The organism is Dactylosporangium sp. CA-152071, assembly GCF_050936335.1.
GTDB lineage: Bacteria > Actinomycetota > Actinomycetes > Mycobacteriales > Micromonosporaceae > Dactylosporangium > Dactylosporangium maewongense.
Genome location: NZ_JBNJMZ010000001.1, coordinates 3,183,646 through 3,632,004, shown reverse-complemented (window position 1 = coordinate 3,632,004; position 448,359 = coordinate 3,183,646). Strand labels below are relative to the sequence as shown.

The following is a 448,359-nucleotide window of genomic DNA, read 5'->3' as shown; positions in this document are numbered from 1 at the left end:
CAGCTCGGCCTGCTCAACACGTACACCGGCCTGATCATCGTGTACATCGCGTACTCGCTGCCGTTCACGATCTTCTTCCTGACCTCGTTCTTCCGGTCGCTGCCGAACTCGGTGGCCGAGGCGGCGACGATCGACGGCGCCTCGCACACCAGGCTGTTCTTCTCGGTCATGCTGCCCATGGCCAAGCCGGGCCTGATCAGCCTCACGATCTTCAACCTCATCGGTCAGTGGGGCCAGTTCCTGCTGCCCCTGGTGCTGATGGCCGGCGCGGAGGACAAGTGGGTGCTCACCCAGGGCATCCAGGACATCTCCACCGCCGCGGGCTATGAGGCCGACTGGTCGGGTCTGTTCGCCGCCCTGACGATCTCGATCCTTCCGATGATCGCGATGTACATGGTCTTCCAGCGGCAGATCCAGGCCGGCCTCACCGCCGGCGCAGTGAAGTAACCCACCAAGGCACGCGCACCCCCGGCGGTTTCTCGAAAACTGTCGGGGGTGTGCGATGTAATGCGGTCGTGCTCGTCGCGGTGATGCCCTCAGGTGCCGGTGGTCTGATCAGACCGCTGGCCGACGACGGCACCCCGAGCGGCTCCGAGCGCCGCGTCGACGACCTCGCCACCGCGGTCGCCGCGATCGAGGCCCGCGACCGGCCCCGCTGGCTGTGGCCGTCGACCGCCGAGCTCTATCCGCGCCTCCTCGCCGCCGGCGTCCGCGTCGAGCGCTGCCACGACCTGGAGCTCGCCGAGGCGCTCCTGCTCGGCGCCGAGGGCCACTGGGGCCAGCCCCGCTCCCTCGCCGCCGCCCACGCCCGGCTCACCGGCGCCCCCGTGCCGCCCGACCCACCCTCCCGCGCCGCCCTGCCACCGGGCGAGGCGCAGGACTCGCTCTTCGACATCGCGGCGGACTCCGAGCTGCCGCTCGATGCGGTGCTCGGTGTCTTCTCCGCTCAGCGCATCCGCGCGGCGGCGGCGCCGTCCATGGCCCCCGGCGGCGGCGCCATGCGCACCCTCGTCGCCGCCGAGTCCGCCGCCGCCCTCGTCGCCGCCGAGATGGGCGCCGCCGGCCTGCCGTGGCGCGCCGACGTGCACGACGCCCTGCTCCGCGAGCTGCTCGGCCCGCCCTCACCGATCGAGGGGGCGCCACCGGCCCGCCTCGTCGAGCTCAACGCCCGGCTCAACGAGGCCTTCGGCGCCCGGGTCCACCCCGACTCGCCCGCCGAGGTCCTGCGCGCCTTCGCCCGCCAGGGCATCACGCTGCGCAACACGCGCCGCTGGGAGCTCCAGCACGTCGACCACCCCGCCGTGCCGATCCTGCTGGAATACAAGGAGCTGTATCGGCTCTGGGTCGCGCACGGCTGGTCCTGGCTCGACCAGTGGGTCAGCGGCGGCCGGTTCCGCGCCGAGTACATCCCCGGCGGCGTCGTCTCGGGCCGCTGGGCCACCCGCGGCGGCGGCGCCCTGCAGATCCCCAAGGTCGTGCGTAAGGCCGTCATCGCCGACCCGGGCTGGACCTTCGTCGTCGCCGACGCCGGCCAGCTCGAGCCGCGCATCCTCGCCGCCGTCTCCGCCGACCACCGGCTCGCCCGGGCCGGCGCGGCCGGCGACCTCTACGCCGCGCTCGCCGCCGAGGCCTTCGACGGCGACCGCCCGAAGGCGAAGGTCGCGCTCCTCGGCGCCATGTACGGGCAGACCGGCGGCATGGCCGCACCCGCCCTCGCCGCCCTGCGCCGCTTCTACCCGACCGCCTGGGACCTCGTGGAGGAGGCCGCCCGCACCGGCGAGGCCGGCGGGCTGGTCCGCACCTGGCTCGGCCGCACCTGCCCGCCGTCGTCGGTCAGCTGGCGGGAGGGCTTCGACGAGCCCGGCCTGGAGGTCGACGCCCGGGGCGGGGCGAGGGGCCGGGCGCGCGGCAGGTTCACGCGCAACTTCGTCATCCAGGGCACCGCCGCGGAGTGGGCCCTGGTCGTGCTCGCCAGGCTCCGCACGCACCTCGCCGGCCTGGCCGCCGAGCTGGTCTTCTTCCAGCACGACGAGTTCATCGTGCACTGCCCCGCCGAGGAGGCACCGGCGGTGGTGACGGCCGTCCACACCGCCGGCGACGAGGCCCGCCGCCTGCTCTTCGGCGACACCCAGGTCCGCTTCCCACTCGACGTCGCCGTCGTCGACCGTTATTCCGACGCCAAGTAGCCACGACAGCGCCCGGCGCTGGGGTTACCAGTCGGCGGAGGCGAGGTAGCGGGCCATGGCGTCGGTGTGCGTGGGGAAGCACAGCTGCTGGGGGCCGACGCCGATCTCGAAGCCGAGGGACTCCTCGGTCGCCACGGAGGCGGGGATCGCGGACAGGGGGCGCGGGGGGAGCACGCCGAAGACGATGAGGTTGCTGCCGGGGGTGCTCTGGACGTCGAAGAGGCGGACGTCGGCGGGGTCGGCCAGCAGCGTGGTCTCCTCGCGCAGCTCGCGGACCATGCCCTCCTGCCAGGTCTCGCCGAACTCGATGAAGCCGCCCGGCAGGGCCAGCTCGCCGCGCTTCGGCTCGATGTCGCGGCGGACGAGGACCAGGCCGCGACCCTCGTCGGTCTCGACGGGCAGGAGCGTGACCGCCACGGGCAGCGGGTTTCGCCAGGTCGTCTCGCCGCAGGAGGCGCAGACGCGGGGCCACGGCGCGTTCGACGCATAGGCGACGCCGCAATACGAGCAGTGATCGTGCAGGGCCATGAGCAAGGAGCGTACCGGCGGTATTAGGCTGCACCGAGGAGCACCCAGGAGCACTGAGGAGTCCCCGCTGAGCGCGATCGTCGGACTGGTTCTCGCCGCAGGTGGCGGCCGCCGGTATGGCGGGCCCAAGGCTCTCGTGCGCCACGACGACGGCCGTTTGCTGGTCGAGCGCGCCGTGGCGACCCTCCGTGAGGGCGGCTGCACGCGGATCGTGGTGGTCCTGGGCGCCGAGTCGGCGCGGGTCCGCGACGAGGCGCAGCTCGGTGACGCGCGGCTGGTGGACAACCCGGCCTGGAAGAGCGGCATGGGCTCGTCGCTGCGGGTGGGGCTGGCGGCGGTCGCCGAGGCCGAGACGGAGGCCGACGCGGTCGCGGTCGCGGTGCTGCTGGTCGACACGCCCGGCATCGGGCCCGACGCGGTGGCCAGGCTGCTCGCCGCGGCCAGCAGCGGGTCGAAGGCGCTGGTGACCGCGTCGTACCAGGGGAAACGCGGCCATCCGGTGATCCTCGGCCGCGACCACTGGGCCGGTGTGAGCACCCTCGCGACCGCTGACGTCGGCGCGCGCGCCTACCTGATCGCCCACGCCGACCAGGTCCAGGCCGTGCCGTGCGAGGACATCGCCGACGACACCGACCTCGACGTCCCGCCCGAGCAGTAGCCGCCGGACGAGCCGGACAGCCGGAGCCAGCAGCCGCCGACCGGAGCGGCAGGCAATGCCCGTACACCTGCCGCAACCGGAACCGGAGCGGCGGGCGCTGCCCGTACATCCGCCGCAACCGGAACCGGAGCGACCTGGTGCGGCAGTAGCCGCCGGGAGAATCCACGCGCATAGTGGAGCGGTGCCGGACTTCGAGTCTCCGGCCGCGCTGGCGGCCGGCCTGGCCGACGCGGGCTACCTCGCCGACGAGGGCCTCGCGATGGCGGGCTTCCTCGCGCTGCGCCTGCACCGGCCGATCTTCCTGGAGGGCGACGCCGGCGTCGGCAAGACCGCGTTCGCGGCGGCGCTCGCCGAGACCGCGGGCGTCGAGCTGATCCGCCTGCAGTGCTACGAGGGCCTGGACGCCTCGCACGCGCTGTACGACTGGGACTTCGCCCGCCAGGTCCTGCACCTGCGGGCGGTGGAGACGGCGGCGCACGGCGCACTGTCGGCGGAGGAGCTCGAGGCGGACCTGTACCACCGCCGGTTCCTGCTCGCCCGGCCGCTGCTGCGGGCGATCGAGCGGGCACCGTGCGTGCTGCTCGTCGACGAGGTCGACCGGGCCGACGACGAGTTCGAGGCGTACCTGCTCGAGGTGCTCGCCGACGCCGCCGTGACCGTGCCGGAGCTCGGCACGATCACCGCCGAGGTGCCGCCGGTCGTGGTCGTCACCAGCAACAGGACCCGCGAGGTGCACGACGCGTTGAAGCGCCGCTGCCTGTACCACTGGGTCGGCCACCCCACGCCGGAGCGGGAGACCGCGATCCTGCGGCGGCGCCTGCCGGGCCTCGACGAGCGGCTCGCCGCGCAGGTCGCCGCGGCCACCGCCCACCTGCGGACCCTCGACCTGGTCAAGCCGCCGGGCGTCGCCGAGGCGATCGACTGGGCCGCGGCGCTGCGCGCGCTGGCCGCGGACACGCTGACCGCCGGGCTCGCCGACGCCACCCTCGGCGTGGTGCTCAAGGTCCGCGAGGACATCGAGCTGGCAACGGGGACCGTCGGTGCTCGTTGAGGTGGCGGCGAAGCTGCGGGCGGCGGGGCTGCCGGTGACGCCCGACCGGCTCGCCGCCTTCGGCGAGGCCCTCGACGCAGCCGGGGTCGCCCACGCGTACTGGGCCGGCCGGCTCACCCTGTGCGGGTCGCCCGACGACATCGCCCGCTACGACGCGGCGTTGCTGACCGGGGCGTCGTCGGCGCGTGGCCCGTCGTGGCAGGTCCGGCGGCTGCCGGAGCGGTCCCTGTTCCGGGCCACGATGCCGCCGTCGGCGGAGGCCGGCGGGCAGGACCCGGCGCTGTCCGTGCGGGCCGCCGACACCGAGGTGCTGCGCCACCGCGACCTCGCCACCCTGTCGCCCGCCGAACGCGCCGAGGCCCTCGCGCTGCTGGCCCAGGTGGCGCTCGCCGACATCACCCGCGCCGGGCGGCGGCACCGGCCGGCGGGCCACGGGCGCGTCGACCGCCGTCGCAGCGTCCGGGCGATGCTGCGGGCCGGCGGCGAGCCGAGGCCGCTGCTGCACCAGCGGCGGGCGCCGCGACCCCGCCGGCTCGTGCTGCTGATCGACGTGTCGGGGTCGATGTCGCCGTACGCGGACGCCCTCCTGCGCCTCGCGCACGCCCTCACCCGGCACCGTCCACGGTGGACGGAGACGTACACGCTCGGCACCCGGCTCACCCGCCTCAGCCCGGCGCTGCGGACCCGGGACCCGGAGGTGGCACTGCGGGAGGCCGGGCGGCTCATCCCCGACTGGCGCGGCGGGACCCGGCTCGCCGACGGGGTCGCCGCGTTCGTCCGGGGCGACGGCCACCGGGGTGCCGCCCGCCGCGCCGCGGTCGTCGTCTTCAGCGACGGGTGGGAGTCCGCGGAGCCGGCCCGGCTCGGCGCCGCCGTCGCCCACCTGCGCCGTCTCGCCGCCCGGACCGTCTGGGTGAGCCCGCACGCGGGGCGTCCGGGCTTCGCCCCGACCGCCGGCGGCCTCGCCGCGGTGCTCCCGCATGTCGACGCGCTCGTGGCGGGGCATACGGTGGCGGCGCTACACGCCGTCCTTGAGGAGGTCCGCCGTGCGTGAGGTTCTCAGCGAGCTGCTCGGCTGGTGGGAGTCCGGCCGTACCGTCGGCATGGCCACCGTCGTGCGCACCTGGCGCAGCTCACCGCGCCCCGCCGGCGCCACGATGCTCGTCGGCCCTGAGGGCGACGCGGTCGGCAGCGTCTCCGGCGGCTGCGTGGAGGGTGCCGTCTACGAGCTGTCCCGCGAGGTCGTCGACTCCGGTTCGCCGGTCGTCCAGCGGTACGGTGTGAGCGACGACGACGCGTTCGCCGTGGGCCTGACCTGCGGCGGGATCATCGAGCTGCTGGTCGAGCCGGTGTCGCGGGACACGTTCCCCGAGCTGGACCGGGTCGCCGCGGCGATCACCGCCCGCGAGCCGGTCGCCGTCGTGTCGGTGGTGGAGGGCCCCGACGACCGCATCGGACGGCGGCTCGTGGTCTGGCCCGCGTCCACATCGGGGTCGTTGGGGTCCGAACGGCTCGACGCGGCCGCCGCCGACGACGCCAGGGGGCTGCTGGCCGCCGGGCGGACCGACACGCTGCACTACGGCCTGGACGGCGAGCGGCGCGGCGAGGGGCTCACGCTGTTCGTCGCCTCCTACGCGCCGCCCGCCCGGATGGTCGTCTTCGGCGCGATCGACTTCGCCGCGTCGGTGGCCCGCATCGGGGACTTCCTCGGCTACCACGTCACGGTCTGCGACGCGCGGCCCGTGTTCGCCACGTCGAAGCGGTTCCCCGGCGCCGACGAGGTCGTCGTCGACTGGCCGCACCGGTACCTGCGGGCGGAGCTGGACGCCGGCCGCGTCGACCCGCGCACCGTGGTGTGCGTGCTGACCCACGACCCGAAGTTCGACGTGCCCGTGCTGCAGGTGGCGCTGCGTGAGGACCTCGCCTACGTGGGTGCGATGGGATCCCGCCGTACGCACGACGACCGCCTCGCCCGGCTCAGGGAGGCGGGGATGACGGAGGAGGAGCTGGGCCGGCTGTCCTCGCCGATCGGCCTCGACCTCGGCGCCCGCACCCCGGAGGAGACCGCCGTCAGCATCGCCGCGGAGATCATCGCGGGACGCTGGGGCGGCGGCGGCGCGCGGCTGACGACGACCGCCGGCCGCATCCACCACGAGGTGTCGTAGGCGCTAGCCGTCCGGTGGCTGGCAGCCGGGCTGGTCGCGGCCGCGGCGCAGGTTGTTGAGCAGCTGCTGCCCGTCCGGTGACAGCGCCACCCGGCGGCTCGTCCGCGCGAACAGCCGCGCACCGACCCGCAGCTCGAGCGACCTGATCGCCTGGCTGATCCGCGCCGTCGACACGTGCAGGCGCATGCCGGCGCGGCCGAAGTGCAGCTCCTCCGCAAGGGTGAGGAACGCCTCCAGCTCGTGCCGCGCTGCACCGTGGTGGTCGATCCGTCGATCCTCACCCATATCGCCGTCGATCGACACTCGGGCGGGAGTCAGGAAGCCGACACTTCGCCGCCGCCGTCCGCGGCGGTCTTGTCGCTGGTCTGGCGGAGCTGATCGAAGTCAAGACCCGCGGAGGGTTGCGTTGATCACTGCTTGTGCGATCTGCTGATCAGGCAGTGGCCCGGGTGCGTCCGCCGCGCGACGGGCCGTTTCGGCACGTCCCCGCGGGAGGTCAAGCGTGTCCTCTTCCCATCGCGTCCGGGTGAGCGTCGACGTCGACGGCAGTCGCTACGTCGACGATGTCGAGCCCCGGACCCTCCTGGTTCATCACCTGCGAGAACGTCTCGGCAAAATCGGCACGGTCGTCGGCTGCGACACCAGCAACTGCGGTTCGTGCACGGTCCTGATGGGCGACCCCGACGGCGTCCAGCACTCCGTCAAGAGCTGCTCCGTGCTCGCCGTCCAGGCCGACGGCGCCGCCGTCACCACGATCGAAGGCCTCGCCGGTCCGGGCGGGGCGCTGCACGCCGTGCAGCAGGCGTTTCACGAGCTGCACGCCCTGCAGTGCGGCTTCTGCACCCCCGGCATGATCCTGTCCGCCGTCGACCTGCTCCGCGACAACCCGGCGCCGAGCGAGGAGCAGATCCGCGAGGGCCTGTCCGGCAACCTGTGCCGCTGCACCGGATACCAGAACATCGTCCGTGCCGTGCAGTCCGCCGCAACGGCCTTGCAGGCAGCCGGCGAGGACGTCCCACTCAAGGATGAGGTGACGGCATGACCGGCCCGGAGCGTAGCGGAGGGCTGGTCATCATGGGCGCAGGCTTCGGGTCAGGCCGGCGCCGGAGCGCAGCGGAGGTGACGGCATGACCGCCGTGGCCGAGCCGTCGGCGAGCGTGGGGGAGGTCGGCGCGGCGCGCCGGCGCAAGGAGGACGCGCGGCTCATCACCGGGCGGACCCGCTGGACGGACAACATCGCGCTGCCCGGGATGCTGCACCTGGCGATCCTGCGCAGCCCGCACGCCAGCGCCCGCATCACCGCCGTCGACGTCGGCCCCGCCCTGCGGATCCCGGGCGTCGTCGACGCGTTCAGCGGGGCCGACGTCGCCGAGATCCAGGGCAGCCTGCCGTGCGCCTGGCCGGTCACGGAGGACATCGTGCACCCGGTCCGGCCGCCGCTCGCCGACGGCTTCGTGCGCCACCACGGCGAGGCGGTCGCCGTCGTCGTCGCCCGTGACCGCGACACCGCCGCCGACGCGCTCGACGCGATCGAGGTCGAGTACGAGCCGCTGCCGCCGGTCCTGGACCTGGAGGCCGCGTCGCGCGACGAGGGGTTCGTCCACCCCGACAAGGGCACCAACCGCTCGTACACCTGGATCTTCGACTCCGCGCAGGCCGGCACCGGCACCGACGTCGCCGCCGAGGCCGCCACCGCCGAGGTGACGCTGCGCCGCCGGTACGTCCAGCAGCGGCTCATCCCCGCGTTCATGGAGCCCCGCAGCGTCGTCGTCGACCCCGGGATGGGGGAGTACACCATCTGGTCGGCCACCCAGATCCCGCACATCCTGCGGGTGTTCTACGCGCTGCTCACCGGCGTGCCCGAGCACAAGATCCGGGTCATCGCCCCCGACGTCGGCGGCGGCTTCGGCGGCAAGCTGCAGGTCACCCCGGAGGAGATGATCGCGTTCTTCGCCGCACAGCGCGTGCAGAAGCCGGTCAAGTACACCGAGACCCGCGGCGAGTCGATGCTGTCGGCGCACCACGGGCGCGACCAGATCCAGGACATCACGCTCACCGCCCGCCGCGACGGCACCCTGACCGGCATCGACGTGAAGCTCATCGCCAACATGGGCGCCTACCTGGGGCTGGTCGGGCCGGGCGTGCCGATCCTCGGCGCGTTCATGTTCAACTCGATCTACAAGGTGCCCGCGTACCGCTTCGAGTGCGTCGGCGTCTTCACCAACACGACCATCACCGACGCCTACCGCGGCGCGGGCCGGCCCGAGGCGACGTACGCCATCGAACGGGCCATGGACGACCTCGCCGACGAGCTCGGCATGGACCCCGTCGAGCTGCGCCGCCGCAACTGGATCAAGGCGGACGAGTTCCCGTTCACCACGGTCGCCGGCCTCGTGTACGACTCCGGCGACTACGACGCCGCGACGGACAAGGCCCTCGACCTGTTCGACTACGCCGGCCTGCGCGCGGAGCAGCGGCGCCGCCGGGACAGCGGCGACCCCGTGCAGCTCGGGATCGGCGTGTCCACCTACACGGAGATGTGCGGCCTCGCGCCCTCCCGCATCCTGGGCGCGCTGCGGTACGCCGCCGGCGGCTGGGAGACGGCGTCGGTGCGGGTCCTGCCGACGGGCAAGGTCGAGGTGGTCACCGGCACCAGCCCGCACGGGCAGGGGCACGTGACCGCGTGGAGCCAGATCGTCGCCGACGAGCTCGGGGTCGCGTTCGAGGACGTCGAGGTCCTGCACGGCGACACCCGCACGTCGCACAAGGGTCTGGACACGTACGGGTCCCGCTCCCTCGCCGTCGGCGGGGTCGCGCTGGTCGAGGCGTGCCGGAAGGTGCGCGACAAGGCCCGCGTCGTCGCCGCGCACATGCTGGAGTGCAGCCCCGACGACATCGAGTTCACCGGCGGCGCCTTCCGTGTCCGCGGTACACCCGACGCCGCCAAGACGATCGCGGACACGGCGTTCGCGGTGTTCGCGGCGCACGACCTGCCCGACGGGGTCGAGGCGACCCTCGACGCGGACGCGACCTTCGACCCGCAGACGTTCTCGTTCCCGCACGGCACCCACCTGTGCGCGACGCTCGTCGACACCCAGACCGGGCGGGTCAGCATCCACCGGTACGTGGCGGTCGACGACGTGGGCAAGGTCGTCAACCCGCTCATCGTCGAGGGGCAGGTGCACGGCGGTGTCGCGCAGGGCATCGCACAGGCGTTGCACGAGCAGGCGGTGTACGACGAGTCCGGCACCCTGCTGACCGGGTCGTTCGTCGAGTACACGATCCCCAGCGCGGCCGACCTGCCGCACCTCGTCACCGACCGCACGGAGACGCCGGCGACCTCCAACCCGCTCGGCGTCAAGGGTGTCGGCGAGGCCGGCGCCATCGCGTCCACCCCGGCCGTCGTCAACGCGATCGTCGACGCGTTGCGCCCGTACGGCGTGGACGACATCGCCATGCCCTGCACGCCCGAACGGGTGTGGCGGGCGATCAAGCGCGGAGGTGCGGCATGATCCCCGTCGCGTTCGACTACCTGAGACCGTCCACAGTGGAAGAGGCGGTGGCGGCGCTCGGTGCCGCGGCCTCGTCCTCCGACGAGGCGAAGGTGCTCGCCGGCGGGCAGTCGCTGCTGCCGGTGCTGCGGCTGCGCCTCGCCGCGCCCGCGCTGCTGGTCGACCTGGCCGGCGTGCCCGGGCTCAGCGGGGTCCGGCTCGACGGCGACACGCTCGTCGTCGGCGCCATGACCACGCACGCCGAGGTGGCGTCGTCGCCGCTGGTCCAGCGGCACGCGCCGCTGCTCGCGGCGGCGGCGGCGACCGTCGGCGACCGGCAGGTGCGGCACCGCGGCACGATCGGCGGGTCCCTCGCGCACGCCGACCCCGCCGCCGACCTGCCCGCCGTCGCGGCCGCCCTCGACGCCACGTACGTCGTCCAGGGCCCCGCCGGGCGGCGGTCCGTCAGTGCCGCCGACTTCGCGGTGGACCTGTTCACCACGGCGCTCGCCCCCGACGAGGTCCTCGTCGAGGTGCGGCTGGCGGGCGCGGACGGCTGGTCGGCGCACTACGAGAAGTTCCACCGCACGGCGCAGGCGTGGGCGATCGTCGGCGTGGCGGTCGCGGTGTCCCGCTCCGACGGCGCCATCGCCGGGGCGCGGGTCGCGCTGACCAACATGGGGCCGGTGCCGCACCGCGCCGTCGAGGTCGAGGCGGCGCTGACCGGCGCGCCGGCGACGGCCGAGGCGGTGGCGGCGGCCTGCGTCTCCGCCTCCTCCGGCACGTCACCGGTGGACGACCTCACCGCCTCCGCGGACTACCGGCGCGACCTGGCGCGGGTGCTGACCACGCGGGCGGTGTGCCGGGCGCTGGGCGTCTGAGAAGCCCGTCAGGGGGCCGCCCGGTTCCGGGCGGCCCTCGTCCCCGCGGCGCGCCGGACCCGGTCGGGGAACCGATCGCGTGGCCGTGCTGCGCGGCGCGCGCCGACGGGACTATGGTCGGAAGCGCGGTCCGGATCACCGGGCGGGCCGTTGCCGCCGAGCGCTGGGGGTCTGACGACCGTGCTGCTGGAACACAGTTTCACCGTGCCCGTCCCGGCGTCGCAGGCGTGGGACGTGCTGCTGGACATCGAGCGGATCGCGCCCTGCATGCCGGGCGCCGCGCTGACCTCCTTCGAGGGCGACGACTTCACCGGGACCGTCAAGGTCAAGCTGGGTCCGGTGAGCCTCACGTTCAAGGGCAAGGGCCGGTTCGTCGAGCGGGACGAGGCCGCGCACCGCGTGGTGCTCACCGCGTCCGGCGCCGACAGCCGGGGCGGCGGCACCGCATCGGCGAGGGTGACGGCGCAGCTGCGCGAGGCCGGCGACGGCGGCACGAGGGTCGAGGTCGCCACGGACCTCGACATCACCGGCAAGGCCGCCCAGTTCGGCCGCGGTCTCATCGGCGACGTGAGCGCGAAGCTGATCGGCCAGTTCGCCGACTGCCTGGCCGGCAAGCTCGCCGCGGGCGGGCCCGCCGCGCCGGCGGCGGCGCCGGCTTCAGCGGCCGACTCGGACCTGGCCGTTGCGTCGGATTCGGCTTCAGGTCCGGTGCCGGTGCCGGAGCCGGTCCCGGGCGAGGGGGTGCGGTCCGCGCCCACGGCGTTGTCGGAGGCCTCCGTGTCGGTGCAGCCCGACGACGAGGTGGAGCCGATCGACCTGCTCGTCGTCAGCGGAGTCGGCGCGGTCGTGCGCCGTGCCGTCCCGTACGTCGTGACCGCCGCCGCCAGCTTCGCCGTCGTGTTCGGCATCATCTGGTGGATCAAACGCCGCTGACCGCCTGCCGCGGCGTCACTGCCCACTTCAGGGCCGCCGCCCGCCGCCGCCCGCCCGCCGCCGCGCCGCTCCACCCGCGGTGCTCCGGCGACGGCAGGGCGGGCGTCCGGGCTCGTCTCAGCCGGCAGCGGCGGCGCGGCCCTCCGCGAAGAACCCGGCCACCGCGGTCGCGTCGCCGAGGGCGCTCAAGGGTCGTGCGGCACCGAACGACACGTTCCAGAAGGCGCCCTCGCGCGGCGTCCACGGGCCGACGTACGCGTACGGCTCGGGGATCGCCGAGTCGCCCGTGGACACCCCGTAGTTCACCTCGTCGAGCGAGATGCCGACGTCGAAGTGCTCCGGCCACAGCACCGGCGTGAGGTCCGGTGCGAACAGGCGCAGCGCCGCGTCGCCGACCGCCAGAGCGCCCAGGGTGGTGCTCGCGCCGGTGGTCACGACCGGGTCGCCGGGCCGGGCGCCGGAGCCGTCCTTGTAGACGCCCTCGGCGGCGCCGACGTCCAGCCCCGCGGCCGCCGCCAGCTGGGCGAACGTCTGCCCCTCGTACGGGATGCGGCGCCCGTCGACGACGAGCGCGTCGGCCTCGGCCTGCACGTCGGGTGCGGCGACGGTGGCGAAACCGGCCGGCGTGACCCTGAGCCGGATGGTGCCGCTGCGCCGGTACTGCGGGCCGGCGAGCACCAGCTCAGCCAGGCCGTGGAAGGAGTTCGTCACCGTTCCATCATGCCCGCCGCGTTGCCCCAGCAGACCGCCCGCAGCCAGTCGTCGCAGAACCCCAGGCGCCGCAACGAGTCCAGCTGGTGCGCATAAGGGTGCGGGATGTTGGGGTAGTCGCTGCCGAGCAGCACGCGACCCGCGAGACCGAGCTCCTCCACCCTGGGGAGGAGCTCCGGCGGGAAACCCGGGAAGAACGTTGTGAAGACCATCGTCGTGTCGAGCATGACGTTGGCGTACCGGTCGGCGAGGTCGAGGAAGCCCTCGTACTCGGGCGCGCCGAAGTGGGCGATGACGGCGACGAGCGACGGGTGGCGGCGCAGCACCTCGCCGAACGGGCCCGGTCCGGTGTACCCGTTGGCGACGGGACCGGAACCGGCGTGCACGACCACCGGCGTGCCGGTCTCGGCGAGCCGCCCCCAGACCGGCTCCAGCAGCGGATCGTTCGGGTCGTAACCACCGACCTGCAGGTGCACCTTGAAGATCCTGGCGCCGCCGTCGAGCGCCGTGTCGACGATCCCGGGCACGCCGGGCTCCGGGTAGAACGTCGCGCTCGGCACGCACCCCGGCGTCCGAGCGGCGAAGCCGAGCGTCCACGCGTTGAGGTCGGCGGCCATGTCGGGACGGTGCGCGTACGCCAGGGCCGTGAAGTGCCGCACCCCCATCTCGCGGAGGTGGTCCGCCCGTTCGGCGTCGCTTCCGCGGTACCGGATGGGCCATGGCCGCCCGACGAGCGGACCCCCGGCGTCGAAGTGGGCCCAGACCTTGCGCATCATGCGCTCAGGCAGGAAGTGCGTGTGCACGTCGAACAGGCCGGGCAGGCCCAGCGCCTGCCAGAACGCGGGGACCTCGTCGTCATCGTTCACACGGATATGTTGAACCGTTCGAGCAGGATCGGCGCGACCAGCAGGGAACCGGCGAAGATCGCGACCGTGGTGAAGACGATGCGCAGCACGACCGTCTCGGTCTTGTCACCCGCGGTCAGCGCCACCGAGTGCGGCAGGCCGATGTTGCGCCACAGCCGCCGGCCGGTCGGGATCGGCCAGAAGATGGGGGAGCCGTGCCGGGTGATCATGTCGCCGGCCAGATGGATGAGCCCGCCGACGCCGACCGCCATACCGAGCAGCGGGTAGCCGCGGTCGCCGGGGAGCCGCTCGTAGACGAGGTACGCGGCCCCCGCGGCGGCGAGGGTCACGATGAGCCAGCCGGCGCGCTCCGCCCACCGCTCGAACAGCCCGCGCAGCGCCATGGCGAACGCGAAGAACAGCACGCCCATGACGGCCCACTTGCCGAACGCGTTGCACAGCGCCAGGGTGCCGTACCCGACACCGACGTTGAACACGATGGTGTGCGTCAGGGTCCGGTGCCCGTTGCGGCGGCGCGGGTCGTGCTTGAGGCGGGTCAGCATGTAGACGCCCAGTGAGAACTTCTCGACCACCTCGGCCAGGAACAGCGTCAGCACCCCGAACGTGTGCGCCACCGTCGCACCGCCCTGCCGGGTGGTGACCCGCCCCGACAGGTCGAGGTCAGGCAGCAGCGCGCCACCGGCGCAGATCGCCGTGCCGACGGCCAGCTGGAGCGGCGTCTGGTGGAAGTCGGCGAGCTGGTCCAGCGCTAAGGAGCCGGCCAGCCACACGGCCGCCCCGGACAGCGCATGCGAAGAGCCCATCATGATCCGGACTATCCCATGTGGACCCGCGTTCGTACATAGGAGCTACAGCCGCGTTCACCTGCCGGCCACGTCGAAGGTGGTCGCCGTCAGCGTCGGCGGCGCGTCCGAGGCCAGGTAGACCGCGGCGAAGGCCACATCCTCCACCCGCTCTGCCTGTGGTGTCCAAGACACGACATTCGCCCGCACCCCCGACGCCGCGACCTCCCGCGCCACGTGCTGCGTGAGCGCCGTCACCCCACCGCCGACCGCGCTCGTCGCCGCATCCGTGCCGAACGGCGCGACCGTCACCACCGTCCCCGTCCGCGCCTCCGCCATCCGCGGCACGAACGCCTGCAACGCCTCGAACGTCGCCGTCAGTCCACTGTCGACACTCGCGCGGAAGCCGCCGCCACCCGTACACGGGACGACGAACAGCAGGTCGGGAACCCCGACCTCGGTGAGCACCCCCGCGTGCACCGACGCCGTGTCCACTCCGGTCGACACGATCCCGACGGCGTCCGCACCCACCCACCGCAGCTCGTCGACCAGGTCCTGCAGCTCGGCCTCGTCGTCGCCGATGACGGCGATGCGGGCCCCACGGGCGGCGAGCAGCCGGCACACCGCGGCCCCGACCCCGTCAGCACCGCCGAGCACCACCGCGACCCTGCCCTTGAGCTCGGTTCGGTACATGCCACATCCAGCCTCTCGTCGTCTCGTCGTGCCGTTCCCGCAGGGCGCCTCGCCGGTTGCCCCAGCTTCTCTGCCGTCGTGCCGCGGCCGGCGAGGCCGTCGCGCGCCCCCGTGCCGACCGCTGCTGTTGTCTCCGCTCCTGTACTGCCGGTGCCGGCCGTCGCGGTTTGCCTCAGCGCTTGTACTGCCGGCCCCGCGCACCGCCGCTCGCTGCTTCCGCTTCGCTGCTCCCCGCTCGCTGCTTCCTGCGTTGCTGCTTCCTGCGTTGCTGCTTCCTGCGTTGCTGCTTCCTGCGTTGCTGCTTCCTGCGTTGCTGCTCCCCGCTTGGCTGCTCCCCGCTTGGCTGCTCCCCGGCCGGCCGCCGCAGCGGTCGCGGCTCCCCGGCTTGACGGCGCCGTTTCGCTGCTCCCCCGCTTCGTGGCTCCCCGGCCGGACGCCGCGTCGGTCGCGGCTTCACGGCGCCGGTCGCTGCCGGCGGGGCGCCGCGCTGGTGGCGACGCCCCGCCGGGACGGCTGGCTCAGCTCCAGCCGTGCCGGTCCGAGGCGGCCGCCCACGGTCCATGACCGTGGCCGTGCCCCCAGTGCCGCCGCCCCCACGGCGGACCCCCCGACCACGGCGCGCCTCCCGACGCCGCCCACCGCCGCCAGCGGGCGTGCCTGAAGACGCTGAGCACCAGGAAGAACAGCGGGATCGCGGGCCAGAAGAAGTGCGCGCCCGACAGCGCCCACAGCCCGGTCAGCGCGACCGCCAACACGGCCACGAACGCGCCGTGCCGTGCGAGGTGCCGCCGGCCCTGCCGCAGGAACTCCGCCTGCGTCTCCGGCAGCTCGAACAGCCCGCGCCGCCCCCCGTCAGGCAGGTCGGCGGTCACCGGCGGCAGCTCGTCGCGGAACTTCGCCGCATATACCTGCGTGAGCCGCTCCTCGCCCTCCTCCAGCGTGAGCCGCCCCTCCGTCATCCCGGCCCGCACCATGTCCGCGTACTGCTCGCGCTCCTTGTCGGAGGCTCGCACCCGTTCGCCGGCCATCTCGGCCCCCCCTTCCTTGTTGCTTTCAGCCTGCCGCTGACCGCCGCCACGCGCGTCGCACCTGTGTCGTGTCGTCCTGTACTTCCCAGGTCGCACACCAGCCCCCCGACGTACGACCCAGGGAGTACGCGACCGCGCGACCTGAGTGCGACGCCGCTGGTCCCGGCCCTGGACTACCTTGGGCGATGTGAGACGACGACCGCCCTGGACCCGGGAGCTGCGCGAGGCGCGCGACGCCCGGCACGCCGCGCGGCTCGCGCACCGCATGGAGTCCATGGAGCGCCACGGCCGCAGGCGATGGGGCGGCGGCCCGCACCCGGCGGCGATCGTCATCGCCATGGCCCTCGTGCAGGTCCTCGGCACCCGCGCCGCGGCCTATGGCTCTACCGGCCCGCACGTCCTGGACGGCACCGCCTATCTGCTGCTGCTCGCCGGCCCCATCGCCCTCGCGGTCCGCGAGCGCTGGCCGCTGGTCTCCCTCGTCGGCGCGCTGGTGCCGACCGCCGCCTACTTCAGCATGGGCTATCCCGACGGCCCCGGGTTCGTCGCCGCGATCGTCGCGATGTTCACCGCCCTCGCCTCGGGCTATCGCTGGCTGACCTGGGCGGCCGTCGCCGCCGCGTTCAGTGTGTTCGCCGTGCTGGTCCGCGGCGACGAGTCGCTGCCCCGCGTCATCCTCATCGGCGTCTGGTGCCTCGTCATCGCGGGCTTCGGCGAGGCCGCCCGGGTGCGTGGCATGCGCTACTCCCAGATGGCCCGCGACTGGTCCGCGCAGCAGCAGGTCGCCCGCGCCGAGGAGGAGAAGGCGCGGGCCGAGCAGGCTCGTCGCCAGGCCAGCGACGAGCGGCTCCTCATCGCCCGCGAGCTGCACGACGTCATCGGCCACCACCTGTCCCTCATCAACGTCCAGGCGGGCGTCGGCCTGCACCTGATGGACGAGCAGCCCGAGCAGGCCAGGGTCGCCCTCGCCGCGATCAAGCACGCCAGCGCCGAGGCGCTGCGCGAGACCCGCTCCGTCCTCGCCGGCCTCAACCCCGCCGGCGCCGCCCCCCGCACGCCCGCCCCGGGCCTGCGCGACCTCGACCGCCTCGCCGAGGAGGCCCGCGCCGTCGGCCTGCCCGTCACCGTCGACACGACCGGCGTGCCGCGCCCCTTGCCACCCCAGGTCGACCGCGCCGCGTTCCGGATCGTGCAGGAGGCCTTGACCAACGTCCGCCGCCACGCGGGCCCCGGCGCCTCCGCCACCATCGCCATCGGCTACACCCCGACCGAGCTCACGCTCCACATCACCGACGACGGCCACGCCCAGGCGAACTCCACGCCCGCCCAGCCGCCCACGCCCGCCCAGCCGTCCGCGCCCGCCCAGCCGTCCGCGCCTGTGACCGACTCGCCGCCCGTGACCCGCTCACCGAGCGCAACCGGTCCATTGAACGCCGCCAGCTCGCCGAGCGCCGGTCTCGATGGGCGCAGGTCCCCTTCGAAGGCGGCGGGGAATGGTTCGATGGCTTCCGTTTCCTGGTCGGCCGGCACCGCGGATGCCGCATCCACGGGCGGGGAAGCGAGTGCGGTGTCCCTGGCCGGAGTAGGCCCCGACCAGACCACCGGCACGACACACGGCGACCCGGCCAGTGACCAGCTCGGCGACGGCGGCGACGGGGGATCCGTCCAGGTCGGCGCGGGTGCAGGTCCTGCCCAAGTTGGTGCAGGCGTGGGTTCCGTCCAGGCTGGCGCGGGCGCAGGGTCTGTTCAGGCTGGTCCGGGTGCGGGCTCCGCCCAGGCGGGTGCGGGTGCCAACGCGGGCGCGGGTGCCAACGCGGGTGCCGGCGGTGGTTCGTCGGTGCGTAGTGAAGGCAATGGCATCGCGGGGATGCGGCATCGGGCGGCGGCGTTCGGGGGGTCGCTGGAGGCCGGGCCCCGGGCGGGTGGTGGGTTCGCGGTGGTCGCCAGGATTCCCGTTCGGGAGCAGTCATGATCCGGAATGGTTGTTGCGGTCAGGGCGACGAGAAGTCTTCCGGATCATCGGTGGTGGGGGAGGGGGACGGGTGATCAAGGTTCTGCTGGCGGATGACCAGGCGTTGGTGCGGGCCGGGTTTCGGGCGTTGCTCGATGCGCAGGCCGACATCGAGGTGGTCGGGGAGGCGGCGGACGGGGCCGAGGCGGTGCGGCTCGCGGTGCAGACGCGGCCTGACGTGGTGTTGATGGACATCCGGATGCCGGTGCTCGACGGGCTTGAGGCGACGCGGCAGATCGTGGCCGATGCGCGGCTGGCGCAGGTGCGGATCGTGATTCTGACGACGTTCGACCTGGATGAGTACGTGTTCGAGTCGCTGCGGGTCGGGGCGAGTGGCTTTCTCGTCAAGGACACCGAGCCGGTCGACCTGCTGCGGGGGGTGCGGGCGGTCGCGGGCGGGGACGCGTTGCTGTCGCCGGGGGTGACGCGGCGGTTGATCGAGGAGTTCGCGAGCAGGTCGCGGGCGCCGCTGGCGCCGATGTCGCTGGCGGTGCTGACGGATCGGGAGCGGGAGGTGATGGCGCTCGTCGGGGCGGGACTGTCCAATGAGGACATCGCGACGAGGTTGTTCGTCAGTCCGGCCACGGCGAAGACCCATGTCAGCCGGGCGATGATCAAGCTGGGGGCGCGGGACAGGGCACAGCTCGTGGTGTTCGCGTACGAGGCGGGTCTCGTCAAACCGGGCTGGCTCGGCTGACGCGAACCAGAGGTCAGCGCCCGAACCGGCGCAGAACCCGAACCGCGTCACGCCCGAGCTGCGTCACGCCCGAACGGGCGCAGCGCCCGGGCCGCGTCATGCCCGGGCCGCGTCATGCCCGGGCCGCGTCATGCCCGGGCCGCGTCATGCCCGAACCGGAGGTCGAGCCCGAACCGCGTCGCGCCGAGCCGGAGGTCGAGCCCAAACTGGAGGTCGAGCCCCGAGCCGGAGGCAGAGCCCGAGCCGGAGGCAGAGCCTGAACCGGCGGCCAGGTCCGAACCCGGTGCAGACCGGGCCGGGGTCAGATGCCGTTGCGGGCGATGACCTGCTGGTACCAGTCGGCGCTGGCCTTGCGGTGGCGTTGCTGGGTGGAGTAGTCGACGTGGACGATGCCCCAGCGTTGGGTGTAGCCCTCGGCCCACTCGAAGTTGTCCAGCAGGGACCAGACGTGATAGCCCTCGAGCCGCACGCCCTCGCGGATGGCCCGGTGGGCGGCGGTCAGGTGGTCGCGCAGGAACGTGATGCGGTCCTCGTCGTCGGTGGGGTGGACCGAGGGGATGCCGTTCTCGGTGATGGTGAGCGGGATGTCGCCGTAGTCGCGCCGGATGCGGGTGAGCAGGTCGTAGAGGCCCTGCGGGTACACCTGCTGCCAGCTCGCCTGGGACGTGGGGTGCTTCTGGACGCGGGCGCCCGTCGCCGTGACGTAGGCGGGGTTGTAGTACTGGACGCCGAGGATGTCGCTCTTGGTGCCGATGACGGCCAGGTCGCCGGCGTGGATGGCGGCGCGGACGGGGGCGTCGGCGGGCTGGGTGGCCAGCCAGTCGTCGGGGTAGCGGCCGAGCAGGACAGGGTCGAGCCAGCGCCGGTTCTCCTCCGCGTCGCCGATGACCGCCTGCTTGCGGGCGGCGTCGGAGTCGTCGGCCGGGTACACGGGGGAGAGGTTGAGCGCGGCGCCGATGCGGCCCTTGCGGCCGGTGGCGCGGAACGCCTGCACCGCCAGGCCGTGGCCGAGCAGGAGGTGGTGGGCGGCGACGTTGGCGACGCGGCGGTCGCGGACGCCGGGGGCGTGGACGCCGGCCGTGTACCCGACCTCGGTGACGGTCTTCGGCTCGTTGAGGGTCAGCCAGGTCTGCACCTTGTCGCCGAGGGAGTAGCAGACCATGGAGGCGTAGTCGGCGAACCACGACGCGCAGTCACGGTTGGTCCAGCCGCCCGCTTCCTGCAGCGTCTGCGGGGTGTCCCAGTGGAAGAGGGTGACGACCGGAGTGATCCCGCGCGCGAGGAGGCCGTCGACGAGCCGGTGGTAGAAGTCGAGGCCCTTGGCGTTGACGGTGCCGCGGCCGGTGGGCAGGACCCGTGGCCACGAGATCGAGAAGCGGTAGCTCTTCAGGCCCAGGTCGCGCATGAGGTCGAGGTCCTCGTAGCTGCGGTGGTAGTGGTCGGCGGCGACGTCGCCGGTGCCGCCGTCCCTGGTCCGGCCGGCCTCGTGGCTGAACACGTCCCACACCGACGGGCCGCGGCCGTCCGCCGTCGCGCCGCCTTCCACCTGGTACGCGGACGTCGACGCACCCCAGGCGAACCCCTTCGGGAAGGCCAGGCCGACCGGGGCGACGGACGCCGACGGAGCGGAGGCGGCGGCGGACGGCGTGCGCCGGCGGGTCGAGCAGCCGGCGGTCACGGCACCGGCGGTGGCCAGGGTGAGCACGTGACGCCGTCGCATGCCGCAAACGTATCTCGCCCATGCACGCCGAAGGCCGCCCCAGCGAACAGACGGGAGCGGCCCCAGGCAAAGCCAGAGCAAACCGAAGCAAAGCCGAAGTGCAGGCCGAGGTACAGGCCGAAGCGGAAAGAACGATCAGTCGGCGAGTGCGACGAGGCCCTGCGCCCAGCGGAAGTACTTGTTGGTGCCCAGGTCACGGACGGTCTTGATGCCGAACGCGGCCAGGAGCTTCTCGGCGTCGGCCTCGGTGACGCCGGCGATCGCGGTGACGGGGGCGTCCGCGATCTCCTGGGCGCTCTTGCCTTCCCATTCCTTCATGAGCTTCTTTTCCAGACCCAGCATGGGGTTGCTCCTTCTCGATCGAGTCAACGCGCATCAGTGTGGGAAATCCAGCGGAAGGCTACCCATCCCTCTCGCTTGCCACACTAGCGGTGTCACGGAGATGATCGGTTGATGACCAGCCAATGGGGGCTGACGGTGCCGCTGACCGGTGTGCCGTTGCCCGAGCACGCAGGGTTGCTGCAGGCGTTGCCGGATCTGGGGTTCACCGACGTCTGGACGAGCGAGGTCTCCGGCACGGACGCGTTCACACCCCTGGCGCTGGCGTCGGTGTGGTCGCCGCGGCTGCGGCTGGGCACCGCGATCGTCCCGGTCTTCACTCGCGGGCCCGCGCTGATCGCCATGCAGGCCGCGGCCCTGGCCGAGGCGGCGCCGGGGCGGGTCGCGCTCGGCATCGGCGCGTCGTCGCCGGTCGTGGTCGGCGACTGGAACGCGGTGCCGTTCGAGCGGCCGTACGAGCGCAGCCGGGACGTGCTTCGGTTCCTGCGCACGGCGCTCGCCGGCGAGATGGTCGACGGGGCGTTCGACACGTTCCAGGTCAGGCGCTTCCGCCTCGAACGGCCGCCGGTCACGCCGCCGAAGCTGCTGCTCGCCGCCCTGCGGCCGAAGATGCTGCGCCTGGCGGCGGCCGAGGCCGACGGTGTGGTGCTCAACTGGCTGTCGGTGGAGGACGTCGCGACGGCGCGCGCCGAGATGGACGGTGCGCACGGCGAGAAGGAGGTCGCGGCCCGCATCTTCGTCTGCCCCACGGAGGACGAGCAGGTGGCGCGGGAGACAGCCCGCAGGCTGATCGCCGCGTACCTGACCGTGCCCGCGTACGCCGCGTTCCACCGCTGGCTCGGCCGCGGCGAGGCGCTCAAGGCGATGTGGGACGCGTGGGCCGCCAAGGACCGCAAGGCGGCCCTGCGGGCGATCCCCGACGAGGTCGTCGACGCGCTGATCGTGCACGGCAGCCCGCGGCGGTGCCGGGAGCACGTCCAGCGGTACGCCGACGCCGGCGTCACCACCCCGGTCATGGCGCTGCTGCCGACGCCGGAGCTGGCGGCCGGCGGCCCGGAGGTCCTGCTGGACACGCTGCGCGAGCTGGGGGCCCGGTAGTGGAGCTCAAGGACAAGGTCGTCGTCATCACCGGCGCGGCCGGCGGCATCGGCGCCGCCCTGGCCCGCCGGTTCGCCGCGGAGGGCGCCGCCGCCCTGATCCTCGCCGACCTGGACGGCGACGCCGCCGAGGCGCTGGCCGGCGAGGTCGGCACGGAGATCGGCACGGAGACAAGGGCGGTCGCCGTCGACGTCACCGACGAGAACCAGGTCGCCGAGCTGGTCGCCGAGACCGAGGAGCGCTTAGGCCGGGTCGACCTGTTCTGCGCCAACGCCGGCATCCTCACCGGCCAGGGCCTGGAGGCGTCCGCGGAGACGTGGGCGCGGACCTGGGCGGTCAACGTCCAGTCGCACATCTACTCCGCGCGCGCCGTGCTGCCGGGCATGCTGGAGCGCGGCGAGGGGTACCTGCTGCACACCTGCTCGGCGGCGGGGCTGCTGACCGCGGTCGGCGACGCGCCCTACGCGGTCACCAAGCACGCGGCCGTGTCGTTCGCGGAGTGGCTGTCCATCACGTACGGCGCGCAGGGGATCAAGGTCAGCGCACTGTGCCCGCAGGGCGTCGACACGCCGATGATGCAGGACGGGCTCGCCGCCGGTCACATCGGTGCGAAGGTCACCGCCGCCGGAGGGGCGGTCCTGCCGCCGGAGGAGGTCGCCGCGTCCGTCGTGGAGGGGCTCGCCGCGGAGCGGTTCCTGATCCTGCCGCACCCCGAGGTCCAGAAGTACTACCTGCACCGGGCGAGCGACACCGACCGCTGGCTGGCCGGCATGCGGGGGCTCGCCGCGAGCCTGCAGGCAAACGCGGAAGCATGAGAAGACCCGACGTCCTCAGCGAGGCGCTCGAGGTCATCAAGCCGTTCGTCCGCCAGCAGGAGGGGCGCACGATCATCGGCATCTGCGGGCCGCCGGCCGCCGGCAAGTCGACGCTGTCCACGGCCCTCGCCGCGGCGCTGGACGGCAGCGTGGCCGTGCCGATGGACGGGTTCCACCTGTCCAACGCGGAGCTGGACCGGCTCGGCCTCGCCGACCGCAAGGGCGCCCCGGAGACGTTCGACGCGGCCGGGTTCGTCCACCTGCTGCGGCGCCTGCGGGCCGGCGAGGAGCTCGTGTACGCCCCGAGCTACAGCCGCACCCTGCACGAGTCGATCGGCGGCGTGATCCCGGTGCCCGCCACCACCCGGGTCATCGTCGTGGAGGGCAACTACCTGCTGCTCGACGAGGGCCCCTGGGCGGCCGTGCGGGACCTGCTGGACCTGGCGCTGTACCTGGACGCGCCCGACGACCTGCGGCAGGACTCGCTGGTGCGGCGGCAGCTGGCGAAGGGCCTCGACCTGCACGACGCCCACGACTGGGTGGAGCGCAGCGACGAGCGCAACGCGGCCGTCATCGCCGGCACCCGCAACCGCGCGGACCTCATCCTGACTCGAAGCGCGTCTTAAGTCTTCCTGTGCCCGATTGACCCGCGCCGATCGAGCAGCGACGGTTAGGCAACCTGACTTACAGTTGTCCAACCGAAAGAGGAGCGCCATGCGCAGACTCGTCCTCGGCGCCGCCGGGCTCGCGGTCGCGATCGCGGTGGCCGGCACCACCTACGCCGTCGCCGCCGTGACCAAGCAGCAGGCGGCGACCGGCCCCGGAGCCGCGAACGTGGCCGCCGCCCCGGCCACGTTCGCCCACCCGGGCGTCTTCGTCAGCCGCGCCCAGCTCGACTTCGTCCGCGGCAAGGTGCAGGCCGGCGCGCAGCCGTGGAAGGCCGCCTACGACCAGATGATGGGCAGCCGCTACGCGTCGCTGTCGCGGACCCCGAAGCCGCGGGCCGTCGTCGAGTGCGGCTCCTACTCCAACCCCAACAACGGCTGCACCGACGAGCGCGAGGACGCCCTCGCCGCCTACACGCTGTCCCTGGCCTGGTACGTCACGCGGGACAGCCGGTACGCCACGAAGGCCATCGCGATCATGGATGCCTGGTCCGCCACGATCAGGGACCACACCAACAGCAACGCGCCGCTGCAGACCGGCTGGGCCGGGTCGAGCTGGCCGCGCGCCGCCGAGATCATCCGCTACACCTACCCGTCGTGGCCCGACCAGGCCCGGTTCGGCACGATGCTGCGCACCGTGTACCTGCCGAAGCTCATCAACGGCTCCAGCAGCAACGGCAACTGGGAACTGTCCATGATGGAGGCCGCGATCGGCATCTCCGTCTTCCTGGAGGACCGCACCAGCTGGGACAAGGCCATGGCGAAGTTCCGCGCCCGGGTGCCCGCCTACCTGTACGTCACCGCCGACGGCGCCCTGCCCAAGGGCATCGGCAGCATCGACACCCGCGCCGAGATCGTCAACTACTGGCAGGGGCAGAGCACGTTCGTCGACGGGCTCTCCCAGGAGACCTGCCGCGACTTCACCCACACCGGCTACGGCATCTCGGCGATCTCGCACATCGCGGAGACCACCCGCATCCAGGGCCAGGACGTGTACCCGGAGATCGCCGACCGGCTGCGGCACGCGCTCGGCTTCCACAGCAGGTACCAGCTGGGCGAGGGCGTCCCGTCATGGCTGTGCGGCGGCAAGCTGACGCTCGGCCTCGGCCCGGTCACCGAGGTCGGCTACAACGCCCTGCACAACCGGATGGGCATCGCGATGTCCAACACGCAGCGGCTGACGGAGCAGTCCCGCCCGGCCGGCAGCAACAACCTGTTCGTCGCGTGGGAGACCCTGACCCACGCGGACAACCCCGCCTGACGCTACTTCCAGAACAACGGGCGGGGGTCGAGGCTCCACCGCAGCCGGCGCCAGAACCCCCGCCTGGCCCGCAGCTCGTCGACGTAGGCGACGGCCTGCACGGCGGCCCGGGCGGCCTGCTCCTCCGAGACGCTGCCCGCGAAGGCGAACGCCACGGTGTTGACCAGCGCCGCGAGGTCGTCGACGGGCGGCGTGGCGGAGCGGATCGTGGCCACCCCGCCGGGTTTGGAGTGCGCGCGGCCGGTGGCGGCGGTCGCCGCGTATCCGGCCACCTCCGACGCGGACAGGTGCGGCGGCGCGGGCCGGCCCGCGAGGCGCAGGCCCGTCAGCACCTCCGCCCAGGCCGCCTCGACGCGCTGCTCCGGCGTCCCCCTGCCGAGTCGGCGACGGCGGCTGGTCCGGCGGGCCAGCGGTACCGACGCCGCCAACGCCAACAGGGCCAGCAGCAGCGACCCGGCGGTGACGGTGACGGCCACCCCCGACGAGCGCCGGGGCCCGGCCTCCGTGGAGGGCGTGACGCTGGGCTTCGGGGACTGCGGGGCGGGCGAGTCCGACGGCGCCGGCACCGTCTCCGGCGGCGGCTGCGACGCGGGCGGCTTCGGCCGGAAGTCGTCCTCGGTCGGGCGCTGGACCGTGTCGGCCTTCGGCATCGGGTCGAACGGCTCCCACACGCCGTTGAACAGCACCTCCGGCCACGCGACCGCGTCGCCGCCGCGGACCTCGTTGCGGCCCGGCTCGACGCGGAACCCCACGGCGAGCCGGGTCGGCAGGCCCATCAGCCGGGCGAGGACCGCGAACGCGGCCGCGAACTGCTCCGACGTGCCCTTCTGCCCGCCGGCCTGTTTGGGGCCGAACAGGAAGTACTCGACGTTGGGGTAGGCGTGGCCGCTGGGCGCGTCGCCGACGACCTTGTAATGCTCCGACAGCCAGCCGACGATCGCGAACGCCTTCTGGTACGGCGACGACACGCCCTCCCCGAGGTGCCGGGCGAGCTGCGCGATCGAGTCGGGGACCTTGCCGGGCAGTGCCAGGTGGCGGGCGACGGCGTCGGTGTTGGGCACGTCGGCGACCTGCATCGCGTTCTCGTCGGGGCGGTGCACGCGGGACACGACGCTGTACTCGAGGCCGGGACGCAGCCCGTCGGACAGGATCATCGTGCCGTCGCTGGTGTCGACGGCGACCCGGACCCCGTTGACCTCCTCCGGGGTGGCGATCCCGGGCAGCAGCCGCCCGTCGAGGTCGGCGATGCGGAACGCCTGCCGGACCTGCGGGTCGGTGAGGACGGGCTTCGCCGCGACGACTCGGCCGGCGTTGCGGTAGGTGGCGCCGACCCGCCAGGTGACGCCGTCGTAGTCGTTGAGGACGGCGAGGCGGATCGGCGGCGGCGCGTCGGTGCCGGTGACCTCCACGTCGAACAGGTGCTGGTCGTGGTTGAGCGCCCAGCCCGACAGCCGGACCAGCGGGCTCTCGTCGAGCGAGTCGAGCTGCGGCGGGGTCACCATGTTGCGCGGCTCGACGGGGCTGGTGCCGACCTTCGCCGCGACGCTCGGCCCGAGCAGCTGCGACAGCGCGACGATGGCGGCCAGGCCCGCGACGGCCCCGGCGCCCACCCGGAGCCTCAGCGTGCGCAGCTGATCCGCGCCGACCCGCTGGTCCTCCGTCGGCGGCCGGTTCGACGCGATCAGGCCCAGCACGGCGAACCCGGAGTAGGCGAGGGGCACCCAGCCGGCGGCGGAGCCGTTCGGGCCGACGAGGTACAGCGCGCCGCCGAACAGCACCGTCGGCGGCGCGTAGGACAGCAGGACCCGGTGGTAGCGGATCCCGAGCTCACCGGCGGCCAGCCCGGCGAGCCAGGTCAGGATCACCGGCAGCAGCACCGTGTCGGGCTGCGGCTCGATCGGGATCAGGGCGAGCAGCAGCCGGGGGATGCTGTTGCGCAGCGCCTCGCGCAGGGCGGGGACGCTGCCGTCGACGCCGGCCGCCGCGGCGGAGACCCGCATGGCGAGCAGGACGGCGCCGGTCAGGCCGAGGACGCTCAGCGGCGCAGCGCTCCAGGCCGGCAGGCGCCGGGCGGCGAAGCTGATGCCGACGGAGCCCGCGGCGGCGCCCGTCATCAGCTGCAGCAGCAGCGGCCCGTGGTAGATCGGTGCCAGAGCGAACGCGGCCATGACCAGCATGCCGAGCAGCGCCACGGCGATGAGGAGGCGCCTCACCATGCGCCGACCCCGTCCCACGCGGCGGCGAAGTCGGCGCCGTCGGCCGGCGACAGCACCCGCAGGCCTTCCAGCGCCGTCGGGACCTCGCCGTCCTCGGTGCCGAACGCGCCGGCGACCAGCGACGGGTACGCGGCGCGCAACGTCCCCACCCGGCCGAGGTCGGCGACGCCGCCCGGCCCGGTCAGGTAGACGAGCGTGTCGCCGGCGCGGCGGGTCCGCAGCTGCGCGACCGTCGCCGGCAGCTCGTCGGTCTTCTGCAGGGTCGCCTCGGCGAGCAGGTCCAGGTAGGCGCGGGTGTCCTTGCCCGCCGCGAACCCGCCGCCGGCCAGCCGCAGCGCCACCGGCAGCTCCTCCCGGAACGCGGCCATCACGATCGACGCCGCCGCCTCGCACGCGGACTCGAAGAGCGCGCTCAGGTGAGCGCGGTCGGCGTCCGGGTAGGCGGACAGCCGGTCGTCGAGCAGCACGACCAGGCGCGGCAGGCTGGTGTCCAGGTGCTCGCGGACCATCAGCTCGCCGACCCGCGCGGTCGTGCGCCAGTGCACGTGCCGCAGCTCGTCGCCGACCACGTACTCGCGCAGGGTGTCGAACGTGATGCTGCCGTGCGGCACCTTGTCGACCCGCCCGTCCAGGGACCGCATGATCCCGGTCGGCACCGCGGTCAGGTGGTGCACGGTCGGGTACACCCACACCTTGCTGACCCCGCCGTAGCCGCGGGCCAGGGTGAGCAGCCCGAGCGGGTCGCGCCGCACCACCCGCAGCGGCCCGACCTCGACGACGCCGCGCCGGTCCGTCGGCACCGGGTAGGTTGCGGTGGTCGTGCCGCCCGCCTTGAGGCGCAGCAGCGGCACCGGCACGGTCGCCGGGCCGCACCGGTCGTGGGCGATCAGGGTCGCGCCGCGCAGGCGGCTGCTGTTGCCGACGGTGAGCGTCACCGTGCTCGACTCGCCGCGCATGACCCGGTCCGGGTCGACGGCGCGGGTCACGGTCAGCCGCGGCCGCCACCACACGTACGCGAAGCCGAACAGCACGGCCGCGACGGCGGCGGTGCCGACGACGGTGAGCTGCGCGTACTGGAACACGAACCCCACGGCGAGCAGCACCGGCGCGGCCACGGACAGACCGGCCCCGCGGGAGGTGAGCCGCATCGTCAGACCGTGGCGGGCGTGGCGGGCCCGGCGGCCGGCACGGGCACCGGCACCGCGTCGAGCACCTCACGGACGACGTCGCCGGGCGCGACGCCGCGGACCTGCGCGTCGGGCGACAGCAGCAGCCGGTGCGCGAACACCGCCTCCGCCAGGGCCTTGAGGTCCTCCGGTACGACGTACCCGCGGCCGTCGATGAGCGCGTACGCCGACGCGGCGCGGGTCAGCGCGATGACGCCACGCGGGCTGACGCCGACCCGCACCCGCGGGTGGCCGCGGGTCGCGTTGCCCAGGCGGACGGCGTAGCCCAGCAGCGGCTCCGCGATGTGGACCCGCCGGGCCAGCCGGACCAGCTGCGCCACCACCTGCGTGTCGGTGATGGCGTCCAGGGCCTCGGGTGAGCGGGTCACGGCGCCGCGCAGCACCTCGATCTCGACCGCCTCGCTCGGGTAGCCGACGGCGAGCTTCATGAGGAACCGGTCGAGCTGCGCCTCGGGCAGCCGGTAGGTGCCGTCCATCTCGATCGGGTTCTGCGTGGCGACGACGAGGAACGGCCTCGGCACCGCGTGCCGGACGCCGTCGACGGTGACGTACCGCTCCTCCATGACCTCCAGGAGCGCCGACTGCGTCTTCGGCGAGGCCCGGTTGATCTCGTCGGCGATGACGATGTTGGCGAACACCGGGCCGGGGTGGAACTCGAAGCCGCGGGTCGCCTGGTTGAAGATCGTGACGCCGGTGACGTCGGACGGCAGCAGGTCGGGCGTGAACTGGATGCGCCGCCACTGCCCCTGCACGCTCGCCGCGACCGCCCGGGCGAGGGTGGTCTTGCCGACGCCGGGCACGTCCTCGAGCAGGACGTGCCCCTCGGCGAGCAGCGCGGTCATCGTCAGCCGGATCACCTGCTGCTTGCCGAGCACGATCGACTCGACGTTGCGGGCGAGCCGGCCGACGAGGTCGGCCGCCGCCGCGACCTCCTCGGGGCTCGGTGGGCCTGCCTCAGGGGACGGTGCTTCGGGTGTGCTCACTGTGCTCCTGCGCTCAACACGGCTTCAGCGGTCCGGTGCCGTTCGGCAGGTCGAACCACGCGTACGGGATGTAGTTCTCGCCCTTGAAGTTGATTTTGATCCAGACGGCGGTCTGCTTGCCGCCCCACGGCTTCGCGTTGACGCTCGCCCCGTTGGTCTGACAGATCGCGGTGTAGCTGTCGGGAGCGTAGACGTCGCCGACGGACGAGCCGTTCTGGGTCGGGGTCCTGTACACCCAGATGCCGCCGTTGGGCGCGCCGTGGCCGCAGTAGCTGGTGTCGCCGCAGACCACGGTGCCGCGGTAGACGGGCGTGGAGAGCGAGCCGGTCGCGTTGGCCGTCATGTTCGCCGCGTTGGTGACCGTGACCGTGTAGTTGTAGGCCGTGTTGGGCCACAGGCCGCCCATGGTCAGCGAGCCGGCGCACGCGTTCTCCACCGCGCCGACGCCCGCGACGTCGAGCCGGCACTTCGCGGGCGCGCCGCCGCCGTCGGTCGCGGTGAACGCCACCGTGATCGACTGCAGCGCGGCCCGGCTGTTGGCGGTGTCGACCCGCATGGTCGGCGCGGCGAGGGTGCTGGCCGCGCCGTTCGCGGCGGCGCTCTCGCCGGCCTTGTTGACCGCCTTGATCTGCAGCGTGACCCGCTCGTTGTCGCCGAACCCGCCGAACTCCTTCGACAGGGCGGTGCCCAGGTCCTGCTTCAAGCCGTTGACGGTGGCCTGGTAGCCGGTGATCGGTGCGCCGTTGTCCTCCGCGGCGCGCCACGCGGCGACGATCGTGCCCCGCTTCGTGGTCACGGCGCGGACCGTCAGCCCGCCCGGCGCGCCGGGCTTGGCGAACGGCACCACCGACGGGCTCAGCGGCGACTGGCCGGAGCTCGCGCCGATGTCGTTGATGGAGGCGACGCGGAACGCGACCTGCGTGCCGTAGGGCAGCTCGCCGGCCGGCACCTTGAACGTCGGCTGCGCCGACTCGAACGTCTTGGACTCGTCGCCGGACACGGTCGTGATCGTGTACTTGACGATCTTGTGCCCCTGCCCGTTGGCGGCCGGCCACGTGACGGTGACGGTGCCGTCGGGGTTGGCGGTCGCGGCGACGCTCACCGGCGCGTCGGGCACCTGCGACGTCGGCGTGACCGGGTTGGCGGCCTTCTTCGGCCCGTTGCCCTTCGCGTTGACCGCGTAGACGGTGAACTTGTAGGACTGCCCGTTGGTCAGGCCGGTCAGGTCGAGCGCCCGCTGGCTGGCGCCGACCTCGTGCTGCTTGCCGTCGCCCTCGACCACGTACTTCGTGACCGCGCTGCCGTTGGCGGGCGCGGCGGTCCACGTGACCCGCGCCGAGGCGTTGCCGGGCGTCGCCGTGACCCGCGCCGGGGCGCCGGGCGGGCCGACCGGCGGCTTCGCGGGCGGCGGCGGGGGCGGCACCGGCGGGGCGTCGCCGCCGACCACGTCGTTGTTGTACTTGTCGACGACCTGCACGTGGTGCTTGGCGTCCACGACCCGCGCGGTCGACCCGCCGGGCGCGTTGATGAACATGCGGTCCTCACGGACCTCGATCTCCAGCGGCCTGCCGCCGGCCTTGATCTGGATCGCGTCGAGCGGCTTGCCGGTCGCGTCCAGCACGTACACGGTGCCGGTCGAGTCGTCGGCGCAGTAGAAGCGCCCCGACCAGGCCACGCACGGCTGCAGCTTCGGGCTCTCGCCGGGCACGGTGAAGTCGCTGACCGCGTCGCCGTTGACGACATAGACGTGCCGGTCGTCCACGACGGTCACGGGCACGTCGCCGCCGACGGTGCGCTGCGGCATCGCGCCGTTGCCGGTGAGGCGCAGCGGCACCTTCTTCAGGGCCTCGCCGCGCAGCGTCGTCAGCGTCGTGGCGGTCTTGTCGAGCACGGCGACGCCGGTGTCCAGGATCGACAGCGCCAGGTCGTGGTTGGGCTCGGCGACGCTGACCGTCTTGACCTTCGTGGGGTCGGCGGGGAGCCCGCCGCCTTGACCGCCGCTGCCGCCGCTCGGCTTCTTCGCCGGGGCGGGCTTGACCGCCACGACGGTGCCCTCGGACGGCACCAGCAGCCACAGCCGCCCGGTGTCGTCGAACGTGCCGCCGGAGATCCCGGGCGGGAACGTCACCGTCTCGCCGACCGGCAGCAGCGTCGCCGGGTCGAGCTGGCGCACCTGCCCCTGCACGGTGTCGACGATGAACGCGACGTCGTCGTGCACGGCGACCATGACGCCGAGGCCCGGGGTGGACTGGGTCGTCGCGCCGAGCGTCAGGCTGGTCAGGTCCAGCACGCTGATCTTGCCGGTGTTGAGGTCCCGCAGGATCACGAAGCGGTCGCTCTGGGTCACCTGCATCGTGTGGCCCTGCGCATCGGTGATCTTCGTGCGGGTGTCGACCTTGCCGGTGACGCCGTTGACCCGGGCTACCTCGCCCTTGTCGTTGCTCCACAGCCACGAGCTGACGTCATAGCTGGCCACCGCGTTGTTGGCGGCGCCGGTGCCGAAGAGCGTCAGCCCGAGGACGGCGACCAGGCCCACGACGGTGCCGAGCGTGACCAGTCCGCCGCCCTTGCGCGAACGAATGCTCACCATGCGGCCCCCTCCCCGAAACCGGCGCCCATCATATTCCTGTCGATGTGCGATGCACACCCGGCGTGTCTAGATCGGTTCGCTTCGTTATTTCCGCTGCGTGCAGGCCAGATCCGACAGTGCGACGCTGTCCGTCCCATAGACGGCGGCGACCGTGAAGCAGTAGTTGAGCTTCGGGTTGAGGCCGTTGAGCGTGTACGTGGTGGCGCCCGCGGCGAGCACCTGCAGCTGTCGCAGCGCGCCCTGCTGGCCGCCGGCGACGATGAACGGCACCGATCCCTGCGACGGATCGGTCCAGGTCAGTGTGATGGACGTCTTGTCGTCCCGCAGCTTCAGTGCGCCCGGCGCTTTGGCGCCATCTGTAGTGGCCTCGCCGGTGGCGCTGGGGGGTGCGCTCGTCGGGGCGGCCGCGCCGGTCTGCTGGTCGGGGCGGGCGGCGACGAACGAGACGACCGCCGCGGCGACCCCGCCGAGCACCGCCACGACCAGGATCACCAGCAGCGCGATCAGCGGCGAGCGGCGGCGGGGCGGCGCGGTCTCCGGCACCCACGGGTCGCGGTGCCGTTCCTCCGCCGGGGCGGGCGCCGGCCACGGCTGCGCGGCCGGGCGCTGCAGGACACCCTGGTGCACCTCCTGCCAGCCCTGCTCAGCCGGTGCCTCCCGCGGCACCGGCTCGTCCCAGTCGTCCTGCTCGTCCGGTCGCCACAGCGGCGCGTGTACGGGCTCCGGCGGCCACACGTCACCCGGTCGTGGCTCCGGCTGGAAGATCGGCCGGTCGTCGGCGTCCGGGCCGCCACCGGGGGCGGGCGTCACCGGAGCGGCCGGAACGGTCGGCGTGGCCGGGCCGGGGTGCTGGTCGACGGGCCAGGCCGGCGGGGCGGGGCTCGGCGACGTGGTCCCGGTCGGCGCGGACAGCGGCTCGAACGGCGCGGGCGCCGACGGGTGCGGGGCGTGGAAGGCCGTCGCCGGCACCGCGGGCTCCGGCAGTCCCAGGTATCGCCGCGCCGCCCGGACGCTCGGGTGGTCCTCGCCGAGCGCCGCCGGTCCCAGCCTCGCCAGCTGGCCGTAGCGCCGCTTCGCCTCGTAGACGTTGCCGAGCTCGTCGGCGATGCGGGCCAGCTCGTAGGACAGGGCGAGCATCACCGCGTGCCCGTCGCCGAGCCGGTGGTAGCCGGCCGCGAGCCCCTCCTCCAGGACCCGCCTGGCGTCGCTGAGCTCGCCCAGGTCGGTGTGGAACTTCGCGAGCACGCAGGTCGCGGCGAGCACGTCAGGGTCGTCGCCGCCGAGGCTGCCCGTGGCGGCGTCGAGCGCCTGGTCGAGCAGGGAGAACGCGCCCCGCACGTCGCCCTGCGCCGCGACCGCGCGGGCGCCCTGCATGGCGTTGGCAAGCTGGGCGGACGAGGACACGCCGATACTCTGCCCTGTTCCGTGCCCGTCCCGCCACCCCCTGCGCCGCCCCCGTGCGAGCGTGCCTGATCGATACTTGAGGTATGGCAGATCACCCGCTGAGCCCGCTGCCCGGGGCCCGTGAGGCGCGCGACCCGTCCCGCGCCATCAAACGCGGCCCGAGCAGGGTCCCGCCGGAGGTCGTCGCCGCCAACCAGCGGGAGCGCCTCTACGACGCCGTCGTGCACACCGTCGCGGAGAAGGGCTACGCCAACGCGACGGTCAGCGACATCTGCCGCGCCGCGGGCGTGACCCGGCCCGCCTTCTACGCGCTGTTCGCCGGCAAGGACGACGCGCTCATCGCCACCTACCGGCACGGCACCGACCTCCTGCTGCACCTGATGGAGTCCGCGTTCCGCGCCGAACCCGTCTGGCGCGACGGCGCCCGTGCCGCCCTGCGGGTGCTGCTGCAGGTCCTCGCCGAGCTGCCGGCCTTCGCCACCACGGCGGTGGTCGAGATCGACGCCGCCGGCCCCCTGGCCAGGGCCGAGCGCGCCCAGCTGCTGCGCCGCTTCGACCGCTTCTTCAGCGAGGCGCCGAGCGCCGGCGACCTGCCGATGCCGGAGGAGCTGGTCGAGACGGTCGTCGGCGGCATCTACGCGACGATCTACCGCCACGTCGCCGCGGGCCGCGTCGAGCAGCTGCCCGCGCTGCTGCCGATGCTCGCGTACTTCACGCTGGTGCCGTTCGTGGGCCGCGAGGAGGCGGCGAGCGAGCTGTCGATCCCCGTGCCGGAGGGCCCGTCCGGCTGCCGCCTGACCCCGGAGGTCTAGGCCGTGCGGGGCGCCAGCGGGGTGAGGCGGCCCGGCAGGGACGAGCGCTGGTGCGGCACGCGCGGTGGGGCGGGGGAGCGCAGCAGCGTCGCGCGGAAGGCCCCCGGGGTGAGGCCGGTCTCGCGGGCGAAGAACCGGCCGAAGTTGGTCGGCTCGTCGAAGCCGAGCCGCCGGCCGACCTCGGCGACCGGCAGCGTGCTCGTGGCGAGCAGGCGCTTCGCCTCCAGGGCGATCCGCTCGTCGACGATCTGCTTCGCGCTGTGGCCGGTCATCACGAGGCCGGCGCGGGTCAGCGTGCGCACGGAGCAGCCCAGCCGCTCGGCGTAGTCCTCGACCCGGCGGTGGGTGACGTCGCGCTCGATCTCGGCGCGGAGCTGGTCGATCAGGTCGGCGGCGGGGCCGGAGCGGACCGGTGGCGCCAGCGCGACGATCCGCATCAGCAGGACCGCGACCTGGTGCGCGAGGAGGGCGCGGCTCAGCTCGCTGCCGTCGCTGCGGGCCCGGTCGACGGCGATCTGCGCGATCTCCGCGACGATCGCCTCCTCGTCCTCGCCGGCCGGCTGCCAGCAGGTGGGGGCGGTCGGGTCGGTGACGAGCCGCACGGGCAGCGGCGGCAGGGCCTGCAGTGTGGCGGGCGGGAAGGCGAGGACGGTCGCGTCGAAGCCGGCCTGCCCGCCGAACTGGTGCACCTGGCCGGGACGCCCCCACAGCAGCGTGCCGGGGCGGCAGGCGTGGGTCACGAAGTCGATCGTGTGGGTGCCCTGGCCGGTGCTGGCGAGGATGACGACATGGTCGCGGACCCGCTGCGGCGCGGGGTGTGCGGGCAGGTCGCTGAGCCGCGCCGCATCGACGGCCGCGGTCGGCGAAGCCCGCAGAAGCACCATGACCTGCCCGACTGTACCCAAGCAGGGCCGAGCCGTCATCTCCACCGGGTTCCGGTGCCGGCCCGGCCCGGAATCGCGCTCATCACGGCTGTCCGGGCGTGCGGGCCGGGCTCAGCCGACGCTGATGCCGGCGACCGCCAGCTCCTCCAGGCGGACCTGCTCGAAGGCGGCGCCGATCTCGATGAGGCGGGCCTCGTCGACGGACTCGCGCAGCGCGGGCAGCGTCGACGTCTCCTCCTCCTCGACGTGGTGGCCGACGGTGGCGATGAAGTCCTCCAGGCGGTCGTTGAACGACTCGTCCTCCGGGCCCATCCGCTGCAGGTCGTGGAGCATCCGCTCCGCCTCGTGGTGCTCGTCGGCGCCGCGGTGCGCGACCTCGTCGGGCAGCGACGGGTACACCTGCTGCTCCTCGGCGTGGCTGTGCGCGGTGAGCCGCGCGGCGATCTCGTCGAGCAGCAGCTGCCGGTCGCCCGAGCCGGCTCGGAGCCGGTCGAAGAGCTGCTCCATGAGCCGGTGGTCATTCATGATCAGCGTGACGGCGTCGGATGCCATGACTCCCCCTGTCGTCGCGGTCACCATTCAGCGTGCATGCATACCCGGTCGCAAGAAGGGCTAAACGGTCAAAACGCACCGCACGACGTGCGCCGCGCGCACTTCCGACCGATGATCGAACCATGCGGTCGTGGCTGTATATCCCCGATATCCGAAATGTCGGAAACATCGGTACCAGTGAGGCTGACGCCCTGGTGGTCGACCTCGGTGGCACCGCCGACCCCGCCGCCGTCGGCGGCTGGATCGTGGACGCGGCCCGGGAGGCGGTCTGGGTCCGGCTGGACCCGACGGAGCGGGGCCGGCAGGCCCTGCGGGCCGTCGTCTCGCCCGCGCTGACCGGCGTCTGTGTCGCCGCCGAGTCGGCCAGCGAGATCGCCGCCCTCGGTGCCGTCATCGCCGAGGCCGAGGAGGCGGCACGGCTGCCGGTCGGCCGGATCGCCGTCGTTCCCCGCCTGGCGACCGCCGCCGCCGTCCTGCAGGCCGCCGAGATCGCCCGCGCCCCGCGGGTCGCCCGGCTCCACCTCGCCGAGGGCCCCCTGGCCCGGCAGCTGCTGGTCGAGCCGGGCGACGACGAGCGCGAGCTGCTGTGGGCCCGGTCGATGGTCGTGATGGCCGGCGCGGCGGCCCGGCTGGCGCCGCCGATCGCCGCGGCGTGCCCGCCCGGCACCGATTGCGAACCGTCCGGCGTGGTCCTGCGCCGGCTCGGCTTCCGCGGCCGGACCTGCCTTGACGAGAACCAGGTCAGGATCGCGAACAACGTATTCGCGACCCCATAGGACATTGGCACGAAATTATGTTACCCATGACAAACACTTACCCTTTGTGCTGTCGGCGATGCGTTCGGTGAGTATTTCCGTCCCGTAAAAACCTGGAAACGTCGCCGTTGCGCCCGGCGTCCCATGGCCAGCGGAAGTTGGCCCCGTGGCAGCCGTTAGGGTCCGTATGGGTTCGTGTACACCAGCCCAACGGATGAGGAAAAACAAGGCGATCGGCGGCGCGCGTGCGACATCGGTATTGACACGGATCGGCCGACCTGTGATTGTGCTCAACGTCATGCGCCTGCTTGTCAGGACTGACCCATATTGTCAATCTCGGATGCCTGCGGGGACTCTTCGTGACCCAAAGCCAGAGCACGTCGTCGCTGCCCGTCCCAAGACAGGAGCGCGACCCTCGGCTGAGTCCCGATCGTCGGCCGACCCGTCACGCCGCCGCCCCGGCCGCGCCTGAGCGCGACCAGCGGGCAGGGCGGCGCGAACGGCCCGGCCGGCGCATCATCGACCAGCTCCGCCTCATCGTGGGCGTGCCGCTCGTCGCCGTCGTCGTGTTCGCCGGCATCGCCCTGGTGACCACCGTCCAACAGGTGAACCGCAGCCGGCAGCTGCAGGACCTCTCGGCGCTCGCCTCCGACGCCGGCGGCCTCGCCCACGCGCTGCAGCGCGAGCGGGCCGCGGCCGTCAACGTGCTGCTCAACCCGAACCCGGCGCAGCTGGAGGCGTACTCGTCGCAGGTGATGATCACCGACGACAACGTCACGGCATACCGCAGGAGCCGCGCCGGCATCAGCGACGTGCCGGACGTGGTCCGCCGCGTCGACTCGAACCTCGACGGCCTGGCGCAGCTGCGCGAGCAGGTCCGCAAGGACGCCCGCGCGTCGGTGTCCGGTATCGCGTTCAGCTACCGGATCCTCATCGCCGACCTGCTGTCCTACCGGGAGTCGGTGGCCCGCTCCGGCGCCCCGACCGAGCTCGCCGACCAGATCCGCGCCGCCGCCGCCCTGTCGCGCGCCGCGGAGGCCCTCGGCCAGCAGCAGGCGGCCGTGCTGCGCGCCGTCGCGGCGACCGAGCTGACCCCCGCGCTCCAGCAGGAGATCACCGCCACCCGGACGAGCTTCATCGAGGCGACGGTCCAGTTCAACGACCTCGCCCCGGCCGAGTGGCGCAGGTGGTACGAGCAGGCCAGCATCGGCGAGCAGGTCATCGCCGCGCAGCGGCTGCAGGACCAGGTCAACCGCACCCGGCCCGGTGAGCGGTTCAGCCTGGACACGGGCGGCTGGATCAACGCGATGTCCGGCTGGTCGGGCCTGCTGTTCGGGGTCCAGCAGAAGGTCGACGACGCGATCCAGAAGAAGGTCAGCGACCTGCGCGACGAGCAGATGACCCAGGCCGGCGTCCAGATCGCCGGCGTCGCCCTGGTGCTGCTCATCGCGATCGTCCTGACCGGTGTCGTGGCCCGGCGGATCACCCGCCGCCTGCGCGCCCTGCACGACTCGGCCCGCGACGTCGCCTACGACCAGCTGCCCGCGGTCGTCGCGGAGCTGCGTGCCGCCGCGCCCGGCACGGTCGACCCGGACGAGGTCGCGGACCGCGCCTCGGCGAAGCTCGTCGTCGGCGGCGCGGACGAGGTCGCCGACGTGGCGCAGGCCTTCCGCGCGGTCCACCGCGAGGCGGTCCGCATCGCCGGTGAGCAGGCCGTCATGCGGTCCAACGTCGCCGAGATCTTCGTCCACCTGTCCCGCCGCGAGCAGCGACTGGTCGACGCGGTCCTCGCCCAGGTCGACCGGGTCGAGCGCGACGAGACCGACCCCGACCGGCTGCAGCAGCTGTACCAGCTGGACCACCTCGCCACCCGGATGGCCCGGATCAACCTGAGCCTGCTCGTCCTGGGCGGCTCCGGCGCCGCCCGCGTCCGCCGCGAGGACGCCCCGATGGGCAAGGTCCTGCAGGCCGCGATCTCGCAGATCGAGCACTACACCCGGGTCCGGTTCGGCAGCGTCGACGACGACGTCGCGGTCGTCGCCGAGGCGGTCGACGAGATCGTGCACCTGCTCGCGGAGCTGCTCGACAACGCCACCGGCTACTCGCCGCCGGAGTCCGAGGTGTGGGTCACCGGCCGGGCCCTCGGCGACCGGGTCATCCTGCAGATCGTCGACGAGGGCGTGGGCCTGCCGCCGTCGCGCCGCGAGCAGCTCAACCAGCTGCTCGCCCAGCCGCCCGCGATCGACATCGCCGCGGTCCGCGCCATGGGTCTCACCGTGGTCGGGCACATCGCCGCGCGGTACCAGATCCAGGTGCAGCTGCGGCCGGGCCAGCACACCGGCACGCTCGCCGAGGTGGTCATCCCCAAGGACGTGTTCCGCCCGATCATGGCCTCGGAGCGGCAGCCGCAGCTCGCGCCGGCGGTCACCGCGAGCCTGCCCGCCGGGTACGCCCAGAGCGGCGGCGGCAACGGCAACGGCAGCGGTGGCAACGGGGGCGGTCCCGCCGCCCGCCCGGTCGCCGCGGAGCTGTTCACGCCCGCGCCGCGGACCGCGCCGCCGAGCCTGTTCGACGTGCCCACCCAGGAATACCGGGTCGCGACGCCCACGCAGGAGTTCGCGCCGGTGCAGGACTACGCACCCGTCCAGGACTACACACCTGTCCAGGACTACGCACCGGTCCAGGCACCGGTCCCGGCGTCGGTCCAGGAGTACGCGCCGGTGCAGGAGTACCGCGCGCCGCAGCCGATGCCGCCCGGCCCGGGTTCGTGGCCGCCGCTGCCGGAGCCCGAGATGCCCTCGATCCTCGCCGACGCCGACGACTCGATCGAGCTGCCGATCTTCCAGTCGGTCAACGGCTGGTTCCGCACCGAGACACCCGTCGAGCTCGCCGACACGGGCGTGTACGCCGCGCCCGAGGAGCCGTCGAACTGGGAGTCCAGCGCCGACGTCGGCTGGCGTGCCGCCCAGCAGGCGGCCACGCCCGAGGTCAGCAGCGTCACCGCGTCCGGCCTGCCGGTCCGTGCGCCGCAGCGACATCTGGTGCCCGGCGCGGCCGCGCCGGCACAGGGGGAACGCTCCACCGCACCGCGCCGGGACCCCAGCAAGGTCGCCGCCGCGATGTCCGCCTACGCCCGCGGTGTGGCCGGCCGCCGGCCGGGCGGCGGCTCCTGATCCACATGGGCTCCCTGACGCACCAAGAACAGCAAGAGAGGACCATTTCTGTGACCGACCCGAGTAATCTCGGTTGGCTGCTGGACAACTTTGCGACCCGCACCCCCGATGTCAGCCACGCGCTGGCGATCTCCACCGACGGGCTGGTCCTGGCCCACACCCGCGCGCTGCCGCGCGACCGGGCCGACCAGCTGGCGGCCACCGGCAGTGGTCTCGTCGCGCTGCTCGCCGGCGCGGCCCGGTTCTTCGAGGCGGGCAGCGTCATCTCCAACGTGACCCAGCTCGACGGCGGCTTCATGTTCACCATGGCGTTCACCGACGGCGCGTCGCTGCTGGTGCTCGCCTCGCCGAACGCCGACGTCGGCAAGGTGTCCTACGAGATGACCGAGCTGGCCAACCGGATCGGTGACGCGCTGGCCCCGACGGTCCGCGGGGCGCCGGCATGACCGGGCCGGAGCGCAGCGGAGTGGCCGGGCATCGGGATCGCAGTCTTCGGTCAGGCCGGCGCCGGAGCGCAGCGGAGGTGACGGCATGACCGCTCCGGGACGCGGCCGGCCGACCGCAGTCAAGATCATCATTGCGGGCGGGTTCGGCGCCGGCAAGACGACCCTCGTCGGGGCCATCTCGGAGATCCCGCCGGTGACGACCGAGGCGGTGATGACCGCGGCCAGCCTCGGTCACGACGACTCGACGCTCGTGCCGGACAAGGGCAGCACCACCGTCGCCATGGACTTCGGCCGGATCACGCTGTACCAGGACCTCGTGCTCTACCTGTTCGGCACGCCCGGGCAGAAGCGGTTCTGGTTCATGTGGGACGAGCTGTGCCGCGGCGCGATCGGGGCCGTGGTCATCGCCGACACGCGGCGCCTCGCCGACTGCTTCGGCGCCATCGACTTCTTCGACAACCGGCGGCTGCCGTACGTCATCGCGGTGAACCACTTCGAGGGCGCCGCCCGCTACCACCTCGAGGACGTCCGCGACGCCCTCGCGGTCAGCCCGGGCGTGCCCATGATCAACGCCGATGTCCGCTCCCGCGCGTCGGCCAAGGAGATCCTGGTCGCCGTCACCGAGCACGCCCTGGCGCAGCGCACCGCCGCCCGCCGCTGACCCGACCGCGTCGACGCCGACGACCGCGCCGACGCCAAGAACCGTGCCACCGACCAGAACCGCGTCCCAGAACGTGACGTCCGCGACCCCACCGCGAACCCCTCCGCGAACCAACCGCGAACGCAGAACACATAGGAGAACCATGCAACGACGATCGCTGGTCAGTGCGGTGCTCGCCGCCGGTCTGCTGGTCGCAGCCACCGGCTGCGCCGACGGCGACGCAGACACCAAGTCCGGCAGCGGCGCCGCCGCCTCCACCCTGAAGATCGGCTTCCTCGGTTCCCTCACGGGCACCTACCAGGCGGTCGGCACCGACCTGAAGAGCGGGTTCGAGCTGTACCTGTCGATGCACGACAACAAGCTCGGCGGCCACCCGATCGACCTGAAGATCGCCGACGAGGGCGACGGCGCCCCGACCGCGCTGCCCGCCGCGACGAAGCTCATCAAGGACGAGAAGGTCGTCGCGCTGACCGGCATCGTCGGCGGTGGCTCGGTCGCGGCCGTCGCGCCGCTGCTCGCCGAGGCGAAGATCCCGCTGATCGGCTCCAACGGCCGGCCGGAGCTCAAGGACCTCAGCGGCGTGTGGACGACCAGCTTCATGTCCACCGACGCGGGCCAGGCCATCGCGCAGCACATCAAGGACAAGGTCAACGGGCCGGTCTTCGCGATCGGGCCGGAGTACCAGGGCGGTTTCGACCAGGTCGGCGGCTTCACCACCGAGTTCACGAAGATCGGCGGCCAGCTGGTCAACGGCAAGGCGACGTGGACGCCGTTCCCGGCGACCACGAACTTCCTGCCGTACCTGTCGCAGATCAAGCAGAGCGGCGCCAAGGCCGTCTACACGTTCTACGCCGGCAAGGCCGCGATCGACTTCGTGAAGCAGTACGCGCAGTCCGACGCGAAGGACATCCCGCTGTACGCCGCGGGCTTCCTCACCGAGGGCTCGGTGCTGCAGGCGCAGGGCGACGCGGCGCGGAACATCCTCAACGTCTGCAACTACTCGCCGGACCTCGACAACGAGGAGAACCGCAAGTTCGTCGCCGCCTGGAAGCAGAAGCACCCGGACGCGACCCCGACCGAGTACGCGATGGCGTCCTACGACGCGGCCGCCGTCCTGGACCGCGCGATCGCCGCGGCCGGCGACAACCCGACCCCCGAGTCGATCAACGCCGCCGTGGCCAAGCTCGGCCAGATCGCGTCGCCGCGCGGCAACTGGCAGTTCGGCCCGAAGAACCACTCGCCGATCCAGAAGTGGTACCTGCGGCAGGTCCGCAACGACGGCCGGGCCCTCGCCAACGTCATGGTGCAGGACCTCGCGACGGTCGGTGCCTGACCGAGTTGGACGCGTACCTGATCCCGGCGGTCGACGGCGTGGCCTACGGCCTGCTGCTCTTCGTCGTCGCCGCCGGGCTCACCCTCGCCTTCGGCGTCGGTGACGTGCTCAACCTGGCGCACGGCACGCTGTTCGCCTTCGGCGCCTACGCGGCGGCGAAGGTCAGCGACGGGTCGTGGGCCTCGCTCGCGGCCGCGGTGCTCATCGGCGCCGTGGCCGCGGCGGCCGGCGGCGCCGTCCTGTCGGCGCTGCTGGTGCCGCTCGCCGGGCGGGGCCACCTGGCGCAGGCACTGCTCACCTTCGGCGTCGCGCTCGTCGCCGGCGACCTGCTCGTCGGGGTGTTCGGCCCCGACGAGCTGCCGGTGCGGATCCCCGCGAGCCTCGACCGGGCGGTGACCATCGCCGGGCACTCGTACCCCGGCTACCGGCTCGCCTTCATCGGCGTCGCCGCGCTCATCGCGGTGGCGCTCTACGTCGTCGTCGCCCGCACCCGCCTCGGCAGCCTGGTCCGCGCCACCGTGGACGACCGCGACATGGTCGCCACGCTCGGCGTCAACCCGTTCATGGTGCGCACCGGCATCCTCGCCGCGGGCGGTGCCCTCGCCGGGCTCGCCGGCGCGCTCGGCGCCCCGATCATCGGCCCCGGGCCGCGCACCGCGGACCTGGTCCTCATGCTGTCCCTGGTCGTGGTGGTGCTCGGCGGCATGGGCTCGATCGGCGGCGCGTTCGTCGCCGCGATCGCGGTCGGCGAGATCCAGACCATCGGGGTGACCTCGGAGACGACCCGGGACTACGCCCCGTTCCTGCTCTTCGGCGCGATGGCCGTCGTGCTGTCCGCGCGGGCCCGTGGCCTGCTGTCGGCCGGGAGGAGCGCCGCATGACCGCGCTCAAGCGCCCCGCGCTGCCGGCCCCGCTGCGGCGCCTCGCGCCGCTGGGGTTCCCGGCGCTGATCGCCGTGCTGCTGCCCCTCGCGTGGGTCCTCGACGACTACGCCACCAAGACCCTCACCCGGATCCTCGTCATCGGGCTGCTCGCCGTCAGCGTCGCGCTGCTCACCGGCGTCGCGGGCCTGCCGACGCTCGGACAGACCGCGCCGTACCTCGTCGGGGCCTACACCGCCGCGACCCTGGTCCGGCACGACGTGGCGATCGGCGTCGTGCAGCTGCTCGCCGCGGCCGCGGCCGGGGCGCTGTTCGCGCTGGTCACCGCGCCGCTGGTGGTCTACGCGCGGGGCGTCGTCGTGCTCATGATCACCCTGGCGCTCGGCGAGCTCACCTCGACCATCGCCGGACGGTGGAAGTCGGTCACGAACGGCACCGACGGCATGCTCGCGTTCGCTTCCCCGGCCCCGCTGCCGGGGCTGGTCACGCTCACCACCGACCGGGCCACGTACCTCTACGTCCTCACCGTCGTGGCGGTGCTGGTCGGCGCGGTGCTGCTGGTGCTGCGCTCGCCGGCCGGCGCGATGCTGCGGGCCGCCCGCGACGGCGAGCAGCGGATGCGGGCCAGCGGGCACCCCGTCGCCGGATACCTCACCGTCGCCTACGTGGTCGCCGGTGCCCTCGCCGGCTCGGCGGGCGCGCTGCTGGTCACCGTCGAGCGCTACGTCTCGCCCGGCGACGGCGGCTTCGACGTCTCCGCGCTCGTCCTGCTCGCGGTCGTCATCGGCGGCGCCACCTCGCTCGTCGGCGCGCTGCTCGGCGCGGGCCTGGTGGTCGCCGCCCGCGACTGGGTCTCCGGGCCGCTGCCCGGCCACGCGCCGCTGGTGCTGGGCGGGCTGTTCATCATCTGCGTGTACCTCCTGCCACGGGGGTTGCTGGGGAAGCGGTCGGCGCATGACTGACGTGCTCGAGGTGGAGGGGCTCGGTCGCCGGTACGGTGACCTCGCCGCCCTGGACGGTGTCGACCTGCGGATGGCGCCCGGCGACCGGGTCGGGCTGATCGGCCCGAACGGCGCCGGCAAGTCCACGCTGCTCAACCTGGTCGCCGGGTCGCTGCGGCCGACGGCGGGCCGCATCCGCCTCGACGGCCACGACGTCACCCGCCTCGGCCCGGCCCGCCGGGCCCGGCTCGGCGTCGGCCGGACCCACCAGCACCCGGCCGTCTGGTCGAGCCTGCCGGTGCTGGACAACGTGCTCGTCGCCGCCCGCCGGCCGTGGGGACGGCTGCGCGCCGGCCGCCGCGCCAGGGCCCACGAGCACGCCCGGGACCTGCTCGCCGGCGTCGGGCTGACCGGCGTGGACCAGACCCTCGCGGGCGCGTTGTCGCACGGGCAGCGCCGGCAGCTGGAGCTGGCGATGGCCCTGGCGGGGGAGCCGCGCCTGCTGCTGCTCGACGAGCCCGCCGCGGGTCTCGCCCCGCCGGAGGTCGAGGTCCTCGCGTCGCTGCTGGCGTCGCTGCCGCTCACCGTCGCGATCCTGCTGGTCGAGCACCACCTCGACCTGGTCTACGGCTTCGCCGACCGGATCACGGTGCTGCACTCCGGCCGTCACGTGCACACCGGCACCGTCCCGGAGACCCGCTCCTCACCCGAGGTGGCGGCCGCCTACGCCGGAGTGGCCCCATGACGCTGACCATCGAGGGGCTGCACGCCGGGTACGGCGGCGGCACCGTCCTGCACGGCGTCGACCTGACCGTGCCGGAGGGCACGGCCCTGGCGGTGCTCGGGATGAACGGCGCCGGCAAGACCACGCTCGTGCACACCATCGCCGGCCTGGTCAAAGCCCGCTCCGGCAGCGTCCGGCTGGGCGGCACCGAGCTGGCCCGGCGACCGGCGCACGCGATCGCCAGGGCGGGTGTCGCGCTGGTGCCACAGGGGCGCCGGGTCTTCGCCAGCCTCACCGTCGCCGAGCACCTGACGCTGTCGCGCCGCAAGGGGGAGTGGACCCGGCAGCGCGTCCTGGACCTGCTGCCGCGGCTCGGTGAGCGCCTCACCCACAAGGGCAACCAGCTCTCCGGCGGCGAGGCGCAGATGCTCGCGATCGCCCGGGCGGTGCTGACCCAGCCGCGGCTGCTGCTGCTCGACGAGCCGTGCGAGGGGCTCGCCGTCGACCTCGCGGCGCGGGTCCGGTCCGTCGTCGCCGAGCTGACCCGCACCGGGCTCACCGTCCTGCTGGTCGAGCAGCAGCCCGAGCACGCCCGGGCGGTCACCGGGCACCTCGTGCACCTGGAGAACGGCACGCTGGGCGCCGTCACGGAAGGCGGCGAGGGGGACACCCAAGGGGCGGCAGGAATTTCCATACTTCGATAGGTTGTCGGGCAGTCACCCTCCGGAGCAGGGAGCTGCCATGACGACACTGCCCTTCCCGCTGCCCGACGCGCCCACGCTGTACGCGCCGCTGCCGGCCCTGTCCGAGGTCCAGCGCGACGAGGACCTCGGCGGCGTGGCGCGGATCGACACCCCCGACGGCGGGGTCGCCTACGTGGTGACCCGCTACGCCGACGTGCGCACCGTCCTCGTCGACCCGCGGTTCAGCCGCGCCCAGGCGGCGGCCTCCACCACCGCCGCCGCCGACTTCGGGCTCGGCGCGCTCGCCACCGGCTCGATCGCCGGCATGGACCCGCCGGAGCACACCCGGCTGCGCAAGCTCGTCGCCCGCGCGTTCACCGCCCGCCGGGTCGAGCAGCTGCGGCCTGGCGCCGCCGGGATCGTCGACGAGCTCATCGACGCCATGCTGGAGCTGCCGCAGCCCGCCGACCTGGTCGAGCACTTCTCCCTCGCGCTGCCGGTCCGGGTGATCTGCGAGATGCTCGGCGTGCCCGCCGGCGACCGGGCGAAGTTCCACGGCTGGTCCGACACGCTGCTCGGCGGGCCCGGCTCCGACCCGCGGGTCATGGGCGCCGCGCTGCGGGCGATGGGGGAGTACTTCGCCGGCCTGATCGCGCTCAAGCGGGCCAGCCCGCAGGACGACCTGATGACGGCGCTGATCGCGGCCCGCGACGAGCAGGACAAGCTCTCCGAGGAGGAGCTGGTCCGGCTCAGCCTCGGCATCCTCATCGGCGGGCACGAGACGACCGCCAACCAGATCACGATGATCCTGCTGACCCTGCGGCACCACCCCGAGCAGGACGCCCGGCTGCGCGCCGACCCGTCGCTGATCCCGGGCGCGGTGGAGGAGCTGATGCGCTTCGTCCAGCTCGGCGACGCCGCCACCTCGCTGCCCCGCGTCGCCACCGAGGACGTCGAGCTCGGCGGCGTGACGATCCCGAAGGGGGCGGTCGTGCTGCCCGCGCTCGCCGTCGCGAACCGGGATCCCGAGGTGTACGACGAGCCCGACGGCCTCGACGTGACCCGCGCGGAGCTGTCGCACCTGTCGTTCGGCGCGGGCGTGCACCACTGCCTTGGCGCGCAGCTGGCCCGCATGGAGCTGCAGGAGGCGCTGCGCGGACTGTTCACACGGATGCCCGCGGTCCGGGTGGCCGTGCCCGACGAGGAGCTGCGCTTCAAGCAGGGCATGATCGTGCGCAGCGTCGAGACGCTACCGGTGACCTGGTAACACCTGTCGGCGCCGCACCTGCACCCGCCGGCGCTTCACGTACACCCGCCGCCTGACGAACCAGGTGGGCATGGCAACGATCGGACGCCCCGCACCCTGGCAGCTCTGGACCGTGTGCGGGGCGCTCGTCATCGTCGCGTACTACCTGCTGCCGGCCGGTGGCATCGAGCGCGGCCTGCTCTACCCGGCCCTGTCCGCGTCCTGCACGCTGGCGATCCTGGCCGGCATCCGGCGCAACCGCCCGGTCCGGCCGTCGGTCTGGTACTGCGTCGCCGCCGGGATCGGGATGTGGTCCGCCGGCGACTTCGTGTTCACCTACCGGTACTACGCGCTCGACGACCCGTCGTTCCCGTCCTACGCCGACGCGATCTACCTCGCCGCCACCCCCGTCCTCGCGACCGGCGTCTACATCCTCATCAAGGGCCGGGTCTCCCGCCGGGACCGGGCCGGGCTGCAGGACGCGCTCATCATCTCCACCGGCCTGGCGCTGCTGACCTGGACGTTCCTGATGCGCGAGGAGTTCGGCGTGCTCCTCGTCGGCGCCGCCCCGCCGGAGGCGGCACGGATCCTGGACCGGCTGCGCGAGGTCACCCCGCACGGCCAGTCGTTCTCCGCCGGGCTGGTCCGGTGGGACGGCGTGGAGGCCGCGGACGAGGTCGTCGGGCGCGCCGACGAGGCCCTCTACCACGCGAAACACAACGGCCGGAACCGCGTTCACCTGGTGGACGCCACCCCGACGACCAGGAACACCAGGATCCTCGCCTGAGGTTCGCGCGTGCCTTGTTGCAAACTCTTGGCAACAACGTGGCGTCGGCAATAGGCTGCATGGCATGCCTGCGGTAGCCATGCACATCTCCAACGGGATCATCGACAACCACATCGCGGTGCTGTTCGCCGGAGTCGCCCTCGCCGGGCTCGCCCTGTGCTTCATCCAGGGCCGGCGCGAGCTCGACGACCGGCTCGTGCCCATGGCGGGCCTGGTCGCGGCGTTCATCTTCGCCGTGCAGATGCTCAACTTCCAGGTGCTGCCCGGGGTCAGCGGCCACCTGCTCGGCGGCACCCTCGCCGCGATCCTCGTCGGGCCCTACCTCGGCGCGATCTGCGTCACGATCGTCCTCGTCGTGCAGGCACTGATCTTCAGCGACGGCGGCGTCACCGCCCTCGGACTCAACATCACCAACATGGCGCTGCTCGGCACCGCCGCCGGCTACCTGGTCGTCGCCACCCTGCTGCGGGTGCTGCCCCGGCGCACCTGGACGCTGACCGCGACCGCCGTGATCGCCTGCGTCGTGTCGGTGACGGTCGCCGCGCAGGGCTTCGTCCTGCAGTACGCCCTCGGCGGCGCCACCGACATCGGGAAGTCCCTCGGCGCGATCGCCGCCGCCATGGCCGGCACGCACCTGCTGATCGGGCTCGGCGAGGGCGTCATCACCGCGCTCACCGTCACCTACGTGGCGAAGGTCCGCCCCGACCTCGTCTACGCGGTCCGCAACCGCCGGCGCCCCGTCGTCAGCGAGGCGGTGACGGTATGAGGAAGTCGACCTGGTTCATCCTCAGCGGCCTGATCGCCGCGCTGCTGCTCGCCGGCGTGGTCAGCAACTACGCCTCCGGCCACCCCGACGGCCTCGACTCCGTCGCCCGGGAGGGCTGCACCTTCGACGCCGACGACCACATCACCGGCGGCACCTGCATGGCGCAGTCGGAGACGGACAACGCCACCAAGGACAGCCCCCTCGCCGGGTACGGACTGCGCGGCATCGGCAACGACTTCCTCTCCACCGGCCTGTCCGGGGTGATCGGGGTCGTCGCCACGTTCGCGATCGGCGGCGGCGTCTTCTGGCTGCTGCGCGCCGGTCGTTCCTCGCGCTCCTCGCATCAGGCGGGCTGACATGGGGGCCGGGCACAGCCACGCGCTGTTCGTGGACCGGCGCTCGCCGGTACACGACCTGGCGCCCGAGGTGAAGATCGCCGCCAGCGTCCTGTTCACCGTCGCCGTCGTCGCCACGCCGCGCGAGGCGCTGTGGGCGTTCGGCGGCTACCTCGCCGTCATCGTGGCCGTCGCGCTCACCGCCCGGATCGGCCTGCGCTGGCTCGCCCTGCGCTCCCTCATCGAGCTGCCGTTCATCCTGTTCGCGTTCGCACTGCCGTTCCTCGGCCACGGCGAGCGGGTGCACTGGCTCGGCATGAGCCTGTCCGTCGACGGGATCTACGGCATGTGGAACATCATCGCCAAGGGCACCCTCGGCGTGCTCTCGTCGCTGCTGCTCGCCGGCACCACCACCCCACGCGACCTGCTGCTCGGCCTCGACCGGCTGCGCTGCCCGGCGATGATCACCGTCATCGCCACGTTCATGCTGCGCTACCTCGACGTCCTGGCCGGCGAGGGCCGCCGGATGCGGGTCGCGCAGCGCTCCCGCGGCTACGACCCGCGCTTCCTGTGGCAGATCAAGGGCTTCGCCACCGGCATCGGCGCGCTGTTCCTGCGCGCCTTCGAGCGCGGCGAACGCGTCTACCTGGCGATGATCTCCCGTGGCTACGAGGGGCGCATCCCACTGGCGCTCGCCGGCGGCGGCGCGACCGCCCGGCAGTGGGCGGCGGCCGCCACGGTGCCCGTCGTCGCCGGCGCGATCGCGACGGTAGCGTTGCTCGGGTGACGCCATCCCTGCGGGTGACCGGCCTGCACTTCGCATACCCCGACGGGCACGTGGCGCTGCGCGGCGTCGACCTCACCGTCCCGCAGGGGGAGCGGGTCGCCCTGCTGGGCCCCAACGGCGCCGGCAAGACCACGTTCGTGCTGCACCTCAACGGCATCCACACGGCGACCGCCGGCGGCGTCGAGGTCGGCGGCCTGGCCGTCGAGCCGCGCGACCGGGCCGGGCTGAAGGAGGTCCGCCGCCGCGTCGGGATCGTCTTCCAGGACCCCGACGACCAGCTCTTCATGCCGACCGTCGCCGAGGACGTCGCCTTCGGCCCGGCCAACCTCGGCCTGCGCGGCGCCGAGCTGGCCGCGCGCGTCGACGAGGCCCTCGACGCGGTCGGGATGGCCTTCGCCCGCGACCGCGCCCCGCACCACCTGTCCTTCGGGCAGCGCCGCCGGGTCGCCGTCGCCACCGTCCTCGCGATGCGGCCGGAGATCCTCGTGCTCGACGAGCCGTCGTCCAACCTCGACCCCGCGTCGCGCCGGGAGCTCGCCGCCATCCTCCGGTCGCTGCCGGTCACGCTGCTGATGGTGACCCACGACCTGCCGTACGCCCTGGAGCTCTGCCCACGCTCCGTCATCCTCGACGACGGCCGGATCGCCGCCGACGGCCCGACCCGGGAGCTGCTCGCCGACGCCGACCTGCTCGAACGGCACCGGTTGGAGCTGCCGTTCGGCTACACGGTGACCGCATGACCTCCCCGCCTTTCTCGGCTTTCTGGGCTTTCGCGGCTTTTTCGGCTTTCGCATGACCGACTCGGCTCGCTGGACCCGGGTGGACGACGGCCGGTTCCAGGTGGACCTGCTCACCGCCGACTACCGGCGGCACGCGTTCACCAGGCACAGCCACTCGACCTTCGCCATCGGCGTCGTGGTCTGCGGCGCCGAACAGTTCCACTACCGGGGCGCGTTGCACCGGGCGGGCGTCGGCAGCCTGGCGATCCTGGAGCCCGGCGAGCCGCACGACGGCCAGGCCGCCGACCCTTCCGGCTGGGCCTACCGCGTCTTCTACCCGCCCGCCGACCTGCTCTTCGAGGGCTTCGCGGCGCCGGCACACTTCGCCGACGCGGTGGTCCACGACCCGCGCACCGTGCACCTGATCCGCTCGGCCCACGAGGCGCTGACCTCCGGTACCGACACCTTCGCCGCCCACTCGAAGCTCACCTGGGCCCTCGCCTCGGTGGTCCGCCGGCACGGCTCGCACGCCCCCTCCGGCATGCCGGCCCTGCCCGCCCAGGACGCCGCGGCGGGACGGAAGGTCACCGAGATCCGCGACCGGCTCATGGCGGACCTCCGCAGCGCCCCCAACCTCCGCGAGCTCGCCGACGGCGTCGAACTGTCCCCGTTCCACATGCTGCGCGTCTTCCGCGCCGCGACCGGCTTCCCGCCGCACGCCTGGCTCGTCCTCGAACGCGTCTGCCGCGCCCGCCACCTCCTCGCCGCCGGCCACACCCCCGCCGAGGTCGCCGGCGCCGTCGGCTTCGCCGACCAGGCCCACCTCACCCGGTGGTTCAAGCGCGTGACGGGCGTCACCCCGGCCGCGTTCCGCAACTCCGTTCAAGACCCCGTGCGCACCGTCGCGTGATGCTGTCGGCATGAGTCGTCGTGGCTGGTTGCTCTTCATCGCCATGTCCGTCGTGTGGGGCGTCCCGTACCTGCTGATCAAGGTCGCGGTCCGCGACATCGGCCCCGCCGAGCTGGTCTTCGTCCGCACCGCCCTCGGCGCGCTCCTGCTGCTGCCGATCGCCCTGTACCGCAAGGAGGTCCGGGCCTCGCTGCGCCCGTGGCTGCCGCTGCTCGCCTACACGGTCGTCGAGGTCGGCATCCCCTGGCTGCTGCTGTCCCACGCCGAACAGGAGGTCGACAGCGCCTTCACCGGTCTGGTCATCGCCGGTGTACCCCTGGCCGCCGCCCTCATCGCCCGCGAACGCCTCTCCGGCACCCGCATCGCGGGCCTGGTCACCGGCCTCGCCGGCGTCGGCCTGCTGGTCGGCTTCCACGGCACCACCGGCGGCCCCGTCCCGCTCCTGGAGCTCCTCGGCGTCGTGATCTGCTACGCGTCCGGCCCCCTGATCATCGAACGCTGGCTCTCCGACGTGCCCCGCTACGGCGTGTCCGCCGTGTCCCTGGCCGCCGGCGCGCTGCTCTTCGCCCCGTTCGTCGCCCCCGGCCTGCCGTCCCTGGCCCGCACGGTGACCCTCCGCCCCGCCCTCGCCGCCGTCACCCTGGCCGTCGTGTGCACCGCGCTCGCGTTCGTGCTGTTCTTCGCCCTCGTCGCCGAGGTCGGCGGCGTCCGCGCCACGGTCATCACCTTCGTCAACCCGGCCGTCGCCGTCATCCTCGGCGCCGCCGTCCTGCACGAGAAGATCACCCCACTGACCGTCGGCGCCTTCGTGCTGATTCTCGCCGGCTCGTTTCTCGCCACCCGCAAAAAGATCTCCGAGGAACCTGCCGAGAAGCGCGAACCGGCCGCCGTCTGACCCCGCCCGGCCACCGTGCCGGGCGCGCGGGGCAGCGTAGACTACGGAGGGTCACGCCGCCGTGGGTCGACTGTTCCGGCGGAAGATCGATTTCTCCGGCGGGGGTATCGTGCTTGTGAACGGCCCGGCAGCACCCGAGCTGCTCACCTGATCCACCGCAAGAGATGCCGCGCCCACCGCCGACTCCCGCAGGCTTCAGGGATGACGTGCGGCCCCGCGAGCCCAGGGGATGGATGACGCACGGCCCTCGCGAGTCCAGGGGATGACCTGGTCGCCGTCAGCTCCCGCGGGCTCGATGCGGCCCCGTGTCACCTGCCCGCCGCGCAGCCGCCTCGTGTCGCCTGCCGCGCAGACCCAGGAGGCTTCCGCTGCCGCCCGGGCCGAGACATGGCCATCCCGGGCGAAGACGTGGCGGTCCCGCCGCCCGGGCAGAGGCGTGGCGACCCCCGGCCGGGTCCCGGCGAACCCGGGCTGAGACGGGACGTGGCGATCCTCGGCTCAGAGATGGCGATCCCGTGCCGAGGCGTGGCGGTTCCGGGCCGAGATGCGGCGGCCCCGGGCGAAGATGTGGCGGTCCTGCCGCCCGGGCAGAGGCGTGGCGACCCCCGGCCGGGTCCCGGCGAACCCGCGCTGAGACGAGACGTGGCGATCCCCGGCTCAGAGATGGCGGTCCCGGGCCGAGATGCGGCGGCCCCGGGCGAAGATGTGGCGGTCTTGCCGCCCGGGCAGAGGCGTGGCGACCCCCGGCCGGGTCCCGGCGAACCCGCGCTGAGACGAGACGTGGCGATCCCCGGGCTCAGAGATGGCGGTCCCGGGCCGAGATGCGGCGCCCCGGGCGGAGACGGCGCGGCGGTCCCGGGTGGAGATGCGGCGATCCACCCGCCTGGTCGGGCGGGTGGATCGCTGGTGGGTCGTCCGGCGCGCCGGCATCAGTCGGCGAGGATGGCGTACAGCTTGCGGCGCGTCTCGGTCAGGACCTCGAGGGCCTGGGTGCGCTGCTCGGCGGTGCCGTTGAAGCCGACCTGCCGCAGGGCGTCCATGATGCCGATCGCGGCGTCGCGGAACTCCTGTGCCTGGGAGACGTTCTCGTCGCCGTACTCCTGCCACGGCGCGTTCTGTGCGGCGGCCTCGGCCTCGGGGCGGCCGGTGTCGGTCAGGACGAAGCGCTTGCGGCCGCCCTGCTCCTCGGCCGTGATGAGGCCCTCGTCCTCGAGCAGCTGGAGCGTCGGGTAGATCGAGCCGGGGCTCGGCCGCCAGATGCCGCCGGTGCGGCTCTCCAGCTCCTGGATCATCTCGTAGCCGTGCATGGGGCGCTCGTGCAGCAGCGCCAGGACGGCGAGGCGCACGTTGGGGCGGCCGCCCCGGCCCGTGCCCTTGCCGCCCCAGCCGCCGCGTCCAGCGCCCCGGCCGTGCCCGTGGCCCCAGCCGCGCCCGCCCGGACCGCCCGGGCCACCGGGAGGGAAGGACGGGATGAAGCCGCCGAAGCCACGGTGCCAGGCACCCGCGTCGAAGAGCATTGCTCCGTGTCGTGATCGCATGATCGTTTCCAATCGTCGAACGGTCGCCGACCTGTTGTCGACTGTCGTTGATAGTTCGACGATATATCGGGAACCTATCGGCAACAAGGACGCGACCGATACATCCCGAAAAGAGCGTTACAGCACGATCACCGTCCGCAGGACCGTGCCCGCCTCCATCTCGTGGAACGCCGCCTCCACGTCCGACAGGCCGCCGGTGGCGCTGACGAACTTGTCGAGGGGGAGCCGTCCCTGCAGGTACAGGTCGACGAGCATCGGGAAGTCCCGCGACGGCAGGCAGTCGCCGTACCAGCTGGACTTCAGCGCGCCGCCCCGCCCGAAGACCTCCAGGAACGGCAGGGTCAGCTGCATGTCGGGCCGCGGCACGCCGACGAGCACCACCGTGCCGGCCAGGTCGCGGGCGTTGAAGGCCTGCTCGTACACCTGCGGCGACCCCACCGCCTCGATGACGACGTCCGCGCCGAACCCGCCGGTCAGCGCCCGCACCGCCTCGACCGGGTCGGTCTCGCGCGAGTTGATGACGTGCGTCGCCCCGAACTCCTGCGCCCACGCGAGCTTGCGCACGTCCACGTCGATGCCGATGATCGTGCGCGCGCCGGCGAGGACCGCGCCGGCGATCGCCGCGTCGCCGACGCCGCCGCAGCCGAACACCGCGACCGAGTCGCCGCGACCCACGTTGCCGGTGTTGATCGCGGCGCCGATGCCGGCCATCACGCCGCAGCCGAGCAGCCCGGCGACGCTCGCCGACGCGCGGGGGTCGACCTTCGTGCACTGACCGGCGGCGACCAGGGTGTACTTGAGGAACGCGCCGATCCCGAGGGCCGGCGACAGCGGGGTGCCGTCGGCGAGGGTCATCTTCTGCTTCGCGTTGTGGGTGTTGAAGCAGTACCAGGGACGCCCGCGCAGGCACGCCCGGCACTGCCCGCAGACGGCCCGCCAGTTGAGCACGACGAAGTCGCCGGGCGCGACATCGGTGACGTCCGGGCCGACGGCGGAGACGATCCCGGCGGCCTCATGGCCGAGCAGGTACGGGAAGTCGTCGCCGATGCCGCCCTCGCGGTAGTGCAGGTCGGTGTGGCAGACCCCGCACGCCTGCACCTCCACCACCGCCTCGCCGGGGCCTGGGTCGGGGACGATGACGGTCTCGAGGCTGACGGGCCGTCCCTTGCCGAGGGCGACGACGCCCTGTGTTTCGATAGGCATACCTCCCGTCCTACCAGAGGAATCCAGAGATGACGGACGACCTGCGGCGCATCGCGAAGGAACACTTCGGCTGGGACCGGCTGCGAGACGAGCAGGTGCAGGCCATGCAGGCCCTGATGGAGGGGCGCGACGCCCTGGCGGTGCTGCCGACCGGCGCCGGGAAGTCCGCCATCTACCAGGTGCCGGCGCCGCTGCTGCCCGGCCCGACGATCGTCATCTCGCCGCTGCTGGCGCTGCAGCAGGACCAGATCGCGTCGCTGACCGCCCGCAACCAGGCGTCGCTGCAGGCCGTGCGGCTGTCCTCGGCCGAGGGCAAGGCCGAGCGCGAGGAGGCCCTGGAGGCGCTGCGCGCCGGCGACGCCGAGTTCGTGTTCCTGACCCCGGAGCAGTTCGCCGACCCGGCCCGCGTCGCCCAGATCAAGGCGCTGAAGCCGAGCCTCGTCGCCGTCGACGAGGCGCATTGCGTCTCCGCGTGGGGCCACGACTTCCGCCCCGACTACCTGCAGCTCGGGCAGTTCATCCGCGAGCTGGGCCGCCCGCCGATCGTCGCGCTCACCGCGACCGCCTCGCCGCCGGTCCGCGAGGACATCGTCGAGCGGCTCGGGATGCGCGACCCGGAGATCGTCGTGACCGGCCTCGACCGGCCCAACCTGTTCCTGGAGTCGGTGCACTGCCCCGACGAGCAGACCCGCTACCGGCGGCTGCTCACCCGGCTGAAGGAGTCCACGCCGCCCGGGATCATCTACGCGCCGACCCGCCGCGCCACCGAGGAGCTCGCCGAGCGGCTCGTCGAGGAGGGCATGCCGGCCGTCGCGTACCACGGCGGCATGAGCGCCGGCGACCGCGAGCGCGCGCACGAGGCGTTCCTCGCCGACGAGGTCGAGATCATGGTCGCGACGACCGCGTTCGGTATGGGCATCGACAAGCCCAACATCCGCTGGGTCAACCACATCGCGCTGCCGGACTCACCCGACTCCTACCTGCAGGAGATCGGCCGGGCCGGGCGCGACGGGAAGCCGGCGCAGGTGCTGCTGCTGCACCGCACCGAGGACACCGGGCTGCGGAAGTTCTTCACGAACGTCTCCGTCGACCGCGAGGAGGTCAGCTCCCTCGCGGCCCTGCTGCGCTCCGTCGCGCCCGAGGCGATCACCCGCGACGAGCTGGAGGAGCGCACGGGCCTCGGCGCGCGCAAGCTCGGGCAGCTGCTGAGCCTCCTGGAGGAGGTCGGCGGCGCGCAGCTCCTGCACGGCAGCAAGGTCAAGGCACCCCGCTGGGCGCCGACCCCCGCGAAGGCGGCGGAGCTCGCGGAGGAGCAGGCCGAGCGGCAGCAGACGCTGTCGCGGTCGCGCCTGGACATGATGCGCACCTTCGCCGAGACGGAGCTGTGCCGCGGCCGGACGCTGCTGGCGTACTTCGGTGAGCACCTCGAGGGCACCTGCGGCCACTGCGACAACTGCCACGACGGCAGCGCGCAGGCCGGGCTCGCCGCCACGGCCGACGTGCCGTTCCCGGTCCACAGCGAGGTCCGCCACGGCGAGTGGGGCAAGGGCGTCGTCATGTCGTACGCCGGTGAGCACATGACGGTCCTGTTCGACGAGGTCGGCTACAAGACGCTGTCAGTGCCGGTCGTTGAGGAGCACAAGCTGCTGCGCCGGCTCTGAGGCCCGCGCCACCGCCGCGGCGTCCAGGCCGCACGCCTCGAACAACGCCCGCGCCGCGGCCCGCTCGGCCGTGTCGTCCCGCTCCTCGCGCCGCAGCGCGTCGGCGATCCCGGCGTGCGCGCGGGCCCGCTCGTAGCGTCGTTCGGTCAGCTCGGCGAGGCGCAGCGCCAGCTCGTGCGCGGCGATCGCGTCGCCGGTCCGCCCGAGCAGGGTCAGCGTGGTGCCGAGGTCGTTGCGGGCGCTGGCCTCGAAGAACGGCGCCAGGTCGCGGACCTGCTCGGATGCCTCGTGATGGCAGCGCAGTGCCGCGCCGGGGTCGCCGAGCACCGCGTGCGTGCGGCCCATCCCGCACAGCGCCTCGACGACGCCGGCCCTGCTGCCGGCCTCCCTGTTCATCCGATGGCCGCGGGTGAACAGCAGCAGCGCCAGCCGTGGGTGGCCGAGCGCGAGGTGCGCCCCGGCGAACTCGTTGCACAGGTTGGCGAGCTGCATGGTCGCGCCGATGCGGTGCATGTGCAGCGCCGCGTCGCGCAACGTCACGCGGGCCTGGGCGGGCCGTCCCAGCAGGAGCTCGGTCGCGCCGGTCTCGAAGAGGGCCAACGGCGTGCTGGCGTGCTCCTTGTTCAGCTCGCGGAACGTGCGCAGGTGCTCCATGCCTTCGGCGAGCCATCCGGCGGCGCGGCACACGATGCCGAGGTTGACCTGGACCCGGCTGACCTCCTGCGGCATGCCGGCCGTGGCGTAGTGCGCCGCGGCTCGCTCCAGGTGCCTGATGCTCTCCGTGCTGCGCCCCAGCCGCATCGTCGTGCCGGCATGCCAGTTGCTGGCGAGCGCGATCAGCCCGTCGTCGCCGAGCGCGGACGCGGACGCGATGGCCTGCAGGCCGAGCCGTTCGGCGATCTCGGCCCGCCCCTCGTTGTTGGCGAACCGCCACAGCACCCGGTGCAGCATGACCGCGTGCCGGTGCGCGCCGGTGCGGTGCGCCTCATCGGCGAGGGCGACGACGGCGGGCCACGTCGCCCGCAACCAGAGCAGGCGCTCGTGCTCGTCGGAGAAGGACCGCTGGAACGCGTCCGGCCGCACGTCCGGTGCGATCGCCTGGATCAGCTCCAGGGGACGGTTCACGGCGGCGACCGTGTGCAGGTAGTAGTCGAGCAGCCGGGTGGTCGCGGCCGCCCGTTCCTCCTCGATCACCAGGGTGGCGGCGAACTCGCGCAGCAGGTCGTGCAGCCGGTACCGGCCGGGCTGGTCCTCCTCCAGCAGGTGCACCTCCACCAGCCGGTCCAGCAGCTCCCGGGCCTGCCCGACCGGCACGTCGGCCAGCGCGGCCGCCGGCCACGCCTCGAACTCACCCGCCGGATGCAGTCCGAGCAGCCGGAAGCACCGCTGCTCGCCCCCGCTCAACTGCCGATACGACACGTCGAACGCCGCCGCCACGCTGTGGCCCTCCGCCGACACCGCGATCGGTGGCGGATCCGCGGCCCGTAACCGCTCCACCATCGCCGCCAGACTCCACCGCGGCCGGTGCTGCAACCGGTGCGCGATCAGCCGCACCGCCAACGGCAGCCGCCCGCACAGTTCGACCACCATGACCGCCGCTTCCGGCTCGGCGTCCACCCGCTCACCCACCGCGTCCCGCAGCACCGCCACCGCGGCACCGACGGGAAGGGGCTCCAGCTGCAGCAGGAACGCGTCGTCGACCGGCCCGATCCTGGTCCGGCTGGTCACGAGCACCACGCACGGCGCGTCGGCCTGGGGTAGCAGCGGCCGCACCTGCTCGGCGCCGGCGGCGTTGTCCAGCACCACGACGGACCCGCGGCCGGCGAGGGCCCGCCGCCACAGGCCCTGCCGGCCCGGCAGGTCGCCGGGGATGCGCTGCGGTGCCTCGCCGAGCTGGGCGAGGAGCAGGCCGAGGGCGTCGACCGGCGACACCGGGTCGCCCTCGCTGTGCCCCTGAAGGTCGACGAAGAGCTGAGCGGCCGGATACTCGGGCCGCAGTGCCTCGGCGGCGGCCACCGCGAACGCGGACTTCCCGACGCCGGCCATCCCGTCGACGACGATCAGGCGGTGCGGGCCGTGGGCCGCCCTCAGCAGCCGCGCGGTCTCCTCCTCCCGCCCCCGCAGCCGGGCGACCGTCCGGGGCAGGGCGCTGGGCCCCGATCCCTGCGGCGACGTCTCCGCGGTGCCGCGGAGCACCTCCATGTGCAGGTCGCGCAGCCGCGGGCCGGGGTCGACGCCGAGCTCGTCGCGCAGGGCCTCGACGGTGCGCCGGTAGAGGTGCAGCGCCTCGGCCTGGCGGCCGTCGCGGTGCAGGGCGGCCATGACGGCACCGGCGAGGCGCTCGCGCAGCGGGTTGCCGGCGACGAGCGGCGCCGCGTGCTCGACCACCTCGCGGGGCCGGCGCAGGACCAGCAGGGTCTCCGCCCACTCCTCGGTCGCGGCCCAGCGCAGCTCGATGAGCGAGTTGCGCCACCGGGCGATCACCGAGCCGGGCAGCCCGGCGAACGGGGTGCCGCGCCACTCGTCGAGGGCGGTGCGGTACAGCCGCGCGGCGGCCTCCGGGTCCGGTTCGGTGCGGGCCCGGCGCAGTGCCGCGCGGAAGCGGGACAGGTCGAGCCGGTCCTCCGGCAGCGTGATCCGGTAGCCGGCCGGGTCGGTCCGCAGGGCCTCGCCGTCGGCGCCGAGGAGGCGGCGGATGCGGTACACCACGGTCTGCAGCTGGTTGCGGGCGGTCACCGGCGGGTCGTCGTCCCACACCAGCTCCACCAGGTCCGGCACGGCGACCACCCGGCCGGAGTGGAACAGCAGCCCAGCCACGATCAGTTGCTGGCGGGAGCCGCCCAGGTCGACGGGCCTTCCGCCGGCCACCACCTCGACCGGTCCCAGCACGGAACACTCCACGCAGCGTGACGGTAGTGCGTCGCGGCAAGGTCGTACACCGGTATCCCGGCCCGCTGGATCTCCGTCAGTGGTGGGCGTCCTCGTTGCGGTGGCCGAGCGCGGCCCAGATCTCGCTCACCGTCTCGAACATCTCGTCCTCCGGCAGCCGCTCCAGCGCGCTGAGGACGTCGTCGGGCGCGTTGAGGTCCGTGGCGCCAGCGAGGAGGTCGTCGCGGTCGCCGGGCAGGCTCGCCATCGGGATGAAACGGCCGAGCCGGCTGCGGGCTTCGATCTCGTCATGGGTGAGTTCAGGCTTCATGTCTCCGGCGATACCCGGGCATACCCCCACCAAACGAACGACACCCGATTGAGGTGAGACGCCGCTGGGTACCGCATCGACATCCGCCCGATCCGCCGCACTCCCACCCCCCGGGCCTGCGGCCGGGCGCTCCACAGGAGGTGAACACGCGTGGCACGCATCGGGCAGCTGTTCGGCGGGCGCAACGCCCAGGTCGACCGGGACCACGACGGGGTCGACGACCGCACCCTCGACCAGAAGGCCGGCGACACCGCCGACCGCAAGGTCGACCCTAAGGTCGACCGCGACCATGACGGGGTGGACGACCGTGTCGAGGGCGGCACCCTGTACGGCAAGGCCGACCGCGACCACGACGGGGTCGCGGACCGCACGCTCGACCCGAAGGCCGGCCCCACCGTCGACCTGGACCATGACGGCATCGACGACCGCGTCGAGTCGAAGCGGCTGCGGACCTCGGACCGCACCCACCGCATCCCGGCCGTCGGCCCGCTCCCCGGTGACACCGACACCGACCGGGACGGCATCGCCGACCGCCGCGAGTCGCACACGACGACCATGAAGCCGGTCATCGACCGCGAGCCCGTCACGGACCGCGAGATCGTCACCGACCCGGAGGTCGTCGCCGAGCCGGCCCGCCCGGCCCGCGCGAGCATGCTGTCGACGCTCGGCCTCATCGCCGGCGTCGTCGCGGTCGCGGCCGCCCTCACCGGCCTGCTCGCCGTGTGGGCGCTGCCGCTCGGCGCCCTCGGCCTGCTGCTGTCCTTCGGCGGCATCCTCGCCGGCGCCCGCCGCCACGTCGCCGGCCGCGGCCTCGGCACCCTCGGCGTGCTGTTCAGCGGCACCGCCGTCGTCTTCGCGATCCTCGCCATCACCGGGCAGGTCAGCTGGCTCGACACCGACGTCGACCAGGTCGCCCGCCTCAACGAGTGGCTCGACACCAAGGTCACCTGGATCAAGGACTGGTGAACCGGCGGACCGCCAGTCACACCTGAGGAGGACCCGGGCCCACCCCGGGTCCTCCTTCCGTCCCGGCGGCCCGCAAGCCCCGTGCGGACGGCGTGGTCAGGTCGTGGCGGGGGCGGAGGCGCCGTGCAGGACGCCGTCGCCCGCGGTGAGGACCTCGTCGAGGGCGTCGGCCGGCAGCGGTCTGGAGAAGTGGTAACCCTGGGCCTGCGGGCAGTCCAGCTCGCGCAGCCGGTCCGCCTGCTCCGGCGTCTCGACCGCCTCGGCGATCGCCGACAGGCGCAGGCTGTTGCCCAGCTCGACGATCGCCCGCGTGAACGCCATCTCCTCCGCCATCCCACCCTCCGGCGTGAACGCGCGGTCGATCTTCAGGATGTCGACCGGCAGGTGGCGCAGGTAGGCCAGCGACGAGTACCCGGTGCCGAAGTCGTCGACGGCGACCCGCACGCCCTCCTCGCGCAGCGCCGACAGCAGCGCCGTCACGTCGTCGCTCTCCGTCGACGACGCGACCAGCACCGTCTCGGTGATCTCCAGGATCAGCGCGCCGCCGGGCAGGTCCGCCTCCCGCAGCGCCGAGAGGACCGTCCGCGCGAAGTCCGGCTCGCGCAGCTGGCGGCCGGACACGTTGACGGTGACGGAGATGCCGAACCTGTCGTGCCAGGAGCGGACGTCGTGGCACGCCTGCCGCAACACCCATGCCCCGATCGGGACGATCAGGCCGTACTGCTCGGCGATGGGGATGAACTCCATCGGCGGCACCGGCCGCCCGTCGGGGCTCCAGCGCAGCAGCGCCTCGACCGCGGTGACCCGGCCGGTCGACAGGTCCACCACCGGCTGGTAGTTGACCGTGAACTCGTCGTTCGCCACGGCCCGCCGCAGCTCCGCCGACAGGCGCATGTGCTCGTGCCGTTCGCTGGCCAGCCGCGGCTCGTAGGCGGCGAGCCGGTTCTTGCCCGCCGCCTTCGCCGCGTACAGGGCGAGGTCCGCGAGCTGCAGCGCCTCCGCGGGTGTCGTCGGGGCGCGCACCAGCAGGGTCCCCACGCTGGTGGTGACGTTCAGCTCCCGGCCGCCGATGCCGTACGGCTGGGCGAGGGCGTCGACGATCGCCTGACCGACCGCGTTCACCCGCAGCACCGGCACGTCCTCCAGGAGGATGGCGAACTCGTCGCCGCCGAGCCGGACCAGGGTGTCGGCGGTGTCGACCTCGCCGAGCAGCCGCGCCGCGACCTCCATCAGCAGCGCGTCGCCGACCGGGTGGCCGAACGAGTCGTTGACGTCCTTGAAGCCGTCCAGGTCCAGCAGCAGCAGGCCGTGGGCCGCGTTCGTGCGGGTCAGGGCGTGCTCGAGGCGCTCCTGCAGCAGCGCGCGGTTGCCGAGGCCGGTGAGCGCGTCGTGCAGCGCCCGGTGCGTCAGCTGCTGCCGCAGCGCCTCCTGCTCGCGCAGCGCCGCGCCGAGGGCGAGCGCGTGCGCGTCGAGCTCCTCCACCCGCCGGTGCGCGAACTGGACGAGCTGGCTCAACCGGGCGATGAGCAGCACCGACGTGACGATCGACGTGGCGAGGGGCACGACCGCCCACGACCGCGACGGCAGCGGCGACGCGACCAGCAGCATCGTGATCGCGGTGACCGGACCGATCAGCGACAGCACGGAGTACAGGTAGATCCGCCGCCGCGGGATCACCTGCTGCGGGCGCTCCGGGCGGCCCGCGGCCTGCGCCATCGACGGGTGCAGCGCGCCGGTGCCCATCAGCGCGTACGCGCACAGGTACAGCGCCGCGGAGATACGGTCGCCCTTCGGGTCGCCGGTCCAGGCGATCGCGACGTAGTACACGATGTCGCCGGTGATGAGCGTCGCCGCCGCCACGCACACGAGCCGATGGGCGGCGTTGCGCACGCTGCTGGTGAAGGCCATCCGGGTCGTCGCCACGACCAGCAGGAGGTCGATCCCCGCGTACATCACATGACTGATCCGGTGCGGGACGTCGAAGTGCGCGCCGGCCAGCACCGGATGCGCGATGAACGTCCAGCTCAGCGCCGCCACCCCGGACGCGACGATGCCGGAGTCGATGAGCCGCTCCCAGCGCGGCCGGCGCGGGTCGCGGCGCACCCAGCTGACCAGGCCGCCGCCGAGGAACGGGTACGCGGCGAGGAACAGCGCGTCCTTCGCCGACGGGAAGCCGACCTCACCGGTCAGCGTGTAGTCGACCGCCCACGCCACCGCGCCCAGCACCGAGCAGGCCAGGCCGGCGGTGAACAGCCACCACGCGCGCGGGTGCGCCGGACGGTGGCGCCGCACCCCGACGACCACCGCGACCACCGTCGAGGCGCCGACCAGCGAGTACAGCGCCTGGCGCGGGATGACCGGCAGGAACGCGCCGACGACCACCGCGCCGAGCCCCAGCCCCGCATACCAGCGCCATGCGGTCATCGGTCTCCTTGTCGCTGATTCGGCTGACCTGCCTATCGGCAGCCGGGTGGCGTAACTGAGCAGGGCGAAGATGGACGGGTTCGAGTGCCACATGACGGGTAGGGAGCGCGGATGAAGGTCGCACTGCTGGGACCGATCGCCTGGCGGACCCCGCCCCGCGCGTACGGGCCGTGGGAACAGGTCGTCTCCCTGCTCGCCGAGGGGCTCGTCGCGCGCGGCGTCGACGTCACCCTCTTCGCCAGCCTCGACTCGGTCACCGCCGCCCGACTCGACGGGGTCGTCGAGCGCCCGTACAACGAGGACACCTCCTACGACGGGAGGATCTGGGAGGCGCTGCACGTGGCGCACTGTTTCGAACGCAGCGCCGGGTTCGACCTCGTGCACAACAACCTGGACTGGCTGCCCCTCGCGATGAGCGGGTTCTGCCGGGCGCCGCTCGTCACGACCGTGCACGGCTTCTGCTCGCCGTCGATCCTCCCCGCGTACCAGCGGGCCCGTTCGGCGTTTGTGTCCATCTCCGACGCCGACCGCGGCCCCGGCCTCGACTACGCCGCCACGATCTACCACGGCATCGACGTCGCACAGTTCCCGTTCCGGGCCGCGCCGGGCGACTCGCTCGTCGCGTTCGGCCGCATCCACCCCGACAAGGGCACCGCCGAGGCGATCCGGATCGCCCGCGCCGCCGGCCGGCGGCTGCTCATCGCCGGCCCCGTCCACGACGAGCGGTACCACGCCGAGGAGGTCCTGCCCCAGATCGACGGCGAGCAGATCGTGTACCTCGGCAACATCGGCCCCACCGACCGCGCCGACGTCCTCGGCGCCGCCGCCGCGCTGCTGCACCCGATCGGCTTCGCGGAGCCGTTCGGCCTGTCGGTCGTCGAGGCGATGATGTGTGGCACGCCCGTCGTGGCGTATCCGCTCGGTTCGATGCCGGAGGTGGTGGACCAGGGGGTCACCGGATACCTCGCGGGGTCCGCCGCCGAGGCGGTGGAGGTGCTCGACGACGCGCTCAAGCTCGACCGCCACCAGGTCCGCGGGCACGCGGTGAGCCGTTTCTCCGCCGACAGGATGGTCGAGGACTATCTGCGCCTGTACCGCCGGCTGCTCGGCTGAATTCTCAGGGCCTGCACCCTGTTTCTTCTTAAGGCTCCGGCCGCGCGGCCGAACGTTCACAGTGTGCGGCGCCCGCGGGCTTACGACGCGGTAACGCGGGACGGCTCGGCTCCGGCAGCGACGTGGCAGGCTGCCGGAGCCGACGCCATCTACGCGCATCGTGATCGAAGGCTGGCATTGCGTCACCGTTCCCTCTAGGCTCTCGGGCGGAGGGAAGGCTGTGAGTAGCGTCGATACCACCGCGGGTCCCGTCCCGCTGCCGAAGCGGGGCTTCGGCGCCCGTCTCGCCGCCGTCGAGGAGCTCGTCGCCACCTGGGACCTGCACGGCGCCCAGGAGGCCGCGCGGGCCCTGCTGGACGAGCCCGGGCTGCCGGACGGCGACCGGCTCACCGCCCGCCGGCTGCTCGCCGAGGCGCTGCGCGAGCTCGGTGACCTCGCCGCCGCCTACGACCTCGCGGACGCCGTCGCCACGCAGGCCGAGCAGGCGTACGGGCCGTCGGACGTGTCCACGGTGCACGCCTGGGCGGTGCTCGCCGCCGTCCGGCACGACTACGACGAGTGGGACGCCGCCGAGGCGCTCTACCACCGCGTCCTGGACAGCGGCGTCGACGAGACCGACCCCGTCACCGGCGCGGAGGCGGCCCGGGTCATCCGTCTCGCCCGCGTCAACCTCGCGCTCCTGCAGCGCGACCGCGGCCAGCGCCCGCTCGCCCTCGCCATGCTCAACGCCGCCTACGCCGTGCACCGCCGGGAGTACGGCGCCGACGACCTGGACACCATCCGGATCGCCGCCGAGCTCGCCGCCCTGCACCGCGACGACGGCAACGTCCCCGCGTCGCGCCGCCTGTTCACCGTCGCGCACGCGGCGGCGCGGTCCCGGCTCGGCAGCCGCCATCCGTTCACGAAGGCGATGGAGTGGGAGCTCGCCGCCGTCGAGCCCCCGATGCCCGCCGCCCTGCTGCACCCCACGCCCGTGCTCCGGGAGGCGGCGGTGGCCGGCGATGCCCCGGAGGCCGCTGATGCGCGAGCCTTCGCCGTGGACGTCGCGGCGGAGGACGTCGATGATCCGGAGCCACTGCCGGAGCCACTGCCGGAGCCACTGCCGGACCCGGCGGAGCAGCGCGTCCAGGAGCCGGCCGTGGTGCCCGAGGTCGTGGCGCCGGAGCGCGTCGTGCGTCCTCCCGCGGTCGTGGACGCACCCGCCGTGACGCACGAGGCTTCCGGTCCCGGCGACAGGGGTCGTGCCGCGGGGGAGCGGCGGGTCGTGGTGCCGTTGAAGGCGGTGGTCGCGGTCGCGGCCGGCGCGCTGGTCATCGCCGCGGTCTCGATCCCGTGGGACCAGGGCGGCGCCCCGGACCGGACCACCGCGAAGCCACCGGCCGGACCGACCGGCACGGCCGCTCCCCGGGCCGGGGAGGAGGCGGCGGCCGGGCAGGGAGAGGGCGGGCCGGCGAGGGTGCGGGACCTCCGGCTGCGGGACGACGGGACGGCCCTCGCGGTCACCTGGACGGGGTTGGAGGGCACGGCGGTCGTGGCGCTTTCACGCGACGGCGGGCCCGCGGTGGTGCTGGCGCAGGTGCCGCCGGGCACGACGTCGTACGTGGTGAAGGGCGTCGATCCGATGGTCGCGTATTGCGTGGTCGTGGGGCCGGTGGACGCTGCCGCCGCGGTCACGCCGGGGGCGTCGGTGTGCACGGGTGAGCGGTGACGGACGGGGGTGGGAACCGGAGCCAGACAACGGGCGTGTCGCAAGGTTCGCCGGGTATAGTCCGGCCGATGCGGCTCACTGACCGGACCCTCAACTGGCTCCCCGGCCCCGTGGCGCAGCGGATGCGGCGGCACCGTGAGACGGTCAAGTTCGTGATCGTCGGCGGGTTCTGCTACGTGGTCACGCTGCTGGTCAACTACGGGCTCCGGTTGACCGTGCTGGAGCACAAGCCGGTCACCGCGCTCACGATCGCGAACGTGGTCGCGTCGGTGGTGTCGTACTTCCTGAACCGCGAATGGTCCTTCCGGACCCGGGGCGGCCGGCGCCGCCATCATGAGATGGCGCTCTACCTGGTCATCAACGGCATCGGCGTCGCGGTCAACGCGGCGCCGTTGTTCGTTGCGCGGTACATCTTCGGGCTGCAGGAGCCGGCGGTCAGCGCCCTCGTCGAGGAGATCTCCGACTTCGGCTTCGGCATGGTGCTCGGCACGGCCCTCGCGATGCTGTTCCGGCTGTGGGCATACCGGGCCTGGGTCTTCCCGCACGACGACGTGCGCCCCGCCCCCGACCGCTGGGACCACACCGTGCCGGCCCAGGTCGCCCCCGCCCCGGTCCAGGCGGACAGCGCGGGCTCGTAGCGCCCCGGCGGCCTCGGGCGGGGCCCGTCCCGCGGCGCGCCGGCCCTTCGCCCGGCTCAGAAGGTGATCTGGTCCGGGTCGGCTTCGGGCGGCGCGCCGAGGAGCTCGTGGACGCCGGCCACCTTCAACTGGCGGATCACGAACGGGCTGGCGCGGTGGATGACCAGGCGGACGCCCTCGACGCCCGCCTCGCGCTGCGCGCCCACGAGCGCGCCGACCGCGGCCGAGTCGAGGAACGTGACGAGCCCCAGGTCGACCCGCAGCACGCTCGGCCGGCGCTGGGTCGCGGCGGCCACCAGGTCCTGACGGAGTGTCGTCGCGGTCCCGTGGTCGATCTCGCCCCGGACGGAGACCACCGTGGACCCGTCCATCAACACATTGACGGTCACCGACATTGACATGACTCACCCCGCGCGTTCATCAGGCACAGCATATGAGCACCCGGGGGAGAGTGCAGCGCGTGAGGGGGGTCGTTCACCCGGACCGTGGTGAGCTTCCGCCCGGAATGTGGTCAGGGCAGTGCAGTCGTAGCTCTCGGTAACCGAACGGGGCGTCGACGAACCAGCAGTGGTGCGGCGCCTCGGTGCCGGGGTGGCGGTAGCCGTCGAAGAACCGGCACGACAGGCACATCCGGCTCACCGGGATGCGGCCCTCCCGCTGCAGCTCGGTGATCCTGGTCGTGACGATCCGCAGCAGCCGCGCCTGGGCGTGCTCGTCGAGGTCCTCGACGCTGCCGAGGGCGTGCTCCGCCCAGTTGGACGGCGCGGGGGTCAGCGCCAGGCCGCGGTCGGTCGCCGCGATCCGCATGTCGTGCGCGGCGTAGGACGGCGCCGGCCGCATCTCGACCAGGCCCTCGGCGATGAGCGGCGACACGATCGCCATCGTCGCCGCGACCGACGAGCCGAGCTCCGCGGCCAGGTCGGACAGGCGGAACTCGCGGTCCCGCCGGCCGAGCAGCAGCAGGACCTGCCGGTGCGGCGGGGGGAGCTGGGACTGCTCGGGCGGGGGCGTGTCGGTGGGCGCCATGACGGCGACCCGCACCAGGCCGGCGACGAGCTTCTGTGCCTGTGCCTCCAGGGTCACGGCAGTCTCCTCCCGAGCGTCGGTGGTAGCACACCCTAGTCCGGGACGTCGATCAACAGGGGGCATCGCGCGCCGCAATTTGTCAGATCGCCAGGAAGCCGCCCCGGTGCCCGGGGCGGTGCCGGTGGCCTCGGGCGTCCGGGCCCTCATGATCCCCGGACGGTGCGGCCCCCGGGGCTACCGGCACCGCCCGGGATCGTGCGGCGCGGCCCGGGCGCCTTCGACTGGGTGACTGGTCCCGCCGGCGGCCAGGTGGGGACGGAGGCGGGAGGGGAGCCGAGCCTGCGAGGCCAGATGGCCGTGCGCCAGTCGTACATTAGCCAAAATGCGAAATGTCCGGAAAAAGGTGTGTAAGCTCGCCCCACCAAGGTGCGACGGGGGTTGGAATGGGTGCAGGACGGTTGGTCGCGACGGCCACGATGCTGGTGGCGGCGATCGCGACCGTGGAGACGATGACGGCCGCGGCGGCGACGGCAGCGCCCGCCAGGCCGACGAAGCTGGTGCTGACGGTCGCCAAGGGCGAGAGCTCGAAGCCGGTGCAGCGCCGCGCGTCGCTGACGTGCCGGCCCGCCGGCGGGTCGCACAAGCAGGCCAAGGACGCGTGCTCCGCGCTGGCCAAGGTCGGCGGCGACTTCGCCCGGCTGCAGGCCACGACCGGCATGGCGTGCACGATGCAGTACGACCCGGTGACGGTCACGGCCGTCGGCCGGTGGAAGGGCAAGCGGGTCGACTACAAGAAGACGTACGGCAACGCCTGCTCGCTGTCGACCACCACGGGGCCGGTGTTCAGCCTCTAGGGTTCAGCCTTTGAAGACGCCCAGCGTCTTGAACTGGTGGTTGGGGAAGATGGCCGCTGAGTCCTGGACGTTGAAGCGCTTCTTGAGCATCTCGGCGAGGATGTCGCGGTAGTCGTTGGCTCCCGCGACATCGCCCTGGTCGAGGGCGCCGGGGGCGAGGCCGGGCCAGTTGCCGTGCACCTTGCCGCCGTTGAGGCCGCCGCCGAGCAGCAGCATCGCGTTGCCGTGGCCGTGGTCGACGCCGACGTTGCCGTTCTCCTGGACTCGCCGGCCGAACTCGCTCATCGTGATGATGGTCGTGTTGTCCAGCAGCGGGCCGAGGTCGGTGGCGAAGGCGCCGATCGCCTCGGACAGGTTGGTCAGCGAGTTGCGCATGTCGCCGCCGTCGACCCGGCCGAGGTTGGTGTGCATGTCCCAGCCGCCGACGTCGAGGGCCGCGACGCGCAGGCCGACGCCGCCCTTCATGAGCTGGGCGATGTCCTTCAGCCGGTCCGCCAGGCCGCCGCCGGGGTACTGGACGCCTTCCAGCGGCCGGTACTGCGAGTTCGCGATCTTCTGCGCGGTGTTGATCGCCTGGATGGTGCCGGCGGCGGTGCTGGCCAGGGAGTGGTCGAGGCCCGTGTAGAGGGTCTTCAGCGCCTCCATCGTCTGGCTGCGCATGGCGTCGTTGTCGATGCGGAAGTCGCGGATGCCGTTGAGGACGATCGCCTGCTCGCCGCCGACGAGGGAGCGCGGCAACGCGTTGCCCTGCGCGACGGCGCGGAACGTGGTGCCCGGGCCCATCTGGGCGAGGACCCGGTCGAGCCAGCCGGTGCGCACCGCGACCGACGCCGCGCCGCGCTCCAGGGCGTCCTGCGCCTGGAAGTGGCTGCGGCTGGCGTCGGGGGAGGCGACCGCGTGCACCGCGGCCATCTTGCCGGCCTGCCAGAAGGGGTACAGCGCGGTCATCGCCGGGTTGAGCCCGAAGCCGCGCCCGGCGGGCAGCAGCGCCGCCATGGGGATCGCGATGTTGGGCCGCATCGAGCGGTAGTTGGGGTCGTCGCCGGGCGCGACCACGGACAGCCCGTCCATGCCGCCGCGCAGGAAGATGACGACGAGCGTGCCCTTGGCGTCCTCGGGCGCGGCGAACGCGACCCGGCTCGTCACCAGCTGCGCGCCGAGCGCGGCCACGCCGACGAACCCGGCGCCCTGCACGAGGCGGCGGCGGGTGAAGCCCTTGCTCCACCGCTCGCGCTCGGCGGCCAGCTCGTCCTGGACCTGGTCGGCCTGCACCCGGATCGCGGCCTCGCACAGGTTCGGGCCGTGCCGGCGCAGCTCCTCCAGTGAGGTGGGGCGGCGCTCGCCTTCTGGAAGGTCAGTCACGGAAACCTCACCGCAGCGCGTGGTAGACGGAGTCGAGGACGAGCGGCGCCAGGTTGGGCAGCTTGCCGCCGAGGTTGGCGTCGGTGACCCGGGTGTCGGGCTTCGCGCCGAGGAACTTGATCAGCGCGTCCCGCTCGGCGGGCTTCATCGGCTGGAAGATGAGCCGGTTGCACAGCACGTCCAGGTAGGTGGCCAGGGTCGCGGCCGGCTGGGTGACGAGCGAGTCGGCGCGCGGGTTGTTGAGGCCCTTGAACGACTGCTGCAGGAACGCGCGGTGCGAGTTCCACGTCTCCAGCATGCCGGCGGCGGAGCTCCACGCGTTCGCGACGTCGGGGTAGCCGTCCGGCGGCTCCCAGCCCAGCGGCGCCTGGCCGAGCTTGCGGGTGAAGTTGTACAGGTCTTCGAGGGCCTTGCCGGTGTCCGCGCCGGGCTTGGTGCCGACGACGCGGGCGGTCGCGACGAAGTTCTCCAGGGGGCGGCGGGTCTTCAGCCCGGCCGCGATCCAGAACTCCAGGGACCGGAACAGCACCTTGAGCACCGGCGCGATCGCCGAGCCGCTCTGCTGGTACGCGGTGGCGAGCCGGTCGACGAGGGACTGCGGTGGTGTGTCGCACACGAACCGGACCGCGAGCTTGCGGGCGATGTACTTCGCCGTCGACGGGTGCGTGGCCAGGTACAGCAGGTAGGCGTCGCCGACGGCCAGGCCGTCCTTCGCCGACTTGTTCGCGTGCTGGAAGCCCAGCACCTTGACCGCGCCGGTCCAGTGCCGGTTCTGCTCATACCTGAAGGTGCCCTCGCGGGTCGCCGTGCGGCCCGTCATCAGGTACGCGGAGTTGCGGACGTCCTTCTCGTTGTAGCCGCCGTCGATCCCGACGGTGTGCAGCTCGAGCAGCTCACGGCCGTAGTTCTCGTTGACGTTGCGCTTGTCGGAGGACGTGTTGTCCAGGTAGCGCATCATCGCCGGGTCCCGCGCCGAGGCGATGAGCATGTCGGAGAACTTGCCCAGCGCGTGCTTGCGGATGACGTTCACGTCGTAGGGGACCCGGGTGTCCCAGCCGCCGTCGAACGGGCTGGTGATGTTGAGGTGGTTGTTCCAGAAGTCGACCATCACCTCGAACAGCTGCCGGGTGCTCCACACCTGCCGGGCGATGACGGCGCGGGTCAGCTCGTACATCGCCTTGTTGTCGCCGTCCTTGACCGCCGCGCGGATCTCCGCGGTGGTCATCGTGACGGTCGGCGTGGTCTTCAGCGCCGCGTCGGCGACCGGGTCGGGGATCTTCTCGGGGTCGAGCTGCTGGTCGAGCCAGCCGTCGATGCCGAGCTCCTTGACCGCGGCGACGTCCGCCTGCGTGGGCCCGAACGTGCAGCGCCGCAGCAGGTGCAGCACCGGGTCGCGGTTCAGCGGCGTCGGGAAGCGGGGCGTGGCGCGCATCGCGGCGACCGCGGCCGCGGAGGCCGAGTCGGCGGTGCCGGCGGCGCCGAGGTCGTTGAGGTCGCCGAGGCCGCTGGTGTAGCTGGAGTCGCGGTTGGAGAACGAGCCGGCGTCGCGCGGGGAGACGTTGCCGCCGCCCTGGCCGGTCCTGACCATCTCGTCGGCGTCCTCGGGGCGGCCGAGCATCGCGGCGGCGCCGGATCCGAGCCCGCCGATCGCGACGGCGCCGCCGCCGAGGGCCATGAGGGCCTGCCGGCGGTTGCGCATCAGCTCGTGCAGGGCGGGCCGTCCCGTCCTGAGCCATGCCGGCGCGGGTCCCTTTGAGGTCTTCGCGGCAGGTGTACGGGGCTGCTCCTGCTCGTCGTCGGCCGGCGACGGCTCGTTGAGGACGCGCGGCATCGGGAACTCGCCCGTGTAGTCGGCGAAGAAGGCGCCCTTGACGCGTCTGTGCGAGTCGGATGAGGGGTCGTCATCCGCGAAGAGCCGCTCAGGCATCCCTGAACCCTAATGAGCGCGCGTTCGGGCGTTCAAGCGGACGGGTGCGGCTCCGGTTCAACTTTGTCTTTGTTCTTGCTTAAGCGAGGTGCATTCCGCGTCAATGCGTGAAATTCGGGCGGCTACTCAAAGTTATCTCTTCCGCACGTACCGCAAAAGCGGTACGCATAAAGGGCCGACAAGGGGAGGCGGTGGGGGTCTTGCGTGACGCTGCGCCGGTTCGACGGCGGCACCGCTTCTTCGTCCGTGGGGTGGCGTTCGCCGACATCCCCGTCGCCGCGAAGCTCGTCCTTGTCCTGCTCCTGCCCCTGCTGGCCCTGATCGGCCTCGCCGGGGTCACCGTCGCCGTCTACGCGGACCGCTCCGGCGACGTGAAGGGCGCCGTCGCCTCGGCCGTCTCGGCGTCGGCGGAGGCCGGCCGCGTCGCCGACGGCCTGCAGCGCGAGCGGCTCGCCCTCGCCGGCACCGCCCGGCCCACGCCGGCCGGCGACCCCGCCCGCACGGACGCCGCCGCCGCCCGCTTCCGTGCCGTCTCGGCCGGTGTGCCCGGCGCCGCCGGTGCGCTGGACGGTCTCGACGCGCTGCGGGCCCGCGCGCCGGAGCCGTCCGGTCCGGTGCCGCTGCTCGGGTACCGGCAGCTGATCGCCGGCCTGATCGCCTTCCAGCAGGGCGTCGCCGACCGGCCCGCGCCGCCGGCGGTCCTCGCCGGGAGCCGGGCCGCGGGGTGGCTCGCCGTGGGCAAGGAGGAGCTCGCCCTCGTGCAGGTGACGGCGGTGCGCGCGCTCGCCGCGGGGGAGCTGACCGCCGCCGACCGCGACGCGATCGCCGCCCACCGCGCCGCCGCGGCGAGCGCGTTCGACCGGTTCACCGCCGCGGCGCCCCCCGCCTGGCGGGCCGTGTTCGAGGGCCTGGACGTCACCGCCGACGTGGACCCGCTGCTGCTGGCCCCGCCGTCCGCCCCCGCCGACACCGCCGCCCTGGTGCTGGCGTCGGTCGCCCAGCTCGACGGCCTCCAGGGCCTCGCCGACCGCGTTGCCGCCGACACCGCCGCCGCCGTCGGCGACGCCCGCGACCGGCAGAACCGCACGGTCGTCCTCGGCCTCGCCGCCGTCCTCGCCGTCGTGGTCGCCGCGATCGCCCTGGCCGTCGCCGCCGCCCGCGCGCTGCGCCGCCGCCTCCGCGCCCTGCTGACCCTGGCTCTGCGCCTCGCCAACACCGCAGCCAACACCGCAGCCAACACCGCGGCCAACACGGCCGCAGGCGCCCTTCCGGTCACCGGTCCGCGCGCCGCCGGTCCGCCCGGCGACGATCCGCGGGCCGCGGGGCTGTCCGGGGTCGAGCCGCACGCGGCGGGGGTGGCCGCCGGGGAGGTGGCGGCGGGGCGGGACGAGATCGGGCGGGTCGCCGAGGCGCTGGACGCCGTGCAGCGGGCCGTGGCCCGGGCCGCCGCCGACGCCGCCGAGGCGGCCGCCGGGCAGGCCGCGCTCAGGGCCGGTGAGGCCGGCATGTACGGCGACCTAGGGCGCCGCGCGGCCCGGCTCGCCGACGGGCTCCTCGAACGACTCGACGAGGCCGAACGCGACGAGGCGGACCCGGACCGGCTGGCGCTGCTGTTCGCGCTCGACCACCTCGCGACCCGCATCCGGCACGACACCCACAGCCTGCTCGTCCTCGCCGGGGCCGACGCCGCCAGGGTGCACCCCGCGCCGGTGCCGCTGCTCGACGTGCTCCGTGCCGCGCAGTCGCAGATCCACGCCTACGAGCGCGTCGAGTACGGCCGCGTCGACGACGACACGGCGGTGGAGCCCGCCGCGGTCGACGGCGTCGTGCACCTGCTGGCCGAGCTGCTCGACAACGCCGCCCGGCACGCCGGCGGCGAGCACCCCGTCGTCGTCGACGCCCGGCGGGCGGGCGACGGCGCCGTCGTCCACGTCACCGACCACGGCGCCGCCGTGGACCCGGACCTGCTCGCCGAGCTCAACGAGCGGCTCGCGGACCCGGCGGCCGGCCCGCGGCTCGGGCTGACCGTCGTCGCCCGGCTCGCCGCCCGTCACGGGATCGGTGTCGCCCTGCACCCGGCGCAGTCCGGCGGGCTGGTCGCGACCGTGCGGTTGCCGCAGGGCATGGTCGTACACCGGCCGCGGACGCCACTGGTCCTGCCGGAGCCCGCCGAGCACCGGCTGCCGCCGCGCCCCCTGGAGCGCAGCCCGGCGCTGCCCGGCGCGGAGCCGATGGACATCCCCGTGCCGCGCAAGGGCGGCCTGCTCGTCCCGGTGGTGCCCAGCGGCGTCGTCGCGGAGGGGCCCACGGTCGAGGCCCGGGCGTTCGACGACGGGCTGCCACGGCGTACTGTCAATGCGTCACCGCAGAGCGGAACCACGGGCACATCCCAATCCGCGGACCCCGGCGACGCCGGCGAGACGCTGCCGGCACACGGGCATCCGATCGGCCGTTTCGGCACCGTCACCACGGTGCGTCAGGAAGGACATGCCACGTCATGACAGCCATCACGGGGCTCGACTGGGTGCTCAGCGGCTTCACCGATCGGGTGGCCGGCGTCCGGCACGCCGTCGCGGTCTCCGGGGACGGCCTGCTGGTCGCGGCCTCCAACGAGCTGCCGCCGGAGCGCGCCGACCAGCTCGCCGCGATGGTCGCCGGCGTGGTCTCCCTCGCGCAGGGCGTGTCCGCGGCCACCGACGCCGGCCCGGTCCTGCGCACGATCGTGCAGATGGGTCGCAGCCTGCTGTTCGTCATGGCCCTCGGCGACGGCCACACCCTCGCCAGCATCGCCGCCATGGTGCAGCCGGGCTGCGACGTCGGCGAGGTCGCGTTCGAGATGTCGGGCCTCGTCGACCAGGTCGGCGCCGCCCTGACCCCGTCGTCCCGCTAGAGATCGGGGTCGTCGCTCTCCTTCACCTTGCTCGCGTCGCGCAGCGGCATGAACGGCTCCTGGTCAGCGGGCAGCCCGCCCTGGATGGCGCGGCCGCGCTCGAGCTCGGCGTCGAACTCCGCGCCCAGCAGGATCGCGATGTTGGAGATCCACAGCCACACCAGGAACGCGATGATGCCGCCGAGGGTGCCGTACGTCTTGTTGTACGAGCTGAAGTTGCCCACGTAGATCGCGAAGCCGGCGGAGGCGATCAGCCAGATCAGCACCGCGAGCCCGCCGCCGGGCGTGACCCAGCGGAAGCCGGTCTGCCGGGCGTTCGGGGACGCGTAGTACAGCACGGCGAGGATCACCATGACGATGAGCAGCAGCACCGGCCACTTGGCGATGTCCCAGATCTGCACGGCCTGTTTCGACAGGCCGATCCAGCTGCCGGCCTGCTCGGCGAACCGGCCGGTGAAGACGATGCTCAGCGCGGCGAGGGAGATGAGGACGCCGACGACGACGGTGACGCCGAGGCGGATCGGCAGCACCTTCCAGATCGGCCGGCCCTCGGGCACGTCGTAGATCGAGTTGGCGGCCCGGATGAACGCGCCGACGTAGCCGGAGGCGGTCCAGACGGCGCCGAGCAGACCGATGATCGCGAGCACGCCGGCGGAGCCGGAACCCTGCTTGAGCTCGTCGACGGCGCTGTTGACCGGCCCCGCGATCGACGCGGGGAACAGCTCCTGGGTGTTCTTCAGCACCGCGTTCTGGGTCGTGTCGGTGAGCAGCATGCCGGACACCGCGAGGAGCACCAGGATGCCGGGGAAGATCGACAGCACGCCGTAGTAGGTCAGGGCGGCGGCCCAGTCGGTCAGGTTGTCCTCGTTGAACTCTTTGACCGTCCGCTTCAGGACGTCGATCCATGACCCCTTGGTCAGCTGCGTGGGCCGGCTCGGCGGGTTCTCGAGCCGCGGTCCGGTGGGTTCGTCCTGCGCCATGCCGTTCATATGCCCTACCGGCGCATGGTGATAACGCTGGTGATAACGCTTGGGGGATGTCGCTACGGAGCGACCCGTCCCGCCCGGATCAGGGCGACCTGCACCATGTCGACCAGTTCGGTGGCGCGGAAGGGCTTGGCGATCACCGAGGCGTCGGGCCCGAGCTCCACGACGGAGGCGTCGAAGTAGGGCAGGCCGGACATGTACATGATCAACGCGTCGGGGCAGTGCTCCCGTACCACCTCCGCCACCTGCACACCGGAGCCGTCGTTGAGCTTCAGGTCGGTGATCGCCAGGTCGATCGCGGCCGGGTGCTCGACGCAGACCCGCTCCGCCCCGGCGAGCCCCGACGCCGTGAGGACCTCGGCGCCGGCGCGGCTGAGCACCCGTTTGACGATCTCGCACAGGTCCGGCTCGTCGTCGACGACGAGGACGCGAAGGTGCTCCAGCATGCCTTCACGATAAGGCGTGGTTGTGCCTGATCTGCCTTACTTCGCCGGGATGCCGGGCCGGATCCGGCGGCGGCTGAACCCGAGGAACACCACCAGCACACATGCCACCACCAGCAGCACCGCCGCGTAGGTCCACCACGCGGGACGTCCGGCGGCCGGCGGCGCCGCGGCGGCCGGCGGCTGCGCCTTGGACGTCAGGAAGTCGGCGGGCGCGGCCGCGGCGCTGGTCGCGACCGGCAGGACGGTCGGCGCCGCCGTCGGCGACGGCGTGCGGGTCGGCTTCGCGGAGGTGCCGGTCTTCGCGCCGGTGGTCACGGTGAACGAGAAGCTGCCGTTGCCGGCCGCGCCGTTGCTCCCGGTGGCCGTGTAGGACACGGTGTAGCTGCCGGGCGCGCCGTCCGGGACGCCGAGCGCGATGCGGGCCGTCTCGTTGCGCACGGTGACGGCGCCGAGGCTGACGGCCGCGCTGTCCGGGCCGGTCAGGATCACCTGGGCGTCCACGATCTTGTCGTTGAACACGAGCTGCAGCACCTGCGGCAGGTGGCCCACTCGGGTCTCCGCGCCCGGCGTGCTGCTCGCGAGCGTGAGACGGGGTGCATATGCGGTGGCAATTGACGGAAACGGCAGGATGCCAAGAATTCCGACAATCATCGCGACGAACACTGTACTGCGCCTGACCACACCAAGGAATCGCCCGGTCATGGGCGGAAACATTAGTGCATTGGCGTCAGCAATGTGCGGGCGACGGTGTTAGCGTGCCGTTTCATGCAGGGCAGTTGGCGTGAACTGGTGCAAATCAAACGACCTCCGGCGCCGACTCCGGCGAGCCGGCGGCTGCGCCGGATCGTGCTGCTCACCGCGGTGGTGACGCTCGCCGCGGACCTCGTCAACCTCAAATACTCCAGCGAGGGCGGATTCGGGCTCGGGGTGCGGACGTTCTGGGCGATGCTGCGCGCGCTCGGATTCCTGTTCCTGATGCGGGAGATCCGCTGGGGCCGGCTCACCGCCCGGCCGTTCGGGCTGATCCTCGCGGTCACCACCGTGTTCGCCTCGGCCCGGCTCGCCCAGCCCCGCGAGGGCGGCTACCTGCCGCCGTGGCAGGTGCTCGCCGCGCTCGCCGTCATCCTGACGCTGTGCACGACCGTGGTCTGGCAGCTGTTCCGCTCGCCGGCGATCGCCGCGCACCTCACCCGCAGGCCGTCGAAGCGGCCGATCCCGGCGTGGGCGCTGACCGCCCGGGTCGCCGCGCTGTCCTACTCGGCGCTGCTGAGCGTGCCGTGCCTGGTCGCCGCCGGGACGCTGTGGGGCGAGCCGCGGCTGCCGCGCTCGACGGCCGTGCCGCTGGTCATCTCGTGGTTCGTGCTCGGCATCGTCGTCGCGTTCGTGGCGTCGCTGATCAGCTTCGCGATGATGTTCGGGCACGCCTGGGCGCGGGTGCTGCTCGCCATGATCAGCGTCTTCGTGCTGCTCGTCCAGCCGGCGCTGTGCTGGCTGCTGCTCGGCGTCGACGGCGTCATCCGCGACGGCGTCCCGCTCGTGCTGGCCGCGCTGGTGTGCCTCTACGGGCTGGCGAGATCGGGCACGGGGGCCGCCACGCCGCCGTAGACGCTGATCTTGTGTTCGATGAGGGTCAGGTCGCTCTGCAGGTCGGCGATCCGCTGCAGCACCTCCCGGCGGTGCTGCTCCAGCAGCTCGCGGCGCTCGTCGAACGTCTCCGGGCCGACCCGGCACAGCTCCGCGTACCGGCGCATCCCGGCGATCGGCATGCCGGTGGCCCGCAGGCGGGTCAGGATCCCCAGCATCCCGACGTCGCGCTCGGAGTAGCGGCGGTGGCCGTTCCAGTCCCGCTCCGGCGGGTCGAGGAGGCCGGCCCGCTCGTAATACCGCAGCGTGTGCGCGGTCAGGCCGGTCTGCTGCGCCACTTCCGCGATGGTGAGATCCATCGTTTCAGCCTATTTGACTTCGAGCGCGCTCGAAGGGGGAGTGTTGGGGCATGCGACAGCGAACCCTTGGCACTCTGACCACGTCGGCGCTCGGCCTCGGCTGCATGGGGATGAGCGAGTTCTACGGCCCGGGTGACGACGCCGAGTCCATCGCCACCATCCACCGCGCCCTCGACCTCGGCGTGACGTTCCTGGACACCGCCGACATGTACGGCCCGTTCACCAACGAGCAGCTGGTCGGCCGCGCCATCGCCGGTCGCCGCGACGAGGTGACCCTCGCGACCAAGTTCGGCATCCAGCGCGACGGCGACGGCCGCAGCATCAACGGCCACCCCGACTACGTGCGGGCCGCCCTCGACGCGTCGCTCACCCGCCTCGGCGTCGACCACATCGACCTGTACTACCAGCATCGCGTCGACGACCGGGTGCCGATCGAGGACACCTGGGGCGCGCTCAGCGAGGCCGTCGCCGCCGGCAAGGTCCGCCACCTCGGCATCTCCGAGGCGTCGGTCGCCACCGTACGGCGGGCGCACGCCGTGCACCCCGTGACCGCCGGGCAGTACGAGTACTCCCTGTGGAGCCGCGAGCCGGAGGACGGCATCCTTGGCGCGTTCCGCGAGCTGGGCATCGGGCTGGTCGCCTACAGCCCGCTCGGCCGCGGCTTCCTGACCGGCGAGATCACCGACCCGTCGCAGTTCGACCCGTCGGACTTCCGCCGGGTCAACCCCCGCTTCCAGGGTGAGAACTTCCAGCGCAACCTCGACCTGGTCGCCGAGGTCCGCGCCCTGGCCGCCGCGAAGGGCGTCACCCCCGCGCAGCTCGCGCTCGCCTGGGTCCTCGCGCAGGGCGACGACGTCGTGCCGATCCCCGGCACCAAGCGGCGCCCGTACCTCGAACAGAACGTGGCCGCGCCCGACGTCCCGCTGACCGCGGACGATCTCACCGCGATCGAGAAGCTCTCCATCGCGCAGGACGTGGCCGGCACGAGGTATCCAGCGGCGACGATGGGGTCGCTGAACCGCTGACGATTTCTTCCTGGGTGGCGTTTTGCGGGGAGGTGCTGGCGCCGCCCGGGAGTTCGTCGTATGGTCTTCTGCGTGTCCGCGAACCTGAACCGATGCTGGTGGCCCGCCTGACGAGGCGGCCCACTCCCGCGTGACACCCACATCCGCGGCCGCCGATCCGGCGGTCGCTTTTTCGTTCCCTTCTCGAAGGGGCCGGCCGCCCGGACCGCCGGCCAGACCTGAGAGGGACGACCCGCATGCTGCCCGACCTGAACCGCCCGTTCGCCCTGCTGCGCCGCGAAGGCCGCGACGTCGTCGAGGTGCTCGCCGGCACCGTCGAGACCGTCGAGTCGCTCGCCGACATCCCGTCCGAGTCCCTCTCGCTCGTGCCCTTCCGGCAGGTCCGTGAGCGGGGCTTCGAGTGCGTCGACGACGGCACGCCCCTGTCCGTGCTGCGCATCTCCGCCCGCTCGTCGTGCCCGGTGTCCGACTTCCTCGCTGTTCTGCCGGCCGGGCCGGTGTCGCTGCGCGACGGCGCGTTCGACGTGTCCGACGACGAGTACGCCTCCATCGTCTCCGAGGTGCTCCGCGACGAGATCGGCCGCGGCGAGGGCTCCAACTTCGTCATCCACCGCGTCTTCACCGCCGACGTCGACGGTGACCCGGTCGCCGCCGCCCTCGCCGTGTACCGGCGGCTGCTGGAACGCGAGCGCGGCGCGTACTGGACGTTCCTCGTGCACACCGGCGAGCGCACGCTCGTCGGCGCCACCCCGGAGCGGCACGTCAGCGTCGAGGACGGCCTGGTCATGATGAACCCGATCAGCGGCACGTTCCGGCACCCGGGCGGCGTGCCCGACAAGGAGGCGGTGCTGCGGTTCCTCGCCGACCGCAAGGAGATCGACGAGCTGTCCATGGTCCTGGACGAGGAGCTCAAGATGATGGCGACCGTCGCGACCGAGGGCGGGCAGGTCATCGGCCCGTACCTGAAGGAGATGGCGCACCTCGTCCACACGGAGTACCTCCTCGCCGGCCGCAGCGCCCTGGACGTGCGGGACGTGCTGCGGGAGACGATGTTCGCGCCGACCGTCGTCGGCAGCCCGATCGAGAACGCGTGCCGGGTCGTCGCCCGCCACGAGCGCCGCGGCCGCGGCTACTACGGCGCCGTGCTCGCCCTCATCGGCACCGACGAGGCCGGCCGGCAGACCCTGGACGCGCCGATCCTCATCCGCACCGCCGAGATCTCCTCGGCCGGGCGCCTGCGGGTGCCGGTCGGCGCCACCCTCGTGCGGCACTCGACCCCCGAAGGGGAGGTGCGCGAGACCCACACGAAGGCCGCCGGCGTGCTGACGGCGCTCGGCCTGGGCGCCGCCGCGGCCTCCGGTCCCGTCCCGGCCGCGCCGCTGCTCGCCGCGGACCCCGCCGTGCAGGGCGCCCTCGTCGCCCGCAACGCCACCCTCGCGCCGTTCTGGCTGCAGGACCACCACACGCGGTCGCTCGCGACGCCCGCGCTCGCCGGCCGGCGGGTCCTCATCGTCGACGCGGAGGACACCTTCACCGGCATGCTGCACCACCAGTTGCGGATCCTCGGCCTGGACGTCGTCCTGCAGAAGTACACGGCGGTCACCACGCTGGACGGCTTCGACCTCGTCGTGCTCGGCCCCGGCCCGGGCGACCCGCGGCGCGTCGAGGAGCCGAAGATGGCCGCGATGCGGGCCGTCGCCGAGCAGCTGCTCGACTCCGGCACGCCGACGCTGGCCGTGTGCCTCGGCCACCAGCTGCTGTCGGGGCTGCTGGGCCTGCCCCTGCGCCGCAAGGCCAACCCGTACCAGGGCATGCAGCGCGACATCGTGTTCTTCGGCCGCCCCACGACCGTCGGCTTCTACTCCACCTTCACCGCCACGCACCCGGACGACCGTTTCAGCAGTGCCTACGGTGAGGTGGAGCTGTCCCGCGACCCGGCCAACGGCGACGTCCACGCGCTGCGCGGCCCCACCTTCGCCGGCGTCCAGTTCCACCCCGAGTCGGTCCTGAGCTACGACGGCATCGACCTGCTGCGCGGCCTGCTCACCACCCTCCTGCCGGCCCCCGCCGTGTCGTAGCCGCGCCATGTCCCGTGCCGGCGGCCCCGGGCTTGCTCCCGGACGCCGCCGGCACGCGGCCCGCCGTCCTTCTTCCGGCGCTGTCCCGGTGCGTCGCGCCGGGGTGTGTCGCGGGTGGCCGCGGTGGGTACCGGGCGGTCGTGATGCGTGCGGTGCGGGTGGTCCTGCGGTTCTTCCGCGGCCGGGACCTCAACCTGCACGCGGGCGCCGTCACGTTCTACGGCGCCGTCGCCGTCGTGCCCGTCGCGCTGCTCACCATCAAGCTCGCCGGGCTCATCGCCGGCACCGGCCGGGTCCGCGAGCTGGCCGGGCCGGTCATCGCCGCCATGCCCGACCGTCTCGGCGCCGGCCGCGCCACCGCCGTGCTCGTCGACGCCGGGCTCGGCATGTCGTGGCCGCTGACCCTGATCGCGCTCGTCCCCGCCACCTGGTACGGCGAAGGCCTCCGCCGCGCGTTCGTCTCGCTCACCGAGTCCGGCTCGCCCGCGGGCTGGCGCGGGCGGCTGCTCATCCTGCCCGTCCTCGCCGCCGCGCCGGCGCTGCTGCTCGGCCTCCTCCTCGTGCTGCCCGGCGCCGCACGTCGCTTGCAGGAAGGCGGGTGGTCGAGTGTGACGGCGGTCGTCGTGTCGTTCCTCGCCACCTGGCTCGCGCTCAGCCCGGCGTTCGTCATGGTGTACCGCTGGTGCGCCCCACCGAGCCCCGCCTGGGTGCCGACGGTCGTGGTCGGCTCGTTCACCGCGGCGAACGTCTCGGGCTTCGCGCACGGGTTCGTGCTGTTCTGGTCGCTGCCCCTCGACCTCGGCGCACCCTTCGGCGGCCTGGACGCGGTCGGCGCGACCGTCGCCGTGCTGCTGTGGCTGTACCTGTTCCACCTGCTGACACTCATCGGATACGGCGCGACCCTCCAGGCCGCCCGCTGGTGGGCCTTGCGCTCCGCCGCCCCGTGAACGATGCTTCCGAGGAATTCTCACCATTGGGGGCCGGAATGCGGGACCGCCGGGCAAGACTCAGCGTCGCGGTGGCGTACCTGGTCCAGGGCTTCTGCTTCGCCGCCCTGCTGACCCAGGTCGGCGTGCTGCAGGAGAAGTTCGGCTTCTCCGACGGCGAGCTCTCCCTGGTCCTGCTCGCCGTCCCGGTCGTCGCCGGCGTCGGCAGCGTCCTCGCCGGCCTGCTGTCCGCCCGCTTCGGCAGCTCGCCCGTGCTGCGCGCCGGCGGCCCCGGCGTCGCCCTCGCCATCACCGCCGTCGGCCTCGCCGGCCAGGCCTGGCAGCTGTACGTCGCGCTCGCCTTCGTCGGCCTCATGCTCGGGTTCGTCGACGCCACGATGAACATGCAGGGCGTCAGCGTCGAGCGCCGCTACGGCCGCCCCGTCCTCAACTCGTTCCACGCCGTCTGGAGCGTCGGCGCCATCCTCGGCGCGCTCGCCACCGCCGGCACGTCCCGCCTCGGCTGGTCGATCGGCGCGTCCCTCGCCGCCGTCGCGGCCGTCGGCGCGCTGCTGGCCCTCGCCGCGGGCCCCTGGCAGCTGCGCCGCGCGGAGGAGGTCGCGGACGTGCCACCGGGTGCCGACACCGCCGTCCCGTGGCGCCCCGTCATCCTCGTCGGCATCGCGATGATGCTCATGTTCATCGCCGACTCCGCCGTCTCCAACTGGAGCACGGTCTTCCTCGACCACGCGTTCTCGGCCAGCACCAGCGTCGCCGCCCTCGGCCTCGCCGCCTACCAGGCCACCATGCTCGTCGGCCGCACCGCCGGCGACCTGATCGTGCGCCGCTTCGGCCCAGTCGGCGTCGTCGCCGTCGGGGGCGTGGTCGGCGGCCTGGGCCTGGGCCTCGTCGCCGCCTCCCAGTCGGCGGCGATGGGCATCGCCGGCTTCGCCGTCGTCGGCATCGGCCTGTCGCTCGTCGTCCCGCAGTCCTTCTCCGCCGCCGGCCGCCTCGACCCGGCCGGGACCGGCGTCGCCATCGCCCGCGTCAACCTCTTCAACTACGTCGGCTTCGTCGTCGGCGCCGGCCTGATCGGCGCGGTCGCGGAGAGCGCGTCCCTGCGCCTGGCCTTCGTCGTGCCGGCGGTCCTCGCCGCGGGCATCGTCGCCCTGGCCCCGGCCTTCCGCACGAAGGCATCTGTCTCCGCCGCCGAGGTCCCGGCGCCCGTCGCCAACTGACCGGCCTCCTGCTTCCGGGCACCCGCTTCCGGGCACCCGCTTCCGGGCTCCTGCTTCCGGGCTCCTGCTTCCGGGCACCCGCTTCCGGGCTCCTGCTTCCGCGCCCGCTCGGCGTCGTGGTGTTGCATCGGCGCTGCGCTCCTCGCGTGTGCCGTGATCCGGTAAAGGTTGTGCGGTCGTGGGGTGCACACCGCCAGGTCTTGTGGACCCGCGGCGTCAGGGCTGGTGGGCGGTGGCGCTGACCTTCTCCGCGGCGGCCGCGACCGAGCTGCGGGTGGTGGCCGCGAGGCTCGTCTGCTCGTGCAGCGACGCCTCGACCTCGCGCTGGGCGGCGGCGACAGAGCCGAGCCGGTCCGCGACCCCACCGACCGCGTTCGCCGCCGCGAGCGCCCCGGCCGTGACCTGGCCGACGGTCGTCTCGATCCGGCCGGTCGCGGCGGCGGTCTGCGCGGCGAGGTCCTTGACCTCGTTGGCGACCACGCCGAAGCCCTTCCCGGCCTCACCGGCGCGGGCGGCCTCGATCGTCGCGTTCAGGGCGAGCAGCTTCGTCTGGTCCGCGACCGCCTGGATGAGGCCGGCGACGGTGGCGATGTCGGCGATCGCGGTCTCCAGCTCGCCGATGACGGTGCGCGCGTGGTTGGAGTCGTTGAGCGCCGCCTCGACGTCGGTGACGGCGTCCCGCACGGCGCCGGTCATCCCCGCCAGCTTCTGCTCGAACGACTCCATCGCCGCGCCGGCCTCGGCGCCGAGCCGCACACCGGCGTCGGCGACGTCGGCGAGGACGGTCTCGAGGCGCCGGCCGAGGCGTTCGCTGTGCTCGACCTGCTCCGCGGCGTTGCTCGCGGCCGCCTCCTCGCGCCGGGTGGCGTCGTCGGCGGCGGCCCGCAGCGCCGTCTGGTTCTCCGCGGCGACGCGCGCCCGCTCGGCGTCGACCTCGGCCTCCGCGTTGGCGGCGAACCTCCAGTACACCAGCTGCGTCAGGCACATCGCGAGGACGAACCCGGCGTGCAGCAGCACGAACAGGATCGGATGGTCGCGCGCCTGCGGGCTGCTGAACAACATGTCCGGCATGGTCGCGGCGACGAGGAGGTGGTGCGCCGCGACCAGCAGGACGGCGACCAGCAGCGTGACCCAGTCCTGATACAGGCTGACCAGCCCGACCACGACGAAGAAGTGGAAGTGCAGGTCGGTGAGGCCGTTGCCGGCGTGCACGAGCGCCGCGGCGGCGAGCACGAGACCCGTCGACACGGCGACCGCCGAGCCGCGCCTGCTGCGGGCGACGCCGCCGGCGATCGCGCAGATCAGCACGCCCGCGTTCGCCGACCAGACGAGCCACCCGCCGTCGTGCGCGTGCGCGCCGACGACGGTGTGCCCGTTGACGAGGCTGAGGACGACGAGCACCGGCAGGTGCAGCGCCAGCACCAGCCGCAGCGCCCGGTGCCGCGACTGGAAGGCCGCGTCGCTGAGGCGGACCTTCGGCATGAGCCATGCGAGCACTCCGGGCATGACCTGTGACGCTCCCTCTGGACGGCGGACCCCTGTGGTCCTCGTGGAGGACCCAACCATCCCATCGGCCTCCCGACGCGGATCTGAAGGTCGTTCGCCAGGAGGATGATCCCCGCCGCCGCGGGCAAGGGTCATCCGGCCTCGGCGAGCATCGCTGCGACCTCGGCGGGAGCCGGCAGCCCCTCGGTGTCGCCGGCCGACGCGACCACCCTGGCCGCGAACCGGGTGCCCAGCAGCGCCGCGCCGCGCGGCCCGGTCCCGGCGAGGCGGGCGGCGAGGTAGGCGCCCGCGAACGCGTCCCCCGCGCCGACGGGGTCGACCACCCGGACCGCCGCGGACGGCAGGTGCGCCGGCGTGTCGCCGCCGTCGTGCCAGCAGCCGTCGGCGCCGGCCTTCAGCACCACCTCCCGCACGCCGGCGGCCTTGGCCCGGGCGAAGACCTCCCCGGGGTCGTCCGTGCCGAAGAGGGGCACCGCCTCGTCCATCCCGAGGAGGAGGTACGCCGTCAGCGGCAGCAACGCGGTCACGACACCGGCCGCGTCCAGCCCGGGCCGCAGGTTCGGGTCGACGGCGACGGGTATGCCCCGCGCGTGCGCCTCGCGGGCCAGCCGCAGCACCGCCCGGCGCGGCCCGTCGCCGAGCGCGGCGGTCAGCCCGGACACCGCGACCAGGTCGGGCCCGGCGGCCAGGGCCCGGTCGGCGTCGGCCTCGTCGAGGGCGGACGCCGCCGAACCGGCCCGGTAGTAGTGGACCCGCCGCGCACCGTCGGGCCGGACGTCCTTCACGAACACGCCCGTCGGCCGGGTGCCGTCGACGGCGACGAGTCCGGCGGCGACGCCGAGCCCTTCCGCGGCCGCCACGACCCGCCGCCCGAACGGGTCGTCGCCGACCCGGCTGCAGAACGCCGCCCGCGCCCCGGCCCTGGCCGCCGCGGCGAGCAGGTTCAGCTCGGCGCCGGCCACGTGCACCGACGCCGTCGCGCACTCCTCCAGGGGAAGGAGGTCGGCGGGCTGGAAGAGCACCATCGCCTCGCCGAGCCCCACGATCAGCCCGCTCACCCGATCCACCTCCCGCGATCGCCCGCACCCCGGACACCGGCGGTCACGGGAGCCACCTCGCGCGGAGGTCGGGGCGCAGGAACGCGGCCGGGGAGGCGATCGACAGGCCGCCGTCGACGGGAAGGCAGGCGCCCGTGACGAACCCGGCGGCCGGTGACGCCAGGAACGCCACCGCGGACGCCACCTCCTCGGGGCGGCCGACGCGGCGCAGCGGGTAGCCCTCGGCGGCGGCGGGGAGGTCGTCGCCGCCGATGAGACCCGGTGCGACCGCGTTGACGCGGATGCCGCGCGGGCCGTACTCGAGGGCGAGCTGGCGCACCAGGCCGTCCAGTCCCGCCTTCGCCGCCGCGTACGAGGGCAGGCCGGGGGCGGCGAGGAAGCTGTTCACGGAGGTGACCGCGACGATGCTGCCGCCGGAAGGCAGGTGCGGCAGCGCCGCCCGGCAGGCGTAGAAGGCGCCCGAGAGCGTCACGTCGATCGCGGCGCGCCACTGGTCGTCGGTCTGGGTCTCGGCGGGGGCGACCGGCATGACCGCGGCGGCGAGGACGAGCACGTCGAGCCGGCCGAACAGGTCCACGGCCCGGCCGACCACCTCCGCCGCGCCGCCGGGGGTGGAGCAGTCGGCCGCCCAGCTCGCCTCGAACGCCGGATCCCCGGTGGTGTCCAGGGCGGCGCCCGCGACCCGGTCGCCGGCGAAGGCGCGCCCGATCGCGAGCCCGATCGGCGACGTCGCCCCGATGACCAGCACGCCCCTCATCGGGCGCTCCCTGAACGGTGGCGGCCGTCCGGGACGACGCTCACCGGGCCGGTCCTGACAGGCCGAGGTCGTCCAGGATCACGTCCAGCGCGGCCAGGGTCGCCGGGTCGGCGTCCACGGCGGGCGCGCGGACCGTCGTGGAGTCGATGACGCCCCGCCGGTGCAGCACGTGCTTGTGGATCGACCACGCGATCCCCGGCTGCAGCCCGAAGCGGATCAGCGGCAGCAGCCGGTTGAACCCTTCCCGCGCCTCCCGGAGCGACCCCGCCTGGTACGCGCGGAGGACCGGGACGAGCAGGTCCGGGAACTCGCTCGCGGGCATGGTGCCGACGGCGCCGCGGGCGTACTCCTCCAGGACGAACAGCGCGTTCTGGCCGCCGAGGACGAGGAAGTCGGCGGCGGTCGCGTCGATGACGGCGCCGACCTTCGGGGCGGTCGGCTGGGTCTCGACCTTCACCGAGTCGACGCCGTCGAGCTTCGACAGCTCGACGATGAGCGGCACGGGCAGGTTGACGCCGGTGGAGGCGGGCGCGTCCTGCACCATCACCGAGAGCCCTCCTGCCCCGGCCACCGCACCGTAGAAGTCGACGATCTGGGCCGGGGACGGCTTCACCATGAACGGCGGGATCAGCATCGCCACGCTGGCACCGGCGTCCGCCGCGGCCCGGCACTGGTCGATCGCGTCGCCGGTGCCGGTCGCCGACACGCCGGCGACGATCGGCAGGGTCGGGCCCAGCGCGTCCCGTACGACGGCGAGAACGGCGGCCCGCTCGGCCGTGGTCAGCGTGAAGCCCTCGCTGGCGAAGCCGAACACGGCCACGCCGTCCACACCCGCGGCGGCGGAGAACTCGACGAGCCGGCGCAGGCTGGACGTGTCCAGGGAGCCGTCGGGGTGGAACGGGGTGGCGAGCACGGGAATCAGCCCGCGCACGTCGGTGGAGCGAGCTGAATCTGTGCTTGCTGATGAGCGGCCCGAGCCGCTCCGCTGGCCACTCACGGCGCCGCCTGCGGCGTCGTCGCGAGCTGAATCTGTGCTTGCTGGCCACTCATTGGTCCTCCAGAAGGGCGGTGATGTCGACGTCGACGCCGAGGCCCGGCGCGGTCGGCAGGTGGAACGATCCGGGTCCGCCGGTCAGCGGCCGGGTGAGGATGCGGTTGGCGACGGGGAACGGGCCGGGCTGGAACTCGAAGACCGGCATCGCCTCGATCGCGGCGGCGACGTGGATGCCGGCGGCGAGGACGACGCCGAGCCCGACGGAGTGGTGCGGCGCCACCGGCACGTGGTGCACGGACGCGATCTCCGCGATGGCCATGGCCTCGGTGATGCCGGTGCGGCCGACGTCGGGCTGCGCGAGGTCCAGGGCCCGCTCCTGCAGCCACAGCTTGAACTCGAACCGGTTGCGCAGCGTCTCGCCGACGGCGACGGGGGTGACGAGCGCGGCGGCGAGCTCCTGGTGGCCGTCGACGTCCTCGGGTGCGAGGGGCGCCTCCAGGAACCAGGCGCCGCGGGCGTCGAGGGCCTTGCCGAGGCGCAGCGCGTCGGCAAGGTCGTAGGCCCAGTGCGCGTCGACGGCGACCCGCATCCCGGTCGCGGCGACCGCGTCGAAGGTGACCAGGTCCTCCTCCACCCCACGGCCGAGGTGGAGCTTCACCGAGCTTGCGCCCTGTGCAAGCCAGTTGCGGGCGAGCTCGGCGCGCTCGGCGTCGGTCGCGACGGGGAGACCTGAGACGTAGGTCGGCACGGTGTCGCGGTACGCCCCGCCGAGCAGCGCGTGCACGGGCAGCCCCGCCGCCTTGCCGGCCAGGTCCCACAGGGCGATGTCCACCGCCGCCAGGGCGTCCGCCTGGTGGCCGACGAGGTGGCCGCGCTCCCGCATGAGGCCGGTGAGCCTGGTCCACATCGGCCGGACCCGCCGCGGGTCCTGCTTCAGCAGCGCGGGCGCCAGCAGCCGGTCGACGATGGCCTGCACGATCTCGGGCCCGACGGGTGCGAGCGCCTCGCCCCAGCCCACCGTGCCGTCGTCGCAGGTGATCCTGACGAGGAGCGTCTCGTAACGATCCGAGTACAGGCTGCGCCAGGGCGGCCGGAGGTAATAGGCGGATTCTTCGGGATTCGAGCGCGTGGCGGCGCCCAGGTAGACGTCCTCCCCGCGCAGCTTGAGCGGGAAGGTCGTCACGTCAACGATCCTCACGGGGCACCCCCGCTGTGCGGTTGACCACTTGCAGCATGCGGGATATCTTGCCGTATCACGCAAGCAACTTCCAGAGAGGGTCCTGATGGCTTCGGATGTCGGAAGCAACCAGAGCGTCGAGCGGGCGCTGACGGTGCTGCGGGTCTTCACGGCCGGCCGCTCCGAGCTGCGCGTCTCCGACGTCGCCAAACTCGCAGACCTTGGACTCTCCACCGCGTCCCGCCTGCTCGCAACCCTGGAGGCGGCCGGCTTCGTCGACCGCGACCCGGTCAGCGGGCTCTACCGGCTCGGACTGGACACGGTCAGCCTCGGTGGCGCCGTGCTCAACAGCCACCCCGTGCACCGCGAGGCGCGGCAGATCGCCCAGAACCTGGCGGCCGACCTGGGCCTCGGCGTCAACGTCGCGGTCCGCCGCGACGCCAGCCTCTTCTACCTGCTCAACTTCGAGGGCCGGCAGGCGCCGCGGTCCTTCGTGCTCGCCGGCCAGCGCAACCCGCTGCACGCCACCGGCCTGGGCAAGTCGCTGCTGACCGGCCTCACGCCGGTCGAGCGGCGCGGGCTGCTGCCGCCGAGCGCCCTGGTCGGCTACACGCCCCGCACGATCACCACCCACGAGAAGCTCGACGCCGAGCTCGAGCTGACCGCCGCCCGCGGCTACGGCTCCGAGCTGGAGGAGCTGGCGCTCGGCCGCGCCTGCGTCGCCGCCCCGATCCGCGACGGCGCCGGCACCGTCGTCGCCGCGCTGTCGGTGTCGGGTCCGCTCTCCGCAATCGACTTGCAGAGCCGCGAGGTCGCGCTGTCCCGGATGGTCATCGAGGCGGCCGACTCGATCAGCATCGGCCTCGGCTACGTCGGGCCGGCGCACCACCCGAGCGCGGTGTCGCTGTGAAGGACCGGACGTTCGGGTTCCTGCTGACCCTGCCGGCGCTGGCGCTGCTCGGCGCGGTCGTGCTGTATCCGCTGATCGGGTCCCTGTCCACCAGCCTGTTCAACCAGAGCCTGGTGCTGCCGGGCCGCTCCTTCGCCGGCTTCGACAACTTCGCCGAGGTGCTGGAGCGCAACTTCTGGCCGGTCCTGGAGCACACGGTCGTCTTCACCGTCGGCTCGACCGTCGTGCCCGTCGTCATCGGCTTCGCCCTCGCCCTGGCGCTCAACACGAGACTGCGCGGCCGGGCGGTGCTGCGCGGCCTGTTCCTGATGCCCTGGGTGATCCCCGGCGTCGTCGTGTCGTTCGTCTGGATGTGGATCTTCAACGCCAACTACGGCCTGCTCAACGGGCTCCTCACGAGCATGCACCTGATCGACGAGCCGATCGTCTGGCTCGGTAGCCCCGGCACCGCGATGGCCGCCGTCATCGTGGCCAAGAGCTGGGCGAGCTTCCCGTGGATCATGGTGATGCTGCTCGCCGGGCTGCAGACCGTCCCGGCGGCGCTGCACGAGGCCGCGGCACTCGACGGCGCCGGGGCGGTCAACCGGTTCTGGCACGTGACGCTGCCGCACCTGCGCGGGATCCTCGGCATCGTCGTGCTGCTCGAGGTGATCTGGAACGTGCAGCACTTCGACATGATCTATGTGCTCACCAACGGCGGGCCGGCCGGCTCCACCACCACGTTCGCCGTCGCCGTGTACGACACCGCGTTCAAGGCCTTCGACCTCGGCAAGGCCAGCGCCCTCGGCGCGCTGTGGCTGGTGCTGATCCTGGCCCTCGTCGTGGTCTACGTGCGGGTCTCCGAGCGGGGTGAGCCGGCATGAGCGGGCCGGAGCGTAGCGGAGGGCTGCGAATCAGGATTGCAGGTTGGAGCTCAGGGTGGCGCCGGAGCGTAGCGGAGGTGACGGCATGAGCGCGCCGACGTTGGTCAAGGAGTCGCCGGTGGTCGTCCCGCCGAAGGACGTGGTCCGCAAGCGCCGTGCGGGCCGCCTGTTCGGCCCTGCCACCACGGTCGCACTGATCGGCATCTTCGCCTTCGGGCCGGTCTACTGGGTGCTCGTCACGGCGCTGACCCCGACGCACGACGTGTTCCGGTTCCCGCCGCGGCTCTTCCCGGAGCACCTCACGTTCGAGCACTTCACCGCGATCCTCGACAACGCGAAGCTGCTGCGGTACCTCACCAACAGCCTCATCGTGTCCACCGTGACCGCCGTGCTCACGGTCATCGTCGCGGCCTACACCGGCTACTCCTTCGCCAAGTTCCGCTACCGCGGCCGCCGCTCCCTCATGTACCTCGTCCTGGCCTCGCAGATGTTCCCCCAGGCGCTGCTGCTCATCACCCTGTACCTCGTGTTCAGCCAGGTCGGACTGATCAACTCCTACCTCGCGCTCATCCTGTCCTTCACCACCTTCACCCTCCCGCTGTGCGTGTGGATGCTCAAAGGGTTCTTCGACACCATCCCCGACGAGCTCATCGAGGCCGCCAAGATGGACGGCGCCGGACAGGGCGCCATCATCCACCGCATCCTGCTGCCCGTCTCCCTGCCCGGACTCGTCGCCACCGGCCTGTTCGCGTTCATCCGCGGCTGGAACGACTTCATCTTCGCCCTCACCCTCGCCGGACCCGACAAACAGACCCTCCCACCCGGCCTGGTCAACACCTACCTCGGCGAGTTCGAGACCGCCTGGCCCGACCTCATGGCCGCGTCCCTGGTCGTGTCCCTCCCCGTCGTCATCGGCTTCACCATCCTCCAGCGCTATCTGGTCGCCGGCCTCACCGCCGGCGCCGTGAAGGGCTGAACACCCCGCCCAGTCCAGGAGATCCACATGTCTCTGTCCCGCCGCACCATGCTCAAGATCGGCGGTCTCGGCGCCCTCGGGACGACCCTCGCCGCCTGCGCCCCAGCCACCAACACCCCCGCACCCGCCGGCACCGAAGGCCTCAAGGACGACGGCGTCAAAGAGTTCCCCCTGACCAGCTGGTCGTTCAACGAGGCGGTCACCAAGGAACCGATCCAGGCCCAGATCGACAAGTACACGGCCGCCAACGCCGGGACGAAGATCAGCACGCCGTCGTACCCGTACAACGACTACCTCAACCAGCTGCTGCTGCAGGTGCAGGGCGGGCAGCTGACCGGCGCCGTCCAGCTCGACGTCGCCTGGCTCGCCACCCTCGCCGCCACCGGCAAGCTCCTGGACCTCAAGAGCGTCGCCGGCGGCCTCGACTACTCCCCGGCGGCCCTGGCGCTCGGGCAGTCCGGCGGGGTGCAGTACGGCCTGCCGTGGACCTTCGCCGGCATCGGCCTCATCAGCAACACCGAGCTGCTGACGAAGGCCGGGGTGACCAGCCCGCCGAAGACGGTCGCCGAGTTCGAGGCGGCGCTCACCGCCGTCAAGGGCCTCGGCGGCGGGGTCGTGCCGTGGGCGGGCATGACGAAGGTCGACCAGTTGAAGGACATCATCCCGTGGATGTGGGAGTTCGGCTCCCCGATCGTGGAGAACAACAAGGTCGTCATCGGCGACGACGGCAGCGTCGAGGCGCTCACCTGGTACAAGAAGCTCTACGACCAGAAGCTCATCGCCCCCGACGTCAACCGCGTCGACGCCCGCGCGCTGATGTCCCAGGGCAAGACCGCCTTCTACGAGGACGCCATCGGCGGCCGCGCCGCCGTCACGAAATCCTCGCCCGACAAGGACCTCGGCACGAAGATGGTCCCCGTCGCCCGCCCGGTGAAGAACGCCGGCGACAAGCCCCGCCACCTCGCCTGGGGGCAGGTGATCGCCGTGATGAACGGTGCCGGCGCCGCCGCCGCCGCGAACTACGCCAAGACCGTCACCACCGACCCCGGGTACAGCGTCGACTGGTTCAAGAAGACGGGCCTGCCGCCGACCACCAACGCCGGACTCGCCGACTCCTCCGTCAAGAACGACAAGTTCGCCACCGACTTCACCAGCCAGATCGGCGCCAACTCCAGCGCCAGCCCGTTCTGGATCTACCCGCAGTTCTCCCAGATGGAGAAGGTCCTGGCCGAAGAGGTCCAGTCGATCCTCATCGGCAAGAAGTCGCCGAAGGACGCGCTCATGTCCGCCCGCGACCGGATGAACGCCCTCATCAAATGAGCTTCGACGACCTGCTCCGCGGCCGCCCACTGGTGGCGATCCTGCGTGGTGTACCGGTTGCGCGGGCCCTCGAGATCGCCCGCGCCGTGTGGGACAGCGGCCTCGGCGTGGTCGAGGTCCCGATCCAGACCCCCGAGGCGGTCGAGTGCCTGCGCGCGCTCGCCGCCGAGGGGCACCCCGTCGGCGCAGGCACCGTCCGCACCGCGGCGCAGGTCGAGGCCGCCGCCGAGGCGGGCGCGGTGTTCACCGTCGCGCCCGGCCTGGACCTCGACGTGGTGCGGGCCAGCCAGGCGGCCGGCCTGCCGCACCTGCCGGGCGTCGCCACTCCGTCCGAGGTACACCACGCGCTGCAAGCGGGTTGCGAGTGGCTCAAGGCGTTCCCGGCCGGGGCGCTCGGCCCCGCCTGGCTGCGCGAGCTGCGCGGCCCGTTCCCCGAGGCGAAGTTCGTCGCCACCGGCGGCATCGGCGCCCACAACGCACCCGAATACCTGGCCGCCGGCGCCCGCGCGCTGGGGGTCGGCGGCGCCGTCACCACCGACGGCGGCCTGCCACCGCTCCTGGAGGTCCTCCGCCGAACCTGACCGACCCACGCTCCGAGGCGCCGCCGCGGACCAGCCACACCTCCGAGGCGCGGCCGCACCGCACCCGGTGCTCTGCGCCGCAAGCGGTGCGCCGCGTCGCACGCAGCGATGCGTTGCGCCACAGACGGTGCGCCACGCCGCACACGGCGGTGCGTTACGCCGCAAGCGGTGTGCCGTGCCGCACGCGGTGTGCTGCGCCGCCGATGGTGCGCCGTGCCGCACGCGGTGGTGTGCCTGGCCGCGCCGGCGCCACGTGAGCAAGCCCCGAGGAAGAGGCCCATGCACAGAGCCGCCCTGGTCGCCGCCACCGCCATGGCGACGGCCCTCGTCACCGTGCCCGCAACCGCCGTGCACGCCGCCCCCGCCACCGTCACCCTGGTGCCGTACGGCATCGACAGCTCCAACCAGGCCGCCTGGTGGTCGCCGCTGGACACGTACACCCCCGGCAACGACTACGCGTATCTGGCGTTCAACGAGCCCGGCTCCACCGCCGGCACGCACCGCGTCGCCATCGCCCGCCGCGACACCGCCGGCGGCTGGACGAGGCTGCCCGTCATGAACGGCGCCGCCCAGGCCGAGTACGCCGACGACATCGGGCACAACCAGCCGTCGGTCGCGCGGGACGGCAGCGGCCGGCTGCATGTGTTCGCCAGCATGCACAACAACGCCTGGCGCTACTTCCGCTCCGACACCGTCGGCGGCGCGCCCACCAACCACGCCGCGGACCTGCCGGACCAGGGGATCGGCGTCACGTACCCGGTGCTGACCACCGCGCCGAACGGCGACCTGTACCTCATCGCGCGGCTCGACGGGAGCACCGCCCGCTCCGGCCGGCTGTACCGGTGGAACAACGCCGCCGCGACGTGGACCCGGGTGGCCGTCTTCGCCGAGTCCGCCAACCGCGCCGTCTACCCCGACGACCTGCAGTTCGACACAGCCGGCAACCTCCACGTCCTGTGGGAGTGGGGGCTGTACCCGGCGACCGCGTTCCGCCACCAGCTCAGCTACCTGCTGTACAGGCCCGCGACCGGCACGTTCGCCGACCACACCGGCGCCGCGGTCGCCGTGCCCGTCAGCACCGCCACCGCCGACGTCATCCAGCCGATCGAGGCCGGCGAGGTGTACCAGGGCAACGACGGCACCGGACCGGCCGTGCAGAGCGCGAAGCTCACGGTCGACGGCACCAGCCCGAAGGTCGCGTACCGCTACCGGAGCGCGACGAACTTCATGGTCCGCTACGCGTACGTCTCAGGCACCACCTGGGTCCGGGACACGGTGTACTCCGCCGCGCAGACCAGCGCCGCCATCGACATCACCTGGCACCCGACGGAGCAGAAGCGCGTCTACTACACCACCGCGGCCGGCGTGATGTACGTGGCGACCAAGCCCGGCACCGCGTGGACCGCCGCCGCCGTCGCGCCCGGGATCCCCGTGCAGCGCTTCGCGGTCGAACGCACCACCGCCGGCGTCGACGTGCTCTACCTCGTCGACCTCACCAACCTTCGCCTGTACTACGGGAGGAACTGATGCGCCGCCTGCTCGCAATCGTGTTGCTGGTGCCTGTCGCCGTCGGCCTGGGAACCGCCACGGCCGCCCACGCCGACCCCGCCGGCACCGGCTACACCCTCGTCTTCGAGGACCAGTTCAACGGCACCGCGGTCGACACCGCGAAGTGGAACTACCGCACCGACTCCAAGGCGTACAGCACCCAGCGCCCGCAGAACGTGTCCGTCAGCGGGGGAGCGCTGAACATCGCCCTGAAGAAGGAGACGTACGGCGGCAAGGACTACACCGGCGGCGGCGTGGTCAGCAAGCAGACGCTGCGCTACGGCTACTACGAGACCCGGGCGAAGCTCAACGACGGCGCCGGCTGGCACAGCTCGTTCTGGCTCATGGCCGGCGACGGCTCGACGACCTTCCCGGCGTCGCAGCGCACCGAGATCGACGGCTTCGAGATCGACTCGATCAGCCCGACCCGGATCCACCACGGCGTGCTGACCTGGAAGGGCAACGGCGTGTCCGCCGGGAAGTCGTACGGCACCACGTACACCAGCGACACGATCGACTCGAGGGACTGGCACGTCTACGGCATCGACTGGTCCGAGACCAGCACGAAGTTCTACGTCGACGGCGTGCTCAAGTACACCGCGCCCTACCTGCCGACGGACTGGACGCACGACTACACGAGCATCTGGCTCACCAGCATCGCCTACGGCAGCGTCCCCGACGCGAGCAAACTGCCGTCGGCCGTGCAGTTCGACTACGTGCGCTACTGGCAGAAGGACTACTACGTCGACGACGACGGCCCGGCCGCGTACGGCTACAGCGAGACCGGCACCTGGTCGCCCTCGACGCTGACCGGCTGGACGACCGGCTCGCCGACCCGCTACGCGGCCTGCAACTCGGGCGGGAACACCGCGACCTGGCGCCCCAACCTCCGTGCGGCGGGCACCTACAAGGTCTCCTACTACAAGGTGACGGCCGCCAACAGCGACCCTGCCGCGAAGCTCGCCGTCGCGAGTACCCAGACGACGGTCAACGGCACCTCGGGCCCGTCCGGCTGGGTCGACCTGGGCACCTTCGCCCTGCCCGCCGGCACCGGCACCGCGGTCACCCTGACCAGCTCGGGCACCGGCTGCGCCCGCGCCGACGCGGTCAGGTTCGTCCGGGTGTGAGCCGCCGCGCCGGTCGCCCCGCGGGCCACGCCGCAGGCCCGCGAGCGACCGGCGCGGCCATGTCGCGGACCCCGGAGCAGAGATTGTTGACTTGCGGAATACTTGCGTGGCAAGTACCGTTGCAGCAGGCGACAAACCCGCTCAGCCCTGGAGGCACAAGATGCCCGCGATCACCGTCGAAAACGTCCTTGCGCTGCCGCGCGTGTCCACCCCGGACCCTGTGTCGGCGCGCCCCCGCCCGGTGGTGTCGGTGACGACGGCGCCGAAGGGATTCGAGGGCGAGGGCTTCCCCGTCCGGCGCGCGTTCGCCGGCGTCGACCTGCGCACCCTCGACCCGTTCATCCACATGGACCAGATGGGTGAGGTCGAATACGCCCCGGGCGAGCCGAAGGGCACCCCGTGGCACCCGCACCGGGGGTTCGAGACCGTCACGTACATCATCGACGGCGAGTTCGTGCACAACGACTCGCACGGCGGTGGCGGCGTCATCCGTGACGGCGACACGCAGTGGATGACGGCCGGAAGCGGCTTGCTGCACATCGAGACCCCGCCCGAGCACCTCGTCGTCAGCGGCGGTCTCTTCCACGGCTTCCAGCTGTGGGTCAACCTGCCGCGCGCCGACAAGTTCGCCGCCCCGCGCTACCAGGACATCCGTGGTGGCCAGGTGGCGCTGCTCAGCTCGCCCGACGGCGGCTCGCTGCTGCGGGTCATCGCCGGTGAGCTCGACGGCCACGCCGGCCCCGGCAACACCTACACGCCGATCACGATGATCCACGCGACGATCTCGCCCGGGGCGTCGCTGACGCTGCCGTGGCGCAAGGACTTCAACGCGCTCGCCTACACCCTCGCGGGCAAGGGCAGCGTGGGCACGAAGGGCCGGCCGGTGGAGCTGGGCCAGCTCGCGGTCTTCGGCGAAGGTGACAGCATCACCGTCACCGCCGACGCGAAGCAGGACCCGCGCCACCCCACGATGGACGTGCTGTTCCTCGGTGGAAAGCCGATCCGCGAGCCCGTCGTGGCGTATGGTCCGTTCGTCATGAACACCAAGGCCGAGGTGGTCCAGGCGTTCGAGGACTACCAGGCCGGCCGGCTCGGCACGATCCCGGCCGCGCACGCCGCAGTGCAAGGAGAGGCGTCCTAAGTGGACATCCAGGTCGTCGACGACCCGCAGCAGCACCGCTTCGAGCTGCGGGTCGACGGAGCGCACGCGGGTGCGGCCTACTACCGGCTGCACCCGGGTGAGATCGTCTTCACCCACACCGAGGTCGACAAGGAGTACGAGGGCAAGGGCCTGGGCAGCAAGCTCGCCGCCGGCGCCCTGAACGCGGCGAAGGAGCGGGCACTGCGTGTCGTCCCGCAGTGCCCCTTCATCGCCGCCTACCTCAAGCGGCACCCAGAGCTCAGCTGAGCGGCTGCAGCCCGATCGGGTTCGGGTGCCGCAGCAGCGCCGACGCCTGCACGGCGATCGGGCTCAGCAGTTCGGCACAGCGCGCCGTGGCGGTCTCCCCGAGGGCCCGCCACGGCGCCGCGGCCAGGGCATCCGTCGTGCGTTCGACGGAGGTGTACGCCTCCCGCGCCCGGCCGGTCGCCTTCCCCTCCGCGTCCAGCCACCCACGGCCGCGCAGCCGGTCGATCGCCGCGGCCCACTCCTCGTCGGTCCAGCCGCGGGCGGGCTGGTAGAACTCCCGGCCGGCGCCGTCGAGCAGCGCGACCCGCCACACGTTGCACTCGGCCCCGTCCAGGCCCTCGACGAGCAGCGCCGCGAGGTGCCCGTCGCCGCGGTGCTCCCGCAGCACCGTCGCCGCCTGCCACAGCACGCCGGCCGGGTCCTCCGGCCACGGCAGCATCGCGTTGGCCGCGCCCAGCACCCGGCCGTGCAGGTCGGCCGCCTCCGCCGCCGCCCGCAACAGGCTTGCGACCTCCGTCAGGTCCCCGTCCACCGTGAGCAGGACCCGCCGCGACCCTTCCAGCCGCGCGGCGAGGGCCGCCTCCGGCGTGATCCGCGTCCACACGTCCGGCAGCGCCCGGGTCACCATCCGGGGCGCGAACCCGTAGAACGCCGCGATCACCGGCCCGGCCGGCACCGCGCCGAGCGGGGCGCTGCGGCCGGCGAAGTACCCCCGCCAGAACCCGCGCAGGCCCGCCTCCTCGAACGCCGCCAGGGCGTCCGGGGCGAAGTAGGTGACCGCGTGGACCGGCTCGAACAGGCTCCACATGCGACGTTCGGTCGACAACTCTGTCATGGACCTGACGGTATACGCGAACACGCCCGGCGGAGCCGGGGACTTTTTCACAGCAGGCATTCCCGGGAACGGCTGTGACGTCGTTCACGGGGGTGAGGTGTACGGAACCGTTTCGTACTCTCCCGGGGCGGGAGTAGGGTTCGTGTACGAAACGGTTCCGTACACCTGCGATCCAGGACTTGCGGAACCCGGCCCTCGCACCTTAGGAAGTGGTCATGTCTCCCGCGCCGAAGCCCGAACGCCGTGAAGCGATCTGCGAAGCGGTCTTCGAGCTGCTCGGCGAGGTCGGATACGACCGCATGTCGATGGATGCCGTGGCGGCGCGGGCCCGCGCCAGCAAGGCGACCATCTACCGGGGCTGGCCCAACAAGCCCGACCTGGTGATGGACGCCTTCGAGCACCGGTTCGGCGGCTCGTACGAGCCGCAGGACACCGGGACGCTGCGCGGCGACCTGATGGCGCTGCTCACCGCGGCGTGCGAGGTGGCGAACAGTCCCGACGGCGACGTCATGACCGGTCTGCTGACCGCGGCCACCCGGAACCCGGAGCTGGCCGAGACGTTCCGCCGCTGCGTCTACGAGGCGAAGCGCTCCGCGTACGACACCATCGTGCGACGCGCGGTGGACCGTGGCGAGCTGCCCGCCGGAGCCACCTCCGACCTGCTGCAAGAAGTCCTGCACGCGCTGGTGCTCAACCGGACCATGTGGCACGAGGGGCCGCTCGACGAGGCGTTCGCCACGCGGGTCGTCGACCGGGTGCTGCTGCCCGTCCTGCGCCAGCCTGCCTGACCCGTATTCCTGCCTGTTGAAGGCCCGCCCGCCGACCGGGTGCGGTCGCGATCAACCATGCCTTGGGAGGCACAAGCTCATGTCGAACCAATCGGGGGACTCGGCCGTCGCGGTCAACCCCAAACGCGCGACCGGTGAGGCCACGGCCGACCCCAAACGCTGGCTCGCCCTGTCGGTCATCGCCGTCGCGCAGCTCATGGTGGTCCTCGACGCCACCGTCGTGAACATCGCCCTGCCGTCGGCGCAGGAGGCCCTGCACATCTCCACCGCCGACCGCCAGTGGATCGTCACCGCGTACACCCTGGCCTTCGGCGGCCTGCTCCTCCTCGGCGGCAGGATCGCCGACTTCTTCGGCCGCCGCCGGACCTTCCTCATCGGCCTCCTCGGCTTCGCCGGCGCCTCCGCGCTCGGTGGCGCCGCGGTCAACGCCGAGACCCTCTACGCCGCCCGCGGCCTGCAGGGTGCCTTCGGCGCGCTCCTCGCGCCCGCCGCCCTGTCGCTGATCACGGTCACCTTCACCGAGGCGAAGGAGCGGGCCAAGGCGTTCGGCGTCTTCGGCGCGATCTCCGGCGGCGGCGCCGCCATCGGCCTCATCTCCGGCGGCCTGCTCACCCAGTACGCGAACTGGCGCTGGACCCTGCTGGTGAACATCCCGATCGCGATCATCGCCTTCGTGGCGGCGCTGCCGGTCGTGCGGGAGAGCAAGGCCACCGGCGACACGAAGTACGACATCCCAGGAGCGGTCCTCGCCACCCTCGGCCAGGTCGCGCTCGTGTACGGCTTCACGAAGGCCGCGACCGACGGCTGGAGCTCCGGCGTGACCATCGGCTGGCTCGTCGCCGCCGGCGTCCTGCTCGCCGCGTTCGTCGTGTGGGAGTCGCGGGCGAAGCACCCGCTGCTGCCGCTGCGCGTCCTGTGGGACCGCAACCGCGGCACCTCGTTCGTCGTGTCGGTTCTCGTCGGCGCGGGCATGCTCGGCATGTTCCTGTTCATGACGTTCTACCTGCAGCAGACGATGGGCTACTCGGCCCTCAAGAGCGGCGTCGCCTACCTGCCGTTCTCCGCCGGCATCATCGTCGCCGCCACCCTTGCGGCGCGCTTCCTGCCCCGCGTCGGCCCGCGCGTGATCATGTCGATCGGCGGGGTCATGGGCACCGCCGCGATGATCTGGCTGACCCGTCTCGACCTGCACTCCGACTACGTGGTGGACATCCTGCCCGCGTTCATCGCGATGAGCGTCGGCATGGGCCTCGTCTTCGTCCCGCTGAGCAGCGTCGCCCTCACCGGCGTCGCCAACCACGACGCCGGCGTGGCGAGCGCCCTGGTCAACACCACCCAGCAGGTCGGCGGCTCCCTCGGGACCGCGCTGCTCAACACCATCTTCACCACGGCCGTCACCGGCTACCTCACCACCCACGGCGCGGAGCCGCTCCAGCAGGCCGAGGCGGCGATCCACGGGTACAACGTGGCCTTCACCGCCAGCGCGGTCCTTCTCGGCGTCGCCGCCGTGCTGGTGATCCTGTTCATCCGGCGCACCCCTGCCGACGCCAGCACCGCCACCGACCAGGAGCAGGTGCCGGTCCTGGTGCATTGACGTCGCCTGTACGACAAGCCATAACCCATTCGGGCACAACGCCCGGGCCCTGGCATCACCTCAGGTCGCCAGGTCCCGGGCGGGTCGTGCGCCGTCCGGTCAGCCGGACGGCGCTCGCGCGTGTCCCGGCGCCGGTCGCTTCAGTCGGGCGGGCGGCGCTCGGGCGTCTGCGGCGCCGGTCGATTCATCCGGGCGGACGGCGCTCGGGGCGGGTGCTACGCGGGCGGGGCCGGCGCTCTCGCGTGTCCCGGCGCCGGTCGCTTCAGCTGGGTGGGGCGGTGCTCTCGCGGACGATGAGGTCGGCCGGGACGAGGATCTGCTCGGCGGTCGGTTCGGTGCCGGCGCGGGTCTCCGCGATCGCCCGGGTGAGCGCGGCCGCGGCCGCCCGGCCCTTCGCGAGGACGTCCTGGCGCACGGTGGTCAGCCCCGGCCGCATCCGGGCGGCGAGCGGGCTGTCGTCGAACCCGACCACCGACAGGTCCTCGGGCACCCGCAGGCCCAGGTCGTGCGCGGCCTGGACGACGCCCTGGGCGATCGCGTCGGAGAAGCAGAGGATCGCGGTGGGGCGCGGGTCCTGCGTGAGGAGGACCTTGGCGCCGTCGTAGCCGTCCTCGGGCTGGCCGTGCGTGAGCCGCACGACCGGCGGGGTGATGCCGGCCGGGGTCAGCGCGTCGAGCCAGCCGAGGATGCGCTGCTGGGCGACGTACCCGTCGATGACCGCCGCGTCCTCGTCGACCGCGGCGCCCGGGATGACGGAGCCGGCCGGCAGCAGGCCGTGGGCGCCGCGCACGCCGCTGGTGACGAAGGCGACGCGGCGGTGACCGAGGTCGACGAGGTGCTGGGCGGCGGCGCGGGCGCCGGGGCGGTCGGCGACGTTGACGCAGGGGATGCCGTCGGCGGGCACCTGGTCGATGAAGACGAGCGGGATCCTGCGCCGGATGAGCCAGTCCACGGCCGTGGACGCCGGGTCGCACGAGTAGACCATCGCGCCGTCCATGGCGACGTCCCTGGCGGGCACCACGTCGTCGCGGGCGGCGGCGGTCAGCAGCGTCAGGGCCAGGCCCGTCGGGGCCAGCTCCTCCGCGATCGCGCCGAGGAACGTGGTGGCCACCTCGTCGTTGAACGCATACCGCAGCGACTCGGTCAGCAGGACGCCGACGGCGCCGGTCGTGCCGCGGGCCAGGGCGCGGGCCGCGGGGTCGGGCCCCACGTAGCCGAGCTCCGAGGCGACCGCCAGGATCTTGTCGCGCAGGGTGGGGGAGAGCTGGTCAGGCCGGGAGAAGGCATTGGAGACGGTCATCCGGCTCACACCGACCTGGTCGGCGATCGTCTGCAAGGTGACCCTCGCCATGCGCACCTCCCGGCTGTCGTCGCGGGGCCCCGTCAGGGGGACCCGCCGACGATATCCTGCCTCAGTTCGCGGGGCTGCACACGGCGGCCGGGGCGACCGCGTCGGCGGCCCGGTGCAGGGTCGCCGCGAGCGCCGCGCGGACCCGGCGCGACCTGTCCGCCCGGCCGCCGATGAGCGGGGCGGCGGGCGCGACCACGGGCGCCTGGGGCAGCGCGCTGCGGACCTCGTGGGCCATCGCGTTCTGAGACTCGATCATCGCGAACGGGAACACGGCCGACCTCCTCGGACCAGGCCTGCCCGGTACGGTACCGGTCCAGTGCCTATACCGGTACAGTACCGAGTGGAACTGTACCGGTCAAGCGAATTCGGGTCGTCGGAGGCAGCGACGCACGTCACTTGCGGCGCGGGGTCGTCCTCCGGGAGGAGGGCCTGCGCTTCGCGGTCGCCGCCGACCGCCGGTGGAACAGCCACGCGGCGACGCCGGCGAGCGCCGCGACGCCCAGCACGTACCAGACCCAGGTGTACGACGTCCGTGGTGCCGGCGCCGGAGGTGGTGCCGCCGCGGCCGGGGGCGGCGCGCAGACGATGTCCTGCGGCGCGCCGTCGGGAGCCACGTGCAGCACGCCCTGGCAGCGGCCGATCGCCGGCGTGCCCATCTCGGCCACGACCGTCCAGTCGCCGGTGGCGAGCGTGCCGGCGAACGTGAGCGCGTCACCGTTGCGACGCAGGCCGGCGGGGCCCTCACGGCGCCCGTCGGCGGTCGTGGCCAGCAGCGTGATGCCGACGGCCTCGGTGACCGGGTGGCCGTCCTGCCAGGTCGCCGTCACCCACACCGAGCCGCGGCCGTCGCCGTGCAGGGTGAGGATGACGCCGTCATGGGCGGCGGCCGGCTTCGCGGTGCCGAGCACCGTGCCGGAGGCGAGGGCCAGGGCCGCCGCCACGCAGGCCGCGGCCCGGCGCCACAAGGGCGCCGGGCCGCGATCGGTTGAGGACCGGTTCACGCGCGCTGCGGGATCCAGCTCTGGTACTTGGCGCCGCTCGGCTTCTGCAGGACGAGCAGCCGGCTGCCGAAGTACTGGTTGTTGCCGACGCCGACGACCAGGCCGCTCGCGGACTGCACCGAGACACCGAACTCCGTCTTGGTGATCGTCCACTGCAAGGCCTTCGCGCAGTCGCCCTGGACCAGGGTCGCACCGGCGACGTCCTTGTCACCCGTGGTGGTGATGCAGGCGTTCGTCGCCTTCGAGCGGACCACGTACTTGCCGCCGGCCACCTGCTCCAGCTTCCACTGCTGGTTCGCCCCGCCGTGCTGGCGGTAGATGATGATCGGCGTGCCGGCCGCGCTGCGGGCGCCGAACACGTCGGCCACCCCGCCGGTCAGGCTGTTGCCGAACACCATCCACGCGCCGGCCGTCGGCGCCGGGGCCGCCGCGGTGTGGACCTTCACGGTCGTCGTCCACGGGGTCAGGGCGCCGTTCTGCGCGAGCGAAATCCCGATCTGGTAGTCGGTGTCGGGGCGCATGCCGACGATCCGGACGTTGGTCGAGCCGACCTGGCCGATGGAGCGTCCATTGAGGACGACCGCGTAGCGGCTGCCGGCCGCGGCCGCGTCCCAGGACAGGCGCACCGAGTTGGCGGTGGTGTCACTGACCCGCAGCTCCTTGAGTCCCGTCGGCGGCTTCGTCGGAGTCGGAGTCGGCGACGCGGTCTTCGTGGGTGTCGGCGAGACCGACTTCGACGGCGAGGGCGACGCGGTCTTCGTGGGCGTCGGCGAGGCGGTCTTCGTCGGGGTGGGGGACGCCGTCGGCGACGGCGGGGGCGGCGTGGTGCCGCCGGGGCCCGCGATCAGGAACTGGTTGTTGGCCACGTTCCAGTTGTTCGCGAGGTAGCTGCCCGGGCTCGGGTTGGTGTTGTAGTAGTCGTCGTGGTTGCAGTCCATCCGGTTCTCACCGGCCTTGTCGGTGCAACCGGCCCGGACGGACGTCTTCAGGCCACCCGAGTCGTTGTAGCACATGATGTCGTACTCATCGAGGCAGTGCCCGGCCTTGCTGGAGTTCGGCGCGTTGTTGTTCACGGCGCCGAGGTTGTGCCCCAGCTCGTGCGCGGCGACGCTCGCCGTCCAGCAGCCGGAGTCGCTGCGGCCGTAGCCGGGGCCGCCGTTGCTGCGGTTGTTCACGCCCGGCTGGGTGTCGCCGTTGAAGGTGCCGATGCCGCAGTAGACCTTCGACTCGCCGAAGATCATGTACTTGCGGTCGGTCCGGTTGTACCCGAGGGCCTTGAGCCCCTGGATCGTCGCGTCGAAGGTGGCGAGGCCACCCGCGGGCAGCTCGACCTCGCGGACGTCGACCTTGCAGTCGGCGGTCGTCACGAAGCGGACGTGCCGCTCGCCGCCGGTCTCCTTGGCGCTGGTGTTGTAGATCGCGTCGACGCCGGCGCTCCAGGTGCGGAAGCTCTCCAGGTACTGGTTGAACCGGCTCGCCGTGCTGGCGTCGCGCACGTACAGCACCTGCACGCGCTTGCCGGCCACGCCGTCGCCGTCGCACGCCACGCCGGAGGCGCCGATCGTGTATCCCAGCGCGGTGTCGGCGCCGGCCTCCGGGACCAGAGCGAAACCGCCCTCGGAGGCGACTGAGCCGTCCTCGGCGGTGACCGTCTGCTCCAGCGGGGCGGCCGCCGTGTCCGTCTCGGGGACGACCTGCGTGGGGCCGGCCGCGGTGATCGGGGCGATCGTGCCCCGCACGGTCAGGCCGGACGGCGGGACGTCAGGGCCGTGGCTGCACTGGCCGCGCTCGGTGAGCTGGTACCCGCCGACGCACGGCTGGCCCTTCTTCGCCGGCGTCAGACCCGCGTACACCAGGCCGAGCTCAGGGTTGTCGGCCGGCACGCGACTGATCGCGGCCGGACCCTTCTCGTTGAACAGGTCGTCGATCGCACCTGGTCCGGCGATCGCCGCACCCGTGCCGACCACCGCGACCGCCACGGTCACAGCCACGCGGCGCAAGACTCGAGACACGCTCGGTTCCTCCGGAGGGGAAAAAGGGGGCGCGGCGGGGACGGGCACAGGGCAGAGGTACCCGTCCCCGCCGCGCGCGGGACGGCCGGCCTTCGAGGGTGGCAAGGCGGGTGAGTGCCGGTCCGTCCACGTGGGAACGGGCTGACCATAGCGATCCGTCAACGTGCCGTTCCAGCCCGAACGACCCAATTAAGGGACTCATAACCGAGACTTGTGGCAGTCCTACGTTGCCGCTTTGCCAGATGGCGTTTCACGTCCCACGGTCCCGACCGGCGGCGAACAGGCAGGCGTCCTACCTGTTCACGGCGGGTGTGCGCCCGCTCCCTTTGTGTCGTCGGAGCAGCACGGAGTCTTCCGGATCAGCTCGATCGGAGGTCCGGAGGTGGGAGGCGGGCTCAGGCGGACTTGCCGCGGCGGCGGCGTTCGTTCGGCTCCCTGGAGAGGCGGCCGACGAGGCCGAACCGGCTCTGCGGCGGCTGCTCCTTCGGGGCCGGGTCGGCGTCGGCCATGACGATGACCACGCTGGCGCCGCCGAGCGTGGCGGACGTGCCGATGTTGACGGTGCCGTTGCCCTCGATCGCGACCCGCCGCACGATGTCCAGGCCCAGCCCGGTCGAGCCCTGGCCGCTCTCGCCACGCTGCAGCGCCAGCTCCGGGTCCGGGATGCCGGGGCCGCCGTCCTCCACCCGCAGCACGACGTAGCCGTCGTCGCGCCGGGTGACCGCGACCTCGAAGGGCACGCCCTGCGGTGTGTACCGGATGACGTTGCCGATCAGCGCGTCCAGCGCGGCGGCGAGCTCGCTCTTCGCGACGTGGACCGGCGCCGGCCCCTCGGTGCCGATCGCCTTGCAGTCGCGCTCCTGGTCACCGGCGACCGCCGACCAGAACATCATCCGGTCCCGGACGACCTCGGCGACGTCGCAGCCCTGCTCGCCGGTCGACGCGGCGGCGCCGTCGCTGCGCTCGCCGCGGTCGGGGGTAGGGGAGTGCGCGTCGATCGGCTCCCGCATCGCGCGGATGAGCTTGTCGATCTCGACCTCGAGCGCGGCGATCGCGTCGCGGATCCGCTCGGCGTCCTGGCTGTCGTCGAGCGTCTCGGCGTCCAGCCGCAGCGCGGTCAGCGGCGTGCGCAGCCGGTGCGACAGGTCCGCGACCAGCTCGCGTTCGTTGGTCAGCAGCGCCATGATGCGGTCGGCCATCACGTTGAGCGCGAAGCTCGCCTCGGCCAGCTCCCGCGGCCCCGACGGGTCGAGGCGCACGTCGAGGTACCCCTCGCTCAGCGCCCCCGCGGCGCCCGCGAGCTGGCGGGCCGACGCGGTGACCTTCGCGGCGAGGCGGTCGCCGACCCAGACGGAGGCGATGACGAGTCCCAGCGCGACGGCGGTCAGCGCCCACCAGGCGCCGCTCACCCCGTCGGACAGCTCGTCGGAAGGGATGAAGACCTCGACAACCGCCGTGCGGCCCGACCCGACGTCCACCGGCTCCAGGTAGGACACCCCGCCGGTGACGGTCGCCGTGACGGGGGCCGCCTGGTCGGCGGCGCGCGCGAGGTCCTTCGGGGCGGCGTGCCCAGTGCCGATCTCGAGGCCTTCCTCGCCCAGGTTGTGCACCGAGACGCGGCTGACCGCCGGGCCGCCGGTGCTGGCGATGGCCCGTTCGATCGCCAGGGGGTCGGTGGTCACGGTGAGGACCGCCACGACCACGGCGGTCTGGCGTTCGGCGTCGGCGAAGGCACGCTCGCGGGCGAGCTGCTGCACGACCAGCCCGAGGGGGATCAGGAACGCCAGGGCCACCATCGTGGTGACCGCGGCGCAGACGTAGGCGAGGGTCCGCCTCAGTCCGGCGCCGCGAACCTGAAGCCCACGCCCCGCACGGTGTGCAGGTATCTGGGCGCCGAGGCGCTCTCGCCAAGTTTCCGGCGTAGCCAGTACAGATGCACGTCGATCGTCTGGTCCTCGCCCACTGAGGGTTGCCGCCATACCTCCTCCAACAGCTCACGGCGTGAGACCACCCGTCCGGGACGGGCGGCGAGGTACGCCAGCAGGTCGAACTCTTTGCGGGTCAGCGTCAGCGGCTCACCGTGCAAGTGTGCCTGCCGTTGTCCGATGTCGACACGCAAGCCTCCCACCTCGATGGCGGTGGGTTCCTCGCGGCTCGCCCGTCCGGTGCGGCGCAGCACGGAGGTCATCCGGGCGTCGAGGTGGGCGGAGGTGAACGGTTTGATCATGTAGTCGTCGGCGCCGGCCTTGAGCAGCCGCACGATCTCCGCCTCGTCGTCGCGCGCGGTGGCGATGATGATCGGCGTGTCGGCGATGCCGCGCAGCATCCGCAGCGCGTCGGCGCCGTCGAGGTCGGGCAGCCCGAGGTCGAGCACCACCAGGTCCGGCGTCTCGGCGGCGAACCGCCGCAGCGCCTCCAGCGCGGTGCCGACCGCGTGCACCGTGTGACCCCGGTCGGTCAACGAGCGCAGCAGGGCGCCCCGCACGACATGGTCGTCCTCAACCAGCAGCACCGTGGCCATGCGAAGAACATACGTCCTGGCGCAAGTGCCAGCTCTCGCGGTCGATGGACGAATCCGACATGTCCGGGTTTTTCGGAGGCGGTCATCCTCCGTTCGCCGGGACTTCCGTTCGTACGGGTACCTGTGGGTAACCGGGTGCCGTACAACTGCCGAGCATGACTGTCGATGCATTGACGCGCCGCGCCCTGCTGGTGACCGGCGGCGCGACCGCGGTCGCCGTGGTCACGGCCGCCGGCGCGCACGCCGCGACCCCGGTCTTCCTGCACGGCGTGGCCTCCGGCGACCCGCTGCCTGACGGCGTCCTGCTCTGGACCCGGGTGACCCCGACGCCGTCGGCCACCCCCGGCTCGGGTGCCGGGCCGTCGGTCGCGGTGACCTGGCAGATCGCCACCGACCCCGGGTTCGCCGACGTGGTCTCCGGCGGCACCGTCACCACCGGGCCCGAGCGCGACCACACCGTCAAGGTCGACGCCCGCGGCCTGGCCCCCGCGACGACCTACCACTACCGCTTCGGCGTCGCCGGGGTCTGGTCGCCGGCCGGCCGCACCCGGACCGCGCCCGCCGCCGACGCCGACCTGGCCCTGCTGCGCTTCGGCGTCGTCTCCTGCTCCAACTGGGAGGCCGGCTACTTCGCGGCGTACCGGCACCTGGCCGCCCGCGGCGACCTCGACGCGGTCGTCCACCTCGGGGACTACATCTACGAGTACGCGACGGGAGGCTTCACCGCCGGCGGCACCACGGTGCGCCGCACCGAACCGGCCCACGAGATCGTCAGCCTCGCCGACTACCGCATCCGGCACGCGCAGTACAAGACCGATCCCGACGCACAGGCGTTGCACGCCGCCGTCCCGTGGGTCATCACCTGGGACGACCACGAGGTCGCCAACGACATGTGGGCCGGCGGCGCGGAGAACCACGACCCCGCGACCGAGGGCTCCTTCGCGGCGCGGGTGGCGGCGGCCCGGCAGGCGTACGCGGAGTGGATGCCGGTCCGGCTCGGCGCGGACGGCGCCATCCACCGCCGGCTCCGCTTCGGCCGGCTCGCCGAGCTGTCGATGCTGGACCTGCGCTCATACCGGTCGCAGCAGGCTTCCGGGACGGCCGTGGACGACCCGTCGCGCACCATCACCGGCGACGGGCAGATGGCCTGGCTGAAGCAGGGCCTGGCGTCCTCGACCGCCCGGTGGAAGATCGTCGGGAACCCGGACATGATCGCCCGGGTCGACGTCGGCACCCTCCCCGCGTGGCTGCTCGGCCCGCTCGGCAAGCTGCTCGGCATTCCCTCGAACGGCTACGCGATCAACACGGACCAGTGGGACGGGTACAACGCCGACCGCGACGAGCTCGTGAACCACCTGCGAGCCAACAACGTCCGCGACACCGTCTTCATCACCGGCGACATCCACACGTCGTGGGCCAACGAGCTGGTCACGAGGTCCACGGTCGGCTCGCCGACCGCCGTCGAGTTCGTCGTGCCGTCCGTGACGAGCGACAACGTCAACGACTTCCTCGGGGTCCCGCCCGGCTTCGTCGGCCCGGTCGCCGCGTCGCTGGTGCAGGCGGCCAACGGACACGTGAAGTGGGCAGAGCTGGAAGGGCACGGCTACGGCGTGCTGGAGGTCCGCCCCGACGCGTGCCGGATGGAGTGGTTCCACGTCCGGGAGCGCACCGACCGCGACACCACCGCCCGCCGGGTCAAGACCTACGCGGTGCGCAGCGGCGTGTCACGGCTGGTCGTCCAGTAGCCGCCCGATCACCTGCAACGCCTGCTCGACGTCCGGTTCGCCGTCGGCGATCGCGTCCGCGTAGAGGAAGCTCTCGCCGATGCGGACCAGGACGAAGGCCAGGGTCCGCGCGTCCATCCTCGGGGTGAACGCGCCGGCCGCGATCTCCTCCTGCAGGAGGCCCTCCAGGTGCGCGCGGACCCCCGGCTGGACGACACCGTGCTTCGACGTGAGGATGCGCAGCGCCGCCTCGGGCTCGGCGGCGAGGAAGTGCCGCAGGCTCGGCTGCTCGATGACGCCGGCAAGGAAGTTGCCGATCACCGCGACGATCCGGTCGGCGCCGCGGCGGCCCTCGGCGTGCTTCACGGCCCGCTGGAGGCTGCGCTGGGTGAGCTGCCACAGCACCGCGCCGAGCAGCTGGTCGCGGCCGCCGGCGCGCCGGTACAGCGTGGCGCGGCCCATGCCCAGCTCGGCCGCGAGCGAGCGCATGTCGACCCGGCGCTGCTCCAGGAACCGCCGCATGGCCGCATCGAAGATCTCGTCGGGCGGCATGCCAGGCAGGTTACACGCCTTGAGACAGATCCTGAACTGTCTCAGCGGGCGCCTCGTCGGCGATGTCGGACGGGTCGGTGTTCGCCCCGCAGAGCACCACCGCCACCCGACCCGCGTCGTCGAGCCGCCCGAGCCCCGCGTAGGCGGCGGCCGCGCCGAGCTCGACCACGATCCGGTGCTCCGCCCACAGGCGTTTGCGGGCCTGGACGATCGCCTCGTCGTCCACGAGCACGCTCCGCACCCCGTGCCGGACGGCCGACTCGAGCGCGATCGTCCCCACGCGCCGCGCACCGAGTGAGTCCGCGGCGACGCTGTCCACGACCACGTCCACGGGACGACCCGCGGCGAGGGCCGCGTGCAAGGTCGGTGCACCCGCCGGCTCGACGGCGACGACCCGCGCCCGGTCACCGACCGCCGCCGCGACGCCACCGACGAGCCCCCCGCCGCCGGTGGCGACCAGGACGGTGTCGACCTCGGGCAGCTCGAGCGCGAGCGTGCCCTGCCCGGCGACGATCTCCGGCTGGTCGTACGCGTGCACGAACAGCGCCCCGGTCTCCGCCACCCGGATCGTCGAGGCCGCGTAGGCCTCCGCGTACTCCCGCCCGTGCTGGTGCACGACGGCGCCGAGCTGCCGCAGCTTGCGGACCTTCACCGCCGGCGCGACCTCTGGCACGAACACCTCCGCCGGGATGCCGAGCCGTGCCGCCGCGAACGCCACCGCCAGCCCCGCGTTGCCACCCGACGCCGCGACGACCCCCGCGGCCGGCAGCTCACCGTCCTCCCGCGCGGCGAGGATCCGGTTGAACGCACCGCGCGCCTTGAACGAGCCGCTGTGCTGCAGGAGCTCCAGCTTGAACCACAGCCCGGGCGCCACCTCGACCGATGGGGTGCGCCGCACATGCCCTTCGATCCGCCGCGCCGCCGCCTCCACCGCGTCCCTGTCGACCATGCGCCCACCCTACGTCCACGCCCCCCGCACCCACCGTCGATCCGCCGCCCACCACCACCCCCGCAGAGGCTGGCCAATACCCGAATTTGTGGCTTTGTTCGGTAAGTGTCGGTGCGGGTCAGAGGCCGGCTGGGCGGCCGCCGCGGCCCTCGCCGGAAGCGAACCTGGCGGCGCCGCCCGTGGCACCCGCGTGGAGCGAGGCGACGCCGAGGCGGTGCTCGATCGCGAGGGCGTCTTCGAGGGGGCGGCCCAGCGAGTCGTACACCGAACGGCGGTCGTTGCGCAGGCACTCCTGCGGCAGGTCGGCGAGCGTCGCGGCCAGGGCCTCCGCCGCGCGCCTGGCCTCGCCGGGCGGCACGACGCGGTCCGCGAGGCCGATGCGGTGCGCTTCCGCCGCGTCGACGGGCCGGCCGGTCAGGATCAGGTCGAGGGCGCGGCCGACCCCGATCAGCTGCGGCAGCCGGACCGTTCCGCCGTCGATCAGCGGCACGCCCCAGCGCCTGCAGTACACGCCGAACGTCGCCGTCTCCTCGACGACCCGCAGGTCGCACCAGATCGCCAGCTCCAGTCCGCCCGCGACAGCATGCCCGGCGACCGCCGCGATCACGGGCTTGGTGAGCCGCATCCGGGTCGGGCCGAGCGGGCCGTCGCCGTCGGGCTCGACGCGGTTGCCGGTGCCCGCCGCGACGGCCTTCAGGTCGGCACCGGAGCAGAACGTGCCGCCGGCGCCCCACAGTACTGCGACCGCGGCGGTGTCGTCGGCGTCGAACTCGCGGAACGCCGCCGCGAGCCGCTCCGCCGCGTCCCGGTCGACGGCGTTGCGGGTCTCCGGCCGGTCCAGCACGACCGTCCACACAGGTCCCGACCGTTCGATGCGCACACTCATACCGGCCAGTGTCGCCGGAAAGGACGACGGCCGCGCCCGGACCTCGTTCCCGGGTCGGACGCGGCCGTGCAAGGCCCGTGCGGCGAGCACGCTCAGCGGCGCCGCCGGCGGTAGCTTCCGTAGCGGGTGTGCCAGGTGCCCGCGCCGGCGAGGTGCAGGGCGACGCACAGGAACCCGGCCAGGCTCAGGGTCCCCACGTCGAGCACCGGCCCGGCGTCGGCCCCGAACAGGTCCATCAGCAGCGCGACAGCGAACAGGATCGCGGCGATCACAGCGAACACAACGGCCTCCTTCGTAGTGATCGCTGAGTACCCAACGCCCGCGAAACCTAATCGACGCCGTCGATGCCGAGCAGGTCGGCGAGGGCGACCCGGCCGTCCGGGGTGACCCGCACGGCCCGTCCCGACCCGATCCGCGCGACCCAGCCGCGGGCCAGGAAGCGTTCGCACAGCCGTGCCCCGGCGACCCCGGCGAGGTGCGGGCGCCGCTCCGTCCAGTCGAGGCAGGCGCGGGCCACCGGCCGCTTGCCGCCGTCGAGCCGCAGGCCCTGGCCGGCCATCCAGCGCAGGCCCGCCTCCGTCAGCGCGAAACCTCCCGACTGGTCCAGCAGCCCCCGCGCCGTCAGCGCGTCCGTGACCGCGACGCCGAGCCGCCCGGCGAGGTGGTCGTAGCAGGTCCGCCCGCGTGCGAGCGCCGCCGAGGCCGTCGCCGCGCGCAGCCCGGTGGGCCGCGTCGCGTCCGGCGCCAGCCGCGCCGACATGTCCTCCAGCAGCGTGGCGACGGAGGCGTCGGCGAGCCGGACGTACCGGTGCCGCCCCTGCCGCTCCTCGGCCAGCAGCCCGCCGGCCGTCAGCCGGTGCAGGTGCTCGGTCGCGGTGGACCGCGCGACCCCGGCGTGCCGGGCCAGCTCGCCGGCGGTCCACGCCCGGCCGTCGAGCAGCGCCAGGCACATCGCGGCGCGGGTCTCGTCGGCGAGGAGCGCGGCGAGCTGCGCGAGCGAGGACGGTGCGGTCATACCCCCGATTGTCCGCGCCGGTCAGTTCGTCCCGGGCCGAACGGTCGCGGTCCTACCGTCGGACCATGCAGACGATCGACGACCCGGGCGCCGCCCTCGCCGTGCTCCACGACCCGGCGTTCGTGGTCCCGCCGGTGCCCGCCGCCACCCACGGCATCGCCTGGCTGCGATCCGCCGTCGGCCGGTTCAGCGACGGCGACGCGTACACCCGCCGCCGTGCCCTCAGCGAGTCCCTGCTGTCCACAGTGGACCCCGCAGCGCTCCGGGACGCCGCCGCGTCATCCCCGCACCTTCACCCCGTGCAACTCCTGTGCACCGCCCTCGGCCTGCCCTCCTCCTCACGGACGACCCTCGCCACGGTCCGCGTCGTCGCTGCCGCGTACCACCCGGACACCGGCGACGAGCCCGCCGCCGACGAGGCGGTGCGCGCGCTGGTGGACCTGTGCGGCGGGGTACCGGACGAGACCACCGCCGCGCGGATCGGCCTGCTGGTCCAGGCCTGCGACGCGACGGCCGCCCTGATCGCCCGGGCCCGCGCCAAGGGCCTGGAAGCGGCGCTCCGCGACACCCCACCGGTCCCGGCCACCAAGCGCATGGCCACCCGGCCGGTCACCCTCACAGCCGGCCACCCCGACTTGGTCGACCCCTCCGGCACCCTCGCCGAACCAGGCAACCGAACGGCCGCCGCCGACCCGGCCGACCGTGACCGCCCCGAGGTCCGCGTCGAGCCGGGTGGCCGCCCTGGAGTCCGCGTCGGTCCGGACGGGCGTCCCGGAGTCCACGTTGAGCCGGGCGAGCGTTCCGGGACCCGGGACGAGGCGGGCCACATCCGGGTCGAGGCGGGCGAGGTGGTGCGCGTCAGTCTTCAGGGCATCCCGTTCGGTGCGGGTCCGCGGCGTTGTCCGGGCCGTGCCCACGCGATCGCGATCGCCGAGGGAGCCCTCAGCGCGTCGGCGTCGGAGAATCCAGGAGGTGGGCGGTGAGCGATTTCCGGTCCCTGCATCGCTCGGGTGCGCCGCTCGTCCTGCCGAACGCCTGGGACGTCGCGTCGGCCAGGATGCTGGTGCGGGCGGGGTTCGTGGCGGTCGGGACGACGAGCCTCGGGGTCGCCGCGGCGAACGGCGTGCCCGACGGGGAAGGTGCCACCGACGCGGACGCGCTGCGGCTCGTCCGGAGGATCACCGGGCTGCCCTGCCACGTGACGGTCGACATCGAACGTGGCTCGGTGGGCCTGGCGGTCGCGGTCGCCGCCGCGGGGGCCGCCGGGGTCAACGTCGAGGACGCGATGGGGCCGGTCGAGACGCAGGTGCGCCTCATCAGGGCGGTGAAGCGGGAGGTGCCCGAGCTGTTCGTCAACGCACGCACCGACACGCACTGGCAGCGGGCCGGTGACCTGGGCGAGGCGGTGCGGCGGGTGCGGGCGTACGCGGACGCCGGAGCCGACGGGGTGTTCGTCCCGGGGCTGCGGGAACCGGGCGACATCGATGCCGTCGTCCGTGCGGTGGACGTGCCGGTCAACGTCCTGCACGACCCTTGCGGGCCCACCCTCGCGGAGCTGACGGCGCTGGGCGTGCGGCGGGTGAGCACCGGGTCGCTGCTGTTCCGGGCGGCGCTCGCCGCGACCGTGGAGGCCGCCCGCGCGGTCCGCGACGGCACCCCGGTGCGCACCGCAGGCCTGCCGACGTACGCGGACATCGCCGCCACGGGCTGACAAAGCCAACACAACAGGGCCAGGCCGCCGTCAAGAAGCGACACGAGCCAGGCCGCCCCCAAGGGGCGGCAAGGACCAGAACAGCGTCAGGTGGCCAGCGGCGCCGAGGACTCGCGGTGCACCAGGGTGGCGGCGGCCGGCTCCACGCGGGGCGTCCGCGCCCGGTCCTCCAGCGCCAGGGTCATCGCCCGCGCCCCCATCTCCGTCAGCGGCAGCCGGACCGTGGTCAGCGCCGGCGTCACGTCCCGGGCGATCGGCATGTCGTCGAACCCGACCACGCTCATCTGCGACGGCACCGCGATCCCCCGCTCGCGCAGCACGCTGAGCGTGCCGACGGCCATGGAGTCGTTCAGGGCGACGATCGCCGTCAGGTCGGGGGAGTCGTCCAGCAGCCGGCGGGTGGCGTCGGCGCCGCTGTCGCGGTCGAAGTCGGCGAAGACGATCCGGCGCGGCGGCAGCGTCCGCCCGTACTGCTTGGCCGCCCGGCGCAGCCCCGCGAGCCGGTCGGTGGTCGTGGTCAGCACCTTCGGGCCGGCGATGACCCCGACCTTGCGGTGCCCGCCGCCGAACACCTCCACCCCGGCGAGGTGCCCGCCGTCGGCGTTGGCGGGCATGACGGCGTCGCCGGGCAGCTCGTGCCGGCCGATGACGCTGACCCTGCCGCCGGTGCGGGTGTAGGCGGCGAGCTTGCCGGTCAGCGCCTTCGTGAACGCCGGGTCGTGGTAGCCGGAGCCGGCCAGGATGATCGCGGCGACCTGCTGGGCCCGCAGCAGCTCCACGTACTCCAGCTCGCGCGACGGGTCGCGGTAGCTGTTGCAGATGATGACGAGCCGCCCGTTCGCCGTGGCGACCTGTTGCAGCCCCCGGGTGATCTCGGCGAAGTACGGGTCGGAGACGTCGTGCACGATCACGCCGACCGCGGTCCGCTGCGCGCGGGCGAGGAACTGCGCGTGCGCGTTCGGCACGTACTGCAGCTCGTCCACGGCGCGCAGCACCCGCTCGCGCAGCTCGTCGGTGACGAGCTTCGTGCTGCCGCTGATGATCCGCGAGGCGGTCGCGGGAGACACCCCGGCACGGCGGGCCACGTCGGCGAGCGTCGCCATCATCCGCCCCCTTCCATTGACTCGTTCGCAGCATACGGGTTAGCGTCGACATCACCAGAGGAAAGCGTTTTCCTGGAGGATCGAAGATGGACCAGCTGCCCGGTGCGGTCGGAATCTCCCGGCTGTCCGTCTACGACTCGCTCGCCCCCGACGGGCTGCTCGGCGGGACCCCGCACATGCACCTCACCTGCTCGGAGGGGTACGTGGTGACCGCCGGCGAAGGGCTCGTGCAGACGCTGTCCAGCGGCGGCTACCGCGAGACGCGACTCGAGCCCGGCACCGTCGCCTGGTTCCCGCCCGGTACGATCCACCGCCTCGTCAACCAGGGCGGCCTGCAGATCGTCGTGGTGATGCAGAACAGCGGCCTGCCCGAGGCCGGCGACGCGGTCCTGACGTTCCCACCGGACGTCCTCGCCGACCCTGACGCCTACGCGGAGGCCGCGCGGCTGCCCGAGGGCGGCGTGCCGGGCACCGACCTGAGCGCCGCCTTCCGCCGCCGCGACCTGGCCGTCACCGGCTTCCTCATCCTGCGCGACAAGGGCCCCGACGCGCTCGGCGAGTTCCACGCGGCCGCCGCCCGGCTGATCGCCCCGAAGCTGCCCGCCTGGCGCGAGAAGTGGGAGCGCGGCGCGCTCCAGGCCGCGCTGGAGACGGGGAAGCAGATCGACGCGCTCGCCGCCGGCGACGCGAGTCACCTCGGCCACGGCGGCATCAGCGTGCTGCCGCAGCCGAGCGAACACGGCCGGCACGGCATGTGCGGCCTGCTCGACACCTACCACGCCACCGCCGCCTGAGGAGTCCTGTGTCCCGCATCCCGATCGGTATCGTGCTCAACGGCGTCACCGGCCGCATGGGGTACCGCCAGCATCTGGTCCGCTCGCTGCTCGCGATCCGCGAAGAGGGTGGCCTGCCGTCCCGCGACGGCTCGCTGATCTGGCCGGAGCTCGTCCTGGTCGGGCGCAACGCCGACAAGCTGGAGCAGCTGGCCCAGCGGCACGGCCTGACCGAGTGGACGACCGACCTCGACGCCGCGTTGGCCCGCCCCGACGTGCAGATCTACTTCGACGCGCAGGTGACCCAGCAGCGGGAGAAGGCGATCCGCGCCGCCATCGACGCCGGCAAGCACGTCTACACCGAGAAGCCCCTGGCGGAGGACACCGACGCCGCCGTCGCGCTGTGCCGCGCCGCGCGGGCCGCCGGCATCAAGCACGGCGTCGTGCAGGACAAGCTGTTCCTGCCGGGCCTGCGCAAGCTGAAGCGCCTCATCGACGGCGGCTTCTTCGGCCGGATCCTGTCGGTGCGCGGCGAGTTCGGCTACTGGGTCTTCGAGGGCGACTGGCAGGCCGCGCAGCGCCCGTCGTGGAACTACCGCGCCGCCGACGGCGGGGGCATCGTGGTGGACATGTTCCCGCACTGGCAGTACGTGCTGGAGCAGCTCTTCGCCCCGATCCGCTCCGTGCAGGCGACCATCGCGACCCACATCCCGACCCGGGTGGACGAGGTCGGCCAGGAGTATGAGGCGACCGCCGACGACGCGGCCTACGGCACGTTCGAGCTGGAGGGCGGCATCGTCGCGCAGATCAACTCCTCGTGGGCGGTCCGCGTCCGCCGCGACGAGCTGGTCGAGTTCCAGGTCGACGGCACGCACGGCAGTGCCGCCGCGGGGCTGCGCGAGTGCCACGTCCAGCACCGCGGCACCACCCCGAAGCCGGTGTGGAACCCGGACCTGCCGGTCACCGAGCCGTTCCGCGCGCAGTGGCAGTCCGTGCCGGACAACGAGCCGTTCGACAACGGCTTCAAGGCGCAGTGGGAGCTGTTCCTGCGGCACGTCGTCGACGGCCCGGAGAACGGCGCGGCGTTCCCGTGGGACTTCGCCGCCGGCGCCCGCGGCGTCCAGCTCGCCGAGCTCGGCCTCCAGTCCGCCCGCGAGGGCCGCCGCCTCGACATCCCGGCCCTCGACCTGTGAACACCCGGCAGCTCGAACGGTTCTCGCTGAACCAGGCCACCACCAAGCGCTGGCCCGTCGACGAGACGATCGCCGGCTGCGTCAAGCAGGGAGTGACGCAGATCGGGCTGTGGCGCGACCAGGTGGACACGTTCGGCCTCGAACGGACCGCCGCCCTGGTCCGCGCCGCCGGCATGCGCGTCACGACCCTGTGCCGCGGCGGCTTCTTCACCGCGCCGGGCTGGTTCGACGACAACCGCCGCGCGATCGACGAGGCCGCGGCCCTCGGCGCGCCGGTGCTGGTCCTGGTCAGCGGCGGTCTCCCCGACGGCAGCCGCGATCTGGACGCGGCCCGCCGGAGCGTCGGCGACGCGATCGGTGAGCTGGTCCCGCATGCGGTCGCGGCAGGCGTACGACTGGCGATCGAGCCTCTGCACCCGATGTTCGCCTCGGACCGCTGCGTCGTGTCCACCCTGTCGAACGCCCTGGACCTCGCGTCGCCGTTCCCCGCCGCGGCGGTGGGGGTGGCCGTCGACACCTACCACCTGTGGTGGGACGACCAGGTCTGGACCCAGTTGGCCAGGGCGGGTGCCGAGTCGCGCATCGCGTGTTTCCAGGTCGCCGACTGGATCACGCCGCTGCCGGAGGGCGTGCTGCTCGGCCGCGGCCTGCCGGGCACCGGCTGCGTCGAGCTGCGCCGGTTCCGCGAGGCGGTGGACGCCACCGGGTACACCGGCCCGATCGAGGTCGAGGTCTTCCACGACACCGTGTGGTCGCGCCCCGGCGCCGACGTGCTGGCCGAGTCGATCGAGGGTTACATCACGCACGTGCTGTGACCACCCGCGCGGGGCGGCGTCCGGGTTCTCCCGGCGTCGCCCCGGCCGTGTGTCGCCCCCGGGCTGTGCGCTGTCCGGGCCGGGTCAGCCGCGGTTGCCCTCGGCGGCCGGCGGGTCCGAGACCGGGTCGGAGGTCGGCGGCGTGGTGGTGGGCGGCGTCGTCGGCGGCGTGGTGGTCGGGTCGGTCGTCGGGTCCGGCGTCGGCGTCGTCACCGTCGTCGTGGGCACGGCGGTCGATGTGGCCGACACGACCCCGGACGCGGTCGGGGGCACCAGCGGGCCGTTGGTCGGGTTGCCCCCGCCGGCCGTGGCGCCCGGGTTGGGCCGCTGCACGGCGGTCACCTGCGGGTTCGGCGCCGGCGACAGGTTGGTGCCGACCTGGTCGCCGGTGGTGCTGCCGCGGTGCGTGCCGGAGTCGGACTTGCCGCCCATCATGTCGGTCGTGGTCTCCGCGGCGGCGAAGACGAGCGCCAGCGCCATCGGCACCGCGATCGCCATCGACGTCACCCGGCGGCGCGACATCTGGGTCGTGCCCCGCAGCCAGCGCTTCTGCGTCGGCAGCGGCGCGACGTCGAGGTCGTCCACGGCGAGGCCGAGCAGCAGCTGCCGTGCGTCGGGCCGGTCCAGCGGGTCGCGGCTGAGCGCGGCCGCGACGAGGTCCCGCACCGGGTCGGGGATGCCGTTGAGGTCGGGCTCGCCCTCGAGGATCTTCCAGGCGCGGGCCGCGGCCTCTTCGCCACCGTACGGGTGGCGGCCCGTCGCCGCGAACGCGACCAGGCAGCCCCAGCCGAAGATGTCCATGGCGGCCGACGGCTCCTCGGCGCGCAGCTGCTCGGGGGAGGCCCAGCCGAGGCTGCCGACGATGTTGCCGGTGCCGGTGATGTCGCTCGCGGCGTCCATCGCGCGGGCGATGCCGAAGTCGATGATCCGGACACCACCGAGCGTCACCATGAGGTTGCTCGGCTTCAGGTCGCGGTGGACCAGGCCGACGTTGTGGATCGCGGCGAGCGCGGCCGCGACGCCGAGCGCCACGCTGTGCAGCATCGCCGGGTCGAGCGGGCCGTCGTCGGCGACGAGCCGCGACAGCGGGATGCCCTCGAGGTACTCGGTGACCAGGTACGGCCGGTCCTCGTGCATGCCGGAGTCGAGCACGCGGGCGGTGCAGAAGCCGGGGACCCGCTGGGCGGCCCGGACCTCGCCGGCGAACCGCACCCGGAACCTCGGGTCGCGCGCGAGGTGCGCGTGCACCAGCTTCACCGCGACGCGGGAGCCGTCGGAGGACTGCGCCAGGTAGACGGTGCCCATGCCACCGATGCCCAGCTGACCGATCAGCCGGTAGTCGTCGATGCGGATCGGGTCGTTGGCCGTGAGGTCGCCGATGGTGGCACGGCGTGCCGGGGCGGCCGAGCGCAGCGGCAGGTCCGGCGTGCCGGACTCACCGGCGCCGTCGTGCGTGCCAGCCTCGGTCATCGGGGTCCTTCCAGCCACTCGGCACAGGTTCCATGCAGTCTGGTCCGTCCACCGCGAGATGAAAAGACCACCCTGGATGCAACCCTCGTGCCCGTTCGGGCAGATTTCGCCCATGCGGCATCCGCGCATGGTGCCTCGACATTAGTCGAGATCCGCGCGGACGTCCGCGCCGGAGGTCACACCTTCGACCCCCAGCGTTCAACGAATGACGCCCGATGAGATGACGCGGCCCGCGCTGAGATCAGCGTGGTCGCTCCAGGTGAGCGATCATTCCACGCAGCGCAGTCGTGACGACCGCGAGCTGGGCCGGCTCCAGGTACGACAGAGCGAACACCTCCGCGCTCTGCGACTCCGGCAGCAGCTCGCGGATGAGGCGCTGGCCCTTGCGGGTCAGCTGCAGCACCACGAGCCTGCCGTCGTCGGGATGCGGGCTGCGGCGCACCAACCCACGGCCGGACAGCGTGTCGACGACGCCGGTCAGCGTCGCCTTGGAGATGCCCGCCTGCTCCGCGACGTGCCTGGTCTCCATCCTGCGCGCGGCCCACACGGTGCGCAGGACCACGAACCCCGTCCACGTCAGCTGCCGCGGACGCAGCACCACCTGCTCGACGTGCTGCCTGACGGCGTTGGCCGCCCGGTGCAGGTGCAGCACGGTCTCCGTCGCCGTCGAGTCAGCGGCGACGTCCTGCGTAGCGGTCACCTGTCGTCACGCAACCGCTCATGTCTCGACACGACACCTCGCATGCCCATGTGGGCGGCCCCCCTCCGGTCCCCATAGAACACACAGAATATCGAAAACATAGCGGTTCCGTTGCCCCGTCATCACCCACAGCAATTCCATGAACGCGAAACGTAGACCGTCTTCGTGCTGTTTGCCCGCTTTGTCGTCACAATTTATCGGCTATCAGATGAATTGAAACTTCTGAAGTGCCCGACTGTACCGATCCAGGCGTCCATCGACGACACTGGAACCATGCGGGTCGCACTGGTGGCCATCACGACGCTGCTCGGCCTGACCGCGGGCGGTGGGGCGGCCGCGTGCGGCGGCCCCGCCGAGCCTGCGCAGCACCAGACGGCCTCGCCGTGGCGGCGCCTGCCGGACGCGCCGTCGGAGCGCACCGAGGTCGCCGCCGCCGTCACCGGCGCGAGGATCGTGGTCGCCGGCGGGTACCAGCGCGACGGCGGCAGCGTCAGCACCGTCGAGATCTACGACACCGCCGCCGGCGCCTGGACTGCCGGCCCGCCGCTGCCGCTCGCCGTCAACCACGCGATGGCCGCCGAGGCCGGAGGGGCCGTCTACGTGTTCGGCGGGTTCCTCGCCGACGGCGCCCCGAGCGCCGCGGCGTTCCGCCTGCCCGCCGGCGCGCAGCGCTGGGAGTCGGTCGCGGACCTGCCCGAGGCGCGCGGCGCCGGCGCCGGCGCCGTTCTGGGCACGTCGATCTTCGTGGCCGGCGGGATCGGCCCCGGCAAGGACCTCCTGGCCGCGTCGATGCTCGTGTACGACACCGTGGCCGACCGGTGGCGCTCCGCACCCGGACCGCCCACACCGCGCGAGCACCTCGGCGGCGCGGCCGCGGGCGGCCGGTTCTACACCGTCGGCGGCCGCGTCGGCGGGCAGCTCCTGGCGGCCGTCGAGTCGTTCGACCCGGCCACCGGCGCGTGGACGAAGCGCCCCGACCTGCCGACCGCGCGCGGCGGCCTGGCCGCGACCGGCACCTGCCACGGCTGGGTCATCGCCGCCGGCGGCGAGGGCAAGGCGACGTTTCCGCAGGTTGAGCTCTACGACCCGGCCGCCGACCGGTGGCGCGCCCTGCCGCCGATGCCCAACCCGCGGCACGGCCTGGCGGTGGTGACCGTCGGCAGCACGCTGTTCACGCTGCCGGGCGGCCCGAAGCCGGGCCTGTTCGTCGCCGCCACCACCGAGTCCCTCGACCTGGACCCCTGCTGACCGCGCTCCCTCGGCCGGCGCCGACGGGCCTCGCCGCGGTCGGAGGCTGTTCGGTCCCGGTCACGGGTGTCGCTGATCAGTCCTGGTCGCGGTGGCCGCGCCGCAGCAGCCGGTTGCGCTGCCAGATCAGGAACGCGAACAACGCGATCAACAGCATGATCACGCACAGGAACTTGGCCATCGCGACAGCGTACGGCGGCCCCCGCCCTCACCCTGCCTCCGGCTCCCTGCTTCCGGCCTGCGTCCTTCGGCCTGCGTCCTCGGCGCCGGTGTGCGTCCCTGCTCGGGCAGGGGCGATTCAGCGTCCGTGGCCGGCCAGATCTCCGGCCCGGGTGGTGTCCTGACCCCTGCGCCTGGCCAGGTGGGCGAACGTGACCGCGTCCTCGACGGCGGCGCCGCCCGGGTCGTTGTTGAAGTAGACGTACGACTCCGCGCAGGAGTCCGCCAGGCGGCCGGCCCAGGTGTCGAGGGCGGACCGGCCGTACCGTGGCCACGGCGCCGCGCGGCCCTCGTGCAGCCGCAGGTAGCACCAGCCGCCGGTCGTCCACAGCGGGGTCACCGGCCGGCTGTGGCGGTCCGCCCAGCACAGCGCCGCCCCGCGGGCGTCGAGGACCTGCCGAACCTCGTCCACCCACCAGGTCTCGTGCCGCGGCTCGACCGCCACCCGTACGCCGGCCGGAAACGCGGCCAGCGTCGCGTCCAGCGCCGCCACGTCGAGCTTCATCGTCGGCGGCAACTGCAGGAGCACCGGGCCGAGCTTGCCACCGAGCCCGCCGGCCCGGTCCATGAGCCGCCGCACCGGCTCCTCCGGGTCGCGCAGCCGGCGTACGTGCGTCAGGTACCGGCTGGCCTTCACCGCGACCACGAAGTCGTCCGGTGTCCGCTCCCGCCACGCCTCGAACGTCGACCGCTCGGGCAGCCGGTAGAACGCGTTGTTGACCTCCACCGTGCCGAACGTGGTCGCGTAGTGCTCCAGCCAGCACCGTTGCGGCAGGTCGGCCGGGTACAGGCGGCCCTTCCAGTCGCGGTACTGCCAGCCCGACGTGCCGATGAGCATCATGCCGACCGGTTACCCAGAAACCCGGGGCGCTGTCGCCTACGTGTACGTACGTCGGTCGCCCGGCCGACTACGTATGTCGCCCGGAGGCGTTTAGGTAAGTGTTACCGATGTCGCGCGGACCTTACCGCGCGAGGATGGTGTCACAACGATCCAGAGGAGCCCGCAGTGAACGTCCACCCGATCCTTCTGACCGAGCTCGTCCGCCAGCGCCAGCTGCACATGCTCGACGAGGCCAAACACTGGTCAAGCCGAGTGAAGCTCCGCCGCAGAGCGGACCGCTCCGGCACCGCGGCCTGACCGGCCCGCACCGCCGTAACCCAGCAGCCCCGGACCTCGGCGTCCCGGCCACCCAATCCCTCCGGGTGGCGCGGACGTCGACCGGTCCGGGGCTGCCGTGCGTCCACCACCCCCCGGCGGCGGACCTGAGCCATGAACTTCTTCCTCAGGCGTAGCAGGTGACTACGTGCGGCCGGCCCGGCTAGGTATCGCCGCGGCGCTCAAGATACGTAACAGGTACAGATGGAAACGGCTCCTTACACGACCAGGATGGAGACATCACCGAGCCAAGGAGTCGGCCATGATGCACCCAGTGTTCCTCTTCGTCCAGGTCCAGCACCGTCAGGAGAGCCTGCTCGGCCTGGGCCGGCGCCGGCGGCGGGCCGGTGAGGACGACCGGCCGTGGTGGCGCAGGTCGCGTGCGTCACAGCCGACGCACAGGCTGCCCGCCGGTAGGCTGGTTGCGTGCGGGCCAGCCGTAGCGGAGTGAGTCAGGTGATGGTCGGCCGCGACGACGAGCTGCGCAGGTTGCGCCGGCTTCTCGACGGGTCCGAGCCTTCCATCGCCATGCTCGGCGGCGAGCCGGGCATCGGCAAGAGCCGTCTGGTGCAGGAGCTGATCACGGGGTTGCCCGAGACGGTGCCGGTGCTCGACGGGCAGGCCGATCCCGGCACGCTCAGCCGGCCGTTCGAGGTGCTGCTCGACGCGATCGACAGCGGCCACCGCTCGGCCGGGCTCGACCCGGAGCTGCTCGTGACGGTCACCGACGCGTCGCGGTCCATGATCGACCGGATTCAGGCCGGGCTGGAGATCGTGCGGCAGCTGACGACGCCGGGACCGTCGGTGGTGGTGTTCGAGGACCTGCACTGGGCCGACTCGGAGAGCGTGGCGCTGTTCGAGCGGATCGCGGACCTGCCCGGCACCAGGCTGCTCGTCGGCACGTACCGGCCCGACGAGGTCACCCGCCGGCACCCGCTCGCCGACCTGCTGACCCGCCTCGAACGGCGGTACATGGTGACCAACGTGCGGCTGGAGCGGCTCAACCTCGCCGAGACGTCGCAGTTCCTCAAGTCCGTCACCGGGCGGCCTCCGGCGTACAGGACCGCGCTGTCGCTGCACAACCGCACCGGCGGCAACCCGTTCTTCCTCGAAGAGCTGATCAAGGCCAACGGCGACGAGGACCTCGACACGCTGTGTGACCGGCCGCTGCCGTGGAACGTCGCGGAGGCCCTGCGCAGGCAGCTCGACGACCTCGACCCGACCGAGAAGCGGATCGTCGAGGCTGCCGCCGTGCTCGGCCGCAAGGTGCCGTTCGACCTACTCGCGGCCGTGACGAGCCACAGCGAGCCGGAGCTCATCGACGCCCTGCGCGACCTGGTGCGGCGCGGGCTGATGGTGGAGACCGGCGACGACGAGTTCAGCTTCCGGCACGCGCTGACCCGGGAGGCGCTCGCCGACGAGCTGCTCGCCCGGCAGCGCCGCCGCCTGCACGAGCTGGCCCTGGAGACGCTGCTGTCGACCGGCAGCAAGGACTACGCCCTGGTGGCGCACCACGCCCGGGGCGCCGGCCGCTATCTCGACATGGTCGAGGCCGCCCGGCGCGGGCTCTCCAAGTACCTGGCGATGGGCTCGCCCTACCAGGCGCTGCAGCTGGCCGAGATGGGCCTCGACGAGCTGCCCGACGACGTGGAGCTGCTGTCGTGCGGCGCCCGCGCCGCCTGGCTCGCCGGGCTCCTCGACGACGCGCAGCAGCTCGGCCGGCGCTGGCTCGCCGCGGCCGGCACCGGCGACGAGCGCGCCGACGCGCTGCGCCTGCTCGTGCGGCTCAGCTGGGAGGTCGGCAGCAGCGGCAGCATGCAGGAGCGCGCCGAGGAGCTGCGGGCCGAGATCGAGCACCTCGGCGACGGGCCGTCGAAGGCGTACGCATACGCGGCGATCGCGCAGGCGTACATGCTGATGGACAACACCGAGTGCGCCATCGAATGGGCCGACAAGGCGATCGGCCTCGGCGAGCGGCTCGGGCTGCCCGGCGTCTGGCTCGCCGGCAAGGTCGAGAAGGGCTCCGCGCTGGTCAACTTCGCCGCCGGCGTCGACGACGGCATCAAGCTGCTCAACGAGGCGGCCCAGGAAGCGGAGCAGGCGGGGGAGTGGCTGCTCGCCGCGCGGTCGCTCAACAACCTGTACAACCTCCTGCCCGGCGGCCCCGCCGACTGGGCCGCGGCGCTGGAGCGCATGCGCACCTTCGCGGAGCGGGCCGGCTTCGACTCCCTCGCCGTCGCCGCGTACTTCCAGGGCCGCGCCCGGCTCGCCGTGCAGGAGGGCAACCTCGGCGGCGCCCTCGCCGAGCTGGAGTCCGCCCGCCGCCGCGACCGCGGCCTGCTGCGCACCCGCAACGGCATCGACTACCACGGCGTCTTCTTCGCCGGCCTGCTCCTGGAGGCCGGCGAGCTCGACCGCGCCGACGCCGTCATCCGCGGCATGGTCGAGGCCACCGACACGTACACGATGCTGACCCAGACGTCGGTGCCCGGCCTGCAGTTCCACCTGACGGCCCGCCGCGGCCAGACCGAACAGGCCCGCGAGCTGCTCCGCGCGGTCCTCGACGCCGTCCGCGCCACCGGCGTCACCGGCCGCGACTTCGCCCACGACCTCATCTCCGCCGGCCTCGTCGGTGGCCTCGCCGTCGACGAGCTGCGCCCGGTCGCCGCCACCATCGACGACCCGTTCTTCGACGACGCGTGGCGCTGGCTCGCCGACGCCCAGATCGCCGAGGCCGCGGGCGACCACAAGGCCGCGCTCGCCGGGTACCGCCGCGCCGTCGCCGAGCCGTCCATGCTCCTGCCCGCCACCAAAGGCTCCGGGCACGTCGGCGCCGCCCGCTGCCTGCTCGCCCTCGGCGACCTCGAAGCCGCCCGCCAGCACGTCCGCGTCGCCGAGCCCCTCCTGGCCCGCTGGTCCGGCTGGCGCGTCGCGGAGCTCTCCGCCCTCCGCGGCCGGCTGGGCCTCGCCGCCCCCGTCGCCGGCGACCAGGCGCTGACACCCCGCGAGCGCGAGGTCGCGGTGCTGCTCGCGGAAGGCCTGACCAACGCCGAGCTCGCCCGCCGCCTCTACATCTCCCCCCGCACCGCCGCCGTGCACGTCTCCAACATCTTGAGCAAGCTCAACCTGGAGTCCCGCACGCAGATCGCCGCCTGGGTCCGCGCCGGCAGCTGACTCCTGCCTCGTCCTGCCGCCGGTGTACGCCGCCCGTCTCCGCTCTTCGCGCCGCAGCTGTTCTACGCGGCGTACTTGTCTTCGCGTTGCCGTTGCTCCTCGCGTACCCACTCGCACAGACGTTGATCAATGCCACGGTTTGCGGCTTTTGCGACATCGAGGTTGCGCGATCCACCCCCAAATGATCTCTGATTTGTGGGTGGATCGCGCGGCGTCTATCCGTGCTGCTGAAGCTGGCGAGTGATGGGCGTCTTGGGCGGCTGGGCGCCGTATGGTGGGCGGGTGCTGGTCGTCACGAACGAGCTCGCCGGCCGGACCGAGGCCGAGGCGGTCGAATCCGTCCTCGGCGTCCTGCGCGAAACCGGCGACGTCGAGACCATGACCTGCGGCCATGCGGGCGACGTCGACAGAATCCTCGACGCCCGGCGCGGCCGGCGGCTGGTGGTCGTCGGAGGCGACGGTTCGCTGCACACGATGGTCGGCGCCCTGCTGCGCCGCGGCGAGGCCGCCACCTGCGAGGTCGCCCTCATCCCCCTCGGCACCGGCAACGACTTCGCCCGCGGCGCCGGCATCCCCGTCGACGACCTGCACGCCGCCGCCCGGATCGCCGCCGCCGGCATCGCCGGCCCGATCGACCTGATCGTCGCCGACGGCGACGGCGTCGTCATCAACGCGGTCCACACCGGCGCCGGCGCCGAGGCGGCCCTGAAGGCCCGCCCCCTCAAGAAGCACCTGAAGATCGCCGCGTTCCCGATCGGCGCGGTCCTCGCCGGGTTCACCGCCAGGGGCTGGCGCCTTCGCGTCACCGTCGACGGCACGATGGTGTCCCGCGGCCGCCGCCGCGTCCTGATGGCAGGCCTGTCCAACGCGCCGACCATCGCCGGCGGCACCGGCGAGCTGGCCCCCGACGCGGACCCGACGGACGGCCTGGCCGACATCACGGTGTCGTTCGCCGTCGGCCCGCTCGCCCGGGTCGGCTACGCCCTCGCCCTGCGCAAGGGCCGCCACCCGGGCCGCGACGACGTCATCCACCTCCGCGGCCGCGACATCCACATCGAAGGCGACCCGTTCCACGTCAACGCCGACGGCGAGCTCACCGGCCCCTTCCGAAGCCGCCGCTGGACGGTCGCCCAGAGCGCCTGGCTCCTCGTCCGCTGACCGCGGCTCTTCGAGAGGTGGACGACCGAGTCGTGGGTACCGCTCGACGCGGTCGTCCACCAAGCCGCCGGAGCGGTCAGGCCAGGCCGGCCAGGCGCAGCAGCAGGCCCTTCACCTCCGTCGCGTCGACCGAGTCCAGGGACAGCGACGGGTCGCCGCACATCCAGACCGGGCCGTCTTCGACGGTTGAGGGGAGGAGGCCGTGGGAGCCCTTGACCGCCTTGGCGCCGGCGTCGAGGCCGACCACGTTCATCATGTACCGCAGCCCCAGCTTCTTGCGGGCCAGTGCGACCCCCGCACGGGCCTTCGCCGCGCCGGGGGCGGCGGGGTCGAAGAGGAGCTCGGCCGGGTCGTACCCGGGCTTGCGGTGGATCTCGACGAGCTGGGCGAAATCGGGGCGGCGGGCGTCGTCGAGCCAGTAGTAGTACGTGAACCAAGCGTCGGGCTCGGCGAGCAGGACCAGCTCGCCGGCGCGCTCGTGGTCGAGCCCGGTCCGTGCCTTGCCGGCGGCGTCGAGGACCTCACCGACGCCGGGCAGGGCCGCGCACAACTTCTGCACCGCCGGCAGGTCCGCCTCGTCGCGCACGTAGACGTGGGCGATCTGGTGGTCGGCGACGGCGAACGCCCGTGAGGTCCACGGGTCCAGGTACTCCATGCCGTCCTGGGTGTAGACGTTGAGCAGGCCCTCGGCGCGCAGGAGGCGGTTGACGTCGACGGGCCGGCTGGCCTCGGTGATGCCGTACTCGGACAGGACGACGACGGTCACGTCCCGGGCGGCCGCGGCGGCCAGCAGGGGAGCGACGACGTTGTCCAGCGCCGTGGCGGCCGCGGCGGCCTCCGGCGAGGACGGGCCGAAGCGCTGCAGGTCGTAGTCGAGGTGCGGCAGGTACACCAGGGTCAGGTCCGGCGACTTCTCGACCATGATCTGCTCGGCCGCCCTGGCGATCCACTCCGAGGACGGGATGCCGGCGCCGGGACCCCAGTAGGTGAAGAGCGGGAACTCACCCAGCCGGGTGGTGAGCTCGTCGTGCAGCGCCGGCGGGTACGTGTAGCAGTCCGGCTCCTTGCGACCGTCGGAGTAGTAGATGGGGCGTGGGGTGACGGTCCAGTCGACGTCGGCGCCCATCGCGTACCACCAGCAGACGTTCGCGACCGTGTAGCCGGGTTCGGCCCGGCGGGCCGCGTGCCACAGCTTGTCGCCGCCGACGAGCGCGTTGTGCTGCCGCCACAGGAAGATCTCGCCGAGGTCGCGGAAGTACCAGCCGTTGCCGACGACACCGTGGTCGGAGGGCATCGCCCCGGTGAGGAACGTCGATTGCACCGAGCAGGTGACCGCGGGCAGGACCGGGCGCAGCGGCACGGCGGCGCCGACGGCGGACAGGTGCGGCATGTGCGGCAGCAGCCTGGGCGTCAGCCCGACCACGTCGAGGACCAGCAGGGGCTTGCTCATCGAGGCTCCAACGTTTTGAGACCGAGGTCGTGCAGGATGTCGCGGGCGTAGGCGAGCTCGGCGGCCATCCCCGCGGCGAGCTGCTCGGGGCCGGTGGGCCGCTGGGACTCCGGCAGCACGCCCCACGTGTAGGTCTCGACCTCGAGGTGGTCGCAGCCGGCGACCGGCCCGCCGAGCAGCGCTGCGAGGCCGGCCCGCAGCACATCGGTGGTCGCCTGCAGCGGCGGCTCCGGCGAGGCGTGCAGCGGCACATGGTAGTGCACCCGCCACGGGCCGCCGTCGCCGCTGGCGAGGGCCTCGTCGAGGTCGTCGAAGGACGCCGCGCAGCCACGGGAGCGGGTCTGGTGCATGAAGCGTGGCTCGACGTAGTCGGCGAGCGCGGGCACGGACGGGTCGTCGACCGCGAGCGCCGCCGACACCTGCACCTTCACGACCGGCAGGCCGGTCCGGGCGAGCCGCTGTACCGCGGTGACCGGGTCCTCCCATGCGCAGGCCAGGTGCGCGAGGTCCAGGCAGACCCCGAGGTACCTGGGGTCGATCCGGGCCAGGTGCACCGTCGCCTGGAGGGTGTTCTCGATGACGCACCCCGGCTCCGGCTCGAACGCGACCCGGATCGGCCGGTCCAGGAACGACAGCCCGTACGCGAGCTGGTCCAGGGCCTGCTGGACGGCGGCGACCTGCGGGCCGTCCCACGGGTCGCGCCAGCCGAGCGGCAGCGTCGAGATCGAGCCGCGCTCCGCGTCGTCGGGCAGCAGGTCGACGAGGACCCGGGCGAGGTCCATCGTGTACCGCAGCCGCCGCGGGTCGGCCCAGTCCGGCAGGTACACCGCCTTCTTCACCACCGGCGCCTGGAACGCCTCGTACGGGAACCCGTTCAGGGTCACCACTTCGAGCCCGCGGACGTCCAGCTCGTGGCGCAGCTGCCGGCGCAGCGAGGCGTCACCGGCGAGGGCGGCGGCCACCGGAGCGGCGAGCCACAGGCCGAGGCCGAGCACCGGCGTGTCGAGGCACGACCTGACCCGCGCCGCGTAGACATCGAGTTGCGTCAGGATCCCGGGCAGGTCCTCCGCGGGGTGGACGTTGGTCCCGTAGGCCAGGTGGACCACCTGGCCGTCGGGGTGCCGCAGCCGCATCACGACCCGCCGCGGAGGATCGAGTTCCCCTCGAAGGTGGCGTCGGCGGAAGCGAGGTCCGAGACGTCGAGGCGTTTGGACTGCCCGTAGAACTCGACCGGGTTGCGCCACAGCACCCGGTCGACGTCGTCGTCGCTGAACCCGGCGGCCAGCATCGCCTCGCCGGTCCGCAGCGTCAGCAGCGGGTCGGAGCGGCCCCAGTCGGCCGCCGAGTTGACCAGGACCCGGTCCATGCCGTGCTCCTGCAGGATCGACACCATCCGCGACGGCGTCATCTTCGTGTCCGGGTAGATGGAGAACCCCATCCAGCAGCCGCTCTCGGCGACCCGCGCGACGGTGACCTCGTTGAGGTGGTCGACGACGACCCGGCCCGGGTCGATCCCCGACTCACGGACCACGGCGATGGTCCGGTCGGTGCCGCGGGCCTTGTCGCGGTGCGGGGTGTGCACCATCGCCGGCAGGTCGTGCTCGACGGCGAGGGCGAGCTGCGCGGCGAACACCTCGTCCTCCTCCGGCGTCATCGAGTCGTAGCCGATCTCGCCGACCGCGACGACGCCGTCCTTCTCCAGGTACCGCGGCAGCACCGACAGCACGTCCCGGCAGCGCGGGTCGTTGGCCTCCTTCGGGTTGAGCGCGATCGTGCAGTGGTGCCGGATGCCGAACTGCGAGGCCCGGAAGGGCTCCCACCCGACGAGGGAGTCGAAGTAGTCGGTGAACGAGCCGACGTTGGTGCGCGGCTGCCCGAGCCAGAACGCCGGCTCCACCAGCGCCCGGACGCCGGCGGCGGCCATCCGCTCGTAGTCGTCGGTGGTGCGGGACGTCATGTGGATGTGCGGGTCGAAGATGCGCATCACGAGACCTTTTCCTGGAGGCGGTGCAGCAGCGCGGTGGCGTCGTCGGCGACGGCGCGGCCGGCGGCGTGCCGCTCCTCGACGAGCCCCGCGAGCATGGTGGCGAGCTCCGCGTCGGCGCGGGTGTCGAGGTCGGCGACGTCGGCGAGGGGCAGGCCCATGAAGACGGCCTTCAGCACACCCTGCCGCCACGCGGCGGCGGGCAGGCACGCGGCGGCCGGCCCGAGCGCGGCGGAGACGAGCCTGGTGTCGTTGGTGCGCAACGCGTCGAGCAGGAGCCCCGGGAACGAGTCCTGCACCGGCAGCAGCGGCAGCGCCCGCAGCACCGCGCGCTTCTCGGCGGCGTCACCGTACCGGTAGAGCGGCTCCAGCTCGGTCTGCAAGGCGCTTTCGGGCAGCCGGGTCAGCAGGAGGACCCGGGCGGCGTCGTCGACCGTCCACCCGGGCAGCCCGCCTGCGCCGTTCAGGGCCCACCGGCCGCAGCGGCGGCCCGCGGCGGGGAACAGCCGGCCGATCGCCGACGGCTGGCGGGCCACGGTCTCCAGGGCCGTGTCGAGCCACACCGTGTCCGTCAGCTCGGCGGTGAGGGAGTCGTACAGGTTCATGGCACCTCCTGGAATCGGTCCAGTGACTGCGCTTCGGCGGCGCGCAGGAAGGCGAGGGAGTCACGGGCCACCGCGGGCGCGGCGTGGCTGTGGCGGGGGAGCTCGACGGCGACGAGGCCGCCGTAGTCGGTGTCGTTGAGGGCGCGCAGCACCGCCGGGAAGTCGACCTCGCCGGTGCCGAACTCGAGATGCTCGTGCACGCCGCGGCGCATGTCGTCGATCTGCACGTTGACGAGCGACCCGGCGACCCGGCGCACGCAGTCCTCGGCGGAGATCGGCTCCAGGCAGCGGCAGTGGCCGATGTCGAGGGTCAGTCCGAAGTGGACGGGCGCGCCGAGGTCGGCCCGCAGCCGCTCCCAGTCGTCGATCGACTCGACCAGCATGCCCGGCTCGGGCTCGAAGCCGAGCATCATCTCCACGCCCTCGGCGGCGGCGAGGACCTCGGCGCTGCCGGTGACGAGCCGCCGCCACGCGAGGTCCGGCGCCACCCCGGGCGGGCGGACGCCGGCCCAGAAGCTGACCGCCTCCGCGCCGAGGTCCGAGCCGATCCGCACGGCCCGGCTCAGGAAGTCGATCCGCGCCTCAGGCTCGTCGTCCAGCAGCGTCGGCGCGTGCTTGTGCCACGGGTCGAGCAGGAACCGGGCGCCGGTCTCGATGACGACACCGAGGCCGAGCTCGGCGAGGCGGTGGCCGAGCGCGCGGACGTGCCGCCAGAGGTTGGCGTCGTACGGGTCCAGATGATGGTGGTCGAGGGTCAGCGCCACGCCCGTGTAGCCGAGCCCGGCGATGACGGTCAACGCGTCGTCGAGCCGGTGGTTGCTGAAACCGTTGGTGCCGTACCCGAATCGGAGACTCATGTCGGCGACAGCCGCTTCGCGAGGTGCCGGCCGAGCGGCGCGGCGGCCGCGACGGCGATCCCGGCGAGGGGCGCGCCGGCCCGGGCGGTGAGCGCGCCCTGCAGCGTCGGCAGGTTCACGATGCCGGCGCCGACGGACGCGCGGATGTTGCCCGCCGTCGGCTTCTCCAGCGCCTTCAGCTGCGCCTCGCCGTAGCGTTTCGCGTACCAGCCCGACAGCGCGGCGGGAATCCAGGACCACCGGCCGACGGGTCGCGCCGGCAGCGCCGCCGCGGCGGCGACCGCGGCGGATCCGGCGAGCGTGGCCGCGGGCAACGCCGGCGTGGAGCCGTGGACCTCCGCTGTGGACAGTGCGGTCACGGTGTACGTGTGGGCGAAGACCGTCGCCGCGGGGTACACGGCGGAGCGCAGCCGCCCACCGCTCGCACCGAGCAGCACGTCGAGGGCGCGGCAGGCGGCCATCGCGGCGGGGCCGGCCGGGGTGTTCTTCAGCTTCAGGTCGTAGGCCCAGACCGCGCCGGCGAGCGGCACGGCCACGGCGAGGGCGCGGCGGCCGCCGGCGAGCCCGGCGAGGGCCACCCCGGCGGCGGTCAGTCCGGCGGCGACGCCGAACGCGGTCCCGGGGGTGATGCGCCCCGAGGGGATCGGCCGCTCGGGGCGTTCGGTGGCGTCCAGGTCCCGGTCGGCCCAGTCGTTGGCCGCCATGCCCGCCCAGTACAGCAGGACCGACGATCCGGCGAGGACCGGCGTGCGTGGCCCGAGCGTGCCCGCGGCGGCCGCGCCGGCGACGACGTCACCGGGCACGCTCAGCGCCGCGGGGGCACGGACCAGCTCGGCCAGGGTCCGCCAGTCGGGTCGGGCGGGGTTCACAGCGACCGCACGAACGCGGCGAGGGCCTCGAACTGGGCGCCGAGGGCGTGGTCGACCTCGCCGAGCGGGTCCTTGAAGAAGAACGCCAGCTCGGTCAGCGGCCCGGCCCGGCCGGCGGCGTGGGCGGCCGCGGCGAGCCGGGCGAGGTCCAGGACGAGGGGCGCGGCGAGCGCGGAGTCGCAGCCGTGCCAGGTGAACTCCATCCGCATCGGCGTGCCGAGGAAGCCGGCGAACGTGATGAGGTCCCAGGCGGTCTTGAAGTCGCCGATGTCCGGCACGTACTCGATGCGGGTGTGGCCGTCGGGCTGGTACCCGAGGGTCTCGCTGAGCACGCGCTGCTTGCTGGCGGACTTGGCCGCGTTGGCGGCCGGCTCGGCGAGGGTCGCGCCGTCGCCGCCGCCCAGCAGGTTGGTGCCGGACCAGGACTTCACCCGCAGGTTGCGCATCGCGAACATCGGCGCCAGCACCGACTTGATCAGCGTCTCGCCGGTCTTGCCGTCGTGGCCCGCGTACACGACGTTGCGGGCCTGCGCCAGCTCGTGCAGCGCGGGCAGGCGGGCGCCCGTCGACGGGGTGAAGTCGACGAACGAGCAGCCGGCCTCGAACGCGGCGTACGCCATCAGCGAGCTCGGTGGCAGCGTGTCCAGCGCGTCGCGCAGCGAGTCCAGCGAGGCGTGCGCGGGGTGCGGCGTGACGGCGGCCTCGGTCGAGGCGACGTTGACGACCACCACGCGGGCCAGGTTGTGCCGCCGCTGGAAGTCCAGCAGGTCGGCGGTGACGGCGGCGGCGACCTCGGCCGCGGTGCCGTGCGGCAGCGGACGGATCTCCTCGTCCACCGCCGACAGCTCCGAGTGCAGCGTCGCGACCAGCCTGGCGGGCACGACCCCGGCCTCGGCCAGGGCCTCCGCCTTCTTCACCACGCAGATGGTGGCGATGTCGTGCCCGCCGAAGACGATTTCGCCGAACCCCGGCAGCGCGTCGCTGCGCAGCACGGGATGCTCGGTGACACAACCGATCGGCTCGGTGAGCCCGGCGCGCACTGCTGCGGCACCGACGATGCTGGTGACGGCGACAGAGCCGCGCGCGCCTACCAGCCACACACCCGTTTGCACCGGGCCCTCCAAAGGCGGTTGGAATTGTGTGACGATCTTGGGGGCGACATCGCCGATTGTCGCTGATTTGGCAGCGTAGAACGCGTGTCCGCCTTCCGCTAGTGGCAACCGAACTTTTATACAAACGAAAAAAACTTCGCACGTGTACGTGCAAAAGGCCGCCGGTCTCAACGCCGGGCGACGGCCCGTTCGACGGCCGTCCAGACCCCCGACGTGACCAGGTAGATCCCGGCCGCGACGGGTGTGATCACGGAAAACGCCACAGTCCCGAACGACAGCAGGCGGACCAGTACGGGCGAGCCTTCAGGCAGCTGGCGCACGTTCCAGATGGCGATGGCGGTGAGCGCGGCGGCGATCAGCCACCCGGCGGCGATCGCCGGATGGTCGAGCAGCCGGGCGGTCAGGTCGGCACCGAGCAGGGTGTGCCCGCGGACAGCGTCGCCGGTGAACTCGCGGTACAGCAGCCAGATGAACGGCGCCTGAGCCAGCATCGGCAGCAGGCCGGCGAGCGGCCCGGACCCCTCCGCCCGCATGAGCTCGGTGGTCTTCTCGGCGAGGACGACAGGATCCTTGCCGTGCCGCTCCCGCAGCTTCGCCAGCTGCGGCGCGAGCTTGGCCCGGACCTTCTCGGCGCGGTACGCGCGGAGACTCAGCGGCAGGAGCGCGGCCCGGACGGCGAGGGTGGCGATGACGATGGCGGCGGCGACCGACCCGGTGGAGGTGGCGAGCAGGGTGAGGACATGGTGCAGCACGGTGGGAGCCCTTCGGCTTGGACGCGCGCGCACGCGCCGGCCGCCGCACGGGTCGTCGGCAGGGCAGGAGGGCGCGCGGGAAGTGGACGAACGGAGTCGGACTCGGACTACCGCTGTCCGGGCGCGCGTGGCCGGGGCCGGCCGGCCGCGTCGGGGTCCATGGCCCGGGTGGGCTGCGCCCGCCGGGACCGGGCCCGGGCGGGGACGGGCATCACCCGCCGCGCCGCCATGGGCGCGCCGGTGAGCAGTCGTGCCGCGAGGACGATCGCGAGCGCCGTGAGCACCGCCGTCGCCACGGCGACAGCGTCGGCCGGCGAGGTCACCGAGGACCACGCGGCGAGCAGAGTGGTCAGCGACCACGACATGCCCCGAGAATACGACACGGCACCACCCCCGCGCCGCCCTCGACGGTGCTGTCACACCCCCCGGTCGCGCCGGCCGGGACCGCTCCGTCACGCCCGCCGGGACGGACACGTCACGATCGGTGCGGGGTGGACTGCGGAGCGCGAGATGTCGGAGATCGATTTTTCCGGCGTGTGTAGAGTGCCAGTAGAACTGCCGGGCACGCACCTCGCAGTGGCCTGATGCGTCCGACGTCGTCAGGCGGCGTGCATGGCGGGGACGGGGTGGAGGCGGCGGGTCGCCTTCTCGCGGTACATGCCGGCGTCGGCCGCGCGCAGCAGGGCGTCGAGGGTGGTGTCGGTGTCGGTCGCGGCGCCGATGCTTGCGGCGATGTGGACCGGCCGGCCGTCGATGGTGATCGGGTCGAGCAGCGCGGCGCGCAGCCTGGCCGCGACCTCGTCCGCCGCCGCGGCCGGTGTGTCCGGCAGCAGCACCACGAACTCGTCGCCGCCGAGGCGGGTGACCAGGTCGCCCTCGCGGGCGTGGGTGCGCAGGCGGGCGGCCACGATCCGCAGCAGCTCGTCGCCGGCCGCGTGGCCGAGGGTGTCGTTGACGGCCTTGAAGCCGTCGAGGTCCAGGACCAGCACCGACGCGGGGGTGCCGGGGGTGAGCGCGGTGCGGGTGTGCTCGTCGAGCAGGTTGCGGTTGCCCAGGCCGGTCAGCGGGTCGTGCAGTGCCAGGTGGCGCAGCTTCGCGCGGGCCTCGCCGAGCTGCCGGAGCTGGTTGCGGTGTCCCCGGGCCAGCAGGCCGGCGAGGACGGCGACGACCAGGTGCAGCGCGGGCGCCATCGTGACGAGGTCGGCGGGCATGGGCCGGCCGGCGATCTGGTCGGCCCAGACGTAGAGGGCGACCCCACCGGCGGCGGTCGCGAGCCAGGTCAGCAGGGCGCCGGCGAGCTGGCAGCGGAAGGCGCCGATGACGATGGAGATGACGAAGATCGGCCAGAGGCCGACGTCGGAGGCCCAGCGGCTGGTCGCCAGGACCGCGCCGACGCACGTGGCCGTGTCCAGCGCGACCAGCAGCGGGTTGAGCGTGCGGTACCGGGGGTGAGCGACGCTGCGCAGCGCGTACACGGCGACGAGGTTGGTGAGGATCAGCGGGAGCACCCAGATGGTCGTCAGGGGCGGCAGCGACATCACCGCGATGGACACGACGATCCACAGCACCGAGACCGACCGGCTGATCAGGCCGGCCCACTCGATGCTGCGCCGGACGCGGTACAGGGGCAGATCCACGTTCTGACGTCGACCGCCAGTAACCGGATCTGAGGAGGACCGGGGACCGAAACCTGAGAAGGATCTGAGCGAAGCTGAGGAGAATCTCAGGTTGAACCCCTAGGTGGCGGCTTTCAGGTGCGTTCCGGATAGTCCTCAGGGTTCACGGTCCGTAAGGTCGGCGTCGTGGCACTCATCGAGACGCGTGCGCTGACGAAGCGCTACGGGGGTGGCGTCACCGCCCTTTCGGAACTTTCCCTGGCGGTGGAGCCCGGGATCATCGGTCTGGTCGGCGCGAACGGCGCCGGCAAGTCGACCTTCATCAAGATCATGCTCGGCCTGCTCCAGCCGTCCGGGGGTGAGCTGCGGGTGCTCGGGCTCGACCCGGCGACGCAGTCGGTGGAGGTGCGGCAGCGCGTCGGGTACATGCCCGAGCACGACTGCCTGCCGAGCGAGACCTCGGCCGCCGAGTACGTGACCCACCTGGCGCGGATGAGCGGCCTGCCCGCCAACGCGGCCCGGGAGCGGGCCTCCGAGGCGCTGCGGCACGTCGGGCTCTACGAGGAGCGGTACCGCCAGATCGGCGGCTACTCCACCGGCATGAAGCAGCGGGTCAAGCTGGCGCAGGCGCTCGCGCACGACCCGGACCTGCTGCTGCTGGACGAGCCGACCAACGGCCTCGACCCGGCCGGCCGCGACGCGATGCTGGAGCTGGTGCACCGCATCGGCACCGAGTTCGGCATCTCGATCGTCGTGTGCTCGCACCTGCTCGGCGAGGTCGAGCGGATCTGCACGTCGCTGATCGCGATCGACGGTGGCAAGCTGCTGCGTTCCGCGACGGTGTCGGACATGACGACCAGCCGCGACGTGCTCACCGTCGAGGTGAGCGAGGGCGTCGAGCAGCTCGTCGCCCGGCTCAGCGAGCAGGGCCTGCCGGTGTCCCGGGACGGCGCTTCGCTCATGGTGCCGATGGACAGCGACGACGTGTACGACCGCATCCTCGTCGCGGTCGCCGAGCTGGACCTGCCGCTGCACCGTCTCGACCAGCGCCGCCACCGCGTCGCTGAGCTCTTCCAAACCCCGTCCGTGACCGGGCCGACCGGACCGGCAGCACAGGAGGTCGGCCATGGCGCAGCCAACTAGCGTCATCCACGACATCGGCTACCAGCGTTACACGGGCCCGAGGCTCGGTCGCTGGTACGCCAACCGTTCCCTCTACGAGCAGAGCCTGCGCACCGCGTTCGGCATCGGCCGGGGCGCCAAGGCGAAGATCTTCCCGTGGCTGGTGATCGGCATCGCGCTCAGCGTCGCCGTCATCGCGATCGCGGTCCGGTCGCTGACCGGCGAGCCGCTCATGAGCTACCGGTCGTACGCCGCCAACATCACGTTCCCGGTGATGCTGTTCCTGGCGATCGTCGCGCCGGAGCTGGTCTCCCGTGACCTGCGGGACCGGACGCTGCCGCTGTACTTCAGCCGGCCGCTCAGCCGCTCCGACTACGCGCTGACGAAGTACGCGGCCCTGGCGACGGTCGTGCTGGTGCTGCTCGCCGTGCCGCAGCTGCTCATCTACATCGGGGCGGTGTTCACCCGCACCGACGGGTTCTCCGGCGCCATGAAGGAGCTCGGCGACATGGGCCCGGGCCTCGCCGGCGCGGTCATCCGGGCGCTGGTCCTCGCGTCGATCGCGCTGCTGGTCGCGTCGCTCACCGGCCGGCGGGCGTTCGCGGCGGCGTTCATCGTGGGCGTGTTCATCATCACCGCGCCGATGGTCGGCATCCTCAACGTCATCGGCGGCCAGGGCAGCGCGCTGAGCTACCTCGCGTTCCTGGTCAACCCGATGACCCTGCTGCTCGGCCTCGAGCAGTGGATCTTCGGCAAGGTGCCCGACGGCGTCCCGATCGGCGACTACGGTCCCGCGTACGGCGTCGGCACCGCCGTCGTGCTCGCTGGCTGTGTCAGCCTGCTGCTGCTTCGTTACCGGAAGGTGGCCGCCTGATGGGCACCGTCGATCTTCAGCACGTTTCCCGCTGGTACGGCAACGTCGTCGCCGTCAACGACGTGACGATGACCCTCGGGGCGGGCGTCACGGGCCTGCTGGGCCCGAACGGCGCCGGCAAGACCACGCTGCTGCACATGATGTCGGGCTTCCTGGCCCCGTCGAAGGGCACGCTGACCGTCGACGGCGCGCCGTCGTGGCGCAACCCCGACGTGTACCGCACGCTCGGCCTCGTCAGCGAGCGGGAGGCGGTGCACGGCTTCCTCACCGGCAAGGAGTTCGTCGTCGCCAGCGCGAGGCTGTTCCGCCTGGCGAACCCGGAGGAGGCGGCCCGCCGCGCCCTGGCGATGGTGGAGATGGAGCCGGCCCAGGACCGGCGGATCGACACGTACAGCAAGGGCATGCGCCAGCGGATCCGGGTCGCGGCCGCGCTCGTGCACGACCCGGGCGTGCTGCTGCTGGACGAGCCGTTCAACGGCATGGACCCGCGCCAGCGCTTCCACATGATGGACCTGCTGCACAAGATGGGCGACGACGGCCGCACCGTGCTGTTCTCCTCGCACATCCTGGAGGAGGTCGAGCAGGTGTCCGGCACCGTGCAGGTCATGGTCGCCGGCCGGCTCGCCGCCTCCGGCGACTTCCGCACCATCCGCCGGCTGATGACCAACCGGCCGCACGTGTTCTCCATCCGCTCCAGCGACGACCGCCGCCTCGCGGTGGCGCTCATCGGCGAGGCGTCCGTCGCGGGTGTCGACATCGACGCAACGGGCCTGCAGGTCCGCGCGTCCGACTACGGCACCTTCACCCGGGCGCTGCCCCGCATCGCGCTCAAGGAGGGCGTGCGGGTGCGGCAGCTGCTGCCCGCCGACGAGTCCCTGGAAAGCGTCTTCTCCTACCTGGTGGGTGCCTGATGAATCCGACCATCGCCCGCATCACGCTGCGCGGCCTGCTCGGCCGCCGCCGGATCTGGCTGCTGGTGCCGCTGCCGGTCATCCTCGCCGGCTTCGCCGCGGCGGCCCGGGCCTTCGGGGAGCCGCCGGCCGAATGGGGTGAGCCGGTCATCGTCGGCCTCGGCTTCGCCGCCGTGCTGCCGGTGATCGCGCTCATCGTCGGTACCGGCGTGCTCGGCTCCGAGATCGACGACGGCACGATCACCCACATCCTGTCCAAGCCGATCCCGCGCTCGGAGATCGTGTTCACCAAGCTGGCCGTGGCGGTCGGGGTGACCGGCGGGTTCGCCGCCGTGCCGCTGTTCATCGTCGGGCTGCTCGCCGAGTCCACGCCGCTCGCGTTCGCCCTCGTCGTCGGCGCGTTCGTCGGGGCCCTCGCCTATTGCGCGCTGTTCCTGGCGATCAGCGTGATCACCCGCCGGCCGGTGCTGCTCGGCCTGGTCTACGTGGTGCTGTGGGAGGGCCTGCTGGGCAACCTGCTGTCCGGCACGGCGAAGCTGAGCATCCAGCAGTACGTGAAGACGATCGTCGACTGGCTCGCCCCGACCGACGTGCTCGCGGGGTCCGTGTCGGTGCCGGTGAGCTTCGTCATGGCGGGCGTGTTCACCGTCGGGATGACGGCGCTCGCGGTGCAGAAGCTGCGCACGTTCGCGGTCGCCGGCGAGACGGGCTGACGTCGCCCTGACGTCGCCGCAGCCGGCGCGACGGGTTACCGTCCGCGGGTGAGTTTCCACCGCGTCTACAGCGTCGCCGTCTTCATCGTGCTGGCGTCGCTGGACAACGTGGCGATCAGCCTGGTGCCGCCGCTCTACTCGCCGATCAGCCGCTCCCTCGGCGTCGGCGAGGGAGCGCTCGGCGTGGTGACCGCGGTCGGGTACCTCGTGACCGCGGTCGCCGCCGTCGGCTGGGCGTACACCGGCGACCGGACCGACCGGAAGCCGGTGCTCATGGCGGGCACCCTGATCTGGGCCGGCGGCACGGTCGCCACGGTCCTCGCCGGCGGCTACTGGACGTTCTTCGCCGCGCAGATGGTCGCGGCGGTCGGCCTCGGCGCGGTCGGCTCCGTCGGGTTCTCCGTCGTCAGCGACCTGATCTCGCCCCGCCGCCGCGGCCTCGTGATGAGCCTGTGGGGGCTGTCGCAGGGCGTCGGCACCCTCGCCGGCGTCCTCGTCGCGAGCCAGCTCGGCGGCGCGGACTGGCGGCGGCCGTTCTACGTCCTCGCGGTGCTCGGGGTGCTCGCGTCCGCCGCGTACTTCACGACCGCCGACATCCGGCGCGGGCAGAGCGAACCGGACCTCGCCGCGGTGTTCGCCGCCGGTGAGGAGTACGAGCACCGGATCTCCCGCGCCGACCTGCCCGGCATCGTCGCCCGCCGCACCAACGTGTGGCTGATCCTGCAGGGGCTGACCGCGCAGGCCGCGTTCGGGTCCCTCGTCTGGCTGCCGCGGCTGTTCCAGGCGAAGGCGGAGGCGCAGGGCTACGACGAGCAGCAGGCCATCGCGATCGGTGGCGTCCTGGCGATCCTCTTCCAGCTCGGCGGCGTGCTGTCCGTCGTGGGTGGGATGATCGGCGACCGCTGGCAGCGGCGCGACCGGGGCGGCCGGGCGAAGGTCGCCGCGATCGGGATCCTCGCCGGGGTGCCGCTGTACGTGCTGCTGTTCTTCGCCCCGCTGACGCTGCCCGCGCCGGACGGGCGGCCGGCGACGACGCTGGTGCTCGAGGCGCTGTTCACGACGCCGAGCCTGCTGGCGGCGTTCCTGTGCGCGCTGCTGGCGCTCGCGCTGACGTCGGCGAACTCGCCGAACTGGTTCGCGCTGATCGCCGACGTGAACCCGCCGGAGCACCGCGGCACCGTGTACTCGCTGGGCAACCTCGTCAACGGGGTCGGGCGGGCCGCCGGGAACGGGCTCGTCGGGGCGGTGTTCGCCGCGCTCGCGCGCAGCTTCCCGCCGCCGACGAACCTCGCCGTCGGGCTCGCCGCGTTCCAGGTCTTCTTCGTGCCCACCGGCGTCATGTACTGGCTGGCGTCGCGCACCGCCCCGGCGGACATCGAGGCGGTGCACGAGCTGCTGCGGGCGCGCGCTACAGCGTCCGCAGATGAAAGCCCCCGTCCACGTCGATGACCTGGCCGGTGGAGAACGGCAGCAGGTCCGTGGCGACGGCGACGACGGCGCGGCCGACGTCCTCGGGGGTGCCCCAGCGCCGGATCGGCGTGATGCCGTCGGCGAGGATGAGCTTGTCGTACTTCTCCTTCACCGCGCCGGTCATGTCGGTGGCGATGATGCCGGGCCGCACCTCGAACACGGTGATGCCGTGCTCGGCGAGCCGGGCCGCGAACAGCTTCGTCATCATGCCCAGCCCGGCCTTCGTCACGCAGTAGTCGCCGCGGTTGACGCTCGCGGTGTAGGCGCTCATCGACGAGATCGTGACGATCTTGCCGCGGACGCCGGCGTCGATCATCCGGCGGGCGACCTGCTGGGTGAGGAAGTAGGGGCCCTTGAGGTTGATGCCGACGAGCCGGTCGAACGACTCCTCGGTCGCCTCCAGCAGGTCGGCGCGGACGTTCGGGGCCACGCCCGCGTTGTTCACCAGGAGGTCGAGGCCGCCGAAAGCGTCGTGCGCCTCCTGTACGAGCCTTGCACGGTCCTCGGCGTCGCCGACGTCCGCACGGACGAGGGCGGCCCGGGCGCCGAGCCTCTCGATGTCGGCGGCGGTGTCCTCGGCGGCGGCGAGGTTGGACGCGTAGTTCACCACCACGTCGAAGCCGGCGCCGGCGAGGGCGAGGGCGATGCCCCGGCCGATCCCGCGGGACGCCCCGGTGACGAGCGCCGCGCTCACCGCCGCACCCCGTCGCCGAAGAACGTGTAGTACGGCCCGTCGACCAGCCGGCCGATGTACAGCGCCAGCTCCCGCAGGTGGTAGTCGCCCCACATGCTCGACTCGCCGTTGGGCACCGACTGGCCCGGCGCGACGTGGTCCCAGCCGTTCGGGCGGTGGTACACCGAGTGCAGCAGCAGCCCCTCGTGCCGCGGGTCCGTCGACAGGTAGGGCTCCTGCAGCAACGTCCTCGCGACCGTGAGCCCCGCCTGGGTGTACCTGTCGTCGCCGATCGCGCGACCGAGGCGGAGCAGGCCCTGCGCGGCGATCGCGGCGGCGCTGGAGTCGACCGGCTCGTGCGCGTTGTACGGGTCGGCGGGTGCGTCGACGTCGAGGTGCACGAGGCCCGGCGCGCCCGTGTCCCAGTACGGGATCCCGTCGGCGGGGGAGTGCTCGATGTAGAAGTCGCACGTGGCTTGCGCCGCCGCGCGGAACAGGTCGGACGGGTGGAACTCCAGCAGTTCGGCGAAGCCGAGCATCGCCCAGGCCAGGCCGCGGGTCCACGTGGAGAACGGCGAGTAGCCCTGCTGGGTGCTCGGCGCCCGGAACCGGCCGTCGTTCACGTTGAACAGGGCCTCGTGCGCCGTCCGGCCCCGGACGTCGTACACGTCGCGGCCCTTGCCGAAGTACACGTTGTAGCGGGCGGTGCTCTCCGCGTGCTGCGTCAGCCGCTCGAGCAGGTCGATCCGCTGGTCGTGCTCGCCCATCAGCACGTGCCCGAGGGAGTGGGCGACGGCGAGGGACCGGCACGAGCGGATCGTGTCGACGAACAGCGACTGCGGCCCGTTGAACGAGTAGATGTAGCCGCCGCCGTCCGCGGTCCTGCTCCAGCGGGACGCCTGCACGGCGCCGCTGACCTTCAGCGCCAGCTCGGCGAGGCCGAGGTCGGCGGAGGAGGCGCGGCCCTCCAGGATGAGGCGGCGCAGCGTCCCGTACGTGCTGACGTTGTTGAACCCGTGGTCGTGCACGCCGATGTGGCTGACGTGCGCCGCCATCACGCCGAACGTGTGCCGGCGGCCCTGCTCCAGGAAGTGCGGGTCGCCGGTCGCGTCGAACTGCAGCAGCGCCGAGCCCACCTGGAACCCCTGCGTCCACTCGGTCCAGCCGCGCGCCGTGTACCGCCCCTCGACGGTGAACACGGGCGCTCCCTGGCTGCCGCCCGGGGGGCAGGACGCGTCGATCGCGTCGATCTTCCCGGCGGACAGCTCCCACATCCGCCCGGTCGCGGCCAGCAGATCCTTGGGCGCGAGCCCGTCATCGATGCGCAACATGCCCCCGAGGATAAGGGGAAAGCGCTTTCCTGAGAACCCCGGGGTGCCGGGGGTTTGCCGCATGGCAGGATGGCGCGTGATGGACGCGACGGCTGTTGAGGAAGTCACCGATCGCTGGGTCGCCGCCTGGACCACCGGCCGCACCAGCACCCTGTTCACGCTGCTCGCCGCCGGCGCCCGGGTCGAGTCCAACCTGGACCCCGACGGCGACTTCATCGAGAAGCTCACCGGCTTCGCCGCCGCGCTGACCTCGGTGTCGGTCTTCACCCGCACCGTCATCGACCAGCGCGTCGCGCTCGTGTACGACTGCGCGGTCGACGCCGAGCAGTTCCGCCTCGCCGAGTTCCTGGTCGTGACCCCGACCGGCCTGGTCGCCGAGGTCCGCCGGGTCTACGACCTCCACGCCGTCGAACGCCTGATGCCCGAGCTCCTCCTGGAGACGTAGGGCGGCCGCACCGCGCCTGCAACGCGGTTGCTCCGGGCCGCCACCCCCACCCGGGGCGCCTGCGCCGTACCGTTGTGCAGGCGAGGGGAGAAGCCAGAAGCCGGGCCCCCGAAGGGACCCGGCCGTTGACAACTCAATACTTCAGGACATCGCGGCGGCGGAGACGAACGTGTAGCCGAGGCCCTGGATGCCCTCCACGGTCTGCTTCAGGTAGGCCGTGCCGAGGTACGGGTGGTAGAAGAAGCTCGCCACGCCGTCGCGGACCGCCAGGTTGGTCTTCGCGTTCGCGATCAGGTCGGCGGGCAGGACCGCCGGGTGCTGGTTGAACGGCTCGGGCTCGATGTTGCCGATGTTCTCGGGGATGACGGTCGAGCCGTAGACGTCGCGGACGGTGTAGGGGAAGAACTGCCCGACCATGCGCGCCGTGCTGTTGTCGACGGTGCCGCCGGACAGGACGCCGGGGAAGTACAGGCCGCGCTCGTAGCGGACGCCGACCAGGGTGTTGATCGTCTTGTAGTCCAGCGCGCTCGCCGCGTAGTGCGGGAACTCGAAGATGGTCGGCTGCTTCAGGCCGGCGAGGGCCCAGTCGGCGCGGGAGGCCAGGACCCGGGCGGTGACGTTGAGCGCCGAGTCGTTCTTCACCGGGCCGTCGTAGATGACGGCGTCGTTGGCGTCGACGTGCGCCCTGAAGAACTCGAAGTCGTTGGCGCTGACGCCGTCGTACGGGTTGTTGAGCGCGTCGAGCTGGTGCGTGTAGCCGTGCTGGAGCAGGGTGCCGCCCTTGCTCTGCATGTACTTCAGGGCGCTGACCACCAGTGGCCGCTGGCGCAGCGTGTAGTCCTCGGCCTTGCCATTGTTGTTCACACCTTTCGGGTCGCGGTACCGGCTGTAGACGGCGACGGTGAAGGGGACGTTCTTCGAGGACAGGTAGTCGGCGATGGCGCGCAGCTCCGCCGGGTCGGCGTCGGGGCCGACGTCCTCGATGCGGACCAGGGCGCGGTGCCGGGCGGCGGTCTGCGGCGCGAGCACCGAGTAGAGCAGGTCCGAGAACGCCAGGTAGCGGTCGTTTGAGGTGATGTACGACAGCGGGATCTCACCCAGGTAGGTGAGGTTGCCGGACCTGATGCCCCACGGGAACGTGGTGCCGTCGGCGCGCACCGCGGTGCCGACGGAGACGGCCTTCGCGGGGTCGGAGACGACGTAGTCCATGATGCCGCCGGCGTTGCGCACGTCCCGGGTCATCGTGGTGCCGTTGTAGACGACCTGCGACACGGGTGAGGTGTCGTAGCCCTTCCAGGTGTACCCGAACTTGGCGACGAAGTCCGCGGAGCGGGCGGTCAGCTGCCAGATGTTGTTGTACATCCAGACGACCGGCTTCGTGCCCGCGAGGGTGTCGTCGAGGAACGCGGTGGGCAGCGGCTCGTCGTAGGTGGAGCCGACGTAGACGACCGCGGAGTACGCCGCCATCTCACCGGCCGTGTAGCTGCCGACCGGGTGCGCGGTCCAGGACCCGAAGTGCGAGACGAGGTTCGTCGCCATCATCCCGTAGTCCTCGCCGAGCCACGAGTACGGGCCGGTGTTGTCGTAGAGGACGAGCGTCTTCGTCGCGGCGTTGGAGCCGGGGGCGCCGGCGCCGGAGCGGGTCGCGGTGGGGGCGGCGGCGAACGCCGGGGTCAAGGGCACGGCCAGGGCGAGCGACGCGGCGACGGCGACCGCCGCGACAGAGCTGAGCAGCTTACGCATGTCGGACAAGTTCCTTCGAATTCAGGCGGCGACGGTGGACGGCATGGGAGCGGGGTGCGCGGCGAGACCCAGGAGCGCGGCGACGGCCTGCTCGGTGCGGTGCGAGGCGAGCCCGTCACCGTAGGGGTTGCCGTTGGCGGTCATGGAGTCACGCAGGGCCGGGTCGTCGAGCAGCCGGGCCGCCTCGGCGACGATCAGGTCCTCGTCCGTGCCGACGAGCTTGGCGCAACCGGCGTGCAGCGACTCGACGCGCTCGGTGACCTCACGCAGGACCAGCGCCGGCACCTTGAACGACGGCGCCTCCTCCTGGATGCCGCCCGAGTCGGTGAGCGTCAGGTAGGCGTTGGACAGCAGCCGGGCGAGCGCCGGGTAGGGCAGCGGGTCGGTGATGGTGACCCGCGGCACCCCGGCGAGGCCGGCCTCGACCTGGGCGCGCACGGCGGGGTTGGCGTGCGCCGGCAGGACGACCCGGATGTCGGGGTAGGCCTCGACCAGGCGCCGCACCGCCGAGAGGATCCGGTCCAGCGGCTCGCCCCACGACTCGCGGCGGTGCGCGGTGACGAGGACCAGCCGGGCCTCGCCGTGCGCGGCGGCGTCGACCGCCGCGGCGATCCGGGAGTCCTCGAACGGCATCTCACGAGCGGCGATCTCCAGGGCCGCGTCCACGACCGTGTTGCCGGTGATGAGGACGCTGGCCGGGGCGACGCTCTCGTCGAGCAGGTTCGTCGCGGCGAGGGCCGTCGGCGCCAGGTGCAGCGCGGCGAGCTGGCCGACGAGCTTGCGGTTGGCCTCCTCCGGGAACGGCGAGTCCAGGTCGCCGGAGCGCAGCCCCGCCTCCAGGTGCACGACCGGGATGCGCCGCCAGAACGCGGCCATGGCGCCGGCGAGCGTCGTGGTGGTGTCGCCCTGCACGATGACCGCGGCCGGCTTGCGCTCCTCCAGGAGCGCGTCGAGCGAGGAGATCATCGCGGTGAGGAGCTCGGGCTGGCTGCCGGTGACCCGCTGCAGCGGCAGCGTCACGTCGGCCTGGACGTCGAACGCGTCGAACGCCTGGGTCACCATCGTCGGGTGCTGGCCGCTGGCGACCAGCACCGGGGTGACGCGGCCGGCGGCGCGCATCGCGGCGGCGACGGGCGCCAGCTTGATGGCCTCGGGACGGGTACCGGCGATGAGGAAGACTTCGGGAGACATGTGCGTGACGTCCTTTACGAGAGAACCGGCTCTTCGACCAGGCGTTCGGTCTTCGCCCAGGCCTGTCGCCGGCTGATCTGCCGGCCGATCGCCCGCCAGGTCGAGACCAGGCCGAGCAGGAGGAAGAAGGGGTAGGCGACGGCGGCGACCAGCAGCCGCCAGAGCTTCTCGTCGCCGAGCTGGAGGCGGTGGACCGTGGCCCAGACGAGGCCCGGGACGGTCATGCCGAGCGCCCAGAACAGTGCGACCTGCCCCATCTGCGCCCACGAGTGGATCACGACGGTGTCGCCGTGGCCGGGGATGAGCCGCCACATCGAGAAGCCCCAGAGGCCGAACACGCCGGCCGTGCCGAAGGCGTTCATCCACGGTGCGAGCAGGTAGTAGAGCATCTCCAGCAGGGCGTGGTTGCGGATCTGCCGGGAGGCGACCAGCTTCGGCACGTAGCCGACGCACTGCAGGTTGCCCTGCGCCCACCTGGTGCGTTGCCGCAGCAGCCGCTTCACGTCGACGAGGCCCTGCTGGTTGACGTTGGCCATGGAGGTGTACCGGATGCGCTCGCCGTTGAGGTGCATGCGCAGCCCGAGCTCCAGGTCCTCGACGAGGCAGTGCGACCAGGGCGCGTCGCCGAGCCGCATCAGCGACGACAGCCGGGCGAACTGCCCGTTGCCGCCCAGCCCGACCGTCCCCGCGGCGTTGCGGAGCAGCTGGCTGGCGTTGGCGATGGCGGCGAACTCGAGGTCCTGCACGGCGCCGAGGACGCGGTTGCGGTTGTGGATGCGCACCCGGGTCTGCACCGCGCCGACCCGCGGGTCGCGCATCTGGCGGGACACCTCGGTCAGGATGTTGGCGCTGCCCCGGCCGTCACCGTCGATGACGCCGACCGCGACCAGCGCCGGGTCCTCGCCGTGCAGCAGGGACAGGTCCCGGATCGCCCGGAACGCGGCGTTGAGCGCCTCGCCCTTGCCCTTGCGGGCGTTGGGGAAGTCCCGGCGCAGCACCGTCAGATCCGGGTGGTCGATGGCGGCGAGGACGTCGGGGGTGCCGTCGTCCGAACCGTCATCGACCACCATCACCCTGGTGCGCGTGCCTGCCGGGCCCTGCAGCGCCAGCGCGGCGCCGACGGTCCGGCCGACAACCCGTTCCTCGTTGAGGGCGGGCACGACGATCCAGAAGGTCAGCGGCTCGTGCTCGTTCGGCGCGATGGCATCGCGCCGGCGACGACGACCGGCGGTGGCCGAGTCGCGGGTGGTGAAGGCCACCAGCGCCAGGTTGTACGCCGGCCAGAGCGTCAGGAGCGCGAAGCCGACCAGAAGGATCGCCGTCATGCGTCAGGCTGCGCTGCGGTTGAAGCGGGACGCCCGCACCATCAGGGCGCCGGTGACGACGAGCGCGACACCTGCGGCGACGATGGCGAAGACGGGGCTTCCGGTGACGGGCAGCGAAGCGGCGGTGGATCCGCCGGCCCCGATGACGCCGATGACCTTCGTACCTGACATGACAGCTTCCCCTCGGCTATCTCTCCGGCAGTGCCCGGCGGCTCCTTGCTGGCAACCGTCGTGCACCTTGTCCTCCAGAAGCTTGGAGGCGCCGAGGGGCAATCACAATGGGTGAGCATGGTCGGATACGCTCGCGCGGACCAAGTCCGCCCAACGACCTGACAGAGCGTTTACGCAGGAAAAACTCGACCGCTACGCAGAGTGGTCGGACCGTGTGCGGTAGCTCTCAGTGAAGGAGGCGGGGTGTTGCCAGTCGGTTGCGAACTCCGCCCAGAGGGACAGGGCGACGCTGGCGCTCTCGGGCCGGTCGGCCGGCCGCTTGGCCATGCACTGGCGGCACAGCTCCGCTACGGAGCGTGGCAGGCCGGGTGCGAGCAGGACCGGGGTGGCGACCGGCTGCAGCAACCTGGCGCCCGGTGCGTGCGGCGAGCGGCCGGTCAGCATCTGGTACAGCAGGACGCCCAGCGCGTAGACGTCCCAGGCCGGCGCGTGCTCGACGCGTGAGGCCGCGGGGTGCGCGAACGGCACCGCCAGCCCGAAGTCGATGATCTTGACTCCGGCGGTGGTCAGCATGACGTTGTCGGCGGTCAGGTCGCGGTGCGCGATGCCACGGCGGTGCGCGACGGCGAGGAGCTCGGCGACCGACGCGGCGATCTCGACCGCGTGCTGCCACGGCAGTGGCCCCTCGGCGAGGCGTTTCGTCAGCGGGACGCCGTTGAGCAGCTCCATCGCGACACAGGGCACCGTCGCCCGGCCGGTGTCGAGCTCGCCGTACCCGAAGATCTTCGGCACCGTGGGGTGCCGCATCCGCTGCATGAGCAGCGGCTCCCGGCGGGCCGAGTGCACGGCCCGGCCGTTGTTGGCGAACGCCGGCGCGAGGACCTTCACGGCGGCGGGGCGCAGCTGCTCCAGGTCGACGGCCTCGTAGACGAGCGACATGCCGCCGCGGGCGATCGGGCGGACCAGCAGGAAGCGCTCCAGCACCCTGCGGCCAAGCTCGATCTCCGACACAATCGCCGACTATTCCCTAAAAGCTGCCGATCACGGAAGTCCCAGCGATGATTACCACAGCCCGTGTCGATGTGATAAGTCCGGATATGTCGGGCGTACCAAAGGAACCGCACAGCCGATCGAAACCCATAGTTGACATCCGGGTAACCGTGGCTGACGCTGGCCGCAGGAATCGCTCCCACAGGAGACGGGATGACTGACGAGCCATCGCCACCAACCGTCACCGAGGTCGCCGCCGCCGCGGGGGTCTCCGCGGCAACCGTGTCCCGAGTCCTCACCGGCCGGGTCAGGGTCAGCACCTCGGCCCGGGTGTCGGTGCACGACGCCATCGCCCAGCTCGGCTACGTCCGCCACCGCGGGCCGCGCCGGCCCGACCGGCTGCCGCAGCGGCTCCCCGTCGCCGCGCTCTTCTTCGAGCCCACGGCCCGGCTGTTCCACGACACCTTCTCCGCCAAGCTGCTCGCCGGCGCCGAGGAGGAGCTGACCCGCCACGGCATCCCGCTGCTGACGATGTCCGCGACCCGGGGCACGATCGCGTCGGCGACCCAGTTCCTGACGACCGGCGGCGTCGGCGGCGTCCTGCTGCTCGGCGGGCACAGCAGCCACCCCCTCGCGGTCTCCCTCGCCGCGTCCCGGGTGCCGCTGCGGGCCACCGGCCGCCCCGCCGACGGCCTCGACATCCCGTTCGTCGACGTCGACAACCGCGACGGCGCCCGGCAGGCCGTCGAGCACCTCATCCTGCGCCACCGCCGGGCCATCGCCGCGATCGCCGGGCCGCCCGACTCGCCCGCCGCCGTGGACCGCCTCGACGGCTATCGCCGCGCGATGGAGGCGGCCGGTAGGGTGCCCCACGTGGCGTACGGCGACTTCACCACCGCATCCGGCGGCCACGCCGCCGCCTGGCTGCTGGACCGCATGCCGCGCCTCGACGCGCTCTTCGTCGCCTCCGACGCGATGGCCGCCGGCGCGCTGCAGGCCCTGCGCAAGGCCGGCCGCCGGGTCCCCGAGGACGTCGCCGTCGTCGGCTTCGACGACGCGCCCCTCGCCTCCTACACCACGCCGCCGCTCACGACCGTGCGCCAGCCGGTCTCCGAGCTCGGCGCGGTCGCCGTCGCGCTGCTCCTGAGCGGTTCCGAGGGCGAGCAGGACTGCCCGGTGCTGCCGACCGAGCTCGTCGTCCGGGCATCAAGCTAGGGACGTGATGCACGACGGTCAGCTCCGGGAGGGCGATGTCCTGGCCCGCCGGTACATCCTGAAACAACCGGTCGGCGCAGGCGGCATGTCCGTCGTCTGGCGCGCGTGGGACAGCACCCTGGAGCGCACCGTCGCGGTCAAGGTCCTCGACGGTCCCATCGGCACCGACGTCGGCCAGCGCGACCGGATCCGACGCGAGGCCCGCGCCGCCGCGCGGATCGAGCACCCCAACGCGATCGGCGTCTACGACTACGGCGAGACCGTCACCACGCACGGCCGGATCGCCGCGTACGTCGTCATGCAGCTCCTCGACGGCACCTCCCTCGCCGGCCGGCTCGCCGAGGGCCCGCTGCCGTGGACGGACGCGATCGCGGTCGCCGCCACCGTCGCCGACGTGCTGCACGCCGCCCACCGCCGCGGCGTCGTGCACCGCGACGTCACCCCCGAGAACGTCATGCTCACCACCGACGGCGTCAAGCTGCTCGACTTCGGCATCGCCGCCGACGTCGGCCAGCGCGACACGCTGACCTTCGGCACCCCGCCCTACGTCGCGCCGGAGCGGCTGGTCGGCGCGCCCGCCAGCGGCTCCACCGACGTCTACGCCCTCGGCGTCCTGCTGTTCGAGATGCTCACCGGGCACCCGCCCCTGCGGGCCGCCACGTGGGAGGAGCTCGAGCGCGCCGTCGCCGCCGACCACCGCCCCGCCCTCAACGTGCACGGGCTGCCACCCGCGGTCGCCGCCGTCTGCCTGCGCTGCCTCAACACCGACCCCACCGAGCGCCCCACCGCCGCCGAGGTCGCCGCGACCCTGGAGTCGTCGGCGCAGCGGCACGGACGCCGCTGGGTGCCGGTCCTCGCCGTGTCGTTGGCGGCGTTGGTACTGGTGGGCCTCACCTATGTGTGGCGCAACCGCGACGACGGGCAGACCGCGTCGCCGACCCCGACGGTCAGCATCTTCGTCTCCATCCTCCCGCCCGTCACGGTCCAGCCCCCACCGGCGGCGACCCGCACCGCCACGCAGGCGGCCCCGCAAGGCCGCCCGTCGTCCGGGGCGCCAGCGGCGTCGCCGTCGCCGAACCCGACCCCGGCGCCGTCCCGGCTCACCCCGCAGCAGGCCGGGCAGGCGGTCCTCGACGTCGTCGACCGCCGTTCCGCCGCCGGGGAGCTCCGCTCCGACGTGGTGGACGACATCCGGAATCAGGTCAACAACATCATGATCAACCCGGTCGGCGCCGCGCCCCGCATCGACCGGCTGCGCAACCAGCTGGTGGACCGCCGGCGCGAGGGCTCCATCACCACCGCCGCCGCATACCAGGAGCTCGACGCCGCCGTGGGCGTGCTCGCCGCGTCGCTCACCTGACCGGCCAGGTGGCGTGTCACCCGGCCCCGCCGGGCGGGGCGGCGCGCCGGGTCGGCGGCCTGACCGCACCGGGCGGCCGTGCCCGCCGCGGCGCCGAGCCGGTCCTCAGCTGGGTGTGACGACGCGGTGGCGGACCGCCCACATCGCGGCCTCGGTGCGGGACGCGGCACCGGTCTTGCGCAGCAGGTTGGACACGTGCACCGTGACGGTCCGGACCGAGATGCCCAGGGAGCTGGCCACCTGCTGGTTGGACATGCCGGCGGCGAGACAACCGAGCACCTCGATCTCCCGCGCGGTCAGGTCGCCGCCGGCCCGCAGGCTGTGCAGCAGCGTCTCCGCCTCGGTGAGCCGCCAGCCGGGCCAGTGCACGAGCAGCGCCACCGCCCGCTCCGCGTGCTGCCGCGCGTCGCCGGCCCGGCCGAGCCGCAGCAGCGCGTGCGCGACGGCCGTGTGGACCGCGGCGTCGTACGGCGCCGCCTCCACCACCTCGACATCCGCGCCACCTCGTCGAGCGTCGCCGCGGTCCGCGACCGTCGCACCGCTGCCGTGGTGCGGCGCGCCCGGATCGCCGTGCTGCGTGGTGGTCCGGGTGTTCCGGGTGGCCGCGCCGCCGGCCTGCGGAGCGGTCACGGTGCCGGGCTGCTGGGTGGTCATGGTGCCGGGGCGCGCAGCGGCCGGGTCGCCGTGCCGCGCGGCGGTCCGGGGCTGCAGGGCGGTCGCGCCGCTGTGGTGGGGTGCGGCCGGGTCGCCGTGGCTCATGGCGGTGCCGGGCCGTGGGGTGGCCGCGGTGCCGGGGTGTGGGGTGGGTGGGCCGCCGTGGTGGAGGGCGGCCGGCAGGAGGTCGACCGCGGCGGCGTCCCGGCCCGCCGCGACGGCCAGGAGCAGCCGGAGCTGCGGCGCCGCGCCGACCGCGTCGCCGACGAGGTCCTCGACCGTCGCCGCCGGCACGCCGCCGTGCAGGGCCCACCGGGCCGCCTCGACCAGCCGCGCGGGCCGGCAGTGGCCGACGCAGTCGGCGAGCGCCAGAGCCGGGTCGGCCGGATGCGCCCCGCGGGCCGCGACGGCCACCCGCAGCACCCTGACGAGGCCCACGTCGCGCCCCTCCCCGTCGGCGCGGGCCAGGAGGCGCACCGCGAGCGGGTCGTCGCCGCGCTCGACCGCGAGGAGACCCGCCGTCGCCACGAACCTGACCCGCTCCAGCGGATCCGTCTCGATCGGCAGCCGCGACCAGGTGAGCGCCTCGGCGCGGGCGAGGTCCCCGGTCCGCAGCGCGTGCGCGATGCCGAGCGCGGTCGTGCGCCCCGCGCAGAACTCCAGCCCGGCCCGGCCGATCGCGGCCATCGCCTCGTCGAACAACCGCCGCCCCGTCACGTCGCCGAGCCCCGGCAGCCCGACCGCCACGAGGTTGTTGATGGCCCGGCCGACGGTCACCGGGTCCCGGTCGTGCTCGGCGATCTGCCGGCACGCGTGCAGCAGCGCCACCCCCCGGTCCCGCCACCCCCCGAACGACAGCGCCGTCCCCAGCGTCACCCCGGCCGAGGCGATGCTCTCCCCGCTGCGCTCCGCGGCCACCATCGCCGCCTCGGCGAGGGGCACGACCACGCCCGGCGCAGTGGTCCGCAGCGCGCTCGCCGCCTCCGCCGCCAGCTGCCGCGCCCACGCCTGCCCGATCCAGCCCGCGCCAGCCGCTCCTGCCGCGCCAGCCGCTCCTGTACCTTCAGCCGCCCCCAGGCCGTCGCCGCCTCTACCGCCCCCGGCCCGTTCGTCGGCCCGGCCCGGAGCGGCGGCGGCCAGGCCCGATGTGGTGGCGGCGCGGCCAGTTGTGGCGGTGGTGCGGCCGGTGACGGCGGTGGCGCGGTCCGATGTGGCGGCGGGGCGGTCGGTCACGGCGGCGGTGAGGGCGGCGGTGAGGGCGGCGCGGGCGTCGGCGAGCGAGGCGATGTGGCCGGCCCGGTCGGCCAGGCACCAGCGGACCTCCGCGAGGAGCCGGTGCGCGTCGGAGATCTCAGCGGGGTCCGACGCGCGGCGCAGCCAGTCCGCGGCGTGCCGCTCCGCGACCGTGAACCGGCCCGCCACGAACGCGGCGAGCGCGCCCGCCCGGAGCAGCTCCCGGCGGTCGGCCGCCGGCGGGGTGCCCGCGTCGGGAGCGCGCAGGCCGAGGTGGACCAGGTCCAGGGCGGCGTCCGGCAGGCCGGCGGCCAGGTTGGCGTGCGCCCCTCGTACAGCAGCGGCAGACGCCTCATCGAGACGGCCAAGCGCCGCGGCGTGCCTGGCCAGGGCGGCGTCGTCGCCCAGCTCGACGGCGAGGGTCCGGGCCAGGCCGTGCACCCGCGCCCGCTCGCTCGGCAACGCGCTGCCGGCCAGGGCGTCCCGCAGCAGCGGGTGCCGGAAGCGCAGCGGGCCCGCGGGGGCCAGGTCAGGGGCGATGACCAGCATCCCGAGGTCCAGCAGGCGGCGCAGGGCCGGCTCGATCTCGCCCTCGCAGACGTGCACGAGGACGTCGGTCTCGACCGGGTCGCCGAGCAGCGCCGCGGCGCGGGCCACCCGCCCGACCAGCGCCGGCTCGCCCGCCAGGGGCTCGACCAGCAGGCCGGCGACGTGCGCGGGCAGCGTCGCCCCGGCCTGGTCGCCGCGGGTGGTGACGGCGCCGGCCAGGTCGCCGCGGGCGGTGAGGAGCTCGGTCAGCCAGAAGGGGTTGCCGCCGGTGCGGGTCAGCATCGCCCGGACGGTCTCCGGCGGCGGCGCGGCACCGCGGTGCGCCTCGATCAGCTCGGCGGTCTCGCGCGCGTCGAACGGCGCCAGGTGCACCCTGACCACCGACGGCGCGCCGCCGAGCCGGCGCAGCGTGCGGGCGGCGGCCGGCGCGAACGCGGCCTCCTGCGGCGGCCGGCTCGTCACCAGCAGCAGCGCGGGCAGCGCGGCGGCCGCGGCGAGCTCGCCGATGAGCGTGAGGCTGGCCGGGTCGAGGTCGTGCAGGTCCTCGACGACGAGGACGCCGCAGCGCCCGTCGAGCAGCCGGCGGACCACGTCGACGGCGGCGCGCAGCATCGCGGCGGGCGCCAGCCGGGTGCCGCCGCCCGGGGCGGGGGAGCGCTGCGCGAGCTCGGCCGGCACGCCGCCGTCGAGGGGGTGACCACTGAGGACGGACGCCAGCCAGTCGTGCGGTGCCGCGCCGAGGGTACGGGCGGCGCCGGCCAGCACGACCGGTGGCGGCGGGTCGAGGCGGTCGAGCGACTCGGCGACGAGCCTGCTCTTGCCGCTGCCGGCCTCGCCGGTGACCAGCACGACCCGGGGCGCGGACGGTGCTGGGGACGCCGGCCGTCCCGTGGCGGGCAGGCCGGTCAGGGTCTTCAGGGCCTTCAGCGCCTTCCAGGCACCCGTGATCTCGGCGAGCTCCTCGGCTCGTCCGATGAACGGGGTGACGGGCATGCGGCCACGATACGCACAAGTGCGTACAGACGCTGTGTGTGTCGATCGGGGACGCTGGCGGGCATGGAAGAGTCGCAGCCGCGCCCCCTGACGCTGGAATGGGCCGCCCGGACCGAGGTCGGGATGGTCCGCAGCACCAACCAGGACTCGATGTTCGCCGGTGGCAGGCTCCTCGCCGTCGCCGACGGCATGGGCGGGATGGCCGCCGGCGACGTCGCCAGCCGGCTGGCGATCGAGGCGATGACCCCGCTCGACGAGGAGTTCGCCGGCAGCGACCTGCTGACCGCCCTGCGCACCGCCGTCTCCGACGCCAACCGGCGCATCCGCGACGAGGTCGAGGCGGACCCGGAGAAGCAGGGGATGGGCACGACCCTGACCGCGATCCTGTTCTCCGGCGACCGGGTCGGGCTCGTCCACATCGGCGACTCCCGCGCCTACCTGCTGCGCGGCGAGGAGTTCTCGCAGGTGACCCGCGACGACACCTACGTGCAGATGCTCGTCGACGAGGGCCGCATCACGCTCGACGAGGCCGCGACCCACCCGCAGCGGTCCCTGGTCAGCCGGGTCCTGCAGGGGCAGCCGACCGACCCGGTCTACTCGGTGGTCCCGGCGCGGGCCGGCGACCGGTACCTGCTGTGCAGCGACGGCCTGTCGGGCGTGCTGCGGGCGGAGACGATCGAGGAGGTCCTGCGCGAGTACGACGACGTCGGCGAGTGCGCCGACCGGCTCGTCGACCTCGCGATGCGCGGCGGCGGACCCGACAACATCACCGCGGTCGTCGGCGACATCGTGGGCGACGACGTGCCCGAGCGGAGGGGCCTGCGGCACCGGCTGCGGACGTGGCTCGGCCGCGACGAGGTCAACGGCGCGCGGCTGCCGGCCTGACCGCCGCCGGGATCCGGACGTCGTCCGGGGTCCACGCGGCGACCCGCTCGGCGGCGGCCACGGTCACGCGGTCCGGGGTCAGCCGGAACAGGGTCCGCACCATCGCGCCGGTGAGCCTGCCACGCGCCCCGGCGAGCCGGCCGACCTGCCACGACCGCCGTGCGACGGCGGCCACCCGGGGGCGGCGCTGCTGGTCGTACACCTCGAGCGCGACGGAGACGGGAGCACCCTTCGGCAGCAGGAGCGCCAGGGTCACGGCATCCTCCAGGGCCTGGCAGGCGCCCTGACCGAGGTTGGGCGTCATGGCGTGCGCCGCGTCGCCGACCAGCGCCACCCGCGTGCCGAAGCGCATCGGGGCGACCGGGTGCAGGTCGAGCAGCGGATGGTGGGACAGCTGGCCGGGGGCGGTCGCGGCGAGCAGGCGGGGGATCGGGTCGTGCCAGCCGGCCAGGGCGCCGGTGAGCTCGGCGAGCTGCTCGGCCGGTGCGCCGGTGCGCGGCGGGCCGGGCGCGGCGGCGTACCAGTAGACGGTGCCCGGACCGGTCGGCGCGTACCCGAAGCGCCAGCCCTTCGGCCCGGTGGTCTCGCCGCCGCCGTCGACGTCGCCCCGGACGACGGCCCGCCACGAGACCTGGCCGCTGTCGCGGATGCGGACCTGCGGGGCGTACGCGGCGCGGACCGCGCTGCCGATGCCGTCGGCGCAGACGATCAGGTCGGCGTCCAGGGCCTCGACCCCGGCGACCCCGGTGACGTGATGTCCCGTGTGGACGGTCGCCGGCAGGCCGTCGAGGAGGATCTCGTGCAGGTCGGCGCGGTGCAGCACGACCGGCGGCTCGGGCAGGCGGACCCGGCTGAGCGGGCGGCCGTCCCAGGCGCGCAGCCCGCCGCCGTGGATCCGCCCACCGGCCCGCTCGACGGCGTCGCCGACGCCCAGGTGGTGCAGCGCCCGCATCGCGTTGGGCCACAGGGAGATGCCGGCACCGACCTGGGACAGGTCCGGCCGCCGCTCGAGCACCGTGACGTCCCAGCCCTGCCGTCCGAGCCCGCGGGCGGTCGCCAGCCCGCCGATACCGCCGCCCACCACGAGCGCGCGCATGGCCGTCTCCTTCCGACTTCCGTCGTTCCATCGGGGTTGCTACAGGTGTAGTAACTCGACGCTACACCTGTAGCATCGCCGTGTGAACGTTCGTGACGCGGATCGCAAGACGCTCCTGGCCGACGCCGCGATCGAGGTGCTCGGCACCGGCGGGGTCCGGGCGCTGACCCACCGGGCCGTCGACACCGCCGCCGGCCTGCCCCAGGGCACCTGCGGCTACCACTTCCCGAGCCGCGCCGCCCTGCTGACCGCCGCCCTGACCCGCATCGCGGCCCTGGACCTCGCCGACGCGTCCGGCGCGGATCTTCCGGCGGTGCTGCGCGGCTGGGTGCTCGGCGACGCGGCCCGCACCCGGGCCCGCTTCATGCTCATGCTCGACCCGCAGGCCCGGGCCGAGCTGGGCCCCTCCGCGGCCGACCTGGCCGGCGGGTTCGTGCAGCGGGCGGTGGAGCTCTTCGGCTCGCAGGACCGCGCCCGGCTCGCGATCGCCCTCATCGACGGGCTGCTGCTCGACGAGCTGACCCGCGGCACGGTCACCGACGAGCAGCGCCGGGCCCGGCTCGCCGCCGTCCAGGAAATAGTCACAATCCACCGATAACCTCGGGCGGCCCGGATCGTTGACCGGTTTGAGCACGAATCCCCCAGTGCTCGCCCTCTCGCGAAAGCGACACGACCGTGGTCAGCAATCCGCGCATGTTCTGGCTCGTCCTGGTCACCGCGGTCGCCGCGTTCAGTGCCGCGGCCTCCGCCGGTCCGGTGCTGTCCTTCGGCGCCGTCGCCGCCGGTGTCATCGTGGGCTCGCTCGTCCACGCCGTGTCGCTGATCCGCCTCGCGCTGCGCATCCACCACGGCCGCAGCGACTTCGGCCCGTGCCGCGGCGCCGGGTTCCTCGGCATGGGCGCCCTGTTCACCGGCGCCGGCGTGGCCGTCACCGGGTTCGTCGCGCTGACCACGTCCACCGCCGCGCCCGGCGTCGCCGCCGCCGTCACCACGCTCGTCGCCGCGCCCACGTTCCTGCTCGGCCTGCTCCTGCTGCCCGGCACGGCCCCCACCGTCCGCGCCCGGCTGCGCCGCCTCCTCGACGGCGCCGGCATCGGCGTCACCCTGTGCTACAGCGTCTGGGTCCTCGCCGCCGCCACCTCCGTCCTCACCGGGCCGCTGCCCCTCGCCGTCGCGGTCACCTGCTGCGTCTCGGTCTCCGTCGCCGTCGTCGCCGGGCTGCGCGCCGTCCGGCACCGCCCCGCCGCGCTCGCCTGCGCCGGCGGGTCCGCGCTGTCGATCGTCGGGCTCGGCCTCTTCACCGTCCTGCTCGCCGAGCTGCGCCGCCCCGGCGAGCCGTTCGGCCCCGGCGCCGGCTGGGTCTCCGCGGGCCTCGCCGTCGCCGGGCTCGCGCTCGTCGCCGGCCCGTTCCTGATCCTCGCCGGCGCCCGCCGCGCCGACGACGCGCCGACCCGCCCGCACGCCGCCGACGCCGGCGGCACCCTCGCCGGCTATCCGCTGCTCATCGGGCCGGCCCTGCTCGCCGTCGCGGTGTCGGTGACGCACCTGCTCACCGGCGGCCGGTTCGACCCCGTGGCCGTCGGTCTCGGCGTCGCCGCGGCGGTCGCCGTCGCGTGCCGGGAGGGCCTCGCGGCCCGCGACATCCGGCGGTACGCGCGGACCCTCGCCACCCGGGAGGCGCACTTCCGGGCGCTCGTCGCCGGCTCCACCGACGTCGCCATCGTCCTGGACGCCGAGCTCGTCGTGCGGTGGCAGTCACCGGCCGCGGCCCGCCAGTTCGGCCTCTCCGACCAGGACGTCCTCGGCCGCCCGCTCACCGACCTGCTGCACCCCGCCGACGCGGGCCCGGCCGGGGACGTGCTGCGGGCCGTCCTCGCCGGCCGCCAGCACGTGCTGCTGCAGGCCCGGCTGCGCGACGGGTTCGGCCACTGGCGCGACACCGAGTCGACCATCAGCGACCAGCGCGCCGCACCCGAGGTCGCCGGCGTCGTCGTCCACGTCCGCGACGTCGGCGACCGGGCCCAGCTGCAGCGCAGCCTCGACGAGGCCACCTGGACCGACGACCAGACCAGGCTCGCCAACCGGCGCCGGTTCCTCGCCGCCGTCGCCGAGGCCCACCGCGCCCCGGCGGCCGAGGCGGGCTGCGTGCTCGTCGCCGAGCTCGACCGCTTCGAGAGCGTCGCCGACCTGCACGGCCCGACCGTCGCCGACGCGGTGCTCATCGAGGCCGCCCGCCGGCTGCGCGCCGCCGTCGGCCCGGAGGACCTGCCCGCCCGCCTCGCCGGCGCCGGCTTCGCCGTGCTCACCGGCGCGCCGCTCGTGCACGCGTTCGCGCTCGCCACGCGCGTCGCCACCGCCTTCGCCGAGCCGTTCCACCTGCCCGGCCACACCGTCCACCTCACCGCCGACGTCGGCGTCACCGACCTGCACGGCGCGGGCCACCTGCACGGCGCGGGCCACCCGCACGGCGCGGCCGGTGCCGAGGACGTCCTGCGCCGCGCCGACATCGCCCGCCGCCGCGCCCGGCAGCTGTCCCGCGGCCGCGACGGCGGCCGGGTCGAGTGCTACGACGAGTCCTTCGAGGCCGCCCTCGTCCGCCGCACCGACCTGGAGCAGCAGCTGCCCGGCGTTGTCGGCCGCGGCGAGCTCGACCTCGTCTTCCAGCCCGTCGTCGACCTCGGCTCCCGCCTCCCCGCCGGCGTCGAGGCGCTGCTGCGCTGGCGGCACCCCCGGCTCGGCGTCGTCCCGCCGCACGAGTTCCTGCCCGTCGCGGAGGAGCTCGGCCTCGCCGACGAGCTGGGCGAGTGGGCCCTGCACCAGGCGTGCCGGCAGCTGTCCCGCTGGCGCGCCGACGGCCGCGACCTGTGGATGTCCGTCAACGCCTCGGCCCGCCAGCTCGCCGCCCCCGGCTGGCTGGCCACCGTCGCCACCGCCGTCGACACCCACTGCGTCCCCGCCGAGTCCCTGATCATCGAGGTCGCCGAGGCCGCCCTGCCCGACGACGCCGGCGCCGTCGAGCAGCTCGCCGGCCTGCGCGCCCTCGGCGTCCGCACCGCGATCGACCACTTCGGCACCGGCCCGACCGCCCTCGCCCACCTGCGCCGCCTCCCCGTCGACGTCCTGAAGATCGACCAGGTGCTGTTCAGCGAGCCCGCCGGCCAGCGCGCCCCGGCCACCCCGATCGTCGACGTCGTCGTCGGCCTCGCCCGCCGCCTGGGGATCGACGTCGTCGCGTGCGGCCTGGAGACCGAGTCCCACGTGGACGTCGTCCGGGCCGCGGGCTGCCGCCTGGGCCAGGGTTACCTGCTCAGCCGGCCCGACCACGCCGAGCATGTCGAGGCCTACCTGGAGCGCCACCGAGCCAGGCTCTTCTGACCGCGGCGGGGATACACGGCGGGGCGCCGCTGCTCTACCGTGATCATCCATGGCCATGCAGTTCGAGTACACGGTGCCCCAGCCGCCGCGCAGGAACACCACCCTGCGGACCGTGCTGATCGTCGTCGGCGTGCTCGCCGTGCTGTGCTGCGGTGGTGGCGGCGTCGGTGCCTACTTCCTCTTCAACAAGGTGGCCGACTCGACGTCGGCGGCGCAGGCGGCCGCCGAGGCCTACGTCGGCGCCCTCGAGTCCGGGGACTTCGCCGCCGCGTACGGGCTGGCGTGCGCCGCGACGCGCGGCGAGCACACGCAGGACGACTACGTCGCGGCCCTGGGCCGGCAGCCGAAGATCCAGAGCCACAAGGTCGTGGGCACGTTCATCCGGAACGTCAACGGCAAGACCTCGGCGGACATCACGATGGACGTGGTGTACGCCGAGGGCTCCCCGAAGCGTTACGTCTTCACCCTCGTCGAGGAGGGCGACGCCTGGAAGGTCTGCGGCGTGCCCTCCTGAGCGCCGCTCAGTAGTCGGTGGCGCGGGGGCGCGGCGGGGCGTGCAGGGTCAGGATCAGGTCGAGGACCAGCGCGGTCCACCCCGTCTGGTGCGCCGCCCCGAGCCCCGCCCCCGTGTCGCCGTGGAAGTACTCGTAGTACAGCAGCAGGTCGTGCCAGGCGGGGTCGTTCTGGAACAGCGGGACGTCGCCGAAGACGGGCCGGCGGCCGGTGTCGTCGTCGCGGAAGAGGTTGACCAGGCGCCGCGACAGGTCGTCGGCGACCGCGGCGAGGGTGGCCATCTTGCCGCTGCCCGCCGGGTACTCCACCTGCAGGTCGTCGCCGAAGAACTCGGAGAAACGGCGGACCGCCTCGATCAGGATGTAGTTGACCGGGAACCAGATCGGCCCGCGCCAGTTGGAGTTGCCGCCGAAGAGGCCGCTGGTCGACTCGGCGGGCTCGTAGCCGACGGTGTAGTCCGCCTCGCCGATGTGCACGGTGAACGGCTCGTCCTTGTGGGCGCGGGACAGCGTCCGCAGCCCGTACGGGGAGAGGAACTCCTCCTCGTCGAGCATCCGCTGCAGGATGCGGATCAGCTGGTCGGGCCCGACCATCGACAGCAGGCGCAGCTGCTGCCCGCCGCGGCTCTTCTTCGCGCCGACGACGTCGCCGTACTCGGGCTTGTTGGTGAGGAACCAGCGCAGGCGGGCCGCGACGTCGGGCAGGCGGCGCAGCGTGGAGGAGCCGATGATGGTGGTCGCCGTGAGCGGGAGCAGGCCGACGACGGAGCGGACCTTCAGCGGGATGCGCTGCCCGTCGGCGGTGCGCAGCACGTCGTAGAAGAAGGCCTCCTCCTCGTCCCAGAGGCCGAACTCGTAGGCGGCGTCGGCGATGTACGCGAAGTGCTCGAGGAACTTGGCGGCGATGTCCTCGTAGACCCGGTCGTGCACCGCGAGCGCCAGCGACATGTCGAGCATGTTCAGCGCGTACATCGCCATCCACGCCGTGCCGTCGGACTGCTCCAGGCGGCCGCCGACGGGCAGCGCCGCGGACCGGTCGAACGGGCCGACGTTGTCCAGGCCGAGGAAGCCGCCCTCGAAGACGTTGTTGCCCTCGGCGTCCTTGCGGTTGACCCACCAGGTGAAGTTGAGCAGCAGCTTGTGCAGGACGCGGGCGAGGAAGTCGAAGTCCTTGGAGCCGTCGATCGCGAAGACGCGCAGCGCCGCCCACGCGTGCACGGGCGGGTTCACGTCGCCGAACGCCCACTCGTACGCCGGGATCTGTCCGTTGGGATGCATGTACCACTCCCGCAGGAGCAGCAGCAGCTGGTCCTTGGCGAAGCCGGGATCGACGCGGGCGATCGCCACGCAGTGGAACGCCAGGTCCCACGCGGCGTACCACGGGTACTCCCACGGGTCCGGCATCGACAGCACGTCGCAGCTGTTCATGTGCCACCAGTGGCTGTTGCGGCCGTGGCGGCGGCTGTCCGGCGGTGGCTCGGAGACGGGGTCGCCCTCCAGCCAGCGCGCGACGTCGAAGTGGAAGAACTGCTTGCCCCACATGAGGCCGGCGACGCCCTGCCGGACGATCATCGCCTCCTCCGGGGTGGCGGTCGGCGGGACGAGGTCGGCGAAGTAGGCGTCGGCCTCGGCCAGCCGCCGGGACATGGTCATGTCGAAGTCGGCGCGCAGGTCGGCGGGGGCGAGGTCCTTCGCGCCGGGCGCGTTGAGGTTGAGCCGCAGCCGGATCTCGTGCGTGCCGCCCGCGGGCACGGAGATCAGGTAGTGCAGCGCCGCCTTGGTGCCGACGAGGTCGGGGTTGACCGTGTCCTTGCCGTGCAGGATGTGGTCGTTGATGCCGTCCTTCGGGTACTCGCGGCCCGGTTTGCCCCAGATGCGGTCGCCGTTGGTCTCGTTGTTGCAGAACAGCGGCTGGGGCGCGCCGTCGCCGGTGAGCGCGAGGCGGCCCAGCAGCCGGTGCTCGGCCAGCAGGCCGTTGTCCTTGACGCGGATCTCCGGCTCGTAGTCGCGGCCGGGCAGCCCCCACGCCCACGTGTTGCGGAACCACAGGGTCGGCAGCAGGTGCAGGGTCGCCGGCTCGGGTCCCATGTTCTTGACCGTGATCCGGACGCACATGTCGGTCGGGCCGGCCTTGGCGTAGTCGACCTCGACGGCCCAGTAGCGGTCGTCGTCGAAGATGCCGGTGTCGACCAGCTCGTACTCGGGCTCGTCACGCCCGCGGCGGCAGTTCTCGGCGACCAGGTCGTCGTAGGGGAACGTGCGCTGCGGGTAGTGGTAGCGCCACTTCATCCACGAGTGGGTGGGCGTGGAGTCCAGATACCACCAGTAGTCCTTGACGTCCTCGCCGTGGTTGCCGAGGTCACCGCCGAGACCGAACATCCGCTCCTTGAGGATCGGGTCCTTGCCGTTCCACAGGCCGAGGGCGAAGCAGAACGTCTGGCGGTCGTCGCAGATGCCCGCCATCCCGTCCTCGTTCCACCGGTACGCGCGGGAGCGGGCCTGGTCGTGCGGGAAGTAGTCCCAGGCCGTGCCGTGCGGGCTGTAGTCCTCCCGGACCGTGCCCCAGGCGCGCTCGGAGAGGTAGGGCCCCCAGCCCCGCCATGGGCGCTCCCCGCTGTCGGCCTCGGCGAGGCGTCGGCGCTCGGCGTTCCCATCGTCCTCGATCACGAAGTCATTCTCCGTCGCAGATGTTTCGCTCAAGTTGAGCGCGGTCCCGGTGTTGCGTTTGTGGCTTTTGTCAGTCCACCAATCTTGCCTTGATCAATAATCCTGTCGCGAGTCACTCGCGTCCTGCCACTCCTTGCCACCAAGATTGTGCCCATGGTGGTGTTCGGTGCGCAGGTATGCGGTGATTTGTCGGTAGGAGCGGAGCGTGAGTGGCTGATTCCTGACGGTACCGGCGGCTACGCGATGGGCACCGTCTCCGGGTTACGAACCCGCAGGTACCACGGCCTTCTGGTGGTCGCCGAGCCCGGGCAGCCGGCCCGGCGGCACCTCGGCCTCGCCGCGCTCGACCCCGTCCTGACGCTGCCGTCCGGCGCCACTGTGTCGCTCGCCACGCATGAGTGGGACGGCGGTGTCGTCAGCCCCGAGGGCCACACCCTCCTGGAGCGTTTCGAGCTCGTCGACGGCCTGCCGCGGTGGCGCTGGCGGATCGGGCCGGTCGTCCTGGAGCGCGGTCTCGCCATGGTCCACGGCAGTCCGCACGTCGGCGTCGTGCACCGGCTGCTGAGCGCGCCCGGCCCGGTCACACTGACGCTCAAGGCGCTCGTCACGTGGCGCGACGCCCACGGCGAGCGGGGTGCTTCCGGTCCGCCGCCGGTCGTCGCGTCATCCGGCGACGGTGCCGTCGTCGAGCGCGCGTTCCGGCTGCACGGCCCTTCCTGGGAGCCGGGCGGTCAGTGGTACCGGGGTGCCTATGCCCGCGAGGAGGCCGCCCGCGGGCTCAACGCGGCCGAGGACCTCTGGTTCGCCGGCCAGTTCCGCGCCGAGCTGCGCCCCGGCGAGGCCCTCGAGGTCGAGGCGTGGGCCGGCGACGGCCAGCCCCGCGGCGCACAGCGGATCATCGACCGTGCGGAGGAGCGCGGCCGTGCCCTGGTGCACGACGCTTCCGACGCGGTGGATGCCGCTCTGGTACTGGCGGCCGACGCGTTCGTCGTCGCCGGTGCGCAGGGCGCGCCGGACGTCGTCGCCGGGTACCCGTGGTTCGGCACCTGGGGCCGCGACACGATGACCAGCTACGAGGGGCTGTTCCTGGCGACCGGCTGGTGCGACGAGGGCCGCGAGCTGCTGCGCGCCTACGCCGCCACCCTGTCCGAGGGCATGCTCGCCAACACCGCCGACACCGGGCAGACGGAGTACAACACCGTCGACGGCACCCTGTGGTTCCTGCACGCCGTCGAGCGGCACGTCACCGCCACCGGCGACGAGGACCTGGCCCGGGAGATCCTGCCGGGCCTGGAGCAGGTGGTCGCCGCGCACGTCGCGGGCACCCGCTACGGCATCCGGGTCGACCCCGCCGACGGCCTCGTCACGCAGGGCGCCCCCGGCGTCGCGCTCACCTGGATGGACGCCCGCGTCGACGGCGTCCCCGTCACGCCGCGGGCCGGCAAGCCCGTCGAGGTGAACGCGCTGTGGATCAACGGGCTCGCCGCCGTCGCCGGGCTCAAGGAGCGGCTCGGCGGCGACGCCACCGGGCTGCGCCGCCTCCGCGAACAGGCCACGGTCAGCTTCGGGGCACGCTTCCGGATCCCGCACCCCGCCGGCGGGCAGGACGCGGCGCCGCTGTTCGACGTGGTCGACGGCCCCGGCGGCGACGACCCGTCGACCCGGCCCAACCAGCTCCTCGCCTGGAGCCTGCCGCACGCCCCGCTGCGCGGCACGCCCGTGCCGGCGCGGCTGTCCGACCTGTTCACGCCGCTCGGGCCGCGCTCCCTGGCGGCGGACGACCCGGCCTTCACCGGCGCGCACCGTGGGTCGCCCGGCGACCGGGACCGCGCCTACCACCAGGGGACCGTGTGGCCCTGGCTGATCGGCCCGTACGTCGACGCGGTCCGGCACGCTCCGGGGGGCGACGACCGGGAGCTGCTGGCCGGTATCGAGGCACACCTGGACGAATGGGGCGTCGGCTCGGTCAGCGAGACCGCGGACGGACAGGCGCCGCACCGGGCGACAGGATGCCCGTTCCAGGCCTGGTCGGTCGCGGAGAGCCTGCGCGTCCGACGGAATGTCGGTTGACCGTTACACCCTAGAAATGAGATTTGCCTCCCTGGTAACCCTCGCCCGGCAGGATGAGTCTCAAGCCCACCCACCGCGTCACACGCGAGACCGATTTGCGTGTGTCAGCGTTGGCGCGCGTGGGTAACAGGGCGGGCGTTTTTGATCGACAACTCAACTGTGGGGGCGGCCACGTGGACCAGACCATCGGCAAAGCGGCGACACCGATGAGAATTCTGATGCTCTCGTGGGAGTATCCACCCGTCGTCGTCGGCGGGCTGGGAAGGCACGTGCACGCCCTCGCCACCTCGCTGGTGACGGCGGGCCACGAGGTCACCGTCGTGACCCGGCACGCGCCCGGCGCTCCCCTGGAGGAGTACGCCGAGGGCGTCCGGGTCGTCCGCGCGGCGGAGGACCCGCCGCTGTTCCCTCTGGCGACCTCCACGCTGCTGGCGTGGACGATGGCCTTCAACCACACCCTGACCCGGGCCGCCCTGCGCGCCGCGGCCACCGGGGAGTACGACCTGATCCACGCCCACGACTGGCTGGTCACGCACACCGCCGTGACCCTCAAGGAGTGCCTCGACCTGCCGCTGGTCGCGACCATCCACGCCACCGAGGCCGGCCGGCACCAGGGCTGGCTGCCCGACGAGATGAACAAGTGCATCCACTCCGTCGAGTGGTGGCTCGGCCACGAGGCCTGCCGGGTGGTGGTCTGCTCCGAGTACATGCGCTGGGAGGTGACCCGGCTGCTGGACCTGGCGCCCGCCCGAGTCTCGGTCGTCGCCAACGGGGTCGACTCCAGCGTCTGGAAGGCGCCGTCCCGCGCCGTCAACGCCGCCCGCGCCCGCTTCGCCGGCGAGGGTCCACTCCTCGGTTACGCCGGCCGCCTGGTGTACGAGAAGGGCGTGCAGGACCTCATCGCCGCCCTGCCCGAGCTGCGCGCCCGGCACAACGGCCTGCGGGTCGTCATCGCCGGTGACGGTCCCCACCGGGCGGAGCTCCAGGAGGACGTGCGGCGGCTGCGGCTGCAACGCGCTGTCAGCTTCGCCGGCTTCATGGGGGAGGGCGAGCTGCCCGCGCTCATGGCCGCCACCGACGCGCTCGTCGTGCCGAGCATCTACGAGCCGTTCGGCATGGTGGCGCTCGAGGGTGCCTCCGCCGGCGCGCCCCTCGCCGTCGCGGCGACCGGCGGCCTCGCCGAGATCGTCCAGCCCGGCGAGACCGGCGTGACCTTCCCGGCGAAGACCCCGGACGCGCTCGCCGCGTCCGTCGGCACCCTGCTGGACGACGAGCCCTTCGCCCGCCGGGTCGCCCAGAAGGCCCGCACGATGGTCGGCCAGAAGTACGGCTGGTCCACGATCGCGGCCAAAACCGCCGACGTGTACCGCACCGCCATCACCGAGGCGCCCGGCTTCGCCGCGAGGCAGGCCGCCGCGGTGCTCGAACACGGACGGCCGCAGATCGTCGTGCCGGACGGCAACCTTCTGACGATCTGAGTCGCATCTTGAACGGCCCCGGCGAGAAGTTTGCCGGGGCTGTTCGCATATGGGGTCTCGCGCCGCAGCCGGATGGCGATTAGGGTTCCTGGGGTACAGCGACCGGAATCGATCGGGACGGCGGTTGGGTGAGCGGGACGGCTGACGAGGTCCTCGGTAACAGGTACCGGCTGATCGCGCCGGTCGGGACCGGGGGCATGGCGGTCGTCTGGCGGGCCCAGGACCTCGTGCTCGACCGCGACGTGGCGATCAAGCTGCTCGCCGAGGAGCTCGCCAACAAACCCGGCAACCGGGAGCGCATCCGGGCCGAGGCGCAGGTCGTCGCCCGCCTCCAGCACCCCAACATCACCGCCGTGCACGACTACGGCGAGGCCGGTGACCTCGCCGCGGGCCGGCACGGCCGCCGCCCGTACGTCGTCATGGAGCTCCTCGAGGGCGAGCTGCTGTCCAACCGGCTGCGTAGCGGGCCGATGTCGTGGCGCCGCGCCACCCAGATCTGCGCCCAGGTCGCCGCCGGGCTCGCCGCCGCGCACGAGCGCCACGTCGTGCACCGCGACATCAAACCCAGCAACATCATGCTCACCGCCGCCGGCGCGAAGATCCTCGACTTCGGCGTCGCCGGGCTCACCGGCTCGTTCGACCCCGACGACGAGGACGGCACCGTCTTCGGTACACCCGCCTATCTCGCGCCGGAGCGGCTCCTCGGCGGCGGCGTCATCCCCGCGACCGACATCTACACCGTCGGCCTGCTCGTCTACCGGTGCCTCACCGACCGGCTGCCGTGGCACGCGGACACGCCGACGCAGATGATCGCCAACCACGTGTACGAGCCGCCGCACCCGCTGCCGGACATCCCCGGCCTGCCGGCGGGCATCGCCCAGCTCGTCGGGCAGTGCCTCGCCAAGGACCCCGACACGCGGCCACCCGCGGCGTACGTCGCCCGCACCCTCGCCGCCGCCACCGGCATCCACGTCGTCCTACCCGGGGAGGACGGCTCCTCCACGCAGGAGGTCCACGCGCCCGCGGTCCCGGTGCCACGGCACCGGGAGGCGCCCGAGCCGACCTTCGGCCGGGAGGTGACGGTCCCGCGCAGCCGGCGGGCGGCCCGGCGCCGCAGCCGCCGCGCCCTCGCCGGCTCGGTCGCCGCCGTGGTCCTCGCCGTCGGCGCCGGCGCGCTCGCCGTCTGGAAGCCGTGGGCGCCCCGGCCCGCGTGCAGCATCGACTACTACAGCCGGCCCGAGCCGGTCGAGAACGTCGACAAGGCCTTCGCCTCCCGGATCGTCATCGCCAACTCCGGCAACCGGCCCGTCAAACCGTGGCAGCTGCACTTCCTGCTCCCCGGCGGGCAGGAGGTCACGCACGTCAACGGCGGCGTCGCCAGCTGGCAGCGGGTCGGCGGCGGCGTGCGCGTCACCGGCGAGATCGGCATCCCGCCCGGCAAGGCCGTCACCATCGGCATGAACGGCGCCAACGGCGTGATGCCGATGCCGACGAGCTTCTCCGTCAACGACGTCGCCTGCGACACCCGCTACGCCGAGGGCCGGCGCGGCACCGTCCTCCCGCCGATCACGGACCTCGTCCCGGCACCGGAGAACGGCAGCCGCCCCACCGCCAGCGTCCCGCCGGAGGGACCGCCGGACGGCGGACCGCCCGGCGGGTTCGACGGCAACCGGCCACCGCCCCCGCCGCCGGGCGAGGACGACTTCGGTGGCGGCGGCGGTCCGCGCCCGTCCGGGCAGCCGACCGGCAGCCGCCCCGCGAGCTCCGCGACGTCGGCGCCACCCCGGTACGTGCCCGGCCGCGCCTGACCTCTGCGGCCACGGCGCCTTCGCGTTACGTTCGGAGGCGTGCGGTTCCCTGGTCCTGTCGGGTTCGTCTTCGGCGGCGGCGGCGTGCTCGGCGCGGTCGAGGTCGGCATGGCCCGGGCGCTGCTGCACGCCGGGATCCGCCCCGACCTCGTCGTCGGCACCTCCATCGGCGCGTTCAACGGCGCCGCCGTCGCCGCCGCCCCGGACGAGCGCGTCGCCGACCGCCTCACCGAGCTGTGGGTGTCGCCGGAGGCCCGCACCGTCTACGGCGACTCGCTGCCCCGCCAGCTGGGCCGCTTCGCCCGCCGGACCCACCTGCACTCGCCGGCGCCGCTGCGCCGGCTGCTGACCCGCGAGCTCGGCGCCGACACCACCTTCGACGACCTGCCGGTGCCCTTCCAATGCTGCGCCGCCAGCATCGAACGCGCCGCCGAGCACTGGTTCGACAAGGGACCCCTCGTCGAGGCGGTCCTGGCGAGCTCCGCCGTGCCCGGGCTGCTGCCGCCCGTCCACCTCGGGGATGAGCACTTCATCGACGGCGGGATCGTCAACTCCGTGCCGGTCGGCCGCGCCGTCACCCTGGGGGCCCGCACCGTGTTCGTCATGCAGGTCGGCCGGATCGAACGGCCGCTGCGCCCGCCGCGCCGGCCGTGGGAGGTCGCGCAGGTCGCGTTCGAGGTCGCCCGCCGGCACCGCTTCGCCCGCGAGGTGGCCGAGGCGCCGCCCGGCGTCACCGTCCACGTCCTCCCCACCGGCGGCGGCTCCGCACGCGACGACTCACCGCTGTCCTACCGCAACATGACCCTGGCCCGGGCCCGCATCGACCGCGCGTATGAGGCGACGCGCGCGTACCTGTCGTCATGATGCCGCCCCGCTGGCTGCGCCGCGTCGTCATGGCCCCGGTGTTCCTCGCGGTCATCATCGCGGTCCTGGCCACGATGCCGGTGTGGCTGCTGGTCGCGGCGCTGGCCGCACCGTTCGGGTCCGGACGGCTGCGCGCGCTGCGGGTCACCTGGATGCTCGCCGTCTACCTGCTGCTGGAGGCCGTCGCGCTGGTCGTCCTGTTCGGGCTCTGGGTCGGCAGCGGGTTCGGCTGGAAGCTGCGCGGCCCGCGGTTCCAACGGATGCACTACGTCCTCACCGGGCGGTTCCTGCACGTGTTGTACGACCAGGCGCGCTGGGCGCTCGGCGTCAAGGTCGCGGTGGTGGGCACCGACCCGGACGTGGCGGCACCGGGCCGGCCAGAGCTCGTCTTCTGCCGGCACGCCGGCCCGGGCGACTCGTTCCTGCTCATCCACGCGCTGGTGAACTGGTTCGACCGGGAGCCGCGCATCGTCCTCAAGCACACCCTGCAGTGGGACCCCGTCATCGACGTCATGCTCAACCGGCTGCCCAACCTGTTCCTCACCGACGGCGGCGGCGACCCGTCGCACGTCGCCCGGCTCGCCACCGGCCTCGACGACAACGACGCCCTCGTCCTCTTCCCCGAGGGCGGCAACTTCACCCCGACCCGCCGCGAACGCGCCATCCAGCGCCTGCGCGACCTCGGCCTGCACGCGATGGCCGAGCGCGCCGCCCGCCTCCGGCACGTCCTCGCACCCCGGCCCGGCGGGACCCTCGCCGCCCTCGACGCCGCCCCCGAGGCGGGGGTCATCTGGGTCGCGCACACCGGCCTCGACAGGCTGCTCACCGCCGGCGACGTGTGGCGGCACCTGCCCCTGGACCTGACCATCACCATGCGCTGGTGGTCCGTCGACGCCGCCGAGGTGCCGGCCGGTGACGAGCAGCGGGTCGACTGGCTGTACGAGTGGTGGGCCCGCATCGACACCTGGATCGACCGGCACAACTGACAAGGCCTTCCCGGGGGCTCGTGCGGTCGCGGGGCGGCGTTCGTGGAGAATGGCCCGATGCGATTCGGCTTGCTGGGCACGGGACACTGGGCTGCGAAGACACAGGCGGTGGCCCTGGCGGCGCATCCTGACGCCACGCTCGCCGGCGTCTGGGGCCGCTCCCCGTCGAAGGCCGCCGCGCTCGCCGAGCCGTTCGGGGCCAAGGCGTATGACGACGTCGACGCCCTCCTGGACGACGTCGACGCGGTCGCGGTCGCGCTCCCGCCCGAGATCCAGGCGAGCCTCGCCGCCCGGGCCGCCCGCGCCGGCAAGCACCTCCTGCTCGACAAGCCGCTCGCGCTGACCGTCGAGTCCGCCGCCGCCGTCGTCGAGGCCGCCGACGCGACCGGGGTCGCGTCCGTCGTGTTCTTCACCAACCGCTTCATCCCCGCGGTCGACGCGTTCCTGCGCGACAACGCCGCGCTCGGCGGCTGGTACGCCGCGCACGCCACCATGTACGCCTCGATCTTCCAGCCCGGCAACCCCTATGCGGGCTCGACCTGGCGCAAGGAGCACGGCGGGCTCTGGGACCTCGGCCCGCACGCCCTCTCGGTGATCCTGCCGCTGCTCGGCCCCGTCGTCGACCTCAGCGCCGCCGACGGGCCCCACGACACCGTCCACCTCCTGCTCCGGCACGACAGCGGCGCCGCGAGCACCCTGTCGCTGACCCTGGACGCCGCTCCCGACGCCACGTCGTTCGGGTTCTCGTACTTCGGCGAGCACGGCGCCCTGACGCTGCCCGCGTGGGGCACCGACACCCCCGTCGACGCCTTCGGCCACGCGGTCACGGCCCTGATCGCCGCGGCCGCCGGCACCCCGCACCCGTGCGACGTCCGCTACGCGGCGCTCATCACCGGGATTCTGAGCGCGGCGGACCAGGCCCGCCGCACCCAGACGATCGTCACCGTCTGACGTTCCACCGGGTTTCAGCCGCTTCTGCGCCGGTTTCAGCGCATCCGGGCGGGTTTCAGGGGATCCGGGCGGGTTCAGCGCATCCGGGTCACCGCGTCGCGGATGCGTCGCACGTCGCGGATGCGTCGCTCGTACGTCGTCGCGAGGGCCACCAGGACCAGCCCGGCCACGGCGAGCGGGGCCCACCGGGGGAGCAGGTCCCAGTACACGGCGACCTCGTGCAACGCGACGACCGTCAGCACCAGTCCGCCGGTGACGGCCGGCGCCTGGAGCCGCCGCACCGCCCCCACGACGACCACGACCAGCGCCCCGGTCCCGAGCAGCAGTCGCCGCACGGGTTCGCCCTCGACCACCAGCACCGATGCGAGGCTCGGCCCGAACGCCGCGAGCAACGCCGGCCCGAACGCCACCCAACTCCCGAGCGGCCGCTGTCCCACCACCGCCCGCTTCCGCGTCGCGTACCAGCCGACGCCCGCCGCGACCGCGCCCGCCGGCAGCGTGTACGCCTCCAGCAGCGCCACCTCGTTCGAGGCCAGCACCAACCAGTACGCGACCAGCTGCGCCGCCCCGGCCACCCCCGCGAACGCGACCCTGGGGCCGCCGGCGAGCGCCCGCAGCCCGAGCGCGAGCCCCCAGAGGCTGCTGATCCCGGCCATCGCGGCGAGGTCCCCGCTGGTGAGCAGGAACGCCACCACCGCCGTGGCGTGCGCGACCACCTCCAGCACGAGCCCCTCCCAGGCCCGCCCGTTCCGCCCCTGACCGTCCCGGACCTGCCCGACGCCGCCCTGGGTCCAGCCGCCCTGCGCCGCTCCTGCTCCTGCGCCTGCCGGTGCCGCTTGCACGGCTTCCGTCTGTGCGGCCCCTGCGTGGATGGCGGCTGCGGCTGCTCCTGCCGCCGCTGCTTCCGTCTGCGCGATCCGTGCCTGCGTGGCCCCTTCGTGCATGGGCCCCGCCTGCGTGGCTCCTGCCTGCGTGGGCCCTGAGGGCGGGGCCCATGCGTGTGTGGCCTCGGCCTGCGCGGCTCCCGTTTGCGAGGCGGCCGCCGGTGAGGCGCCGTAGTGCCCAGGGACGACCTGTGCGCCGCCGCCCTGCACGCCGGTTGCGGCCGGGCGCAGCCGGCGGACGACCACCGACGCCGCGAGGACGGCGGCGGCCGCGAGCAGGACCCAGTAGCCGGCCCATCGCAACGGCAGCTCCGCCGCGCGCGCCGAGGCGAACGCCAGCCAGCCGGCGCTGACCGCACCGACCAGCCAGCCGACCGTCCTGGCCGCCGCGGTCCGCCCCGCCACGCCGACGACCGCGCCCGTCACCAGGACGGCCGCCAGAGCGGCAAGGGTGGCCGGTCTCGTCGCGAGACACCCGGCGAACCCGGCCCCGGCCGTGAACCAGCACGTGAACGCCCCCACGTTCACCCGCATCACCCGCGCACCGGGCCTGACCAGCGCCGCGGCAAGCGCCGTGCCGAGCCCGCCCGCGAGCGTCACCGCGGGCACCACCGGCCATGGCGCCTCGGCAGCCAGGCACCCCAGGACAACGGCCATGGTGAGCGGTGCCCCCGCGAGCGTCCACACGGCCGTCCGGGTCCGCCGGGCGACGAGGACCGCCAGCACCGCCACCAGCCCGAGCGCCGCCGCGGCAGGCCCCGGCCCGAACGCCTGCGCCTCCCCGGCCCACCAACGCCCGCCCGGATCAAGCCCCACGCCGCCGGGCGCCCCCTGCCAGACGGCCCCGAGCCACCGGTACGGCCGCACCAACGTCTCGAACACCGCAGGCACCACCGCGATCAGCACGACCGCCGCAGGGACGACCCCGGGCAGCACCGCCGTCACCAGCCATGCGCCCGCCGTTCCTCCCGCGGCAGGACCCCCGTCGCGGGCCCGCCCCCACCCGGCCGCGCCGGTCGCCGCGAACCACACCGCGAGGATCACCCCGGCCGCGAACACCCCGAACGGCAACCGCCCCCCATCGGCCACCGACAACCCGACCGCGGCCAGCGTCACCCCCAGCCCCCCGAGCGCGACCCCGAGCACCCCCGCCCAGCCGACCCCACCCGACCCGTCCGGTCCCACCCCGGTCGTCCCCTGCCCCGCGCCGATCCCGCCGTACGCCGGACCGACCCCGCCGTGCTGCGCCTCGGACGTGCCCTGCGCTGCGCCGATCCCGCCGAACGGGGCCTCGGGCGCGCCCTGAACTGCGCCGATCCCGCTCTGCGCTGCCCCGACCTCGCCCTGCGCCGCGCTGATCCCGCCCTGCGCCGCGCTGATCCCGCCCTGCGCCGGGCCGGTCGCGCCGTGCGGCGCTGGGGACGTGCTCTGCGGTGTGCCCATTCCGTTCCGGGTCCGGGCGAACCTGCCCAGGGCCACGGTGGCCAGGACCGTCGCCAGCGCCAGGCCGCCCGCCGCGCCGAACATCGGCGCCGGCACCGACCACGCCTCACCGTTGGTGGCGAGCCGGACCGCGGCGGCCGCGAGCAGCGGCAATCCCGCCAGCCCGATGGTGATCCCCGGCGCCGCGAACCTGGCCGACCCGCTCCGCGCTGCGAAGACCGCACAGATCACGGTCAACCCGGCCATGGTGAGCAGCGTCGCCAGGGGCGTGTCCAGCCCGACGAGGACCGCGTGCGCCGCCACGACCGGTAGCGCCGTCGCCGCCCACCACCCGGCCGGGATTGCCGTCCGCGCCCGGTCGGCGACGGGCGACGGCTCCTGCAAGGGTGTTGCGGGCGACGGGGCGGCGAGTCCGACCACAGGCGTAGGCGCGGGCCGGGTGGACCAGCGCAGCGCGGTGACCGTGAGGGCCGCCAGGACCGCGAAGTCGAGCACGGACACCACCGGCAGCGGGGCGTCGAACGTGCCCGGGACGGCCAACGCGAGCAGCACCAGCGTCGGCCAGACCACCAGGCGGGACCGGGTGAGGACGAAGACGGCCGCGGCGACGGGCAGCAGAGCGGCCGCCACCTGCCAGGAGAAGATCCGTGCCAGGGTGGACGCCGGGCCGTGCCAGGCGGGCAGGGCCGCGTCGACGGCCGACCCGGCGGCGAACAGGGCGGCGTAGGCGTAGGGGACCGCGGTCGTGCCGGCGACGACGTACGCGCCGACCCGGGCGCCCGCACGGACCCGGGCGGGCAGCACGGTCGCGGCGAGCGCGAGCAGCACCGGCACGCACGCGAACGCGATGGCCCGGTGGTCCGGGAGCACCTCCGCGAGGATCCGCACCGCGACGAGCGCGACGATGCCGACCGCCACCGCGGTGCCGACGTGCGCGGTGGTCCGGTGGGCGAGGCCGGCGGCGACGATGACCGCGGCCAGGGCCAGCATCGCCCCGCCGGCGCCGAGCGCGCCGGTCACGCCGTCCACGGTGGACAGTGCGAGCAGTCCCAGCGGCGCGGCGGTCGCGACCGCGATCCCGGCGCCGACCCAGGCGGCCTTCTCCACCGTCCGGGCGAGCAGCACGTCGAGCGCCGCCACCGCGACGAACGTGAGCGTCCAGCCCGTCGCCTCGAAGGACCTGCCGGCCGCCAGCAACGGCAGCACCGGCTGCACCGCGAGGAGGGCCGCGAAGCGGGGACCCCGCAAGCCGGTTGCGAGCGCATACCCGCCGGCGACGACGGCGGTCACCCCGAAGACCAGTCCCGCGTACGTGCTCGGCCGGGTCGTGTCGGCGAGCCCGGCGAGGTTGACGTACCAGGCGGCGTAGCCGTCCAGCAGCACGAGCAGCAGCCCCAGCGCGGCGAACGTCTCGGCCGTGGACCGCAGCCCCCGCGCCAGCGCGAGCGGCGGCACCGCGAGGGTGACGACCGTGACCGTCGCCAGGATCGCGGCCCGGCCCAGCACCCCGAAGCTCGCCCAGGCGACGGCCGCGAACACGATCGCCGCGCTGCCGAGCAGCAGGCCACCGAGGATGAACAGCAGGTTTTGCACCGTGCGGGGGCTGGCCTCCGCCGCCGGCGCCGCGGCCGGGGGCACCGCGGCCGGCCCGTGGACCGCCGGACCGCCCGGGCCCGGCACGAGCACGGGGCGGATCGGCGGCTGCGGGGGTGCGGGCGCCGGCCGTACCGACGCCGCTGCCGCCTCGGAGAGTGCCCGGCGCGCCATCTCCACCGCCTGGCTGACCCGTGCCGCAAGCATGTTGCGCTGTGCGCGCACCGCGTTCAGCCGCTGGACCGCCGCCTGGTACTTGGAGCGTGCCTCGTCGAGCTCCGCGCGGGCCGCCTCGACCTCGACGAGCAGCTCGCCGGCCCGGGCGCCCAGCCGCACCACCTCCGCGGCGTCGGGGAACGGCGGGCGACCGCAGCCGGAGCAGCCGGCGTCAAGGTCGGCCTGGCCGCCGCAGAACGGGCACGGGTACGTCGTCATGGTGATCAGGATGACGCCGCAAGGTGGTTGCGGGTATCCGGTGCCCTACTCATCCCCGTCTGAGTAACAGGATCTTCCTGTCCGGTGTGTGACGGGGCATGCTGGCTGGATGCGGTTGCTCACCGAGGCTGAGTACAAGGCGACGATGGAGCCCGAGCCGAAGCAGATCGGCCCGGACGACGAGCCGCCCTTCGACTTCTGGCCCTACTTCGACGCGATCCCCGAGGAGGACCTTGGCGGGCACGACTTCAGCGAAGGAAGCGTCAACTACGCGTGGCAGATGCCCAACGGCGGTCTGCAGCACGTCCTGGTGAACTGTGAGACCCCGAACGTCTTTCTGGTCCTGGTCCTCGACCTGCACACGCAGACCGTCCTCGGCCACTACCTGCTGGACATCTACGGCGTGTGACGCTACTCGTCCAGCCCTCGCTCGATCGCGTACCGCACGAGGTCGACGCGACTGTGCAACTGCAACTTGCCGAGGGTGTTCTGCACGTGGTTCTGCACCGTGCGGTGCGAGAGCACGAGTCGTTCGGCGATCTCCTTGTACGTGACGCCCTTGGCCACGAGCCGCAGCACCTCGGTCTCACGCTCGGTCAGCCGCGGCGTGTCCGGGTCCTCGGCCCGCGTCACGCTGGCCAGCCGCCGGAACTCGCCGAGCACCAGCCCCGCCAGCCCGGGCGTGAACACGGCGTCACCCTCAGCGGTCCGGCGCACCGCCGCGAGGAACTCCTCCCGTGCCGCGGACTTCACCAGGTACCCGGTGGCGCCGGCCTTGACGGCGTCGAGCACGTCCTGCTGCTCGCCGCTCGCCGACAGCATCAGGATCCGCACCTCGGGACACGAGGCGAGCAGCCCCTGGATGACCTCCACCCCGGACAGGTCGGGCAGCTGCAGGTCGAGCACCACGACGTCGGGCCGCACCGACCCCGCGATCCGGATCGCCTGCGCCCCTTCCCCGACCGCGGCGACGACCTCGTACCCCGCCTCGGCCAGATCCCGGGCGACACCCTCGCGCCACATCGGATGGTCATCCACCACCATGACCCGAAGCCGTCCCGCAGCGTCCACACGAGCACCCTATCGGCCCGCCACCGAACCAACCGCCCGCTCCCTGCCACCCAGGACCGCCACAACCATTCGGGTTCATGGAGACCCCGGCAACCGTGCGAACACCACCGAGGTTGATGGATGCTGCCCGGCGCCGCCGTGAGGTAAGAGGCGGCACCCAGCGAGGCGGCGATGGACGAGATGGCATTCAGCGTGACGGCGGAGCAAGAGGCGGCGTCGGTACGGCGCAGAGCCGGCGGAGCACTGCAGCGTCGGCTTGTCGTGACTACAGCTGGCACAGCATCAGGTCTTGCGTTACCGGGTCGCCTTCGGAGCGTCCTATGGGGCAGACGCTGACAATGCTCCGCGGAGGGTCGCGTACGGCCGCGGATGGACTGGACGGCGCCCAGACGGCCGGCCTGCTCGGCGGTGTGAGTTCGGCGCTGCATCTGTTGTTGCGGTGCGGACGCTGGACTGGCTGTGGGCTTGGGAGTCGCCAGGGAAACCGCACACCAGCGTGCGGCTCAGAGGCGGGAGCGTCCTGGCAGGCGCGGGGTTGGCGTCAGCGGGGGACTTGGAGCTCGATCTCGGTGCCGGTGGTGGGGCTGCTGGTGACGATGGTGGTGCCGCCCAGGTCGCGGATGCGGCCGCGGATGGACTGGGCGACGCCCAGGCGGCCGGCCTGCTCGGCCTCGGCGAGGCGGCCGTCGGGGATGCCTGGGCCGTTGTCGCGGATGGTGATGGTCACGGTGTCGTCGAGCTCCTCGACCAGCAGCCAGGCCTTGGCGGCCGGGCCGGCGTGGAGGTGGACGTTGTCGACGGCCGCCGCGACGGCCGCGGCCACCTCGGCGGCGACCGGGGCTGGGAGGAGGACCTCGGTGGCGGGGGTGGCGACGCTGACCCCCGTCGCGTTGTGACGGTCGAGAAGGGTGCGCAGGTCGACCAGGTCGTGCCCGGTGTCGTCCCAGCCGGGCAGGCCCCGGGAGCCGGCGGCGCGGGACGCGGCGGTCCGTGACGCCCGCCAGCGCCAGGTCAGGAACCCAGCGGCGCCGCGGGTGGCGCTCGCCCCCGACCTGCCGGAACCGCCGGCTGCCCGCGCACCGCCCGAAGCGGCGGGAACCGCGGTGGCGCCGGAGCTTGCGGCGGCCGCAGAGGGCGGCTGGGCGTCGGTGCCATGGGGGGCCTGGAGGGCCGGGGCACCAGCGCCGCGGGTGCCGCTCGCCCCTGACCTGCCGGAACCGTCGGCCGCCTGCGCGCCGCCCGAAGCGCTGGCGTCGGAACCAGCGGCCGCAGAAGGCGGGTCGGTGTCGGCGCGGGGCGCGGCGGGCTGTGACGTCCGCCGGCGCCAGGTCAGGAAGCCCGGAGCGCCGCGGGTGGCGCTCGCCCCCGACCTGCCGGACCCGTCGGATGCCCGCGCGCCGCCCGAAGCCGTGGACACCGCGGTGGTCGCAGGGGGAGGGGTGGCCCGGAGAGGTGGAGGGCCTGCGGCGGAGACCGAGGCGGCGCGCGACAGGCGGAACGGGCGGCGGCCGGAGGCCGGTGTGGAGCGGCCGGTGGAGTGCTGGAGGGGGCCGCTGGACGTGACCAGGGCGCGGAGCGTGGCCTCCTGCTCGCCGGCGAGGCGGCCCAGCTCGGCGGCCTCGCCGCCCAGCTCGGCGCCGCGGCGCTGGAGGAGGGCCAGGACCTGCAGGACGGAGTCGTGGATGCCGCGGGCGAGGCGCTCACGCTCGCGGGTCGCGGCCTCGAGCTCGGTCGCGCGCTGCAGGCGGGCCTCGGCGTCGATCGCGAGGCGCGCGATGTGGCCGATGCCGACGCCGGCCAGCAGCATGAGGACGGGGCCGTTGACGGTGGCCTGGGAGAAGCCGTCGCGGACGACGACGTCGGCGACGCTCATCAGCAGGGCGGCGATCGCGCCGCGGCGTCGGCCGCCGGAGATGGCCCAGGCGACGACCGGGCTCGCCACCCACGCCATCGGCAGGGTGGGGGCGCCGACGCCGAGGCCGTCGGGCTGGACGATCCAGCGGGTGGAGAGCAGGCAGCAGGCGGTGACGGCCAGGTCGGCGGTGAGCAGCGGCCAGCCGCGGCGCTCGGGGCGCGCATAGGCGAGGCTGCTCACCACCGTCCAGGCGGCCATGACGGACAGGACCAGCCAGCCGCCGAGGGGCCAGTAGTAGTGCCGGAAGTTGCCGATCATCAGCACGGCCGCATAACCGAGCGCGGCGATGCGGAAGACCAGCAGCGCCCGCCACAACGGTCCCTCGAGGGCCTTCACGGCGGGGTCAGACCCAGCGGACCGGCGGCAGGCCGGCCTCGACGAGCGCGGCGTCGGTCTGGCTGAAGGGCTTCGAGCCCAGGAAACCGGCGGGGTTCATCGGGCTGGGGTGGCCGGCCTCGATGACCTTGTGCTGGGGGTTGGTGACCAGGACGGCCTTCTTGCGGGCATAGCCGCCCCAGAGGACGAACACGACCCGGCGGGGCATCGAGTTGAGCGCGGCGATCGCGGCGTCGGTGAAGTGCTCCCAGCCCTTGTTGGCGTGGGAGGCGGCCTTGCCGGCGCGGACGGTGAGCACCGCGTTGAGCAGCAGGACGCCGTCGCTCGCCCAGCCGGTGAGGTCACCGTTGGTGGGCGGGGTGACGCCGAGGTCGTCGCGGAGCTCCTTGTAGACGTTGCGCAGCGACGGGGGGATCGACACGCCGGGGCGCACCGAGAAGCTGAGCCCGTGAGCCTGGCCCTCCTTGAAGTAGGGGTCCTGGCCGAGGATCAGCACCCGCGCGGCCTCCGGGGAGCAGAGCCGGAAGGCGGTGAAGAGGTCGGGCAGCGGGGGATAGACGGCGCCGGCCGCATACTCCGCCTCCACGAACGCTTCGAGCTTGTGCACGATCTCGAGATCCAGGTGCGGCTTCATCAGGTCCCGCCAGCCGGCGGGGAGCAGCTCGAGCAAATCCAACGACATGCACCGCACTCTACGAAAGAGGTACGACATTTTGGAGCTGGGCAAAGTGTTGCCAATTCCGACATATCCCCGCGTTCCCGTGCGGAACCCGGGAGACTGGAAGCGTGGCGCACGTAGGACCGGTCGGACATGGCGGCGAACCGTTGACAGTGCTCTGGGCATGGCGACAGGCCCAGCTGGAGCAGGCCGCCCAGGATCGGGCGGCGTCACCGCGGCCCAGGCGTCACCAAGATCAGCCAAAGGACAGTCTTGCACAGGACGCGCCGGTGGAAGGGCCGAAACCCGGCGATCTGGGCCATCTCGCGCAGCTCCAGCAGCGGCTGCGTGAGAGCGTGCGCGACGTGCGGTCGGTCGTCGCGCGGCTCGCCGAGGTGCCCCAGGAGCAGCGCACGGTCCTGCACAGCGCGATCGCGGCGGACCAGGCCGCGGCCGGGCGCGGCTTCGTGTGGCTGCTGGACCACTTCGACCAGCCCAGCGCCGTGGTGCCGCAGCTCGCGCAGCTGGCCCCGGCGCTCGACGCGCTGATGGGGCCGCACAGCCGCCAGCTGGACCTGTTCGAGGCGGCGCTGGTCGAGGCGGTGCAGACCGACGACCCGGACACGCTGCGGGAGGCCTGGCGGTTCGTCGTCGGCTGGTTGCGCCAGGCAAAGGCGATGCAGCAGGAGGACACCCCGTTCTGGACGGCCACCGTCGTCGCCCACGACCAGCGCCGCGACGACGTGGCGGTGCTGCGCCTGGCGATCGACCTGCCGTACCCGGCCCGGGCGGGGCAGCGCGCCGTCATCGAGCACCCGATGGTGCCGGGCGCGTGGCGGCCCTGCTGGATCTCCGCCCCGCCGGCCGACGGCAACCGATTGGAGCTGCACGTGCAGGCGACTCCCGGCGACGACGCCACCGGCGCGCTCGTGCACGGCACGCGGGTCGGCGACGCGGTCCGTCTGCACCGGGCCGAGGGGGAGTTCGTCATCGAGCAGCACGGCCGGGCGATCCTGATCGTCGCCGAGGACGTGCACGTCGCCCCGGTGAAGGGGCTGCTGGACGAGCTGGCGGCCCGCCAGGACGACCGGGTCATCCACCTGTTCTGGGGGGTTTCGACCCGCGACGACCTGTACGACCTGGAGTCGCTGCGCGAGCACGCCGCGGCCTGCGCCCACGCCACCGTGCACCCGGTGGTGGCGAGGGGGCCGGCGCACCCGTACCTCAGCGGATCCCTGCCGCAGGTGGTGGTGGACTTCGCCGAGTGGACGTCGCACGACGTCTACCTGTGCGGCTCGCCGCTCGCGGTCGGGGTCATGCGCAACATGCTGCTGGAGCGGTCGGTGCCGGCCGGCCGGATCCACGCCGTCACCCTGGACCAGCTCGCCACGACACCATCGTCGCGGTGATCACGGTGTTGCCGGAGTAGGTGCTCGTCGCCCGGTCGAACGTGCCCCCGCAGGTGATCAGCCGCAGCTGGGGGCGGGTGGCCGGGCCGTAGACCAGGCCGGCGGGGAACTCGTGCTTGGAGTACAGCCGCACGCCGTCGACGGCGAACGTGACCGACGAGCCGTCGCGCCGCGCCACGACGATCGCGTCGCCGGGTTTGAGCAGGCCGAGCCGGAAGAACACCGCGGGCCCGCTGCCGGCGGTGTCGACGTGCCCGACGATGACGGAGTTGCCGTTCTCGCCGGGCGTCGGTCCCCGCTCGTACCAGCCGACCTTCGTCGCCTCGCGCAGGGAGGGCGGGATGAGCGTGCCGTCGCGGTCGACGTCGACCCGCTCGACCGGGGCCTCGACGGAGATCGCCCCGATGCGCAGCCTGACCGGGGTGGACGCGGCCACGGCGGCGCCCGCGATCCCGGCCGAGCCCGCACCGGAGGAGGCCGCCACGACGGGTGGTGGCGGGCCCGCGCCGTAGCCGGCGCCGACGAGCGAGACACCCGCGACGGCCAGGGTGATGACGCCCACGGCGGTGCCGCCGCGCCAGGTGCCGTTGGACCTGACGAGCAGGTGCCGGGGCCGGTGCCGGTGCCTCACACCGTGCGGCGTCGCAGGAACAGCGCCCCGGCGGCACCGGCCAGCAGCAGTCCGCCGCCGACCGCCATCAGCGAGCGGTTGGGGCCCCGCGCGGTCGACCCGCCGCCGGTCGGCACCCCGCCGGTGGGCGTCACGATCAGCTTGACCACCGAAGAGCTGCCGTCCCCGCAGTCGATGCTGACGTTGAACGTGCCGGCGGAGATCGACGCGGGGATGTCGACGGAGACGGAGAACGAACCGGGCGTCTTGCTCGCCTCCATCGGGATGCGGGCCGCCAGGCCGAGCACGGTGCCGGAGACGTCGGCGGACTTCACGCCGTCTGGGCAGACCGTGCTGAAGGTGACGCTCCCGCCCGGCTTCACCGTGTCCGGGGTGACCGAGCCGGCGCCTTCGGCCGACGCGACGCCGGGAAGGGCGAGCGCGGCCGTCGTGCCGGCGATCACGCCGCCGGACAGCAGGATTCTTCGCATGCTCCCATTGGCCACCAAGGCGGGGTGACCGCCGAACACCCGTGCCGGAGGAACTCGCCGAGAAGTGCGTCCGCGACGGCTGTGGGAAGATTGGTCAAGAGGTTGACGAGTAGGAAATGTCGCACGTGAGCGACCCGCCTCACCGTGGGGCGGGTGCATCTGGAATCCTGCGCGTCGGCGCCATAAGCGCCGGTCGCGGGCAATGGCGGCCGCGGCCAGGAGCCGGACTGCGGGACGAGACGGGAACGACGCGCATGAGTGAGTACAAGATCACATACCCGGACGGCGAGCTCGGCCTGCCGGCACGCAAGGCGACGGAAGGGCCCGAGGGTCTCGAGATCTCCAAACTACTCAAGGACACGGGTCAGGTCACGCTCGACACCGGGTTCGTCAACACAGCCTCGTGCGTATCGTCGATCACCTACATCGACGGCGACGAGGGCATCCTGCGCTACCGGGGTTATCCGATCGAGCAGCTCGCCGAGCGCTCGACGTTCCTGGAGAGCTCCTACCTGCTCATTCACGGCGAGCTGCCGACGCCGGCCGAGCTGGAGGAGTTCACCGGCCGCATCCAGCACCACACGCTGCTGCACGAGGAGATGCGCCGCTTCTTCGACGGGTTCCCGCGCGACGCGCACCCGATGGCGGTGCTGTCCTCCGCGGTGAGCGCGCTGTCGACGTTCTACCAGGACAGCCTCAACCCGTTCGACCCGGAGCAGGTCGAGATCTCCACGATCCGCCTGATGGCGAAGGTCCCGACCATCGCGTCGTACGCCTACAAGAAGGCGATCGGCCAGCCGATGCTGTACCCGGACAACTCCCTGGGTTATGTCGAGAACTTCCTGCGGATGACGTTCGGCGTCCCCGCGACGCCGTACGAGATCGACCCGGTCGCGGTCAAGGTCCTCGACATGCTCCTGCTGCTGCACGCCGACCACGAGCAGAACTGCTCGACGTCCACGGTCCGGCTCGTCGGCTCCAGCCAGGCCAACCTCTTCGCCTCCGTCTCCGCCGGCGTCAACGCGCTCTTCGGCCCGCTGCACGGCGGCGCCAACCAGGCCGTCCTGGAGATGCTCCAGCAGATCCACAACGACGGCGGCGACATCGCGAGCTTCGTCAGCCGGGTCAAGGACAAGAAGGACTCCAGCACCCGCCTGATGGGGTTCGGCCACCGTGTGTACAAGAACTACGACCCGCGGGCCGCGCTGGTGAAGAAGGCCGCGCAGGAGATCCTCGGCCGGATGGCGAAGCCCGACCCGCTGCTGGACCTGGCGATGCAGCTCGAGGAGATCGCGCTCTCCGACGAGTACTTCGTCTCCCGCAAGCTGTACCCGAACGTCGACTTCTACACGGGTCTCATCTACAAGGCGATGGGCTTCCCGACCACGATGTTCACCGTCCTCTTCGCGCTCGGCCGGCTCCCCGGCTGGATCGCCCAGTGGCGCGAGATGATCAACGACCCGGAGACCAAGATCGGCCGCCCGCGCCAGGTCTACATCGGTTACGGCGCCCGGGATTACACGCCGATTGCTGGTCGGTAAAGACCCGCAGCGCCGACCGGTTCTTGCTCGTTTGTACCTTGACGGAGATCGACCCCGGCTGTCTCATACATGAGGTCCATCTGGGGTCGTTGTCCGTTTTCGACAGGGGAGACCGGTTTCATGAGCGCGCCAACGTTGTCGCCGCTACTCACCGCGGCAGTGCAGGACCGTACGTCCGGAGCGACCGGCGTGGCCCGGCAGGTCCTCGACGGCCTCGCCGAGTTCGTCCACGACCCGGTCACGCTGCGTGCGGTCGTGGCGCCCCTGCCGGGCCTGCTGCCCGGGTACGCGTCGATGTGGCACATCGCCCGCGCCGCGAACGCTGAGGACCCCGGACCGGCGCTGCGGGCGATCCGCGAGCAGCTCGACCGCGACGTCGAGGCGAGCGTCGCCACCGCGACGCGCCTGCTGCACCAGCGCGGCGGCTGGGCCCGCACCGCCCCCAGCAGCGCCCTCGTGAAGGCCGTCGCGGCGCAGCTGCCCGCCGGCACCGTCGACGCGCCCGGCACCGAAGGACTGCTGCCGGTGACCGGCATCGCCGGTGCCGACGCGATCAGCCCCACCAGGGTGCTCAACATCAAGGGCACCCTGGCGCTCGCGCAGAGCATCCCCACGATCGTGGTGACCACGTCGCTGAAGCTGGCGCCGGAGCGGGTCTTCGACGGGCTCGGCTCGCCGCTGTTCGAGCGGATCCCGCTGTCCGCCTTCTGGGCCGTCGTGCTGGACGGCGAACTGCTCACGCCGGCCGAGGCCGGCCGCCGCGCCGCGGCACTCCGCTGAGGAATCGGCTGATGCTGTGGGATTGTGTGCGGTTGCGTGCGGCCGGACGCTCTACATAGGACAGTTCCGCGGAAGGCGGGAAGACGGCACGGTTTGGGGGCTGTGCAGTGGCTCACCTTGGGAGTACATTGCGTTGCATCCCAAGGACGCCGGGGCCGCCGCTTCCCCCGTGGCGGCGGCCCCGGTCTTGAAGTAGGACGCTGACGCGTTTCGATGCGCACCGACGCGGAGACCACATCGGCATGGTGACCGTCTCCCGCCCCCGCGCCACGGCCCCCGCGCACGCCGCCGGGCCGTCCCCACGCACCGTCTGGCTCATCGGCGGGATGATCCTGCTCGCGATCCTGGTGCTGGCCGCGGTCACGGTCTTCATCTGGCGGATCCAGCATCCCCGGGGCGGCGGCGCGCAGCACACCGTCACCGCGCCCGTCGCCGGCCGTGACCCGGCGACCCTGGACCTGCTCAGCGGGGCCACCGCGGTCACGGTCACCGCCGCGGACCTCGGCGACACGCTGTTCCGGGTGAGCACGCCCGGCGACGGCCGGACGGTCCCGAGCGTCACCAGCGTCGACGGCCGCGTCGGCGTGCAACTGCGGGACTCGGGAAACGGCAAGGCCGACCGGGGCGTCGTCAGCGTCGAGCTCAACCGTGCCGTCCGCTGGACGGTCCGGTTCACGGCCGGTGCCACGAGCAACACCGCGGACCTGCGCGGGCTGCGTGAGATCGGCGGCGTCGAATACGTGGGGGGCGTGTCGAGCATCGAGCTGACCCTGCCCGCCGCGAAGGGCGTCGTGCCCGTGCGGATGAACGGCGGCGCCTCCACGTTCCGCGTGCACCTGCCGCAGGGCGGGCCCGTGAAGGTCGTCGCCGGCGGCGGCGCCGGCAGCGTCACGCTCGACGGCACCCGGCACGACGGCGTGGCCGGCGGCGCCGCGTTCTCCAGCGGTGACCCGGCCGCCGCCGACAGGTACGAGATCGACAACACCGCCGGCGTCTCCAGCGTCATCGTCGACCGGTACTGACGCCGACGCCGATCAAAGACGGCGATCGAAGTGGGCGGCGCCGCCGGTACCGACGCCGGAAAACGGAACCGGAAAGACCTAGGACGATGGAAGGATCAGGCCGGCGCCCGAGACCGGGGCGTCGACGGGAAGGTCGGGCAGCCCGAACAGCTCCGTCAGCCCGGTGACCTGAAGGAGCCGGTGCACGAACGGTGACGGGCTGCGCACCTCCATCCGGCCGCCGACGTCACGGGCCTTGTTGTTGATCGCGACCAGGGTGCCGATGCCGATCGAGTCCATGAACGGGACGCGCCGCAGGTCGACGGTGAGCACCGCCGGCCGGTGGGCGTCGATCGTGTCGAGGACCACGGACCGCAGCGCGCCTACCGTCGCGGCTTCCAGAGGACCCAACACTTCCACCACAAGTACGTCTCCGGAGCGGTGTGTCCGGACCATCGCGTCGCCCATTCGAGTCGCGTACCCAGTCCCGCCAAACGGAAACTCACGGGTTGGCGGAGATCAGCAGTGGCAGGACACACACGTACGCCGCCAGCAGGACGCAAGCCTCCGGGCGGGTGATCCTGCTGCCCCGCCACAGCAGCAGCCACGCGAGGACCGCGGCGAACACCATCGCGGTGACCGCGGCGAACCCGAACGGCGCGATCGTCGAGCTGCCCGCGGCGAGACCGACGACCGCGCCGCCGATCAGGCTGTTGAAGATGTTGCTGCCCAGCAGGTTGCCGACGAGGAGGTCGCCCTCGCCGCGCCGCTGCGCCTGCACCGACGTCATCAGCTCCGGCAGCGACGTGCCGAACGCGACCAGCGTGAAGCCGATGACCTGGTCGCTGACGCCCCACCGGTGCGCGAGCGTGACCGCGTTGTCGACCAGCAGCTGCGCCCCGCCGAGTGTCGCGGCGAGCCCGGCGACGGTCCGCAGCGCCTCGACCCACCAGCGGCGGGGCCCCGGCGACCAGAAGACCCACCAGCGGCGCGCCCGGACCGGCGACACGAACGCGGCCACGTCCTCGGGCAGCGGATCCCCGTCCTGTACCCGGGACAGCCGCACCAGCAGGGCGAGCGCGCCGACGCTGAGGACGGCGAGCAGCAGCCCGGCGACGAACTTCAGCCCGACCAGCGCGAACGCGCCGAACACCGCGACCGCGGCCGCCATCAGCGGCGCCTCCCGCACCGGCACCGACGAGCGCACCATCACCGGTGACACGACCGCGACGACACCCAGGACCAGGGTCACGTTGAGGATGTTGGAGCCGACGAGGTTGCCCAGCGCCAGGCCCGCGTTGTCGCGGACCGCGGCGGTGCCGGACACCACGAACTCGGGGGCGCTGGTGCCCAGCCCGATCACGACGACACCGACGATGACCGGCGCGACCCGCAGCAGCGTCGCGAGCCGGCTCGCGCCCACCACCGCCTGGTCGGCGCCCACGGTCAGCAGCGCCAGCCCGAGCAGGCCGAGCCCGACGACGAGCAGCGTCGACATCAGTCTCCTAGGTCCGGGTCAACGGACCGACACAGTACCTCCCCCTGTCGATCCCGCGATCCGTAACCGGTTCCGGGGGAATCAGTCCCCGCACGGCTGGCGGAATGCGCTCGTGAGCCTTATCGTTTTTATCGAGACCGGCGTCTTCCCCCGTGGATGCCGGTCTCACCATTTCTCCGGCCGGTCACGACCGGGCGTTGCCGCGCCACCGGACCAGGACCGTGGCCAGGACCGCCGCGACGATCGAAGCCCCGAGCACCGCCGCCGCGGCCGTGTCGGCGCCGCCGCCGGGCACCGACAGGCGGGCGATCAGCAGGCTCACCGTGTAGCCGACCCCGCCGAGCATCGCGACCGGCAGCACGTCACCCCAGCGGACCGACGGCGGCAGCGCGCCGAGCCCGACCCGCACCGCCAGCCACGCGCCGAGCATGATCCCGATCGGTTTGCCGATGAGCAGCCCGGCCGCGGCCCCCCGCGCGAGCGGGTCACCGATGACGTCACCGGCCGCGGCGAGGGGGATGCCCGCGGCGGCGAGCGCGAAGACCGGGACGATCACGCCGGCCGAGACGGGGTGCAGCCGGTGCAGGAGCCGGTCACAGGGCGACTCGGCGTCCGCGGCGGCCGCCCGGACCGGCGTCAGCAACCCGAGCAGGATGCCCGTCACGGTGGCGTGGACGCCGCCGCCCTGGACGCACACCCACGCGCCGGCCGCGACCGGCACGACGAGCCAGGCGGGGGCGTACCGGAGGCGGTGCAGCAGCCCGTACAGCAGACACAACGCCAAACCGGCGGCCAGCCACCACACCCGGACGTCGTGCGCGAACAACACCCCGACGAGCGTGATGGCGCCCAGGTCGTCGATGACGGCGAGCGACAGCAGCAGCACGCGCACCCCGGACGGAAGGGCCGAGCCCGCGAGCGCCAGGACCCCGAGCGCGAACGCGATGTCCGTCGCGACCGGGATCGCCCACGCCCCGCCGTGCGAGGCGGCGCCGCCGGACACGACGATCGCGACGACCGCCGGCACGAACATCCCGCCGAGCGCCGCCACGACCGGCAGCGCCGCGGCCCGCCAGCCGGCGAGCTCCCCGACGGTCAGCTCGCGCTTGACCTCCAGCCCGGCGACGAAGAAGAAGACGGTCAGCAGCCCGTCGGTGACCCAGCCCGCCAGCGGCAGGTCCAGGTGCAGCGCGTCGAGCAGCGCCGAGGACGGCGGGCGCAGCGACCAGAACCACTCATACGTGCCGCCGGGCAGGTTTGCCCACAGCAGAGCGAGCCCGGTCGCCACGAGCAGCAGCCTGCCGCCGGTCGTCTCCAGGCGCAGGAACTCCAGCAGCATGTCCAGCCGCGGTGCGGTGCGACGTGCCATCGGGGGCCTCCTCCAGCGGGCAGACTCATCCTGTCCGCCGACCAGACTTCCCGGCACACCTGCGGCGAATGGTACCCCCATCGGGCCGACGATCCACTGTGGACCGCAACGCGCCGCCCGGTCGCCTCCGCCGCCGGGGTCCTCATGTCCGTGTCCCGGCCCGCCACGTGCCCGCGGCGTTCGGGCCGTGTTTGCTCTCAGGTTCCCGTTCCGGCGGTCGATTGGGCCGTCGGAGAAGGGGAGCGTGGCAGTGAGCGACGAGTTGGGTGACATCGTCCAGGAGTTCCTCGTGGAGTCGCACGAGAACCTGGACCAGCTCGACCGGGACCTGGTGGCACTGGAGGCGGCGCCGGGGTCGCGCGAACTCCTGTCGTCCATCTTCCGGACGATCCACACGATCAAGGGCACCTCGGGTTTCCTGGCGTTCAACCGCCTGGAGAAGGTGACGCACGTCGGCGAGTCGCTGCTGTCCCGGCTGCGCGACGGCGCGCAGGGCATGACGCCTTCGACGACCGACGCGCTGCTGCGGATGGTCGACACGGTCCGCGGGCTGCTGTCGGAGATCGAGGAGCACGGGCAGGAGCTCGAGGGCGACGACTCGGGCGTGATCGCCGCGGTGAACGCCTGCATCACCGACGGCTCCGCGCCCTCGACGCCCGCGCCGGCTCCTCAGGCGGCCGCTGCTGCCGATGTACCCGGGAGCGCTCCAGCGACCGCGGTGAGCGGAGACGTCGTCGAACCCGTGACGGCCGCCCCGGCCGCCGAGGTGCTCGTGGTGCAGCCGGTCACCGTGGTGTCCATTCCACCGACGCCGCAAGCCTCACAAGCCCCACAGGCCCCAGCCGCCCCTCCCGCCGCCGAGCCGCCCGCTGCCGTCCCGGCCGCCGCGCCGCCGCCTCCGCCGGCCGCCCCTGCCGCCGCTGCCCCTGCCGCCGCTGCCCCTGCGGCCGCTTCCCCCGCGGCCCCCACGCCTTCCGCCGCCGCGACGGCGTCCGTCGCGAAGCCGGCAGCCCCCGGTGGACCGGGCGGTGGGGAAGTCGCGGCCGAGGAAGGGGTGTCGAAGCGGAGTGTTGCGGATCAGTCGATCCGGGTGGATGTGGATCTGCTGGACAAGTTGATGAATCTGGTGGGGGAGTTGGTGTTGACCCGGAATCAGTTGATCCGGGCGATCGGTTCGGTGGCGGATCCGGCGATGACGCGGACGGGTCAGCGGTTGAATCTCATCACTTCTGAGTTGCAGGAGTCGGTGATGAAGACCCGGATGCAGGCGATTGATCATTTGTGGTCGAAGTTGCCGCGGGTGGTGCGGGATCTGTCTTCGACGTTCGGGAAGCAGATCCGTCTGGCGCAGGAGGGTAAGGAGACCGAGCTGGACCGGTCCCTGCTTGAGGCGGTGAAGGATCCGTTGACGCACCTGGTGCGTAACGCTGTGGATCACGGTATCGAGACGCCTGAGGAGCGGGTCGCGGCTGGGAAGAATCCTGAGGGGACGCTGACGTTGCGGGCGTATCACGAGGGTGGGCATGTGATCGTCGAGGTGCGTGATGACGGGTCGGGGATCGATCCGGACAAGATCGCGCGGATCGCGGTGGAGAAGGGTCTGGTGTCGCGGGATCAGTTGGCGGCGATGGATCGTCGGGAGATTCTGGCGTTGGTGTTCCGGCCGGGGTTCTCCACGGCGAAGGCGGTCACGAATGTGTCCGGTCGTGGTGTGGGTATGGATGTGGTGAAGACCAACATCGAGCGTATCGGTGGTGCGGTCGATGTGGATTCCGTGGTGGGTAAGGGCACGACCTGGCGTCTGACGATTCCGCTGACCCTCGCCATCATTCAGGCGCTCACGATCGAGTGCGGCGAGGAACGGTACGTCATCCCGCAGGTCGCGGTGCACGAGCTGGTGTATCTCGACGGGCAGTCCGGCCGGGTCGTCGAGCACGCCATGGGGGCGCAGGTGTACCGCCTCAGGGGCAAGCTCCTGCCCCTGGTGTACCTGGACGACACCCTCGGGCTGCCCCGCGAGGGCGAGCACGACAAGGACGTCTACGTGGCGGTGCTGCAGGCGGAGGGCAAGCGGTTCGGGCTGGTGGTGGACCGGGTGCTCAACACCGAGGAGGTCGTGGTCAAGCCGCTCACGTCCCGGTTCAAGGACATCGGCACGTACGCCGGCGCCACCCTGCTCGGCGACGGCCGCGTCGCATTGATCCTCGATGTGGCCTCCCTGGCCAGGCGCGCCCAGCTGGCCGCCGGCGTCGAGTCCGGCGACGCCGACACGTCGGTCCGGCGCGGCGGTGCCGACGGTGGCGGCCGCCTGCTCATCGCGGGTGTGGGTGACCGGCGGGTCGCGATCCCCCTCGACATGGTCACGCGCCTGGAGGAGTTCCCGGTCGAGCGGATCGAGCGGACCGGGAGCCGGGAGGTCGTGCAGTACCGCGACCAGATCCTGCCGGTGCTGCGGCTGTCGCACATGCTCGGCGCGTACGAGACGGAGTCCGGGCCGACCGTGCCGGTCGTCGTCTACACCGAGAACGGCCGGTCCGTCGCCCTCGCGGTGGAGAAGATCCTCGACATCGTCGAGGAAGGCCTCGACGACTCCCGCCGCGACTTCGGCGACGACGGCCTGCTCGGCTCCGCCGTCATCCAGCAACGCGTCACCGAGCTCCTCGACGTCCGCCGCGCCATCCTCGCCGCCGACCCGCTCTTCCACACGAAGATCGACACGACCACGGACCCGTACGAAACCACCACCTACCAACCTGTCGGAGTCTGAATGGACACGAAGCTCGCCATGGTCATCGACGACTCGCGTGCCATGCGGGGCATCCTCAAACGGATCCTGCTGCCGCTCGGCTTCGAGGTCCGCGAGGCCACCAACGGCAAGGACGCCCTCGACCAGATCTGGGACCACGACCTGCAACCCGGGCTCGCCCTGATCGACTGGAACATGCCGGAGATGAACGGCCTCGAGTTCGTGATGGCGGTCCGCAAGCAGAAACACCTGCGCCAGATGACCCTGATGATGGTGACGACCGAGAGCGAGCACGGGCAGATCGTGCGCGCCCTCGCCGCCGGCGCCCACGAGTACGTCATCAAACCCTTCACGGCAGAGGCGATCGTCGAAAAGCTGAGCTACCTCGGCGTGCTGCCGCAGATCCCGACGCTGGAGGCGGCCAGCAACGGGTGACACGAGTTGACCTGAAACGCGCTCGTCTTGGTCCGATAGGCGACGGAAGAACACCACATGGCGTCGTACCGTGCGACACATGACGATCGACTTTCCGCGCGGCTGGTGGGGCACGGACCTGGGCAGCGCCCGGGCAAGCATGGGTACCTACGAGCTGTACCCCACCGAGAGCCTGCCGGTAGTGGACCAGTCACGCTTCGACGGCACGTTCGGCTGGCTGGTCCCGGACGCGCCGCACGACCCGCTGCGGGCCATGGACGTCGGCGCCCTCGCCACGCACGTCGAGCTGCCGGCCGCGTTCAAGCGCTTCATGAGCAGCCAGGTCCTCATGGACGCCATCCCGTCCTGCACCGGCTGCGACTTCGACCTGGCGCCCCGCCCCGTCCCGAGCCCGGTCGAGCCCTCGGCGCAACTCGTGCGGTTCCTGCGCGACCAGCAGGACGCGGTCATCTGGTACCTGTACCTGCGACCCGGCACCGAACCGTTCGTGATCGCCTCGCCGTGGCTGCTGGAGATCGTCGGCCTGGAAGAGGTGGACCCCGACGCCCTCGTCGCCAACATGGTCCACGCCGCCGACAGCTTCGAGCAGTTCATCCACCGGTTCTGGCTGGAGAACTCGCTGTGGTTCAGCGTCAACGAGGGCGACGAGTCCACCGACGAGATGGACCTGTACCTCGCGCACTACACGGCCGCCGCCTGAGCCGACCTCCGGCGCCGTCGATTAAATGGTTGCCGCGGCGGCGCCGGGGTCGTATCTTTGAATACATCAACGAGCCACACATCAAGATCAACAGGGATTGAGAAGGGAGACCGCAAATGGCAGAGCGCATCGAGTTGTCGGCGTCACGCGGTCGATCCCGCGCGGCCCGAGCCCGGCGTGACCTGCTGCTCAGCGGCCTGTCGGCCAGTCTACTCCTGCCCGGACGGTGGCGAGGATAGGGTTTCCCCCTCCTCTTCCGCCGCCCGCGACAATGGGCGGCTTTTTTGTGCCCGAATACAATTCGCCGGGGTAGCCCAATCGGTAGAGGCGTCCCGCTCAAAATGGGATCGGTGCGGGTTCGAATCCCGCTCACGGCACGCAAGATCGTTTGGTATCAGTTGGGAAGAAACAAACGAAGGGAGGCCCGGTGACCGCGGTTCTCGTTCTCAACGCCGACCTCGGACCCCTGCACCGGGTCACCCTCCGTCATGCGGTGCGCATGCTGCTGCGTGAGGTTGCCGTGGTGCACGAGTCCGAGCCCGACCGGCTCATCGGGGTCTACCCGATGCCGAAGGTCGTCCGGCTCGTGTCCTACGTCGTCACGCGCTGGCGCTTCGGCAGCGGGCCCGCGTGGTCCCGCGCCGGTGTCCACGCCCGTGACGGCCGTCGCTGCGGCTACTGCGGCAAGGACGCCACCACCATCGACCACATCCTGCCCCGGTCCCGGGGCGGGCGGAACACCTGGAAGAACACCGTTGCGGCCTGCATGGTCTGCAACCAGCGCAAGGGCGACCGCACCCCCGCCGAAGCGGGCATGGTGCTGCGACACCAGCCGTCGATTCCGACCTGGCACGCACTCGCCCAGCGCTGACCCATGGGCCCGGCGGGGCCCTGCTACCTCCCCGCCGGGCCACACGGGCCTGTAGCTCATCAGGAAGAGCGCCGCTCTTGCACAGCGGAGGCGACCGGTTCGAGTCCGGTCGGGTCCACGCACGACCGCACCACACCCGTGCCCGGGTGGCCCAACGGTAGAGGCGCCTGATTCAGGGTCAGGAGGTTGGAGGTTCGAATCCTCTTCCGGGTACTGAGGAAAGTTGGCCGAGAGGTAAGGCTGCGGCTTGCTAAGCCGTCGACGGGGGACGACCCCGCGGGGGTTCGATCCCCTCACTTTCCGCGCACCACCATGCCCTTGTAGCTCAGCGGAACGAGAGCACTTCGCTACGAACGAAGAGGCCGGGGGTTCGAATCCCTCCGAGGGCACGTCACAGCACTGGAGAGGCCAGCCGATTGGTGCCGGCACCCGTCTCGAAAACGGCGTTGGGTTCACGCCCGTGTGGGTTCGACTCCCACCCTCTCCGCCTTCGCCCCCCACAGGCGGCGGTGCCACCGCGCCGCGGCGCGGGCCAGTTGCCGCTCCGCCTCGCGCTGCCGGTCCTCGGTCATGGTGCTCGCCTGCCAGAGCAGGTGGCTGGAGTGGATCATCGCGGTCTCCTTCGTCGTGTCCGGCCTTGCACTGGATACGACGAAGCCGCCCCCGCGATGTCTACATGGTCAGCGACCGAGCGCGTACTTTGTGAGCACGCCCACACTGCTGCCGCTGCGCTGCTTCGCGGCCGCCGGCACCATCGTCAGTGCGTGGATGCGCGACGACAGGCGCCAGCGGGCCGCTTTGGCCGCCCGGTGCCACCCGTGCGCGTCCATCCGGGCCGCAGCGGCAAGGAAGAAGTCCCGGGCCTCGCTGAACCGCCCGCCCGTCACCGCGGACGACGACGACAGGCTGGAGCCGTGCCGCCGGTACCGGAACGACACCACGTCCGTCGCGACGAGCGTGCCGCCCCGGGTCACCAGCTCGAGGATGAGCGCGAGGTCCTGGATCACCTTCAGTGACTGGTCGAAGCCGACCGCCTGCACCTGCGACGTGCGCCAGCACAGCGACGGGAAGTACAGCCAGTTGCCGCGCAGCAGGCTCACCGCGAGCTCCTCGCCCGACATGACCACGGTGCCGTCGATCTTCGGCGCGTACACCCGGCGCTTCGTCGAGTCGGCGAGCGTCCGCACCACCTCGCCGCGCGCGTCGATCACCTCGACGCCGGGCTGGATCAGCACCGCGTCCGGATGCGCGTCGACGAGCGCGTGCACCGACGCGACGTAGTTGGGCAGCATCACGTCGTCACAGCCCATGATGACCATGAACGGCTCGGTGGCGAGGTCGACGCACTGCTGGAAGTTGCCGGTGACGCCCAGGTTTGTGGGGTTTCGCCGGTACGTGACGCGCTCGTGCCCCAATGCGGCGAACCACTCGGGGATGCCTTCGGTGGTGCTGTCGTCCAGGACGGTCAGCTGCCACCGGTCGTCGGTCTGCGCGATGACACTGTTGACGGCGAGCTTCAGCAGCTCCACGTCGCCGTAGTGCGGCAGCATGATGTCGAGCACCCGGCCGATCCTAGTCGGCCCCGGCCCGGCGGCGAAAACGCGGCGGCCCGGCCTCTTTCCGAGACCGGGCCGCTGTCGCGTCGTTTGCCTGGCTTCGCCCAGTGGGCCTTGCCTGGCTTTTGCCGGGTTTTGCCTAGCGGGCGCGCCGGGGGCCGGCGGGTGGCTGGCCGGCGGCCGCGCGGCGTGCCGTGGCCTCGTCCGTCTCCGAGCCCGGCGAGTCCTCGTCCCACGCCTTCGCGCGGCGGATCTCGTCGAAGAACCCGAGCAGGCGGTCGAGCTCCTGCGTGCTGGTCTTGTCGTCCGCGCGGGTGGCCTTCGCCTTCTTGCCGTGCGAGCGGATCTCCCGGCCCGAGCGGATCGACGACGTGTCCTCGGCGCCGGCCGCGTCCTCGGCCTCGTCGTGCGCGGGCATCCGCTGGACCGGTGCGCGCTGCCCGGGCGGCGTCGGCAGGTCGAAGTGGTGCTCGTCGTAGTTCGGGGCGTCGAAGCGGTACCCGTCGTTGGCCGGCCGTCCCGCGTCGTGGGCCTGGGTGTCGTACGACTGCTGCTCGCGGTGGTACGTCCGCGGCGGCGCCACGTTCAGCTCCGGGTGGGTGCCGTTGGGCATGCCGCGGTAGGCCTCGGGCGCGACCGGGGGGAACGCCGTGGTGCTGTCGCCCCGCCCGTTGCCGAACCCGGGACCGCGTCCCTGCTGGCCCGGGTACTGCTGACCGGGGTGCGTCTGACCGGGGTGCTGCGAGCCCGGGTGCTGCGGCTGGCCCATGTGGCCCTGGCCCATGTGCTGCGGCTGGCCGGGCTGCGGCCCGAAACCGCCGGGGGCGTGCTGGCCGTTGGTCCCGTTCGGGCTCAGCGGCGCGAACGACCCCGTCGGCGGCTCGACCGGCGCGAACGCCCCGGTCCGCGGGTCGTGCCCGTTGCGCGGGTCGGCGCCGTTGCGGTGGTCCATCCCGTTGCGAAGGTCGCTGCCGTTGCGCAGTTCCGCTCCGGTACGAGGGTCGCCGCCGTTGCGCAGGTCGGCCCCGTTGCGCAGGTCAGCCCCGCTCCGGTGGTCCGCCCCGTTGCGGGGATCGGCGCCGTTGCGAAGGTCGCTGCCGTTGCGCGGGTCCGCTCCGGTACGAGGGTCGCCGCCGTTGCGCAGGTCAGCCCCGTTCCGGTGGTCCGCCCCGTTGCGGGGATCGGCGCCGTTGCGAAGGTCGCTGCCGTTGCGCGGGTCCGCTCCGGTACGAGGGTCGGCGCCGTTGCGCAGGTCGGCCCCGTTGCGGTGGTCCGCTCCGTTGTGGGGGGCCGGGAACGCCGCGGTCCGCGGCTCCACCGGCGGGAAGCCCCCCGACCGCGGCTCGACCGGGGCGAACGACCCGCTGGTCGGCTCGGCCGGCGCGAAGCCACCCGTGCGCGGCTCGCGGCGGTCGGTGCTGGTGAGCGGCTCGAAGGAGCCGGTGCGCTGGGGGTCGTAGACGGTGCGCCACGGGTCCTGCGGCTCGTCGCCGTCGAAAGAGGCGTGCGCCGGGCGCGACACCGTCGGGTGTGCGCCGGACGGGTGCCCGTTGGCGGGCCGGCCGTTGACCAGGAACGGTCCGTCGGGCCGGTGCCCGTTGGGCGCCGCCGCGGGGAACGAACCCGTCGTCGACCCGACCGCCGGGAACGAGCCGCTCGTCGTCGGCGGGGCGACGAGCTCGACCTCACCGGGCTCCGGCAGCGAGTCCCGCAGCGCGGTCGCGAGGATGAACACGTTCGGCGCGGCCCCGCGCGGCACGGCCAGATAGGCCCGCTTGCGCGCGTCGACCGGGAGCTTCTCCAGTACGTCGGCCATCGTGTGACCAGGGGGCGGCAGCTCCGCGGCGTGCGGGGCGCCCACAATGATCGCGCAGCGGTTGACGTCGACCGGCAGGCCGCGGATCCAGTCCGCGGGGTCGGTCAGGTGCTCGGGACGGATCCACAGGCCGGCCTGGACGACCTCCAGGACCCAGCCGCCGCCGAGCGTGAACGTGGCCGCACCCGCCGGCGTGTCGAGCACGTCGGGGCACGGGTTGACCCAGTCGACCGGCCGCGGCGCGCCGGTGCGCGGCGCGTGCCACAGCTCCCGGGCGAACGTCCGCCAGCGGGGGAGGCCCTTCTGGTCGATCGTGACGACCGCGCGCTGCCCGGCGGGCGCGCACAGCGGCAGACCGGTGCGCACGTGCACGGCGCGGCCCAGCACGTCGGCGACGACCGGCCCGACGGGGCCGTCGAGGAGGGGGCGCTGCCCGTACGGCGTGAAGACACACCGATCGGCGGCGAGCGCTGGAATGACGGAGACGGCCTGCATGAGCTCGTCGCGGTGCAGCGGTTCCTCGTTCGGGTGCGACAGGATCATCGCCGGGTGCGAGTGATCCGTCGGCACCGAGTACGCGAGGTCCGTGACGCTGCCGACCCGGCGGCGGTGCAGCCACAGGCCCGCGGGGATCTGGTCGAGCACCAGGTCGCCGGGCAGCTCGGGCACCTCGCCGAGGTCCTGTTCCCAGTGCGGCGCGGGGAACCGCCAGCCGACCCGCTGCGGCTGCGCACCCGTCCGGAACCGCCAGAACCCGCCCGGCCGGTGCTCCCCACGCCCGATCGGCGCGAACAGCGACCCACCCGGCACGCCCAGCAGCGGCCCTGCCGCCGCGATGACGTCGATCCCGAGCCGCATGGCGATCATGTGCGCCGCGGCCGGCCGCTCGTTGGTGGCGCACGCGCCGTCCCACGCGACGAACCGCATCGCCGTGAACCCGCGGGGAAGCCCGTTGGCCAGGACCTCGGCCAGCTCCTCGACCATCGCGGGCTGCAGCTTGACGGTGTGCGAGCTGATGACCACCGCACACTCGGTGGAGCCGTGCGGCGACACGACCAGCGCCGCCGCGCCCGGGCTGGGCTCGTCGCCGGAATGGACGACAGCACCCGCGCCGAGCCAGGAAACCTTCATGCCGGGCCAGTGCCGCAGCCGAACCTGCATCGCCGTACTCATGCGAACCTCACACGATCTGCTGACCCGGCGGATGGCGATGCCACAGAGCGCATCGCAGCCTGATCGTCCGGCGCGCTTGCTGCAAGCGGGCAGCAGATAGTCAAGATCGCCCTCCGTCGGGTGTGCCACGAGCGGTGCGATGTGGAGGGGGTTCCACACCGATGACCGCATGGCGGCTCTGGCGGATCGTACCGCGCTGAGTGACGGACGCAACCATCCTGTTTGTCGCCGGACCCGTTGGATATGCCTGACAGGCGGGTAGATCTGGGCGGATTCACCCCGATTGATGACGAGTTTTCCGGAGAGTTGCCCATGCCGGCGGTCCCACCGCGACGAATACGTTCTGTGACTGCCGCAGTCCTTGCGGTGATCGCCCCCGTCGCTGTTATCACTGCCAGCAAAACCTCTCCTATCGGTCGATCCGGACAGGACCCATCGATCGGCCCCACTCCTGGATACCCGTAGATCGGGCTTCCGTCCTGTGTGTCACAGCCGGTCAACCCGCCCGACTTGACGCCCCACACCCACTCTGAACAGCCATTACTCCTCCCGTCCAGCCCCGCGACCCCATCTCGCCGGGTGACGAAGTACACGTCGTCCTCCTCTGTCGATCTAGAAGCCACCCCGAATGGCATTCACGCAGCGACGCCCACCGATACCTAGGTCCCTTCCCGGCCCCACCTTTCTCCGTGCTGTATTCCCCTCGCGGACCGCACCTTGCAACCTGCACGCCCCCGCCCGGCCCACCCGCCTGACCGGCCGCAACCCACCGTTCGCCCACCCGTCGCCAGCCGTTTGGTCAGCGCCCACCCCACCCATTTCCCGCCCTCGCCGAATAGGAAGCCCAACGCGCTTCGGACGCCACCCACCCCAGTTCCACACCGCTTGATTCCCGCCACCCTTCGCCCCCGAAACGGTCCCCTTCCGGACAATCCCGCACCCTCTCCGCCCATCACGCCCCCGTGGTCCAGCCCTCGCCTACACCCGCCCCCGTCCGGTCGCGCCGTCCTCCCGCCGGAGGCACGCTCGGTGATCCACCCCGCGAACCACGCCCGAAACGTGCCAACACAAAGATTTAACGGACCCCCCTCCCACCCGATAAACCCCAAACCGGCATGATCCACACCTTCCCCCCATCCTCCCGACCCACCACAACTCTCAACGCCCCAACCCCGAATCAGACGCCCCACACCCCGCGCCAACCTCCGCCCCACTCTTGATCGAGTAGCAGATCCGGCTGCCATGGCGACCGGATCCGCTACCTGATCAACGCGGCACGGGGCACCCGGGCCGGGCGGAAGAACCCGCAAGCGGACACCACCACCGCTACACCGACCGGCGGACCTCTCAGTCGAAGGACCACATGATCGAAGGACGCCCCTGGCCGCCCAGACGACCACCGGACGACTTCGATCAACACCCAACCCGCGAACAGCACCAGCGGTCCCAGCGACAGCAACGGCGCCCAGAGCAGCACCGACAGCACCGCCCAGCCGCCGGACCAGCGGTGCTCACTGGAACTGCGGGCTGTTCAGATCAGCGGAGGTGACCTCGGCGGCCGCAGTCGTCGCGCTACTGGACCGCCGCGGTGCTGGCCGCAGAAGCGGCTGTCGCGGCCGCAACGGCGGCGGTTGCAGCGGCGGCGGTTGCAGCGGCGGCCGCCGGAGTGATGGCGGCAGCGGTGGACCTGTTCGGGTCGGTGGCGGTGGCGGCGTTGCTGGCGGGAAGTAGCGGTGCTGGCTGGAGCTGGAGCGGGGGCGGCGAGGCTGCCCGGAGGGCGGAGGCGTCGTGTTAGTGGGATGCCGCGGTGCTGGCTGCCGAGGTGGCCGTCGTGGGAGCAACTGTGGCGGTTGGAGCAGCGGCGGGGGTGGTCGTGGGGGCGGTGGTGGTCAGAGGAGAAGGCGTTGGGGTGGAGGTGGAGGGCTTCGCGGCGGCGGTTGCGGTCGTGGGTTCGGTCCCGGCGGCGGTCGCGGTTCCAGGTTCGATCGCGGTTGCGAGTTCGGTCCCCGGTTCGGTTGTGGCTGCGGGTGAGGGCTTGGTTGCGGGTGTGGGGGAGGGCGCCGGGGTGTGGGTGTGGCGCAGGGTTAGCAGGACGGCGGTGATGAGGAGGCCGACGGTGCCGACCGCGGCGAAGCCCCAGCCCGGGGAGCCGCGATCGATGGCCCAGCCGGCGAGCGGGGAGCCGACGGCCAGGCCGACCGTCAGGGAGGAGCCGTGCCAGCCCATGGCCTCGCCGCGGGCGGATGAGGGGACGAGGCGGCTCACGAGGTCGGTGCTGGCGCTGAGGGTGGGGGCGCAGAGGGCGCCGGCCGGCAGGAGGGCGACGGTGAGCAGCCACCAGCGGTCGCCGACCAGGCCGAGGGGGATCGTGAAGAGGCTGAGGCCGCCGATGAGGGCGACCAGCGGCACCGCGCGCGTCAGAGCGCCATACACGAAGCCGCCGATCAGCGAATAGATGCCCCACGCGGCGAGGAGGCCGCCGATGAGCTGGACCTTGCCCGCCTCGCGGAGCATGGCGACGATGCCGAGGTCGGTGCCGGCCAGGACCATCGTCGTGGCGGCCGCGGCGGCGCAGACCGCGAGGAAGCGGGGCGTGAGCCAGTCGCGGCGGCGCAGCGGCGCGGTGGTGGCGCCCGCGGGGGAGTCCTCGTCGGCGGGGGCGTGGACCGGCGGGTCGGTCAGGAAGAGGGCCAGGCCGGCGAGGACGAGGCAGCCGCCGATCGACCACATGGTGACGCGGCCGGAGAGGCTGCTCATGAGCAGCACGGCGAGCGGCGGGCCGGCCATGAACGACAGCTCGACCGACATCGAGTCCAGCGCGTAGGCCTGGCGGCGCTGGTCGGCGGGGACGAGCGCGGCCAGTGACTGGCGGACCACGGAGAACACCGGCAGGGAGAACACGCCGGCGACGAAGGCGCCGACCAGCAACGCGGGATAGGACAGTGACGGCGCCACCACCCAGAAGACGGCCTCGCACACGGTGGTGACGACGAGCATCGGGCGCAGGCCCTTACGATCGACGAAGCGGCCGTTGAGCGGGCCGCCGATCGCGGTGCCGACGGTGAGGGCGGCACCGACCAGACCGGCGGCGCCCCAGCCGCGGTGGAGGTCCTGAGCCACGTGCAGCGTCATCGTGACCCCGATGGCGGTGATCGGGATCCGGGCGAGCAGCGCCAGCACCATGAGCGGCCGCACCCCAGGAAGAGCGAGGACGTGACGGTACGGGTCGAGGCGCATGGGGCAATCATGTCGTGGGGGTATGACAAGAAACGAGCGAGTTACCGCCACGAGCGCACAGAAGGTAACGAAGAACACGTCACGGGGAACCCGAGCTGCGAACCCGCAGTCCAAGAGAGATGGAGACACCTTCGATGAGGTCGAGGACCCCGATCGCCGTCACCGCCCTGCTCGCGCTGGCCCTGACGGGCTGCGCCGACGACGCCAACCAGGCCGGCACGGCGCCGTCCACCAGTGCGGCGGCGCCGGCGAGCACCAGCGTGAGCCCGAGCGCCGACCCCAGCACCGGCAGCAGCCAGAACACCACGGACGCGCTGCTGATCTTCACCCGCCAGGGAGGCCTCGCCGGCACCAACGACCGTCTGGTGGTACGCCCGGACGGCGGCTGGACGCTGACCGCCAAGGCCGGCACCAAGGAAGGCAAGCTCACTCCGGCCCAGCTGACCACGCTCAAGGGCACTTTGGAGCAGGTCGGCTTCGCCAAGCTGCCCACCGCCGCTGGCAGCACCAACGTCGCCGACGGCTACACGTACACCATCACCTATGGCGGCAAGGAGGTCCAGGTGAAGGACGGCGCCGTGCCCACCGCCCTCCAGCCGGTGATCACGACGCTAAACGGTCTGCTGAGCTAGCACGTCGTCGATGCGGGTGAGCTCTTCGGAGGTCAGCGCGGGAGCCGACAAAGCCCCCAGGTTCTGCTCCAGCTGCGCCACCGAGCTCGCTCCGATGATCAGCGAGGTGACCCGCGGGTCGCGCAGCGCCCACGCCAGGGCCAGCTGCGCGAGGCTCTGGCCGCGCCCGCGGGCCACCTCGTCCAGCGCCCGGATCACCGAGAGCCGGTCGTCGCTGAGGTCGCTCTCGTTGAGGAAGCGGCTGGTCCGCACCCGCGAGTCGGACGGAATACCGGAAAGGTAGCGGTCCGTCAGCAGCCCCTGCGCGAGCGGCGAGAACGGGATGCACCCGGCGCCCGCCGACTCGAGCACGTCGAGCAGCGAGTCCTCGATCCAGCGGTCGAACATCGAGTACCGCGGCTGGTGGATCAGCAGCGGCGTGCCGAGCGAGCGCAGAATGGAAGCCGCCTCAGCGGTCTGCTCCGGCGTGTAGTTGGAGATGCCCACGTAGAGCGCCTTGCCGGCCCGCACGGCCCGGTCCAGCGCCCCCATGGTCTCCTCGAGGGGCGTGTCGGGGTCCGGCCGGTGGGAGTAGAAGATGTCGACGTACTCCAGGCCCATCCGCCGCAGCGACTGGTCCAGCGACGCCGTCAGGTACTTGCGCGACCCCCACTCGCCGTAGGGGCCGTCCCACATGTCGTAGCCGGCCTTGGTCGAGATGATCAGCTCGTCCCGGTAGGGCCGGAGGTCCTCGGCGAGGATCCGCCCGAAGTTCGTCTCCGCGGAGCCGGGCGGCGGCCCGTAGTTGTTGGCCAGGTCGAAGTGGGTGACCCCGAGATCGAAGGCGCGACGCACGATCGCCTGCTGGGTCTCGTACGGACGCGCGTGCCCGAAGTTGTGCCACAGCCCGAGCGAGATCGCCGGCAGCTGCAGCCCGCTGCGGCCGCTGCGGCGGTATTGCATGTCCTGGTATCGGCTCGAAGCCGCCTCATACGCCACGCTGAGGATCTTAAGCTGGGGTAATGGGGGCTGCGACGGTACTGGTGGCAGAGGACGATCCGGATATCCGTGAGCTCTTCACCATGGCGCTGGAGTCTGCGGGCGCGTCGGTCGTCGCCGTCACCAGCGGCGGCGAGGCGCTGGAGGCCCTCCGGAAGGACCGGTTCGACCTGCTGGTCACCGACATGTGGATGCCGAACATCTCGGGCCTGGACCTGTGCAAGGCGCTGCGGGCCGACCCGGCGACGGCGAAGCTGCCGATCCTCATGCTCAGCGCGTACGGGCGGATGCGGGGCCGCGAGGAGGCGATGATGGTCGGCGCCACCGAGTACATGACGAAACCGATCCGCCCGAGCGTCCTGGTCGGCAAGGCCGACGCGCTGCTCGGCGGACGCCTGGTGGCACGCGACGCATAGACGCGTGCCACCAGGACGGTCACAAACTGCTAGCGGTGCTCCCACCAGGCCTTGGCGGTCACGGCCTTGTAGGCGTCGACGATGCCGAAGCCGTAGAAGCCGTTGAACTCCGTGCCACCCTCGCAGAGCGCGTTGAACTCCTCGGAGCGGCCTTCGTTCGTGTACGTCTGCAGGCGCGGCTCCGGGCAGGCGTGCTCGGCGGCCGTGCTGTACAGGATGTACTCGACCTTCCACGGCTCGAGACCGAAGTCCTTGCCGTGCTTGGCGCCGTGCGCGCTCACGATGAGCGCCGCGACGCCGGCCGCGTGCGGGGAGGCCATCGAGGTGCCCTGCAGCCAGGTGTAGTAACCACACTTCCCGGCTGCGGTGCACTCCTTGTAGACCAGGCCCTCGGCCTCCGGCACGACGTTGCCGTCGGCGTCGACCGTGCCCTCCTCCTGCAGCACCTTCTTCGGGTACGTGGAGAGGATCATGTTCTCGTTGGTGCGGTAGCTGTCCGTGCCGAAGCCGTCACGGAACCAGCCGCCGGGCGCGGAGACGCCGATGCGCTCCAGGCCGTAGTCGGAGAAGTCCGACTTCTTCAGCGACGGGCCGAGGGAGGAGACGCCGATGACGAACGGTCCCTCGACGGGCAGGTCCCAGCAGGAGCTGTTGTCGATGGGCCGGTCGTACGCGGTGTCCGCCGGGTAGTCCGGGCTGGAGATGTCGGTGCGCGGCTTGCCCTTGTCCTCGTGGTTGTTGCCGAGCGCGCCGACGAGCGTGACGCCCTTGAAGTGGGCGTACGTCAGGGCGCGGAACATGCCGCGGATGATGGTGCGCTGCTCGGCCTGCGCGGCGGGGGAGTCCGCCGGGTTGGCCGTGCAGTTGAACAGCCACGGGTCGACGTAGAACGACATGTTGACCACGTCGATGCCCGACTGGCCGGCGTGCACGAGCGCGTTGACGACGGGCTCGAGGAAGAAGTACCCCGAGTCCTGGCCGCCCTTGAGCTCGACCAGCGACACGTTCGGCGCGACACCGGAGATGCCGAAGCCGTTGGCCGCCGCGCCGATCGTGCCGGCGACGTGCGTGCCGTGGCCGCCGTCGTCGGTGCCGACCGGGTCGAGGCAGCTCGCGACCTCACATGGACCGTCGATGTCGACCTTGTCCGGCGCGAAGTTCTTCGACAGCGCCCAGTTGAAGTTCGGGGCGATGTCGGGCTGCGACGCGTCGACGCCGGTGTCCAGGACGCCGACGGTGACGCGCTTGTCGCCGGCGTTGACCTTGCGGGCGAGGTCCGACCTGACCGTCTTGAGGCCCCACAGCTTGTCGTCCATGGGGTCCAGTCCGGCGGTGGCGGGCTTCTTGCCACCGGGCTTCTTCGCCGCTGCCGCTGCCGCGGCCAGTGCTTCCTTCTCCACGCCGGACGGCTGCTCCTTCTTGGGAGCCTTGCCGATGGCGGTGCGGTGTGCGGCGCCGACGAGCTTCGAGGAGGCTGCCGCCTTCTCGACGAAACCGCTCTGCGGTGCCAGGACCGTGAACATCCCCACCGTGTCGTTGGTGGCGATGACCTTGCCGCCGGCCTTGGTGATGGCGGCGGTCGCGTCACCGGTGGAGACGTTGTCCGCGGCCACCACGGTGTACTCCGTGTTGGCGACGGCCTCGGCGCTGGCCGGTGCAGACAAGCCTGCCGTGCTCACGGTCAACGCCGCGGTGATCACCGCGGCGCCCGTGAACCTCATCTTGAATCCCACATGTCCTCCCGGTTCGAGGGGATGGGGATATGAGATCGAAAAACATTGGTCTGCGGAAGGCGTTCGCCTCAAGATTTTCAAATGTTTCGGGCGATTCGCTCCACGGTTTCCTTTGCGTCCGCACCACATAGGGGCAGGTCGCGGGTAGGGGCGAATTGGCAGAACAAAGCCGGGGAGCCGACCATGTCGACTCCCCGGCGCACATTCCGTGGTGTTATGCGATCGGCTCCGCAAAGGGGTCCGTCGAGGCGGCCACCGGGATCTCCGCGGCGGCGGCCCGGGCCGCCTGCGCGCCCTTGGCGGAGCGCTCCTCGTCGGTGATCGGGAAGTGGCAGGCGACCGTCTGGCCCGGCAGCAGCTCGCGCAGCGGCGGCTCCTCCTGGGCGCACACGTCCTGCGCCTTCCAGCACCGGGTCCGGAAGCGGCAGCCGGACGGCGGGTCGATCGGGCTGGGCACGTCACCGGTGAGCAGGACCCGCTCCCGCTGCGCCTTGTCGCGGCGGTCGGGGTCGGGCACCGGCACCGCCGACAGCAGCGCGAAGGTGTACGGGTGCAGCGGCGTGCCGTACAGGCCGTCCCGCGGGCCGACCTCGACGACCTTCCCCAGGTACATGACGGCGACCCGGTCCGAGATGTGCTTGACCACGGACAGGTCGTGCGCGATGAACACGTAGGTCAGGTTGAACTCGCGCTGCAGGTCGTCGAGCAGGTTGACGACCTGCGCCTGGATCGACACGTCCAGCGCCGAGACCGGCTCGTCGGCGATGATGAGCTTCGGCTGCAGGGCGAGCGCCCGGGCGATGCCGATGCGCTGCCGCTGGCCGCCGGAGAACTCGTGCGGGTAGCGGTTGTAGTGCTCGGGGTTGAGCCCGACCAGCTCCAGCAGGCGCTGGACCTCACGCTTCTGCCCGTGCGGCGTCTTGATGTTCTGCACCTGCAGCGGGGCGCCGACGATCGAGCCGACGGTGTGCCGCGGGTTCAGCGACGAGTACGGGTCCTGGAAGATCATCTGGATCTCCCGGCGCAGGGGGCGCATCTGGGAGACGCCGAGGTGCGAGATGTCGCGCCCCTCCAGGATGACCTTGCCGCCCGTCGGCTCCAGCAGGCGGGTCATGAGCCGGCCGGTGGTGGACTTGCCGCAGCCGGACTCGCCGACCAGGCCGAGCGTCTCACCGCTCTTGACGGCGAGGTCGATGCCGTCCACGGCGCGCACGGCGCCGACCTTGCGCTTGAAGAAGGCACCCCGAAGGATCGGGAAGTGCTTCTCCACGCCTCGGACCTCGAGGAGGTTCTCGCCGTCCCGCTGCGGAGCCGCGGACGGCTGGGGTTGGGTGCTCGTCGACACTGTCGTGCTCCTCAGAGGGATGGGGCGATGTCCGACTTGAAGATGGCCAGCCGTTCCGCGGGCGGGATGTGGCACGAGACCCCGTGGTCGATCGTGCCTTCCGCCAGCGTCGGTTCGACCGTCTTGCAAGGGATGCCGTTGCGCTCGACGTAGGGGCAGCGCGGGTGGAACGAGCAGCCGCTCGGCAGGTTGATCAGCGACGGCGGGTTGCCCTTGATCGGGACCAGCCGGTCGCGCACCTCCCGGTCGACGCGCGGCATGGAGGACAGCAGACCCCAGGCGTACGGGTGCTCCGGCCGCCGGAAGATGGTCTGTGCGGAGGCGTGCTCGACGCACTTGCCGCCGTACATGACCAGGATGTCGTCGGCGACCTCCGCGACCACACCGAGGTCGTGGGTGATGATGATGACCGCGGAGTTGAACTCGGCCTGCAGGTCGCGGATCAGGTCCAGGATCTGCGCCTGCACCGTCACGTCCAGGGCGGTGGTCGGCTCGTCGGCGATGAGCAGCTGCGGGTTGTTGACCAGCGACATCGCGATCATCGCGCGCTGCCGCATGCCGCCGGAGAACTGGTGCGGGTAGTCGTCGACGCGCTTCTGCGGCTGGGGGATGCCGACCCGGTCGAGCATCTCCACGGCCCGGCGCCGCGCCTCGGCCTTGCTGACCTTGTGGTGCACCCGGTAGGCCTCGATGATCTGCTTGCCCACCGTGTAGTACGGGTGCATCGCCGTCAGCGGGTCCTGGAAGATCATCGACATCTTGGCGCCGCGCAGCGCGCGGACCCGCTCGGGCGAGGCGCCGATGAGCTCCTCGCCGTCGAGCCAGACCTCGCCGGAGATCTTCGCCGATCCTCGCCGGTGCAGGCCGAGGATGCCGAGGCTGGTGACGCTCTTGCCGGAGCCGGACTCGCCCACGATGCCGAGGGTCTCGCCGCGCTCCAGCTGGAACGTGAGGCCGTCGACGGCCCTCACGATGCCGTCGTCGGTCTTGAAGTGGATCCGCAGGTCACGCACGTCGAGGAAGGACTGTGCCGACGAGCCGGCGCCGACGGGGGTCGGGTCGCCGTCCTTGAGCAGACTGGTGGACATGCTCACTCCTTTCCAGGGGTGCCGGGTCGAGCGGATCGGGGCTGCGGCAGCGTCACGAGAGCCGCACCCGCGGGTCGATCACGGCGTAGAGCAGGTCCACGAGCAGGTTGGCCATGACGATGAAGAACGCGCCGAAGAGGGTCACGCCGAGGATGATCGGCAGGTCCTTGACGTTGACGGCGTCGATGCTGAGCCGGCCGATGCCCGGGAGGCTGAAGACGCTCTCGGTGAGGATCGCGCCGCCCAGGAGGCCACCGAGGTCCAGGCCGAAGATCGTGACGATCGGGGTGAGCACGGAGCGCATCGCGTGCTTGCCGACCACGACCCGCTCCTTGAGGCCCTTGGCCCGGGCGGTGCGGACGTAGTCCTCGCTCATGGTCTCGAGCATCTGGGCGCGGGTGAGGCGGGTGTACTGCGCGGCGAAGAGCAGCGCGAGGGTGACCCAGGCCAGGAAGAGCTTGTTGGCCCAGCCGACCGGGTCGTCCTTGAAGTTGATGTACTCGCCGCCCTGGAAGATCGGCCAGGTATGGACGAAGAGCTGCTGGGCGACCAGTCCGGTGAAGTAGATGGGCAGTGAGACGCCGGCGAGCGCGATGATCATCGCTGTGCGGTCCGCGATCGAGCCGCGTCTCAGTGCGGATATGACGCCACCGGCGACGCCGAAGAGCAGCCAGATGACGGCGGCCCCGATGGCGAGGGAGATGGTGACGGGGAGCCGGTCGATCAGCAGCGGCCACACCTCGCGGTCGGTGCGGAAGGAGTAGCCGAAGCACGGGGCGGAGCAGTGGGTGACGGTCGGGCCGTTGTTGTAGTCGCGACCGGCGACGATGCCCTTCAGGAAGCGGCCGTACTGGATGTAGATCGGCTTGTCCAGGCCGAGCTTGACCCGGGTCGCCTCGACGTCGCGCGGGGTCGCCGACTTACCGACGTACATCTCGGCGGGATCAGCTCCGGCGGCCTTCGGGATCGCGAAGAAGATCAGGAAGGTGACGGCCGAGACGGCCACGAGCAGCACGACGGCTGTGACCAGGCGGCGCAGGATGTAGTTGATCACGTGTGCGGCCTGACGCCGGCCGGCTCGACGGGGTTCCCGTCTCACCGGCCGGCGCCGTGGCCTTCACCTGCCTTCTTTTCCTCGGAAGGGCGGGTTACCGGCTTACTGGCATTGCTCGGTCAGGACGACCTCGTCAGCTGGAGACGCCCAGGCTGCTGAAGTCGTACATGCCGTAGTACTCCGTGACGAAGACGTTCGTCAGGCGGGGGTTGCGGTAGTTCAGGGCCTTGTCGTACACGAAGGGAACCATGACGGCCTCCTCCATGACGATCTTGTTGATCTTCGACCAGATGTCCGCGGCGGCCTTCGGGTCGGTCGCGGCCTTGGCGTCGTCGATCAGCTTGTTGACCTCGGGGTTGTTGAGCTCGGCGTAGTTGTTGTTACCCGACGCGGAGATCGAGCGGCCGTCGACCAGGATCGACAGGAAGCCGTAGGCGGTCGGGAAGTCCGCGCCCCAGCCGGCCATCATCAGGCCGTAGCCCTTGGCGTGCACGTTGGACGGCGCGCCGATGGTCGAGCGGAAGTACAGCGAGGCGTCGGTCGGGTCGAGACGGGCGTTGATGCCGACGTTCTTCAGCGCGGCCTGCAGCGCCTCGGCCGTCTTCGGCTCCTTGCCGGCGTTACGGGTGGCGATGACCGTGTCGAAGCCGGTCGGCTTGCCACACGCGGCCAGCTCTTCCTTGGCCTTGTCGATCTGCGGCTTGCCCGACTTGGTGTTGTACAGGTCCATGGCCGGGTCGTGACCCGCGATGTTCGGCGGGAGCATGTTGATGGCGACGTCGCCACCGGCCTCGGCACCACCACGCGCGGTCTGCATCGTGACCTTGTCGGTCGCGTACTGCACGGCCTTGCGGCAGTGGATGTTGTCGAACGGCGGGACCTTGGTGCTGATCGAGAAGTAGCGGATGAAGCCGGTGGTCGGCGTGTCCGCGTTGGCCTTCTTGGTCGGGTCGAGCAGGATCTTCGGCTGCGCACCCTGCTGGACACCGGTCTGCGCGGTGTCGATGTCGACGTCGCCGCTCAGCAGCTGGTTGTCGATCTCCTCGACGGCCGTGCCGATGGTCAGGTCGATCTGGTCCGGCAGCGCCTTGCGGATCGGGTCCGTCTTGGCGTCCCAGTTCTCGTTGCGGACCAGGACGGCCTTCTTGCCGGGCTCGTACGACTGGAACTTGTACGGGCCGGTCGAGCCGGGCTTGTCACCGTACTTGTCGCCGGTGTCCTTGGCCTTCTGGACCGGGCCGGCGCCGGGCATGGCGAGCAGGTAGCTGAAGTCCGAGAGCGGCTCCTTCAGCTTGAAGACGATCGTCTTGTCGTCCGGGGTCTCGACGGACTTCAGACCCAGCTTGTCGGCGTCGGTGTCCTTGTACGGGCCGGGGTACTTCTGGCCCTGGTCGAGCACGTCGATGAGGTAGGTCGGGCCGCCGGACAGCACGTCCTGCGCGAAGACGCGCTCGATGCCGTACTTGATGTCCTTCGAGGTGATCGGCGCGCCGTCCTCGAACTTGACGCCGTCCTTCAGCTTGAAGGTGTACGTCTTGCCGCCGTCGGTGATCTCCGGCAGCTTCTCGGCCAGGTCGGCCTCGAGCTTCAGGCCGTCCTCGCCCGGCTTCGACGCGTTGGTGAGGAGGGTCCGGACGTAGTAACCCTTCTGGAAGTTCCAGACCCAGGCGTAGTACGCGCGGACCGGGTCGAACGAGTCCGGGTCGGAGTGGTTGACGAGCTTGAGCGTGCCGCCCTTCTTGTCCGAAGGGTTGATGACGCCCTTGGTAGCGGCGTTGAAGCCGGACACACCCGCGGTGCTGGAGCCCGTGCTGGGCGTCTTGTCGTCGCCGCCCGACCCACAGGCGGACAACACCAGGGCGACAGCAGCCGAACCGGCCACCAATGCCCCTGTCCTCATTCTCACTAGGTTTCCCTCCTTGTTTGGCACGACCCGCCGAGGGACGGGCCGTCCGAGCTGTGCTGCTGTGCGAGCGGAGATCGGGGCGGCACGGACGGATCCCAGGTGCGGAATTCGGTCCGGGCGCGGGGTGGCGGGGTCGGTACGCAGGTGGCAGCGCTGGTACGGGTTACCGGTTGGCCTTGGGGTCGAGCGCGTCGCGCAGGCCGTCGCCGAACAGGTTGAAGGCGAGGACCATGATGAAGATCGCGAGGCCCGGCACGAACATGTACACCGGGTCGTAGGTGTAGTAGTTCACCGCATCGGAGAGCAGGCGGCCCCACGAGGGAGTGGGGGGCAGCACGCCGACGCCGAGGAAGGACAGCGACGCCTCGAAGACGATGTTCGTCGGGATGACGAGCGTCGAGTAGACGAGGATCGGCGCGACCAGGTTGGGCAGCAGCTCGCGGAAGAGGATCCGGGTCGGCCCGGCGCCCACGCTGCGGGCGGCCTCGACGAACTCCCGTTCGCGCAGGGAGAGGGTCTGCCCGCGGACGATGCGGCCGATGTATGGCCAGCTGAAGAATGAGATGACGCCGACGACCACCGCGATGCGCCAGGCGGTCGTGACCGGCACGACGGAGATCAGCGCGATCGAGAACAGCAGGTAGGGGAACGCCAGGATCAGGTCCATCAGGCGGCTGACCATGCTGTCGATGAACCCGCCGAAGTAGCCGGCGCAGATGCCGAGCACGACGCCGAGGATCACCGCGACGACCGTGGCGGACAGCGCGACCAGCAGCGAGACCCGGGCACCATAGATGATCTGCGAGAACATGTCCCGGCCGGTGACCGGCTGGACGCCCAGCAGGAACTCCTTGCTGATGCCGCCCCACGTGCCGGGCTCGGGGATACCGCCGAGGTTGGGGTTGATCTTGTCCTGGTGGAACTCGTTGATCGGGTGTCCCCACACCTTGTTGATCAGCGGCGCGAAGATCGCGACGAGCACGAGGAACACGATGACGCCCGCACCGGTCAGCGCGAGCTTGTCACGCTTCAGACGGGTCCAGGCGATCTGACCGAGCGACCGACCCTCGATGGCCTTGGCGGGGACACCGGACGGCGTACTGGTCGCCTCTTCGACACTCGGCACCTGCTCGTCGCTCTTGGACGTGACGGGTCCCATAGTCATGGGCGTGGCGCCCCTCTCCCCGGCCGCTTGCCCCGCCTTGCGCAACCGCCAGCAATGACCGTCGCATGGAACCGCGCGTCGGCCAGACCGGGGCCCGTGGCAGTCAGCAGCCGATCGGCTGTGTCTTCGTGGACTCCTGGTGCCCTATCCGCAGGTTCGGTCCACGGGCAGAGCGTGCACGAAGCCGACTTGGTGTGTCGCCTCCGTTGGGAGGAACCCTGTCTCCCGTTCGGCCGATCGTCAAGGGTCACCCCCCGTCCTGTAACCAAGTCCACGCCGGGCCGTGATGAGGGCGTGATCCAAGCACAAAGACTTTTGGATCATACACCCCCGAATCGGGCGAATTACCAGCTCATCGTAACGGTGTGATCACGCTCCGCTTTGGCTGAAGCACGCACAAGAGGAGGCCGTGGGCCAGCCACCACTTTACTTGATCGTTTCACTTTTAACAGTACCGTCCGGCCAGGTGTCACTGGTCACGGAGCGTGTTCAAACGTCGATGTCCACCACGATCGGCGCGTGGTCCGACGGACCCTTGCCCTTGCGTGCCTCGCGGTCGATGGTGGCGGTCTTGACGGCCGCCGCGATCGCCGGACTCGCGTAGAAGAGATCGATCCGCATGCCTTTGTCCTGATGGAACATGCCGGCGCGGTAGTCCCAGTATGTGAACGGGTTCGGGCCCTTCATCGGCGTGGGCACCACGTCGCGCAGCCCGGCGGCGAGCAGCGCGGCCAGGGCCTCCCGCTCGGGCGCCGTCACGTGCGTGGCGCCGGCGAACGCCGCCGGGTCGAACACGTCGGCGTCGGTCGGCGCGACGTTGAAGTCCCCGCACACCACGAGCCGGTCCGTCCGGGTCAGCTCGTCCACCATGTGGGAGCGCAGGACGTCGAGCCAGCGCAACTTGTACGTGTAGTGCGCCGACTCGGGGGTGCGGCCGTTCGGCACGTACACCGACCAGACCCGCACGCCGCCGCAGGTCGCGGAGACGGCCCGGGCCTCGATGCGGGGCGACTCGAACAGCCCTTCCTCGCCGGTCGGCTCGCCGCCCCAGCCGGGGTCGCCCTCGAAGCCCCGCACCACGTCGTCGAGGCCGACCCGCGACAGCAGGGCCACCCCGTTCCACCGGCCCTCACCGTGCGCGGCGACGGCGTAGCCGAGCGCGGCGACCTCCTCGGTGGGGAAGCCGTCCGCGCCGACCTTCGTCTCCTGCAGGCAGAGCACGTCAGGCCCGGTGGTCTCGAGCCAGTCGAGCAGCCGGGGGAGCCGGGCCTTGACCGAGTTGACGTTCCAGGTCGCGAGTCTCACCCGTCCCACAATGCCCTATCTCGATGAACTCGTCAGGCTCTTACTGGCTGCCCACCGCAAGCGGCGGGTCCCGCCGAGGGATTCTCATCCCCCCGGAGCCCCCGGTGCGCCGCAAGCGGCACACTCAAGCTCTTACTGGCCGCCCCACCGCAAGCGGCGCACTCAAGCCGACTCGCGCTTGATGAGCTCCGTCGGCAGCAACAGCACCGGCTCGATCTGCTCGCCGGCCGCCATCCGCAGCACCTGCCGGGCGACCGTGCGCCCGATGTCGGTGATCGGCTGCCGGACGGTGGTCAGCGGCGGCTCGGTGTCGCGGGCGAACTCCATGTCGTCGAACCCGACGACCGCCACGTCGTCGGGCACCCGGCGGCCGTTCTGCCGCAGGGCCCGCAGGGCGCCGTCCGCCATCGCGTCGGACGCGGCGAAGACGGCGTCGAGCTGCGGGTCGTCGGCGAGGAGCTGGCTCATGGCGAGCGCGCCCGACTGCCGGGTGAAGTCGCCGACCGCGACGATCGAGCGTCGGCTGGCGTCCTGCATCGCGGACCGGTACCCCTTGAGCCGGTCGATGCCGGCGCTCATGTCCTGCGGCCCGGCGATCGTCGCGACCCGGCGGCGGCCGGTGTCGAGCAGGTGGTGCACCGCGGCGCGGGCCGCGTCCTCGTTGTCGACGTCGACGTAGGGCACCTGCGACTGGGTGAGCAGCCGGCCGTTGCAGACCACCGGCACGCCCGCGCGGCTGAGCCGCTCCGGCAGCGGGTCCGCGCCGTGCATGGAGAAGATGATCGCGCCGTCGACGTGGCCACCGGTCGCGTAGCGCTCGACCCGGTCGTGGCTGGGGCCGGACGGCCCGACCATCATCAGCACGAGCTGCTTGTCGGCGGCCTCCAGCTCCAGGCTGACGCCACGGATGACGGCGGCGAAGAAGGGGTCGTCGGAGAACACCCGGCTGGTCGTCTCCGAGGCGACGAGGGCGATCGAGTCGGTCCGCTGGGTCACCAGGCTGCGGGCCGCCTGGTTGGGCACGTACCCGAGGGCGTCGACGGCGTTGAGCACCTTGTCGCGGATGTGCGGCGCGACGGAGGTCGAGCCGTTGACCACGCGGGAGGCGGTGGCCCGCGAGACTCCGGCACGTTGCGCGACGTTCTCCAGCGTGGGCCGATCCCGCCCCGACATCACCATCTGCGCTTTCCCCCATATCTGTCTGCCGGACCCATCATGACTGAAGTCGCCCGATGGTATGGCGCAGAAAAAGGACGGGCGACGAAGCATGCCGCTCCGCCGCCCGTCGCACCCTCACACCGGTTACACCCTGATCACGTTTCGCCTGGACGATCGGCTGGTCACCCTGGCCGCCAATCGGCCTGAGAGCGCTCTCAAGACACGATTCAGAGTGGCTCATGACTAGCGCATTGTCAATCGTAAAACCCCATGAAAGCGCTCTCTGGAATATGTTGTCGGAAACGCCAAATACCCCTATGCCGCCTGGCGTCGCCGGCAGGCTTCGACATGTGCCGCGACGACGGCGGTGGTGTTGGAACGCACACACGCGTCCGCACCCGCCTCGAGCACGTCGACGACCTCCTGGTGGTCGCTGTAAGGGCTCAGCACCACCACGATCGCCGACGACGGGTGCCGCAGGCACGCGGCGGTCACCGCCTTCGGGCCGGGGTCGTCGAGCACCACGATGTCCGGGTCCCGGCCGACCGGCTCGTCCGTCGTGCGGCGCAGCACCGTCCAGTCGTGGGGGAGGTGCCGGGTCAGGTCCGTGAACCTCGCCCCGCCCGCGACGATCAGCACGGTGACGTGGTCGAGGCCGGAAGCGGAGCGCTGGGGGAGGGTCAAGATGTTCATGCCTCATTTATCGCCCGCGCGCCTGCCATTGGGCTCGACGCCCGCTGCGAAGAACCTGGCAGCCCGGCGCGGCGTAACCGGTCCACGGGCGCCGGCTCGTGAAAGGCTGGACAGGTGATCGTCTGGATCAATGGACCCTTCGGCGTCGGCAAGACGACCCTCACGAAGGAGCTGTGCCGCCGCGACCCGAAGGCACGCGCGTTCGATCCGGAGCGCATCGGCTGGGTCCTCAAGCGCACCGTCGGGCGGCTCAAGTCCGGCGACTACCAGGACCTCCCGGTCTGGCGTTCGGCCACGGTCACCGCCGCCGCGTGGCAGACCCGCGGCGCCGACCCGCTCATCGTGCCCATGACCGTGGTCCGCGCCCCGGTGCTCGCCGAGGTCTTCGACGGGCTGCGGTCCCGCGGTCACGAGGTGCGCCACCTGCTGCTCGACGTGTCCGCGCCGGTGCTCATCGACCGCGTCGAGCACGATGACGACGACGACCCGCAGGCGTGGCGCCTGGACCAGCTCGGCGCCTACCTCACCGCCCGGCGCGACCTGCGCGCCCACGCCGACGCCGTCCTGGACACCGACGACCTGGAGGCCGACGAGGTGGCCGACGACGCGGAGGCGATCATCGCCGCCTGGCGGTCCTGACCGGCCCCTCCTCGAAAGGGCCGGTCAGGATCGGTCAGGATCGGTCAGGATCGGTCAGTTCTTCTTGCTGGCGCTCGGGCTGGCGCTCGGCTTCGGGCTCTTGCTCGGCCCGGTCCCGCTGGGGCTCGGGTTCGGGTTGGGGTCCGGCGTCGGGTTGGCCGGGTCGACCGGGGTGCTCGGGGTCGGCGAGATGCCGGTGCCGACGTCCTTGTCGCCGACGCCCTTCGACGGCAGGAACGACACCTTCGGCATCTTCACCGCGGTCAGCGCCCCGTCGAGGAAGTCCCGCCAGACGGGTCCCGGCAGCTTGCCGCCGATGATGTTCTCGCCGTTCTTGAACTTGATGGGCATCTCCTTGTCCTTGTTGCCCACCCAGACGGCGGCGGCAAGGCCGGGGGAGTTCTTCGCCTTGTCGTACGGGACATAACCGGCCATCCACGCGTGCGCGTTGTCCGTTTTGTCGCCCAGCTGCCAGGTGCCGGTCTTGCCGGCGAGCTGGTAGCCGTGGGCGGCCTTCAGCCCGTAGTGCTCCGGCACGCCCCGCAGGACGGTGGTCAGGTCATCGGCCATCTGCTCGGTGAACCCCGCGATCCGCTGCGGCTTGAGCACCTCGGCGAACACGCGGTTGTCGCCCTGCCACACCTCCTTCAGGAAGTGGGTCTTCGCGGCCATGCCCCGGGCGGCGAAGGTGGCCATGCCCCCTGCGTGGTCCAGGACGGTGATCGGGTACTGGCCGAAGCCGACCTCGTTGTCGAACAGCTTCCCGCCGACGTCCGCGCCCTTGAGCTTGAGCAGGTCCTGGCGCTGCGCCTCCAACTTGCCGTCGACCTTGACGGTGGCCCACATCCCGGTGAGGCCGGCGGCCCGCGCGGTGTCGATGACCTTGTCGGGGCCGAGCATCATCGCGATCTCGAAGAACGGGACGTTGAGCGAGTCGACCGTGATCTCCTCGAGGGTGCACCACGTGCCGGAGCCCGACTTGCAGTGCGGGATGGTGCCCTCGGTCGCGTTCTTGACCTGGTTCTTGTTCGCCGCGGTGCGGCTGCCCATGTCGTGCGGCACGCCGTTCCAGTGGGAGCCGATGGTGTAGCCGGCCATCAGCGCCGTCGCGAGGGTGTAGACCTTGAAGGTCGAGCCCGGCGGGTGGCCGCCGCAGCAGCTCGGCTTGCCGTCGCCGAGCACCGGATCCATGTAGTAGCCGGCGTAGTCGTTGCCGGAGCCCTTGTCGCCGCCGTAGTAGGCCTTGACCGCGCCGGTCCCGGGCTCGACCGAGACCAGGGCGGCCTGCAGGTTGTCCCGCTGGTTGAACATGTTGGAGTCTTTGCTCTGCGTGCTCGCCTCCTGCACCGCGACCTTCTGGATGCGTGAGTCGAGCGTGCTGACGATCTTCAGGCCGCCGTTGCGGATCCGGTCGAAGTTCTTCGCGCCCTGCGGGTCGACGTCCTCGTACAGCAGCGCCCCGGTCGCCGGGTCGGTCAGCGCCGCGACCTCCTGCAGCACGTGGTGCACCGCGAGGCCCTCGGGGTTGTTCAGGCCGGTGTTGGCGGTGGCGTTGTTGGCCCGGTTCTGCGCCTGCGTGATGGGCGTCGGCAGCTTCAGCTGCTGCGCCTCGGCCTCGGGGATGAACTTCAGGGCCACCATCTGCTTGCGGATGTAGTCGAAGCGGCCCTGCGCCTCGGCCTGGTTGACCGTCGGGTCGAACGGGCTGCCCTTCTCCTTCTCACCGTTCGGGTTCTTGATGATCCCGGCGATCACCATGCCCTCGGCGACGGTCAGTTCCTTGACGGGCTTGTTGAAGTAGGCGTACGCCGCCGCCTGGATGCCGTCCGCGCCGCGGCCGAAGTAGATGATGTTGAGGTACATCGTCATGATCTGGTCTTTGGTGTACTGCTGGTTGAGCTTCGTCGCGATGATCGCCTCGCGGACCTTCCGGCCGTACGTGACGCCCTCGAGGGTCGCCCACTTACGGGCGTACTGCTGGCTGATCGTCGAGGCGCCCTGCAGCTCGCCGCCCGTGACGTTGTTCCACGCGGCGCGGGCGACGCCCCAGTAGTCGACGCCGTCGTTGGTGTAGAAGGTGTTGTCCTCCGCCGCGACGACGGCCTGCTGCACGTGCTTCGGGATGTCCTCGAACTTGACGAGGGTGCGGTTGCGCCCGATGCGGGCCATCAGCGGCCCGTCGGCGTAGTAGATCGACGTCGACTGCTCCAGGGCGAGGTTCTCCGGCAGCTCCACCTGGTCGAAGTAGTAGGTGCCGGCCACCATGCCGATACCGGTGATCATGATGAACGCGGCGAGCGCGGCGATGAGGATGTTGCGCCGGCGCCGCTTCTTCGCGCGGGCACCGGGGGCGGGCCGCCCTTCGGGGGCGTCGGGGACGGCGGCGGACGGCGGCGCCATCCGCGCCGACGACGGCACCGAGGCCCGCGCGGACGCCGAGCCGAACGCCGCCCCGGAAGTCGGCACCGACGCCGATCCGGTGACCGGCCCGTTCACCGGCACGGCGGCCCGGACCGGCCCCCCGACGGGGCCGCCGACAGGCCCACCCACGGAGGCGCGCCCGGTCGGCGGCTCCGCGGGCGGCGGCGGGACGCTCGCGCGCCCGGCCTGCGGCGGCGGACCCGGGACGCTCGCGCGCCCGGCCTGCGGCGGCGGGCCCGGAACGCTCGCCCTGCCCGCCGGCGGGTTGCCCGGCTCACCGCCGTAGTGCATCTGTCCCACGCTGTGTTGCCCCCAAGTCTGTGCGTCCGGCGGCGGCGCGGCGGGGTTGCCGCGACTCGCCCGGCCATCGGGCAGGTCTCGGGACGGGGTCACCCCGTCGCCGCTGCCTGGAGCCTGCCCTGTAGCTGCACCGCAGCGCGTCCCGGCGGGTGGTGCCACCCACGGAACTCACACTGCGTCATCGGCGACGCCGGCAAGTCCACAACCCGTCCCTGGGTACGCATGGCCAGAGCGTACGTCCTTCCGCCATCGAGGGCGATCCCGCTCACCTTCCGTGACGGCCAGAGTGACGCTGTGGAGGCGGGTTCCCGACGCACCGGACCGGCCGGCGGGCGGTGCGCGGCAGATACCATTGCCCGGTCCGTGGATGGCGCGGGCGCGAAAGCTAGGAGACCCCGCGTGAACGTCGAAGCGCTGCGCTTCCCCGGCCGGGAGTTCGACCCGTCGACCGGTGTCGCCCGCTTCCACTATGCGCTCGGTGACCTCGTGCTCACCGAGACCGTCGACTTCGGGCCGCCGTCGGTGCTCCACCCGGCCCTCGACCGGGTCCTGGACCTCCTCTACGTCGCGGCGTCCACGTCGTACTACAAGATCGCCGCGCCGCGGAAGGTGGAGCTCGGGTTCCCGGTCGCCGAGAAGGCCTGGGCGTGGGTGACGGCGCTGTTCCGCGAGGGTCTCGGCGAGTTCGCGTACCAGAACAAGCTCGACTACGTGCTGGACCTGGAGATCGTCCCCGGCCCGTGGGCCGAGCCGCCGGCGGAGACCCACGAGCCGTCCGGCCCGCCCCTGGCTGCGGTCGGCGGCGGCAAGGACTCGATCGTCACGATGGAGGCGCTGCAGCGGGCGGGGCTCGACCCGGTGCTGTTCGCGGTCAACCCCAACCCGATCATCCGCAGCGTCATGGCCGTGTCACCGCAGCCCGTCCGCACCGTCCGCCGCACCCTCGACCCGAGGATGCGGGAGCTGAACGCCGCCGGCGCGTACAACGGCCACATCCCGGTCACGGCCATCAACTCGCTGATCGCCGTCGCCGCCTCACTCATGCACGGGCTCGGCCCGGTCGTCATGTCCAACGAGTCCTCGGCCTCGGTGCCCAACCTCAGCTGGCTCGGCCGCGACATCAACCACCAGTGGTCCAAGGGCCTGCCGGCCGAGGCGCACCTGCGCGACGCCCTGCTCGCGCACGCCGGCCTGCAGGAGGCGTACTTCTCGCTGCTGCGCGGGCTGTCGGAGCTGCACATCGCGGCGCTCTTCGCGAAGTTCACCGCCTACGACGCGGTCGTGACCAGCTGCAACGCGGCGTTCAAGCAGCGCGACGCGACCGACCGGTGGTGCGGGCACTGCCCCAAGTGCCGGTTCGTCTTCCTCGCCATGGCCCCGTTCACCGGCCGCGAGCGCCTGCTCGGCATCTTCGGCACCGACATCTTCGCCGATCCGACGCAGCTGCCGGGGTACCGGGAGCTGATGGGCCTCACCGCGCACAAGCCGTTCGAGTGCGTGGGCGAGATCGAGGAGTCCCTCGTGGCGCTGCGCCTCCTCGCGGAGCAGGACGAGTGGAAGGACACCCTGATCGTGTCCGCGCTGACCACCGAGGTGCGGGCGGGAGCGGGGCTGCCGTCCGACGCCGAGGTCGAGGCCACGTTCCGCGGCGACGGACCCAACCTGGTCCCGCCGGTCTACCTCGCCGCCCTGGAGGGTCTCGGTGCAGCTCGCTGACCTGCGCGACCGGCGCGTCGCCGTCTGGGGCACCGGCCGCGAGGGCGTCGCCGCCGTCCGCGCCATCGCCGCCGCCGGCCCCGCGTCGCTGGTCGCCGTCGACGACCGGCAGAACTTCCTCACCAAGGACTGGTCGCCGGAGCTCGCCGCGCTCGCGCCGCTGCACGCCGGGCCCTCCGGGTTCGACGCGCTGCGCGCCGCCGACGTCGTCGTCCGCTCGCCCGGCGTCGCGCAGACCCACCCGTGGATGGTCCAGCTGCGCGCCGCCGGCACCCGGGTCACCGGCGGCACCGCCCTGTGGATGGCCGCCCACCGCGACGTGACCATCGGCGTCACCGGCAGCAAGGGCAAGAGCACCACGAGCAGTCTCGTCAGCCATCTGCTGGCCGCCGCCGGCGCGCCCAACGAGCTCGGCGGCAACATCGGCATCCCCGTGCTGGACCTGCCGCCCGCGCCCGCCTACGTGCTGGAGCTCTCGGCGTACCAGTGCGCCGACCTCGACGACTCGCCCCGCGTCGCGGCCGTCACGTCACTGTTCCCGGAGCACCTCGACTGGACCGGCGGCGAGGACGAGTACTACCGGGTCAAGCTCAACCTCGTCGCCAACGGCCCGTCCGCGGTCGTGGTGCACGCCGGCTCCACGTCCGTCCTGTCGGAGCTGGCCCGCCGCTTCACGGACCTGCCGCTGCACGTCGTCGGCGGCCCCGACTCGTTCCACCTGGCCGGTGGCGTGTTCAGGCTCGGCGGCACCCCGCTCTTCCCCCGCACCGCCCTGCGCCTGCTCGGCTCCCACAACGAGGCCAACCTGTGTGTCGCCCTCGGCGTCCTGCAGGCCTACGGCGTCGACGTGGCCGCCACGGCGCCGCTGCTGGAGGCGGCCCTCGCCGGTTTCGCCGGCCTGCCGCACCGCCTGGAGCGCATCGAGGACCCGTCGGGCCTCACGTTCGTCGACGACTCGCTGTCCACGATCCCGCAGGCCGCGATCCACGCGATCGAGGCCTTCCGCGACCGCCCGCTCACGGTCCTGCTGGGCGGCGAGGACCGCGGCGTGGACTACTCGCCGCTGCGCGAGTACTTCGCCGCGGCGACGACCCCGACCACGGTGATCGGCATGCCCGACAGCGGCGCCCGCCTCGTCGGCCTCCTCGCGGACCTGCCCCTCGTCACGACCCACGTCGCCGACAGCCTCGAGGAGGCGGTCACCCTGTCCCGCAAGGTGACCCCGGCCGGCGGGGTCGTGCTGATGTCGCCGGCGGCCCCCAGCTACGGCCGCTTCGACAACTACGCCCACCGCTCCAAGGTCTTCCGCCAGGCGATCACCGACTCCGCCCCGTAGCGCTCAGCGGAATGCGGCCATGACCTCGGCCATCGGGGCCAGGCACTCGGGGTCGGGGAGGCGGACCATCGCCTCGCGGACACCCGCGTCCGCCAGCTGACGGAAGCGGCCGACGTGGTCGGCGACGGTGCCGGCGTTGACCTCCCGGGCGTAGGCCTCTCGTGACCTGCGGCCGCGGCGGCGCTCGACGAGGTCGGCGAGGTGGCGGTCGTCGGCGGCCGCGACGAACGCCTCGGGCACCGTGCGCGCCGGCGTCTCCGATGTCGGTCGCTCCAGGTGTACGGCGTCGAACCCCTCCGACGCGAGCGCGTCCCTCGTCGAGGCCCAGGTGCGGAGCTGGGCGGTGAGGACGCCGGCCGGGATCCGTTTCGTGGCCCGGTCCCGGTTCCTGGCGCGGCACTGCGCGGCGGGCGTGTCGAACGCGACCGCCACCACCGGCAGCCCGTGCTCCCGCGCCGCGGCGATCCAGCCCGCCCGCCGCTGGGCGTCCAGGCCGAGCGTGTCGATGACGGTGGTCAGCCGTCGCCGCATCCGCTGCGCCACGACCGTGTCGAGCAGCGCGAACGCGTCGGCGCTGGCGGTGATGTCGTCCTCGCCGGCGCCGACGAGCGCGCGGAGCCGGTCGCTGCTGACGATCCGGTCGGCGGCGAAGCGCGCCTCGGCCCACGTCGACTTCCCGGCCCCGCCCGGCCCGACGAGCACGACCACGCAGGGCTCGGGCAGCGTCAGCGTCACGGCAGCCGCTTCGTGCCGAGGTTGCGGACCGAGACGCGCAGCGGGGTCTTGCTCGACACGTTGAGGAAGCAGTGGGCGGTGCGGTCGCCGAGGGCCCACTGGTTGGCGGTCAGGCCGGTCCAGAACGTGTAGATGTCGGCCCGCTGGAACAGCTGCGTCTGCGAGAGCCCGAGGAACTGGGCGATCTTCAGGTAGCAGGCGTCGCCGGCGAGTTCCTTGAGCTTCTGCTGCGACGGGTACCCGCCGGCGGGGGCCGTCCAGGCGCCGACGAACTCGGTGTCGTGCGGGGCGTCGCAGGCCACCGGCTTGACCGCGTCGACGGTGCCGTAGAAGCCCTTGGCGTCGAGGTCGCCGCCGGAGAGCTGGACGCAGGCCAGCGCGAGCGGGCCCGTGCCGCCGCTCAGGCCGCCCTTGACGCTGCCGGTCCGCTCCCGCGGCGCGAAGAGGTCGTCGGACGCCTCGGCGATCCCGCACAGGTACCGGCGGCCGCCCGCCTGCCACGTCGCCGCCGCGGGCATGCGGAAGACGGGGAACAGCCGCCCGGTGCGCCAGTCGCCGCCGAGGTAGGCGGTGGCGGCCTTGTTGCACTCGGCGTACGCGGCGCGGCTCGGGTCGCTGTCCCAGGCGGGCGGCGCGGGCGCGTCGGGGACGGTGCCGCCGCCGACGACCTCGACGGCGTGCGGCTCGGCGCAGTCGACGGCCCGCAGCGGCGACGCCGACGGCTCGAACGCGGCCACGGCCCCCTGCAGGCACGACCCCTGGGCCGGCGGGGAGTAGGAGGCGGCGGGCAGGGCCGGCCAGCCGTTGGTGAGGTCGCCGTCGGTGCCGGCGGGGGTGCCGCAGCCGGCGAGCGCGCCGGCCACGCACAGGATCGCGACCGTGACCCGCCGACCGCGCCGCACGGTCAGCCGCCGACGATCTCGGAGGTCTTGTCGCCGCCGGGCTCCTCCCGCAGGAAGAAGACGGCGCCGGCGGCGCCCGCCAGGCACAGCACCAGCAGCGTCGCGACGATGATGATCAGTGGGACGACCAGCTTGTCCCGCGCCGGCTGCGGTGGCGCCGCCCCGAACGACTGGGGTGCCCCGTACGGTTGCGGAGCGCCGAACGGTTGCGGGGCCCTGGGCGGTTGCGCCCCGAACGACTGCGGCGGCCCGAACGGCTGCGGCGCGCTCGACGGCTGTGGCGGCCCGAACGACTGCGGCGCGCTCGACGGCGGCGGGGTGCCGAACGGTGGCGGCGTGCCCGGCGGCTGGGCGGCGCCGAATGGTTGGGGTGCCCCGGACGGTGGTGCCCCGGACGGTGGTGGCGTGGACGGTGGTGGCGTGGACGGTGGTGGCGTGGACGGTGGTTGAGCGGCACCGGGCGGTGTCCCGAACGGCTGCGGCGCCCCGAATGGTTGCGGCGCCCCGAACGGCTGCGGTGCACCGAACGGCTGCGGCGTGCCGAACGCGTGGACCGCGGCCGGCAGCTGCGGCCCACCGGGCTGGGGCGCCCCGGACGGGGGAGTCGGTGGGGCGCTCGTCGGCTGGGCGTCGTGCGGTCCGGCCGGGCCGGGCGGCGACGGCTCCGGCTGGTGCGGCGGTTGCGGACCGGTCATGCCCGCGACCCTACCCGAACGTGAACGGCGCTACCGGTACCAGCTGCGCAATGCGGACAGCAGATCGCGGCCGCCCAGTGCCGGTGGCGGCGTCGGCAGCTGGCGCAGCAGCAGGTCCCGGCCCGTGACGGCGCCGGGCTCGGGCTCCGCGAGCGGCACCGGTGGATACCAGAAGCGCTCCGGCTCCACCTCCGGCTCGGCCATGTCGGCGAGGACCCTGGCCGCCCCCGTCAGCACCGGCTCCGCCGGCCCGGTGGCCGTGGCCGTCGCCGCGACCGCGGCGGTGCCCGTGCGCAGGGCGCGCAGGTTGGCCAGCAGCGTCTCCCGGCCGCGGCCGCGCCACAGCAGGATCTGGAACGGGTCGGCGTCGAAGCGCTCCGCGAGGAGGTAGAACGCGGCCGCGAGGTGCTTGCACGGCACGGCGGCGTCGGGGCAGGAGCAGCGCATCGCCAGGTCGTACACGCGGCTGGGGAAGAGCGGCGCGTCGGCATCGGCGAACACGTCCTCGACGTGCGGCGGCAGCTCGCCGGCGAGGAGCTTCGCGGCGCCGAGGGCCTCCGCGGCCAGCGCGGCCTCGACCCGGCCCCACACGTCGTCGCCGAAGACCTGCAGCGCGATGCTCACCTGGTACGGCGTGGGCCGCGACCCCTGCACGACCGCCGCGACCTCGCCGGGCTCGACGGTCAGCGACAGGACCTGCCCGGCGCGGGCGTAGTTGCGGCCGCGGGTGAGGCGGGTGCCGAGCGCGAACGACTCGAGGACGGCGAGGAAGCGCTTGCTCCACCAGCTCTCGCCGATGTCGCCGCGCGTGCTGCGGGCCCGGAGCCCGCCCTCGACCTTGACGGTCCGTGATCCCCAGTACTCCGGGGTCGTCATGCGCGCAGCGCCTCCAGGCCGGGCTTGACGGCGCGGGCGACGAACTCGACGACGTCGTAGGCGACGAGGTTCTTCTGCATGAACGGGTCGAGCGACAGCCGCGCCTCCAGCTCCGGGCGGGGGACGCCGGCGGCGAGGATGACGCCGCCCTCACGGGGGACCCGCGGCCCGGAGGCGAGGAAGATGCCGTCGTCGTACTGGGCGTCGACCCACTCGCGGTGCGCGGGCATCGCCTCGTCGATCTGCTCGACGTCGACCAGGTAGCTGAGCGTGATCACGAACACCGGTGCAGTCTACGGGCTACTCGACGACCGCCCCGGCCTCCAGGGCCAGCAGCGAGCGCAGCTCGGCGGTGGACAGCTCGGTCAGCCACTGCTCGCCGGTGCCGACGATCTTCGCGGCGAGGCCGCGCTTCTCGGTGATCATCGCGGCGATCTTCTCCTCGACGGTGCCGGCGGTGACGAACTTGCGGACCTGCACGGCGCGGCGCTGCCCGATGCGGAACGCGCGGTCGGTCGCCTGGTCCTCGACGGCGGGGTTCCACCAGCGGTCGACGTGCACGACGTGGTTGGCGGCGGTGAGGGTCAGGCCCGTCCCGCCGGCCTTCAGCGACAGCACGAAGACCGGCGGCGACGACGGCGTCGCGGCCTGGAAGCGGGCGACGAGCGCGTCCCGGGCCGGCTTGTCGAGGCCGCCGTGCAGGTACGCGACCTCGCGGCCGAGCCGGGCGGACAGGTGCGCCCGGAGCATGCCGCCGAACTCCGCGTACTGGGTGAAGACGAGGGCGCGCTCGCCGGCGGCGAGGACCTCGTCGAGGATCTCCTCCAGGCGCTGCAGCTTGCCGCTGCGCCCGGCGAGGCGGCTGCCGTCGCGCATCGCGTGCGCCGGGTGGTTGCAGATCTGCTTGAGGCGGGTCATGGTCGCCAGGACCAGGCCGCGCCGGGCGACGCCCTCACTGCGCTCGATCTTGCCGAGCATCTCGTCGACGACGGCCTGGTAGAGCGACGCCTGCTCGCGGGTGAGGTTGCACAGCACCTCCATCTCCAGCTTCTCCGGCAGGTCGGAGATGATGCTGCGGTCGGTCTTGAGCCGGCGCAGCACGAAGGGCTGGGTGATGCGGCGCAGCCGGGCGGCGGCGTCGGCGTCCCCGCGGCGCTCGACGGGCTCGGCGAAGCGTTCGCGGAACTTCGTGGCGCTGCCGAGCAGCCCCGGGTTGGCGAAGTCCATGATCGACCACAGGTCGGCGAGCCGGTTCTCCACCGGGGTGCCGGTGACCGCGATGCGGTGCCGCGCCGGCAGCCCGCGGACCGCGACGGCCTGCTTGGTGGCGGCGTTCTTCACCGCCTGCGCCTCGTCGAGCACGAGCCGGTGCCACGACAGCGACTTCAGTGCGGCCGCGTCGCGGGCGGCGATCGAGTAGGTGGTGATGACGAGGTCCGACGCGGCGACGGCGGCGCGGAAGTCGGCACCGCGGGCGCGCTCGGCGCCGTGGTGGACGTGCACCCGCAGGGCCGGCGCGAACTTCGCCGCCTCCCGCTGCCAGTTGCCGACCAGCGACATCGGGCAGATCAGCAGCGTCGGGCCGGGCGCGTCGCCGGCGAGCAGGGCGAGGAGCTGGACGGTCTTGCCCAGGCCCATGTCGTCGGCGAGGATGCCGCCGAGCCCGGCCGATTCGAGGAAGCTGAGCCAGCTGAGGCCGCGCAGCTGGTACGGGCGGAGGCTGCCCTCGAACCGTGCGGGCGGCGACGCGGCCGGGACCCGCACCTCGGTGTCGCCGGACAGCAGGTCGCCGAGCCATCCGTCGGCGGTCACCTCGACCGGCAGGCCGCCGGGGCCTTCGGCGTCGCCGCCGGCGAGGTGCAGCAGGTCCGCGACGGTCATCTCGGCGTCTTCAGCCTGCCGCCGCATGATCTCGAGGCCGGCGGCGAGGCGGCGCTGGTCGAGCTCGACCCATTCGCCGCGCAGCCGCACGAGGGGCGCCTTCGAGTCGGCGAGCCGGCGCATCTCCTCGCCGGTGAGCGGGTCGCCGCCGATGGCGAGCTCCCACCGGTAGTCGACGACGGAGCCGAGCCCGACGGCGCTCTTCGTCGCGACGGTGCCGGGCTGGGTCGTGGACGGGCTGCTGGCGGTGAGCCGGGCGCCGAGCCTGGCCTGGGGCTTGCGCCACCAGCCGGGCAGCAGCACCCCGAACCCGGCGGCCGACAGCAGCGGCGCGTGCTCGCTGAGCAGCTGATGCGCGCCGGCGGTGTCGAGGGTGAGCGCGGCTGGCCGGGCCGCGCGCAGCGAGTCCTCCAGCGCCGGGTACAGGCGGCTGGCCCGGCCGAGCTCGGTGAGCAGCGTCTCCTGCGGGGCGGGGACCTGCCACTGGGACAGCTCGATCGGGCCGGGCGACTGCCAGACGGTGGCGGCGTCGACGACGAGACTGGGCTCGTCGGCGGCCTGCAGCGCGAACTCGAGGCGCCACCGCGGCTCCTCGTCGTCGTCCAGGTCGAGGCGGGCGTACTCGATGGTGCCGGGGTCGGGGGGTGCGGCGAGCCGGAAGCAGGCCCGGACCGCGCCGCCGACCGCGTCGGCCTGCCATGCCCGCAGGTCGTCGCCCAGGGCGTCGAGCTCGGCCGGGGACCCTTCGACGGCACGGTCCGTGCCGGTGAGCGCGGTGAGCCAGGCGCCGGCGACGCCGGTGAGCCGGTGGGTGGCGGGCGGGAGCACGGCGCGGGCGGCGGCGTCGACGAGTGTGTCGAGCACCTCGGTGAGCAGCGCCGCCCGGGAGGGCGCGCCGCCGAGCACGGCCTGCGGCAGCGACAGCGCCAGGGAGCGCGTGTATGCGGCGTCCCGGCCGGTCAGCACCGGGACCCACCGGGCCTCGGCGTCGGTCAGCCCCGGCAGCATGCGGCCGCGGCGGACCAGGGAGCCGGCGAAGGTGGCCACCGTGGCCAGGGCGCGGATGGTCTCGCCGAAGACGAAGTCGTCGTCGCCGTCGTCGCCGGTGATCGCCACGAGGCTGGAGCGCAGGAGGGCGTAGGCGTCGTCCGCGTCGTACTCGATCGTGTCGACGGTCCACTCGCTGAGCCGGAGCGGGGCGTCGGCGGGCGGGAGCCGCACCGACGCGGCGGGCGACGGCTCGGGCAGGTCGCCGCGGGTGGGGAGGGCGAGCGTGCGGGTCGCCTGGAGGCCGGTGTCCTCGTCGAGGCGGAGGCCGCGGACGGCGAACGGGTGTGCGGGGATCCTCGGCCGGCGCCCCCGCCGCGGTGCGGGCGGCGTGTCGGTGTCCTCGGCCCAGAGGCAGAGGCGGCCGTCGAGCCAGGCTGCGTGCACGACGATCACCCTGCGATCACCTCAGGGAGCCTAGCCCAGCCCGGTCGACACGGACGGCTGAACCTCTGTTCAGTGATGGATGTCGTTGTTACCATCCGGTAACCCGAGTCATATTCACATTGGCTCGCGACCCCCGGAAGGGATCCGCCATGTCCCTGCCCCTGCTGAAACGCGCCGCCGCGGCACTCCTCATCACGGCCGGCGTGCTCGTCGCAACCCCCGTGCAGGCTCCCGCCGCCGTCCTCGTCCCCACGGACTACTGCCTCGACGAGTGCGACGACATCGTCCCGCCCGGCCAGAACGGCAACGCCACCCTCGCCGACATCCTGGCGCACCAGGCGCTCGGCTACCGGCCACCGCACTCCGCCGACCAGCTCGGCAGGTACGCGGACCTGGTCTCCGCGTACACCGGCCTCACGGGCGAGCAGATCGACCGCTTCTACAACAGCGCCTCCTTCGGCGTCCCCGCCGGCCAGGCCGAGCGCACCTACAGCCCGCGCGCCGACGTCACGATCGTGCGGGACAAGAGCGCCGGCGTGCCGCACGTGACCGGCACGACCCGCGCCGGCACCATGTTCGGCGCCGGTTACGCGGGCGCGGAGGACCGGCTGTTCGTCATGGACCTGCTGCGCCGGGTCGGCCGCGGGCAGCTGACCCCGTTCGCGGGCGGCTCCCCCGGCAACCGCGAGCTGGAGCAGAGCATCTGGCGCAACGCCCCCTACACCGAGGCCGACCTGCAGGCCCAGGTCGAGCAGCTGCGGACCAAGGGCCCGCGCGGCGCGCAGCTCTACACCGACGTGCAGGACTACGTCGCCGGCGTCAACGCCTACATCGCCGCCTGCATGTCCGGCCGCAACTGCCCCGGCGAGTACGTGCTGACCGGGCACCTCGACGCGGTCACCAACGCGGGCGGGCCGGAGCAGTTCAAGATGACCGACCTGATCGCGATCGCCGGCGTCGTCGGCGGCCTCTTCGGCGGCGGTGGCGGCGGCGAGGTGGAGTCGGCCCTGGTACGGGTGACCGCCCGCGCCCGCTACGGACCCGTCGAGGGCGACCGTCTCTGGGCGGCGTTCCGCGGCCAGAACGACCCCGAGGCGGTCCTCACCCTCCACAACGGACAGTCGTTCCCCTACGGCGCCGCCGACCCGGACGCGCCCGGCGTCGCGCTGCCGGACGCGGGCACCGTCACCGCGCAGCCGGTCGTCTTCGACCCCACCGGCTCCGGGACCGCGGCCGCCACCGGCTCGTTCTCGGCCCAGCACAAGGGCATGTCCAACGCGGTCGTCGTCGACGCCGCACACTCCGCGACCGGCCATCCGATCGCGGTGTTCGGCCCGCAGACCGGCTACTTCTCGCCGCAGCTGCTGATGCTGCAGGAGCTGCAGGGCCCCGGGATCAGCGCGCACGGCGTCGCGTTCGCCGGCCTCAACCTGTACGTGCTGCTCGGCCGCGGCCAGGACTACGCCTGGAGCGCCACCTCCGCCGAGCAGGACATCACCGACACCTACTCGGTGCCGCTGTGCAGCACCGACGGCTCCGCGCCGACCGTCCAGTCCTCCGGCTACCTGTTCCACGGCACGTGCACGCCGATGGAGGCGCTGACCCGCACCAACGCGTGGACGCCGACGCTCGCCGACCCGACGCCGGCGGGCTCCTACCGGCTGACCACGTTCCGCACGAAGTACGGGCTCGTCGCCTGGCGCGGCAAGGTCGGCGGCGTGCCGGTCGCCTTCACCCGGCTGCGCTCCACCTACCGGCACGAGGCGGACTCCGCGATCGGGTTCCAGGCGTTCAACGACCCGGCCGCGATGGGCTCGCCGGCGGCGTTCATCGCCTCCGCCGCGGACGTCGGCTACGCGTTCAACTGGTTCTACATCAACGCGACCGACACCGCGTACTTCAACTCCGGCGTCAACCCGGTCCGAAAGGCGGGCGCGAACCCGAACCTGCCGACCCGCGCCGAGGCCGCCTACGAGTGGCAGAACTGGAACCCCGACACCAACACCGCCGACTACGCGACCGTCGCGCAGCACCCCCAGTCGGCGGGCCAGGACTACTTCGTCAGCTGGAACAACAAGCAGGCGGCCGGCTACAGCGCCGCTGACGGCAACTTCAGCTTCGGCGCCGTGCACCGCGCCGACCTGCTCGACCGCCGGGTCAAGGCCGCCCTCGCCGGCGGCGGCAAGGTCGACCGGGCGGCGGTGGTGCGCCTCGTCGAGGACGCCGCCGTCACCGACCTGCGGGCCGAGGCGCTGCTGCCGGAGCTGCTGCGCATCCTCGGCCCCGGAGCGCCGTCCTACGCCGCGCTGGCCGCGTGGCAGGCGGCCGGCGCGAAGCGGCTCGAGACGGCGCCGGGGTCCCACGTGTACCAGCACGCCGACGCCATCCGCCTCTTCGACGCCTGGTGGCCGAAGCTGATCGCCGGCGTCTTCAAGCCCGGCCTGGGCGACGACGTGTACACGGCCCTCACCGGCACCCTGCAGATCGACGAGTCGCCGTCCGGCTTCACCGGATCGACCGGCGCCACGTCGCTGAACCAGTCGCAGAGCCACAAGGGCTCGTCGTTCCAGAACGGCTGGTGGGGGTACCTCGACAAGGACCTCCGCACGGTCCTCGGCGACCCTGTCCGGGGCGGTCTCGGCCGCACCTACTGCGGCACGCCGGCCGCCTGCCGCGCCACGCTGTCCTCGACCCTCGCGGCCGCGGCGGCCGAGCCGGCCACCACCACCTACCCCGGCGACGCCTCCTGCGGCGCCGGCGACCAGTGGTGCGCCGACAGCATCGTCCAGTCCCCGCTCGGCGGCATCACCCACGACAAGATCTCCTGGCAGAACCGCCCCACCTACCAGCAGGTCGTGTCGTTCCCGGCGAAACGCGGCGACGACATCACCAACCTCGCCCTCGGCCGCAAGGCGACCGGCAACGGCACGTTCATCGGCTACAGCGCCGGCGCCGCCGTCGACGGCGACCCGACCACCCGCTGGGCGAGCTGGTGGAGCGACGACCAGTCCCTGACCGTCGACCTCGGCTCGGCCCGCACCCTGCGGCGGGTGATCCTGCGGTGGGAGGCCGCGTACGGCACCCGCTACCGCATCGAGGTGTCCGCCAACGGCACCGCGTGGACCACCGCGGCCACGATCGACGCGGGCAACGGCGGCACCGACAGCGTGACCTTCGCCCCGGTCAGCGCCCGCTACGTCCGCATGGCCGGCGTCGCCCGCGCCACCGGCTACGGCTACTCGCTGTGGGAGCTGGAGGCGTACTCGCGGTAGCGCCGTTGGTCTCAGCGCGGTGCGCGGTGGCCTCCGGGCTCAGCGCATCGCGCGGTGGCGGCCGACCTCGTGCCGGTAGGGGCCGGCCGCCGCCCAGGTGATCTGTTCGCCCGCCCGGCTCAGCACGCATGTCTCCACGACCAGCTCGACCAGCACGTTCTGCCCGAAGCCGGGCGGCGGCCCCGACATGGCCCGCTCGGCGAGGAACGCCGCCGCGACGCTGCGCCGCAGCGCCTCCTCGCGCGGGAACCGGGCCCGCCCGGTCAGGTAGAACGCGTCCTCGGTGTCCCCGAGCGGAAACGTGTGCAGCGCGAACCGGTCGTCCCGGAGCAGGTCCTCCAGCTTCGGCGAGACCATGAGCAGCGCGTAGAGCCCGTCCTCGACCAGCAGCGGGCTGACCGGGTGCACCCGCGGCCCGCCGTCGATCCGCACCGTCCCGAGGTAGGCCAGCCCGACCCCGCTGCGGTACAGCAGCGCCCGCCCTGCCGCGGCAAGGTCGGGCGCGGACCGCCGGAAGCGCCCCCACGACAGCATGGCAGCCAGATTGGCGTACCGCCGCCGCCAGGGTCAACTACCGAACGTGTCATTCGGGGTCGCACGATCAGCGCGGCGGGCCTTGTCCGGCGCGGTTCAGCGCAGGAGGCGGCGGGCGGCCTGGGCGATCAGGGGGACGGCGCGGGCCTCCAGCTCGGCGCCGCCGTCGCGGACCAGGGTGGCGCCGAGCTCGGTGACGCGGCAGCGGGCGACCGCCTGGCGGAACGCGGCGACCGGGTAGCCGCCGCGGGGCTCGGCGAGCAGGCCGGTGGTGCGCTCCCGGGTCTCGGCGACGCCGTCGACCGGCTGCGTCCACTCGAACCTGCCGAGGACCCACAGCGTGCCGACCTCGATCTCGTCGATCTCGACGCGCCCGCCGCCGAAGCGGAGCTTCACGGCGCGGCGGCGCTGCTCGATCACCGGCAGCGCCGGCACACCCTTCGCGGCCAGGTCGCGGACGGCCTGCCCCGACATGACCCAGCGCTGCTCGTCGCCGAGGCGCTGCACGGGGGCGACGTCACGGTTCGAGGCGGTGGCGGCGTGGCGGCGGGCGGCGCACGGCTCGCACAGCGCGGCGTAGCCGTCGCCGGAGGCCGGGTTGCGCCCCTGGTGCGACATGCAGAACGCGTTGCCGCAGTCCCGGCACCTCCCGATCGCCAGCACGCCACAGTCGTCGATCCCGCACACGGCAGCCATCCGAGCGACGATACCCGCAGCCGTCGATGCGTGCCGGCGTCAGCCGTGAGGGGGCGCTGCGGCAGCGCGGTCGCGTCCCACCCCGTCCCGGCGGCGCCGGCCGGGTTGCGGGGACCCCGCCCGGGCTCGGACGGGGTCCTTGTGGGTGCCGTCTCCGGGCCCGGATCAGACGGGCAGGAGGGAGCGGTCGGACTCGGTGAGCGCGAGGATGTCGCTGGTCAGCGGGGAGTACACGCGGCGCAGCAGGGCCGGGTCGCCGGCGCTTGCGATGACGGCGAAGACCGCGCGGGCCAGGGGCTCGGCGAGGGCCGGTGGCACGGCCGCACGGGCGGCGACGTCAGCGAGGAAGTCCACGTGGACCTCCTGGTCGTACAGGTGCTGATAGGACCACAGGGGTTCCGCGAGCGTCGGTGGCAGCTCCGCCGCGAGGTGGTGCACCCAGCCGTCGGGCAGGCGCGTGGCGAGGGCGTGCAGTACACCCCGGACCGCGCGCCGGGTCTCCTCGGCGGTGGCAAGGCCGGTCTTCTCGCGGACCTCCGTGATGAACACGTCTTCATACATGCGAGGAACGCTCCCCAGCCCGCAGGTGAAGCACCATCACCAGCAGGGAGCGAACGGGCCTAACACGTCCGCTCATCCGCCGGAGGTGGGACGGGGTCACCCGGCGCGCGCCCAGCATGGCCGCGTACATCCCCTCACCGTTGGGAGACCTACTGATGGCATTCCTGGTGACCCGACCCGGCCGGGCGTTCCCCTTCCCGGCGGCGGCGATGCCGCGCATCGGTGGCGTGCCGGTCGACATCGAGGAGACCACCGACACCTACCGGGTCGACCTGGACCTGCCCGACGTCGACGCCGCCGACGTGCGGATCGACCTGCGGGACAACGAGATCCGGGTGGCCGGCAGCTACCGTGCCCGGACCCGCACCGGCACGATGCACCATCACGCGCGGCAGGAGGGCGAGTTCGAGTTCCTCGTCGCGCTGCCGGGCGACATCGACGGCGACCGGGTCGAGGCGAACCTCGACAGCGGCGTGCTCACGATCGTGGCGCCCAAGGCGCGCGGCGAGCAGCCCCGCCGCATCACCGTCCAGTCGTCGGCGGCCCGGCCCGGCCTGGAGCAGCGGGCCACCGGCACCGGCCCGCAGGACACGGGCGCCGGGCAGCAGCAGGCGCGGGCCGGGCGGCCGCCGCAGACCGACCCCGCCGACACGCCCGCGGCGCAGGCGAAGCAGATGCGTGAGGGCCAGTCCCGTCCACGGCCGGCGAGCCAGCAGGCCGGAAGCACCGGCACCGGCAGCACGGGCCAGGTCGGTCGCAGCGGCATGACCTGAGCGGCCGGGTCCAGGCGCGCGACACGGCGATGCCGCCCCTCGCGGGGCCGCTCGCCGGTCGACGCGGTCGGCGCACGAGTTGGGGGTACCGATGACGACGGTTGACACCCGCGACTACTACGCAGACCTCGGCGTGCCGAGGAACGCCCGCCGGGAGGAGGTCCGGCGCGCGTACCGGACCCTCGCCCGCCTGCACCACCCTGACGTGAGCCGCGAACCCGGCGCGGAGGAGCGCTTCAAGAGGATCGCCGAGGCGTACCGGGTGCTGTCCGACCCGCGCCGCCGCCGCGACTACGACGCGACCCAGGCGGCCGCCGACGACTGGCTCGGCAGCCTGTTCCAGCGGGGCGGTCCCGGCCCGGCGGCCGCCCCCGGACGGCAGGCCCCCGGGCCGCAGCGCCGTCAGCCCCCGTACAACCAGCCGGGCCCCCGGGACCAGGCGGCTCCCGGCGACCCCACCGGCCCCGCGAACCAGGCCGGCGCACGGGACCGGTCCGGCTCCCAGGACGGGAACGGTTCCCGGGACGGGAAGGGTTCCCAGGGGCGGGCCGGCGCGGACAACCAGGCCGAGCTCGCCGTCTCCGTCGAGGACGCGTACCACGGCGGCCGGCGCACGATCACGCTGCCCGGACCGACGGGCCGGCCCCGGCAGTACACAGTGGACATCCCGGCGGGCGTCGCCGACCGGCAGCGCGTCCGGCTCGCCGGTCAGGGCTGGCCGGGCACCGGCGGCGCGCCGGACGGGGACCTCTACCTCGTCGTCCGTCTGTCGCCGCATCCCCGGTACCGGGTCCGTGGCCGCGACATCCTGGTCGAGCTGCCGGTGGCGCCGTGGGAGGCGGCGCTCGGCGCACCCGTGCGGGTGCAGACCCCGGCCGGTCCGGTGCGCCTGGACGTGCCGCCCGGCTCGTCGTCGGGCCGGCGGCTGCGCCTGCCCGAGCTCGGCCTGCCCAACCCGCGCGGCGCCGCCGGCGACCTGTACGCCAAGGTCCGCATCGTCGTCCCGCCGGACCTGTCCGAGCGCGAGCGGCGCCTGTACGCGGAGCTCGCCGCGGCGTCCACGACCGACCCCCGGAGCCCGGCATGACGTTTCCACTGGTGCGGGCGGCGCGGCTTCCCGACGAACTGACCCTGCCCGACTTCGCCGCGGCGGCCGGGCTGCACCCCGAGCTCGTGGCGCGGCTGGTCACGCTCGGGCTGGTGGAGGTCACCACGTTCCCGGACGGCGCACCCGGCTTCGCCGTCCGGGAGCTGGCCACCGTCGCCCGCATCCGCCGGCTGCACGACGACCTGACGCTCAACTACGCCGCCGTCGGCGTGGTGCTGGACCTGCTCGACCGGATCGACGAACTCGAAGACCGACTCGCAAGGAGGGCATGATGCTCAGAAGAGAAGCGTGGCTGCTCGGTGTGCGAGGCGTCCTCGCCGTCGTGTTCGGCATCGTCGCGATCATCTGGCCCGGGGTGACGGTGATCGCGCTCGCGGTGCTGTTCGGCATCTTCACGATCGCGACCGGCATCGAGCAGCTCGTCCACGCCATGCGCCCCTCCGCGGGCGCGACGAACCCGGTCACCGGCTTCGCCGACGGCAACGGGCCGCGGCTGGCGCGGGCGGTCGCCGGGCTGTTCGGGCTCGTCGTCGGGGTCCTCGCCATCGTGTGGCCGGGCATCACCGGGGTGGTGCTGGCCGTCATCGTCGGCGCCTGGGCGATCGTGACCGGCGTCGCCGACCTGTGGCTCGCCGCCCGCCAGCACGGCGGCTGGACCCTGGCGCTGGTGGGCGCGATCTCGGTGGTGGCCGGGCTGTTCGTGGTGGTGCGGCCCGAGGCGGGCGCAGTCGCGATCGCGTGGGCGATCGGGGTGTACGCGATCGCCAGCGGCGTGCTGCTCCTCGTCGCCGCGTACCAGCTGACGCATCAGGGGCGGGGACGGCTGTCGGCTGCCTGAGAAAAGCCGTCCAGTCGCCGCTCAGTCGCCGCGGGGATGCGAGACGTGGGCGTGGACGATGCGCCAGCCCTCCGGGAGGCGGACCCAGGTCTGGGACTGCCGTCCGGGACGGTCGTCGGTGCCGGGGTAGTCGAACATCGTGGTGACGGTGGCCAGGTCGGCGCCGAACGTGGTGATCCTGGTGCCGAACAGCCGGCGGCCCGGCGGGAGCGGCCGCTGCGCGGACCGCCAGTCGCGGAGCTCGCGGGCGCCGGTCTGGTGGTCCGCGACGCCGAAGCGGACCACGGCCGGGGAGTCCCAGAACGCCTCGGCGAGGGCGGTGGCGTCGTTGGCGACGAGCGCCTTCTCGTACGCCACGAACGCCGCCTCCACCTCGGCGACGATGTCGTCCCTGTTGATCCGCACGGGTGTCCCTTCTGACGCGACTGGCTTGCACGGTGCTGGTCGCGCGGTGGTCCCCAGGGAGGACGGGGGACCACCGCGCAGTCGGGGAGGGCTACGCCGCCGGAGCGGCGGCGGGGGCGGAGGCCGGTGGTGCGGCGGCGGGGGCAGAGGCCGCCGGAGCGGGAGCCGGTGGGGCTTCGCCGTGCAGGCGGTCCAGCTCGAGCTCGTCGGCGTCCTTCGGCCGGGGTTCGGGGCGGCTCAGGGCGAACAGGCCGCACACCACCGCGATGAAGAGGTAGCCGAGCGCGACCTGCCCGTTGGCGTTCCAGGCGACCTTCTCGCCGTGGATCAGGCCGACGAAGGCCAGCGCCGCGCCCGAGAGGGCGAAGATTCCCGCGTGGATGAAGCGTTTGTCGATGATGAACGCGACGATCGAGCCGAACACGAGGCCGGCGAGGATCGCGCCCTGGCCGAGGGTGAGCAGGCCGCTGTAGACGACGCCGTTGCCGGCGAGCGCGGCGTCGCCGACCTTGGCGGCGGTGGTGCCCGCGGCCGCCAGGGAGTTGTCGATCTGGCTGGTGGCCCACTGGGCGATGTTGGGGATCAGCGCCGCGATGACCGCCGCGGCGTGCGCCTTGGGGGAGAACTGGAAGGCCTGCGCGCCGATCAGCAGTCCGATGTAGAGCAGGATCGGCACGATCGCCGGCAGCGGGAAGATGGCGCCGAGGAAGCCGAACAGGCCCAGGAAGCACAGGATCGCGATGACGACGCCGGTCGCCATCGAGTAGCCGCTGCCGCCGCCGGCCTTCTTCCAGCCGGGGTGCCCGACGTACACGGCCGGGGGGAACGGTGAGCCGAGCGCCGCGCCGATCAGCGCCCCGGCACCGTCGGCGAGCAGGACGCTGCGCAGGTTGTAGTTGTCGCCGGCGGCCGCGGCGCTCTCCACGTTGGACATTCCCTCGGTGAAGTTGTAGACGCCGAGGGGGATCGCGGTCGCGAGCAGCGGCGCCACGTCGGACAGGCCGGAGGTGAGCAGGTCCAGGTGCAGGCCGGGCAGGGCGAAGCCGATGTCGTCGACGGCGGCGCTGACCGCGTTGCCGTCCATCGCGCCGCCGGCCCAGCCGATCGCGGTGCCCACAAGCAGCGCGGCGAGCCCGATCGGGAAGTTGCCCGGCAGCCTCGTGTCGGTGAGCAGGCCGATGAGCAGCAGCGCGAACACCGGCAGCGCCACCCACGCGAGGTCCCACATCCGGGCGGCGGGCAGCATCGAGATGAACGTGATGGAGATGCCGGCGAGGGTGCCCAGCAGCGCCGCCCGCGGCGCGTACCTGCGGATGTACGGCCCGACGAACGCGCCGATGATGACGATGACCCCGATGATGAAGGCCCAGGCCAGACCGGCCTTCCAGGCCAGCGTCGGGTTGTCGGTCTTCAGGTAGACCGGCAGCATGATGACGAAGATGACGATGAACATGTGCGGCACGCTCGGCCCGTAGGGCAGGGCGGTGACGTCGGTGCGGTTCTCCTTGCGGGCCAGGCGCCGCGCCAGGAACGTGTAGTAGACGTTGCCGGCGACGAGCGCGATGCCGAGCGCCGGCAGGATCGCGTGGAAGACGTCGCGCTCGCTGAGCTTCACCACGAACAGGCACAGTGATGTCAGGGTCAGCACGTTCACGAGCACGTTGACGCCGAAGCCGAAGAACGCGTTGGTGTCACCGCGGACCCACCACGGGACCTTGAGCGAAGCGGGAGTGGTCATGTCTCACGTCCTCTGCGGAGAGGGTTGCAGTGCGGCGATGAACGAGGATGAGGGCGCGACCCAGCCGAAGATGCCGCCCTGCGCGGCGATCATCCGCAGGCCCGCCTCCTGGAACTCCGGGAAGTAGGAGCCGACGCAGTCCGACAGCACGAGGCACTCGTAGCCGCGGTCGTTGGCCTCCCGGACGGTGGTGTGCACGCAGACCTCGGTGGTCACGCCGGTGACGACCAGGCTGCGGATCCCGCGCGCGGCGAGGACGTCGCCGAGGGACGTGTTGTAGAAGGCGCCCTTGCCGGGCTTGTCGATGACCAGCTCGTCGGCGGCCGGGGCCAGCTCGTCGATGATGTCGTGGCCGTGCTCGCCGCGGATCAGGATGCGGCCCATCGGCCCGGGCGCGCCGATGCGCATGCTGGGCTCGCCCCGGTTGAGCTTCGCCGGCGGGCAGTCCGACAGGTCCGGCAGGTGCCCCTCGCGGGTGTGGATGACCGTGAGGCCCAGCGCCCGGCAGGCCGCGAGCAGCGCCGCCGTCGGCTCGATGACGCGGCGCAGCTGGGCGACGTCGTTGCCGAGGGTCTCGCCGAAGCCGCCGGGCTCCATGAAGTCGCGCTGCATGTCGATGACGAGGAGCGCGGTGCTCGCCGGGTCGAAGGTGAAGGGCCCGGGCGAGGCGTCCACCGTGGCCATTCAGACCACCGTGCCGGACACGGTCGCCGCGATGACGTCGGTGGAGGTGGCGACGCAGCCGAAGACGCCGCCCTGCATGGTGACCATGTGCAGCGCCGCGGCGTGGTTGGCCGGGTCGGTCGCGCCGGTGCAGTCCGACAGGATGAGGCACTCGTAGCCGCGGTCGTTCGCCTCGCGCATCGTGGTGTGCACGCACACGTCGGTCGTGATGCCCGTGAGGATGAGGTGGGTGATGCCGTGCGTGCGCAGCACCAGGTCCAGGTTGGTGGCGTAGAACGCGCCCTTGCCGGGCTTGTCGACGACGACCTCGCCGGGCGCCGGCGCCACCTCCGGCACGATCTGCCAGCCCGGCTCGCCCTTGACGAGGATCCGCCCGCACGGGCCGGCGGCGCCGATCTCCGCGCCGATCCGCGCGGACCGCCAGCGCTTGTTGGGCGGCAGGTCCGACAGGTCCGGGTCGTGGCCCTCCCGGGTGTGCACGACCAGCATGCCGAGCCCGCGCACGTGGTCGAGCAGCTTCGCGGTCGCCGGCAGGCCCGCCCGGGTCAGGCCGATGTCGTAGCCCATGCTGTCGACGTAGCCGCCCGGTCCGCAGAAGTCCGTCTGCCAGTCGATGCACAGCAGCGCCGTGCGTTCGACCGGGACCGAGCCGTCGTACGGCCAGGCGTAGGGCCGGGCCTCGACGACCGGGCCGATGCTTGCAGTCATTGCCCCTCCAAGTGACGGTGTGCCCGAAAGGCCCCCGCTGGCGGTGATGTCCCGCGCGGTGCCGGCCGCGGAGGCCTCGCACAGGAACCCGTGCGCCGCGGTCGGCTCCTCGGCGGTCCCGTCGAGTGCGGGCATGCTGTCGATTGTCGACAGTTCTGTTACGCCGAACCGCGGCCCGTGTAACGCGTCGATGTCCGGAGGCCGGTACCCGACAGTTGGTCGTATGTGATCGCCGTCACTGCGACCCTGCCGCGATGAGACGACTGTCCCGGCTCGGACTCGCGGTCATCCTCGGTGTCGGCTTCACCGTCGCCGCCGTGGGTCCCGCCCACGCGGAACCACTGGTCGCCACCCTCACCATGAGCGGTGAGATGCACTACGAGGCGGCGCTCAACCAGGCCAACCGGCTCACCGTCAGCAACCCGTCGCCCGGTGTCGTCGCCTTCACCGACGTCTACCCGATCACGTTCAGCACGCCTGACGGCAGCACCTGCAGCTACCCGTACGCCACCCAGACCACCGTCCACTGTGTGCATGCGGCGACCTTCCTGGACATCAAGACCTCCGACCTCGACGACGTCATCGACAACCGCACCACGTCCAACGTGCACGCCTCCGGCGGCGACGGGAACGACGTCATCAAGATGGGCGGCCACGCCACGCCCGCCGCGGCCGGCGACGCGTCCGGCGGCCCGGGCGACGACGTCATCCACTCCGGCCCCGGCGACGACTGGATCAACGGCGGCACCGGCTCGGACACCGTCACGTTCCAGGGCCGGACCGCGAAGATCACCGCGACCCTGGTGAGCCCGGCGCACGGCGGCGACCCGCTGACCGGCGAGTCCGACGTGTACCAGGAGATCGAGAACCTCACCGGCGGTGGCGCCGCGGACACCCTCACGGGCGACGGCAACGCCAACGTCATCGACGGCGGCTGGTACACCACGCCGTGCCAGCCCTTCCCGTCCGGCGGCGGGCTGCTCGTGCCCACCGCGATCCAGGCGCCGCCGCCGTGCACCACCTACTCCGGCGACGACGTCATCAACGGCGGCGGCGGCCCCGACATCCTCCGCGGCCGGCAGGGCGCCGACACCATCAACGGCGGCACCGGCAACGACACCCTGTACGGCGACGCCGGCCTCGACAGCCTCAACGGCGGCGCCGACTCCGACATCTGCTACCCGGGCGCCGACGGCGCCACCACCAGCAGCTGTTCCATCCTCGCCCCGCTGCCCTGACGGGTTCCCGGACGGCGCGCGGCGTGGCAGAATCCCGCCGACCCCTCGGCCCCCGGAGCCTGCCATGCCGCCCGTCCGCATCCCCGCCGGCGCGTTCGTGCCGCCGATCTGCCCGCGCCACGGGCGGCCCGCCACCAGCATGCGGCCGATGGTGTTCCTGTCGCCGTTGCCCCTGTGGGCGTGGCCCCTGGCGGTGCTCGCCGGCCGCCTGCTCTACCGGAGCCTGCTCAGGCCGCTGCGCAAGGAGGCGCTCGCGCCGGCCTGGCCGTCGTGCCACCGCTGCGGCCTGCGCCGCGCCGCCCGGATCGCCGCCGGCGCCGCCACGATCGTCGCCGGCCTCGTCGCCGCCCTGTACCTGAGCGAGCGGGTCCACGGCACGGCCGCGCTCGCCGCCATCGCCGGCACGGTGGCCTGCATGGGTGCCGGGCTCATCGTCGTCGCCCGCGGCACCCGCGTAGCCGTGGCCGGCGTCCGGGTCAGCCGCGACGGCCTGTGGCTGGAGCCGCGGCGCCCGCACCCCGCGTTCGTCGCGGCCCTCGCGGCGCAGCCGCTGCCGGAGTACCCGATGCCCGCGGGCTGGACCGTCCCCGCCACCGCCGCGCCGTCGGCGGCCTGGGCCACCGTCCAGCCCGCCGCGGAGCCCGTGCCCTTGCCGTCCGCCGCGGCGCCACCGGTGCCTTCGCACTCCGGCTGGACCTCGCCGAGCGCCTGACCGCCACCCGCGGCACAGCGGGCGCCTCGGCGGGCGTGCGGGTCAGCATGGACGGCGGCTGGCTGCTCCCGCACCACGCCCACGAGGCGTTCGCCGCGACGCTGCCCGAGGTGCCGCCCAACCGGCCGCCGGCGCCTGCGGGGCCGCCCGCCTCGCGTCCAGCGTCGTCAGTCGATGTACGAGCGGGCGCCGTGCTCGTCCAGCGCCGCGAGCACGGCGGCCGTGTCGCGGGCCGACACGGCCTCGAACAGCCGCTCGTGGCGGTGGACGCCGTCGTGCGGGCGGGCGACCTCGGCCTCGCGGCGTAGGTTCAGCGCCATGTACAGCTGGATCTTCACCAGGATCGACTCGTAGACCTGGGTCAGCTGGCGGTTGCCGGCGAGGGCGACGACCGCGACGTGGAACTCCCGGTGGGCGGTCGCCACGTCGAACTGGTCGCCGCGGGCGTCGGCCTCCTGCAGCGCCTTCACCGCGGCGGCGACACCGGCGAGGTCCGCGTCGGGTGCGGTGGCGGAGACGGCGTGCCGCTCGAGGACGTCGCGGACCGCGTACAACTCCTGGATGTCGTCGGCGGAGAGGGTGGCGACCCGAACCCCGCGCCGCGGCACGTGCTCCACGAGGCCCTGCTGCGCGAGCAGGCGCAGCGCCTCCCGCAGCGGGGCGCGGCTGATGCCGAACCTGCGGGTCAGCTGCTCCTCCACGAGCCGCTCGCCGGGGTCGGTGGCGCCGCTGAGGATCTCCCGGCGCAGCCGTGACATGGCGAGCTCGACCAGGCTCGCGCTGGCCAGCTCGTCAGACGCACCGGGTTTCACCTGCCCAGTGTCGCAGACCCCGGGAGGGACGCTCACACGCGCCGCTCGCGGGCGGCTGTCCACGCGCCCGTCCACGATGCTCGCGCGTGGCTACACATGCTGGAGGCGGTGCAGCCTCGCGTACGTGCCGCCGGCCGCGAGGAGCTCGTCGTGGGTGCCGAGCTCGGCGAGCCGGCCGCCGGACAGGACCGCGACCCGGTCGGCGTTGCGGACCGTGGCGAGCCGGTGCGCGACGACGAACGTCGTCCGCCCCCGCATGAGCCGGGTCAGCGCCTCCTGCACGAGCGCCTCGGACTCGCTGTCCAGCGCCGAGGTCGCCTCGTCCAGCAGGAGCACCCGCGGGTCCCGGACCAGCGCCCGGGCGATCGCGAGCCGCTGCCGCTGCCCGCCGGACAGCAGCGCGAGCGGCCGGTGCTCCACGACCACGTCGATGATGTTCGCCGTGAGCAGCGGCAGCAACCAGATCGGGCTGTCCTTCACCGCGAACGCGACGGTGGCCAGCGCGATGCGCCACTTCCGGTGGGCCAGCAGGCGGACGGTGGTGCGCAGCGGCCTGCGGCCGTCGAAGTCCATGCGTCAATCCGATCGCATGACACGGGGCGGCTCAACGTCACCATGCTCACAGGGTCATGTCCCTTCGGCCGGTGGCGGTAACCTGCTCCCATGACGCAGCCACCTTACGGGCAGCAGGACCCATATCAGCCCAACCCGTATGGCCAGCAGCCCCAGTACGGGCAGCAGCCCTCCGACCCGTACGCGCTGCCGGCCGGACAGCAGCCGATGTCGGGCCCGCCGTCCTCGTCGCCGCCGGGCTCCAGCCCGCCGTACTCGCCGACCTACCAGCTGCCGGTCTCCGGCGCCCCCACGTCCGGCGGCTACGACCCGTACGGCCAGCAGCAGGCGGCGTACGGTCAGCAGGCGGCCTACGGCCAGCCCGGCTACGGCGTCCCCGGCGCGGCCAACGCGGGCTACGACCCGGCGACCGGCCAGCCGTACTCCGACAAGTCGAAGCTCGCCGCCGGCCTGCTCCAGCTCCTGCCGGGCCTGTTCCTCATCCTCGGCGGCATCGGCCGGCTGTACGCGGGCAACACCGCCCTCGGCGTGACCCAGCTGGTGCTGAGCGTCGTCGTCGGCTGGACGTCGTTCTGGTGCGGCTTCCTCTTCTGGCTGCCGTTCCTGATCGTCTTCGGCCTGTGGGTCTGGTTCGTGGTCGACGGCATCATCCTGCTGACCGGCCGCCCGGTCGACGGCCAGGGCCGCCCCCTGCGCCCGAACTGACCGGCCCCGCTACGCGCCCCCGGGCGGGCGCCGCAGGGTGGTGACCGGCCCGAAGAAGCGGTGACCGAGCACGCAGTGCAGCCGGATGTGCTCGACCGGCCCGCCGGTGCTCCGCGCCGGCCCGTCGCCGCGCACGGTGGCCGGGAGCCCGCACTCGGGACAGTCCACGAGGTTCGTCGTCATACCGGCATCCACGCGGGGCCGAGCCACCAGGCTCGGCCCCGTCGCCTACCCGACGCCGGGCGGGTCCATGGTCCGGGGCCGACCGGCATGAACGAGCGCAGCGGCCGCGATCGCCGCCGTGCCGCGCTGCCCGTCCCGTTACGCGGGGTCGGGGTTGAGGCGGACGCCGCGGATGGAGGCGTCGAGGACCTGGGCGGTGTGGGCGGTGCGGATGGTGGCGCCGGTGGTGCGGAGGCCGGCGGTGATCTGCATGAGGCAGCCGGGGTTGGCGGTGACGAGCCAGTCGGCGCCGGTGGACAGGACGTTGTGGGCCTTCAGCGCGGCCAGGTCGGCCGCCGGGGCGGGATTCAGGATGTTGTAGACGCCGGCGGAGCCGCAGCAGATCTCGGCGTCGGGGATCTCGCGCAGGTCGAGGCCCGGGATGCCGCGCAGGAGGGTCCGCGGCTGGGAGCGGACGCCCTGGGCGTGGGCGAGGTGGCAGGCGTCGTGGTAGGCGACGGTCAGCGGGAGCGGGTGGCGCGGGGCGGCCGGGCCGAGGTCGGCGAGCAGCTCGGAGAAGTCGGTGACGCGGGCGGCGAGCGCGGCCGCGCGGGGAGCGTACGCGGGGTCGTCGGCGAGCAGCTCGCCGAGGGACTTCAGCGACGAGCCGCAGCCGGCGGCGTTCACGACCAGGGCGTCGATGCCCGCGGAGGCGAACGTGTCCACGATGCCCCGGGCGAAGTCCGCGGCCTCGGCGTGGCGGCCGCTGTGGACGCTGAGGGCGCCGCAGCAGCCCTGCGACGGCGGGATGACCACGTCGCAGCCCTCGGCGGCCAGGACGCGGGCGGTCGCGGCGTTCACGGACGGGAAGAACTCGCGCTGCACGCAGCCGGTGAGCATCCCGACCACGGCGCGGCGCGGGCCCAGGGCCGGCACCAGCGCGGGCAGGGGCACGGATCGGCGGACCGGCGGGGCGAGCGCGGCCAGGGCCGCCAGCCGGCCCGGCAGCCGGGACAGCAGCGGGGAGCCGAGCCGCTGGTACAGCCCGAGCGGCCGCTTCACGAGCGCCAGCCGCCGCGGGTGGGGGAACAGGCCGAACACCAGGCCCCGCAGCGCCCGTTCCGGCAACGGCCGGGGATGCTCCCGCTCCACCGCGACTCGGGTCTGCTCGATCAGGGTGTCGTACCGGACGCCGGACGGGCACGCGGTCACGCACGCCATGCAGCCGAGGCACGCGTCGAAGTGGCCGGCGGCGGACGGGGTCAGCGGCTCGCCCTCGAGGCGCTGGCGCATCAGCTGGATGCGGCCGCGCGGGGAGTCCATCTCCTCGCCCCACAGCACGTACGTCGGGCACGTCGGCAGGCAGAAACCGCAGTGCACGCAGTCCGAGACGAGCCCGGGGTCGACGAAGGGGCCTTCGAGCACCATCAGATGCCCCCCACGAACCGGCCGGGAGCGAGGATGCCGAGCGGGTCGAACTGCTCCTTCACCCGGCGCATCAGGTCGAGGCCGTCGACGTGCCCCCACACGTCGACGCGGGACCGGACCGCCGGCGGGGAGGTGAGCACCACGCAGTGGCCTGCGCCGGCGCGGGTGGCGGCGCGCAGGTCGCTGACGACGCCGACGACGGAGCCCGGGTCGGTGTCGCCGGGCAGGCCCGCGTAGAGGACGCCGGTGCCGGCCGAGCCGCGCACGTGCAGCCTGACGTCGTGCAGCTGCGCGGTGACGCCGACGGCGGTCAGCAGGTACGGCACCCGCGACAGCGCCGACGTGAGCTTGATGCCGATGTCCCCCGGCCGCCACGGGTAGGTGCCCCAGCCGGGCGGCGGGGTCTCGGCCGTGCCGGCGCCGTCGCCGAGCAGCTTCTCCAGGTCGGCCGCGCGCTGGGCGACCCCCTCGGGCACGCCTTCCACGAGCGCCGTCACCGTCAGCGGGTCGGTGTCGACCTCCAGCGCGCTCGGCACGACCTGGGCGCCGAGGACCGCCGCCAGGACCCGCGCGGCGTCGTCCGGGCCGTCCACGCGGACCGACACGAACCGGCGGGCGGCGGGCAGCGGGTGCAGCCGGAAGGCGCACTCGGTGATGACGCCGAGGGTGCCGTACGACCCCGCGACCAACTTGCCGAGGTCGTATCCGGCGACGTTCTTGACGACCTTGCCACCGGCCTTCGCCACGACCCCGTCGGCGCGGACGACGGTGACGCCGATGAGCAGGTCCCGGACGGTGCCGTACAGCATGCGCCGCGGGCCGGACGCGTTGACCGCGACGGTGCCGCCGACGGTGGCGCCCGGCAGCGGCTCGTCCAGCGCGAGCTGCTGCCCGGCGGGGCGCAGTGCCTCCTGGACCTGCCGCAGGGGCGTGCCGGCGCGGACGACGGCGACGAGATCGCCGGCGGCGTGCTCGACGAGCCCGCACAGGTTGGACGTCTCCAGGATCAGGTCGAGCCGCTGCGGCGGCAGCGCCCAGTCCTGCCTGGTGCCGCCGCCGCGCACGACGAGCGCGAGGTCGTCGCCGGCGGCGCCGCGGACCACGTCGGCGACCTCAGCGGTCGACGCGGGCGAGGCGACGGCGGCGGCCGGCACGCCCGCGATCCGCGCCGCCGGGACGGGTGAAGCTCCAGCGATCATGACCTAGAAGACCTCCGCGATGCCTGGCTGATGCTGCGGATGGGTGCCCTTGCGCCGTCCCGGTACCTCGCCGCACAGGCGGGGCGTCGGGAAGATCTTGCCCGGGTTCGACAGCCCGTGCGGGTCGAACGCGCACCGCACCAGCTGCATCGTGTCGAGGTCGTCGGCGCTGTACATGCTGGGCAGGTGCTTGGCCTTGTCGACGCCGACACCGTGCTCGCCGGTGATCGACCCGCCGTGCTCGACGCAGATGTCGAGGATGGCGCCCGACACCGCCTCGGCCCGCTCCGCCTGCCCCGGGACGGTCTCGTCGAAGAGGACGAGCGGGTGCAGGTTGCCGTCGCCGGCGTGGAAGACGTTGGCGACCCGGACGCCGTGGTCGCGGGCCAGCTCGCCGATGCGGGTCAGCACCTGCGGCAGCGCGGTGCGGGGGATGACGCCGTCCTGGACGATGTAGTCGGGGCTGATCCGGCCGACGGCGGCGAACGCCGACTTGCGGCCCTTCCAGAACAGGGCCCGCTCGGCGTCGTCGGCGGCGATGCGGATCTCGAACGCGCCGTGCTTCCGGCAGAACGCCTCGACCGCGGCGAACTGGGCGTCGACCTCGGCCCGCGGCCCGTCCAGCTCGACGATGAGCACCGCGCCGGCGCCGCCCGGGTAGCCGCAGTGCACGGCCGCCTCCGCGGCCTCGATCGCCAGGGCGTCCATCATCTCGATCGCCGCCGGCACGACCCCGGCCGCGATGATCGCCGACGTGGCGGCGCCGGCCTGGTCGGTGCCGGGGAAGGCGGCGAGGAGGGTCCGGACCGTCTCCGGGAGCCGGACGAGGCGCACGGTGACCTCGGTGGCGATGCCGAGAGTGCCTTCGGAGCCGACGAACGCGCCGAGCAGGTCGTAGCCGGGCGCGTCGGGTGCCCGCCCGCCGAGCCGGACCAGGTCCCCGTCGGGGGTGACGATCTCGACGCCGGTGACGTGGTTGGTGGTGAAGCCGTACTTGAGGCAGTGCGCGCCGCCGGAGTTCTCCGCGACGTTGCCGCCGATCGAGCAGATCTGCTGGCTGGACGGGTCGGGCGCGTAGTAGTAGCCGTGCGGGGACGCGGCGCGGCTGACCTGCAGGTTGATCACGCCGGGCTCGACCACCGCCCGCTCGTCCTGCGGGGCGATCTCGCGGATCGCGCGAAGCTGCGAGGTGACGATGAGCGCGCCGTCGGCGTGCGGCAGCGCCCCGCCGGACAGGCCGGTCCCGGAGCCGCGGGCGACGAACGGCACCCCGGCGGCCACGCACGCCCGGACCGTGTCGGCGCACTCCTGAGCCGTCCGCGGCAGCACGACGACCGCGGGCACCACCCGGTAGTGGGTCAGCCCGTCGCACTCGTACGTGCGCAGCTGCTGGCGGTCGGTGAGCACCTGCTCCGGCAGCAGGAACTCCCGCAACCGCGCCACCAGCCCTTCAATGGTCATGGCATGCGGTCGTACGCCGGCAAGGTCAGGAAGTCGATGAACTCGTCCGCCACAGCCACCTCCATGAACAACGCCCGCGCCTCGCCGAGGTCCCGGCCGAGTGCCGCCAGCTCCTCGTCGGCGATCCGCTCGACCAGCTCCCGCGTCACGGGCGCACCCGTATCGGCCAGGGTGACACCGTTGTGCAGCCACTGCCAGACCTGCGACCGGGAGATCTCCGCGGTCGCCGCGTCCTCCATCATGTTGTTGATCGCGACGGCGCCGCTGCCCTTGAGCCATGCGTCGAGGTACTGCACGCCGACGCTCACCGCGTTGCGCAGCCCCGCCTCGGTCTGCTGCCCGGGCGTGTCACCGACGGCGAGAAGGTCCTCCGCGGTCACGGTCACGTCCTCGCGGAGCCGGTCGAGCTGGTTGGGCCGGTCGCCGAGCACGCCGTCGAACACGGTCCGGCACGTCTCGACGAGGTCGGGGTGCGCGACCCAGGATCCGTCGAACCCGTCGCCGGCCTCGCGGGTCTTGTCGGCGGTAACTTTCTCGAACGCCACCTTGTTGATCTCGGGGTCGCGCCGGCTCGGGATGAACGCCGCCATGCCGCCGATCGCGTGCGCGCCCCGCCGGTGGCACGTCCGCACGAGCAGCTCCGTGTAGGCCCGCATGAACGGCACGGTCATCGTCACCGTGTTGCGGTCCGGCAGCAGGAAGTCCTTGCCGCGCGTCCGGAACTTCTTGATGACGCTGAACATGAAGTCCCACCGGCCGGCGTTGAGGCCCGCCGAGTGCTCGCGCAGCTCGTACAGGATCTCGTCCATCTCGAACGCTGCGGGGAACGTCTCGATCAGCACGGTGGCCCGGATCGTGCCGGTGGGGCGGCCGAACCGCTCCTCCGCGAACGCGAACACCTCGTTCCACAACCTGGCCTCCAGATGCGACTCCATCTTCGGCAGGTAGAAGTACGGCCGGGTGACGAGGTGGTTGTGGAAGAAGTAGAGCCCGAAGTCGGTCAGCGAACCGGACGTCGGCGCGCCGTCGACCAGGATGTGCTTCTCCGGCAGGTGCCACCCGCGCGGGCGGACCACGACGGTGGGGCGCGGTCCGCCGGTGAGCTCGTAGTGTTTTTCGCCGGAGGTGTACGAGAGGGTGCCGGCATTCGCGTCGCGCAGGTTCAGCTGGCCGCCGATGACGTTGGCCCACAGCGGCGTGTTGGCGTCCTCGTGGTCGGCGAGCCACACCTTCGCGCCCGAGTTGAGCGCGTTGATGGTCATCTTCGCGTCCGTCGGCCCGGTGATCTCGACCCGCCGGTCGACCAGGCCCGGCGCCGGCTCGGCCACCTGCCAGTCGCCCTCCCGGATCTCGCGCGTCTCGGGCAGGAAGCCGAGCGTCCCGCCGGCGGCGAGCTCCGCCTCGCGCTCCTTGCGGGCCTGGAGCAGCTCCAGCCGCCGGGCGTCGAACGTCCTGTGCAGATCTGCCAGGAAACTCTGAGCTTCCTCGGTCAGGATCTCGGCGAATCGGTCGTCGAGCGGTCCGGTAATCTCGACGCCCTGAACAGTGCCCATGACATGACCCTATCGGCTGCGCTGCCACCCGGGGCGTGTCGCGGCGCGTGTGATATGGGAAGCTCTGGCGAACAAAACTCAGGTCCGCCGGATTATCGGGTCCGTCCAGCAGGGGAGTCTTCCAACTGTGAGCGATCGGGGCAGAAGCCGCCGCACTGCGAGGTCGACCAAGGCCACTCCGCCACAGGCGGCACCGGACACCGAGGTCGAGCCCACCGCGGACGCGGAAAGCGACACGACGAACACTGAGCCGACCGAGGCCGAGGGCGTGGCCGAGGAGACCGTGTCGTTGGGCAAGAAGGACGACCCGGACGCGGACGCCGAGGCGGCCGACGGTGCCGGCGACGACACCGCCGACGAGGACGGTGACCCGGCCGACGCCTCGGACGCCGCAGCCGGCGACCCGGACGCCGCCGCGGACGGCGACGACCCGGACGCGACCGCAGACGACGACGAGTCCGACAAATCGGATAAGTCCGACAAGTCGGCTAAGGCGAAGAACGCGAAGACCGTCGCGCCGGCGACGAAGGCGGAGAAGCGCGCCGCCGCGCGCATCGCCGCCGCGAAGGCCGCCCGCCGCCGTCGTGCCGGGCAGGCGATCGCCGGCACAATCATCGTCCTGCTGGTCGTCGGCGGCGCGTTCGCCGGCGTCTGGTACTTCGGCGACCGGGCCGAGAAGAACCGGATCAAGTGCAAGCCGGTCGGCGACGCCAACGCGTTCCCGCCGCTGCTCGGCGGCATGGACAAGGGCCTGGCGACCGAGCCGAAGATCACCGCCAGCACCGAAGAGATCACGTCCCTCAAGACCAAGGTCCTCATCAAGGGCGACTGCAAGGCGGTCAAGGCCGGCCAGACCGTCACGGTCAACTACGTCGGCGCGACCATGAAGGACGGCAAGGTCTTCGACGCGTCCTGGCCGCGGAAGAAGACGATCGAGATCCCGGTCGGGCAGAAGCAGCTCCGCAAGCAGCCCCAGGTCATCGAGGGCTGGGACGAGGGCCTCGTCGGCCTGAAGGTCGGCAGCCGCGTCCAGCTCGACATCCCCGGCAGCAAGGCCTACGGCGACGACGCCCCCGAGGGCTACCCCAAGGGCACGCTCCGCTTCATCGTCGACATCCTCGACGCGAAGGACGCGGACGACAGCGGCGGCCTGCCCGCGGGCTTCGGCGGCTGAGCACCGGCCCCGCACGACGCAAGCGAGGCCCCACCGGCAGCAGGCCGGTGGGGCCTCGCCGTGTATACGGTCGGAAGATGACAGCCGTCCTGCTCACCGGCGCCACCTCGGGCCTCGGGCGGTGGCTGGCGCCGCGGCTCGGTGCGGCCGGCCTGACCGTCCTGCTGCACGGCCGCGACCCGGACAAGGTCGCGCGCGGTGTGGCGGAGGTCCGCGCGGCCGGCGGCACCGCCGAAGGCCTCGTCGCCGACCTCGCGAGCCTGGCCGAGGTGGACCGGCTCGCCGCGGCGGTCGCCGGCCGCGACGACCTGACGATCCTGGTCAACAACGCCGGCGTCGGGTTCGGCCCGCCCGGCGGCGCCCGCGAGGAGAGCGCCGACGGGCACGAGCTGCGCTGGGCCGTCAACTTCCTCGCCCCCGTCCGCCTCACCACGGCGCTGCTGCCCACGCTCACCGCCAACGCGCCCGCCAAGGTCGTCAACGTCGGATCCATCGGCCAGGCGCCGATCGACTTCGACGACGTGGAGCTGCGCCGCTCGTACGACGGCGTCACCGCCTACCGGAGGTCGAAACTCGCCCTGGCGGCGTGGAGCCTGGACCTTACCGACGACCTTGCCGGCGAACTGGAGGGACGCCTGGCCGGCGGCGAGGTGTCCGTCAACTGCCTGCACCCGGCGACGTTCATGGACACCCAGATGGTCCGCGATTACGGTGCCGCGCCCAGGTCGACGGTCCAGGAGGGCGGCGAGGCGACCCTGCGGCTGATCCTGCACGAGCGGGGCACCGGCGGGTTCTTCGACGGCGACCGGCCCGCCCGCGCGCACCCCGACGCCTACGACCCCGAGGTGCGCCGCCGGCTCAGGGCGATGTTTGGTTCCGCCGCCACCGGCAAAGCACAAACGCATGAGCAGAGCGACTGTCGGTGAGGCACTGATCGCCAGGCTGGCCGACTGGGGGGTCGACACGGTGTTCGGCCTGCCCGGCGACGGCGTCAACGGGATCATGGAGGGCCTGCGGCGCAACGCCGACCGGGTCAGGTTCGTGCTCGTGCACCACGAGGAGGCCGCCGCGTTCATGGCGGTCGCGCACGCCAAGGCCACCGGCCGGCTCGGCGTCTGCCTCGCCACCTCCGGGCCCGGCGGCATCCACCTCGCCAACGGCCTCTACGACGCGAAGCTCGACCACGCCCCCGTCCTGGCGATCACCGGGATGCAGGAGTCCAGCGTGATCGGCACCGCGTACCAGCAGGAGGTCCACCTCGACCGGCTCTTCGAGGACGTGGCGGAGTACAACGAGACGATCGGCAACCCGGCGCAGGTGCCGTCGCTGGTCGACATCGCCGTCCGGACCGCCCTCGCCCGGCGCGGCGTCGCGCATCTCACGGTCCCGAACGACGTGCAGGTCGCGACCGCCGGCGACAACCCGTTCGAGACCGTCGGGCCGACCCGCGCGCCGGCGACCGCGCCCGTGCTGGTCGCGCCGCCGGTGCGCCCCGCCGACGACGACCTCCAGGCCGCCGCGGACCTGCTCAACAACGCCTCGAAGCCGGCGATCCTGGCCGGCATCGGCGCCCGCGGCGCCGGACCCCTCGTCGAGCTGGTCGCCGACGTGCTCGGCGCGCCGATCGTGAAGTCGCTGCTGGGCAAGATGGTCGTGCCCGACGACTCGCCCTTCGCGCTCGGCGGGCTCGGCCTGCTCGGCACCGCGCCCAGCGAGGACCTGATGCAGGAGTGCGACGCGCTGCTGATGGTGGGCACGAACTTCCCGTACACGAAGTTCCTCCCGGCGCCCGGCCAGGCGCACGTCGTGCAGATCGACGTCGAGCCCGCGCGGGTCGGCACCCGCATCCCCACCGACGTGCCGCTCGTCGGCGACGCCGCGGCCACCTGCGAGGCCCTGCTGCCCCGGCTGCGGCGGCGCACCGACAGGCGTTGGCTGCTGCGGTACCAGGAGAAGATGCGCGACTGGCGGGAGCGCATGGCCGCCACCGAGCGGGCGGACCGGGACCCCATCGCGCCGCAGTTCCTGGCCAGCACGCTCGACCGGGTCGCCGCGCCCGACGCGATCCTCGCCTGCGACTCCGGCACCGTCACCACGTGGGCGGCCCGGCACTGGCAGGCCACCGGCGGCCGCGAGTTCTACCTCTCCGGCACCCTCGCGTCGATGGCGCCGGGCCTGCCGTACGCGATCGCGTTGCAGCACGAGTACCCGAACCGGCAGGTCATCGCGTTCGTCGGCGACGGCGGCTTCGCGATGCTCATGGCCGAGTTCCACACCGCGGCCCGCTACAAGCTGCCGATCAAGGTCGTCATCAACGACAACAGCGCCCTCGGCATGATCGTCTGGGAGCAGATGGTCAACGGCTTCCCCGAGTTCGGCGTCCGGTACGGCGACGACCCGCTGGCCGACTACGTCGGTTGGGCACGCGGCTGCGGCGCGTACGCGGCCCGGGTCACGGACCCGATCGCCCTGGAGAACGTCCTCGGCGAGGCGTTCGCCTTCGACGGGCCGGCGCTCGTCGACGTCGCGGTCGACGCCGACGAGCCCCCGATGCCGGCCAGCGTCACCTACCAGCAGGCGGCGAAGTTCGCGGAGGCGTTCGTCCGCGGCCAGCCGCGCAAGGCCGCGATCGCCACCACGCTGCTGAAGGACCGGATCACCCGCCTGTGATCCTCCGGCGGATCCGGTGCCTTCCGCGGACCCGCACCGACCTCGCCCACAGCCTGGTCCGGCCGACGGTCATCGTGATGCCGCCCGGGATGTCGAGGCCGCCGAGCCCGGAGACACCGCCGACGAGCACCACGCCGCCGATTGCGACCAGGCCGGTGCCGGTCAGCAGGTACACCATGGAATCCGGCTGCTCGGCGGTCTGCTGCCCGGTCATCTGCGCCGTGTGAACCATCGGCGGGTCAGGTCTTCGAGCCTGCGCGGCGCTCAACGAGCCCACCGCGATGGCGGCGCCGGCGACGCACACCCATGTCCGAGTTCTCATAATCGCGGACGCTAGGTCGCAAACGGGTGACTCGTCGCTCACACGCGTTCACCTGGGACAGGTGAAGGAACCTCTCACCCGTGGCATTGTGTGCCCGTGCTGATCTATAAGATCCTGCTGCCCGCCGAGTGGGCGGCGTTCGAGGCGAACGGCCGTTTCGACGGCTCGCCCCTGGACCTGCGCGACGGCTACATCCACTGCTCGTCCCGCGACCAGGTGGCCGGCACGGCCCAGCGCTACTTCGCCGACGTGCCCGACCTCGTCGTCGTCGCCATCGACGCGCAGACCATGGGCATGTGGCTGCGCTGGGAGACCTCCGCCAACGGCGGCCTGTTCCCGCACGTCTACGCCCCCCTTCCCCGCGCCGCCGTCGCCGCCGTCCACCGCATCGCCGGCGCCGCCTCCGTCGACGACGTCATCCCCGCCTGACCGCCGCCCGCCGCAAACCGCGACCCCGCGTAGCTCAGCTGTGCGACGTGGGGAGCGGCGGAAGCGCCCCGAACGTCTCGGCCGGCAGCCCGTCGGGCCCCCAGAAGATCCACCGCCACGCCCCGGAGCTCGCGCCGACGAGATCCCCGGACACAGCGTCGAAGACCGCCATCTCGCTGCCGTCGAATCCGTGGACGACGAACCGGTCGGCCTGACCGGTCGTCGCATCCCAGATTCGAACGGTGGTGTCATCGCCGCCGCTGGCCAGGTGAGCACCGTCCGGTGACCAGGCCACCGACCGGACCCAGTCGGTGTGCCCGGAGATGTGCAGCTGCGCTTCGCCGGTCACCGCGTTCCAGACCCGCACGCCGTCGTTGCCACCGGTGGCCAGGCGGGTGCCGTCCGGCGACCACGCCACCGCGTTCACTGAGCTGGTGTGACCGGCGAGGCGGAGGTGTTCGGCACCGGTCACCGCGTCAAGGATCAGCACGTTGCGGCCGCTGCCGGTGATGAGGTGGGTGCCGTCCGGCGACCACGCCACCGCGTTCACTGAGCTGGTGTGTCCGGCGAGCTGGAGGTGTTCGGCGCCGGTCATGGTGTTCCAGACCCGCACACCGTTGTCGCCGCCGGTGGCCAGGAGGGTGCCGTCCGGTGACCAGGCCACCGACCGGATCCAGCCGGTGTGTCCGGCGAGCTGGAGGTGTTCGGCGCCGGTCACTGTGTTCCAGACCTGCATTCCGTTGTCGTTGCCGGTGGCCAGGAGGGTGCCGTCCGGTGACCAGGCCACCGACCGGATCCAGCCGGTGTGTCCGGCGAGTTGGAGGTGTTCGGCGCCGGTCATGGTGTTCCAGACCTGCACACCGTTGGTGCCGCCGCCGATGGCCAGGAGGGTGCCGTCCGGTGACCAGGCCACCGACCGGATCCAGCCGGTGTGTCCGGCGAGCTGGAGGTGTTCGGCGCCGGTCATGGTGTTCCAGACCTGCACACCGCTGCCGCCGCCGGTGGCCAGGCGGGTGCCGTCCGCAGACCACGCCACGACGTCCACCGAGTCGGTGTGTTCGGCGAGCTGGAGGTGTTCGGCGCCGGTTACCGCGTCGCAGATCAGCACGTCACTGCCGCTGCCGGTGGCCAGGCGGGTGCCATCTGGAGACCATGCCACCGCGTTCACCGAGTCGGTGTGTCTGGCGAGTTGGAGATGTTCGCCGGTCACGGTGTTCCAGACCCGCGCGCTGTACTTCCTCGCGATGGCCAGGCGGGTGCCGTCTGAAGACCACGCCACGACGTCCACCGAGTCGGTGTGTCTGGCGAGTTGGAGGTGTTCGGCGCCGGTCACTGTGTCCCAGAACCGGACACCGTCGGTGCCGCCGGTGGTCAGGCGGGTGCCGTCCGGTGACCAGGCCACCGACCGGATCCAGCCGGTGTGTCCGGCGAGTTGGAGGTGTTCGGCGCCGGTCATGGTGTTCCAGACCCGCACACCGTTGGTGCCGCCGCCGGTGGCGAGGAGGGTGCTGTCTGGTGACCATGCCACTGTGTTCACCGGGCCGGTGTGCTCGGCGAGCTGGAGGTGTTCCTGGCCGGTCGTCGCGTTCCAGACTCGGACACCGTTGTCGCCGCCGGTGGCGAGGAGGGTGCTGTCTGGTGACCATGCCACTGCGTTCACCGGGCCGGTGTGCTCGGCGAGCTGGAGGTGTTCCTGGCCGGTCGTCGCGTTCCAGACTCGGACACCGTTGTCGCCGCCGGTGGCCAGCCGGGTGCCGTCCGCAGTCCACGCCACCGACCGGACCCAATCGGTGTGCCCGGTGAGCTGGAGGTGTTCCTCGCCGGTCGTCGCGTTCCAGACCCGCACACCGTCGTTGCCGCCGGTGGCCAGCCGGGTGCCGTCCGGCGACCACGCCACCGCGTTCACCGTGCCGGTGTGCATGCTCGTGACCCAGGGCGTGATTCGAGCGTGTTCCTCGCCCGGCAGGGGAGCGACGAGCAGGCCTTCGGCCGGCTGGGGGGAGGGGGTGCACCACAGGAGTTGCGTGCGGTGGCGGATGGTTCGCGTGAAGTCGACGTCGCCGATGTCGCAGTGGCGCAGGAGTGCGGAGGCGATCAGTACGCCGTCGAGATCGGCCTGACTCAAGCTGCTGTCGTGCAGCTCGGCCGAGTCGAGACGGGCGTCGGTGAGGTCCGCGCCGGTGAGGTCGGTGTGGTGGATGCGGGCGCGGCGGAGGTCGGCGCCGCGGAGGTCGGCGCCGGCCAGGCTCAGCGCGTGTCCGCTCATGCCGGGGTTGCCGATGGTCCACTCGGCGAGGTTCGCGCCTGGGAGCTGGACCCGCGTGAGGGGTTGGTGCGGGTGTCCGTGCTCGGCGGCGCGCAGTGCGTACGCGAAGGCGAGCTCCGACGCCTCCGGCGTGTACTGGTCCCGGATCGCCGCGAGGCCGGTGAGGGCCGCCGCCCGGGCGGGCGGGGTGGCGGCCGCCAGGCACTGGCCGAGGAAGTCGAGGGTTTCCGGGCCGGGCACCGGCATGGCCACCGGGTCGGGGCCGGTGGCGGGGACTTCGCGCAGCGCCCGGAAGAGGTGGCGGGCGAGGAAGTACTCGAACAGCGAGCGGTGGCCGAAGGTGAACTCGTCGCCGTCGCGGCTGAGGAACGTGGCGGTGCGGAAGTCGGTCTTCCACAGGTCGGGGACGTTGTCGCGGTAGTGGCGGCGGAGGTCCGGGCGCTGGTCGAGGAGGTCCAGCAGCCAGTCGTCCACGTCGCCGGCGGTCCAGGAGTTGCGGCCCGAGCGCCAGATCTCCGCGGCGATCGCCTCCATGAGCAGGTGCTTGTGGTCGGGCAGCAGGGTGTGCTTGCCGCTGTCGCGGGCCAGCCACCGCTCGACCACCTCGCCGTAGAGGTCGACGGCGCGCACCGCCCGGCCCTTGAGCTTCGCGGTCTCGATGAACTCGACCTGGTCGGAGATGAGCTTCAGCGTCATCGGGCGGCGGGCCAGGTCGGTGAGGTCGTGGACGCTGCCGATGAGGGTCAGGAACGCCTCGACCTTGTCGGGCTCGGCGTCGAGGTTGCCCGCGAGGTAGTCGCGGATCTGCCGCTCGCCGAAGGGGAGCATCAGCAGCGCCAGGTAGTCCTTGCCCTGCGGGCCCTGCCGGTCGTCGCCGGTGAAGAAGTTGACCTCGTCGCGGATCGTGCGGAAGTACTGCGTCCGGCAGGTCACCAGCATGCGGGTGCTGGTCGTGCCCTCGACGGCGCGCCACAGCTGGCGGATGAAGAGCCGCTGGTCGTGCGGCTCGAGGTGGACCAGCGCCTCGTCGAGACCGTCGAAGATCACGACGGCGTCGCCCTGCGTGAGCCGGCGGCGCACGGTGTCGGCGGAGAGTCGCTCCCGTGGCACCGCCGCGGGCCGGCTGGCCTCCAGCATGCTGTCGAGGATCGTGTCGAGCGTGATCGCCCGGCTCAGGTCGCCGGCGCGGACGTCGCGGAGGTCGAACAGCAGCGGCAGCGGCGCCCCTTTCGAGCGCTGGTCGAGCAGCGCCCGCGCGAAGAGCTTCGCCGTCGTGGTCTTGCCCAGGCCGACGTCGCCCAGCAGCGCGCACAGCCGCGGGCCGTCCTGCGCCATGGCCCACTCCAGCAGCCGGTTGACCGCCGCCAGCGCCGGGCCCCTGTCCGGCGCCTCGAGGTGGGACTCCCGGAACGTGGTCTCGCTGACCTCGGCGTCCACCAGCACGGTGCTGTCGTTGCCGCCGCGGCGGTCCGTGAGCCGCTTGGTGTGCTCCGCGAGCTCCGCCGTGGCGTCGAGCGCCGGCGCCGGCTGCGCCCGGACCTCGGCGTGCAGCGCGTCGACGAGCGCGTCGATGTACTGCTTGCGCTGCTGCTCCCCGCGCAGCACGGCCCACGGCTGCTCGCGGCGGCGCACCCCGCGTCGCGGCAACGGCCCGAGCGTGGGCGTCGCGTCGGGCAGGGCGGTCAGCGCGAAGACGACCCGGCGGCCGGGCCGGTCCAGGACGCGGTGCCGCTCGGCCGAGTTCGCCTCGTCGGTCAGGTACGACGGGCTGAGCAGCACCACGCGGACGTCCGCCTGCGCGCAGAGCCGGTCGCGGCTGTCCTGCAGGTTCTCGCCGAGGCCGATCGAGTCGGGGTCGGCGACCTCCCACTGCCGTTCGCCGTCGAGCTGGAGGTGCTGGCGGAGCAGCCCGACCAGCTGGCGCGTCGGCCGGGAGCCGGCGTCGGCGGCGGCCACGCTGACATACACCCTGGTGCGTCGCGAGTCGCCCAGCTCGGTGACCTCGGGCGCGATCGGGTGCGCGATGCCGGTGTCGTCGGCCGCCCTGCCCGTGAACGCGACGATGCCCGCGTCCGTCAGGTCACCACCGGCGAACCAGCCGTGGCGGCGCTCCGGCGGACTCTTGCGGGGCTCCAGCTCCAGCTGCAGGTCGACGCCGGCCGTCTCGGCCGCGCGGTTGACCCGTCCCCGGAAGTCCTGGAAGGCGTCCTGGCCCCGCGCCTGGTCGGCGGGGAACTCCGCCTCGTCCAGCGCGGAGCGCAGCAGGAACCGTCCGCCCGCGTCGAGGAGCCGCACGATCACGTTCAGCCGGGCCGCCTGCAGCTCGGTCACCGCACCGGCGGCGCGCAGCGCCTCCACGCGGGCGACGGCCTCCGCCGGAGGGAGCGGGGTCACAGCGTCACGAACCCGTTCAGGTCGAGGACCCGGGCGCGGATCGAGTCGGCCAGCCTGTTGGCGAAGATCGTCCGCTTGACGCCGGACAGCTCGGCATAGCTGCCCTGCTCCTGCCCGAAGATCAGCTGCTGCTCGATCCCGCCGAGGTCACGGTGCGGGCCGAACGACGGCAGCGGGCCCAGCGCCACCGGCAGCGAGCCCTTGTCGGCGGTGGGCCCGGCGAACCGGGGGAGCTCGTGCTGCCGGATGAACGGCCGGGTGAAGTAGGCGCTGGTCAGCAGCAGCAGACCGAAGTCGGCCTCACCGAACCGGCCGACGATGGCCGGGCCGAACTCCTCGCCGCAGGTCAGGTGGCTGTCCTGCCACCACTGGACCTCCAGGTCCCGGAAGAGCCCGAGCGCCGGCAGCAGGTCACGCAGCAGCGCTTCCTTGAGTCGCTGGTCCCGATGGCACCAGCTCAAGACGATCCGCACCGACCGCATCAGGACCACCCCGGATAGCCCGGATCGACCCGGGATGGCGACGACGCTAACACAGCGGAGCGTGACCGGTCGCTCGCTGCGGCGTCGGGTAGGCGACTGCCGGAGTCACCCGCGTACGGGTCGCCGATGCGGCGGCAGCTAGGGTCTCGGCATGGACGAGGGGCAATCCCGGAGCCGGTGGGCGGGCGACGCGGTGGCGGTGGCCGGGTATCTCGCCGGTGCGATCGTGCTCTGCGGGCGGCTGCTCGCGCATCCCGGGCAGCGGCTGCCGTACACGCCGGGGGACCGGATCCTTGCCGAGTACTACCTGGCGTGGGCGGCACGGTGCGTGCGGCACCTGGAGAACCCGTTCCTCCTCGACCGGCTGAACGCGCCGGTGGGCGTCAACGGCATGGCGAACACGACGATGTTCGGGCTGGGGCTGCCGCTGGCGCCGGTGACGATGCTGGTCGGGCCGGGGATCACGTTCGACCTGCTGGTGGTGCTGACGCTCACCGCGACCGCGGCCGCCTGGTTCTGGCTGCTGTCCCGGCACGTCGTGGACAACAGGGTCGCCGCCTGGGTGGGCGGGCTCGTGGCCGCGTTCGCGCCGAGCGTCGCCAACCACGCCACGTTCCACCCGAACCTCACGGCGCAGTTCCTGGTGCCGGTCATCGTGTGGCGGGTCGTGAAGCTGCGCGACGCGCCGGTGCGGGGCGGGCTGATCCTGGCCGCGCTGGTGGTGTGGCAGGTCTTCATCAACGAGGAGACGCTGTTCATCACGGCGCTCGCCATCGGGGTGTTCGGGCTGCTGTGGCTGGTCCAGCGGCCCCGCGAGGTGCGGGCGCTGAGCGTCCTCGCCGGGCTCGGGGTCACGCTCCTCGCGACGGCGGTCGTGCTCGCGTTCCCGCTGTGGTGGCAGTTCTCGGGCACGGGCGCCTACCGCGGCGGCGAGAAGCAGATGACGGCGTTCCACACGGACCTGCTGGGGTTCACGTCGTTCTCGCGCAACTCGGTCGCCGTGCGGTTCAGCGAGTTCCAGCCGGAGCCCGGGTTCTCCGCCGAGCAGCACGGCTACTTCGGCTGGCCGCTCGTCATCGCGGTCGCCGCCGGCGTGGCGTGGCGGTGGCGGGAGCCGCTCGTGCGGTCGCTCGCCGGCACCGGCGTCCTGTTCGCGGTGCTGTCGCTGGGCAACGAGCTCACGCTGTACCAGCGCGAGATCGGCGTCCCGGGCCCCTATGCCCTGCTGCGGCACCTGCCGCTCTTCGACACCCTGCTCCCGACGCGGCTCGGCGAGGCGGCCACCTGGGCGGTCGCGCCGCTGGTGGCGATCGGCCTCGACCGGCTGCCCGCGCCGGCGGGAATGCGGCTGCTCAAGGCGGGTCTGGTCGTGGCGGTGCTGGTGCCGGCGGCGCCGGTGCCGATCAAGGTGTTCGACCGGCCGCCGGTCCCGGCGTTCATCGCGTCGGGGGAGTGGCGCTCCTTCGTCGGGCCGCAGGAGTCGGTACTGATCGTGCCGCTCGCCACGTTCGAGCACTGGACGGCGATGAGCTGGACGACCGCGACCGGCACCGAGCTGCGGATGTCGCACGGTTACTTCCTCGGCCCGGCCGGCGGCGTGCAGGGCCGGCACGCGACCGTCGGCGCGCCGGCCCGGCCGACCGACCGGCTGATCAACGCCGCCACCGGCACCCACCAGGTCACCGCCGTCACCGACCTCGACCGGGAGCAGGCCAGGCTCGACCTCGCCTACTGGCGCACGTCGATCGTCCTGGCCCCCGACGGTCCCGCCGCGGCGGCGGAGCGCGGCACCCTCGACGCGCTGCTCGGGCCGGGGCGGCTGACCGGTGGGCTGTGGCTGTGGGACGTCAGGAACCCCTGACCCGGCAGCGTGCGCGGGAAGGGCCGGCCCAGCGGATGGCGTACGTCATGGTGGTGTCCCCTCGAAAGTCGTCCGACTGAAGGGAATCCTCGCGCCCGCCGGGGCGGGGCAGCAGTGCGCCGGCACCAGTGCCGGATGGATGCTGGCACCACATCACAGGGGGATGCTCGCCCGCACCGTCGTCCCCGCGCCCGCCGGGCTGTCGACGGTCAGGGTGCCGTCCAGCAGCGCGATCCGGTCCGCGAGCCCGCGCAGCCCCGAGCCGAGCCCGGCGTCGGCGCCGCCGCGCCCGCCGTCGGTGACGGTCACGACCAGCTCCGCGCCGGACACGGCGACGTCGACCTGGGCGGTGCCGGTCCCCGCGTACCGGGCGACGTTCGTGACCGCCTCGCTCACCACGAAGTACGCGGTCGCCTCGACCGCCGGCGGGAACCGGCCGGCCGGCAGCTCGCCGAGGCGCAGCTCGACCGGGCTGCGCCGGGCCATGTCGGCGAGGGCGGCACCCAGCCCGTACCGGGTGAGGCTCGCCGGATGGATGCCCCTGGCGAGGTCGCGCAGCTCGATCGCGGACTCCTCCAGGGCGGCGATGGCGTCGTCGAGGATCGCCGCGGCGCGCGCCGGCTGGTCGGGCAGGGCGGTGCGGGCCCTGGCGAGGGTCATGCCGAGACCGACGAGGCGCTGCTGCGCACCGTCGTGCAGGTCCCGTTCGAGGCGCTGCCGCTCGCCGACCGCCGCCTCGAGCACCCGGCGGCGGGACGCCTTGAGCTCCTCGGCCACCCTGTGCCTGTCGCTGAGGTCGCGGAGGTACCCGCTGAAGACGGCCGGACCGGCGACCGCGACCCGCGTGATGGTCAGCTCGACCGGGAACTCGGTGCCGTCGGCGCGCCGGCCGGTCGTCTCGACGCGCTGGTCGAGCAGGCGCGGCTCGCCCGAGGCGAGGAGCCGGCGCAGCCCCTGCCGGTGCGCCTCGCGCAGCGCGGGCGGCACGATCAGCTCGGCCAGCTCGCGCCCGACGGCCTCGTCGCGGCGGTAGCCGAAGGTCCGGCACGCGGCGGGGTTGAACTCGAGGACCATCCCGTCGGCGTCGGCGATGACGACGCAGTCCAGCGCGGAGTCGAGCACCGCGCGGAGACGGGCCTCGCTGCGGCGTACCGCGTCCGCCGCCCGCGCCCGGTGCAGCGCGTCGCCGATGCGGCGGCCCAGGCTCTTCGCCGTCGACACCAGGTCCGGCGGCGGCTCGGCGAGCGTGCTGGTGAAGAACTCGACGATCCCCTCGACGCCTTCCGCGCTCCGCAACGGGAAGCAGAACGCGGCCGACAGGCCGGCCTCACCGGCGGCGGCCGCCCGAGGGAACGCCGCCTGCCGCCCGAACTCGCGCACCCACGCCGGCTCGCCGCGCTGCCACACCGCGCCCGGGAGCCCTTCGCCGCGGGCGAGCACGAGATCGCGGGTCGCGGTCTCGAACGCCGCGAACCGGTCCGACGTCGACCACGTCGCCACGCACCGCAGCCCGCCGGGGGTCACCTGCCACATCGCGCCCGCCGACCAGCCGAGGGCCCGGCCGATCGCGTCGAGGACGGGCCGCCCGGCCGGCTCCGGGGTGGCGAGGATGTCGGCGACGGCGTGCTCCAGGCGGAGCAGGAGGGCGAAGTCGACGCTCACGGGTCCTCCGGGGCAGGCGGTAGGTTACGGACCCATGAGTATCCGGGTCGTGGTGGCGGATGACAGTCTCCTGGTCAGGGAGGGTGTCAAGGCACTGCTCAGTGACCAGGCCGACCTGTCGGTGATCGGACTCGCCGCCGACCACGGGGAGCTTTTGTCCACTGTGGAGCGGTTGGCGCCCGATGTCGTGGTCACCGACATCTGCATGCCGCCGACCAACACCGACGAGGGCGTCCGGGCCGCGATCGCGCTGCGGGGCAGCCACCCGGCGATCGGCGTGGTGGTGCTCAGTCAGTACGACGACCCCGCGCACTCGACCGCGCTGCTGCAGGACGGGGTGGCCGGCCGGGCGTACCTGCTGAAGGAGCGCCTGGCGCAGCCCGGCCAGCTCGCCGACGCGGTCCGGGCGGTCGCCGGCGGCGGCTCCGTCATCGACCCGCGGATCGTGGAGACGATGGTCACCGCCCGCGCCCGCCCGGCCGGCAGCGCGCTGCGCCACCTGACCGCCCGGGAGCGGCAGGTGCTGGCGGAGATGGCCACCGGCGCCAACAACTCCACGATCGCGGAGCGCCTGTTCGTCACGGTCCGCGCCGTCGAGCGCCACATCAACTCGATCTTCGCCAAGCTCGGCCTCGTCGAGGAGGGCGAGACCCACCGCCGGGTCGGCGCCGTGCTGCTCTACCTGGCCGATCGCGACTGAGACGTGCCTTGTGGTGCGTGCACCACAGGCGTTCGTGGTGCGGCCGTCGTCGCCCGCCGGTGGGGGAGCGGGCAGGCTGGGCGGGTGGACGAGGACCTGAGCGAGCTCCTGCCGCGCGGGTTGCACCGCGTGGAGGACGCGGCCGGCGTGCACCTGACCGGCGTGCGGGACGGGTTCCGGGTCGACATCCGCCACACCGGCGGCGCCATGGTCACCCGGGTCGCGGCGGCCGTGCCGGAGCTGCAGGCCCTCGGCAACGCGGCCGGCACGCTCGTCCCCGACGCGGGCGCGCCGCCGGCGGCCGTCGCCGCGCTGTGCCGGGCCGGGTCGTCGTGGCGCGACGTGCGCGTCAGCGGCGGCCCCGGCGGGCTCGTCGCGGTCCGCCGGTCCGAACTGTCCGGGTACGCGCACGACCTGCGCCTGCTGGAGACCCTCGCCACCGCGCTCGGCGGCACGCCGGCCTAGAGCCGCCGTTCGGAGCGGCTGTTCAAAGGCGCCGCTCAGAGCCGCTGCTCAGGGCCGCTGCTCAGGGCCGCTGCTCAGGGCCGCTGCTCAGGGCCGCTGCTCAGGGCCGCTGCTCAGCGGCGCTGTTCAGAGGCGCTGTTCAAGGACCTGGCCGGGCCAGTCGACGCCGGTGGCGAGGCGGACCGTGAAGGTCTCGGTCGGGGTGAAGCCCTGCCGGCGGTACCAGCCGACCAGCGCCTGGTCGTCGCCCGCGTAGCAGTCGACCCGCAGCAGCCCGATCCCGCGCCGCACGGCGAGCACCCGGGCGTGGTCCAGCAGCGTCCCGCCCAGCCCGCGGCCCTGCCGCGCGCGGTCGGTGACGAGGAGGTTCACGTACAGCTCGGGCTCGTAGACGACCGGGATGTGCTCCGGCGCCTCGCCGACCACGATCGCGCCCACCGCGGTGCCGTCGATCTCGGCGACGTGCAGGTGCCCCTGCGGGACCCACCGCATCATCGCGGTCAGCCGGCGCGGGTTGGTCGAGTGCGGCTCGGTGCCCCACTGCCCGGTCCGGCCCAGCCCGACGAGCCAGCGGGTCGCGCCGTCCATCAGCCCCAGGACGGGCTTGACGTCGGCGAGGGTGCCCGGCCGGACGTACGCCTCCTCGTCCCGCAGCGAAAGCTCCAGCTCCACCTCGTCGCGCAGCGGGATGCCGAAGTCGCCGGCCTCGGCGATCTGCGGCTTGCGGCGGCGGGCGCGCTGCACGGCGCCGGGGTGCACGGCCCGGACCCGCAGTCCCCGCCGCTGGTAGAACCGCAGCGCGTCCAGGTTGTCGCTGGTGGTGATGAGCCACAGCCGGCTGCATCCGGCGTCGGCCGCGACCGCCCGCGCGGCGTCCAGCAACGCGGTCCCGATCCCGGCATGTGGACGGACGGCGTTGAGCGTGACGATTTCGAGGCCCGTCGCCGCGACCTCATAGGTGAGAAGGCCCACCCGTTCGCCCGTTGCGCTTTCGGCAACGAGTCCTGGCAGCCGGTCGGCGTCGCGACCGTTTTCTCCCGTGATGACGTGGACCGCACCGTATGCATTGGTGAGCAATTCTTGCAACCAGGACAGGTCGCCCTCGGCGACCGCTCGGACCAGCACCTGCGTACCCTATCCGGGAAATTGAATTTCGCGGATGCTGGCAAATTCGCGACACTCCGAGAAGTACTCCGTTGGGCCATGATGACGTTGGGCATCACCGGGGAGGGGGCGGACCTTGGACGGACTCACGCGGGCACGCACGCCCGGCTGGGTCGTCGGCGTCCTCGCCCTGGTCCTCGCGATGCTGTTCGGGGCCACCGTCGGCTCGCCGGCGTCCCATGCCGGGATCGTCCACCAGCTCCTCACGTCCAGCCCCGTCCCGTTCGCCGTCGGTCACCATCACCACGAGCCGTCGTCGGACGGCGATGACGACGACGAGCGGCAGCCCCTCATGCTGCACGCCGAAGGCGAGCAGGTGGACACCCCCGAGGTCGCGGCCCACCACGCCGCGCAGCTCACCACGGGCGTCATCGCGCAGCTCATGCCGGCTTCCGGTGTCGAGCCGTCCGCGGGCGCCCGCACGGGCCACGCGCCCGCCCGCGCCGCACTGCAGGTCTGGCGCACGTAAGCCGAACTCCCACCCTCGTCGTTGTTGTCACCTCGACACGGTTGGAGTGATGTCATGTCCGCACCCGCGGACGCTATTCGCAAGCGTTCGGTCATCGTGACCGGCGCCTCGAGAGGGCTCGGCGCGGCCCTGTTCCACGCGCTGCAAGCCGACGGTGCCAGGGTCTTCGGCCTGGCCCGTGCCTTCCCCTCGGAGCAGCAGGTGCTCGCCGCTCGGCATCCGGCGTCGGTACGGCTGCGCGCCACCGACCTCGCCGAGGCCGTCAGCCTCCCGACGGAGGCGGAGCTGGCCGCGTTCGTCGGCGGGACCGCACCCGAGGACGAGGTCGTCCTGCTGCACAACGCCGCGACGGTCGAGCCCATCGGCCTGGTGGGCGAGCTGGCCCCCGAGGACGTGTTCGCCGCGGTCCAGGTCAACCTGGTCGCGCCGATCCTGCTCACGAACACCTTCCTGTCCACCTTCGCCCGCGACCCGGGTCCCCGCCTGCGGATCGTCTACGTCGCCTCCTCCGCGGCGCACCGCAGCTACCCGGGCTGGGCGACGTACTGCGCCACCAAGGCGGGCGCGGAGGCGTTCATGCGCTGCGTCAGCGAGGCGGCGAGCCGCTCCTGCACGGTGGAGATCGTCGACCCCGGGGCCATCGAGACGCAGATGCAGCGGACCCTCCGCGAGCGCGGCACGGGCCTGCCCGGCCACGCCCGCCTCGTCGAGCGCCACCGCGTCGGCGACATCGCCGACCCGGCGACCGTCGCCAAGCAGCTCGTCGCCCGCCACTTCCCCCCGTTGGTGGCGATGGCGGCGTCCTGACCGCAGGCCGTCGAGGGCCGGTCGGCGACGACCACCGACCGGCCCACCTCGAATCCCGTCGGGCGACCCGACGGCGGCGACCGCCGTGTGTGGCGGACCGGTCGCTTGGGTACCGTGTCGCCATGCCGGACAGCCCACCTCCAGTGATCGTCGTGATGGGTGTCGCCGGGACCGGCAAGACCACCGTCGGGGCGCTGCTCGCCGGGAGGCTCGGCTGGCGGTATGCGGAGGCCGACGACTTCCACCCGCCGGCCAACGTCGCCAAGATGGCGGCTGGGCAGCCGCTCACCGACGAGGACCGCGCGCCGTGGCTCGCGGCGATCGGCCGCTGGATCGACGAGCACGCGGCCGCGGGCACCCCCGGGGTCGTGTCGTGCTCGGGGCTGCGCCGGGCGTACCGCGACCAGCTGCGCGACGGCCGCCCGCAGGTGCGGCTGGTGTTGCTCGAAGGCTCCCGCGAGCTGATCACGCGCCGGCTCGCGGCCCGTCACGGTCACTTCATGCGTGTGGAGATGCTCGACAGCCAGTTCGCCGCCCTGGAGCCGCCGCAGCCCGGCGAGGACATCCTGGCGGTGTCGATCGACGCCACCCCCGAGCAGATCGTCGACGAGATCGTGCGGGGGACCCGCCCGCGGTGAGGCCGGCGCCCCGGTCGTGCGATCAGGGGGTGAGGATGCCGGCGGCCGTGGCCGCGGCGACCCAGGTGTCCCACTCGTCGGCCATCGCCTCGGCGAACTGCAGGTCGCTGCACGTCAGCAGGTCGAGCGCCTCGGTCGAGTACTTCGTGTCCACGTTGTCCAGCAGGCGCTTGGAGTCGTCGAGGTCGTCGAGGGTCTGGAAGTACTCGACGGGCTTGACGGCGAGCAGCTTCAGGAAGACCGGGTAGCGCGCCAGCTCGCACACCACCTTGGTCGTCGCGCGCTTGCTGTCCGGGCTGCCGTCGGCGACGACGACGCAGAAGATCGGAGCCGTCGTCCGCTCCGCCTCGGCGAGGACCACGGCGAGCGCGTCGGCGAGGTTGGTCGTGCCCATCCAGCCCTGGTTGATCTCGCGGTCGACGACGCCGCTGTAGTTGTCGACGGTCACCGCGACCGTCGGCAGGACCTTCGTGTCGAACGGGACGACCGGCACGGTGCCGTCGATGTCGATCTGCAGTGCGAAGCCGAGGGCCCGCTCGACCAGGGTCTGCACCGCGCCGGACTTGTAGTCGGGGCGCATCGAGCCGGAGTGGTCGAGCACGAGCATCGCCTGGGCGCGGATGCCGCCGAGCCCGCGCCTGCTGAGCGCCAGGCCGGCCTTGTCGGCGCGTTTGGCGAGGTCGACGTGGCCCGACTCGCGGACCTTGGCGAGGTTGACCGCGGGCGCCCCCGACGGCTCCTTGACGAGCTGCACGGCCCGCGCCGCGGTCAGCTGCGTTCTCCCGGCCATGCCGCCACCCCCTGTACGTCAGTAAAGGACAACGGTAACTCCTGCGGGTGTGTCGACATTCGTACACCCGGGCGAAGGACTGAATTGAATGTGGAACGGCATTCACAGACACTCACAGGAGTGAATTCGTAAGGGCGGCTGAGCGCTTCTTATCCGACGCCGGCCCGGTCGGCAAGTCCTGTTTCACGCGGACGGCGCCATTGTTTGCTTCTCCTCGGCAACCGCCGACCGTCGCAGGAGGAGCACGTGAGACTCGCGTCATTACTCAGCCTGGTGCTGACCGCAGGGGCGGTGACCGTCCTCGCGACGGCAACCGCCGCGCAGGCCACTCCAGGTGTCACCCCGACCGGTGTCAGCCTGACACTGGGACCCGGCCAGTCGGCCGACATCGCCAAGCACGTCGAGACCGCGCCGGTCCCGCCGAAGCCCGACATCGTCTTCCTGGCCGACACCACCGGCAGCATGACCGGGCCGATCGCCGACGTGCGCGCCAACGCCGCGTCGGTCATGGGGCAGATCGCGGCCGCGCAGCCGCAGGCGCGGTTCGGGGTCGCGGAGTACAAGGACTTCGAGGACTCCGCGCCGTTCACGGTCCGCCAGGACATCACCGCCGACCAGGCGGCGGTCCAGGCCGGCATCGACCAATGGGTCGCCGGCGGCGGGGGTGACCTGCCGGAGGACAACCTCAACGCACTGTTCCAGCTCGCGAACGGCGCCGTGCACTTCCGCGACGGCGGCACCCGCATCGTCGTGGTCTTCGGCGACGCCCCGTCGCACGACCCGAGCCTCGGCCACGGCCTGGCCGACACCGTCGCGGCGCTGAACGCCGCGCACATCCGCGTCGTCGCCGTCGACGTCGGCGGCATGAACGCCGGCGGCCAGGCCGAGGCGATCACGTCCGGCACCGGCGGCGTGTACCTGCCGGACGTGCCCGCCGACCAGGTCAGCGCCGCGATCCTCGCCGGCGTCCAGGCGATCCAGGTCAAGGTCGCCCCGGTGGTGTTCGACTGCGACGGCAACCTGTCGCTGACATTCGACCCGGCCTCGAAGACCGTCGACAGCGGCGCGACCGCCGACTTCACCGAGCACGTCACGGTCGCCGGAGGTGCCGCGCCCGGCACGTACACCTGCAAGGTCGACTTCCAGGTCGACGGGGTCAGCCAGGGGGCGGCCTTCATCCAGACCCTGTCGGTGACCGTCCTGACCATCGCGATCAACGACGTCGTCGTCGACGAGAACGCGGGCAACGCCACGTTCACCGTCTCGCTCTCCGGCCCGGCGACGTCGCCGGTCAGCGTGCACTACGCCACGGCCGACGGCACCGCCACCGCCGGCGCCGACTACACCGCGGGCAGCGGCACGGTCACGTTCACGCCGGGGCAGACCAGCCGGCCGGTCACCGTGCCGGTCGTCAACGACGCGGTCGACGAGCTCGACGAGAGCTTCACCGTCAACCTGTCCGCGCCCGTCGGCGCCGCGATCGCCGACGGCACCGGCCTCGGCACGATCGTCGACGCCGACCGCAACGGCACGTTCTCCTGCACGGCGCAGGTCCTGCGGGTCGGCCCGCTGTCCTCGCCGGCGGCGAACCCGGCCAACGTGCCGTGCGCGGACGACAGCAAGGTCCTCGCCCAGCTGACCCTCGACGCCGGCCTGATCAAGGTGGAGTCGAAGACCCTGGACGCGAACGCGGCGCTCACCCCCGACAACCTCGACGCCGCACCCGCGGCGGGCGACAACGGCACGGCGAAGGCCACCGTCGAGTCGGTGAAGATCACCGTCGGCGGCGTCGCGCCGGTCACGATCGAGCTCGGGCTCATCCAGGCCACCGCGAAGGCGACCTGCGCGTCCGGCCCGGGCGGGCTCGCGCCGGTCCTCAGCGGGTCGTCGAGCATCGCGTACCTGAAGATCAACGGCATCGCGGTCACGGTCGGCAGCGCACCGCTCACCGTGCCGCTGGTGGTCGGCTCGCTCAAGCTCAACGCGACCACGACCACCCCGAACAGCGTCACCCAGCAGGCCGTCGTCCTCGACACGCTGCTGACGGACGTGGTCATCAGTGAGGCACGCGCCGACATCCACGGCAGCGCCGCCAACCCGACCGGCAACCCCTGCCGCGTCTGACCGTCACCGCGGCGCGGCCCGCCCCTTCTCCTGGGGGCGGGCCGCGCCTGTTCGCGTCTGCGGCAGGTGTGCGACCAGCGCCACGTCACACCGCCCCGCCTTCGGGAACATTCCCGGGGACGGCGTTGTTGACCATGACTTGTGACCGAGATTCCGCTTTCCGTCCTTGACGTCGCGCCCCGCGCCGCGAACGCGTCCGCCGGCGATGCCCTGCGCAACACGACGGAGCTGGCCAGACGCGTCGAGGCGCTCGGATACCGCAGGTTCTGGGTCGCGGAGCACCACAACATGCCCGCGATCGCGAGCTCCACGCCCGCGGTGCTGCTGGCGCACCTGGCCGCCGCGACGTCCACGATCCGCGTCGGCTCCGGCGGCGTGATGCTGCCCAACCACGCGCCGCTCGTCGTCGCGGAGCAGTTCGGCACCCTCGAGGCGCTGCACCCGGGCCGCATCGACCTCGGCATCGGCCGGGCGCCCGGCACCGACCAGCACACGGCGCTCGCGCTGCGCCGCACCATGGAAGGCCTGTCCGCGGAGCACTTCCCGGAGGAGCTGCAGGACCTCATCGCCTACTTCACCGGCGACGACACCGGGCAGCGCATCCTCGCCTCACCCGGGCGCGGCGACAAGCCCGACGTGTGGCTGCTCGGCTCCAGCGGCTTCAGCGCCCAGCTCGCCGGCCTGCTCGGCCTGCCGTTCTCGTTCGCGCACCACTTCTCCAGCGCCAACACGCTGCCCGCGCTGAGGCTCTACCGCGACAGCTTCCGGCCGTCGCAGTGGCTCGACGCCCCCTACGCGATGGTCGCCGTCAGCGCCGTCTGCGCCCCGACCGACGAGGAGGCCGAGTTCCTCGCCGGGCCGAGCCAGCTGTCGTTCCTGCGGCTGCGCTCCGGCCGGCCCGAGGCCCTCACCACGCCGGAGGAGGCGGCGGCCTACCCGTACAGCGACCGCGAACGCGAATTCGTGCTGGAACGGCGCGAGGGTCAGGCCCTCGGCTCGCCGGACACCGTCCGCGCGCAGCTGACCGGGCTGCTGGACCGCACCCAGGCCGACGAGCTGATGCTGACCTGCATGGTGTACGACATCGAGGCCCGCGCCCGCTCGTTCGCGCTGATCCGGGAGCACGTCGCGGCGCACCTGACCCGCTAGGCCGGCCGGTCCGACATGCGGCGGGTCAGTTCGGCGGCCCGTCGCAGCTGCACGGACCTCGCCGTGCGCACCACGTACCGGCGCAGCAACGACGGCGAGTCGACCGTGATCGTCTCCGTGACCTCGGTCCCGGCCCCGGACGGCGCCAGCGTGACCGCCGCCCGCAGCCGGACCCGGCCGGGCGAGACGACGTCGCTGACCACCGCCGGTGCCGCCGGGTCGAGGGTCATCGTCACGCGGATCCGGTTCGTCCAGAAGCGGAACCGTTCGAGGGCCACGTAGCCGACCTGGTCGCCGTCGGTGCGCACGTCGCGGACGGCCACGACGAGCGGCGACAGGCCCACGTACGAGTGCGGGTCCGCCAGGTGCTCGAAGACCCGGGCGGGCGGGGCGGCCACGAGGAACGTGTGAGCGAAGGCATCGACGGACATGGGCTCAGACGGTAGCGTGGCCGATCTACCGTCGGTTGGCCTTTCCCGGCGGTTGGTCGGATGGCGGTCGCCCCGATCATCGGCGAGGATGGCGGACGATCTTGCGCGTCGTGCGCAGGCGGCCGGCTGACATCGGCGGCCCGTTCGGCGGTTCTCCGAGGCGAGGTGAGGCAACGTTGAATAAGACCTGGGTTCGGCTGCGACCGGTGGTCGAGAGCGATCTGGGGATGTTCCGGCGGTTCGTGACGGAGCCGGGGCTGGCCGGCCCGGCCTGGTCCGGCTACCGCGAGCCGACCGGCCCGGCCAGGCGCTTCGCCGAGGACGGCTTCCTCGGCGAGCACGACGGCCGGCTGATGGTCGAGGCCGACGAGACCGCCGCCGGCTACGTCAGCTGGGAGGCGACCGGCACCGGCTGGTCGCGGTACTGGAGCATCGGCATCATCCTGCTGCCGGAGTGGCGCGGCCGCGGCGTCGGCTGGCGCGCGCAGACGCTGCTGTGCGACTACCTGTTCGCCAACAGCGCGGCGCCGCGGATCGAGGCCCGCACGCAGCCGGAGAACATCCCGGAGCAGAAGGCGCTGGAGAAGGTCGGGTTCCTCAGCGAGGGCATCCTGCGCTCCGCGGAGTTCCGCGACGGCGCCTGGCGCGACGTCCTCGTCTACGGGAAGCTCCGTGGAGACCGATAAGCGTTCGCTGTTCGTGTACGAGGTGTACGTCGGCGAGCGGCTGCGCCATCTGGTGTCACCGGTCGAGCCCGACGATGCCGCGGAGTACGGGCTGTCGCCGGAGGCGGTCGTCGGGCTCCTCGCCGTCGGCGTCGACGGGCCCGCCGCGATGCAGCCCGACCACTTCGAGGAGAACCCGGCGTTCGTGCGCTTCCTGCACGAGATGATCGCCGACGACGTCTTCGTGGTGCCCGGCATCCGCGAGCAGGCCGCCGCGGTCGGCGGGCACGGCTGGGTGGACCTGCTGGACGCCCGTACCCCCGACCCCTCGGGCGACGTCCCTTCGTGCGACGTCATCGGGAGCGTGGAGGTGCGCGACGGCGCGCTGGTGCCGATGTCCTACCGGCCGAACGACCACCACCGGCTGCTCACCGAGGACGGCTTCTTCCAGCTGCCGGAGGAGCTGGAGATGTCGCTGCTGAAGCGCCTGCACGCTACTATGTGCTGATCGTCGTCAATTGGGCACGCAACGTGCTCTTCGCCGCGCTCGTCGTCCTCGCGCTCGCCTGTGAGGGTGGCGGGGGTCCTGCCGGCCCGGCCCCGTCGTCCGGCTCCATGGCCATGGCCGCCCTCGGTGACTCGCTCACCACCGCGTTCGCGTCGTGCCTCGCGCCCTCGCCGTGCCCGCGCAACTCGTGGTCGACCGGCGACGGCACCCGCGTCGACAGCCACTACCGGCGGCTCCGGCCGTCGTATCCGGGCCTGCGCGGCGTCAACTCGGCCCAGGGCAGCGCCCGCGCCGACGCGCTCGCCGCGCAGGCCCGCACCGCGGTCACCGCGAAGGCCATCTACGTCACGATCCTCATCGGCGCCAACGACGCCTGCCGGCCCACCCTCGACGCGATGACCCCCGTCGACACGTTCCGCCGCCAGGTCGACGACGCCCTCGCCGTGCTGAAGGAAGGCATGCCGCAGGCCCGCGTCCTGGTCGTCAGCATCCCCGACATCAACCGGCTCTGGGAGGTCGGGCACACCAGCCAGGTCGCGGTGAAGGCGTGGTCGCTCGGGATCTGCCAGGCGCTGCTCGCCGCGCCCACCTCCACCGCACCCGCGGACGTGGCGCGGCGCAAGGCGTTCGGGGCGCGGGTCGACGCCTACAACACGCAGCTCGCCGCCGCCTGCAAGGCCTACGGCCCCCGGTGCCGGGACGACGGCGGGGCGGCGCACCGGGTCGCGTTCACCCTCGACATGGTGGTCGCGCAGGACTTCTTCCACCCCAACTCCGCGGGGCAGAACGCGCTGGCGAAGGCGACCTGGCTCGGCCCGCCGGACTGGTGAGGTCCGACCCCCTGTGCGTTCGTCGCGCGGGCGCTACGCTCACTCAACGGCCCGCCGCGACGTTGCGGCGGCAGGTGGGAGGCGACGGTATGTCCGCGGACCCTACGGTGTGGCGGGTGAAAGGCATGCCGCTGGCCCACGCCACCGGGCACGGCCCGCTCGACGGCCTGCGGGTCGCGGTCAAGGACCTCTTCGAGGTCACCGGCTTCGCCGTCGGCGGCGGCAACCCCACGTGGCTCGCGTCCGCCCTGCCCGCCGCCGAGGACGCCCCCGCCGTCGCCCGGCTGCGCACCGCGGGCGCCACCATCCAGGGCATCGCGCACACCGACGAGCTCGCCTACTCCCTGTCCGGCACGAACGTCCACTATGGTGCCCCGCCCAACCCTTCGGCACCCGGCCTCGTCACGGGCGGCTCCTCCAGCGGCCCCGCGTCGGCGGTCGCGACTGGGCACGCCGACATCGGCCTCGGCACCGACACGGGCGGCTCCATCCGTGTCCCCGCGTCCTGCTGCGGCCTCTTCGGCCTGCGCCCCACCCACGGCGTCGTGCCCACCGGCGGGGTGCTGCCGCTTGCGCCGTCGTTCGACACCGTCGGCTGGATCACCGCCACCGCCTCGCACCTGGCCCTCGTCGGCTCCGTCCTGCTGCCGTCCGGGCCGTCGGCGCCGCCGTCGCGGCTGCTCGCCGTCGGCGAGGTCCCCGGCCTGACGGGGGACTCCCTCTTCGGCCTGCCGGTCTCGCCCGTCACACTGTCCACCTGGGACGATCCCGACCCGCTGCTGCTGGCCTTCCGCCGCGTGCAGGCCGCCGAGGCGTGGCGGGCGCACGGCGAGTGGATCACCGCGCACCCGCGGGCGCTCGCGGTCGACGTCGAGGACCGGTTCCGCTTCGGCGCGTCCGTCACCGCCGCCGAGGAGGCCGAGGCCCGGTCGTTCCTCGCCGGGCTGCGGGCCGAGCTGCTCGACCTGCTGGCCGACCGCGACGCCTGGCTCGTCCTGCCGGCCGGCGGCCCCGGCCACCCCCGCGACCTGAGCCCCTCCGCCCGCGACGCGTGGCGCCGCGACACGCTGCGGTGCGCGGTCCCCGCCAGCGCGTATGGCCTGCCCAGCGTCTCCGTGCCGACCTCCTCGACGCCGCCGGCCGGGGTCGCCGTCATCGCGCCGCCCGGGCACGACCTGGGCCTGCTCGCCCTGGCGGCACGCCCCCTGGCCTGAGCTCCGCGCGGTGCGTCCCGTGCAACCTCGGCACCCCCTCCCGACGTCTGTGTCGTGACACCGGCGCCCTGCCGGGATGGATGAAGACCGATCTCGCCGTCGGCTTCGTGGTTGCCGACGGGGGGCACGATGGCTGAGTCACCCCTCACCGCCCCCGGAGCCGCGATGACCGACGACCCGGCCGTCGACACCGACGCCCACAGTGGACATGCCACCACCGCCGGTCCTGCCCGCGGAGTGCTGCCTGCCGCTCCGGCCTCGACGCTGTCGCTGTCGTCCAGTGTGGCCGCTGCCGTCCCGGGGCGACGCCGGTGGCCGCTCCTTGGCGACGGCGCGGGCGCTGTGTCCCGCGAGGGCACCGCCTCCTGGCCGCGGCGGTGGCTGCTGCTCGGCGGCGCGGGTGCTGTCGTCGCCGCCGTCGCGGCGGCGTTGGCGCTGCTCCCGGGCGGCGACCCGGCGCCGACATCACCCTCGGACGTCTTCACCGGCCTGCCGGCCCACCAGAACCCGTCGGGCGGCGCGTCGCCGTCGCCCGGCGCGGCCGGCGCGGCCGGCGAGGTTCAGGGCGAGCTGATGGTCGACGTGCCGCGCCCACCGGCCGCGACCGGCGAGGCCGCCGCGGAGGCCGGCCCCGGCAGGATCGGCCGCCCCCTGGTGCTGCACCTCAGCGTGGACCGGCTGCCGTCGCCGTCCTTCGGCGTCACCTACCAGCAACTCGTCCGCGAACGCCAGGAATCCCTCACCTTCCACGGCTCCACCGGCGCCGGCGACGGGCTCGCCGGCACCACCGACCGGCTCGCCGGCACCACCGTCCGGGTCGGCGTCACCACCGACGGCTGGGAGCCGCAGATCGGCGCACCCACCCCGGTCACCGTCGCCGGCCGGCCCGCCGTGCTGACCTCCTCCGACGGCACCACCGTCATCCGCTGGCAGGACGCCGACGGGCTGTGGCTGCAAGTCGTCACCACGCTCGACGAGCCGCGCGCCCTGGTGTTCGCCACCGGGGTGCGCCTCGACCGCGCGTACCGCTGCGTCGTGCCCTACCGGCTCACCAACCTCCCCGACGGCATGCATGCGGACCGCTGCACGATGACGTTCCTCGCCGGCGAGACGCACACCATCCTCGACCTCACCGACGGCACGTCCGACCTCAGGCTGACCAGCGTCCCGCAGCAGGCGCCGGCCCGGCTGCCCGCCATGGACACCACGATCGGTGGCCACCCGGCCCGCCTCTCCGAGCGCACCGCCGACGGCCGGCGGATCCTCGAGGTAATCGTCGACGAGGGCGTGGGGGTGCTGCGGGCGACCGCGTCCGGCGCCTACGACGCCGGCGTGGTGCGCTGGATCCTGGACGACTGCGTCTGGACCGGCGGCAACACCGTCGCGGCGTGGCCCGCCAGCCCGCTGCCCTGAGCGGGACGACCGCCGCCGCCACTACGATGCGATCATGGCGCTCCTGCACCGGGCGGACCTGACGCCCACCAAACTCGAACTGCTCAACGCGTGGCTGCCCACCCGCTCCTGGTACGCCGGCCCCGCCGACCCCGACGTCGCGAAGGTCGGCGCGTTCCGCTTCGACGACCCCGCCGGCGAGGTCGGCATCGAGACGATCCTCGTCCGCGCCGGCGACGGACCGGTCCTGCAGGTCCCGCTCACCTACCGCGGCGCACCGCTCGCCGGCGCCGACCGCTGGCTGGTCGGCACCACCGAGCACTCGGTCCTCGGCGCCAGGTGGGTGTACGACGCGGCCGGCGACCCCGTCTACGCCGCCGCCCTCGCCCGCATCATCCTGACCGCCGAACCCCAGGCCGCCGAGGAGTTCGAGGTCGACGGCGTCCGCCAGGCCCGCCCGAGCGACGTCCAGGCCAACGGCAGCGGCCACGCCGGCGCCGCAGCCCCCGACACCACCGACATCCTCCACGTGGAGGACGCCGACCCGACCCGCATCGCAACAAGCTCCCACGAACTCACCGTGCTCAGGGTCCTCAAGGACGACGCCCCACCCCCTCCCGGCGCCCCGACCCTCACCGCCGCCTGGGGCGACGTCACGACCCCACGCCTCCTCGCGTACGCCACCGCCAGATAACCCCTCACCGCCGCCCGTCTCGACACGGGGTGCGCTGACCGGCTCACCCGGTCGTGGGAGTGCGGGTGACGACCGGCCTGCGTGGATGCGAGGCACGCGAGGCGTCACCCGTTCGTCCCGGCGCGGGGCGGGCCACCCGTTCATTCTGGGCGCGGGTGGTTGCCGGCCCGTGGCGGCGCCGTTGTGGGGGATGCTGTCGGGGTGACCGACCTTCGAGTGCTCCGCGGTGGCTCCGGCACCCCGGCGATCCTGCTCCTGCACGGCCTCGGCGCCACCGCCGACGTGTGGGACGACCTGACCGCCCTCCTCGACACGGCGTGGGTGGCGCCCGACCTGCCGGGCCACGGCGGCTCGGGGTGGCTGGAGGACTACTCGTTCGCCGGGGTCGCGGACGCCGTCGCCGGGCTGGTCGACCCGGACGGGACCGTCGTCGTCGGGCACTCGTTCGGCGGGGTGATCGGCCTGCACCTCGCCGACCTGCCCGGGGTGCGGGCGGTCGTCGGTCTCGGCATCAAGGTCGCCTGGACCGCCGAGGAGCTCGACCGCGCCGCGGCGCTCGCCAGGAAGGCGCCGATCATCCACCCGACCCGCGAGGAGGCCGCAACTCGCTTCCAGCGCGTTGCGGGGCTCGTCGGACTCAAGGACGACGCGCCGGACGCCGCCGTGACCCGCGACGGCGAGGGCTGGCGGAGCACGCACGACCCGCGGACGTTCGCGGTCGGCGAGCCCGGGGTCGCCGCCCTCCTCGCCGCCGCACGCGTCCCGGTCGTCCTCGCCCGGGGTGAGCACGACCAGATGGTGAGCCACGAGCAGCTCGCGGCGCTCGTCCCGGAGCCGGTCGACCTTCCCGGCCTCGGTCACAACGCCCACGTCGAGGACCCCGCCGCGCTCCTGCCCGTCCTCGCCGCCCCGCGCTGACGTGGACCACCCGCCGGATCGGTGATCTACGATCGGCCCGGTGCGGATCATGACGTGGAACGTGTGGTGGCGGTTCGGCGACTGGCGGGCCCGGCACGAGGCGATCCTCGCCACCCTCCGGTCCGAGCAGCCCGACGTGTGTTGCCTGCAGGAGGCCTGGGCGGTCCGCGGCGGTGAGCACCAGGTCGAGCTGCTGGCGCGGGAGCTCGGCATGCACTGGGCGTTCAGCAGCTCGCCGATGCCGGGGCGCTGGCACGACCGGATCGGCGACACCACCGTCGATGTCGGCAACGCGGTGCTGAGCCGGTGGCCGATCGGTGCGACCGCGATCGGGGACCTCGGCGGCGAGGGCCGGACGGTGCTGCACGCCCGCATCGACGCTCCCGACGGTCCGGTGCCGGTGTTCACCACCCACCTGGACTCGCCGCCCGACGGCTCCGCGGCCCGGTGCGCGCAGGTCGAGCGGCTGGTGCCGTTCGTGGCCGGGCACCGAATCCCGGAGCACCCGCCGGTGCTCACCGGGGACTTCAACGCCGAGCCCGAGTCCGACGAGATGCGGCGCCTGGGCGGACACCTCACCGCGCCGGTCGTGCCGGGCCTGGTGCTGGTCGACGCGTGGCGGTACCACGGCCGCAACGACCCAGGGTGGACCTGGGACCGCCGCAACCCGCACGTCACCTGCCACGCGACGCCGAACGCCCGGATCGACTACGTCCTGGTGGGCCTGCAGGGCCCGGGCCGCGGGTCCGTCGAGGGCGTCCACCTGGCGGGCACCGTCCCCCACGACGGCGTCTGGCCGTCGGACCACTTCGCCGTCGTCGCCGACCTGCGCTGAGCCGGCGACGCCAGGATCAGCGTCGCCCGCATCGTCGGCGTCGACCCGGAACGCGGCCGGCTGGGCGCACCGGCCTGCGCGCCGCCGCTGCCGACCGGGCGGCTACGAGACCACCGACCGCGCGGCGACGGAGACGGCGGCCTCGGCGAACGCGCGGATGACCGGGTGGCAGCGCGAGCCGTCGCCGGCCAGTTCGGGCTGGAACAGGGTGCCCATCAGGAACGGGTGGCCCGCCAGCTCCGCGACCCGCACCTGACCCTCGTCGTCGAAGCCGGTGAAGCGCAGCCCGTGCCTGGTCAGCTCCGGCAGGAAGGCGTGGTCCAGCCCGTACCCGCAGTGGTACCGCTCGATCGAACGCTCGACCCCGAAGACGCGCTCGGCGAGCGAGCCGGGGGTCAGGTTGACCGCGCCCTCGTGGCCGACGAGCGAGCAGGCGAGGGGGACGATCAGCTGCTGGCCGGCGTCGGGTTCGGATTCGCCGTGCCGGGCGTCGGCGATGCCGCAGACCGTGCGGGCGAACTCCAGCAGCAGGTGCTGAAACCCGCCACACGTGCCGAGGAACGCGATGCCGTGCTCCCGGGCGACCCGCACGGCGTGCAGGGCGCCCTCCTCGCTGAGATACGGGCTGCCCGGTAGCAGCCAGACGCCGTCGAACCCGGCGAGGTCGGTCGCCGACGCGTCGGGTGTCGGGATCCAGTACGCGTCGACGCCGATGCCGTGCTGCGCGCGGAGGACGTCGAGCAGCCCCGGAATCCGGGCGTGGGAACGGACGTGCAGGGAACGGTCGCCCACCAGGGCGATGCGGGCGGTGCGGGTCTCTGTCATGCGTCCACTGTCCCGTGACCGGCGTACATCAGTCCAACAACTGATTCGCGTAGCAGGATAAGCAATACTGATGGTGTGGATCCGCACCTGCTGCGCACGTTCGTCGCGGTCGCGAGCGCCGGGTCGTTCTCCGCCGCGGCGCAGGAGCTGGGCTACACGCAGTCCGCCGTGTCGCAACAGATCGCCGCGCTCGAGTCCGACCTGGGTACCACCCTGCTGCACCGCCGGCCGGTCGCGCCGACCGACGCGGGCGCCCGGCTGCTCGAGCACGCCGGCCCGATCCTGCTGCGGTTGAGCGCCGCCCGCGCCGACGTGATCCGCCTGTCGGGCCAGCCCGCCGCGACGGTCGTGCTCGGCGCCACGCCGTTCGCCGGCAGCGCGCGGGCCGCCGCGGTCCTCGCCGAGGTGCAGCGGGCCATGCCCCGCGTGCGGTTCACGCTGCTGCTGGCCGGCCGCGACGCGGTGGCCACCGGCGTCGCCACCGGGACGCTCGACGTCGGACTCGTCGACGGCGTGACGGCGCCCAGCGACCCGTTGCCGCTGCCCGACGCAGGGCAGTTGGCGGCGTCGGTACTGGCGGAGTCCGCCGCCCTGGTCGCCTTCCCCACCGGCCACCCGCTCGCCGGCCGCGCATCCGTCGGCCTCGCCGACCTGTCCGACGCGACGTGGATCGACGCGCCCGACGTCGCCACGCCACTGCCGCAGCTGCGGGCGCTGGCGCACAGCGGCGGGTTCCGTGAACGGTTCACCTACCAGGGCACCGACACCGGCGGGCTGCTCGCGCTCGTGGCCGCGGGTGCGGGCCTGGCCCTGCTGCCCGGCCCGCTGACCCACCCGGGCGTCGCCGGCGTCCCGGTGACAAGGCCGCGACTCGTGCACCGCACGGAGCTCGTCCACGGCTCGCTCACCCCACCGGCCCGCACCCTCGCCGAAGCGCTGCGACCCTGACCTGTCCCGCCGCGCGGACCCCGGCCCTCGTCGCGCCAGCCGCTTGTTCGCCGCATGGCCATCGGGCCGTCAACGGCTCACTCCGCCGGCCCGCGTCCTCGCTGAGGCGCTGCGATCCCTGACTCGTTTCGCCGCGTGGACGCCGGTCCTCATCGTGCCGGCCGCTCATCCGCCGCATGGCCGTCGTTGCACCGGGCGTGCGGTCGCCGCGCCGGTTGGTCGAGATGATCGTCGTGTCGGGTCTGCCGCCGTCGCACGGGCGTCGGTCGTCGTTGCACCGGGATTGCAGCCGCCGCGGCGGTTGGTCCAGGCCGTCGGTGCCGCGGGGGCCGTTCAGTGCCGCACGGGGCACCGACAAACCGCAAGGTCAGGCCGTCGTTGCGTGGTACACGCGCCGATGCCGCGAAGGGGTCAGTCGTCGCCGGCGACGGTGAGGTGGGGTTCGGTGCCGACGCAGGTCACCTCGGCGCGCACGTCGCCGCCGCCGCTGCGCGCCTTGAACCGCAGCGCCGCGACCGCCGCCGGTCCCCGCTGCACGTGGTCGGTCTCGAAGCCCGAGTTGGGTGTCCACGACCGCAGTGTGACCAGACCCACGTCGCACACCGCGACGATCGTCCCGGCCGAGGTCGTCAGGGCCCGAACGACCCCGCCCCCGGCCGTCGTCGGGCCCGCCGACTGACCCGGCGTCCCGTCCGGCGTGACCGGTGGTGTGGCCGGTGACGCGGCCGGGCCCGTCGTGGCGCCGGCCAGCAGCGCGTCGACCTTGGCCTCGCTGTACGGGGTGTCCGACGTGCCGAAGATGCCCTGCCGCATCGACCCGACGGCGCCGGTCGCCACGGCGGTCGCAACGGCCACGGTCGCCAGCCACGCGCCGCCCGCGAGGGCCCACCGGCGGTGCAACGTCGTCCACATGCACACCACTATCCACCGCCGATGGCTAAGGCATGGTTAACCTCTGGCTATGGCGAAGGTGCTGCTCGTGGAGGACGACGGGACCATCCGCAGTGGCGTCGTGCGCGCGCTGACCGAGCGGGGGCACGTCGTCGTGCCCGCCGCGACCGCGATGGACGGGCTCAAGCTCGCCGTCGCGGAGGCGCCGGACGTCGTCCTGCTGGACCTCGGCCTGCCCGACCTCGACGGCCGGGAGGTGCTGCGGATGCTGCGGGCGGTGAGCCGCGTGCCGATCATCGTGGTCACCGCCAGGCGCACCGAGGGCGAGATGGTCCGCGCCCTGGACGCCGGCGCCGACGACTACGTCGTGAAGCCGTACGGTGCCGAACAGATCGACGCCCGGATCCGCGCCGTGCTGCGCCGCGCCGACGGCGGACCGTCCGCACCCGAACGGGATCCCGCGCTCGACGTCGACGGGGTGCGCATCGACCCGCGGGCCAGGACCGCGACGCTCGACGGCGCGCCGCTGGACCTCACCCCGCGCGAGTTCGACCTGCTGTACCACCTGATGACCCGCGCCGGCGAGGTCGTCGGCAAGCGCGAGCTGCTCACCGAGGTGTGGCAGGTGCCGTACACGACGGCCGACAAGACCGTCGACGTCCACCTGTCGTGGCTGCGCCGCAAGCTGGGGGAGACCGCCCAGGAGCCGCGCCGCCTGCACACCGTCCGCCGCGTCGGCGTCAAGTTCGGGCTGCCGCGGTGAGGTGGCGCCTGGCGCTGCTCGTCGCGGCCGCGATGACGCTGGTGCTGCTCGCGTTCCTGGTCCCGCTCGCGCTGCTGTTGCGCGGCGTCGCCGCGGACCGGGCCGTCTCGGTCGCCATGACGCAGGCGCAGTCCCTGGGCATTCTCGTGGCCACCGCCGACCCGCAGTCGCTGCGCCTCGCCGTAGAGCAGCTCAACGTCGACCCTTCGCGGCCGGTCAGCGTGTACCAGCCGGACGGCGCCGTCGTGGGTCCGTTCACCGACCAGACCCCGGCGGTGCGGCTCGCCGCCCGGACCGGCAGCTTCTCCGTCGAGCACGCCGCCGGTCGCGAGGTCCTCGTCGCCGTCCAGGGCCTCCCGCAGGGCACCGCGGTCATCCGGGTGTTCGTCCCGCTGGCCGAGCTGCGCCAGGGCGTGACCCGCGCGTGGCTGGTCCTCGCGCTGCTCGGCGCCGGCCTGCTCGCCGTCGGCGTCGCCGTCGCGGACCGCCTCGCCGTCATGGTCGTGCGCCCGATCCGTTCCCTGGCCGCGGTGTCCGACGCGCTCGCCGGCGGCGACCTCGACCGCCGGGCGCCGACGTCGTCGGGGCCGCCGGAGGTCCGCGCGGTCGCCACCGCCCTCAAGCACCTCGCCGCCCGCATCCGCCACCTCCTGCAGTCCGAACGCGAGCGCGTCGCGGACCTCTCGCACCGCATGCGGACCCCGATGACCGCCCTGCGCCTGGACGCCGAAGGCCTGCGCGACCCCGCCGACGCCGACCGCATCCTCGCCCACGTGGCCGCCCTGGACCGCGCCGTCACCACCGTCATCGAGGACGCCCGCCGCGAGCGTGACGTGCCGTCCTGCGACGCGACCGCGGTCGTCGCCGAACGGGTCCGCTTCTGGACCGTGCTCGCCGAGGACCAGGGCCGCCCGGTCGAGACGGACCTGCCGGCCGGCCCGCTGCCCGTCGCGGTCTCCGCCACGGAGCTGGCGGCGTGCGTCGACGCCTTGCTGGGCAACGTCTTCGCCCACACGGAGGAGGGGGTGGCCCTGGCGGTCACGCTGGACTCCCGCCGCGTCCTCACCGTCCAGGACGCCGGCGCCGGCTTCGACCCGTCCGCGGGCGCCCGTGGCGTCAGCAACGCGGGGTCCACCGGTCTCGGTCTCGACATCGCCCGCCGTACCGCGGAAACCGCCGGCGGAACCCTCACCGTCGACCGCTCACCCCTCGGCGGCGCACGGGTCACGGTGACGCTGGGCGCGTTAACCGAACCTTAGGGTTGCCACAGGCCTCCGCTATCGCCGCGCCCGGCACCGTGGTCAGTGCAAGCACAGCACAACCACGGAGGTGTGTACGACATGCGCAAGCTCATCATCATCACCGCGACCGTCACGACGGCCCTCGCCATCGGCGGCACGGCCCTGGCCGCGTCAGGCCCGTCGAACGACGGCCGTCCCGCCCGGGTTTCGGCGTCGCCGTCGACCGACGACAGCGCCTGGCCGTCCCCGTCGATGTCCAGCGACGACCCGACCGCGTCCCCGTCGGCATCGATGGACGACCACGGCCACCACCCGTCCGCCTCGGCCTCCCCGTCCGCCGACGACCACGGCGGCAACCGCACCAGCGGCTCCGGCAACTCGGGCAGCGGCTCCGGGAACAGCGGCAGCGGCTCCGGGAACAGCGGCAGCGGCGGCTCGGGCAGCGGCCACCGCGGTGGGGGCTCGGACGACGGCCCGGGCCACGACGTCGGCGACGACCACGGCAGCGGCGGCCACGGCTCGGACGACGGTACGGGCCACGACGTCGGCGACGACCACGGCGGCGGCCACGGCTCGGACGACGGCGCGGGCCACGACGCCGGCGACGACCACGGCGGCCGCCGCTGACCCACCCGGCCACACCCCCGTCGGCGCCGCTCACAGCCAGCGGCGCCGACGGCCGCGGTGCGGGCGTGCCGCACCGGCCGGGGTCGGTCGGCGGGCTCGCCCATGAGAGACGGCTTGCCGCCATGTCCCACATCGCAGGACGGCGTCGCTCGTGTGTACGCCGCGAATGGCGATCTCCGCACGCGGGTTGCGGCGGTGCGGCGGGGGAGTCATCCCAGAGAACGGGACGGAACGGCGGACGAGGGTGGGGGAAGGGCGGCGCGGTGTTGGCTTCGTGGGGGATGGTTGCGATCATGGTCCGGTGACCCTGCTCGATGACGACACGCTCGCCGGCTCGTCAGTGGTGGCCAACTCCGCGATGAACCGCGGGCGCGGGCTCGCCGGGGTCGACAGCTATGACCGCGAGCTGGGGTTCAACCCGGTCGACGCGCTCCTGCCCCTGGTGTCGGTCACCGGGACCGCGGACACCGTCGCGTGGCTCGATCTGTGCTGCGGCACGGGGCGGGCGCTGGTCGAGGCGGCCGCCAGGCTGGACGCCGCCGGTGTCGGGGAGCGGGTCCTCGTCCACGGGGTGGACCTGGTGGACATGTTCGACCCGGCGCCGGACGTGCCGTGGCTGCGGCTGACCACCGCGTCGGTGGCCGACTGGAAGCCGGACCGGCGGTACGACCTCATCACCAGCGTGCACGGCCTGCACTACGTGGGCGACAAGCTCGGCCTCCTGGCGAAGGCGGCGGGCTGGCTGACCGGCGGTGGCCGGCTCGTCGCGGACATCGACCTGGACAGCGTGCGGCTCGAGGACGGCCGGCCCGCCGGGCGGCGGCTCGCCACGCACCTGCGGGACGCGGGGTTCAACTACGACGGCCGCCGCCGCAGGATCGGCCGGGACGACCGTGGTGACGTCGCGCTGCCGTACGAGTACCTCGGGGCCGACGACACGGCGGGCGCCAACTACACCGGCCAGCCGGCGGTCGACTCCTACTACCGTCGGGTGTCCTGACCGCCGACCTGCAAGTGGCTTGCGAGCACGGCCAGGTGGGTCTCCCGGGCGGCGGTGTGCCGCTGCAGGCCCTCGCTGGTGAGCGTCACGAAGACGCCCCGCCGGTCGGCCTCGCACAGCGCGCGCGACACCAGGCCGCTCTTCTCCAGCCGCGCGACCGCCCGTGACAGGGCGCTCTGGCTGAGGTACATGTCGGCGGCGAGGTCCTGCATGCGGCGCTTCTCACACTGCTGCGCGACGAGCCGGTCGAGGATCTCGAACTCGCTCATGCTCAGCCCGTGCGTCTCCGACAGGGCGCGCTCCAGATGGCTCGCGACCTCGTTGTAGCTGGTCAGCAGCGAGCGCCAGTGCTCGATCAGCGCAGCCTGCGACGTCATGCCGCGCATCCTACTCCGGTACCACATCCCGATGCACCCACATTAAATGCAGCAGCAATTAGTGCGTGGACATTGAATGCGCATGCATCTAGTGTCCGTGCCGTGACTACGACACTCCCGGCCCCAGGCACGACCATCGCGCCGGAGCCCCACGCGACGATGACCCCGCGGCTCTGGGGGATCCTCGCGGTGCTCTGCGCCGTGCTGTTCCTCGACGCCCTCGACGTGTCGATGGTGGGCGTCGCGCTGCCGTCCATCGGCGCCGAGCTCGGCCTGTCGACCACCTCGCTGCAATGGATCGTCAACGGGTACGTCCTCGGCTACGGCGGCCTGCTCCTGCTCGGCGGGCGGACCGCCGACCTGCTCGGCCGGCGTCGCGTGTTCCTCGTCGCGCTCGGCGTCTTCGCGGTCGCGTCCCTCATCGGCGGCCTCGTCGACGACGGCACGCTGCTCATCGCCACCCGCTTCGTGAAGGGCCTGGCCGCCGCGTTCACCGCGCCGACCGCCCTGTCGATCCTCACCACCACGTTCCACGAGGGGCCGGCCCGCAACCGCGCGCTGTCGGTCTTCTCGGTCTTCGGCGCCAGCGGGTACAGCTCCGGGCTGATCCTCGGCGGGCTGCTGACCAGCGTCGGCTGGCGGTGGACGTTCCTCATCCCGGTGCCGCTCGCCATCGCCGCGCTGGTCGCGGGCCGCGTCCTCATCCCCAGGGATGAGCCGGCCCACGGTGGCGGGCACGACCTTGCGGGCGCGGCCACCCTCGTCGGCGGCATGCTCCTGGCGGTCTACACCGTCGTGTCCGCGCCCGACCGCGGCTGGCTCGACCCGGTGACGCTCGCCTCCGCCGTCGTCGCCGTCGCGCTGCTGGCCGGGTTCGTGCTCATCGAGCGGCGCGTCGCGCACCCGCTCATCCGCCTCGGCATCCTGCGGGTCGGCTCGATCGTGCGCGCCAACGTGAGCATGGTGGCGCTCTTCGGGTCCTACCTGAGCTTCCAGTTCATGATGACGCTGTACCTGCAGAGCGTCCTGCACTGGTCGCCGCTGCGGATGGCGCTCGCACTGCTGCCGGCGGGCCTGCTGGTCGCGTTCGGCTCGCCCTTCGTCGGCCGGCTCATCGACCGCTACGGCACCCCGCGCCTCATCGTCGCCTCGATGCTGTCGATGAGCCTGGGCTACGGCTGGTTCCTGCTCACCGCCGGCAGCGCGCCGCACTACCTGCTCGCGATCCTGCCGGCGATGCTGCTGCTGGGCGGCGGTTTCGCGTTCGGGTTCAGCTCGATCATGGCCCAGGCGACCGACGGCATCGCCGACGAGGAGCAGGGGCTCGCCTCCGGACTGGTGCAGAGTTCCGGCCAGGTCGGCGCGGCCCTCATCCTTGCGGCGGTCACCGCCCTCGTCGCGACCGGCGGCGACGCGGGGACGGGCACCGGCGACTTCACCCAGTTCCACCCCGGCGTCAACCTCGTCACCGGCGTCGCGCTCGCCGGGCTCGCCCTGAGCCTGGTGCCGGTGCTCTCCGGGCGGCGCGGCCGGCACGCGTGATGCGACACTTGCCGCTGTGACGAAGGCATACGGCATCGGCCCGGTCGGCGGCGAGTTCGTCCGGGCCGATGCCGGCTGGCCACCGCCGCTCGTGGCGGCGTGCGGTCACGTGGCCGGATCGGCGGCGTACGAGCTCGACGCCGCGGCGCTCGCCGCGGTCATCGAGAGCTCGGACCCGGATGACGTCGCCGCACTGCGCTGGCTGGAAGGCGACCGCGTGCTCGCCGTCCTCATCGACGACCTCGCCGCCGTCCCGGCCGTCCCGGCGGACCGGGCGGCGTGGGTGGAGCAGAGCCCGCCGGGCGGGCAGGGCGTCGACCCTGATGTGGCACGGCTGGCCGCGCAGCTGCTCGTGGGGCGGGTGGAGAACGCCGACGGCACGACGACGCTGTGGCGGCCCGTCGGCCCGGAGGAGCTGCGGCTCGTCGAGGCGGCGGACTGGCGGCGCTGGCCGGCGCGGCTGGCCGATCAGCCGATCTTCTACCCGGTCCTCAACGAGGAGTACGCCACGCAGATCGCCCGGGAATGGAACGTGCCGGCGTCCGGGGTCGGGCACGTGACGCGGTTCCGGGTCGAGACGGCGTTCGCCCGGCGGTACGTCAGCCGGCGTGCGGGCGGCGGGACCGTGCTCGAGCTGTGGATCCCCGCCGAGGACGTCGACGCTCTCAACGAGCATCTCGTCGGCGTGATCGAGGTCATCGGCACCTACACCGGTTGACGCCGCAAACCGCTTGCACGCGGATCGGCGAGGGTGTGGTCTTGAGGCGTGGATGCCCAGCGGGTGCTAGCCCTGTTCGACGAGAAGATCCGCCAGGAGCCCGGGGCCGGCGCCGGCTCGGTCGTGGAGCGTGAGCCCGGCATCGTGCGGGTCGTCTCCTCCAGCGACGGCTGGCACGGCATCTCCTGGTGCGACCTCGACGGCCTCGACGCCGACACGGTCATCGCCGCGCAGATCCAGCGGTTCGGCCGGCTCGGCCAGCCGTGGGAGTGGAAGCACTACTCGCACGACCGCCCCGCCGACCTGCCCGGGCGGCTCCTCGCCGCCGGGTTCGAGCCCGGCCCCGTCGAGGGCCTGCTCTTCGCCGAGGTCGCCGGCCTTCCCCTCGAGGTGACGCTGCCCGCCGGCACGCGGCTGGAGCCCGTCACCGACGCGGCCGGGGCCGACCTGGTCGTCGCGGTCCACGACGAGGTGTTCGGCGGCGACCACTCGAGCATCGGCAAGGATCTCACCGCACGCCTCGCCGACCGTCCCGGTGAGATCGCCGCCGCCGTCGTCATGGCCGGTGACCGGCCCATCTGCGCCGGCCGGGTCGAGTTCCACGGCGGCACCGGCTTCGCCAGCCTGTGGGGCGGCGGCACCGTCGCCGACTGGCGCGGGCGTGGCGTCTTCCGGGCGCTCGTCGCCCACCGCGCCGCCCTCTCCGCCGCGGCCGGCTACCGGTACCTGCAGGTCGACGCGTCCGCCGACAGCCGCCCGATTCTCCGCCGGCTCGGCTTCCAGCAACTCGCCACCACGACGCCGTTCGTCCACAACCCCTGAGCCCGACTCGGGGCGACACCGGACAGATCAGCGACCTTCGCCCCTGGCCGCCCGCTCGTTCGGCCGCAGGCGCCCGGTGCGCCCGGCTGGATCGCCTTCGGCCTGCTGGCCGGCGCCGCCCGCTCGTTCGGCCTGGGCCTCGCCATAGGCTGACGACGAACGCCGCGCTCAACGAGGCCGCGGGGCCGCCGCGCCAAAGGTGGTCGCGGGGACGGAGCGCTCGATCGAGGCCGCGGGGGCGAAATGTCGCTTGGCGCGACGCGGAGAAGCGGCGGAGGCGACGCCGGACAGTCGGTCAGGCGGTGGGTCGTACAGCGGCGATCACAGCAAGCAGGTCAGCGTGGGTGATCGGGGACGGGGGCCGGCCCTGGCGCGCCTCGTCCATGGCCTTGTCGAGCTGGGCGCGGCGCAGCGCCTCCTTGAAGTCCGCGCCGGTCAGGCCGGTCGCCGCGGCGGCCAGGGCCGGCACGTCGACGTCGTCGGCGAAGAGGCGGAAGCCGCCGACCTCGTGCCGGGCGATGAGGCGGCGCAGCAGCTTCCCGAGGATGTCGGCGCGAGCGGCGGGGCCGGGCGGCGGCACCGCCAGCTTCAGGTCGAAGCGGCCCGAGCGGATCAGCGAGGCGTCGACGCGGTCGGGGAAGTTGGTGGTGGCCACGACGATGACGTTGGGGTTGTGCTCGATGAGGGTGTTCATCTCCTGCTTGAAGATGCCGGCCACCGCGTTGATCATCTGGCCGGCGGCGTCGAAGGCGGCGCCGGTGTAGCTGATGATCGAGTCGAACTCGTCGAAGAGCAGGACGGTCGGGTGGTCGAGGCGGCGGGCGTCGGCGAAGATCCGCTGGATGTTCTTCTCGGAGTTGCCGACCCACTTGTCGAGGATCTCCGGGGTGCGGATCTCGCGCAGCTCGCCGCCGATCTCGTTGGCCAGGGCGCGGGCGAGCATCGTCTTGCCGGTGCCGGGCGGGCCGTAGAGCAGGATGCCCTGCGGCCTGGTCGCGCCCCAGCGGGCCATGACCTCGGGGTGGCGGAAGGACACGGCCACGTCGCGGAACTGCGCCACGACCTCGTCGAGCCCGCCGACGTCGTCGAGGCGCACGGCCTCGGAGTCGGTCAGCGAGGGCTGCTGCAAGGCGGGGCTCACGGTCACGGGGTCGGTCGCGCCGGTCAGCTCCATCACGGCGAACACCAGCGACGCCAGGTCGGCCGAGCGCAGCACCAGGTCGGGGCCGTCCTCGACGACGGTGACGGTCGGGTCGGGCACGGTCGTGGGGCGGTCCTTGGCGGTGCGGGCCAGACCGACCGCGATGACCGCCCCGAGCACCGCGCCGGGCAGGCCGAGCAGCCGGAAGAGGGCCCCGCCCGTGGCGCCGCCGACGAACGCCCGGGCGAGGCCGGGCAGGTTCACGAAACCGCGGGACCAGCGGGCCGTGTACCCGTCGGGGCCGGCGGTCAGGACGACGCCGCGGTCCGGCAGGTCGTGCCCGATCGGGCCGTCGGTGATCAGGTGCGCGTCGATGATGCGCAGCGACCGGCCCGACGCCTCGACGAGCTCGATCTCCGGCCGCAACTGCATTCTTCGAGTCTGCCACGCAGCCGGACAGGCGGCACCGCGACGGAGAAGGCGTGGCTTGGGGAGACAAAAAGGGGATACTGGACAGGCCTAGACATGAAACATCTCCGGAGTATGGTGCCGGAGATAGTGAGAGGGGGGCCATGCTCGCCCACTTCAACGATCTGCCGCCGGCCGCGGCGCAGGAGGCCCTGCTGGCCTGCTGCGCGTCGCCCGGCTGGGCCGCCAGGGTGGCCGGCCACCGCCCCTATCCGACATCCGCCGACCTCATCGTCACCGGCGTCGCCGAGTTCGACGCGCTGAGCTGGCCGGACCTTGCCAACGCCCTCGCCGCCCACCCCCGCATCGGCGAGCGCCCCGAGGGCGACAGCGAGGAGGCCGCCTGGTCGCGCCGCGAGCAGTCCGAAGTCCAGGGATCCGCCGAGCTCGCCGAGGCCAACCGGGTCTACGAGGAGCGCTTCGGCCACCTGTTTCTGATCTTCGCCAGCGGCAAGAGCGCGCCGGAGATCCTCGCCGAGGCCCGCGGCCGGCTCGGCAACGACGAGGAGACCGAGCGCCGGGTCGTCCGGGGCGAGCTGCGCAAGATTGTGGAGCTGCGCCTGGAACGGCTCGTGGTATGAGCTTCTCCACCCACGTGCTGGACACCTCCAGAGGGCTTCCGGTGGCCGGCGTACCGGTGTGCCTCGAAACTCCTTCGGGACCGCACGACGGGGTGACCGACACGGACGGCCGATGGCGGTTCGACGCGCCGCTCGAGGCGGGCCGGCACCGCTTGGTCCTGCGGACGGAGTTCGCCTCCGACTTCTTCCCCGAGGTCGCGATCGTCTTCACGGTCGCCGATGAGCGGCACCACCACGTGCCGCTGCTGCTGAGCCCGTACGGGTACTCGACCTACCGGGGGAGCTGAGCCGTGCCGACCTTCGCCCTCGGACCCAACCAGTACGGCAAGGCCGAGATCCGCATCGTGCGCGTCACCCGTGGGCCCGGCGGCGACGAGCTCATGGACCTCAACGTCAGCGTCTCCCTGCGCGGCGACCTCGCCGCCAGCCACCTCACCGGCGACAACGGCGCCGTGCTGCCGACCGACACGCAGAAGAACACCGTCTACGCGTTCGCCCGCCAGCACGGCATCGACGACATCGAATCATTCGCGGCGCGGCTGGCCCGGCACTTCGTCGGCTCCCAGCCGAGCATCCACGGCGCCCGGGTCCACGTCGAGCAGTACCCGTGGCGGCCCGTCGACGGCCGCCACACGTTCCGCCGCGACGGCGGCGAGGTGCGCACCGCCACCGTCCACCACGACGCGGAGCACACCCAGGTCGTGTCCGGCGTCCGCGACCTGGTGCTGCTCAAGACGACCGACTCAGAGTTCCACGGCTTCGTCAAGGACGCCTGGACCACCCTGCCCGAGACCCGCGACCGGATCCTCGCCACCAGCGTGAACGCCACCTGGCGGCACACCGGCTCGGCGGACCACGGCGCGGCCCGGGCCGCTCTGGTCGAGGCGTTCGCCGCCACCCACAGCCTGGCGCTGCAGCAGACCCTGTTCGCGATGGGTTCGTCGGTACTGGCGGCGTGCCCGGACGTCGTGGAGGTGAAGCTGTCGCTGCCCAACCGGCACCATTTCCTCGTCGATCTGGCCCCGTTCGGGCTCGACAACCCCGACGAGGTGTACTACGCCGCCGACCGGCCGTACGGGCTGATCGAAGGGACCGTCAGGCGCGACGACGATGTCGCCGAGGAGGTCACGTGGAGTTTCTGAGACCGTCCACCTGGGACGAGGCCCTGGCCGCGAAGGCCGAACACCCCGACGCGGTGCCGATCGCCGGCGGCACCGACATCATGGTCGAGCTCAACTTCGACCGCCGCCGGCCGCCCGCGCTGCTCGACCTGACCCGGGTCGCGGCGCTCACCGACTGGGCCACCGACGGCGACCGGCTGCGGATCGGCGCCGGCGTCACGTACCGGCGCATCATCGACGAGCTCGGCACGCGCCTGCCCGGGCTGGCCATGGCGGCCAGGACCGTCGGCTCACCCCAGATCCGCAACCGCGGCACGGTCGGCGGCAACCTCGGCTCCGCCTCACCGGCCGGCGACGCGCACCCGCCGCTGCTCGCCACCGGCGCCGAGGTCGAGGTCGCCTCGGTCCGCGGCACCCGCACCGTCGCCGTCACCGACTTCTTCCAGGGCCCCAAACGCAGCGTCCTGGCCCCCGACGAGCTGATCGCCGCGTTCCTCGTGCCGGCCGCGAAGGGGCCGCAGCAGTTCGCGAAGGTCGGCACCCGCAACGCGATGGTCATCGCGGTCTGCTCGTTCGCCCTCGCGCTCGACCCGTCCCGCCGCAGCGTCGGCACGGGCATCGGCTCCGCCGGGCCGACCCCGCTGCGTGCCACGGACGCCGAGTCCCTGTCCGCCGAGCTGCCGTGGGAGGACCGTGCGCCGCTGCCGGAGTCGCTCGCGCGGCGGTTCGGCGAGCTCGTCGGCGCCGCCGCCCGGCCGATCGACGACGTGCGCGGCAGCGCGGCCTACCGGCGGCACGCGCTGGCCGTCCTCGGCCGCCGCACCCTGCGCTGGGCCTGGGAGGAGCACCGATGCGCGTGAACCTGACCGTCAACGGGGAGGACCGCCAGGCCGACGACGTCTGGCCGGGGGAGAGCCTGCTGTACGTGCTGCGCGAACGCCTCGGGCTGCCCGGCGCGAAGAACGCCTGCGAGCAGGGCGAGTGCGGATCGTGCACCGTCTACCTGGACGGGACCCCGGTCTGCGCCTGCCTCGTCGCCGCCGGCCAGGCCGAGCACCGCGACGTCCGCACCGTCGAAGGGCTGCCGGACGCGGACGGTCTCGACCCGGTCCAGCAGGCGTTCCTCACCGCCGGCGCGGTCCAATGTGGATTCTGTACCCCCGGCCTCGTCGTCGCCGTCCACGACCTGCTCGCGCGCAACCCGGTGCCCAGCGACCCCGACATCCGCGAGGCCCTCGCCGGGAACCTGTGCCGCTGCACCGGCTACGAGAACATCGTCGCCGCGGTGAAGCTGGCGGCCGGCGAATGATCGTGATCGAAAACTGCGCGGTGTCCACGGTGGACGGTGCCGGGACCGAGCACGCCGACGGCCACGTCGCCGTCGAGGGCGACCGGATCGTCGCCGTGGGTCCCGGCCCGTACGAGGGCGCGCCGGACGCGACCCGGGTCGACGGCACCGGCTGCCTCGCCACGCCCGGGCTCGTCAACACCCACCACCACCTGTACCAGTCGGCGACCCGCGGCTACGCCCAGCAGGAGATCCTCTTCGGCTGGCTCAAGGAGCTGTACCCGGTGTGGGCCCGCATCGACGCGGGGACCGTGCACGCCGCCGCCACCGCCGGCCTCGCCAAGCTGGCGCTGTCCGGCTGCACCACCAGCACCGACCACCACTACGTGTTCCCCCGCGACGGCGGCGACGTCCTCGCCGCGGAGATCGAGGCGGCCGCGGCGGTCGGCCTGCGCTTCCACCCGTGCCGCGGGTCGATGGACCTGTCCGTCAAGGACGGCGGCCTGCCACCGGACAGCGTCGTGGAGGACACCGACGCGGCCCTCGCCGCGACCAAGGACGCGATCGACCGCTTCCACGACCCGTCGCCCGGCGCGATGGTGCGGATCGCGGTCGCGCCCTGCAGCCCGTTCTCCGTCACGCCGCGGCTCATGCGCGAGGCCGCGGACCTGGCCCGCTCCGAAGGGGTCCGGCTGCACACGCACCTCGCCGAGACCGTGGAGGAGGAGGCGTACTGCCGGGAGGTCCACGGCTGCACGCCCGTCGACTACGCCGAGTCGCTCGGCTGGCTCGGCGACGACGTGTGGCTGGCCCACGCGGTACACCTGGATCCCGGCGCGATCGCGAAGCTCGGCGCCACCGGCACCGGAGTCGCGCACTGCCCGAGCTCCAACGGGCGGCTCGGCGCCGGCATCGCCCCCGTCCGCGACCTGCTCGACGCGCGGGTGCCGGTCGGTCTCGGCGTCGACGGCGCCGCGTCGCAGGAGGCCGGGCAGCTCGGCCCGGAGCTGCGCCAGGCCCTGTACCTGGCCCGCCTGCGGGGCGGGCCGGCCGCGCTCACCGCCCGCGAGTCCCTGGCGCTGGGCACGATCGGCGGCGCCCGCTGCCTCGGCCGTGCCGACGAGCTCGGCTCCCTGGAGGCCGGCAAGCTCGCCGACGTCGCCCTGTGGCGGCTCGACGGCATCGGCCACGCCGGCATCGACGACCCGGTCGCCGCGCTCGTGTTCGGCCCGCCGGCGCCGCTGCGCCTGCTGCTCGTCGGCGGCCGCGCCGTCGTCCAGGACGGCGCGCTGTCCACGGTGGACGAGGCCATGGCCGCCGCGGCGCTCGCCCGGGCGGCCCGCAAGCTCCGGGAGGCCCGATGACCGCGCCTCCAGCACCCGGCCCACGCGCAGGTGCGGGCTCTCGCACGGTCTTGGAGGCGCGATGACGACCGCGGCGCTGGGCACGCAGCAGGGCATCGGCACCTCGCCGCAGCGGCCCGACGGCACCCTGAAGGTGACCGGCGAGTTCGCGTTCTCCTCCGACCTGTGGGCCGACCGCATGCTGTGGGGCGCCACGCTCCGCAGCCCCCACCCGCGCGCCAGGATCGTCCGCGTCGACATCACGGGCGCCGTCGCCACCACGGGCGTGCACGCGGTCCTCACCGCCGCCGACGTGCCCGGCGCCAAGCGGTACGGCCTCGAGGACCGCGACCAGCCCGTCCTCGCCATCGACCAGGTCCGCTACGCGGGCGAGCCGGTCGCCATCGTCGCCGCCGACCACCCGGAGACCGCCCGCCGCGCGTGCGCCGCGATCGTCGTGGAGTACGAGCCGCTCCCGCCGATCACCGATCCGGTCGCCGCCATCGACTCCGCGGACACCGTCCACGACAGGGGAAACCTGCTGCGGCACGTGCCGATCCGCAAGGGCGACCCGTCCGTCACCGCCCCGGTCGTCGTCACCGGCGAGTACGAGGTCGGCATGCAGGACCAGGCGTTCCTCGGGCCCGAGTCGGGCCTCGCGATCCCCGCCGAGGACGGCGGCGTCGACCTCTTCATCGCCACCCAGTGGCTGCACGGCGACCTCGACCAGGTCGCCGACTGCCTCGGCCTGCCGGCCTCGAAGGTGCGGCTCAGCCTCGCCGGCGTCGGCGGGGCGTTCGGCGGTCGTGAGGACGTCAGCATGCAGGTCCACGCGTGCATGCTCGCGCTGCACACCGGCCGCCCCGTGAAGATGGTCTACTCGCGCGAGGAGTCCTTCCACGGGCACGTCCACCGGCATCCGGCGCGCATGTGGTACGAGCACGGCGCCGACACCGACGGCAGGCTCGTCTACGTGAAGGCGCGCATCGTGCTCGACGGCGGCGCGTACGCCTCCACGTCCAAGGCAGTCGTCGCGAACGCGACCACGCTGGGCGTCGGACCGTACACGGTGGACAACGTGCTCGTCGACGGCTACGCCGTCTACACGAACAACCCGCCGTGCGGCGCCATGCGGGGGTTCGGCGCCGTGCAGGCGTGCTTCGCCTACGAGTCCCAGATGGACAAGCTCGCCGCCGCGCTCGGCATGGACCCCGTCGACGTCAGGACCCGCAACGCCATCGCGCCCGGCGACACCATGCCGACCGGCCAGGTGGTGCGTGGCCCCGCCCCCGTCGCCGACCTCCTCGACCGGGTCCGCGCCGCGCCGCAACCCCCGGACCGCGGCGGCGACCTGCGGGAGCTGCCCGGCGGCGTCGCCAACACCACCCACGGCGAAGGCGTGCGCCGCGGCGTCGGCTACGGCGTCGGCATCAAGAACGTCGGCTTCTCCGAGGGGTTCGACGACTACTCCACCGCCCGCGTCCGGCTCGAGGTCGTCGGCGGGGAGCCGGCCGCCGTCGTGCACACCGCCGCCGCCGAGGTCGGCCAGGGGCTCGTCACCGTCCAGGCCCAGATCGTGCGCACCGAGCTCGGCGTCGACCAGGTCACCGTCGCCACCGCCGACACCACCATCGGCAGCGCCGGCTCCAGCTCGGCGTCGCGGCAGACGTACGTCACCGGCGGCGCCGTCAAGGCCGCCTGCGCCGCCGTCCGCCGGGAGCTCGGCCGCCGCATCGGCAGGGACGACTTCGCCCTGCAGGGCGGCAAGCTCGTCACCGGGGAAGGGGAGCTGATCGCGGACCTCGCCGACGTGCTCGGCGACGTGCCGGTCGAGGAGACGGTCGAGTGGCGGCACCGGCCGACCACGCCCCTCGACCCGCTGACCGGCCAGGGCGACGCGCACGTGCAGTACGCGTTCGCCGCGCACCGCGCGACCGTCGACGTCGACGTCGAGCTCGGCCTCGTGCGGGTCGTCGAGATCGTCACCGCGCAGGACGTCGGCCGGGCCCTGCACCCGCAGTCGGTGCGCGGCCAGATCGCCGGCGGCACCGCGCAGGGCCTCGGCCTCGCCGTGATGGAGGAGATCCAGGTCGACGGCGGGCTCATCCGCAACCCGTCGTTCACCGACTACCTGATCCCCACCATCCTCGACGTCCCGCCGATGCGCATCGACGTGCTCGAGCTCGGCGACCCCGACGCGCCCTACGGCCTGCGCGGCGTCGGCGAGCCGCCGACGATCTCGTCCACCCCGGCGATCGTCGCCGCGATCCGCGCCGCGACCGGCCTCGCGCTCAACCGCGTCCCGGTCCGGCCCGAACATCTCACGGGGACCTGAGCATGGGACTCACCGACCTCGACCTCGAAGAGCTGCTCGCGAGCGCCGAGCACGCCGGCGACACACCGCCGCCCGCGCCGGTTACCCGCCGCCCCGTGCACACCTGCTACGTGCCCGCCGACCGGTTCAGCGCCACCACGGTCCGCGACTGGGGAGCGCTCGCGCTGGCCGCCCTGGAGGAGCACGGGCTCCCGGGCTTCTCCGAGTCCATTGTGGACATGGTACGGACGAAGCTCGCCGGCGAACCGGTCGAGGACCTGCGCGTCGACTTCGAGGACGGCTACGGCGTGCGCCCTTCCTCCGTCGAGGACGAGCACGCCCTCGCGGCGGGCGCCGCCCTGCGCGCCTGTGCCGTGCCGTTCAGCGGGCTGCGGGTCAAGAGCCTCGAACCGGCGACCGTGCGGCGCGCCGCACGCACCCTCGACCTGTTCCTGTCCGCGCTCGGCCCGCCGCCGCCGGAGTTCGTCGTCACGATCCCGAAACCCACCTCGGTCGCGAACGTCGACACCGCGGTCCTGCTGTGCCGCCAGCTGGAGCACGCGCACGGGCTGGAGGAGGGGCGGCTGCGCTTCGAGCTGCAGGTCGAGACCCCGCAGGCGGTCCTCGGCCCGGACGGCACGTCGCCGCTGCCGCTGATGATCCTCGCCGCGCGCGGGCGGCTCACCGGGCTGCACTACGGCACGTACGACTACAGCACCGCCCTCGGTGTCGCGCCCGCGCACCAGGCCCTCGACCACCCGGTCGCCGACCACGCGAAGGCGGTCATGCAGGTGGCGGCGGCGGCCGCTGCCGGCGTCCACGTCGCCGACGGCTCCACCAACATCCTCCCCGTCGGCGACACCGCCGCCGTGCACGCCGCGTGGCAGGTGCACGCCCGGCTGGTGCGCCGCGGCCTCGAACGCGGCATCCACCAGGGCTGGGACCTGCACCCGGCGCAGCTGCCGACCCGCTACGCGGCCACGTTCGGCTTCTACCTCGACGGCCTGCCCGAGGCCCGCCGGCGCCTCGACGCCTACCTGTCCCGCCGTGACAGCGGCATCCTCGACGAGCCCGCCACGGCCCGGGCCATCGCCCGTTTCCTGCTCCGCGGTGTCCACTGCGGAGCCCTGTCGGCGCCCTCCGTGGGGCGGACGATCGAGGAGTTGGTAGCCCTGTGACGTTCACGCTGCGCTCGCGGCAGGTGTATCTCCCGGACGGCCCGGGCCCGGCGACCGTCACCGTCCACGACGGACGGATCGCCGCCCTCGGTCCCGTGGACGCCGACTGCGACGAGGACCTCGGCGACCTCGTCCTCCTGCCGGGCCTCGTCGACACCCACGTGCACGTCAACGAGCCCGGCCGCACCGAGTGGGAAGGGTTCGCCACCGCCACCCGCGCCGCGGCCGCCGGCGGCGTCACCACCATCATCGACATGCCCCTCAACTCGCTGCCCCCGACGACGACCGTCGCCGCGCTGCGCGAGAAGCAGGCCGCCGCGACCGGCAAGTGCTGGGTCGACGTCGGCTTCTGGGGCGGCGCCATCCCCGGCAACGCCGGCCAGCTGCCCGCGCTGCACGACGCCGGGGTCTTCGGCTTCAAGAGCTTTCTCGCCGACTCGGGCGTCCCCGAGTTCCCGCCCCTGGACCGCGATGGCCTCGCCGCCGCGTTCGCGAGCGTCGACGCGCTCTTCGTCGTGCACGCCGAGGACCCCGGGCACCTGCGCGACACCCTCGCGTCCCGCGCCTACCCCGACTTCCTCGCCTCCCGGCCGCCGGTGGCCGAGGTCGCCGCCGTCGGCACCGCCCTGTCCGCCGCTGCCGCCGCGGGCGTGCGGGTGCACATCCTGCACCTGTCGGCCGCCGACGCGCTGCCGCTGCTGCGCGAGGCCGCCGCCGGCGGGGTCCGGGTCACCGCCGAGACCTGCCCGCACTACCTCACCCTCGACGCGCACGCCGTCCCCGACGGGGCCACCGAGTTCAAGTGCTGCCCGCCGATCCGTGACGCCGTCAACCAGGACGGGCTGTGGGCGGGCCTCGCGGACGGCACCATCACGGTCGTCGTGTCCGACCACTCACCCAGTACACCAGACCTCAAACGCCGGGAGAGCGGCGACTTCGCGGCCGCGTGGGGCGGCATCGCCTCGCTGCAGGTCGGCCTCAGCGCCGTCTGGACCGAGGCGCAGGACCGCGGCTTCACCCTCGCCGACGTGGTGCGCTGGATGGCGCTGGGACCCGCCGACCTCGTGGGCCTGACCCGCAAGGGACGCATCGCGGTGGGCGCCGACGCCGACCTGGTCGCCTTCGCCCCCGACGAGCCGTTCGTCGTCGACGCGACCGCCCTGCACCACCGGCACCCCGTGACGCCCTACGCCGGCGCCGCGCTGCGCGGGGTCGTCCACACCACCTGGCTGCGCGGCGTGCCGGTCGGTGACACCCCACACGGAACGCTGCTGCGGCGCTCGGAGGATCGATGACCTTCACGGACCTGCCGGACCTGGCGTCCCGGTTGCTCGGCGGCGGCGTGGTCGACGCCAACGACGAGTTCTTCGCCGCCCGCGACAACCTCGTCAACCCGGAGCCGTCCACGTTCGAGACGTGGACGTTCGGCCCCAAAGGGAAGGTCTACGACGGCTGGGAGACCCGCCGGCGCCGCACCCTCGGTCCGGACCTGCACGACTGGGCCGTGGTGCGCCTCGGCGCCCCCGGCGCGGTGCACGGCGTCGTCGTCGACACCGCCCACTTCACCGGCAACTACCCGCCGCACGTCTCGGTCGAGGGCTGCGAGGTCCCCGGGCATCCCGCGCCCGCCGCGCTGACCGGCTGGTTCCCCCTCGTCGGCCGGTCGGCCGTGCGGGGCGACACGCGCAACCTCTTCGAGGTCACCGACCACCGCCGGGTCACCCACGTGCGGCTCAACATCTTCCCCGACGGCGGCGTCGCCCGCCTCCGCGTGCACGGCGTCGTCGACCCCGACCCGGCGCTGCTGCACGGCATGACCGTCGACCTCGCGGCCCTCGAGCTCGGCGGTCTCGTCGTGGACTGCAGCAACCGCTTCTACGGCTCCGCCAACAACCTCATCCTGCCCGGCCACGCCCGCGTCATGGGGGACGGCTGGGAGACGGCCCGCCGCCGCGACGACGGCAACGACTGGGTCCTCGTCCGCCTGGCCGCCCGGGGCACCATCCGCCTGGCCGAGCTCGACACCACCCACTTCAAGGGCAACGCCCCCGCCGCCGCCACGCTCCGCGGCACCCTGGACCCCTCGTCCGACCCCTCGTCGGACTCCGCCTGGTTCGACCTGCTGCCCCGGGTCGACCTGCAGCCCGACACCAGGCACCGCTTCCGCCTCGACAGCACCGTCCCCGCCACCCACGTCCGCCTCGACGTCTTCCCCGACGGTGGCATGGCCCGCCTCCGCCTCTTCGGCGAGACCCTCTGACGCCGATGGTTGCATCTGGTACCCGCGGGTAAGGTTCCCCTGACTTCCGGGCAGTGCGTTCGGGGCAGGGCCTTCCGGGCGGCGGATGTGACAGGAGGACGGGTGACCGCTACCGCGATCGACTCCGGGCTGTTCCGCCGTGTCCTGCGCCGCCACGCGGCCGCGGTGGTCGTCGTCACCGCGCCGGGCTCCCCGCCGACCGGTTTCACGGCGACGTCCTTCACGTCCGTCTCGCTGGACCCGCCGCTGGTCTCCTTCTGCGTCGCCAAGGCCGCCTCGGCGTGGCCGATCGTCCGCGGCGCCGGCCTGGTCGGCGTGCACGTCCTCACCGCCGGGCAGGAGCCCGTGGCCCGCACGTTCGCCGCCAGGGGTGCCGACCGCTACGCGACGTACGCCGCGGCCGGCGGCACCTGGACCTCAGGCCCCGACGGCGTCCCCCTGCTGGACGGCGTGCTGGCGGTCCTCATCTGCGAGGTCGTCAACCACGTCGAGGCCGGTGACCACGTGATCGTCGTGGCGTCCCCGGTCCACGCCGCCCACCACTCCGACGCCACCGCGACGCCGCTCGTGTACCACGACGGCAGCTACCTGGCCCTCGACCGCTGACCCGCGGCCCGGTCGCCCGCCTGACCTCACCCTTCCGACCCGGCCGGCCGGCTACGGGGCGGACCAGACCTCGGTGGCGACGCGGCGGAAGTTGCCGCCCAGGACGGCGGTCACGGCATCCGCCGGGTAACCCCTCGCCTCCAGGGCCGCCTCGACCTGGAGCAGGCCCTCCGGCGGCATGAGCTCGATCGGCCCCCATCGCGTGTAGCTCTCCGGGAACAGCTCCGGGTTGGTCGTCATCTCCTGGACGAGGTCCTCGTGATCGAACGCGAAGTCGCTCGCGACGCCGACGTGGTCGGGTCCCACCAGCTCCACGGCGTAGTCGATGTGCCGGACGAGCGCTTCGACGGAGGCGTCGTTCGGTCCGAGGAAGATCCCGACGCCGGTGATGCCGATGACCCCGCCGGTCGCGGCGCACGCCCTGGCCTGCTCGTCGGTCACGTTGCGGGGGTGGTCCCACACGGCCCGCATTGACGAGTGGCTGTACACCATCGGCCGCTGCGTCACCTCCGCCAGGTCGAGGCCCGTCCGGATGCTGCAGTGCGACCCGTCCACGACCATGCCGACGGCGTTCATCTCCCGGACGAGGTCGCGGCCGTACGCGGTCAGCCCCTCGTCCACCTCGTCGAGGCAGCCCGACCCGGCCGCGTTGCGCAGGTTGTAGGTCGGCAGCATGGTCCGCACGCCCAGGTCGAAGAACTCCCGGACGCGCCCGAGATCCCCTTCGAGCGGCCCCGAGTCCTCCAGGTCGAACGCGACGGCGATCCCACCGTCCCGGTGCACCCGGTCGATGTCGGCGACCGACTCGCCCAGCACCATCTCCTCCTCGAGTGCCACCCCGGCCCGGAACGCCGCAAGGAACGTGCGGACCTCGTCGGCGCTGTGCGGTGCGTACCCGACGTTGACCGACGCGAACGTCCCGCCCGGCCTCCGGTAGCGCCGCAGGTCGCTGACCCGTGCCCGCACCGACAGCGGCAGGCAGGTGTGCTGCTCCCACAGCAGCCGATCAACCGTCATACGGGCACGCTACCTGCATGTCTTGGCCGCCGCCGAGGGGCGTGGTTACGCTCGCCGGGTGAAGCGTGCCCTCGTGGTCGGCAACAGTGACGGGATCGGACTCGCGCTCACGCGGCGCCTCGTCGCCGAGGGGTGGAGCGTCACCGGCGTGTCACGCAGCCCGCGGGACGGCGTCGTGCAGCACGTCGTGGACGTCACCGCGGACGAGTTCCCCGTGGTGCTCGCCGGGATCGGCCCGGTGGACCTGTGCGTGTACGCGGCCGGCGTCGGCGAGATGTTCGACCCCGCGGACCTCGCGGCGCAGACGAGGGCGCTCCAGGTGAACCTGATCGGCGCGGCCCGGACCGTCGAGGCGGTCGTGCCGGGCATGCTCGCCGCCGGGCGCGGCCACGTCATCGGGCTGTCGAGCCTCGCCGACGTGCTCATCTCCGCCGACGCGCCCGGGTATGCCGCCTCGAAGGCCGGCCTGACCTCCTACCTGCTCGGCCTGTCGGCGGCGCTGCGCCCGCGCGGCGTGGCGGTCACCGCGGTCAGGTTCGGGTTCGTCGACACGAAGATGGCCAAGGGTGCCGCGAAGCCGATGCTGGTCAGCGTCGACCGTGCGGTGGACGTGCTCATGCAGGCCGTTCGCACCCGCCGGCCCGTGGTGTCCTACCCGAGAAGGATGTCCGTCGCCGCCCGGGCCCTGCGGATGATCACGCGGAGCACCCTGAAGCGGTGACCGTGCCGCACCGCCCGTGACGGCGCCGCGCGGTGGCGTCAGGGGGTGCGGGTCCGGGCGTCGAGGTCCGCCTCGTGGTGGACGGCGTCTTCGAGGCGGCGGCGCAGGTCGTACACCTGCCGCAGGACGAACCGGAGCGGCAGTCCCGGCTCGATCTCGGTGCGGCCGCCGTGCCCGGCCTCGTCGACCAGCCGCTCGGCGACGCGGTCCAGCGCCCGTTCGCCCTCGAACAGCAGCCGGAACGCCTGTTCCCTCGTCTCCGGCGGCTCTACGGCCGCGTGCAGGCCGGTCCACTCGTCGTCGAGCCAGCGGTCCACGACGCCGGTGAGGACGAGGACGGCGTTGGTGCGGTCGGCGGGGTCGGTCGCGGCGCTGACGTGCGCGTCGAAGCGGGACCGCAGTCCGGCGACGCCCCACCCGGCGGCGAGGACGCCGCGCGCCGCCCAGCGGACCGTCCCCGTCGAGCCCGACCACGTCTCCCACGCCGGGCTCCACAGCGCCAGGTCGAACGCGTCCCGGCCGGCGGCGCCGAGCAGCGCCAGGCCGAGGAGCAGCCCGCCGTTGCAGTCGGTCGAGGCGCCGGTCGTCCCCCAGTCGAGGAGCCGCCGCGCCCACGACGGGTCGCCGGTCTTCACGGCGAGGGCGGGCAGCAGCTCGGGGAACAGCCCGCGGCCCTCGTGCCGGCGCAGCTCCGCGGCCACGTCGATGCCGTCGCACCTGAGGTGGAGGAGGCCGAGCACCGCGCTGCACTGCGCGTCCCAGTCCCCGTGCAGCGCGTGGTCCCAGAGGATGAGGGTCGCCGGCTCGTGGCCGAACCAGCCGACCACGTGCAGCACCTCGGGGTTGCGGTCGTGCACGGGGAGCAGCGCCGCCGCGGTGGAGCGGTCGCCGTGGCACGCGAGCACCGGCAGCAGCGCGCCGCGCGCCTCGGGGTCGTCGAGGAAGCAGGGCAGCAGCGCCGCGGCGTCGTGGGCGTCGCCGGCCCGCCTGATCGCCCGCGCCGCGGCGTGGACCCAGACGTCGTGCCGGCCGGCCGCCCCGCGCTCGTGACGGCGGATCAGTTCCCGGGTGAGGTCCAGCATCGCCCGCCGACTCTAGTACCCCGGGGCGGGCACGACCGGGCCGCGCGGTCGCGCGGGCCCGGCCCGGTCATGGTCATGCCAGAGCCCGCCAGGGTGGAGGCCATGCCCGCTCGGCCAGGGTGGAGGTCATGCCACGGCTGGCCGGGTGGTGGTCATGCCGGCCGGTGGCGGCATGCCGAGGCTTCGCCGGTGGCGGCATGCCGCTGCCTCGCCGGTGGCGGTCAGGCCAGGGCCTCGACCAGCTCCTTGCAGAACGCGGGCAGGTCGTCGGGCTTGCGGCTGCTGATGAGCGGGCCGTCCACGACGACCTCCTCGTCGACCCACGTGGCGCCGGCGTTGCGGAAGTCGGTCTGCATCGACGGCCACGACGTCACGCGGCGGCCGCCGACGCCGCCGGCCTCGATGAGGACCCAGCCACCGTGGCAGATCACGGCGACGGGCTTGCCCGAGGCGACGAAGTCCTTCACGAGGTCGACGGCGGGCCGCTGCCAGCGCAACAGATCACCGTTGCCGACGCCGCCGGGTAGGACGAGGGCGGCGTAGTCGTCGGCGCGGGCGTCGGCCGCGGTCACGTCGACGTCGAACGCGTCGGCCTTGTCCAGGTGGTGGTATGCCTGCACCCGGCCCGGCTCGGGCGAGACCAGGCGCGGCGTGTGACCCGCGTGTTCGACGGCCTTCCACGGCTCCGTGAGCTCGACCTGCTCGATGCCCTCCTTGGCAACCAGAAATGCGACATTCATCGTCGATGTCCTCCTTCTGTGTCGCGTTCCCCTGTTGCCTACCCGCTGCGCGACCACCCAAGCGTGTGACGGCTCACCCGTGGCGCCGGACGCCGCTATCCTCGAACCGAGACGTCGAGGAGGGTCGATGGCCAAGGCGACGGTGACCGCGGCGTCACGCCCTTCCGGCAGTTCCCGGCCGTCACACCCTTCCGGCAGCTCCCAGCTGCCGGAGCTCAAGGCGTCGTGGTGGGAGTCGCACAGCGTGGCCCTGGCCAGTGTGCGGTTCAGCGCGATGGCGCGGCGTCTTCCGGCGGTCCTCCGGCAGGCGGTCACGATCGCGTGGCAGGCCAGCCGCCGCGACACCGTGGCCGCGCTGGCGTTCAACCTGCTCGCCGGGGTCGCGACCGCGTTCGGGCTGCTCGCGACGCGAGGGGTCCTGCAGGCGCTGTTCGCCGCGGGTCCGACCCTGGACCGGGTCCGGGCGGCGGTGCCGTCGCTGGTCGTCGTCGCCGCCGCGACCTTCGTGCGGAGCGGACTGTCGATCATCGCCGGCTGGGCGCAGGCGCGCCTCGAGCCGCAGGTGCTCACGACCGCGGAGCGGCGGCTGTTCGAGCTGACGACGCAGGTCAAGCTGGCCGCGTTCGACGACGCCGGGTTCTCCGACGAGATGGAACGCGCCCGCAACCGCGGGTCGCTCGCGGTGCAGTTCCTGACCCGCGGCGCGATCGACCTCACCGCCGGCCTCGCCGGGCTCGCCGCGACCGCGGTCACCCTCGCGCTGCTGCACCCCGTGCTGCTCGGCGCGCTGCTGCTGGCCAGCGTCCCGGCCGCGTGGGCGGCGGTGCGGGCGGCCCGCCTCGCCTACCTCAGCAACCACGCGCGCACCAGCCGCCGGCGCCGGCTGTGGATGCTGTCCGACCTGATGGCGAACCGGGCCACGGCCGCGGAGCTGCGCGCGTTCACGATGCGGCCGTTCCTCCTGCGCGAGTACGACATCATGGCCGGCGCGGAGACGAGGACGGAGCTGGAGGTCGTCCGGCGCCAGACGATGACCCGGCTCGTCGGCGGCGTGTTCTCCGGCGTCGCGACGTTCGGGGTGTACGTGGCGCTCGGCGCGCTCCTCGTCGACCACCGGCTGCCGCTCGCCGCGGCCGGCACCGCGGTGCTCGCGCTGCAGGCGGCCCGCAACGCGCTCGCGCTCGCCGTCACCAACGTCAACCGCGTCTACGAGGAAGGGCTGTACTTCAACGACTACACCGACTTCCTGGCCCGCGCCGGCGAGCGGATGCCGCCCGTGACCAGGGAGGCGACCGTGCGGGCGCCGGCGAGCATCGAGGTCCGCGACGCCACCCTGCACTACGCGGAGACCGACGCGCCCGCGGTCCTCGGCGCGAACCTGACCGTCCACCGCGGACAGACGATCGCGCTCGTCGGGGAGAACGGCTCCGGCAAGACCAGCCTCGCGCGGCTCATCGCCGGGCTGTACCACCCGGACAGCGGCACCGTGTCGTGGGACGGCACGCCGCTGTCCACCGTGGACCCCGAGGACGCGTGGCGGCACGTGGCGATGGTCAGCCAGGAGTACTGGCACTGGCCGTTCACCGCGGAACGCAACATCCTGCTCGGCACGAACGACGGCCCGCGCGATGGCACGAACGACGGCCCGCGCGATGGCACGCACGACGGCCCGCGCGACGGCACGCACGACGGCACAAACGACGAGCCGCGCGAGAACACGCACGACGGGCTGGTCGAGGCCGCCGCGCGCAAGGCCGGCGCCCACGACATGATCGCCGGGCTGCCGGCCGGCTACGACACGCTGCTGTCGCGCAACTTCGCCGGTGGCCAGGACCTGTCCGGCGGCCAGTGGCAGCGCCTCGCCGCCGCGCGGGCGTTCTACCGCGACGCGCCGGTGCTCATCTGCGACGAGCCGTCCGCGGCGCTGGACGCGAGGGCCGAGCACGCGCTGTTCGCGGCGCTGCGGGCCGGCGCGCCCGACCGGATCACGGTGCTCATCACGCACCGCCTCGCCAACGTCCGCCACGCCGACCACATCTACGTCCTGCACGAGGGGCGCGTCGTCGAGCACGGCGCCCACCTCGACCTGCTCGCCGCCGGCGGCACGTACGCGGAGCTGTTCGCATTGCAGGCGACGGGGTACACGGCCGCTTGATACCTTCGCGGCGTGATCGAGGTGCATGCCCGCAGGGCCACCGCGGCCGACGCCGGCGAGCTGGTCCGGCTGCGGATGGTGATGTTCCAGGCGATGGACGGTATGGTGCTCGAGCCGGGGGACTGGGCCGAGCAGACCGCCAGCTCGTTGCGCCGGCGGCTGCCCGGCGACGACGCGCGGACCGCGGCGTTCGTGGTCGACCGGCCCGGCGAACCGGGACGGCTGGCGGCGTGCGCGGTCGGCGTCATCGACGAGCGGCTCGGCTCCCCGTCGAACCCGACCGGCCTGAGCGGCTACGTCTTCAACGTCTCCACCGACGACGGGTACCGGCGCCGCGGCTTCTCCAAGGCGTGCGTGGCGGCCCTGCTCGGCTGGTTCCGGGACAACGGGGTCGTCCGGGCGCAGCTGCACGCCTCCGAGGAGGGCTACGACCTCTACCGCGGGTTCGGCTTCCGCGATGTGGACCACCCGTCGATGGTGATCGCCCTCTGACCGGTCAGGCGGCGGGGCGGCCGGTGCGGGCGGCGTCGAGGGCGGACTGCAGCGAGCGCCGGTAGCCGTCGCTGGTGTAGGTGGCGCCCGAGACCGTGTCGAGGTCGGCGCTCTGCCGTTCGAGGGACTGCTCACGCAGTACCGGTGCCGCGCGCATGCCGATCTCGATCCCGCGGGCCGCGGCCGTCGGGAGGCGCACCGTGACCACATCGACGAGGCGGCCGCCGCGGACGTCGGCGCGGACCTGGACGGGCCCGAACGGGTTGGTGAAGACCGCGCCGAGGTGGGAGCCGTCCATCATCCGGGACGGGTCCACGACACGGACACCCGGCGCGGGCTGGGAGGCGACGGCCGGGGCGTGGGCCGTGGAAGGGCCGGACGGGTGGGTGGCGGCGGCCGGCGGGACCGCGGCCGGGAGCTGGGACTTCACCGCGACCAGGAGCGCGGTGAGCACGCCGGTGCCGAGGACGGCTATGCCGATGCGTCGCATCAGAACTCGAACGGGTCGAGGTGGATCTGGCGGGCCGGCACCCCGGCCCGGCGCAGCGCCACCACGGACGCGTCGACGAGACCGGCCGACCCGCACAGGTACACGTCGCGGCGGGTCAGGTCCGGCACCAGTTCGAGCAGCCCGCGCGGGCTGAACGCGCGCCGCGGGCCGGGGTCGTCGCGGCCGCCGGTGACGTACCAGACCTGCGCGTCGCGCGCCTCGGCGAGCAGCGACAGCTCCTCCCGGAAGACCAGCTCGCCGGCGTTGCGCGCCCGGTACAGCACGACCGTCCGCGGCGGGAGCTCCTCCAGCAGCGCCCTGATCGGGCCGATGCCGCTGCCACCGGCGATGAGCAGCGCACGGGCCTGCCGGCGGCGGTCGGCGGTGAAGTCGCCGCTGGGGCCCTCCACGAAGACGCGCGTGCCGGGGCGCAGCCGGCGCAGGCCGGCGGTGTGGTCGCCGACGACCTTCACGGTCAGCCGCAGCCAGTCGTCGTTCGGAGCCGCCGACATCGAGAACGGGTGCGCCTGCCACCAGTTGCGGTCGTCGAGGAACCGCCAGCGGAAGAAATGGCCGGCGCGGACCCGCAGCTCCGGCAGCCGGTCGCCGCCGATGTAGATGGAGATCATGTCGGGGCCTTCGAGCACGACGGACCGCACCCGGAAGCGGTGCCGCAGGTTCATCCGTACGGGAGCGAACAACCGACCCCAGAGGACCGCGCCGACGACCGCGCACCACAGCGCCAGCGAGAAGGCGCGCGAGAAGCCGGGCGCCGACATCTCCTGCCCGACCGCGAACTGGTGCCCGACCGAGAGCACCAGCACCAGGTAGGACGTGAGGTGCAGCAGGTGCCAGACCTCGTAGGACATGCGGCGCCGCAGCAGCGGCAGCGCCAGGACCGCGAGCGCCACGAGCAGCCCGGTGCCGACGAACGCGCCGAGCATCCCGGTGTACTTGTCGACCGTGAGCAACCGGACGACCTCGCGGGCGGGCCCGACGCGTTCGAGCTTCGCGTACCCCAGGACGGTGAACGCGGCGTGGGCGAGCACCGCGGCCACGACGAACACGCCGAGGTCGCGGTGCCAGTGCAGCAGGTCCCGGGCGCCCAGCCAGCGGTCCAGCCAGGCGACCCGGGACATCAGCAGCACCTGCACCAGCAGGACGTAGCCCGCGACGAGCCCGGTGATCCGCCCCACCGCCGTCAGCGACGTCGCCGGGTCGCGCAGGAACCCGGCGGGCGTGTTCCACCACCACGGCAGCAGCGTCGCCACCAGCCCCAGCCAGAACGCGGCGATCGTCACCGCCCGCCACGCGTCGACGGAGCGCCGGCGCCGGTACGGCCGGCGGAACTCACGCGGGATGACCGCCCCTGGAACTGGCTCTCGTAGTGCCCCTTGAATGTCCACCGGGGACGGTCTTACCAACCGCGCGGGCCGGCGGCCAAACCCTTCAGGTGCTTTTAAAGCGGCCCTAATCCAAGGGCCGTCCACACTGGACTCAGTCCAGAACGGACAGCCGGTAGAAGCGCCAGAAGTCGTGCTCGATCGGCAGCACCGTGCACGACAGGCCGGCCTGCGCCGCCCACCGGGCCACCGTCGGCGCGCGCAGCGCGGTCCCGGCCGCCTCCACCGGATCCTCCGCCATCGTCGCCGGCAGGCAGTGCAGGACGCTGAACGCGTACTGCAGCCGCTCGACCTCACCCGCCGGCGCGGTGAACTCGTCGGCCACCCGCTCGTCGGCGACGAGCACCGCTCCGCCCGGCGCGAGCAGGCCCCGCACGGTCCGCAGCGCCCCGGCCGGGTCGCCCATGTCGTGCAGCGCCTCGAAGATCGTGACGAGGGCGTAGTCGCCCGCCGCGGCCGTCGCGTCCTGCCGCAGGAACGACACCCGGTCCGCGAGCCCCGCGTCGGCCGCGGCCCGCCGGGCCGCCGCGATCGACGCCTCGTCCAGGTCGATGCCGGTGACCGCGGCCCGCGGGAACGCCTCGGCGAGCGCGAGCGTCGACGCGCCGGCGCCGCACCCGAGGTCCAGCACCCCGGCCGCGGGCGCCTGCGCCAGCCGCTGCACCACGTCGGGCAGCGCCGGCAGCCACTCCTGCGCGAGGCTGTGCCGGAAGCCGGGCAGGTTCATCGCCGCGATGCCGTCACGGGTGAACGGGCCGTAGTCGGCGTACGGGACGCCGTCGCCGGTCCGGTACGCCTCGGCCAGCGCCGGCACCGCCTGCGCCACCCCGGCGAACACGGTCACGAGCCCGACCCCGGACGCGGGATGCGCCGGGTCCAGCAGCACGTCGGCGGCGCCGTCCGGCAGCCGGAACGTCCGGTCCGCAAGCGACGTGCACTCCAGGTACCCGGCCGCGGCCTGCTGCTCCAGCCACTCGCGGGCGTACCGCTCGGCGATCCCGGCCTGCTTGGCGAGGACCGCGTCGGTGGCGCCGGGATGCTCGTGCAGCACCTGGTACAACCCGAGTTGGATGCCCAGGTGCACGCTGAACAGCTCGGTGCCGGCCAGCAGCTGCGCGAGGAGGCGCTCGGTCAGGTTCGGGCTCTCGGTGTCAGTCATGCCCTCAAGGCTGAGCCCTCCGGCTGTCGAACCGCGTACAACCGGAGTACGTGAACTGTACGAGACCCGTGAACCATTCCTGGAAGGTGACTGCATGACGCCGGGCGCCGACTACCGCCTCCGGTCGTGAGCCTGCGCATCGGAGTCCTCGGACCGCTGGAGGTCACCGTCGACGGCCGCCCCGTCGACATCGCCGGCGGGCGGCAGCGTGCCGTGCTCGCCGCGCTGGTCCTGAGCCGCCCCGCGGTCCTCGGCGTCGACCGGCTCGGCGCGCTCGTCGTGCCCGGCGCGACCGGCCCCGACGCCCGCAACGCCGCCCAGACGTACGTCGCCAGGCTGCGCCGGTCGCTCGGCGCGGCGGCGGGGCACCTGAGGACGAGGCCGCCCGGGTACGTCCTGCACGTCCCTTCCGGCGGCGTCGACGCGGAGGAGTTCGTGGCGCTGACGGCGCCGCGGCCGGGGGAGCCGGCCGTCGACGCGCTCGTCCGGCTCGACACGGCGCTCGGGCTGTGGCGGGGCGCGGCGTACGCGGAGTTCCCCGATCTCGCCAGGGCCGAGGCCGCCCGCCTCACGCAGCTGCGCCGCGACGCCGAGGAGACCCGCGTCGAGCTGCTCGCCGGCCTCGGGCGCACCGCGGAGGCCGTCGCCGCCGCGTCCGCGCTCGTCGCCGCCGACCCGGGCCGCGACCGGGCGGTGCGGGCGCTCGCGTCGGCGCTGGCCGAGGCGGGCCGGACCGCCGAGGCCCTCGACGCGGTGCGGGCGCACCGGGACTGGCTGCGGGACGAGACCGGCCTCGACCCGTCGGCGGCGGTGCTCGCCCTGCAGCGCCGGCTCCTGAGCGACCGGGCTTCCCCCGTACCGACGCAGAGAACGCCGGCGCGGAGGACCGCCGGGCTCATCGGGCGGGACGCCGACCTCGGCGCCGTCGCCGCGCTCGTCGAGGCCGGCGCCGGTGGGATCGTGACGCTGGTCGGGCCCGGCGGGGTCGGCAAGACCAGCCTCGCGCGGGCGTGCGGGCCGGCGTGGTGGGTCGACCTGGCCGCGGTCGGCGACCCCGCCGCCGTCGCGCCGGCGGTCGCCGCGGCCGCCGGGCTCGTCGTCGAGGGGCGGCTCGCCGACGCCCTCGCCGCGTGGGCGCGCGGCGCCGAAGGGCTCCTGGTCGTCGACAACTGCGAGCATCTCGTCGACGCCGTCCACGACGTCCTCGTCGGACTGTCGCTTGAGGACTGCCCGGCCCTTCGGGTCCTGACGACCAGCCGGGAGCGCATCGGGCTGCCGGGCGAGCGCGTGTACGTCGTCGACCCGCTCACCGCCCCCGACGCGGTGCGGCTGTTCACGGCGCGCGCGTCCGCCGCCGACCCGGGCTTCGCGGCGTTGACGGACCCGGGGTTCGCGGCGCGGGTCGGCGCGCTGTGCGAGGCGCTCGACCGGCTGCCGCTGGCGATCGAGCTGGCGGCGGCCCGCGCCGGCACGCTCACCGTCGACGACCTGAGCCGGCGGCTCGACGCGCGGCTGGTCCTGCTGGACGCGGGCCCGCGCGGCCGGCCGGCGCGGCACCAGACGCTGCGGGCGGTCGTCGACTGGTCGTGGCGGCTGCTCGGCGAGCAGGAGCGGATCGCGTTCGCGCGGCTGCACGTGTTCGCCGCCGGGATCGACCTCGACGCGGCGGAGGCCGTCATCGGCTACGGTTCGCTGTCGGCCGGCTCGGTCGCCCACGTCGTCGCGATGCTCGCCGAGCGGTCGCTGCTGACCCGGCCCGGCAGCGCGGGCGTCGGGCGGTACCGGATGCTGGCGAGCCTGCGCGTCTACGCCGCCGAACTGCTCGACCCGGCCGCCGACCGGGAGCTGCGGCTGCGGCACGCCACCCACTTCGCCGGCCTCCTCGAGGCGGCCGACCGGGGTCTTTCGGGCCCGGACGAGGCCGCGTGGGTGGCGGTCGTCGAGGGCGCGCTGGACGACGCCCGGCAGGCGTGGCGCTGGTCGCGCGCGCACGCGCCGGCGCTCGCGGCCCGGATCGCCGGGGCGGTCGCGTTCGTCGGGTTCTGGCACCTGCGGGCCGACCTGCTCGCCTGGTCGACGCTGACGCTGCCGCTGAGCGCCGCCCGGCAGGCGCCCGGGGTGCTGACCGGCGCGGCGTACGCCGCCTGGCTCGACGGCGACTTCACCACCGCCGCGCGGATCGCCCGCGAGGCCCTCGACGCGGGCCACGGCGGCGCCGCGGACCTGCTCGGCGACATCGCCCTCATCCAGGGCGACCTCGACGGGGCCAGCACGCAGTACGAGCGGGCGGTCGCCGTGCTTCCCGCGGGCGGTGCGGCGCAGGCGATCGCGGCGGCCAACCTCGCGCTGCCGCTGGCGTACCGGCAGGACCCGGCCGCGCTTCCCGCCGCCGAGGCGGGTCTCGCGGCAGCCCGCGCCACCGGCAACCCGTCCGCGACGGCGTTCGCGCTCTTCGCCCTCGCCGAGGCCCACGGCGACGGCAACCCCGCGGCCGCGATCGCCGCGCTCGACGAGTCGCTGCGGCTCGCGACGGCGGTCGGCGGCCGGTTCGTCATGGGCGTCGCCCGCACGGCCATGGTCGCGCTGCGCGGCCGCCACGGGCCGCCGGAGCCGGCGCTCGCCCTGTTCGCCGGCGCGATCAGGCACTGGCGGACGACCGGCGGCCGGCCGTTGCTGATCATCGCGCTGCGCAATCTGGTGGTGTTGTTCGCGCGTACGGGCCGCGACGTGCCCGCGGTCGAGCTCGCCGGGGCGCTGGACGTGCCGTCGGGGGTGTACGGCGCGGAGGCCTCCCGGCTCGCCCAGGCGCTCGCGGCGGTGCGGCTCCGGCTGCCGGCGGACACCGCGGAGGATGCGTGGCAGCGGGGGCGCCTGCGGACCGCGGACGAGGCCGCCGCGGAAGCCCTGCGCCACCTGCCCGCCTGAGACAGTGGCGGCCGCCACCGGGAAGGAACCGGTGGCGGCCGCGGGGACCGTGGAACGCGGGTCAGCCCTTCTTGACGCCCTTGCCGCTGCGGAACAGCTTGACCATGCCGGCGAAGAAGCGCTCCATCTCGGAGCCGAAGGGGTTGTCGCTGACGACGTAGGTCCAGGTGGCGCTGGGGCGGACGAGGCCGGCGTCGGCGGGCTCCCAGTCGGGGCCGTCGATCTCCAGCTCCTCGAACTCCTTGACGGTGCGGTCGTCGATCTCGGCGAGCAGGCCCCGGAAGGCGGGGATCGCCTCGCGGTGGAACTCGTCGAGCGGGTCCTGGGCGCCGAGGACGCGCAGGTGGATGCCCTCGCGGAGCTCGCTCATGTCGGCGAGGTGCTCCGACCAGGCGGAGTCGGCGTGGAAGAGGGCGATCGTGCGGGCGATGTGGAGCACCGCCTCCTCGCCCAGCTCCTCGGCCAGCTCGTTGTAGCGGTCGGGGGCGCGCTCGGCGAGGAGCTCGCCGGCGGCATCGGTCGTGAGGAGCTCCTCGCGGCGCTTCGCGTGCAGCTGGCGGTGCTGGTCCAGCAGGTAGTTGTAGCGCCAGGTGTTGCGGTGGATCTCCAGGTTGACGGTCTCCGCGACGCGCTGGGCGGAGCCGATCGCCCAGCGGACGTCCTCGTCGTCGATGGCGCCCTCGGCGTCGGCCTTGCCCATCGGCATGGGCTCGGGGCCGTAGCGCTCGATCAGCTCGTCCTCGAGGCTCACGAAGAACATGGACTCGCCGGGGTCGCCCTGGCGGCCGGCGCGGCCACGGAGCTGGTCGTCGATGCGGCGGCTGTCGTTGCGGGCGGTGCCGATGACGAAGAGGCCGCCGAGGCCCTCGACCCGCTCGCGGTCCTTCTCGTCGCTGCCGCCGAGGCGGATGTCGACGCCGCGGCCGGTCATCTGGGTGGAGACGGTGACGGCGTTGAACGAGCCGGCCTCCGCGACGATGCCGGCCTCCTTCTCGTCGTTCTTGGCGTTGAGCACGACGCACTCGACGCCTTCCTCGGCGAGGGTGGCGGCGAGCTGCTCGGACTCCGCGACGCTGAGCGTGCCGACGAGCACGGGACGGCCGGTGGCGTGCATCGCGACGATCTCGTTGACGACGGCGATGTCGCGCTCCTCGGCGGAGGCGTAGACGCGGTCGGGCCAGTCCTTGCGGACGTTGGGCAGGTGCGGCGGGATGACCGCGACCTCCAGCTTGTAGAACTCGCGGAGCTGGTCGCCGACGGGCAGGGCCGTGCCCGTCATGCCGCAGATCTTCTTGTACTGCGTGAGGAACGCCTGGACGGTGATGGTCTGCAGGACGGTGCCGCCACCGCTGCTGCGGATCTTCTCCTTGGCCTCGACGGCGGCCTGGAGGCCGTCGGGCCAGCGCCGCCGCTGGGCGACCCGGCCGCGGAACTCGTCGATGAGCTCGACCTTCTCGTCGCGGACGATGTAGTCGACGTCGCGGACCAGCAGCGCCTCGGCGTGCAGCGCCAGGTTGACGGCGGTGAGCGAGTCCATGTGCTCGGCGGCGTAGAGGTCCAGGTCGAGCAGCGCCTCGACCTTCGCCAGGCCGGACGTTGAAAGATGCACGGTGCGGCCCTCGTCGACGACCTCGTAGTCGTGGTCGCGGCGCAGTCCGCTGACGATCTCGGCGATCGCGACCGGCGAGTCCTTCTCGTCGATGGTCGAGCCGGCCAGGACCAGCGGGACCTTGGCCTCGTCGATGAGGATCGAGTCGGCCTCGTCGATGATGACGGTGCCGAACTCGCGGTGCACCCGGTCTTCGGTGTCGGTCACGATGCTGTCGCGGAGCAGGTCGAAGCCGGCCTCGCTGACGGAGACGTACGTGATGTCGCACGCATACGCCGCCCGGCGCTCCTCGGGGGTCGAGGACTCGTTGACCCAGCCGACGGTCAGGTCGAGCAGCTCGTAGACCGGGCGCATCCACTCGGCGTCGCGGCGGGCGAGGTAGTCGTTGACCGTGATGACGTGGACCGGGCCCTGTGCGGCATAGCCGGCGGCGGCGATCGCGGCGGTCAGGGTCTTGCCCTCACCGGTGGCCATCTCGACGACATGTCCGGCCAGGAGCACCTGGGCGCCGAGCAGCTGCACGTCATAGGGGCGCTCGTCGAGGGCGCGCTTCGCGGCCTCCCGGCCGAGGGCGCACGCCTCGACGAAGTCCTGCGGGTCCTCCCGCTGGTGCAGCGCCGTGGCGGCGGCGCGGAGCTCGTCGTCGGTGAGCTCGGACAGCTCGGCCTCGCGCTCCTCGATCTCCGGCAGGAGTGCCCGCATCGGCTCGAGGTCGATCGTGGTGCCGGGCTGCTCCTGCAGCTTGCGACGCCACGCGTTGAATTTGCTCACCAAACCCATGGCCCCCACGATACGTCCCCGCCCGCCGGACATGTGCGCCCCATCACCGTCACTTGGCGGCGCCACCGGGAAGCCGAGCGACAATCGTGGAGTGGAACAGTTGAGCAGGCTCGTCGAAGGCGGTGGCGTGGTCGTCCTCAGCGGCGCCGGGCTGTCGACGGAGTCGGGCATTCCGGACTATCGCGGTCCGAGCGGGCTGCAGCGAAACGCGTCGCCGATGACGTTCCAGACGTTCACCGGCGACCCGGTGGCCCGGCGGCGCTACTGGGCGCGCAGCTACCTGGGCTGGCGCACGATCGCGGAGGCGTCGCCCAACGACGGGCACCGCGCGGTCGCCCGGCTGCAGCGCGGCGGCCTGGTCACGGGGATCGTCACGCAGAACGTCGACGGCCTGCACCAGGCCGGCGGCGCGGATCCGGTCATCGAGCTGCACGGCGGCCTGGACCGGGTGGTCTGCCTCGACTGCGGCGACGTGACCGCCCGCACGACCCTCGACGGGCGGCTGCGCGGCGCGAACCCGGCCTATGCGCAGGCCGGCGGGGACATCAACCCCGACGGCGACGTCGACCTGACCGACGAGCAGGCGGCGGACTTCGTCACGGTCGGCTGCGAGGACTGCGGCGGCATGCTCAAGCCCGACGTCGTGTTCTTCGGCGAGCAGGTGCCGATGCCGCGCGTGGAGGCGGCGTTCGCGCTCGTGGAGCGGGCGGCGGCGCTGCTGGTGCTCGGCTCGTCGCTCACCGTCCTGTCCGGGCGGCGCTTCGTGATCCGGGCCGCGAAGCTGGGCGTGCCGATCGCCATCGTGAACCAGGGGCCGACGAAGAGCGACGACCTGGCAGCTGTACTGGTGGACGCCCCGCTCGGCAAGACCCTGACGCACCTGGCCGAGCTGGCCGCCTGACCCCTCGTACTGACGCCGCGACGACGATCAGGAGGGCGACCACACCGCCGGCCGGCGTTCAGCGCGACCTTGATCCGGGCGATCGGGTGCAACACCGGACAAAGTCTGCGCGCGGTGCACTGACCCCCGACGGCCGGCGGGCCTTCGGGGGTCGATGTGCGCGTGCGGAGACGGTTATGGGGTGACGGGGGGATCTGACCGGTGTGGCGGGCGCCAGGTCCACACGCCTCCGGCGACGCCGACGGCGCAGATCGCCAGGACGGTGCCCGCGACGCTGGTGGCGGCCAGGCCCACGACGACGCCGAGGACTCCGGCGACGGCGATGGTGACCGCGGTGATGCGACGGGGTGTGACGCGGCGGGTCATCGCCCGGTTGAACCCGTTGACGAACCGCGTGTCATTGCGCAGTGCGGCTTCGATGTCCGCGAGCCGCTGCTGCTCGCTCTCGCTGAGCATGATGCTCAACCTCCTCCGACGGGCCTGCCCGGTGCGCGACGTGTACCCGCTCCGCTCGATGGTCACACACTTCGGCGGGTTTAGGGTCGGTCGATCGGCGCCAGTGAGAAACTCCCAGCCTGCGGGGTTGCTGCCTGAACAGGCAAATGCCCCATTTGTCACTTCTGGCGACCTGCGAGCTGATGTCCGGTGTGCGATTCTCTACGGCGAACACGTCAGGCATCGGGGAGGACGATCGTGGATCCGTCGCAGCAGTGGCAGCACCCGCAGCAGGGGCAGCAGCCGCAGTACCCGCAGCCGGGTCCGCAGTACCCGCCGCAGGGGCAGCAGCCGCAGTACCCGCCGCAGCAGTACCCGCAACACACGACGCAGTTCCCTCAGCAGCCTCAGCAGCCGCAGCAGCCGTCGTACCCGCAGCAGCAGCCGCAGTACCCGAACCAGCCGTACTCGGCGCAGCCGTACAACATCGCGCCCAACTCCGCCGCGCCGTACAGCGGACCGCCCGCCAACCCGTATGCGGCGCCCGGCCCATACGTGACGCCGACGCCGCTGCCCGCCCCGCCGCGGTCGCGCAGCAACCGGCTCGTGCCGATCCTCGCGATCGGCGGGGTCCTGGTCGTCGTGCTGGTGGTCGCGATCGTCGTCGTCGCGCTGAACCAGGACAAGAAGCCCGCGGCCGGACCCACGGTCGCGGCGTCGGCGTCCCAGTCGGGCCCGGTCGACGCCTGCCTGGTCGGCAAGTGGAACCAGACCAGCTACCAGAAGTTCGTCGACCTGGGCGGCACCGACATCGACAAGCGCGAGGGCATCGGCAAGGTCAAGATGACCGGCGGCGGCAAGCAGTGGACGATCAACGCCGACGGCACCGCGGTCGAGGACGACACCAAGACCGTGTACAGCGGCAAGGACGACAAGGGCCGCACGATCAACGCCACGTTCTCCGGCAAGACCGACTGGCAGGTCAAGACGGTCGACCGGAAGATCGAGTTCGCCGGCAAGGAGAGCACGTCGTCGGTCGTCATCTCGGTCGACGGCCGCAAGGCCGGCACGATCAACCTCGAGCCCAACCTCGACCCCGTGACGTACACCTGCGTCTCCGACGTGTGGCGCACGCAGGGCGAGTCCGACGACACGTTCGCCCGCTACGACAAGGTCAAGTGATCTGACACCTGGCTGAGACCCCTCGATTGGCGATGCCCGTCGAGGGGTACAGCGACCAGCATGACCTGGATCGCGCAAGTGTCCGACCGTGCCAGGGCGCGGCTGACGACGGCCCGCCGCACCGGCGTGGTCCCCGAGTTCCGCCGCGAGGTCCCGGACCGCGACGTCCTGGTCGTCGACCAGCGTTCCACAGTGGACGACGGCATCCCGCACGGCGTCCGCGTCGCCGGCGCGTGGGCGTGGCGGATCGTGTTGTTCATCCTCGCGGCGTACCTCCTGCTGCGGCTGATCGGCGCGCTGCGGCTGATGGTGATCCCGGTCGTCGTCGCCCTGCTGCTCGCGGCCCTGCTGGAGCCCGCCGCCGCCGCGCTGCGCAAGCGTGGCGTGCACCGCTCGCTCGCCGCCGGGATCGTGCTCGTCGCCGGGCTCGTCATCGTCTTCGGCGGGCTCGGCGTCATCGTGCAGACGTTCATCGCCCAGTTCGACAGCCTCTCCGAACAGGTCGCCGGGGGCGTCAACGAGATCCGTGACTGGCTCGCCCGCGGCCCGCTGCACGTGTCGAAGGAGCAGGTCGACAGCGCCATGGCCGGGTTCGGCGACCAGCTGAAGACCAACCGGGGCGCGCTCACCTCCGGGGCGCTGACCACCGCCACCACGCTCGGCGAGGTCCTCACCGGCTTCTTCGTGGTGCTGTTCACGCTGTTCTTCTTCCTGCGCGACGGCGGGCAGATCTGGGAGTTCCTGTGCCGCCTGCTGCCCCGCCCCGCGCGGCTGCCCGCGGCCCGCGCCGGGCACTACTCGTGGTTCACGCTGGTGTCGTACGTGCGGGCGACGGTCCTCGTCGCGTTCGTCGACGCCGTCGGCATCGGGATCGGGCTGGCGATCCTGCGCATCCCCCTCGCGCTGCCGCTCGCGGCGCTGGTGTTCCTCGGCGCGTTCATCCCCGTCGTCGGCGCGACCCTGTCCGGCGCGGTCGCCGTGCTCGTCGCCCTCGTCACCAAGGACCCGCTGCACGCGCTGCTGGTCCTCGCCATCGTCATCGCCGTGCAGCAGCTCGAAGGGCACGTGCTGCAGCCGCTCATCATGGGCCGCGCCGTCTCCCTGCACCCCCTCGCGGTGATCCTCGCGATCACCACCGGGGTGGTCGCCGCCGGCATCGTCGGCGGGCTCGTCGCGGTGCCGCTGCTGGCGGTCGGCAACACCGCCATCCGGTACCTCGTCGCCCATCCCGACGGCGAGCCGACACCGGACAAGGAGCCACCGGGCACCGAGCCCTCCGACGAGTCCGACGGCGGCCCGATCGCGTCCGAGCCGGCCGAGCCCACCCCGCCCCCGCCGGGCGAGGACCTGCCGGACGCGGAAACCTCCGGGAGCACCCGCTCGCGCGAGTAGGGTTGGTCCCGCACCGACCACCCAGGAGGAGCTGACATGCCGCTGACCGGACAGTACGCACCGGGCGCCGCGGACTGGGCCAACGAGCAGGCCCAGCTGTTCGAGCGGACCAACGGCGCCGAGGGCAACACGCTGCGCGGCCGGCCGATCATCCTGCTCACCACGCTCGGCGCCAAGACCGGAAAGATCCGCAAGAACCCGCTGATGCGGATCGAGCACGACGGGGAGTACGCGGTCGTCGCTTCCGCCGGCGGCCAGCCGAAGCACCCCGTCTGGTATCACAACCTCGTCTCGCACCCGCGGGTGGAGCTGCAGGACGGCCCGGTCCGCAAGGACTACACCGCCCGGCTCGTCACCGGCGACGAGCGTGCCGCCTGGTGGAAGCGCGCCAACGAGACCTGGCCCGACTACGACAGCTACCAGACCAAGACCGACCGGGAGATCCCCGTCTTCGTGCTCACCCCCGTGAGCTGACTTGACCGACCCCGCCGCCGGTCCCTCCCGGCAGCATCCGGTGCTGCTCGCGCTGCTGGCCATGCAGCGTCACTCGTGGGAGCAGGGCGTCGCCTCGCACGCCCTGCTCGACCTCGGCCACACGGACCTGGCGCGGCTGCTCGCCCTCGACGCGGTCGTGCACCAGAGTCCCGACGGCCGCCTCGGCACGGTGGGGGAGGAGTCCGGCTCCGTCAACGGCGCCGCCTGCGGCGAGGCCCTCATCGGCCGGCCCGCCCCGGACGACCCGGCGGCGGGCGCGCGGGCGGTGGCGGCGCACCCGGCGCTGGCGGCGCAGCTCGACTGGTTGCTGGCGCGGGCGCCGCGGGCCGCGGACGGCACGCTCTTCCACGTGATCGGCTCCCGGGAGGTGTTGGCCGACACGGTCTACATGGTGGTGCCGCTGCTCGCCGCGGCCGGCCACCCCGGCGAGGCCGTCCGGCAGGTCGCCGGCCATCGTGAGCGCCTGTGCAGCGGCGGCCTGTACGCGGCCCGCTGGGACGAGGACACCGCCGCCCTCACCGGGCCGGAGCACTGGGGCACCGGCAGCGGCTGGGTCGCCGCCGGCATCGCCCGGGCGCTGCGCCACGACCCGTCGCTGGAGCCCGCCCTGGCCGGCCACGCCCGGGAGATCGTCGACGCGTGCCTGGCGCTGCGCCGCCCCGACGGCCTGTTCGGCAACGTCCTGGACGACCCCGCGTCGTTCCCGGAGGCGAACGTCGCGCAGATGCTCGCGTACACCACCTGCACCGGCGTCGCGGACGGCTGGCTCCCGCCGTCCTACGCGGCCGTGGGCCGGTCGCTGATCGCCGCGGTCGCGCCGCTGGTCACCCCGGACGGCCTGGTCACGGGCGTGTGCGGCGCCCCCGTGTTCGACCGCCCCGGCACCTCCGCCGAGGCGCAGTCCTTCTACCTGATGGCTCAGGCCGCGGCGGCCCGCCTTCCCGTCTGACACCCCCGGGCCGGCGGCCCGGTCACCCGTCTGACGGCCCCTCGGCGAGGGCGTCGGTGGCGTGGCGGCCGGCGGTGGTGGCGCGGTCGAGGAACTCGGCGAGCAGCGCCAGCTGCGCCTCGTCGTAGCCGGCGCACAGGTCGTCCATGGCCTCGTTCATCCCCGCGTACAGGCCGAAGATCTCCGCGTTGCGCTCCTTCAGCGCACGGACCCGCACCGCACGGCGGTCGGCGGGGTCGCGTTCGCGGGTGATCCAGCCGGCGCGCTCCAGGCGGTCCAGGACGCCGGTCATCGTCGCCGGGTGCTGGCCGGCGCGGCGGGCGAGGGCACTGGGGCTCATCGGGCCGTGCCGGTTGATCAGGTCGAGACAGTCGAAGTCGGCGTCCTTGACCCCGAGCCGCCCGCCGACCTGGTGGTTCAGCAGCGACAGCTGGATCGACAGCTCCCGCAGCGACTCCTTGATCGCGGTCGTGGAGCGCCGCCGCTGCCGGTTGTCACGCGACTGTGATACGGAACTCATACCATCTCGATCCCGGATCCAAATATTATGAGATCCATACGATATTGGTTGTCGATGACACGATACCCGGGAGGGACCCTCATGATCCTCATTACCGGCGCGACCGGCGCCATCGGCCGGCACCTGCTGCGGACGCTGACCGACGCGGGTGAGCCCGTCCGTGCCGTCACCCGCGGCGCCCCGCTGCCCGGCGCCGACTGCGTCCGCACCGTCCGCGACGGCCTCGCGGGCGCCACCGGACTGTTCCTGCACCCGCGGGTCGCCGGTGAGGACGCGCCGGAGATCCTTGCCGCCGCGCGCGCCGCCGGGGTCCGCAGGGTCGTCGCGCTCACCGCGATGAACGTCGGCGACCCCGAGGACCAGCAGCCGTCGCGGTACGCCGGCGACCGCAACAAGGAGCTCGACCTCGCCACCCGGGGCAGCGGCATGGCCTGGACGTGCCTGCGCCCCGCCGCGTTCGCCGGCAACACCGCCCGCGCGTTCGGGCCGCAGGTCCGGGCGGGCGCGACGGTGCGGTACCCGTTCCGCGCCTTCGAGGAGTCCCTCGTCGACGAGCGCGACATCGCCGAGGTCGCGGCGCGGGCGCTGCGCGACGACACCCTGGCCGGGCGGGTGCTGGAGCTGACGGGCCCGCAGTCGCTGACGCACGGGGAGCAGGTCGCGACCATCGGCGCGGTCCTGCGCCGCCCGCTGACCTTCGAGGAGGTGCCGGCCCAGGTCGCCGCGTGGCGGCTGACGGTCGCCGGCCTGCCGGAGCGGTTCGCCGGGGCGCTCATGGAGCGTTACGAGCGCCACCTCGCCGCCCCGCAGCACCCGCCGACCGGCGTGGTGGACGAGGTGCTCGGCCGCCCCGCGACCCCGTTCGCGACGTGGGTCGCCGACCACGCGGACGCGTTCTGACATGAGCGCCGCATACGTCACGGTCGCCCTGGTCACGGCCGCGGCGAACCTGTTCTCCGGCACCTGTGCGGTGCTGCGCTTCAGGCCGATCCTGCCGGGCATGGCGGCCGCGGGCGTGCCGGTGTCGTGGCTGACGTTCCCGATCGGCGTGCTGAAGCTCGCCGGAGCCGCGGGGCTGCTCGCCGGTCTCGCCGGTCCCGCGGTGCTGGGCACCGCCGCGGCCGCGGGCCTCGTGCTGTTCTTCGTCTGCGCCGTGTACACGCACCTGCGGGCCGCCGACCTGTCCGCCCAGTTCGCCCTGGCGATCGGCTTCCTCGCCCTCGCCGCGACGACCCTGGCACTCGACCCGACCCTGCACGTCGGCTAGCACCCCGCGCGTCGGCCGGCCCGGCTGCGTGGTGGCCTGAGCCCTGCGCGTCGACCGGCCCCGGCCGCGTGGCGGCCCGAGCCTGCGTATCGGCCAGCCCCCGGCCGGGCGGCGACCCGACCCTGCGCCGGGTCAGAGCCGGGGGTTCTGGCGGCCCGAGGCCGCGTGGCGGACAGGGCTCGGCCGCGCGGCGACCCAGGCCGTACATCGGGAGCAGGCGGATGCGGGGCGGCACAAGCCGCGCGTCGGTGAGGGCGCACCCAGCGGAGCGGCGGCGCGCACCGGCGTGCGGCGGGTGTCAGCGGATGCGGCCGCGGCGGGTGGCGAGGAAGGCCTCGATGCGGCGCTGGTTGCGGCCGCCGCTGCTGAGGCCGCGGCGGGCCTTGTTGTAGAGCCAGATGCCTCCGCCGACCACGGCCGCGCCGACGATGAGGTAGAACGCGACGCTCATGAGCACCTTGAACAGCCAGATGGCGAGCGCGCCGACGACGAACAGCCCGACGATGACGGCGGCGGCCGCTGCGAGGAATCGACCCATGCCTCCAATGTGCGCCCGCCGGGGCGGTGCGCGCATCGGGGATGTCACCGAATTATGCGGCGAGGGCGGCGTAGTGGCCGTCGGCCTGGAGGAGGGTGGTGTGGGTGCCGCGCTCGACGACGCGGCCGTGGTCGACGACGAGGATCTGGTCGGCGGCGCGGACGGTGGAGAGGCGGTGGGCGATGGTGATCGTGGTGCGGCCCTCGGCGAGGGTGTCGAAGGCGCGCTGGACGGCGCGCTCGGTCTCGGTGTCCAGGGCGCTGGTGGCCTCGTCGAGCACGAGGATGCGCGGGTCGCGCAGCAGGGTGCGGGCGATCGCGATGCGCTGCTGCTCGCCGCCGGAGAAGCGGTAGCCGCGGGAGCCGACCATGGTGTCGTAGCCGTCGGGGAGGCGGGTGATGAGGTCGTGGATCTGCGCGGCCTTCGCCGCCTCGACGACCTCGAGGTCGGTGGCGCCGGGCTTCGCGTAGCGCAGGTTCTCGCGGATGGTGGTGTGCAGCAGGTACGTCTCCTGGCTGACGACGCCGACGACCGCCGCGAGGTCGGCGAGGCGGACGTCGCGCAGGTCGACGCCGTCGATGGTGATCCGGCCGCCGGTGGGGTCGTGCAGGCGGGCGATGAGCGACGCGATCGTGCTCTTGCCGGAGCCGGTCTCGCCGACGAGGGCGAGGGAGGTGCCGGCGGGCACGTCGAGGCTGACCCCGGCGACGGCGGCGGCGTCGCTGCCCGGGTACGTGAAGGTGACGTCCTCGAAGCGCAGGTGGCCGCGGGTGCTGGCGCGGGGCAGCGGCACCGGGTCGGCGGGGTCGTCGACCTCGACGGGCAGGTCGAGGTATTCGAAGATCCGCGCGAAGAGCGCCAGGCTGCTGGTGATGGAGACGCTGACCCCGAGCAGGCCCATGAGCGGCCGGAAGAGCGCGGACTGCAGCGCGGTGAACGCGACCAGCGTGCCGATGCTCAGCGAGCCGGCGGTCAGCGGCAGGCCGGCGCTGAGGTAGATGACGGCGGGGATCGCCGCGAAGATGATGTTCATGGACGCCATCCGCCAGCGGCCGGCGAGCTCGGAGCGCAGCTCCAGGTCGATGAGCCGGGTCGAGGAGGCGGTGAACCGGTCCACGACGGCGGCGCCGGCGCCCATGGTCTTGCTGAGGCGCACGCCGCTGACGGAGAGGCCTTCCTCGATGGTGACGTTGAGGTCGGCGAGCTCCCGCTGGCGCTGCGCGGTGATGTCGCGGCGCATCCCGGCGACCTTGCGGGTCACGTAGACCGCAGGGGGCAGCACGATGAGGGAGACCAGCGACAGCCGCCACGACAGCGCGGCCATGGCGACCGCGGTGGCGACGGTGGTGGTCAGGTTGGACGCGACCGAGGTCGCGGTCGAGGTGACGACGCTCTGCATGCCGCCGATGTCGTTGGTGATGCGGGACTGCACCTCGCCGGTGCGGGTGCGGGTGAAGAACCCGACGGACTGGCGCTGCAGATGGGTGAACACGTCGGTGCGCAGCCGGTGCATGACCTGCTGGCCGACCTTGGTCGAGATCCAGGTCTGCACGACGCCGAGCGCGGAGGTGACGGCGGCGACGCCGACCATGCCGGCGACGAGCCAGGCGAGCAGCGTGGTGTCGCGCCGGGGGAGCGCGACGTCGATGACCTCGCGGAGCAGGAACGGGGTCGCCCCGCCGAGCGCGGAGGAGACGACGATGATGGCGACGACCGTGGCGAGGGGGCCGCGGTGCGCGGTGAAGAGGCGGCCGATGCGGGTCAGGGAGACGTTCTTGGCGCGGGCCTTGTCAGCGGTGCTGATCTCGCGCGGCGGCCGGGTCCGGTGCTGGGGTTCCAAGGGGGCTCGCTTTCTTTCGGGTAATGGTGAGGTTACCTCACTATGAGGCAGCAACACCAACCCCTGCTACCGTATTCCCGTGAAAGATGCCGACCGGTCCGGTGACGAGAGTCTCGCCGAGGTGTTCTGGAGCGTGGCCCGCCGCCTGCGGCACATGACGCACGAGACCCTCGAGCCGATCGGGATCACGCCCGGGCAGTCGCGCGCGGTGGCGGTGCTCATGCGGCACGGCGTCATGCGCCTGAGCGAGCTGTCCGACCACCTGCGGATCGCGCCGCGCTCGACCACCGAGGTCGTCGACGGGCTGCAGGAGCGCGGCCTGGTCGAGCGGCGCCCCGACCCGGCGGACCGGCGCGCCACCCTGGTCGCGCTCACCGACGCCGGGCAGGCGACCGCCGAGGCGATCCGCGCCGCCCGGCACGCCGAGGCCGAGCGCTTCTTCGCCGGCCTCGACGCCGAGGACCGCGAGACCCTCGGGCGGATCCTCAGGACGCTGAGGCCCTAGCCAGGAACAGGCTCCGCTCGCGCTCGTTGCGGGTCAGGGCCGCCGCCCGGGCGAACTCGGCCCGGGCCTCCTCGTGGCGGCCGAGGCGCTCGAGCAGGTCGCCGCGGGCCGCCGGCAGGTAGGGGTAGTTCGCCAGGGCGCCGTCGAGCTCGTCGAGCAGGGCCAGCCCCGCCGACGGGCCGGAGGCCATGCCGACCGCGACGGCGAGGTTCAGCCGTACCACGGCGGACGGCGCGACGTGAGCGAGCAGCCGGTACAGGGCGACGATGCGGTCCCAGTCGGTGTCCGCGGGGCGCGGCGCCCTGGCGTGGCAGGCGGCGATCGCGGCCTGCAGCCCGTAGGGCCCGAGCGTGCCGAGGGTCTCCGCCGCCGACAGCGCCGCCAGCCCGCGGCGGATCAGCAGCCGGTCCCACCGCCGCCGGTCCTGGTCCATGAGCAGCACCGGCGAGCCGTCCGCCGCCGTCCTCGCCGGGATCCGGGCGGCCTGCAGCTCCATGAGGGCGCACAGCCCGTGCACCTCCGGCTCCGACGGCAGCAGCCCGGCCATGACCCGGCCGAGCCGGATCGCCTCCTCGCACAGCTGCGGGCGGGCCCAGTCGTCGCCGGCGGACGCCGAGTAGCCCTCGTTGAAGATCAGGTAGATCACGCCGAGGGCGGCGGTCAGGCGGGCCGGCAGCTCCGCGGGGGCGGGCAGCTCGAACGCGACGCCGGTGAGGGCCCGCTTGGCCCGCAGGATCCGCTGCGACACGGTCGCCTCGGTGGTCAGGAAGGAGCGGGCGATGGCGGCGGTACTGAGCCCGCCCAGCGTCCGCAGGATCAGCGCCACCTGCGACTCGGTGGTCAGCGCCGGGTGGCAGGCGGTCAGGATGAGGCGGAGCAGGTCGTCGCGCACGTGGTCGTCGACGTCGGGCTCCTCGTCGAGGGTCACGTCGGTGACGCCGATGACGGCGAGCTTGCGGTCGTGGTTGGCGCGGCGCCGCAGCGCGTCGACGGCGCGGTGCTTCGCCGTCGCCATCAGCCACGGGCCGGGGTCGTCGGGCACGCCGCGCACCGGCCACTGCTCCAGGGCGATGACCAGCGCGTCCTGGGCGAGCTCCTCGGCGAGGCCGACGTCGCGCACGATCCTGGCCAGCCCGGCGACGAGCCGGGCCGACTCGATCCGGAAGACCGCCTCGACCGTGTCGCGAACGTCCATGACCGCCGATTATGCGGCAGACGCCGTCGTCAGCGGCGCCATGGGTTCGAGCCGCGGCGTGAACGTGACCGCACGGTTGCGTCCGCGGAGCTTCGCCGCGTACATGGCGACGTCCGCGTGGCGCATCAGGTCGCCGGCCCCGGTGCCGCCCACGGCGATCCCGACGCTCGCCCCGACGGTGACCGTGGCGGCCGGATCGGGGCTGCCGCCGCCCGCCCCGGTGATGACCGTGGTGCCGTGACCGGGCATGGGGCCGGGTATGGGGACGGGGACGCCGACGGCGGCGATCACGGCCGCCGCCAGGTCCTCGGCGGCGGCCGGCGGGACGAGCAGCGCGAACTCGTCGCCGCCCAGCCTCGCCACGACCTCGTCGCCGGCGCATCCGGCGAGCCGCGCCGCGATCGTGGCGAGGACCCGGTCGCCGGCCTCGTGGCCGTGGGTGTCGTTGACGGGCTTGAAGCCGTCGAGGTCCACGTACAGCAGCGCCACCGGCCGGCCCGTCTCCAGCCGCCGCTCCAGGGTGTCCAGCAGCAGCGCCCGGTTGGGCAGGCCGGTCAGCGGGTCGTGGTAGGCGCGGTGGCGCAGGTCGTCGACGAGCTCCGCGAGGCGCCGGTTGAGCAGCCGGTTGTCGCGCAGCGCGAGGACCTGCCGGACCAGGATCAGCACCGTCATCAGGATCATGAGCAGGAACAGCACGCCGTCGACGCGGCCGCCGCGCAGCGCGAGCTCGCCGACGCCCACGCACAGCGCCGCCCCGAACGGCAGGTACGGCAGGTGGTCCCAGGTCCGCTCCTCGGTGACCATGGAGACGGTGCCGTCGATCTCGTCGGCCCGGGGCGCGCCGATCCCGACGATCGCGAAGCCGAGGAACCAGCCGAGGTCGGTGAGGCCGCCGGGCCGGTACGTGCCGGCGAACACCTGCGAGGCGTAGGCGGTGTCGGCGGCGAACACGGTCAGCAGCCCGGCCGCCGCGATCGCCACCGAACGGCGGCGGGGTCCGCGGGTCTCGTACAGCATCAGCAGGGTGATGCTGCCGATGAGCACGTCGCCGAGCGGGTACGTGGCGGCGCTGAACGCGGCCGTCCCGCCGTCGCTCGCCCGGTACAGCGGCCCGAGCGCGACGGCCCAGCTGATGAAGCACAGGCTGGTGGCCATGATGAGCCCGTCGAGGACGGCGCGGACCGAGCCGAGGCGGCGGGTCGCCGCCATCCACGCCGCGCCGGCCGCCATCAGCAGCATCGCCGTGTTGAACGTCGCCGTCGCCAGTTGCGGCGCGTCGGCCAGCCACGCCAGCTGACCGCCGGACCAGACCATGAACCCGGCGGCGAGCAGCCGCAGCCCGATCCGCATCCGCCCGCGCGCCGGCACCGCCGACTGGAGCCAGCGCAGCCCGACACCGAAGGTCATCACGCACGTCGCCCAGCCGGTGTACGAGGCACCGGGGTGCTGGAGCACGACGACGAGCAGGGCGGCGGTGAGGACGGCGACGACCACGGTCTCACGCGAACGCATGCGCCACACCTCCCGTCGCGTCACCGGTCCGACGCTGTCCTATCGGCGCGGCGGGCCGGAACCGCGCGAAACGTGGCACGGTTCATATCCGTACCATCGACCGGGGTGAGCGGGACGGATGATCCACCTCCCGGACGCACCCGGACGCACCCGGACGCACCCAGACACTCGGAACGGTGACGCCGGGACCGGCCGGACGGCTGGCCGCGGACGCCCGGCCGACCCGCGGATCCCGTCCGTTGGGCCGCGTCGCGGCGGCACCCCGGTGTGGGACGCTGCGGCCGTGCAGCGCAACGTCCCGAACTGGCTGGCCCTGCCGGGGGCCCTGGCGTTCGTCGTGTCGCTGGCCAGCTACCTGCAGGTGGCCAGGATCGAGGGCCCGCAGCTGGACGACCGCGACATCGAGGTGTACGTGCAGGCCGGCGCCGCGTTCCGGCACCACGCGCACGTCTACGACCTGGCGTTCACCGCCGGGCACTGGCCGTTCACCTACCCGCCGGTGACGCTGCTCGCCTTCGACGCGCTGTCCCGGCTCGGCAGCGCCCACGCCCTCGTCGCGCTCAACGCGCTGACCGTCGCCTCGCTCGTCGGGGTCTGCCTGCTCAGCCTCCGGATGGCCGGGCTGCGCGGCGGGCCCGGCGTCGCCGGCGCCGCGCTCGCCCTCGCCGCCGGCGCCCTGTGGCTGGAGCCCGTCCAGGCGAACCTCAACGACGGCCAGATCAACATGATCCTGGTGCTGCTCGTCCTCGCCGACTTCGCGCTGCCGGACGGGCACCGGCTGCGGGGTGTGGCCGTCGGGGTGGCGACCGCGGCCAAGCTCGTGCCCGGGATCTTCATCGTGTACCTGCTGGTCACCCGCCGGTTCCGGGCCGCCGCGACGGCCACCGGGACGTTCACCGCGCTGACGCTGCTCGGCTTCGCCACCGACGGGCGCGACTCGGCCCAGTACTGGTTCACCGGCATGTTCGCCAGCTCCGGCCGGGTCACGCAGGACAGCGCGCTCGGGGGGTCGCTGGACCAGTCGCTGCACACCCTCGCCGAACGCTGGACCGGCTCGACCGCCGTCTACTACGCCCTGGCCGCCGTCGTCGGGGTCCTCGGGTTCGCCGTCGCCCGCACCGCCCACCTCCGCGGCGAGGAGCTGGCCGGCGTCGCCTGCACCGCGCTCACCGGCCTGCTCGTCTCGCCGGTGTCGTGGACGTACCACTACGCCTGGATCGTGCCGGTGCTGGTCGCGACCGCCGCCGTCGTGGCGCAGGTCCCCGCCCGGCTGCGTTGGCTCGCCGCGGGGCTGCCCGGGCTGCTCGCGATGGCCTTCCTCGCCTGGCCGATGCAGGGCCGCGGCGACCGGATCGCCGCCCCGCGCGGCCTGCTGTGGCATCTGCCCGACATCGAGGACCCCGCGACCTGGCACGGCGTGCAACGGCTGGTCGGCGACACGTACACCCTGGTCAGCGTCGCTCTGCTGGTCCTCGCGGCGGTGTGGTTGCGGCTGGGGAAAACCGCTGTCGGGGCGCCGGCGGGCGTGGCAGGTTCGACCGTGTGAATCAGCCCAGTCGCGCCCTCTCGGCAGCCTCCGAATACCTGCACCTGAACCGCGCCCAGTGGGACGAGCGGGCCCCCGCCCACGCCGCGTCGCCCGGCTACTCCCGGCAGCGGTTCCTCGACGACCCCGCCTTCCTCAGCGACGTCGTCCGCTTCGACCTGCCGCGGCTCGGCGACATCCGCGGCCTGCGCGCCGTGCACCTGCAGTGCCACATCGGCACCGACACGCTGTCGCTGCACCGCCTCGGCGCGGCGGTCACCGGCCTCGACTTCTCCGGCGCGTCGCTCGCCGAGGCCCGCGCCCTGGCCGCCGCGACCGGGGCGGACGTCGGTTACGTCGAGGCCGACGTGTACGACGCGCCGCGGGTGCTCGAACCGGGCGCCTTCGACCTCGTGTACACCGGCATCGGCGCGCTCTGCTGGCTCCCGGACGTCCGCCGCTGGGCCGGGGTCGTCGCCGCGCTGCTGAAGCCCGGCGGCCGGCTGTTCATCCGCGAGGGCCACCCGATGCTGTGGGCCGTCGACGAGACCCGCCCCGACGGTCTCCTCGCGATCGACCAGGCGTACTTCGAACGGGAGGACCCCCTCGTGTGGGACGAGGACGGCACCTACGTCGAGACCGACACCGTCTTCCAGAACACGACCACCCACCAGTGGAACCACGGCCTCGGCGAGATCGTCACCGCCGTCATGGACGCCGGCCTGGACCTCACCATGCTGCGGGAGCACGACAGCGCGCCGTGGGACGCCCTGCCCGGCCGCACCACCGCCGACGAGCACGGCGAACACCGCCTCACCGACCGGCCGTGGCGGCTGCCGCAGACGTACACCCTCCAGGCCCGGAAACGGTGACGCTCTAGAATCTGGGCTTCACCAGTCGTCGTTCCCCGGGAGTGCCGCGTGTCCGCTTCGCCGTCGTCCGAGGCCGTTTCCGAGGCTGCCCGCGCCGCCCGGGCCGCCGCGCCGTCACTCGCCGCGGCGCCGGCCAAGACGATCGACGAGGCGCTGCGCGGCATGGCCCGCCGCCTCGGCGGCGGCGCCCGCGAGGCGATCCTCGCCGCCAACCAGGAGGACCAGGCGGCGGCGCGGGCCGGCGGGATGAGCGGCGGGCTGCTGGACCGGCTGAAGCTCGACGAGGCCCGGCTGACCGCGATGGCGGCCCAGCTCGACATCCTCGCCGGGGTCGAGGCCGAGCCGGCGCAGCGCACCATCCGCACCCTCGACGGCGGCCTGGTCCTGCAGGAGTGGCGCCGGCCCGTCGGGGTCATCGGCGCAAACTACGAGGCCCGTCCGAACGTGACCGTCGACGTCGCGTCGCAGCTGGTCAAGTCGCAGAACGCGGGGGTGCTGCGGACCGGCTCCGCGGCCCTGGCGTCCGCGGTCGCGCTCATGGACGCCGTCGTCGCGCCCGCCCTCGCCGAGGCCGGCCTCGACCCCGCCGCCGTGCAGCTGGTGCGGGCGAAGGGCCGCGACAGCGCCGAGGCGCTCGTGTCGCAGCCCGGCCTCATCCCGCTCGTCATCCTCCGGGGCAGCGGCGACAGCACCCGCAGCCTCGCCGAGCGCGCCGCCCTGCACGGCGTGCGCACCCTCGCCCACGCCGACGGCGGCGGCGTCCTCTACCTCGACGAGGCCGCCGACCCGGCCAAGGCGGCCGCGCTCATCGACGCGGGCCTCGACCGGCTCGGCGTGTGCAACCGGCTCAACCTGCTGCTGGTCCACCAGACGATCTGGGACGCGACCGTCCCCGGCGTCGTCGACGCGCTCGCCGCCCGCACCCCGGCGATCGCCGCGTCGCTGCCGCCGCACAGCCACGCCCTCGGCTACGAGTGGGCCCTCGACTCCGCCGGCGAGGCGACCGTCACGATCGCCCCGGTCTCCGGCGTCCAGGAGGCGGCCCGCATCGCCAACGACGAGACGTCCGGGCTGGCGGCGGGGATCGTCACCGAATCCACCGCCGCCGCACGGGAGTTCCTCGCCGCCTACGCCGGCACCGGCGCCTTCTGGAACGCGACCACCCGCCTCCTCGACGGGTTCAAGCTCCTCGCGCTGCCGGAGACGGGCATCAACATCGACCGGGTGCCGGGGCCGCGCGGTCCGGTGACCTTCCGCGACCTGTCGCTGCGCCAGTACGTGGTCGTGCCCGCCGACCGGGCGGGCGACGTCAGCGCGTGAGCGGCCAGCGGAGCGTCTCGGGCCTCAGGACGTGGCGGCGGTGATCGTCGCGACCTCGGACGGGGTCAGCGCGACCGACGCCGCCGCCACGTTCGACTCCAGGTGCGCCACCGACCCCGTCCCCGGGATCGGCAGCATCGCCGGCGACCGGGCGAGCAGCCACGCGAGCACGAGCTGCCGGGTCGTGATGCCGTACCGCGCGGCGATCTCCTCCACCGCCGTCACCCCGTCGAGGTTCTGGATCGGCGCCCACGGCAGGAACACGATGCTCTCCTGCTCGCACAGGTCGACCAGCGACTCGGAGCCGCGGTCGTCGACGTTGTAGCGGTTCTGGATCGAGACGACGGGGGTCAGCCGCTGCGCTACCCGCAGCTGCTCCTCCGTCACGTTCGACAGGCCGATGTGGCGGATCTTGCCGGCGTCCTTGAGCTCGACCAGCGCGCCGACCGAGTCCTCGAACGGCACGTTCGGGTCCGGCCGGTGGAACTGGTACAGCGGGATCTGCTCCAGCCGGAGCTTCCGGAGGCTCCCGTCGAGCGCGCGGCGCAGGTGCGCGGGGTCGCCGTTCGACGTCCACTCGCCGGGCCCCGGCCGCTCCAGGCCGCCCTTCGTGGCGATCACGAGGTCGTCGGCGTAGGGGTGCAGCGCCTCCGCGATCAGCTCCTCGCTCACGTCGGGCCCGTAGGAGTCGGCGGTGTCGATGAAGTTGACGCCGAGCTCCACGGCGCGGCGCAGCACCGCCACCGCGTCGGCGCGGCTCGGCGGGTCGCCCCAGATGCCGGTGCCGGTGACGCGCATGGCGCCGAAGCCGAGCCGGTTGACGGTCAGGTCACCGCCGAGGTCGATGGTCCCGGCCGCCGCCGCGGCGTGCACGCTGGTCTGCTCTGACATGCGGATGGCTCTCCTCAGAACGGTATGGCAGGCAACCGTCCAAACGTAGCGCTGTGGCGGAGTACGGCTGGATTAGCGCGGAGAGGTATGGGTAAGGTGACCCTCCTCACGCCAACCGCTGGGAGTCACGCCGACCGCTGGGAGTGATGTCATGAACGCACAGGACCCGACCGGGGTGGATCCCGACAGCCCCGAGGGCCAGGCCAGGGCGGCCGCGCGGCGCGAGTACGAACAGGCGCAGAGCCGCGCCGTGCACGAGCAGCGCGGCGGGCGCATCGACGACGGCGCGGTCGACTCGACCGGCCAGCTGGTCCGCGAGCCGCGCCGGGCGACTCAGCTCGACGAAGACATCTGAGCCAGGCGGGTCTCGCGCTTCACCGCGTACATGCGGGCGTCGGCGCGCCGCAGCAGCGCTTCCGCGGCCCGCGGGTCGCCGTCGACGACGCCGACGCTCGCCCGCACCAGCAGCCGGTGGCCCTGCACGGGCACCGGCACGTCCAGCAGGTCCAGGAACCTGCGGGCGACGGCCTCGGCGGCCCGCGCGCCGGAGCCCGGCAGCAGCACCGCGAACTCGTCGCCGCCGATGCGGGCCGCCGTCCCGTCGGCCGGCACGCTGGCGGCGAGCCGCTCCGCGACCGCCACGAGCACCGCGTCCCCGGCGTGGTGCCCGTGGGTGTCGTTGATCATCTTGAAGTCGTCGAGGTCGACGAGGAGCACCGCCGCGACCGTGTTGCCGGCCGTGTTGCCTGCCGTGTTGTCGGGGGAGGGCGCCGCCGCGGCGGCGAGCCGCGCGTCGAACAGCGCCCGGTTCGCCAGGCCCGTCAGTCCGTCGTGGGTCGCCTGGTGCCGCAGCTCGTCCTGCAGCAGCCGGGCCTGCGTGGCGTCGCGGGCGTTGCTGACGTAGCCGCCGACGCTCGGCAGGTGCAGCAGGTTGCGGCTCACGACGTCCAGCCACCGCCACGAGCCGTCGGCGTGCGCGTACCGCACCTGGTAGCTCACCGACGCGTTCGGGGCGGCCCGCAGCGTGTCCATCGCCGCCGCGAACGCCGGCAGGTCGTCGGGGTGCACGTGCGACATGACGGTCGTGCCGAGCACCGCCGCGGGTGACTTGCCCAGCAGGCGCTCCGTCGCCGGGGTCACGTAGGTGAGCGCGCCGGTGGCGTCGACGACCGAGGTGATGTCGGTCGAGTGGGCCAGCAGCGACCGGAAGCGTTCCTGCTGCGCGCCGAGCTCCGCGAGCAGCGCCGCGTTCTCCCGGAACGCCAGCAGCTGCCGGGTCACGACCAGGACGGTGGTCGCGGCGAGACCGCCGAGCAGCAGCCACACGTCGGGGCCGAGCCCGTCGCGCAGCACGACCGGCAGCGCCGCGAAGAGCCCGGCGAGGGTCGTGTACGGCAGCAGGCTGTAGGGCCGCCGGGTCCGCTGCGTGGACCGCTGGTCCAGCCGCACCGAGTGCTCCTGCAGCCGCGGCGCGACGGCGAGCAGCAGCGCCGGCAGCACCTGCGCTGCCAGCAGCAGCCGCAGGTGCCGGCCGTCGGCGGTGACGAGCGATCCGACGAACCCCTGGATCACGGCCGCGGCCACCATCGGCGCCGCCGCCAGCACGCTCAGCGGCGCGTTGCCGCTGAGCACCACCTTCACCGCCGCGAACCCGGCGAACGCGATGATCACGGTGCCGAGCAGCAGCGCGACCGGGGAGCCGCCGGCCTGCGGCAGGAGCAGCAGCCAGATGAGCACCACGGCGCCGATCATCACCGACCCGGCGTCCAGCCAGAACCGCGGCGTCGTCAGGGGCGCCGGGTGGCTGAGCATGACCCAGATGAGCCAGCCGGCACCGGCGAGGATCGCCACGGCCTGGAACGAGTTCGGCACCGCCGCCGCCGGCCCCGGGTGCGTCCACGCGACGACGGTCTGGCTGAGGTCGCCGGCGACGAAGAACACCGCGGCGTTCGCCGCCTGCCGCCAGAACCGGCGCGCGTCCCCCGGCAGCTGTGGCAGCGCCGCGACCCGCCGCGCGAACACCCAGATCAGCAGGTCGGACACCGGCAGCACGGTCCAGAACAGCCGGACCCCGCCGGCGCCGGTCAGCAGGCAGCCGACGACGACCACCGCGGCCGCGGCGATCGCGAGCAGGACACGGTCGCGCCGCAGGTGCCCGATCACGGGGTCAGCGCCGGATTGAGACGCAGGAACGCGGCCTCGACGTGCGCGACCGGCCCCGGCTTGGCGAAGTGGTAGCCCTGCGCGAGCCGGCAGCCGAGGTCGTGCAGCAGCCGCGCCTGCTCCTGGGTCTCGATGCCCTCCGCGATCGCGGGCAGCTGCCGGCTGGTGCCCAGCTGCAGCACCGCGCGGGTGAACGCGTGGTCGCCGCCCGCGGCGTCGGCGGGGTCCGCCGGCACGAACGACCGGTCGATCTTCAGGATGTCGACGGGCAGCTGGGTGAGGTACGACAGCGACGAGTACCCGGTGCCGAAGTCGTCGATCGCGACCCGGATCCCGTGCTCGCGCAGCCCGTCGAGGGCGGCGAGCAGCGGCGCCGCGTCGTCGGCGACACCGACGAACACCGACTCGGTGATCTCCAGGACGAGCGCGGACGCCGGCAGCCCGGTCCGGGCGAGGGTCCGCAGCACCTGCTCGGCGAAGCCGGGCTCGGCGAGCTGCCGCACCGACACGTTCACCGTCAGCGACGCGCCGTGCCGGTCGTGCCACGCCTTCGCGTCCCGGCACGCCTGGTCCAGGACCCACGCGCCGATCGGCACGATCATCCCGGTCTCCTCGGCGACGGGGATGAAGTCCAGCGGCGGCACCGGCCCGCCCGCCGGCGTCCAGCGCAGCAGCGCCTCGACCGCCACGATCCGCGCCGACGGCAGCTCCACCACCGGCTGGTAGTGCACGGCCAGCTCGCCGCGGTCGATCGCGTGCCGCAGCCCGGCGCTGATGCGGGTGAACGTCTCGCGGGCCGTGCGCAGCTCCGGCCGGTACACGCTGACCCGGTCCCGCCCGGAGCGCTTCGCCGCCCGCAGCGCCAGCTCGGCGTCGGCCACCGCGTCGCGGGGCGCGGCCTTCGCCGCGAGGTGCACCAGCCCGAGGCTCGCCGTCAGATGCACCGTCCGCCCGCCGACGGTGAGCGGCGCCTTGAGCTCCGCCCGCAGGTGCTCGGCGAGGTGCGCGGCCCGCAGCTGCTCGACGTCCTCGACGAACAGCGCGAACTCGTCGCCGCCGAGCCGCGCGAGCGTGTCCGAGGGCGCGGCGAGCTGCCGCAGGAGGGCGGTGACCGCGACGAGGACCTCGTCGCCGAAGGCGTGCCCGTGCGCGTCGTTGACGTCGGTGAACCGGTCCAGGTCCAGCAGGATCAGCGCGTGCCGGCCCTGCTCGGCCCGGGTCAGCGCCCACTCCATCCGCTGGGTCAGCAGCGCCCGGTTGGCCAGGCCGGTCGTCGGGTCGTGCAGGGCGCCGTGCCGCAGCTGGTGCTCCAGCGCCTCGCGCTCCACCAGCGCGTCGGACAGCTCCCGCCCGCGCCGCTCCAGCTCGCCCGCGTGCGCGTCGAGCTCGCCGGAGCGCCGCTGCGCGACCCTGGCCAGGCCGCCGAGGCGCAGCACCAGCAGCAGCGACAGGGCGGCGGACAGCAGCGCCGGCACGTACAGGTGGTCGTTGCCGGCGGTGCCCCGCTGCACGACGAACGCGACCGGCCCGATCACCGCGGCGCCGGCGAACATGAGGATCCGGGGGTGGGAGGCCACCTCGGAGTCCACCTGCGGCTGCCGCTCCTGCGTCTGCCGCTCCTGCGGTTGCTTTTCCGGCCGGTGCCGCGGCAGGGCGGCGAGGCCCAGCGCCAGGTACGACAGCAGCCACAGCACGTTGTCCAGCAGCGCCACCGACCGGGTCGCGCCGGTCGCGGCGTGCGCGAAGAAGATGAAGTTCGCCGCCAGCAGCAGGCCCAGGGTCAGCAGCACGAGCCGGTTCGCCGGGTCGCGCATCGCGCCGGCGAACAGCACCCGCACCCCGGCCGCGAACAGCACCAGGTCGCACACCGGGTACAGCAGCGCCAGCGCCGTCGCGCCCGGCCCGCCCGGGTCGGCGTGGTGCAGGTACGGGTGCAGCAGCATCATCCAGTCGACGAGCGCCAGCCCGGCCGCGATGATCGACGCGTCCAGCAGGGCGGTGCGGGCCCGCCCGCCCGCCGCGCGGATCAGGCCGGCGATCAGCAGGCCATAGGACGCCAGGTAGCCGATGTCGTTCCAGGACGGGAACGGGACCGTGCCCTTGCTCAGCCCTTCGGCGCCCCATGCCAGGTCGGCGCCGAGCCGGACCGCGAACCCGGCCGCGACCAGCCGCCACGGCCCGCGTGCCCGGGCGCGCTCCCGCCACATGCGCGCGAGCAGGGGCGACGCGCACACGAGCGAGGTGAGCAGCCAGATCACCCGCCCGAGCCGGCCGTCGGTCACCGCCGATGCGGCGATCCCGGCCGCACCGGCGGTGAGCAGCGCCCATCTCGTCGTGTGCACGCGCGCCTCCGCTCGGTGATCGGGTTACGTCGAGTGCACCCGCGGGTGGTTGCGGCGCGGTTGCCCAGGTCGTTGCCGTGTGGTTCCGCGGTGAAGCGGGCATGGAATACACATGCGGTGCTTGAGCGGGCGGTACCACCTCGGCGCGAAACTCGGCGAGGGCGGCATGGCAAGTGTCTGGCGGGCGCACGACGGCGTCCTCGACCGGGACGTCGCGGTCAAGCTGCTCACCCCCGAGCACGCCGCCGACCCCGAGGCGTTCGACCGCGCCCGCAACGAGGCCCGCTCCGGCGCCCGCTTCGCCCACCCCAACGTGGTGGCCGTCTACGACTTCGGCACGTCCCGCCGCGGCGGCCGGGGCACCGCGTACCTGGTGATGGAGCTCGTCGAGGGCCCGCTGCTCGTCGACGCGATGCGCGCCGGCCCCCTCGACTGGCAGGTCGCGGTCAGGGTCTGCGCCGAGGTCGGCGCGGGCCTCGCCGCCGCGCACGGCCACGGCATCGTCCATCGCGACGTGAAGCCGGCGAACGTCGTGCTGACCCCCGCGGGCGCGAAGATCCTCGACTTCGGGGTCGCCGCCCCCGTCGGCCACCCGTCGGAGCGGATCGTGTTCGGCACCCCCGCGTACCTGGCCCCGGAGCGCCTCGACACCGGGCCCGCCAGCCCCGCCACCGACGTCTACGCCCTCGGTGTCCTGCTCTACCAGTGCCTGACCGGCCGCATCCCGTGGCCGGCCAGCACCGACGAGCAGGTCCTGCGCGCCCACCGGTTCACCCCGCCGGAGGTGCTGCCGCCGATCCCGGGCATGCCCCCGGAGATCGCCGAGCTGTGCACGTCATGCCTGTCGAAGGTCCCCGAGTGCCGGCCGACGGCGGTCGCCCTCGCCCTGATCCTGGCCGCCGCCGTCGACGTGTCGGTCCACGTCCCGCCGGTCCTGACGCACCGGCCGCGCCCGCTGCCCCACGCGCTGGACGCCCCGACGCTCGCGACCGATGTCATCGGATGAATCTCGAAAGGCCAGCCCTTGTGTTTCGTGGCTTGCGCCTGATACACATCAAACCTCCGATGTATTTGGGGGTCTTGTGCGAGGAGAATTCGACGGGCTCGCCGCCGTCGTCACCGGGGGCGCGTCCGGGATCGGGCTCGCCACGGCGCTGCACCTGGCCGAGCGCGGCGCCCGCGTCGCCTGCCTCGACCTGCGGCCCGGCGAGCTGCCCGAGCCGCTGATCGGCATCACCGCCGACGTGTCCGACGACGCCACCGTGCGGGCCGGCATCGCCGCCGCCGCCGAACGGCTCGGCGGCATCGACATCCTGGTCAACAACGCGGGCATCGGGGCCATCGGCACCGTGGAGAGCAACCCCGACGACGAGTGGCACCGGGTCCTCGACGTCAACGTCGTCGGCCTGGTCCGGGTGAGCCGGGCCGCGCTGCCGCACCTGCGCCGCTCCGCGCACCCCGCGATCGTCAACACCTGCTCGATCGCCGCCCACGCCGGCCTGCCCGACCGGGCCCTCTACAGCGCCAGCAAGGGCGCCGTGCAGGCGCTGACCGCGGCGATGGCCGCCGACCACGTGCGCGAAGGCATCCGGGTCTGCTGCGTCAACCCCGGCACCGCCGACACGCCCTGGGTGCGCCGGCTCCTCGACCAGGCCGCGGACCCCGCCGCGGAGCTCGCGGCGCTCAAGGCCCGCCAGCCGACCGGCCGCCTGGTCAGCGCCGAGGAGGTCGCGCACGCCATCGCCTACCTCGCCAGCCCCCTCGCCGGGGCGACCACCGGCACCGTGCTGTCCGTCGACGGCGGCATGCACGGCCTGCGACTGCGACCCCCGGCGTGAAGCTCGGGCTCGGCTGCGCCCAGCTGGGCAACCTGTACCACGAGATCGACGACGAGCGGGCGCACGCGACCGTCGACGCCGCCTGGGACGCCGGGGTGCGGCTCTTCGACACCGCGCCGCACTACGGGCTCGGCCTGTCGGAGCGGCGGCTCGGCGAGGCACTGCGGGGGCGGCCCCGCGACCAGTACACCGTCAGCACCAAGGTCGGCAGGCTCCTCGTCGGCGACCCGTCCTACGCCGGCGGCATGGACACCGAAGGGTTCGTGGTGCCCGCCACCCACCGGCGGGTCTGGGACTTCAGCCGCGACGGGATCCGCCGCTCCCTGGAGGCCAGCCTGGCCCGGCTCGGCCTCGACCGGATCGACGTGGCGCTGCTGCACGACCCCGAGCAGCATCCGGAGGTCGCGCTGCGCACCGGCTTCCCGGCCCTCGCCGAACTGCGCGCGGAAGGCGTCGTCGGCGCCATCGGCGCCGGGTCGAAGGACGCCGCGGTGCTGACCCGCGTCGTCGTCGAGTGCACCCCCGACGTCGTCCTCGTCGCCGGCCGCCACACGATGCTCGACCAGACCGCCGAGGAGCGGCTGCTGCCGGCGTGCAAGGCGGCGGGGGTCCAGGTGTACAACGCGGGCGTGTTCAACAGCGGGCTCCTGGCGCTGCCCGACCCGCGCGCCGACCTGCCCTACGAGTACGCCACCGCACCCGCCGCGCTCGTCGCGAAGGCCCGCGAGCTCGCCGCCGCCTGCGACCGGCACGGCACGACGCTGCCGGCGGCGGCGCTCGCCTTCGCCGCCACGGACCCGGCCGTCACCGCCGTCGTCGTCGGCGCCGACTCCCCGGAGCAGGTGCGCCGCAACGCCGCGCTCGCCGGCACCCCGCCGCCCGCGTCGCTGTGGCCGGCGCTGCGGGAGGCCGGGCTGCTGTGACGGTCATCGACGCGCACCACCACCTGTGGGACCTGGACGGCGGGTACACCTGGCTCGACGACCCCTCGCTCGCCCCGATCCGCCGCACGTTCACCCCCGCGGACCTGGAGGCCGAGCTGGCCGCGGCGGGGGTGTCGCACACCGTCCTCGTCGAGGGCGGCCGCTGCGCCGCCGATGAGGCCGCGGTGCTGCTCAGGCACGCCCTCGACACGCCGTCGATCGCCGGCGTGGTCGCCTGGGCCGACCCCGTGGACCTGCCCCTGTCGCGGTACCGGGAGCTGCCGGGCGCGCAGCACCTGGTGGGGTTGCGCGCACAGGTGCAGGCCGAGCCGGCCGGCTACCTGGACCGGCCGGACGTCCGCGACGGGCTGCTGGCGATCGGTGCCGCCGGCCTCGCCTTCGACCTGGTCGTCCGGCACGACCAGCTCGCGGAGGCGGCCCGCCTCGCCCGGGACCTGCCCGACGTCCGGTTCGTCCTGGACCACCTCGGGAAGCCCGCGATCAGCTCCGGCGGGCTCGACCCGTGGCGGCGCGACCTGGCGCTCCTGGCCGGGTGCCCGAACGTCACGGCGAAGCTGTCAGGGCTGGTCACCGAGGCCGACCGGGCCACCTGGACCGCGGCGGACCTGGCCCCGTACGTGCGGGCCGCCGTCGAACTGTTCGGACCCGCACGGCTCATGTTCGGGTCGGACTGGCCCGTCTGCCTGCTCGCAGCCTCGTACCGACGCGTCCTCGACACCATGCGGGACCTGCTGCGCGACGTGCTGCTGGACACGGACGACGCGGGTCGCGCGGCAATCTTCGCCGGGACCGCCACCGCGGTCTACCGGCTGGACACCGGCACGGCGGGCGATACAGTCGCCCCGGAGGAATCCATGAGGGAAACATGGCACTGACCGACGAGGCGATCGACAAGATCAAGGGCATGATCACCTCCGGTGAGCTCGGCCCCGGCGACCGGCTGCCGAAGGAGGCCGACCTCGCCGAGCGGCTCGGCCTGTCCCGCAACTCGCTGCGCGAGGCGGTCAAGGCGCTGTCGATGATCCGCGTCCTGGACGTCCGGCAGGGCGACGGCACCTACGTCACCAGCCTCGCCCCGGACCTGCTCCTCGACGCGCTGAGCTTCGTCGTCGACTTCCACCGCGACGACACCGTCCTGCAGTTCCTCGAGGTGCGCCGGATCCTGGAGCCCGCCGCGACCGCCCTCGCCACCGAGCGGATGACCCCCGCCGACGTCGCGAAGCTGCAGACGGTGCTCGACCAGCTCGGCGACGACCCGACGATCGAGGCGCTCGTCGCCAACGACCTGGAGTTTCACCGGCAGATCGCGGCCGGCTCCGGCAACGCCGTGCTGTGCTCCCTCATCGACGGGCTGTCCGGCCCCACGACCAGGGCCAGGATCTGGCGCGGCCTCACCCAGGAGGGCGCCGCCGAACGGACCCGCGAGCAGCACCAGGCGATCGTCGACGCGATCGGCGCCCGCCAGCCGGAGCTCGCCCGCTCCTGGGCGACGATCCACGTCGCGGGCGTGGAGGAGTGGCTGCGCCGCGCGCTGTGAACCGTGCCGCGGGCCGTCGTTTCGCTCAGGTCGGACGTATCACCGCCGATCGGTGAATCCGTGGAGCGTGCAGAGTCGCGGCGTTCGAAACGGCGGTGGCTGGCCGACCAGCCGGTGGCCAGGAAACTCCTGGTGCTGGTGTGCTGCGGCGTCGGGGCCGTCGTCCTCGGCGTCGGGGTCAGCAGCCTCGGCGAGGTCAACGCCAGGGCCGGCGACCTGTACCGGAACAACCTCGTGCCCTCGTCGCACCTCGCGGCGATGAGCCAGTCGGCGATGAAGGTCCAGGGCGACGTCGCGAACCTCGCACTGTCCAACGGGCCCGTGGCCAGCAAGGCGTTCCAGGACGGCATCGCCGCCTCCGACGCCGCCGTCGACAAGGAGCTCGCCGCGTACCGGTCGACGGTCGCGACGACGAGGCAGCGGCACCTGCTCGCCCGCTTCGAGATCTGGTGGGGCGCGTTCCGCAACATCCGCGACCACCGGCTGCTGCCGCTCGTCGCCGCCGGTGACATCCCTGGCTTCCAGGCCGCTTACCTCGGCGACGGCGCCACCGTCTCCGCGAACGCGATGGCGGCCCTCACCGACCTGCTCGCCTACGAGCAGGCCAGCGGCCGGTCCGGCGCCGGCCACGCCGCCGACGCCTACAACCGGGCGCGGATCGCCATGATCGTCGCGCTGCTCGCCGGGCTCGCCGCGGCGATGCTGCTCAGCCGCTACCTGACCGGGCTCATCGTCCGGCCGATCCGCCGCGTCCACGCCGTGCTGACCGCCGTCGCCGCCGGCGACCTGACCGCCGAGGCCGACATCCCGCAGCGCGACGAGGTCGGCGACATGGCCCGCGCGTTGAACGCCGCGACCGCCAGCACCCGCGAGGCGGTCAGCAGCCTCGGCGACAACTCCGCGACGCTGTCCGCGGCCGCAGAGGAGCTCACCGCGATCAGCCGGCAGATCGACACCAGCGCCACCGACGCCAACTCCCGCGCCTCACTCGTCGCCCGCGCCGCCGGCGGGTCAGCGAGCACGTCGCCGCCGTGGCCAACGGCGCCATGGAGATGGGCACCGCGATCGAGGAGATCTCCCGCAGCACCGCGCACGCCGCGACCGTCACCGCCACCGCCGTCTCGATCGCCGCCACGACCAACGAGACCATCGGCAAGCTCGGCGCCTCCTCCGGCGAGATCGGCGAGGTCATCAAGGTCATCACGTCGATCGCCGGGCAGACGAACCTCCTCGCGCTCAACGCGACGATCGAGGCGGCCCGCGCCGGCGACTTCGGCAAGGGCTTCGCCGTCGTCGCCCAGGAGGTCAAGGACCTCGCCCGCGAGACCGCACGGGCCACCGACGACATCGGCAAACGCGTCCAGGCGATCCAGCTCGACACCGAGGACGCCGTCAACGCGATCAGCCAGATCGGCGAGGTCATCGCGCAGATGAGCGAGTACCAGCACTCGATCGCCGCCGCCGTCGAGGAGCAGGCGGTCACCGCCCGCACCATGGGCCACAGCGTCGACGAGGCCGCCGGCGGGTCCGTCGACATCGCCACCAACATCTCCGGCGTCGCCGACGCCACCAGGTCCACCAACGAGGGCGTCACCAGCACCGGCGAGGCCGTCGACCAGCTGGCCCGGATGGCCTCCGACATGCGCGGCCTCGTGTCGCGCTTCAAGTACTGAGGATGCGTATGCGACGCCTTGTTGCGCTGCTGCTCTCGCTGTCGGTGCTGTCCGGCTGCACCGAGGCGCTCAAGACCGGCGACGAGGGTTTCTCCGCGCGGGTGGCACTGCTGCTGCCGGAGCGCAAGGCCAGCCGGTACGAGGCGGGCGACCAGCCCTACTTCGCGCAGAAGCTGTCGGAGCTGTGCCCGGCCTGCGAGGTCGACTACCGCAACGCCGAGCAGGACGCCGCGACCCAGCTGCAGCAGGCCCAGGACGCGCTCGCCAAGGGCGCCAAGGTCCTCGTGCTCACCCCCGTCGACAGCGTCGCCGCCGGCCAGATCGTCTCAGCGGCGACCGCGAAGGGCGTGCCGGTCATCTCGTACGACCGCCTGGTGCTCAAGACCGCGGTCGACTACTACATCTCCTTCGACAACGCGAAGGTCGGCGCGCTGCAGGCAGCGGCGCTGCTGCAGGCCCTCGGCCCGAAGGCGGCGGCGGGGGAGATCCTGTGGATCGACGGCTCACCCACCGACAACAACGCCACCCTGTTCAAGCAGGGTACCCACGCCGGTCTCGACGGCAAGGTCCGCGTCGCCGCTGAGTCCGACACCGCCGAGTGGAACCCCGACAACGCGAAGGCGTGGACGGCCCGCACCCTGCCGACCCTCCGGGGCGGCACGATCGTCGGCGTGTACGCCGCCAACGACGGCACCGCGGGCGCCGCGATCGCCGCGATGAAGGCTTTCGGCTTACCGCAGGTGCCGGTGACCGGGCAGGACGCGGAGACGGCGGCGCTGCAGCGGATCCTCGTCGGCGACCAGTACATGACCGTCTACAAGGCGATCCGCACCGAGGCCGAGACCGCGGCGGCCCTCGCGAACGACCTGGTGCGCGGCAAGCGGCCGGCCGCGCCGGCGAGCGTCGACAACGGCGCCGGCCAGGTCCCGTCGATCCTGCTCGACCCGGTGGCCGTCACCAGGGACACGATCTCGTCCACGGTGGTGAAGGACGGCTTCGTCACGCCTCCGGCGCTGTGCGCGGGCGCCTACGCGGAGGCGTGCAAGGCGGCGGGGATCGCCTGAGCCCCGGGTCTTGTGTTTGTTGGCTAATGGCATTAGCTTTAAAGCTATGGAACTTAGCTTCGCTGTTGAGGGTGGCCGCATCGGGTACGACGACAGCGGCAACGACGGGCCGCTCCTGCTGTGCCTGCCCGGGATGGGCGTCACGCGGATGACGTACGAGCTGATCCGGCCGCTGTTCGTCGACGCCGGCCACCGCGTCGTCACGATGGACCTGCGCGGCGCGGGCTCCTCCGACGCCGTCTGGTCCGACTACTCACCGGAGGCGATCGCCCGCGACGCCGTCGCGCTCCTGCGCCACCTCGACGCCGGCCCGGCCGTGCTGCTCACCAACTCCTACACCGGCGCCAGCGCGGTCTGGGCCGCCGCCGAGGCTCCTTCGCTCTTCCGCGCGATCGTGCTCTGCGCCCCGTTCGCCAGGGTCATGCCCGCGCCGAACCCCGTGATGCGCCTGGCGATCGCCGCCGTCGGCCGCTTCCGTCCACTGTGGATGCTGTACTGGTCGAGCCTGTTCAAGACCCGCAAACCCGCGAACCACAAGGCGGAGCGCGCCGCCCTCTCCGCGAGCCTCGCCGAGCCCGGCCGTATGGCAGCATTGCGGGCGATGTTCGCCGCCGACGTGTCCGTGTGCGAGGCCCGCATGGGCGAGGTCCGCACGGCCGCCCTGGTGCTCATGGGCACCAAGGACCCCGACTTCCCCGACCCCGCCGCCGAGGCCGCTCTGGTCGCCTCCCGCATCGGCGCCACCGTCACGATGATCGACGGCGCCGGCCACTACCCGCACTCGGAGTTCCCCGCCGAGATCGCGTCGGCCGTCCTCGCGTTCCTCAACCAGCCCGCCACCCATGCCTAGGCCAGCCCTGAGCCGGCCGCGGCTCATGCCTAGGCTAGGTCTGATCCGGGACGTGCCCAGGGTTGGTCTGATCCGGGATATGGCTAGGTCGGGCCTGAGCCGGGAGGTGCCCGGGGCCGGTCTGAGCTGGGACGTGCCTAGGGCCGATCTGAGCCGGGATGCGCTCCATGTCTGGGTGAAACTGGGGCGGGACGCGGTCGTCGACGCCGCGCTGGCCCTCGTGGACGCGGCCCATGCCTAGGGCGGGCCTGAGCCGGGACGCGGTCGTCGACGCCGCACTGGCCCTCGTGGACGCCGAGGGCCCGGCGGCGCTGACCCTCGCGGCGGTCGCGGCTCGGACTGGGGTGGCCACGCCGTCGCTGTACAAGCACGTCGGCAGCCTCACCGACCTGCGCAACCTCCTCGCGGTGCGCCTCCTGGACGAGTTCACCGCCGCCGCCACCACCGCCGTGCTCGGCCTCAGCGGCGACACCGCCCTCGAAGCCCTCATGCGCGCCTACCACCGCTACGCGATGACCCACCCGCACCGCTACGCGCTGCTGCCGCAGGCCCCTGACCCCGACCCGGCGGTCACGGCCGCCGCGGACAGGTTCGTCGAGGTGTGCTTCGCCGTGCTGCGCGGCTGCGGCCTCGCCGACGACGAGCTCGTCCACGCCACGCGGATCGCCCGCGCCGCCATGCACGGCTTCGCGGTCCTGCACACCTCCGGCGGCTTCGGCCTGCCCCAGTCCGTCGACGCCACCCTCGACCGCCTGATCGCCACCGTCGTCCACGGCGTCACCGCCGCAGCCCCGCACTGAGCCCCGCCCTGAGAGCCCCACGCGGCAGCCGTACACGGCAGCTGCACGGTGAACTCCGCGCGGCAGGGCCCCACGCGGCAGCCGCACAGTGAACTCCGCGCCGCCGGTGAACTCCGCGCGGCAGGGCCCCACGCGGCAGCCGCACAGTGAACTCCGCGTCGCAGAGCCCCGCGCGGCAGCGTCGCAGGGCCCCGTACGGCAGCCGCACGGTGAACTCTGCTCCGTAGCCTGACACTAACCCCAGCGCGTAACTCCGTGGCCCCGTCTGCCCGCTGTGGCCGGCGCCTGGCTTCCCGGGCGCGGGCCTGAGTGCGGGCCGGCGGCGGACCGGCCGGACTCGTCGCCCTTGGGTGGGGCGGGCAGAGCGACGACTCGCGACCCCATCACACGACTCCGGCGGGTGCGGCGCCTGCTTACCTAAGCACCGTACCAACGCCAACCTAATTGATCTTCGATGGCGTCACCACCACTTTACGCTGCGTTCCCTTGCCGCCCAAACCGGCGGCTCGTGCTCACTCGTGGGGGAGCAGGAAGCGGTGGTTGACCTGGAAGCGGGTGCCGTCCGGGGTGGCGAGGACCGGCCAGCTCGACGGGTCGGGGTGGGGCAGGGCGCGCAGGAGGGCGCGGGCCTGGCGGCCGCGGAGGTCGAGCTGGGCGACGAACTCGTCCTTGCCCAGGCGGGGCAGCGGCACGTCCGCGGGCCACTGGGCCACGGGGGACGGGCGGGTCGACGGCGGTGGGGTCGACGGCTGCTGGGCCGGGTCGAGCTTGACGGCGATGAGCCGCACCGCGTCGGGGTGGTAGGACGAACCCGTCCGCAGGGTGCGGTCGCGCAACTGGGCCAGGTGGTCCAGCAGTGAGTACGACGCCTGCGGGTACGCCCTGTCCGACCGGGTCTCCTCGAGCCCCTCGTACTGGGCACGGAAGCGCCGGCCGTTGCCACGGACGGTGAAGACCGTCGACGGCACGTCGGCGATCATCGGGGCGCCGGGGCGGCGGCGGGAGTTCGCGGGGTCGCGCAGGACCAGCAGGGCGTGGTTGCGCAGTGAGCGCAGCGTGCCCTGGCTGATCTTCAGCCGGCGGGTGGCGTCGGCGATGAGCGTGCCGTCCTCGTAGGCGGCGAGGCGCGCGGGGCGCAGCGCGGTCCAGCCGGCGGGGACGAACCCGCCGGTCAGCTCCCAGGTGAGCAGCGGCTGCGGCCGCCGTCCCGCCTCGGTGTCCTCCGGCGCCGCCACCGCGATCGCGGCGCCGCCGACGGCGGCCGTGAGGCCGACCGCGCCCGCCCCCAGCAGCAGACTCCTGCGGTTCATGCTTTCGTCGCTCCCGTCCGGCCGGGCCTCGTGCCCAGCCACTGGTGACCTTAACGACAAAACGGACTAAAGGACTCAAAGATGAGCGTAATGAACATATTGAAGCTGTTGGTAGGGTTCGAGGATGGAGGATCGCTGGCACGCACCGCTGCGGCACATCAAGGGCAGGGAGCTCAGCGGCGACACCCGGCAGACCACCGGCATGACCCGCCTGGAGGCGGTCTCCGGCAAGACCGTCGGCTCCGAGAAGGTCTGGATGGGGCAGACCCACGTCGCCCCCGCCACCAGCTCCGGCGACCACCACCACGGCGAGGCCGAGACCGCCATCTACGTCGTGTCCGGCCATCCGGTCTTCGTGTTCGCCGAAGGCGGCCGGGAGGTCAGGATCGAGACCGAGCCGGGCGACTACGTCTTCGTGCCGCCGTTCGTGCCGCACCGCGAGGAGAACCCGGGCGCGGAAGAGGCGGTCGTCGTCATCGCCCGCAGCAGCCAGGAAGGCATCGTCGTCAACCTCCCCAGCCTGTTCGCCGACGAGACGGGCTGACCGCCGACGAGACCGGATTGACCGCCAGCGAGACGGGCTGACCACTGACGAAGCGGGCTGACGGCCGGCCGCTTCCGGTGGTGGCGCGCGCTTTTCGCATCCCTGGAGTGTCCACGACGTCACGGACCTCGATGGTCCAATCGCCTGCCATTGCTGTCGTCGGTACCGCTCCGACGCGCCGGAGGGCGGGGTGACATCGCGTGTGAGATCGATGATGAGCGGTCGATGATCTCGTTTCGACGCCATAGGTTCCGAACTACACCGCGGTTCATTCCGGGTGTTGACAACAGTTCGGTCTCGTCCAGGTTCCTGGAAAGCCCTTGCCTCAGTCGCAGGGCGGGTCGCGCTGGCGGCCACAGGATGCACAGCTGAGTCCTGGACCTAGCGTTGGAGCACGTTCTGTCCTCAGTTCTCCGCCTCGTCGCGGTTTCAATAGTCCTGTCCGCCGTCGTCCTGCCCGCACCCACCTCGGCCGCCGCCAGTCGTCAACCGACCGCCGCCGCCGAGATCCCGCAACAGCTCGCCGCACGCACACCGGTGCTGCGCGCGGACCGGTTCTTCGAGCGGCGCAACCCGCCGGTCCGGCCGGTCATCCAGACCGCACAGGCGGTCCAAGCCGTGGTGAAGGCCCCGAAGGTCAAGGCCACCAACCAGGCGCAACCCAAGCAGAAGCCCAAGAAGCCCGCGGTGCCGCAGGTGCAGACGCCGGTCGTCGCCGGGTCGGTGAGCGCCGTTCTGGCGTACGCCCGAGCGCAGCTCGGCAAGCCGTACGTGTGGGCCGCGGCCGGGCCGAACTCGTTCGACTGCTCGGGGCTGGTCGTGGCCAGCTATGCCCGGGCCGGCATCAAACTTCCGCACCAGACCGGCGGCCTGATCGGCCGCGGACGGTCGGTGTCCCGGGCCCAACTGCAGCCCGGAGACCTGGTGTTTCCCAGCTCGGGCCACGTCGGCATCTATCTGGGTGACGGCATGATGATCCATGCACCGCACCCCGGCGACCACGTCCGGATCGCCAAGGTCTACGCGTTCTACGCCGGGCGCCGCATCATCGGCTGAGCCCTGCGAGGGCCGCCGTCACACGGCAGCGAAGCCTGCCGCGCCTGAGCGAGGATGCCGCGCCGCAGTGCAGCTGCCGCGCCGCACCGAACCATGAACGCCGGCGCGCCCGATGAAACTCCGCCCCGCCGCCCGCCGCATTGCCCAACACCCGGAACTGCCCGGCATCGGGTTCACCGGTTGTATCGGCGGGCGGCGGTGGTGGCGACTGCGAGCGAGTCCCTGACAGTGAGTTGCGTGGATGAGTCGCTTGCGATGGACATGTGACGCGGATAGTCTTCTCACATGACTATACAACTGCGATCGCCGAGCTACTTCGTGCTCGCCGCGTTGTTGGACGGGTCGCTGCACGGATACGTCATCATCAAGCGGGTCGAGGCACTGTCGGACGGGTCGGTCCGCCTCGCCGCCGGCTCGCTGTATGCAGTGCTGGACCGGCTCGCCGAGGCAGGCCTGGTCGAGGTGGTCAGCGAGGAGATCGTCAACGGGCGGGCCCGGCGCTACTACGCGCTCACCGCCGACGGCGGCGCCGCCCTGCAGGAAGAGGCGGCCCGGCTCGCGGCCGCCGCGAAGGTCGTCACCAACGCAACGGCCCGGCGCCGCGCCATCAACACGGCGGTGAGCCCCGCATGAGCACCCCGCACCACCACGACGAGCCCGGCACAGGCGAGACCGGCACGAGCGCACGCCGCCACGGGGGCGGCGAGCCCGGCATGCCCACACCCGCCCACGACGAGGCGGACACGCCCACACCCGCCGACGAGGCCCGCACACCCACACCCGCCGGCGAGGCCGACATGAGCGCACGCCGCCACGGGGGCGGCGAGCCCGGCGTGAGCGCCGACAGCCAGGCCGGCACGAGCGCAGGCACGAGCACCGGCCCCGAGGCCGTCCTCGCCCGCCGCTACGAGGCGCTGCTGCGGGCGTACCCCAAGGCGTGGCGGACCGGGCGCGGCGAGGAGATGCTCGGCACCCTGCTCGACGCCGCCGAGCCCGGCCGCCGGACGCCGAGCCCGCGCGAGGCGGCGAGCATCCTGGTGCAGGGCACGAAGGAGCGGTTCGGCCTGCGGCGCCACCGCACCGCCGGCGCGGTCTGGTCCGAGGGGCTGCGCATCGGCGCCCTGGTCCTGCAGGCGCAGTCGCTCCTCGCGCTGCTCTACTTCCTGCACGACATCCGCCTCGACGTCTACTTGTCGACCATGGTCGTCTGGGGGGTCCTCACGGCCGCGTTGGGCGCCGGCGCCATCCTCGCGCTGCTCGCGGGCCGGACGGTCACCGCGACCGTGCTCACGGGCCTGTGGACCGCCGTGCCGTTCGCGTCCGACGGCGTCTCGCACCTGCTGCTCACCGCGTTCGTCGTCCTCGTCGGCCTCAGCATCGCCGACCGGGGCCCCGAGCGGCGCAGGATCTCCGCGGTCTGGCTGGTCGCCGCGCCGGTGGGCCTGCTGATGTGGCTGGGCTACGTCCTGCTCACCGGTTCCTACTACTCCCCGGCGTACGGCCTCTTCTACCCGGTCGCGCTGCTGGCCGCGATCACCGTCGGCGTCGTGGCGGACCCGCGCCTGCCGATCGCCGTCGCGGTCCTGACCTTCGTCGTGATCCTCGACAACTCGGTACACCTCCCGGCGCCACTGGACACCTACTGGGCGGCCGACACGTTGACGTGGCGGCTCGGGCCCACGATCGGCGTCCTCGCCGCGATCACCGTGGCGCTGCTCGCGATCGGCCATGTGCGGGCCCGTCGGCTGGCCCGGATCTGACGAGCCGGATCTGATCCACCGGGTCCTATGCTTGCCGGATGAGCGCGGAGCACCGCCTGGCGAGGGCCCGGGAGCTGTACGAGCGGAGCGTCCTCGGCGACGACCACGACGCGCTGCCCACCGCCGACCGCGAGCTCGACGCGGTCGAGGCGGACCTCGCCCTGGCCCGCGGAAGGGTCGTGCACGCCCGGTTCCTGCGGGACAGGGTCGAGGACCCGGCGGAGCTGCCGCTGTTCTCCCGCGCGGCGCAGCTCTACCAGCAGCTCGGCGACGCGCGCGGCGAGGGTGAGGCGCTGTTCTGGATCGGGTGTTTCCATCAGGTGGTCCGCCAGGACGACGACGCGGCGGTCCCCGCGCTGCAACGGGCGAGAGTCCTCGCGAAGGCCGAGGACGACACGCTCACCCTGTCGTCGGTACTGCATCACCTCGGCATCTCCGCGCACCTGGCGGGACGGCTCGACGAGGCACGCGAGCACCTGCTCGACGCGGTGCGGCTGCGGGAACGGGCCGGTCACCACGCGGGCGTCGCGGCGAGCCTGCTGACCCTGGCGCAGCTGGAGGCGGCGGCGCGGCGGCACGACGAGGTGCCGTCTTTGCTGGAGCGGGCGGAGCGGCTCGCCGCGGAGCACGGCGCCGCCGCCGTCGCACGCCAGGTCGGTGAGGCCCGCCGGGCGCTCGGCTACGATCGCGCCTCATGAGCATGATCACGCAGTACGCGCGGCTGCGCGACGGCGACCTGGCCGACCTGCGCGTCCTGCTGCGCACCGATCATTTCGCCGCGAACGACCAGATCACCGACCGGCCGCACGTCGACGTCGACAAAGCGTGGGGCGGGCTGGAGTTCCTGCTCGCCCAGATCGACGCGCCCGTCGACGTGATCAGCGGCGGCGTGCCGATCACCGACGAGCAGTGGGGCTACGACTCGCCGCGGGTGCTCACCCCCGAGGAGGTCGCGACCGCCGCCGGGTTCCTCGACGTCACCCCGTTCGCCGACCTCGCCGCGCACTACGAGCCGGCGGCGCTGACCGCCGACGACGTGTACCCGATGATCTGGCACGAGCCGGGGTCCCTGGACTACCTGCGGTCGTCCTACGAGACCCTGGTCGCGTTCTTCCACGCCGCCGCGGCCGACGGCGACAGCGTCGTCATCTGGATGAGCTGACGCTCCGGAGCTCTGGCTGAGCTGACGCCCCGAGGTCAGGCGCGGGCGCCGCCGAACCACTTCAGCCGCAGCGCCCGCAGCAGCAGCCCCGGGCTGGCGAGCGCGTTCGGGTGGTCCAGCATCGTGGTCACCCGGTTGAGCTTCTGGCTCGTGACGGAGTCCGTCATGGACGCCTTGAGGATGACCTCGCTGGCCCACTTGATGACCTTGTAGCCGCGCGGCTGGCCGCTGGTGATGTGCGGCAGCCCGAGATCGGCGAACGTCGACACCTGCCAGGCCGCGTCGACCACCACGCGGACCCGCTCGAAGTAGCCGCGGGCCGGCTCGGTGGCGAGGTCGGGCCCGGTGCGCAGCCACTCCGAAAGGCACGACGCGTGCAGCGTCGCGGACGTCATACCCTGGCCGTACACGGGGTTGAACGACGCGACCGCGTCACCCGCCGCGATGATCCCCGTCGGCAGTCGGTCGACCTGGTCGAAGTCGCGCCGGCGGCTGTCGGCCTGGTGATACGTGATGACGTTGCCGATCATCTTCCCGCGCTCGGCGATGTCGCCGAACATCGTCGGGAAGTACTGCCGGCAGCGCTTCGCGAACTCCTCGACGTCGCGGCTGGGCCGGTCCGCGTCGTAGCCGGCGACCAGCATGATCCAGCGGTCGCCCTCGACGGAGTTGATGCCGCCGATGCGGGCGACCCGGTCCTTCGCCGGCGTGGTCTGCGAGATCGCGATCCACGTGTCGCTGACCGCGGGGTCGCGCTCGAACAGGGCCGACGCATAGTTGAGCTTGATCGGCATGCGTTGCATCGGTGCGCGGGGCCAGCCGTGCGCCTCGAGCCAGTCGTTGAGCGAGCTCGCCCGACCCATCGCATCGACGACCAGGTCGGCGGCGAGCTCGACGGCCGCGTCCTGTCCTCCGTCTGCGTTTGCGGCGTCGGTACCGGCGGCGCCCTGCCGCCCGCCGTCGTCGGCTCCGGTGGCCGGGGTGCCCGTCGCCGCCGGGACGTAGCGGGCCCCGACCACGCCGCCACCCTCACCGGGGGCGAACAGCAGGCCGTCGGCCCGCCCGTACACCATCCGGACCTTCGGGTTCTCCAGGACCCGGCGGCGGACCTGGGCCTCCAGGAACGGGCGGGTGGTGATGAGGATCGGCTTCTCCGGCGGCGGCTCGGTGGTCACGCGCAGCTCGTCGTTGATGAAGATCTTCGCGTCGGTGCGGCCCTCGTCGGGGGCGCCGGCCGCGATCGCGCGCTCGGTGAAGTCCGGCCACCAGCGGTCGAGCTGCACCTGTCCCGCGGGCAGCAGCGCGTGGACCTGGCTGCCCTGCGGCACACCCGGGCGCGGGCCGGCGTTGACGTCGGTGTCGTCGCGCTCGACGATGACGACCTCGTCGGCGTGGTCGGCGAGGACCCGGGCGGCCATCAGGCCGGCCATGCTGCCGCCGAGGACGACCGCCCGCCGCATGAGGATCTTCGTCTCGGCCGGCGGGTGCGGCGTGTTGATCTCCGCGAAGCGCTGCGCTGCTGTGGCTGCCACATCGAAGATCTTACCCAACAGGCGAAGAACCTTCTCAATGTGTCTCTGAGCTGGACATTTACGATCGTGTCAAGAGACCCCCTTGGATCGCACTATGGTCGTCGAAATCTTGCGGGGATCGCATCGAAGTATTGCGTGAAGCTGCGGGTTGCTGGCAGGATTCCAGCCCAGAAGCCGACATCGGCAGCACCGCCAACCGCGCCGTGACACCGCGTGGGCTGCTCAGTGCCGGTCCGCGGGTCCGCCTGCCCGCTGCACCGCCGATACAAGCCCCCGCCCGCCCCGTCGCCAGTCAGCCGTCCCGCCGCACCGTCGTCAGCACCAGCCGCAACGCGAGCCCGGAGCGCCAGCCGCAGCACCATTCGCGGCACGGGCCGCGGTGCCGTTCGCGGGCCCGACCGCCATCGGGCCGGCGCCGCCGACCGTGCCCCGCGGGACCCCGGACGCCGCGACGGGCACACCCGAGGAGTCCACATGGGAGTTTCCCGCCGCTCCGTCATCACCACCGCGCTCGCCGGGACGGCCGCCACCGCCCTGCCGATCGCGGCCGCAACCCAACCGGCCGAGGCCGCGAGCCCGCCCGGCGACGTCGTCGGCAAGGTCACCGTCGGCTACCAGGGCTGGTTCGCCGCCCCGGGCGACGGCGCCCCGATCAACGGCTGGTGGCACTACAGCCCCAACTGGTCGCAGCCGCCCGCCCCCGGCGCCTGCTCGATCACCTGCTGGCCCGACATGCGCGACTTCACCCGCGGGTACCGCAGCAACTTCGCCAACCTGGGCAACGGCCAGCCGGCCAACCTCTTCTCCTCCTACGACCAGCAGACCGTGGACACCCACTTCCGCTGGATGCAGCAGAACGGCTGCGACGTCGCGGCGTTGCAGCGCTTCAACCCGTTCGGTGGCGAAGGACCGACCCGTGACGCGATGGCGGCGAAGGTCCGCTCCGCCGCGGAGGCGACCGGCCGCAAGTTCTACATCATGTACGACGTCACCTGGTGGCTGACCATGCAGTCGGAGATCAAGACCGACTGGACGACGAAGATGTCGGCGTACACCGCCTCCTCCGCCTACGCCCGCCAGAACGGCAAGCCCGTCGTGTGCATCTGGGGCTTCGGCTTCAACGACGACGGCCGCCCGTTCACGCCCGCGCAGTGCCTCGACGTCATCAACTGGTTCAAGGGCCAGGGCTGCTACGTGATCGGCGGCGTCCCGACCCACTGGCGCCTCGGCACCGACGACTCCCGCGCCGGGTTCATCGACGTGTACCACGCGTTCAACATGATCTCGCCGTGGATGGTCGGCCGGATCAGCGACAACAACGGCGCCGACTGGTTCTACACCAACCGCGTCCTTCCCGACCTCGCCGACCTCAACGCCCGCGGCATCGACTACCAGCCGTGCGTCATCCCCGGCGACCTCGCCGCCGGCCACCGCCGCCACGGCGAGCTGATGTGGCGCCAGTTCTACAACCACACCCGCGCCGGCGTACCGAGCGTCTACATCTCCATGTTCGACGAGTTCAACGAGGGCAACCAGATCGCGAAGACCGCCGAGAGCGCCGCGTGGCAGCCGACGAACTCCGGGATGCGCGCCCTCGACGAGGACGGCACCCCCTGCTCGTCGGACTACTACCTGCGCCTCACCAACGACGGCGGCCGGATGCTGAAGGGCCAGGTCGCCCTGACCGCGACCCGCTTCACGGTGCCGTTCCCGACCGGCCCGGACCAGACCGCGCCGAGCATCCCCGGCAACCTGCGCGTCACCGGCAGCACCGACACCACCGTCGCGCTCGCCTGGAACGCCTCCACCGACAACGTCGGCGTCGCCGGCTACCGCGTGTCCCGCGTCAACGGCTCCGGCTCGACCGCGATCGGCACCACCGGCACGCTCGCCTTCACCGCCACCGGCCTGACCGCGTCGACCTCGTACACCTTCACCGTCGCCGCCTACGACGCGGCCGGCAACACGTCCGGCGCCTCCAACGCCGTCACCGTCACCACCGCGCCGCCGCCGAACACGAACACCAACCTGGCCCAGGGCCGCCCCACGTCGGAGAGCAGCCACACCCAGGTGTACGGCAGCGGCAACGCCGTCGACGGCAACACCGGCACCTACTGGGAGAGCGCCAACAACGCCTGGCCGCAGTGGCTCCAGGTCGACCTCGGCGCCGCCACCGCCGCCCGCCGCGTCGTGCTCACGCTGCCGTCGAACTGGGGCACCCGCAACCAGACGCTGTCCGTCACCGACGGCGCCACCGGCACGACGATCGTCGGCTCCGCCACCTACACGTTCAACCAGTCGACCGGCAACACCGTCACCATCACCCTGCCCAACACCACCAGCGTCCGCTACCTGCGCCTGAACTTCACCGCCAACACCGGCTGGCCCGCCGGCCAGATCTCGGAGTTCCGCGTCTACACAGGCTGACCCCGACCCCCCTGACCGACGCCGACGGTCAGGGCCCAGGGCGGGTGGCGACCAGGCGTCCGGCCGCCACCCGCCCGCTGTAACGCTGTAATTCCCCCCACCGCTGCCGCGGCGGGGCCCGGCGGGGATTCTCACCCGCAGCCCCAATGCGCCGCTCCGCGACGCACTGCCCGCGCTATGGCGCGAGGCAGACCAAGCGGCGCATACGCGCCGCATCCGGTGCCCGCCCTCCTCCCTTCCCCATGATCCGGAAGAGTTTGTGTCGTCATAGCAGCACAAAGTCTTCCGGATCATGAGAATCCCGCGGCGCCCGTGGTGCTCCACGGTGGCGGTGTGCCCGGGCTGAGCTCATGCCTCCAACTGGTCACGGCATTGGACGGCCTCGTCGCGCACTGCCGGCGCGGATCGTCGGCGCCGCCGGCTCGCTTGGGCCGACTGCCGCCAGCCATTGCTGAAACGGCACCAGGAGGCCGCGCTGCTGACGTGGGTTGTCGACGCCGCCGGTTCTCGGGAGTCGCTTGCCGCCTGCCGCTGTTGGAGGCAGCAACCGCTGACCGCACCGCCGACGCCAATTACCGGCGCCCGCTGGCACGGTTGGTCATCCTGACCCCGCCAGCCGCTACCGGGGCAGAACCCGTTGGCCGCTCCGCCGACGTGCCCGTTGGTGCCGCCGGTCCTCCTGTGCCCGCGCCCGCCGTCAGCCGCTACCCATGGCAGTGCCGGCCGGCCGCGCCGTCGATGTGGACCATCGGCGCCGCCATTCTCCTGAGGCTGCCCGCCGCCAGCAGTCAGCCGCCACACCAGCCGCTGTTCGAGGTAGCGCCTGCTGGTCGCACTGCGGACATGGGTCGTTGTCGCCGCTGGCCCTCCTGTGGCGCCGCCGTCAGCAGTCAGGCGCTACCGGTGGCAGTGCTCGCCGGCCGCGCCGTCGATGTGGACCGTCGGCGCCGCCGGTCCTCCTGAGGGCTGCCCGCCGCCAGCAGTCAGCCGTTGCTGGAGGTGGTGCCTGCTGGCAGCATCGCTGGCGCCATCCGTCGGGGCAGGGTGGCACGGCTGGGCATCCTAAGCGGCTTGCCTGAAGTTCTGTCCGTAACCCTCGGGGAGCCATGGTGAGGTCCAGGGTGCGGCGGTGGTGAGGTTCTGATCGTTCGTGCGGTTGCGGAAGAACGCGTGGGCTTGCCGGACCCGGTCGGCCATGGTGGCCGGGGCGGTATTGGCGATGTGGTGTTTCATGGCGGCCCAGATCCGTTCGACGGGGTTGTCCTATGGGCTGTAGCGGGCGCCTTCGATGAGCAGGAGCCGGGGGTGTTCGGCGAGCCAGGCTTTGGTGATGCCGCTGTGGTGGGTGGTTCCGTTGTCGCAGATCACGGCGACGGTTGGGGCGTTGGAGGCGGTGAGCAGCTGCTGCAGGAAGTAGCAGAAGACGACCGAGACGTTCTTGACCGACACATGGTGGTGGAAGGCGCCGGTGGCCAGGTTGACCGCGCCGTGGATGGTGCGGCGGATGTTGGTGCCGGGGGTCATCACCTGGTGGCGGACGCCGCGAGGCATCCAGCAGGCCCGGACACGGGCGAGGAGGTCGAGATGGGTTTCGTCCTCGGCGAGGACGACGGACCCGGCGGGCAGGGCGGTGATCTGGCCGCGGATGGCGGCGCAGATCTGGTCGTGGTCGGGGGCGCTTTTGGCGATGAGTCTCGGTCGGCACCAGCGAGCCTGTTCACGGATGCGGCGGTACATGGTGCGCAGGCTGATCGGTGGCCGTCCGAGGGCTCGCCAGATCCGGATGGTGGTCCAGGCTTTCGGGGTGTTGAGCAGGCGCCGGATGCGGTCGCCGATGCCGTGGCTGCCGAGGTGGGGCCGGCCGCTGCGGGGCAGGTCCGGGAGTCCGGGCAGGCCGTGCAGGTCGTGCCGGGCGATCCACCGGCGGACGGTTCGCGGGTGGAAGTGCAGCACGTCGGCGATTTCGGCGGCGGACATGCCACCGGCGGACAGCAGGACCATCACCGCGCGGGCGGCGACGCGCCACTGCTGGTGCAGGGCGGTGACGAGCTCGGTGTGCTGCTCGTCGGACAGGTTGGCGTACACGTGCGCCGGACGCATACTGGTCGAGGCCTCGTCGTGGTCGGACTTGTGTGGTAACCAAATCCAAACGCGGCGAGGCCCTCCCATGCCCGCATCGATCAACTTGGGCGAGTTACGGACATAACTTCAGGCAACGCGCTTAGCGCCGCTGGCCTGTCGCAGCACGTGGTCGCGCACCGCCGCCGGCCGCCGCGGGAGCAGCGTCCGCAACACCATCTCCGGCCGAAGGTGGTGGGCGCGCATCGGTGGATTGCGGGGTGGGGTGTGGCCGGGGTGCGTCGATTCGACGGGTCGGTCAGCGGGGTGTGGAGTGTGGTCACATGGGCGGCTCGGCGGTGCAGCGGTCGAGCCACTCGTCCATCAGGGCTTCGAACAGGGTGGGCTGGTCGATCTGGAGGTTGTGGCCGGCGACGTCGAGGACGGCGAACGTGGCGCGCGGGTAGTGGGGGAGCAGTGCGTACTGGTCGGCGTAGCCGACGGACGAGTCCTGGCGGCCGCACAGGATCAGTGTCGGGCGTCCGAACGGTGCCGGGCCCTCCGGTCCGTCGGTCAGGTGCCAGTGCTGCTCGAAGCGGGCGATCGCCGCGTGGTCGGTGAGCTGGATGGCGGGCGCGATCTCGTCGTGGAAGCGGTGCAGCGTCTGCGGAGTCTGGACGACAGCCCCGTCGGTGTAGGCGGCCCGGGTGGCGGGGTCGAGGTCGTCGAGGAGGCCTGGGGTGGAGCGCAGCACCTGGTGCGGCGGGCGGACCCGAAGGTCGCGGTCCAGGGTCTGGCCGACGGGGCAGAGGAGGGCCAGGCCGAGGACCTGGTCGGGCAGGGTGCGGGCGACGGCGCGGGCCAGGTAGCCGCCGAAGGACTCGCCGACGAGGAGGAACGGCGCGGCGCCCAGGACGGTGCCGACGAGGGTCAGGACGGCGGCGAGGATGTCGTCGGTGGTGGTGGCGGTGCCGGCGGGGGTGCGGCCCATGCCGGGCAGGTCGGGGTAGAGGCGCCGGTAGCCGGGGCGGCGGGTGAAGAGGGGCTCCAGACAGCCGGACATGATGCGGTGGTCGACGGTCCAGCCGTGCAGGGCGAGCACCGGGGTGCCGGCGCCGTGCGTGACGAGGTGCATGCCAGCATCGTGCCCGAGAGGTACGACAATTTCGGCGTGGACGACGAGAAGGCGCTCGGACCCAGACACGTGGCCGGCTCGCTCGTCGACGCCGCAGCGCAGGTGAGGACGGGTGCCGGAGGTCAGGACTGGTGCAGCAGCGCGTCGCCGACGGCGCCGTACGGGCGGGTGGCGTTGCCGCAGGTGCCCTTCGTGCGCAGTGCGGACAGGGTCAGTGTGCGGGCGGCGGTGACGTCGACGTCGAGCGGTGCGGAGGCCGTCCGGCTCACGGACACCGTCGCCGCGTCCTTGCCGTCGACCTCGACGACCAGCTTGACGACGACGTCCTTCGGTGTGATGGCGTCGAGTCCGGCGGTACCGGTGAAGCGCTTGAACTTGCCGTCCAGCGCGAACGTCACCGCCGACGGCTTGCCCTCGCAGCCGACCCAGAAGCCGGTCGAATCGGCGAAGCGGACGCCGTTGAGAGTGCTGTCGTAGGCGCGGCCCGAGGAGCCCTGGTCGGAGGCGGTCCGGCCGGCGTCGTGCAGCGGCATGTCGCCCCTCGCCGCCGTCGCCATCTCGTCGCGGAACCCGTTCACCCACGGCGCGACCGTGCCGGCGCAGATGGCGAACAGGCCGGCCACGAACGCGAGGGTGCTCAGCACCCGGATGGCCGGTGAGGGCGTGCTCCGACCGGCCGGCAGCGGCATCCCGACCCGGTGCTGCTGCGCGACCCGCTGCCACGTCGCCGGGTCGACGACGCCGGCCCGGTTGGCGAAGTCCAGACGGTTGAGCTGAAACGGCGCGGAGAGGTCCAGGAAGCTGTTGTACGTGGCTCGCCGGTCCCACGTGCGGGTGGGGATCTCGATGTGGTCATGCCGGTGGCTCTTGTCCTGACTGGTGATCTTCAGGATGGTGTACGACCGGCCGTCGCCCGCCAGCACGAGCGCGGGGCGGCGCTTCTCGCCCTCGCCGTCGCGGTACGGGACGGTGGCCCACCAGATCTCGCCCGGCTGCGGGACGGCGCCCCGGGAACCGCCCCGGTTGAGGATCCCCGCGACGATCCAGCCGACGACACCCGCCACGACCAGGACCACACCGACCGTGAACACCGCATTCGCGAGCATCGTTGCGCAACTCCCATGGATCGAAGCTCCGATCTTGTCAGAGTCCTTGTGTGAAAGGAATCCAGGCGGGCAAAGGGGCGACATGGTGGATCTTCAGTGGCTCGGTGTCGTCCGGCACGGCCAGTCGACCGGCAACGTGCTTGCGGAGCAGGCCGAGGCGGGTGGACTCGAGGAGATCGCCATCCCGGAACGTGACGCCGACGTCCCACTGTCCGAGCTCGGCCGCGAGCAGGCGCAGGCCGTCGGGCGGTGGCTCGCCGGCCTGCCCGTGCACGAGCGTCCCCAGGTGGCGGTCGTCTCGCCGTACCTGCGGACGAGGCAGACCGCCGAGCTGGCGCTGGCCGGGATGGACGTCCCGGCCGTGCTCGACGAGCGGCTCCGCGACCGCGAGCTCGGCGTCCTCGACCTGCTCACCACCCGCGGCGTCGAGGCGCGGCTGCCGGTGGAGGCCGCCAGGCGCCGCCGGCTCGGCAAGTTCTACTACCGCCCGCCGGGCGGCGAGTCCTGGGCCGACGTGCTGCTGCGGCTGCGGTCGCTGCTCGGCGACGTGCGGACCGCGCACCCGGGCGGCCGGGTCGTCCTGTTCGGCCACGAGGCGATCGTCATGCTCGTGCGGTACCTCGTCGAAGGACTCGACGAGGCGACCCTGATGCGGCTCGCCCGGGACAGCACGCTCGGCAACTGCTCGATCAGCAGCTGGCGCTCCGACGGCGAGCGGCTGCGGCCCGAACGGTTCAACGCCGTGGAGCACCTGGACCGCGACGGCACCCCGGCGACACGGCGGGAGAACGCCGACGGCTGAGCCGCGCACCACCTCATCCGGACGGTCGAGCGCGGACGGTCGAGCGCGGACGGTTGACGCGGGAAGTCGCGTGCGCTTGGCTGTGCGGCGTGGTGAGCCGATTCGTGGACGAGCGGGAGATCACCGACGCCGGTGAGCTGAGCCCGGTCGAGCGTGAGCAGCTGCGTGCGGCCGGCCGGCTGTACGACGGCGAGGACCTCGACGCGGAGGCCCGGCTGTCCGACGACGACCAGGACGAGTCCGGCTTCCGCGGGTTCTGCTGGCTGTGGCGGGTGGTCGACGGCGACGAGCCCAGGTTCGACGCGTGGCTGTACCAGGTGGACAGCGGCACCATCTTCCGCGCCGGCACGACCGAGGTCGTCGCCGAGGTCATCCAGTTCGGCCTGGAGTGCGACGACCCGGACGTGCGCCGGGAACTCGGTCCCGCGATGGTCGCCGCCGGCATCCTCCCCAAGTCGGACTCGTCGTACCCGGAGTTCGCCGACCTGCTCCGCGCGCAGGAGCAGTAGCGGACCGCGCGCAGGAGCAGTAGCGGACCGCGCGCAGGAGCAGTAGCGGACCGCGCGCAGGAGCAGTAGCGGATCCTGAGCAACCCTGGACGCCGCCGTCGGTGTCAGGTGGTTGTGGCAACGGATGTCGAGGGTTATCGCGCGTACGTGACGGGACGGCTGCCGGCGCTGCGCCGGGTCGCGTACCTGCTGTGCGGCGACTGGCACACCGCCGACGACGTGCTGTCCGCGGCGCTGGTCCGGCTGCTGCTGCACTGGCCGAAGGTGGCGGCGGCGGACAACGTCGAAGGGTACGTCCGGCGGGTGCTGGTGCGCACCATGCTGAACGAGCGCCGCCGCCCCTGGCACCGCGAGCAGCCGCTGGGCGTCATGCCCGAGCCGCCGCCGGCCGTCGGCGGCAGGACCGGCAGCGACGCCGTCGACGAGCGGGTGTCGCTGCTGGCGCTGCTCGACGAGCTCCCGCCCCGCCGCCGTGCCGTGGTCGTGCTGCGGTACTGCTGCGACCTCTCCGTCGAGGAGACCGCGCGGGAGCTCGGGTGCAGCACCGGCACCGTGAAGAGCCAGGCGGCGCGGGCCCTCGACACGCTGCGGGAGCGCATGTCCGTCCAGGAGGAGTCACCATGGACCAGCTGACCGACGAACTGCGCCGCCTCGACCCGCCGCACCCGCCGTCGCGCGTCGACCTCGACGCCGTCGTGCGCCGGGCGCGCCGCCACCGGACCAGGACCCGGCTGCTCGTCGCCGTCGCGGCAGTGGTGGTAGTCGCGGCGGCGGCCGTGCCGCTGGTCGTGGACCGGGACCGCGACGGCGGCGCCGCCGCGCAGCCGCCGGCGACGTGCGAGCCCACCGGCGCGGCCACCCGGCCGCCGGCGAGCACCGAGGCGGAGGACGCGGCCCGGCGGCTCCAGGCCGTGACCGAGGGCATGCTGACGCCGGCGCTCGCCGAGCCGCTCGGCCGGGCGCTGCCGGGCGCGACGCTGCAGGACGCGATCAGCTGCGAGCGGGGGATGGCGTTCCACGCGGACGGCGGCCGGTTCGTGGCGGCGGTCGTCGTCGCCGACGCCGCCGGAGTGTCCCGCGTCGACGCCGAGGTGTCGAAGGAGGCCGAGCCCGCCGGGACCGGGTGCGCCGCCGGCAGCACCTGCGAGCGGAGCGTGGAGGCGGACGGCACGGTCGTCGTCCGGGTCACGGCCGACCTCGGCGGCGGAGCCGTGCGGCGCACCGTCGACGCGTACCGGCGGGACGGCGTGCACGTCCGGGTCTCCGCCGCGAACTTCGAGACGGGCGCGGACGGCGCCGTCACCACGACCCGGCCCGAGCCGCCGCTGGACATGACGCAGCTGGTCGGCCTCAGCCGTGCCGAGCACCTGACGCTGTGACCGCGATCCGCTCCAGGTGCTGCAGCAGCGCCGCGGTGTCGGCGGGCGAGATGTGCGCCGTGTCGGTGTGCGCGGTGCAGCGCAGGCCGCCCGGGGTGTCCTCGACGTCGAGGATCATCGGCTCGAAGCCCGGCGCGTCCCGGCGGACCGTCCAGTCGAACACCGTCCCCGGCAGCGCCGCCGCGATCTCCGCCGCCGTCGGGGCCGGGCCGCCCGCGCCGGCCGAAGGGTCGCGGCGGTCGTTGAGGAAGCAGCCGATCTCCAGCCGCTCGCCCCGCTCGGCGCCGACCCGGTCGACGAGCGCGAACAGGTCCCGCTGGTCGAAGTACGCGTGCTTGTAGGCACTCATCGTCGCCCGCTTCGCATGCGCCAGCACCTCCTCGAAACCTCCGCCACCGGCAGCGGAGCCGGCAGCGGAGCCGGCAGCGGAGCCGGCAGCGGAGCCGGCAGCCGCAGCGGAGCCGGCAGCCGAAGCGGCGTCGGTGGCGGCAGCGGAGCCGGCGGCGACCGGCACCTGGCAGAGCCCTGCCTGCACGGCGGTGCAGACCACGTCGGCGAGGCCGGGGCGGAAGCGGTTGCTGACCAGAGGGCGGACGACGACCGGGTCGACGCCGCACGTCGCGTGCACGGCGAGGGCGAACACGGCGAGCAGCACCGCCGACGGGTCCGCGCCGGTCCGCGCGGTCAGCGCCCGCAACGCCAGGGGCAGCGCCGCCGAGTCGAGGACGCCGCGCCAGTACCGCGACCGCTGCGCCGCAACAGGCTTGCGGAAGCGCGCCGGCGGCATCGTCCGCAGGATGGACTCGAAGTGCCGCTGCGCGGCCTCGTTCTGGCGGCGGCCGGCCGGGGACAGCTGCCACTGCGCCTGGTCGAGGGGCTGCCGGCCCTCGACCGGCGCGGCGGGCCGCGCGGCGACGTCGCGGAGCATCGCCTGCGCGCCGGCGCCGTCTGCCGCGAAGTGCGAGATGAGCGCGACGACGTGACTCGGCACGCCGCCGTGCAGCACCGCCGCCATCCGGATCGGGTACTCGGCCGTGAAGTCGAGCGGCGCGTCCCGGAACCGTGCGGCGACGAGATCGGCCAGGGCGGACGGGTCGGCGCCGTGCGTCTCGTACACCTGCAGCGCCGCCGAACCGGAGGCGTGGACCTCCTGCGTCGGGGTGCCGCCGCCGGGCGGGATCCGCAGCAGCGTCCGCAGTGACGGGTGCCGGCTCAGGTGGTGCCGCAGCTCGCCGGCGAGGTCCTCGACGGTCGTGCCGGGCCGCACCGGCAGCGCCCCTCCGATCGGCATCCAGTGGCCGAGGCTCGTGACCGCGTTCCAGCTCTCGATCTGCCCCCAGGACAGCGGCCCGCTCCCGGCACCCGGCCCTTCGAAGACCACCGGGACGTGATCGGCCACGGCACAAGCGGCGGCCGGGACGTGATCGGCCACGGCACGAGCGACGGCCGGGACGAGGGCTTCAACAGGCGCGTGGTTCATGGCGGCGGAGCCTAACGATGCAGGCGCGCACCTTTCAGTATCCTGTCGACGGCGTTGCGCGGCCCGTGGACGGCGATCCCGGCGAGCCGGAGATCTGCCTGGTGCACGGCCCGGACGGCGGCCCGGTTGTCCTCGTCGTTGCCGGTCTTGAACAGCTCCTCCGTGAACGTTGCACACGCGACCGACCGTTCCGCGTGCGCCGCGTGCTGCAGGGCCCTGCGGTGCGCCACGGCGAGGGTGGTCGCGTCGCCCTCGAAGACCATGACGGGCTGGCCGAACATCGGCAGGTACCGGTTGCCGTCGGCGTCGGCGTAGTCCTCGCCGAGCAGCTGCGGCGCGGTGCCGGCGATGCCGCTGACGACGAACGCGGTGACGTTGAGGCGCTGCCAGACCGCCAGGTCGTCCCGCAGCAGCACGGCGATCTTCGTGGGAGACGTCATGCGGTCAGCGTGCCCGGGCCGGCCGGGGTGGTCTTGTACGTTGTGCACATGGAGCTCGTCACCGCGTGGCGGCCCAGCGTGCCCGGGATCGCCGAGGTGTTCCACGCGCACTTCGTGGACCACGCGTACCCGCCGCACGTGCACGACGCGTGGACGCTGCTCATCGTCGACGAGGGCGCGATCCGCTTCGACCTGGACCGCCACCACCGCGGCGCGGCCGGCGCGTCGGTGACGCTGCTGCCGCCGGACGTGCCGCACGACGGGCGGGCCGCGACCGGCGACGGGTTCCGCAAGCGGGTGCTGTACCTGGACACGACCGTCCTCGACGCGGGCCTCGCCGGCGCCGCCGTGGACCGCCCGGGCGTCGACGACCCGCTGCTGCGGCAGCGCATCCACCAGCTCCACCTGGCCCTGGACGCGCCGGGTGAGGAGCTGGAGGCGGAGAGCCGGCTGACTCTGATCCGCGACCGCCTGCAAGGACATTTCGACCGGCACGCCACGCCGGGCCCGCCCGCACGGGGAGTCGCGGGCGGGCTGCGGGAGCTGCTCGACGCGCGGACCCGCGAGGGGATCACCCTCGTCGAGGCGGCCGCGCTGCTGGGGTGCCACCCGGGGCACCTGGTCCGGTCGTTCACCGCGACCTTCGGCCTGCCGCCGCACCGGTACCTGGTGGGCCGCCGGGTCGAGCAGGCCCGCCGGCTGCTGCTCAGCGGCCGCCGCCCCGCGGACGTGGCCGCGGAGGTCGGGTTTCACGACCAGTCACACCTGCACCGGCACTTCGTCCGGCACGTCGGGGTCACCCCGGCCCGCTACGCGGCCCACGGTGGGGTGCCGAAGACGCTGCCGTCGGCGCGGTAGGCGGTGAACCCCGCGGCGACCGAGACGTACACCTCGGCGGGCTCGCTGCCCGGGTTGTGGGCGGCGATCGGCGAGCCGGCCGGCACGACGACCGAGTCGCCGGCACCGAGCACCTCACCGCCGGGCGTGACCCGCAGCTGCCCCGACAGCACCATGAACACCTCGTCGCGGTCGATGCTGTGCGGCATCGACTCGTGGCCCGCGGCGACGGTCAGCCGCCACGCGCACACCTGGTGGGACCCGTTGCTGGGGCCCGAGAACACCGTGAACCTGGATCCGTCGAGCTCGAATCGCGGCGCGTCGGCCGCACGGACGATACTCATAGTTGTCCCCCTTGAAGGTCGCCTGCAAGGTCTCCTTGAAGGCTGCCCCCAAAAGCTAAACCAGGTTTCGTACTTTGTAAACGGGGTTTCGTATGTCTGATCTCACGCCCGACGAACTGCGCGCGCTGCCGCTCGGCCGGCTGCTGCTGCACGCGCACCGGCGGGCCCAGGCGGCGTCCCTGGCCAAGCTGCAGGCGGGCGGGCACGGCGAGATCCGCCTCGGGCACGTGCCGGTGATCACGAACCTGGACCCGGCCGGCATCAGGATCACGGACCTGGCGGCGAAGGCCGGCATGACCCGGCAGATGGCGGGCCGCCTGGTGAAGGAGCTCGAGGCGAGCGGCTATGTGTCGAGCCGTCCGGACCCAAACGACCAGCGGGCGGTGATCGTGGCGCTGACCGACCGTGGCACGGCGTTCCTCGCCGACGCGCCGGCGGCGATGGCGGCGGTCGACGGTGACTTCGCGGCCCTGCTGGGCGCGGACGAGCTGGCCCGCCTCCGCGAGTCGCTCCTGCGGATCAGTGCCACCTGAGTGGCCCGTCCTTGATCAGGTAGCGGATCTGGTCGTCATGGCGACCGGATCCGCGATCCGATCACCGCAGGGCGAGCGGAGCGGGGAAGGGGGTCAGGCGGCGTCGGTGGCCAGGCGGAGCTGGCGGAGGCGCCGGTCGGCGGCGGCGGCGTTGCGGTGCAGCCGGTCGGTCTCGGCGCTGAGCAGGTCCCGGCCGGGGACGGTGAGCCGGTAGTAGCGGCGCAGCCGGGACGCGACGACCTCCTCCCGGTCGACCTCGATGAGGCCGTCCACCCGGAGCCGGTCGAGGATGCCGTAGAGCGTGCCGGCCTGGAGGCGGACGCGGTCGTCGGAGATGCGCCGCACGTCCTCCAGGACGCTGTAGCCGTGCTGCGGCTCGGCCGCGAGCGCGGTCAGCACGAGGAATGTCGGTTCACGTAACGGTACGCCAGTCATGCCCATCACTATATTCAGCTCATCGATATATGACATCGACCGATCGGTCATCCGCTCGTGACGGAGATGTTCGTCAATCCTCCGGTGGCGTTGGTGACGCTGTTGGAGGAGTAGACCACGTTGAGGTTTCCGGCGCACTTCGAGGTCGACGTCACGTTGACCGCGTAGCGGCCGGCGCCGCCGAGGTCGGACCTGTTGTCCCGCCACACGTTGCCGCAGCCGGAGCCGGCGACCGGGTTGTGGGTCTCGTACCCGTTGGCGAACGTGCCGGGCGGCGCGAACGTGCCGGTGTTGCCCTGGATCAGGTAGCCGGTGCCCTTCACGTCGACCCACGAGTCGGCGGAGTTCTGCCCCGCGATGCCCCGCCCGTCGAACGTGTTGCCCCGGATCACCCCGTCGACGGTGCCTTCCTTGACGTCGATGTGCTCCGCGGCCACGTACGGGCCGATGTGGTTGTCGAGCACCTGCACCCGGTCGGAGCGGTCCACGCCGCCGGTGTTGCCGTGGCAGGCCCAGTTCGAGTTCGCGGAGCCGAGGTAGACGCCCTCGCCGTACGCGGGCTGCGCCGTGCCGGTGTCCTCGATCGTCGAGCCGCGGAGCACTCCGTCCGAAGAGGACCGTCTGAAGTGGACGCCCTCGTCGCCGATGTGGTGCACGTACAGGCCGTCGAGCGTGACGTGCGGCGAGTCGTCGACGACGACGCCCTTCTTCGCGTTCGCGACGGTGAACCCGCTCAGCCGCCAGTACGGCGCGCCGGCGAGCCAGAAGCCGTAGCCGGGGTCCCAGCCGGGCGTCGGCACGGGGCACGACGGGCCGCTGCCGGCGCTCGCAGGGTTGGTCAGGACGGCGGTCCGCGGGCCGGTGACGGTGATCGGCGCGGCCGCGGTGCCGGGTGTCGTGCCGATGAACGAACCGTCGTACACCCCGGGCGCGAGCCGGATCGTCTGGCCGGGCCGCGCACCCGCCAGGGCCGCCTCGAGCTGCGCGGCCGTGGAGACGTCCACAATGGACCCGGAGGGAGGCGGGGATGAAGGCGGGGATGACGGTGGAGAAGAAGGCGGGGATGAGGGTGGAGAGGAGGGCGGAGAGGAAGGCGGAGTGGACGGAGGCGAGGAAGGCGCCGGACCGCCCGCACACGGCAGGCCGTTCACGGTGCAGTTGACGGGCACGCCGGTGCCGCTGACGTTGAACCCGAACCGGACCGTCGCGCCGGCGGCCACGGCACCGTTCCACGAGGCGTTCGCGAAGCGGTGGTGCTGCCCGGTGCTGGTGCGGGTCGAGTCCCACGAGCTGCTGACCGCCGACCCGGCCGGCAGGTCGAACTCGACCACCCAGCCGCTCGCCGCCGCGTCGCCGCGGTTGGTGACGGCGAACTCGGCGCCGTACCCGCTGCCCCACACCGACGTCTGCGCGAACGTCGCCGTCAGCGACGCCGCCGCGGCGGCCGCGGTCAGGGGTGCGAGCAGCAGGACCGCGGCGCCGGCGGCGGTGAGAGCCGGCAGCACCGTGCGAGAGATCCGCATTGACCAGCCTCGTTCCGCATCGCAGCGTCCGTCTGGCTGATTAGTTAACAGTCTTTACAACTCTTGGTCAATGCCTCGCCGGTACGGGAGCGCTATCAACACGAAATGTAGCGCGATGAGCGCGAACGGTCAGAACGCCAGGGCGAGGTTGACGAGGGTGGCCGAGCACGCGTGGACCTGCTCGATCGACACCTTCTCGTCGGGGCAGTGCCCGTAGCCGACGCCCGGCCCGTACTGCACGGCCGGGATGCCCCCGATGTTCGTCAGCAGGCGCAGGTCGGAGCCGTACGGCGCGCCCACGACCGCCGGCTCGGCGGCGAACGGGGAGCCGGCGTGGGTGGAGGTGTGCGCGTCGAGGACCCGCCGGACCAGGTCGGTGCCGGAGGGGCAGCGGCCGGACGCGAACTGCCCGCCCCACCACTCGACCGTCACCGGGTGCTCCTTCAGCCACGGGTCGGCGGCGCACGCCTCCGCGACGGTCCGCTCGAACGCGGCGCGCGCCTCGTCGACCGGCTCGTCGAGCGCGACCCCGAAGCGGCCCTCGGCGACCAGCAGGTCCGGCACCGTCGACGCCCAGTCGCCGGCCCGCACGGTGCCGATCTCCAGGGGGTACGCGATGTCCCACCGCCGCATCATCGGGTCGACCGACCGGTTCCGGGACGCCTCCAGGGCCCGCAGCACGGGGAAGATGAGCTGGAACTTCTCGACCGCGCTCACGCCGCTGGTGCGGGCGCAGGCGTGCGCGGCGAGGCCCGGCACCCGCAGCCGGAAGGTGAGCGCGCCGCCGTTGGCGGCCAGGACGTCCAGCGCGGTCGGCTCGGTGATGACGCACGCGTCGGCGCGCCAGCCGCGGTCGAGGGTCGCGTAGGTGCCCAGGCCCCCGTCCTCCTCGCCGACGACCGCCGCGAGCAGGACGTCGCCGGGCAGCCGGGTGCCGCTGCGGTGCAGGGCGAGCAGGGCGGCCAGTGCCGCGGCGAAGCCGCCTTTCATGTCGCAGGCGCCGCGGCCGTACACGTGACCGTCGGCGACCCGCCCGGAGAACGGGTCGTCGGACCAGGTCGACAGGTCACCGGGCGGGACCACGTCGAGGTGCCCGTTGAACATGAGCGTGCGGCCGCCGCCGGTGCCGGGCAGCCGGGCGACGAGCCCCCACGCCTCGGACCGCTCGACCTCCATGCCGGGGAAGTCGGGACGGCCGGCGAGGTCGGCGACGGGGATCTGCCACAGGTCGGTCTCGACGCCTTCCGCCGCCAGTAGGCCGGCGACGTGACGCACGATCTCCCCCTCCGCTTGGGTGCCACCCACACTGGGTACGCGGACCAGGTCGACGAGCGTGCGGATGGTCTCGTCGCGGGAGCTGAGGAGAGCGTTGTGGACGTCCATCCGGGCAATGTATGTCGTTGACGCTGCTGTCGTACAACATCCTGACCGGCGCGAGCGGCGGGCGGCTGGACGCCGTGTGCGAGGTCGTCGATGCCGCGGCGCCCGACGTCGCCGCGGTGCAGGAGCTGCGCGGCGACCCGCCCCTGGCGGAGCGCACCGGGATGCGCCTGCACGTGGCGCCGCCGCGGACCGGGCAGCCGGTCGGGCTGCTGGTCGCGCCGCGCCTGCGGATCCTGCGCCGCGGCGCGGTGCCGGGAAGCTTCCATCACGGGGCGGCGTGGGTGGAGATCGACACGGCGGCGGGCCCGCTGACCGTGGTCAGCACGCACCTGTTCCCCTATTGGGGCAGGATCCGCCTGTACGAGGCCCGGCTGCTCGCGGCCTTCGCCAGGCGGCGGGAGCGGGTCGTCCTGATGGGCGACTTCAACTCGCTGTCCCCGTCGTCCGGCCCGCCGGGCGACGTCCGGCGGCGGCACCGCACCTGGTTCGGGCGGGGCGGGGTGGACACCCGGGCGATGGCGCTGCTGGCCCGTCACGGCCTGGTCGACGTGTTCCAGGCGGTCGGCGAGGGGCCGGGCTGGACGGTGCCGACGGCGCTCGGCGGCGAGGAGTTCACGCGGGCGCGGCTGGACTACATCCTGGCGTCGCCGGCGGTCGCCGGGGACTTCAGGACGTGCCGTGTGGTGACCGGCGGCGGGACTGCGTCCGCGTCAGACCACTATCCGGTGCTGGCGACGTGCGCGACGGACCCCGCGGGTCGATCTGCTCCTTGACCGGCGCCGGTCTGCGGTGCCCGCCGAGCGGCGGGTTCGCGACCCAGCGGATCACGGGCCCCTGACCGGGTGCGGGCAGCCAGCCCAGGAACCGCGTCCACAGCTGGTCGGCGCCCAGCTGGCGCAGGTCCTCGGCGGCGTCGGCGACCCGCAGTGCCATCATCGTGCGCAGCGCGGCGGGGCTGTCGCCGTGCTCCGCGACGAGCTGGTCGCGCTTGGCCTGGCACGGCCACGGCTCGCGACATCCCGTGCACAGCCAGGTCGGCCGGGCCGGGATGTGCGCGATTGTCACCCCAGACTCCCGGGCCGGGCGAGCTCGAGGCGTCGCAGGGCGTAGACGAGGACCGAGTTGCGGGCGGCGACGTACTGGTCGCACGGCCACGGCTGGTGGCAGTCGCGGCACTGCTCCGCACGGTGGAGTTTGGCGGCCAGCCAGCTCTTCGGACGGGGCTGGTGGCGGCGGCGCTGGCGGACGAGCTCTTTGAGGTCCATCGCGGGGGGTCCTTGTCAGGTCGCCGATGTGGGGTGGGTGGGCAGCTCACGGCGGAGCGAGGTGTGCAGGACGTGCTGGTGCGTCACCAGGGGGGTCCGGCGGCGCTGGGTGTGGCGTTTGGCGCGGTACATGGCGGCGTCGGCCCGGTGCACGGCATCGGCGAGGTGCGCGCTGGGCTCGACCGGGACCAGCCCGACCGACGTGCTGACCGAGACGACCTGACCGCCGAGCCGCATCGGGGCGGCGAGCATGTCGGCGAGCCGGGCGGCCTGCTCGTCGGGCTCCCCGTCGCGTTCGGGGATGAGGCCGGCGAACTCGTCGCCGCCGAGCCGGGCCACGATGCCCCGCCTCGGGCCCTCGCCCGCGCACGAGGCGAAGCGGTGCCCGATGGTGACCAGGACCTCGTCGCCGGCGGAGTGCCCGTAGACGTCGTTGATCTGCTTGAACCCGTCGACGTCGAGCACCACCGCGACCAGAGGGTGCGCGTGCGGGTCGCCGACGAGCTCGGCGCCCCGTGAGTAGAAGGCCCGGCGGTTGGGCAGGCCGGTCAGCGGGTCATGGCAGGCGGCGTGGCGCTCCGCGGTCAGCTGTCGCCGCAGGCGGGTCACCCGGCGCTGGGACACCCACGCCGCGCACGCTCCGGCCGCCACGGCCGCACCGGCCAGGAAGGCGAGAGGGTCCATGCGCGCGTCCTCCAAGATCGTAGCTGGGGAAGCCACCCGATCATTTGGGCACGAACGTCCGGTTCTGGTCACAAATTGTGAGCGTCCCCGCACATTCGCACATGCGCTAGCATGCGCGTTATCGGCTGCATACGCAAGAGCCGATGCACGTGCAGACGCCGATTCTCGGCAAACTTTCAACTACATGTTGCAGAGAGATGTCCATGGAGCAGACGTACAACGGGATGCCGGCCGGCGAGCTGCCGGGCGTCACCTGGCAGAAGAGCCGCCGTAGCAACCCCAGTGGCAACTGCGTCGAGGTGGCCCCGCTGCCCGACGGGACCGGCTTCGCGATGCGCAACTCGCGCGACCCGCAGGGGCCCGCACTCATCTACACCTACGACGAGATCGCCGCCTTCATCGCCGGCGCCCGCGACGGCGACTTCGACAACCTGCTGGACGGCTGAGGATGTGACGGTCGGGGCGGGCTCGCTGGAGATACCGCCGATCGATGCGAGCCCACTCCCGCTTACTGTCGGGTCATGGCATGCTTACTCCGGCTCGCCCACGGGACGGCTCCACCATGGGACGGTTCGCCAGGACGGACCGCTCAGGAACGGATCGCCGCGGGGACAGTGGGTGACAGGGCAGTGTCCAGGACTCGGAGGCAGTAGGTGACGACCGGAACACCGGAAGGCGGCGCGGCCGGAGGCCCCACGGTCCTCCGGATGCTGCTGGGCGCCCATCTGCGCCGGCTCCGTGAGGCGCAGGGCGTGACCCGTGAGGACGCCGGCTGGGAGATCCGCTCGTCGGAGTCGAAGATCAGCCGGATGGAGCTCGGCCGCGTCGGCTTCAAGGAGCGCGACGTCGCCGACCTGCTCACCCTGTACGGGCTCGACGACGACGAGGAGCGCACCCGGCTGCTCGCCCTCGCCCGCGACGCCAACAACCCCGGCTGGTGGCACCGCTTCGGCGACGTGCTGCCCAACTGGTTCCAGTCCTACCTCGGGCTCGAGGCCGCCGCGGCCCTCATCCGCACGTACGAGGTCCAGTTCGTGCCGGGCCTGCTGCAGACCAAGGAGTACGCGCGGGCCGTCGTCCTGCTCGGCCACGGCCGCGCCAAGGCCGACGAGATCGACCGCCGGGTCGAGCTGCGGATGGCCCGCCAGCAGGTCCTCACCCGTGCCGACGCGCCCAAGCTGTGGGTCGTCGTCGACGAGGCCGCGCTGCGCCGCCCGATCGGCGGCACCCACGTCATGCGCGGCCAGGTCGACGCGCTGCTGGAGGCCAACACGCTGCCCAACGTGCGGCTGCAGGTCATCCCATTCAACGCGGGCGGCCACGCCGCGGCCGGCGGCGCGTTCACCATCCTGCGCTTCCCGGACCAGGACCTGCCCGACGTCGTCTACATCGAGCAGCTCACCAGCGCCCTGTACCTCGACAAGCGCGACGACGTCGACCTGTACGCCGAGGCGATGGAGCGGCTGTGCGTCGAGGCCCGCCCGCCGACGGAGACGCAGAAGGTCCTCGAGGAGATCCGGCGCGATCTCGAGGCATAGCAGAGGCGTAGCAAGGGGGTAATTTCCCTTGTATGGGATCTTTGTCAGGAACCGTCGCACTGGTCACCGGCGCCTCCAGCGGGATCGGTGAGGCGGCCGCGCTCTCGCTGGCCTCCCGCGGCGCGGCCGTCGCGCTCGCCGCCCGCCGGGCCGACCGGCTCGCCACGCTCGCGGAGCGCATCCGCGCCGACGGTGGCACCGCCCTGGTCGTCGAGGCGGACGTCACCGAGCAGTCGGCCGCCGTCGCCGCGGTACACCAGACGGTGAGCGAGCTCGGTCGGCTGGACACCCTCGTGAACAACGCCGGTGTGATGCTGCTCGGGCCCGTGGTCGACGCGCCCGTCGAGGAGTGGCAGCGCATGGTCTCCGTCAACGTCATGGGGCTCATGTACTGCGCTCACGCCGCGCTCCCGCACCTGCTCGCCGCGGCGGCCGACGGTCCGCGCCGGGTCGCCGACATGGTCAACGTCAGCTCGGTCGCGGGGCGGGTCGCCCGGAACGGCAGTGGCGTCTACAACGCCACCAAGCACGCCGTCGGCGCCTTCAGCGAGGCACTCCGCCAGGAGGTCACCGGCCGCTACGTCCGCGTGTCACTGGTCGAGCCGGGGGCCGTCGCCACCGAGCTCGCCGGCCACAACCGCCCCGAGATCCTGGAGGGCATCAAGCAGCGCTTCGCCGACATGCAGCGCCTCGAGGCCGAGGACATCGCCGACACGATCACCTACATCGTCACCCGGCCCCGGCACGTCGCGGTCAACGAGCTGCTGGTGCGACCCACGCAACAACAGGCCTGAATCCCGTTTGCTCTGCTCAGGGGCGGGCACGAGATGGGCGAACGCGACAATCACGAGTTCTTCGGAGGAACGAATGAGTGGCGTGACCGAGACCATCGACGTCCACGTGCCCGTGCGCACCGCATACAACCAGTGGACGCAGTTCGAGTCCTTCCCGCAGTTCATGAGCGGCGTCGAGTCGATCAGGCAGGTCGACGACCGCCGCACCCACTGGGTGACGAAGGTCGGCGGCGTCCGGCGCGAGTTCGACGCCGAGATCACCGAGCAGCACCCCGACGAGCGGATCGCCTGGAGGAGCGTCGGCGGCGACACCAAGCACGCCGGCGTCGTCACCTTCCACCGCCTCGGCGACCGGGACACCCGCGTGACCGTCCAGCTCGACTGGCAGCCCGAGGGTGTCGTGGAGAAGGCCGGCGCCGCAGTCGGCGTCGACGACCTGCAGGTGAAGGCCGACGCGAAGCGCTTCAAGAAGTACGTCGAGGAGCACGGCGCCGAGACCGGCCAGCGGCGGGGCGACGTCCCGCGCACGGGTCTGTAGCCCGATCTCGTCGCAGGTTTCAGTCGCAGGTTTCAGTCGCAGGTTTCAAAGGGGGCGCCGCTTCTCGCGGCGCCCCTTCCCGTGCCGCTCAGCGCAGCGCGCGCTCGATCCGGTCCAGGGCGTCGTTGCGGGGGGTCGCGCGGTCCAGGAGGTTGGCCTGGCCGGAGGCGAGGATGCCGGCGACGACCGGGGTCTCGGCCTTCTCGATCTCGCGGTCGGCGGCCTCGGCGGCGGCGCGGGCGATCTGTGCCGCCTCGCGGCCGGGGAGCGCCTGCCACGTCGGCAGGAGGGTGTGGTTGAGCGCGTCGTCGTACCACGGCGGCACGCTCGGCGGCGGCAGTTCGCCGGAGCGCCAGCGCCGCACCAGGGTCTGCGCCCACCGGTCCCAGAACGCGAGCTGGGCGAGCACGGTGGCGACGCTCCAGCTGGGGGTCACCGGCCGGGCGAGGTCGTCGTCGCCGAGGGAGTCGATGAGGGCGGTCAGGCGTTGCCGCGTGGCGGCGTTCTCGTCCAGGGGTACGCGTTCCACTCCTGCAACGGTAAGGGCGCCGGTGCGGGTCCGCACGGCGAGCGCGACGGCCGATTCCCGCCAGCCTCGAACCCCTTGCGTGGGACAGGATCGGGGCATGTTCACAGTGCGCGCGATCGACCCCGCGATCCTGGAATCGTTGCGGGGCAAGGGAATCGACGTCTCCGGCAACCCTGTCGTGGAGCAGGACGCGAGCGGGGGCGAGCCGCTGCGGTGCTGCCTGCGCGACGCCGTGGCGGGGGAGCGGCTGATGCTGTTCGGGTTCGAACCGGTGCTGCCGGCGAGCCCGTACCGGGAGATCGGCGCCGTCTTCGCCCACGCGCGGCGGTGCGACGGGCCCGCCAGGACCGGTTACCCGGAGGGCTGGCGCGGCCGGTCGCAGGTGCTGCGGGCCTATGACGCGCGCGGATGGATCCATCCCGCGACCCGGGTCCACGACGGCGAGGACCCGGAGGGCGTCATCGCCGACGTGTTGTCGGATGCGGCGGTGGTACGGGTGGACTCCCGCAACGTCGCCTACGGCTGCTTCATGTTCACGGTTACCCGATCTGTTTTGTAGGGAAATCGCCCCGAAACATTGACGGGCGTGCGCACGTCGTGATCTGATCCCGACCCAGAGGATTTCTCACATTCGATGGGATCGAGGAAACCGCCGTGTCCGTGTTCCGTCGTACCGCGCTCGTCGTGGTGGGCGTGCTGGTCTCCGCCGGCGCGGCGGTCGTGCCGGCGCTGCCCGCCGCGGCCGCCCTGCCGACCGCCGCCGTCGCCCTCGGCGACAGCTTCATCAGCGGGGAGGGCGCCGGCAGCTACCAGCCGGTCGTCGACGTCAACGGCGTCGCGCAGCCGTTCCCCGGCTGGTCGGCGCCCAACACCAACGCCTTCTTCTGCCACCGGTCCGCCAACGCGTCGCTCAACCAGGCGGCGCTGCCCGGCATCCAGGCCCGCTTCAACCTGGCGTGCTCCGGCGGGCGCCCGCACGACATCGCCAACCCGTCCGGCGCCCGCGACAAGGGCCGCTCCGTCGCCGCGCAGCTCGACCAGCTCCGGGCCGTCGCGCAGACCCACGACATCGACCTGGTGCTGATCGGGCTCGGCTCCAACAACAGCTCGTTCACGTTCGGCGACGTGGCCGAGAAGTGCGCGAACCGGTTCATCGCCGACGCGTGGACCGGTTGGTGGGAGTTCTGGGCCTACCTGAACGGCCCGGTCGAGCAGGAGCCGTGCACGGCCGCCGACCTGGCGACCGCGGCGCAGGTCCAGGCGGCGACCGCCGAGACGATCGCCGCCGCCCGGCAGATCATCGCCACCCTCGACCAGATCGACGCCGACGGGCAGCACCGGGTGGTGTTCCAGGACTACACGAACCCGCTGCCGCTGGACCTCGACCAGACCTACTGGGAGGAGGACGGCCGGCAGGACGACCGGGACAAGTTCCGCGACCTCGGCGCCGAGCGGTACGCCGCCGGCTGCCCGATCCACCGGGCCAGCCTCGCGCCCGGGCACGGCTTCTCGCAGGGCCTCGGCACGATCGTGCGCACGACCCGGGACACCCTCGCCGCCGAGTTCCCCGGCGACGACCTGGTCTACCTCGACGTGCAGCACGCCTTCGACGGCGCGCGGCTCTGCGAGCGGTCCGGCAGCCCCGGCAACGCCCTGGCCACCCCGATCCGCCTGCAGGACGGCGCCTCGGGCGTGTTCGTGACCAGCCTCGCCGGCAAGGACAAGATCGCCATCCAGCGGATCGCGAACACCTGCGTCACGTACTTCCAGACCTGCCAGGAGTCGTGGCACCCCAGCGCCGCCGGCCACGCCGTCCTCGGCAAGTGCCTCACCGGCGCCGCCACGGCCACCGCCCGCACCGTCACCTGCACCCGTAAGCCCGACGGCACGATCGTCACGGCCTGACCCACCGGGCGCCCCTTGCCACCCCGAACGGCAAGGGGCGCCCGGGCTGGTGCTGGTGGTCCGGGCTCAGGGCTCGCGGACCAGGAGCGCGCGGGCGGCGCGGCCCCACGCCGCCTCCACCGGCTCCTCGATCCACAGCCTGAGCCGCGCCGGCACGCCGGTCACGACGAACCCTGTCTCAGCCCCGCCAGCCGTCGGCGACGACCATGATCGAGGCGTTGATGCCGACGACGGCGCCGATGCGGTGTGCCATGGCGGGCGCGCTACCGGCGCAGGGCGCGCTCGTAGCAGACGGACAGGGTGGAGCCCGCGTAGACGCCGAAGAGCGGGATCTCGTGGTAGCCCTCGCGCCGGTAGAAGCGCTGGGCGTCGGGCTGCTCCGTGCCGGTCTCCAGGCGCAGCGTCGTCCAGCCGCGGGTCAGGGCGGCGTCCTCCAGGCCGCGCAGGACCGCGGTCGCGACGCCGGTGCCGCGGGCGTCCGGGACCACGTACATCCGCTTGACCTCGGCGGAGGTCGCGTCGAGGTGCCGCAGCGCCCCGCAGCCGACCGGGCCGCCGCCGGCCGTCGCGACCAGGAACAGGTCGATGTCGTCGCCGGACGGCGGGCCGCCCGGCTCGTGGTCGTCGCTGCCGTAGCGGGCGTCGAGCTCGGCCCGCTGCGCGGCGCGCAGGGCGGCCCCGTCCGGGTCGTCCCAGGCCCGCTCCTCGATGATCCAGTCGGTCATGGGCGGTACCGTAACAGTTGTTACGAGACGGATGGAGTGCGACGCGTGCCACACGAGGAGCGGCTGTCGAAGGCGGTCTGGGACGTCCTCGCGGAGCAGGGCCTGGAGCGGCTGACGATCCGCGCCGTGGCCGCCGCCGCGGGCTGCACGACCGGCCTCGTCATGCACCGGTTCCCCAACCGGCGGGCGCTGCTGCGGCACGCCCGGCAGCTGCTGCACGAGACGACCAAGGCCCGCGTCGAGACCCTGGAGGCCGCCGCGGCCTCGCCACGGGCCGCGCTGCGCGCGATCCTGCACCAGGGGCTCGCCCTCGACCCGCAGACGGTCGCGGAGAGCACCGTCTGGCTCGGGTTCCTCGCCGCGGCCGTCGCCGACGAGGAGCTCACCGACCTGCACCGGGTCAACAGCCGGGCGTGGCGGACGAGGGTCGGCCGGCTCGTCGAGGCGTGCGGCCCGCCGCAGGACCCGGCCACCGTCACCGTCGCGCTCATCGCCATGGTGGAGGGCGCGGCGGCGTTCGCGGCGGCCGACCCGTCGGCGTATCCGCCGGCCGTACAGGAGGCGATGCTGGACTCCGCGCTCGCCGCCTTCGGCCTGTCGGAGGACCCCGGCGGGCGGCGCTAGCGCGGGCTCTTCCGGCGGATCGTGTACTCCAGGCGCAGGAACGGCAGCCCGAACACCGCGAATGCGTGGACGGCCCGCAGCTCACCGTTCTCGACGTACACGTCGAGCTCCTCGGCGAAGCCGCTCACCGCAAGGGTCGTCAGCTCGCGCGTCTCCGCGTCGATGTGGCTCAGGTAGTGCCCGGTCTGCCCGTCGTGCGCGGAGCTGGTGAGGACCAGCCCGTGCTCGCGCTGCCGTGGCGCGAGCGTCGCGGTGAAGTTCGCCTGCGGCAACGGAAACCCGACGCTGACATAGCCGCGGCCCTCATGCCGGTACGTCGTGTAGATGCCGACGTAGATCGGCTCGTCGGTGTCGGCGTAGCTGCGGATCCAGCCGCGGGTCTGCAGGCCGTCGCCGGTGGTGACGGTGTCGATGCGGCTGCGGACCCCACGCAGCGCCTCCCGCTGGTTCATCGGCACGTTCGCCTGCCCGAGCGGCCGGGCGACGAGGTTGCGGTACAGCAGATACCCGGGCCGCACCCACGCCCGCCAGCGCGGCACGATGTCGAGCGTGAACCGGGTCGTGTGCTCGTAGAACTCCCGCACGAGCGGCGGCACCGCCCCCGGGTCGAAGCCGGGCCCCGCGAGGACGTCGAGGTCGGCGACGATGCCGACGTCCGGCGCCGCCTCCCGGTACGTGCCACTGGTCGCCTCGGCGAGCGCCCGCACGTAACCGGTGCCCACATACCTGGTCCGCGCCTCAAGGGGCACGACGAACGGCAGCCGCTCCGCCGGCACCCGCTCCGCGAGGAGGCTGACCTGCGGATCCCGGAACACCAGCTGCGACACCGTCCGGAACGCCACGACGCTCGCCGCGGCGACCTGCGCCGGCGGCCGGTCGCGCATCGCCGCACCGACGGCGAGCCCGACCACCGGCCCGAGCGCCACCTTGTGCGGCCTGATCCCCATCGCCCCGGCGACCGCGCCGCTCGCCACGCCCACCGCGAGCGGGCTCGCGCCGGCCTTGCCGGCGGCCCACCCGACCGGTGCCGCGATCGCGCCGCTGGCCGCGACCCGCGACCACACCGCGGGGATCTCGCCCGGCCGCTGCCTGGCCCGCGCGAGCGCGTCGACGCCCGCCAGGGCGCCGGCGCCCAGCACCGCACCCGCGACCGCGCCGCGCGGCCCGCGGTGCGCCCCGAGGGCCGCGCCGGCCAGCGCACCCATCGCCGCGGCGAACCCGATCCCCTGCGCCCGCTTCGCGTCCATGGCGTCTGTTGTACACGCGGGCCGTCCGGCGGCTGTACACGCGGGCCGTCCGGCGGCGTCGGCCGGTCGGCGATCGCCGGGTGTGGTGCAAATTCGTCTGATTTTTGAGAAATACCCACTTTGTCGGTCAGGTGCCATAGCGTCCCGCTGGAGTAGATCAATCAAGCGCACCAGGGACCAGGGGCATGATGTCGCCGAGGAACTACCGATCGCATCGATTGGCGGCGGCATGCGCCGTCGCGTCATTGCTGGCACTGATCGGGCTGTCCGCGCCCGCCTCAGCGGACCCCGGCACCGGGCGCAGCCCGTCACCGCGGGCCGCCACCGAGGCCCGCGACGCCAGGCCCGCCACCGGCAAGCCGGCCGCCGTCAGGTCCGGCAGCGCGAAGGCGAGCGACAAGGCCAGCACCAAGGCCAGCACCAAGGCCAGCACCAAGGCCAGCACCAAGGCCAGCACCAAGGCCAGCACCAAGGCCGGCGACAAGGCGAACGGTACGACCGGCGACAAGGCCGGCAAGAGCGGGGCGGCGGGCAAGGGGCACCCCAGCACGCCCGCCGGTGCCGGCAGCCCGGCCGCGACGGCGCGGTCAGGCTCGGCCGCCACCAGCGCCTCCGCCTACGGCAAGACCATCCGCGGGTTCGCGCGGACGCTCTCGACGCACGCGCGGCCGGCTTCCCCGGCGCTGAAGCCGCCACCGCCGCCGCCCGCGCCCTGGCTCGGCAAGAACACCCTGGCGTCCCCGGGGACGGCGACCGTGGAGGCGGCGCCGAGTCCCGGCGGAGTCGGCGATCCGCTGGGCCCGACCATCACCTCGATCGTCGAGACCGCGACGACGTTCGCGGTGGCGTGGACCCCGGTCCCGGGTGCCACGAGCTACCTGGTGAGCGTCAACGGCAACGGCATCTCCCAGTGCACGGTCAGCCCGTGCACGTTCTCCGACCTGATCTTCCCCGGCGTCAACCGGGTGGTCGTGTACGCGTACGTGGGCGGCCAGCCCCGGTCCAGCGCCGTCTGGCTGGCTCAGCTGCAGGCCCCGGCCGGCGTGCCGCAGGTGACTTCCTCCCGGACCGGCACGGACATCACGATCACCTACGCGCCCGCGGTCGGCGAGACCGGCATCGACGCCTACGAGACGGACGTGACGGTCTCCGGCAGCAACCCGGCGGTGACGGTGCCGTGCACCGTGGCCACCGCCACCACCTGCACCATCGCCGGGCAGGCCGGCACGAGCTACCAGGTCAAGGTCCGGGCCCACAACAGCGTCGGCTGGTCGAGCTACCAGACCATCACCGCCACCGTCCCGCCGGTGCCCCCCGCGCCGACCGCCCAGGCCACGGTCAGCGGCACCACCGTCACGGTCACCTGGGCCGAGCAGCTCGGCGTCACCGGGATCACCGGGCACACCGTCCTGGTCAACCGGACCGACGGCGGGAGCCCGGTCCCCGTGACGTGCAGCGCCCCGCTGCCGGCGCCGACGGTCGAGGTCTTTTACCCGGACGGTTGGGTGAGCGGATCGTCGTGCACGTTCACCGGCGTCGTGGGCGCCACGTACTCGGTCGAGGTCCGCAGCTACAACTCCGTCGGCCCGTCGACGGCGGGCACCACCACGGCGGTCCTCGCCAACGCGCCCGCGGCGCCGGCCGTGACGACGTCGGTCTCCGGCAGCGCGATCACCGTCAACTGGACGCCGGGCAGCAACGGCGGCGCGGCGATCACCAGCTACGTGGTGACGCTGGTGCCGCAGAGCGCCCCGCTGACACCGACGCTGCCCTGCGCCCCGCCGCTCGGCGCGCCGACGCCGCCGGTCAGCTGCACCGCGACCGGCGTGCCCGGCCAGACGTACGACGTCGCGGTCTCGGCGGTCAACGTCGCCGGCACCTCCACCGCCGGCACCGCCACCGCCGCGGTCGCCGCGGTGGCCCCGGCCGCGCCGACGGTCACCGCCGGCACGTCCGGCACCACGATCACGGTCAACTGGACCCCGAACGCCACCGGCGGCGCGGCGATCACCGCGTACCAGGCGACGGTCACCCGGCAGGGCATGCCGGCGACGGTGCTGACCTGCACCCCGGCCACGCCGACGAGCACGACCTGCAGCACCACGGGCGCGCCCGGGTCGGTCTACGACGTCGTCGTCACCGCGACGAACAGCGCCGGCACCTCCCTGGGCGGCACCGCCACGGCGACGGTGGCGGCAATCGCCCCGTCGGCGCCGACCGTGTCGCCCACCGTCTCCGGCAGCGTCATCACCGTCGCGTGGACGCCGAACTTCAACGGCGGCGCGGCGATCACCAGCTACGTGGTGACGCTCGTGCCGCAGAGCGACCCGACGGCACCGTCGCTGCCCTGCACCCCGCCGGCCGGCGCGCCGACGCCGCCGGTCAGCTGCACCGCGACCGGCACGCCCGGCGAGACCTACGACGTCGCGGTCGTCGCGGTGAACAGCGCCGGCAGCTCCACCGCCGGCACCGGCACCATCACGGCCGCCGCGGTCGCCCCGGCCGCGCCGACGGTGACCGCCGCGTCGTCGGGCACCACGATCACGGTCAACTGGAGCCCGAACGCCACCGGCGGGGCGCCGATCAGCGCATACCAGGTCACCGTGACCCGCCAGGGCACCCCGGCCATCGTGCTGACCTGCGTGCCCGCGACCCCGACCGGCACGACCTGCAGCGCCACGGGCGTGCCCGGCGCGACCTACGACGTCGCCGTCACGGCGCAGAACAACGCCGGCGTCTCGGTCGGCGGCACCGCGTCGGTGACCCTCGAGGCCGCGGTGCCGGCCGCTCCGGCGGTCAGCGCCTCGGTCGACGGCGGCCTGATCAAGGTGGCCTGGACGCCGGGAGAGACCGGCGGCGCGCCGATCCTGTCCTACACGGTGACGGTGTCCCGCTCCAGCGGCGCCGGCCCGGCCTCGCCGGAGTGCGCCACCGCGTCGCCGCTCGCCACCACCTGCAGTTTCTCCGGCATCCCCGGCGCCGGCTACACCGTCTCGGTGGCCGCGGTCAACGTCAAGGGCGCCTCACCGACCGGCACGGCGTCCGTCACGGCGCCGGCGGTCACCGCCCCGGTCGTGACCGTCGTGCCCGGCGACACCACGATCGACGTGACGTGGACGGTGCCCCAGCCGGCCGGCGCGGTCACCGGGTACACCGTGACGGCGACCCCCGCGACGGGCTCACCGGTCACCGCGACGGTCACCGGCGGCTCGACGACGAGCCACAAGCTGACCGGCGTGACCAACAAGGTCACCTACCAGGTGACGGTGGCCGCGACGGTGGCCGAGGGCGACGCGACGGCCAGCGCCCCGCTCGCGGTCACGCCGGCGGCACCCGTGACGGTGCCGGCGACCGTGCCGCCGACGGCCGTCGACGGCGTCCTCACGTCGAGCGCCGGCACGGCGCTGCCGAGCGCGGGTCAGCCGACGGTCCTGGTCGGCACCGGGTTCGCGCCGCGGACGTGGGTGCAGCTGCTGGTCTTCTCCAGCCCGACCGCGCTGGGCACCGCCCTCACCGACGAGAACGGGTCGTTCAGCAAGCAGGTGACCGTGCCGGCGGGCCTGGCCGGCCAGCACACGTTCGTCTCGATGGGCACCGACCCGTCCGGCACCCTGCGGGTGCTGAAGCTGGCGGTCACCGTCGGCGCCGCCCCGGCGGACGTCTCCACGCCGAGCAGCGGTGGCGGCCTGCCCGTCACCGGCCCGTCGGTCACGCTCCTGACCCTGGCCGCGCTCGCGCTGATCGTGGGCGGTGCCGCGAGCCGGGTCGCGGGCAGCCAGATGCTCGCCGAGCGGCTGCGGTTCCGCCGGCGTCGCTGACCGGAGAAGCTGCCGGCCGGATCCCGTTCTGTGGGGTCCGGCCGGCGGCCGTTTCCCACCGCCGGACCGGCGTCAGTAGCGGGCGGCGTACGTGGTCGGGGGCTCGCCGAACATGGCGGCGAAATCCCTGCTGAGGTGGGCCTGGTCGACGTACCCGAGGTCGGCGGCGAGGCCCGCCCAGTCGACCGGGGCGCCGGGCGCGGCGGCCAGGACGTCGGTCACCTCCTGGCGACGGAAGCGGCGCAGCAGCCACTTCGGGCTGACACCGACGTGCTCGGCGAAGAGGCGTTGCAGGTGCCGTACGCCCAGCCCGCACGCGCCGGCCAGATCGTCGACGCGGCGGAGGCCAGGAGTGGCGGCGGCATGGCGTACACATGCGGCGGCCGCGTCACCGGCGGGGTCGGGCGGCGGGAGCGCCCCGGCGAGGAAGGCGTCGACGGTCGCGCTGTCGCCGGGCGGCACGGCGGGGATGCCGGGGAAGACCTCCGCGGCGGGGACGGTGCGCCCCGTCAGGGAGCTCACGGGCGCGCCGAGGAACCGGCGGAACGCGCCCGGGACGAACGCGACGCCCTGGACGCCGCCGGCGCCGTGCAGCATCCGGGTGAAGCAACGCCGGTGGACGCCGCGGAGCAGAGGCCCGCCGTCGGTGGGGAACGTCAGCTGCACGCTCGGCGTCGGCGGGAGCAGCTGGCGGTAGCCGGGCTGGCCGGTCAGGTCCCAGGTCGCCCACCAGTACCGGGCGACGACCCCCTCCAGGACCGGCGACGGCGGCGCGGCGCCGTGCCGCTGGAACGCCGACCACGCACCGCCCAGCTCCCTCGGGTCGCGCACCCCGCAAGGGTAGCCGTCGCGTTTGTCCAAGACCCGCGCCTGCCGCGGCGCCTACCGTTGCGCGGATGGAAGGACACCTGCTCATCGGCCTCGCCACGCCGGTGACCCTGAAGATCGTGGACGGCATCGACTCCCTGGACGCGGCGACGCCGTGTGCCGGGTGGGACGTCCGGGCGCTCGTCAACCACCTGCTGCACTGGGCGCCGGCCCTGACCGGCGCCGCCCGCAAGGAGACCGTCGACCCGGGCCCCGAACAGGACCGCACCGCCGGCGACTGGCGCACCCTGCTGCGCTCCCACCTCGAGTCGCTCACCACGGCCTGGACCGCCCCCGCGGCGTGGTCGGGCACCACCCGGATGGGCGGCCCGGCGGACCTGCCCGCGGACATGGTCGGCGGCATGGTCCTCGGCGAACTGGTCCTGCACGGCTGGGACCTCGCCCGCGCCACCGGCGTCGACCCCCACTGGGACGATGTCGTTGTGCAGCGGGTGTACGAGGAGGTCGCCCGCACCGCCGACATGGGCCGCCAGATGAACGTGTACGGCGCCGAGGTCCCCGTCCCTTCGGCCGCCCCGCCACTGTCCCGCGCCCTGGGCCTCAGCGGCCGCAACCCGTCCTGGACCCCCTGACCGCCCCACAGACCGCCTGGCGTGTGGGTGGATCGCGCAACGTCTATCAGGAGCGGACCGGCTGACCGGCTACGGCGCGGGCCCGACAGCGACTTCCCAGCGGTGCATGAATTGCCCCAGGTCACGGCCCGCCGGATCGCGGAGCGACGGCTGGAAGACGCCAGGTCATGGGGCGCCGGGTCGCGGAGCCGTGTGCGAGGGGCGCCTGGTCCACGGAGCGCTGGGTCGTGGGCGGCGGTGGAGGGGGCGCCTCTGGCCTTGGGGCGGCGGGTTGCGGCGCGGTGCGTGAGGGGCGCCTGGTCCGCGCAGTGGCGGCGGGTGGAAGGCGCGCCTGGTCTTGGGGCCGTAGGTCGCGGCGGGCGAAGGGCTTGGCGAGGTGGTGTGGAAGGCACCTGTCCGCGCAGTGGCGGGTCGTGCAGCGGTGTGGGGCGTTGGGGCGCGGTGCGGCGGGCGCCCGGTTCACGCAGGGACGGGTCGCGGGGCAGCCGGTGGGGGCGGCGGGTTACGGAGTGGCGGGGGAAGGGCTCGGCGAGGTTGTGTCGGATGCCGAGGGGGATGGGGACGTGGAGGTCGACGGTGAGGTCGACGGCGACGGGGACTCCGAGGGCGACGGGGAGGCGGAGGGCGACGCCGACGGGGAGGCGGACGCGGACGGGCTGGCCGGGGGAGACGTCGAGGGCTTGGCCGACGTCGGCCTGGTCGTCGGTGGGCGGGTCGTCGGCTGGGTCTGCGGAGGTGTCGTCGCCGGGGGCGGTGGGGCGGGGGCCTGGGTCGTGGCGGTGGGGACGGGGCTCGCGCCGGCGGTGGCGGTCTGCAGCTGGCCGGTCGAGGGAGGCGTGCCCTCCGCCTGGGGCTGCCCGATGGCGGCGACCGCGGCGAGCGACACGACCGCGGCGACCGCCGAGCCGACGAGGGCCCGGATCGCCCAGCGCCGGCCGCCGCGGGTGGCGGGCGCGGTGGCGGGTGGCGGCGGTGTGGTGCGGGCCGAGCGCAGGTCGACGAGGGTCACGTCGTTGAGGTGGGCGGTGGAGCGGGACTGCCCGCCGAACGGCAGCCGCGACAGCACGATCCGGGTGTGCGCCGCCGAGCGGGCGCCGAGGTGGGTGGCGGGCCGCACCCAGGGCCGGTGCGCGGCCGGTGGCGTGGCGGACCGGACGGTGGAGGCGTCGCGGCGCAGGCGGACCGGGGGGAACGCGCGGGGCAGTGCCGACAGGCCCCGGACCGAGAACGGCAGGACCGAGAAGGGCAGGCCCGACGACCGGCGGGCCGGTGACAGCGGCGGACCACCGGCGGCGAGGGTCTCGTCGGCGACAGAGGAGGTGGAGGCGGCGGACATGGTGTACCAGGCGGGCAGGTCGACCCTGGTGCGGGCGATCCGGGCGAAGCCGAGCGCGGCCTCGTCGCTGCTGGGGCGCAGCGCGGGGTCGGGGGCCGTGCACCGCTCGATGAGCGCCGCCAGCGCGGCGGCGTCAGAGCCGGCGCCGGACGCGGTGGGGTCGAGGGCGGACGCGAGGAGGGCGCCCAGCGCGTGCACGTCGAGGCTCACGTCGTGCGGGTCGTCGCCGCGGCGGTCGGTGAAGCCGAAGACCTTCGCGCCGACGTCGGTGAGGGCGACCTTCGCGGCGGTGAGCGCGCCGTGCGTGACCCACTGGCCGTGGGCGTGGGCGAGGGCGGCGCCGACCTCCGCGCCGGTCTGGGCCGCCTCGAGGGTGGTGAGCGGGCCGTGGCGGAGCCGGTCGGCGATCGTGAGGCCGTCGATGAACTCCATGACCACATACGGCACGTCGCCCCGCGACGGCAGGTCGACGGTCCCGACGTCGTAGACGGCGGCGACTCCTGTGTGGGTGAGGCGCGCGGCGGCGTGGCCCTCGGCGAGGAACTCCGCGGCGAGCTCGGCGCGGTCGGCGCGCAGCAGCCGGACCGCGACCTGACGGCGCAGGAGCTCGTCGTGCCCCTCCCAGACCTCGCTGGTGGAGCCCGCACCGATCAGCCGCTCGAGCCGATACCGGCGTTGCAGCATCATCGCGACCGGGGGTTCCTCACTGCTCGCCGGATGGTCAGCTCCAATTATGCCGACCTCACCACGTCAAACGCCCTGATGAGACCGGAACGTTGTCAGATCTGACCCTTCCGGCGCCGGCGTGAGGCGCCGGGCGAGGCGCCGGCCGAACCGGCGGGCGAAGCGGTGGGTGACGAGCCGGCGGAAGCGGTGGATGCGGCGACGGCCGAAGCGGTGGGCGACGCGGCGAACTGGTCGACCACCGTGCACGCGTCGGCGAGCGGGTCGTGCTCGTCCACCCGGGTCGCGGCCCTGCGCAGCAGCGCCCGGAAGAGCTCCCGCTCCGCCTCGTCGAGCGCGCTGAGCACCCGCGACTCGACGTGCGCGAGCTTGCCCTGCAGCTCACACATCGTGGCCCGGCCCGCGTCGGTGGCCACGATCCGCCGGGCGCGCCGGTCGGCGGGGTCGGGCCGCCGCTCGATGAGGCCGGCCTGCTCCAGGTCGTCCAGCAGGTAGGTCATCACGGTCCGGTCGATGCCGAGCTTGTTGGCGAGGGCGAGCTGCGTGCCCTCGGCGCCGGAGGCGGCGGCCGCGAGGACCTGGTAGCCGCGGGGGCCTCCCGGGACGCCGGCGATCACGTGCCCGGCGCCCTTCGCGTAGGCGCGCAGCATGACGCCCAGCGCCCAGCCGAGGTCCGACTGGAGCTCGTCGCGAACCTCCGGCGCCTGCGTCATGCAGCAATGATAAGCAGCTCACTCACTCTTGCGGGAAGATGTTCTGCTGTGCAGACTATCTGTACAGAAGCGCAAGCATTGATGGGGAGCTCGAACATGCATCTGTTCCGTCTCGACGCCAGCATCCGCACCACCGGATCGGTCAGCCGCGCCCTCGCGGACACCGCCGAGCGTGCCTGGCTGGCCGAGCATCCCGGCGCCACCGTGACCCGGCGCGACCTCGGCGCCCACCCGCTGCCGTCCGACGCGTGGAGCTCCCTGGCCCGCGCCGCCGTCGACCCGTCCGCTCCGGCCCCCGCCGACGAGGCCCGCGACCTGGTGGACCGGCTCGCCACGGAGCTGCTGGACGCCGACGCGTTCGTCTTCGCGGTCCCGCTGTACAACTGGAACCTCCCGGCGCAGGTCAAGGCATGGATCGACCTGCTCGTGCTGCACCCGCGCCTCGGCGTGCACGGTGACCAGCCGCTGCTGGGCAAGCCCGCGGTCCTCGCGCTGAGCCGCGGCGGCGGTTACGGGCCGGGCGCCCCCAAGGAGGGCTGGGACCACGTCACGCCCTACCTGCGCCGCCTGCTCGGCGAGGTCTTCGGGCTCGACCTGCACATCGCCGAGGCCGAGCTGACCCTCGCCGACGTGACCCCCGCGATGGCGCCGCTGCGTGGGCTGGCCGCCGAGTCGCTGAAGAAGGGGCACGAGCAGGCGGCGGCGCACGGTGTACGGGTGGCCGAGCTGATCAGAGCCTGACGGCGGCTACATCGGGGGCAGGTTGCCCGTGACCTCGATGGCGGTGGCGATCAGCGACTGCAGTCGGGCGGTGAGGGCGAGCAGCAGCTGGTGGGCGGCCGGGCTGGAGTGCGCGGCCGCCTCCCGGAGCGTGTCGAGGTCGACCTGCAGCTGCGACAGCTGGCCGGGCAGGTCGCCCTTGCCCGGCACGAGGGCGCCCGCCATGTCGGCGAGGCTGACCCCGTTGGCCTCCAGGGCCCTGATCGCGGCGATCCGGTCGACGCAGTCCGGGTCGTAGAGCCGGAAGTTGCCCGCGGTCCGGTCGGCCGGCCCGATCAGCCCGAGCCCGGTGTAGAAGTCCACCGTGCGGGTGGACACGCCGGCTTGGTGTGCGAGCTCCCCGATCCGCAGCAGTCTGGACATCAGCCAACCCTACAGTGTTGCGTGTTAGTCTCCGCGAATGGTCTTCAAGAGCCTGAAGCGCGCGCTCGGTGTCGGTGGCCCGACGGTCGACACCGTCCTGGACAGTCCGGACGTGCAGCCCGGCGGGTACGTGCAGGGTCAGGTCCGGTTCGCCGGTGGAGACCACGAGGTCGAGGTCGAGCGGATCGTCGTCGCGCTGCAGACTCGCGTCGAGGTCGAGGGCGCCGACAGCGAGTACGACGCGACGGTCGAGTTCCAGCGCCAGCAGCTCACCGGCGGGTTCCGGCTCGGCCCGGGGCAGCAGCACGCGGTGCCGTTCCAGCTGCCGATCCCCTGGGAGACGCCGATCACGCACATGTACGGGCAGCGCCTGCACGGCATGACCATGGGCGTGCGCACCGAGCTCGAGGTCGCCAGGGCCATCGACAAGGGTGACCTCGACGCGATCAACGTGCACCCGCTGCCGGTGCAGGGCGCCATCCTGGACGCGTTCGGGCAGCTCGGTTTCCGGTTCAAGGCCGCCGACCTGGAGCGCGGGCACATCCACGGCGTGCACCAGACGCTGCCGTTCTACCAGGAGATCGAGTTCTACGCCGCGCACCAGTACGCGAGCCGCATCAACGAGGTCGAGGTCACGTTCGTGACCGACCCGCACGGCACGCAGGTCATCATCGAGTTCGACAAGCGCGGCGGGATCTTCACGGAGGGCACCGACTCGATCAGCCGGTTCCAGGTCGGGCACGCGCAGGCCGGGGCGGTCAACTGGCCCGCCGAGGTCAACAACTGGATCCAGCAGGCGACGCAACGACGGGGTTGGCATTTCTGAAAGCAAGCCACCGACCGGTACCGTTAGCGGCACGTCAAACTGACCGTCGGACACGGGAGGCCCGGGGATGCGTGAGCTCGTCGTCGTTGGTGTGCGGGCGCAGACCTGGCAGAGCCGTCCGATGGTGCTGCTCAAGGACGAGCAGACCGGCCGCCACCTGCAGTTCGCGGTCGAGGGCGGCCCGCGGGACATGGTCGAGCCGGTCAGCGCCGAGCTGTTCCAGCGGGCGCTGAACGCGCTGCGCGCCCCGCTGCGGGCGATCGAGGTCGTCGCGGCCACGGGCCCGTTCCAGCTGGTGCTCGGCGACGGCATCCGCGTGCCGGCCGCGCCCCTGGAGGCGATCGGCCTGGCCCGCCACTGGCGGGTGCCGATCGTGGCCAGCGAGGAGCTGCTCGCCCAGGCGTCCGTCGACGCCCCCGAGGGCGCCACGCAGCCGCTCGACCTGACCGCCCACATGGAGAAGCTGCCGTCGGGCCGCGCGACCCTGCTGATCCGCAAGGGCGCCGAGGCGGGCGCCGAGTTCGCCCTCGACGGCGAGATCGTCCGCTGCGGCCGCGACGCCGCCAACCAGATCGTCCTGGACGACAACACGGTCTCCCGCAAGCACGTCGAGTTTCACCGCAACCCGAGCGGCTTCGGCTATTCGACGCTCGACCTGGGCAGCCTCAACGGCACGTATGTCAACGGCGAGCGCGTCAAGAGCGCCACGCTGAAGGACGGCGACGAGGTCCAGGTCGGCAAGTTCACGCTGTCCTACCAGCTGCGCTGACCCGGACCCGGTCCGCGACCCCCGCCGCGACCCGCCCGCCTCACCAGGCGGACGGGTTGTAGTCCTTCAGGAAGCAGCCGTAGAGGTCCTCGCCCTGCTCGCCGCGCACGATCGGGTCGTACACGCGAGCGGCGCCGTCGGTGAGGTCGAGCGGGGCGTGGAAGCCCTCCTCGTGCAGGCGCATCTTCGTCGGGTGCGGGCGCTCGTCGGTGATCCAGCCGGTGTCCACCGCGGTCATCAGGATGCCCTCGGTCAGCATCTCCTCCGCGCTGGTGCGGGTCAGCATGTTGAGCGCGGCCTTCGCCATGTTGGTGTGCGGGTGGCCGGGCCCCTTGTAGCGGCGGCTGAACTGGCCCTCCATGGCGGACACGTTCACCACGTACTTGCGGCGGGCCGGCGCCGCGGCCATGACCGGGCGCAGCCGGCTGACGAGGATGAACGGCGCCGTCACGTTGCACAGCTGCACCTCGAGCAGCTCGAGGGGGTCGACCTCGTGCACCCGCTGGGTCCAGCTGTTGATCGAGGCGAGGTCCGGCACGAGCCCGCCGGCGTCGATCGCGGTCAGCGCGGCGACCTTCTCCGCGGTGGTGTTGCGGCTCGTCAGGGCCAGGGCCGTGAGCGCGTCCGGCGGGATGAGCGGCGACGAGCCGGCTTCCAGGGTCAGCTCCGCGTGCGGGTCGGCCTTGTGGAACGTCAGCAGCTCCGGCATCGGGCCGTCCAGCTCGACCGGCGTGGACTCCGCCGCGACGAGGTGGGAGTAGGAGCCGGGCGCCCGCTTCACGGTCTGCGCGGCGTTGTTGATGAGGATGTCCAGCGGGCCTTGCGCGGCGACGTCGTCGGCGAGCGCGACGACCTGGGCCGGGTCGCGCAGGTCGATGCCGATGATCCGCAGCCGGTGCAGCCAGTCGGCGCTGTCGGGCATCGCCGCGAAGCGGCGCACCGCGTCGTTCGGGAACCGGGTCGTGATCGTCGTGTGGGCGCCGTCGCGCAGCAGGCGCAGCGCGATGTACATGCCGATCTTCGCCCGGCCGCCGGTCAGCAGCGCCCGCCGGCCGGTGAGGTCGGTGCGGGCGTCGCGGCGCTGCCGGTTGAGGCGCGCGCAGTCCGGGCAGAGCTGGTGGTAGAACGCGTCGACGTCGACATACCGGTTCTTGCAGGTGTAGCAGGACCTCGGCCGCAGCAGCCGGCCCGCGGTCGCGCCGATGGTCGGTGAGACCAGGGCGATGCCCTGCGTCTCGTCGTCGATGCGGCCGGGCGCACCGGTCGCGGTGGCGGACGTCACGATGCGGTCGTTCTCGGTGATGGCCGCGCGGCGGTCGCTGCGCCGCTGGCGTTTGACGCTCTTGTACAGGTGTGACGTCGCCCTGCGCACCCGCACCACGTCAGGGTGGTCCGGTGGGAGCTCGTCGAGCTCCTCGAAGACGGCGAGGCAGATCGCGAGCCGGTCGGGGTCGATCCCGGGCCCGAACGGCACGCCCTCGCTGTCGACCGGGACGCCCACAGGGGCGTCGGCGGCACGGCGGGGCATGGTGTCCTCCGGAGCGTCGGCGGGGGAGTGGCCGGCCCTCGGAGCAGGGGCGGAGACGAGAGTGGGGTCGTGCGGGGTCACCCCGGAACTGTACGCGAAACGTCGAACGGGTCCGGGTGGCGCCATTGCCGCCCCGGACCCGCCGCTGCCGCGACGTCCCCCGTCCCCCGTTGATTTCAACCGGTGGCCGTCGCGCTGCTTTCGACACTAGTCAGTAAACCCGATTTTCCGGTTATTTCGGACAAATCAGGGGGTCTCCGCCCGAACGTGTTCGGCGGGTGCCGGGTCGCCGCCCGTGCGGAGGTTTCTGGCCAGGGGCACCAGCAGCGGCGCGGCGAGCGCGATGACCAGCGGCGACAGGAGGAACCCGATCCGCGGCCCGGTCGTCGCGTCCAGGATCGCGCCGTCCACGGCGGCGCCCGCCGCGGCGCCGACCGAGAACGCCGTCGCCACCCACGCGAACGCCTCCGCCGCCGTGCCCGCCGGCGCGATCCGGTCGACGGTGACGAACGTCGCGGCCAGGAACGGCGGCAGGAACAGCCCCGAGAGGACCGCGAGGAGCAGCAGCAGGACCGGCTGGGACGGGGTGAGCAGCAGCGGCGCATACCCGAGGCCGAGACACAGGGCGAGCAGCGGCAGCCGCCGCCCGTCGACCTTCACCCTGGTGTTGACGAGCCCGCCGATGAGCGCACCGGTCGCCTGCGCCGCCAGGATCCAGCTCGACCAGCCACGGCCGCCGACCGACTCCGCATAGTCGATCACCGCGACGGGGAGGCTGCCGACGCCCGTACCGACGAGGACCACCGCGACGAGCAGCAGCCTCAGCCGGCCCGAGCGCAACGCCCCGGCCCAGTGCCGCTCCGCGTGCTCACCGCGCCACCCGCGCACCACGGGTGTCGTGACGAACCACACGGTCCCGGCCAACTGCAGGCCCGCGGTCACGTACAGGCCCGTGACGGGACCGCCGGCCGCGACGGACGCGCCGGCGACCAGCGGACCGAAGATGAAGATGAGCTCCTGCACCGCGATGTCCAGGGTGTACGCGGTGGGCACCTGCTCCTCCGGCAGCAGCGACCGCCACAGCACCCGCAGGCCCGCCTCGAACGGCGGCGCGCCCAGCCCCGCCAGGAGCACCGCGAACAGCGCCGCCCACAGCGGCACGCCCGACGCGAGGAGCACGAACCCGGCGGTCGACACGGCCGCGCCGGCCAGCATCACCGGCGGCTGCCTGAACCGGTCGGCGACGCGGGCGAGGACCGGCCCGCCGACCGCGACCCCCGCCGTGTAGACGCCGACGAGCGCGCCGGCCGCGCCGATCGACAGCGTCTCGCGGGCGAACAGCAGCAGCGCGACGGGTGCGGCACCGAGCGGCAGCCGGCCCAGCAAGCTCGCGGCAAGGACCCTGGCGACCTGAGCGGTCCGCAGCACGACGGTGAGCATGCCAGCGATCATGCGCGCCCGGCGTGACCCGGGTCGAGCTGGGTATCGCGGTGTGACGCTCACGACGGAGGCTTGTATGTCACCCCACATCGTGGTGGTCGGCGGCGGGTTCGCGGGGTTCCATGCGGCCCGGCGGCTGACCCGGCTGACCCGCGGGCGGGCGCGGATCACGCTGCTCAACCCGACTGACTACTTCCTGTACCTGCCGCTGCTGCCGGAGGTGGCGGCCGGCGTCCTGGAGCCCCGCCGGGTGGCGGTGTCGCTGCCCGCCGCCCTGCCGGGGGTGCGGTTCGTGCTCGGCAACGCCACGCACGTCGACCCGCACCGGCGCACGGTCCGCTTCGAGGACGGCGCCGCGCGGACCCGGCAGCTCACGTACGACCGGCTGGTCATCACGGTCGGGAGCGTCAACAAGCTCCTGCCGATCCCCGGCGTCGCCGAGCACGCGCACGGCTTCCGCGGCATCCCGGAGGCGCTGTACCTGCGCGACCACCTGATCCGGCAGGTCGAGCTCGCCGCGTCCGCCGACGACCCGTCGGAGTGCGCGGCCAGGCTGACGTTCGTCGTGGTCGGCGCCGGCTACACCGGCACCGAGGTCGCCGCGCACTGCCGGCTCGCCGTCGCCGACATCGTCAGCCACCAGCCGTCCCTCGCCGGCGTGCCGGTGCGCTGGCTGCTGCTGGACACCGCGCCGCGGGTGCTGCCGGAGCTGTCGCCGCGCCTCTCCCGCACCGCGGACCGGGTGCTGCGCGCCCGCGGCGTCGAGGTGCTGACCGGCGCGTCCGTCGCCGCCGCCGAGTCGGACCGGGTCCGGCTCACCGACGGGCGGGTCGTGCCGACCCGCACCCTCATCTGGTGCGTGGGGGTGCGGCCGGACCCGCTCGTCGAGGACCTCGGGCTACGCACCGAGCAGGGGCGGCTCGTCGTCGACGAGTACCTGACGGTGCCCGGGTTCCCGGACGTGTTCGCCTGCGGGGACGCCGCCGCCGTGCCCGACCTGACCCGGCCCGGCCGGCTGACCCCGATGACCGCGCAGCACGCCGTCCGCCAGGGCGCGCTCGCCGCGCGCAACGTGGTCGCCTCCTTCGGGATCGGGAAACGGCGCCGGTACAAGCATCACGACCTCGGCTTCCTGGTCGACCTCGGCGGCCCGGACGCCGCGGCGAACCCGCTGCGGGTCCCGCTGTCCGGCCTGCCCGCCAAGGCCGTCACCCGCGCCTACCATCTGCTGTCCCTGCCGGCGAACCGCGCGCGGGTCGCCGCCGACTGGCTCGTCGCCTCGCACCCGCCCGCCGTCGGCCTCGGCCTCGCCTCCCCCGTCTCGCTTAACGACGCCATAAATACGCGTTAGGCGGGATTTGCAAATCGCAGAAGGGCTCGTTAAGCGCACCTCCGATACGTTTTTCCGCACCTGCTCGACAAAGGTGTGGAAGGAAAATTGGCGATGCGTAGATCCGTGCTGTATCCGCTGGTCGCACTTGGTGCGACGGCCGGCACTCTGTGGTTCGGCTCGCCCGCTTCGGCGCACGGATACGTATCCTCACCGCCGAGCCGGCAGGCGCTGTGCGCGCAGAAGAAGGTCGCCGACTGCGGTCCCATCCAGTACGAGCCGCAGAGCGTCGAAGGCCCGAAGGGGCAGAAGAACTGCAACGCCGGCAAGCCCGAGTTCGCGGTGCTCGACGACAACAGCCGCAACTGGCCCGCCACGCAGGTCGGCACCTCGGTCACCTTCAACTGGGTCCTGACCGCCCGGCACTCCACCAGCACGTGGGACTACTTCATCGGCAACACCCGCATCGCGCAGTTCAACGACGGCGGCAAGCAGCCGAACGCGACCGTGTCGCACCAGGTGAGCCTCGCCGGGTACTCGGGCCGGCAGACGGTCCTCGCGGTGTGGAACATCGCCGACACGGTGAACGCGTTCTACAACTGCGTCGACCTGCAGATCGGCTCCGGCGGCGGCTCCACCCCCACGCCCACCGCCACGGCTTCGCCCAAGCCCACGGCCACGGCCACAGCTTCGCCGAAGCCGACCGCGACGGCCACCACGTCGAAGCCGCCCACCACCACGCCCGCCCCCGGCGGGGCCGCCTGGGCCGCCGGCGTCACCTACCACGTCGGTGACGTCGTCACGTACGACGGCCGCAAGTACCAGTGCCGCCAGGCCCACACCGCGATCTACAGCTGGGAGCCGATCTACACGCTCGCGCTCTGGCTGCCGGTGTGACCGCCGTGACGCGTTTCCGCACCGCCGTCGCGCTGCTGGTCGGCGCCGCGCTCCTGCTCACCGGCTGCAAGGACGTCGACCAGCCCGCCAGCGGCCCGCAGCGGGGTGCCGCGGCCGCACCGCAGGGCGTCGCCGCCGTCGCCGAAGGCCCGCACAACGCCTACGACGTGCTGTTCCTGCAGATGATGATCGGCCACCAGCGGCAGGGCCTGGAGATGCTGAAGCTCGGCAAGGCCAAGGGCGTCCGCGAGGACGTCGTCAACCTCGCCGGCGCCATCGACGTCGTCGAGGCCGAGGAGGTCGACCGCATGAAGGGCTGGCTCACCGGCTGGAACGAGCAGGCCACCGGCAGCGACGACCACAGCAGCCACGCCGCGCACGGCGGCCAGCCCGCCACCGGCGAGGCGGAGATCAAGGCCCTGCGGGACGCGTCCGGCGCCGACTTCGAGACCAAGTTCCTCAACCTGCTGATCGCCCACCAGCACAACGCGGTCGAGATGGCGCAGCAGCTGAAGGCGAACGGCCAGAACAGCACCGTCAAGCAGTTCGCGGAGCGTATCGAGCTGTCCCGCACGCAGCAGATCAGCCAGATGCTGGCGCTCGTCAGCGGCTGACATGTTCCAAGAGGCCGGACGGGGGGAATCACTCCCTCGTCCGGCCTTCCTGTCTGCGTGAGGTGAGCGAGATGTCTTCCGAGGCCATGAGCCGCTGCCCCGTCTGCGGCGCGCGCGTCCACGTCAACGCGGGCTCCCCGACCCCGGCCCACCAGCCCGACGGCGTCACCGGCGCCGCGAGCCAGTGCGACGGGACCGGCCAGCCCTCCCGTTGATCTGCCCGGGTGACCCGCCCTCCGCAGGCTTTTCACCCGTTTTGTGGCGCTGTCGTCGCCGGTACCGGCGGCACGATCATCGACATGTTGCACCTCGACCCTGACAGCGTCCTTGTCACCACCGCCGCGGAACTCCAGACGCGCCACCTCGAACGCGACCCGGACGACCCGGCCCGCTGCGGCGCCTGCGGCGCCCTCCTGCCCTGTCCCGTCGAGGCCGCCGCGGCGCTCGTCTGCCGCGCCGGCGGCCTCTGGCTCGAGGGCGACACCCTCGTCGACGCCCTGGAACCGCCCACCCAGCTCCTCGCCATCCTTCCCGCGCCCGTCTGAACGCTCGAAGCGCCACGGCCGGGCGCCGTGACGCGGGTGGTTGTCGAGGGGGCGTAGGGTGGCTGACGATGTTCGCGCTGCGCACCAGGCTCGCCGGTGTCGTCGCGCTGGTGGCGCTCGGCGCCGCCGGCTGCGGCGGCGACCCCGCCCCCTCGACCGCCCCGCCGACCCCGGCCTCGTCGGAGTCACCCGGCCGCCAGGTGGGATCCGGTCCGTCGTCCTCGCAGGCAGCAGTGCCGAGCGCCGGCTCCACCGCGGGCGCCGCCGCCGGGCAGCCGGTCAAGCACGCGTTCCCGGTCCAGGGCAAGGCCTCCTACGCGCGGACCCACCACGACTACCCGGCCAGCGACATCATGGCCGCCTGCGGCCTCACCGCCGTCTCCCCGGTCGACGGCACCGTCCTGGAGGTCACCCGCACCGACACCTACCAGGCGAAGGTCAACGACGGCGCCACCCGCGGCGGCCTCTCCGTCAACATCCTCGGCGGCGACGGCATCCGCTACTACATGTCCCACTTCTCCACGATCGACCAGGGCATCGAGGCCGGCACCCCGGTCAAGGCCGGCCAGCCGGTGGCCAAGGTCGGCCGCACCGGCGACGCCAGCGCCTGCCACATCCACTTCGGCATCTCCCCGGCCTGCCAGAAGACCACCGACTGGTGGACCCGCCGCGGCGCGATCTGGCCCTGGTCCTACCTCGACGCCTGGAAAGCCGGCACCGAGAAGTCCCCGGCAGCCGACGTCGAGAAGTGGCAGCAACAACACGGCTGCCCCACCAAACCCCTGGTCAACCCGTAACCCCGGCCCGTCGCCCTCCCCACCACCGGCCCCTGGCCGCGCCGACTGCCTGACAGCGCCACCGTCCGGCGGGAGACGGCCAGCATCCACGGGAGCGGCGAAGGCCCCCGCGCGACCAGGCGACGCGGGGAGCGCGCGGTGTGGGTGTGCGGGCGGCACGGCCAGGCGGTGCGGGGAGCGAGCGAGAGCGGGCCGAGCGGCCAGACGACACAGGCAGCCCGCACGGCCACGGGCCGGCCGTGCGACGCGGGCAGGCAGCATGGCGCCGGGGCCGGACGTGCGACGCGGTCGGGCGTGCGGTGTGGCCGGGCGTGCGGTGTGGCCGGGCGTGTGGTGCAGCCGGGCGTGCGGCGCGGTCGGGCGTGTGGTGTGGACGGTGTGGTTGGTCTGGCGTGGGCGAGCGTGTGGCGTGAATGCGCTGGCGGGCGGCAGCGGGAGGCGATGCGGGCAGGCGGCGCCGGCGAGCGCGGAGTGGTCGCGTGGGCGGCCGGCGCGGCGACGAGGCCGGGCAGCCAGTGCGGGCGACGCGGGTCAGATGGCGCGGTCGGCCGTGTGGCGTAGGCACGCAGGCAGGCAGGCAGGACAGGCGGGCGGCGCTGCGGGCGGACGCGGCGCGGCGCCTGGCTGTGGGAGCGGCCCTGGGGCGACTTCTGCAGGTCGCCGTCCGGGGCAGGTTCAGGTCGCGGCAGTGGTGGTCCGGACGAACTTGCCGGGAAGCTGGCGTCGACATTTCGCGGCGCCCAGGACACCGGCGCGCCCGAGGTGGCGGCGGGGCGGGCCGGCTGACGGTGTGGGTGCGCAGGCGGCGCGGGTGGCCGCCGCGAGATCTGCCCGGACGGTGCTCTGGCGTGTCGCGGCCCGGCGAGGATCAGGTTGTGCAGGTGGACGGCCTGGGAGCCAGTTGCGGGAGTGACCTTGAGGGTGCCTTCGGGATGAGTTCGCCCTGGGGCAGGTGGAGGTCGCAGAGGCTGCCGGGTGGAGGGGGTGCCGAGGTTTCCGGATGCAGGTGTGGATGTGGTTGGCGCCCGGGAGTCGATGACGCAGGCCGATTGCCGGCGGGTAGCAGGGGCGAGCGAGCGGGCGGCATGGGCGAGCGGCTGTAGAGAGTCAGCTGCGGGAGTAGGCGAGCGGGACGGCGTATGAGTCGGCCGCGGGAGTAGCCCTACAGATGTCTTCGGGATGAGCCCGACCAGGGCGGATGCAGGTCGCGGAGGCCGCCAGAGGAAGAGTCGCCGGGCGGAGCTTTCCGGATGCAGGTGTGGACGTGGGTGGCATCCAGGATGCCGGCCGGCCAGGCAGGCGGAGCGTCGGCAGGAGACGCGGCAAACGAGCGAGGCGACGCGCGCGAGCGGTGCAGGCGGGGCGGTGCAGGCGAGATCGCACAGGCGGAACTGCGCGGACGTGCGGCCGCGGGAATGGCCCGGCACTGAGCTGGGCGGGCAGCGCGGGAGTCCGCTGCAGCGCGGTCGTGAGCGGGTCCTCGGCATGGCACTACCCAGGAGCAGGCGTGGACGTCGCGGCGCCCTGGACGGAGGCCGGGCAGGCCGCGCTCGGGTGTCCGGCTGCTCAAGACCACACCCGGGCGGAGTCGCGGTGGACCGCTCCAACAGCGCAGAGGGTGGATGGGCCTCGCCGTGGCGGAAGGTCAGTCGTAGCAGAGGCAGAACGGGTGGCCCGACGGGTCGCTGTACACGCGGAAGCCGGCCTCCTTCGTCGAGAGCAGGGTGGCGCCCATGCGCAGGGCCTTGGACTCCGCGGCGTCGATGTCGTCGACCTGGATGTCGAGGTGGATCTGCTGAGGGAAGTTGGGGTCGGGCCACAGCGGCGGGCGGAACTCGGGGGCGTGCTGGAAGCTGAGCTTCGTCGTGCCGTCGCCGATGTCGACCCAGTCGCCGTCGACACGGGTGATGGGCAGGTCGAGCAGCTCGGAATAGAACCGGGCGAGCGCATGCGGATCAGGGGAGTCGAGCACCACCGAGGTAAGTTTCGCCGTCATGCCTCCATCGTGCCCGACGGGTATGACAAAAAACCCTGGGCCTGGATCGCCGTGATGGCGACGGTGTTGACGATGTCCTTGACCGTGGCGCCGCGGGACAGGTCGTTGACGGGTTTGCGCAGGCCCTGCATGACGGGGCCGACGGCGACGGCGCCGGCGGAGCGCTGGACGGCCTTGTAGGTGTTGTTGCCGGTGTTGAGGTCGGGGAACACGAACACGGTCGCCTGGCCGGCGACGGCGCTGCCCGGGAGCTTGGTGGCGGCGACGGAGGGGTCGATCGCGGCGTCGTACTGGATGGGCCCCTCGACGGGAAGGCCGGGGCGGCGGGAGCGGACGAGCGAGGTCGCCGAGGCCACCTTCGTCACGTCGGCTCCGGCGCCGGACGTCCCGGTCGAGTACGACAGCATCGCCACCCGCGGGTCGATGCCGAACTGTGCGGCGGTCGACGCCGACGACAGGGCGATGTCGGCCAGTTGCTCCGCGTCGGGGTCCGGGTTGACGGCGCAGTCGCCGTACACCAGCACACGGTCAGGCAGGAGCATGAAGAAGACGCTGGAGGCGACGCTCAGGCCCGGCACCGTCTTGATGATCTCGAACGCGGGCCGGATCGTGGCGGCGGTGGTGTGCGTCGCCCCCGAGACCATGCCGTCGGCGAGGCCGAGGTGGACCATCATCGTGCCGAAGTAGCTGACGTCGCGGACCACGTCCCGGGCCAGATCCAGCGTTACACCCTTATGTGCCCGTAAATCCGCGTAAACCGGGGCAAAGCGCTCCAGGAGCGGGGAGGTCGCGGGGTCGATCACGGCCGCGTCCGAGATGTCCAGACCGAGGTCCCGTGCCTTCCCGGCGATCACCGAAGGGTCACCCAGCAGCGTCAGCGACGCCACGCCACGGCGCAGCAGGATGTCCGCCGCCCGCAGGATCCGCTCCTCCGTCCCCTCCGGCAGGACCAGGTGCCGCTTCGCGGCCCGCGCGCGGTCGATCAGGTCGTACTCGAACATCAGCGGCGTCACGCGCGTCGACGCCGTCAGTTCGAGGGCCGCCTCGAGGGCCGCCGTGTCCACGTTCGACTCGAACGCCCCGAGCGCCGCCGCCACCTTCCGCGGGTTGGCGGGGCCGAGCCGGTGCTCCATCCGCGTCGAGGCCGCGATCGTGTCGTAGCTCGCCGCCGGTACCGACAACACGGCGAGACCGGTGTTGAGCCGCTCGAACAGGGCGAGGGCCGCCGGGTCGGGCGCGATCCCGAGCGTGAGCACGATCCCGGCGAGCGGCACGGTCCCCGACGCGTGCGCGGCGGCCGCGGCGACGAGCAGGTCGGCCCGGTCGCCGGGGGTGATCAGCAGGCAGTTGGCGGTCAGGTGGTCGAGCACGGCCGGCACCTGGGCGGCGCCGACGACGTAGTCGAGCACGTCACGCTCGAGCGACGCGGGGCCGGCGCTGACGACGGTCGCGCCCAGCGACGCGGCGACCTCCGCGACCGTCGGCGCCGCGACCGTCGCCACGTTCGGGATCGTGTAACAGGGCACCGGCAGCGCCGGCGGCTTCTCCGACGACTTGTTCACCACGACCGCGGCGACGGTGGCGTCGTGCTCGACCAGCCCGTGGTACGCCTGCCGCGCCACCGACTCGACCGTGTCGGCGTCCAGGCCGGCGCCGTTGACGACGGCGACCACGACCGCGCCGAACTCGTTGGCCAGGCGGGCGTTGAGCGCGAGGCTCGGCGACTGCTCGTCGTCGAGGTCGCTGCCGATGACGACGACGGCGTCATGGTCGCGGGCGATCGGCCGGAACCGCTCCACGATCCGCCCGACGAGGCCTTCACCGTCGCCCGCGGACAGCATCTGCGCGGCCTCGGCCGCCGTGACGCCGAAGAGCTCCTGATGGTCGCTGTCGATGTGGTACCGCTCGCACAGCAGCGCCAGCGTCGAGTCCTTCGCCGTCCCGTCGACGAACGGGCGGAACACCCCGATCCTGGGCACCTTCCGCGACAGGAGCTCGGCGAGGCCGAGCGCCACGGCGGACTTGCCGGATCCAGGTCCGTGTTCGACCAGGTACACGATGCGAGCCACACCGCTAGTCTGCCTGTCATGATCCTCGTGCTCAACAGCGGCTCGTCGTCGGTGAAGTTCCGTGTCGTCGACCTGTCCGACCCCGCGGCCGCCGGACCCCACGGTGTCGTCGAGCGGATCGGCGAGCCCGGCGGGGTCGCCGACCACGCGGCCGCGCTCGGCGAGATCCTCGGCGGCCTGGACACCGCCGGCATCGTCGCCGTCGGGCACCGGGTCGTGCACGGCGGCTCCGCCTTCACCGAGCCGGCCCTCGTCGACGACGCGATGTTGTCGGTACTGCGGGAGCTCACGCCCCTCGCGCCGCTGCACAACCCGGGTGGCATCGCCGGCATCGAGGCGGCCCGCGCGGCGCTGCCCGGCGTCCCGCACGTCGCGGTGTTCGACACGGCGTTCCACGCCTCCCTGCCCGCGGAGGCGCGCACCTACGCCCTGGACCGCGACCTCGCTCGTCGGTTCGGGATCCGGCGGTACGGCTTCCACGGCACCTCGTGCGACATCGTCTCCCGGCGTACCGCGTCGCTGCTCGGCCGCCCGCTCGCCGCCCTGAACATGATCGTGCTGCACCTGGGCAACGGCGCCAGCGCCACGGCGATCCGCGGCGGCCGCAGCGTCGAGACGTCGATGGGCCTCACCCCGCTCGAAGGCCTCGTGATGGGCACCCGCTCCGGCGACGTCGACCCCGCGGTCCTGAGCTACCTGCACCGCGCCGCCGGCCTCTCCGCCGCCGAGGCCGAGGACCAGCTCCAGCGCCACGGCGGCCTGAAGGGCCTGTCCGGCGCCAACGACATGCGCACGGTCCTTGCCCGGCGCGCGTCAGGCGACCCCGACGCGTCGCTGGCCTTCGACGTGTACTGCCACCGGATCCGCAAGTACGTCGGCGCCTACCACGCGGTGCTGGGCCGCCTCGACGCGATCACGTTCACGGCGGGCGTCGGCGAGCACGCCGCCCCGGTCCGCGCCGCCGCCCTCGACGGCCTGGACACGTGGGGCATCACGGTCGACCCGGCCCGCAACGCCGCCCACGCCCCGATCATCTCCCCGGACGACGCCCGCGTGACGGTGTGCGTCGTGCCCACCGACGAGGAACTCGCGATCGCCGAACAGGTCCGGGCCGTGACCGCGTCAGACGGGCACTAGACCGGCTCCGGCTCCACGACGTTCGACCCCACGGTGTACGACCCTGCGGCCGGCTCCGCGCTGACGGTGACGATGCCCCGGCGGCGCGCGAGCCGGGTGACGACCGCGGCGTACACCAGGTTCACGACCAGGTTCAGCGCGAAGATCTGCCAGTCCAGGTCGTCATAGGGCCCGAAATAGGTGAGCCAGCCATACAGCGCGTCGTAGCCGAGGCCGGTCAGGTAGAGGCACGTCATCAGGGCGATGCCCGCCTCCAGGCCGCCGGTGCGCACCGCCAGCCAGCCCAGCACTGCCCCGGTGACCAGCCAGTCCGCGAACGACCACGGCCCGTCGGTGCCGAATGCGGCGGCGTAGAGGACCGCCTGGACCGCGATCGCCGGCCACAGCTTCTTGCTGAACCCTCCGACGGCCTGCAGCAGCCAGCCCCGGAACGCGTACTCCAGGGCGACGGCCATGAGCACCGTGGGCGCGAGGAAGATCAGGACGTTGCGCCCGAACTCACCGGCGCCGACCGGCGTTCCGTTGTCTCCGTCGCCCATCGCCTCGTAGACGAGTTCGCCCCCGGCGATCCACCCGACCGTCGTCACCGCCGCCACGAGCAGGCACCCGCCGAGCCAGCCCAGGCGGACCCGGCCGGTCACCGACGCGAGCGTGCCGACCGGGCGGTTCTGCACGTCGCGGGCGGCCAACAGCGCCGCCGGCAGGAGCAGGCCGACGGTCAGCACGGACAGCCAGGCCGCGCTGGTCGGGCTGAACCTCAACGCGCCGTTCACGCCGGTCGGCTCGTGCACGATGAGGCTGACCGCGTCGACGGCGACGGCGAGGGCGGGGAGGCTTCCGAACCAGGCGACGGCCAGGATGAGCGTGCCCACGACCGGCCGCCACCACCGGTGCGCCTCGGTGCGGGCGAGGCGGTGGAACGGGGTACCCGGCTCGGGCAGGCTCAGCATGCGCACATTAGAGCAGGCGTGAACGACGGCCGCGGTGGTGCTTCGCCGCTGCCTGTTGTGCATGATCGTCGCGGGCGGGCGTGACCCGGGTCCACGGTGTTCGCCGTGACCGGCCAGGCGGGGTTCCGGGACCGCCGCGGCGGCCGGGCCTTCGGATGCCGGCAGAACCAGGCCGTTCGGCACAAGGGCGGGAGGGCCGCCGCATGGTGGTGTGGCGGGGGGTGCGGTGGCGGGTGGGCGCTCCTGGCCAGGGCGACCACCGGATGCCGCGCATGCGCCGAAGCGGGCGCGCGTCAGCGCTGGCCGTGCGAGCGTAGCGAGCATGGGGGCCGCGGGTGGGAACCCCCGCCCCGCGCCGGGAGGCGCGGAGCATTACAGCTCAGCGCCAGCCGCGTGGGTGGTTGGCGGTGCGGGGGCCGCTGCCGCGGGTTGTGGCGCCCGCGGCTTCGGCGAGGATGTCGGCGAGGTCGTCGAAGCCGTCGCGGACCAGGCCGGCCGTGATCCGGACGTGGTCGCTGTCGAGGTGGCTCACCTCGAAGGGGGCGCCGGGGGCGACCGCGATGCCGTGGGCCGCCAGGGTGAGCATGGCGACCTGCTGGTTCGCGACGGCCATCCAGAGGTTGATGCCGTCGGCGGCGGTGGCCGTGACGCCGCGGGTGTCGAGGGCGTCGAGCAGGGCGGTGCGGCGGCGGGCGTACTCGTCGCGGGCGTGGACCACGGCGTCCACTGTGGACGGGTCGGTGAGGAGCTCGACGAGGACGGCCTGCAGGAGGCGGCTGGACCAGCCTGGGCCGAGCAGGCGGCGGTCGGCGACGGCGGTGACCACGGCGGCGGGGCCGCCGATCGCGGCGAGGCGCAGGTCGGGGCCGTGGCTCTTGGAGAAGCTGAGCACGTGGACGGTCCGGTCGGGCAGGCGGCGGCCGAGGCTGACCGGGGGAGCGGTCGCGATGTCGCCGGCGTGGTCGTCCTCGATGACGGTGACGCCCGGGTGGCGGGCCAGGACGCGGGCGAGCTTGTCGGCGCGGGCCTGGGTCATGCTCGCGCCGGTCGGGTTGTGGGCGCGCGGCTGCAGGTACACGGCGACGGGCTCGCATTGCGTCAAGGCAAGAGCGAGGGCGTCGGGGCGCATGCCGTGCTCGTCGATGGCGACGCCGACGACCGTGGCGCCGACGGCTTCGAGGAGGTCCAGCATCGGCGGGAACGCGGGGTTCTCCACCAGGACGTGGTCCCCGAAGCGGACCACGGTGCCGGTGATCCTGTCGAGGGCGTCCATCGCCCCGTCGACGACGGTGAGCTGGTCAGGAGGGAACGGCCACCGGGCCCGCAGGACGTCCTCGAGCGAGGGCAGGACCGCGCCGTCGAGGTAGCTGGTCGTCAGGCGGGCGTCGCCGATGCGGCGCAGCGCTTCGGTGAGCGACGGCAGCAGGTCGTAGTCGGGCACGCCGGTCGAGAAGTCGCGGAGCAGCTCCGAGGGGCCGAGCTCGCCGATGCGGCCGCCGAGCTGCGCGTACCGCAGACGCTGGCGCGGCAACGAGGGCGTGGCCACGAACGTGCCGGAGCGGCCCCGGGTTTGGATCGCGCCGGCCCGGGCAAGGCTGCGCCACGCCTCGGACACGGTGGTGGGGCTGATGCCGAGCTCGCGCGCGACGTCCCGCACGGTCGGCAGGCGGGAGCCCGCGGGCAGCGTCCCGGCGGTCACCAGTCGGCTGACGGCGGCGGCGATTCCCCGGGCGCTGCGGTCGTCGACCGCCCCGGCGATGAGCGCGAGCAAATTACATCTCCGAAACATTCTGTAACGCTTGGACCATTGTCCGCCTAGATTTGTGTCGTTAGTGTCCTACGGCATCCGACCCGAGACAAGGTCAACGTAAAGCCCAGCACTGTTGAAGCCGCAGAAGCCCAGAGAGGGGCAGCCATGGCAGACGTGATCCGGGCCGCCATCGTCCAGACGAGCTGGACGGGCGACAAAGAGTCGATGATCAAGGCACACGAGGAGTACGCGAGGCAGGCCGCGGCGCAGGGCGCCAAGGTCATCTGCTTCCAGGAGCTGTTCTACGGACCCTACTTCTGCCAGGTGCAGGACAAGGCCTACTACGAGTACGCCGAGTCCATCCCCGGCCCCACCACCGAACGCTTCCAGGCTCTCGCCGCGGAGCTGGGCATGGTGATGGTGCTGCCGATGTACGAGCAGGAGCAGCCCGGCGTCCTGTACAACACCGCGGCCGTGGTGGACGCGGACGGGAAGTATCTCGGCAAGTACCGCAAGAACCACATCCCGCAGGTGAAGGGCTTCTGGGAGAAGTTCTACTTCCGTCCGGGCAACCTCGGCTACCCCGTCTTCGACACCGCGGTCGGCAAGGTCGGCGTCTACATCTGCTACGACCGGCACTTTCCGGAGGGCTGGCGGGCGCTCGGTCTCAACGGCGCGCAGATCGTCTTCAACCCGTCCGCGACCAGCCGCGGCCTGTCCGCGTACCTGTGGCAGCTGGAGCAGCCGGCGAGCGCCGTCGCCAACGAGTACTTCATCGGCGCGATCAACCGCACCGGCATTGAGGACCTGGGCGAGAACGACTTCTACGGCACCTCGTACTTCGTGGACCCGGAGGGGAAGTTCGTCGGCGAGGTCGGCGACGCGCACAACCCCGAACTGATCGTCCGCGACCTCGACATGGGCCTGCTCGCCGAGGTCAGGGACCGATGGCAGTTCTACCGGGACCGGCGGCCCGACGCGTACGGGGACCTGGTGAAACCGTGATCCTCATCAAGGGCGGGACCGTGATCGGTCCCACGGGTGCGACCCCCGCCGACGTGCTCGTCGTCGGCGAGCAGGTGTCGGCGATCTTCTCTCCCGGGCAGGGGCCGGCCGAGGGCGACTTCGAGACGATCGACGCGACCGGCAAGTACGTCATCCCCGGCGCCGTCGACGCGCACACCCACATGGAGCTGCCGTTCGGCGGCACGTTCGCCAGCGACACGTTCGACACCGGCACCCGCGCCGCCGCCTGGGGCGGCACGACCACCATCATCGACTTCGCGGTGCAGCGCACCGGCGAGGTGGTGCAGGACGGGCTCGCCGCCTGGCACGGCAAGGCGATGGGCAACTGCCACATCGACTACGCGTTCCACATGATCCTCGGCGGCGTCGACGACGAGTCGCTCAAGGCCATGGACACCCTCGTCACCGACGAGGGGATCACCAGCTTCAAGCTGTTCATGGCGTACCCCGGCGTCTTCTACAGCGACGACGGCCAGATCCTGCGCGCCATGCAGAAGGCCCGCGACAACGGCGCCATGATCATGATGCACGCGGAGAACGGGCCCGCGATCGACGTCCTGGTCAAGCAGGCCCTCGAACGCGGCGAGACCGACCCGATCCACCACGGCCTCACCCGCCCCGAGGCCCTGGAGGCGGAGGCGACCAGCCGCGCGATCTGGCTCGCCGGGGTCGCCGCCGACTGCCCGCTCTACATCGTGCACCTGTCCGCCAGCAAGGCCCTCGAACAGGTCGCCGCCGCCCGCGACCTCGGCCGCAACGTCTTCGCCGAGACGTGCCCGCAATACCTGTACCTGACGCTGGAGGACCAGCTCGGCGCGCCCGGCTTCGAGGGCGCCAAGTGGGTCTGCTCGACGCCGCTGCGCAGCAAGCACGAGACGCACCGCGCCGACCTGTGGCAGGGGCTGCGCACCAACGACCTGTCCGTCGTGTCGACCGACCACTGCCCCTTCTGCTTCAAGGACCAGAAGGAGCTCGGCATCGGCGACTTCTCGAAGATCCCCAACGGCATCGGCAGCGTCGAGCACCGCGTCGACCTGCTGTACCAAGGCGTCGTCGACGGCAAGCTCAGCCTCGCCCGCTGGGTCGAGACGATCGCGACCACCCCCGCGCGCATGTTCGGCCTGTTCCCCCGCAAGGGCATCATCGCGCCCGGATCCGACGCCGACATCGTCCTGTACGACCCGGCGGCCCGCACCCGCATCGGCGTCGAGACGCACCACATGAACATGGACCACTCCGCCTGGGAAGGCTACGAGATCGCCGGGAAGGTCGACACCGTCATGTCCCGCGGCCGCGTGATCGTGAAGGACGGCGCGTATCACGGCGGCAAGGGCCACGGGCAGTTCGTCCGCCGCGGACTCTCCGACTACCTGATCTGAAACCGAGGCAACAAGACATGCGTGAGCTCAAGCATTGGCTCGACGGTGCCGCCGTGGAAGGCACCAGCGGCCGCCGGCTGCCGGTCTGGGACCCGGCGACCGGCGAGCAGCAGGCGTACGTCGTCGCCGCCACGAAAGCGGAGACCGACAGGGCGGTCGCCAGCGCCCTGAAGGCGTTCCCGGCGTGGCGGGCGGCGTCGCTGTCCCGGCGCGCCGAGGTCATGTTCCGCTTCCGTGAGCTGGTGGACGCCAACCGCAAGGAGATCGCGGCGCTCGTCAGCGCCGAGCACGGCAAGACCGTCGCCGACGCCGCCGGCGAGGTGGCCCGCGGGCTGGAGAACGTCGAGTTCGCCACCGGCGCCCCGCACCTGCTCAAGGGCGGCTACAGCGAGCAGGCGTCCAACGGCGTCGACGTGTACTCGATCCGCCAGCCCCTCGGGGTGGTCGCCGGCATCACCCCGTTCAACTTCCCGGCCATGGTCCCGATGTGGATGTTCGCCAACGCGCTCGTCTGCGGCAACACGTTCGTGCTCAAGCCGAGCGAGAAGGACCCGTCCGTCTCGCTGCTCCTCGCCGACCTGCTCCGCCAGGCCGGGCTGCCCGACGGCGTGTTCAACGTCGTGCAGGGCGACCGGGAGGCCGTCGAGACCCTCCTGGCCCACCCCGACGTGCAGGCGCTGAGCTTCGTCGGCTCCACCCCGATCGCCAAGGCCGTCTACGAGGCCGGCACCAGGGCCGGCAAGCGGGTCCAGGCGCTCGGCGGCGCGAAGAACCACATGGTCGTCCTGCCCGACGCGGATGTGAACTCCGCCGCCGACGCCGCGGTGTCCGCCGGGTACGGCTCGGCGGGGGAGCGGTGCATGGCGATCTCCGTCGTCGTCGCCGTCGGTGCCGTCGCCGACCCGCTGGTGCACGCGATCAGCGAACGGATCGGCCGGATCGCGGTCGGCCCGGCCAGCGACCCGGCCGCGGAGATGGGCCCGCTCATCACCCGCGAACACCGCGACAAGGTCGCCGGCTACCTGAGCGAGCCCGGGACGGCCGAGGTCGTCGTCGACGGCCGCGACGCCCCGGTCAGCAGCGGCCCCGGGTTCTTCCTCGGCGCGTCACTGGTGGACAAGGTCAGCACCGACTCCCCGCTGTACCAGGACGAGATCTTCGGCCCGGTCCTGTCCGTGGTCCGCGTGGACAGCTACGACGAGGCCCTGAAACTCGTCAACGACAACGAGTACGGCAACGGCACCGCCATCTTCACCCGCGACGGCGGCGCCGCCCGGCAGTTCCAGTACGACGTCGTCTGCGGCATGGTCGGCGTCAACGTCCCGGTCCCGGTCCCCGTCGCCTACTACAGCTTCGGCGGCTGGAAGTCCTCGCTCTTCGGCGACCTGCACATGTACGGCCCCGAAGGGATCCAGTTCTACACGCGCAGCAAGGTCGTCACCTCCCGCTGGCCCGACCCGGCCACGTCGGAGGTCGACCTGGGCTTCCCCAAGGTGAGGTGACGTATGGATGTAGGGGTGGTGCTCCAGTGTGACCCGCCTGCGACGCAAACGGTCGAGCTCGCGAAACAGGCGGAGGCGGCCGGGTTCAGCCACGTGTGGACGTTCGACTCGCACGTGCTGTGGCAGGAGCCGTTCGTCATCTACAGCAAGATCCTCGCCGACACCGAGCGGGTGATCGTGGGGCCGATGGTCACCAACCCCGGCACCCGCGACTGGACCGTGACGGCGTCGCTGTTCGCCACCCTCAACGAGATGTACGGCAACCGCACCGTCTGCGGCATCGGCCGCGGCGACTCCGCGGTGCGGGTCCTCGGCAGCCGGCCGACGACCCTCGCCGAGCTGCGCGAGTGCGTGCAGGTCATCCGCGAGCTCGGCAACGGCCGGGAGGTGCACCTGCGCGACCGGGACCTGCGGTTCGCGTGGGCGCCCGACAGCCGCCTCGAGGTGTGGGTCGCCGCGTACGGGCCGAAGGCCCTCGCGCTCACCGGCGAGGTCGGCGACGGGTACATCCTGCAGCTCGCCGACCCCGACATCGCCGCCTGGATGATCAAGGCGGTGCGGGACGCGGCCGAGAAGGCGGGTCGCGACCCGGCGGCGATCAAGTTCTGCGTCGCGGCGCCCGCGTACGTGGGCGACGACCTCGAACACCAGCGGGACCAGACCCGGTGGTTCGGCGGGATGGTCGGCAACCACATCGCCGACATCGTCGAGCGGTACGGCAGCGACGGCGCGGTCCCGACGGCCCTCACCGACTACATCAAGGGCCGCAAGGGCTACGACTACGCCGAGCACGGGCGGGCCGGCAACCCGCACACCGACTTCGTGCCCGACGAGATCATCGACCGGTTCTGCGTCCTCGGCCCGGTCGAGCAACACCTGCAACGGCTCAACGAGCTGAAGGAACTCGGCGTCGACCAGTTCGCCGTGTACCTGCAGCACGACGCGAAGGAATCGACGCTGCGCGCCTACGGCGAGCAGATCATCCCGGCGCTGTCATGAAGAAGGTCCTCGGTGCTCTCGGGGGGCTGGTCGTCTTCGCCCTGTTGTGGGAGGGGTACAAGGCGGTCGGCGACCCCGAGGGCACCGCGGTCCTCGGCGTGAAGGTGCTGCCCCGCGCCGACGACCTGTCGATGCCGCACCTGTGGACGGTCGCGCAGCGGCTGGGGCGGCCGGAGCTGACCGGCGGCCGTCCCGTGTGGCAGGTCGTCGCCGACGCCTGCCTGTTCACGCTGGGTGTCACCGCGGTCGGTTTTCTCGTCGGTACGGCGATCGGCTTCGTCCTCGCCACGCTGATGCAACGGTTCCGGGTCGTGGAACGGGGCCTGCTGCCCTACGTGGTGCTGTCGCAGACCGTGCCCCTGGTGGCGCTCGCGCCGCTCGTCGCGGGCTGGAGCGGCGCCCTGTCGTTCGGCCCGTACCCGTGGCAGGACTGGATGACGGTCGCCGTCATCGCCTCCTACCTCGCGTTCTTCCCCGTCGCCGTCGGACTGCTGCGCGGCCTGCAGTCCCCGTCGGCGTCGGGCGTGGAGCTGATGCGCTCCTACGCCGCCGGCTGGTGGCGCACGTACCTGAAGCTGCGGCTGCCCGCCGCGCTGCCGTTCCTGTTCCCCGCGCTGCGCCTCGCCGGTGCGGCCGCGGTCGTCGGCGCGGTCGTCGGCGAGATCTCCACCGGCACCCGCGGCGGGATCGGCCGGCTCGTCATCGAGTACTCCAGGGAGGCCACCTCTGACCCCGCGAAGGTCTACACCGCCATGCTCGGCGCCGCCGTCCTCGGCCTCGTCGTCGCCGGCACCGTCAGCCTGCTCGAGCTTCCCCTCATGCGGCACAGGCGTAGGGTCGAGGTGAACGTCGTATGAGCGCTGTCTCGATCGCTGGTGTCAGCAAGGTGTTCAACGCGGGTCGCCCCGACGAGGTGACCGCGCTGTCCGACGTGGACCTGACCGTCGACAGTGGACAGTTCGTGTCGCTGATCGGGCCGTCCGGGTGCGGCAAGAGCACCCTCCTGCGGCTCATCGCCGACCTCATCGAGCCTACCGCGGGCACCGTCACCGTCGCAGGGAAACCGGCCGCGCAGGCCCGCCGCGACCAGGAGTACGGCATCGCCTTCCAGCAGGCCGGCCTCTTCGAGTGGCGCACCGTGCGGCGCAACGTCGAGCTCCCCCTCGAACTGCGCAAGGTGCCCAAGGCGGAACGCCGGCAGCGGGCCGAGGAGATGCTCGCGCTCGTCGGCCTCGCCGACTTCGCCGGGCACTACCCGGCTCAGCTGTCCGGCGGCATGCAGCAGCGGGTCGCGATCGCGCGGGCCCTGGCGGTACACCCGCCGCTGCTGCTCATGGACGAGCCCTTCGGCGCCCTCGACGAGATGACGAGGGAGCGGCTGCAGGGCGAGCTGCTGCAGATCTGTGCCAAGACCGGCACCAGCACGGTCTTCGTCACGCACTCGATCTCCGAGGCGGTGTTCCTGTCCGGCAAGGTCGTCGTCATGTCCGCCCGGCCCGGCCGGATCACCGCGACCGTCGACATCGACCTGCCGGCCCGCGACGAGGCGGCCCGGCAGTCCCCGGCCTACTTCGAGCACGTCACCGCGGTCCGGAAGGCGCTGCGGGCATGAGATACCTCCGATCGGTCCTGCCCCCGGTGCTGGTCGGCGTCGTCGCGATCGTGCTCTGGGAGGTCGTCGTCACGGCCGGACGGATCGCGCCGTTCATCCTGCCGGCGCCGTCGGCGATCTGGGCGCAGCTGGTGGAGCAGCGCGGCAACGTGCTCGACGCCGCGCTCGCCAGCGGCGCCAACGCCCTCGTCGGGCTCGTCGGCGGCACCGCCGTCGCGATCCTCGCCGCGCTCGCCACCAGCCGGTCGAAGCTGCTCAGCGACGTCGCCGTGCCGTACGCGGCGGTCGTCAACGCGCTGCCGATCATCGCCCTCGCCCCGATCCTCAACAACATGTTCGACTCCACCAGCAGCCTGCCGCGGCGGGTCGTCGCCGGGATCATCGTGTTCTTCCCGGTCTTCATCAACACGCTGCGCGGACTGCGGGAGGTCGACCCCACCCACCGCGAGCTGATGGCCAGCTACGCGGCGGGCGGCTGGACGTTCGCCCGGCTCGTGCGCCTGCCCGGCGCGCTGCCCTACGTGTTCACCGGACTGCGGCAGGCGTCCTCCCTCGCCGTCATCGCCGCGGTCGTCGCCGAGTACTTCGGCGGCCTGCAGGACGGGCTGGGGGCGCGGATCACCTCCGCCGCCGCGTTCACCGCGTATCCCCGAGCGTGGGCGTTCGTGGTCGGCGCCTGCGCCCTCGGCCTCGTCTTCTACCTGACCACGCTCCTCCTGGAGCGTCTCGCAATGCCCTGGAAGGCCCGTTCGTAGTTCGTTCGTAGTTTTTTCGAGGAGCGCCCATGCGGATCAGGTCCCTCATCACCGGCGCCGCCGTCGCGAGCCTCGCGCTCGCCGGCTGCGGCACCGCCGACACACCGACGACGACCACCACCGGCAGCGGCGGCGTCACCACCGTGAAGCTGCAGCTGCAGTGGTTCTTCCAGGCCCAGTTCGCCGGCTACATCGCCGCCGCCGACAAGGGCTTCTACAAGGAGCAGGGCCTCGACGTGCAGCTCATCGAGGGCGGCGTCGACATCGTGCCGCAGACGGTCCTCGCGACCGGCAAGGCCGACTACGCCGTCGCCTGGGTGCCGAAGGCCCTCGCCTCGCGCGAGCAGGGCGCCGGCATCACCGACGTCGGGCAGATCTTCGCCCGCTCCGGCACCTACCAGGTCGCGTTCGCCAGCAGCGGCATCAAGTCCCCGGCCGACTTCAAGGGCAAGAAGGTCGGCAACTGGGGCTTCGGCAACGAGTTCGAGCTCTTCGCCGGCATGACGAAGGCCGGCCTCGACCCCGGCAAGGACGTCACCCTCGTGCAGCAGCAGTTCGACATGCAGGCGCTGCTGAAGAAGGAGATCGACGTCGCGCAGGCGATGTCCTACAACGAGTACGCGCAGCTGCTCGAGGCCACCAACCCGGCGACCGGCGCGCTGTACCAGGCTTCGGACTTCTCCATCATCGACTGGAAGACCGTCGGCACCTCGATGCTGCAGGACGCCGTCTGGGCCAACACCGACAAGCTCAAGGACAAGGCGTACCAGGACCAGACGGTCAAGTTCCTCACCGCGACCATCAAGGGCTGGGCGTACTGCCGCGACAAGCCGGAGGAGTGCCGCGACATGGTCGTCGCGAAGGGCTCCAAGCTCGGCAAGAGCCACCAGCTGTGGCAGATGAACGAGGTCAACAAGCTCGTCTGGCCCGCCGCGAAGGGCGTCGGGCTCGTCGACGAGGCCGCCTGGAACCAGACCGTCGACATCTCGATGACGACGAAGAACCAGGTCGGCGACACCGTCCTGAAGAAGAAGCCCGAAGGCCTGGCCTACACCAACGACTACATGCAGAAGGCGATCGACGCGGCCAAGGCCGCCGGCGTCGACGTCCTCGGCACCTCGTTCACCCCGCAGACGGTCACGCTGACCGCCGGCGGGGCGTGAGCCCCGGGCGGCCGCCGGCGTGCGTGACGACGCGCCCGGCGGCCGCCACCGCCTCCCGCGCCGCCTCCCGGGGCGTCGCCCCGTCCAGCAGCGCGGCGGTCAGGGCGGCCGTGAGCGCGTCGCCGCCGCCGGTCGTGTCGACGGCCTCGCCGGCCGCGTGGGGGACCAGCTCGTGCCCGTCGCGCCAGGGGGCCGGCTCGTGGCTGTCGCGCCAGGGGGCCGGCTCGTGGCTGTCGCGCCAGGGGGCCGGCTCGTGGCTGTCGCGCCAGGGGGCCGGCTCGTGGCCGTCGCGCCACACGAACAGGTCACCGCCGTCCGCGAGCGCGAACGCGAGCAGGCGCGGCCCGGCGTCCAGCAGCGCCGGCGCCGCCGCCAGGACCTCCCGCTCGCGGGCCGGCCCGCCGAGCAGCACCGCCGCCTCGCGCGCGTCGGCGCGCAGGACGTCGGCGCCGTGCAGGAGCGACCGGTCGGTGACGGCACCGTCGAGGACGGTCAGCCCGCCTGAAAGTTCCACGGCGGCACGGACCGCGTCGAGGGGCTGCTGCAGCTGCACGAGCACCGCGCCGGCGGCGCGCAGCACGTCTTCGGCGGCCCGCACGTCCGCCTCGGTCAGCAGGACACCCTGCGGCAGGTGCTCCAGGTAGCGCCTACCGTGCCAAACCGGCCGCCGTCCTCCAGGGCCTCGACGATCAGCCCGGTCGCCGTGCCCGGCCGCCGCACCACGTGCGTCACGTCGATGCCGTCGAGCGCGGCCCTGGCCAGCAGCGCGTCGCCGTCCGGGTCGTCACCGGCCACCGCGACGAGCGCCGTCGCGACGCCGAGCTGCGACAGGCCGACGGCCTGGTTGGCGCCCTTCCCGCCGAGCTGTTCGAGCCGCTGCCGGACCGCACCCGACGCGTGCACGTCCGGAAGGCGTTCCATGACCATCACGAGATCGCGGGCCAGCTGCCCGACCACCACCGCACCCATGTCGCGTCCGTTACCCCGGCCGCCGCCGGTTGACGCGGCCGCTGGTTGACCGTCACGGACGGGGGGCGGTGCCGCGCGGCCGTCTTCTTGGCACGGTACAGGAGCGTTCCTAATCGATCTCCGATCGCGTCACCTCCCGTCGCTCAGCGTGAATGTACGCCGAATCTGAGCAGGCCGCGTCGCTCGTCACCCGTTGTCGAGCGCCCGATCGCACTACGCGTTGAGGTAGGCGAGGACCGCGAGGACGCGGCGGTTGTCGTCCTCCGACTGGGGCAGGCCGAGCTTGGCGAAGATGTTGTTGATGTGCTTGCCGACGGCCTTGTCGGTGACGAAGAGCCGGGACGCGATCGCGGCGTTGGAGCGGCCCTCCGCCATCAGACCGAGCACCTCGCGCTCGCGCGGGGTGAGGGCCGCGGTCGGGGTGCTGCGGGCCAGCAGCTGGGACACGACCTCCGGGTCCATGGCGGTGCCGCCGCCGGCGACCCGGCGGACCGCGTCGACGAACTCGCCGACGGTCGCGACTCGGTCCTTCAGCAGGTAGCCGACGCCGCCGCGGCGGTCGGAGAGCAGCTCCCGCGCGTACAGCTGCTCCACGTGCTGCGACAGCACCAGCACCGGCAGGCCCGGCACCGCGGCCCGGGCGGCGATCGCCGCGCGCAGGCCCTCGTCGGTGAAGGTCGGCGGCAGCCGCACGTCGACGACGGCGACGTCGGGCCGGTGCTCCAGCAGCGCCTCGTGCAGCGCCTCGCCGGTGTCGACGGCCGCGGCGACCGTGAAGCCGTACGAGCTGAGCAGCCGGATCAGCCCGTCGCGGAGGAGGGCGAGGTCCTCGGCGATGACAACGCGCACGGCAGCTCCATGGTCAGCACGGTCGGACCACCGGGCGGGCTGTCGACGCGCAGGACGCCGTCGAACGCGCCCAGCCGGCGCGCGACCCCGGTCAACCCGGAGCCGCTTCGCTCCTCGGCGCCGCCGACACCGTCGTCGCCGACGGTGATGTGCAGCGCGCCACCGAGGTGGGTCAACGATACCCAGGCCGCCGACGCGTGCGCGTGCTTGACGACGTTGGTGAGGGCCTCGGCGACCGCGAAGTACGCCGCGGACTCCACCGGCGCGTCGGGGCGGCCGTCCAGGTCGACGGTGACGGTCACCGGCAGGGGCAGCGTCAGCGCGAGGGCCCGCACGCCGCCGTCGAGGCCGCGTTCGGCGAGGACCGGCGGGTGGATGCCGCGCACCAGGTGCCGCAGCTCCGCGAGCGCCAGCCCGCTCGCCTCCCGCGCTTCGGCGATGAGCGCCTGCGCGGCGGCCGGGTCGCGGGCGACGAGGTCCTCGGCCATCCCGAGGCTCATCGACAGCGACACGATCCGCGCCTGCGCGCCGTCGTGCAGGTCCCGCTCGATCCGGCGCAGCTCCGCGGCCTGCGCGTCGACGACGTGGGTGCGGGTCTCGGTGAGCCGGTCGACCCGCTCGGCGAGCGTGGCGAGCGCGGCGCCGCGGGTCGGGGCGAGCAGCAGCCGGTCGAAGTGCGCCAGCGTCCACAGCAGCCACGGTCCCGCGTACAGGGCGCCGGCGGTGACGAGCGCACCCTGCGGCGGGACGCTGACGACGTCGAGGGTGTCGGAGATCGGCCAGGTGACGCCGTAGCCGTACCGGCCGGTCGCGGCGTCGATGATGACCGCCACCCCGAGGAGCCCCTCCAGGCCGTACACCAGCAGCACCGGACCGGCGAGACCCAGCAGCAGCCCGACGGGGGCGCCCGCCAGGAGCCACAGCAGGTCCCGCCACGTCGCCGGGTCGCGGACCAGCCACCACCACCGGCGGGGGGTCCCGACGAACGCGCCCGCGGGCAGCGGCCGGTACGGCCGGGGGATGTCGACCCACGACCAGTCGCGCGCCGCCCGCCGGTGCAGGTCGGCGTACGCCCGCACGAGCATCGCCACCAGCGGCGCCAGCACGAGCCCCAGCCCGATCACGCTGAGCGCCAGCGACACCACGGACAGGATGAGCAGCACCAGCTTCACCGGCGGCGACAGCAGCCCGAGCAGCGCGACCCGCCCGATCGCGACGGCCCCGGCCCGCACGAACGCCTTCACCCTCATGTCGCCATTCTCGCGGCGCCCCGGCCCGGAAACAGTGGGCCTAGCCCTACCGTCGCGGGGCCGATAGCAGCCGTGGACGGCGGACCCTATAGTTCTGGGCCGTTGACCGTCACGGGGAGGAACAGGTTCGATGTGGCCATTCCGGCGAAGAGCCGCAGACAGGATCGAACACCTGGACATCGACCCGGCACAGGGCGACCCTGAGGCGACCCGGCTCATCGCGGCCGCGAAGCGCGGCGACTGGCAGGCGGCGGCGGAGACGCTGCGTGATGTCGAACACCCCGACGACCGGTACTTCTACTGCCGCGTCCTCGGCGAGCACGCCGGCGACGGCGCGTGGATCGACGAGTGGATCGCCGCGGCACCCGGCAAGGCGACCCCGCTCACCGTCAAGGGGCTGCACGCGATCGACTGGGCGTGGCAGGCCCGCGGCAACGGCAGCGCCTCGACGGTCAGCGAGGACGCGTTCAAGGTGTTCTTCCGCCGGCTGAAGCTCGCCGAGGACTGCCTCGACGACGCGACCGAGCTCGACGCCGACGACCCGACGCCCTGGGTGGGGCTCGTCACACTCGGCCGGGCCAGGCAGCTCGGCCTCGACGAGACCCGCCGCCGGTTCGACGAGGCGGTCCGCCGGCACCCGTGGCACCGCGACGCCCACTCGCACATGCTGCAGCAGCTGTGCCGCAAGTGGAGCGGCTCGCACGAGCTGATGCACGACTTCGCCGAGTCCGCGGCCGCCGCCGCACCGCCCGGCTCGCCGCTCGGGGTCCTGGTCGCCGACGCGCACATCGAGCACTGGCTGGACCTGCCCGAGGGCGAGGACGGCGAGTACATGCACAGCCCCGAGGTCGGCGAGCGGCTGCGCCTCGCCGCGGACCGCTCCGTGCGGCACAACCGCTACGAGCGGCGCCCCGGCTGGGCCGCCGGCGACAACGCGTTCGCGATGGCGTTCACGCTCAACGGCGACCGGCCCGCCGCCGCCGAGCGCTTCGACGTGCTCGGCGACCGGGTGACGCGCTGGCCCTGGTCGTACCTCGCGACCCCCGACGTCGCGTTCACCAGGGCCCGGTCGACGGCGCGCGCCAGAGACAGCACGGCCTGACGATGACCGTCGCCGTCCGCGCCTTCCTGTCGCTGATCATGCTGGCCGGCTTCTACGTCCTCGCTCTCGTACAGTTCGCGGCCGGGCTCGCCCTCGCGATCTGGGTGGCGAGCGTCACCACCGGCTTCATCGGCGTGAAGCTCGGCGTGGCCGTGTTCGTCGCGAACGTGTGGGCCGTCGGCTACGGCAGTTGGAAGGCGCTGCGCGCCGACGGCGCGGGCCCGCAGGGCATCCCGCTCACCCCGCACAACGCGCCCGGGCTGTGGCAGACGGTGCGCGAGCTGGCCGCGGCGGTCGGCACCCGCGCCCCGGACGAGATCCACCTGGTGCCGGAGGTCAACGCCGCCGTCAGCGAACGGGCCCACCTGATGGGTCTGATCCGCGGGCGCCGCCACCTGTACGTGGGGATGCCGCTGCTGCAGACGCTGACCGTCGCGCAGCTGCGGTTCGTCCTCGCGCACGAGCTCGGCCACTACTCCGGCAGCCACACGAGGTTCGCCGGCATCTCGTACCGCGGCCGCCTCGCCCTCGCCCGCACCATCGGCCACCTCGGCACGTCCAACGTCGCCGGCTGGGTCTTCCGCGCCTACGCCGCGCTGTTCCTGCTCGTGCACAACGCCGTCAGCCGCCGCCAGGAGCTCGAGGCGGATCTCGCCGCGGTACGGGTGGCGGGCCGGCTGCCGGCGGCGAGCGCCCTGCGCGAGGTCGAGGTCCTGGACCAGGTGTTCGGCTTCTATCTCGGCACCGTCGTGCGCCCCGGCCTGGACGCCGGCTACCTGCCCGACGACGTGTTCGGCGGCTTCCCGCCGCTGCTGCGCGCCCGCGCGGAGGAGGTCTCGGCGGTGCGCGCCCGGCTCGTCACGGCGGCGCGCCCGCACGACCGCTGGGACACCCACCCGCCGCTGGCCGCCCGCGTCGAGGCCGTCATGGCGGCGCCGGAGTCCTCCTTCGCCGCCGCCGCCGGACCCGCCGCCGTCCTCGTCGCGGACCTGGCCGCCGCCGGCCGCGCCCTGCAGGCCGTGGCGCTGCCGGCCGCCATGGTCCTGCCCTGGGACGAGTTCCGCGCCGCCGTGCAGACCTCCGACCTGCAGGAGCAGTCCGACACGATGCTCCGCGCGTTCAGCCGCGCCGTCGGCCGGCCCGTCCCCGACGTCGGCGCCGTCCTGGACCTCGTCGCCGCCGGCCGCCTCGACGACCTCGCCGGGCCGCTCTTCCCCGATGCGACCCGCCGCGAGGCCCGCACCCGCTTCGCCGCGCCGCTGGAGACCCTGCTCCGCCTCGCCGCCGTCCGCTCCGGCGTGGCCCGCTGGCAGGTGTCCTGGACCGCGTCCGCCTTCCTGGTCGACCTCTCCGGCGCCCGCCTCGACCTCTCCCAGCCCGCCGGCCTCGCCTGCGACCCGGCGACCGTGGCCCTCGCCCGCCAGCAGCTGCACGCCCGCGGCGTCGACGTCACCACCGCCCGCCACGTCCGCCAGCGCGTCGGCACCGAGCACGCCGGCATCCTCGCCGGCATCACCACCGCCATCGTCGACGGCTCCCGCGCGGACCTGCTCATCCTCAGCCACGGGCTGCTCGTGATGCCGGGGATGCCGCGGTACAAGACGGGCATGGCCCGCTACCGGATGCGCCGCTGGCTCGCCGACGGCAACCCCCGCGAACTCGCCACCACCCCCGGCGCGCGCTTCATCCCGTACGAGGAGATCACCGCCGCCGTCCGCACCACCAAGCTCCGCTTCCACTGGCAGCTCACCCTCCACGACGGCACCCTCGTCGAGGTGCGCAACGGCCCCCAGAGCGAAGAACACGCCGACGCCGAGTCCGTCTTCACCAAGTCCATGCACGACGCCACCACCTGACCGCGGCCGCATACGAGTCCGCAGGGGGTCATGTCCGGTCGGTGCGGGACAGGACGCCCGTGATGGTGCGGCCGTTGTTGTAGCGGTCCGTGTGAGGCAGCGGCACCTCGGCCAGCTTGCCGTCGTACAGCATCCACAGGCCGAAACAGTCGTCCTCCTCGTCGCGGATGAGCACCTGCACCGACTCCGGCCGCGGCCAGGGCAGCGACTCGAGGAGCGGCAGCAACCCCGCCCAGGTCTGGCGCTGGAACTGGATGACCCAGGCGTAGCACTCGGACGAGCCGAAGTTCGTGCCGTAGAACTGGTTCTCGTCGACGCGACCGAAGCACTGGTGCCAGCCCCGCTGCGGGTCGGGCAGCGTGAGCGGCTCCATCACCTGCTCCGCTTCCTTCGCCAGCACGATGACCTCGGTGAATCTGCTCATCCGCGCAGTATCGCGACCATGATCGACCGACACCAGCGGGTTTGTGGTCCAGGGATGCGGGGCTCGGTGAGGCCGGGCGGCTGGAGAAGCTGTACCCGGACCTCACCGAACTGTTCGCGGGGGCGGGGAAGGGTCAGGAGGTGTAGAGGCCGCGGCTGTAGCGGTCCTCGGCGTAGTACTCCTCGAGCTGCTCGAGCGACTCGTTGGTGTTCAGGACGCTCTTGATGAGCTTCGCGTGGGACGGCAGGTCCTCGGGGGTCCAGGTCTCGGGCTTCCACAGGTTGGAGCGCATGAAGGCCTTCTGGCAGTGGAAGAAGATGGTGTCGATGTCGACGACGAGGGCGAGGATCGGCCGGTGGCCCTCGACGACCATCGAGGAGAACCACGGGGCGTCGGTGAGCAGGCGGGCGCGGCCGTTGATGCGCAGCGTCTCGCGGCGGCCCGGGATCAGGAAGATCAGGCCGACGTGAGGGTTGGCGAGGATGTTGTGGAAGCTGTCGGCGCGCCGGTTGCCGGGGCGCTCCGGCAGGGCGATGGTCCGCTCGTCGATGACGTGGGTGAAGCCGGGCGGGTCGCCCTTCGGGGAGACGTCGCAGTTGCCGTCGGCGTCGGAGGTGCCGACGAGGACGAACGGCGACAGCGCCAGCCAGTCCCGGTCGGTCTGTGCCAGGGTGCTGCGTTCCTTGCTCGCGGCCCGGGGCATCGGCGACCCGAGCAGGTCCTCCAGTTCAGCGGTCGAGGTGATCTGCATGGTCCTCAGCATAGGACCCGTAACAACCTGTAACGATGAAGCTATTGTACGGCCGGACGTGTGCGATTAGCGTCGGCTCATGACCGGACACATCTCCGACGCGGACGCCTACCGTGACGACCGCGCGCACGTCTTCCACTCCTGGTCGGCGCAGCGGGCGCTGGACCCGGTCGTCGTCACCGGCGGCCTCGGCAGCACGTTCTGGGACGCCGCCGGCACCAGGTACCTCGACTTCTCCTCACAGCTGGTGAACCTGAACCTCGGGCATCAGCACCCGCGGGTCGTCGCCGCGATCCAGGAGCAGGCGGCGCTGCTGTGCACGGTCGCGCCGAGCTTCGCCAACCCGGCGCGCAGCGAGGCCGCGCGGCTCATCGCGGAGGTGGCGCCCGGGGACCTGTCGCACGTGTTCTTCACCAACGGCGGCACCGAGGCCAACGAGCACGCCGTCAAGATGGCGCGGCTGACGACCGGCCGGCACAAGATCCTGGCCGCGTACCGGTCGTACCACGGCGCGACCACCGGATCGATCACGCTCACCGGCGATCCGCGCCGCTGGGCCAACGAGCCCGCGATGCCGGGCGTCGTGCGTTTCTTCGGCCCGTACCCCTACCGCTCCTCCTTCCACGCGGACAGCCCGGAGCAGGAGACCCAGCGCGCCCTGCAGCACCTCGAGGAGGTGTTCATGTTCGAGGGGCCGGGCACGATCGCCGCCGTCGTGCTGGAGACGGTCGTCGGGACCAACGGGATCCTCGTGCCGCCGCCCGGGTACCTCGCCGGGGTCCGCGAGCTGTGCGACCGGCACGGGGCGCTGCTGATCTGCGACGAGGTGATGAGCGGGTTCGGCCGGTGCGGTGAGTGGTTCGCCGTCGACCGGTGGGGTGTGGTGCCGGACCTGATCACGTTCGCGAAGGGCGTCAACTCCGGTTACGTCCCGCTGGGCGGGGTCGTGCTCGGCGACAAGGTGTTCGACACGTTCGCGGAGCGCCCGTTCCCCGGCGGCCTCACGTACTCGGGCCACCCCCTGGCCTGCGCGGCGGCCGTCGCGACCATCGAGGTGATGCGCGACGAGCGGATCCCCGAGCGGGTCAAGGACCTCGGCGAGCGGGTCGTCGCGCCGCGGCTGGAGAAGCTGCGCGACCGGCACCCGTCGGTCGGGGAGGTGCGCGGCCTGGGCCTGTTCTGGGCGATCGAGCTGGTCCGCGACCGCGACACCCGCGAGATGCTGGTGCCCTACAACGCGTCCGGCGCCGCGGCCAAGCCGATGGCCGACGTCGTCGCCGCCTGCAAGGCCCGCGGCGTGTGGCCGTTCACGCACTTCAACCGGCTGCACGTGGTGCCGCCGCTGGTCGTCACCGAGGAGGAGCTGCTGCAGGGCATCGACGCGATCGACGACGCCCTCGACGCGGCCGACGCGCACGTGGCATGACCGGGCCCGGCGCTGCTGGGATCTTCTCAGCAGCGCCACCGTCGCGGTCAAGGCCCGAACGGATACGCCCGCAGCGTCGTCTGCTCCAGCCCCTCGGCCGTGGCCCGCAACGACACCGAGCCCTTGCCTCCCGGGTGCGCGACCGCGACGTGCGTGGCGGTCACCAGCGTGGGGAACCATGAGCGCCCGTCGTCGTAGGACACCTCCACCCCCGGCCGCACCGCCGTCGTCGCCTGCGTCGTCATCCGGTACGGGAAGCGAAACGCCCGGCCGGCGGCGGCGGTGCCGTCGGCCCGCAGTACAGGCGCGAAGGACACCGCGCGCAGCGGCATCCGCCGCCAGTCCCCGCCGGGCACATGTTCGGACCGGAACGTCCAGGCGACGTCGACGACGGTCCCGGACGCCGCCGGCTCCGCCCGCATCTCCAACCGGAACAGGCCAGGCTCCGGCGGCACCTCGAACACCCCTTCCGCGGCGTCGGCCTCGGCGACGAGCACGCCGTCGCGGTACACGGCCGTCCGCGCCCGCGCGTACTCCGCGCTCCCCGGATGCCCGGCGCCGTCCCCGTGCAGCCGGGCCGCGACGACGAGCGTGTCACCGTTGCGCGACACCCACTGCTCGGGCAGCTCCTGTACGTCGACGCTCGGCGCCGCGACCCCCTCGTTCCACGCCGTGCCGGCCGGCCCTTCCAGCCGCACCCCGGCGGCCGGCTCCTCGAACGTCGTCCGCCACGTCACGCCGCCCGCGTCGAGGTTGTAGTGGTCGTCGCGGCGCGCCGGGAGCGCCTCGAGCGGCAGGGCCGCGGCGAACACCCCGCCCCCGCCCGGCATCCGCGGCCTCGTGTACGTGACGCCCGCGCCGCCGACCCTCGCCCCGAACCGGCTCCTGACGGTGCTCAGCTGTCCCGGGGTCAGGGTGCGGGCGAGGCCGGCGGGCAGCCGCCCGTACACCATCCAGGCCAGGAAGTAGGCGGCCCCGGCGGCGGTCATGGTGACCGCGACCATGACCCGGAACCCGTCGACCGGCCGCTCCCCGCCCAGCGCCCCGAAGTACACGCCACGCAGGTCACCGCGCACCGCGAACCCGTTCTCCCACGTCTCACCACCGCTGACCGGCATCCTGTACCTGACCTCGAGCAACTCCGGCACCGCGTCCTGCCGCGGCACGGCGGTCGCCACGGGCCGCCCGGCCCGCGCGTCGGCGGTCAGGGTCACCGGGTTCCCTTCTTTCGGCCGGTGTGCGGGGGGTGTGGTTGAGGAAGGATGGGTGGTGAGCGGTTGAGGGGAGGTCGCTCATGCCACGGCCATACTTTTCTTTGTCCGCACCGCTTTCCGGCCCGGCGCCGCGGGTTTCGGAGGTCGACTGGGCCGCGGTCGGCGCCGCCCGGCGCGCCTCCGCCGCTGAGGAGCACAGCCGCCGGCGGGAGGCCAGGTCGCGCGCCAAGGCGGAGTTCGCCGAGGCCCGCACGCACGGCCTCGCCGCCCGCCACGCCACGAAGCTGACCCGCCTCCGCAACGCCCGCACCCTCACCACCGCACCCCCACCGGCAACACGCCCGACCGCCCCACCCCCGCCGACCGTCCCACCACTGCCCCCTCCGACCGTGTCACCGCCGATGTCACCCGGCCGCGCCACCACGACCACCGCCTCCGACCGCCTCACCGGCACCGCGTGCGCCGTTCAGCCCGTGCTGCCCTCGGCCGCGCACTCGACCACCTCGCCGGCAACGTCCGCGGCGGTCGGGCCAGCGCCGTCAACCACCCAGCGGGCAACGGTTCCGACTGCACCGCCACCTTCAACCGCTTCGCCACCGACGCTCGCGACGGTCCAGCTGGTGACGCCCTCGGTCGCGACGGCGGCAGCACACTCGACCGTCTCGGCAACGTCTGCGGGCACCCCAGCGGCGACGCCCTTGGCTGCGACGTCGGCAGCGGACTCGACCGTCTCGGCAACGTCTGCGGGCACCCCAGCGGCGACGCCCTTGGCTGCGACGTCGGCAGCGGACTCGACCGCCTCGGCACCGCCTGTGGCCGCCCAGCCGGTGCCACCCTTGTCTGCGACGTCGGCAGCGGGCTTGACCTCGTCTGCGGGCACCCCGGCGGTGACGTCTGCGGGCACCCCGCCAGTCAGGCGTTCGACGGGTCCGCACGCGAGCGCGCGGCGCGGCGCGGCGGCATCGGCCCCGCCTGCGACCGCCGTCCAGGGCACCCGGGGGCACTCCCCGCGCCGCCCGCACCCTCGGCGCCGCCCGCCGGTCCAGGTCCACCGGCGACAACGGTTCCCATCTCGGTCCATCGGGCGGTGCACCCGAGCCACGCCGTGCTCGTCGGAGGCAACGCCTTCGCTCGCTCCACCGGCGTTGAGTTCCACGGCTCCAGCGGTGTCCCGAGCCCCGCCGACACTCCCACGTCTGCCGGCCGACCACGGAGGCCCAACTCGTGGGGCCGCGCCGGTCGCCGGTGCCACGCCAATTCCCGGTGGCGCGCCGCTTGCCGGTGGCGCACCGAGCCGCCCTGGATCCGCACCGAGTTTAGGGGGTCTCAGCTGGTGAGGTTGTGGTCTTGGGCATGATCTGCTGTTCGTGGCGGAAGCTGCCCGCGGGGGCTTTCGGGGTGTCCCGGCCAGGCCTACGACCACAAGGCGACCCGAGCCGGGATCCGCCGCAGAGGCATCACGGTCCGCGTCGCTCGCAAGTGCGTCGAGTCTTCGCAGTGTCTTGGCCGGCACCGGTGGATCGTCGAGTCGGGCCTGTCCTGGTTCACCAACAAACCGTCGTCTCGCCCGTCGCTACGAACGCAAAGCCGAGCACTTCCAAGCTTGCCGACCTCGCGGCGGCCGGCCAGTCGTGGGACAGGGCCTCCCCTTCGCGGCCGCCCGGTCCTACCGCATCTGGCCGTCCACCTGTCGGTTCCCGGTGGGGTTGGTGAGGGGTGGCAGTAGGTCGCTGTCGCTGAGGGTGTACGTCAGCGGAGGGTAGGTGAAGGCCGTTTCGGTGTTCTCGCGGCGCCGCAGCAGGAAGAACTCGTGTTGCTGGGCGTCGTCGGCTGAGGTCAGGTGGGCGCCGTTGCGCAGGTGAGCGTGGTCGCCGTGGTACTGCACGAAGGTCTTCGATGTCCGGAGGGTCACGCCCAGCCAGCGGTTCTCGGGCATCTGGGCGGGTCTGTCCAGCATGATCCGGTGGCGGTGGCGGCGGTTGGTGTCGAGGGAGAACACGATGACGCCGTTGTGGGGCATCGGGATCTCGTAGGTGGCGCCGCCGGGCTCCTTCGGCTCGACGACCAGCTTCCGCGGTGGGTGCACCTCGGGCCGTTCGTAGCAGGAGAAGACCGCGATGGACGACCCGTCCGCCAGGTCGAGGGCCTGGTCGCTGTGGCCGCCCATGGTGGTGTACGCGTTCGTGTAGCTCTCGACGAGCGCGTTGTTGAAGGCGGCAGGGAGCGCCGCGCATGCCTGGACCTGTCGCGCCAGCCGCTCGTACACCGGCGGAAAACGCTGCGCGGGCAGGCTGTAGCGGGTGGTGGTGCGCACGATCGGCACGTCACCCGTCTCGCCGGTCCCGACCAGGACGGCGCCCAGCCGGCCCTTGCCCACCGGTTCGAACCGCACCGACGCGAACAGCTCCTCGAACGGGTTCCCGCCGGCGGTCAGGGTGTACGAGCGGAACTCAGACCCGGGGTGCAAGGTAGTCCCCCGAGTTCATGCTGAAGCGCAGCTCGTCGCCGTAGTGGACGAACGACTGGGTCCGGTTCTCCTCGGCGTACAACCTGCGCAGCTCGGCCATGCCCTCCGGCGTGGGCGGTCCGAGCTCGACCGGACCGCCGTCCGTCTTGAGGAATGTCTGCCCGTCCCTATGCACGGCCTCGGCGCTCGAACAGCGGACCACATAACCGAGGCGGGTCGGCAGTAGCCCGGCGTCCAGCGTCGGGGGCCGGACCTCGTGCGTGTACAGCCGGTTCGTGGACAGCGGCATGAAGAACACGGAGCCGGGATAGAGGGTCAGGGTGAACTGCTCCGGAAGGTCGGCCGGCGCCTTGAGCCGGAAGTGCAGCCTGGTGAGCCCGCTGACACCGTTCAGGCCGTGGTCGAAGGGTCCCAGGGGGCGCAGCTTGTCGAGCCCGTCGTAGAAGGTGCAGAAGGCCATGACGCCGTTGCCGGGCATGTCCTTGGTCTTGTCGGCGTGCGCCGAGATCTTGGCCTTGGACTGCTTGCGCTCGTCGGTGCCCGGGGTGTTGTGGTAGATCTGCGCGAGGACGTGGTTCAGCGGGGCGTGGCCCCGGAACACGTGGGCGGCCTCCCGGTTCAGGGCCTCGACGATGCGCGTGTCGGTCGCGGCGAAGTTCTCGGTCGGGCCCGAGAGGTTCGTGGAGCACCGGAGCAGGCGGAAGTGCAGGTCGGCGCCGTCCCGCGTGACGGGGGTCAGGTAGATCCCGGTGCGGTGGGCGGTGCCGGGCTTGGTGGACTCCGTGAGGGACTGGAACGCGTGCTCCGAGCTGATCCGGCCGAAGTGGCCGGCGCCGGGGTCGAAGAACCGCCGGTAGTACACGCCGGCGCCGTGGACGCCGACGGGCACCTGCCCGGGGTCGGCGACCGGCCACGGCGCGGAGCCGTGCGACAGCCCGTCGACCACGAACACCCGCGCGGCCCCGTCGAGCGCGGGCGCGCCGATGCTGGACACGTCGCCGCACAGGTAGACGGTCCTGCGATGCACGGCGGGCAGCTCCTGCGGCGTGCTCACGGCCCCGAAGAAGTCCCTGACCAGCGGATCGTCGTGCAGGGCCGCCGGCGCGACCAGGATGTTGCCCGCGTCCTCGATGCGGGCCTCTGCGGTGTGCATGGCGCTGTACCTGCCGTTCGAGTGTGACGTCACGGGTTGGCACCGTCGGTGGTGCGTTGCAGGTCGAAGCCCCAGCGGACGAGCCCGGGCAGATCATCGGCGCGGTCGTCCCAGGGCAGCTCGCCGGGCACCCGCAGGGCCTCCAGGAACTGCTCCGGCGGGCGGTACCCGTGCACCTCGACGTAGTGCAGGAGCATGACCGGGGCGGCGTACACCTCGCCGTCGTGGGCGTAGTAGTGGTATTCGCCGTTGCCGTCGTGGGGGGCGGTCGTGCCGGGGCACCACGGGCAGTCGTGCCAGCCGAGCATCACGTTGGACCGCGCGCGGGAGGCGGCGCGCAGGGGTCGCGGGTCGACGTCCGGGGCGGGCGGTCGCGGGGTGAAGGAGGGTCCCAGCCAGCCGACGTTGCGCATCGGGAGCGGGAACTCGTAGTACTCGTACGGCGACAGGTCGGGATACTCCACGGCTACCGCACCGCGTGGGTCAGGAAGCGGTGGGTGTGCACGACGATTGAGCACGAGGTCGAACCCACCGTGGGCGTCCAGGGAAGGCCCGCCGGGGGCGGCGTCCAGGGAAGGCAGGACGGTGACGCCGAGCGGGGACAGGCGGGCGGCGGCGACCGGGACGTTCGGCGCCCAGGACTCCGTCGCGACGGTGCGCGGGGGGAGCGGGGCGAGGGAGGCCAGGAGCTCGCCGCCGGTGTCGACGTCCAGCAGCGACGCCGCGCCGGCGATCAGCGGTCGGGCGAGGCCCGGGTACGACCAGGACGGGTCGCCGCCGTGCGAACGGCCCCGCAGCCAGGTGAAGTCCCAGCCGGCGACCGGGGCGGCCAGGGCCTCCTCGACGAGCTGCTGGTACGAGGGCATCAGGCGAGCCCGACCAGCTTGCCGACGTGGGTGCCCCGCTCCAGGTCGGTGTGGGCGGTGCGGATGTCGTCCATCGCGTACGTGTGGACCGGGCCGAGGGTCACCTCGCCGGCGGCGATCCGGTCGAGGAACCGCTGCAGGACCGCGGGTGGCAGGTCGCTCGCCTCGCCGCCGTAGGCGGTCAGGCGGACACCGGTCGGCAGGTAGCCGATGGGGTAGAAGTCGCGGACCAGCCACTCGTTGGACAGCATGCCGGTGAAGCAGACCGTGCCCCGGACGCGGGTCGCGGCCAGCGTGTCGGGCAGGGTGGGGGTGCCGACGAGCTCCAGGGCCGCGTCGACGCCGTCCGGGAACAGCGCCCTGACCTGAGCGGCGACCGAGCCGTCGTCGACGAGCGGGTGGGTGACGCCGACTGCGGTCAGCGCCGCGAGGCGGCCGGGGGAGCGGGTCGTGGACAGCACGGTCGCGCCGAGGTCCCGGGCGAGGGCGGCGGCGGCCAGGCCGACCGACGACGTGCCGCCGCGGATCAGCAGCGTCTGGCCGGGCCGCAGGTCCAGGGCGGTGACGAGGGAGCCGTACGCCGTCTGCAGCGTCTCCGGGACGGCGCCGATCGCGGGCCACGGCAGTTCGGACACGAACGGGATGACCTGCGCGGCGGGCACGACCGTGTATTCGGCGTAGCCGCCGTCGAAGGTGCGGCCCATCCCGCCCATCATCGTGGCGACCTGCTGGCCGACGGTGAACGAGGAGTCACCCGGGTCGTCCACCACGCCCGTCGCCTCGATGCCCGGGACGCGGGGAAAGACGACGCCTTCCGCGAGGCCGAGGCGGGTGTGCAGCTCCGACCGGTTGAGCCCGAACGCCTTGACGCGGATCCTGACCCAGCCGGGCGGCGGCGAGGGTGTCGGCACCTCGACGACGCTCAGGTTGGACACGGGACCCGGGCCGGACAGCATAACCGCGCGCACAGGTCAGACTAGCAGCGCTACAGTGCGGCGTGCCCACGGTTATTGACCGGCTGCGCGCCGCCGGATGCGTGTTCGCCGAGGACGAGGCCGCGCTGCTCACCGAGGCGGCCGCCGGTGACGAACAACGGCTGGCGACGCTCGTCGAGCGGCGGGTGCAGGGGTACCCCATCGAGTACCTCGTCGGGTGGGCGTCGTTCGCGGGCGAACGGTTCGCCATCGAGGACGGGGTGTTCATCCCGCGCCACCGCACCGAGCTCCTGGCCGTCACCGCACGCACGTTCATCCACAGTGGACACACGGTGCTGGACCTGTGCTGCGGCACGGGGGCGCTCGGCGCGGTCGCGACCCGCGGCAGGGAGCGCACGAGGCTGGTGGCGGCCGACGTCGACCCGGCCGCGGTGGCCTGCGCGCGACGGAACCTCCCGCACGCCGAGGTGTACGAGGGTGACCTCTTCGACCCGCTCCCGGAGGACCTGCGCGGGCGGGTCGACGTGCTCCTCGCGAACGTGCCCTACGTGCCGACGGCGCAGATCGCGTTCCTGCCCGAGGAGTTCCGGGTGCACGAGCGGCGGGCCGCGCTCGACGGCGGCGACGACGGCCTGCGCGTGCTGCGCCGGGTCGCGGCCGAGGCGCCGCGCTGGCTGGCCCGCGACGGGCGCCTGCTGACCGAGGCCGGCGACGCCCAGCTGGACGCGGTCCACGCGGTCCTCGCCGGGAGCGGTCTGACGCCGACGACCGTCACCGACCCGGAGACCGAGACCAGCGTCGTGGTCGGCAGTATGAGCCGGACGATATATCCATAAGTATCGAATCGATGGATACCATCCTCCCCATCATCCAACTCGTTGGGGAGGCTCCGGATGGTTCGAAGGTTCCTGGCGGTCCTGACCGCCGTCATCGCCACCGTCGGCGTGCTGCCGGGCGTCGCGCACGCCCAGCAGGACGTCGTCGGCGGCACCCGTGCGGCGCAGGGCGAGTTCCCGTTCATGGTGCGGCTCTCGATGGGCTGCGGCGGCGCGCTGTACAGCCCGCGGCTGGTGCTCACCGCCGCGCACTGTGTGGGCGCCACCGGCACCAACACCAGCATCACCGCGACGCTGGGCGTGGTCGACCTGCAGTCGGCCAGCCGCATCCAGGTCAGGTCCAACTACGTGTACCGGGCGCCCGGGTACAACGGCAACGGCAAGGACTGGGCGCTGATCCGGCTCGCGTCGCCCGTCAGCGGCCTGGCCCTGCTGCCGATCGCGACGAACACCACGTACAACACCGGCACCTTCACCGTCGCGGGATGGGGTGCGGCGCGCGAGGGCGGCGCGCAGCAGCGCTACCTGCTCAAGGCGACCGTGCCGTACGTGGCGGACTCGACCTGTGACAACTCCTACCCGGACCTGATCCCGAACGACGAGATCTGCGCCGGGTACGCCGCCGGCGGCACCGACACCTGCCAGGGCGACTCGGGCGGCCCGATGTTCCGCCGCGACGCCGCCAACGCCTGGATCCAGGTCGGCATCGTCAGCTGGGGCAACGGCTGCGCCCGCCCGAACTACCCGGGCGTCTACACGCAGGTGAGCACGTTCGCCTCGGCGATCGCCTCCGCTGCGGCGAGTCTCGGGGGCTGACCCCGGAGGACCGGAGGGGGCCCGATGTCGGGGCCCCCTACGGCCTTGTATCCGCCTCAGATCTGCCTCAGATCTGCATGGCCACCCGCTGGCCGAGCTCGTGGCTGATCCGCTCGAACGTCCCCGCGTTCTCCTGCTTCTGCACCAGGTTGGTCTGCAGGATCTGCGCGCACTGCGTCTCGCCCATGAGCAGCGCCTTGTCGATCAGTCCGCGGTAGCCGGCGATGCCGAAGTGCGCCAGCTTCGTCTCCGCGTCCACGGCGTAGATCTCCATCGCCTCGGTGGAGGGCCGCTGGCCGGCGAACGCCTGGAACTCCGCCCGCATCCCGTCGAGCGTCGAGCACGGCACCTCGACCGGCTCCATCTCCATCATCGCGAAGCACGTCTCGATGTTCTGGATCTTCTGCTGTCCCTGCTGCTGCTGGGCCCGCAGGATCTGGGCGAGGGGGCTTTGTTCGGCCTGGCCGAGCATCTCGCCGACGAGATGGTTGCTCTTGCGCTCGGCGTCGTACATGCCGGACAGCTCGTAGAGGAACAGGTCGGACGGATTGTCGATGGTCATGCGGCCCCAGCTACCCGGCGCTGCAAGTTTCACACCGCTCGCGCGGCCGACCTGCGGCCCGGCGCTGACATCGTTGACCGTGAACTGAACCGCTTCATATGTTGCGTCCAACACCCCCTAGGAGGACCAACATGAGAACGCGGATCACCCTCGCGGCGGCCGCGGCGCTGGCGGTCGTGGTGTCGCTGCTCGTCGCCGTGCAGCCGGCGTCGGCGGCGACCGGCTTCACCGTCAGCAACGGCCGGCTCTACGACGCCAACGGCGCCGAGTTCGTCATGCGCGGCGTCAGCCACGCGCACACCTGGTACCCGACGCAGACCAGTTCGTTCGCCAACATCAAGGCGCTCGGCGCGAACAGCGTCCGGGTCGTGCTCGCCACCGGCGACCGCTGGACGAAGAACGACACCGCCGACGTCGCCAACGTCGTGTCGCTGTGCAAGGCCAACCGGCTCATCTGCGTCCTGGAGGCGCACGACACCACCGGCTACGGCGAGCAGAGCGGCGCGATCACCCTCGACCGGGCGGTCGACTACTGGCTGAGCGTCAAGAGCGCCCTCGCCGGCCAGGAGAAGTACGTCATCGTGAACATCGGCAACGAGCCCTACGGCAACAACGCCGCCACCGTCGCCAACTGGGCCACCGACACCGCCAACGCGGTCAAGCGCCTGCGCAGCAACGGGTTCGAGCACACCATCATGGTCGACGCGCCCAACTGGGGCCAGGACTGGTCCTTCACGATGCGCGACAACGCGGCGACCGTCTTCGCCGCCGACCCGCTGAAGAACACGGTGTTCTCGATCCACATGTACGGCGTGTTCGACACCGCCGCGGAGATCAACGACTATCTCAACCGGTTCGTCACCGCGAAGCTGCCGATCGTCGTCGGGGAGTTCGGGTTCAACCACTCTGACGGCAACCCCGACGAGGACACCATCATGGCGACCACCCAGTCGCTGCGGATCGGCTACCTCGGCTGGTCGTGGAGCGGCAACGGCGGCGGCGTCGAGTACCTCGACATGGTGACCGGCTTCAACCCCGCGCAGCTCACCAGCTGGGGCGAGCGCATCTTCAACGGCGCCAACGGCATCAAGGCCACCGCCAAGGAGGCCACCGTCTACGGCGGGGTCACGTCGCCGACGTCGTCGGTGTCGCCGTCCCGTTCGGTGTCCCCGTCGCCCTCCCGGTCGGTGTCGCCGTCGCCGTCGAGGTCGTCGTCCCCGCCGCCGTCCGGCGCGTGCAAGGTCGCGTACAGCGTCACCAACCAGTGGCAGGGCGGGTTCCAGGGCGACGTGAAGGTGACGAACACCGGTACCAGCGCGATCAACGGCTGGACGCTGACCTGGAGCTACGCGAACGGCCAGGTCGTCACCCAGTCGTGGGGCGCCACCTACGCCCAGTCCGGCGCCGCGGTCACCTGGACCAGCGTGAGCTACACGGCGAGCATCCCCGCCGGCGGCACCGTGACGTTCGGGTTCCTGTCCAACTGGAACGGCACGAACACCGCGCCGACCGCGTTCACGCTCAACGGGACGCGCTGCGCATAACGTACCCTCGCCGCGTGGACCCAGTGGTGATCGTGGGGGCGGGACCGGTCGGTGCCGCCTCCGCGATCCTGCTCGCCCAGCGCGGCGTGCCGTGCCTGCTGCTGGATCGCTACCCCGAGCCGTATCCTCTGCCCCGGGCCGTCCACGTCGACGACGAGGTCATGCGCATCCTGCAGGAGCTCGGCGTCGCCGACGCGTTCGCCGCGGTCAGCCGGCCGGGGCTGGGGCTGCGGCTGCTGGACGGCAGGCACCGGGTGATGGCCGAGTTCCGCCGCGACCCGGGGCCCGGCCCGCACGGCTGGCCGCAGGCCAACATGTTCGACCAGCCCGACCTGGAGCGGCTGCTGCGCGCGCGGGTCGCCGAGCTGCCGCTGATCGAGTTCCGCGGCGGGGTCACCGTCACCGGGGTCACGTCCACGTCGGTGACCCTCGCCGACGGGTCGTCGCTGCGGGCGTCGGCGGTGCTCGGCTGCGACGGCGCCAACAGCACCGTCCGGGCGGCCATCGGCGCCGAGCTGGAGGACCTCGGGTTCGAGGAGCGGTGGCTGGTGGTCGACGGCGTCACCGACCGGGACCTCGACGCGTGGGGCGGCGTCCACCAGATCTGCGACCCGCGTCGCGCCGCCACCTTCATGCAGCTGGGGTCTCGCCGGTACAGGTGGGAGTTCCGGATGCACGACGGCGAGCCGGCGCTCGACGTGGACGAGCTGCTCGCGCCCTGGCGGGCCGGTGCGGCGGTGACGGTGGTCCGGGCGGCGCAGTACACGTTCCGGGCCAGGATCGCCGACACGTGGCGGCGCGGCACGGTGTTCCTGCTCGGCGACGCGGCCCACCAGACGCCGCCGTTCATCGGTCAGGGACTCGGTGCCGGCCTGCGCGACGCCTACAACCTCGCGTGGAAGCTGGCGGCCTGGCGCGCCTCCGGCGACCCGTCGGCGCTCGACTCGTTCCAGCGCGAACGCAAACCCCACGCGAAGGCGCAGATCCGGCTCGCGATCGTGGCGGGGTGGGCGATGACCGGGGGGCAGGACCGCGCGGCGGCGGTGCGGCGGGTCGTGCTCGGCGCGGTGTGGCGGCTGCCCGGCCTGAAGGGCCTCGCGCTGCGCTCCACCAGCCCGCCGCTGCGCGGGGTCGGCCCCCTCGCCCCGCAGCCGTTCGTGGTGCGCTCCGGCCGGACGGTCCGGCTCGACGAGGCGCTCGGCGACGGCTGGGCGGTCCTCACCCGGCCCGGCGTCGTCATGAAGCACGGCGGCGCCACGGTGATCGCGGTGACGCCCGAGTTCGACCCGTCCGGCGCGCTGCGGCGCTGGATGGGCCGGCGCCGCGCGGTCCTGATCCGGCCGGACCGCGTCGTCATCCGGTTGCGGCGGGGCCGACAATGGAACGGCCATGGATCACCAGCAGCTGGTCAAGCTCAGTAAGCGGATGTCGAAGGCGCTGCGCCACGACCCCGCGCGGGTCGGCCTGACCCTCGACCCGGGCGGCTGGGTGCCCGTCGGGACGTTCCTGGACGCCATGGGCATCACCCGGGCCGACCTGGACGAGGTCGTCGCCGGCAACGACAAGCAGCGCTACGCGGTCGAGACGGGACCCGGCGGCGTCGAGCGGATCCGCGCCAACCAGGGGCACTCCGTGCCGGTCGACCTGGGGCTCACCCCGCAGGAGCCGCCGGAGGTGCTCTTCCACGGCACCGGCGCCGCCGCCCTGCCGTCGATCCAGGCGACCGGCCTCAACCGCGGCGGCCGCCACCACGTGCACCTGTCACCCGACACCGCGACCGCCCGCCGGGTCGGCACCCGCCGCGGCGGCGCCGTCGCCGTCCTCACCGTCCTCGCCGGGGAGATGGCCCGGGCCGGCCACGTGTTCTACGTCTCAGGCAACGGCGTGTGGCTCACCGACGAGGTGCCGCCCGCGTTCATCCGTCTCTGAGCCTGCTGTCCAGGACCTTCTGCAGGGGGATCGACTCGCCGTCGCGGCCGCCCTCGCCGACGATGAGCCGGGGCGCGTGCGGCTGCGGCGTCACCCCGGTCAGCCACGCCGTCGCGCTCGACGGCACCAGCAGCGAGTAGTACCGTCCGTCGTCACCCACCGCGATGGTGTGCTCACTGTTGAGGTACCAGCCGCGCAACGGCGTACGGTAGGAACGACCGCCATACGAGCGGGCCCGCAGCGACTCGGTCGGCAGGCCCGCCGCGAGCGCGTCAGCCACGAACCGCTCGATAAGCGCCGCCGCCTGCTCGGCTTCCGCGGCGCGGCGCCGGTCGAGCTCGGCCCCGTGGTGCGCCACCGCACGGGCCCGCTGCGCCTGCCAGTCGTCATCGGCCACTCGCTCGTTGTACCAGTCGGCTGGTCGCAGGTCACATCCAGGCAGACCGCTCAGGCGGCGGGACGCCGGGCCTGGGATGCTGGTAGAAGCCACGAATTTCGCGATTGAGGAGCCCCACCGTGACCGAAGACACCGGCTTCGCCGAACTGGGCTTGCGGGACGAGCTGCTCAAGGCGCTGACCAACCTCGGCTACGAGGAGCCCACCCCGATCCAGCGCGAGGCGATCCCGCCGATGCTGGAGGGCCGTGACCTGCTCGGCCAGGCGGCCACCGGCACCGGCAAGACCGCCGCCTTCTCGCTGCCGCTGCTGCAGACGATCCCCTCGCCCGGCGGCGACAACCCCTCGGCGCTCATCCTCGTGCCCACCCGCGAGCTGGCCGTCCAGGTGTCCGAGGCGATCCACCGCTACGGCAAGGACCTCGGCACCCGCGTCGTGCCGATCTACGGCGGCCAGCCGATCGGCCGCCAGCTGCGCGCCCTGGAGCACGGCGTCGACGTCGTCGTCGCCACCCCCGGCCGGGCCCTCGACCACATCAGCCGCGGCACGCTGCGCCTGCACGACCTGCGCGTCGTCGTGCTCGACGAGGCCGACGAGATGCTCGACATGGGCTTCGCCGAGGACATCGAGGCGATCCTGCAGGAGACCCCCGAGGACCGGCAGACGGTGCTCTTCTCCGCCACGATGCCGCCGCGCATCGACGGCCTCGCCCGCAGCCACCTCAACGACCCCGTCCGGATCCAGATCGGCCGCGCGCCGACCCCCGCCGGCGAGGCCCCGTTGGTGCGGCAGGTGGCGTACGTCGTCAGCCGCGCCCACAAGCCCGCCGCCCTCGGCCGCATCCTCGACGTCGAGGCCCCGGGCGCCGCGCTGGTCTTCTGCCGCACCCGCGACGAGGTCGACCAGCTCACCGAGACGCTCAACGGCCGCGGGTACCGCGCCGAGGCCCTCCACGGCGGCATGGGCCAGGAGCAGCGCGACCGGGTCATGGCGCGCCTGCGCAACGGCACCGCCGACCTGCTCGTCGCCACCGACGTCGCCGCCCGCGGCCTGGACGTCGAGCACCTCACCCACGTCGTCAACTACGACGTGCCCTCGGCCCCCGAGTCCTACGTCCACCGCATCGGCCGCGTGGGCCGCGCCGGCCGCGAGGGCATCGCGATCACCCTCGCCGAGCCCCGCGAGCACCGCATGCTGAAGACCATCGAGCGGATCACCAAGCAGCGCATCCTCATCGAGAAGGTCCCGACCGTCGCCGACCTGCGCGCCCGCCGCCTCGAGCTCACCCGTGCCGCCCTCCACGAGCTGCTCGCCGCCGACGGTGAGGCCCTCACCCAGTTCCGCGTCGTCGTGGAGACCCTCAGCGACGAGTTCGACCTGATGGAGATCGCGATGGCCGCGGTCAAGATCGCCCACGACGCCACCGGCATCGGCGAGGGCGACCAGGAGGAGATCCCCGACATCACCCTCCGCGCGCCCCGCGAGCCCTCCGACCGGTTCGGTTCCGGCTCGGGCTCCGGCGTCGGCGGTGGGCGGTCCGGTGCGGGCTCGGGGGACCGGCCGGGTCCCGGCCGCCGGGTCGCGGTCCGCGACGCCGACGGCCGCGGCCGGGGCCGCGACGCGGGCGGCCGCCGCGTACCGGCCGGCGGCATGACCAGGCTCTTCGTCGGCGCGGGCCGCGCGGCCGGCATCCGCCCCCAGGACCTCGTCGGCGCCATCACCGGCGAGTCGAGCCTGAGCGGCCGCGACATCGGCGCCATCGAGATCACCGACCGCTTCTCCCTGGTCGAGGTCCCCGAGGGCGCCGTCGAAGAGGTCATCGACACGCTGCGCCGCACCACCCTGAAGGGCCGCCGCCCCGTCGTCCGCCGCGAGCGCTTCAGCCACTGACCCCCACGCCCTCATGCGATCCCGCCGCCGAGCCACTCGGCGGCGGCCCGATCCCCGGGGCGCCAGGCACGATGCTTGGGGCGGCGCGAGGAACGGTCGGTGCGGGGCAGGACGGGGCCGGCCGCCCAGCCGGGCCTGACGTCTGCGGCGGCGGGTGACCACCCACCGGTGGACGGTGACCGACGCCGCGCCCAGCCCGCCGAGGCCGTGCGGCGAGGGCCGCCGCCCCGTCGTCCGCCGCGAGCGCCTCAGTCACTGACCCCGCGCGCCCCATGTGAGCCGCCGTCGAACCATTCGGCGGCGGTCTGTGAACCCTCGCCGCCGTCCCGGTTCCCAGGCCGTCACCCCGTCCCGGGCCACGCGGCACCGGCGGGCCGCGCCCGGACTGCGGTGCTCGGGCGGGGAATGTCCCATTCTCGGGACGGCGCCAGGCGCGATGCTAGAGGCGGCGCGAGGAACGGTCGGTGCGGGGCAGGACGGGGCCGGCCACCCAGCCGGGCCTGACGTCTGCGACGGCGGGTGACCACCCACCGGTGACCGACGCGGCACCCGCCCGCCGAGCCCGAGTGATGGGGGACCGCCGCCGCTTATGCCGACCTCGGACGGTCGGCGTCCGAGCCATGGGCCTTGGGTGGGCGGCGTCTGAGCTGCGGCGCTGGGGCCGGACCTGGCCGCGGCGGGTCCGGGTCGCGGGTTTTGGATGGCCGCGCCCGAGCCGCGGTGCACCCGCCGGCCTTGGAAGGACCCTGCCCCGGGCCGCAGTGCACGTGTCGGCCCCGGTCGAGCCGCGGTGTCAGCCGGCGATGCACGCGTCGGCCTTGATTGAGACGCGTGCCCCGCGCTGCGGTGCGCCCGGCGGCCTACCCTGGAGGCGCCGATGCCGGGCTCGCCGCGGGTCCGGTGCCGCTGACGATCACGGAGGTGACCGCCCGGATGATGGGGCTTGCGCTGCGGCTGCTCCGTCCGTATCTGGTCGTCGCCGCCGTGGTGAGCGCAGTCGCCACCGGGTACGTCTGGTTCGCGGCAGGCACCGTGCAGCGGCAGCTCGACCAGGCCGGCGTGCCGCGGTGCGGCGACCCGAACGACTGCTACCCGCACGGGGCGGCGCTGGACGCGGTGCTGGGGATGGAGCTCGTCGCGGCGTTCGTGCCGGCGCTGCTCGGGCTGGTCCTCGGTGCGGCGCTGCTGGCCCGCCGGCCCGGGGGCGACCCGCCGGCGGAGCGCGGGCGCCGCGTCCTCGTCAGGTCCGGCTGGGTGCTCGGCGCCGGCCTGATCTGCTGCGGCGCGGTCGCGGTGGCGCACCGGTCGGTCGCGACCCGGTACACCGCGCTGGCCGACGACACGTATGAGCTGCTCCAGCTGCTGCATCTCAACAACGCCGCGTACATGGTGGCGCAGACCCTCGTGGTCGCCGCGTTCGCCGGGGTCGCCGGCCTCGGTGCCGGCCGGGTGCCGCGGACGCTGGTGCTGACCGCGCTGGCCGGGCCGTTCGTCGTCATGGTCGGCGACGGGGTGGCGGCGCTGCTGTGGACGCTGCTCGGCGCGCTGACGGGGTGGACCGGCCCGGCGGGCGGCGACCTGTTCGTGCTCGACCCGTTCGCCTACACCGCGAGCGCGGTGCTCGCCGCCGGTGCGGTCGGGCTGGTGCTGCTCGCGCGCCGGGCGGCGACGGGTCTCAGAGGGGGAGCGCCTCACCCGGCAGGTTGAGGGTGAGGGACGCGCCGGTCGGCGGGGTGTCGAAGTCGAACGTCGAGGTGGCCGTGGCGCCCGGCCGGACGTCGAAGGCGCTGGTCGTACGGGAGCGAAGGACGACGGCACCGGCGGACACGCTGATGTCCGTGGCGGCGACGTGGCGCGGCGCGCGGCCAGGGTTGCTGAAGCGGACCGTGATGCTCATGTGGTCGCCGGTGAGCACGTCGACGTCCGTGACCACCGTCGCGGGGGCGGCCCGGTGCGGCGTGGAGGGTCCGGCCTCGGCGAACGTGGGGGACACGACGCCGGCGACGCCGCCGATCGCGAGGCCCGCCGCGGTGGCGAGGAGGACCGCGTTGAGCGTGCCCCGACCGAGTCCCATGACCATGCGTGTCCCTCCCGAAGGTGTCGGCAGGCAGCGTCACACGACCGGCTGAGGTTCGACTGTGGTGCGACTGAGGTGCGGACCTCAGCATGTCACCCGGGCGGCCACCGTCGGTGCCGAATCGGTGGACGTCTTGTCCTCCGAGCGGGGGCCGTGCGACTCCAGCACCACGGGCGCCGACAGCTGCTCCTCGACCGCGGCGGTCCAGTCGTCCACCGGGACGAGGCGCGGCCGGCTGGACGCCATCGCGCGGGTGAGGCGCTCCTGCCGGTCCAGGTCGCCGGTCGGGCCGCGGGTGGGCTTGACGCCGTCGTAGTCGACGCACATCCGCAGGTCCGGATGCGCCGAAGCGGTGTCGAGGTGGGTGAGGGCGAGCCCGTCGACGCCGCCGCAGACGTCCAGGGCGTACCGGTGCGCGACCGCGTCGAAGTGGCCGACGCGGAACGCGCCCTGCCACGGGTTCGCGGGGTTGTTGGGGTCGGTGACGGGCAGCGACGGGTCCTCGGTGACGAGCGGGCCCGCGCCGTGGCGGGTCGTGAACGTCCGCAGGACCCCGAGCCGGTAGGCGGGCTCGCCGGCCAGGAGCGTCTCGGCGTTGGCGAACGTCGTCGTGCTCCAGGTGGTGTACGGGTGGAACCCGTGCCACTCGTCCAGCAGTACACCCTGCGCGCCCTCGAACACGCACGGCCCCTCGATCCGCAGCCCGTCCACAATGGACACCGTGGCGGCGAACGCCGTGTACGCCTCGACGCACGCGTCGACCGGCGGGCCGTCCACGCCCAGATTGGAGCGGAGCCGGCGGAGCTTCGCCCGCAGCAGCGGCGGATCCGTGCAGTCGCCGGCCCTTGGCGCGTCGTCGGGGTGGCGCAGCGCGTACGCCATGGCCTCCCCGACGCCCATCCCGCACGAACCGTGCCGGTCGGCGCCCCGGGCGATCTCCTTCGCCCGGTTCGCCTCGCGGTGGTACGGCGTGGACAGCAGCGCCGCCCGGTCGACGGTGAGCCGGGACCACACGTCGTGGACGCCGAGTCCCACCAGGTGGTCGGCCTCGGCGGCCAGGGCTAGGGGGTCGACGACCATGAACCGCGACAGGTGGGTCCGCACGCCGGGCCGGAACGTGCCCGACCCGAACTGTGCGAACGTGTGCTTGCGGCCGTCGCCGAGCACGACGGTGTGCGCGGCCTGGGCGCCGCCGTTGAAGCGCACCACGGTGTGCACGTCACGGGTGGCGCAGAGGTGGTCGACGACGGTCCCCTTGCCGCAGTCCCCGTATCCGAGGTCCACCACGATGACGTGCCGCATGGCTTACAACCGTTCCACGCTGGTGGTGCCGGACATGGTGGGCGCCGAGCCGGTCGCGACGGGCGCGCGGCCGCCGCCGATGCGGGCGAGGGCCTTGCCGACGGTCACGGTCGCCGCCGAGCCGGCCTCGCGCAGGTCCTCGAGGCCCTCGTCCAGGTCGATGGAGTCCTCCCCGAGGCCGACCGTGAGGGCGATGGTCTCGCACACCGCGTCCAGGTCGTCGAGGGCGATGACGTTCTGGCCGAGGAGGTCCTTCCAGAAGTCGAGGATGGTGGTGTTGCCGGCGTACGACGAGCCGGCGGGCAGGATGTAGTACGTGTCGTACATGCGGCGGACCTCGTCGACCATCGCCCGCAAGCCGATCGCCTCGCCGAGCTTGTCGCCGATGACGTCGCGGACCTCGCCGGGCTTCACCCGCGAGTAGGCCTGCTCGTCGCCGATGATGAAGAGGTACCCGCGCTTGCCGCGCTTCTCGTAGCAGTCGATGCTGGTGTGCCGGGCCATGAAGTACATCGCGAGCTCGTAGGACTCGGTCATCTGCCCGCCGCCGCCACCTTCGAGCACGAAGCGGCCGAGGTCCTCGTCCAGCCGGTTGTCCGACTCGAACTGCCCGACCTGCAGCGGCACCCGGTCGCAGGTGGCGTCGCCGATCGCGCCGAACAGGATCTGCGGGTCCTTCACGTATCCCTTGCGCAGCAGCAGACCGAGCAGCTGCGGCAGCTTCTGCTGCAGCACCCGGGGCACGGAGCCCATCGAGCCGGTCACGTCGAACATGACGGCGATGGCGACCGAGTCGGGGTGCTCGTCGGAGTCCCGGCTCTCGCGCTTGCCGACGCCCTTCGGGTCGAGTGCACTGTGGACGGTGCGGGCGCCGGAGTCGCTGTACGCGAACGCGCTGGCGCCGGTGGCGCGACGGTAGCGGTCGGCGGCGTCGTAGACGTCGGTCGACCAGATCCCACTTCCCATGAGGGTCTCCTTCTCAGAGCGTGAACGGTCGGAACTTGCGGGGGCCGTACAGGCGGTGCAGCAGGTCGTCGAGCTCGCCGAGCAGCTTCCAGGCGTCGTCGGGGCGCTGCCTCGGTGACGCGAGCCGGCAGCCGTCGGCGAAGCGCCGCAGTGCCTGCGGGGCGCGGTCGCCCATGAGGTCGGCCATCAGCCGGGCGGCCATGGCCAGGTCGGTGTACGGGCCGGGGGTCTCGCGGGCGAGCACCTCGGCCGGGTAGTGGTCGCGCCGGTGCGGCACGATCGCCGGGATCCGGTCGCCGGGCTCGGTGACGCTGTAGCACCAGTCGACGAGCACGACCCCGTGGTCCTCCGGCTGGATGAGGACGTGCTCGGGCACGATCGCGCCGTGCACGACGCCGGCGCGGTGCGCGAGGCCGAGCGCCACGAGCAGCCGCCGCCACATCCACGCCGCGTCGCGCGGGTCGAGCCCGTTCGGGCGGCGCAGCGCCACCTCGGCGAGGCTGTGCAACCCCGTTGCGGAGGTCGCAACGACGTTGCCGCGCCTGGTCGTGGCGTCCTCCTTGTGGCGGAACGTGTCCACGAGCCGCGGCACGTAGGGCAGGTAGCGAGGGTCGCCACGGTCGGCGATCCGTTGCAGCGCGGTCGCCTCCCGCGCCATGAGGTCGTTGCACGCCGGGTCGCGGACGAGCTTCAGATGGCCCTCCGGCACGGCGTACAGGTTGGCCAGGTCGCCCTCGAAGGCGAGCGTCGCGGTCGAGTAGGCGCCCTTGGCGCTGCGGATCGTGCCGTGGTTGCGCCACAGCTCGGTGAGCCGGGCGAACGCGGCGGCGCCCTGCGGACCGGCCACGTCGGGGTGGGTGAGGCGGGCGAGCCGCCGGTAGGTGCCGGCCGGGTCGTCGCCGTCGAACAGGCTGCCGCCGGCGGACTCGATCAGTGCGATCGCCTCGGCGGTGGTGGTGCTTCTGGTTGCACCGCTGCGGGTCACCGGACCGTCTCCTCTCGGCTGGGCATCAGCAGTGCGGGGTGCAGGAGGCGGGCGTCGCCGGCGCGGTAGAGCTTGGCGCGCGGTCCGCCGCGGGCGCCGCCGCGTTCCGTGGTCGTGTTGGTGCTCTCGACGAACCCGGGGACCGACAGCACCTTGCGGTGGAAGTTGCCGGCGTGCAGCGGCTCGCCCCAGACCGTCTCGTACACCGCGCGCAGCTCGGCGATCGTGAACTCCTCGCCGACGAACTTCGTCGCCAGGGGCGTGTACTCCAGCTTCGACCTGGCGCGCTCCAGGCCGTCGGCGACGATCGTGCCGTGGTCGAACGCGAGCTCCGTGGGCCGCTCGTCCATCGGCACCCAGGCCGCCTCGCGGGCGTCGGAGCCGGACACGGGATCGGGCAGGTCCGGCGCGAACGCGACGTACGCCACCGAGAACACCCGCATGCGCGGGTCGCGGTCCGGTGCGCCGTACGTGCCGAGCTGCTCCAGGTGCAGCCGGCGGTGCGCGGTGGCGACGCCGGTCTCCTCGGCCAGCTCCCGCGCGGCGGCGGTCGGCAGGTCCTCCCACTGCCCGACGAACCCGCCCGGCAGCGCCCACATGCCCTCGCTGGGCGGGCAGGCGCGCCGCACGAGCAGCACGTTGAGCACGCCGTTGCGGATCGTGAACGCCACGATGTCCACGGTCACCGCCACCGGCGGGTAGGCGCGCGGGTCGTAGCTGGCGAGGAAGTCGGCGTCGTTCACGATGAGTCCTTCTCAGATAGAGTATTTCTCGATCTGAGAACAACATACGACGCACCGCTCCCCGGCGCAACGAGGATTTCCTGTCGCGTTTGCGGCTGATGTACGGCGCTGCTTGTCGGGTTGTCGTGCCTCGTCCGGTCTGGCGCTACGCGGTGGCGAGGCGGTCCCGGAGGTGGTGGCCGTGGGCGGCGGAGATCTGGGCGGCCACGGCGGACCGGATCAGGTCGCTGCGGTGCCGGACGCTGCCGCCGGGCCCTTCCACCAGCAGGTGCGCGTGGACGAGCCGGTCGACCGCGGCCAGGACCTCGTCGAGGTCCAGCCCACCGGCCGCGGCCAGCTGCTCCACCCGCAACGTGCCGAGGGCCGCGGTCAGCCGCAGGATCTCCCACGCGGCCGGCGGCATCCACCTGGTCCGCTGCCTGGCGAGGTGCATCGCGACCGCCTCCGCGATCGCCGGGTCCCCGCCTGCGGCTCCTCCCGTGGCCCCTCCCGCAGCCTCTCCCGCGGCTTCTCCCGTGGCCCCTCCTGTGGCCCCTCCTGTGGCCGCGACGAGCGCGGGGATTCCGCCGCTGGCCTGCAGGACGTCGACCGGCAGGTCGCGCTCGCCGAGCGGGTCGAGCCGCAGCACCAGGTCCGCGTCCAGCGCGTGCAGGGGGCGGTCCGCGATCGCCGACGGGTAGCGGTACGACACCACGACCCGCACTCCGCGCTCCCGAAGCCACCGCAGCTCGCTGACCGAGTCCGCGTCGAGATGCTCCGCGTCGTCGACCGCGACGACACACCCACCCAGCTCCGCGGCGATCGCGTCCAGCTCGGCGGGGTGCAGCGTGCGCCGCTCGTGCATCGCCGCGTCGAGGGTACGGTCCGCGGGCCGCCCCAACTGGTGCAACGCCGTGCGCAACCAGCCGAGCCGCAGCGCCCCGCCGGGCCCGGGGCCCCGCCCCAGCCCGACCCGCTCCGGCGCCTCGTCCCGCAGCCGCCCCAGCAGCGCCGACTTCCCCGCCCCGGCCGGCCCGACCACGTGCACGACCCCCGGCCCGTCACGCAGCGCGGCCAGCTCACCCCGCCGCCCCACGAACCCCGCGGCGTCCGCCGACCCGCCCGCCGCCTGCCTGCCGGTCTCTCCGCCGGCTTCTCTGCTGTGCTCCCTGCCCGCCTCTCTTACGACGGCGAGCCGCCGCTCGACCGGCTCCGCGGCGCCGCTCTCCCCGGCATCGGACGTGGCCGGACCGGTAGGCACCGCGGCACGCCGGTCGGCCTTGCGCCGGTCCCCGCCCCGGCGGCGGTCCCCGTTCGGCGCGCTCTCAACCGGTCGGGCGGCGGCGGTGTTGAGCTCCGCCAGAAGGCGATCCCGCAGCGACGTCGTGTCGGCGGACGGTGCGATCCCGAGGTCGTCGGCGAGCGCCCGCCGGCACAGGTCGAACCACCGGACGACCTCGTCGGCCCGGCCCAGCGCCGCACCGGCGACCATCGCCAGCCGGTATCCGCGCTCGGTGAACGGCTCCAGCTCCGTCGCCTCCCGTGCCAGCCGCAGCGCCCTGGCCGGGTCCGCGGCCGCCGCCGGCTCGGCCAGGTCGAGCAGCGCCGCGACGAGCACCGCCTTGACCTCGGCCCGCGCGGGCGCGGCCCAGTCGGCGTACTCGTCCTCCACGAACGGCAGCTCCGGCGCCAGCTCGACGATCCGCTCCCGCACGTCCAGCTGCCCCGGCCGCCGCTCCGCGACCTTCGCGGCCGCCCGCAGCTCAGCGAGGTCGAGCCGGGCCCGGTCGGTGGCGAACACGTACCCACCGGCCCGCGTCACGATGAACGACCTCGCCGTCGGCACCCCCGGCTGCAACGCCCGCCGCAGCACCGACACGTAGTGCTCCAGCGCCGCCGTCGCGTTCCCGGGCAGGTCCACCCCCCAGACCGCGTCCGCGAGCGCATCCTTGGACTGCACCCGGTCATGCCGCGCCGCGAGCACCCCCAGCACCTGCCGGGCCCGCCGCGGCAGGTCATCCCCGGTCATCCGCCGGCCGTCACCGTCAATGATCTCGATCTGCCCCAGCACCCGCACGTCCACAGCCGCCGCAATCGGCAGCCCCCGCCACACCTTGAGCGGTTCCCTCCACCAGGCCGCCTCTGTGCCCGGCTGCCTCTCCGCCCGGCAGCCCTTCCACCATGGCCGCCGCTGTGTCCGGTTGCCTCTTCGCCTCGGCTGTCTCTTCGCCCCGGCCGCCTCTGTGTCCGGTTGCTCATTCGCCCCGGTTGCCTTCCGCCCCGGTTGCCTTCCGCCCCGGTTGCCTTCCGCCCCGGTTGCCTTCCGCCCCGGGTTGCCTTCCGCCCCGGGTTGCCTTCCGCCCCGGGTTGCCTCTCCGCCCGGCTGCCCCTCCGCCCGGGTTGCCCCTCCGCCCCGCTGCCCCTCCACCCGGCCTGGACCCCTTGCCGACGGGCTCCCTCGGCTGCCCGTTCCAGTCGACCGGTCGTTCCTCGGCCGGCTGTTGCCCTCGCCGACCGTTCCCCTCGGCTGACCGTTCCCTCTCGACCGGCGGGCCGCCACAGCTGGAACGGCTCCGGAGCAAGCGGTCACCTTCGGCCAGCGTTGTTCCCTTGGCTGGCCGCTCTCCTCGCCCGGACGGGTTGCTCCGGCTCGGGTGATTCCCCAGGCGTGCGCGCCTTCTTCTGTTGCTTCGTTCCCTCCGCCAGCGCCGCTCCCTCTGGACCGGTTCCACCCCGCCGAGCGCGCTGGTCCTCTGCAGGCATGCCCCCTGCCGCCGGCATGGTCCCTCTGGCGCCTGGCGCCTGGCGCCTGGTGCGCTCGGGGCGCGGTGGGCGTTCGCCTTCAGCCGGGCCACAGGCCGGCTTCAGGCCGTCATGGTTTCCTCCCGTGCATGAAGATCATGGCCAACGTCGCCCCGGTCGCTCGTCTGTCGTCGCGCATCGTTCTCGCGGTCGCCTTCCTCGCCGTGCTGAGCGCCGGGCTCGTCATGATGGTCGTGTCGGCGCTGCGATAGCGGGACGGGTGGCGAGGGCTCACTCTGTACATCACCCGCTAACTCAAAGCGAGATCCAGACGTGCCACGATCGGCCGCGGTGCGGTCATCCTCCACGCCTCCGTGATCAGATCGGCGAGCTCGTCCTCGTGCGCCTTGCGTAAACGCACCTGCACCCAGCCGAACCGGCCGGACACGTGTGACTTCTTGTAGGCCCGCGGGTCGTCCTCGACGAGCGCCGCCTGCTCCTCACGGGACGTCTTGACCAGCATGGTCCAGTCGTCCTCGCACAGGTAGGCGAACCCCCGGTCACGCACCCGGAAGCCGAGATGGTTGCCGTGCTGGCGCTGCTCCACCTCGGGCAGCGTCAGGACCATCCGGAGCGCCTCGTCGACGCTCACCCCGCGGCTGGTTCGGATTCCCATGTCTGTAGGTGTAACAGGAGGGTCTGACACTTTTCCGAGGATCCGATTTTCCCCATTTGCTCAATTTCGTGATCAACGCCGTTCCCGCAGCGTGCGGCCGTCTCACCCGAAATTGTCGGTGGGCGTCGCTATGGTGACCGCCATCCGAAACGGACCACGGGGAGGCGGCACATGGGCACGTTCGGGGTTCCGGCCTCCTGGCTGCGCGACATCCTGCCGCGGCGCGGCGGGGCGCCCGCAGGGTTCAGCCCGAGCGCGACCTGGGCCGCCGACATCGCCGCGCTGCTCGACAAGCGCCCCAGCCTGCGCGCCGCGCTCACCAACGCGGCTACCCCCGCCGACGTGCGCACCGAGGGCCTCGCCCACCTCGACGGCGGCGCCGCCAGCACCCCGCTCGGCGCGGCCGCGGTCGTCGCCGCGTATGTCGGGCCGCCCGACCAGCGCAGCCGGGTCGCGGCGGCGGTGTTCGCCGACGGGTGGGTTCGCCGCGTTGCTCCGCGGCGCGTGGCGGCGGACCGGCAGCGGGCTGCGGGACGGGTGGGGGTCGATCGAGAGGGATCTCCCCGGTGATCGGGTCGCCGTGGTCGAGCTGGACCCCGGGGTGCACCGCGCCGACCCGACCGTCGACCCGGTCCAGGCGATCGCCGACGTCTGCGTCGTGCGGCGGCACGCCGGCCACCTGGGGACGGAGCGGCTGCGGCTCGCCGACCTTGACCCGATCGGGGCGTACGAGCTCGTCCGTGACCTGGAAGCAGCGACCGCATGACCAAGGACACCGCGAGCGGCACGGGCTCGCCCGGCGAAGTGTGCCCGGCCCGCCTCGGAGAAGCGGATCGGACGGATGAAGCAGGTGCAACCGGCGTCGCGGGTCCGAGCGGTGTCGCGGGCGGGGTCGTGGGAGTGGATGCGGGCGGCGTTGTGCGAGCGGGTGCCGCTTGCGAGGCGGGTCCGGGCGGAGTCGTGGGAGTGGGTGTGGCTTGCGAGGCGGGTCCGGGCGGAGTCGTGGGAGTGGGTGTGGCTTGCGAGGCGGGTCTGGGCGGCTTTGCGGGAGTGGGAGGGGGTGCGCGCGGCGTGAAGGAGACGGCGGGGCAGGCGTTTCTGGAGGTCTGGATCGGTGGGGGTGGCGTGGCCAGGTGGGAGAGGGACGGGCCGGGCATGGTCGGCGGGCTCGGCCCCGTTACCGTGTCCGAGATCATCAGAGACCTGTGGGAGGTCAGGCTGTGAGCGCTGCGCACGAGTTGCTGGAGGAGGGCACCGCCGTGCAGCGGCCGCCGGCCGAGGTCCGGTACGCCGACGAGCTGGCGAAGCTCCGCGACACCGACAGCGGGGAGCGGCCGCCGGGGTGGGCGTTGAGCCTGACGGCGGCGCGGCGGTTCATCGTGGGGGACCCGTCGGCGGGGATCAGCCGTAAGTTCGTCGGTGACCCGTCGCTGATCGACCGGGCCCTCGTGTCGCTCGCCACCAGCCGGGGGCTGATGCTGGTCGGTGAGCCCGGCACCGCCAAGTCGCTGCTGTCGGAGCTGCTGGCGGCGGCGGTGAGCGGGGAGTCGACGCTGACCGTACAGGGCGGGGCGGCGACGACCGAGGACCAGATCAAGTACTCGTGGAACTACGCACTCCTCGTGGCGGAAGGGCCCAACCAGCGGTCGCTCGTGCGGGCGCCGCTGCTGCGGGGGATGGCCGAGGGCAAGGTCGTGCGGTTCGAGGAGATCACCCGCTGCCCGCTCGAGGTCCAGGACTGCCTGCTGTCGCCGCTGTCGGACCGGGTGCTCGCGATTCCCGAGCTGATTGGGCCGGAGGCGATGGTGTTCGCGCGTGACGGGTTCAACGTGATCGCGACCGCCAACACCCGTGACCGGGGCGTCAACGAGATGAGCGCGGCGTTGAAGCGGCGGTTCAACTTCGAGACCGTGTTCCCGATCGCCGACTTCGACACGGAGCTCGCGCTCGTCGAGGCGGAGGCGGGTGCGCTGCTGCGCCGGTCCGGGGTCACCGCCGCGCCGCGTCGCGACGTGCTCGAGGTGCTCGTGACGACGTTCCGGGAGCTGCGGACGGGACAGTCGGCGCGCGGCGACACGATGGAGCGGCTGTCGGCGGTCATGAGCACCGCCGAGGCCGTATCCGTCGCGCACGCCGTCGGGTTGCGCGGCTGGTTCCTGCGCCGGGAGGCCGGCACCGCCGAGGACCTGGTGTCGTGCCTCGCCGGTACCGCCGCGAAGGACAACACCGAGGATCTGGCCAAGCTGCGGCGGTACCTGGAGCAGCAGCTGACCTGGCGGACCGGCGCGCAGTGGAAGGCGCTGCACGCGGCCCGGCACCAGCTGCCGGGGTAACGGCGATGGTCACCACGTTCATCGGCGTGCGGCACCACAGCCCGGCCTGCGCCAGGCTCGTCGCCGGCACGATCGCGGTGCTGCGGCCCGCGTACGTGCTCGTCGAGGGGCCCGCCGACATGAACGACCGCATCGGCGAGCTGCTCCTTGGGCACGAGCTGCCGGTCGCCGTGTTCAGCAGCTACCGCGACGACGAGCGGCACTGCGCGTCGTGGGCGCCGTTCTGCGCGTACTCGCCGGAGTGGGTCGCGCTGCAGGAAGGCCACCGGGCCGGCGCGACCGTGCGCTTCATCGACCTGCCGGCGTGGGACCCGGCCCTCGGGCAGCGGGAGAACCGGTACGCCGACGTCGAGCAGCGCTACGCCGAGGTCGTCGACCGGCTGTGCACGGAGTTCGCCGTCGACAACGTGGACGCGTTGTGGGACCACCTGTTCGAGATCCCGCCCGATGACGGGATCGCCGAGCGGCTCGCCGCGTACTTCGACCTGCTGCGCGGGGAGACCCCGGCGAGCGAGGGCGACGTGAGGCGGGAGGCGTACATGGCCCGCTGGATCCGCGCGGCCGCCGCCGACGCGGGGGACCGTCCCGTCGTCGTGGTCACCGGCGGGTTCCACCGGCCGGCGTTGATCCGCCTGACGGA

The 448,359-nt window shown here is 73.1% G+C and carries 416 protein-coding genes, 5 tRNA genes and 4 pseudogenes (2 of these 425 cut by a window edge); 235 read left to right on the top strand and 190 right to left on the bottom strand.

Annotated features, from left to right (window positions below):
- Together ACQEVZ_RS16215 and ACQEVZ_RS16210 are read left to right on the top strand one after the other, a co-directional pair.
- A protein-coding gene (locus tag ACQEVZ_RS16215; RefSeq protein WP_433367128.1) for a carbohydrate ABC transporter permease crosses the window boundary here: on the top strand, positions 1-447 show its 3' portion. 411 nt of this gene lie to the left of the window's left edge; the window shows 447 of its 858 coding nt (coding positions 412-858); its start codon lies beyond the left edge, outside the window; its stop codon occupies positions 445-447.
- 83 nt (positions 448-530) lie between these two features.
- Positions 531-2,186 carry a bifunctional 3'-5' exonuclease/DNA polymerase gene (locus ACQEVZ_RS16210; RefSeq protein ID WP_433376793.1) on the top strand — a complete coding sequence of 552 codons (1,656 nt, stop codon included), beginning with the start codon at positions 531-533 and terminating at the stop codon, positions 2,184-2,186.
- Between the two features lie 24 nt (positions 2,187-2,210).
- Here the strand turns inward: ACQEVZ_RS16210 and ACQEVZ_RS16205 are convergent, their stop codons facing one another.
- A complete protein-coding gene (locus ACQEVZ_RS16205; RefSeq protein ID WP_344502893.1) occupies positions 2,211-2,714 on the bottom strand; it encodes an NUDIX domain-containing protein in 504 nt (167 codons plus the stop codon).
- Here ACQEVZ_RS16205 and ACQEVZ_RS16200 point away from each other — a divergent pair.
- The 4 genes from ACQEVZ_RS16200 (at position 2,713) to ACQEVZ_RS16185 (ending at position 6,588) form a co-directional block, all read left to right on the top strand.
- Positions 2,713-3,372 (top strand): nucleotidyltransferase family protein, encoded by a 660-nt coding sequence (locus ACQEVZ_RS16200; RefSeq protein WP_433367125.1) that lies wholly within the window; start codon positions 2,713-2,715, stop codon positions 3,370-3,372. The genes ACQEVZ_RS16205 and ACQEVZ_RS16200 overlap by 2 nt on opposite strands.
- Positions 3,373-3,553: 181 nt before the next feature.
- Positions 3,554-4,423 (top strand): AAA family ATPase, encoded by an 870-nt coding sequence (locus ACQEVZ_RS16195; RefSeq protein WP_433367122.1) that lies wholly within the window; start codon positions 3,554-3,556, stop codon positions 4,421-4,423.
- Positions 4,413-5,477, top strand: a complete 1,065-nt coding sequence (locus ACQEVZ_RS16190; RefSeq protein ID WP_433367119.1) for a vWA domain-containing protein — start codon at positions 4,413-4,415, stop codon at positions 5,475-5,477. Before ACQEVZ_RS16195 ends, ACQEVZ_RS16190 begins: the two co-directional genes overlap by 11 nt.
- On the top strand, positions 5,470-6,588 hold the full coding sequence (locus ACQEVZ_RS16185; RefSeq protein WP_344502889.1) for an XdhC family protein: 1,119 nt from the start codon (positions 5,470-5,472) through the stop codon (positions 6,586-6,588). The genes ACQEVZ_RS16190 and ACQEVZ_RS16185 overlap by 8 nt, the downstream gene beginning before the upstream one ends.
- Before the next feature lie 3 nt (positions 6,589-6,591).
- Here ACQEVZ_RS16185 and ACQEVZ_RS16180 read toward each other — a convergent pair whose 3' ends face one another.
- Entirely contained in the window at positions 6,592-6,873 is a 282-nt protein-coding gene (locus ACQEVZ_RS16180) for a LysR family transcriptional regulator (protein WP_344502888.1), read from the bottom strand.
- 217 nt (positions 6,874-7,090) lie between these two features.
- Between ACQEVZ_RS16180 and ACQEVZ_RS16175 the strand changes: the two genes are divergently transcribed.
- The 4 genes from ACQEVZ_RS16175 to ACQEVZ_RS16160 all read left to right on the top strand — a co-directional run bounded on the left by ACQEVZ_RS16175 (position 7,091) and on the right by ACQEVZ_RS16160 (position 11,893).
- A complete protein-coding gene (locus tag ACQEVZ_RS16175) occupies positions 7,091-7,630 on the top strand; it encodes a (2Fe-2S)-binding protein (RefSeq protein WP_354903126.1) in 540 nt (179 codons plus the stop codon).
- Between the two features lie 85 nt (positions 7,631-7,715).
- Complete coding sequence (locus ACQEVZ_RS16170; RefSeq protein WP_433367114.1) at positions 7,716-10,100, top strand: xanthine dehydrogenase family protein molybdopterin-binding subunit; 2,385 nt, start codon at positions 7,716-7,718, stop codon at positions 10,098-10,100.
- Positions 10,097-10,960: an FAD binding domain-containing protein gene (locus ACQEVZ_RS16165; RefSeq protein ID WP_433367111.1), complete on the top strand. Its 864-nt coding sequence runs from the start codon at positions 10,097-10,099 to the stop codon at positions 10,958-10,960. The genes ACQEVZ_RS16170 and ACQEVZ_RS16165 overlap by 4 nt, the downstream gene beginning before the upstream one ends.
- A 180-nt stretch (positions 10,961-11,140) precedes the next feature.
- Positions 11,141-11,893, top strand: coding sequence for an SRPBCC family protein (locus tag ACQEVZ_RS16160; protein ID WP_433367108.1), 753 nt, complete (start codon positions 11,141-11,143; stop codon positions 11,891-11,893).
- A gap of 117 nt (positions 11,894-12,010) precedes the next feature.
- Here ACQEVZ_RS16160 and ACQEVZ_RS16155 read toward each other — a convergent pair whose 3' ends face one another.
- The 5 genes from ACQEVZ_RS16155 to ACQEVZ_RS16135 all read right to left on the bottom strand — a co-directional run bounded on the left by ACQEVZ_RS16155 (position 12,011) and on the right by ACQEVZ_RS16135 (position 15,973).
- Positions 12,011-12,604 (bottom strand): hypothetical protein, encoded by a 594-nt coding sequence (locus ACQEVZ_RS16155; RefSeq protein WP_433367105.1) that lies wholly within the window; start codon positions 12,602-12,604, stop codon positions 12,011-12,013.
- Positions 12,601-13,470, bottom strand: coding sequence for an amidohydrolase family protein (locus ACQEVZ_RS16150; RefSeq protein ID WP_433367102.1), 870 nt, complete (start codon positions 13,468-13,470; stop codon positions 12,601-12,603). The genes ACQEVZ_RS16155 and ACQEVZ_RS16150 overlap by 4 nt, the downstream gene beginning before the upstream one ends.
- The gene (locus ACQEVZ_RS16145) at positions 13,467-14,276 is read right to left on the bottom strand and encodes a metal-dependent hydrolase (RefSeq protein ID WP_344502881.1); all 810 of its coding nucleotides are present in this window, start codon (positions 14,274-14,276) and stop codon (positions 13,467-13,469) included. Before ACQEVZ_RS16145 ends, ACQEVZ_RS16150 begins: the two co-directional genes overlap by 4 nt.
- 54 nt (positions 14,277-14,330) lie before the next feature.
- A complete protein-coding gene (locus ACQEVZ_RS16140) occupies positions 14,331-14,945 on the bottom strand; it encodes an SDR family NAD(P)-dependent oxidoreductase (protein ID WP_344502880.1) in 615 nt (204 codons plus the stop codon).
- Between the two features lie 518 nt (positions 14,946-15,463).
- On the bottom strand, positions 15,464-15,973 hold the full coding sequence (locus ACQEVZ_RS16135; protein ID WP_433367098.1) for a DUF1707 SHOCT-like domain-containing protein: 510 nt from the start codon (positions 15,971-15,973) through the stop codon (positions 15,464-15,466).
- A gap of 187 nt (positions 15,974-16,160) precedes the next feature.
- Between ACQEVZ_RS16135 and ACQEVZ_RS16130 the strand changes: the two genes are divergently transcribed.
- Both ACQEVZ_RS16130 and ACQEVZ_RS16125 read left to right on the top strand, forming a co-directional pair.
- Entirely contained in the window at positions 16,161-17,945 is a 1,785-nt protein-coding gene (locus ACQEVZ_RS16130) for a histidine kinase (protein ID WP_433367095.1), read from the top strand.
- Positions 17,946-18,015: 70 nt separating this feature from the next.
- Positions 18,016-18,681: a response regulator transcription factor gene (locus tag ACQEVZ_RS16125; RefSeq protein WP_344502876.1), complete on the top strand. Its 666-nt coding sequence runs from the start codon at positions 18,016-18,018 to the stop codon at positions 18,679-18,681.
- A gap of 301 nt (positions 18,682-18,982) precedes the next feature.
- Here ACQEVZ_RS16125 and ACQEVZ_RS16120 read toward each other — a convergent pair whose 3' ends face one another.
- A complete protein-coding gene (locus ACQEVZ_RS16120) occupies positions 18,983-20,401 on the bottom strand; it encodes a GH1 family beta-glucosidase (protein ID WP_433367092.1) in 1,419 nt (472 codons plus the stop codon).
- Positions 20,402-20,536: 135 nt separating this feature from the next.
- Positions 20,537-20,743: a hypothetical protein gene (locus ACQEVZ_RS16115; RefSeq protein WP_433367089.1), complete on the bottom strand. Its 207-nt coding sequence runs from the start codon at positions 20,741-20,743 to the stop codon at positions 20,537-20,539.
- A gap of 129 nt (positions 20,744-20,872) precedes the next feature.
- On the opposite strand from ACQEVZ_RS16115, the gene ACQEVZ_RS16110 reads away from it, so the two are divergent.
- The 4 genes from ACQEVZ_RS16110 (at position 20,873) to ACQEVZ_RS16095 (ending at position 24,579) form a co-directional block, all read left to right on the top strand.
- Positions 20,873-21,838 carry an LLM class F420-dependent oxidoreductase gene (locus ACQEVZ_RS16110; protein WP_433376790.1) on the top strand — a complete coding sequence of 322 codons (966 nt, stop codon included), beginning with the start codon at positions 20,873-20,875 and terminating at the stop codon, positions 21,836-21,838.
- Positions 21,838-22,653: an SDR family oxidoreductase gene (locus tag ACQEVZ_RS16105; RefSeq protein ID WP_433367086.1), complete on the top strand. Its 816-nt coding sequence runs from the start codon at positions 21,838-21,840 to the stop codon at positions 22,651-22,653. The genes ACQEVZ_RS16110 and ACQEVZ_RS16105 overlap by 1 nt, the downstream gene beginning before the upstream one ends.
- A complete protein-coding gene (locus tag ACQEVZ_RS16100; protein ID WP_433367083.1) occupies positions 22,650-23,279 on the top strand; it encodes a nucleoside/nucleotide kinase family protein in 630 nt (209 codons plus the stop codon). Before ACQEVZ_RS16105 ends, ACQEVZ_RS16100 begins: the two co-directional genes overlap by 4 nt.
- An 88-nt stretch (positions 23,280-23,367) precedes the next feature.
- On the top strand, positions 23,368-24,579 hold the full coding sequence (locus ACQEVZ_RS16095; RefSeq protein WP_433367080.1) for an alginate lyase family protein: 1,212 nt from the start codon (positions 23,368-23,370) through the stop codon (positions 24,577-24,579).
- 2 nt (positions 24,580-24,581) lie between these two features.
- Here the strand turns inward: ACQEVZ_RS16095 and ACQEVZ_RS16090 are convergent, their stop codons facing one another.
- From ACQEVZ_RS16090 to ACQEVZ_RS16070, 5 genes are all read right to left on the bottom strand, one after another.
- On the bottom strand, positions 24,582-26,795 hold the full coding sequence (locus ACQEVZ_RS16090; protein WP_433367077.1) for a DUF3488 and transglutaminase-like domain-containing protein: 2,214 nt from the start codon (positions 26,793-26,795) through the stop codon (positions 24,582-24,584).
- On the bottom strand, positions 26,789-27,943 hold the full coding sequence (locus ACQEVZ_RS16085) for a DUF58 domain-containing protein (protein WP_344502869.1): 1,155 nt from the start codon (positions 27,941-27,943) through the stop codon (positions 26,789-26,791). Before ACQEVZ_RS16085 ends, ACQEVZ_RS16090 begins: the two co-directional genes overlap by 7 nt.
- Before the next feature lie 2 nt (positions 27,944-27,945).
- A complete protein-coding gene (locus tag ACQEVZ_RS16080; RefSeq protein ID WP_433367073.1) occupies positions 27,946-28,965 on the bottom strand; it encodes an AAA family ATPase in 1,020 nt (339 codons plus the stop codon).
- Between the two features lie 13 nt (positions 28,966-28,978).
- Entirely contained in the window at positions 28,979-31,555 is a 2,577-nt protein-coding gene (locus tag ACQEVZ_RS16075) for a fibronectin type III domain-containing protein (RefSeq protein WP_433367070.1), read from the bottom strand.
- Between the two features lie 84 nt (positions 31,556-31,639).
- On the bottom strand, positions 31,640-32,959 hold the full coding sequence (locus ACQEVZ_RS16070) for a hypothetical protein (protein WP_433367067.1): 1,320 nt from the start codon (positions 32,957-32,959) through the stop codon (positions 31,640-31,642).
- A gap of 83 nt (positions 32,960-33,042) precedes the next feature.
- Here ACQEVZ_RS16070 and ACQEVZ_RS16065 point away from each other — a divergent pair, with 83 nt between their 5' ends.
- A complete protein-coding gene (locus ACQEVZ_RS16065; RefSeq protein WP_433367064.1) occupies positions 33,043-33,771 on the top strand; it encodes a TetR/AcrR family transcriptional regulator in 729 nt (242 codons plus the stop codon).
- Here the strand turns inward: ACQEVZ_RS16065 and ACQEVZ_RS16060 are convergent.
- Together ACQEVZ_RS16060 and ACQEVZ_RS16055 are read right to left on the bottom strand one after the other, a co-directional pair.
- Positions 33,768-34,655 carry a helix-turn-helix domain-containing protein gene (locus ACQEVZ_RS16060; protein ID WP_433367061.1) on the bottom strand — a complete coding sequence of 296 codons (888 nt, stop codon included), beginning with the start codon at positions 34,653-34,655 and terminating at the stop codon, positions 33,768-33,770. The genes ACQEVZ_RS16065 and ACQEVZ_RS16060 overlap by 4 nt on opposite strands.
- Before the next feature lie 111 nt (positions 34,656-34,766).
- Positions 34,767-35,207, bottom strand: coding sequence for a hemerythrin domain-containing protein (locus ACQEVZ_RS16055; RefSeq protein ID WP_344502863.1), 441 nt, complete (start codon positions 35,205-35,207; stop codon positions 34,767-34,769).
- Positions 35,208-35,401: 194 nt separating this feature from the next.
- Here ACQEVZ_RS16055 and ACQEVZ_RS16050 point away from each other — a divergent pair, with 194 nt between their 5' ends.
- The 17 genes from ACQEVZ_RS16050 (at position 35,402) to ACQEVZ_RS15970 (ending at position 51,249) form a co-directional block, all read left to right on the top strand.
- Complete coding sequence (locus tag ACQEVZ_RS16050) at positions 35,402-35,983, top strand: aldolase/citrate lyase family protein (protein WP_433367057.1); 582 nt, start codon at positions 35,402-35,404, stop codon at positions 35,981-35,983.
- Positions 35,984-36,321: 338 nt separating this feature from the next.
- Entirely contained in the window at positions 36,322-39,135 is a 2,814-nt protein-coding gene (locus ACQEVZ_RS16045) for a nitrate- and nitrite sensing domain-containing protein (protein WP_433367054.1), read from the top strand.
- 50 nt (positions 39,136-39,185) lie between these two features.
- A complete protein-coding gene (locus tag ACQEVZ_RS16040) occupies positions 39,186-39,581 on the top strand; it encodes a roadblock/LC7 domain-containing protein (RefSeq protein WP_344502860.1) in 396 nt (131 codons plus the stop codon).
- A gap of 85 nt (positions 39,582-39,666) precedes the next feature.
- Positions 39,667-40,242: a GTP-binding protein gene (locus ACQEVZ_RS16035; protein ID WP_363408149.1), complete on the top strand. Its 576-nt coding sequence runs from the start codon at positions 39,667-39,669 to the stop codon at positions 40,240-40,242.
- A gap of 142 nt (positions 40,243-40,384) precedes the next feature.
- Positions 40,385-41,575, top strand: coding sequence for an ABC transporter substrate-binding protein (locus ACQEVZ_RS16030; RefSeq protein WP_433367049.1), 1,191 nt, complete (start codon positions 40,385-40,387; stop codon positions 41,573-41,575).
- A gap of 5 nt (positions 41,576-41,580) precedes the next feature.
- On the top strand, positions 41,581-42,456 hold the full coding sequence (locus tag ACQEVZ_RS16025; protein WP_360562735.1) for a branched-chain amino acid ABC transporter permease: 876 nt from the start codon (positions 41,581-41,583) through the stop codon (positions 42,454-42,456).
- Complete coding sequence (locus tag ACQEVZ_RS16020) at positions 42,453-43,418, top strand: branched-chain amino acid ABC transporter permease (protein WP_344502856.1); 966 nt, start codon at positions 42,453-42,455, stop codon at positions 43,416-43,418. Before ACQEVZ_RS16025 ends, ACQEVZ_RS16020 begins: the two co-directional genes overlap by 4 nt.
- Complete coding sequence (locus ACQEVZ_RS16015) at positions 43,411-44,142, top strand: ABC transporter ATP-binding protein (RefSeq protein WP_344502854.1); 732 nt, start codon at positions 43,411-43,413, stop codon at positions 44,140-44,142. Before ACQEVZ_RS16020 ends, ACQEVZ_RS16015 begins: the two co-directional genes overlap by 8 nt.
- On the top strand, positions 44,139-44,825 hold the full coding sequence (locus tag ACQEVZ_RS16010) for an ABC transporter ATP-binding protein (protein ID WP_433367044.1): 687 nt from the start codon (positions 44,139-44,141) through the stop codon (positions 44,823-44,825). The genes ACQEVZ_RS16015 and ACQEVZ_RS16010 overlap by 4 nt, the downstream gene beginning before the upstream one ends.
- Before the next feature lie 37 nt (positions 44,826-44,862).
- Positions 44,863-46,071, top strand: coding sequence for a cytochrome P450 (locus ACQEVZ_RS16005; protein WP_344502852.1), 1,209 nt, complete (start codon positions 44,863-44,865; stop codon positions 46,069-46,071).
- Between the two features lie 70 nt (positions 46,072-46,141).
- A complete protein-coding gene (locus ACQEVZ_RS16000) occupies positions 46,142-46,837 on the top strand; it encodes a hypothetical protein (RefSeq protein ID WP_433367041.1) in 696 nt (231 codons plus the stop codon).
- Between the two features lie 64 nt (positions 46,838-46,901).
- The gene (locus ACQEVZ_RS15995; protein WP_433367038.1) at positions 46,902-47,603 is read left to right on the top strand and encodes an energy-coupling factor ABC transporter permease; all 702 of its coding nucleotides are present in this window, start codon (positions 46,902-46,904) and stop codon (positions 47,601-47,603) included.
- Positions 47,600-47,959 carry a PDGLE domain-containing protein gene (locus ACQEVZ_RS15990; protein ID WP_344502849.1) on the top strand — a complete coding sequence of 120 codons (360 nt, stop codon included), beginning with the start codon at positions 47,600-47,602 and terminating at the stop codon, positions 47,957-47,959. The genes ACQEVZ_RS15995 and ACQEVZ_RS15990 overlap by 4 nt, the downstream gene beginning before the upstream one ends.
- Before the next feature lies 1 nt (position 47,960).
- Positions 47,961-48,725 carry a cobalt ECF transporter T component CbiQ gene (gene cbiQ, locus ACQEVZ_RS15985; RefSeq protein WP_433367033.1) on the top strand — a complete coding sequence of 255 codons (765 nt, stop codon included), beginning with the start codon at positions 47,961-47,963 and terminating at the stop codon, positions 48,723-48,725.
- Complete coding sequence (locus ACQEVZ_RS15980; RefSeq protein WP_344502847.1) at positions 48,722-49,465, top strand: energy-coupling factor ABC transporter ATP-binding protein; 744 nt, start codon at positions 48,722-48,724, stop codon at positions 49,463-49,465. Before cbiQ ends, ACQEVZ_RS15980 begins: the two co-directional genes overlap by 4 nt.
- Before the next feature lie 52 nt (positions 49,466-49,517).
- The gene (locus ACQEVZ_RS15975; protein WP_433367029.1) at positions 49,518-50,354 is read left to right on the top strand and encodes an AraC family ligand binding domain-containing protein; all 837 of its coding nucleotides are present in this window, start codon (positions 49,518-49,520) and stop codon (positions 50,352-50,354) included.
- Between the two features lie 10 nt (positions 50,355-50,364).
- The gene (locus ACQEVZ_RS15970) at positions 50,365-51,249 is read left to right on the top strand and encodes a DMT family transporter (RefSeq protein ID WP_344502845.1); all 885 of its coding nucleotides are present in this window, start codon (positions 50,365-50,367) and stop codon (positions 51,247-51,249) included.
- A 929-nt stretch (positions 51,250-52,178) separates the two neighbouring features.
- Here ACQEVZ_RS15970 and ACQEVZ_RS15965 read toward each other — a convergent pair.
- Positions 52,179-52,787 carry a PadR family transcriptional regulator gene (locus ACQEVZ_RS15965; RefSeq protein WP_433367026.1) on the bottom strand — a complete coding sequence of 203 codons (609 nt, stop codon included), beginning with the start codon at positions 52,785-52,787 and terminating at the stop codon, positions 52,179-52,181.
- 117 nt (positions 52,788-52,904) lie between these two features.
- Positions 52,905-53,990, bottom strand: coding sequence for an S-(hydroxymethyl)mycothiol dehydrogenase (locus tag ACQEVZ_RS15960; protein ID WP_354903096.1), 1,086 nt, complete (start codon positions 53,988-53,990; stop codon positions 52,905-52,907).
- A 29-nt stretch (positions 53,991-54,019) separates the two neighbouring features.
- Between ACQEVZ_RS15960 and ACQEVZ_RS15955 the strand changes: the two genes are divergently transcribed.
- The gene (locus ACQEVZ_RS15955; protein ID WP_344502842.1) at positions 54,020-55,651 is read left to right on the top strand and encodes a RecQ family ATP-dependent DNA helicase; all 1,632 of its coding nucleotides are present in this window, start codon (positions 54,020-54,022) and stop codon (positions 55,649-55,651) included.
- Here the strand turns inward: ACQEVZ_RS15955 and ACQEVZ_RS15950 are convergent.
- Together ACQEVZ_RS15950 and ACQEVZ_RS15945 are read right to left on the bottom strand one after the other, a co-directional pair.
- Positions 55,607-58,540 (bottom strand): BTAD domain-containing putative transcriptional regulator, encoded by a 2,934-nt coding sequence (locus tag ACQEVZ_RS15950; protein WP_433367021.1) that lies wholly within the window; start codon positions 58,538-58,540, stop codon positions 55,607-55,609. The genes ACQEVZ_RS15955 and ACQEVZ_RS15950 overlap by 45 nt on opposite strands.
- A 76-nt stretch (positions 58,541-58,616) precedes the next feature.
- On the bottom strand, positions 58,617-58,850 hold the full coding sequence (locus tag ACQEVZ_RS15945; protein ID WP_433367018.1) for a DUF2795 domain-containing protein: 234 nt from the start codon (positions 58,848-58,850) through the stop codon (positions 58,617-58,619).
- 150 nt (positions 58,851-59,000) lie between these two features.
- On the opposite strand from ACQEVZ_RS15945, the gene ACQEVZ_RS15940 reads away from it, so the two are divergent.
- Positions 59,001-59,816, top strand: a complete 816-nt coding sequence (locus ACQEVZ_RS15940) for a hypothetical protein (protein WP_433367015.1) — start codon at positions 59,001-59,003, stop codon at positions 59,814-59,816.
- 96 nt (positions 59,817-59,912) lie between these two features.
- On the opposite strand, the gene ACQEVZ_RS15935 is transcribed toward ACQEVZ_RS15940, so the two are convergent.
- Positions 59,913-62,240, bottom strand: coding sequence for a putative bifunctional diguanylate cyclase/phosphodiesterase (locus ACQEVZ_RS15935; RefSeq protein WP_433367012.1), 2,328 nt, complete (start codon positions 62,238-62,240; stop codon positions 59,913-59,915).
- Positions 62,241-62,351: 111 nt separating this feature from the next.
- Here ACQEVZ_RS15935 and ACQEVZ_RS15930 point away from each other — a divergent pair, with 111 nt between their 5' ends.
- The 3 genes from ACQEVZ_RS15930 (at position 62,352) to ACQEVZ_RS15920 (ending at position 65,699) form a co-directional block, all read left to right on the top strand.
- On the top strand, positions 62,352-63,353 hold the full coding sequence (locus tag ACQEVZ_RS15930) for a glycosyltransferase family 4 protein (protein ID WP_344502838.1): 1,002 nt from the start codon (positions 62,352-62,354) through the stop codon (positions 63,351-63,353).
- A gap of 220 nt (positions 63,354-63,573) precedes the next feature.
- Positions 63,574-65,061: a tetratricopeptide repeat protein gene (locus ACQEVZ_RS15925; protein ID WP_433367008.1), complete on the top strand. Its 1,488-nt coding sequence runs from the start codon at positions 63,574-63,576 to the stop codon at positions 65,059-65,061.
- A 68-nt stretch (positions 65,062-65,129) separates the two neighbouring features.
- Positions 65,130-65,699 (top strand): GtrA family protein, encoded by a 570-nt coding sequence (locus ACQEVZ_RS15920; protein ID WP_344502836.1) that lies wholly within the window; start codon positions 65,130-65,132, stop codon positions 65,697-65,699.
- Between the two features lie 56 nt (positions 65,700-65,755).
- Here ACQEVZ_RS15920 and ACQEVZ_RS15915 read toward each other — a convergent pair whose 3' ends face one another.
- Both ACQEVZ_RS15915 and ACQEVZ_RS15910 read right to left on the bottom strand, forming a co-directional pair.
- Positions 65,756-66,094, bottom strand: a complete 339-nt coding sequence (locus tag ACQEVZ_RS15915; RefSeq protein WP_344503237.1) for an STAS domain-containing protein — start codon at positions 66,092-66,094, stop codon at positions 65,756-65,758.
- Between the two features lie 79 nt (positions 66,095-66,173).
- Positions 66,174-66,782: a hypothetical protein gene (locus ACQEVZ_RS15910; RefSeq protein WP_433367004.1), complete on the bottom strand. Its 609-nt coding sequence runs from the start codon at positions 66,780-66,782 to the stop codon at positions 66,174-66,176.
- 386 nt (positions 66,783-67,168) lie between these two features.
- Here ACQEVZ_RS15910 and ACQEVZ_RS15905 point away from each other — a divergent pair, with 386 nt between their 5' ends.
- Positions 67,169-67,579, top strand: a complete 411-nt coding sequence (locus ACQEVZ_RS15905; RefSeq protein WP_433367001.1) for a subtilase-type protease inhibitor — start codon at positions 67,169-67,171, stop codon at positions 67,577-67,579.
- Positions 67,580-67,582: 3 nt separating this feature from the next.
- Here ACQEVZ_RS15905 and ACQEVZ_RS15900 read toward each other — a convergent pair whose 3' ends face one another.
- Both ACQEVZ_RS15900 and ACQEVZ_RS15895 read right to left on the bottom strand, forming a co-directional pair.
- Positions 67,583-68,941 (bottom strand): DUF1501 domain-containing protein, encoded by a 1,359-nt coding sequence (locus tag ACQEVZ_RS15900; protein ID WP_363408072.1) that lies wholly within the window; start codon positions 68,939-68,941, stop codon positions 67,583-67,585.
- Positions 68,942-68,948: 7 nt separating this feature from the next.
- Positions 68,949-70,868, bottom strand: coding sequence for a DUF1800 domain-containing protein (locus ACQEVZ_RS15895; RefSeq protein WP_433366997.1), 1,920 nt, complete (start codon positions 70,866-70,868; stop codon positions 68,949-68,951).
- A 200-nt stretch (positions 70,869-71,068) separates the two neighbouring features.
- Here ACQEVZ_RS15895 and ACQEVZ_RS15890 point away from each other — a divergent pair, with 200 nt between their 5' ends.
- The gene (locus ACQEVZ_RS15890; RefSeq protein ID WP_433366995.1) at positions 71,069-73,369 is read left to right on the top strand and encodes a sensor histidine kinase; all 2,301 of its coding nucleotides are present in this window, start codon (positions 71,069-71,071) and stop codon (positions 73,367-73,369) included.
- Positions 73,366-73,758, top strand: coding sequence for a roadblock/LC7 domain-containing protein (locus ACQEVZ_RS15885; protein WP_344502829.1), 393 nt, complete (start codon positions 73,366-73,368; stop codon positions 73,756-73,758). The genes ACQEVZ_RS15890 and ACQEVZ_RS15885 overlap by 4 nt, the downstream gene beginning before the upstream one ends.
- Here ACQEVZ_RS15885 and ACQEVZ_RS15880 read toward each other — a convergent pair.
- The 3 genes from ACQEVZ_RS15880 to ACQEVZ_RS15870 all read right to left on the bottom strand — a co-directional run bounded on the left by ACQEVZ_RS15880 (position 73,755) and on the right by ACQEVZ_RS15870 (position 75,841).
- Positions 73,755-74,738 carry a YihY/virulence factor BrkB family protein gene (locus ACQEVZ_RS15880; RefSeq protein WP_433366991.1) on the bottom strand — a complete coding sequence of 328 codons (984 nt, stop codon included), beginning with the start codon at positions 74,736-74,738 and terminating at the stop codon, positions 73,755-73,757. The two genes, ACQEVZ_RS15885 and ACQEVZ_RS15880, sit on opposite strands and share 4 nt — an antisense overlap.
- Positions 74,739-74,800: 62 nt before the next feature.
- Positions 74,801-75,190, bottom strand: a complete 390-nt coding sequence (locus ACQEVZ_RS15875) for a response regulator (protein WP_433366988.1) — start codon at positions 75,188-75,190, stop codon at positions 74,801-74,803.
- A gap of 36 nt (positions 75,191-75,226) precedes the next feature.
- The gene (locus ACQEVZ_RS15870) at positions 75,227-75,841 is read right to left on the bottom strand and encodes a copper resistance CopC family protein (protein WP_433366985.1); all 615 of its coding nucleotides are present in this window, start codon (positions 75,839-75,841) and stop codon (positions 75,227-75,229) included.
- Between the two features lie 138 nt (positions 75,842-75,979).
- On the opposite strand from ACQEVZ_RS15870, the gene ACQEVZ_RS15865 reads away from it, so the two are divergent.
- A complete protein-coding gene (locus ACQEVZ_RS15865) occupies positions 75,980-76,795 on the top strand; it encodes a hypothetical protein (protein WP_344502825.1) in 816 nt (271 codons plus the stop codon).
- On the opposite strand, the gene ACQEVZ_RS15860 is transcribed toward ACQEVZ_RS15865, so the two are convergent.
- Positions 76,750-77,133 carry a MerR family transcriptional regulator gene (locus ACQEVZ_RS15860; protein WP_344502824.1) on the bottom strand — a complete coding sequence of 128 codons (384 nt, stop codon included), beginning with the start codon at positions 77,131-77,133 and terminating at the stop codon, positions 76,750-76,752. The two genes, ACQEVZ_RS15865 and ACQEVZ_RS15860, sit on opposite strands and share 46 nt — an antisense overlap.
- Positions 77,134-77,183: 50 nt before the next feature.
- On the opposite strand from ACQEVZ_RS15860, the gene ACQEVZ_RS15855 reads away from it, so the two are divergent.
- From ACQEVZ_RS15855 to ACQEVZ_RS15840, 4 genes are all read left to right on the top strand, one after another.
- Complete coding sequence (locus ACQEVZ_RS15855) at positions 77,184-78,158, top strand: aldo/keto reductase (RefSeq protein WP_433366980.1); 975 nt, start codon at positions 77,184-77,186, stop codon at positions 78,156-78,158.
- 236 nt (positions 78,159-78,394) lie between these two features.
- Complete coding sequence (locus tag ACQEVZ_RS15850) at positions 78,395-80,236, top strand: anthranilate synthase family protein (protein ID WP_433366977.1); 1,842 nt, start codon at positions 78,395-78,397, stop codon at positions 80,234-80,236.
- 143 nt (positions 80,237-80,379) lie between these two features.
- Entirely contained in the window at positions 80,380-81,183 is an 804-nt protein-coding gene (locus ACQEVZ_RS15845) for a YhjD/YihY/BrkB family envelope integrity protein (RefSeq protein WP_433376786.1), read from the top strand.
- 71 nt (positions 81,184-81,254) lie between these two features.
- Positions 81,255-82,400 carry an MFS transporter gene (locus tag ACQEVZ_RS15840; protein ID WP_433366974.1) on the top strand — a complete coding sequence of 382 codons (1,146 nt, stop codon included), beginning with the start codon at positions 81,255-81,257 and terminating at the stop codon, positions 82,398-82,400.
- A gap of 216 nt (positions 82,401-82,616) precedes the next feature.
- Here the strand turns inward: ACQEVZ_RS15840 and ACQEVZ_RS15835 are convergent, their stop codons facing one another.
- The 5 genes from ACQEVZ_RS15835 to ACQEVZ_RS15815 all read right to left on the bottom strand — a co-directional run bounded on the left by ACQEVZ_RS15835 (position 82,617) and on the right by ACQEVZ_RS15815 (position 87,898).
- A complete protein-coding gene (locus tag ACQEVZ_RS15835; protein ID WP_354903076.1) occupies positions 82,617-83,906 on the bottom strand; it encodes a methyl-accepting chemotaxis protein in 1,290 nt (429 codons plus the stop codon).
- 131 nt (positions 83,907-84,037) lie between these two features.
- Entirely contained in the window at positions 84,038-84,964 is a 927-nt protein-coding gene (locus ACQEVZ_RS15830; protein WP_433366971.1) for a sugar kinase, read from the bottom strand.
- Positions 84,965-85,007: 43 nt separating this feature from the next.
- Entirely contained in the window at positions 85,008-85,721 is a 714-nt protein-coding gene (locus ACQEVZ_RS15825) for an SDR family NAD(P)-dependent oxidoreductase (protein ID WP_433366968.1), read from the bottom strand.
- A 40-nt stretch (positions 85,722-85,761) separates the two neighbouring features.
- The gene (locus tag ACQEVZ_RS15820) at positions 85,762-86,652 is read right to left on the bottom strand and encodes a dihydrodipicolinate synthase family protein (RefSeq protein ID WP_433366965.1); all 891 of its coding nucleotides are present in this window, start codon (positions 86,650-86,652) and stop codon (positions 85,762-85,764) included.
- A 115-nt stretch (positions 86,653-86,767) separates the two neighbouring features.
- Complete coding sequence (locus ACQEVZ_RS15815) at positions 86,768-87,898, bottom strand: mandelate racemase/muconate lactonizing enzyme family protein (RefSeq protein ID WP_433366962.1); 1,131 nt, start codon at positions 87,896-87,898, stop codon at positions 86,768-86,770.
- A 100-nt stretch (positions 87,899-87,998) separates the two neighbouring features.
- Here ACQEVZ_RS15815 and ACQEVZ_RS15810 point away from each other — a divergent pair, with 100 nt between their 5' ends.
- From ACQEVZ_RS15810 to ACQEVZ_RS15770, 9 genes are all read left to right on the top strand, one after another.
- On the top strand, positions 87,999-88,802 hold the full coding sequence (locus ACQEVZ_RS15810; RefSeq protein WP_344502813.1) for an IclR family transcriptional regulator: 804 nt from the start codon (positions 87,999-88,001) through the stop codon (positions 88,800-88,802).
- Complete coding sequence (locus ACQEVZ_RS15805; protein WP_344502812.1) at positions 88,799-89,665, top strand: carbohydrate ABC transporter permease; 867 nt, start codon at positions 88,799-88,801, stop codon at positions 89,663-89,665. Before ACQEVZ_RS15810 ends, ACQEVZ_RS15805 begins: the two co-directional genes overlap by 4 nt.
- An 85-nt stretch (positions 89,666-89,750) precedes the next feature.
- Positions 89,751-90,641 carry a carbohydrate ABC transporter permease gene (locus tag ACQEVZ_RS15800; RefSeq protein ID WP_433366958.1) on the top strand — a complete coding sequence of 297 codons (891 nt, stop codon included), beginning with the start codon at positions 89,751-89,753 and terminating at the stop codon, positions 90,639-90,641.
- 27 nt (positions 90,642-90,668) lie between these two features.
- Positions 90,669-91,961, top strand: a complete 1,293-nt coding sequence (locus tag ACQEVZ_RS15795; RefSeq protein WP_433366955.1) for an ABC transporter substrate-binding protein — start codon at positions 90,669-90,671, stop codon at positions 91,959-91,961.
- Entirely contained in the window at positions 91,958-92,542 is a 585-nt protein-coding gene (locus tag ACQEVZ_RS15790) for a bifunctional 4-hydroxy-2-oxoglutarate aldolase/2-dehydro-3-deoxy-phosphogluconate aldolase (RefSeq protein ID WP_433366952.1), read from the top strand. Before ACQEVZ_RS15795 ends, ACQEVZ_RS15790 begins: the two co-directional genes overlap by 4 nt.
- A 279-nt stretch (positions 92,543-92,821) precedes the next feature.
- On the top strand, positions 92,822-94,069 hold the full coding sequence (locus ACQEVZ_RS15785; protein WP_433366949.1) for a BNR-4 repeat-containing protein: 1,248 nt from the start codon (positions 92,822-92,824) through the stop codon (positions 94,067-94,069).
- A complete protein-coding gene (locus ACQEVZ_RS15780; protein ID WP_433366946.1) occupies positions 94,069-95,217 on the top strand; it encodes a family 16 glycosylhydrolase in 1,149 nt (382 codons plus the stop codon). Before ACQEVZ_RS15785 ends, ACQEVZ_RS15780 begins: the two co-directional genes overlap by 1 nt.
- A 160-nt stretch (positions 95,218-95,377) precedes the next feature.
- Positions 95,378-96,358 (top strand): pirin family protein, encoded by a 981-nt coding sequence (locus tag ACQEVZ_RS15775; RefSeq protein WP_344512813.1) that lies wholly within the window; start codon positions 95,378-95,380, stop codon positions 96,356-96,358.
- Positions 96,359-96,625 carry a GNAT family N-acetyltransferase gene (locus tag ACQEVZ_RS15770; protein WP_433366943.1) on the top strand — a complete coding sequence of 89 codons (267 nt, stop codon included), beginning with the start codon at positions 96,359-96,361 and terminating at the stop codon, positions 96,623-96,625.
- Here the strand turns inward: ACQEVZ_RS15770 and ACQEVZ_RS15765 are convergent.
- On the bottom strand, positions 96,618-97,460 hold the full coding sequence (locus ACQEVZ_RS15765; protein ID WP_433366940.1) for an SCO6745 family protein: 843 nt from the start codon (positions 97,458-97,460) through the stop codon (positions 96,618-96,620). The two genes, ACQEVZ_RS15770 and ACQEVZ_RS15765, sit on opposite strands and share 8 nt — an antisense overlap.
- 215 nt (positions 97,461-97,675) lie before the next feature.
- Between ACQEVZ_RS15765 and ACQEVZ_RS15760 the strand changes: the two genes are divergently transcribed.
- Positions 97,676-98,248, top strand: coding sequence for a TetR/AcrR family transcriptional regulator (locus ACQEVZ_RS15760; protein WP_433366937.1), 573 nt, complete (start codon positions 97,676-97,678; stop codon positions 98,246-98,248).
- A gap of 79 nt (positions 98,249-98,327) precedes the next feature.
- Entirely contained in the window at positions 98,328-99,842 is a 1,515-nt protein-coding gene (locus ACQEVZ_RS15755; RefSeq protein WP_344512821.1) for an MFS transporter, read from the top strand.
- Between the two features lie 262 nt (positions 99,843-100,104).
- Here ACQEVZ_RS15755 and ACQEVZ_RS15750 read toward each other — a convergent pair whose 3' ends face one another.
- The 6 genes from ACQEVZ_RS15750 to ACQEVZ_RS15725 form a co-directional block, all read right to left on the bottom strand.
- Positions 100,105-101,193, bottom strand: a complete 1,089-nt coding sequence (locus ACQEVZ_RS15750; protein ID WP_433366933.1) for a LacI family DNA-binding transcriptional regulator — start codon at positions 101,191-101,193, stop codon at positions 100,105-100,107.
- Positions 101,194-101,254: 61 nt separating this feature from the next.
- Positions 101,255-101,464, bottom strand: a complete 210-nt coding sequence (locus ACQEVZ_RS15745; protein ID WP_433366930.1) for a hypothetical protein — start codon at positions 101,462-101,464, stop codon at positions 101,255-101,257.
- Positions 101,465-101,585: 121 nt separating this feature from the next.
- A complete protein-coding gene (locus ACQEVZ_RS15740) occupies positions 101,586-102,194 on the bottom strand; it encodes a hypothetical protein (protein WP_344512827.1) in 609 nt (202 codons plus the stop codon).
- The gene (locus ACQEVZ_RS15735) at positions 102,191-104,185 is read right to left on the bottom strand and encodes an RICIN domain-containing protein (RefSeq protein ID WP_433366927.1); all 1,995 of its coding nucleotides are present in this window, start codon (positions 104,183-104,185) and stop codon (positions 102,191-102,193) included. Before ACQEVZ_RS15735 ends, ACQEVZ_RS15740 begins: the two co-directional genes overlap by 4 nt.
- 416 nt (positions 104,186-104,601) lie before the next feature.
- Complete coding sequence (locus tag ACQEVZ_RS15730; RefSeq protein WP_433366924.1) at positions 104,602-106,002, bottom strand: HAMP domain-containing sensor histidine kinase; 1,401 nt, start codon at positions 106,000-106,002, stop codon at positions 104,602-104,604.
- Positions 106,003-106,040: 38 nt separating this feature from the next.
- Entirely contained in the window at positions 106,041-106,727 is a 687-nt protein-coding gene (locus ACQEVZ_RS15725; RefSeq protein ID WP_033363396.1) for a response regulator transcription factor, read from the bottom strand.
- Positions 106,728-106,882: 155 nt separating this feature from the next.
- Between ACQEVZ_RS15725 and ACQEVZ_RS15720 the strand changes: the two genes are divergently transcribed.
- Positions 106,883-108,472: an alkaline phosphatase D family protein gene (locus ACQEVZ_RS15720; protein ID WP_433366919.1), complete on the top strand. Its 1,590-nt coding sequence runs from the start codon at positions 106,883-106,885 to the stop codon at positions 108,470-108,472.
- Here the strand turns inward: ACQEVZ_RS15720 and ACQEVZ_RS15715 are convergent.
- From ACQEVZ_RS15715 to ACQEVZ_RS15695, 5 genes are all read right to left on the bottom strand, one after another.
- Positions 108,452-109,003, bottom strand: coding sequence for a QsdR family transcriptional regulator (locus ACQEVZ_RS15715; protein ID WP_344512835.1), 552 nt, complete (start codon positions 109,001-109,003; stop codon positions 108,452-108,454). The genes ACQEVZ_RS15720 and ACQEVZ_RS15715 overlap by 21 nt on opposite strands.
- 10 nt (positions 109,004-109,013) lie before the next feature.
- Positions 109,014-109,952, bottom strand: coding sequence for a serine/threonine dehydratase (locus ACQEVZ_RS15710; RefSeq protein ID WP_344512837.1), 939 nt, complete (start codon positions 109,950-109,952; stop codon positions 109,014-109,016).
- Between the two features lie 118 nt (positions 109,953-110,070).
- Positions 110,071-110,838, bottom strand: coding sequence for a crotonase/enoyl-CoA hydratase family protein (locus tag ACQEVZ_RS15705; RefSeq protein WP_433366914.1), 768 nt, complete (start codon positions 110,836-110,838; stop codon positions 110,071-110,073).
- 92 nt (positions 110,839-110,930) lie between these two features.
- Positions 110,931-111,119: a hypothetical protein gene (locus tag ACQEVZ_RS15700; RefSeq protein ID WP_344512841.1), complete on the bottom strand. Its 189-nt coding sequence runs from the start codon at positions 111,117-111,119 to the stop codon at positions 110,931-110,933.
- A gap of 47 nt (positions 111,120-111,166) precedes the next feature.
- Positions 111,167-111,862 carry an ArsR/SmtB family transcription factor gene (locus tag ACQEVZ_RS15695; protein ID WP_433376783.1) on the bottom strand — a complete coding sequence of 232 codons (696 nt, stop codon included), beginning with the start codon at positions 111,860-111,862 and terminating at the stop codon, positions 111,167-111,169.
- A 56-nt stretch (positions 111,863-111,918) separates the two neighbouring features.
- Here ACQEVZ_RS15695 and ACQEVZ_RS15690 point away from each other — a divergent pair, with 56 nt between their 5' ends.
- Together ACQEVZ_RS15690 and ACQEVZ_RS15685 are read left to right on the top strand one after the other, a co-directional pair.
- Complete coding sequence (locus tag ACQEVZ_RS15690) at positions 111,919-112,836, top strand: hypothetical protein (RefSeq protein ID WP_433366911.1); 918 nt, start codon at positions 111,919-111,921, stop codon at positions 112,834-112,836.
- On the top strand, positions 112,833-113,564 hold the full coding sequence (locus ACQEVZ_RS15685; RefSeq protein ID WP_344512847.1) for an isocitrate lyase/PEP mutase family protein: 732 nt from the start codon (positions 112,833-112,835) through the stop codon (positions 113,562-113,564). The genes ACQEVZ_RS15690 and ACQEVZ_RS15685 overlap by 4 nt, the downstream gene beginning before the upstream one ends.
- A gap of 86 nt (positions 113,565-113,650) precedes the next feature.
- Here ACQEVZ_RS15685 and ACQEVZ_RS15680 read toward each other — a convergent pair whose 3' ends face one another.
- Complete coding sequence (locus ACQEVZ_RS15680) at positions 113,651-114,667, bottom strand: LacI family DNA-binding transcriptional regulator (RefSeq protein WP_344512848.1); 1,017 nt, start codon at positions 114,665-114,667, stop codon at positions 113,651-113,653.
- Positions 114,668-114,753: 86 nt separating this feature from the next.
- Between ACQEVZ_RS15680 and ACQEVZ_RS15675 the strand changes: the two genes are divergently transcribed.
- From ACQEVZ_RS15675 to ACQEVZ_RS15665, 3 genes are read left to right on the top strand one after another with little or no spacing between them, the layout of a single operon-like run.
- Positions 114,754-115,461: a cupin domain-containing protein gene (locus tag ACQEVZ_RS15675; protein ID WP_354902910.1), complete on the top strand. Its 708-nt coding sequence runs from the start codon at positions 114,754-114,756 to the stop codon at positions 115,459-115,461.
- An 8-nt stretch (positions 115,462-115,469) separates the two neighbouring features.
- Positions 115,470-116,633 (top strand): Gfo/Idh/MocA family protein, encoded by a 1,164-nt coding sequence (locus ACQEVZ_RS15670; RefSeq protein WP_433366906.1) that lies wholly within the window; start codon positions 115,470-115,472, stop codon positions 116,631-116,633.
- The gene (locus tag ACQEVZ_RS15665) at positions 116,630-117,448 is read left to right on the top strand and encodes a sugar phosphate isomerase/epimerase family protein (protein WP_433366903.1); all 819 of its coding nucleotides are present in this window, start codon (positions 116,630-116,632) and stop codon (positions 117,446-117,448) included. The genes ACQEVZ_RS15670 and ACQEVZ_RS15665 overlap by 4 nt, the downstream gene beginning before the upstream one ends.
- Before the next feature lie 84 nt (positions 117,449-117,532).
- Here the strand turns inward: ACQEVZ_RS15665 and ACQEVZ_RS15660 are convergent, their stop codons facing one another.
- Together ACQEVZ_RS15660 and ACQEVZ_RS15655 are read right to left on the bottom strand one after the other, a co-directional pair.
- Positions 117,533-118,918: a serine/threonine-protein kinase gene (locus ACQEVZ_RS15660; protein ID WP_433366900.1), complete on the bottom strand. Its 1,386-nt coding sequence runs from the start codon at positions 118,916-118,918 to the stop codon at positions 117,533-117,535.
- A 241-nt stretch (positions 118,919-119,159) separates the two neighbouring features.
- Entirely contained in the window at positions 119,160-119,618 is a 459-nt protein-coding gene (locus ACQEVZ_RS15655; RefSeq protein ID WP_344512857.1) for a MarR family winged helix-turn-helix transcriptional regulator, read from the bottom strand.
- A gap of 273 nt (positions 119,619-119,891) precedes the next feature.
- On the opposite strand from ACQEVZ_RS15655, the gene ACQEVZ_RS15650 reads away from it, so the two are divergent.
- Positions 119,892-120,866, top strand: a complete 975-nt coding sequence (locus tag ACQEVZ_RS15650) for a Kelch repeat-containing protein (RefSeq protein WP_433366896.1) — start codon at positions 119,892-119,894, stop codon at positions 120,864-120,866.
- A 298-nt stretch (positions 120,867-121,164) separates the two neighbouring features.
- On the opposite strand, the gene ACQEVZ_RS15645 is transcribed toward ACQEVZ_RS15650, so the two are convergent.
- Positions 121,165-121,926 carry a DUF72 domain-containing protein gene (locus ACQEVZ_RS15645; RefSeq protein WP_433366893.1) on the bottom strand — a complete coding sequence of 254 codons (762 nt, stop codon included), beginning with the start codon at positions 121,924-121,926 and terminating at the stop codon, positions 121,165-121,167.
- 165 nt (positions 121,927-122,091) lie between these two features.
- On the opposite strand from ACQEVZ_RS15645, the gene ACQEVZ_RS15640 reads away from it, so the two are divergent.
- The 3 genes from ACQEVZ_RS15640 (at position 122,092) to ACQEVZ_RS15630 (ending at position 126,573) form a co-directional block, all read left to right on the top strand.
- Positions 122,092-122,223: a hypothetical protein gene (locus tag ACQEVZ_RS15640; protein ID WP_344512863.1), complete on the top strand. Its 132-nt coding sequence runs from the start codon at positions 122,092-122,094 to the stop codon at positions 122,221-122,223.
- Positions 122,224-122,667: 444 nt separating this feature from the next.
- Positions 122,668-125,415: an ATP-binding protein gene (locus tag ACQEVZ_RS15635; RefSeq protein WP_433366890.1), complete on the top strand. Its 2,748-nt coding sequence runs from the start codon at positions 122,668-122,670 to the stop codon at positions 125,413-125,415.
- Positions 125,416-125,658: 243 nt separating this feature from the next.
- Positions 125,659-126,573 (top strand): diacylglycerol/lipid kinase family protein, encoded by a 915-nt coding sequence (locus ACQEVZ_RS15630; RefSeq protein WP_433366887.1) that lies wholly within the window; start codon positions 125,659-125,661, stop codon positions 126,571-126,573.
- 76 nt (positions 126,574-126,649) lie between these two features.
- On the opposite strand, the gene ACQEVZ_RS15625 is transcribed toward ACQEVZ_RS15630, so the two are convergent.
- The 10 genes from ACQEVZ_RS15625 to ACQEVZ_RS15580 all read right to left on the bottom strand — a co-directional run bounded on the left by ACQEVZ_RS15625 (position 126,650) and on the right by ACQEVZ_RS15580 (position 135,839).
- Positions 126,650-128,023, bottom strand: coding sequence for an alkaline phosphatase family protein (locus ACQEVZ_RS15625; RefSeq protein ID WP_344512869.1), 1,374 nt, complete (start codon positions 128,021-128,023; stop codon positions 126,650-126,652).
- A complete protein-coding gene (eboE, locus tag ACQEVZ_RS15620) occupies positions 128,020-129,156 on the bottom strand; it encodes a metabolite traffic protein EboE (RefSeq protein ID WP_433366883.1) in 1,137 nt (378 codons plus the stop codon). The genes ACQEVZ_RS15625 and eboE overlap by 4 nt, the downstream gene beginning before the upstream one ends.
- Positions 129,156-130,007, bottom strand: a complete 852-nt coding sequence (locus tag ACQEVZ_RS15615) for a TatD family hydrolase (RefSeq protein ID WP_344512871.1) — start codon at positions 130,005-130,007, stop codon at positions 129,156-129,158. Before ACQEVZ_RS15615 ends, eboE begins: the two co-directional genes overlap by 1 nt.
- On the bottom strand, positions 130,007-130,612 hold the full coding sequence (locus ACQEVZ_RS15610; RefSeq protein WP_433366879.1) for an EboA domain-containing protein: 606 nt from the start codon (positions 130,610-130,612) through the stop codon (positions 130,007-130,009). The genes ACQEVZ_RS15615 and ACQEVZ_RS15610 overlap by 1 nt, the downstream gene beginning before the upstream one ends.
- A complete protein-coding gene (locus ACQEVZ_RS15605) occupies positions 130,609-131,469 on the bottom strand; it encodes a sugar phosphate isomerase/epimerase family protein (RefSeq protein WP_360566859.1) in 861 nt (286 codons plus the stop codon). Before ACQEVZ_RS15605 ends, ACQEVZ_RS15610 begins: the two co-directional genes overlap by 4 nt.
- On the bottom strand, positions 131,466-132,338 hold the full coding sequence (locus ACQEVZ_RS15600; protein WP_344512877.1) for an SCO3242 family prenyltransferase: 873 nt from the start codon (positions 132,336-132,338) through the stop codon (positions 131,466-131,468). The genes ACQEVZ_RS15605 and ACQEVZ_RS15600 overlap by 4 nt, the downstream gene beginning before the upstream one ends.
- Complete coding sequence (locus tag ACQEVZ_RS15595) at positions 132,335-133,450, bottom strand: inositol-3-phosphate synthase (protein WP_354902929.1); 1,116 nt, start codon at positions 133,448-133,450, stop codon at positions 132,335-132,337. The genes ACQEVZ_RS15600 and ACQEVZ_RS15595 overlap by 4 nt, the downstream gene beginning before the upstream one ends.
- Before the next feature lie 167 nt (positions 133,451-133,617).
- Positions 133,618-134,202 carry a YidC/Oxa1 family membrane protein insertase gene (locus tag ACQEVZ_RS15590; RefSeq protein WP_344512881.1) on the bottom strand — a complete coding sequence of 195 codons (585 nt, stop codon included), beginning with the start codon at positions 134,200-134,202 and terminating at the stop codon, positions 133,618-133,620.
- Positions 134,203-134,309: 107 nt separating this feature from the next.
- On the bottom strand, positions 134,310-134,567 hold the full coding sequence (locus ACQEVZ_RS15585; RefSeq protein WP_344512883.1) for a hypothetical protein: 258 nt from the start codon (positions 134,565-134,567) through the stop codon (positions 134,310-134,312).
- A 234-nt stretch (positions 134,568-134,801) separates the two neighbouring features.
- Entirely contained in the window at positions 134,802-135,839 is a 1,038-nt protein-coding gene (locus tag ACQEVZ_RS15580; RefSeq protein ID WP_433366873.1) for a diguanylate cyclase domain-containing protein, read from the bottom strand.
- A 165-nt stretch (positions 135,840-136,004) separates the two neighbouring features.
- On the opposite strand from ACQEVZ_RS15580, the gene ACQEVZ_RS15575 reads away from it, so the two are divergent.
- From ACQEVZ_RS15575 to ACQEVZ_RS15555, 5 genes are read left to right on the top strand one after another with little or no spacing between them, the layout of a single operon-like run.
- The gene (locus ACQEVZ_RS15575; protein WP_344512887.1) at positions 136,005-136,961 is read left to right on the top strand and encodes an ABC transporter ATP-binding protein; all 957 of its coding nucleotides are present in this window, start codon (positions 136,005-136,007) and stop codon (positions 136,959-136,961) included.
- On the top strand, positions 136,945-137,814 hold the full coding sequence (locus ACQEVZ_RS15570; protein ID WP_433366869.1) for an ABC transporter permease: 870 nt from the start codon (positions 136,945-136,947) through the stop codon (positions 137,812-137,814). Before ACQEVZ_RS15575 ends, ACQEVZ_RS15570 begins: the two co-directional genes overlap by 17 nt.
- Positions 137,814-138,725 carry an ABC transporter ATP-binding protein gene (locus tag ACQEVZ_RS15565; RefSeq protein WP_344512891.1) on the top strand — a complete coding sequence of 304 codons (912 nt, stop codon included), beginning with the start codon at positions 137,814-137,816 and terminating at the stop codon, positions 138,723-138,725. Before ACQEVZ_RS15570 ends, ACQEVZ_RS15565 begins: the two co-directional genes overlap by 1 nt.
- Complete coding sequence (locus ACQEVZ_RS15560) at positions 138,725-139,438, top strand: ABC transporter permease (RefSeq protein WP_344512893.1); 714 nt, start codon at positions 138,725-138,727, stop codon at positions 139,436-139,438. The genes ACQEVZ_RS15565 and ACQEVZ_RS15560 overlap by 1 nt, the downstream gene beginning before the upstream one ends.
- A 48-nt stretch (positions 139,439-139,486) precedes the next feature.
- A complete protein-coding gene (locus ACQEVZ_RS15555) occupies positions 139,487-140,887 on the top strand; it encodes an MFS transporter (RefSeq protein WP_433366864.1) in 1,401 nt (466 codons plus the stop codon).
- Here the strand turns inward: ACQEVZ_RS15555 and ACQEVZ_RS15550 are convergent.
- Together ACQEVZ_RS15550 and ACQEVZ_RS15545 are read right to left on the bottom strand one after the other, a co-directional pair.
- The gene (locus tag ACQEVZ_RS15550; RefSeq protein ID WP_433366861.1) at positions 140,847-141,602 is read right to left on the bottom strand and encodes a 3-ketoacyl-ACP reductase; all 756 of its coding nucleotides are present in this window, start codon (positions 141,600-141,602) and stop codon (positions 140,847-140,849) included. The genes ACQEVZ_RS15555 and ACQEVZ_RS15550 overlap by 41 nt on opposite strands.
- Positions 141,599-142,912, bottom strand: coding sequence for a hypothetical protein (locus ACQEVZ_RS15545; RefSeq protein WP_433366859.1), 1,314 nt, complete (start codon positions 142,910-142,912; stop codon positions 141,599-141,601). The genes ACQEVZ_RS15550 and ACQEVZ_RS15545 overlap by 4 nt, the downstream gene beginning before the upstream one ends.
- Positions 142,913-142,973: 61 nt before the next feature.
- Here ACQEVZ_RS15545 and ACQEVZ_RS15540 point away from each other — a divergent pair, with 61 nt between their 5' ends.
- Entirely contained in the window at positions 142,974-143,357 is a 384-nt protein-coding gene (locus tag ACQEVZ_RS15540) for a hypothetical protein (protein WP_433366856.1), read from the top strand.
- A gap of 141 nt (positions 143,358-143,498) precedes the next feature.
- Here the strand turns inward: ACQEVZ_RS15540 and ACQEVZ_RS15535 are convergent, their stop codons facing one another.
- From ACQEVZ_RS15535 to ACQEVZ_RS15515, 5 genes are all read right to left on the bottom strand, one after another.
- Positions 143,499-145,100: a DUF2334 domain-containing protein gene (locus tag ACQEVZ_RS15535; RefSeq protein ID WP_433366853.1), complete on the bottom strand. Its 1,602-nt coding sequence runs from the start codon at positions 145,098-145,100 to the stop codon at positions 143,499-143,501.
- Between the two features lie 21 nt (positions 145,101-145,121).
- Complete coding sequence (wecB, locus tag ACQEVZ_RS15530; protein WP_433366850.1) at positions 145,122-146,291, bottom strand: non-hydrolyzing UDP-N-acetylglucosamine 2-epimerase; 1,170 nt, start codon at positions 146,289-146,291, stop codon at positions 145,122-145,124.
- Positions 146,292-146,305: 14 nt separating this feature from the next.
- The gene (locus ACQEVZ_RS15525; RefSeq protein ID WP_433366848.1) at positions 146,306-147,616 is read right to left on the bottom strand and encodes a glycosyltransferase; all 1,311 of its coding nucleotides are present in this window, start codon (positions 147,614-147,616) and stop codon (positions 146,306-146,308) included.
- Between the two features lie 3 nt (positions 147,617-147,619).
- Complete coding sequence (locus tag ACQEVZ_RS15520; protein WP_360566883.1) at positions 147,620-147,787, bottom strand: LPXTG cell wall anchor domain-containing protein; 168 nt, start codon at positions 147,785-147,787, stop codon at positions 147,620-147,622.
- Between the two features lie 192 nt (positions 147,788-147,979).
- Complete coding sequence (locus ACQEVZ_RS15515) at positions 147,980-148,798, bottom strand: serine/threonine-protein kinase (RefSeq protein ID WP_344512911.1); 819 nt, start codon at positions 148,796-148,798, stop codon at positions 147,980-147,982.
- A 192-nt stretch (positions 148,799-148,990) separates the two neighbouring features.
- Between ACQEVZ_RS15515 and ACQEVZ_RS15510 the strand changes: the two genes are divergently transcribed.
- Both ACQEVZ_RS15510 and ACQEVZ_RS15505 read left to right on the top strand, forming a co-directional pair.
- Entirely contained in the window at positions 148,991-149,992 is a 1,002-nt protein-coding gene (locus ACQEVZ_RS15510) for a LacI family DNA-binding transcriptional regulator (RefSeq protein WP_344512913.1), read from the top strand.
- Between the two features lie 7 nt (positions 149,993-149,999).
- Positions 150,000-151,352, top strand: coding sequence for a serine/threonine-protein kinase (locus tag ACQEVZ_RS15505; RefSeq protein ID WP_433376779.1), 1,353 nt, complete (start codon positions 150,000-150,002; stop codon positions 151,350-151,352).
- Between the two features lie 105 nt (positions 151,353-151,457).
- On the opposite strand, the gene ACQEVZ_RS15500 is transcribed toward ACQEVZ_RS15505, so the two are convergent.
- Positions 151,458-154,781, bottom strand: a complete 3,324-nt coding sequence (locus ACQEVZ_RS15500; RefSeq protein ID WP_433366843.1) for a helix-turn-helix transcriptional regulator — start codon at positions 154,779-154,781, stop codon at positions 151,458-151,460.
- 63 nt (positions 154,782-154,844) lie between these two features.
- Between ACQEVZ_RS15500 and ACQEVZ_RS15495 the strand changes: the two are divergent.
- Positions 154,845-155,591, top strand: a pseudogene (locus ACQEVZ_RS15495) (PP2C family protein-serine/threonine phosphatase); the annotation flags it as partial.
- A 49-nt stretch (positions 155,592-155,640) separates the two neighbouring features.
- Here ACQEVZ_RS15495 and ACQEVZ_RS15490 read toward each other — a convergent pair.
- Positions 155,641-156,762 carry an FAD-dependent oxidoreductase gene (locus tag ACQEVZ_RS15490; protein ID WP_433366840.1) on the bottom strand — a complete coding sequence of 374 codons (1,122 nt, stop codon included), beginning with the start codon at positions 156,760-156,762 and terminating at the stop codon, positions 155,641-155,643.
- An 82-nt stretch (positions 156,763-156,844) separates the two neighbouring features.
- Here ACQEVZ_RS15490 and ACQEVZ_RS15485 point away from each other — a divergent pair, with 82 nt between their 5' ends.
- The 3 genes from ACQEVZ_RS15485 (at position 156,845) to ACQEVZ_RS15475 (ending at position 160,651) form a co-directional block, all read left to right on the top strand.
- The gene (locus ACQEVZ_RS15485) at positions 156,845-157,360 is read left to right on the top strand and encodes a TetR/AcrR family transcriptional regulator (protein ID WP_433366837.1); all 516 of its coding nucleotides are present in this window, start codon (positions 156,845-156,847) and stop codon (positions 157,358-157,360) included.
- Between the two features lie 95 nt (positions 157,361-157,455).
- Complete coding sequence (locus tag ACQEVZ_RS15480; protein WP_433366834.1) at positions 157,456-160,137, top strand: putative bifunctional diguanylate cyclase/phosphodiesterase; 2,682 nt, start codon at positions 157,456-157,458, stop codon at positions 160,135-160,137.
- Positions 160,138-160,186: 49 nt separating this feature from the next.
- Positions 160,187-160,651, top strand: coding sequence for an Rv0361 family membrane protein (locus tag ACQEVZ_RS15475; RefSeq protein ID WP_344512923.1), 465 nt, complete (start codon positions 160,187-160,189; stop codon positions 160,649-160,651).
- Positions 160,652-160,658: 7 nt separating this feature from the next.
- On the opposite strand, the gene ACQEVZ_RS15470 is transcribed toward ACQEVZ_RS15475, so the two are convergent.
- Entirely contained in the window at positions 160,659-163,316 is a 2,658-nt protein-coding gene (locus tag ACQEVZ_RS15470) for an MGH1-like glycoside hydrolase domain-containing protein (RefSeq protein ID WP_433366830.1), read from the bottom strand.
- Positions 163,317-163,469: 153 nt separating this feature from the next.
- Here ACQEVZ_RS15470 and ACQEVZ_RS15465 point away from each other — a divergent pair, with 153 nt between their 5' ends.
- The 6 genes from ACQEVZ_RS15465 to ACQEVZ_RS15440 all read left to right on the top strand — a co-directional run bounded on the left by ACQEVZ_RS15465 (position 163,470) and on the right by ACQEVZ_RS15440 (position 171,473).
- Positions 163,470-165,386 (top strand): amylo-alpha-1,6-glucosidase, encoded by a 1,917-nt coding sequence (locus ACQEVZ_RS15465; RefSeq protein ID WP_433366827.1) that lies wholly within the window; start codon positions 163,470-163,472, stop codon positions 165,384-165,386.
- A 206-nt stretch (positions 165,387-165,592) separates the two neighbouring features.
- Positions 165,593-166,864, top strand: coding sequence for a glycosyltransferase family 4 protein (locus ACQEVZ_RS15460; RefSeq protein ID WP_433366825.1), 1,272 nt, complete (start codon positions 165,593-165,595; stop codon positions 166,862-166,864).
- A 128-nt stretch (positions 166,865-166,992) separates the two neighbouring features.
- Complete coding sequence (locus tag ACQEVZ_RS15455; RefSeq protein ID WP_433366822.1) at positions 166,993-168,672, top strand: serine/threonine-protein kinase; 1,680 nt, start codon at positions 166,993-166,995, stop codon at positions 168,670-168,672.
- A gap of 39 nt (positions 168,673-168,711) precedes the next feature.
- Positions 168,712-169,536, top strand: a complete 825-nt coding sequence (locus tag ACQEVZ_RS15450; protein WP_360566903.1) for a patatin-like phospholipase family protein — start codon at positions 168,712-168,714, stop codon at positions 169,534-169,536.
- A complete protein-coding gene (locus tag ACQEVZ_RS15445) occupies positions 169,536-170,522 on the top strand; it encodes a 1-acyl-sn-glycerol-3-phosphate acyltransferase (RefSeq protein WP_433376776.1) in 987 nt (328 codons plus the stop codon). Before ACQEVZ_RS15450 ends, ACQEVZ_RS15445 begins: the two co-directional genes overlap by 1 nt.
- Positions 170,523-170,579: 57 nt before the next feature.
- Positions 170,580-171,473, top strand: a complete 894-nt coding sequence (locus ACQEVZ_RS15440; RefSeq protein ID WP_433366819.1) for a Gfo/Idh/MocA family protein — start codon at positions 170,580-170,582, stop codon at positions 171,471-171,473.
- Between the two features lie 74 nt (positions 171,474-171,547).
- Here the strand turns inward: ACQEVZ_RS15440 and ACQEVZ_RS15435 are convergent, their stop codons facing one another.
- Positions 171,548-175,828: a PspA/IM30 family protein gene (locus ACQEVZ_RS15435; protein ID WP_433366816.1), complete on the bottom strand. Its 4,281-nt coding sequence runs from the start codon at positions 175,826-175,828 to the stop codon at positions 171,548-171,550.
- Positions 175,829-175,937: 109 nt separating this feature from the next.
- Here ACQEVZ_RS15435 and ACQEVZ_RS15430 point away from each other — a divergent pair, with 109 nt between their 5' ends.
- Positions 175,938-176,237: a hypothetical protein gene (locus tag ACQEVZ_RS15430; RefSeq protein ID WP_433366813.1), complete on the top strand. Its 300-nt coding sequence runs from the start codon at positions 175,938-175,940 to the stop codon at positions 176,235-176,237.
- A gap of 2 nt (positions 176,238-176,239) precedes the next feature.
- Here ACQEVZ_RS15430 and ACQEVZ_RS15425 read toward each other — a convergent pair whose 3' ends face one another.
- From ACQEVZ_RS15425 to ung, 3 genes are all read right to left on the bottom strand, one after another.
- Positions 176,240-176,872, bottom strand: coding sequence for a response regulator (locus ACQEVZ_RS15425; protein WP_433376773.1), 633 nt, complete (start codon positions 176,870-176,872; stop codon positions 176,240-176,242).
- A gap of 568 nt (positions 176,873-177,440) precedes the next feature.
- Complete coding sequence (locus tag ACQEVZ_RS15420; protein ID WP_433366810.1) at positions 177,441-179,150, bottom strand: DUF5931 domain-containing protein; 1,710 nt, start codon at positions 179,148-179,150, stop codon at positions 177,441-177,443.
- 7 nt (positions 179,151-179,157) lie between these two features.
- A complete protein-coding gene (gene ung / locus ACQEVZ_RS15415; RefSeq protein ID WP_433366807.1) occupies positions 179,158-179,832 on the bottom strand; it encodes a uracil-DNA glycosylase in 675 nt (224 codons plus the stop codon).
- A 266-nt stretch (positions 179,833-180,098) separates the two neighbouring features.
- Here ung and ACQEVZ_RS15410 point away from each other — a divergent pair, with 266 nt between their 5' ends.
- Positions 180,099-181,217: a hypothetical protein gene (locus ACQEVZ_RS15410; protein WP_433366804.1), complete on the top strand. Its 1,119-nt coding sequence runs from the start codon at positions 180,099-180,101 to the stop codon at positions 181,215-181,217.
- On the opposite strand, the gene ACQEVZ_RS15405 is transcribed toward ACQEVZ_RS15410, so the two are convergent.
- On the bottom strand, positions 181,177-181,848 hold the full coding sequence (locus ACQEVZ_RS15405; RefSeq protein ID WP_344512946.1) for a class F sortase: 672 nt from the start codon (positions 181,846-181,848) through the stop codon (positions 181,177-181,179). The two genes, ACQEVZ_RS15410 and ACQEVZ_RS15405, sit on opposite strands and share 41 nt — an antisense overlap.
- A complete protein-coding gene (locus tag ACQEVZ_RS15400) occupies positions 181,845-182,318 on the bottom strand; it encodes a hypothetical protein (RefSeq protein WP_344512948.1) in 474 nt (157 codons plus the stop codon). The genes ACQEVZ_RS15405 and ACQEVZ_RS15400 overlap by 4 nt, the downstream gene beginning before the upstream one ends.
- 254 nt (positions 182,319-182,572) lie before the next feature.
- Between ACQEVZ_RS15400 and ACQEVZ_RS15395 the strand changes: the two genes are divergently transcribed.
- The 3 genes from ACQEVZ_RS15395 (at position 182,573) to ACQEVZ_RS15385 (ending at position 185,661) form a co-directional block, all read left to right on the top strand.
- Positions 182,573-183,859 carry a citrate synthase gene (locus tag ACQEVZ_RS15395; protein WP_433366799.1) on the top strand — a complete coding sequence of 429 codons (1,287 nt, stop codon included), beginning with the start codon at positions 182,573-182,575 and terminating at the stop codon, positions 183,857-183,859.
- Between the two features lie 120 nt (positions 183,860-183,979).
- On the top strand, positions 183,980-184,639 hold the full coding sequence (locus ACQEVZ_RS15390; RefSeq protein WP_433366796.1) for a hypothetical protein: 660 nt from the start codon (positions 183,980-183,982) through the stop codon (positions 184,637-184,639).
- 242 nt (positions 184,640-184,881) lie between these two features.
- Positions 184,882-185,661 carry a hypothetical protein gene (locus ACQEVZ_RS15385; RefSeq protein WP_433366793.1) on the top strand — a complete coding sequence of 260 codons (780 nt, stop codon included), beginning with the start codon at positions 184,882-184,884 and terminating at the stop codon, positions 185,659-185,661.
- Between the two features lie 78 nt (positions 185,662-185,739).
- Here ACQEVZ_RS15385 and ACQEVZ_RS15380 read toward each other — a convergent pair whose 3' ends face one another.
- From ACQEVZ_RS15380 to nhaA, 3 genes are all read right to left on the bottom strand, one after another.
- Entirely contained in the window at positions 185,740-186,096 is a 357-nt protein-coding gene (locus ACQEVZ_RS15380) for an STAS domain-containing protein (RefSeq protein WP_363410090.1), read from the bottom strand.
- Between the two features lie 46 nt (positions 186,097-186,142).
- A complete protein-coding gene (locus ACQEVZ_RS15375) occupies positions 186,143-187,138 on the bottom strand; it encodes a sodium:calcium antiporter (RefSeq protein ID WP_344512958.1) in 996 nt (331 codons plus the stop codon).
- 184 nt (positions 187,139-187,322) lie between these two features.
- On the bottom strand, positions 187,323-188,507 hold the full coding sequence (gene nhaA, locus ACQEVZ_RS15370; RefSeq protein ID WP_433366790.1) for a Na+/H+ antiporter NhaA: 1,185 nt from the start codon (positions 188,505-188,507) through the stop codon (positions 187,323-187,325).
- Between the two features lie 250 nt (positions 188,508-188,757).
- On the opposite strand from nhaA, the gene ACQEVZ_RS15365 reads away from it, so the two are divergent.
- The 9 genes from ACQEVZ_RS15365 to ACQEVZ_RS15325 all read left to right on the top strand — a co-directional run bounded on the left by ACQEVZ_RS15365 (position 188,758) and on the right by ACQEVZ_RS15325 (position 193,746).
- Entirely contained in the window at positions 188,758-191,274 is a 2,517-nt protein-coding gene (locus ACQEVZ_RS15365) for a chemotaxis protein CheW (RefSeq protein ID WP_433366787.1), read from the top strand.
- Positions 191,275-191,688 carry a response regulator gene (locus ACQEVZ_RS15360; protein WP_360573756.1) on the top strand — a complete coding sequence of 138 codons (414 nt, stop codon included), beginning with the start codon at positions 191,275-191,277 and terminating at the stop codon, positions 191,686-191,688.
- A 79-nt stretch (positions 191,689-191,767) separates the two neighbouring features.
- Positions 191,768-192,388 carry a hypothetical protein gene (locus ACQEVZ_RS15355; protein WP_433366784.1) on the top strand — a complete coding sequence of 207 codons (621 nt, stop codon included), beginning with the start codon at positions 191,768-191,770 and terminating at the stop codon, positions 192,386-192,388.
- Between the two features lie 427 nt (positions 192,389-192,815).
- Positions 192,816-193,259 carry an HNH endonuclease gene (locus ACQEVZ_RS15350; protein ID WP_344502791.1) on the top strand — a complete coding sequence of 148 codons (444 nt, stop codon included), beginning with the start codon at positions 192,816-192,818 and terminating at the stop codon, positions 193,257-193,259.
- Between the two features lie 45 nt (positions 193,260-193,304).
- Positions 193,305-193,377: transfer RNA gene (locus tag ACQEVZ_RS15345), tRNA-Ala, on the top strand.
- Between the two features lie 22 nt (positions 193,378-193,399).
- A tRNA-Leu gene (locus tag ACQEVZ_RS15340) sits at positions 193,400-193,472 on the top strand.
- A 4-nt stretch (positions 193,473-193,476) separates the two neighbouring features.
- Positions 193,477-193,562: transfer RNA gene (locus tag ACQEVZ_RS15335), tRNA-Ser, on the top strand.
- An 11-nt stretch (positions 193,563-193,573) separates the two neighbouring features.
- A tRNA-Arg gene (locus ACQEVZ_RS15330) sits at positions 193,574-193,648 on the top strand.
- 12 nt (positions 193,649-193,660) lie between these two features.
- Positions 193,661-193,746: transfer RNA gene (locus ACQEVZ_RS15325), tRNA-Ser, on the top strand.
- Here ACQEVZ_RS15325 and ACQEVZ_RS15320 read toward each other — a convergent pair.
- The 4 genes and pseudogenes from ACQEVZ_RS15320 to ACQEVZ_RS15305 all read right to left on the bottom strand — a co-directional run.
- On the bottom strand, positions 193,712-193,870 hold the full coding sequence (locus tag ACQEVZ_RS15320) for a hypothetical protein (protein WP_344502790.1): 159 nt from the start codon (positions 193,868-193,870) through the stop codon (positions 193,712-193,714). The two genes, ACQEVZ_RS15325 and ACQEVZ_RS15320, sit on opposite strands and share 35 nt — an antisense overlap.
- Before the next feature lie 69 nt (positions 193,871-193,939).
- Positions 193,940-194,821 (bottom strand): glycosyltransferase family 2 protein, encoded by an 882-nt coding sequence (locus ACQEVZ_RS15315; protein WP_354892878.1) that lies wholly within the window; start codon positions 194,819-194,821, stop codon positions 193,940-193,942.
- 133 nt (positions 194,822-194,954) lie between these two features.
- Positions 194,955-197,792, bottom strand: a complete 2,838-nt coding sequence (locus ACQEVZ_RS15310) for a hypothetical protein (protein ID WP_433366779.1) — start codon at positions 197,790-197,792, stop codon at positions 194,955-194,957.
- 2,031 nt (positions 197,793-199,823) lie between these two features.
- A pseudogene (locus ACQEVZ_RS15305) lies at positions 199,824-201,041 on the bottom strand (MFS transporter); the annotation flags it as partial.
- Positions 201,042-201,175: 134 nt separating this feature from the next.
- Here ACQEVZ_RS15305 and ACQEVZ_RS15300 point away from each other — a divergent pair.
- Entirely contained in the window at positions 201,176-201,673 is a 498-nt protein-coding gene (locus tag ACQEVZ_RS15300; RefSeq protein WP_433366777.1) for a hypothetical protein, read from the top strand.
- On the opposite strand, the gene mgrA is transcribed toward ACQEVZ_RS15300, so the two are convergent.
- A complete protein-coding gene (gene mgrA, locus ACQEVZ_RS15295; protein WP_433376769.1) occupies positions 201,653-202,615 on the bottom strand; it encodes an L-glyceraldehyde 3-phosphate reductase in 963 nt (320 codons plus the stop codon). The genes ACQEVZ_RS15300 and mgrA overlap by 21 nt on opposite strands.
- 59 nt (positions 202,616-202,674) lie before the next feature.
- Between mgrA and ACQEVZ_RS15290 the strand changes: the two genes are divergently transcribed.
- Positions 202,675-203,067 (top strand): response regulator, encoded by a 393-nt coding sequence (locus tag ACQEVZ_RS15290; RefSeq protein WP_433366774.1) that lies wholly within the window; start codon positions 202,675-202,677, stop codon positions 203,065-203,067.
- A gap of 29 nt (positions 203,068-203,096) precedes the next feature.
- Here ACQEVZ_RS15290 and ACQEVZ_RS15285 read toward each other — a convergent pair whose 3' ends face one another.
- The 9 genes from ACQEVZ_RS15285 to ACQEVZ_RS15245 form a co-directional block, all read right to left on the bottom strand.
- On the bottom strand, positions 203,097-204,788 hold the full coding sequence (locus ACQEVZ_RS15285; RefSeq protein ID WP_433366771.1) for a S8 family serine peptidase: 1,692 nt from the start codon (positions 204,786-204,788) through the stop codon (positions 203,097-203,099).
- A 226-nt stretch (positions 204,789-205,014) separates the two neighbouring features.
- Positions 205,015-206,145 (bottom strand): ABC transporter ATP-binding protein, encoded by a 1,131-nt coding sequence (locus ACQEVZ_RS15280; protein ID WP_344502783.1) that lies wholly within the window; start codon positions 206,143-206,145, stop codon positions 205,015-205,017.
- 11 nt (positions 206,146-206,156) lie between these two features.
- The gene (locus ACQEVZ_RS15275) at positions 206,157-207,233 is read right to left on the bottom strand and encodes an ABC transporter ATP-binding protein (RefSeq protein WP_344502782.1); all 1,077 of its coding nucleotides are present in this window, start codon (positions 207,231-207,233) and stop codon (positions 206,157-206,159) included.
- Positions 207,234-207,285: 52 nt separating this feature from the next.
- Positions 207,286-208,287 carry an ABC transporter permease gene (locus ACQEVZ_RS15270; RefSeq protein ID WP_344502781.1) on the bottom strand — a complete coding sequence of 334 codons (1,002 nt, stop codon included), beginning with the start codon at positions 208,285-208,287 and terminating at the stop codon, positions 207,286-207,288.
- A gap of 133 nt (positions 208,288-208,420) precedes the next feature.
- The gene (locus tag ACQEVZ_RS15265; RefSeq protein ID WP_433366766.1) at positions 208,421-210,142 is read right to left on the bottom strand and encodes an ABC transporter substrate-binding protein; all 1,722 of its coding nucleotides are present in this window, start codon (positions 210,140-210,142) and stop codon (positions 208,421-208,423) included.
- Positions 210,143-210,356: 214 nt separating this feature from the next.
- Positions 210,357-211,358, bottom strand: coding sequence for an ABC transporter permease (locus ACQEVZ_RS15260; RefSeq protein WP_363409453.1), 1,002 nt, complete (start codon positions 211,356-211,358; stop codon positions 210,357-210,359).
- A gap of 489 nt (positions 211,359-211,847) precedes the next feature.
- Entirely contained in the window at positions 211,848-212,663 is an 816-nt protein-coding gene (locus ACQEVZ_RS15255) for an exodeoxyribonuclease III (RefSeq protein ID WP_433366762.1), read from the bottom strand.
- 162 nt (positions 212,664-212,825) lie between these two features.
- Positions 212,826-213,836, bottom strand: a complete 1,011-nt coding sequence (locus ACQEVZ_RS15250) for a LacI family DNA-binding transcriptional regulator (RefSeq protein ID WP_344502777.1) — start codon at positions 213,834-213,836, stop codon at positions 212,826-212,828.
- A gap of 300 nt (positions 213,837-214,136) precedes the next feature.
- A complete protein-coding gene (locus tag ACQEVZ_RS15245) occupies positions 214,137-214,514 on the bottom strand; it encodes a hypothetical protein (protein ID WP_433366759.1) in 378 nt (125 codons plus the stop codon).
- Between the two features lie 114 nt (positions 214,515-214,628).
- Here ACQEVZ_RS15245 and ACQEVZ_RS15240 point away from each other — a divergent pair, with 114 nt between their 5' ends.
- Positions 214,629-215,153, top strand: coding sequence for an AAA family ATPase (locus ACQEVZ_RS15240; protein ID WP_433366756.1), 525 nt, complete (start codon positions 214,629-214,631; stop codon positions 215,151-215,153).
- A gap of 54 nt (positions 215,154-215,207) precedes the next feature.
- Here ACQEVZ_RS15240 and ACQEVZ_RS15235 read toward each other — a convergent pair whose 3' ends face one another.
- A complete protein-coding gene (locus ACQEVZ_RS15235) occupies positions 215,208-217,865 on the bottom strand; it encodes a transglycosylase domain-containing protein (RefSeq protein ID WP_433366753.1) in 2,658 nt (885 codons plus the stop codon).
- Positions 217,866-218,273: 408 nt separating this feature from the next.
- Here ACQEVZ_RS15235 and ACQEVZ_RS15230 point away from each other — a divergent pair, with 408 nt between their 5' ends.
- On the top strand, positions 218,274-219,590 hold the full coding sequence (locus ACQEVZ_RS15230; protein WP_360569405.1) for a hypothetical protein: 1,317 nt from the start codon (positions 218,274-218,276) through the stop codon (positions 219,588-219,590).
- Positions 219,577-220,926, top strand: coding sequence for a UDP-N-acetylmuramoyl-L-alanine--D-glutamate ligase (gene murD / locus ACQEVZ_RS15225; protein WP_433366749.1), 1,350 nt, complete (start codon positions 219,577-219,579; stop codon positions 220,924-220,926). The genes ACQEVZ_RS15230 and murD overlap by 14 nt, the downstream gene beginning before the upstream one ends.
- Before the next feature lie 3 nt (positions 220,927-220,929).
- On the opposite strand, the gene ACQEVZ_RS15220 is transcribed toward murD, so the two are convergent.
- From ACQEVZ_RS15220 to ACQEVZ_RS15195, 6 genes are read right to left on the bottom strand one after another with little or no spacing between them, the layout of a single operon-like run.
- Positions 220,930-221,661 (bottom strand): AAA family ATPase, encoded by a 732-nt coding sequence (locus ACQEVZ_RS15220; RefSeq protein WP_433366746.1) that lies wholly within the window; start codon positions 221,659-221,661, stop codon positions 220,930-220,932.
- The gene (locus ACQEVZ_RS15215) at positions 221,658-222,563 is read right to left on the bottom strand and encodes a septum formation family protein (protein WP_433366743.1); all 906 of its coding nucleotides are present in this window, start codon (positions 222,561-222,563) and stop codon (positions 221,658-221,660) included. The genes ACQEVZ_RS15220 and ACQEVZ_RS15215 overlap by 4 nt, the downstream gene beginning before the upstream one ends.
- A gap of 2 nt (positions 222,564-222,565) precedes the next feature.
- Positions 222,566-223,258 (bottom strand): hypothetical protein, encoded by a 693-nt coding sequence (locus ACQEVZ_RS15210; protein ID WP_433366740.1) that lies wholly within the window; start codon positions 223,256-223,258, stop codon positions 222,566-222,568.
- Between the two features lie 30 nt (positions 223,259-223,288).
- Entirely contained in the window at positions 223,289-224,134 is an 846-nt protein-coding gene (locus ACQEVZ_RS15205; protein WP_433366737.1) for an SWIM zinc finger family protein, read from the bottom strand.
- Positions 224,131-224,418 carry a YciI family protein gene (locus ACQEVZ_RS15200; protein WP_344502766.1) on the bottom strand — a complete coding sequence of 96 codons (288 nt, stop codon included), beginning with the start codon at positions 224,416-224,418 and terminating at the stop codon, positions 224,131-224,133. Before ACQEVZ_RS15200 ends, ACQEVZ_RS15205 begins: the two co-directional genes overlap by 4 nt.
- A gap of 16 nt (positions 224,419-224,434) precedes the next feature.
- Complete coding sequence (locus ACQEVZ_RS15195; protein ID WP_433366733.1) at positions 224,435-227,458, bottom strand: SNF2-related protein; 3,024 nt, start codon at positions 227,456-227,458, stop codon at positions 224,435-224,437.
- Between the two features lie 140 nt (positions 227,459-227,598).
- Between ACQEVZ_RS15195 and ACQEVZ_RS15190 the strand changes: the two genes are divergently transcribed.
- Complete coding sequence (locus ACQEVZ_RS15190) at positions 227,599-230,721, top strand: penicillin acylase family protein (protein ID WP_433366730.1); 3,123 nt, start codon at positions 227,599-227,601, stop codon at positions 230,719-230,721.
- 39 nt (positions 230,722-230,760) lie between these two features.
- Here ACQEVZ_RS15190 and ACQEVZ_RS15185 read toward each other — a convergent pair whose 3' ends face one another.
- From ACQEVZ_RS15185 to ACQEVZ_RS15175, 3 genes are all read right to left on the bottom strand, one after another.
- Positions 230,761-231,255 (bottom strand): pyridoxamine 5'-phosphate oxidase family protein, encoded by a 495-nt coding sequence (locus tag ACQEVZ_RS15185; protein WP_433366727.1) that lies wholly within the window; start codon positions 231,253-231,255, stop codon positions 230,761-230,763.
- Positions 231,256-231,351: 96 nt separating this feature from the next.
- Positions 231,352-231,951, bottom strand: a complete 600-nt coding sequence (locus ACQEVZ_RS15180) for a hypothetical protein (protein ID WP_433366724.1) — start codon at positions 231,949-231,951, stop codon at positions 231,352-231,354.
- Between the two features lie 165 nt (positions 231,952-232,116).
- Positions 232,117-232,512, bottom strand: a complete 396-nt coding sequence (locus tag ACQEVZ_RS15175) for a DUF2267 domain-containing protein (RefSeq protein WP_433366721.1) — start codon at positions 232,510-232,512, stop codon at positions 232,117-232,119.
- 155 nt (positions 232,513-232,667) lie between these two features.
- Here ACQEVZ_RS15175 and ACQEVZ_RS15170 point away from each other — a divergent pair, with 155 nt between their 5' ends.
- From ACQEVZ_RS15170 to ACQEVZ_RS15155, 4 genes are all read left to right on the top strand, one after another.
- Positions 232,668-233,285: an Hsp20/alpha crystallin family protein gene (locus tag ACQEVZ_RS15170; RefSeq protein ID WP_433366718.1), complete on the top strand. Its 618-nt coding sequence runs from the start codon at positions 232,668-232,670 to the stop codon at positions 233,283-233,285.
- Between the two features lie 91 nt (positions 233,286-233,376).
- Positions 233,377-234,372: a DnaJ C-terminal domain-containing protein gene (locus ACQEVZ_RS15165; protein ID WP_433366715.1), complete on the top strand. Its 996-nt coding sequence runs from the start codon at positions 233,377-233,379 to the stop codon at positions 234,370-234,372.
- A complete protein-coding gene (locus ACQEVZ_RS15160; protein WP_344502758.1) occupies positions 234,369-234,665 on the top strand; it encodes a chaperone modulator CbpM in 297 nt (98 codons plus the stop codon). Before ACQEVZ_RS15165 ends, ACQEVZ_RS15160 begins: the two co-directional genes overlap by 4 nt.
- On the top strand, positions 234,665-235,231 hold the full coding sequence (locus tag ACQEVZ_RS15155; protein WP_433366711.1) for an HdeD family acid-resistance protein: 567 nt from the start codon (positions 234,665-234,667) through the stop codon (positions 235,229-235,231). Before ACQEVZ_RS15160 ends, ACQEVZ_RS15155 begins: the two co-directional genes overlap by 1 nt.
- Before the next feature lie 21 nt (positions 235,232-235,252).
- Here ACQEVZ_RS15155 and hpxZ read toward each other — a convergent pair whose 3' ends face one another.
- From hpxZ to biuH, 4 genes are all read right to left on the bottom strand, one after another.
- On the bottom strand, positions 235,253-235,636 hold the full coding sequence (gene hpxZ, locus ACQEVZ_RS15150) for an oxalurate catabolism protein HpxZ (RefSeq protein WP_433366708.1): 384 nt from the start codon (positions 235,634-235,636) through the stop codon (positions 235,253-235,255).
- A gap of 91 nt (positions 235,637-235,727) precedes the next feature.
- Positions 235,728-237,374: a regulator gene (locus ACQEVZ_RS15145; protein ID WP_354892922.1), complete on the bottom strand. Its 1,647-nt coding sequence runs from the start codon at positions 237,372-237,374 to the stop codon at positions 235,728-235,730.
- A 3-nt stretch (positions 237,375-237,377) separates the two neighbouring features.
- Positions 237,378-238,058 (bottom strand): cysteine hydrolase family protein, encoded by a 681-nt coding sequence (locus ACQEVZ_RS15140; RefSeq protein ID WP_354892925.1) that lies wholly within the window; start codon positions 238,056-238,058, stop codon positions 237,378-237,380.
- Entirely contained in the window at positions 238,059-238,901 is an 843-nt protein-coding gene (gene biuH, locus ACQEVZ_RS15135; protein ID WP_360569381.1) for a biuret amidohydrolase, read from the bottom strand. It lies immediately after the preceding gene.
- A 119-nt stretch (positions 238,902-239,020) separates the two neighbouring features.
- Between biuH and ACQEVZ_RS15130 the strand changes: the two genes are divergently transcribed.
- Together ACQEVZ_RS15130 and ACQEVZ_RS15125 are read left to right on the top strand one after the other, a co-directional pair.
- Positions 239,021-240,004, top strand: a complete 984-nt coding sequence (locus ACQEVZ_RS15130; protein WP_433366703.1) for a calcium-binding protein — start codon at positions 239,021-239,023, stop codon at positions 240,002-240,004.
- Between the two features lie 64 nt (positions 240,005-240,068).
- Complete coding sequence (locus tag ACQEVZ_RS15125; protein ID WP_433366700.1) at positions 240,069-240,716, top strand: hypothetical protein; 648 nt, start codon at positions 240,069-240,071, stop codon at positions 240,714-240,716.
- 167 nt (positions 240,717-240,883) lie between these two features.
- On the opposite strand, the gene ACQEVZ_RS15120 is transcribed toward ACQEVZ_RS15125, so the two are convergent.
- Together ACQEVZ_RS15120 and ACQEVZ_RS15115 are read right to left on the bottom strand one after the other, a co-directional pair.
- Positions 240,884-241,528, bottom strand: coding sequence for a GntR family transcriptional regulator (locus ACQEVZ_RS15120; protein WP_433366697.1), 645 nt, complete (start codon positions 241,526-241,528; stop codon positions 240,884-240,886).
- 90 nt (positions 241,529-241,618) lie between these two features.
- Positions 241,619-242,101, bottom strand: a complete 483-nt coding sequence (locus tag ACQEVZ_RS15115) for an ATP-binding cassette domain-containing protein (RefSeq protein ID WP_433366694.1) — start codon at positions 242,099-242,101, stop codon at positions 241,619-241,621.
- 90 nt (positions 242,102-242,191) lie between these two features.
- On the opposite strand from ACQEVZ_RS15115, the gene ACQEVZ_RS15110 reads away from it, so the two are divergent.
- Entirely contained in the window at positions 242,192-242,806 is a 615-nt protein-coding gene (locus ACQEVZ_RS15110) for a hypothetical protein (protein ID WP_344502748.1), read from the top strand.
- A gap of 9 nt (positions 242,807-242,815) precedes the next feature.
- On the opposite strand, the gene ACQEVZ_RS15105 is transcribed toward ACQEVZ_RS15110, so the two are convergent.
- The 5 genes from ACQEVZ_RS15105 to aceB all read right to left on the bottom strand — a co-directional run bounded on the left by ACQEVZ_RS15105 (position 242,816) and on the right by aceB (position 248,609).
- Positions 242,816-242,989: a hypothetical protein gene (locus tag ACQEVZ_RS15105; RefSeq protein ID WP_344502747.1), complete on the bottom strand. Its 174-nt coding sequence runs from the start codon at positions 242,987-242,989 to the stop codon at positions 242,816-242,818.
- Between the two features lie 138 nt (positions 242,990-243,127).
- Positions 243,128-244,396, bottom strand: coding sequence for a (Fe-S)-binding protein (locus ACQEVZ_RS15100; RefSeq protein WP_433366690.1), 1,269 nt, complete (start codon positions 244,394-244,396; stop codon positions 243,128-243,130).
- Positions 244,396-245,595 (bottom strand): FAD-binding oxidoreductase, encoded by a 1,200-nt coding sequence (locus tag ACQEVZ_RS15095; protein WP_354892946.1) that lies wholly within the window; start codon positions 245,593-245,595, stop codon positions 244,396-244,398. The genes ACQEVZ_RS15100 and ACQEVZ_RS15095 overlap by 1 nt, the downstream gene beginning before the upstream one ends.
- A 3-nt stretch (positions 245,596-245,598) precedes the next feature.
- On the bottom strand, positions 245,599-247,056 hold the full coding sequence (locus ACQEVZ_RS15090) for an FAD-linked oxidase C-terminal domain-containing protein (protein ID WP_433366687.1): 1,458 nt from the start codon (positions 247,054-247,056) through the stop codon (positions 245,599-245,601).
- On the bottom strand, positions 247,053-248,609 hold the full coding sequence (gene aceB / locus ACQEVZ_RS15085; RefSeq protein ID WP_433366684.1) for a malate synthase A: 1,557 nt from the start codon (positions 248,607-248,609) through the stop codon (positions 247,053-247,055). The genes ACQEVZ_RS15090 and aceB overlap by 4 nt, the downstream gene beginning before the upstream one ends.
- Before the next feature lie 268 nt (positions 248,610-248,877).
- On the opposite strand from aceB, the gene ACQEVZ_RS15080 reads away from it, so the two are divergent.
- The 3 genes from ACQEVZ_RS15080 to ACQEVZ_RS15070 all read left to right on the top strand — a co-directional run bounded on the left by ACQEVZ_RS15080 (position 248,878) and on the right by ACQEVZ_RS15070 (position 252,453).
- Complete coding sequence (locus ACQEVZ_RS15080) at positions 248,878-249,783, top strand: FKBP-type peptidyl-prolyl cis-trans isomerase (protein ID WP_433366681.1); 906 nt, start codon at positions 248,878-248,880, stop codon at positions 249,781-249,783.
- Between the two features lie 77 nt (positions 249,784-249,860).
- Positions 249,861-250,709 (top strand): SDR family NAD(P)-dependent oxidoreductase, encoded by an 849-nt coding sequence (locus ACQEVZ_RS15075; protein WP_433366678.1) that lies wholly within the window; start codon positions 249,861-249,863, stop codon positions 250,707-250,709.
- Positions 250,687-252,453 (top strand): thiamine pyrophosphate-dependent enzyme, encoded by a 1,767-nt coding sequence (locus tag ACQEVZ_RS15070; protein WP_344502739.1) that lies wholly within the window; start codon positions 250,687-250,689, stop codon positions 252,451-252,453. The genes ACQEVZ_RS15075 and ACQEVZ_RS15070 overlap by 23 nt, the downstream gene beginning before the upstream one ends.
- Here the strand turns inward: ACQEVZ_RS15070 and ACQEVZ_RS15065 are convergent.
- Complete coding sequence (locus ACQEVZ_RS15065; RefSeq protein ID WP_344502738.1) at positions 252,440-252,775, bottom strand: hypothetical protein; 336 nt, start codon at positions 252,773-252,775, stop codon at positions 252,440-252,442. The genes ACQEVZ_RS15070 and ACQEVZ_RS15065 overlap by 14 nt on opposite strands.
- 96 nt (positions 252,776-252,871) lie before the next feature.
- On the opposite strand from ACQEVZ_RS15065, the gene ACQEVZ_RS15060 reads away from it, so the two are divergent.
- Complete coding sequence (locus ACQEVZ_RS15060) at positions 252,872-253,204, top strand: DUF952 domain-containing protein (protein ID WP_344502737.1); 333 nt, start codon at positions 252,872-252,874, stop codon at positions 253,202-253,204.
- 34 nt (positions 253,205-253,238) lie between these two features.
- Here ACQEVZ_RS15060 and ACQEVZ_RS15055 read toward each other — a convergent pair whose 3' ends face one another.
- Complete coding sequence (locus ACQEVZ_RS15055) at positions 253,239-257,864, bottom strand: eIF2A-related protein (protein ID WP_433366673.1); 4,626 nt, start codon at positions 257,862-257,864, stop codon at positions 253,239-253,241.
- Positions 257,861-258,337 (bottom strand): hypothetical protein, encoded by a 477-nt coding sequence (locus tag ACQEVZ_RS15050; protein ID WP_354892966.1) that lies wholly within the window; start codon positions 258,335-258,337, stop codon positions 257,861-257,863. Before ACQEVZ_RS15050 ends, ACQEVZ_RS15055 begins: the two co-directional genes overlap by 4 nt.
- A 160-nt stretch (positions 258,338-258,497) precedes the next feature.
- Between ACQEVZ_RS15050 and ACQEVZ_RS15045 the strand changes: the two genes are divergently transcribed.
- On the top strand, positions 258,498-260,207 hold the full coding sequence (locus ACQEVZ_RS15045) for a hypothetical protein (protein ID WP_433366670.1): 1,710 nt from the start codon (positions 258,498-258,500) through the stop codon (positions 260,205-260,207).
- Positions 260,208-260,360: 153 nt separating this feature from the next.
- On the opposite strand, the gene ACQEVZ_RS15040 is transcribed toward ACQEVZ_RS15045, so the two are convergent.
- Positions 260,361-261,869: a PAS domain S-box protein gene (locus ACQEVZ_RS15040; RefSeq protein ID WP_433366667.1), complete on the bottom strand. Its 1,509-nt coding sequence runs from the start codon at positions 261,867-261,869 to the stop codon at positions 260,361-260,363.
- 34 nt (positions 261,870-261,903) lie between these two features.
- On the opposite strand from ACQEVZ_RS15040, the gene ACQEVZ_RS15035 reads away from it, so the two are divergent.
- Together ACQEVZ_RS15035 and ACQEVZ_RS15030 are read left to right on the top strand one after the other, a co-directional pair.
- Positions 261,904-262,569: a response regulator transcription factor gene (locus ACQEVZ_RS15035; protein WP_433366664.1), complete on the top strand. Its 666-nt coding sequence runs from the start codon at positions 261,904-261,906 to the stop codon at positions 262,567-262,569.
- An 84-nt stretch (positions 262,570-262,653) separates the two neighbouring features.
- Positions 262,654-263,034 (top strand): hypothetical protein, encoded by a 381-nt coding sequence (locus tag ACQEVZ_RS15030; RefSeq protein ID WP_433366661.1) that lies wholly within the window; start codon positions 262,654-262,656, stop codon positions 263,032-263,034.
- 126 nt (positions 263,035-263,160) lie between these two features.
- Here ACQEVZ_RS15030 and ACQEVZ_RS15025 read toward each other — a convergent pair whose 3' ends face one another.
- Positions 263,161-264,159, bottom strand: coding sequence for a GNAT family N-acetyltransferase (locus ACQEVZ_RS15025; protein WP_360569363.1), 999 nt, complete (start codon positions 264,157-264,159; stop codon positions 263,161-263,163).
- Positions 264,160-264,274: 115 nt separating this feature from the next.
- On the opposite strand from ACQEVZ_RS15025, the gene ACQEVZ_RS15020 reads away from it, so the two are divergent.
- The 3 genes from ACQEVZ_RS15020 (at position 264,275) to ACQEVZ_RS15010 (ending at position 266,112) form a co-directional block, all read left to right on the top strand.
- The gene (locus tag ACQEVZ_RS15020) at positions 264,275-264,667 is read left to right on the top strand and encodes a hypothetical protein (protein ID WP_433366656.1); all 393 of its coding nucleotides are present in this window, start codon (positions 264,275-264,277) and stop codon (positions 264,665-264,667) included.
- Positions 264,668-264,721: 54 nt separating this feature from the next.
- Positions 264,722-265,474 (top strand): SDR family NAD(P)-dependent oxidoreductase, encoded by a 753-nt coding sequence (locus tag ACQEVZ_RS15015; protein WP_344502728.1) that lies wholly within the window; start codon positions 264,722-264,724, stop codon positions 265,472-265,474.
- Between the two features lie 122 nt (positions 265,475-265,596).
- Positions 265,597-266,112, top strand: coding sequence for a gluconokinase (locus tag ACQEVZ_RS15010; RefSeq protein ID WP_433366652.1), 516 nt, complete (start codon positions 265,597-265,599; stop codon positions 266,110-266,112).
- A gap of 22 nt (positions 266,113-266,134) precedes the next feature.
- Here the strand turns inward: ACQEVZ_RS15010 and ACQEVZ_RS15005 are convergent, their stop codons facing one another.
- Positions 266,135-266,902 (bottom strand): VWA domain-containing protein, encoded by a 768-nt coding sequence (locus tag ACQEVZ_RS15005; RefSeq protein WP_433366649.1) that lies wholly within the window; start codon positions 266,900-266,902, stop codon positions 266,135-266,137.
- A gap of 246 nt (positions 266,903-267,148) precedes the next feature.
- Between ACQEVZ_RS15005 and ACQEVZ_RS15000 the strand changes: the two genes are divergently transcribed.
- A complete protein-coding gene (locus tag ACQEVZ_RS15000) occupies positions 267,149-269,026 on the top strand; it encodes a Calx-beta domain-containing protein (protein WP_433366646.1) in 1,878 nt (625 codons plus the stop codon).
- A 141-nt stretch (positions 269,027-269,167) separates the two neighbouring features.
- On the top strand, positions 269,168-270,175 hold the full coding sequence (locus ACQEVZ_RS14995) for an LLM class flavin-dependent oxidoreductase (protein ID WP_433366643.1): 1,008 nt from the start codon (positions 269,168-269,170) through the stop codon (positions 270,173-270,175).
- Here the strand turns inward: ACQEVZ_RS14995 and ACQEVZ_RS14990 are convergent.
- Positions 270,172-270,606 (bottom strand): SRPBCC family protein, encoded by a 435-nt coding sequence (locus ACQEVZ_RS14990; RefSeq protein WP_433366640.1) that lies wholly within the window; start codon positions 270,604-270,606, stop codon positions 270,172-270,174. The two genes, ACQEVZ_RS14995 and ACQEVZ_RS14990, sit on opposite strands and share 4 nt — an antisense overlap.
- Before the next feature lie 206 nt (positions 270,607-270,812).
- Between ACQEVZ_RS14990 and ACQEVZ_RS14985 the strand changes: the two genes are divergently transcribed.
- The 8 genes from ACQEVZ_RS14985 (at position 270,813) to ACQEVZ_RS14950 (ending at position 277,662) form a co-directional block, all read left to right on the top strand.
- Entirely contained in the window at positions 270,813-271,292 is a 480-nt protein-coding gene (locus tag ACQEVZ_RS14985) for a GNAT family N-acetyltransferase (RefSeq protein WP_344502722.1), read from the top strand.
- Positions 271,279-271,779 (top strand): hypothetical protein, encoded by a 501-nt coding sequence (locus tag ACQEVZ_RS14980; protein WP_344502721.1) that lies wholly within the window; start codon positions 271,279-271,281, stop codon positions 271,777-271,779. The genes ACQEVZ_RS14985 and ACQEVZ_RS14980 overlap by 14 nt, the downstream gene beginning before the upstream one ends.
- Positions 271,779-272,609, top strand: coding sequence for an SGNH/GDSL hydrolase family protein (locus tag ACQEVZ_RS14975; RefSeq protein ID WP_433376766.1), 831 nt, complete (start codon positions 271,779-271,781; stop codon positions 272,607-272,609). The genes ACQEVZ_RS14980 and ACQEVZ_RS14975 overlap by 1 nt, the downstream gene beginning before the upstream one ends.
- 125 nt (positions 272,610-272,734) lie before the next feature.
- Complete coding sequence (locus ACQEVZ_RS14970) at positions 272,735-273,823, top strand: amidase family protein (protein ID WP_433376763.1); 1,089 nt, start codon at positions 272,735-272,737, stop codon at positions 273,821-273,823.
- A gap of 129 nt (positions 273,824-273,952) precedes the next feature.
- The gene (locus tag ACQEVZ_RS14965; protein WP_433366636.1) at positions 273,953-275,236 is read left to right on the top strand and encodes a hypothetical protein; all 1,284 of its coding nucleotides are present in this window, start codon (positions 273,953-273,955) and stop codon (positions 275,234-275,236) included.
- 34 nt (positions 275,237-275,270) lie between these two features.
- A complete protein-coding gene (locus ACQEVZ_RS14960) occupies positions 275,271-275,909 on the top strand; it encodes a CG0192-related protein (protein WP_433366633.1) in 639 nt (212 codons plus the stop codon).
- Between the two features lie 201 nt (positions 275,910-276,110).
- On the top strand, positions 276,111-276,827 hold the full coding sequence (locus tag ACQEVZ_RS14955) for an alpha/beta fold hydrolase (RefSeq protein WP_433366630.1): 717 nt from the start codon (positions 276,111-276,113) through the stop codon (positions 276,825-276,827).
- Positions 276,828-276,876: 49 nt separating this feature from the next.
- Positions 276,877-277,662, top strand: coding sequence for an endonuclease/exonuclease/phosphatase family protein (locus ACQEVZ_RS14950; protein WP_433376760.1), 786 nt, complete (start codon positions 276,877-276,879; stop codon positions 277,660-277,662).
- A 102-nt stretch (positions 277,663-277,764) separates the two neighbouring features.
- On the opposite strand, the gene ACQEVZ_RS14945 is transcribed toward ACQEVZ_RS14950, so the two are convergent.
- Positions 277,765-278,487, bottom strand: coding sequence for a CTP synthase C-terminal region-related (seleno)protein (locus ACQEVZ_RS14945; RefSeq protein ID WP_433366627.1), 723 nt, complete (start codon positions 278,485-278,487; stop codon positions 277,765-277,767).
- 75 nt (positions 278,488-278,562) lie between these two features.
- On the opposite strand from ACQEVZ_RS14945, the gene ACQEVZ_RS14940 reads away from it, so the two are divergent.
- Complete coding sequence (locus ACQEVZ_RS14940) at positions 278,563-279,435, top strand: LysR family transcriptional regulator (protein WP_433366624.1); 873 nt, start codon at positions 278,563-278,565, stop codon at positions 279,433-279,435.
- Between the two features lie 411 nt (positions 279,436-279,846).
- Here the strand turns inward: ACQEVZ_RS14940 and ACQEVZ_RS14935 are convergent, their stop codons facing one another.
- Positions 279,847-280,347, bottom strand: a complete 501-nt coding sequence (locus ACQEVZ_RS14935) for a hypothetical protein (protein ID WP_433366621.1) — start codon at positions 280,345-280,347, stop codon at positions 279,847-279,849.
- A 49-nt stretch (positions 280,348-280,396) separates the two neighbouring features.
- On the opposite strand from ACQEVZ_RS14935, the gene ACQEVZ_RS14930 reads away from it, so the two are divergent.
- The 4 genes from ACQEVZ_RS14930 (at position 280,397) to ACQEVZ_RS14915 (ending at position 283,957) form a co-directional block, all read left to right on the top strand.
- The gene (locus ACQEVZ_RS14930) at positions 280,397-281,089 is read left to right on the top strand and encodes a response regulator transcription factor (RefSeq protein WP_344502711.1); all 693 of its coding nucleotides are present in this window, start codon (positions 280,397-280,399) and stop codon (positions 281,087-281,089) included.
- The gene (locus ACQEVZ_RS14925; RefSeq protein WP_433366618.1) at positions 281,086-282,348 is read left to right on the top strand and encodes a sensor histidine kinase; all 1,263 of its coding nucleotides are present in this window, start codon (positions 281,086-281,088) and stop codon (positions 282,346-282,348) included. Before ACQEVZ_RS14930 ends, ACQEVZ_RS14925 begins: the two co-directional genes overlap by 4 nt.
- Before the next feature lie 81 nt (positions 282,349-282,429).
- Positions 282,430-282,957 carry a hypothetical protein gene (locus tag ACQEVZ_RS14920; RefSeq protein ID WP_433366615.1) on the top strand — a complete coding sequence of 176 codons (528 nt, stop codon included), beginning with the start codon at positions 282,430-282,432 and terminating at the stop codon, positions 282,955-282,957.
- Between the two features lie 301 nt (positions 282,958-283,258).
- A complete protein-coding gene (locus ACQEVZ_RS14915; protein WP_344502708.1) occupies positions 283,259-283,957 on the top strand; it encodes a class I SAM-dependent methyltransferase in 699 nt (232 codons plus the stop codon).
- On the opposite strand, the gene ACQEVZ_RS14910 is transcribed toward ACQEVZ_RS14915, so the two are convergent.
- Positions 283,939-284,334 (bottom strand): MarR family winged helix-turn-helix transcriptional regulator, encoded by a 396-nt coding sequence (locus ACQEVZ_RS14910; RefSeq protein ID WP_354893016.1) that lies wholly within the window; start codon positions 284,332-284,334, stop codon positions 283,939-283,941. The genes ACQEVZ_RS14915 and ACQEVZ_RS14910 overlap by 19 nt on opposite strands.
- 102 nt (positions 284,335-284,436) lie before the next feature.
- Between ACQEVZ_RS14910 and ACQEVZ_RS14905 the strand changes: the two genes are divergently transcribed.
- The 3 genes from ACQEVZ_RS14905 (at position 284,437) to ACQEVZ_RS14895 (ending at position 287,416) form a co-directional block, all read left to right on the top strand.
- Positions 284,437-285,876, top strand: coding sequence for an MFS transporter (locus ACQEVZ_RS14905; RefSeq protein WP_433366611.1), 1,440 nt, complete (start codon positions 284,437-284,439; stop codon positions 285,874-285,876).
- A 361-nt stretch (positions 285,877-286,237) separates the two neighbouring features.
- Entirely contained in the window at positions 286,238-286,594 is a 357-nt protein-coding gene (locus ACQEVZ_RS14900) for a hypothetical protein (RefSeq protein WP_344502807.1), read from the top strand.
- A 48-nt stretch (positions 286,595-286,642) separates the two neighbouring features.
- Complete coding sequence (locus tag ACQEVZ_RS14895) at positions 286,643-287,416, top strand: GNAT family N-acetyltransferase (protein WP_433366608.1); 774 nt, start codon at positions 286,643-286,645, stop codon at positions 287,414-287,416.
- A 295-nt stretch (positions 287,417-287,711) separates the two neighbouring features.
- On the opposite strand, the gene ACQEVZ_RS14890 is transcribed toward ACQEVZ_RS14895, so the two are convergent.
- The gene (locus ACQEVZ_RS14890; protein ID WP_344502704.1) at positions 287,712-288,989 is read right to left on the bottom strand and encodes an ATP-binding protein; all 1,278 of its coding nucleotides are present in this window, start codon (positions 288,987-288,989) and stop codon (positions 287,712-287,714) included.
- A 140-nt stretch (positions 288,990-289,129) separates the two neighbouring features.
- Between ACQEVZ_RS14890 and uraD the strand changes: the two genes are divergently transcribed.
- The 11 genes from uraD to ACQEVZ_RS14835 all read left to right on the top strand — a co-directional run bounded on the left by uraD (position 289,130) and on the right by ACQEVZ_RS14835 (position 299,716).
- On the top strand, positions 289,130-289,606 hold the full coding sequence (gene uraD / locus ACQEVZ_RS14885) for a 2-oxo-4-hydroxy-4-carboxy-5-ureidoimidazoline decarboxylase (RefSeq protein ID WP_433366604.1): 477 nt from the start codon (positions 289,130-289,132) through the stop codon (positions 289,604-289,606).
- Positions 289,603-289,893, top strand: a complete 291-nt coding sequence (locus ACQEVZ_RS14880) for a hydroxyisourate hydrolase (RefSeq protein WP_344502702.1) — start codon at positions 289,603-289,605, stop codon at positions 289,891-289,893. Before uraD ends, ACQEVZ_RS14880 begins: the two co-directional genes overlap by 4 nt.
- Before the next feature lie 3 nt (positions 289,894-289,896).
- Positions 289,897-290,748, top strand: a complete 852-nt coding sequence (pucL, locus tag ACQEVZ_RS14875) for a factor-independent urate hydroxylase (protein WP_344502701.1) — start codon at positions 289,897-289,899, stop codon at positions 290,746-290,748.
- Positions 290,736-291,587, top strand: coding sequence for an FAD binding domain-containing protein (locus ACQEVZ_RS14870; RefSeq protein ID WP_344502700.1), 852 nt, complete (start codon positions 290,736-290,738; stop codon positions 291,585-291,587). The genes pucL and ACQEVZ_RS14870 overlap by 13 nt, the downstream gene beginning before the upstream one ends.
- Positions 291,578-292,036, top strand: a complete 459-nt coding sequence (locus ACQEVZ_RS14865) for a (2Fe-2S)-binding protein (protein ID WP_344502699.1) — start codon at positions 291,578-291,580, stop codon at positions 292,034-292,036. The genes ACQEVZ_RS14870 and ACQEVZ_RS14865 overlap by 10 nt, the downstream gene beginning before the upstream one ends.
- Positions 292,033-293,379 (top strand): 8-oxoguanine deaminase, encoded by a 1,347-nt coding sequence (locus ACQEVZ_RS14860; protein ID WP_433366598.1) that lies wholly within the window; start codon positions 292,033-292,035, stop codon positions 293,377-293,379. The genes ACQEVZ_RS14865 and ACQEVZ_RS14860 overlap by 4 nt, the downstream gene beginning before the upstream one ends.
- A gap of 61 nt (positions 293,380-293,440) precedes the next feature.
- A complete protein-coding gene (pucD, locus tag ACQEVZ_RS14855) occupies positions 293,441-295,693 on the top strand; it encodes a xanthine dehydrogenase subunit D (RefSeq protein WP_433366595.1) in 2,253 nt (750 codons plus the stop codon).
- 2 nt (positions 295,694-295,695) lie between these two features.
- Positions 295,696-296,850: a DUF6986 family protein gene (locus ACQEVZ_RS14850; RefSeq protein ID WP_433366592.1), complete on the top strand. Its 1,155-nt coding sequence runs from the start codon at positions 295,696-295,698 to the stop codon at positions 296,848-296,850.
- Positions 296,847-298,145, top strand: coding sequence for an allantoinase AllB (gene allB, locus ACQEVZ_RS14845; RefSeq protein ID WP_433366589.1), 1,299 nt, complete (start codon positions 296,847-296,849; stop codon positions 298,143-298,145). Before ACQEVZ_RS14850 ends, allB begins: the two co-directional genes overlap by 4 nt.
- Positions 298,142-299,110: an allantoicase gene (gene alc / locus ACQEVZ_RS14840; protein WP_360565218.1), complete on the top strand. Its 969-nt coding sequence runs from the start codon at positions 298,142-298,144 to the stop codon at positions 299,108-299,110. Before allB ends, alc begins: the two co-directional genes overlap by 4 nt.
- Before the next feature lie 102 nt (positions 299,111-299,212).
- Complete coding sequence (locus ACQEVZ_RS14835) at positions 299,213-299,716, top strand: flavin reductase family protein (RefSeq protein WP_344502693.1); 504 nt, start codon at positions 299,213-299,215, stop codon at positions 299,714-299,716.
- 51 nt (positions 299,717-299,767) lie between these two features.
- Here ACQEVZ_RS14835 and ACQEVZ_RS14830 read toward each other — a convergent pair whose 3' ends face one another.
- Complete coding sequence (locus ACQEVZ_RS14830; protein WP_344502691.1) at positions 299,768-300,733, bottom strand: dipeptidase; 966 nt, start codon at positions 300,731-300,733, stop codon at positions 299,768-299,770.
- Positions 300,734-300,791: 58 nt separating this feature from the next.
- Here ACQEVZ_RS14830 and ACQEVZ_RS14825 point away from each other — a divergent pair, with 58 nt between their 5' ends.
- Positions 300,792-301,454, top strand: coding sequence for an SDR family NAD(P)-dependent oxidoreductase (locus ACQEVZ_RS14825; RefSeq protein ID WP_433366584.1), 663 nt, complete (start codon positions 300,792-300,794; stop codon positions 301,452-301,454).
- Between the two features lie 38 nt (positions 301,455-301,492).
- Here the strand turns inward: ACQEVZ_RS14825 and ACQEVZ_RS14820 are convergent, their stop codons facing one another.
- Both ACQEVZ_RS14820 and ACQEVZ_RS14815 read right to left on the bottom strand, forming a co-directional pair.
- Entirely contained in the window at positions 301,493-302,536 is a 1,044-nt protein-coding gene (locus tag ACQEVZ_RS14820) for a hypothetical protein (protein ID WP_433366581.1), read from the bottom strand.
- Between the two features lie 221 nt (positions 302,537-302,757).
- Entirely contained in the window at positions 302,758-303,276 is a 519-nt protein-coding gene (locus ACQEVZ_RS14815) for a type 1 glutamine amidotransferase domain-containing protein (RefSeq protein ID WP_360565227.1), read from the bottom strand.
- A 127-nt stretch (positions 303,277-303,403) separates the two neighbouring features.
- Here ACQEVZ_RS14815 and ACQEVZ_RS14810 point away from each other — a divergent pair, with 127 nt between their 5' ends.
- Complete coding sequence (locus ACQEVZ_RS14810) at positions 303,404-305,431, top strand: ABC transporter ATP-binding protein (protein WP_433366577.1); 2,028 nt, start codon at positions 303,404-303,406, stop codon at positions 305,429-305,431.
- 12 nt (positions 305,432-305,443) lie between these two features.
- Positions 305,444-305,923, top strand: coding sequence for a GNAT family N-acetyltransferase (locus ACQEVZ_RS14805; RefSeq protein WP_433366574.1), 480 nt, complete (start codon positions 305,444-305,446; stop codon positions 305,921-305,923).
- A 4-nt stretch (positions 305,924-305,927) separates the two neighbouring features.
- On the opposite strand, the gene ACQEVZ_RS14800 is transcribed toward ACQEVZ_RS14805, so the two are convergent.
- The 3 genes from ACQEVZ_RS14800 to ACQEVZ_RS14790 all read right to left on the bottom strand — a co-directional run bounded on the left by ACQEVZ_RS14800 (position 305,928) and on the right by ACQEVZ_RS14790 (position 308,975).
- Complete coding sequence (locus tag ACQEVZ_RS14800) at positions 305,928-306,413, bottom strand: FMN-binding protein (RefSeq protein ID WP_433366571.1); 486 nt, start codon at positions 306,411-306,413, stop codon at positions 305,928-305,930.
- The gene (locus ACQEVZ_RS14795) at positions 306,413-307,819 is read right to left on the bottom strand and encodes a ferredoxin reductase family protein (protein ID WP_433366568.1); all 1,407 of its coding nucleotides are present in this window, start codon (positions 307,817-307,819) and stop codon (positions 306,413-306,415) included. The genes ACQEVZ_RS14800 and ACQEVZ_RS14795 overlap by 1 nt, the downstream gene beginning before the upstream one ends.
- Before the next feature lie 91 nt (positions 307,820-307,910).
- A complete protein-coding gene (locus ACQEVZ_RS14790; RefSeq protein WP_433366565.1) occupies positions 307,911-308,975 on the bottom strand; it encodes a class I SAM-dependent methyltransferase in 1,065 nt (354 codons plus the stop codon).
- A gap of 126 nt (positions 308,976-309,101) precedes the next feature.
- Between ACQEVZ_RS14790 and ACQEVZ_RS14785 the strand changes: the two genes are divergently transcribed.
- On the top strand, positions 309,102-311,900 hold the full coding sequence (locus ACQEVZ_RS14785; RefSeq protein WP_433366562.1) for an ATP-binding protein: 2,799 nt from the start codon (positions 309,102-309,104) through the stop codon (positions 311,898-311,900).
- Between the two features lie 61 nt (positions 311,901-311,961).
- Here ACQEVZ_RS14785 and secA2 read toward each other — a convergent pair whose 3' ends face one another.
- Entirely contained in the window at positions 311,962-314,289 is a 2,328-nt protein-coding gene (secA2, locus tag ACQEVZ_RS14780; protein ID WP_433366559.1) for an accessory Sec system translocase SecA2, read from the bottom strand.
- 31 nt (positions 314,290-314,320) lie between these two features.
- Between secA2 and ACQEVZ_RS14775 the strand changes: the two genes are divergently transcribed.
- The gene (locus ACQEVZ_RS14775; protein ID WP_433376755.1) at positions 314,321-315,190 is read left to right on the top strand and encodes an NAD-dependent protein deacetylase; all 870 of its coding nucleotides are present in this window, start codon (positions 314,321-314,323) and stop codon (positions 315,188-315,190) included.
- 174 nt (positions 315,191-315,364) lie between these two features.
- On the opposite strand, the gene ACQEVZ_RS14770 is transcribed toward ACQEVZ_RS14775, so the two are convergent.
- Complete coding sequence (locus ACQEVZ_RS14770) at positions 315,365-315,646, bottom strand: DUF3040 domain-containing protein (RefSeq protein ID WP_344502679.1); 282 nt, start codon at positions 315,644-315,646, stop codon at positions 315,365-315,367.
- A 237-nt stretch (positions 315,647-315,883) separates the two neighbouring features.
- On the opposite strand from ACQEVZ_RS14770, the gene ACQEVZ_RS14765 reads away from it, so the two are divergent.
- The 4 genes from ACQEVZ_RS14765 to ACQEVZ_RS14750 are packed head-to-tail and all read left to right on the top strand — an operon-like array spanning position 315,884 to position 319,643.
- On the top strand, positions 315,884-316,807 hold the full coding sequence (locus tag ACQEVZ_RS14765; protein WP_433366555.1) for a hypothetical protein: 924 nt from the start codon (positions 315,884-315,886) through the stop codon (positions 316,805-316,807).
- A gap of 60 nt (positions 316,808-316,867) precedes the next feature.
- A complete protein-coding gene (locus ACQEVZ_RS14760; protein ID WP_433366552.1) occupies positions 316,868-318,199 on the top strand; it encodes an AI-2E family transporter in 1,332 nt (443 codons plus the stop codon).
- Between the two features lie 36 nt (positions 318,200-318,235).
- A complete protein-coding gene (locus ACQEVZ_RS14755) occupies positions 318,236-318,673 on the top strand; it encodes a nitroreductase family deazaflavin-dependent oxidoreductase (RefSeq protein WP_433366550.1) in 438 nt (145 codons plus the stop codon).
- 1 nt (position 318,674) lies between these two features.
- Complete coding sequence (locus ACQEVZ_RS14750) at positions 318,675-319,643, top strand: glycoside hydrolase family 88 protein (protein ID WP_433366547.1); 969 nt, start codon at positions 318,675-318,677, stop codon at positions 319,641-319,643.
- Between the two features lie 22 nt (positions 319,644-319,665).
- On the opposite strand, the gene ACQEVZ_RS14745 is transcribed toward ACQEVZ_RS14750, so the two are convergent.
- On the bottom strand, positions 319,666-320,163 hold the full coding sequence (locus ACQEVZ_RS14745) for a MarR family transcriptional regulator (protein WP_344502673.1): 498 nt from the start codon (positions 320,161-320,163) through the stop codon (positions 319,666-319,668).
- An 81-nt stretch (positions 320,164-320,244) separates the two neighbouring features.
- Between ACQEVZ_RS14745 and ACQEVZ_RS14740 the strand changes: the two genes are divergently transcribed.
- A complete protein-coding gene (locus tag ACQEVZ_RS14740; RefSeq protein ID WP_433366544.1) occupies positions 320,245-321,063 on the top strand; it encodes an NAD(P)H-binding protein in 819 nt (272 codons plus the stop codon).
- Position 321,064: 1 nt separating this feature from the next.
- Positions 321,065-321,430, top strand: coding sequence for a DoxX family protein (locus ACQEVZ_RS14735; protein ID WP_433366541.1), 366 nt, complete (start codon positions 321,065-321,067; stop codon positions 321,428-321,430).
- A 298-nt stretch (positions 321,431-321,728) separates the two neighbouring features.
- Here the strand turns inward: ACQEVZ_RS14735 and ACQEVZ_RS14730 are convergent, their stop codons facing one another.
- Together ACQEVZ_RS14730 and ACQEVZ_RS14725 are read right to left on the bottom strand one after the other, a co-directional pair.
- Entirely contained in the window at positions 321,729-321,968 is a 240-nt protein-coding gene (locus tag ACQEVZ_RS14730; RefSeq protein WP_344502670.1) for a hypothetical protein, read from the bottom strand.
- 52 nt (positions 321,969-322,020) lie between these two features.
- Complete coding sequence (locus ACQEVZ_RS14725; protein WP_433366537.1) at positions 322,021-323,808, bottom strand: ABC transporter ATP-binding protein; 1,788 nt, start codon at positions 323,806-323,808, stop codon at positions 322,021-322,023.
- 154 nt (positions 323,809-323,962) lie between these two features.
- Here ACQEVZ_RS14725 and ACQEVZ_RS14720 point away from each other — a divergent pair, with 154 nt between their 5' ends.
- Positions 323,963-324,313: a MarR family winged helix-turn-helix transcriptional regulator gene (locus ACQEVZ_RS14720; protein WP_344502806.1), complete on the top strand. Its 351-nt coding sequence runs from the start codon at positions 323,963-323,965 to the stop codon at positions 324,311-324,313.
- Here the strand turns inward: ACQEVZ_RS14720 and ACQEVZ_RS14715 are convergent.
- The gene (locus ACQEVZ_RS14715; protein WP_344502668.1) at positions 324,294-325,508 is read right to left on the bottom strand and encodes an RNA polymerase sigma factor; all 1,215 of its coding nucleotides are present in this window, start codon (positions 325,506-325,508) and stop codon (positions 324,294-324,296) included. The genes ACQEVZ_RS14720 and ACQEVZ_RS14715 overlap by 20 nt on opposite strands.
- Before the next feature lie 9 nt (positions 325,509-325,517).
- Positions 325,518-327,020 (bottom strand): diguanylate cyclase domain-containing protein, encoded by a 1,503-nt coding sequence (locus tag ACQEVZ_RS14710; RefSeq protein WP_433366534.1) that lies wholly within the window; start codon positions 327,018-327,020, stop codon positions 325,518-325,520.
- A 283-nt stretch (positions 327,021-327,303) separates the two neighbouring features.
- On the opposite strand from ACQEVZ_RS14710, the gene ACQEVZ_RS14705 reads away from it, so the two are divergent.
- Genes ACQEVZ_RS14705 through ACQEVZ_RS14695 form a run of 3 tightly spaced genes read left to right on the top strand, consistent with a single transcriptional unit; the run spans position 327,304 to position 330,737 of the window.
- Positions 327,304-328,566 carry a glycosyltransferase 87 family protein gene (locus tag ACQEVZ_RS14705; RefSeq protein ID WP_433366531.1) on the top strand — a complete coding sequence of 421 codons (1,263 nt, stop codon included), beginning with the start codon at positions 327,304-327,306 and terminating at the stop codon, positions 328,564-328,566.
- Positions 328,563-329,417: a class I SAM-dependent methyltransferase gene (locus tag ACQEVZ_RS14700; protein WP_433366528.1), complete on the top strand. Its 855-nt coding sequence runs from the start codon at positions 328,563-328,565 to the stop codon at positions 329,415-329,417. Before ACQEVZ_RS14705 ends, ACQEVZ_RS14700 begins: the two co-directional genes overlap by 4 nt.
- 48 nt (positions 329,418-329,465) lie before the next feature.
- On the top strand, positions 329,466-330,737 hold the full coding sequence (locus ACQEVZ_RS14695; RefSeq protein ID WP_433366525.1) for an aldehyde dehydrogenase family protein: 1,272 nt from the start codon (positions 329,466-329,468) through the stop codon (positions 330,735-330,737).
- Positions 330,738-330,761: 24 nt separating this feature from the next.
- Here the strand turns inward: ACQEVZ_RS14695 and ACQEVZ_RS14690 are convergent, their stop codons facing one another.
- Positions 330,762-331,628 carry an aldo/keto reductase gene (locus ACQEVZ_RS14690; RefSeq protein ID WP_433366522.1) on the bottom strand — a complete coding sequence of 289 codons (867 nt, stop codon included), beginning with the start codon at positions 331,626-331,628 and terminating at the stop codon, positions 330,762-330,764.
- Positions 331,629-331,779: 151 nt separating this feature from the next.
- Between ACQEVZ_RS14690 and ACQEVZ_RS14685 the strand changes: the two genes are divergently transcribed.
- The gene (locus tag ACQEVZ_RS14685) at positions 331,780-331,983 is read left to right on the top strand and encodes a hypothetical protein (protein WP_344502661.1); all 204 of its coding nucleotides are present in this window, start codon (positions 331,780-331,782) and stop codon (positions 331,981-331,983) included.
- Here the strand turns inward: ACQEVZ_RS14685 and ACQEVZ_RS14680 are convergent.
- Complete coding sequence (locus ACQEVZ_RS14680; protein ID WP_433366518.1) at positions 331,962-333,791, bottom strand: diguanylate cyclase domain-containing protein; 1,830 nt, start codon at positions 333,789-333,791, stop codon at positions 331,962-331,964. The two genes, ACQEVZ_RS14685 and ACQEVZ_RS14680, sit on opposite strands and share 22 nt — an antisense overlap.
- The gene (locus ACQEVZ_RS14675; protein WP_433366515.1) at positions 333,788-336,133 is read right to left on the bottom strand and encodes a putative bifunctional diguanylate cyclase/phosphodiesterase; all 2,346 of its coding nucleotides are present in this window, start codon (positions 336,131-336,133) and stop codon (positions 333,788-333,790) included. The genes ACQEVZ_RS14680 and ACQEVZ_RS14675 overlap by 4 nt, the downstream gene beginning before the upstream one ends.
- Positions 336,134-336,245: 112 nt before the next feature.
- On the opposite strand from ACQEVZ_RS14675, the gene ACQEVZ_RS14670 reads away from it, so the two are divergent.
- The 6 genes and pseudogenes from ACQEVZ_RS14670 to ACQEVZ_RS14645 form a co-directional block, all read left to right on the top strand.
- Positions 336,246-337,139 (top strand): serine/threonine-protein kinase, encoded by an 894-nt coding sequence (locus ACQEVZ_RS14670; RefSeq protein WP_433366512.1) that lies wholly within the window; start codon positions 336,246-336,248, stop codon positions 337,137-337,139.
- A gap of 76 nt (positions 337,140-337,215) precedes the next feature.
- Positions 337,216-337,971 carry an SDR family NAD(P)-dependent oxidoreductase gene (locus ACQEVZ_RS14665; RefSeq protein ID WP_433366509.1) on the top strand — a complete coding sequence of 252 codons (756 nt, stop codon included), beginning with the start codon at positions 337,216-337,218 and terminating at the stop codon, positions 337,969-337,971.
- Positions 337,968-338,894, top strand: coding sequence for an aldo/keto reductase (locus ACQEVZ_RS14660; protein WP_433366507.1), 927 nt, complete (start codon positions 337,968-337,970; stop codon positions 338,892-338,894). The genes ACQEVZ_RS14665 and ACQEVZ_RS14660 overlap by 4 nt, the downstream gene beginning before the upstream one ends.
- Complete coding sequence (locus ACQEVZ_RS14655; protein ID WP_433366504.1) at positions 338,891-339,790, top strand: amidohydrolase family protein; 900 nt, start codon at positions 338,891-338,893, stop codon at positions 339,788-339,790. The genes ACQEVZ_RS14660 and ACQEVZ_RS14655 overlap by 4 nt, the downstream gene beginning before the upstream one ends.
- Positions 339,781-340,452 carry a FadR/GntR family transcriptional regulator gene (locus ACQEVZ_RS14650; protein WP_344502654.1) on the top strand — a complete coding sequence of 224 codons (672 nt, stop codon included), beginning with the start codon at positions 339,781-339,783 and terminating at the stop codon, positions 340,450-340,452. Before ACQEVZ_RS14655 ends, ACQEVZ_RS14650 begins: the two co-directional genes overlap by 10 nt.
- Positions 340,453-340,455: 3 nt before the next feature.
- A pseudogene (locus ACQEVZ_RS14645) lies at positions 340,456-341,256 on the top strand (MCP four helix bundle domain-containing protein); the annotation flags it as partial.
- On the opposite strand, the gene ACQEVZ_RS14640 reads toward ACQEVZ_RS14645, so the two are convergent.
- Positions 341,166-341,474 (bottom strand): hypothetical protein, encoded by a 309-nt coding sequence (locus ACQEVZ_RS14640; RefSeq protein ID WP_433366501.1) that lies wholly within the window; start codon positions 341,472-341,474, stop codon positions 341,166-341,168. The pseudogene ACQEVZ_RS14645 and the gene ACQEVZ_RS14640 sit on opposite strands and share 91 nt — an antisense overlap.
- 9 nt (positions 341,475-341,483) lie before the next feature.
- Here ACQEVZ_RS14640 and ACQEVZ_RS14635 point away from each other — a divergent pair, with 9 nt between their 5' ends.
- The 4 genes from ACQEVZ_RS14635 to ACQEVZ_RS14620 all read left to right on the top strand — a co-directional run bounded on the left by ACQEVZ_RS14635 (position 341,484) and on the right by ACQEVZ_RS14620 (position 344,839).
- Positions 341,484-342,125: a methyl-accepting chemotaxis protein gene (locus tag ACQEVZ_RS14635; RefSeq protein WP_433366498.1), complete on the top strand. Its 642-nt coding sequence runs from the start codon at positions 341,484-341,486 to the stop codon at positions 342,123-342,125.
- 8 nt (positions 342,126-342,133) lie between these two features.
- Positions 342,134-343,189: a sugar ABC transporter substrate-binding protein gene (locus ACQEVZ_RS14630; RefSeq protein WP_433366495.1), complete on the top strand. Its 1,056-nt coding sequence runs from the start codon at positions 342,134-342,136 to the stop codon at positions 343,187-343,189.
- A gap of 46 nt (positions 343,190-343,235) precedes the next feature.
- Complete coding sequence (locus tag ACQEVZ_RS14625) at positions 343,236-344,039, top strand: alpha/beta fold hydrolase (RefSeq protein ID WP_433366492.1); 804 nt, start codon at positions 343,236-343,238, stop codon at positions 344,037-344,039.
- Positions 344,040-344,272: 233 nt separating this feature from the next.
- Positions 344,273-344,839 (top strand): TetR/AcrR family transcriptional regulator, encoded by a 567-nt coding sequence (locus tag ACQEVZ_RS14620; RefSeq protein WP_433366489.1) that lies wholly within the window; start codon positions 344,273-344,275, stop codon positions 344,837-344,839.
- Positions 344,840-345,351: 512 nt separating this feature from the next.
- On the opposite strand, the gene ACQEVZ_RS14615 is transcribed toward ACQEVZ_RS14620, so the two are convergent.
- A complete protein-coding gene (locus ACQEVZ_RS14615; protein ID WP_354893130.1) occupies positions 345,352-346,149 on the bottom strand; it encodes a hypothetical protein in 798 nt (265 codons plus the stop codon).
- A 124-nt stretch (positions 346,150-346,273) separates the two neighbouring features.
- Here ACQEVZ_RS14615 and ACQEVZ_RS14610 point away from each other — a divergent pair, with 124 nt between their 5' ends.
- The 6 genes from ACQEVZ_RS14610 (at position 346,274) to ACQEVZ_RS14585 (ending at position 350,671) form a co-directional block, all read left to right on the top strand.
- Positions 346,274-346,693: a cupin domain-containing protein gene (locus tag ACQEVZ_RS14610; protein WP_433366486.1), complete on the top strand. Its 420-nt coding sequence runs from the start codon at positions 346,274-346,276 to the stop codon at positions 346,691-346,693.
- Positions 346,694-347,080: 387 nt separating this feature from the next.
- Entirely contained in the window at positions 347,081-347,749 is a 669-nt protein-coding gene (locus ACQEVZ_RS14605; RefSeq protein WP_433366483.1) for a C40 family peptidase, read from the top strand.
- A 285-nt stretch (positions 347,750-348,034) separates the two neighbouring features.
- Positions 348,035-348,382 (top strand): PadR family transcriptional regulator, encoded by a 348-nt coding sequence (locus ACQEVZ_RS14600; protein ID WP_344502646.1) that lies wholly within the window; start codon positions 348,035-348,037, stop codon positions 348,380-348,382.
- Positions 348,379-349,509 (top strand): hypothetical protein, encoded by a 1,131-nt coding sequence (locus ACQEVZ_RS14595; protein WP_433366479.1) that lies wholly within the window; start codon positions 348,379-348,381, stop codon positions 349,507-349,509. Before ACQEVZ_RS14600 ends, ACQEVZ_RS14595 begins: the two co-directional genes overlap by 4 nt.
- Positions 349,510-349,547: 38 nt before the next feature.
- On the top strand, positions 349,548-350,207 hold the full coding sequence (locus ACQEVZ_RS14590; RefSeq protein WP_344502644.1) for a tetratricopeptide repeat protein: 660 nt from the start codon (positions 349,548-349,550) through the stop codon (positions 350,205-350,207).
- The gene (locus ACQEVZ_RS14585; RefSeq protein ID WP_344502643.1) at positions 350,204-350,671 is read left to right on the top strand and encodes a YfbM family protein; all 468 of its coding nucleotides are present in this window, start codon (positions 350,204-350,206) and stop codon (positions 350,669-350,671) included. The genes ACQEVZ_RS14590 and ACQEVZ_RS14585 overlap by 4 nt, the downstream gene beginning before the upstream one ends.
- 35 nt (positions 350,672-350,706) lie before the next feature.
- Here ACQEVZ_RS14585 and ACQEVZ_RS14580 read toward each other — a convergent pair whose 3' ends face one another.
- Complete coding sequence (locus ACQEVZ_RS14580) at positions 350,707-352,203, bottom strand: FAD-dependent oxidoreductase (protein ID WP_433366474.1); 1,497 nt, start codon at positions 352,201-352,203, stop codon at positions 350,707-350,709.
- A 474-nt stretch (positions 352,204-352,677) separates the two neighbouring features.
- Between ACQEVZ_RS14580 and ACQEVZ_RS14575 the strand changes: the two genes are divergently transcribed.
- Positions 352,678-354,630, top strand: coding sequence for a galactose-binding domain-containing protein (locus ACQEVZ_RS14575; protein WP_433366471.1), 1,953 nt, complete (start codon positions 352,678-352,680; stop codon positions 354,628-354,630).
- A 1,062-nt stretch (positions 354,631-355,692) separates the two neighbouring features.
- Here ACQEVZ_RS14575 and ACQEVZ_RS14570 read toward each other — a convergent pair.
- The 3 genes and pseudogenes from ACQEVZ_RS14570 to ACQEVZ_RS14560 all read right to left on the bottom strand — a co-directional run bounded on the left by ACQEVZ_RS14570 (position 355,693) and on the right by ACQEVZ_RS14560 (position 358,929).
- Positions 355,693-356,730, bottom strand: a pseudogene (locus ACQEVZ_RS14570) (IS630 family transposase).
- Positions 356,731-357,028: 298 nt separating this feature from the next.
- Positions 357,029-357,823: an alpha/beta fold hydrolase gene (locus ACQEVZ_RS14565; protein ID WP_433366468.1), complete on the bottom strand. Its 795-nt coding sequence runs from the start codon at positions 357,821-357,823 to the stop codon at positions 357,029-357,031.
- 122 nt (positions 357,824-357,945) lie between these two features.
- Entirely contained in the window at positions 357,946-358,929 is a 984-nt protein-coding gene (locus ACQEVZ_RS14560) for an NPCBM/NEW2 domain-containing protein (RefSeq protein WP_433366465.1), read from the bottom strand.
- An 82-nt stretch (positions 358,930-359,011) separates the two neighbouring features.
- Here ACQEVZ_RS14560 and ACQEVZ_RS14555 point away from each other — a divergent pair, with 82 nt between their 5' ends.
- The 4 genes from ACQEVZ_RS14555 (at position 359,012) to ACQEVZ_RS14540 (ending at position 361,619) form a co-directional block, all read left to right on the top strand.
- Positions 359,012-359,731: a histidine phosphatase family protein gene (locus ACQEVZ_RS14555; RefSeq protein ID WP_354893152.1), complete on the top strand. Its 720-nt coding sequence runs from the start codon at positions 359,012-359,014 to the stop codon at positions 359,729-359,731.
- A gap of 89 nt (positions 359,732-359,820) precedes the next feature.
- Complete coding sequence (locus tag ACQEVZ_RS14550; protein ID WP_433366462.1) at positions 359,821-360,240, top strand: hypothetical protein; 420 nt, start codon at positions 359,821-359,823, stop codon at positions 360,238-360,240.
- Positions 360,241-360,387: 147 nt separating this feature from the next.
- On the top strand, positions 360,388-360,873 hold the full coding sequence (locus tag ACQEVZ_RS14545; RefSeq protein WP_433366459.1) for a SigE family RNA polymerase sigma factor: 486 nt from the start codon (positions 360,388-360,390) through the stop codon (positions 360,871-360,873).
- Complete coding sequence (locus tag ACQEVZ_RS14540) at positions 360,861-361,619, top strand: hypothetical protein (protein WP_433366456.1); 759 nt, start codon at positions 360,861-360,863, stop codon at positions 361,617-361,619. Before ACQEVZ_RS14545 ends, ACQEVZ_RS14540 begins: the two co-directional genes overlap by 13 nt.
- Here ACQEVZ_RS14540 and ACQEVZ_RS14535 read toward each other — a convergent pair.
- Complete coding sequence (locus ACQEVZ_RS14535) at positions 361,591-363,018, bottom strand: condensation domain-containing protein (RefSeq protein WP_433366454.1); 1,428 nt, start codon at positions 363,016-363,018, stop codon at positions 361,591-361,593. The genes ACQEVZ_RS14540 and ACQEVZ_RS14535 overlap by 29 nt on opposite strands.
- Before the next feature lie 92 nt (positions 363,019-363,110).
- Positions 363,111-363,539: a DUF2000 domain-containing protein gene (locus ACQEVZ_RS14530; protein WP_344502634.1), complete on the bottom strand. Its 429-nt coding sequence runs from the start codon at positions 363,537-363,539 to the stop codon at positions 363,111-363,113.
- Between the two features lie 48 nt (positions 363,540-363,587).
- Here ACQEVZ_RS14530 and ACQEVZ_RS14525 point away from each other — a divergent pair, with 48 nt between their 5' ends.
- On the top strand, positions 363,588-364,397 hold the full coding sequence (locus tag ACQEVZ_RS14525) for a helix-turn-helix transcriptional regulator (protein WP_344502633.1): 810 nt from the start codon (positions 363,588-363,590) through the stop codon (positions 364,395-364,397).
- Here ACQEVZ_RS14525 and ACQEVZ_RS14520 read toward each other — a convergent pair.
- Positions 364,349-364,720, bottom strand: a complete 372-nt coding sequence (locus tag ACQEVZ_RS14520) for a cupin domain-containing protein (RefSeq protein WP_344502632.1) — start codon at positions 364,718-364,720, stop codon at positions 364,349-364,351. The genes ACQEVZ_RS14525 and ACQEVZ_RS14520 overlap by 49 nt on opposite strands.
- Positions 364,721-364,812: 92 nt before the next feature.
- On the opposite strand from ACQEVZ_RS14520, the gene ACQEVZ_RS14515 reads away from it, so the two are divergent.
- Positions 364,813-365,253, top strand: a complete 441-nt coding sequence (locus ACQEVZ_RS14515) for a MarR family winged helix-turn-helix transcriptional regulator (protein ID WP_344502631.1) — start codon at positions 364,813-364,815, stop codon at positions 365,251-365,253.
- Between the two features lie 93 nt (positions 365,254-365,346).
- Here ACQEVZ_RS14515 and ACQEVZ_RS14510 read toward each other — a convergent pair whose 3' ends face one another.
- The 3 genes from ACQEVZ_RS14510 to ACQEVZ_RS14500 all read right to left on the bottom strand — a co-directional run bounded on the left by ACQEVZ_RS14510 (position 365,347) and on the right by ACQEVZ_RS14500 (position 368,594).
- On the bottom strand, positions 365,347-365,688 hold the full coding sequence (locus tag ACQEVZ_RS14510) for a PadR family transcriptional regulator (protein ID WP_344502630.1): 342 nt from the start codon (positions 365,686-365,688) through the stop codon (positions 365,347-365,349).
- A gap of 47 nt (positions 365,689-365,735) precedes the next feature.
- Entirely contained in the window at positions 365,736-367,211 is a 1,476-nt protein-coding gene (locus tag ACQEVZ_RS14505) for a cellulose binding domain-containing protein (RefSeq protein ID WP_433366447.1), read from the bottom strand.
- Between the two features lie 129 nt (positions 367,212-367,340).
- Positions 367,341-368,594, bottom strand: coding sequence for an ArgE/DapE family deacylase (locus ACQEVZ_RS14500; RefSeq protein ID WP_433366444.1), 1,254 nt, complete (start codon positions 368,592-368,594; stop codon positions 367,341-367,343).
- 17 nt (positions 368,595-368,611) lie between these two features.
- Here ACQEVZ_RS14500 and ACQEVZ_RS14495 point away from each other — a divergent pair, with 17 nt between their 5' ends.
- On the top strand, positions 368,612-369,367 hold the full coding sequence (locus tag ACQEVZ_RS14495; RefSeq protein ID WP_433366441.1) for an endonuclease/exonuclease/phosphatase family protein: 756 nt from the start codon (positions 368,612-368,614) through the stop codon (positions 369,365-369,367).
- On the opposite strand, the gene ACQEVZ_RS14490 is transcribed toward ACQEVZ_RS14495, so the two are convergent.
- The 3 genes from ACQEVZ_RS14490 to ACQEVZ_RS14480 are packed head-to-tail and all read right to left on the bottom strand — an operon-like array spanning position 369,261 to position 370,543.
- Positions 369,261-369,659 carry a hypothetical protein gene (locus tag ACQEVZ_RS14490; RefSeq protein ID WP_433366438.1) on the bottom strand — a complete coding sequence of 133 codons (399 nt, stop codon included), beginning with the start codon at positions 369,657-369,659 and terminating at the stop codon, positions 369,261-369,263. The genes ACQEVZ_RS14495 and ACQEVZ_RS14490 overlap by 107 nt on opposite strands.
- Positions 369,656-369,859, bottom strand: a complete 204-nt coding sequence (locus ACQEVZ_RS14485) for a hypothetical protein (protein WP_344502625.1) — start codon at positions 369,857-369,859, stop codon at positions 369,656-369,658. Before ACQEVZ_RS14485 ends, ACQEVZ_RS14490 begins: the two co-directional genes overlap by 4 nt.
- A 15-nt stretch (positions 369,860-369,874) precedes the next feature.
- Positions 369,875-370,543, bottom strand: a complete 669-nt coding sequence (locus tag ACQEVZ_RS14480) for a GGDEF domain-containing protein (RefSeq protein WP_344502624.1) — start codon at positions 370,541-370,543, stop codon at positions 369,875-369,877.
- Positions 370,544-370,746: 203 nt separating this feature from the next.
- Here ACQEVZ_RS14480 and ACQEVZ_RS14475 point away from each other — a divergent pair, with 203 nt between their 5' ends.
- The 4 genes from ACQEVZ_RS14475 (at position 370,747) to ACQEVZ_RS14460 (ending at position 373,413) form a co-directional block, all read left to right on the top strand.
- Positions 370,747-370,989 carry a DUF397 domain-containing protein gene (locus tag ACQEVZ_RS14475; RefSeq protein WP_433366434.1) on the top strand — a complete coding sequence of 81 codons (243 nt, stop codon included), beginning with the start codon at positions 370,747-370,749 and terminating at the stop codon, positions 370,987-370,989.
- A 261-nt stretch (positions 370,990-371,250) separates the two neighbouring features.
- Positions 371,251-372,081, top strand: coding sequence for a helix-turn-helix domain-containing protein (locus ACQEVZ_RS14470; protein ID WP_344502805.1), 831 nt, complete (start codon positions 371,251-371,253; stop codon positions 372,079-372,081).
- Positions 372,082-372,113: 32 nt separating this feature from the next.
- The gene (locus ACQEVZ_RS14465; protein WP_360565331.1) at positions 372,114-372,875 is read left to right on the top strand and encodes an SDR family NAD(P)-dependent oxidoreductase; all 762 of its coding nucleotides are present in this window, start codon (positions 372,114-372,116) and stop codon (positions 372,873-372,875) included.
- A 73-nt stretch (positions 372,876-372,948) separates the two neighbouring features.
- Entirely contained in the window at positions 372,949-373,413 is a 465-nt protein-coding gene (locus ACQEVZ_RS14460; RefSeq protein ID WP_433366430.1) for an SRPBCC family protein, read from the top strand.
- An 88-nt stretch (positions 373,414-373,501) separates the two neighbouring features.
- On the opposite strand, the gene ACQEVZ_RS14455 is transcribed toward ACQEVZ_RS14460, so the two are convergent.
- Positions 373,502-373,942, bottom strand: a complete 441-nt coding sequence (locus ACQEVZ_RS14455; RefSeq protein WP_344502620.1) for a maleylpyruvate isomerase N-terminal domain-containing protein — start codon at positions 373,940-373,942, stop codon at positions 373,502-373,504.
- 97 nt (positions 373,943-374,039) lie between these two features.
- Between ACQEVZ_RS14455 and ACQEVZ_RS14450 the strand changes: the two genes are divergently transcribed.
- Together ACQEVZ_RS14450 and ACQEVZ_RS14445 are read left to right on the top strand one after the other, a co-directional pair.
- The gene (locus ACQEVZ_RS14450) at positions 374,040-374,501 is read left to right on the top strand and encodes a DUF1203 domain-containing protein (RefSeq protein WP_433366427.1); all 462 of its coding nucleotides are present in this window, start codon (positions 374,040-374,042) and stop codon (positions 374,499-374,501) included.
- A 95-nt stretch (positions 374,502-374,596) separates the two neighbouring features.
- Positions 374,597-375,847, top strand: a complete 1,251-nt coding sequence (locus ACQEVZ_RS14445; protein ID WP_433366424.1) for a hypothetical protein — start codon at positions 374,597-374,599, stop codon at positions 375,845-375,847.
- Between the two features lie 263 nt (positions 375,848-376,110).
- On the opposite strand, the gene ACQEVZ_RS14440 is transcribed toward ACQEVZ_RS14445, so the two are convergent.
- Positions 376,111-376,572, bottom strand: a complete 462-nt coding sequence (locus ACQEVZ_RS14440) for a GNAT family N-acetyltransferase (RefSeq protein WP_433366421.1) — start codon at positions 376,570-376,572, stop codon at positions 376,111-376,113.
- A 45-nt stretch (positions 376,573-376,617) separates the two neighbouring features.
- On the opposite strand from ACQEVZ_RS14440, the gene ACQEVZ_RS14435 reads away from it, so the two are divergent.
- A complete protein-coding gene (locus ACQEVZ_RS14435; protein WP_433366418.1) occupies positions 376,618-377,196 on the top strand; it encodes a TetR/AcrR family transcriptional regulator in 579 nt (192 codons plus the stop codon).
- Here the strand turns inward: ACQEVZ_RS14435 and ACQEVZ_RS14430 are convergent.
- A complete protein-coding gene (locus tag ACQEVZ_RS14430; protein WP_433366415.1) occupies positions 377,193-378,443 on the bottom strand; it encodes a hypothetical protein in 1,251 nt (416 codons plus the stop codon). The two genes, ACQEVZ_RS14435 and ACQEVZ_RS14430, sit on opposite strands and share 4 nt — an antisense overlap.
- Before the next feature lie 245 nt (positions 378,444-378,688).
- Between ACQEVZ_RS14430 and ACQEVZ_RS14425 the strand changes: the two genes are divergently transcribed.
- Positions 378,689-382,261 carry a fibronectin type III domain-containing protein gene (locus tag ACQEVZ_RS14425; protein WP_433366412.1) on the top strand — a complete coding sequence of 1,191 codons (3,573 nt, stop codon included), beginning with the start codon at positions 378,689-378,691 and terminating at the stop codon, positions 382,259-382,261.
- 72 nt (positions 382,262-382,333) lie between these two features.
- On the opposite strand, the gene ACQEVZ_RS14420 is transcribed toward ACQEVZ_RS14425, so the two are convergent.
- Positions 382,334-383,092: a DUF6597 domain-containing transcriptional factor gene (locus ACQEVZ_RS14420; RefSeq protein ID WP_433366409.1), complete on the bottom strand. Its 759-nt coding sequence runs from the start codon at positions 383,090-383,092 to the stop codon at positions 382,334-382,336.
- 65 nt (positions 383,093-383,157) lie between these two features.
- On the opposite strand from ACQEVZ_RS14420, the gene ACQEVZ_RS14415 reads away from it, so the two are divergent.
- Positions 383,158-383,721 carry a TIGR03086 family metal-binding protein gene (locus tag ACQEVZ_RS14415; RefSeq protein WP_433366406.1) on the top strand — a complete coding sequence of 188 codons (564 nt, stop codon included), beginning with the start codon at positions 383,158-383,160 and terminating at the stop codon, positions 383,719-383,721.
- A gap of 502 nt (positions 383,722-384,223) precedes the next feature.
- On the opposite strand, the gene ACQEVZ_RS14410 is transcribed toward ACQEVZ_RS14415, so the two are convergent.
- Both ACQEVZ_RS14410 and ACQEVZ_RS14405 read right to left on the bottom strand, forming a co-directional pair.
- On the bottom strand, positions 384,224-385,744 hold the full coding sequence (locus ACQEVZ_RS14410) for a serine/threonine-protein kinase (RefSeq protein WP_433366403.1): 1,521 nt from the start codon (positions 385,742-385,744) through the stop codon (positions 384,224-384,226).
- A gap of 92 nt (positions 385,745-385,836) precedes the next feature.
- Positions 385,837-386,454 carry a MarR family winged helix-turn-helix transcriptional regulator gene (locus ACQEVZ_RS14405; RefSeq protein ID WP_433366400.1) on the bottom strand — a complete coding sequence of 206 codons (618 nt, stop codon included), beginning with the start codon at positions 386,452-386,454 and terminating at the stop codon, positions 385,837-385,839.
- Between the two features lie 96 nt (positions 386,455-386,550).
- Here ACQEVZ_RS14405 and ACQEVZ_RS14400 point away from each other — a divergent pair, with 96 nt between their 5' ends.
- Positions 386,551-387,195 (top strand): FMN-dependent NADH-azoreductase, encoded by a 645-nt coding sequence (locus ACQEVZ_RS14400; protein WP_354893203.1) that lies wholly within the window; start codon positions 386,551-386,553, stop codon positions 387,193-387,195.
- A 6-nt stretch (positions 387,196-387,201) separates the two neighbouring features.
- Here the strand turns inward: ACQEVZ_RS14400 and ACQEVZ_RS14395 are convergent, their stop codons facing one another.
- Entirely contained in the window at positions 387,202-387,597 is a 396-nt protein-coding gene (locus ACQEVZ_RS14395) for a MerR family transcriptional regulator (protein ID WP_433366396.1), read from the bottom strand.
- 37 nt (positions 387,598-387,634) lie between these two features.
- Here ACQEVZ_RS14395 and ACQEVZ_RS14390 point away from each other — a divergent pair, with 37 nt between their 5' ends.
- Both ACQEVZ_RS14390 and ACQEVZ_RS14385 read left to right on the top strand, forming a co-directional pair.
- Positions 387,635-388,423, top strand: a complete 789-nt coding sequence (locus tag ACQEVZ_RS14390) for a sporulation protein (protein WP_433366393.1) — start codon at positions 387,635-387,637, stop codon at positions 388,421-388,423.
- A 67-nt stretch (positions 388,424-388,490) separates the two neighbouring features.
- Complete coding sequence (locus tag ACQEVZ_RS14385) at positions 388,491-389,192, top strand: FHA domain-containing protein (RefSeq protein ID WP_433366390.1); 702 nt, start codon at positions 388,491-388,493, stop codon at positions 389,190-389,192.
- A gap of 40 nt (positions 389,193-389,232) precedes the next feature.
- On the opposite strand, the gene ACQEVZ_RS14380 is transcribed toward ACQEVZ_RS14385, so the two are convergent.
- Entirely contained in the window at positions 389,233-390,720 is a 1,488-nt protein-coding gene (locus ACQEVZ_RS14380; RefSeq protein WP_425552216.1) for an SDR family NAD(P)-dependent oxidoreductase, read from the bottom strand.
- A gap of 246 nt (positions 390,721-390,966) precedes the next feature.
- Positions 390,967-392,160, bottom strand: coding sequence for an MFS transporter (locus tag ACQEVZ_RS14375; RefSeq protein ID WP_344502601.1), 1,194 nt, complete (start codon positions 392,158-392,160; stop codon positions 390,967-390,969).
- A gap of 76 nt (positions 392,161-392,236) precedes the next feature.
- Between ACQEVZ_RS14375 and ACQEVZ_RS14370 the strand changes: the two genes are divergently transcribed.
- The 6 genes from ACQEVZ_RS14370 to ACQEVZ_RS14345 all read left to right on the top strand — a co-directional run bounded on the left by ACQEVZ_RS14370 (position 392,237) and on the right by ACQEVZ_RS14345 (position 396,343).
- Positions 392,237-393,511, top strand: a complete 1,275-nt coding sequence (locus tag ACQEVZ_RS14370; protein WP_433366386.1) for an NAD(P)/FAD-dependent oxidoreductase — start codon at positions 392,237-392,239, stop codon at positions 393,509-393,511.
- Positions 393,512-393,598: 87 nt separating this feature from the next.
- Positions 393,599-394,387 (top strand): lytic polysaccharide monooxygenase, encoded by a 789-nt coding sequence (locus ACQEVZ_RS14365; RefSeq protein WP_433366383.1) that lies wholly within the window; start codon positions 393,599-393,601, stop codon positions 394,385-394,387.
- Between the two features lie 5 nt (positions 394,388-394,392).
- A complete protein-coding gene (locus ACQEVZ_RS14360; protein ID WP_433366380.1) occupies positions 394,393-395,001 on the top strand; it encodes a DUF305 domain-containing protein in 609 nt (202 codons plus the stop codon).
- A gap of 71 nt (positions 395,002-395,072) precedes the next feature.
- Positions 395,073-395,216, top strand: a complete 144-nt coding sequence (locus ACQEVZ_RS14355) for a hypothetical protein (RefSeq protein WP_344502597.1) — start codon at positions 395,073-395,075, stop codon at positions 395,214-395,216.
- Between the two features lie 84 nt (positions 395,217-395,300).
- A complete protein-coding gene (locus tag ACQEVZ_RS14350; RefSeq protein ID WP_344502596.1) occupies positions 395,301-395,546 on the top strand; it encodes a hypothetical protein in 246 nt (81 codons plus the stop codon).
- Positions 395,547-395,614: 68 nt separating this feature from the next.
- Positions 395,615-396,343 carry a M23 family metallopeptidase gene (locus tag ACQEVZ_RS14345; RefSeq protein ID WP_433366376.1) on the top strand — a complete coding sequence of 243 codons (729 nt, stop codon included), beginning with the start codon at positions 395,615-395,617 and terminating at the stop codon, positions 396,341-396,343.
- A gap of 1,645 nt (positions 396,344-397,988) precedes the next feature.
- Here the strand turns inward: ACQEVZ_RS14345 and ACQEVZ_RS14340 are convergent.
- Together ACQEVZ_RS14340 and pta are read right to left on the bottom strand one after the other, a co-directional pair.
- Positions 397,989-398,339, bottom strand: a complete 351-nt coding sequence (locus ACQEVZ_RS14340) for a VOC family protein (protein ID WP_344502594.1) — start codon at positions 398,337-398,339, stop codon at positions 397,989-397,991.
- A complete protein-coding gene (pta, locus tag ACQEVZ_RS14335; RefSeq protein ID WP_433366373.1) occupies positions 398,336-400,408 on the bottom strand; it encodes a phosphate acetyltransferase in 2,073 nt (690 codons plus the stop codon). Before pta ends, ACQEVZ_RS14340 begins: the two co-directional genes overlap by 4 nt.
- A gap of 18 nt (positions 400,409-400,426) precedes the next feature.
- Here pta and ACQEVZ_RS14330 point away from each other — a divergent pair, with 18 nt between their 5' ends.
- Positions 400,427-401,545 (top strand): acetate/propionate family kinase, encoded by a 1,119-nt coding sequence (locus ACQEVZ_RS14330; protein WP_433366370.1) that lies wholly within the window; start codon positions 400,427-400,429, stop codon positions 401,543-401,545.
- Here the strand turns inward: ACQEVZ_RS14330 and ACQEVZ_RS14325 are convergent.
- Together ACQEVZ_RS14325 and ACQEVZ_RS14320 are read right to left on the bottom strand one after the other, a co-directional pair.
- Complete coding sequence (locus ACQEVZ_RS14325; RefSeq protein ID WP_433366367.1) at positions 401,542-402,495, bottom strand: lysostaphin resistance A-like protein; 954 nt, start codon at positions 402,493-402,495, stop codon at positions 401,542-401,544. The two genes, ACQEVZ_RS14330 and ACQEVZ_RS14325, sit on opposite strands and share 4 nt — an antisense overlap.
- Positions 402,496-402,874: 379 nt before the next feature.
- Positions 402,875-404,266 carry a PLP-dependent aminotransferase family protein gene (locus tag ACQEVZ_RS14320; protein WP_344502590.1) on the bottom strand — a complete coding sequence of 464 codons (1,392 nt, stop codon included), beginning with the start codon at positions 404,264-404,266 and terminating at the stop codon, positions 402,875-402,877.
- A 144-nt stretch (positions 404,267-404,410) separates the two neighbouring features.
- Between ACQEVZ_RS14320 and ACQEVZ_RS14315 the strand changes: the two genes are divergently transcribed.
- From ACQEVZ_RS14315 to ACQEVZ_RS14280, 8 genes are read left to right on the top strand one after another with little or no spacing between them, the layout of a single operon-like run.
- Positions 404,411-405,250, top strand: coding sequence for a nitrilase-related carbon-nitrogen hydrolase (locus tag ACQEVZ_RS14315; RefSeq protein ID WP_433366364.1), 840 nt, complete (start codon positions 404,411-404,413; stop codon positions 405,248-405,250).
- Positions 405,247-406,650: a dihydropyrimidinase gene (gene hydA / locus ACQEVZ_RS14310; protein WP_433366361.1), complete on the top strand. Its 1,404-nt coding sequence runs from the start codon at positions 405,247-405,249 to the stop codon at positions 406,648-406,650. The genes ACQEVZ_RS14315 and hydA overlap by 4 nt, the downstream gene beginning before the upstream one ends.
- A 17-nt stretch (positions 406,651-406,667) precedes the next feature.
- A complete protein-coding gene (locus tag ACQEVZ_RS14305) occupies positions 406,668-408,152 on the top strand; it encodes a CoA-acylating methylmalonate-semialdehyde dehydrogenase (protein WP_433366358.1) in 1,485 nt (494 codons plus the stop codon).
- A gap of 15 nt (positions 408,153-408,167) precedes the next feature.
- Positions 408,168-409,151, top strand: a complete 984-nt coding sequence (locus ACQEVZ_RS14300) for a TIGR03842 family LLM class F420-dependent oxidoreductase (RefSeq protein ID WP_425552204.1) — start codon at positions 408,168-408,170, stop codon at positions 409,149-409,151.
- Positions 409,148-410,008 (top strand): ABC transporter permease, encoded by an 861-nt coding sequence (locus ACQEVZ_RS14295; RefSeq protein WP_344502584.1) that lies wholly within the window; start codon positions 409,148-409,150, stop codon positions 410,006-410,008. Before ACQEVZ_RS14300 ends, ACQEVZ_RS14295 begins: the two co-directional genes overlap by 4 nt.
- Positions 410,005-410,763 carry an ABC transporter ATP-binding protein gene (locus ACQEVZ_RS14290; RefSeq protein WP_344502583.1) on the top strand — a complete coding sequence of 253 codons (759 nt, stop codon included), beginning with the start codon at positions 410,005-410,007 and terminating at the stop codon, positions 410,761-410,763. The genes ACQEVZ_RS14295 and ACQEVZ_RS14290 overlap by 4 nt, the downstream gene beginning before the upstream one ends.
- Positions 410,760-411,518 carry an ABC transporter permease gene (locus ACQEVZ_RS14285; RefSeq protein ID WP_344502582.1) on the top strand — a complete coding sequence of 253 codons (759 nt, stop codon included), beginning with the start codon at positions 410,760-410,762 and terminating at the stop codon, positions 411,516-411,518. Before ACQEVZ_RS14290 ends, ACQEVZ_RS14285 begins: the two co-directional genes overlap by 4 nt.
- 29 nt (positions 411,519-411,547) lie before the next feature.
- A complete protein-coding gene (locus tag ACQEVZ_RS14280; protein WP_360561704.1) occupies positions 411,548-412,681 on the top strand; it encodes an ABC transporter substrate-binding protein in 1,134 nt (377 codons plus the stop codon).
- On the opposite strand, the gene ACQEVZ_RS14275 is transcribed toward ACQEVZ_RS14280, so the two are convergent.
- The 4 genes from ACQEVZ_RS14275 to ACQEVZ_RS14260 all read right to left on the bottom strand — a co-directional run bounded on the left by ACQEVZ_RS14275 (position 412,656) and on the right by ACQEVZ_RS14260 (position 415,749).
- Complete coding sequence (locus tag ACQEVZ_RS14275) at positions 412,656-413,279, bottom strand: PfkB family carbohydrate kinase (RefSeq protein WP_433366353.1); 624 nt, start codon at positions 413,277-413,279, stop codon at positions 412,656-412,658. The two genes, ACQEVZ_RS14280 and ACQEVZ_RS14275, sit on opposite strands and share 26 nt — an antisense overlap.
- Before the next feature lie 11 nt (positions 413,280-413,290).
- Positions 413,291-413,650, bottom strand: a complete 360-nt coding sequence (locus tag ACQEVZ_RS14270) for a PfkB family carbohydrate kinase (protein WP_433366350.1) — start codon at positions 413,648-413,650, stop codon at positions 413,291-413,293.
- 213 nt (positions 413,651-413,863) lie between these two features.
- Positions 413,864-414,499: a response regulator transcription factor gene (locus ACQEVZ_RS14265; RefSeq protein WP_354893245.1), complete on the bottom strand. Its 636-nt coding sequence runs from the start codon at positions 414,497-414,499 to the stop codon at positions 413,864-413,866.
- Positions 414,451-415,749 (bottom strand): sensor histidine kinase, encoded by a 1,299-nt coding sequence (locus ACQEVZ_RS14260; RefSeq protein WP_344502578.1) that lies wholly within the window; start codon positions 415,747-415,749, stop codon positions 414,451-414,453. Before ACQEVZ_RS14260 ends, ACQEVZ_RS14265 begins: the two co-directional genes overlap by 49 nt.
- Positions 415,750-415,879: 130 nt before the next feature.
- Between ACQEVZ_RS14260 and ACQEVZ_RS14255 the strand changes: the two genes are divergently transcribed.
- Both ACQEVZ_RS14255 and ACQEVZ_RS14250 read left to right on the top strand, forming a co-directional pair.
- The gene (locus ACQEVZ_RS14255) at positions 415,880-416,851 is read left to right on the top strand and encodes a hypothetical protein (protein ID WP_433366345.1); all 972 of its coding nucleotides are present in this window, start codon (positions 415,880-415,882) and stop codon (positions 416,849-416,851) included.
- Between the two features lie 2 nt (positions 416,852-416,853).
- The gene (locus ACQEVZ_RS14250) at positions 416,854-418,707 is read left to right on the top strand and encodes a M48 family metalloprotease (RefSeq protein ID WP_433366342.1); all 1,854 of its coding nucleotides are present in this window, start codon (positions 416,854-416,856) and stop codon (positions 418,705-418,707) included.
- A gap of 28 nt (positions 418,708-418,735) precedes the next feature.
- Here the strand turns inward: ACQEVZ_RS14250 and ACQEVZ_RS14245 are convergent, their stop codons facing one another.
- Entirely contained in the window at positions 418,736-419,131 is a 396-nt protein-coding gene (locus ACQEVZ_RS14245) for a hypothetical protein (RefSeq protein ID WP_354893255.1), read from the bottom strand.
- 133 nt (positions 419,132-419,264) lie between these two features.
- The gene (locus tag ACQEVZ_RS14240; RefSeq protein ID WP_344502573.1) at positions 419,265-419,894 is read right to left on the bottom strand and encodes a pyridoxamine 5'-phosphate oxidase family protein; all 630 of its coding nucleotides are present in this window, start codon (positions 419,892-419,894) and stop codon (positions 419,265-419,267) included.
- A gap of 67 nt (positions 419,895-419,961) precedes the next feature.
- Here ACQEVZ_RS14240 and ACQEVZ_RS14235 point away from each other — a divergent pair, with 67 nt between their 5' ends.
- Entirely contained in the window at positions 419,962-421,308 is a 1,347-nt protein-coding gene (locus ACQEVZ_RS14235; RefSeq protein WP_433366338.1) for an aspartate aminotransferase family protein, read from the top strand.
- 47 nt (positions 421,309-421,355) lie between these two features.
- Here ACQEVZ_RS14235 and ACQEVZ_RS14230 read toward each other — a convergent pair whose 3' ends face one another.
- The 6 genes from ACQEVZ_RS14230 to ACQEVZ_RS14205 form a co-directional block, all read right to left on the bottom strand.
- Positions 421,356-422,522 (bottom strand): hypothetical protein, encoded by a 1,167-nt coding sequence (locus ACQEVZ_RS14230; protein WP_433366335.1) that lies wholly within the window; start codon positions 422,520-422,522, stop codon positions 421,356-421,358.
- Between the two features lie 466 nt (positions 422,523-422,988).
- On the bottom strand, positions 422,989-423,516 hold the full coding sequence (locus tag ACQEVZ_RS14225; protein WP_433366332.1) for a hypothetical protein: 528 nt from the start codon (positions 423,514-423,516) through the stop codon (positions 422,989-422,991).
- A 672-nt stretch (positions 423,517-424,188) separates the two neighbouring features.
- Positions 424,189-424,989 carry an alpha-ketoglutarate-dependent dioxygenase AlkB gene (locus ACQEVZ_RS14220; RefSeq protein ID WP_433366329.1) on the bottom strand — a complete coding sequence of 267 codons (801 nt, stop codon included), beginning with the start codon at positions 424,987-424,989 and terminating at the stop codon, positions 424,189-424,191.
- Positions 424,973-426,175, bottom strand: coding sequence for a hypothetical protein (locus ACQEVZ_RS14215; protein WP_433366326.1), 1,203 nt, complete (start codon positions 426,173-426,175; stop codon positions 424,973-424,975). The genes ACQEVZ_RS14220 and ACQEVZ_RS14215 overlap by 17 nt, the downstream gene beginning before the upstream one ends.
- Positions 426,172-427,008, bottom strand: a complete 837-nt coding sequence (locus ACQEVZ_RS14210; RefSeq protein WP_433366323.1) for a hypothetical protein — start codon at positions 427,006-427,008, stop codon at positions 426,172-426,174. Before ACQEVZ_RS14210 ends, ACQEVZ_RS14215 begins: the two co-directional genes overlap by 4 nt.
- On the bottom strand, positions 427,008-427,976 hold the full coding sequence (locus ACQEVZ_RS14205; RefSeq protein WP_433366320.1) for an alcohol dehydrogenase catalytic domain-containing protein: 969 nt from the start codon (positions 427,974-427,976) through the stop codon (positions 427,008-427,010). Before ACQEVZ_RS14205 ends, ACQEVZ_RS14210 begins: the two co-directional genes overlap by 1 nt.
- Before the next feature lie 29 nt (positions 427,977-428,005).
- Here ACQEVZ_RS14205 and ACQEVZ_RS14200 point away from each other — a divergent pair, with 29 nt between their 5' ends.
- Together ACQEVZ_RS14200 and ACQEVZ_RS14195 are read left to right on the top strand one after the other, a co-directional pair.
- On the top strand, positions 428,006-428,779 hold the full coding sequence (locus ACQEVZ_RS14200; protein WP_433366317.1) for a putative protein N(5)-glutamine methyltransferase: 774 nt from the start codon (positions 428,006-428,008) through the stop codon (positions 428,777-428,779).
- A gap of 57 nt (positions 428,780-428,836) precedes the next feature.
- Entirely contained in the window at positions 428,837-429,595 is a 759-nt protein-coding gene (locus tag ACQEVZ_RS14195; RefSeq protein WP_433366314.1) for a S1 family peptidase, read from the top strand.
- Positions 429,596-429,662: 67 nt separating this feature from the next.
- On the opposite strand, the gene ACQEVZ_RS14190 is transcribed toward ACQEVZ_RS14195, so the two are convergent.
- Positions 429,663-430,157 (bottom strand): ferritin-like domain-containing protein, encoded by a 495-nt coding sequence (locus ACQEVZ_RS14190; RefSeq protein ID WP_344502562.1) that lies wholly within the window; start codon positions 430,155-430,157, stop codon positions 429,663-429,665.
- A gap of 131 nt (positions 430,158-430,288) precedes the next feature.
- Here ACQEVZ_RS14190 and ACQEVZ_RS14185 point away from each other — a divergent pair, with 131 nt between their 5' ends.
- The 3 genes from ACQEVZ_RS14185 to ACQEVZ_RS14175 are packed head-to-tail and all read left to right on the top strand — an operon-like array spanning position 430,289 to position 433,630.
- Positions 430,289-431,701, top strand: coding sequence for a cellulase family glycosylhydrolase (locus ACQEVZ_RS14185; RefSeq protein ID WP_433366311.1), 1,413 nt, complete (start codon positions 430,289-430,291; stop codon positions 431,699-431,701).
- 14 nt (positions 431,702-431,715) lie between these two features.
- A complete protein-coding gene (locus tag ACQEVZ_RS14180) occupies positions 431,716-433,122 on the top strand; it encodes a bifunctional 3-(3-hydroxy-phenyl)propionate/3-hydroxycinnamic acid hydroxylase (RefSeq protein WP_344502559.1) in 1,407 nt (468 codons plus the stop codon).
- The gene (locus ACQEVZ_RS14175; RefSeq protein WP_354893294.1) at positions 433,091-433,630 is read left to right on the top strand and encodes an RNA 2'-phosphotransferase; all 540 of its coding nucleotides are present in this window, start codon (positions 433,091-433,093) and stop codon (positions 433,628-433,630) included. Before ACQEVZ_RS14180 ends, ACQEVZ_RS14175 begins: the two co-directional genes overlap by 32 nt.
- Here the strand turns inward: ACQEVZ_RS14175 and ACQEVZ_RS14170 are convergent.
- On the bottom strand, positions 433,617-434,027 hold the full coding sequence (locus ACQEVZ_RS14170) for a hypothetical protein (RefSeq protein ID WP_433366307.1): 411 nt from the start codon (positions 434,025-434,027) through the stop codon (positions 433,617-433,619). The two genes, ACQEVZ_RS14175 and ACQEVZ_RS14170, sit on opposite strands and share 14 nt — an antisense overlap.
- A 95-nt stretch (positions 434,028-434,122) precedes the next feature.
- On the opposite strand from ACQEVZ_RS14170, the gene ACQEVZ_RS14165 reads away from it, so the two are divergent.
- Both ACQEVZ_RS14165 and ACQEVZ_RS14160 read left to right on the top strand, forming a co-directional pair.
- Complete coding sequence (locus ACQEVZ_RS14165) at positions 434,123-435,916, top strand: DEAD/DEAH box helicase (RefSeq protein ID WP_433376750.1); 1,794 nt, start codon at positions 434,123-434,125, stop codon at positions 435,914-435,916.
- 831 nt (positions 435,917-436,747) lie between these two features.
- On the top strand, positions 436,748-437,623 hold the full coding sequence (locus ACQEVZ_RS14160) for a hypothetical protein (RefSeq protein ID WP_433366304.1): 876 nt from the start codon (positions 436,748-436,750) through the stop codon (positions 437,621-437,623).
- Here ACQEVZ_RS14160 and ACQEVZ_RS14155 read toward each other — a convergent pair.
- The 6 genes from ACQEVZ_RS14155 to ACQEVZ_RS14130 all read right to left on the bottom strand — a co-directional run bounded on the left by ACQEVZ_RS14155 (position 437,592) and on the right by ACQEVZ_RS14130 (position 444,039).
- A complete protein-coding gene (locus ACQEVZ_RS14155; protein WP_433366301.1) occupies positions 437,592-437,990 on the bottom strand; it encodes a hypothetical protein in 399 nt (132 codons plus the stop codon). The two genes, ACQEVZ_RS14160 and ACQEVZ_RS14155, sit on opposite strands and share 32 nt — an antisense overlap.
- A gap of 87 nt (positions 437,991-438,077) precedes the next feature.
- Positions 438,078-439,295 carry an adenylosuccinate synthetase gene (locus tag ACQEVZ_RS14150; protein WP_354893305.1) on the bottom strand — a complete coding sequence of 406 codons (1,218 nt, stop codon included), beginning with the start codon at positions 439,293-439,295 and terminating at the stop codon, positions 438,078-438,080.
- Positions 439,296-439,298: 3 nt separating this feature from the next.
- A complete protein-coding gene (locus ACQEVZ_RS14145; RefSeq protein WP_433366298.1) occupies positions 439,299-440,261 on the bottom strand; it encodes a hypothetical protein in 963 nt (320 codons plus the stop codon).
- Between the two features lie 13 nt (positions 440,262-440,274).
- On the bottom strand, positions 440,275-441,246 hold the full coding sequence (locus ACQEVZ_RS14140) for a serine/threonine protein kinase (RefSeq protein ID WP_354893310.1): 972 nt from the start codon (positions 441,244-441,246) through the stop codon (positions 440,275-440,277).
- Positions 441,243-441,989, bottom strand: a complete 747-nt coding sequence (locus ACQEVZ_RS14135; RefSeq protein ID WP_425552202.1) for an NUDIX hydrolase — start codon at positions 441,987-441,989, stop codon at positions 441,243-441,245. Before ACQEVZ_RS14135 ends, ACQEVZ_RS14140 begins: the two co-directional genes overlap by 4 nt.
- 145 nt (positions 441,990-442,134) lie before the next feature.
- Positions 442,135-444,039 (bottom strand): BTAD domain-containing putative transcriptional regulator, encoded by a 1,905-nt coding sequence (locus ACQEVZ_RS14130; protein WP_433366293.1) that lies wholly within the window; start codon positions 444,037-444,039, stop codon positions 442,135-442,137.
- Positions 444,040-444,859: 820 nt separating this feature from the next.
- On the opposite strand from ACQEVZ_RS14130, the gene ACQEVZ_RS14125 reads away from it, so the two are divergent.
- The gene (locus ACQEVZ_RS14125; protein ID WP_354893316.1) at positions 444,860-444,982 is read left to right on the top strand and encodes a hypothetical protein; all 123 of its coding nucleotides are present in this window, start codon (positions 444,860-444,862) and stop codon (positions 444,980-444,982) included.
- A 38-nt stretch (positions 444,983-445,020) separates the two neighbouring features.
- On the opposite strand, the gene ACQEVZ_RS14120 is transcribed toward ACQEVZ_RS14125, so the two are convergent.
- Positions 445,021-445,386, bottom strand: coding sequence for an MmcQ/YjbR family DNA-binding protein (locus ACQEVZ_RS14120; RefSeq protein ID WP_344502548.1), 366 nt, complete (start codon positions 445,384-445,386; stop codon positions 445,021-445,023).
- Between the two features lie 171 nt (positions 445,387-445,557).
- On the opposite strand from ACQEVZ_RS14120, the gene ACQEVZ_RS14115 reads away from it, so the two are divergent.
- From ACQEVZ_RS14115 to ACQEVZ_RS14095, 5 genes are all read left to right on the top strand, one after another.
- Entirely contained in the window at positions 445,558-445,956 is a 399-nt protein-coding gene (locus ACQEVZ_RS14115; protein WP_433366289.1) for a hypothetical protein, read from the top strand.
- Between the two features lie 10 nt (positions 445,957-445,966).
- Entirely contained in the window at positions 445,967-446,152 is a 186-nt protein-coding gene (locus ACQEVZ_RS14110; RefSeq protein ID WP_433366286.1) for a hypothetical protein, read from the top strand.
- 305 nt (positions 446,153-446,457) lie between these two features.
- Complete coding sequence (locus ACQEVZ_RS14105; protein WP_354893322.1) at positions 446,458-446,610, top strand: hypothetical protein; 153 nt, start codon at positions 446,458-446,460, stop codon at positions 446,608-446,610.
- The gene (locus ACQEVZ_RS14100) at positions 446,607-447,719 is read left to right on the top strand and encodes an ATP-binding protein (RefSeq protein WP_344502545.1); all 1,113 of its coding nucleotides are present in this window, start codon (positions 446,607-446,609) and stop codon (positions 447,717-447,719) included. The genes ACQEVZ_RS14105 and ACQEVZ_RS14100 overlap by 4 nt, the downstream gene beginning before the upstream one ends.
- A 5-nt stretch (positions 447,720-447,724) precedes the next feature.
- Positions 447,725-448,359: the 5' end (the start) of a DUF5682 family protein gene (locus tag ACQEVZ_RS14095; protein WP_433366281.1), read on the top strand. 1,900 nt of this gene lie beyond the right edge of the window; only the first 635 of its 2,535 coding nucleotides appear in the window; it begins with the start codon at positions 447,725-447,727; its stop codon lies off the right edge, out of view.

What these genes read in the sequence shown, in the direction of transcription:
- ACQEVZ_RS15880 (WP_433366991.1), bottom strand. Translation starts at nt 74,738, where the DNA reads ATGGCGCAGGACGAACCCACCGGACCGCGGCTCGAGAACCCGCCGAGC.
- ACQEVZ_RS14990 (WP_433366640.1), bottom strand. Translation starts at nt 270,606, where the DNA reads ATGTCCGTCGATGCCTTCGCTCACACGTTCCTCGTGGCCGCCCCGCCC.
- ACQEVZ_RS15475 (WP_344512923.1), top strand. Translation starts at nt 160,187, where the DNA reads ATGGCCATGCAGTTCGAGTACACGGTGCCCCAGCCGCCGCGCAGGAAC.
- ACQEVZ_RS16210 (WP_433376793.1), top strand. Translation starts at nt 531, where the DNA reads ATGCCCTCAGGTGCCGGTGGTCTGATCAGACCGCTGGCCGACGACGGC.
- ACQEVZ_RS14970 (WP_433376763.1), top strand. Translation starts at nt 272,735, where the DNA reads ATGCCGCTGGCCCACGCCACCGGGCACGGCCCGCTCGACGGCCTGCGG.
- ACQEVZ_RS15855 (WP_433366980.1), top strand. Translation starts at nt 77,184, where the DNA reads ATGCGACAGCGAACCCTTGGCACTCTGACCACGTCGGCGCTCGGCCTC.
- ACQEVZ_RS15680 (WP_344512848.1), bottom strand. Translation starts at nt 114,667, where the DNA reads ATGGCGACGCTCGCCGACGTGGCCCGCCGTGCCGGGGTGTCTCCCGCG.
- ACQEVZ_RS15525 (WP_433366848.1), bottom strand. Translation starts at nt 147,616, where the DNA reads ATGACGGCGATCCTTCTGGTCGGCTTCGCGCTCCTGACGCTCTGGCCG.
- ACQEVZ_RS15710 (WP_344512837.1), bottom strand. Translation starts at nt 109,952, where the DNA reads ATGGTCGACAGGGACGCGGTGGAGGCGGCGGCGCGGCGGATCGAAGGG.
- ACQEVZ_RS15930 (WP_344502838.1), top strand. Translation starts at nt 62,352, where the DNA reads ATGAAGGTCGCACTGCTGGGACCGATCGCCTGGCGGACCCCGCCCCGC.
- ACQEVZ_RS15165 (WP_433366715.1), top strand. Translation starts at nt 233,377, where the DNA reads ATGACGACGGTTGACACCCGCGACTACTACGCAGACCTCGGCGTGCCG.
- ACQEVZ_RS15465 (WP_433366827.1), top strand. Translation starts at nt 163,470, where the DNA reads ATGGTGGTGTTCGGTGCGCAGGTATGCGGTGATTTGTCGGTAGGAGCG.
- ACQEVZ_RS15185 (WP_433366727.1), bottom strand. Translation starts at nt 231,255, where the DNA reads ATGCTGTCGTGGGGGCGCTTCCGGCGGTCCGCGCCCGACCTTGCCGCG.
- ACQEVZ_RS15850 (WP_433366977.1), top strand. Translation starts at nt 78,395, where the DNA reads ATGCTGCCCGACCTGAACCGCCCGTTCGCCCTGCTGCGCCGCGAAGGC.
- ACQEVZ_RS14685 (WP_344502661.1), top strand. Translation starts at nt 331,780, where the DNA reads ATGAACGCACAGGACCCGACCGGGGTGGATCCCGACAGCCCCGAGGGC.
- ACQEVZ_RS14155 (WP_433366301.1), bottom strand. Translation starts at nt 437,990, where the DNA reads ATGGGACTCGGTCGGGGCACGCTCAACGCGGTCCTCCTCGCCACCGCG.
- ACQEVZ_RS15250 (WP_344502777.1), bottom strand. Translation starts at nt 213,836, where the DNA reads ATGTCGGGGCGGGATCGGCCCACGCTGGAGAACGTCGCGCAACGTGCC.
- ACQEVZ_RS14630 (WP_433366495.1), top strand. Translation starts at nt 342,134, where the DNA reads ATGCGACGCCTTGTTGCGCTGCTGCTCTCGCTGTCGGTGCTGTCCGGC.
- ACQEVZ_RS15535 (WP_433366853.1), bottom strand. Translation starts at nt 145,100, where the DNA reads ATGCGTAAGCTGCTCAGCTCTGTCGCGGCGGTCGCCGTCGCCGCGTCG.
- ACQEVZ_RS14815 (WP_360565227.1), bottom strand. Translation starts at nt 303,276, where the DNA reads ATGAATGTCGCATTTCTGGTTGCCAAGGAGGGCATCGAGCAGGTCGAG.
- ACQEVZ_RS14585 (WP_344502643.1), top strand. Translation starts at nt 350,204, where the DNA reads ATGAGCATGATCACGCAGTACGCGCGGCTGCGCGACGGCGACCTGGCC.
- ACQEVZ_RS15440 (WP_433366819.1), top strand. Translation starts at nt 170,580, where the DNA reads ATGCGATTCGGCTTGCTGGGCACGGGACACTGGGCTGCGAAGACACAG.
- ACQEVZ_RS14305 (WP_433366358.1), top strand. Translation starts at nt 406,668, where the DNA reads ATGCGTGAGCTCAAGCATTGGCTCGACGGTGCCGCCGTGGAAGGCACC.
- ACQEVZ_RS14235 (WP_433366338.1), top strand. Translation starts at nt 419,962, where the DNA reads ATGACCGGACACATCTCCGACGCGGACGCCTACCGTGACGACCGCGCG.
- ACQEVZ_RS14520 (WP_344502632.1), bottom strand. Translation starts at nt 364,720, where the DNA reads ATGAGTATCGTCCGTGCGGCCGACGCGCCGCGATTCGAGCTCGACGGA.
- ACQEVZ_RS14485 (WP_344502625.1), bottom strand. Translation starts at nt 369,859, where the DNA reads ATGGACCTCAAAGAGCTCGTCCGCCAGCGCCGCCGCCACCAGCCCCGT.
- ACQEVZ_RS14195 (WP_433366314.1), top strand. Translation starts at nt 428,837, where the DNA reads ATGGTTCGAAGGTTCCTGGCGGTCCTGACCGCCGTCATCGCCACCGTC.
- ACQEVZ_RS14395 (WP_433366396.1), bottom strand. Translation starts at nt 387,597, where the DNA reads ATGTCCAGACTGCTGCGGATCGGGGAGCTCGCACACCAAGCCGGCGTG.
- ACQEVZ_RS14950 (WP_433376760.1), top strand. Translation starts at nt 276,877, where the DNA reads ATGACGTGGAACGTGTGGTGGCGGTTCGGCGACTGGCGGGCCCGGCAC.
- ACQEVZ_RS16075 (WP_433367070.1), bottom strand. Translation starts at nt 31,555, where the DNA reads ATGGTGAGCATTCGTTCGCGCAAGGGCGGCGGACTGGTCACGCTCGGC.
- ACQEVZ_RS16140 (WP_344502880.1), bottom strand. Translation starts at nt 14,945, where the DNA reads ATGTACCGAACCGAGCTCAAGGGCAGGGTCGCGGTGGTGCTCGGCGGT.
- ACQEVZ_RS15860 (WP_344502824.1), bottom strand. Translation starts at nt 77,133, where the DNA reads ATGGATCTCACCATCGCGGAAGTGGCGCAGCAGACCGGCCTGACCGCG.
- ACQEVZ_RS14745 (WP_344502673.1), bottom strand. Translation starts at nt 320,163, where the DNA reads ATGAGTTCCGTATCACAGTCGCGTGACAACCGGCAGCGGCGGCGCTCC.
- ACQEVZ_RS15075 (WP_433366678.1), top strand. Translation starts at nt 249,861, where the DNA reads ATGACAGCCGTCCTGCTCACCGGCGCCACCTCGGGCCTCGGGCGGTGG.
- ACQEVZ_RS15760 (WP_433366937.1), top strand. Translation starts at nt 97,676, where the DNA reads ATGTCTCCCGCGCCGAAGCCCGAACGCCGTGAAGCGATCTGCGAAGCG.
- ACQEVZ_RS14575 (WP_433366471.1), top strand. Translation starts at nt 352,678, where the DNA reads ATGGGAGTTTCCCGCCGCTCCGTCATCACCACCGCGCTCGCCGGGACG.
- ACQEVZ_RS15765 (WP_433366940.1), bottom strand. Translation starts at nt 97,460, where the DNA reads ATGACAGAGTTGTCGACCGAACGTCGCATGTGGAGCCTGTTCGAGCCG.
- ACQEVZ_RS14370 (WP_433366386.1), top strand. Translation starts at nt 392,237, where the DNA reads ATGTCACCCCACATCGTGGTGGTCGGCGGCGGGTTCGCGGGGTTCCAT.
- ACQEVZ_RS14920 (WP_433366615.1), top strand. Translation starts at nt 282,430, where the DNA reads ATGCGCAAGCTCATCATCATCACCGCGACCGTCACGACGGCCCTCGCC.
- ACQEVZ_RS15180 (WP_433366724.1), bottom strand. Translation starts at nt 231,951, where the DNA reads ATGGCTGCCGTGTGCGGGATCGACGACTGTGGCGTGCTGGCGATCGGG.
- ACQEVZ_RS15380 (WP_363410090.1), bottom strand. Translation starts at nt 186,096, where the DNA reads ATGGTCCGGACACACCGCTCCGGAGACGTACTTGTGGTGGAAGTGTTG.
- ACQEVZ_RS14260 (WP_344502578.1), bottom strand. Translation starts at nt 415,749, where the DNA reads ATGAGGGTGAAGGCGTTCGTGCGGGCCGGGGCCGTCGCGATCGGGCGG.
- ACQEVZ_RS14510 (WP_344502630.1), bottom strand. Translation starts at nt 365,688, where the DNA reads ATGACTGGCGTACCGTTACGTGAACCGACATTCCTCGTGCTGACCGCG.
- ACQEVZ_RS15705 (WP_433366914.1), bottom strand. Translation starts at nt 110,838, where the DNA reads ATGAGTGTGCGCATCGAACGGTCGGGACCTGTGTGGACGGTCGTGCTG.
- ACQEVZ_RS15210 (WP_433366740.1), bottom strand. Translation starts at nt 223,258, where the DNA reads ATGACCGGTCCGCAACCGCCGCACCAGCCGGAGCCGTCGCCGCCCGGC.
- ACQEVZ_RS15565 (WP_344512891.1), top strand. Translation starts at nt 137,814, where the DNA reads ATGGGCACCGTCGATCTTCAGCACGTTTCCCGCTGGTACGGCAACGTC.
- ACQEVZ_RS16120 (WP_433367092.1), bottom strand. Translation starts at nt 20,401, where the DNA reads ATGCGACGGCGTCACGTGCTCACCCTGGCCACCGCCGGTGCCGTGACC.
- ACQEVZ_RS15140 (WP_354892925.1), bottom strand. Translation starts at nt 238,058, where the DNA reads ATGGCCACGGTGGACGCCTCGCCCGGGCCCTTCACCTTCGACCCGGCG.
- ACQEVZ_RS14375 (WP_344502601.1), bottom strand. Translation starts at nt 392,160, where the DNA reads ATGCTCACCGTCGTGCTGCGGACCGCTCAGGTCGCCAGGGTCCTTGCC.
- biuH (WP_360569381.1), bottom strand. Translation starts at nt 238,901, where the DNA reads ATGCCCGCACTCGACGGGACCGCCGAGGAGCCGACCGCGGCGCACGGG.
- ACQEVZ_RS15960 (WP_354903096.1), bottom strand. Translation starts at nt 53,990, where the DNA reads ATGCCTATCGAAACACAGGGCGTCGTCGCCCTCGGCAAGGGACGGCCC.
- ACQEVZ_RS14740 (WP_433366544.1), top strand. Translation starts at nt 320,245, where the DNA reads ATGATCCTCATTACCGGCGCGACCGGCGCCATCGGCCGGCACCTGCTG.
- ACQEVZ_RS14255 (WP_433366345.1), top strand. Translation starts at nt 415,880, where the DNA reads ATGTGGCCATTCCGGCGAAGAGCCGCAGACAGGATCGAACACCTGGAC.
- ACQEVZ_RS15750 (WP_433366933.1), bottom strand. Translation starts at nt 101,193, where the DNA reads ATGGCGAGGGTCACCTTGCAGACGATCGCCGACCAGGTCGGTGTGAGC.
- ACQEVZ_RS15610 (WP_433366879.1), bottom strand. Translation starts at nt 130,612, where the DNA reads ATGAACCTGTACGACTCCCTCACCGCCGAGCTGACGGACACGGTGTGG.
- ACQEVZ_RS15825 (WP_433366968.1), bottom strand. Translation starts at nt 85,721, where the DNA reads ATGAGGGGCGTGCTGGTCATCGGGGCGACGTCGCCGATCGGGCTCGCG.
- ACQEVZ_RS14730 (WP_344502670.1), bottom strand. Translation starts at nt 321,968, where the DNA reads ATGGGTCGATTCCTCGCAGCGGCCGCCGCCGTCATCGTCGGGCTGTTC.
- ACQEVZ_RS15425 (WP_433376773.1), bottom strand. Translation starts at nt 176,872, where the DNA reads ATGGTGGTGGATGACCATCCGATGTGGCGCGAGGGTGTCGCCCGGGAT.
- ACQEVZ_RS15875 (WP_433366988.1), bottom strand. Translation starts at nt 75,190, where the DNA reads ATGCTGGAGCACCTTCGCGTCCTCGTCGTCGACGACGAGCCGGACCTG.
- ACQEVZ_RS14440 (WP_433366421.1), bottom strand. Translation starts at nt 376,572, where the DNA reads ATGACCGACTGGATCATCGAGGAGCGGGCCTGGGACGACCCGGACGGG.
- secA2 (WP_433366559.1), bottom strand. Translation starts at nt 314,289, where the DNA reads ATGGGTTTGGTGAGCAAATTCAACGCGTGGCGTCGCAAGCTGCAGGAG.
- ACQEVZ_RS15505 (WP_433376779.1), top strand. Translation starts at nt 150,000, where the DNA reads ATGCACGACGGTCAGCTCCGGGAGGGCGATGTCCTGGCCCGCCGGTAC.
- ACQEVZ_RS15205 (WP_433366737.1), bottom strand. Translation starts at nt 224,134, where the DNA reads ATGACGACCCCGGAGTACTGGGGATCACGGACCGTCAAGGTCGAGGGC.
- ACQEVZ_RS14790 (WP_433366565.1), bottom strand. Translation starts at nt 308,975, where the DNA reads ATGACTGACACCGAGAGCCCGAACCTGACCGAGCGCCTCCTCGCGCAG.
- ACQEVZ_RS15720 (WP_433366919.1), top strand. Translation starts at nt 106,883, where the DNA reads ATGACTGTCGATGCATTGACGCGCCGCGCCCTGCTGGTGACCGGCGGC.
- ACQEVZ_RS15645 (WP_433366893.1), bottom strand. Translation starts at nt 121,926, where the DNA reads ATGATGCTCATCGGCACGTCGGGCTGGCAGTACCGCGACTGGAAGGGC.
- ACQEVZ_RS15490 (WP_433366840.1), bottom strand. Translation starts at nt 156,762, where the DNA reads ATGCGCGCGCTCGTGGTGGGCGGCGGTATCGGCGGGCTGGCGACCGCC.
- ACQEVZ_RS14470 (WP_344502805.1), top strand. Translation starts at nt 371,251, where the DNA reads ATGCTGCTGGGCGCCCATCTGCGCCGGCTCCGTGAGGCGCAGGGCGTG.
- ACQEVZ_RS14690 (WP_433366522.1), bottom strand. Translation starts at nt 331,628, where the DNA reads ATGTCAGAGCAGACCAGCGTGCACGCCGCGGCGGCGGCCGGGACCATC.
- ACQEVZ_RS14245 (WP_354893255.1), bottom strand. Translation starts at nt 419,131, where the DNA reads ATGAGCAGATTCACCGAGGTCATCGTGCTGGCGAAGGAAGCGGAGCAG.
- ACQEVZ_RS16060 (WP_433367061.1), bottom strand. Translation starts at nt 34,655, where the DNA reads ATGGTGCTTCTGCGGGCTTCGCCGACCGCGGCCGTCGATGCGGCGCGG.
- ung (WP_433366807.1), bottom strand. Translation starts at nt 179,832, where the DNA reads ATGTCGTTGGATTTGCTCGAGCTGCTCCCCGCCGGCTGGCGGGACCTG.
- ACQEVZ_RS16145 (WP_344502881.1), bottom strand. Translation starts at nt 14,276, where the DNA reads ATGATGGGCTCTTCGCATGCGCTGTCCGGGGCGGCCGTGTGGCTGGCC.
- ACQEVZ_RS14775 (WP_433376755.1), top strand. Translation starts at nt 314,321, where the DNA reads ATGTGCGCCCCATCACCGTCACTTGGCGGCGCCACCGGGAAGCCGAGC.
- ACQEVZ_RS14390 (WP_433366393.1), top strand. Translation starts at nt 387,635, where the DNA reads ATGGTCTTCAAGAGCCTGAAGCGCGCGCTCGGTGTCGGTGGCCCGACG.
- ACQEVZ_RS14560 (WP_433366465.1), bottom strand. Translation starts at nt 358,929, where the DNA reads ATGCTCGCGAATGCGGTGTTCACGGTCGGTGTGGTCCTGGTCGTGGCG.
- ACQEVZ_RS15095 (WP_354892946.1), bottom strand. Translation starts at nt 245,595, where the DNA reads ATGATCGCTGGAGCTTCACCCGTCCCGGCGGCGCGGATCGCGGGCGTG.
- ACQEVZ_RS16015 (WP_344502854.1), top strand. Translation starts at nt 43,411, where the DNA reads ATGACTGACGTGCTCGAGGTGGAGGGGCTCGGTCGCCGGTACGGTGAC.
- ACQEVZ_RS15430 (WP_433366813.1), top strand. Translation starts at nt 175,938, where the DNA reads ATGCGGTTGCTCACCGAGGCTGAGTACAAGGCGACGATGGAGCCCGAG.
- ACQEVZ_RS14930 (WP_344502711.1), top strand. Translation starts at nt 280,397, where the DNA reads ATGGCGAAGGTGCTGCTCGTGGAGGACGACGGGACCATCCGCAGTGGC.
- uraD (WP_433366604.1), top strand. Translation starts at nt 289,130, where the DNA reads ATGCTCGCCCACTTCAACGATCTGCCGCCGGCCGCGGCGCAGGAGGCC.
- ACQEVZ_RS14800 (WP_433366571.1), bottom strand. Translation starts at nt 306,413, where the DNA reads ATGCGACGCATCGGCATAGCCGTCCTCGGCACCGGCGTGCTCACCGCG.
- ACQEVZ_RS15810 (WP_344502813.1), top strand. Translation starts at nt 87,999, where the DNA reads ATGGCTTCGGATGTCGGAAGCAACCAGAGCGTCGAGCGGGCGCTGACG.
- ACQEVZ_RS16115 (WP_433367089.1), bottom strand. Translation starts at nt 20,743, where the DNA reads ATGCTGGGTCTGGAAAAGAAGCTCATGAAGGAATGGGAAGGCAAGAGC.
- ACQEVZ_RS14410 (WP_433366403.1), bottom strand. Translation starts at nt 385,744, where the DNA reads ATGATGCTGCAACGCCGGTATCGGCTCGAGCGGCTGATCGGTGCGGGC.
- ACQEVZ_RS14120 (WP_344502548.1), bottom strand. Translation starts at nt 445,386, where the DNA reads ATGGGAATCCGAACCAGCCGCGGGGTGAGCGTCGACGAGGCGCTCCGG.
- ACQEVZ_RS15660 (WP_433366900.1), bottom strand. Translation starts at nt 118,918, where the DNA reads ATGACCGAGGCTGGCACGCACGACGGCGCCGGTGAGTCCGGCACGCCG.
- ACQEVZ_RS15585 (WP_344512883.1), bottom strand. Translation starts at nt 134,567, where the DNA reads ATGTCGTGGTCGCTGACCACTCTGCTCGCCGCGTGGTCCTCGGTGACC.
- ACQEVZ_RS15795 (WP_433366955.1), top strand. Translation starts at nt 90,669, where the DNA reads ATGTCTCTGTCCCGCCGCACCATGCTCAAGATCGGCGGTCTCGGCGCC.
- ACQEVZ_RS15300 (WP_433366777.1), top strand. Translation starts at nt 201,176, where the DNA reads ATGAGGTCGAGGACCCCGATCGCCGTCACCGCCCTGCTCGCGCTGGCC.
- ACQEVZ_RS15245 (WP_433366759.1), bottom strand. Translation starts at nt 214,514, where the DNA reads ATGAACATCTTGACCCTCCCCCAGCGCTCCGCTTCCGGCCTCGACCAC.
- ACQEVZ_RS16030 (WP_433367049.1), top strand. Translation starts at nt 40,385, where the DNA reads ATGCAACGACGATCGCTGGTCAGTGCGGTGCTCGCCGCCGGTCTGCTG.
- ACQEVZ_RS14720 (WP_344502806.1), top strand. Translation starts at nt 323,963, where the DNA reads ATGACGCACGAGACCCTCGAGCCGATCGGGATCACGCCCGGGCAGTCG.
- ACQEVZ_RS15480 (WP_433366834.1), top strand. Translation starts at nt 157,456, where the DNA reads ATGTTCTGGCTCGTCCTGGTCACCGCGGTCGCCGCGTTCAGTGCCGCG.
- ACQEVZ_RS16010 (WP_433367044.1), top strand. Translation starts at nt 44,139, where the DNA reads ATGACGCTGACCATCGAGGGGCTGCACGCCGGGTACGGCGGCGGCACC.
- ACQEVZ_RS14400 (WP_354893203.1), top strand. Translation starts at nt 386,551, where the DNA reads ATGCATCTGTTCCGTCTCGACGCCAGCATCCGCACCACCGGATCGGTC.
- ACQEVZ_RS15170 (WP_433366718.1), top strand. Translation starts at nt 232,668, where the DNA reads ATGGCATTCCTGGTGACCCGACCCGGCCGGGCGTTCCCCTTCCCGGCG.
- ACQEVZ_RS16005 (WP_344502852.1), top strand. Translation starts at nt 44,863, where the DNA reads ATGACGACACTGCCCTTCCCGCTGCCCGACGCGCCCACGCTGTACGCG.
- ACQEVZ_RS14465 (WP_360565331.1), top strand. Translation starts at nt 372,114, where the DNA reads ATGGGATCTTTGTCAGGAACCGTCGCACTGGTCACCGGCGCCTCCAGC.
- ACQEVZ_RS15320 (WP_344502790.1), bottom strand. Translation starts at nt 193,870, where the DNA reads ATGATCCACTCCAGCCACCTGCTCTGGCAGGCGAGCACCATGACCGAG.
- ACQEVZ_RS14355 (WP_344502597.1), top strand. Translation starts at nt 395,073, where the DNA reads ATGTCTTCCGAGGCCATGAGCCGCTGCCCCGTCTGCGGCGCGCGCGTC.
- ACQEVZ_RS15065 (WP_344502738.1), bottom strand. Translation starts at nt 252,775, where the DNA reads ATGAGAACTCGGACATGGGTGTGCGTCGCCGGCGCCGCCATCGCGGTG.
- ACQEVZ_RS14450 (WP_433366427.1), top strand. Translation starts at nt 374,040, where the DNA reads ATGTTCACAGTGCGCGCGATCGACCCCGCGATCCTGGAATCGTTGCGG.
- ACQEVZ_RS15905 (WP_433367001.1), top strand. Translation starts at nt 67,169, where the DNA reads ATGGGTGCAGGACGGTTGGTCGCGACGGCCACGATGCTGGTGGCGGCG.
- ACQEVZ_RS14670 (WP_433366512.1), top strand. Translation starts at nt 336,246, where the DNA reads ATGCGGTGCTTGAGCGGGCGGTACCACCTCGGCGCGAAACTCGGCGAG.
- ACQEVZ_RS14345 (WP_433366376.1), top strand. Translation starts at nt 395,615, where the DNA reads ATGTTCGCGCTGCGCACCAGGCTCGCCGGTGTCGTCGCGCTGGTGGCG.
- ACQEVZ_RS16180 (WP_344502888.1), bottom strand. Translation starts at nt 6,873, where the DNA reads ATGGGTGAGGATCGACGGATCGACCACCACGGTGCAGCGCGGCACGAG.
- ACQEVZ_RS14530 (WP_344502634.1), bottom strand. Translation starts at nt 363,539, where the DNA reads ATGACGTCTCCCACGAAGATCGCCGTGCTGCTGCGGGACGACCTGGCG.
- ACQEVZ_RS15385 (WP_433366793.1), top strand. Translation starts at nt 184,882, where the DNA reads ATGGTGACCGTCTCCCGCCCCCGCGCCACGGCCCCCGCGCACGCCGCC.
- ACQEVZ_RS14150 (WP_354893305.1), bottom strand. Translation starts at nt 439,295, where the DNA reads ATGCGGCACGTCATCGTGGTGGACCTCGGATACGGGGACTGCGGCAAG.
- ACQEVZ_RS14295 (WP_344502584.1), top strand. Translation starts at nt 409,148, where the DNA reads ATGAAGAAGGTCCTCGGTGCTCTCGGGGGGCTGGTCGTCTTCGCCCTG.
- ACQEVZ_RS14460 (WP_433366430.1), top strand. Translation starts at nt 372,949, where the DNA reads ATGAGTGGCGTGACCGAGACCATCGACGTCCACGTGCCCGTGCGCACC.
- ACQEVZ_RS14350 (WP_344502596.1), top strand. Translation starts at nt 395,301, where the DNA reads ATGTTGCACCTCGACCCTGACAGCGTCCTTGTCACCACCGCCGCGGAA.
- ACQEVZ_RS16165 (WP_433367111.1), top strand. Translation starts at nt 10,097, where the DNA reads ATGATCCCCGTCGCGTTCGACTACCTGAGACCGTCCACAGTGGAAGAG.
- ACQEVZ_RS14555 (WP_354893152.1), top strand. Translation starts at nt 359,012, where the DNA reads ATGGTGGATCTTCAGTGGCTCGGTGTCGTCCGGCACGGCCAGTCGACC.
- ACQEVZ_RS15510 (WP_344512913.1), top strand. Translation starts at nt 148,991, where the DNA reads ATGACTGACGAGCCATCGCCACCAACCGTCACCGAGGTCGCCGCCGCC.
- ACQEVZ_RS15035 (WP_433366664.1), top strand. Translation starts at nt 261,904, where the DNA reads ATGAGTATCCGGGTCGTGGTGGCGGATGACAGTCTCCTGGTCAGGGAG.
- ACQEVZ_RS14475 (WP_433366434.1), top strand. Translation starts at nt 370,747, where the DNA reads ATGGAGCAGACGTACAACGGGATGCCGGCCGGCGAGCTGCCGGGCGTC.
- ACQEVZ_RS15675 (WP_354902910.1), top strand. Translation starts at nt 114,754, where the DNA reads ATGGACCAGCTGCCCGGTGCGGTCGGAATCTCCCGGCTGTCCGTCTAC.
- ACQEVZ_RS15290 (WP_433366774.1), top strand. Translation starts at nt 202,675, where the DNA reads ATGGGGGCTGCGACGGTACTGGTGGCAGAGGACGATCCGGATATCCGT.
- ACQEVZ_RS14880 (WP_344502702.1), top strand. Translation starts at nt 289,603, where the DNA reads ATGAGCTTCTCCACCCACGTGCTGGACACCTCCAGAGGGCTTCCGGTG.
- ACQEVZ_RS16170 (WP_433367114.1), top strand. Translation starts at nt 7,716, where the DNA reads ATGACCGCCGTGGCCGAGCCGTCGGCGAGCGTGGGGGAGGTCGGCGCG.
- eboE (WP_433366883.1), bottom strand. Translation starts at nt 129,156, where the DNA reads ATGCGGCTGCGGCACCCCGACGGCCAGGTGGTCCACCTGGCCTACGGG.
- wecB (WP_433366850.1), bottom strand. Translation starts at nt 146,291, where the DNA reads ATGTCTCCCGAAGTCTTCCTCATCGCCGGTACCCGTCCCGAGGCCATC.
- alc (WP_360565218.1), top strand. Translation starts at nt 298,142, where the DNA reads ATGACCTTCACGGACCTGCCGGACCTGGCGTCCCGGTTGCTCGGCGGC.
- ACQEVZ_RS15105 (WP_344502747.1), bottom strand. Translation starts at nt 242,989, where the DNA reads ATGACGACGAACCTCGTGGACTGTCCCGAGTGCGGGCTCCCGGCCACC.
- ACQEVZ_RS15175 (WP_433366721.1), bottom strand. Translation starts at nt 232,512, where the DNA reads ATGTATGAAGACGTGTTCATCACGGAGGTCCGCGAGAAGACCGGCCTT.
- ACQEVZ_RS14735 (WP_433366541.1), top strand. Translation starts at nt 321,065, where the DNA reads ATGAGCGCCGCATACGTCACGGTCGCCCTGGTCACGGCCGCGGCGAAC.
- ACQEVZ_RS14325 (WP_433366367.1), bottom strand. Translation starts at nt 402,495, where the DNA reads ATGCTGAGCCTGCCCGAGCCGGGTACCCCGTTCCACCGCCTCGCCCGC.
- ACQEVZ_RS15650 (WP_433366896.1), top strand. Translation starts at nt 119,892, where the DNA reads ATGCGGGTCGCACTGGTGGCCATCACGACGCTGCTCGGCCTGACCGCG.
- ACQEVZ_RS15955 (WP_344502842.1), top strand. Translation starts at nt 54,020, where the DNA reads ATGACGGACGACCTGCGGCGCATCGCGAAGGAACACTTCGGCTGGGAC.
- ACQEVZ_RS15800 (WP_433366958.1), top strand. Translation starts at nt 89,751, where the DNA reads ATGAGCGCGCCGACGTTGGTCAAGGAGTCGCCGGTGGTCGTCCCGCCG.
- ACQEVZ_RS14385 (WP_433366390.1), top strand. Translation starts at nt 388,491, where the DNA reads ATGCGTGAGCTCGTCGTCGTTGGTGTGCGGGCGCAGACCTGGCAGAGC.
- ACQEVZ_RS15015 (WP_344502728.1), top strand. Translation starts at nt 264,722, where the DNA reads ATGTCCGCACCCGCGGACGCTATTCGCAAGCGTTCGGTCATCGTGACC.
- ACQEVZ_RS14480 (WP_344502624.1), bottom strand. Translation starts at nt 370,543, where the DNA reads ATGGACCCTCTCGCCTTCCTGGCCGGTGCGGCCGTGGCGGCCGGAGCG.
- ACQEVZ_RS15920 (WP_344502836.1), top strand. Translation starts at nt 65,130, where the DNA reads ATGCGGCTCACTGACCGGACCCTCAACTGGCTCCCCGGCCCCGTGGCG.
- ACQEVZ_RS15975 (WP_433367029.1), top strand. Translation starts at nt 49,518, where the DNA reads ATGACCGACTCGGCTCGCTGGACCCGGGTGGACGACGGCCGGTTCCAG.
- ACQEVZ_RS15895 (WP_433366997.1), bottom strand. Translation starts at nt 70,868, where the DNA reads ATGCCTGAGCGGCTCTTCGCGGATGACGACCCCTCATCCGACTCGCAC.
- ACQEVZ_RS15190 (WP_433366730.1), top strand. Translation starts at nt 227,599, where the DNA reads ATGTCCCTGCCCCTGCTGAAACGCGCCGCCGCGGCACTCCTCATCACG.
- ACQEVZ_RS14610 (WP_433366486.1), top strand. Translation starts at nt 346,274, where the DNA reads ATGGAGGATCGCTGGCACGCACCGCTGCGGCACATCAAGGGCAGGGAG.
- ACQEVZ_RS16090 (WP_433367077.1), bottom strand. Translation starts at nt 26,795, where the DNA reads ATGGTGAGGCGCCTCCTCATCGCCGTGGCGCTGCTCGGCATGCTGGTC.
- ACQEVZ_RS14820 (WP_433366581.1), bottom strand. Translation starts at nt 302,536, where the DNA reads ATGCTGGACCTCACCCGGGAACTGATCCGCCGTCACGAGCGCGGGGCG.
- ACQEVZ_RS14190 (WP_344502562.1), bottom strand. Translation starts at nt 430,157, where the DNA reads ATGACCATCGACAATCCGTCCGACCTGTTCCTCTACGAGCTGTCCGGC.
- ACQEVZ_RS14405 (WP_433366400.1), bottom strand. Translation starts at nt 386,454, where the DNA reads ATGACGCAGGCGCCGGAGGTTCGCGACGAGCTCCAGTCGGACCTCGGC.
- ACQEVZ_RS16065 (WP_433367064.1), top strand. Translation starts at nt 33,043, where the DNA reads ATGGCAGATCACCCGCTGAGCCCGCTGCCCGGGGCCCGTGAGGCGCGC.
- ACQEVZ_RS15155 (WP_433366711.1), top strand. Translation starts at nt 234,665, where the DNA reads ATGCTCAGAAGAGAAGCGTGGCTGCTCGGTGTGCGAGGCGTCCTCGCC.
- ACQEVZ_RS14715 (WP_344502668.1), bottom strand. Translation starts at nt 325,508, where the DNA reads ATGGACGTTCGCGACACGGTCGAGGCGGTCTTCCGGATCGAGTCGGCC.
- ACQEVZ_RS14115 (WP_433366289.1), top strand. Translation starts at nt 445,558, where the DNA reads ATGGGCACGTTCGGGGTTCCGGCCTCCTGGCTGCGCGACATCCTGCCG.
- ACQEVZ_RS16055 (WP_344502863.1), bottom strand. Translation starts at nt 35,207, where the DNA reads ATGGCATCCGACGCCGTCACGCTGATCATGAATGACCACCGGCTCATG.
- ACQEVZ_RS15235 (WP_433366753.1), bottom strand. Translation starts at nt 217,865, where the DNA reads ATGCACTACGGCGGTGAGCCGGGCAACCCGCCGGCGGGCAGGGCGAGC.
- ACQEVZ_RS14565 (WP_433366468.1), bottom strand. Translation starts at nt 357,823, where the DNA reads ATGCACCTCGTCACGCACGGCGCCGGCACCCCGGTGCTCGCCCTGCAC.
- ACQEVZ_RS15780 (WP_433366946.1), top strand. Translation starts at nt 94,069, where the DNA reads ATGCGCCGCCTGCTCGCAATCGTGTTGCTGGTGCCTGTCGCCGTCGGC.
- ACQEVZ_RS15435 (WP_433366816.1), bottom strand. Translation starts at nt 175,828, where the DNA reads ATGACGACGTACCCGTGCCCGTTCTGCGGCGGCCAGGCCGACCTTGAC.
- ACQEVZ_RS15730 (WP_433366924.1), bottom strand. Translation starts at nt 106,002, where the DNA reads ATGGTGGCCCTGGCGTTCCTGATCCCCCTCGGGCTGGTCGTGCAGCAG.
- ACQEVZ_RS14505 (WP_433366447.1), bottom strand. Translation starts at nt 367,211, where the DNA reads ATGCGGATCTCTCGCACGGTGCTGCCGGCTCTCACCGCCGCCGGCGCC.
- ACQEVZ_RS15870 (WP_433366985.1), bottom strand. Translation starts at nt 75,841, where the DNA reads ATGATTGTCGGAATTCTTGGCATCCTGCCGTTTCCGTCAATTGCCACC.
- ACQEVZ_RS14500 (WP_433366444.1), bottom strand. Translation starts at nt 368,594, where the DNA reads ATGGACGTCCACAACGCTCTCCTCAGCTCCCGCGACGAGACCATCCGC.
- ACQEVZ_RS14285 (WP_344502582.1), top strand. Translation starts at nt 410,760, where the DNA reads ATGAGATACCTCCGATCGGTCCTGCCCCCGGTGCTGGTCGGCGTCGTC.
- ACQEVZ_RS15145 (WP_354892922.1), bottom strand. Translation starts at nt 237,374, where the DNA reads ATGACCACTCCCGCTTCGCTCAAGGTCCCGTGGTGGGTCCGCGGTGAC.
- ACQEVZ_RS15545 (WP_433366859.1), bottom strand. Translation starts at nt 142,912, where the DNA reads ATGTTGCGCATCGATGACGGGCTCGCGCCCAAGGATCTGCTGGCCGCG.
- ACQEVZ_RS15400 (WP_344512948.1), bottom strand. Translation starts at nt 182,318, where the DNA reads ATGCGAAGAATCCTGCTGTCCGGCGGCGTGATCGCCGGCACGACGGCC.
- ACQEVZ_RS14340 (WP_344502594.1), bottom strand. Translation starts at nt 398,339, where the DNA reads ATGACGGCGAAACTTACCTCGGTGGTGCTCGACTCCCCTGATCCGCAT.
- nhaA (WP_433366790.1), bottom strand. Translation starts at nt 188,507, where the DNA reads ATGGCACGTCGCACCGCACCGCGGCTGGACATGCTGCTGGAGTTCCTG.
- ACQEVZ_RS14430 (WP_433366415.1), bottom strand. Translation starts at nt 378,443, where the DNA reads ATGGACGCGAAGCGGGCGCAGGGGATCGGGTTCGCCGCGGCGATGGGT.
- ACQEVZ_RS14175 (WP_354893294.1), top strand. Translation starts at nt 433,091, where the DNA reads ATGGATCACCAGCAGCTGGTCAAGCTCAGTAAGCGGATGTCGAAGGCG.
- ACQEVZ_RS15970 (WP_344502845.1), top strand. Translation starts at nt 50,365, where the DNA reads ATGAGTCGTCGTGGCTGGTTGCTCTTCATCGCCATGTCCGTCGTGTGG.
- ACQEVZ_RS14280 (WP_360561704.1), top strand. Translation starts at nt 411,548, where the DNA reads ATGCGGATCAGGTCCCTCATCACCGGCGCCGCCGTCGCGAGCCTCGCG.
- ACQEVZ_RS15570 (WP_433366869.1), top strand. Translation starts at nt 136,945, where the DNA reads ATGGCGCAGCCAACTAGCGTCATCCACGACATCGGCTACCAGCGTTAC.
- ACQEVZ_RS15540 (WP_433366856.1), top strand. Translation starts at nt 142,974, where the DNA reads ATGGCAGGATGGCGCGTGATGGACGCGACGGCTGTTGAGGAAGTCACC.
- ACQEVZ_RS15160 (WP_344502758.1), top strand. Translation starts at nt 234,369, where the DNA reads ATGACGTTTCCACTGGTGCGGGCGGCGCGGCTTCCCGACGAACTGACC.
- ACQEVZ_RS14125 (WP_354893316.1), top strand. Translation starts at nt 444,860, where the DNA reads ATGAAGATCATGGCCAACGTCGCCCCGGTCGCTCGTCTGTCGTCGCGC.
- ACQEVZ_RS15615 (WP_344512871.1), bottom strand. Translation starts at nt 130,007, where the DNA reads ATGCGCATCTTCGACCCGCACATCCACATGACGTCCCGCACCACCGAC.
- ACQEVZ_RS14145 (WP_433366298.1), bottom strand. Translation starts at nt 440,261, where the DNA reads ATGGGAAGTGGGATCTGGTCGACCGACGTCTACGACGCCGCCGACCGC.
- ACQEVZ_RS14595 (WP_433366479.1), top strand. Translation starts at nt 348,379, where the DNA reads ATGAGCACCCCGCACCACCACGACGAGCCCGGCACAGGCGAGACCGGC.
- ACQEVZ_RS15460 (WP_433366825.1), top strand. Translation starts at nt 165,593, where the DNA reads ATGAGAATTCTGATGCTCTCGTGGGAGTATCCACCCGTCGTCGTCGGC.
- ACQEVZ_RS14850 (WP_433366592.1), top strand. Translation starts at nt 295,696, where the DNA reads ATGGGACTCACCGACCTCGACCTCGAAGAGCTGCTCGCGAGCGCCGAG.
- ACQEVZ_RS15630 (WP_433366887.1), top strand. Translation starts at nt 125,659, where the DNA reads ATGGGCGTCTTGGGCGGCTGGGCGCCGTATGGTGGGCGGGTGCTGGTC.
- ACQEVZ_RS15395 (WP_433366799.1), top strand. Translation starts at nt 182,573, where the DNA reads ATGAGTGAGTACAAGATCACATACCCGGACGGCGAGCTCGGCCTGCCG.
- ACQEVZ_RS14960 (WP_433366633.1), top strand. Translation starts at nt 275,271, where the DNA reads ATGGCGCTCCTGCACCGGGCGGACCTGACGCCCACCAAACTCGAACTG.
- ACQEVZ_RS15690 (WP_433366911.1), top strand. Translation starts at nt 111,919, where the DNA reads ATGCAGACGATCGACGACCCGGGCGCCGCCCTCGCCGTGCTCCACGAC.
- ACQEVZ_RS14945 (WP_433366627.1), bottom strand. Translation starts at nt 278,487, where the DNA reads ATGACAGAGACCCGCACCGCCCGCATCGCCCTGGTGGGCGACCGTTCC.
- mgrA (WP_433376769.1), bottom strand. Translation starts at nt 202,615, where the DNA reads ATGCAATACCGCCGCAGCGGCCGCAGCGGGCTGCAGCTGCCGGCGATC.
- ACQEVZ_RS15625 (WP_344512869.1), bottom strand. Translation starts at nt 128,023, where the DNA reads ATGAGCAAGCCCCTGCTGGTCCTCGACGTGGTCGGGCTGACGCCCAGG.
- ACQEVZ_RS14525 (WP_344502633.1), top strand. Translation starts at nt 363,588, where the DNA reads ATGGAGCTCGTCACCGCGTGGCGGCCCAGCGTGCCCGGGATCGCCGAG.
- ACQEVZ_RS15355 (WP_433366784.1), top strand. Translation starts at nt 191,768, where the DNA reads ATGACGATCGACTTTCCGCGCGGCTGGTGGGGCACGGACCTGGGCAGC.
- ACQEVZ_RS15390 (WP_433366796.1), top strand. Translation starts at nt 183,980, where the DNA reads ATGAGCGCGCCAACGTTGTCGCCGCTACTCACCGCGGCAGTGCAGGAC.
- ACQEVZ_RS15070 (WP_344502739.1), top strand. Translation starts at nt 250,687, where the DNA reads ATGAGCAGAGCGACTGTCGGTGAGGCACTGATCGCCAGGCTGGCCGAC.
- ACQEVZ_RS14600 (WP_344502646.1), top strand. Translation starts at nt 348,035, where the DNA reads ATGACTATACAACTGCGATCGCCGAGCTACTTCGTGCTCGCCGCGTTG.
- ACQEVZ_RS14755 (WP_433366550.1), top strand. Translation starts at nt 318,236, where the DNA reads ATGCCGCTGACCGGACAGTACGCACCGGGCGCCGCGGACTGGGCCAAC.
- ACQEVZ_RS16100 (WP_433367083.1), top strand. Translation starts at nt 22,650, where the DNA reads ATGAGAAGACCCGACGTCCTCAGCGAGGCGCTCGAGGTCATCAAGCCG.
- aceB (WP_433366684.1), bottom strand. Translation starts at nt 248,609, where the DNA reads ATGGGCACTGTTCAGGGCGTCGAGATTACCGGACCGCTCGACGACCGA.
- ACQEVZ_RS15360 (WP_360573756.1), top strand. Translation starts at nt 191,275, where the DNA reads ATGGACACGAAGCTCGCCATGGTCATCGACGACTCGCGTGCCATGCGG.
- ACQEVZ_RS14650 (WP_344502654.1), top strand. Translation starts at nt 339,781, where the DNA reads ATGGCACTGACCGACGAGGCGATCGACAAGATCAAGGGCATGATCACC.
- ACQEVZ_RS15945 (WP_433367018.1), bottom strand. Translation starts at nt 58,850, where the DNA reads ATGAAGCCTGAACTCACCCATGACGAGATCGAAGCCCGCAGCCGGCTC.
- ACQEVZ_RS15965 (WP_433367026.1), bottom strand. Translation starts at nt 52,787, where the DNA reads ATGCGATCACGACACGGAGCAATGCTCTTCGACGCGGGTGCCTGGCAC.
- ACQEVZ_RS14830 (WP_344502691.1), bottom strand. Translation starts at nt 300,733, where the DNA reads ATGACGGTTGATCGGCTGCTGTGGGAGCAGCACACCTGCCTGCCGCTG.
- ACQEVZ_RS16000 (WP_433367041.1), top strand. Translation starts at nt 46,142, where the DNA reads ATGGCAACGATCGGACGCCCCGCACCCTGGCAGCTCTGGACCGTGTGC.
- ACQEVZ_RS15375 (WP_344512958.1), bottom strand. Translation starts at nt 187,138, where the DNA reads ATGTCGACGCTGCTCGTCGTCGGGCTCGGCCTGCTCGGGCTGGCGCTG.
- ACQEVZ_RS15885 (WP_344502829.1), top strand. Translation starts at nt 73,366, where the DNA reads ATGACAGCCATCACGGGGCTCGACTGGGTGCTCAGCGGCTTCACCGAT.
- ACQEVZ_RS15560 (WP_344512893.1), top strand. Translation starts at nt 138,725, where the DNA reads ATGAATCCGACCATCGCCCGCATCACGCTGCGCGGCCTGCTCGGCCGC.
- ACQEVZ_RS15275 (WP_344502782.1), bottom strand. Translation starts at nt 207,233, where the DNA reads ATGTCCACCAGTCTGCTCAAGGACGGCGACCCGACCCCCGTCGGCGCC.
- ACQEVZ_RS15100 (WP_433366690.1), bottom strand. Translation starts at nt 244,396, where the DNA reads ATGGTGCTCGAAGGCCCCTTCGTCGACCCCGGGCTCGTCTCGGACTGC.
- ACQEVZ_RS14210 (WP_433366323.1), bottom strand. Translation starts at nt 427,008, where the DNA reads ATGCCCTCGTACCAGCAGCTCGTCGAGGAGGCCCTGGCCGCCCCGGTC.
- ACQEVZ_RS15110 (WP_344502748.1), top strand. Translation starts at nt 242,192, where the DNA reads ATGACGCAGCCACCTTACGGGCAGCAGGACCCATATCAGCCCAACCCG.
- ACQEVZ_RS14415 (WP_433366406.1), top strand. Translation starts at nt 383,158, where the DNA reads ATGGAAGGACACCTGCTCATCGGCCTCGCCACGCCGGTGACCCTGAAG.
- ACQEVZ_RS14860 (WP_433366598.1), top strand. Translation starts at nt 292,033, where the DNA reads ATGATCGTGATCGAAAACTGCGCGGTGTCCACGGTGGACGGTGCCGGG.
- ACQEVZ_RS14865 (WP_344502699.1), top strand. Translation starts at nt 291,578, where the DNA reads ATGCGCGTGAACCTGACCGTCAACGGGGAGGACCGCCAGGCCGACGAC.
- ACQEVZ_RS14910 (WP_354893016.1), bottom strand. Translation starts at nt 284,334, where the DNA reads ATGACGTCGCAGGCTGCGCTGATCGAGCACTGGCGCTCGCTGCTGACC.
- ACQEVZ_RS15045 (WP_433366670.1), top strand. Translation starts at nt 258,498, where the DNA reads ATGGACGAGGGGCAATCCCGGAGCCGGTGGGCGGGCGACGCGGTGGCG.
- ACQEVZ_RS15605 (WP_360566859.1), bottom strand. Translation starts at nt 131,469, where the DNA reads ATGAGTCTCCGATTCGGGTACGGCACCAACGGTTTCAGCAACCACCGG.
- ACQEVZ_RS15005 (WP_433366649.1), bottom strand. Translation starts at nt 266,902, where the DNA reads ATGGCCGGGAGAACGCAGCTGACCGCGGCGCGGGCCGTGCAGCTCGTC.
- ACQEVZ_RS14540 (WP_433366456.1), top strand. Translation starts at nt 360,861, where the DNA reads ATGGACCAGCTGACCGACGAACTGCGCCGCCTCGACCCGCCGCACCCG.
- ACQEVZ_RS14770 (WP_344502679.1), bottom strand. Translation starts at nt 315,646, where the DNA reads ATGCTCAGCGAGAGCGAGCAGCAGCGGCTCGCGGACATCGAAGCCGCA.
- ACQEVZ_RS15835 (WP_354903076.1), bottom strand. Translation starts at nt 83,906, where the DNA reads ATGCCCGGAGTGCTCGCATGGCTCATGCCGAAGGTCCGCCTCAGCGAC.
- ACQEVZ_RS14250 (WP_433366342.1), top strand. Translation starts at nt 416,854, where the DNA reads ATGACCGTCGCCGTCCGCGCCTTCCTGTCGCTGATCATGCTGGCCGGC.
- ACQEVZ_RS15990 (WP_344502849.1), top strand. Translation starts at nt 47,600, where the DNA reads ATGAGGAAGTCGACCTGGTTCATCCTCAGCGGCCTGATCGCCGCGCTG.
- ACQEVZ_RS15130 (WP_433366703.1), top strand. Translation starts at nt 239,021, where the DNA reads ATGAGACGACTGTCCCGGCTCGGACTCGCGGTCATCCTCGGTGTCGGC.
- ACQEVZ_RS14515 (WP_344502631.1), top strand. Translation starts at nt 364,813, where the DNA reads ATGTCTGATCTCACGCCCGACGAACTGCGCGCGCTGCCGCTCGGCCGG.
- ACQEVZ_RS15090 (WP_433366687.1), bottom strand. Translation starts at nt 247,056, where the DNA reads ATGACCATTGAAGGGCTGGTGGCGCGGTTGCGGGAGTTCCTGCTGCCG.
- ACQEVZ_RS15845 (WP_433376786.1), top strand. Translation starts at nt 80,380, where the DNA reads ATGCGTGCGGTGCGGGTGGTCCTGCGGTTCTTCCGCGGCCGGGACCTC.
- ACQEVZ_RS15725 (WP_033363396.1), bottom strand. Translation starts at nt 106,727, where the DNA reads ATGGCCACGGTGCTGCTGGTTGAGGACGACCATGTCGTGCGGGGCGCC.
- ACQEVZ_RS14185 (WP_433366311.1), top strand. Translation starts at nt 430,289, where the DNA reads ATGAGAACGCGGATCACCCTCGCGGCGGCCGCGGCGCTGGCGGTCGTG.
- ACQEVZ_RS15010 (WP_433366652.1), top strand. Translation starts at nt 265,597, where the DNA reads ATGCCGGACAGCCCACCTCCAGTGATCGTCGTGATGGGTGTCGCCGGG.
- ACQEVZ_RS16135 (WP_433367098.1), bottom strand. Translation starts at nt 15,973, where the DNA reads ATGGCCGGCGAACGGGTGCGAGCCTCCGACAAGGAGCGCGAGCAGTAC.
- ACQEVZ_RS16095 (WP_433367080.1), top strand. Translation starts at nt 23,368, where the DNA reads ATGCGCAGACTCGTCCTCGGCGCCGCCGGGCTCGCGGTCGCGATCGCG.
- ACQEVZ_RS14890 (WP_344502704.1), bottom strand. Translation starts at nt 288,989, where the DNA reads ATGCAGTTGCGGCCGGAGATCGAGCTCGTCGAGGCGTCGGGCCGGTCG.
- ACQEVZ_RS15500 (WP_433366843.1), bottom strand. Translation starts at nt 154,781, where the DNA reads ATGCCCGTCACCCCGTTCATCGGACGAGCCGAGGAGCTCGCCGAGATC.
- ACQEVZ_RS16020 (WP_344502856.1), top strand. Translation starts at nt 42,453, where the DNA reads ATGACCGCGCTCAAGCGCCCCGCGCTGCCGGCCCCGCTGCGGCGCCTC.
- ACQEVZ_RS15775 (WP_344512813.1), top strand. Translation starts at nt 95,378, where the DNA reads ATGCCCGCGATCACCGTCGAAAACGTCCTTGCGCTGCCGCGCGTGTCC.
- ACQEVZ_RS15790 (WP_433366952.1), top strand. Translation starts at nt 91,958, where the DNA reads ATGAGCTTCGACGACCTGCTCCGCGGCCGCCCACTGGTGGCGATCCTG.
- ACQEVZ_RS14270 (WP_433366350.1), bottom strand. Translation starts at nt 413,650, where the DNA reads ATGGGTGCGGTGGTGGTCGGGCAGCTGGCCCGCGATCTCGTGATGGTC.
- ACQEVZ_RS16085 (WP_344502869.1), bottom strand. Translation starts at nt 27,943, where the DNA reads ATGCGGCTCACCTCCCGCGGGGCCGGTCTGTCCGTGGCCGCGCCGGTG.
- ACQEVZ_RS14760 (WP_433366552.1), top strand. Translation starts at nt 316,868, where the DNA reads ATGACCTGGATCGCGCAAGTGTCCGACCGTGCCAGGGCGCGGCTGACG.
- ACQEVZ_RS14315 (WP_433366364.1), top strand. Translation starts at nt 404,411, where the DNA reads ATGGCAGACGTGATCCGGGCCGCCATCGTCCAGACGAGCTGGACGGGC.
- ACQEVZ_RS14810 (WP_433366577.1), top strand. Translation starts at nt 303,404, where the DNA reads ATGGCCAAGGCGACGGTGACCGCGGCGTCACGCCCTTCCGGCAGTTCC.
- ACQEVZ_RS16035 (WP_363408149.1), top strand. Translation starts at nt 39,667, where the DNA reads ATGACCGCTCCGGGACGCGGCCGGCCGACCGCAGTCAAGATCATCATT.
- ACQEVZ_RS14620 (WP_433366489.1), top strand. Translation starts at nt 344,273, where the DNA reads ATGCCTAGGGCGGGCCTGAGCCGGGACGCGGTCGTCGACGCCGCACTG.
- ACQEVZ_RS15125 (WP_433366700.1), top strand. Translation starts at nt 240,069, where the DNA reads ATGCCGCCCGTCCGCATCCCCGCCGGCGCGTTCGTGCCGCCGATCTGC.
- ACQEVZ_RS14710 (WP_433366534.1), bottom strand. Translation starts at nt 327,020, where the DNA reads ATGCGTTCGCGTGAGACCGTGGTCGTCGCCGTCCTCACCGCCGCCCTG.
- ACQEVZ_RS15285 (WP_433366771.1), bottom strand. Translation starts at nt 204,788, where the DNA reads ATGAGGTTCACGGGCGCCGCGGTGATCACCGCGGCGTTGACCGTGAGC.
- ACQEVZ_RS15915 (WP_344503237.1), bottom strand. Translation starts at nt 66,094, where the DNA reads ATGTCGGTGACCGTCAATGTGTTGATGGACGGGTCCACGGTGGTCTCC.
- ACQEVZ_RS15755 (WP_344512821.1), top strand. Translation starts at nt 98,328, where the DNA reads ATGTCGAACCAATCGGGGGACTCGGCCGTCGCGGTCAACCCCAAACGC.
- ACQEVZ_RS15935 (WP_433367012.1), bottom strand. Translation starts at nt 62,240, where the DNA reads ATGACCGCATGGCGCTGGTATGCGGGGCTGGGGCTCGGCGCGGTGGTC.
- ACQEVZ_RS14965 (WP_433366636.1), top strand. Translation starts at nt 273,953, where the DNA reads ATGGCTGAGTCACCCCTCACCGCCCCCGGAGCCGCGATGACCGACGAC.
- ACQEVZ_RS14330 (WP_433366370.1), top strand. Translation starts at nt 400,427, where the DNA reads ATGATCCTCGTGCTCAACAGCGGCTCGTCGTCGGTGAAGTTCCGTGTC.
- ACQEVZ_RS14935 (WP_433366621.1), bottom strand. Translation starts at nt 280,347, where the DNA reads ATGTGGACGACGTTGCACCGCCGGTGGGCCCTCGCGGGCGGCGCGTGG.
- ACQEVZ_RS16200 (WP_433367125.1), top strand. Translation starts at nt 2,713, where the DNA reads ATGAGCAAGGAGCGTACCGGCGGTATTAGGCTGCACCGAGGAGCACCC.
- ACQEVZ_RS14380 (WP_425552216.1), bottom strand. Translation starts at nt 390,720, where the DNA reads ATGCCCCGCCGTGCCGCCGACGCCCCTGTGGGCGTCCCGGTCGACAGC.
- ACQEVZ_RS15260 (WP_363409453.1), bottom strand. Translation starts at nt 211,358, where the DNA reads ATGACTATGGGACCCGTCACGTCCAAGAGCGACGAGCAGGTGCCGAGT.
- ACQEVZ_RS14240 (WP_344502573.1), bottom strand. Translation starts at nt 419,894, where the DNA reads ATGCTGAGGACCATGCAGATCACCTCGACCGCTGAACTGGAGGACCTG.
- ACQEVZ_RS15785 (WP_433366949.1), top strand. Translation starts at nt 92,822, where the DNA reads ATGCACAGAGCCGCCCTGGTCGCCGCCACCGCCATGGCGACGGCCCTC.
- ACQEVZ_RS14615 (WP_354893130.1), bottom strand. Translation starts at nt 346,149, where the DNA reads ATGAACCGCAGGAGTCTGCTGCTGGGGGCGGGCGCGGTCGGCCTCACG.
- ACQEVZ_RS15445 (WP_433376776.1), top strand. Translation starts at nt 169,536, where the DNA reads ATGCCGCCCCGCTGGCTGCGCCGCGTCGTCATGGCCCCGGTGTTCCTC.
- ACQEVZ_RS14625 (WP_433366492.1), top strand. Translation starts at nt 343,236, where the DNA reads ATGGAACTTAGCTTCGCTGTTGAGGGTGGCCGCATCGGGTACGACGAC.
- ACQEVZ_RS15520 (WP_360566883.1), bottom strand. Translation starts at nt 147,787, where the DNA reads ATGTCAGGTACGAAGGTCATCGGCGTCATCGGGGCCGGCGGATCCACC.
- pucD (WP_433366595.1), top strand. Translation starts at nt 293,441, where the DNA reads ATGACGACCGCGGCGCTGGGCACGCAGCAGGGCATCGGCACCTCGCCG.
- ACQEVZ_RS15995 (WP_433367038.1), top strand. Translation starts at nt 46,902, where the DNA reads ATGCCTGCGGTAGCCATGCACATCTCCAACGGGATCATCGACAACCAC.
- ACQEVZ_RS14290 (WP_344502583.1), top strand. Translation starts at nt 410,005, where the DNA reads ATGAGCGCTGTCTCGATCGCTGGTGTCAGCAAGGTGTTCAACGCGGGT.
- ACQEVZ_RS16205 (WP_344502893.1), bottom strand. Translation starts at nt 2,714, where the DNA reads ATGGCCCTGCACGATCACTGCTCGTATTGCGGCGTCGCCTATGCGTCG.
- cbiQ (WP_433367033.1), top strand. Translation starts at nt 47,961, where the DNA reads ATGGGGGCCGGGCACAGCCACGCGCTGTTCGTGGACCGGCGCTCGCCG.
- ACQEVZ_RS14590 (WP_344502644.1), top strand. Translation starts at nt 349,548, where the DNA reads ATGAGCGCGGAGCACCGCCTGGCGAGGGCCCGGGAGCTGTACGAGCGG.
- ACQEVZ_RS15715 (WP_344512835.1), bottom strand. Translation starts at nt 109,003, where the DNA reads ATGCCGCCCGACGAGATCTTCGATGCGGCCATGCGGCGGTTCCTGGAG.
- ACQEVZ_RS15310 (WP_433366779.1), bottom strand. Translation starts at nt 197,792, where the DNA reads ATGCAGGTTCGGCTGCGGCACTGGCCCGGCATGAAGGTTTCCTGGCTC.
- ACQEVZ_RS15115 (WP_433366694.1), bottom strand. Translation starts at nt 242,101, where the DNA reads ATGGACTTCGACGGCCGCAGGCCGCTGCGCACCACCGTCCGCCTGCTG.